Origin of the sequence: Haladaptatus sp. SPP-AMP-3 (genome assembly GCF_049568665.1) — an archaeon.
GTDB classification, from domain to species: domain Archaea; phylum Halobacteriota; class Halobacteria; order Halobacteriales; family Haladaptataceae; genus Haladaptatus; species Haladaptatus paucihalophilus.
Genome location: NZ_CP145897.1, coordinates 605406 through 1044325 on the forward strand (window position 1 = coordinate 605406; position 438920 = coordinate 1044325).

At 62.8% G+C, this 438920-nt stretch carries 477 protein-coding genes, 7 tRNA genes, 1 other RNA gene and 2 pseudogenes (2 of these 487 cut by a window edge); 249 read left to right on the forward strand and 238 right to left on the reverse strand.

What is annotated here, in order from left to right:
- Both V5735_RS03645 and V5735_RS03650 read right to left on the reverse strand, forming a co-directional pair.
- On the reverse strand, positions 1–967 hold the 5' portion of the coding sequence (locus V5735_RS03645) for a matrixin family metalloprotease (RefSeq protein ID WP_423745130.1). It extends 155 nt beyond the left edge of the window; 967 of the gene's 1122 nt are visible here — the first part of the coding sequence; the start codon lies at positions 965–967; the stop codon falls past the left edge of the window.
- Positions 968–1022: 55 nt separating this feature from the next.
- Positions 1023–1280, reverse strand: a complete 258-nt coding sequence (locus V5735_RS03650) for an ArsR family transcriptional regulator (RefSeq protein ID WP_423746051.1) — start codon at positions 1278–1280, stop codon at positions 1023–1025.
- Positions 1281–1838: 558 nt separating this feature from the next.
- Here V5735_RS03650 and V5735_RS03655 point away from each other — a divergent pair.
- The 5 genes from V5735_RS03655 to V5735_RS03675 all read left to right on the forward strand — a co-directional run bounded on the left by V5735_RS03655 (position 1839) and on the right by V5735_RS03675 (position 5859).
- Positions 1839–2183: a helix-turn-helix transcriptional regulator gene (locus V5735_RS03655; protein ID WP_423745131.1), complete on the forward strand. Its 345-nt coding sequence runs from the start codon at positions 1839–1841 to the stop codon at positions 2181–2183.
- Positions 2180–2644 (forward strand): hypothetical protein, encoded by a 465-nt coding sequence (locus V5735_RS03660; RefSeq protein WP_423745132.1) that lies wholly within the window; start codon positions 2180–2182, stop codon positions 2642–2644. Before V5735_RS03655 ends, V5735_RS03660 begins: the two co-directional genes overlap by 4 nt.
- Positions 2641–3237 carry a J domain-containing protein gene (locus V5735_RS03665; protein ID WP_423745133.1) on the forward strand — a complete coding sequence of 199 codons (597 nt, stop codon included), beginning with the start codon at positions 2641–2643 and terminating at the stop codon, positions 3235–3237. The genes V5735_RS03660 and V5735_RS03665 overlap by 4 nt, the downstream gene beginning before the upstream one ends.
- On the forward strand, positions 3230–4282 hold the full coding sequence (locus V5735_RS03670; RefSeq protein ID WP_423745134.1) for a tyrosine-type recombinase/integrase: 1053 nt from the start codon (positions 3230–3232) through the stop codon (positions 4280–4282). Before V5735_RS03665 ends, V5735_RS03670 begins: the two co-directional genes overlap by 8 nt.
- Positions 4283–4626: 344 nt before the next feature.
- Positions 4627–5859 (forward strand): LVIVD repeat-containing protein, encoded by a 1233-nt coding sequence (locus V5735_RS03675; RefSeq protein ID WP_423745135.1) that lies wholly within the window; start codon positions 4627–4629, stop codon positions 5857–5859.
- Positions 5860–5910: 51 nt separating this feature from the next.
- On the opposite strand, the gene V5735_RS03680 is transcribed toward V5735_RS03675, so the two are convergent.
- The 3 genes from V5735_RS03680 to V5735_RS03690 form a co-directional block, all read right to left on the reverse strand.
- A complete protein-coding gene (locus tag V5735_RS03680; protein ID WP_423745136.1) occupies positions 5911–6483 on the reverse strand; it encodes a metal-dependent hydrolase in 573 nt (190 codons plus the stop codon).
- Between the two features lie 270 nt (positions 6484–6753).
- Positions 6754–7065 carry a HalOD1 output domain-containing protein gene (locus V5735_RS03685; RefSeq protein WP_423745137.1) on the reverse strand — a complete coding sequence of 104 codons (312 nt, stop codon included), beginning with the start codon at positions 7063–7065 and terminating at the stop codon, positions 6754–6756.
- 202 nt (positions 7066–7267) lie between these two features.
- Entirely contained in the window at positions 7268–7582 is a 315-nt protein-coding gene (locus V5735_RS03690; RefSeq protein ID WP_423745138.1) for a HalOD1 output domain-containing protein, read from the reverse strand.
- 176 nt (positions 7583–7758) lie between these two features.
- Between V5735_RS03690 and V5735_RS03695 the strand changes: the two genes are divergently transcribed.
- Both V5735_RS03695 and V5735_RS03700 read left to right on the forward strand, forming a co-directional pair.
- Positions 7759–9123: a DNA polymerase Y family protein gene (locus tag V5735_RS03695; RefSeq protein WP_423745139.1), complete on the forward strand. Its 1365-nt coding sequence runs from the start codon at positions 7759–7761 to the stop codon at positions 9121–9123.
- Between the two features lie 52 nt (positions 9124–9175).
- Positions 9176–9460 carry a hypothetical protein gene (locus V5735_RS03700; RefSeq protein ID WP_423745140.1) on the forward strand — a complete coding sequence of 95 codons (285 nt, stop codon included), beginning with the start codon at positions 9176–9178 and terminating at the stop codon, positions 9458–9460.
- A 10-nt stretch (positions 9461–9470) separates the two neighbouring features.
- Here the strand turns inward: V5735_RS03700 and tpiA are convergent, their stop codons facing one another.
- Complete coding sequence (gene tpiA / locus V5735_RS03705; protein ID WP_423745141.1) at positions 9471–10115, reverse strand: triose-phosphate isomerase; 645 nt, start codon at positions 10113–10115, stop codon at positions 9471–9473.
- Positions 10116–10298: 183 nt separating this feature from the next.
- Here tpiA and V5735_RS03710 point away from each other — a divergent pair, with 183 nt between their 5' ends.
- Entirely contained in the window at positions 10299–11219 is a 921-nt protein-coding gene (locus V5735_RS03710) for a DUF4349 domain-containing protein (RefSeq protein WP_423745142.1), read from the forward strand.
- A gap of 52 nt (positions 11220–11271) precedes the next feature.
- Here the strand turns inward: V5735_RS03710 and V5735_RS03715 are convergent, their stop codons facing one another.
- From V5735_RS03715 to V5735_RS03735, 5 genes are all read right to left on the reverse strand, one after another.
- The gene (locus V5735_RS03715) at positions 11272–12891 is read right to left on the reverse strand and encodes a GMC family oxidoreductase (protein ID WP_423745143.1); all 1620 of its coding nucleotides are present in this window, start codon (positions 12889–12891) and stop codon (positions 11272–11274) included.
- A complete protein-coding gene (locus tag V5735_RS03720) occupies positions 12888–13430 on the reverse strand; it encodes a gluconate 2-dehydrogenase subunit 3 family protein (RefSeq protein WP_423745144.1) in 543 nt (180 codons plus the stop codon). The genes V5735_RS03715 and V5735_RS03720 overlap by 4 nt, the downstream gene beginning before the upstream one ends.
- Before the next feature lie 77 nt (positions 13431–13507).
- A complete protein-coding gene (locus tag V5735_RS03725; RefSeq protein WP_423745145.1) occupies positions 13508–14461 on the reverse strand; it encodes a TIGR03557 family F420-dependent LLM class oxidoreductase in 954 nt (317 codons plus the stop codon).
- The gene (locus tag V5735_RS03730; protein WP_423745146.1) at positions 14458–14859 is read right to left on the reverse strand and encodes a hypothetical protein; all 402 of its coding nucleotides are present in this window, start codon (positions 14857–14859) and stop codon (positions 14458–14460) included. The genes V5735_RS03725 and V5735_RS03730 overlap by 4 nt, the downstream gene beginning before the upstream one ends.
- A gap of 102 nt (positions 14860–14961) precedes the next feature.
- A complete protein-coding gene (locus V5735_RS03735; protein ID WP_423745147.1) occupies positions 14962–15267 on the reverse strand; it encodes a hypothetical protein in 306 nt (101 codons plus the stop codon).
- Between the two features lie 108 nt (positions 15268–15375).
- Here V5735_RS03735 and hisC point away from each other — a divergent pair, with 108 nt between their 5' ends.
- From hisC to V5735_RS03755, 4 genes are read left to right on the forward strand one after another with little or no spacing between them, the layout of a single operon-like run.
- Complete coding sequence (gene hisC / locus V5735_RS03740) at positions 15376–16497, forward strand: histidinol-phosphate transaminase (protein ID WP_423745148.1); 1122 nt, start codon at positions 15376–15378, stop codon at positions 16495–16497.
- Positions 16494–17012, forward strand: coding sequence for an adenylate kinase family protein (locus tag V5735_RS03745; protein WP_423745149.1), 519 nt, complete (start codon positions 16494–16496; stop codon positions 17010–17012). Before hisC ends, V5735_RS03745 begins: the two co-directional genes overlap by 4 nt.
- Positions 17012–17614, forward strand: a complete 603-nt coding sequence (locus V5735_RS03750) for a CDP-alcohol phosphatidyltransferase family protein (protein WP_423745150.1) — start codon at positions 17012–17014, stop codon at positions 17612–17614. The genes V5735_RS03745 and V5735_RS03750 overlap by 1 nt, the downstream gene beginning before the upstream one ends.
- 41 nt (positions 17615–17655) lie before the next feature.
- The gene (locus V5735_RS03755) at positions 17656–18189 is read left to right on the forward strand and encodes a multiprotein bridging factor aMBF1 (protein ID WP_007979134.1); all 534 of its coding nucleotides are present in this window, start codon (positions 17656–17658) and stop codon (positions 18187–18189) included.
- Positions 18190–18576: 387 nt separating this feature from the next.
- Here the strand turns inward: V5735_RS03755 and V5735_RS03760 are convergent, their stop codons facing one another.
- From V5735_RS03760 to V5735_RS03770, 3 genes are all read right to left on the reverse strand, one after another.
- Positions 18577–19011 carry a DUF7313 family protein gene (locus tag V5735_RS03760; protein ID WP_007979135.1) on the reverse strand — a complete coding sequence of 145 codons (435 nt, stop codon included), beginning with the start codon at positions 19009–19011 and terminating at the stop codon, positions 18577–18579.
- A 53-nt stretch (positions 19012–19064) separates the two neighbouring features.
- Positions 19065–19805 carry an ATP-NAD kinase gene (locus V5735_RS03765; protein WP_423745151.1) on the reverse strand — a complete coding sequence of 247 codons (741 nt, stop codon included), beginning with the start codon at positions 19803–19805 and terminating at the stop codon, positions 19065–19067.
- 114 nt (positions 19806–19919) lie between these two features.
- The gene (locus V5735_RS03770; RefSeq protein WP_423745152.1) at positions 19920–21230 is read right to left on the reverse strand and encodes a M28 family peptidase; all 1311 of its coding nucleotides are present in this window, start codon (positions 21228–21230) and stop codon (positions 19920–19922) included.
- Positions 21231–21441: 211 nt separating this feature from the next.
- Between V5735_RS03770 and pdhA the strand changes: the two genes are divergently transcribed.
- The gene (gene pdhA / locus V5735_RS03775; protein WP_423745153.1) at positions 21442–22503 is read left to right on the forward strand and encodes a pyruvate dehydrogenase (acetyl-transferring) E1 component subunit alpha; all 1062 of its coding nucleotides are present in this window, start codon (positions 21442–21444) and stop codon (positions 22501–22503) included.
- A gap of 81 nt (positions 22504–22584) precedes the next feature.
- Entirely contained in the window at positions 22585–22818 is a 234-nt protein-coding gene (locus V5735_RS03780) for a hypothetical protein (RefSeq protein ID WP_254663510.1), read from the forward strand.
- Here V5735_RS03780 and V5735_RS03785 read toward each other — a convergent pair whose 3' ends face one another.
- The gene (locus V5735_RS03785; RefSeq protein WP_423745154.1) at positions 22819–23076 is read right to left on the reverse strand and encodes an MTH865 family protein; all 258 of its coding nucleotides are present in this window, start codon (positions 23074–23076) and stop codon (positions 22819–22821) included. It abuts the gene before it with no gap.
- A 112-nt stretch (positions 23077–23188) separates the two neighbouring features.
- Here V5735_RS03785 and V5735_RS03790 point away from each other — a divergent pair, with 112 nt between their 5' ends.
- Together V5735_RS03790 and V5735_RS03795 are read left to right on the forward strand one after the other, a co-directional pair.
- Positions 23189–24238: a M42 family metallopeptidase gene (locus V5735_RS03790; protein WP_423745155.1), complete on the forward strand. Its 1050-nt coding sequence runs from the start codon at positions 23189–23191 to the stop codon at positions 24236–24238.
- Positions 24239–24861: 623 nt separating this feature from the next.
- Positions 24862–25452: a plastocyanin/azurin family copper-binding protein gene (locus tag V5735_RS03795; protein ID WP_423745156.1), complete on the forward strand. Its 591-nt coding sequence runs from the start codon at positions 24862–24864 to the stop codon at positions 25450–25452.
- Between the two features lies 1 nt (position 25453).
- Here V5735_RS03795 and V5735_RS03800 read toward each other — a convergent pair whose 3' ends face one another.
- On the reverse strand, positions 25454–26011 hold the full coding sequence (locus V5735_RS03800; protein WP_069453110.1) for an NAD(P)/FAD-dependent oxidoreductase: 558 nt from the start codon (positions 26009–26011) through the stop codon (positions 25454–25456).
- 34 nt (positions 26012–26045) lie between these two features.
- Positions 26046–26522: an SRPBCC family protein gene (locus V5735_RS03805; protein ID WP_423745157.1), complete on the reverse strand. Its 477-nt coding sequence runs from the start codon at positions 26520–26522 to the stop codon at positions 26046–26048.
- A gap of 86 nt (positions 26523–26608) precedes the next feature.
- Between V5735_RS03805 and V5735_RS03810 the strand changes: the two genes are divergently transcribed.
- Positions 26609–27199 (forward strand): arsinothricin resistance N-acetyltransferase ArsN1 family B, encoded by a 591-nt coding sequence (locus tag V5735_RS03810; protein WP_423745158.1) that lies wholly within the window; start codon positions 26609–26611, stop codon positions 27197–27199.
- Here V5735_RS03810 and lrpA1 read toward each other — a convergent pair.
- The 3 genes from lrpA1 to V5735_RS03825 form a co-directional block, all read right to left on the reverse strand.
- Entirely contained in the window at positions 27192–27620 is a 429-nt protein-coding gene (gene lrpA1 / locus V5735_RS03815; RefSeq protein WP_423745159.1) for an HTH-type transcriptional regulator LrpA1, read from the reverse strand. The genes V5735_RS03810 and lrpA1 overlap by 8 nt on opposite strands.
- 104 nt (positions 27621–27724) lie before the next feature.
- A complete protein-coding gene (locus V5735_RS03820) occupies positions 27725–28660 on the reverse strand; it encodes a thiamine pyrophosphate-dependent enzyme (protein ID WP_423745160.1) in 936 nt (311 codons plus the stop codon).
- Positions 28661–28662: 2 nt separating this feature from the next.
- Positions 28663–30552, reverse strand: coding sequence for a 2-oxoacid:acceptor oxidoreductase subunit alpha (locus V5735_RS03825; protein ID WP_423745161.1), 1890 nt, complete (start codon positions 30550–30552; stop codon positions 28663–28665).
- 296 nt (positions 30553–30848) lie between these two features.
- On the opposite strand from V5735_RS03825, the gene V5735_RS03830 reads away from it, so the two are divergent.
- Complete coding sequence (locus tag V5735_RS03830; protein ID WP_423745162.1) at positions 30849–34220, forward strand: PKD domain-containing protein; 3372 nt, start codon at positions 30849–30851, stop codon at positions 34218–34220.
- A 40-nt stretch (positions 34221–34260) separates the two neighbouring features.
- Positions 34261–35208, forward strand: a complete 948-nt coding sequence (locus V5735_RS03835) for a hypothetical protein (RefSeq protein ID WP_423745163.1) — start codon at positions 34261–34263, stop codon at positions 35206–35208.
- Positions 35209–35234: 26 nt separating this feature from the next.
- On the opposite strand, the gene V5735_RS03840 is transcribed toward V5735_RS03835, so the two are convergent.
- Both V5735_RS03840 and V5735_RS03845 read right to left on the reverse strand, forming a co-directional pair.
- Positions 35235–35450 (reverse strand): hypothetical protein, encoded by a 216-nt coding sequence (locus tag V5735_RS03840; RefSeq protein ID WP_423745164.1) that lies wholly within the window; start codon positions 35448–35450, stop codon positions 35235–35237.
- A 3-nt stretch (positions 35451–35453) separates the two neighbouring features.
- Complete coding sequence (locus tag V5735_RS03845; protein ID WP_423745165.1) at positions 35454–36494, reverse strand: Mrp/NBP35 family ATP-binding protein; 1041 nt, start codon at positions 36492–36494, stop codon at positions 35454–35456.
- A 175-nt stretch (positions 36495–36669) separates the two neighbouring features.
- Between V5735_RS03845 and moaA the strand changes: the two genes are divergently transcribed.
- The 16 genes from moaA (at position 36670) to rpsB (ending at position 44994) form a co-directional block, all read left to right on the forward strand.
- Positions 36670–37644: a GTP 3',8-cyclase MoaA gene (moaA, locus tag V5735_RS03850; protein WP_423745166.1), complete on the forward strand. Its 975-nt coding sequence runs from the start codon at positions 36670–36672 to the stop codon at positions 37642–37644.
- A gap of 76 nt (positions 37645–37720) precedes the next feature.
- Positions 37721–38497: a M99 family carboxypeptidase catalytic domain-containing protein gene (locus V5735_RS03855; RefSeq protein WP_423745167.1), complete on the forward strand. Its 777-nt coding sequence runs from the start codon at positions 37721–37723 to the stop codon at positions 38495–38497.
- Positions 38494–38787 carry a hypothetical protein gene (locus V5735_RS03860; protein WP_423745168.1) on the forward strand — a complete coding sequence of 98 codons (294 nt, stop codon included), beginning with the start codon at positions 38494–38496 and terminating at the stop codon, positions 38785–38787. Before V5735_RS03855 ends, V5735_RS03860 begins: the two co-directional genes overlap by 4 nt.
- A gap of 82 nt (positions 38788–38869) precedes the next feature.
- Positions 38870–38954: transfer RNA gene (locus V5735_RS03865), tRNA-Ser, on the forward strand.
- A 16-nt stretch (positions 38955–38970) separates the two neighbouring features.
- On the forward strand, positions 38971–39477 hold the full coding sequence (locus tag V5735_RS03870; RefSeq protein ID WP_423745169.1) for a 30S ribosomal protein S13: 507 nt from the start codon (positions 38971–38973) through the stop codon (positions 39475–39477).
- Positions 39477–39998 carry a 30S ribosomal protein S4 gene (locus V5735_RS03875; RefSeq protein ID WP_007978885.1) on the forward strand — a complete coding sequence of 174 codons (522 nt, stop codon included), beginning with the start codon at positions 39477–39479 and terminating at the stop codon, positions 39996–39998. The genes V5735_RS03870 and V5735_RS03875 overlap by 1 nt, the downstream gene beginning before the upstream one ends.
- Positions 39995–40381 carry a 30S ribosomal protein S11 gene (locus V5735_RS03880; RefSeq protein ID WP_007978883.1) on the forward strand — a complete coding sequence of 129 codons (387 nt, stop codon included), beginning with the start codon at positions 39995–39997 and terminating at the stop codon, positions 40379–40381. The genes V5735_RS03875 and V5735_RS03880 overlap by 4 nt, the downstream gene beginning before the upstream one ends.
- Positions 40382–40384: 3 nt before the next feature.
- The gene (locus V5735_RS03885; protein WP_423745170.1) at positions 40385–41131 is read left to right on the forward strand and encodes a DNA-directed RNA polymerase subunit D; all 747 of its coding nucleotides are present in this window, start codon (positions 40385–40387) and stop codon (positions 41129–41131) included.
- 189 nt (positions 41132–41320) lie between these two features.
- A tRNA-Leu gene (locus V5735_RS03890) sits at positions 41321–41405 on the forward strand.
- A gap of 30 nt (positions 41406–41435) precedes the next feature.
- Complete coding sequence (locus V5735_RS03895) at positions 41436–41789, forward strand: 50S ribosomal protein L18e (RefSeq protein ID WP_007978880.1); 354 nt, start codon at positions 41436–41438, stop codon at positions 41787–41789.
- On the forward strand, positions 41786–42223 hold the full coding sequence (locus V5735_RS03900) for a 50S ribosomal protein L13 (protein WP_423745171.1): 438 nt from the start codon (positions 41786–41788) through the stop codon (positions 42221–42223). The genes V5735_RS03895 and V5735_RS03900 overlap by 4 nt, the downstream gene beginning before the upstream one ends.
- On the forward strand, positions 42217–42612 hold the full coding sequence (locus V5735_RS03905; protein ID WP_007978877.1) for a 30S ribosomal protein S9: 396 nt from the start codon (positions 42217–42219) through the stop codon (positions 42610–42612). The genes V5735_RS03900 and V5735_RS03905 overlap by 7 nt, the downstream gene beginning before the upstream one ends.
- 12 nt (positions 42613–42624) lie before the next feature.
- The gene (locus V5735_RS03910) at positions 42625–42825 is read left to right on the forward strand and encodes a DNA-directed RNA polymerase subunit N (protein WP_018128667.1); all 201 of its coding nucleotides are present in this window, start codon (positions 42625–42627) and stop codon (positions 42823–42825) included.
- On the forward strand, positions 42825–43007 hold the full coding sequence (locus V5735_RS03915; protein WP_069453100.1) for a DNA-directed RNA polymerase subunit K: 183 nt from the start codon (positions 42825–42827) through the stop codon (positions 43005–43007). The genes V5735_RS03910 and V5735_RS03915 overlap by 1 nt, the downstream gene beginning before the upstream one ends.
- Positions 43004–44215 (forward strand): phosphopyruvate hydratase, encoded by a 1212-nt coding sequence (gene eno, locus V5735_RS03920; RefSeq protein ID WP_423745172.1) that lies wholly within the window; start codon positions 43004–43006, stop codon positions 44213–44215. Before V5735_RS03915 ends, eno begins: the two co-directional genes overlap by 4 nt.
- Positions 44212–44994, forward strand: a complete 783-nt coding sequence (rpsB, locus tag V5735_RS03925) for a 30S ribosomal protein S2 (RefSeq protein ID WP_069453098.1) — start codon at positions 44212–44214, stop codon at positions 44992–44994. The genes eno and rpsB overlap by 4 nt, the downstream gene beginning before the upstream one ends.
- 135 nt (positions 44995–45129) lie before the next feature.
- Here the strand turns inward: rpsB and V5735_RS03930 are convergent, their stop codons facing one another.
- Positions 45130–46449: a methyl-accepting chemotaxis protein gene (locus V5735_RS03930; protein WP_423745173.1), complete on the reverse strand. Its 1320-nt coding sequence runs from the start codon at positions 46447–46449 to the stop codon at positions 45130–45132.
- Between the two features lie 180 nt (positions 46450–46629).
- On the opposite strand from V5735_RS03930, the gene mvk reads away from it, so the two are divergent.
- Both mvk and V5735_RS03940 read left to right on the forward strand, forming a co-directional pair.
- On the forward strand, positions 46630–47613 hold the full coding sequence (gene mvk / locus V5735_RS03935) for a mevalonate kinase (RefSeq protein ID WP_423745174.1): 984 nt from the start codon (positions 46630–46632) through the stop codon (positions 47611–47613).
- Complete coding sequence (locus V5735_RS03940) at positions 47610–48350, forward strand: isopentenyl phosphate kinase (protein WP_423745175.1); 741 nt, start codon at positions 47610–47612, stop codon at positions 48348–48350. The genes mvk and V5735_RS03940 overlap by 4 nt, the downstream gene beginning before the upstream one ends.
- Before the next feature lie 50 nt (positions 48351–48400).
- Here V5735_RS03940 and V5735_RS03945 read toward each other — a convergent pair whose 3' ends face one another.
- The 8 genes from V5735_RS03945 to V5735_RS03980 all read right to left on the reverse strand — a co-directional run bounded on the left by V5735_RS03945 (position 48401) and on the right by V5735_RS03980 (position 53404).
- On the reverse strand, positions 48401–48655 hold the full coding sequence (locus V5735_RS03945; RefSeq protein WP_423745176.1) for a DUF7314 family protein: 255 nt from the start codon (positions 48653–48655) through the stop codon (positions 48401–48403).
- Positions 48648–49019, reverse strand: coding sequence for a DUF7315 family membrane protein (locus tag V5735_RS03950; RefSeq protein ID WP_007978860.1), 372 nt, complete (start codon positions 49017–49019; stop codon positions 48648–48650). The genes V5735_RS03945 and V5735_RS03950 overlap by 8 nt, the downstream gene beginning before the upstream one ends.
- Before the next feature lie 26 nt (positions 49020–49045).
- The gene (locus V5735_RS03955; RefSeq protein ID WP_423745177.1) at positions 49046–49810 is read right to left on the reverse strand and encodes a cytochrome bc complex cytochrome b subunit; all 765 of its coding nucleotides are present in this window, start codon (positions 49808–49810) and stop codon (positions 49046–49048) included.
- Between the two features lie 4 nt (positions 49811–49814).
- Positions 49815–50609, reverse strand: coding sequence for a cytochrome b (locus V5735_RS03960; protein ID WP_423745178.1), 795 nt, complete (start codon positions 50607–50609; stop codon positions 49815–49817).
- Position 50610: 1 nt separating this feature from the next.
- Positions 50611–51453, reverse strand: coding sequence for a ubiquinol-cytochrome c reductase iron-sulfur subunit (locus V5735_RS03965; protein ID WP_423745179.1), 843 nt, complete (start codon positions 51451–51453; stop codon positions 50611–50613).
- A gap of 3 nt (positions 51454–51456) precedes the next feature.
- Positions 51457–51843: a DUF7318 family protein gene (locus V5735_RS03970; protein WP_423745180.1), complete on the reverse strand. Its 387-nt coding sequence runs from the start codon at positions 51841–51843 to the stop codon at positions 51457–51459.
- A complete protein-coding gene (locus V5735_RS03975; RefSeq protein WP_423745181.1) occupies positions 51844–52527 on the reverse strand; it encodes a plastocyanin/azurin family copper-binding protein in 684 nt (227 codons plus the stop codon).
- 88 nt (positions 52528–52615) lie between these two features.
- Positions 52616–53404, reverse strand: coding sequence for a DUF7319 domain-containing protein (locus V5735_RS03980; protein ID WP_423745182.1), 789 nt, complete (start codon positions 53402–53404; stop codon positions 52616–52618).
- 90 nt (positions 53405–53494) lie between these two features.
- On the opposite strand from V5735_RS03980, the gene V5735_RS03985 reads away from it, so the two are divergent.
- A complete protein-coding gene (locus tag V5735_RS03985; RefSeq protein WP_423745183.1) occupies positions 53495–53983 on the forward strand; it encodes a DUF7321 family protein in 489 nt (162 codons plus the stop codon).
- 11 nt (positions 53984–53994) lie between these two features.
- On the opposite strand, the gene nth is transcribed toward V5735_RS03985, so the two are convergent.
- Positions 53995–54681: an endonuclease III gene (nth, locus tag V5735_RS03990; protein WP_423745184.1), complete on the reverse strand. Its 687-nt coding sequence runs from the start codon at positions 54679–54681 to the stop codon at positions 53995–53997.
- 108 nt (positions 54682–54789) lie between these two features.
- Here nth and V5735_RS03995 point away from each other — a divergent pair, with 108 nt between their 5' ends.
- The 3 genes from V5735_RS03995 (at position 54790) to V5735_RS04005 (ending at position 57211) form a co-directional block, all read left to right on the forward strand.
- A complete protein-coding gene (locus V5735_RS03995) occupies positions 54790–54987 on the forward strand; it encodes a hypothetical protein (protein ID WP_423745185.1) in 198 nt (65 codons plus the stop codon).
- Between the two features lie 78 nt (positions 54988–55065).
- Positions 55066–56040 carry a phosphomevalonate decarboxylase MvaD gene (gene mvaD / locus V5735_RS04000; RefSeq protein WP_423745186.1) on the forward strand — a complete coding sequence of 325 codons (975 nt, stop codon included), beginning with the start codon at positions 55066–55068 and terminating at the stop codon, positions 56038–56040.
- A gap of 61 nt (positions 56041–56101) precedes the next feature.
- Complete coding sequence (locus tag V5735_RS04005) at positions 56102–57211, forward strand: NAD(P)/FAD-dependent oxidoreductase (protein ID WP_423745187.1); 1110 nt, start codon at positions 56102–56104, stop codon at positions 57209–57211.
- Positions 57212–57228: 17 nt separating this feature from the next.
- Here V5735_RS04005 and V5735_RS04010 read toward each other — a convergent pair whose 3' ends face one another.
- Positions 57229–57585 (reverse strand): hypothetical protein, encoded by a 357-nt coding sequence (locus V5735_RS04010; protein WP_073096529.1) that lies wholly within the window; start codon positions 57583–57585, stop codon positions 57229–57231.
- A 130-nt stretch (positions 57586–57715) separates the two neighbouring features.
- Here V5735_RS04010 and V5735_RS04015 point away from each other — a divergent pair, with 130 nt between their 5' ends.
- The 6 genes from V5735_RS04015 (at position 57716) to V5735_RS04040 (ending at position 64714) form a co-directional block, all read left to right on the forward strand.
- Positions 57716–57937, forward strand: coding sequence for a hypothetical protein (locus V5735_RS04015; protein ID WP_254663508.1), 222 nt, complete (start codon positions 57716–57718; stop codon positions 57935–57937).
- Between the two features lie 176 nt (positions 57938–58113).
- Complete coding sequence (locus V5735_RS04020) at positions 58114–58569, forward strand: thiol-disulfide oxidoreductase DCC family protein (RefSeq protein WP_423745188.1); 456 nt, start codon at positions 58114–58116, stop codon at positions 58567–58569.
- 284 nt (positions 58570–58853) lie between these two features.
- A complete protein-coding gene (locus V5735_RS04025) occupies positions 58854–60782 on the forward strand; it encodes an asparagine synthase-related protein (protein ID WP_423745189.1) in 1929 nt (642 codons plus the stop codon).
- Entirely contained in the window at positions 60779–62518 is a 1740-nt protein-coding gene (locus tag V5735_RS04030) for an alkaline phosphatase family protein (protein ID WP_423745190.1), read from the forward strand. The genes V5735_RS04025 and V5735_RS04030 overlap by 4 nt, the downstream gene beginning before the upstream one ends.
- Positions 62519–62523: 5 nt before the next feature.
- On the forward strand, positions 62524–63543 hold the full coding sequence (locus V5735_RS04035) for a lipid II:glycine glycyltransferase FemX (RefSeq protein ID WP_423745191.1): 1020 nt from the start codon (positions 62524–62526) through the stop codon (positions 63541–63543).
- A 70-nt stretch (positions 63544–63613) separates the two neighbouring features.
- On the forward strand, positions 63614–64714 hold the full coding sequence (locus V5735_RS04040; RefSeq protein ID WP_423745192.1) for a hypothetical protein: 1101 nt from the start codon (positions 63614–63616) through the stop codon (positions 64712–64714).
- Between the two features lie 14 nt (positions 64715–64728).
- Here the strand turns inward: V5735_RS04040 and V5735_RS04045 are convergent, their stop codons facing one another.
- Both V5735_RS04045 and V5735_RS04050 read right to left on the reverse strand, forming a co-directional pair.
- Positions 64729–65802: a M23 family metallopeptidase gene (locus V5735_RS04045; protein WP_423745193.1), complete on the reverse strand. Its 1074-nt coding sequence runs from the start codon at positions 65800–65802 to the stop codon at positions 64729–64731.
- Between the two features lie 68 nt (positions 65803–65870).
- Positions 65871–66755: an ArsR/SmtB family transcription factor gene (locus V5735_RS04050; RefSeq protein WP_423745194.1), complete on the reverse strand. Its 885-nt coding sequence runs from the start codon at positions 66753–66755 to the stop codon at positions 65871–65873.
- A gap of 232 nt (positions 66756–66987) precedes the next feature.
- Here V5735_RS04050 and V5735_RS04055 point away from each other — a divergent pair, with 232 nt between their 5' ends.
- Positions 66988–67680, forward strand: a complete 693-nt coding sequence (locus tag V5735_RS04055) for a metallophosphoesterase family protein (protein WP_423745195.1) — start codon at positions 66988–66990, stop codon at positions 67678–67680.
- Positions 67681–67719: 39 nt separating this feature from the next.
- Here V5735_RS04055 and V5735_RS04060 read toward each other — a convergent pair whose 3' ends face one another.
- On the reverse strand, positions 67720–68457 hold the full coding sequence (locus V5735_RS04060; protein ID WP_423745196.1) for a histidine kinase: 738 nt from the start codon (positions 68455–68457) through the stop codon (positions 67720–67722).
- Between the two features lie 187 nt (positions 68458–68644).
- Between V5735_RS04060 and V5735_RS04065 the strand changes: the two genes are divergently transcribed.
- The 5 genes from V5735_RS04065 (at position 68645) to V5735_RS04085 (ending at position 73209) form a co-directional block, all read left to right on the forward strand.
- The gene (locus V5735_RS04065; protein WP_423745197.1) at positions 68645–69409 is read left to right on the forward strand and encodes a 2-phosphosulfolactate phosphatase; all 765 of its coding nucleotides are present in this window, start codon (positions 68645–68647) and stop codon (positions 69407–69409) included.
- Positions 69410–69526: 117 nt separating this feature from the next.
- The gene (locus V5735_RS04070; protein ID WP_423746052.1) at positions 69527–70285 is read left to right on the forward strand and encodes a sugar phosphate isomerase/epimerase family protein; all 759 of its coding nucleotides are present in this window, start codon (positions 69527–69529) and stop codon (positions 70283–70285) included.
- A 222-nt stretch (positions 70286–70507) separates the two neighbouring features.
- Entirely contained in the window at positions 70508–71335 is an 828-nt protein-coding gene (locus tag V5735_RS04075) for a hypothetical protein (RefSeq protein WP_423745198.1), read from the forward strand.
- 315 nt (positions 71336–71650) lie between these two features.
- Positions 71651–72529, forward strand: a complete 879-nt coding sequence (locus V5735_RS04080; RefSeq protein WP_423745199.1) for a helix-hairpin-helix domain-containing protein — start codon at positions 71651–71653, stop codon at positions 72527–72529.
- 86 nt (positions 72530–72615) lie between these two features.
- Positions 72616–73209, forward strand: a complete 594-nt coding sequence (locus V5735_RS04085) for a peroxidase-related enzyme (protein ID WP_423745200.1) — start codon at positions 72616–72618, stop codon at positions 73207–73209.
- Positions 73210–73773: 564 nt separating this feature from the next.
- Here V5735_RS04085 and V5735_RS04090 read toward each other — a convergent pair.
- Positions 73774–74559, reverse strand: a complete 786-nt coding sequence (locus V5735_RS04090; protein WP_423745201.1) for a helix-turn-helix transcriptional regulator — start codon at positions 74557–74559, stop codon at positions 73774–73776.
- 213 nt (positions 74560–74772) lie between these two features.
- On the opposite strand from V5735_RS04090, the gene V5735_RS04095 reads away from it, so the two are divergent.
- Positions 74773–75594, forward strand: a complete 822-nt coding sequence (locus V5735_RS04095) for a hypothetical protein (protein ID WP_423745202.1) — start codon at positions 74773–74775, stop codon at positions 75592–75594.
- A gap of 102 nt (positions 75595–75696) precedes the next feature.
- Here the strand turns inward: V5735_RS04095 and V5735_RS04100 are convergent, their stop codons facing one another.
- The gene (locus V5735_RS04100; RefSeq protein WP_423745203.1) at positions 75697–75948 is read right to left on the reverse strand and encodes a hypothetical protein; all 252 of its coding nucleotides are present in this window, start codon (positions 75946–75948) and stop codon (positions 75697–75699) included.
- A 395-nt stretch (positions 75949–76343) separates the two neighbouring features.
- On the opposite strand from V5735_RS04100, the gene V5735_RS04105 reads away from it, so the two are divergent.
- Positions 76344–76688 carry a carboxymuconolactone decarboxylase family protein gene (locus V5735_RS04105; protein ID WP_423745204.1) on the forward strand — a complete coding sequence of 115 codons (345 nt, stop codon included), beginning with the start codon at positions 76344–76346 and terminating at the stop codon, positions 76686–76688.
- Between the two features lie 646 nt (positions 76689–77334).
- Here V5735_RS04105 and V5735_RS04110 read toward each other — a convergent pair.
- Positions 77335–77529, reverse strand: a complete 195-nt coding sequence (locus tag V5735_RS04110) for a cold-shock protein (RefSeq protein WP_007978806.1) — start codon at positions 77527–77529, stop codon at positions 77335–77337.
- Between the two features lie 857 nt (positions 77530–78386).
- Here V5735_RS04110 and V5735_RS04115 point away from each other — a divergent pair.
- On the forward strand, positions 78387–79130 hold the full coding sequence (locus V5735_RS04115; RefSeq protein ID WP_423745205.1) for a hypothetical protein: 744 nt from the start codon (positions 78387–78389) through the stop codon (positions 79128–79130).
- Positions 79131–79607: 477 nt separating this feature from the next.
- On the opposite strand, the gene V5735_RS04120 is transcribed toward V5735_RS04115, so the two are convergent.
- Positions 79608–79682: transfer RNA gene (locus tag V5735_RS04120), tRNA-Arg, on the reverse strand.
- Between the two features lie 101 nt (positions 79683–79783).
- On the opposite strand from V5735_RS04120, the gene V5735_RS04125 reads away from it, so the two are divergent.
- From V5735_RS04125 to V5735_RS04135, 3 genes are all read left to right on the forward strand, one after another.
- Complete coding sequence (locus tag V5735_RS04125) at positions 79784–80665, forward strand: geranylgeranylglycerol-phosphate geranylgeranyltransferase (RefSeq protein WP_423745206.1); 882 nt, start codon at positions 79784–79786, stop codon at positions 80663–80665.
- 158 nt (positions 80666–80823) lie between these two features.
- Positions 80824–81465: an RAD55 family ATPase gene (locus tag V5735_RS04130; protein ID WP_423745207.1), complete on the forward strand. Its 642-nt coding sequence runs from the start codon at positions 80824–80826 to the stop codon at positions 81463–81465.
- Between the two features lie 56 nt (positions 81466–81521).
- Complete coding sequence (locus V5735_RS04135; RefSeq protein ID WP_423745208.1) at positions 81522–81932, forward strand: CoA-binding protein; 411 nt, start codon at positions 81522–81524, stop codon at positions 81930–81932.
- 43 nt (positions 81933–81975) lie between these two features.
- Here the strand turns inward: V5735_RS04135 and V5735_RS04140 are convergent, their stop codons facing one another.
- The 4 genes from V5735_RS04140 to V5735_RS04155 form a co-directional block, all read right to left on the reverse strand.
- Entirely contained in the window at positions 81976–84036 is a 2061-nt protein-coding gene (locus tag V5735_RS04140; RefSeq protein WP_423745209.1) for an alkaline phosphatase PhoX, read from the reverse strand.
- A 332-nt stretch (positions 84037–84368) separates the two neighbouring features.
- Positions 84369–84788, reverse strand: coding sequence for a hypothetical protein (locus V5735_RS04145; RefSeq protein ID WP_423745210.1), 420 nt, complete (start codon positions 84786–84788; stop codon positions 84369–84371).
- Between the two features lie 183 nt (positions 84789–84971).
- Positions 84972–85952 carry a PLP-dependent cysteine synthase family protein gene (locus V5735_RS04150; RefSeq protein ID WP_423745211.1) on the reverse strand — a complete coding sequence of 327 codons (981 nt, stop codon included), beginning with the start codon at positions 85950–85952 and terminating at the stop codon, positions 84972–84974.
- Between the two features lie 57 nt (positions 85953–86009).
- On the reverse strand, positions 86010–86315 hold the full coding sequence (locus V5735_RS04155) for a DUF5798 family protein (RefSeq protein WP_423745212.1): 306 nt from the start codon (positions 86313–86315) through the stop codon (positions 86010–86012).
- A gap of 81 nt (positions 86316–86396) precedes the next feature.
- On the opposite strand from V5735_RS04155, the gene V5735_RS04160 reads away from it, so the two are divergent.
- The 3 genes from V5735_RS04160 to ffs all read left to right on the forward strand — a co-directional run bounded on the left by V5735_RS04160 (position 86397) and on the right by ffs (position 87594).
- Positions 86397–86795 (forward strand): DUF7548 family protein, encoded by a 399-nt coding sequence (locus V5735_RS04160; protein WP_423745213.1) that lies wholly within the window; start codon positions 86397–86399, stop codon positions 86793–86795.
- A gap of 82 nt (positions 86796–86877) precedes the next feature.
- Entirely contained in the window at positions 86878–87210 is a 333-nt protein-coding gene (locus tag V5735_RS04165) for a DUF5658 family protein (protein WP_423745214.1), read from the forward strand.
- Positions 87211–87282: 72 nt separating this feature from the next.
- An RNA gene (gene ffs / locus V5735_RS04170) (signal recognition particle sRNA) lies at positions 87283–87594 on the forward strand.
- Positions 87595–87683: 89 nt separating this feature from the next.
- On the opposite strand, the gene V5735_RS04175 is transcribed toward ffs, so the two are convergent.
- The 3 genes from V5735_RS04175 to V5735_RS04185 all read right to left on the reverse strand — a co-directional run bounded on the left by V5735_RS04175 (position 87684) and on the right by V5735_RS04185 (position 89767).
- Complete coding sequence (locus tag V5735_RS04175; protein WP_423745215.1) at positions 87684–88574, reverse strand: succinylglutamate desuccinylase/aspartoacylase family protein; 891 nt, start codon at positions 88572–88574, stop codon at positions 87684–87686.
- A gap of 72 nt (positions 88575–88646) precedes the next feature.
- Positions 88647–89522: a mechanosensitive ion channel family protein gene (locus V5735_RS04180; protein ID WP_423745216.1), complete on the reverse strand. Its 876-nt coding sequence runs from the start codon at positions 89520–89522 to the stop codon at positions 88647–88649.
- On the reverse strand, positions 89522–89767 hold the full coding sequence (locus V5735_RS04185) for a YhbY family RNA-binding protein (RefSeq protein WP_069450557.1): 246 nt from the start codon (positions 89765–89767) through the stop codon (positions 89522–89524). Before V5735_RS04185 ends, V5735_RS04180 begins: the two co-directional genes overlap by 1 nt.
- A 138-nt stretch (positions 89768–89905) precedes the next feature.
- Between V5735_RS04185 and V5735_RS04190 the strand changes: the two genes are divergently transcribed.
- Positions 89906–91069 carry an NAD(P)/FAD-dependent oxidoreductase gene (locus V5735_RS04190; RefSeq protein ID WP_423745217.1) on the forward strand — a complete coding sequence of 388 codons (1164 nt, stop codon included), beginning with the start codon at positions 89906–89908 and terminating at the stop codon, positions 91067–91069.
- 39 nt (positions 91070–91108) lie between these two features.
- On the opposite strand, the gene V5735_RS04195 is transcribed toward V5735_RS04190, so the two are convergent.
- Complete coding sequence (locus V5735_RS04195) at positions 91109–91840, reverse strand: fumarylacetoacetate hydrolase family protein (protein WP_423745218.1); 732 nt, start codon at positions 91838–91840, stop codon at positions 91109–91111.
- Positions 91841–91945: 105 nt separating this feature from the next.
- Between V5735_RS04195 and V5735_RS04200 the strand changes: the two genes are divergently transcribed.
- From V5735_RS04200 to V5735_RS04215, 4 genes are all read left to right on the forward strand, one after another.
- Positions 91946–92671, forward strand: coding sequence for a metal-dependent hydrolase (locus V5735_RS04200; protein ID WP_423745219.1), 726 nt, complete (start codon positions 91946–91948; stop codon positions 92669–92671).
- A gap of 654 nt (positions 92672–93325) precedes the next feature.
- Complete coding sequence (locus V5735_RS04205; protein WP_423745220.1) at positions 93326–93718, forward strand: OsmC family protein; 393 nt, start codon at positions 93326–93328, stop codon at positions 93716–93718.
- A 58-nt stretch (positions 93719–93776) separates the two neighbouring features.
- Positions 93777–93953 (forward strand): HVO_2753 family zinc finger protein, encoded by a 177-nt coding sequence (locus V5735_RS04210; protein ID WP_007978781.1) that lies wholly within the window; start codon positions 93777–93779, stop codon positions 93951–93953.
- Between the two features lie 3 nt (positions 93954–93956).
- On the forward strand, positions 93957–94223 hold the full coding sequence (locus tag V5735_RS04215) for an elongation factor 1-beta (protein WP_007978779.1): 267 nt from the start codon (positions 93957–93959) through the stop codon (positions 94221–94223).
- 23 nt (positions 94224–94246) lie between these two features.
- Here V5735_RS04215 and V5735_RS04220 read toward each other — a convergent pair whose 3' ends face one another.
- Positions 94247–94915 (reverse strand): MBL fold metallo-hydrolase, encoded by a 669-nt coding sequence (locus V5735_RS04220; RefSeq protein WP_423745221.1) that lies wholly within the window; start codon positions 94913–94915, stop codon positions 94247–94249.
- Positions 94916–94995: 80 nt separating this feature from the next.
- Entirely contained in the window at positions 94996–96162 is a 1167-nt protein-coding gene (locus V5735_RS04225; RefSeq protein WP_423745222.1) for a cystathionine gamma-synthase, read from the reverse strand.
- An 87-nt stretch (positions 96163–96249) separates the two neighbouring features.
- Here V5735_RS04225 and V5735_RS04230 point away from each other — a divergent pair, with 87 nt between their 5' ends.
- The 9 genes from V5735_RS04230 to V5735_RS04270 all read left to right on the forward strand — a co-directional run bounded on the left by V5735_RS04230 (position 96250) and on the right by V5735_RS04270 (position 103682).
- The gene (locus V5735_RS04230; RefSeq protein WP_423745223.1) at positions 96250–97239 is read left to right on the forward strand and encodes an aldo/keto reductase; all 990 of its coding nucleotides are present in this window, start codon (positions 96250–96252) and stop codon (positions 97237–97239) included.
- A gap of 121 nt (positions 97240–97360) precedes the next feature.
- Positions 97361–97651, forward strand: a complete 291-nt coding sequence (locus V5735_RS04235) for a 50S ribosomal protein L21e (RefSeq protein ID WP_423745224.1) — start codon at positions 97361–97363, stop codon at positions 97649–97651.
- Between the two features lie 3 nt (positions 97652–97654).
- The gene (locus V5735_RS04240; RefSeq protein WP_069449673.1) at positions 97655–98011 is read left to right on the forward strand and encodes an RNA polymerase Rpb4 family protein; all 357 of its coding nucleotides are present in this window, start codon (positions 97655–97657) and stop codon (positions 98009–98011) included.
- Between the two features lie 43 nt (positions 98012–98054).
- A complete protein-coding gene (locus tag V5735_RS04245; RefSeq protein ID WP_423745225.1) occupies positions 98055–98627 on the forward strand; it encodes a DUF655 domain-containing protein in 573 nt (190 codons plus the stop codon).
- Positions 98628–98759: 132 nt separating this feature from the next.
- Positions 98760–99644, forward strand: a complete 885-nt coding sequence (locus V5735_RS04250) for a 16S ribosomal RNA methyltransferase A (RefSeq protein ID WP_423745226.1) — start codon at positions 98760–98762, stop codon at positions 99642–99644.
- The gene (locus V5735_RS04255; RefSeq protein ID WP_423745227.1) at positions 99644–100879 is read left to right on the forward strand and encodes a mechanosensitive ion channel family protein; all 1236 of its coding nucleotides are present in this window, start codon (positions 99644–99646) and stop codon (positions 100877–100879) included. The genes V5735_RS04250 and V5735_RS04255 overlap by 1 nt, the downstream gene beginning before the upstream one ends.
- Positions 100876–101451 carry a HemK2/MTQ2 family protein methyltransferase gene (locus V5735_RS04260; protein ID WP_423745228.1) on the forward strand — a complete coding sequence of 192 codons (576 nt, stop codon included), beginning with the start codon at positions 100876–100878 and terminating at the stop codon, positions 101449–101451. Before V5735_RS04255 ends, V5735_RS04260 begins: the two co-directional genes overlap by 4 nt.
- 63 nt (positions 101452–101514) lie before the next feature.
- Positions 101515–102510 (forward strand): 5-methyltetrahydropteroyltriglutamate--homocysteine methyltransferase, encoded by a 996-nt coding sequence (locus V5735_RS04265; protein WP_423745229.1) that lies wholly within the window; start codon positions 101515–101517, stop codon positions 102508–102510.
- Positions 102507–103682, forward strand: a complete 1176-nt coding sequence (locus tag V5735_RS04270; protein ID WP_423745230.1) for a methionine synthase — start codon at positions 102507–102509, stop codon at positions 103680–103682. The genes V5735_RS04265 and V5735_RS04270 overlap by 4 nt, the downstream gene beginning before the upstream one ends.
- A 94-nt stretch (positions 103683–103776) precedes the next feature.
- Here the strand turns inward: V5735_RS04270 and V5735_RS04275 are convergent, their stop codons facing one another.
- Together V5735_RS04275 and V5735_RS04280 are read right to left on the reverse strand one after the other, a co-directional pair.
- The gene (locus V5735_RS04275) at positions 103777–106038 is read right to left on the reverse strand and encodes a peptidase M6 (RefSeq protein ID WP_423745231.1); all 2262 of its coding nucleotides are present in this window, start codon (positions 106036–106038) and stop codon (positions 103777–103779) included.
- 206 nt (positions 106039–106244) lie between these two features.
- On the reverse strand, positions 106245–106406 hold the full coding sequence (locus V5735_RS04280) for a hypothetical protein (RefSeq protein ID WP_423745232.1): 162 nt from the start codon (positions 106404–106406) through the stop codon (positions 106245–106247).
- 320 nt (positions 106407–106726) lie between these two features.
- Between V5735_RS04280 and V5735_RS04285 the strand changes: the two genes are divergently transcribed.
- Together V5735_RS04285 and idsA3 are read left to right on the forward strand one after the other, a co-directional pair.
- Positions 106727–108073, forward strand: a complete 1347-nt coding sequence (locus tag V5735_RS04285) for a ribonuclease J (protein ID WP_069450851.1) — start codon at positions 106727–106729, stop codon at positions 108071–108073.
- Position 108074: 1 nt separating this feature from the next.
- Positions 108075–109130 carry a geranylfarnesyl diphosphate synthase gene (gene idsA3, locus V5735_RS04290; RefSeq protein ID WP_423745233.1) on the forward strand — a complete coding sequence of 352 codons (1056 nt, stop codon included), beginning with the start codon at positions 108075–108077 and terminating at the stop codon, positions 109128–109130.
- Between the two features lie 131 nt (positions 109131–109261).
- On the opposite strand, the gene V5735_RS04295 is transcribed toward idsA3, so the two are convergent.
- Positions 109262–109597, reverse strand: a complete 336-nt coding sequence (locus V5735_RS04295) for a hypothetical protein (protein WP_423745234.1) — start codon at positions 109595–109597, stop codon at positions 109262–109264.
- Positions 109598–110083: 486 nt separating this feature from the next.
- Between V5735_RS04295 and V5735_RS04300 the strand changes: the two genes are divergently transcribed.
- Entirely contained in the window at positions 110084–111862 is a 1779-nt protein-coding gene (locus V5735_RS04300; protein ID WP_423745235.1) for a glutamate--tRNA ligase, read from the forward strand.
- A gap of 107 nt (positions 111863–111969) precedes the next feature.
- Here the strand turns inward: V5735_RS04300 and V5735_RS04305 are convergent, their stop codons facing one another.
- Entirely contained in the window at positions 111970–112125 is a 156-nt protein-coding gene (locus V5735_RS04305; RefSeq protein ID WP_423745236.1) for a hypothetical protein, read from the reverse strand.
- A 128-nt stretch (positions 112126–112253) separates the two neighbouring features.
- On the opposite strand from V5735_RS04305, the gene V5735_RS04310 reads away from it, so the two are divergent.
- Together V5735_RS04310 and V5735_RS04315 are read left to right on the forward strand one after the other, a co-directional pair.
- A complete protein-coding gene (locus V5735_RS04310) occupies positions 112254–112541 on the forward strand; it encodes a HalOD1 output domain-containing protein (RefSeq protein ID WP_069450856.1) in 288 nt (95 codons plus the stop codon).
- A gap of 36 nt (positions 112542–112577) precedes the next feature.
- Entirely contained in the window at positions 112578–113255 is a 678-nt protein-coding gene (locus V5735_RS04315) for a helix-turn-helix domain-containing protein (protein ID WP_423745237.1), read from the forward strand.
- On the opposite strand, the gene tmcA is transcribed toward V5735_RS04315, so the two are convergent.
- The 3 genes from tmcA to V5735_RS04330 form a co-directional block, all read right to left on the reverse strand.
- Positions 113252–115588, reverse strand: coding sequence for a tRNA(Met) cytidine acetyltransferase TmcA (gene tmcA / locus V5735_RS04320; RefSeq protein ID WP_423745238.1), 2337 nt, complete (start codon positions 115586–115588; stop codon positions 113252–113254). The genes V5735_RS04315 and tmcA overlap by 4 nt on opposite strands.
- Positions 115589–115775: 187 nt before the next feature.
- Positions 115776–116630, reverse strand: coding sequence for a cytochrome c oxidase subunit 3 (locus tag V5735_RS04325; protein WP_423745239.1), 855 nt, complete (start codon positions 116628–116630; stop codon positions 115776–115778).
- Between the two features lie 173 nt (positions 116631–116803).
- Complete coding sequence (locus V5735_RS04330) at positions 116804–116965, reverse strand: hypothetical protein (RefSeq protein WP_423745240.1); 162 nt, start codon at positions 116963–116965, stop codon at positions 116804–116806.
- A gap of 149 nt (positions 116966–117114) precedes the next feature.
- Between V5735_RS04330 and rpl7ae the strand changes: the two genes are divergently transcribed.
- The 4 genes from rpl7ae to ndk are packed head-to-tail and all read left to right on the forward strand — an operon-like array spanning position 117115 to position 118362.
- Entirely contained in the window at positions 117115–117477 is a 363-nt protein-coding gene (rpl7ae, locus tag V5735_RS04335) for a 50S ribosomal protein L7Ae (RefSeq protein WP_007978746.1), read from the forward strand.
- Between the two features lie 11 nt (positions 117478–117488).
- Complete coding sequence (locus tag V5735_RS04340) at positions 117489–117716, forward strand: 30S ribosomal protein S28e (RefSeq protein WP_007978744.1); 228 nt, start codon at positions 117489–117491, stop codon at positions 117714–117716.
- On the forward strand, positions 117716–117907 hold the full coding sequence (locus V5735_RS04345; protein ID WP_395282320.1) for a 50S ribosomal protein L24e: 192 nt from the start codon (positions 117716–117718) through the stop codon (positions 117905–117907). Before V5735_RS04340 ends, V5735_RS04345 begins: the two co-directional genes overlap by 1 nt.
- Entirely contained in the window at positions 117904–118362 is a 459-nt protein-coding gene (gene ndk, locus V5735_RS04350) for a nucleoside-diphosphate kinase (protein ID WP_423745241.1), read from the forward strand. Before V5735_RS04345 ends, ndk begins: the two co-directional genes overlap by 4 nt.
- Before the next feature lie 79 nt (positions 118363–118441).
- Here the strand turns inward: ndk and V5735_RS04355 are convergent, their stop codons facing one another.
- Positions 118442–119092 carry a ZIP family metal transporter gene (locus V5735_RS04355; RefSeq protein WP_423745242.1) on the reverse strand — a complete coding sequence of 217 codons (651 nt, stop codon included), beginning with the start codon at positions 119090–119092 and terminating at the stop codon, positions 118442–118444.
- Between the two features lie 109 nt (positions 119093–119201).
- On the opposite strand from V5735_RS04355, the gene V5735_RS04360 reads away from it, so the two are divergent.
- The 5 genes from V5735_RS04360 (at position 119202) to V5735_RS04380 (ending at position 124824) form a co-directional block, all read left to right on the forward strand.
- Positions 119202–119339 carry a hypothetical protein gene (locus V5735_RS04360; protein WP_007978738.1) on the forward strand — a complete coding sequence of 46 codons (138 nt, stop codon included), beginning with the start codon at positions 119202–119204 and terminating at the stop codon, positions 119337–119339.
- A 434-nt stretch (positions 119340–119773) separates the two neighbouring features.
- Positions 119774–121177 (forward strand): selenium-binding family protein, encoded by a 1404-nt coding sequence (locus tag V5735_RS04365; RefSeq protein ID WP_423745243.1) that lies wholly within the window; start codon positions 119774–119776, stop codon positions 121175–121177.
- Between the two features lie 17 nt (positions 121178–121194).
- Positions 121195–121563, forward strand: coding sequence for a 2Fe-2S iron-sulfur cluster-binding protein (locus tag V5735_RS04370; RefSeq protein ID WP_423745992.1), 369 nt, complete (start codon positions 121195–121197; stop codon positions 121561–121563).
- Positions 121564–122113: 550 nt separating this feature from the next.
- Entirely contained in the window at positions 122114–124489 is a 2376-nt protein-coding gene (locus V5735_RS04375; protein ID WP_423745244.1) for a penicillin acylase family protein, read from the forward strand.
- On the forward strand, positions 124486–124824 hold the full coding sequence (locus tag V5735_RS04380; RefSeq protein WP_423745245.1) for a hypothetical protein: 339 nt from the start codon (positions 124486–124488) through the stop codon (positions 124822–124824). The genes V5735_RS04375 and V5735_RS04380 overlap by 4 nt, the downstream gene beginning before the upstream one ends.
- 18 nt (positions 124825–124842) lie before the next feature.
- Here V5735_RS04380 and V5735_RS04385 read toward each other — a convergent pair whose 3' ends face one another.
- From V5735_RS04385 to V5735_RS04410, 6 genes are all read right to left on the reverse strand, one after another.
- Positions 124843–125445: a class I SAM-dependent methyltransferase gene (locus V5735_RS04385; RefSeq protein WP_423745246.1), complete on the reverse strand. Its 603-nt coding sequence runs from the start codon at positions 125443–125445 to the stop codon at positions 124843–124845.
- 61 nt (positions 125446–125506) lie between these two features.
- Positions 125507–125641, reverse strand: coding sequence for a hypothetical protein (locus V5735_RS04390; protein WP_423745247.1), 135 nt, complete (start codon positions 125639–125641; stop codon positions 125507–125509).
- Between the two features lie 114 nt (positions 125642–125755).
- Positions 125756–125826: transfer RNA gene (locus tag V5735_RS04395), tRNA-Gly, on the reverse strand.
- Positions 125827–125942: 116 nt separating this feature from the next.
- A complete protein-coding gene (locus V5735_RS04400; protein WP_423745248.1) occupies positions 125943–126584 on the reverse strand; it encodes a class I SAM-dependent methyltransferase in 642 nt (213 codons plus the stop codon).
- A gap of 31 nt (positions 126585–126615) precedes the next feature.
- Positions 126616–128715, reverse strand: coding sequence for a type II secretion system F family protein (locus V5735_RS04405; RefSeq protein WP_423745249.1), 2100 nt, complete (start codon positions 128713–128715; stop codon positions 126616–126618).
- On the reverse strand, positions 128715–130349 hold the full coding sequence (locus V5735_RS04410) for a type II/IV secretion system ATPase subunit (RefSeq protein WP_423745250.1): 1635 nt from the start codon (positions 130347–130349) through the stop codon (positions 128715–128717). The genes V5735_RS04405 and V5735_RS04410 overlap by 1 nt, the downstream gene beginning before the upstream one ends.
- Positions 130350–130586: 237 nt before the next feature.
- Here V5735_RS04410 and V5735_RS04415 point away from each other — a divergent pair, with 237 nt between their 5' ends.
- A complete protein-coding gene (locus tag V5735_RS04415; RefSeq protein WP_423745251.1) occupies positions 130587–131060 on the forward strand; it encodes a DUF5793 family protein in 474 nt (157 codons plus the stop codon).
- Positions 131061–131078: 18 nt separating this feature from the next.
- On the opposite strand, the gene V5735_RS04420 is transcribed toward V5735_RS04415, so the two are convergent.
- Positions 131079–131210 carry a hypothetical protein gene (locus V5735_RS04420; RefSeq protein WP_423745252.1) on the reverse strand — a complete coding sequence of 44 codons (132 nt, stop codon included), beginning with the start codon at positions 131208–131210 and terminating at the stop codon, positions 131079–131081.
- 91 nt (positions 131211–131301) lie between these two features.
- On the opposite strand from V5735_RS04420, the gene V5735_RS04425 reads away from it, so the two are divergent.
- The 7 genes from V5735_RS04425 to V5735_RS04455 all read left to right on the forward strand — a co-directional run bounded on the left by V5735_RS04425 (position 131302) and on the right by V5735_RS04455 (position 139419).
- Positions 131302–132663: a phosphomannomutase gene (locus tag V5735_RS04425; protein ID WP_423745253.1), complete on the forward strand. Its 1362-nt coding sequence runs from the start codon at positions 131302–131304 to the stop codon at positions 132661–132663.
- 121 nt (positions 132664–132784) lie between these two features.
- Positions 132785–133906 carry a BMP family lipoprotein gene (locus V5735_RS04430; RefSeq protein WP_423745254.1) on the forward strand — a complete coding sequence of 374 codons (1122 nt, stop codon included), beginning with the start codon at positions 132785–132787 and terminating at the stop codon, positions 133904–133906.
- Between the two features lie 48 nt (positions 133907–133954).
- Positions 133955–135502 carry an ABC transporter ATP-binding protein gene (locus V5735_RS04435; RefSeq protein WP_423745255.1) on the forward strand — a complete coding sequence of 516 codons (1548 nt, stop codon included), beginning with the start codon at positions 133955–133957 and terminating at the stop codon, positions 135500–135502.
- Positions 135499–136812: an ABC transporter permease gene (locus tag V5735_RS04440; protein WP_423745256.1), complete on the forward strand. Its 1314-nt coding sequence runs from the start codon at positions 135499–135501 to the stop codon at positions 136810–136812. Before V5735_RS04435 ends, V5735_RS04440 begins: the two co-directional genes overlap by 4 nt.
- Complete coding sequence (locus tag V5735_RS04445; RefSeq protein ID WP_423745257.1) at positions 136805–137857, forward strand: ABC transporter permease; 1053 nt, start codon at positions 136805–136807, stop codon at positions 137855–137857. Before V5735_RS04440 ends, V5735_RS04445 begins: the two co-directional genes overlap by 8 nt.
- Positions 137858–138098: 241 nt before the next feature.
- Complete coding sequence (cdd, locus tag V5735_RS04450) at positions 138099–138485, forward strand: cytidine deaminase (protein ID WP_423745258.1); 387 nt, start codon at positions 138099–138101, stop codon at positions 138483–138485.
- Between the two features lie 115 nt (positions 138486–138600).
- The gene (locus tag V5735_RS04455; RefSeq protein ID WP_423745259.1) at positions 138601–139419 is read left to right on the forward strand and encodes a nucleoside phosphorylase; all 819 of its coding nucleotides are present in this window, start codon (positions 138601–138603) and stop codon (positions 139417–139419) included.
- On the opposite strand, the gene V5735_RS04460 is transcribed toward V5735_RS04455, so the two are convergent.
- The gene (locus V5735_RS04460) at positions 139416–141689 is read right to left on the reverse strand and encodes a DUF2298 domain-containing protein (protein ID WP_423745260.1); all 2274 of its coding nucleotides are present in this window, start codon (positions 141687–141689) and stop codon (positions 139416–139418) included. The genes V5735_RS04455 and V5735_RS04460 overlap by 4 nt on opposite strands.
- 149 nt (positions 141690–141838) lie before the next feature.
- Here V5735_RS04460 and V5735_RS04465 point away from each other — a divergent pair.
- The 11 genes from V5735_RS04465 (at position 141839) to V5735_RS04515 (ending at position 151276) form a co-directional block, all read left to right on the forward strand.
- Positions 141839–141913, forward strand: a tRNA-Met gene (locus V5735_RS04465).
- Between the two features lie 191 nt (positions 141914–142104).
- A complete protein-coding gene (locus V5735_RS04470) occupies positions 142105–142788 on the forward strand; it encodes a type 1 glutamine amidotransferase domain-containing protein (RefSeq protein ID WP_423745261.1) in 684 nt (227 codons plus the stop codon).
- A 53-nt stretch (positions 142789–142841) separates the two neighbouring features.
- Complete coding sequence (locus tag V5735_RS04475) at positions 142842–143111, forward strand: hypothetical protein (protein WP_423745262.1); 270 nt, start codon at positions 142842–142844, stop codon at positions 143109–143111.
- Positions 143112–143254: 143 nt separating this feature from the next.
- On the forward strand, positions 143255–145306 hold the full coding sequence (locus tag V5735_RS04480; RefSeq protein ID WP_423745263.1) for an ABC transporter substrate-binding protein: 2052 nt from the start codon (positions 143255–143257) through the stop codon (positions 145304–145306).
- A 182-nt stretch (positions 145307–145488) separates the two neighbouring features.
- A complete protein-coding gene (locus tag V5735_RS04485) occupies positions 145489–146475 on the forward strand; it encodes an ABC transporter permease (protein ID WP_232423691.1) in 987 nt (328 codons plus the stop codon).
- A 3-nt stretch (positions 146476–146478) separates the two neighbouring features.
- Positions 146479–147435 (forward strand): ABC transporter permease, encoded by a 957-nt coding sequence (locus tag V5735_RS04490; protein WP_073096532.1) that lies wholly within the window; start codon positions 146479–146481, stop codon positions 147433–147435.
- A 3-nt stretch (positions 147436–147438) separates the two neighbouring features.
- The gene (locus V5735_RS04495) at positions 147439–148587 is read left to right on the forward strand and encodes an ABC transporter ATP-binding protein (RefSeq protein WP_423745264.1); all 1149 of its coding nucleotides are present in this window, start codon (positions 147439–147441) and stop codon (positions 148585–148587) included.
- On the forward strand, positions 148560–149927 hold the full coding sequence (locus V5735_RS04500) for an ABC transporter ATP-binding protein (protein WP_423745265.1): 1368 nt from the start codon (positions 148560–148562) through the stop codon (positions 149925–149927). The genes V5735_RS04495 and V5735_RS04500 overlap by 28 nt, the downstream gene beginning before the upstream one ends.
- Positions 149928–150007: 80 nt before the next feature.
- Positions 150008–150502, forward strand: a complete 495-nt coding sequence (locus tag V5735_RS04505; RefSeq protein ID WP_423745266.1) for a hypothetical protein — start codon at positions 150008–150010, stop codon at positions 150500–150502.
- Entirely contained in the window at positions 150499–150978 is a 480-nt protein-coding gene (locus V5735_RS04510; protein WP_423745267.1) for a hypothetical protein, read from the forward strand. The genes V5735_RS04505 and V5735_RS04510 overlap by 4 nt, the downstream gene beginning before the upstream one ends.
- A 40-nt stretch (positions 150979–151018) precedes the next feature.
- Entirely contained in the window at positions 151019–151276 is a 258-nt protein-coding gene (locus tag V5735_RS04515) for a hypothetical protein (protein WP_423745268.1), read from the forward strand.
- Here the strand turns inward: V5735_RS04515 and V5735_RS04520 are convergent.
- From V5735_RS04520 to V5735_RS04545, 6 genes are all read right to left on the reverse strand, one after another.
- A complete protein-coding gene (locus V5735_RS04520; RefSeq protein WP_423745269.1) occupies positions 151273–151485 on the reverse strand; it encodes a hypothetical protein in 213 nt (70 codons plus the stop codon). The genes V5735_RS04515 and V5735_RS04520 overlap by 4 nt on opposite strands.
- A 6-nt stretch (positions 151486–151491) precedes the next feature.
- Entirely contained in the window at positions 151492–152019 is a 528-nt protein-coding gene (locus tag V5735_RS04525) for a hypothetical protein (protein ID WP_423745270.1), read from the reverse strand.
- A gap of 7 nt (positions 152020–152026) precedes the next feature.
- Positions 152027–152278 carry a hypothetical protein gene (locus V5735_RS04530; protein WP_423745271.1) on the reverse strand — a complete coding sequence of 84 codons (252 nt, stop codon included), beginning with the start codon at positions 152276–152278 and terminating at the stop codon, positions 152027–152029.
- Between the two features lie 44 nt (positions 152279–152322).
- Entirely contained in the window at positions 152323–152664 is a 342-nt protein-coding gene (locus tag V5735_RS04535; protein ID WP_423745272.1) for a hypothetical protein, read from the reverse strand.
- A gap of 1 nt (position 152665) precedes the next feature.
- Positions 152666–153232 carry a hypoxanthine/guanine phosphoribosyltransferase gene (gene hpt / locus V5735_RS04540; protein WP_423745273.1) on the reverse strand — a complete coding sequence of 189 codons (567 nt, stop codon included), beginning with the start codon at positions 153230–153232 and terminating at the stop codon, positions 152666–152668.
- 335 nt (positions 153233–153567) lie between these two features.
- Positions 153568–153972, reverse strand: coding sequence for a type IV pilin (locus V5735_RS04545; RefSeq protein WP_423745274.1), 405 nt, complete (start codon positions 153970–153972; stop codon positions 153568–153570).
- 436 nt (positions 153973–154408) lie between these two features.
- On the opposite strand from V5735_RS04545, the gene mbhE reads away from it, so the two are divergent.
- From mbhE to mnhG, 7 genes are read left to right on the forward strand one after another with little or no spacing between them, the layout of a single operon-like run.
- Positions 154409–156781 (forward strand): hydrogen gas-evolving membrane-bound hydrogenase subunit E, encoded by a 2373-nt coding sequence (mbhE, locus tag V5735_RS04550; protein WP_423745993.1) that lies wholly within the window; start codon positions 154409–154411, stop codon positions 156779–156781.
- Positions 156778–157239, forward strand: coding sequence for an MnhB domain-containing protein (locus tag V5735_RS04555; protein WP_423745275.1), 462 nt, complete (start codon positions 156778–156780; stop codon positions 157237–157239). The genes mbhE and V5735_RS04555 overlap by 4 nt, the downstream gene beginning before the upstream one ends.
- Complete coding sequence (locus V5735_RS04560) at positions 157236–157592, forward strand: sodium:proton antiporter (protein ID WP_423745276.1); 357 nt, start codon at positions 157236–157238, stop codon at positions 157590–157592. Before V5735_RS04555 ends, V5735_RS04560 begins: the two co-directional genes overlap by 4 nt.
- Positions 157589–159166 (forward strand): complex I subunit 5 family protein, encoded by a 1578-nt coding sequence (locus V5735_RS04565; RefSeq protein WP_423745277.1) that lies wholly within the window; start codon positions 157589–157591, stop codon positions 159164–159166. Before V5735_RS04560 ends, V5735_RS04565 begins: the two co-directional genes overlap by 4 nt.
- Complete coding sequence (locus V5735_RS04570) at positions 159163–159753, forward strand: Na+/H+ antiporter subunit E (protein WP_423745278.1); 591 nt, start codon at positions 159163–159165, stop codon at positions 159751–159753. The genes V5735_RS04565 and V5735_RS04570 overlap by 4 nt, the downstream gene beginning before the upstream one ends.
- Positions 159743–160030: a monovalent cation/H+ antiporter complex subunit F gene (locus V5735_RS04575; RefSeq protein ID WP_423745279.1), complete on the forward strand. Its 288-nt coding sequence runs from the start codon at positions 159743–159745 to the stop codon at positions 160028–160030. Before V5735_RS04570 ends, V5735_RS04575 begins: the two co-directional genes overlap by 11 nt.
- Positions 160027–160350 carry a monovalent cation/H(+) antiporter subunit G gene (gene mnhG, locus V5735_RS04580; protein WP_069450252.1) on the forward strand — a complete coding sequence of 108 codons (324 nt, stop codon included), beginning with the start codon at positions 160027–160029 and terminating at the stop codon, positions 160348–160350. Before V5735_RS04575 ends, mnhG begins: the two co-directional genes overlap by 4 nt.
- 4 nt (positions 160351–160354) lie before the next feature.
- Here mnhG and V5735_RS04585 read toward each other — a convergent pair whose 3' ends face one another.
- The 3 genes from V5735_RS04585 to V5735_RS04595 form a co-directional block, all read right to left on the reverse strand.
- On the reverse strand, positions 160355–161380 hold the full coding sequence (locus V5735_RS04585; protein ID WP_423745280.1) for an NAD(P)H-dependent flavin oxidoreductase: 1026 nt from the start codon (positions 161378–161380) through the stop codon (positions 160355–160357).
- Between the two features lie 115 nt (positions 161381–161495).
- Positions 161496–162665 carry a bifunctional phosphopantothenoylcysteine decarboxylase/phosphopantothenate--cysteine ligase CoaBC gene (gene coaBC / locus V5735_RS04590; RefSeq protein ID WP_423745281.1) on the reverse strand — a complete coding sequence of 390 codons (1170 nt, stop codon included), beginning with the start codon at positions 162663–162665 and terminating at the stop codon, positions 161496–161498.
- Positions 162666–163086: 421 nt separating this feature from the next.
- The gene (locus V5735_RS04595) at positions 163087–164997 is read right to left on the reverse strand and encodes an ABC transporter ATP-binding protein (RefSeq protein WP_423745282.1); all 1911 of its coding nucleotides are present in this window, start codon (positions 164995–164997) and stop codon (positions 163087–163089) included.
- A 96-nt stretch (positions 164998–165093) separates the two neighbouring features.
- Here V5735_RS04595 and sugE point away from each other — a divergent pair, with 96 nt between their 5' ends.
- The gene (gene sugE / locus V5735_RS04600; RefSeq protein ID WP_423745283.1) at positions 165094–165417 is read left to right on the forward strand and encodes a quaternary ammonium compound efflux SMR transporter SugE; all 324 of its coding nucleotides are present in this window, start codon (positions 165094–165096) and stop codon (positions 165415–165417) included.
- A gap of 412 nt (positions 165418–165829) precedes the next feature.
- On the opposite strand, the gene V5735_RS04605 is transcribed toward sugE, so the two are convergent.
- Entirely contained in the window at positions 165830–166606 is a 777-nt protein-coding gene (locus tag V5735_RS04605) for an FAD-dependent oxidoreductase (RefSeq protein ID WP_423745284.1), read from the reverse strand.
- A gap of 107 nt (positions 166607–166713) precedes the next feature.
- Here V5735_RS04605 and V5735_RS04610 point away from each other — a divergent pair, with 107 nt between their 5' ends.
- Positions 166714–167244: an SRPBCC family protein gene (locus V5735_RS04610; protein ID WP_423745285.1), complete on the forward strand. Its 531-nt coding sequence runs from the start codon at positions 166714–166716 to the stop codon at positions 167242–167244.
- A 13-nt stretch (positions 167245–167257) separates the two neighbouring features.
- Here the strand turns inward: V5735_RS04610 and V5735_RS04615 are convergent, their stop codons facing one another.
- From V5735_RS04615 to V5735_RS04630, 4 genes are all read right to left on the reverse strand, one after another.
- A complete protein-coding gene (locus V5735_RS04615) occupies positions 167258–168115 on the reverse strand; it encodes a DMT family transporter (protein ID WP_423745286.1) in 858 nt (285 codons plus the stop codon).
- 70 nt (positions 168116–168185) lie between these two features.
- Positions 168186–169532 carry an alkaline phosphatase family protein gene (locus tag V5735_RS04620; protein ID WP_423745287.1) on the reverse strand — a complete coding sequence of 449 codons (1347 nt, stop codon included), beginning with the start codon at positions 169530–169532 and terminating at the stop codon, positions 168186–168188.
- Between the two features lie 66 nt (positions 169533–169598).
- On the reverse strand, positions 169599–170711 hold the full coding sequence (locus V5735_RS04625; protein WP_423745288.1) for a DHH family phosphoesterase: 1113 nt from the start codon (positions 170709–170711) through the stop codon (positions 169599–169601).
- Positions 170712–170885: 174 nt separating this feature from the next.
- Positions 170886–171419, reverse strand: a complete 534-nt coding sequence (locus V5735_RS04630; protein WP_069450260.1) for an inorganic diphosphatase — start codon at positions 171417–171419, stop codon at positions 170886–170888.
- Positions 171420–171633: 214 nt separating this feature from the next.
- On the opposite strand from V5735_RS04630, the gene V5735_RS04635 reads away from it, so the two are divergent.
- On the forward strand, positions 171634–171990 hold the full coding sequence (locus V5735_RS04635; protein ID WP_423745289.1) for a PadR family transcriptional regulator: 357 nt from the start codon (positions 171634–171636) through the stop codon (positions 171988–171990).
- On the opposite strand, the gene V5735_RS04640 is transcribed toward V5735_RS04635, so the two are convergent.
- Positions 171971–172516, reverse strand: coding sequence for a DUF7108 family protein (locus V5735_RS04640; protein WP_423745290.1), 546 nt, complete (start codon positions 172514–172516; stop codon positions 171971–171973). The two genes, V5735_RS04635 and V5735_RS04640, sit on opposite strands and share 20 nt — an antisense overlap.
- Entirely contained in the window at positions 172509–173102 is a 594-nt protein-coding gene (gene rnhA, locus V5735_RS04645) for a ribonuclease HI (RefSeq protein WP_423745291.1), read from the reverse strand. The genes V5735_RS04640 and rnhA overlap by 8 nt, the downstream gene beginning before the upstream one ends.
- Positions 173103–173231: 129 nt before the next feature.
- Between rnhA and V5735_RS04650 the strand changes: the two genes are divergently transcribed.
- On the forward strand, positions 173232–174197 hold the full coding sequence (locus tag V5735_RS04650) for a transcription initiation factor IIB (protein WP_423745292.1): 966 nt from the start codon (positions 173232–173234) through the stop codon (positions 174195–174197).
- Positions 174198–174309: 112 nt separating this feature from the next.
- Positions 174310–175569 carry a DNA repair protein NreA gene (nreA, locus tag V5735_RS04655; RefSeq protein WP_423745293.1) on the forward strand — a complete coding sequence of 420 codons (1260 nt, stop codon included), beginning with the start codon at positions 174310–174312 and terminating at the stop codon, positions 175567–175569.
- A gap of 1 nt (position 175570) precedes the next feature.
- On the opposite strand, the gene corA is transcribed toward nreA, so the two are convergent.
- The 8 genes from corA to V5735_RS04695 all read right to left on the reverse strand — a co-directional run bounded on the left by corA (position 175571) and on the right by V5735_RS04695 (position 182288).
- Positions 175571–176551 (reverse strand): magnesium/cobalt transporter CorA, encoded by a 981-nt coding sequence (corA, locus tag V5735_RS04660; protein WP_423745294.1) that lies wholly within the window; start codon positions 176549–176551, stop codon positions 175571–175573.
- On the reverse strand, positions 176548–176718 hold the full coding sequence (locus V5735_RS04665; RefSeq protein WP_007978637.1) for a hypothetical protein: 171 nt from the start codon (positions 176716–176718) through the stop codon (positions 176548–176550). Before V5735_RS04665 ends, corA begins: the two co-directional genes overlap by 4 nt.
- 40 nt (positions 176719–176758) lie before the next feature.
- Complete coding sequence (locus tag V5735_RS04670) at positions 176759–177394, reverse strand: DUF6517 family protein (protein ID WP_423745295.1); 636 nt, start codon at positions 177392–177394, stop codon at positions 176759–176761.
- Between the two features lie 41 nt (positions 177395–177435).
- A complete protein-coding gene (gene cysS / locus V5735_RS04675) occupies positions 177436–178923 on the reverse strand; it encodes a cysteine--tRNA ligase (RefSeq protein WP_423745296.1) in 1488 nt (495 codons plus the stop codon).
- A 55-nt stretch (positions 178924–178978) separates the two neighbouring features.
- Positions 178979–179482 carry a DUF7523 family protein gene (locus tag V5735_RS04680; protein WP_423745297.1) on the reverse strand — a complete coding sequence of 168 codons (504 nt, stop codon included), beginning with the start codon at positions 179480–179482 and terminating at the stop codon, positions 178979–178981.
- Positions 179483–179521: 39 nt separating this feature from the next.
- Positions 179522–180073 carry a DUF7524 family protein gene (locus V5735_RS04685; protein ID WP_423745298.1) on the reverse strand — a complete coding sequence of 184 codons (552 nt, stop codon included), beginning with the start codon at positions 180071–180073 and terminating at the stop codon, positions 179522–179524.
- Positions 180074–180122: 49 nt separating this feature from the next.
- Entirely contained in the window at positions 180123–180308 is a 186-nt protein-coding gene (locus V5735_RS04690; protein WP_026177693.1) for a methytransferase partner Trm112, read from the reverse strand.
- A 573-nt stretch (positions 180309–180881) separates the two neighbouring features.
- The gene (locus V5735_RS04695) at positions 180882–182288 is read right to left on the reverse strand and encodes an adenylosuccinate synthase (RefSeq protein ID WP_423745299.1); all 1407 of its coding nucleotides are present in this window, start codon (positions 182286–182288) and stop codon (positions 180882–180884) included.
- Between the two features lie 233 nt (positions 182289–182521).
- Between V5735_RS04695 and V5735_RS04700 the strand changes: the two genes are divergently transcribed.
- A complete protein-coding gene (locus V5735_RS04700) occupies positions 182522–182827 on the forward strand; it encodes a hypothetical protein (protein WP_007978624.1) in 306 nt (101 codons plus the stop codon).
- Here the strand turns inward: V5735_RS04700 and V5735_RS04705 are convergent.
- The 4 genes from V5735_RS04705 to V5735_RS04720 form a co-directional block, all read right to left on the reverse strand.
- Positions 182824–184818, reverse strand: a complete 1995-nt coding sequence (locus V5735_RS04705; protein ID WP_423745300.1) for a DUF7527 domain-containing protein — start codon at positions 184816–184818, stop codon at positions 182824–182826. The genes V5735_RS04700 and V5735_RS04705 overlap by 4 nt on opposite strands.
- Positions 184819–184993: 175 nt before the next feature.
- Positions 184994–185272 (reverse strand): UPF0058 family protein, encoded by a 279-nt coding sequence (locus V5735_RS04710; protein WP_007978620.1) that lies wholly within the window; start codon positions 185270–185272, stop codon positions 184994–184996.
- Positions 185273–185341: 69 nt separating this feature from the next.
- A complete protein-coding gene (locus tag V5735_RS04715) occupies positions 185342–185557 on the reverse strand; it encodes a DUF7120 family protein (RefSeq protein WP_007978619.1) in 216 nt (71 codons plus the stop codon).
- Between the two features lie 179 nt (positions 185558–185736).
- Positions 185737–185982, reverse strand: a complete 246-nt coding sequence (locus V5735_RS04720; RefSeq protein ID WP_007978617.1) for a hypothetical protein — start codon at positions 185980–185982, stop codon at positions 185737–185739.
- 209 nt (positions 185983–186191) lie between these two features.
- Between V5735_RS04720 and V5735_RS04725 the strand changes: the two genes are divergently transcribed.
- The 4 genes from V5735_RS04725 (at position 186192) to V5735_RS04740 (ending at position 190124) form a co-directional block, all read left to right on the forward strand.
- Positions 186192–186788 carry a sulfite oxidase-like oxidoreductase gene (locus tag V5735_RS04725; RefSeq protein WP_423745301.1) on the forward strand — a complete coding sequence of 199 codons (597 nt, stop codon included), beginning with the start codon at positions 186192–186194 and terminating at the stop codon, positions 186786–186788.
- Positions 186789–186821: 33 nt separating this feature from the next.
- Entirely contained in the window at positions 186822–188150 is a 1329-nt protein-coding gene (locus V5735_RS04730) for an isochorismate synthase (RefSeq protein WP_423745302.1), read from the forward strand.
- The gene (gene menD / locus V5735_RS04735) at positions 188147–189898 is read left to right on the forward strand and encodes a 2-succinyl-5-enolpyruvyl-6-hydroxy-3-cyclohexene-1-carboxylic-acid synthase (RefSeq protein WP_423745303.1); all 1752 of its coding nucleotides are present in this window, start codon (positions 188147–188149) and stop codon (positions 189896–189898) included. The genes V5735_RS04730 and menD overlap by 4 nt, the downstream gene beginning before the upstream one ends.
- Positions 189899–189965: 67 nt before the next feature.
- On the forward strand, positions 189966–190124 hold the full coding sequence (locus tag V5735_RS04740) for a hypothetical protein (protein WP_423745304.1): 159 nt from the start codon (positions 189966–189968) through the stop codon (positions 190122–190124).
- 5 nt (positions 190125–190129) lie between these two features.
- Here V5735_RS04740 and V5735_RS04745 read toward each other — a convergent pair whose 3' ends face one another.
- The 5 genes from V5735_RS04745 to V5735_RS04765 all read right to left on the reverse strand — a co-directional run bounded on the left by V5735_RS04745 (position 190130) and on the right by V5735_RS04765 (position 193762).
- Entirely contained in the window at positions 190130–190381 is a 252-nt protein-coding gene (locus V5735_RS04745) for a hypothetical protein (protein WP_423745305.1), read from the reverse strand.
- A gap of 38 nt (positions 190382–190419) precedes the next feature.
- Positions 190420–191661 carry a tripartite tricarboxylate transporter permease gene (locus V5735_RS04750; protein WP_423745306.1) on the reverse strand — a complete coding sequence of 414 codons (1242 nt, stop codon included), beginning with the start codon at positions 191659–191661 and terminating at the stop codon, positions 190420–190422.
- A gap of 93 nt (positions 191662–191754) precedes the next feature.
- The gene (gene rpl12p / locus V5735_RS04755; RefSeq protein ID WP_007978602.1) at positions 191755–192081 is read right to left on the reverse strand and encodes a 50S ribosomal protein P1; all 327 of its coding nucleotides are present in this window, start codon (positions 192079–192081) and stop codon (positions 191755–191757) included.
- Positions 192082–192087: 6 nt separating this feature from the next.
- A complete protein-coding gene (locus tag V5735_RS04760) occupies positions 192088–193122 on the reverse strand; it encodes a 50S ribosomal protein L10 (RefSeq protein WP_423745307.1) in 1035 nt (344 codons plus the stop codon).
- A gap of 1 nt (position 193123) precedes the next feature.
- Positions 193124–193762 carry a 50S ribosomal protein L1 gene (locus V5735_RS04765; RefSeq protein ID WP_007978600.1) on the reverse strand — a complete coding sequence of 213 codons (639 nt, stop codon included), beginning with the start codon at positions 193760–193762 and terminating at the stop codon, positions 193124–193126.
- 173 nt (positions 193763–193935) lie between these two features.
- Between V5735_RS04765 and V5735_RS04770 the strand changes: the two genes are divergently transcribed.
- A complete protein-coding gene (locus V5735_RS04770) occupies positions 193936–194661 on the forward strand; it encodes a hypothetical protein (protein ID WP_423745308.1) in 726 nt (241 codons plus the stop codon).
- 15 nt (positions 194662–194676) lie between these two features.
- Here V5735_RS04770 and V5735_RS04775 read toward each other — a convergent pair whose 3' ends face one another.
- The gene (locus tag V5735_RS04775) at positions 194677–195153 is read right to left on the reverse strand and encodes a 50S ribosomal protein L11 (protein ID WP_423745309.1); all 477 of its coding nucleotides are present in this window, start codon (positions 195151–195153) and stop codon (positions 194677–194679) included.
- Positions 195154–195284: 131 nt separating this feature from the next.
- The gene (locus V5735_RS04780) at positions 195285–195488 is read right to left on the reverse strand and encodes a hypothetical protein (RefSeq protein WP_423745310.1); all 204 of its coding nucleotides are present in this window, start codon (positions 195486–195488) and stop codon (positions 195285–195287) included.
- 113 nt (positions 195489–195601) lie between these two features.
- Between V5735_RS04780 and V5735_RS04785 the strand changes: the two genes are divergently transcribed.
- The 4 genes from V5735_RS04785 (at position 195602) to V5735_RS04800 (ending at position 200553) form a co-directional block, all read left to right on the forward strand.
- Positions 195602–196711, forward strand: a complete 1110-nt coding sequence (locus V5735_RS04785) for an OBG GTPase family GTP-binding protein (protein WP_069449849.1) — start codon at positions 195602–195604, stop codon at positions 196709–196711.
- The gene (locus V5735_RS04790) at positions 196708–197157 is read left to right on the forward strand and encodes a TIGR04206 family protein (RefSeq protein ID WP_423745311.1); all 450 of its coding nucleotides are present in this window, start codon (positions 196708–196710) and stop codon (positions 197155–197157) included. The genes V5735_RS04785 and V5735_RS04790 overlap by 4 nt, the downstream gene beginning before the upstream one ends.
- Positions 197158–197286: 129 nt before the next feature.
- The gene (locus V5735_RS04795) at positions 197287–198051 is read left to right on the forward strand and encodes a VOC family protein (RefSeq protein WP_423745312.1); all 765 of its coding nucleotides are present in this window, start codon (positions 197287–197289) and stop codon (positions 198049–198051) included.
- A 483-nt stretch (positions 198052–198534) separates the two neighbouring features.
- Positions 198535–200553 (forward strand): BGTF surface domain-containing protein, encoded by a 2019-nt coding sequence (locus V5735_RS04800; RefSeq protein WP_423745313.1) that lies wholly within the window; start codon positions 198535–198537, stop codon positions 200551–200553.
- Between the two features lie 109 nt (positions 200554–200662).
- On the opposite strand, the gene dph5 is transcribed toward V5735_RS04800, so the two are convergent.
- Both dph5 and V5735_RS04810 read right to left on the reverse strand, forming a co-directional pair.
- Positions 200663–201466: a diphthine synthase gene (gene dph5, locus V5735_RS04805; RefSeq protein ID WP_423745314.1), complete on the reverse strand. Its 804-nt coding sequence runs from the start codon at positions 201464–201466 to the stop codon at positions 200663–200665.
- Positions 201467–201543: 77 nt separating this feature from the next.
- Positions 201544–202332, reverse strand: a complete 789-nt coding sequence (locus tag V5735_RS04810; RefSeq protein WP_423745315.1) for a hypothetical protein — start codon at positions 202330–202332, stop codon at positions 201544–201546.
- Positions 202333–202702: 370 nt separating this feature from the next.
- On the opposite strand from V5735_RS04810, the gene V5735_RS04815 reads away from it, so the two are divergent.
- Both V5735_RS04815 and V5735_RS04820 read left to right on the forward strand, forming a co-directional pair.
- On the forward strand, positions 202703–203683 hold the full coding sequence (locus V5735_RS04815) for a class I SAM-dependent methyltransferase (RefSeq protein WP_423745316.1): 981 nt from the start codon (positions 202703–202705) through the stop codon (positions 203681–203683).
- 149 nt (positions 203684–203832) lie between these two features.
- Positions 203833–203907, forward strand: a tRNA-Thr gene (locus tag V5735_RS04820).
- 129 nt (positions 203908–204036) lie between these two features.
- Here V5735_RS04820 and V5735_RS04825 read toward each other — a convergent pair.
- Entirely contained in the window at positions 204037–205164 is a 1128-nt protein-coding gene (locus V5735_RS04825) for a GNAT family N-acetyltransferase (protein ID WP_423745317.1), read from the reverse strand.
- A 189-nt stretch (positions 205165–205353) separates the two neighbouring features.
- Here V5735_RS04825 and V5735_RS04830 point away from each other — a divergent pair, with 189 nt between their 5' ends.
- Both V5735_RS04830 and V5735_RS04835 read left to right on the forward strand, forming a co-directional pair.
- On the forward strand, positions 205354–206928 hold the full coding sequence (locus V5735_RS04830; RefSeq protein ID WP_423745318.1) for a class I adenylate-forming enzyme family protein: 1575 nt from the start codon (positions 205354–205356) through the stop codon (positions 206926–206928).
- Positions 206929–207228: 300 nt separating this feature from the next.
- Positions 207229–207591, forward strand: a complete 363-nt coding sequence (locus V5735_RS04835; RefSeq protein WP_423745319.1) for a hypothetical protein — start codon at positions 207229–207231, stop codon at positions 207589–207591.
- A gap of 35 nt (positions 207592–207626) precedes the next feature.
- Here V5735_RS04835 and coxB (V5735_RS04840) read toward each other — a convergent pair whose 3' ends face one another.
- Positions 207627–208409: a cytochrome c oxidase subunit II gene (gene coxB, locus V5735_RS04840; RefSeq protein ID WP_423745320.1), complete on the reverse strand. Its 783-nt coding sequence runs from the start codon at positions 208407–208409 to the stop codon at positions 207627–207629.
- A gap of 177 nt (positions 208410–208586) precedes the next feature.
- Between coxB (V5735_RS04840) and V5735_RS04845 the strand changes: the two genes are divergently transcribed.
- The 3 genes from V5735_RS04845 (at position 208587) to V5735_RS04855 (ending at position 211910) form a co-directional block, all read left to right on the forward strand.
- Positions 208587–210848 carry a DUF6789 family protein gene (locus V5735_RS04845; RefSeq protein ID WP_423745321.1) on the forward strand — a complete coding sequence of 754 codons (2262 nt, stop codon included), beginning with the start codon at positions 208587–208589 and terminating at the stop codon, positions 210846–210848.
- On the forward strand, positions 210848–211408 hold the full coding sequence (locus tag V5735_RS04850; protein ID WP_423745322.1) for a hypothetical protein: 561 nt from the start codon (positions 210848–210850) through the stop codon (positions 211406–211408). The genes V5735_RS04845 and V5735_RS04850 overlap by 1 nt, the downstream gene beginning before the upstream one ends.
- Before the next feature lie 82 nt (positions 211409–211490).
- A complete protein-coding gene (locus tag V5735_RS04855; protein WP_423745323.1) occupies positions 211491–211910 on the forward strand; it encodes a VOC family protein in 420 nt (139 codons plus the stop codon).
- Positions 211911–211916: 6 nt separating this feature from the next.
- Here the strand turns inward: V5735_RS04855 and V5735_RS04860 are convergent, their stop codons facing one another.
- From V5735_RS04860 to V5735_RS04870, 3 genes are all read right to left on the reverse strand, one after another.
- On the reverse strand, positions 211917–212747 hold the full coding sequence (locus tag V5735_RS04860) for a cytochrome c oxidase subunit 3 (RefSeq protein ID WP_423745324.1): 831 nt from the start codon (positions 212745–212747) through the stop codon (positions 211917–211919).
- A gap of 46 nt (positions 212748–212793) precedes the next feature.
- Complete coding sequence (locus V5735_RS04865; protein ID WP_423745325.1) at positions 212794–213573, reverse strand: GHMP kinase; 780 nt, start codon at positions 213571–213573, stop codon at positions 212794–212796.
- Positions 213574–213681: 108 nt separating this feature from the next.
- Positions 213682–214023, reverse strand: a complete 342-nt coding sequence (locus V5735_RS04870; RefSeq protein WP_423745326.1) for a DUF7344 domain-containing protein — start codon at positions 214021–214023, stop codon at positions 213682–213684.
- 100 nt (positions 214024–214123) lie between these two features.
- On the opposite strand from V5735_RS04870, the gene V5735_RS04875 reads away from it, so the two are divergent.
- The 3 genes from V5735_RS04875 to V5735_RS04885 all read left to right on the forward strand — a co-directional run bounded on the left by V5735_RS04875 (position 214124) and on the right by V5735_RS04885 (position 215815).
- Entirely contained in the window at positions 214124–214942 is an 819-nt protein-coding gene (locus V5735_RS04875; RefSeq protein ID WP_423745327.1) for an ArsR/SmtB family transcription factor, read from the forward strand.
- A 30-nt stretch (positions 214943–214972) separates the two neighbouring features.
- Positions 214973–215254 carry a hypothetical protein gene (locus V5735_RS04880; protein WP_423745328.1) on the forward strand — a complete coding sequence of 94 codons (282 nt, stop codon included), beginning with the start codon at positions 214973–214975 and terminating at the stop codon, positions 215252–215254.
- 246 nt (positions 215255–215500) lie between these two features.
- Positions 215501–215815 (forward strand): spore germination protein GerW family protein, encoded by a 315-nt coding sequence (locus V5735_RS04885; protein WP_423745329.1) that lies wholly within the window; start codon positions 215501–215503, stop codon positions 215813–215815.
- Between the two features lie 16 nt (positions 215816–215831).
- On the opposite strand, the gene cruF is transcribed toward V5735_RS04885, so the two are convergent.
- The 3 genes from cruF to V5735_RS04900 are packed head-to-tail and all read right to left on the reverse strand — an operon-like array spanning position 215832 to position 219037.
- Positions 215832–216665 carry a bisanhydrobacterioruberin hydratase gene (gene cruF / locus V5735_RS04890; RefSeq protein ID WP_423745330.1) on the reverse strand — a complete coding sequence of 278 codons (834 nt, stop codon included), beginning with the start codon at positions 216663–216665 and terminating at the stop codon, positions 215832–215834.
- Positions 216658–217485, reverse strand: coding sequence for a prenyltransferase (locus V5735_RS04895; protein WP_423745331.1), 828 nt, complete (start codon positions 217483–217485; stop codon positions 216658–216660). Before V5735_RS04895 ends, cruF begins: the two co-directional genes overlap by 8 nt.
- A gap of 22 nt (positions 217486–217507) precedes the next feature.
- Positions 217508–219037 carry a phytoene desaturase family protein gene (locus V5735_RS04900; protein WP_423745332.1) on the reverse strand — a complete coding sequence of 510 codons (1530 nt, stop codon included), beginning with the start codon at positions 219035–219037 and terminating at the stop codon, positions 217508–217510.
- Positions 219038–219400: 363 nt separating this feature from the next.
- Here V5735_RS04900 and V5735_RS04905 point away from each other — a divergent pair, with 363 nt between their 5' ends.
- On the forward strand, positions 219401–219709 hold the full coding sequence (locus V5735_RS04905; RefSeq protein WP_423745333.1) for a hypothetical protein: 309 nt from the start codon (positions 219401–219403) through the stop codon (positions 219707–219709).
- Between the two features lie 70 nt (positions 219710–219779).
- Here the strand turns inward: V5735_RS04905 and V5735_RS04910 are convergent, their stop codons facing one another.
- A complete protein-coding gene (locus V5735_RS04910; RefSeq protein ID WP_423745334.1) occupies positions 219780–221066 on the reverse strand; it encodes an ATP-binding cassette domain-containing protein in 1287 nt (428 codons plus the stop codon).
- Positions 221063–222172 carry a vitamin B12 ABC transporter permease BtuC gene (gene btuC / locus V5735_RS04915; protein WP_423745335.1) on the reverse strand — a complete coding sequence of 370 codons (1110 nt, stop codon included), beginning with the start codon at positions 222170–222172 and terminating at the stop codon, positions 221063–221065. Before btuC ends, V5735_RS04910 begins: the two co-directional genes overlap by 4 nt.
- 60 nt (positions 222173–222232) lie before the next feature.
- Between btuC and V5735_RS04920 the strand changes: the two genes are divergently transcribed.
- The 7 genes from V5735_RS04920 (at position 222233) to V5735_RS04950 (ending at position 227429) form a co-directional block, all read left to right on the forward strand.
- Positions 222233–223312, forward strand: a complete 1080-nt coding sequence (locus tag V5735_RS04920; RefSeq protein WP_423745336.1) for a PGF-CTERM-anchored ABC transporter substrate-binding protein — start codon at positions 222233–222235, stop codon at positions 223310–223312.
- A 314-nt stretch (positions 223313–223626) separates the two neighbouring features.
- Positions 223627–223908 carry a signal recognition particle subunit SRP19 gene (gene srp19 / locus V5735_RS04925; RefSeq protein WP_423745337.1) on the forward strand — a complete coding sequence of 94 codons (282 nt, stop codon included), beginning with the start codon at positions 223627–223629 and terminating at the stop codon, positions 223906–223908.
- Positions 223908–224135: an H/ACA ribonucleoprotein complex subunit GAR1 gene (locus V5735_RS04930; protein ID WP_423745338.1), complete on the forward strand. Its 228-nt coding sequence runs from the start codon at positions 223908–223910 to the stop codon at positions 224133–224135. Before srp19 ends, V5735_RS04930 begins: the two co-directional genes overlap by 1 nt.
- A gap of 80 nt (positions 224136–224215) precedes the next feature.
- Positions 224216–225244 carry a presenilin family intramembrane aspartyl protease PSH gene (locus V5735_RS04935; protein ID WP_423745339.1) on the forward strand — a complete coding sequence of 343 codons (1029 nt, stop codon included), beginning with the start codon at positions 224216–224218 and terminating at the stop codon, positions 225242–225244.
- Between the two features lie 73 nt (positions 225245–225317).
- On the forward strand, positions 225318–226634 hold the full coding sequence (locus tag V5735_RS04940) for an aspartyl protease family protein (RefSeq protein WP_423745340.1): 1317 nt from the start codon (positions 225318–225320) through the stop codon (positions 226632–226634).
- Between the two features lie 51 nt (positions 226635–226685).
- Positions 226686–226946: a hypothetical protein gene (locus tag V5735_RS04945; protein ID WP_007978545.1), complete on the forward strand. Its 261-nt coding sequence runs from the start codon at positions 226686–226688 to the stop codon at positions 226944–226946.
- 60 nt (positions 226947–227006) lie between these two features.
- Positions 227007–227429, forward strand: a complete 423-nt coding sequence (locus tag V5735_RS04950; protein WP_423745341.1) for a hypothetical protein — start codon at positions 227007–227009, stop codon at positions 227427–227429.
- 7 nt (positions 227430–227436) lie between these two features.
- Here the strand turns inward: V5735_RS04950 and V5735_RS04955 are convergent, their stop codons facing one another.
- The 3 genes from V5735_RS04955 to V5735_RS04965 all read right to left on the reverse strand — a co-directional run bounded on the left by V5735_RS04955 (position 227437) and on the right by V5735_RS04965 (position 230385).
- Positions 227437–228435, reverse strand: coding sequence for an ornithine cyclodeaminase family protein (locus V5735_RS04955; protein WP_423745342.1), 999 nt, complete (start codon positions 228433–228435; stop codon positions 227437–227439).
- Between the two features lie 195 nt (positions 228436–228630).
- Positions 228631–228852, reverse strand: coding sequence for a hypothetical protein (locus V5735_RS04960; protein WP_069450521.1), 222 nt, complete (start codon positions 228850–228852; stop codon positions 228631–228633).
- A gap of 276 nt (positions 228853–229128) precedes the next feature.
- Positions 229129–230385: an OFA family MFS transporter gene (locus V5735_RS04965; protein ID WP_423745343.1), complete on the reverse strand. Its 1257-nt coding sequence runs from the start codon at positions 230383–230385 to the stop codon at positions 229129–229131.
- Positions 230386–230472: 87 nt separating this feature from the next.
- On the opposite strand from V5735_RS04965, the gene V5735_RS04970 reads away from it, so the two are divergent.
- A complete protein-coding gene (locus V5735_RS04970) occupies positions 230473–231114 on the forward strand; it encodes an SdpI family protein (RefSeq protein WP_423745344.1) in 642 nt (213 codons plus the stop codon).
- 10 nt (positions 231115–231124) lie between these two features.
- On the opposite strand, the gene V5735_RS04975 is transcribed toward V5735_RS04970, so the two are convergent.
- The 3 genes from V5735_RS04975 to V5735_RS04985 all read right to left on the reverse strand — a co-directional run bounded on the left by V5735_RS04975 (position 231125) and on the right by V5735_RS04985 (position 232633).
- Positions 231125–231526 carry a pyridoxamine 5'-phosphate oxidase family protein gene (locus V5735_RS04975; protein ID WP_423745345.1) on the reverse strand — a complete coding sequence of 134 codons (402 nt, stop codon included), beginning with the start codon at positions 231524–231526 and terminating at the stop codon, positions 231125–231127.
- Between the two features lie 74 nt (positions 231527–231600).
- Positions 231601–232020 (reverse strand): DUF3054 domain-containing protein, encoded by a 420-nt coding sequence (locus V5735_RS04980; RefSeq protein ID WP_423745346.1) that lies wholly within the window; start codon positions 232018–232020, stop codon positions 231601–231603.
- A 22-nt stretch (positions 232021–232042) separates the two neighbouring features.
- Positions 232043–232633, reverse strand: coding sequence for a class I SAM-dependent methyltransferase (locus V5735_RS04985; RefSeq protein WP_423745347.1), 591 nt, complete (start codon positions 232631–232633; stop codon positions 232043–232045).
- Positions 232634–232737: 104 nt separating this feature from the next.
- Between V5735_RS04985 and V5735_RS04990 the strand changes: the two genes are divergently transcribed.
- The 5 genes from V5735_RS04990 (at position 232738) to V5735_RS05010 (ending at position 236159) form a co-directional block, all read left to right on the forward strand.
- Entirely contained in the window at positions 232738–233289 is a 552-nt protein-coding gene (locus V5735_RS04990; RefSeq protein WP_423745348.1) for a GNAT family N-acetyltransferase, read from the forward strand.
- Positions 233290–233402: 113 nt separating this feature from the next.
- Positions 233403–234428 carry a thioredoxin domain-containing protein gene (locus tag V5735_RS04995; RefSeq protein WP_423745349.1) on the forward strand — a complete coding sequence of 342 codons (1026 nt, stop codon included), beginning with the start codon at positions 233403–233405 and terminating at the stop codon, positions 234426–234428.
- 104 nt (positions 234429–234532) lie between these two features.
- Positions 234533–235513 (forward strand): flap endonuclease-1, encoded by a 981-nt coding sequence (fen, locus tag V5735_RS05000; protein ID WP_423745350.1) that lies wholly within the window; start codon positions 234533–234535, stop codon positions 235511–235513.
- 40 nt (positions 235514–235553) lie between these two features.
- Positions 235554–235850, forward strand: coding sequence for a hypothetical protein (locus tag V5735_RS05005; protein ID WP_018128649.1), 297 nt, complete (start codon positions 235554–235556; stop codon positions 235848–235850).
- A gap of 60 nt (positions 235851–235910) precedes the next feature.
- Positions 235911–236159: a BolA family protein gene (locus V5735_RS05010; RefSeq protein ID WP_423745351.1), complete on the forward strand. Its 249-nt coding sequence runs from the start codon at positions 235911–235913 to the stop codon at positions 236157–236159.
- Positions 236160–236199: 40 nt separating this feature from the next.
- On the opposite strand, the gene V5735_RS05015 is transcribed toward V5735_RS05010, so the two are convergent.
- Genes V5735_RS05015 through V5735_RS05030 form a run of 4 tightly spaced genes read right to left on the reverse strand, consistent with a single transcriptional unit; the run spans position 236200 to position 240724 of the window.
- Positions 236200–237357 carry an ABC transporter ATP-binding protein gene (locus tag V5735_RS05015; RefSeq protein ID WP_423745352.1) on the reverse strand — a complete coding sequence of 386 codons (1158 nt, stop codon included), beginning with the start codon at positions 237355–237357 and terminating at the stop codon, positions 236200–236202.
- A gap of 36 nt (positions 237358–237393) precedes the next feature.
- Entirely contained in the window at positions 237394–238329 is a 936-nt protein-coding gene (locus V5735_RS05020) for a carbohydrate ABC transporter permease (RefSeq protein WP_423745353.1), read from the reverse strand.
- A gap of 25 nt (positions 238330–238354) precedes the next feature.
- Positions 238355–239341: a carbohydrate ABC transporter permease gene (locus tag V5735_RS05025; RefSeq protein WP_423745354.1), complete on the reverse strand. Its 987-nt coding sequence runs from the start codon at positions 239339–239341 to the stop codon at positions 238355–238357.
- 27 nt (positions 239342–239368) lie between these two features.
- A complete protein-coding gene (locus V5735_RS05030; protein WP_423745355.1) occupies positions 239369–240724 on the reverse strand; it encodes an ABC transporter substrate-binding protein in 1356 nt (451 codons plus the stop codon).
- A 191-nt stretch (positions 240725–240915) separates the two neighbouring features.
- Between V5735_RS05030 and V5735_RS05035 the strand changes: the two genes are divergently transcribed.
- Complete coding sequence (locus V5735_RS05035; RefSeq protein WP_423745356.1) at positions 240916–242328, forward strand: class II fumarate hydratase; 1413 nt, start codon at positions 240916–240918, stop codon at positions 242326–242328.
- A 54-nt stretch (positions 242329–242382) separates the two neighbouring features.
- Here V5735_RS05035 and V5735_RS05040 read toward each other — a convergent pair whose 3' ends face one another.
- Positions 242383–243306, reverse strand: coding sequence for a hypothetical protein (locus tag V5735_RS05040; protein WP_423745357.1), 924 nt, complete (start codon positions 243304–243306; stop codon positions 242383–242385).
- A gap of 237 nt (positions 243307–243543) precedes the next feature.
- Between V5735_RS05040 and V5735_RS05045 the strand changes: the two genes are divergently transcribed.
- A complete protein-coding gene (locus V5735_RS05045) occupies positions 243544–244005 on the forward strand; it encodes a PH domain-containing protein (RefSeq protein ID WP_423745358.1) in 462 nt (153 codons plus the stop codon).
- A complete protein-coding gene (locus V5735_RS05050) occupies positions 244002–245519 on the forward strand; it encodes a PH domain-containing protein (RefSeq protein WP_423745359.1) in 1518 nt (505 codons plus the stop codon). Before V5735_RS05045 ends, V5735_RS05050 begins: the two co-directional genes overlap by 4 nt.
- Positions 245520–245551: 32 nt before the next feature.
- Here the strand turns inward: V5735_RS05050 and V5735_RS05055 are convergent, their stop codons facing one another.
- Positions 245552–246733: a PAS domain-containing protein gene (locus V5735_RS05055; RefSeq protein ID WP_423745360.1), complete on the reverse strand. Its 1182-nt coding sequence runs from the start codon at positions 246731–246733 to the stop codon at positions 245552–245554.
- Between the two features lie 282 nt (positions 246734–247015).
- Here V5735_RS05055 and gatE point away from each other — a divergent pair, with 282 nt between their 5' ends.
- Positions 247016–248884, forward strand: coding sequence for a Glu-tRNA(Gln) amidotransferase subunit GatE (gene gatE, locus V5735_RS05060; protein ID WP_423745361.1), 1869 nt, complete (start codon positions 247016–247018; stop codon positions 248882–248884).
- A gap of 21 nt (positions 248885–248905) precedes the next feature.
- On the opposite strand, the gene V5735_RS05065 is transcribed toward gatE, so the two are convergent.
- The 3 genes from V5735_RS05065 to V5735_RS05075 are packed head-to-tail and all read right to left on the reverse strand — an operon-like array spanning position 248906 to position 251858.
- A complete protein-coding gene (locus V5735_RS05065; protein WP_423745362.1) occupies positions 248906–249793 on the reverse strand; it encodes an ABC transporter permease in 888 nt (295 codons plus the stop codon).
- A gap of 1 nt (position 249794) precedes the next feature.
- Complete coding sequence (locus tag V5735_RS05070; RefSeq protein ID WP_423745363.1) at positions 249795–250718, reverse strand: ABC transporter permease; 924 nt, start codon at positions 250716–250718, stop codon at positions 249795–249797.
- A 6-nt stretch (positions 250719–250724) separates the two neighbouring features.
- Positions 250725–251858, reverse strand: a complete 1134-nt coding sequence (locus tag V5735_RS05075; protein ID WP_423745364.1) for an ABC transporter substrate-binding protein — start codon at positions 251856–251858, stop codon at positions 250725–250727.
- Positions 251859–252029: 171 nt separating this feature from the next.
- On the opposite strand from V5735_RS05075, the gene V5735_RS05080 reads away from it, so the two are divergent.
- Positions 252030–253094, forward strand: coding sequence for an ABC transporter ATP-binding protein (locus V5735_RS05080; RefSeq protein WP_423745365.1), 1065 nt, complete (start codon positions 252030–252032; stop codon positions 253092–253094).
- 128 nt (positions 253095–253222) lie between these two features.
- Here V5735_RS05080 and V5735_RS05085 read toward each other — a convergent pair whose 3' ends face one another.
- Genes V5735_RS05085 through V5735_RS05095 form a run of 3 tightly spaced genes read right to left on the reverse strand, consistent with a single transcriptional unit; the run spans position 253223 to position 255366 of the window.
- The gene (locus V5735_RS05085; RefSeq protein ID WP_069451654.1) at positions 253223–254059 is read right to left on the reverse strand and encodes a phosphatase PAP2 family protein; all 837 of its coding nucleotides are present in this window, start codon (positions 254057–254059) and stop codon (positions 253223–253225) included.
- A gap of 36 nt (positions 254060–254095) precedes the next feature.
- The gene (locus V5735_RS05090; protein WP_423745366.1) at positions 254096–254845 is read right to left on the reverse strand and encodes an RNA methyltransferase; all 750 of its coding nucleotides are present in this window, start codon (positions 254843–254845) and stop codon (positions 254096–254098) included.
- Positions 254842–255366, reverse strand: coding sequence for a hypothetical protein (locus V5735_RS05095; RefSeq protein ID WP_423745367.1), 525 nt, complete (start codon positions 255364–255366; stop codon positions 254842–254844). The genes V5735_RS05090 and V5735_RS05095 overlap by 4 nt, the downstream gene beginning before the upstream one ends.
- Positions 255367–255571: 205 nt before the next feature.
- Between V5735_RS05095 and V5735_RS05100 the strand changes: the two genes are divergently transcribed.
- From V5735_RS05100 to V5735_RS05125, 6 genes and pseudogenes are all read left to right on the forward strand, one after another.
- Complete coding sequence (locus V5735_RS05100; protein ID WP_423745368.1) at positions 255572–256273, forward strand: DUF7504 family protein; 702 nt, start codon at positions 255572–255574, stop codon at positions 256271–256273.
- Positions 256270–258378: a hypothetical protein gene (locus V5735_RS05105; protein ID WP_423745369.1), complete on the forward strand. Its 2109-nt coding sequence runs from the start codon at positions 256270–256272 to the stop codon at positions 258376–258378. The genes V5735_RS05100 and V5735_RS05105 overlap by 4 nt, the downstream gene beginning before the upstream one ends.
- Before the next feature lie 40 nt (positions 258379–258418).
- Positions 258419–259231, forward strand: a pseudogene (gene folP, locus V5735_RS05110) (dihydropteroate synthase); the annotation flags it as partial.
- Positions 259232–259265: 34 nt separating this feature from the next.
- On the forward strand, positions 259266–259961 hold the full coding sequence (locus V5735_RS05115; RefSeq protein ID WP_423745370.1) for a 6-hydroxymethylpterin diphosphokinase MptE-like protein: 696 nt from the start codon (positions 259266–259268) through the stop codon (positions 259959–259961).
- A 67-nt stretch (positions 259962–260028) separates the two neighbouring features.
- The gene (locus V5735_RS05120; protein ID WP_423745371.1) at positions 260029–260589 is read left to right on the forward strand and encodes a maltose acetyltransferase domain-containing protein; all 561 of its coding nucleotides are present in this window, start codon (positions 260029–260031) and stop codon (positions 260587–260589) included.
- 63 nt (positions 260590–260652) lie between these two features.
- Positions 260653–262062 carry an FAD-binding oxidoreductase gene (locus V5735_RS05125; RefSeq protein WP_423745372.1) on the forward strand — a complete coding sequence of 470 codons (1410 nt, stop codon included), beginning with the start codon at positions 260653–260655 and terminating at the stop codon, positions 262060–262062.
- Between the two features lie 11 nt (positions 262063–262073).
- Here V5735_RS05125 and V5735_RS05130 read toward each other — a convergent pair whose 3' ends face one another.
- Positions 262074–262346, reverse strand: coding sequence for a hypothetical protein (locus tag V5735_RS05130; RefSeq protein ID WP_423745373.1), 273 nt, complete (start codon positions 262344–262346; stop codon positions 262074–262076).
- A 127-nt stretch (positions 262347–262473) separates the two neighbouring features.
- On the opposite strand from V5735_RS05130, the gene V5735_RS05135 reads away from it, so the two are divergent.
- Positions 262474–263172, forward strand: coding sequence for a class I SAM-dependent methyltransferase (locus V5735_RS05135; protein ID WP_423745374.1), 699 nt, complete (start codon positions 262474–262476; stop codon positions 263170–263172).
- A gap of 54 nt (positions 263173–263226) precedes the next feature.
- Here V5735_RS05135 and V5735_RS05140 read toward each other — a convergent pair whose 3' ends face one another.
- Positions 263227–264915, reverse strand: a complete 1689-nt coding sequence (locus tag V5735_RS05140; RefSeq protein WP_423745375.1) for a thiamine pyrophosphate-binding protein — start codon at positions 264913–264915, stop codon at positions 263227–263229.
- A gap of 166 nt (positions 264916–265081) precedes the next feature.
- On the opposite strand from V5735_RS05140, the gene V5735_RS05145 reads away from it, so the two are divergent.
- The 3 genes from V5735_RS05145 (at position 265082) to V5735_RS05155 (ending at position 266605) form a co-directional block, all read left to right on the forward strand.
- On the forward strand, positions 265082–266071 hold the full coding sequence (locus V5735_RS05145) for a DMT family transporter (RefSeq protein WP_423745376.1): 990 nt from the start codon (positions 265082–265084) through the stop codon (positions 266069–266071).
- Between the two features lie 160 nt (positions 266072–266231).
- Positions 266232–266375 (forward strand): hypothetical protein, encoded by a 144-nt coding sequence (locus V5735_RS05150; protein WP_423745377.1) that lies wholly within the window; start codon positions 266232–266234, stop codon positions 266373–266375.
- Positions 266375–266605 carry a hypothetical protein gene (locus tag V5735_RS05155; RefSeq protein WP_423745378.1) on the forward strand — a complete coding sequence of 77 codons (231 nt, stop codon included), beginning with the start codon at positions 266375–266377 and terminating at the stop codon, positions 266603–266605. The genes V5735_RS05150 and V5735_RS05155 overlap by 1 nt, the downstream gene beginning before the upstream one ends.
- On the opposite strand, the gene V5735_RS05160 is transcribed toward V5735_RS05155, so the two are convergent.
- From V5735_RS05160 to V5735_RS05175, 4 genes are all read right to left on the reverse strand, one after another.
- Entirely contained in the window at positions 266602–267012 is a 411-nt protein-coding gene (locus V5735_RS05160) for a luciferase family protein (protein ID WP_423745379.1), read from the reverse strand. The genes V5735_RS05155 and V5735_RS05160 overlap by 4 nt on opposite strands.
- Positions 267009–267329: a 2Fe-2S iron-sulfur cluster-binding protein gene (locus tag V5735_RS05165; protein WP_423745380.1), complete on the reverse strand. Its 321-nt coding sequence runs from the start codon at positions 267327–267329 to the stop codon at positions 267009–267011. Before V5735_RS05165 ends, V5735_RS05160 begins: the two co-directional genes overlap by 4 nt.
- Positions 267330–267577: 248 nt before the next feature.
- Entirely contained in the window at positions 267578–268579 is a 1002-nt protein-coding gene (locus V5735_RS05170; RefSeq protein WP_423745381.1) for a TIGR04024 family LLM class F420-dependent oxidoreductase, read from the reverse strand.
- Positions 268580–268669: 90 nt separating this feature from the next.
- Positions 268670–269959 carry an MFS transporter gene (locus V5735_RS05175; RefSeq protein ID WP_423745382.1) on the reverse strand — a complete coding sequence of 430 codons (1290 nt, stop codon included), beginning with the start codon at positions 269957–269959 and terminating at the stop codon, positions 268670–268672.
- A gap of 88 nt (positions 269960–270047) precedes the next feature.
- On the opposite strand from V5735_RS05175, the gene V5735_RS05180 reads away from it, so the two are divergent.
- From V5735_RS05180 to V5735_RS05200, 5 genes are all read left to right on the forward strand, one after another.
- The gene (locus tag V5735_RS05180; RefSeq protein WP_423745383.1) at positions 270048–270434 is read left to right on the forward strand and encodes a winged helix-turn-helix domain-containing protein; all 387 of its coding nucleotides are present in this window, start codon (positions 270048–270050) and stop codon (positions 270432–270434) included.
- A 279-nt stretch (positions 270435–270713) separates the two neighbouring features.
- Positions 270714–271790, forward strand: coding sequence for a putative sulfate/molybdate transporter (locus tag V5735_RS05185; protein ID WP_423745384.1), 1077 nt, complete (start codon positions 270714–270716; stop codon positions 271788–271790).
- 25 nt (positions 271791–271815) lie between these two features.
- Positions 271816–273000 (forward strand): lactate 2-monooxygenase, encoded by a 1185-nt coding sequence (locus V5735_RS05190; RefSeq protein WP_423745385.1) that lies wholly within the window; start codon positions 271816–271818, stop codon positions 272998–273000.
- Between the two features lie 69 nt (positions 273001–273069).
- Positions 273070–274044, forward strand: coding sequence for a PrsW family intramembrane metalloprotease (locus tag V5735_RS05195; protein WP_423745386.1), 975 nt, complete (start codon positions 273070–273072; stop codon positions 274042–274044).
- A gap of 202 nt (positions 274045–274246) precedes the next feature.
- The gene (locus V5735_RS05200) at positions 274247–274693 is read left to right on the forward strand and encodes a plastocyanin/azurin family copper-binding protein (protein ID WP_423745387.1); all 447 of its coding nucleotides are present in this window, start codon (positions 274247–274249) and stop codon (positions 274691–274693) included.
- A 209-nt stretch (positions 274694–274902) separates the two neighbouring features.
- Here the strand turns inward: V5735_RS05200 and V5735_RS05205 are convergent, their stop codons facing one another.
- A complete protein-coding gene (locus V5735_RS05205; protein ID WP_423745388.1) occupies positions 274903–276459 on the reverse strand; it encodes a long-chain-fatty-acid--CoA ligase in 1557 nt (518 codons plus the stop codon).
- 146 nt (positions 276460–276605) lie between these two features.
- Here V5735_RS05205 and V5735_RS05210 point away from each other — a divergent pair, with 146 nt between their 5' ends.
- A complete protein-coding gene (locus V5735_RS05210) occupies positions 276606–278000 on the forward strand; it encodes a cryptochrome/photolyase family protein (protein ID WP_423745389.1) in 1395 nt (464 codons plus the stop codon).
- A 363-nt stretch (positions 278001–278363) separates the two neighbouring features.
- Positions 278364–278729: a hypothetical protein gene (locus tag V5735_RS05215; protein ID WP_423745390.1), complete on the forward strand. Its 366-nt coding sequence runs from the start codon at positions 278364–278366 to the stop codon at positions 278727–278729.
- Between the two features lie 112 nt (positions 278730–278841).
- On the opposite strand, the gene V5735_RS05220 is transcribed toward V5735_RS05215, so the two are convergent.
- Both V5735_RS05220 and V5735_RS05225 read right to left on the reverse strand, forming a co-directional pair.
- Positions 278842–279105 carry a DUF7521 family protein gene (locus tag V5735_RS05220; RefSeq protein ID WP_007978443.1) on the reverse strand — a complete coding sequence of 88 codons (264 nt, stop codon included), beginning with the start codon at positions 279103–279105 and terminating at the stop codon, positions 278842–278844.
- Positions 279106–279107: 2 nt separating this feature from the next.
- Entirely contained in the window at positions 279108–279458 is a 351-nt protein-coding gene (locus V5735_RS05225) for a helix-turn-helix domain-containing protein (protein WP_423745391.1), read from the reverse strand.
- Between the two features lie 281 nt (positions 279459–279739).
- On the opposite strand from V5735_RS05225, the gene V5735_RS05230 reads away from it, so the two are divergent.
- Both V5735_RS05230 and sod read left to right on the forward strand, forming a co-directional pair.
- The gene (locus tag V5735_RS05230) at positions 279740–280342 is read left to right on the forward strand and encodes a superoxide dismutase (protein ID WP_423745392.1); all 603 of its coding nucleotides are present in this window, start codon (positions 279740–279742) and stop codon (positions 280340–280342) included.
- A 120-nt stretch (positions 280343–280462) separates the two neighbouring features.
- A complete protein-coding gene (gene sod, locus V5735_RS05235; RefSeq protein WP_007978438.1) occupies positions 280463–281074 on the forward strand; it encodes a superoxide dismutase in 612 nt (203 codons plus the stop codon).
- A gap of 49 nt (positions 281075–281123) precedes the next feature.
- Here the strand turns inward: sod and V5735_RS05240 are convergent, their stop codons facing one another.
- Positions 281124–281552, reverse strand: coding sequence for a DUF7522 family protein (locus V5735_RS05240; RefSeq protein ID WP_423745393.1), 429 nt, complete (start codon positions 281550–281552; stop codon positions 281124–281126).
- 143 nt (positions 281553–281695) lie between these two features.
- Here V5735_RS05240 and V5735_RS05245 point away from each other — a divergent pair, with 143 nt between their 5' ends.
- Together V5735_RS05245 and V5735_RS05250 are read left to right on the forward strand one after the other, a co-directional pair.
- Positions 281696–281962 carry a DUF5827 family protein gene (locus V5735_RS05245; protein ID WP_007978435.1) on the forward strand — a complete coding sequence of 89 codons (267 nt, stop codon included), beginning with the start codon at positions 281696–281698 and terminating at the stop codon, positions 281960–281962.
- On the forward strand, positions 281959–282747 hold the full coding sequence (locus tag V5735_RS05250; RefSeq protein ID WP_423745394.1) for an ATPase: 789 nt from the start codon (positions 281959–281961) through the stop codon (positions 282745–282747). The genes V5735_RS05245 and V5735_RS05250 overlap by 4 nt, the downstream gene beginning before the upstream one ends.
- A gap of 27 nt (positions 282748–282774) precedes the next feature.
- On the opposite strand, the gene V5735_RS05255 is transcribed toward V5735_RS05250, so the two are convergent.
- Positions 282775–283353, reverse strand: a complete 579-nt coding sequence (locus tag V5735_RS05255) for an MBL fold metallo-hydrolase (protein WP_423745395.1) — start codon at positions 283351–283353, stop codon at positions 282775–282777.
- Positions 283354–283439: 86 nt separating this feature from the next.
- Here V5735_RS05255 and V5735_RS05260 point away from each other — a divergent pair, with 86 nt between their 5' ends.
- The gene (locus V5735_RS05260; RefSeq protein WP_423745396.1) at positions 283440–283940 is read left to right on the forward strand and encodes a hypothetical protein; all 501 of its coding nucleotides are present in this window, start codon (positions 283440–283442) and stop codon (positions 283938–283940) included.
- Positions 283941–283964: 24 nt separating this feature from the next.
- On the opposite strand, the gene V5735_RS05265 is transcribed toward V5735_RS05260, so the two are convergent.
- On the reverse strand, positions 283965–284450 hold the full coding sequence (locus tag V5735_RS05265; RefSeq protein ID WP_007978427.1) for an Lrp/AsnC family transcriptional regulator: 486 nt from the start codon (positions 284448–284450) through the stop codon (positions 283965–283967).
- Positions 284451–284700: 250 nt separating this feature from the next.
- Here V5735_RS05265 and V5735_RS05270 point away from each other — a divergent pair, with 250 nt between their 5' ends.
- The 3 genes from V5735_RS05270 (at position 284701) to V5735_RS05280 (ending at position 290081) form a co-directional block, all read left to right on the forward strand.
- Positions 284701–285600 carry a DMT family transporter gene (locus V5735_RS05270; protein ID WP_423745397.1) on the forward strand — a complete coding sequence of 300 codons (900 nt, stop codon included), beginning with the start codon at positions 284701–284703 and terminating at the stop codon, positions 285598–285600.
- A 275-nt stretch (positions 285601–285875) separates the two neighbouring features.
- A complete protein-coding gene (locus V5735_RS05275) occupies positions 285876–288896 on the forward strand; it encodes an FAD-binding and (Fe-S)-binding domain-containing protein (protein WP_423745398.1) in 3021 nt (1006 codons plus the stop codon).
- Positions 288897–289043: 147 nt separating this feature from the next.
- Entirely contained in the window at positions 289044–290081 is a 1038-nt protein-coding gene (locus tag V5735_RS05280; RefSeq protein ID WP_423745399.1) for a ferredoxin--NADP reductase, read from the forward strand.
- Between the two features lie 35 nt (positions 290082–290116).
- On the opposite strand, the gene V5735_RS05285 is transcribed toward V5735_RS05280, so the two are convergent.
- Complete coding sequence (locus V5735_RS05285) at positions 290117–290857, reverse strand: SDR family oxidoreductase (protein ID WP_423745400.1); 741 nt, start codon at positions 290855–290857, stop codon at positions 290117–290119.
- A gap of 137 nt (positions 290858–290994) precedes the next feature.
- On the opposite strand from V5735_RS05285, the gene V5735_RS05290 reads away from it, so the two are divergent.
- The 3 genes from V5735_RS05290 to V5735_RS05300 all read left to right on the forward strand — a co-directional run bounded on the left by V5735_RS05290 (position 290995) and on the right by V5735_RS05300 (position 293590).
- On the forward strand, positions 290995–292146 hold the full coding sequence (locus V5735_RS05290) for an amidohydrolase family protein (protein ID WP_423745401.1): 1152 nt from the start codon (positions 290995–290997) through the stop codon (positions 292144–292146).
- A gap of 50 nt (positions 292147–292196) precedes the next feature.
- Entirely contained in the window at positions 292197–293384 is a 1188-nt protein-coding gene (locus tag V5735_RS05295) for a DUF7343 domain-containing protein (protein WP_423745402.1), read from the forward strand.
- Between the two features lie 131 nt (positions 293385–293515).
- Positions 293516–293590, forward strand: a tRNA-Glu gene (locus V5735_RS05300).
- 146 nt (positions 293591–293736) lie between these two features.
- On the opposite strand, the gene V5735_RS05305 is transcribed toward V5735_RS05300, so the two are convergent.
- Positions 293737–293970, reverse strand: a complete 234-nt coding sequence (locus V5735_RS05305) for a TRADD-N-associated membrane domain-containing protein (protein ID WP_423745403.1) — start codon at positions 293968–293970, stop codon at positions 293737–293739.
- Between the two features lie 302 nt (positions 293971–294272).
- On the opposite strand from V5735_RS05305, the gene V5735_RS05310 reads away from it, so the two are divergent.
- From V5735_RS05310 to queC, 4 genes are all read left to right on the forward strand, one after another.
- Positions 294273–295595, forward strand: coding sequence for a lamin tail domain-containing protein (locus V5735_RS05310; protein WP_423745404.1), 1323 nt, complete (start codon positions 294273–294275; stop codon positions 295593–295595).
- A 74-nt stretch (positions 295596–295669) separates the two neighbouring features.
- On the forward strand, positions 295670–296107 hold the full coding sequence (locus tag V5735_RS05315; RefSeq protein WP_423745405.1) for a 6-pyruvoyl trahydropterin synthase family protein: 438 nt from the start codon (positions 295670–295672) through the stop codon (positions 296105–296107).
- 2 nt (positions 296108–296109) lie between these two features.
- Entirely contained in the window at positions 296110–296904 is a 795-nt protein-coding gene (locus V5735_RS05320) for a 7-carboxy-7-deazaguanine synthase QueE (RefSeq protein WP_423745406.1), read from the forward strand.
- A 31-nt stretch (positions 296905–296935) separates the two neighbouring features.
- Positions 296936–297721, forward strand: coding sequence for a 7-cyano-7-deazaguanine synthase QueC (queC, locus tag V5735_RS05325; RefSeq protein WP_423745407.1), 786 nt, complete (start codon positions 296936–296938; stop codon positions 297719–297721).
- 62 nt (positions 297722–297783) lie between these two features.
- On the opposite strand, the gene V5735_RS05330 is transcribed toward queC, so the two are convergent.
- From V5735_RS05330 to V5735_RS05340, 3 genes are read right to left on the reverse strand one after another with little or no spacing between them, the layout of a single operon-like run.
- Entirely contained in the window at positions 297784–298707 is a 924-nt protein-coding gene (locus V5735_RS05330) for a DMT family transporter (RefSeq protein ID WP_423745408.1), read from the reverse strand.
- Positions 298707–299393 carry a type II CAAX prenyl endopeptidase Rce1 family protein gene (locus V5735_RS05335; protein WP_423745409.1) on the reverse strand — a complete coding sequence of 229 codons (687 nt, stop codon included), beginning with the start codon at positions 299391–299393 and terminating at the stop codon, positions 298707–298709. The genes V5735_RS05330 and V5735_RS05335 overlap by 1 nt, the downstream gene beginning before the upstream one ends.
- On the reverse strand, positions 299390–299680 hold the full coding sequence (locus V5735_RS05340) for a DUF5789 family protein (protein ID WP_423745410.1): 291 nt from the start codon (positions 299678–299680) through the stop codon (positions 299390–299392). The genes V5735_RS05335 and V5735_RS05340 overlap by 4 nt, the downstream gene beginning before the upstream one ends.
- 521 nt (positions 299681–300201) lie before the next feature.
- Between V5735_RS05340 and V5735_RS05345 the strand changes: the two genes are divergently transcribed.
- Positions 300202–301023, forward strand: a complete 822-nt coding sequence (locus tag V5735_RS05345; RefSeq protein ID WP_423745411.1) for a DUF7139 domain-containing protein — start codon at positions 300202–300204, stop codon at positions 301021–301023.
- A gap of 8 nt (positions 301024–301031) precedes the next feature.
- Here the strand turns inward: V5735_RS05345 and V5735_RS05350 are convergent, their stop codons facing one another.
- The 3 genes from V5735_RS05350 to V5735_RS05360 are packed head-to-tail and all read right to left on the reverse strand — an operon-like array spanning position 301032 to position 303639.
- Positions 301032–301466: a Mut7-C RNAse domain-containing protein gene (locus V5735_RS05350; RefSeq protein WP_423745412.1), complete on the reverse strand. Its 435-nt coding sequence runs from the start codon at positions 301464–301466 to the stop codon at positions 301032–301034.
- Positions 301466–303205, reverse strand: coding sequence for a DNA polymerase/3'-5' exonuclease PolX (gene polX / locus V5735_RS05355; protein WP_423745413.1), 1740 nt, complete (start codon positions 303203–303205; stop codon positions 301466–301468). Before polX ends, V5735_RS05350 begins: the two co-directional genes overlap by 1 nt.
- On the reverse strand, positions 303202–303639 hold the full coding sequence (locus tag V5735_RS05360) for a DUF5788 family protein (protein ID WP_423745414.1): 438 nt from the start codon (positions 303637–303639) through the stop codon (positions 303202–303204). Before V5735_RS05360 ends, polX begins: the two co-directional genes overlap by 4 nt.
- Positions 303640–303756: 117 nt before the next feature.
- Here V5735_RS05360 and V5735_RS05365 point away from each other — a divergent pair, with 117 nt between their 5' ends.
- From V5735_RS05365 to V5735_RS05380, 4 genes are all read left to right on the forward strand, one after another.
- Positions 303757–304446, forward strand: coding sequence for a class I SAM-dependent methyltransferase (locus V5735_RS05365; protein WP_423745415.1), 690 nt, complete (start codon positions 303757–303759; stop codon positions 304444–304446).
- A 90-nt stretch (positions 304447–304536) separates the two neighbouring features.
- Entirely contained in the window at positions 304537–305430 is an 894-nt protein-coding gene (locus V5735_RS05370; RefSeq protein ID WP_423745416.1) for a rhomboid family intramembrane serine protease, read from the forward strand.
- On the forward strand, positions 305430–306299 hold the full coding sequence (locus V5735_RS05375) for an endonuclease V (protein ID WP_423745417.1): 870 nt from the start codon (positions 305430–305432) through the stop codon (positions 306297–306299). The genes V5735_RS05370 and V5735_RS05375 overlap by 1 nt, the downstream gene beginning before the upstream one ends.
- Before the next feature lie 24 nt (positions 306300–306323).
- Positions 306324–307175 carry an SDR family oxidoreductase gene (locus V5735_RS05380; protein ID WP_423745418.1) on the forward strand — a complete coding sequence of 284 codons (852 nt, stop codon included), beginning with the start codon at positions 306324–306326 and terminating at the stop codon, positions 307173–307175.
- 39 nt (positions 307176–307214) lie between these two features.
- Here V5735_RS05380 and V5735_RS05385 read toward each other — a convergent pair whose 3' ends face one another.
- Both V5735_RS05385 and V5735_RS05390 read right to left on the reverse strand, forming a co-directional pair.
- A complete protein-coding gene (locus V5735_RS05385) occupies positions 307215–308255 on the reverse strand; it encodes an ArsA family ATPase (protein WP_423745419.1) in 1041 nt (346 codons plus the stop codon).
- 649 nt (positions 308256–308904) lie between these two features.
- Positions 308905–310011, reverse strand: coding sequence for a pyridoxal phosphate-dependent aminotransferase (locus tag V5735_RS05390; RefSeq protein WP_423745420.1), 1107 nt, complete (start codon positions 310009–310011; stop codon positions 308905–308907).
- 99 nt (positions 310012–310110) lie between these two features.
- On the opposite strand from V5735_RS05390, the gene V5735_RS05395 reads away from it, so the two are divergent.
- Positions 310111–310614 (forward strand): CinA family protein, encoded by a 504-nt coding sequence (locus tag V5735_RS05395; RefSeq protein ID WP_423745421.1) that lies wholly within the window; start codon positions 310111–310113, stop codon positions 310612–310614.
- Between the two features lie 41 nt (positions 310615–310655).
- Positions 310656–311135, forward strand: a complete 480-nt coding sequence (locus tag V5735_RS05400) for a metal-dependent hydrolase (protein ID WP_423745422.1) — start codon at positions 310656–310658, stop codon at positions 311133–311135.
- 3 nt (positions 311136–311138) lie between these two features.
- On the opposite strand, the gene V5735_RS05405 is transcribed toward V5735_RS05400, so the two are convergent.
- Entirely contained in the window at positions 311139–311873 is a 735-nt protein-coding gene (locus V5735_RS05405; RefSeq protein WP_423745994.1) for a PHP-associated domain-containing protein, read from the reverse strand.
- Between the two features lie 195 nt (positions 311874–312068).
- Between V5735_RS05405 and V5735_RS05410 the strand changes: the two genes are divergently transcribed.
- From V5735_RS05410 to V5735_RS05435, 6 genes are all read left to right on the forward strand, one after another.
- Entirely contained in the window at positions 312069–312704 is a 636-nt protein-coding gene (locus tag V5735_RS05410) for an HAD family hydrolase (RefSeq protein ID WP_423745423.1), read from the forward strand.
- Positions 312705–312753: 49 nt separating this feature from the next.
- Complete coding sequence (locus V5735_RS05415) at positions 312754–313062, forward strand: DUF7565 family protein (protein WP_423745424.1); 309 nt, start codon at positions 312754–312756, stop codon at positions 313060–313062.
- Positions 313063–313120: 58 nt separating this feature from the next.
- Entirely contained in the window at positions 313121–315088 is a 1968-nt protein-coding gene (locus V5735_RS05420) for an AMP-binding protein (RefSeq protein WP_423745425.1), read from the forward strand.
- Between the two features lie 100 nt (positions 315089–315188).
- Positions 315189–316085: an FAD:protein FMN transferase gene (locus V5735_RS05425; protein ID WP_423745426.1), complete on the forward strand. Its 897-nt coding sequence runs from the start codon at positions 315189–315191 to the stop codon at positions 316083–316085.
- On the forward strand, positions 316069–316404 hold the full coding sequence (locus V5735_RS05430) for a hypothetical protein (RefSeq protein WP_423745427.1): 336 nt from the start codon (positions 316069–316071) through the stop codon (positions 316402–316404). The genes V5735_RS05425 and V5735_RS05430 overlap by 17 nt, the downstream gene beginning before the upstream one ends.
- Complete coding sequence (locus V5735_RS05435; RefSeq protein WP_423745428.1) at positions 316401–316940, forward strand: hypothetical protein; 540 nt, start codon at positions 316401–316403, stop codon at positions 316938–316940. The genes V5735_RS05430 and V5735_RS05435 overlap by 4 nt, the downstream gene beginning before the upstream one ends.
- Here the strand turns inward: V5735_RS05435 and V5735_RS05440 are convergent.
- From V5735_RS05440 to V5735_RS05455, 4 genes are all read right to left on the reverse strand, one after another.
- Positions 316934–317449 carry a winged helix-turn-helix transcriptional regulator gene (locus V5735_RS05440; protein WP_423745429.1) on the reverse strand — a complete coding sequence of 172 codons (516 nt, stop codon included), beginning with the start codon at positions 317447–317449 and terminating at the stop codon, positions 316934–316936. The genes V5735_RS05435 and V5735_RS05440 overlap by 7 nt on opposite strands.
- A 2-nt stretch (positions 317450–317451) precedes the next feature.
- A complete protein-coding gene (locus tag V5735_RS05445; RefSeq protein ID WP_423745430.1) occupies positions 317452–317733 on the reverse strand; it encodes a hypothetical protein in 282 nt (93 codons plus the stop codon).
- 127 nt (positions 317734–317860) lie between these two features.
- A complete protein-coding gene (locus V5735_RS05450; RefSeq protein ID WP_423745431.1) occupies positions 317861–318625 on the reverse strand; it encodes an aldo/keto reductase in 765 nt (254 codons plus the stop codon).
- Between the two features lie 76 nt (positions 318626–318701).
- Positions 318702–319403, reverse strand: a complete 702-nt coding sequence (locus V5735_RS05455) for a hypothetical protein (protein ID WP_423745432.1) — start codon at positions 319401–319403, stop codon at positions 318702–318704.
- A gap of 82 nt (positions 319404–319485) precedes the next feature.
- Here V5735_RS05455 and V5735_RS05460 point away from each other — a divergent pair, with 82 nt between their 5' ends.
- Positions 319486–319830: a hypothetical protein gene (locus V5735_RS05460; protein ID WP_423745433.1), complete on the forward strand. Its 345-nt coding sequence runs from the start codon at positions 319486–319488 to the stop codon at positions 319828–319830.
- Between the two features lie 51 nt (positions 319831–319881).
- Positions 319882–321318: a short-chain fatty acid transporter gene (locus V5735_RS05465; protein WP_423745434.1), complete on the forward strand. Its 1437-nt coding sequence runs from the start codon at positions 319882–319884 to the stop codon at positions 321316–321318.
- A 452-nt stretch (positions 321319–321770) separates the two neighbouring features.
- Here V5735_RS05465 and V5735_RS05470 read toward each other — a convergent pair whose 3' ends face one another.
- The 5 genes from V5735_RS05470 to V5735_RS05490 form a co-directional block, all read right to left on the reverse strand.
- Positions 321771–322421, reverse strand: a complete 651-nt coding sequence (locus V5735_RS05470; RefSeq protein ID WP_423745435.1) for a hypothetical protein — start codon at positions 322419–322421, stop codon at positions 321771–321773.
- 61 nt (positions 322422–322482) lie between these two features.
- Positions 322483–323649, reverse strand: a complete 1167-nt coding sequence (gene dnaJ, locus V5735_RS05475; protein ID WP_423745436.1) for a molecular chaperone DnaJ — start codon at positions 323647–323649, stop codon at positions 322483–322485.
- 97 nt (positions 323650–323746) lie between these two features.
- Positions 323747–325660, reverse strand: coding sequence for a molecular chaperone DnaK (gene dnaK, locus V5735_RS05480; RefSeq protein WP_423745437.1), 1914 nt, complete (start codon positions 325658–325660; stop codon positions 323747–323749).
- Positions 325661–325950: 290 nt separating this feature from the next.
- Positions 325951–326607, reverse strand: a complete 657-nt coding sequence (locus V5735_RS05485; protein WP_423745438.1) for a nucleotide exchange factor GrpE — start codon at positions 326605–326607, stop codon at positions 325951–325953.
- A gap of 33 nt (positions 326608–326640) precedes the next feature.
- Positions 326641–326988 (reverse strand): DUF7344 domain-containing protein, encoded by a 348-nt coding sequence (locus V5735_RS05490; protein ID WP_423745439.1) that lies wholly within the window; start codon positions 326986–326988, stop codon positions 326641–326643.
- Between the two features lie 304 nt (positions 326989–327292).
- Here V5735_RS05490 and V5735_RS05495 point away from each other — a divergent pair, with 304 nt between their 5' ends.
- The 7 genes from V5735_RS05495 (at position 327293) to V5735_RS05525 (ending at position 332442) form a co-directional block, all read left to right on the forward strand.
- The gene (locus tag V5735_RS05495; RefSeq protein WP_423745440.1) at positions 327293–327643 is read left to right on the forward strand and encodes a hypothetical protein; all 351 of its coding nucleotides are present in this window, start codon (positions 327293–327295) and stop codon (positions 327641–327643) included.
- A gap of 78 nt (positions 327644–327721) precedes the next feature.
- Positions 327722–329023 carry an MFS transporter gene (locus V5735_RS05500; protein WP_423745441.1) on the forward strand — a complete coding sequence of 434 codons (1302 nt, stop codon included), beginning with the start codon at positions 327722–327724 and terminating at the stop codon, positions 329021–329023.
- 72 nt (positions 329024–329095) lie between these two features.
- Positions 329096–329461: a DUF7541 family protein gene (locus tag V5735_RS05505; protein ID WP_007978331.1), complete on the forward strand. Its 366-nt coding sequence runs from the start codon at positions 329096–329098 to the stop codon at positions 329459–329461.
- A 66-nt stretch (positions 329462–329527) separates the two neighbouring features.
- Positions 329528–329755, forward strand: a complete 228-nt coding sequence (locus V5735_RS05510; RefSeq protein WP_423745442.1) for a DUF6684 family protein — start codon at positions 329528–329530, stop codon at positions 329753–329755.
- A 33-nt stretch (positions 329756–329788) separates the two neighbouring features.
- The gene (locus V5735_RS05515; RefSeq protein ID WP_423745443.1) at positions 329789–331555 is read left to right on the forward strand and encodes a cbb3-type cytochrome c oxidase subunit I; all 1767 of its coding nucleotides are present in this window, start codon (positions 329789–329791) and stop codon (positions 331553–331555) included.
- A 197-nt stretch (positions 331556–331752) separates the two neighbouring features.
- Positions 331753–332019, forward strand: a complete 267-nt coding sequence (locus V5735_RS05520; RefSeq protein WP_423745444.1) for a DUF7520 family protein — start codon at positions 331753–331755, stop codon at positions 332017–332019.
- Positions 332020–332043: 24 nt separating this feature from the next.
- Complete coding sequence (locus V5735_RS05525) at positions 332044–332442, forward strand: universal stress protein (RefSeq protein WP_423745445.1); 399 nt, start codon at positions 332044–332046, stop codon at positions 332440–332442.
- Between the two features lie 83 nt (positions 332443–332525).
- Here the strand turns inward: V5735_RS05525 and V5735_RS05530 are convergent, their stop codons facing one another.
- The 14 genes from V5735_RS05530 to V5735_RS05595 form a co-directional block, all read right to left on the reverse strand.
- Complete coding sequence (locus V5735_RS05530; RefSeq protein WP_423745446.1) at positions 332526–333182, reverse strand: thioredoxin family protein; 657 nt, start codon at positions 333180–333182, stop codon at positions 332526–332528.
- Positions 333175–333921, reverse strand: a complete 747-nt coding sequence (locus V5735_RS05535) for an ABC transporter ATP-binding protein (RefSeq protein WP_423745447.1) — start codon at positions 333919–333921, stop codon at positions 333175–333177. The genes V5735_RS05530 and V5735_RS05535 overlap by 8 nt, the downstream gene beginning before the upstream one ends.
- On the reverse strand, positions 333918–334676 hold the full coding sequence (locus V5735_RS05540; protein ID WP_423745448.1) for an ABC transporter ATP-binding protein: 759 nt from the start codon (positions 334674–334676) through the stop codon (positions 333918–333920). Before V5735_RS05540 ends, V5735_RS05535 begins: the two co-directional genes overlap by 4 nt.
- A complete protein-coding gene (locus V5735_RS05545) occupies positions 334676–335806 on the reverse strand; it encodes a branched-chain amino acid ABC transporter permease (protein WP_423745449.1) in 1131 nt (376 codons plus the stop codon). The genes V5735_RS05540 and V5735_RS05545 overlap by 1 nt, the downstream gene beginning before the upstream one ends.
- A complete protein-coding gene (locus tag V5735_RS05550) occupies positions 335803–336765 on the reverse strand; it encodes a branched-chain amino acid ABC transporter permease (protein WP_423745450.1) in 963 nt (320 codons plus the stop codon). The genes V5735_RS05545 and V5735_RS05550 overlap by 4 nt, the downstream gene beginning before the upstream one ends.
- A 128-nt stretch (positions 336766–336893) precedes the next feature.
- On the reverse strand, positions 336894–338258 hold the full coding sequence (locus V5735_RS05555) for a substrate-binding protein (RefSeq protein ID WP_423745451.1): 1365 nt from the start codon (positions 338256–338258) through the stop codon (positions 336894–336896).
- A 219-nt stretch (positions 338259–338477) separates the two neighbouring features.
- Positions 338478–339089, reverse strand: a complete 612-nt coding sequence (locus V5735_RS05560; protein ID WP_423745452.1) for an acetate uptake transporter — start codon at positions 339087–339089, stop codon at positions 338478–338480.
- A 196-nt stretch (positions 339090–339285) separates the two neighbouring features.
- Positions 339286–341256 carry an acetate--CoA ligase gene (acs, locus tag V5735_RS05565; protein ID WP_423745453.1) on the reverse strand — a complete coding sequence of 657 codons (1971 nt, stop codon included), beginning with the start codon at positions 341254–341256 and terminating at the stop codon, positions 339286–339288.
- Positions 341257–341426: 170 nt separating this feature from the next.
- Positions 341427–342188 (reverse strand): competence/damage-inducible protein A, encoded by a 762-nt coding sequence (locus V5735_RS05570; RefSeq protein ID WP_423745454.1) that lies wholly within the window; start codon positions 342186–342188, stop codon positions 341427–341429.
- Positions 342189–342249: 61 nt separating this feature from the next.
- Entirely contained in the window at positions 342250–342426 is a 177-nt protein-coding gene (locus V5735_RS05575; RefSeq protein WP_423745455.1) for a hypothetical protein, read from the reverse strand.
- An 87-nt stretch (positions 342427–342513) separates the two neighbouring features.
- Entirely contained in the window at positions 342514–344214 is a 1701-nt protein-coding gene (locus V5735_RS05580) for an acyl-CoA mutase large subunit family protein (protein ID WP_423745456.1), read from the reverse strand.
- Between the two features lie 62 nt (positions 344215–344276).
- Complete coding sequence (locus V5735_RS05585; protein WP_423745457.1) at positions 344277–344717, reverse strand: hypothetical protein; 441 nt, start codon at positions 344715–344717, stop codon at positions 344277–344279.
- Positions 344718–344860: 143 nt separating this feature from the next.
- Positions 344861–345688 carry an ABC transporter permease gene (locus V5735_RS05590; RefSeq protein ID WP_423745458.1) on the reverse strand — a complete coding sequence of 276 codons (828 nt, stop codon included), beginning with the start codon at positions 345686–345688 and terminating at the stop codon, positions 344861–344863.
- A complete protein-coding gene (locus V5735_RS05595; protein WP_423745459.1) occupies positions 345685–346755 on the reverse strand; it encodes an ABC transporter ATP-binding protein in 1071 nt (356 codons plus the stop codon). Before V5735_RS05595 ends, V5735_RS05590 begins: the two co-directional genes overlap by 4 nt.
- A gap of 102 nt (positions 346756–346857) precedes the next feature.
- Between V5735_RS05595 and V5735_RS05600 the strand changes: the two genes are divergently transcribed.
- Positions 346858–347712, forward strand: a complete 855-nt coding sequence (locus tag V5735_RS05600; protein ID WP_423745460.1) for a winged helix-turn-helix domain-containing protein — start codon at positions 346858–346860, stop codon at positions 347710–347712.
- On the opposite strand, the gene V5735_RS05605 is transcribed toward V5735_RS05600, so the two are convergent.
- The 16 genes from V5735_RS05605 to V5735_RS05680 all read right to left on the reverse strand — a co-directional run bounded on the left by V5735_RS05605 (position 347713) and on the right by V5735_RS05680 (position 364518).
- Positions 347713–348465, reverse strand: coding sequence for a CBS pair associated ParBc domain-containing protein (locus V5735_RS05605; protein WP_171970513.1), 753 nt, complete (start codon positions 348463–348465; stop codon positions 347713–347715).
- Between the two features lie 148 nt (positions 348466–348613).
- A complete protein-coding gene (locus V5735_RS05610) occupies positions 348614–350095 on the reverse strand; it encodes a DHHA1 domain-containing protein (RefSeq protein WP_423745461.1) in 1482 nt (493 codons plus the stop codon).
- Positions 350096–350345: 250 nt separating this feature from the next.
- Entirely contained in the window at positions 350346–351836 is a 1491-nt protein-coding gene (locus V5735_RS05615; RefSeq protein ID WP_423745462.1) for an NADH-quinone oxidoreductase subunit N, read from the reverse strand.
- Positions 351836–353377 (reverse strand): complex I subunit 4 family protein, encoded by a 1542-nt coding sequence (locus tag V5735_RS05620; RefSeq protein WP_423745463.1) that lies wholly within the window; start codon positions 353375–353377, stop codon positions 351836–351838. The genes V5735_RS05615 and V5735_RS05620 overlap by 1 nt, the downstream gene beginning before the upstream one ends.
- Positions 353378–355405: an NADH-quinone oxidoreductase subunit L gene (gene nuoL / locus V5735_RS05625; protein WP_423745464.1), complete on the reverse strand. Its 2028-nt coding sequence runs from the start codon at positions 355403–355405 to the stop codon at positions 353378–353380.
- A 2-nt stretch (positions 355406–355407) separates the two neighbouring features.
- Positions 355408–355710, reverse strand: coding sequence for an NADH-quinone oxidoreductase subunit NuoK (nuoK, locus tag V5735_RS05630; RefSeq protein ID WP_007978296.1), 303 nt, complete (start codon positions 355708–355710; stop codon positions 355408–355410).
- Positions 355710–356081: a proton-conducting membrane transporter gene (locus V5735_RS05635; protein WP_423745465.1), complete on the reverse strand. Its 372-nt coding sequence runs from the start codon at positions 356079–356081 to the stop codon at positions 355710–355712. The genes nuoK and V5735_RS05635 overlap by 1 nt, the downstream gene beginning before the upstream one ends.
- Entirely contained in the window at positions 356078–356344 is a 267-nt protein-coding gene (locus tag V5735_RS05640) for an NADH-quinone oxidoreductase subunit J (protein WP_423745466.1), read from the reverse strand. The genes V5735_RS05635 and V5735_RS05640 overlap by 4 nt, the downstream gene beginning before the upstream one ends.
- Before the next feature lie 56 nt (positions 356345–356400).
- Positions 356401–356862 carry a NuoI/complex I 23 kDa subunit family protein gene (locus tag V5735_RS05645; RefSeq protein ID WP_007978289.1) on the reverse strand — a complete coding sequence of 154 codons (462 nt, stop codon included), beginning with the start codon at positions 356860–356862 and terminating at the stop codon, positions 356401–356403.
- Positions 356859–357953, reverse strand: a complete 1095-nt coding sequence (locus V5735_RS05650; RefSeq protein WP_423745467.1) for a complex I subunit 1/NuoH family protein — start codon at positions 357951–357953, stop codon at positions 356859–356861. The genes V5735_RS05645 and V5735_RS05650 overlap by 4 nt, the downstream gene beginning before the upstream one ends.
- Entirely contained in the window at positions 357950–359605 is a 1656-nt protein-coding gene (locus V5735_RS05655) for an NADH-quinone oxidoreductase subunit D (protein WP_423745468.1), read from the reverse strand. The genes V5735_RS05650 and V5735_RS05655 overlap by 4 nt, the downstream gene beginning before the upstream one ends.
- Entirely contained in the window at positions 359602–360306 is a 705-nt protein-coding gene (locus tag V5735_RS05660) for an NADH-quinone oxidoreductase subunit B (RefSeq protein WP_026177672.1), read from the reverse strand. The genes V5735_RS05655 and V5735_RS05660 overlap by 4 nt, the downstream gene beginning before the upstream one ends.
- Complete coding sequence (locus tag V5735_RS05665; protein ID WP_007978281.1) at positions 360303–360710, reverse strand: NADH-quinone oxidoreductase subunit A; 408 nt, start codon at positions 360708–360710, stop codon at positions 360303–360305. The genes V5735_RS05660 and V5735_RS05665 overlap by 4 nt, the downstream gene beginning before the upstream one ends.
- 188 nt (positions 360711–360898) lie before the next feature.
- Complete coding sequence (purE, locus tag V5735_RS05670) at positions 360899–361519, reverse strand: 5-(carboxyamino)imidazole ribonucleotide mutase (protein WP_423745469.1); 621 nt, start codon at positions 361517–361519, stop codon at positions 360899–360901.
- Positions 361516–362682 (reverse strand): 5-(carboxyamino)imidazole ribonucleotide synthase, encoded by a 1167-nt coding sequence (locus V5735_RS05675; RefSeq protein ID WP_423745470.1) that lies wholly within the window; start codon positions 362680–362682, stop codon positions 361516–361518. The genes purE and V5735_RS05675 overlap by 4 nt, the downstream gene beginning before the upstream one ends.
- A gap of 84 nt (positions 362683–362766) precedes the next feature.
- Entirely contained in the window at positions 362767–364518 is a 1752-nt protein-coding gene (locus V5735_RS05680; RefSeq protein WP_423745471.1) for a flippase activity-associated protein Agl23, read from the reverse strand.
- A gap of 81 nt (positions 364519–364599) precedes the next feature.
- On the opposite strand from V5735_RS05680, the gene ribH reads away from it, so the two are divergent.
- Together ribH and V5735_RS05690 are read left to right on the forward strand one after the other, a co-directional pair.
- Complete coding sequence (ribH, locus tag V5735_RS05685) at positions 364600–365004, forward strand: 6,7-dimethyl-8-ribityllumazine synthase (RefSeq protein ID WP_007978272.1); 405 nt, start codon at positions 364600–364602, stop codon at positions 365002–365004.
- A complete protein-coding gene (locus V5735_RS05690) occupies positions 365004–366188 on the forward strand; it encodes a pyridoxal phosphate-dependent aminotransferase (protein WP_423745472.1) in 1185 nt (394 codons plus the stop codon). The genes ribH and V5735_RS05690 overlap by 1 nt, the downstream gene beginning before the upstream one ends.
- 146 nt (positions 366189–366334) lie before the next feature.
- Here the strand turns inward: V5735_RS05690 and V5735_RS05695 are convergent, their stop codons facing one another.
- Complete coding sequence (locus tag V5735_RS05695; RefSeq protein WP_007978268.1) at positions 366335–367528, reverse strand: threonine synthase; 1194 nt, start codon at positions 367526–367528, stop codon at positions 366335–366337.
- A gap of 77 nt (positions 367529–367605) precedes the next feature.
- Here V5735_RS05695 and V5735_RS05700 point away from each other — a divergent pair, with 77 nt between their 5' ends.
- Both V5735_RS05700 and V5735_RS05705 read left to right on the forward strand, forming a co-directional pair.
- On the forward strand, positions 367606–368235 hold the full coding sequence (locus tag V5735_RS05700; protein ID WP_423745473.1) for an NUDIX domain-containing protein: 630 nt from the start codon (positions 367606–367608) through the stop codon (positions 368233–368235).
- A gap of 69 nt (positions 368236–368304) precedes the next feature.
- Positions 368305–369564: an NAD(P)/FAD-dependent oxidoreductase gene (locus V5735_RS05705; protein WP_423745474.1), complete on the forward strand. Its 1260-nt coding sequence runs from the start codon at positions 368305–368307 to the stop codon at positions 369562–369564.
- A gap of 59 nt (positions 369565–369623) precedes the next feature.
- On the opposite strand, the gene V5735_RS05710 is transcribed toward V5735_RS05705, so the two are convergent.
- Positions 369624–370310, reverse strand: coding sequence for a metallophosphoesterase (locus V5735_RS05710; protein WP_423745475.1), 687 nt, complete (start codon positions 370308–370310; stop codon positions 369624–369626).
- Positions 370297–371235 (reverse strand): archaeosortase A, encoded by a 939-nt coding sequence (gene artA, locus V5735_RS05715; protein WP_423745995.1) that lies wholly within the window; start codon positions 371233–371235, stop codon positions 370297–370299. Before artA ends, V5735_RS05710 begins: the two co-directional genes overlap by 14 nt.
- Before the next feature lie 189 nt (positions 371236–371424).
- On the opposite strand from artA, the gene V5735_RS05720 reads away from it, so the two are divergent.
- The gene (locus tag V5735_RS05720; RefSeq protein ID WP_423745476.1) at positions 371425–372207 is read left to right on the forward strand and encodes a MarR family transcriptional regulator; all 783 of its coding nucleotides are present in this window, start codon (positions 371425–371427) and stop codon (positions 372205–372207) included.
- Positions 372208–372234: 27 nt separating this feature from the next.
- On the opposite strand, the gene V5735_RS05725 is transcribed toward V5735_RS05720, so the two are convergent.
- Entirely contained in the window at positions 372235–372801 is a 567-nt protein-coding gene (locus V5735_RS05725) for a J domain-containing protein (RefSeq protein WP_069451936.1), read from the reverse strand.
- A 258-nt stretch (positions 372802–373059) separates the two neighbouring features.
- Here V5735_RS05725 and V5735_RS05730 point away from each other — a divergent pair, with 258 nt between their 5' ends.
- Positions 373060–373587 (forward strand): DUF7344 domain-containing protein, encoded by a 528-nt coding sequence (locus V5735_RS05730; protein WP_007978253.1) that lies wholly within the window; start codon positions 373060–373062, stop codon positions 373585–373587.
- A 21-nt stretch (positions 373588–373608) separates the two neighbouring features.
- Here the strand turns inward: V5735_RS05730 and V5735_RS05735 are convergent, their stop codons facing one another.
- Genes V5735_RS05735 through V5735_RS05755 form a run of 5 tightly spaced genes read right to left on the reverse strand, consistent with a single transcriptional unit; the run spans position 373609 to position 375808 of the window.
- A complete protein-coding gene (locus V5735_RS05735; protein ID WP_423745477.1) occupies positions 373609–374367 on the reverse strand; it encodes a proteasome assembly chaperone family protein in 759 nt (252 codons plus the stop codon).
- 5 nt (positions 374368–374372) lie between these two features.
- Positions 374373–374555, reverse strand: a complete 183-nt coding sequence (locus tag V5735_RS05740) for an RNA-protein complex protein Nop10 (protein WP_007978250.1) — start codon at positions 374553–374555, stop codon at positions 374373–374375.
- Positions 374552–375352, reverse strand: coding sequence for a translation initiation factor IF-2 subunit alpha (locus V5735_RS05745; protein WP_423745478.1), 801 nt, complete (start codon positions 375350–375352; stop codon positions 374552–374554). The genes V5735_RS05740 and V5735_RS05745 overlap by 4 nt, the downstream gene beginning before the upstream one ends.
- Positions 375349–375522 carry a 30S ribosomal protein S27e gene (locus V5735_RS05750; RefSeq protein ID WP_231184039.1) on the reverse strand — a complete coding sequence of 58 codons (174 nt, stop codon included), beginning with the start codon at positions 375520–375522 and terminating at the stop codon, positions 375349–375351. The genes V5735_RS05745 and V5735_RS05750 overlap by 4 nt, the downstream gene beginning before the upstream one ends.
- A 4-nt stretch (positions 375523–375526) precedes the next feature.
- Positions 375527–375808, reverse strand: a complete 282-nt coding sequence (locus tag V5735_RS05755) for a 50S ribosomal protein L44e (protein WP_007978245.1) — start codon at positions 375806–375808, stop codon at positions 375527–375529.
- A 169-nt stretch (positions 375809–375977) separates the two neighbouring features.
- Here V5735_RS05755 and V5735_RS05760 point away from each other — a divergent pair, with 169 nt between their 5' ends.
- The 5 genes from V5735_RS05760 (at position 375978) to V5735_RS05780 (ending at position 380038) form a co-directional block, all read left to right on the forward strand.
- Positions 375978–376880, forward strand: coding sequence for a hypothetical protein (locus tag V5735_RS05760; protein WP_423745479.1), 903 nt, complete (start codon positions 375978–375980; stop codon positions 376878–376880).
- A gap of 11 nt (positions 376881–376891) precedes the next feature.
- Positions 376892–377791: an alpha/beta hydrolase gene (locus V5735_RS05765; RefSeq protein WP_423745480.1), complete on the forward strand. Its 900-nt coding sequence runs from the start codon at positions 376892–376894 to the stop codon at positions 377789–377791.
- A 75-nt stretch (positions 377792–377866) separates the two neighbouring features.
- Complete coding sequence (locus V5735_RS05770) at positions 377867–378136, forward strand: HAH_0734 family protein (protein ID WP_423745481.1); 270 nt, start codon at positions 377867–377869, stop codon at positions 378134–378136.
- 361 nt (positions 378137–378497) lie between these two features.
- The gene (locus V5735_RS05775; RefSeq protein WP_423745482.1) at positions 378498–379664 is read left to right on the forward strand and encodes a thiolase domain-containing protein; all 1167 of its coding nucleotides are present in this window, start codon (positions 378498–378500) and stop codon (positions 379662–379664) included.
- Positions 379661–380038, forward strand: coding sequence for a Zn-ribbon domain-containing OB-fold protein (locus V5735_RS05780; protein WP_423745483.1), 378 nt, complete (start codon positions 379661–379663; stop codon positions 380036–380038). The genes V5735_RS05775 and V5735_RS05780 overlap by 4 nt, the downstream gene beginning before the upstream one ends.
- Here the strand turns inward: V5735_RS05780 and V5735_RS05785 are convergent.
- From V5735_RS05785 to V5735_RS05800, 4 genes are all read right to left on the reverse strand, one after another.
- The gene (locus tag V5735_RS05785; RefSeq protein WP_423745484.1) at positions 380015–380953 is read right to left on the reverse strand and encodes an alpha/beta fold hydrolase; all 939 of its coding nucleotides are present in this window, start codon (positions 380951–380953) and stop codon (positions 380015–380017) included. The genes V5735_RS05780 and V5735_RS05785 overlap by 24 nt on opposite strands.
- Before the next feature lie 44 nt (positions 380954–380997).
- Entirely contained in the window at positions 380998–381993 is a 996-nt protein-coding gene (gene meaB / locus V5735_RS05790; protein WP_423745485.1) for a methylmalonyl Co-A mutase-associated GTPase MeaB, read from the reverse strand.
- A complete protein-coding gene (locus V5735_RS05795) occupies positions 381990–382406 on the reverse strand; it encodes a cobalamin B12-binding domain-containing protein (protein WP_423745486.1) in 417 nt (138 codons plus the stop codon). Before V5735_RS05795 ends, meaB begins: the two co-directional genes overlap by 4 nt.
- A gap of 99 nt (positions 382407–382505) precedes the next feature.
- Entirely contained in the window at positions 382506–383129 is a 624-nt protein-coding gene (locus V5735_RS05800; protein WP_423745487.1) for a hypothetical protein, read from the reverse strand.
- Positions 383130–383253: 124 nt separating this feature from the next.
- Here V5735_RS05800 and V5735_RS05805 point away from each other — a divergent pair, with 124 nt between their 5' ends.
- The 3 genes from V5735_RS05805 to V5735_RS05815 all read left to right on the forward strand — a co-directional run bounded on the left by V5735_RS05805 (position 383254) and on the right by V5735_RS05815 (position 384726).
- Positions 383254–383841, forward strand: a complete 588-nt coding sequence (locus V5735_RS05805) for a DUF420 domain-containing protein (RefSeq protein ID WP_423745488.1) — start codon at positions 383254–383256, stop codon at positions 383839–383841.
- A 76-nt stretch (positions 383842–383917) separates the two neighbouring features.
- Complete coding sequence (locus V5735_RS05810) at positions 383918–384124, forward strand: hypothetical protein (RefSeq protein ID WP_423745489.1); 207 nt, start codon at positions 383918–383920, stop codon at positions 384122–384124.
- A complete protein-coding gene (locus V5735_RS05815; RefSeq protein WP_423745490.1) occupies positions 384121–384726 on the forward strand; it encodes a hypothetical protein in 606 nt (201 codons plus the stop codon). Before V5735_RS05810 ends, V5735_RS05815 begins: the two co-directional genes overlap by 4 nt.
- Before the next feature lie 29 nt (positions 384727–384755).
- Here the strand turns inward: V5735_RS05815 and V5735_RS05820 are convergent, their stop codons facing one another.
- The 5 genes from V5735_RS05820 to V5735_RS05840 all read right to left on the reverse strand — a co-directional run bounded on the left by V5735_RS05820 (position 384756) and on the right by V5735_RS05840 (position 389238).
- Complete coding sequence (locus V5735_RS05820; RefSeq protein WP_423745491.1) at positions 384756–385160, reverse strand: SHOCT domain-containing protein; 405 nt, start codon at positions 385158–385160, stop codon at positions 384756–384758.
- Positions 385161–385311: 151 nt separating this feature from the next.
- On the reverse strand, positions 385312–386073 hold the full coding sequence (locus tag V5735_RS05825) for an ABC transporter permease (RefSeq protein ID WP_423745492.1): 762 nt from the start codon (positions 386071–386073) through the stop codon (positions 385312–385314).
- Complete coding sequence (locus V5735_RS05830) at positions 386070–387008, reverse strand: ABC transporter ATP-binding protein (protein WP_007978220.1); 939 nt, start codon at positions 387006–387008, stop codon at positions 386070–386072. The genes V5735_RS05825 and V5735_RS05830 overlap by 4 nt, the downstream gene beginning before the upstream one ends.
- A gap of 182 nt (positions 387009–387190) precedes the next feature.
- Entirely contained in the window at positions 387191–387853 is a 663-nt protein-coding gene (locus tag V5735_RS05835; protein WP_423745493.1) for a DUF7546 family protein, read from the reverse strand.
- Complete coding sequence (locus V5735_RS05840) at positions 387850–389238, reverse strand: heme o synthase (protein WP_423745996.1); 1389 nt, start codon at positions 389236–389238, stop codon at positions 387850–387852. Before V5735_RS05840 ends, V5735_RS05835 begins: the two co-directional genes overlap by 4 nt.
- A gap of 109 nt (positions 389239–389347) precedes the next feature.
- On the opposite strand from V5735_RS05840, the gene coxB (V5735_RS05845) reads away from it, so the two are divergent.
- From coxB (V5735_RS05845) to V5735_RS05860, 4 genes are all read left to right on the forward strand, one after another.
- Positions 389348–390124, forward strand: a complete 777-nt coding sequence (coxB, locus tag V5735_RS05845) for a cytochrome c oxidase subunit II (RefSeq protein ID WP_423745494.1) — start codon at positions 389348–389350, stop codon at positions 390122–390124.
- 111 nt (positions 390125–390235) lie between these two features.
- Positions 390236–391099 (forward strand): cytochrome c oxidase subunit 3, encoded by an 864-nt coding sequence (locus tag V5735_RS05850; protein WP_423745495.1) that lies wholly within the window; start codon positions 390236–390238, stop codon positions 391097–391099.
- 150 nt (positions 391100–391249) lie between these two features.
- The gene (locus V5735_RS05855) at positions 391250–391531 is read left to right on the forward strand and encodes a DNA-directed RNA polymerase subunit L (protein ID WP_264781664.1); all 282 of its coding nucleotides are present in this window, start codon (positions 391250–391252) and stop codon (positions 391529–391531) included.
- A gap of 147 nt (positions 391532–391678) precedes the next feature.
- Positions 391679–392425 carry a bacterio-opsin activator domain-containing protein gene (locus V5735_RS05860; RefSeq protein ID WP_423745496.1) on the forward strand — a complete coding sequence of 249 codons (747 nt, stop codon included), beginning with the start codon at positions 391679–391681 and terminating at the stop codon, positions 392423–392425.
- A 21-nt stretch (positions 392426–392446) separates the two neighbouring features.
- Here V5735_RS05860 and hisF read toward each other — a convergent pair whose 3' ends face one another.
- Positions 392447–393262, reverse strand: a complete 816-nt coding sequence (gene hisF / locus V5735_RS05865; protein ID WP_423745497.1) for an imidazole glycerol phosphate synthase subunit HisF — start codon at positions 393260–393262, stop codon at positions 392447–392449.
- A 553-nt stretch (positions 393263–393815) separates the two neighbouring features.
- Here hisF and V5735_RS05870 point away from each other — a divergent pair.
- Positions 393816–393968, forward strand: coding sequence for a DUF7550 family protein (locus V5735_RS05870; protein ID WP_007978203.1), 153 nt, complete (start codon positions 393816–393818; stop codon positions 393966–393968).
- A gap of 119 nt (positions 393969–394087) precedes the next feature.
- Here the strand turns inward: V5735_RS05870 and purL are convergent, their stop codons facing one another.
- Entirely contained in the window at positions 394088–396205 is a 2118-nt protein-coding gene (purL, locus tag V5735_RS05875) for a phosphoribosylformylglycinamidine synthase subunit PurL (protein ID WP_423745498.1), read from the reverse strand.
- Between the two features lie 160 nt (positions 396206–396365).
- A complete protein-coding gene (locus tag V5735_RS05880) occupies positions 396366–396536 on the reverse strand; it encodes a hypothetical protein (protein WP_423745499.1) in 171 nt (56 codons plus the stop codon).
- 776 nt (positions 396537–397312) lie between these two features.
- Between V5735_RS05880 and V5735_RS05885 the strand changes: the two genes are divergently transcribed.
- Together V5735_RS05885 and V5735_RS05890 are read left to right on the forward strand one after the other, a co-directional pair.
- Positions 397313–397999: a PHP domain-containing protein gene (locus V5735_RS05885; RefSeq protein ID WP_423745500.1), complete on the forward strand. Its 687-nt coding sequence runs from the start codon at positions 397313–397315 to the stop codon at positions 397997–397999.
- Positions 397999–399066 carry an asparagine synthase C-terminal domain-containing protein gene (locus V5735_RS05890; protein ID WP_423745501.1) on the forward strand — a complete coding sequence of 356 codons (1068 nt, stop codon included), beginning with the start codon at positions 397999–398001 and terminating at the stop codon, positions 399064–399066. Before V5735_RS05885 ends, V5735_RS05890 begins: the two co-directional genes overlap by 1 nt.
- Positions 399067–399451: 385 nt before the next feature.
- Here the strand turns inward: V5735_RS05890 and V5735_RS05895 are convergent, their stop codons facing one another.
- From V5735_RS05895 to V5735_RS05910, 4 genes are read right to left on the reverse strand one after another with little or no spacing between them, the layout of a single operon-like run.
- The gene (locus V5735_RS05895; RefSeq protein ID WP_007978191.1) at positions 399452–399601 is read right to left on the reverse strand and encodes a hypothetical protein; all 150 of its coding nucleotides are present in this window, start codon (positions 399599–399601) and stop codon (positions 399452–399454) included.
- Between the two features lie 40 nt (positions 399602–399641).
- Entirely contained in the window at positions 399642–400127 is a 486-nt protein-coding gene (locus V5735_RS05900; RefSeq protein ID WP_423745502.1) for an NUDIX hydrolase, read from the reverse strand.
- Positions 400128–400152: 25 nt separating this feature from the next.
- Entirely contained in the window at positions 400153–401004 is an 852-nt protein-coding gene (locus tag V5735_RS05905; protein ID WP_423745503.1) for an SAM hydrolase/SAM-dependent halogenase family protein, read from the reverse strand.
- Positions 401001–401519 (reverse strand): nicotinamide-nucleotide adenylyltransferase, encoded by a 519-nt coding sequence (locus V5735_RS05910; protein WP_423745504.1) that lies wholly within the window; start codon positions 401517–401519, stop codon positions 401001–401003. The genes V5735_RS05905 and V5735_RS05910 overlap by 4 nt, the downstream gene beginning before the upstream one ends.
- 235 nt (positions 401520–401754) lie before the next feature.
- On the opposite strand from V5735_RS05910, the gene lonB reads away from it, so the two are divergent.
- Together lonB and V5735_RS05920 are read left to right on the forward strand one after the other, a co-directional pair.
- A complete protein-coding gene (gene lonB, locus V5735_RS05915) occupies positions 401755–403755 on the forward strand; it encodes an ATP-dependent protease LonB (protein WP_423745505.1) in 2001 nt (666 codons plus the stop codon).
- Positions 403756–403869: 114 nt separating this feature from the next.
- Positions 403870–404769, forward strand: a complete 900-nt coding sequence (locus V5735_RS05920) for a type II CAAX prenyl endopeptidase Rce1 family protein (RefSeq protein WP_423745506.1) — start codon at positions 403870–403872, stop codon at positions 404767–404769.
- Here the strand turns inward: V5735_RS05920 and V5735_RS05925 are convergent.
- From V5735_RS05925 to V5735_RS05945, 5 genes are all read right to left on the reverse strand, one after another.
- Positions 404742–406535 carry a M3 family oligoendopeptidase gene (locus tag V5735_RS05925; protein WP_423745507.1) on the reverse strand — a complete coding sequence of 598 codons (1794 nt, stop codon included), beginning with the start codon at positions 406533–406535 and terminating at the stop codon, positions 404742–404744. The genes V5735_RS05920 and V5735_RS05925 overlap by 28 nt on opposite strands.
- Before the next feature lie 237 nt (positions 406536–406772).
- Entirely contained in the window at positions 406773–407210 is a 438-nt protein-coding gene (locus V5735_RS05930; protein WP_007981573.1) for a transcription elongation factor Spt5, read from the reverse strand.
- 10 nt (positions 407211–407220) lie between these two features.
- Positions 407221–407397: a protein translocase SEC61 complex subunit gamma gene (locus V5735_RS05935; RefSeq protein WP_423745508.1), complete on the reverse strand. Its 177-nt coding sequence runs from the start codon at positions 407395–407397 to the stop codon at positions 407221–407223.
- A 264-nt stretch (positions 407398–407661) separates the two neighbouring features.
- On the reverse strand, positions 407662–408807 hold the full coding sequence (gene ftsZ, locus V5735_RS05940; RefSeq protein ID WP_423745509.1) for a cell division protein FtsZ: 1146 nt from the start codon (positions 408805–408807) through the stop codon (positions 407662–407664).
- A 118-nt stretch (positions 408808–408925) separates the two neighbouring features.
- Positions 408926–410269, reverse strand: coding sequence for a D-aminoacyl-tRNA deacylase (locus V5735_RS05945; RefSeq protein ID WP_423745510.1), 1344 nt, complete (start codon positions 410267–410269; stop codon positions 408926–408928).
- A gap of 80 nt (positions 410270–410349) precedes the next feature.
- Here V5735_RS05945 and V5735_RS05950 point away from each other — a divergent pair, with 80 nt between their 5' ends.
- From V5735_RS05950 to V5735_RS05975, 6 genes are all read left to right on the forward strand, one after another.
- Positions 410350–410745, forward strand: coding sequence for a universal stress protein (locus tag V5735_RS05950; protein WP_423745511.1), 396 nt, complete (start codon positions 410350–410352; stop codon positions 410743–410745).
- A 78-nt stretch (positions 410746–410823) separates the two neighbouring features.
- Positions 410824–411975 carry a sodium:calcium antiporter gene (locus V5735_RS05955; protein ID WP_423745512.1) on the forward strand — a complete coding sequence of 384 codons (1152 nt, stop codon included), beginning with the start codon at positions 410824–410826 and terminating at the stop codon, positions 411973–411975.
- Between the two features lie 53 nt (positions 411976–412028).
- Entirely contained in the window at positions 412029–413177 is a 1149-nt protein-coding gene (locus V5735_RS05960; protein WP_423745513.1) for a sodium:calcium antiporter, read from the forward strand.
- Between the two features lie 36 nt (positions 413178–413213).
- Positions 413214–414017, forward strand: a complete 804-nt coding sequence (locus tag V5735_RS05965; RefSeq protein ID WP_423745514.1) for a shikimate dehydrogenase — start codon at positions 413214–413216, stop codon at positions 414015–414017.
- Between the two features lie 26 nt (positions 414018–414043).
- Complete coding sequence (locus tag V5735_RS05970) at positions 414044–414721, forward strand: helix-hairpin-helix domain-containing protein (protein ID WP_423745515.1); 678 nt, start codon at positions 414044–414046, stop codon at positions 414719–414721.
- A 48-nt stretch (positions 414722–414769) separates the two neighbouring features.
- The gene (locus V5735_RS05975; RefSeq protein WP_423745516.1) at positions 414770–415180 is read left to right on the forward strand and encodes a Rieske (2Fe-2S) protein; all 411 of its coding nucleotides are present in this window, start codon (positions 414770–414772) and stop codon (positions 415178–415180) included.
- 57 nt (positions 415181–415237) lie between these two features.
- Here the strand turns inward: V5735_RS05975 and V5735_RS05980 are convergent, their stop codons facing one another.
- Complete coding sequence (locus tag V5735_RS05980) at positions 415238–415531, reverse strand: transcriptional regulator (RefSeq protein WP_423745517.1); 294 nt, start codon at positions 415529–415531, stop codon at positions 415238–415240.
- 92 nt (positions 415532–415623) lie between these two features.
- Between V5735_RS05980 and V5735_RS05985 the strand changes: the two genes are divergently transcribed.
- A complete protein-coding gene (locus tag V5735_RS05985; protein WP_423745518.1) occupies positions 415624–417645 on the forward strand; it encodes a bacterio-opsin activator domain-containing protein in 2022 nt (673 codons plus the stop codon).
- A gap of 105 nt (positions 417646–417750) precedes the next feature.
- The gene (locus V5735_RS05990; RefSeq protein WP_423745519.1) at positions 417751–418725 is read left to right on the forward strand and encodes a sugar phosphate nucleotidyltransferase; all 975 of its coding nucleotides are present in this window, start codon (positions 417751–417753) and stop codon (positions 418723–418725) included.
- 80 nt (positions 418726–418805) lie between these two features.
- Here V5735_RS05990 and V5735_RS05995 read toward each other — a convergent pair whose 3' ends face one another.
- Both V5735_RS05995 and V5735_RS06000 read right to left on the reverse strand, forming a co-directional pair.
- Complete coding sequence (locus V5735_RS05995) at positions 418806–419513, reverse strand: diphthine--ammonia ligase (RefSeq protein ID WP_423745520.1); 708 nt, start codon at positions 419511–419513, stop codon at positions 418806–418808.
- A 37-nt stretch (positions 419514–419550) separates the two neighbouring features.
- The gene (locus tag V5735_RS06000) at positions 419551–420690 is read right to left on the reverse strand and encodes a DUF373 family protein (protein WP_423745521.1); all 1140 of its coding nucleotides are present in this window, start codon (positions 420688–420690) and stop codon (positions 419551–419553) included.
- Positions 420691–420846: 156 nt separating this feature from the next.
- Between V5735_RS06000 and V5735_RS06005 the strand changes: the two genes are divergently transcribed.
- Positions 420847–423231: a DUF5059 domain-containing protein gene (locus V5735_RS06005; RefSeq protein ID WP_423745522.1), complete on the forward strand. Its 2385-nt coding sequence runs from the start codon at positions 420847–420849 to the stop codon at positions 423229–423231.
- Between the two features lie 48 nt (positions 423232–423279).
- Here V5735_RS06005 and V5735_RS06010 read toward each other — a convergent pair whose 3' ends face one another.
- From V5735_RS06010 to V5735_RS06060, 11 genes and pseudogenes are all read right to left on the reverse strand, one after another.
- Complete coding sequence (locus tag V5735_RS06010) at positions 423280–424461, reverse strand: DHH family phosphoesterase (protein WP_423745523.1); 1182 nt, start codon at positions 424459–424461, stop codon at positions 423280–423282.
- 52 nt (positions 424462–424513) lie between these two features.
- Positions 424514–425368 (reverse strand): SDR family oxidoreductase, encoded by an 855-nt coding sequence (locus V5735_RS06015; protein ID WP_423745524.1) that lies wholly within the window; start codon positions 425366–425368, stop codon positions 424514–424516.
- 76 nt (positions 425369–425444) lie between these two features.
- Positions 425445–425846: a DUF5791 family protein gene (locus V5735_RS06020; RefSeq protein ID WP_423745997.1), complete on the reverse strand. Its 402-nt coding sequence runs from the start codon at positions 425844–425846 to the stop codon at positions 425445–425447.
- Positions 425743–429119, reverse strand: a pseudogene (locus tag V5735_RS06025) (DUF7286 family protein). The gene V5735_RS06020 and the pseudogene V5735_RS06025 overlap by 104 nt, the downstream one beginning before the upstream one ends.
- Positions 429107–429940, reverse strand: coding sequence for a DUF7284 family protein (locus tag V5735_RS06030; RefSeq protein WP_423745525.1), 834 nt, complete (start codon positions 429938–429940; stop codon positions 429107–429109). The pseudogene V5735_RS06025 and the gene V5735_RS06030 overlap by 13 nt, the downstream one beginning before the upstream one ends.
- On the reverse strand, positions 429937–430335 hold the full coding sequence (locus tag V5735_RS06035) for a DUF7285 family protein (RefSeq protein WP_423745526.1): 399 nt from the start codon (positions 430333–430335) through the stop codon (positions 429937–429939). Before V5735_RS06035 ends, V5735_RS06030 begins: the two co-directional genes overlap by 4 nt.
- A complete protein-coding gene (locus V5735_RS06040) occupies positions 430313–430807 on the reverse strand; it encodes a DUF7283 family protein (protein ID WP_423745527.1) in 495 nt (164 codons plus the stop codon). The genes V5735_RS06035 and V5735_RS06040 overlap by 23 nt, the downstream gene beginning before the upstream one ends.
- Positions 430808–430893: 86 nt before the next feature.
- A complete protein-coding gene (locus tag V5735_RS06045) occupies positions 430894–432606 on the reverse strand; it encodes a type II secretion system protein (protein WP_423745528.1) in 1713 nt (570 codons plus the stop codon).
- Positions 432603–434609, reverse strand: a complete 2007-nt coding sequence (locus V5735_RS06050) for an ATPase, T2SS/T4P/T4SS family (protein WP_423745529.1) — start codon at positions 434607–434609, stop codon at positions 432603–432605. Before V5735_RS06050 ends, V5735_RS06045 begins: the two co-directional genes overlap by 4 nt.
- A 26-nt stretch (positions 434610–434635) precedes the next feature.
- Positions 434636–435178, reverse strand: a complete 543-nt coding sequence (locus V5735_RS06055) for a DUF7311 family protein (protein ID WP_423745530.1) — start codon at positions 435176–435178, stop codon at positions 434636–434638.
- A complete protein-coding gene (locus V5735_RS06060) occupies positions 435175–435696 on the reverse strand; it encodes a DUF7310 family coiled-coil domain-containing protein (RefSeq protein WP_423745531.1) in 522 nt (173 codons plus the stop codon). Before V5735_RS06060 ends, V5735_RS06055 begins: the two co-directional genes overlap by 4 nt.
- A 133-nt stretch (positions 435697–435829) precedes the next feature.
- On the opposite strand from V5735_RS06060, the gene V5735_RS06065 reads away from it, so the two are divergent.
- Positions 435830–436906 carry a tubulin/FtsZ family protein gene (locus tag V5735_RS06065; protein WP_423745532.1) on the forward strand — a complete coding sequence of 359 codons (1077 nt, stop codon included), beginning with the start codon at positions 435830–435832 and terminating at the stop codon, positions 436904–436906.
- 18 nt (positions 436907–436924) lie between these two features.
- Here the strand turns inward: V5735_RS06065 and V5735_RS06070 are convergent, their stop codons facing one another.
- Positions 436925–438082 (reverse strand): pyridoxal phosphate-dependent aminotransferase, encoded by a 1158-nt coding sequence (locus V5735_RS06070; RefSeq protein ID WP_423745533.1) that lies wholly within the window; start codon positions 438080–438082, stop codon positions 436925–436927.
- Positions 438083–438238: 156 nt separating this feature from the next.
- Between V5735_RS06070 and V5735_RS06075 the strand changes: the two genes are divergently transcribed.
- Positions 438239–438920, forward strand: the 5' portion of a protein-coding gene (locus tag V5735_RS06075; protein WP_423745534.1) for a 1,4-dihydroxy-2-naphthoyl-CoA synthase. The gene runs 215 nt beyond the window's last position; 682 of the gene's 897 nt are visible here — the first part of the coding sequence; its start codon is at positions 438239–438241; its stop codon lies beyond the right edge, outside the window.

Consider the following 438920-nt stretch of genomic DNA (forward strand, 5'->3'; position numbering starts at 1 on the left):
GATATTCAAGTTCGGGGTCTTCGTCCAGAGAGATCCCACGGATAGAATTACAAGATACATCATCATTCTCATCCGCACAGGGAGGGGAATCGGGAAAGTCAATGACGATATTTGCGTCAGACTTTGACGACACCATCTGGAACTGGATCAGAGAAGATACCGACCCTTCGGCCCCCTTGGAATAGTATGTCAAAGCATGATTGACTTGGTCACGGTAATCATCCCTGTCGTACTCACGAACATTACTATAGTCTACGTAAACCTTGAGATTGGATGACTTCCACGGAATGTCTCGGTCACGTGCATTTTTCATCGGGAGATGGGTCGAATCGAATGTCTCGTTCATTAGGGGTTTTGGTTGATCTTCATGCGATAGTCCATGCGTATGACCAAATTCGTGCTTTATCGTTCGAAGAGTCGATTCATTCGTATATCCCGCTTTGATACGAACTATTTCCGTATCGTCAGGATCGCTATTGGCATGTAGTATCGAAGCACAACCTAGCAAATCATCATCCAGGTAATAAGTCAGCCCACACATTGACAATTTGGAGACGATTCTAACTTCAATATCGGGAGCTGTTGCGTTATTCTTGAGAGAATAATTTACTTCGTAATCACCATACTCCGAATCATTTTCTTCCCAATAATCCAGAGCATCCCGAACCAAGGGTCTAAAGTTTCGGTCGTTGACGCTGTTGTTTATCGCAACGGAGATGTTCTCCTCCCGCCAAGGATTCACGGGTTCCGTGTCATAATCATATTGGACAGTTGTCGTTGTCTCTGAACTGCTCACTGACGTTGATTTTTCTGGCGGTGTTGTAGTCATCGTTTCCGTCATAGCCGTTGTGCGGTCGGTTGTGGCTGTAGATATTTCCGTAGTAGAAGTTTTCTTGGTGAGTTGTCCTCCACAACCTGCAAGTAAAACAGTGAGTACCAGTATGAGCGTCATTGCGTTGTTTTTCATAATCGGATATATCACATCTTGGCGATATAAAATATCCGATAAAATAGGCGTTAAGCTATTCTAAATCATCGGCGTCAAGGTCGCCAGCAAGATACTGCCGACCTTTCTCCGTTATCTCGTAGTATCCCTTGCTTTCGTCTACTTTCTCTACCAGCTCATGCTCCAGTAGTTTGGGAAGACGCCGCCTTACCGTTGGATGAGATACGGCAATATTGTAGGAAATAACTGCTGGAGGTACTGCTATACCCGTTTCTAAAAGTAACTCAAGAATCGCATCGTCCGACTTCGTCATCCACGGAACAACCGGACGCATTTGAAGGACGATTACTGGCATCGAATATATTCACACCGGAAATATCATTGCTGATACAATATTGGATTGGTACTGATACTATATTGTATCAAGATTTATTACCCCTTCCTGATTTGGCAGATGGTAGGAAGCAATTCGCGGACCCGTCGCTGTTGGGTCCACTGTCGAAAGTAAGCGGACCGATGCTTGTGACATCGGGTCCGCGGTAGCTTCCAAAACCATGCAGGAAGCCATGTACGAAGAAAACTCGCGGGGTCTTGAAAGCCCCGACTGTACGGACGAATCGATTGCCAACTGCCCCCACTGCGACACGCCGATCCTCGCGCTCGTCACGCGCGGGCCATCGAGCCACGTTCTTCACCCGTGCGGCTGTCCGGTCGGTCCGATCACCGCGCGCGAGCTCGCTTCGAACGAGTCAGAATCGGGAGACGAATCACCGTCATCGACGGACGGCGATTCCGCTTTCACTTTCACTCCACTATCGAGAACTCGCTTAATAGGGGGTCCGAGTACTCCCGAATCGATGACACGGACGACCACGCGGGGAGGTGAGAACCGATGAACGACGGCGACGAACTGGCGTTCACCGACCTTCACGCCTTCAAGCGCGACATCCTCTACGCGATTCGCGCGCTCGAACGAGACGAACCCCCGAAGGGACTCACCGTCAAGCGCGTGCTGGAGGACGACTACAGCACGGGAATCAACCACTCGCGGCTCTACCAGAACCTCGGCCAGCTCGTTGACGCTGGTCTCCTCGAAAAAGGCCAGAAGGACGAGCGTACCAACGAGTACGAAACGACTGACGCCACGCGCCGGATGCTCGAAACGTGGACGAAACGCCGCGTCCGGGAAGCTGGACTCGACGAACCCGCGCTTTCTTCGGGAGGTGAGCAGGCGTGAGCGACCACGAAGGCGACGCCTCCGCGGATGACGTACCGAGAACGGGAGCTGAACTGACCCGGCGCGTCACTCAAGACGGCGAGTTGCTCGCGCGCCCCCAACGCTGGACGTACCCGGACGGTCGAGAGATTCACGTTCTCCCCGATCTCCACAGCGACGGTATCTCGGACATTCTCGTCGCCAAGCGAACCGAGAACGGTTCGACGACGTTCCTCGCGACGAGGGCCGAAATTCACGCCGAAGACGAGATGACCAGCGAGTTCATCGACCTGGAGGAGTCGTGGTTCCACGGGTTCCTCGATGACACCTGCTCGTCGCTCCCACACGAGATGCAGTCCGCACGCGACATGCTGCTCCACGTCGTCGAAGATTGGAACGAGATACCAGACGCAGGGAAGGCCAACGCGTTGGGTCACATCATCGACGATTTGGAAATGGCCCGCAGGGAGGTGGCAGAATGAGCGACGCCACGCTCGACTGGCCCGCGACGTTCGAGCGAACCGACCCGGCCGAACGAACGCGGAACAACCGCTACGCCGCGTCGCTCCGGAATTCCATCGACGACCTCGAAACGGAACTCGGACGGGTCGGCGTGGACGACTGGCGGCTTTCGACCGCGGCACGCCACCAGAAACAGAATCCGAAGTACCCCTACGCGAACGCGTCGCCGACGGACCCGAGCGCGGTCGTCCGGTGGACGATGGACAGCGAACAGTACGCGGTCGCCTGCGATGCGTACACCCGACTGCGGGACAACGTGCGGACGCTGTACCTCTACCTCCGCGAGAAGCGCAAGATGGAACAGCGCCCCGTCGTGACCGGCGAGAGCGAGTTCGCCAACGCTCGCCTCCCACCGGCCGACAAATCCGCTGTCGCGGCTCCTGCACCCGCTGACGGGCCCCACGAAGTGCTTGGTGTTGCGCTGGACGCTCCGGACGCTGTTGTCCGCGGTGCGTTTCGCGAACTCGTGAAGGAACGACACCCCGACCACGGTGGGAGCGAGCGCGAGTTCACTCGCCTCAAGCGGGCTCGGGAGGTGATGCTCGATGACTGACTCCGGGAATCGGAAACAGCGCGACCTCTCGCCGGTCGAAGCGGCCGAGCGGTTCGTCGCCCGTCGCGAGAACAGAAACAGCTACAAGACGGTTCGAAGCTACCGGAACCGGCTCACCACCTTCGTCAACTGGGCCGACGAGAACGACCTTGAGGTGATGCGAGAGATGGACGGCTGGTGGATCGACGAGTATCAGCGTCACTTGGAGTCCCAGGACTACTCCCCCGTGACGGTTCAGGGGAAGATGTCCGCGCTCGACCAGTTGCTTCAGTACTGTGTTACCATCGAGGTCGTTGACGAGAACCTCCCGAACAAGCTGGAGGTTCCGAAGCTCACGAAGGAAGAGGAGACGAGCGACAAACTGCTCGAACCCAGCGAAGCTGAGAAGTACCTCTCGTTCTTCCGCAACTCGGTGAAGCACCGCGGGACGATTCAGCACGTCCTGCTGGAACTCATCTGGCACGTCGGCGGGCGTATCAGCTGTTTCCGCGCCCTCGACCTCGGCGATTGGGTTCCGGAAGAGCGGAAATTGATGTTCCGGCATCGACCACCGACCCGACTGAAAGGCGAGAAGGACCACGAGCGCAACGTCCTCGTCTCGAAGGAGGTCGCGGACGTGCTGAACTTCTGGATCGAACGCGAGCGTCCCAACAAACGCGACGACAACGGACGCACTCCGTTGCTGACCACGAACCACGGGCGAGCGTCGGAAAGCTCGATTCGCTGTTGGTCGTATATGGCCACGCAGCCGTGTCTCTACACCGGCTGTCCGCACAACAAGCAGCGCGATTCCTGCAAGTTCACGGACCGTCAGTTCTCCAGTCGGTGCCCGTCGAGTCGCGGCCCGCACGCGATTCGAACCGGGAGCATCACGTGGCAACTCAACAGGGGTCTGTCGTACGTCAAGGTGGCGAAGCGTGTCGCCGCATCGCCCGAGACGATTCGACGATACTACGACAAGCCGGACTTGGAGGACGAGCTCGAACGCCGACGTCCGGACACCGAGAACTTGGATATTCTGCGTGGCGTGACCGACGATGTGTAACGCGATCCCTTCGTCTGGGAAACCACGAGAGGGCGGTCGGTTCATCGCAAGAATCGGTGCCCCTCCGACCCCATTTTACCGCAAACCACACGACGGGCACCGCGAAGGTTCTTATCATAATAAATAGTCGATAGCGGCAGCGAATTCGGTCGAACGAGAACTGGGATTTTAGCACCGCTTTCAGACGGCGCATAACAAATAGTGAGTCGGTCGTTGGTTCATCTATACGTGAGTCACTCACGATGAAACCCTCACACGATGCACGAACCCGCCGTCGGGTACTTCGTCGTTCCGGCGCTGTCCTCGTAGGGTCGACCCTCGCCGGGTGTTCGACAATAAAAGATGTGCTCCAGAAACGACAACGGGGGAAGAACACGTCGGATGGGGGTGACGAAGCGGTCGACGTCAATCGGCTCTCGTTGCGGAAACGAGGACAGGTACACCTTTCGGCGGGGTCCTCCCCGAGCGGTGGCTATTCTGAAGTGTCGGTTCGGAAGGACGGAAAATACGCCGTCGTCGGAACCAAATGGGGGATAACCGGGACTGTTCTGGTCGATGTCAGCGATTCGGCATCGCCGAAACAAGTTCACTATCTCGGCAACTCGAACGATGCGCCGAATCTGGACGTCAAGTTCGACTCCCGAAACGGGCTGTATCATCGAGCGATAGAGAAAACGTGGTCCGGGAACTTCGAAATCGTCGACTACGGTTTCTCCGCCGGAACACCGACAAATCCCACCGTCGTCGGGTCCGTTTCGGACGGCAAGTCGCACAACGTGCGACCGCACCCGACGAAGCCGGTGCTCTATACGATGAACTACGGATTGGAAAGCAACGGGTTCGACGTATACGACGTTTCGGACCCGACCTCTCCGCGAAAGCTCGGGGAGTACGGTCCACAGGGGGCGGGTCACGACATCAACGTGGACCCGGAGCGGGACTTGCTCTGCTGTGCGTACCAGTCGGGACGGTTCATCGGCTTCATCATCTACGATGTGAGCGACCCGAGAAACCCGACCGAAATCGGGCGGTTCGACTACACGAAGCGGAAATCGTACGACGAAGCGAACGTCGGCGAGGAAGCGTTTGGAGCGGCACATCACGGTCACTTCGACCCACGACGTGACCTACTCGTTTTGGGAGACGAGCGCCCGCAGGGAGTCCCGGGCGGAAAACACGTCTTCGATATCGGGTGGAAGAACGGGTCGCTGAAGAATCCGGTCCCGGTCGGATTTACCGTCTCACCGAACGCTCGACGGATGGAAGACGAGTACGCCGAACGCTTCGATTGGACGGGCCACCACTTCGATATCGTCCCGAAGGGTAAGGCCACGCTCGTTGCCAGCGCCGACTGGCACGAGGGAGTGGTGGTGTACGATATCACCGACCCGACGACTCCGACTCCCGTCGGTCGATATCGGACCGACGACGGTGTGAGCGATATCAGGGTGAACGAGGAAGTCGCGCAACTCGGCAAGGCACCCATGGCGTGGAAAACGGAATACAACGAAGAGCGGGACTTCATCGTCGCCAGCGACACGTTTACTGGGCTATACACGTTCGAACTAACATCTTGAACGCGTCGTCCACTGTCGAAAAACGAGAAGGTGGAACCGTTCGGACTGTCTTCATCGACCGACGACGGCGCGTTTGAGTTCCGCGACGACCGGCGCGCCGTCCACCAGCCAGAGGAGGAACACGAGGAAGTACGGCGCGAGGTAGATACCGAGTATCAGCAGTTGCTTTTCCGTTGAGAGCGAGTGGAAGAACGTGCCGATGATGTGGAAGGCGCGGTCGAACAGGGACACCTCGTGGCCGTACGGTGGGAGGGTTACGACGGGCCACAGCACCCGGTCGAACGGCGACCGCTGGTGTTCCATCATGGCCATGAGGATGTCGCCGACGAGGTGCGACCAGTAGCCGAGCGCGAAGGCGGCACCGAGGGCGGCGCGATTTTTGTACACTCCGAGGGCGAGCACCAGAAGGCCGACCGGAATCGCCACGAAGACCGAGTGGGCGACGGAGTAGCCTTGCGGGAACAGGTGGAGCCCCCACGAGAGGGGCTTGTCCACGAGGTCGGGCAACTGGGTTCCGAAGAGGAGGGCGAGCACTGCCTGTGCGGACGGCGGCGCGCGCGTCCACACGCGGTTGCCGAGCGAGTACAGGGTGTACCCGAAGGCGGCGTGACCCCACGGCATCATGGGGTTCTCACCGCCGGGAGAGCACGGACGCGACGGAACGGCCGGGACGGGTCGGTCGTTCGTATCGCACCCCTGTCTGAATATCTCATCACCCCGTGAGTAGTAAGTCGAGGGTTAAAAAGTTCGGAGAACTACCCGCTCGTTCATCGAATCCTCGATATATCACGAAGAAAGCAGTCGCTCCGCGAACGGCTCGGGTTCGGTCGGTACGAATCGGTATGGGGAGACGAGGGCGTTCTCGGCGGCGTACGTCCGCCGCGGGAACCCGGTCTACTCCTTGACGACGACTTTTCCGTTCGCGTTGACGGTCACTTGGTAGACGTCGTAGTGGAACGTGATGGAAACGTTGTCCCGTGCGTCGCCGTAGCGGCGGGTTCGGAACAGCGCGTCGATGGCGTCGCAGTTGACGGCGGCGTGGAGCGGTTGCATTCGGTTCGGCTCCGTGTCCATGACGCTCGCGAGGGAGCGGACGAGCCCGGCGCAGGTGTGTCCGTTTGCCATCTCGCGCTCGATATCGAAGACGTACGTCGAAGACGTTTCCGCTGGATTGTCGTCACTAAGGTTCTCTATCTCAATTTCCATACTATCATCACTGGGTGAATCGACCACTGGTATACTACTACTCTCTCAGAGGCGAGGCGGTAATATAGCTATCGGCGATTTCGGGAACCGAGAGAGGCGGCGGGGGTCGTCCGGTGTCAGAAGCGATAGCGAACGGTTTCGGGCGCGGATAGTGGCGATATTGGTATCGGGCGGAGGTCGCGTACCCGAACGATGGTTCTCGTTAGTTGTCCCCCGATGCGGTCTCGGTGGTCGATGAAAGCGATTCGGAGTCCCGAATGCGCTCGATGTCGATTCGACCGTCGCTGTGCACCGTCACTTCGTGGGGGCCGTACCGAAATTCGACGCTGCCGTTCGCTCGGGTGTCGCCCTCGTTCGTCGCGGAAAAGAGCGAGTCGAGCGCATCGGGGTCGATGATATCGTAGAGAACGGGCCTGATATCCGTGGGAGTCGTTCCCTCGTGTTCGGCGATTGCGCTGATTACCCGGATACTGAGTCGATCATTCGCATTCGAACGTCGTTCGTTGGGCGCGACCATTGTACGCACGGCTACCACATATCTGTCCATAAACATAGCGGAATCAGCCGCAGAAGGCCGTAAGTTGCTATTTATTGCTTGTGGTCAGTATAGATGTAATTTATATTTCCACTTCGGCATTCACTTTCGGCGTAGTTTGCACAGTTTCATTCCGTTGGCTCACCAACGTACTGTCAATGTCGGACCGTGGCGGTTCACGCTTGCCCGGTGTCGGAGACGAACGCGAGGAGCGAATCGTCCTCCACGTCGATATGGACTGTTTCTACGCGGCCTGTGAGCGACTCCGCGAACCGGACCTTCGCGGCGAACCGGTCGTCGTCGGGATGGGGTACGAGGAGGGCGAGAACCACGGAGCCGTCGCCACCGCGAGCTACGAGGCCCGGGAATACGGCGTCGAAAGCGCCCAATCCATCGGGAGCGCCCTCGAGCGACTGCCCCGGAAGGCGAACGACGATTCGACCGATACTGGCGGTTTTGGCGGCGAGGACGGCGCGGACGATGCTGACGACGGGGACGAAGCGGACGTGGCTGGCTACTATCGACCCGTCGATATCGAGTTCTACAAATCGGTCAGCACGGACGTTCGCGCCATCCTCCACGACTGTGCGGACACGGTGCGCGAGGTGAGCATCGACGAGGCGTACCTCGACGTCACGGAGCGAACCGCGTGGAAGGTCGCGGAGGGGTTCGCCCGGCACGTCAAGAACCGAATCCAGCGCGAAGTCGGCGTCACGGCGAGCGTCGGCGTCGCGCCGAACATGAGCGCGGCGAAGATAGCTAGCGACCACGACAAACCGGACGGGTTAGTCGTCGTCGAACCGGGAACGACGCGGGACTTCCTCGCCCCGCTCGACGTGGCCGAGATTCACGGCATCGGGCCGGTGACGGCTCGCACGCTCCGAGAGATGGGAATCGAGACGGCGGGAGACCTGGCCGATGCCGACCCTCGCGCGCTCGCCGACCGGTTCGGCGAGCGTGGCCGCGAACTGTACCACCGCGCCCGCGGCGACGACGACAGGCGGGTGACGCCGACGGGACGGCCCAAGAGCCTCTCGCGCGAATCGGCGTTCACCGACCCGACGACCGACTCCGAGGAGAAGCGTGCGCGGGTCGGCACGCTCGCCTCGGCCGTCGCCGAACGCGCCCGCGACCGGGACGCCATGTACCGGACCATCGGCGTGAAGGTCGTGACGCCGCCGTTCGACGTGCACACCCGCGAACAGTCGCTTCCGGGGCCGGTGGACGACCCCGAACTGGTCGAGGAAGTCGCCCTCGACCTGCTTACCGAGTTCGACGACGACCGGGTTCGAAAGGTCGGCGTGCGCGTCTCGAACCTCCAGTTCACCGAGAGCGACCAGACGAGTCTCGACGGGTTCGACGCGCCGAGCGGGGCGGGTGAGTCGAGAACGGCGGACAGTTCCGACTCGGCCGACGACCCAAAATCGTCGGCGGAGACGGCGGATGATGGTGAGAGGACGGACGAGACGGACCATCGAATCCCGCGCGAACGCGACGGACAGGTGTCGCTCTCCGACTTCTAACATCCGTTTCGTTCTTCGGACCGCTGATTACCCCGGCCTGTGTAGTTCCGGTATGAACAAGCTGGCGGCGGTGGGCGACGAGGAGGGTCGCTGGCATCTCCCGCAACACGCCCACATCATCGTCTACGAGGCCGAGCGGGGCGACCAACTGCTCACGATCTACGACTGCGGCGCGGCACAGAAACCCCCCTCGGCGCAGGTCATCGGTAACCTCGTCCGCATCCGGGCGGCCCACGAACTGGAGCGGACGGTCACGGGTTATATCGTGAGCATGCGGGAGAAATCGGTGTTGGAGCGACAGGAGAAGGACCACTTCGTCGTCGTTTCCGACGAATAGTCCGAATCGATTACAGCGGTTCGACGAGGTTTTCCAGCGCGGCCTTCGGGTCGTCGGCCTTTGCGACGCCGCTCGCCAGGAGGACGCCCTCCGCGCCGAGGTCCCGCGCCGCAACGAGGTCTTCGCCGGTGCTGATGCCAGCGCCGCAGTAGACGCTCACGTCCTCATCGACCGCCTCCGCGGCGGCCACCGCGTCGGTCACGATGTCCGGGTCGGCCTTGCTGACGGGCGTGCCGGTGCCGATGAGTTCCGGGGGTTCGACGGCCACGGCGTCGGGAGCGAGGGCGGCGACCGCGCCGACCTGTTCGGGGTTGTTCGCACAGACCGTGGTGTCGAGGCCGACGCGCTCCGCGGCGTCGAGTCCGGCGTCGATGTCGGCGAGTTTCTGCCTGCACTCGGAGTGGTTGATCATGGTTCCGGTCGCGCCCGCATCGGCGACGGACTCGGCGAGGGTGCTCCCGGTGTGACTTCCGTGTTCGACGGGGCTGACGTGTTGCCCCCACGTTTCGACGCCGGTGTCGGCCACGCGCGAGAGGTGGGCTGTTTGCGGTGCCACGGCGATATCGACGCCGTAGTCGTCGCTCACGTCGCGGGCGGCGTCCGCGATTTCGGCCGGGTCGCACGGATAGGCTTTCAGATTGACGAGTACGAACATATCCGAAGCGACTGTCGGCGCCCCCAAATAGGTTGCGTCATGCGCAAGTACGGACGGAGAAACCGGACGACGGAAATGCGGGAGGTGGATGCGGAGCGGGACGAGCGCTGATGCGACCGGAAGGGTGAAACAGGTATTTCACTCTACCTAACAGTTTTGCCCACGGGTTTACCAGTAGACTCCATGACAACATGGACCCGACGACTGGCCGTCCTCTCGGTGGTCGTCCTCGTCGTCTTCGCCGGATGCGCCGGAATGGGCGGGAACGACGCGGCGAAGGACAGCGCGAATCACGATGGCGGCGGTTCGAACGGCGGCGATGCCGGGAACGCGCGCCCGAGCGACGGGGCGGCACCGCAGTCCGCCTTGGTCGTCCAGCAACGCGCCCTCATCCGAACCGGAAACGTCACGCTGTCGGTCGAAAATTTCGGGAACGCGAGTCGGTCCTTGACCCGCGCGGCCCGCGAACGCGGCGGGTTCGTCAGCGACTCCTCCCAGCGCGTCCACCGCGATGGCAACGAGACGTGGACCTCCGGAAGCGTCGTCTTCCGCGTCCCGAAGGAGAACTTCTCGGCGTTCTTCGAGCGGGCCAAACGAGCGGGTGAAGTGGCGGAGTCGAGCACCGGCACCGAGGACGTTACCGACCGGTTGGTGGACCTGAACGCCCGCCTCGAAAACCTCCGCTCACAGCGCGACAAGCTCCGGGCGCTCTACGAGAACGCGAGCGACACCGAGTCGGTGCTCTCGGTCCAGAGGCGACTCTCCGACGTGCAAACCGACATCGAACGACTGGAGGCGAAACAGCAGTCGCTCGAACGGCGAGTCGCCTACTCGACGGTGACGGTGCGGATGCACGAACCGCAACCGACGAGCGACACGAAAAGCCCGGCCGAGAAGTCGTGGTACGAGACGGGTGTCGTCGCCGCGTTCCTCGATTCGGTCGACGGTGCCATCGTCATGCTCCGCGCGTTCGTCGTCGGGGCGGCCTACCTCCTTCCGTACCTGGTCGTCCTCGGCGTTCCGGTCGGCGGTGCGGTCCTGCTCTTGCGCCGCCGGTCGGAGTCGGAGACGTCTGCCGCGGCCGCCACGGACGAAGGGGAATAATCGACGAAGACACCTCGCAGTCGCTCGCGGACGGTTCACGGCTCCGGACGGTTCACAGCCGCTCGTGAACGTGGTCCGCGGCCTTCAACGAGAGGGCCGCGATGGTGAGAGTGGGGTTCATCGCCCCGCTGGTGACGAAGACGCTGCTCGACGCGATGGTGCAGTTCTGCAGGTCGTGGGTGCGAAGGCGAGCGTTCACAACGCTCGCTTTCGGGTCGGTTCCCATCCGGGTCGTCCCCATGTGGTGAAACGCCGGGCCGGTGTTTTCGGGGCCGACGCGCCACGTCACCTTCGCGCCGAGTTCGTCGAGGATGGCCCGCTGAATCTCGTTCGCCCGGCGGAGCGTCGCGTTCGTTCGCTCGTCGACTCGCCAGTGAATCCGCGGAACCGGGTTGCCGTGGTCGTCGGTCGTCCCGGAATCGAGCGCGATTCGGTTGCCCTTTCGCGGTTTCTGACCGGCGAGCGCCCCCATGCCGACCGAATTGCCGTACTCCTCGCGGATGGTCGAAAGCAGGTCGTCGCCCCACTCGTTCCCGCCGAGGGCGAGGCCGACCGGCGTGGGTCCCGCGTAGTTCGAGAATTCGAGTTTCAGGCGGTCGAACTCGATGTCGTCGGCCGCCGGAATTCCCTTCGTTCCCCGCGCGGGGTCCTCGTAGAATTGGTGGCACTCGCTGGTGATGAAGCCGACGCGGTGCTGGCGGGTGCGCCGGTCGATTCGTCCGCCCATCCCCGCGTACAGGTGGTCCATGAAGTAGCGGCCGACCGCGCCGCTGGCGTTCGCCAATCCGTCGGGATACCGCGTCGATTTCGAGAGGAGAAGCAGGCGGGGAATCTCGACGCCGCCACCGGCGAGGACGAACTCGCGGGCCTCCTGTCGGTGTTCGACGCTTCCCGTTCCCCCGTTCTCGTCGTCCGGCGCGACGTACACCGCGGCTTCGATGCGCTTTCCCGCGTCGTCGTGTTCGAGGCGTTGAACCGCCGCGCGGTCGATGACGCGCGCGCCTTCCGCCTCGGCCTTCCGCACGTGGACGTCGGCGCTGTACTTCGCGCCGGAGGGACAGACCGGTTTGCAGGTGCCGTAGCCGACGCACTCGCTTCGTCCGTCGTGCGGTTCGGAGTTGCGAGCGTTCGGGACAGAGTGCGTGGCGACGCCGAGCGACTCGCACGCGTCGGCGAAGATGGAATCGCTGTGCGAGGGACGGAACGAGGGCAGGGGAAACGGCTCCTCGCGCGGCGGCGCGAAGGGGTTGTCGTCCGCACCCGCGACCCCGAGTTGCGACTCGGCGCGGGCGTAGTACGGTCGAAGGTCGTCGTAGCTGATTGGCCACGCGTCGAAATCGGATTCGTGCAGGCGCATGACCATCCCCTGCCAGTGGAGCGTGCTGCCGCCGACCCCCTTGACGCGGGCGCGGTTCAGCGGATAGAACCGCTCGCCGGTCGAGGTGTAGGCGTCCCGCGGCCCGCCCATGTTCCAGACCGAGCGGTCGTCGTCGCCGGGGCGAATCGCTCGCTCCATCCGACGCTTTCGGTCCTCGAATTCGAATCGCTCGCCCGCTTCGAGGACGACGACGTCGTGGCCCTGCCGTGCGAGCGTGTGGGCGACCAACGCGCCCGCCGGACCCGCGCCGATGACACAGACGTCGGCGCGCTCGGAGGGGGTTCGGTCGGTCACTCCCCACCACCTCGGTAGCCGTCGAGGCCGCCGGGGTACCCTCGTGGATTCTCGGTGCCGACGAGTTTCCCGCCGGTCGGCGAGGTGAACAGCGCGAAGAGGACGTCGTTGACGAGGTAGTACCGGACCCGCGCCGCGTCGGACCCGTTCGGGTCGGGATGCGCGGTCGCCACACCCATCTCGTCGAGGAGGGTATCCTGCGTCTCTCGGTCGAGTTCGACGAACGTCCCGTCGTACCACTCGGTCGCGTAGGTGTCGAGGGTCGAAATCGCGGCGGCCGTCCCCCGCCGATAGGTCGGGCGGTCCTCGGTGCGGCCGACGGCATAGGTCGTCACGAACTCCCGGATTCCGGTCACCTCGGAGGGGAACACGACCCGCGCGACCGCGACGAGCGTGTCGATGTCGTGTGCCGCCAGCGCGGACTCTTTCCCGTCGTCGCCGAACTCCAACACGTCGGATTCGACCAACGCCGCCCCGCCGACGACGGCGACGCCGCTCGCGGCGAGGGCGGACAGCGCGTCCCGGCGCGTTAAGTCCATTTCGAACGAGATTAGGCACACCTAAACCTTGAGGGTTGTCCTTCCCGTTCGCGCCTGTTCGAGTCCGCTGGCTTCGCTCATTCGACCTCGGGGAGCACTTCCTCCTCGTAAAACCGGAAGAACGACTCTTGGTCGGGGCCGATTTGGTGGACGTACACGTGGTCGTAGCCCGCGTCGGCGAACTGCTCTACATTCTCGATGTGCGTCTCCGGGTCGGGGTCGGTCACGATGCTCCCCTCGGCGATGTCCTCGCGGGTGACCATTTCACACGCCTGTTCGAAGTGGGTCGGCGTCGGCAGTTGCGAGTTGAGTTCGCCCGCGAGCGCGCTGTTCGGCCACCACTCGTGGGCCGTGTCGATGGCGTCCTCCTCGTCCTCCGCGTAACAGACGGTCATCTGACTATACCGCGGTCCCTCGCCTCCGGCCTCTTCCCACGTTTCCACCGTGTCCTGCGGACCGACGCTCCAGAAACCGTCTCCGAGTTCCGCGGCGGCTTGCGCCGCCCGCTTCCCGTAGGCGGAGACGATGATGTCCGGTGGGTCCTCGGGGAGCGTGTAGAGGCGCGCGTTCTCGACCGTGAAGTGGTCGCCGTAGTAGCTCTGCTGGCCGCCCTGCCACAGTTTGCGGATTATCTCGACGGCTTCTTCGAGCATCTCCGTTCGAACCGCGTGTTCGGGCCAGTGCTCGCCGGTGACGTGTTCGTTCAGTCGCTCGCCCGTCCCGACGCCGAGGAAGAAATCGCCCTCGAACATCGTCGCGGCGGTGGCGGCGGCCTGTGCGACGATGGCCGGATGCATCCGCATGATGGGGCAGTTCACCCCCACCCCGACCGGCAGGTCGTCCGTCGCCCGTGCGACCCCGCCCAGCGTGGACCAGACGAACGGGGCGTTCCCCTGTTGGCTTATCCACGGATGGTAGTGGTCGGAGATGGACGCGAACTCGAATCCTGCCCGCTCTGCGCGAACCGCGTGGTCGACCAGTTCGTTCGGCCCGTGCTCCTCGCTCGAAATGGTGTAGCCGATATGCGTCATCGCGTTCCTCCGTCGGCGGTCGTGTCGAGAATCATGCCACCGGCGCTACATCGGTCGCCGGTATGAGGACTCTGGCTGAAAACGCAAGGACAGTTTCGACGGCGGTGACCCGAATCGCTCCTGTCGTTCCGACCGCTCTTACCGCTCCTGCAGTTGTCTTTGGAGCCGTTGCTGGCGTTCCTGTTGTCGTCGTTGTCCCTGTCCTGGCTGGTGTTCCGACTGTCGTGGCTGATGTTCCGATTGTCGTGGCTGATGTTCCGATTGTCGTGGCTGTCGTCCCCGTTGTTGCTGTTCGTGCGGTTGCCGTCGTCGCCCGGTGGGGTGTCGATATCGCTCCTCCGTCGGCGAGCGTTGCTGTTCCGACCGGTGCGACCCGCCGTGTCGCCGCTGGCGTTCACCTTCCTGTCGCCGTTTTCCGTACCGCCGTTCCCGTTGTAGGCGCTCCTGTCGCTGTCGTCGTTCCAGTCTCCCGCCGCGGATTACGGTTCGCTCGACGTCGCTCAGCCGTCGTTCGGACCCGCCTCGTTGCCGTTCGATTTCACCTCGTCGTTCGCCTCTCCCTCGGTGCCGTTCGAACTCACGCTGTCGCCGTCCCCGACGCTGGCGACCGTAGCGTCGTTCTTTTTGCTCTCGCTGCTGGTATCGACGTTCTCCGTGTTGCTCCCCCCGACCGCCTTGCCGACGGTTCGGTTTCGACCCGTATCGTCGCTGGTGGTCCGACTGTCGTCCCCGTTCTTGTCCCTGCTTCCACGGACCGCCGTACCGTTGGGGTTCCCGTTCGCTCTCTCGACCCCGTTGGCGCTCACGATGCCGATGGTGTGTCATTGTACCTCACGGATGAGTCGGTCGGAAATCGTTTAGTCGTGCTGGCCGCGGGTGGCCACGCTTAAGACCGGTCGGTGACACCTCCCGACATGGAACCACGAGACCTCTCCGCGCACGTCGCGTATCAGGCCGGACGGGGCATCGAAGAAGTCGCTCGGGAACTCGGCACCGACCCCGACGACCTCGTGAAACTCGCATCGAACGAGAACCCGTTCGGGCCGAGTCCGGCGGCGGTGGACGCAATCCGGGATGCGGCCGGGAACGCGAGCACGTACCCGAAAGCGTCGCACACCGACCTCACCGCCCGGCTCGCCGACCGCTGGAACGTCGAATCCGAACAGGTGTGGCTGGCGAACGGCGGCGACGGCGCGCTCGATTACCTCTCGCGCGCCATGCTCGACCCGGGCGATACCGTCCTCGTTCCCTCTCCCGGATTCGCCTACTACGGCATGAGCGCTCGCTACCACCACGGCGAGGTGAACGAGTACCGCCTCTCCGCCGAGGACGGCTTCTCGCTGACCGCGGACACCGTGCTCTCCCAGTACGACGGCGAGCGAATCGTCTACCTGACCAGCCCGCACAACCCGTCGGGCGGCCGGTTCTCGCTCGACGCCGTGACGAAAATCGCCGACGAGACCGACGAGGAAACGCTCGTCCTCGTGGACGAAGCCTACGGCGAGTACGCCGACGGACCGAGCGCGGTTTCGCTCCTCGCCGAGCGCGACGACAGCGACACACCTGCCGGTGTGTCTGGCAATCACGCGGTGCGCGATGACGTGGCGGTCCTCCGCACGTTCTCCAAGGCGTACGGACTCGCGGGCGTCCGGCTCGGCTACGCCGTCGTCCCCGAGGAGTGGGCCGACGCGTACGCATGCGTGAACACGCCCTTCGCGGCCAGCGAACTCGCCTGCCGTGGCGGCCTCGCGGCGCTCACGGACGACGAACACGTCGAGAAATCCGTCGGGACGGCCCGGTGGGCGCGCGAGTACATTTACGAGACCCTCGACGCACCGACGTGGGAGAGCCACGGAAACTTCGTCCTCGCGGAGGTCGGCGACGCGAGCGCCGTCGCCGAGGCGGTCCAGGAACGCGGCGTCATCCTTCGGGACTGCACCAGTTTCGGGCTTCCCGACTGCGTGCGCATCACGTGTGGGACGAAAGACGAAACCCGACGCGCTGTGCGCGAACTCAACGAGGTGCTGTCCTCGTGAGGGTCGCCGTCACCGGTACCCCCGGCACGGGCAAGACGACCGCGACGGAGCTGGTCGATTCCGACCTCGAAACCGTCCACCTGAACGACGCGATTCGGGAGGAGGAACTCCACGACGGAGCGGACGAGGAGCGCGGGAGCCTCTACGCGAACTTCGACGCGATTCGGCAGTGGTTGGACGAACAGGGCGACGGCGGCGACGACCTGCTCGTCGATTCGCACCTCGCTCATCACTTCGACGCCGAGAAGGTCGTCGTCCTCCGGTGTCACCCCGAAGCGCTGCGCGAACGACTGCTCGAACGCGGAGAGACGGACGCGAAGGCCGAGGAGAACGCCGAGAGCGAAGCCCTCGACGTTATATTATCGGAGTCGGTCGGGGAACACGGCACCGAGTCGGTCTACGAAATCGACACGACCGACCGAGCGCCGGACGCGGTCGCGTCGGATATCGTGGCCGTTATCGAGGGCGAGCGCGAACCGTCCGCCGGAACCGTCGATTATCTGGAGTATCTCTAATGCTCGACCAACTTCGTCCCGTCGCCAACCGTGCGCTTCGACCGTTCGTTTCGGTATCGACAACCCTCGGATTGACGCCCAACGCGGTGAGTATCATCGCGTTCGTCCTCGCGGGCGGTGCCGGAGCGGCGTTTTACGTCGCCCCGGATGCACCCGTCTGGTATCTCGTCGGTGCCGTCCTCGTCTTCCTGAACGGCTGGCTCGACATCCTCGACGGTGCGCTCGCACGCGAACTCGGCACCGACTCGCCCGCGGGCGACCTGCTCGACCACGTTCTCGACCGCTACGCCGACATCATCCTCATCGTGGGATTCGCGGCGGGACTGGGCCGGTTCGCGCTCGGACTCGCCGCCGTGACGGGCGTGTTGATGACCTCGTACCTCGGCACGCAAGCCCAAGCCGTCGGGTTGGACCGCGTGTACGGCGGTTTGCTCGGCCGGGCCGACCGGTTGGCGCTCATCGGCATCGTCGGTGCGCTGGCCGCGTTCGTCCAATCCGTCGGCGGGTACTCGCTCGTCGTGCTTTTACTCGCCCTGTTCGCCGTCGTCGGGCACATCACGGCACTCCAGCGATTTTACTATTCGTGGCGCGCCTTGTCCTGACGTGGCGTGCCATTTATGAGTCGAGACGGTAAATAGCAAGTATGGTTCAGTGTGAGATGTGCGGTGCCGAAACGGCGTCTCCCAAGACTATCAAGGTCGAAGGTGCGGAACTCGACGTGTGTGACAACTGTGCCGACTTCGGCACGGAAGTCAAGACACAACAGACCTCCTCCACCTCGACCAAGTATTCGACGTCTTCGTCCTCGTCTTCGGGCAATTCGAGCACCAGCACTGGCAGTGCGGGGTCATCCGGCGGGTCGCGCTCGCGCCGGAGGGACATGTTCGACGACATGGACGAAATCGCGCCGGATTACGACGACCGAATTCGAAACGCGCGCGAATCGACCGGTCTGAGTCAAGAGGACCTCGCCAAGGAACTCAACGAGAAGGCGAGCCTCATCAGCAAGCTCGAACACGGCGACATCCTGCCGAGCGACAGCGTGCAAAGGAAACTAGAGAAAAAACTCGACATCAGCCTCACCGTCGGTAGCGCTGGGGCGGACGACGAGGAGTGGAGCGGCGGCAGTTCGACCGGGAGTTACACCCTCGGGGACGTGGTGAAACGCAAAGACTGAACTCCACGACGCGATTTCCGTCTTTTTCGACGTTCGTGACGCCGTGAGCGGCGCGAACGCGGCGTGGTGTCTCGTCGATAGAAACGAGCGGTTCGAAGATGTAGTATATTTCAGTATTTAACAGTGCTTTTTAGTACTATTCAGTACTTTTCGTTGTATTACAGTACTATTTTCCATATTCAGTACTCTCTCCGCCGTATTCAGTATCTTGTCTACCGTTTCAGTGGCATTCGAGCGGGTACCGTTCGGGCACGCAATCGGAACGCGTCGGACCTTCCGATTGCGGCCGAGGTCCGGCCTCGAAACCGGACTCCTCGAAAAATCGAAACCCCATCACTCGGGAGCGGAATGTGAGAGACGAGAAAGGGAAAACCGAACGAAGCCGCTTCAGATAACGGCGTCCCAAATCGGCTTGATGATGAAGAAGACCGTCTCGTAGCCGATGTACATGAGGACGAGCACGGACGCCAAGACGGCCGCTTTCGGTTTTTCGAGCGGGAGTCCACGACGCAGTTCGACCGAGCGGGCCTCCACTTCGAAGAAGTCGGTGATGACGAGACCGAGGACGAGCGTCGAGAGGACGATACCACCGTGGTGGTGGAGCGTCAGGAAGTAAAACGCCGAGAGGACCAGCAGGATGTTGCTGACCTCGTGGGGAATCCAGCGACTCAGCGTTTCGCGGTCGTCGTCTTTTGCCTGTTTCTCGTAGTTACGGGACGCGAGGATACGCGTCAGCATGTTGACCAACACGAGACCGAACACGACGAACCCGGCGTACGGTTCGAGCGCATCGACCGGTCCGAGTAATGATAGGGGTTGCATGCTCGAAACTCAGTGCGACAGCGTATTATATTCTTTCCAATTGGGCCGCTCGGTCACTCGTCGAAAAACCGCCGACTTGATTCGACGCTGACGAGTTCCATCGACCCGTCGAACGCCACTTCGACCGGTTCGTGCGGTCGGACGGGACGGACCGACCGGTCGTCGGCGAGGAGTTCCACCGCGTCCTCGTCGCGTTCGACGGCCAACGTCACCGGGCCGCGGAGCACCCAGTTATCGACGTGGATGGCGAACGGCGCGACGGGAACGACGGAGACGACCCCGGAACCTCGTTCGACGACCGGTCCACCGGCGTCGTGCGCGTAGCCCAAACTCCCGGTCGGCGTGGCGACGACCACGGCGTCGGCACGGAACTGGGAAACCTCCTCGTCCGCGATGCGGACGCTGTACTCCGAGATTCTGGCTGGTTCGCTGGTCACCAGCGTCGCATCGAACAGCGCGTCGGCGACGCGTTCGCCGTCGACCGTCGCCGAGAGAAGCGGTCTGTCCACCGTCGTCCACTCCCCGGCGAGGAGGTCCGCGACGGCGGGTTCGATGTCGTCCGGCGCGACGCTCTCCAGTCCCGGTCCCGCATCGACCGGCAGGACGGGGACCGACGCGCCCGCGCGCACGAGGTTGGTGACTGCCTGCTCGCCGACCGCGACGACGACGGTCGGGTTCGCGTCGAGGACGGCCCCGGCGTCCTCGCTCGTCGTCGATTCGGCTTCGTCGCCGAGCGCACCCTCGATTTCCTCGATAAAATCGGCGTCGGCGCTCGGTACGACGCCTACACGCATTCTGGCCTCCGTCCATGGTGGTCGCGTGGTTCGGTCATTATCGGAACAGTCTCACCCCGACCAGAAAAGGATACCGCGCTCCGAGTGAACTCGTGCGACGGAAACGGACGCGGGTTACTCGTCGTAGGGCCAATCGCCGATGACCTTCATCCCCGCCGCTTGGTCCTCGGCTTCGAGCGCGTCGGCGATCTCCTCGGGCGCTTTGTGTTCGACCTCGAACTCGTCGCTCGCGAGGTACACCGCCAACTCGGTGAGGAGGATGGCCTGTTCGCGGAGGTCGCGGACTTCGAGTTTGTCCAGCGTGTCCGCGAAGGTGTGTCCCCAGCCTCGGCCCTCGTCGCCCGTCTCGCTCATGACGTGATAGCCCGGGACGCCCCACTGGACGAACGGCCAGTGGTCGCTGTGCGGTCCCTGTTCGGGAATCGTCGAGATGGGGTGTCCGTACCGGTCCGCGACTTCGTGGGCCGCGTCGTCCAGTTCGTCGAACCCGTGTGTGGTGAACGTGAGCGTCCGTCCTCGGGCCACGCCGTCGTTGTTCAGGATGGCTTTGATGCCGTCGAAGTCGGTGACGCTGGCCATGTGCGACGACCCGTCGAGTCCGACTTCCTCGGCACCGAAGGCGACGAAGTGAATCTTCGTGTCGAGTTCGTCCTCGCGCTCCGCGAGCGCGTTCGCCATCTCGACGACCATGGCCGTCCCCGCGCCGTTGTCCATCGCGCCCTCGGCGATGTCGTGGGCGTCGATGTGGCTGGTGACGAGCACTTCCCGCTCGGTGTCCGGGCCGAGTTCGGCGTGGACGTTCTGGCTGGTCGCGTCGTCTATCTCCGCATCGACGGTCACCGTCACGTCGTCGCCCTCCCAGCGGCGGGCGAGTCGGGCACCGACTTCCTTCGAGACGCCGACGGCGGGGATGTCGCCGATGGGGTCCTCCTCGGTGCCGACGCTGCCGGTCGGGGGGAGACAGCCCTCGACGTGGTTGCGGAAGACGAAGGCGGCCGCACCGCCCTCGACGGCGTAGTAGTACTTTTCTCGTCGGTGGATGAACCGGTCGTAGTAACTCGGGACGTTCGAGGCGACCATTACGACCTTCCCTTCGATATCGTGCTTCTCGAAGTCGTCCGGAAGTCCGTAGCCGAGGTTCACTAACTCGCCGTCCGCGCTTCCGTCGGGACTGCGCGGCAGGGCGATACAGTCCTGTGTGGTGTCGCCAGCCTCGATGGAACTGGACCCCCGCGTCCAGCCCTGTACGTCGAACTCCGCCAGTCGGGCGTTCCGCGCGCCAACGTCGGCGAGGGCGTCGCGGGTCTCTTCCGCGGCCTCCCGTTCTCCGTCGCTCCCGGTCATTCGGTTTCCGATATCGACTATCGTCTCCAGAAAGTTCCATCCCGCATCGCTCGTGAACGTTCGCCCGATCCACTGTGACATACGCCTACACATCTCTCAGGGGTCGCCTAAATGTTTCGAAACGTAATATCCTGACAAATCGTCGGTTATTCCGTCACTTTCGGCAGAATCCTCGGCGATTTATAATTCGGATACTTAAACCACCTATCTATTCATCCCAATATTCCTTGTGTGGCGATGCTTTATAACGAATGATGCCGTTTGACCGATAGACAGTCGGTGATTCCAAGATATGGCTTCACAAGCACCTGATATGGCGCGCGTGGTTGGACTCGACGGTAGTGTCGAAGGGAACGTGAATCTCTCCCCGACGGACGTGGAGAACATGTACCGATTACAGGTACTCGCACGGACATTCGACGAAAAAGCCGTCTCGCTCCACCGACAGGGGCGGATCGGGACCTACGCGCCATTGCAGGGGCAGGAAGCGGCGCAAGTCGGTGCGGCGTACGCGCTTTCGCCGGACGACTTCTGCTTCCCGACCTATCGCGACCACGGAATTTACATCACCCGCGGGCACGCGATGCGAGACATCCTGCTCCACCTCTCGGGAGCGGGTAACTACGTGGACCGCGAGGATGCGGACGGACTCCGGACGTTTCCGCCGACGATTCCCATCGCCACCCAACTGCCCCACGCGGTCGGCGTCGGCATGGGAGCGAACTACACGGACGACGACTGTGCCGTCCTCGCCAGCTTCGGCGACGGCGCGACGAGCGAAGGCGACTTCCACGAGGCGCTGAACTTCGCGGGCGTCTTCGAGACGCCGACGGTGTTCTTCTGTCAGAACAATCAGTGGGCGATTTCGGTACCGCGCGAGCGCCAGACGGCGAGCGCCACCATCGCCCAGAAAGCACAGGCCTACGGCTTCGAGGGGGTTCGCGTGGACGGTAACGACGTGCTGGCCGTCTATCGAACCGTCTCCGACGCGCTCGAACGCGCGAAGGAGGGCGAGCCGATACTCATCGAAGCGGTCACGTATCGGCAAGGTGCGCACACCACGACCGACGACCCGACGAAGTACCGCGACGACGCGGAAGTCGATGCGTGGGCCGAAAAGGACCCGCTCGACCGAACTCGGGAGTACCTCGAAACGGAACACGGTTGGACGGACGAAGACGACGCCGAACTCCGTGAGGAGGCGAAAGCGCGGGTCGCGGAAGCCGTTGAGGCCGCCGAAGCGCACGATGGCTACGACGTCGACGCCATCTTCGACCACGTGTACGCGGACGACCATCCCCGCTACTCGCGACAGCGCACCAACGTCCCCGAAAACCCCGACGTCGACCGCTGACGGTCCGACCGACTCGTTCTCGCCGCGGCGGTCGCCAGCACAGTTATGTGTCGGGCTGTGGTATCCGGCACGGGGTCTACGATGGAACGTCACGAACGACGAATGGGTGAGTACGGGGCGGAAACCGAGCAAATAGCGGACATCGCCGAGATGGAAATTACGGAGCCGACGCTGACGTGGCTCGAAGTATCACAGCCACAGCAGCCGATTCCGCTCGGGAAAAACGACCGGGTGATAGACAGCCGATTCAACGAGCAACACGACGTGTGGGAGGTACTGCTCGTCGCGTTGCCGGACGAGGAAGAAGAATCGTAGTTACAGCATGTCCTTCTGTTTCAGCCCTTCGATGAGATCATCGACGAGGGTGTCAACGTCGTCGTAGGGGAAGTCCTGTGCGTCGTTCATCTTCGTCGCGAGCTCCATCGCCGTGAAGCTCGTATCGCCCGCTTCGAAGCGCGTGCCGGGACCGTTCGGCAGCGCCGGAACGAGTTCCATCGGGTTGCTGACGGGGTAGTCTGCACCTTTGAACGCGTCCTGGAACTGCTGTCGGAATTCCGCTTCTTTGTCAGCCATGTCAGCCACTGTGTGAGTAAACGGCAAAAACGTTCCGAAACCACGATACACAAGTTGAGAGTTTATTCACCGCTTCAGAGAGGTTTATACGGAGATGGGAACGAGATTCGGTATGGCATTCGATTTCGATTTCGAACTCTTGTGCGAACTGACAGAGGCGAACGGTGCGGCGGGGTACGAGGACCGAATCCGCGACATCGTTCGACGGGAGTTGGAGGGCGAAGTGGACGAACTCCACACCGACGCGATGGGGAACGTCATCGGGACGATAGAAGGGTCCGAGGACTACGACGTGGCCGTCGCCGCCCATATGGACGAAATCGGATTCATGGTCCGGCACGTCAACGAGGACGGTTTCGTCTCGCTCGACGCGCTCGGCGGTTGGGATTCCCGCGTGTTGCGAGCACAGCGCGTCGTCGTCCACACCGAGGACGGTGACCTACCCGGCGTTATCGGCTCGGTACCGCCGCACCTGTTGGACGGCGACGAGGGAGAAGAAGACGTCGAGGACGTCTACGTCGACCTCGGGCTTCCGGCGGACGAAGCGACCGAGCGCGTGTCGGTCGGCGACATCGTTACGATGGAACAGACGACGACGAAAGTCGGCGAGAACGTCTCCGGCAAGGCGCTCGACGACCGCGTTTGTCTCTTCGCCATGCTGGAGGCCACAAAGCGAATCGAGAACCCCGACGCGACCATCCACTTCTGTGCCACGGTGCAGGAGGAAATCGGCCTTCGCGGTGCGACCGCGCTCGGCGTCGACGTGGACCCCGACCTCGCGGTCGCCCTCGACGTCACCGTCGCAAACGATTTTCCCGCCGTGAAGCGCGAACGGGACTACGTGACCAGCCTCGGTGACGGCACCGCTATCAAACTCAAGGACGGGAGCGTCGTCACCACCCCGAAGGTCCACCGTCGGATGCGGTCGCTGGCCGAGGCGCGCGACATCCCGTACCAACTCGAAGTGCTTCCCTCGGGAGGCACCGACACCGCCGGTTTCCAGAACACCTACGGTGCGAAACCGGTCGGCGCTATCTCCATCCCGACGCGCTACCTCCACACCGTCACCGAGAGCGCCAACGGCGACGACGTATCCGCGACCATCGACCTCCTCACCGCCTTCCTCGAAACCGAAAACGGCGAGCACGATTACGCGCTCTAGAACCACCTTTTGCTGCGGTCGGGAGCCGAAACCGGCGCCGTGCGGCGCCAGTTTCGGCCTACCTCCCTGGCAAAATCTGGGCCAAAAGCACGGCGTCACCCCACTTCAGTCGCTCCTTTCAGTCGCTCCGCCGGGGGTTCCTCGGCCCGTTCGCTCACTACGCTCGCTCACGGTGAGGACGCTTGTCGTGAAAATTCACCCTGCCTATCACTCCTGCCGGTCGCTGTTTCCCGGTGAGCGGCTGGAGGGAGCGATAGGTCATTGAGACGACCGCGGAAATCGGCTATCGACCCAAATACCGGGGATGAGCAAGTGCCTGAAACCTAGAAACGGTCAGAGACACGGCCGCTCGTCGCTAGCACCCTCACCGGAAAATCGGAGATTTTCCGGGCCGACGACCGAGCGGAACATAGTGGAGCGAGGGAGGAGTGCTTTTGGTCCAGCTTTTACAGGGAATGCGAGGGAGTTTTGCTCCCTCGTTCCTTCACGGCTCCGCCGTGAAGAAGACGGGTCGGCGGGGGTCGAATCGACCCGCGCCGACCGCTCGACCGTCGTAAAAGGTGGTGACAAGGTGGTAGTGCCAAACCAAAGTATTCAGTACCCATCGGTACGAACCCCCGCTCATGACAGATGGGGAAGCGGATGAATCAGTCACTCGACGTGGATTTCTCCTCGGTTCTGCGGGTGTCGTCGCGGCGGGCGCGGCCGGAACGGCGGCCGCACAGGAAGACGGCACGACGACCAGTTCCGGTGAAAACAACAGCAGTTCCGGCGGCGGCGGTGGCGCGACGAAGACCGTGAAGGTCGGTCCGGGCGGCGACCTGGTGTTCGACCCGGACAAGTTGACCGTCACGCCCGGGACGACGGTCGAGTTCGTCTGGGAGTCGGACGGCCACAACGTCGTCCCCGAGAGCCAACCAGAGGGCGCCGGCTGGGAAGGCTCGGGGAGTGCGAGCGAGTTGTTCGACTCGGGCCACACCTATTCGCATACGTTCAGCACGGCCGGCGAGTACGCGTACGTTTGTGCGCCGCACAAGAGCGCGGGGATGACCGGTTCCATCACCGTCGGTTCCGCGTCCGGGTCGTCGGAACCGGCGATTCCAGGTAACGCGAAAACGCTCGGCATTGCGACGTCGGGCGCGCTCGCGTTCACCCTCTCGATAGGATACTTCTTCATGAAGTTCGGCGGCGATTACGGCGAAGCGGTCGAGTAGCCTACTCCGCGTCGTCCGGCGTATCGAAGTCGTGGAATGCACGTCCCTTTTCTGTGCTCAGAATATCCAAGCCAGCGGCCGCGCCGCCGCCCACGGAAATCGCCGCCTGTATCTTGTCCGCCCGGGAACACCAGCCCGCGGCGTAGGCGTTTTCGACCGTCGTTTCGTTGTCCGAGTCGGTTTGCACCGTCCCGTCGTCGTTCAGCTCGCAACCGAGGTCCTCGGCCATCTCGCGCGACCGCCCGGTGGTGAAGAGGACGTAGGTAGCGTCGTATTCGCCGTCGGCGGTCGTAACCGTGAACCCGTCGTCGGACGTCTCGACGTTCGTGACCTCCTCGCCCTGCTTTCGGTCTGCCCCCTGTTCGTCCACCTGCTCGCGGGCGATTTCCATGAATTCCTCGCCGTCGATGCTCTTGATTCCGAGGTAGTTGAACAGGTGTGCGGCGTGCATCGCGGTGTCGTCGGTATCGAAGACGACAGTATCGAGGCCGTTTTTCGCGGTGAACAGTGCCCCACTCAATCCGGCGGGACCGCCGCCGATGACAGCTACATCTGACATGCGGTGTCAGATACCACGCTGACGATGATAAAGTTCATCGCTCCAGCAGTTTCTTCGTCTTTCGGTGTCGATACCGGAACATCGGTTCGAAGCCCACTTTTGCGAGCGGACTTCCCGGTTCACCCAGCGCCGGGAATCGGTAGTTCACCACGTCGCGTATCAACGTCTTCCCGTCTCCGGCGTAGAACTGGTGAGTGTGTTGCCACTCGGGAAACGGACCGTCTTCCATCACGTCCCGAAACATCGCGGCCCCGTCTTCCTTCTCGTGCCGGACGATTTTCGAAACCCACCGTTGGCGCGGACCGACGTCGAACGGCCGAAGCGACAGCCGGATTTCCGTTCCTTTCCCCAGCACGTCCGGGTCGGACTCTCCCTCCGGTCCGCGGATTCCCTCCACGCGGAGGTTCATCCATCCCGGTGTGAGCGCCTCCAAGCCGTCGATGGTCGAATAAAACCGCCACACGTCCTCGAACGGCGCGTCGACCCACACTTCGCGCTGATAGGTAGCCATCGTTCGGGATTCCGTCGCTCACCTCAAAGGTCTTGTGCGCAACCAGTACGACGGCGATTTATCCCGATTGCGAACGTACACCTCCCATGCCAACCCTTCGGCTCGCCGAGGCGGCCGACGCCGCCGACATCGCGGCCATCTACGCACCGGTCGTCCGCGAAACGGCCATCTCGTTCGAGACGACGCCACCGGACGAAGACGAGATGGCGGACCGCATCGAAACGACCCTGCCAACCTATCCATGGGTAGTCTGTGAACACGACGGCGAACTCCTCGGCTACGCCTACGCGGGGTCCCACCGGTCACGCGAGGCGTACCAGTGGTCAGCGGACGTGTCTGTGTACGTCCATCCCGGCCATCGTCGGTCGGGCGTCGGGAACGGTCTCTACGAGTCTCTGTTCTCGCTCCTCGAAGAACAGGGCTTCTACAACGCGTACGCCGGAATCGCGCTCCCGAATCCCGCCAGCGTCGGACTCCACGAATCGCTCGGATTCGAACATGTCGGGACGTACGAAGCCGTCGGCTACAAAGACGACGCGTGGCGGAGCGTGGGCTGGTGGCACCGTCGGCTCCGACCTCTCGACGACCCGGAACCGCCGCTCCCCCTAACTGCGGTACCGGAGAACGCCGTGGAAGACGCGTTGAACCGCGGCCGCGAATCGATACGAATCACTTGAGTCGCTCTTGGAGGAACGACGGATGGGCTGCGGTGACGCCCTCGATGGTGAGAATATCGTCGCTGATGACGCCCCCGACCGCATCGCCGTTCGGCGCGCGCACTTCGGCCATCAACATGTGGTCGCCGCTGCACGTGTAGAGCGTATCGATATCTTCGAGTTCCTGTAGTGCCCGGGTCGCCTCGACGTAGCGTTCGCTTTCGACGTCGATACCGACCAGAGCGATACTCTGGCTCGACAGCTTCTTCGGGTCGATTTCAGCAGAATAGCCGACGATGACGCCTTCGTCTTCGAGCTGGTCGATGTATTTTCGAACGGTCGGTTTCGAAACACCGGCCCGGTCCGCTATTTCCGAGTACGACGCTTGCGCATCGTCCTCTAACACCCGGAGAATGCGGTCTTCGGTCGATTCCGTGCTCATGTTACCAGTATGTTTCCCGCACAGGAAAAAATACCTTGCGAATTGAAAAACACATTGGCAACCATGAAAAGGTTGTTCGATTCGTCGAGAACGGAGAAACGAGATTACTTGTGGCGGTCGAGGAAATCGTAGCTCCGTTCCCACTCGTAATCGTCGTCGAAGTACCGCTCTGCGAGCGGCGTTTCCGGCATGTCGCCCGTGGATTGTTTCTCCTGCTGGTAGGAGGGGCGCTCGTCGTTCACGTAGAAGCGGCCGGTGAGGACCTTGCCTTCGTAGAGCGCGTCCTCGGCGTCGTGCATCGCTTCCATCGCTTCACGACGGTCGTGGATGTCGAAGTCGTAGTCGTCGCTGTCCTGCACGTCGATGTACGGGACGTACTGCTTTGCGTCCTTGTTCCACGTCGGACACTGCGTGAGGAAGTCCACGTGTGCGAACCCGTCGTGTTCCATCGCCTCGGCGAGGATTTCCTTCGCCTGGTTCGGGTTGACGGCCGCCGTTCGCGCGACGTACGTCGCACCCGAGGTGAGCGAGAGCGAGAGCGGTCGAATCGGGCTCTTCGCGTTCCCGCGCGGCTGGGTCTTCGACTTGTGTCCCTTCGGCGACGTGGGCGACGTCTGGCCCTTCGTCAGCCCGAAGATCTCGTTGTCGAAGACGATGTAGGTCATGTCGTGGTTCTCACGAGCCGTGTGCATGAAGTGGTTCCCGCCGATTCCGTAGCCGTCTCCGTCACCGCCTGCGGCGATGACTTCGAGGTCGGGGTTGGCGAGTTTTGCCGCTCGTGCGACCGGCAGGGACCGCCCGTGGATGGAGTGGAAGCCGTAGCTCTGGAAGTAGCTCGAGAGCTTCCCGGAACAGCCGATACCGGTGACGAGAAGCGTCTCGTCCGGCGTGCGGCCGACCTCGGGCATCGCCTGTTTCAGCGCCTTCAAGACGCCGAAGTCCCCACAGCCCGGACACCACGTCGCTTGCGGTTCGAGGCTGGGCGTGAACTCGTTCACGTCGATATCTCGCTCTTCGTCGATTGCGTTGAATACACTCATTTTCAGTCACCCGTTGCGGATTCGATGCGCGTGTTGTGCGCTGGCTCGGCACTGCCGTCGAGTCGTGCTTCGAAGCCGTCTACGACGTCGGTCGGCTCGAACGGGTTGCCGTCGTATTTCAGCAGGCTGAACAGCTTGTCGCCGTGCTTGCCGGTCGCCGCCTGAATGTGGCGGCGGAACTGTGCCGTGGCGTTCATCTCGACGACGAGCGCTTCGTCGACGCCTTCGAGGAACGAATTGACCTCGTTTTTCGGGAACGGAACCATGTCGCTGACGTTCATGGCTTTGACCGAGTGGCCGTCCTCGTTCAACATGTCGACCGCCTCTTCGACGGCACCCTTCGTGCTGCCGAAGTTGAGGATGGCGTAGTCGGCGTCCTCGTCGCCGTAGGCGGTCTGGTGGGACTCGTCCATCGCGTCGAGTTCGTCGCGGATGGCGTCGAGTTTCTCCATCCGTCGGTCCATCTGCGTGACGCGGTTGTCCGGGTCCTCGCTGATGTGACCGGCCTCGTTGTGCTCGTTACCGGACGCGAGGAAGTTGCCGCCCTTCTGTCCCGGCAGGGAGCGCGGGCTGACGCCATCTTCGCCGTCGTAGCGGTAGCGCTTGAAGCGACCGGCGAGACGCTCGCCCTGCTCGATGTCTTCCTCGGTCACGACTTCGCCGATGTCCGGGTTCGGCTCGCGGTCGAACGTGGACTCCGTAACTGTCTCGTGACCGCCGGAGAGTTTCTGGTCGTAGAGGATGATGCTCGGAATCTGGTAGTTGTACGCGAGTTCGAACGCCTTGCGCGTCTGGTTGTACGATTCCCGCGCGTCTCCCGGTGCGAAGACGACGCGGTTCGAGTCGCCCTGACTCGTGTACAGGACGTGCTCGAGGTCGCCCTGTTCGGGCTTCGTCGGCATCCCGGTCGAGGGACCGGCGCGCATCGATTCGACGAGCACGATGGGCGTCTCGGTGATTTCCGCGAGTCCGAGCGGTTCGGACATCAGCGCGAATCCACCGCCGGACGACCCGCTCATCGCCTTTGCACCCGCGTGGCTCGCACCGATTGCGAGCGAGGCGGCGGCGATTTCGTCCTCGACCTGCTCGGAGATTCCACCGAGGTCGGGGAGATGCTGGGTCATGATGGTGAACACGTCGGTCCACGGCGTCATCGGGTATCCGGAGATGAACCGACATCCTTCGTCGATGGCACCGTAGGCGATACCGTGGCTCCCCGAGATGAGGATCTGTTCCTCGTCGTGTTCGCTCTCGGGAACCGTGACGCCGACGTCCGTGTCGTAGTTCTCCTTGAGGTCCTCGTAGGATTCTCGAAGAATTTCGAGGTTCGGTTCGAGGATTTTCTCCGGCATGGCCTCGCTCATCAGTTCCTCGACGATTTCGAGGTCGAGGTCGATGATGGCGCACGTCGCGCCGACGCCGGCCGTGTTTCGCATGACTTCGCGGCCGTGCTCCTTGGCGAGTCCGCGAAGGTCCAAATCGAAGACGTGCCAGTTGTTCTCCTCGACTCGCTCCTCGAAGTCCGGGATATCGTCGGTGTCGAGCAGTCCCGAATCGTAGATGATGACGCCACCCTCGCGGAGTTCGTCCAAGTTCTCCGACAGGGGCTTTATCTCTTCGTTGCCGTAGTAGGCTTCTTCCTGTGGGTTTCGCGCGAAACTGTCTCCGAGCGCGAGGAGGAAGTTGTAGTTGTCCCCCCGCGATTTGACTTCGTGGTCCGCCGCGCGAATCTCCACGTAGGTGTGGCCGCCGCGAATGCGCGACGGATAGTGTCGGTGCGTGAATACGTGTAACCCTGCTCGCATGAGGGCTTTTGCAAAGTTCTGACTCGTCGAGTCGATCCCGTCACCGGAACCGCCTGCGATTCGCCAGATGAGTTCGTCATCCGTCATAATTGAAGCTCCTGGCCTCCCGGGCCTAGTGGATAAGAGTTGAGTCGCAAGGTGGTAAAGCCTTTGCCATAGATTAGCAAGGAACTATTGTGATAGATGCCCCGTGACGGCTGATTTCAGGTGTTTTGGCTGGATAAACTCCGTATTTATTAATGATTGTTTAACCGTCGATGGACGGACCTTTATGGCGCCCATCGATTATTGGATCTTCTTTTCTGAGCGAATGTTTTAATATATAAATACCGATAAATCAAATAACTTTTTAAAGCAAAACGATGCAAAACTCGCCGAATCTCATGAATCGAGTCGTATCGAGCACCATCGTGCTACTACTACTCACGACGACATTTCTGCCGTCGGTAACGACGGCGAACGAACCGCCACTCGCGGACGCTGGCCTCGACCAGCACGTCGCGCGAGGAAGCACCGTTCTTCTCGACGCAACCGGTTCTCACGACCCGGATGGACACATCGAGGGATACGTCTGGACGATAGAGACACCTGATAATCGAACGATCGAACCGAACTGTCCGAGTTGTCCGCAGACCCGATTCCGTCCGAACGCCGTCGGAACGTACACGGTATCCGTGACGGTTACCGACGAGGACGGTACTAAAAGTCGAGACTCGCTCTACGTCACCGTGTCGCCGGGAGAGCCCCCGACTGTTGACGTCTCGGGTTCACGCACCCCTCGCGTCGGCCAGCAAACGGTCTACTCTGCAACGATCGATGCCGGTTCTGCATCGCTCGACCACATGGTTTGGTCCCTCGATGGAACGGCTATCGCCACAGATTCGCTCTCGGGTGCGAAAGACGTCGATACTATCACGCGAACGTTCCCGAACACCGGTACGAGAACGGTTACCGCTACTGTGTACGATACGGACGGACAGACAGACACGGATTCGCTCGATTTGTCCGTCCAATCGAACGGAAGCCCTCCACCATCAAGTTCCACTGCCGAGAAGTACACGCCGACTGTTGCTGGTGATTCACTGATCACTGGGACGGCACCGTTTCGTGGAACGTATCGTTTGAAGTCTATCCCCACAACGAATCAAATACGTTCCGTCCGTTGGTTTGGAGACGGCGTACGACTCGCAAGCGGTCGAACGCTGACGACCGACTGGGAAGCGGGTGACCATTCGCTGTACGCCGTCGTCTCCTACTCTGATGGCTCCCACGACATCGCCCGTTTTTCCGACGGGACGACCACCGTCGTAGCCGACCCCAAACCCACGATTGACCTCCTATCGCTCGACAGTTATGGAGCAGTTTCTGGTCGAACTACCGCGACAGACCCCTACGGTAACCTGCAATCGGTTCGCGTCCGGCTCGGTGGGAAGGGAATCGGCCACACCAAAATGGATGCCACCTCGCCCGGAGCGATGCAGCGACAGCGATCGGTTTCTTTCAACACCCGGGATTTCAAGGTCGGTAAGAAGTACACGCTCTCCGTGACGGCAGTCGATTTTCACGGGCAAAAAAGCACGCTGAAACGGACCATAACACCCGCGAAGATGCTGGAAATCATCCAATCCGGGTTCGTTAAAAACGATGTCGATTCGTACGATGAGCGGATTGACCCGAAACGATATACTGCACACCACGTGACGAAAATAGATTTAAATGGGGTAAATCCGTCGAATATTCAAGAAGTAAGTGTCGGAGAGATGCGTCATATTCGAGTGATACATAAAGACAGAACAAAAGAGGGAGAAACATTATTCATAAAAACTCTCCTTGCGGGGAGATTCCCTAAAAACTATAAAATAGATAGGGAATATGATGTATTAAATAAAAGGACTGGCAATCTAGAAACGGCTCTCTCCAGTGAGTCCACTCTCCACGTACACCCCAGCCCCCCAGAAATTCGACTTTCGGTCATCCGCGATGGGGGGACCGGCTATCGTCCGACCAATCAGGGAATGGTTGTGGATGCGGGCGACTCGTTCGACCCGGATGGATCAGAGTTAAGGTATATCTGGAAACAAGGAGCTAATCCGATCACTCCGGATAACACGACGGCGAAGTTTAGCTCCGTCGAACTCGCTGGACTGGAAGTCCGCGACGGATACAACAAGTCCGCTTCGGTCAATTCCCACTTTCTCAACTACTTTGCGCCGGAGATTAAAAATGAGGAGTTGCTTTCGGACGGACCTTACAAACCAAACGAGACGATACGTCTACGGGTCACGACCGACCGATACAAATTTAGCAAAAATAGCTATCACCTTCGATATGATTTGGGAATTTCAATTGAAGGTGCATCCGGTTCGGTCACTGATTGGCAAAAAGACAAGATTACGAAGAGGAGTCTTAAAGAAAATTTCCACGGTACTGACCCGCGATACTACACTGGAATCGTGGAGATTCCAGCATCCCAACTGTTCCGGAAAAACGACACCGTGAAGGTGCGGGTATATAACGAAGAGAGACCGGAGACGTACAACGAGCTCGAAATTCCGGACGTTGAGGTAATGCGGAGATACGGTCAGTTCTGGACGAATCCCAGAATCAAGAGCACGGAGTATTTCGTTAACCGTCCGACGTACGACTGGAAACTCACAACATCGCCGGAGAAACGCGACCGCTATCTCTCGAAGGGATATTCGATCGATCAGAAGAGTCGTGATGGCTTCGAGTACTCCCTCGAAGAGCGCAAAAAGGTTCGGGACGCGAAATACGAAGATGTTGACCGGTCGTTCTCGACCGAGCTACAGCAGTCAGCGTTCTTACAGGGGCACCCGAACTGGTGGTCGACGGGGCGCGAGGCGGAGAAACACACCTATACGACGACCGAGCACGAATGGCACGATTCGAAATCGGGGAGAGGGAGATTCACGGGGGAGACACGGAGTGTGCAGGTTCACCCGGCGGAGTATCGAACGTTGAAACAGTTTGCTCACGAATACGAAGTGACGAAGACGGGGACGAGAACGGTCCGGAAGACGAAACAAGTCGAAGTGACGAAAACGGATACTAAATACGTGATGCAGTGTCGTCCGAATGGCATCTGTTTCGAAGTTTCGGAGCAGTACACATACACGACGACCGTCTCGAGGACGTACACGACGACCGAGGAATATACCTATACGGTCACCGAGACAGATACCTACTGGTCGTATCAAAAATTCCACTACGATGATTCGTATACGGGTAAACAGAAACGTGTGAAGGTCGAGGATGCAAAGTACGATACAGAGTATCGGTTCGAATACTCGGAACAACACACGAACGTAGACTATACGTACGGAGTGCAAACACGGGAGAAAGTCCGAGATGCACAGTACGAATGGCAAGAACAGTCAACGACGACGAAACGGGATGTCGCAATGTCGCTCGCCCGGAACAGTGATTGGCGAATCGGAAGTTATCGCCCGAACGTGAAGTGGAGTCTAAAGAAGCGGACGGGTACCGAGACCAAAACTGTCGATCAGTATCTGGAATCGGACACCGTCGTAATGACCTACGTGACTGCAAAAGTTGACCTCGTTCGTCAGTATGTTACCGAAGGCGGCGAAATTCAGAACAACACTGTCGGGGAGAAGATCGTTGATGAGTCCTTCCAAAATCTCCTAACCGACTCTGATCTTCGGAAGCAACTCAAACACCACCGAGACCAACGGGAAAACGGCTGTAATGGTGAAACAAACTGTATGACATAACACATTAAATTTATATAGTATATATGAATAAATCGGGGGTATGAGAGATAAAATACAAACATATACTATTGTACTAGTGGTTGTATTCTCGATTTCAATCCCGACTGTAGATGCTAATTCTGCTGATAACGGCAGCCCTGAATGTCATGTGTCGAATACAAGTGAGATGAGAATAGTGCAATCGCCTCGTGGTGTTTGTGTGAAATCTAGTCTGAAGAACAACATCGTTCATATTAGCGTCAAAAATCCACTATCTAGGACTCTACAAAATGCTGGATTCGTCGTATATGTAGATAATACCAGATTCCGAAGGTATTTTTCCACCATTTACTCGGGGGAATTAGTCAATAAAAATGTCAATATAACTACTGGGTTAGATACTACCAAAGACAGACATACTGCAACTGTTTCTACAGTCGGCAATCATACCACCTACAGCTTCACCGAGAAAATCAACGCATCGGCGACGGATGAAATCCCGACTCCGTATATTGCGAACGTCACGGTGGCCGATGGAACCATCGATGGGGAACCGTCCGCGGTTGCGTACGTCACGCTCGTCAACCCGTCGATGCGGCGATATCCGACGAAGCTGTTCGTTCACACGACAGGGACGGACGGGAGCTTCTATGCGCCATCACCACAGCCGAACAATTCGACGACGGTCAAAGTCGAACTGCTCGATAAACGCGGTACGAAAATCGCGGGTGAAGCTCGCTTGTACACCGGAAATCTCACGAAAAAACAAGGCGGACTCGATCAGGTCGGATTCGTCGGAAAGGCGGGAGAGGATACCCAGCAATGGAACGAGTCGTTCCAGTCGGTCCGTCCGACGTGGATGAACAATCACTATCAGTATGAAAACGACACGTATTCCCAGAGCTTCGGTGAGAAGTTAAGCGAGAACCGCAAAGTCGGTGGTGTACCGGTTGTCTATCTGGGACTGGTCGTGCTCGTCGGACTGCTTTTCGTTCGGCGGTGGCGCTGAACGCACACGGGTCGGCTTTCTCCGCGTCAGTTCTCGCTCTTCGTCCGAATTATCTCGCGCATGTTGATGAAGATGTCACGCGGGGTCGTCTCCTCGTCGGGGTCGAACAGGTCGCTGACCCGGTAGAGCATCGCGGCGACCAGTTTGCTCTCGCTGGAGTCGCCTCGGATGTCGTCGGCGATGTCTCGGAGGGTTTCCATTCGCTCCTCGTCGGGGTCGAACGCTTCCGTCTCGCGTGCCATGGTTCACTCCTGTTGCTGGCGGCGGCGGTTGATGATGCCGACGTTGTTGGCGACGTTTTCGGTCAGGGTGCGGAACGATTTGCCGGTGTCGCTCTCGTCGTCGAGGACGATGGGTTCGCCTTCGTCGCCGCCGCTTCGCACGGAGGGGTCGAGCGGTATCGAGCCGAGGAAGGGCATCTCGTGGTCCTCGGCGAATGCGGCCCCACCGCCGTGGCCGAAGATGTCGTGTTCGCCGCCACAGTCGGGACATTTGAAGGTGCTCATGTTTTCGGCGATGCCGAGGACGGGGGTGTCGTGTTTGCCGAACATCTGGAGACCTTTGTTCGCGTCGTCGAGCGCGACCTGCTGGGGCGTCGTCACGATGACGGCACCGGTGACGGGGACGCTCTGGAGGAGCGTGAGCTGTGTGTCTCCGGTTCCGGGCGGCAGGTCGACGACCATGTAGTCGAGCTGCCCCCATTCGACGTCCTCCCAGAGCTGTGTGAGGACCTTGTGAACCATCGGGCCGCGCCAGATTACGGGGTCGTCCTTCCCGGTGAGGAACGCCATGCTCATCAGTTTCACGCTGAACTTCTCGGGCGGGACGAGCTTCTGTTCCTCGGTGGCTCGCGGTCGCTCGTTGGCGTCGACCATCCGCGGGACGTTCGGGCCGTAGACGTCGGCGTCGAACAGGCCGACGCGGGCACCGAGCTTTGCGAGTCCTGCCGCGAGGTTGACCGCGACGGTGCTTTTGCCGACGCCGCCCTTTCCCGATGCGACCGCGATGATGTTTTTGACGCCCGGAAGCACCTGCTCTTCCGGGGAGAGTTGGGTATCGACGCGTGCGGAGAGTTCAGTGTCGATTCCCTCGTCGGCGAGCGCCTCGCGGACGCGATTGGCGATTTCCGACTCGTGGGGTGCGTACGGTGCACCGAGCGCGAGTGAAATCCGTGCTGTCCCGCCTTCGACCGTGACGTCGTTTACGAGTCCGAGGGAGACGATATCTTCGCCGAGGTCCGGGTCTTCGACCGTTCGGAGAACGGATCGAACGTCAGTTTCATCCATATGATGACGATAAGGAGGGATTTGTCGATAAGGCTTGTGAACCCCGAAGCCGGGAATTTCGATTTGTGAAGCTGATTTCCGCTAGCTGTCGAATTCACCGTAATTGAATTCGGTTACGTTCAGGTTGCATCCTCCCACGAGTTTAAGAATCCTCGCGCGCAAGACAGTGATACTAATGCTCGAAGACTCGTTCGGGCGCGAGGTTACGGGGGTGCGCGTTTCGCTGACCGACCGGTGTAATTTCGATTGCGTCTACTGCCACAACGAGGGACTGGGCGATACACGCGGACCGATGGAGCCGGGTGACGACGAAATGGGTACCGACGACGTGGTTCGGTTTCTCGAAGTCGCCCGCGAGTTCGACGTCGAAAAGGTGAAATTCACCGGCGGCGAGCCAATGCTCCGGGAGGACTTGGAGGAGATAATCCGTCGGACGCCCGACGGGATGGAGACGTCCCTGACGACGAACGGGACGTTTCTTCCGGGGCGCGCGGAGGAACTCCGGGACGCGGGATTGTCCCGGGTGAACGTCTCACAGGACGCGCTCGACCCGGAAGCGTTCGCGGAGGTGACGAAGAGCGGCGCGTACGACAAGGTACTCGAAGGGGTCGAAGCGGCGCTCGATGCGGGACTCGATCCGGTAAAGCTCAACATGGTCGTTTTCGAAGCGACGGCGGGATACGTTCCGAAGATGGTGGAACACGTCGCGGAGAACGACGGGTTGCAGTTGCAACTCATCGAATACATGCCGGAACTGACCGGCAATCCCGAGTGGGCGATCGACATCCAGCGGGTTCACGACTGGCTCGAAGAACAGGCTGACGAGATAGAAATCCGCGAGATGCACGGGCGGAAACGATACTGGGTCGGCGACGGAATGGTCGAAATCGTGGACCCGGTGGAGAACCCCAGCTTTTGTTCGAATTGTCATCGCGTACGCGTCACGCACGAAGGATTCCTAAAGGGATGTCTAAATCGTAACGACGATCTCCGACCGATGGGAGAGATGACGAAACCCGAAATCCGGTCGGCGTTTCGTGAGACGGTGGCGAATCGAGTCCCGTACTACGGCGAGTACATGGTCCGAAACGACGATGGGGAATGGGAGATAAACGACCGCTACATCGACGAGCAGTATATCGGCGCGTAATTTTTTCTCCGACGTTCGATTCTGACCACACCACCGGGCGACAAGGTTGATAATGCTCCACTGTGGCGGTTCCCGTATGCGACGGCGCTCACTGCTTTCGAAGACCGGCGCACTCATTGCCGGAGGGATGGCGATGTCGGTCGCCGGGAGCGGACGAGAGAGTCTCGACCCTTCCTATCGAATCCTTCCGGATACGAAGTACGAGACGGAGGTTTTCGTTCGAGAGGGGACGGACGAGGGGCCGACTGCGATGGTAGTCGGTGGGATACACGGTGACGAGCAGTGTGGTTATCGCGCCGCGAGCGAAATCGCGGGATGGCAGGTCGACCGGGGGAAACTGGTCGTGCTTCCGAAGGCCAACCGAGTGGCGATTCGAAGGAACCGGCGAGAAGGAGCACACGGCGACTTGAACCGTCAGTTTCCGACCGGCGAGAAACCGGAGACGAAGTTGGCTCGCGCCATCTGGGGTGTGGTCGAGCGCCACGACCCGGACGTGGTGCTCGATTTGCATCGGTCGGTCGGCATCTACGGCTATCACGAGTCGTCGGTCGGACAGGTGATTTGGCCGACGGACTCCGGACACGCGAGCGAGTACGCGAAGCGGACGGCGGAGGCGTTGAACGGGAACGTCGTCCCGTGGTACATGCCGTTTCACGAGTATCGCCGCGGCGGCGAACTCGACGGGTCGAGACCGATGCTGGTGCACAAGGTGGCGGGTGATCTCGACCGACCGGGGTACATCGTGGAGACGACAGAGTTCTTCCTCGACGCCGACACGAGGGTTCGGTGGGAGAAGGCGGTGGCGACCGACCTACTTTCACGACACGGTATCGAACAGCGAGGGAGCCGATGAGCGAGGCTGTGAACGTCCGGCGGCTATTTCTCGGACGCGCCGTCTGGGGCTGGTACCTTCTGTTGGTCGGTCCGGTCGCTCTCGGCGCGTTCGACACTCGGTTGATGACGCCGCTCGCCCTGCCGGGCTACCTCGCGCTCACCGTTGGAAGCGCGTTCGGGAGTTACCTCTTTCCGACGCTCGAACTGTGGGTGTTCTGGGTGCCGCTTTTCGTCGGCGCGTACGTCGTTTCGGTGGTGTTGGCCGCCGCGTATCGTGCGGTTCGGGAGACATTCGTTGCGTTTAAATAGTAACCCCCGGTAGAATGCAGTGCAGACACCTGTAGGGGCACGCGTCCCGAGTCCGGAAGGGCGAACATATACAAGTGAGCGTGTCGAGGTAGCCTAGTCTGGCCCACGGCGCAGGGTTGCTAACTCTGTGGCGTCAAGCCTCGAGGGTTCAAATCCCTCCCTCGACGCTCCAAACTATCAACCATGAGTACCGAACAACCACAGGACGAAGACGACGACCTTCGGTACTTCGTCCGCATCGGGCAAACTGACCTCGATGGGACGAAGACCGTAGAGCGGTCCCTCTCCGAAATGAACGGGATCGGTCGTCGAACGGCCCGAATCGTCGCCGAGGAGGCGGACGTCGACCGGAATGCGACGTTCGGCCGACTCGACGATGACGACATCGAACGTGTCGTTGAGGCCGTCGAAAACTACGCCGACGAAGTTCCTGCGTGGCTTACGAACCACCGCAAGGAGTACTTCTCCGGCGAGACGACCCACGAGACCGGCAATGACCTGTCGATGTCCCGGCGTCGGGACCTCAACAGGATGCAGATGATCGACTCCTACAAGGGCGTCCGACACAAGCGTGGACAGAAGGTTCGCGGTCAGCGAACCAAATCCACGGGTCGTACAGAGGGTACGATCGGTGTCAACGTCGAGGAGATCAAAGAAGCCGCAGAAGAAGGCGGCGAGGGTGAAGAATAATGTCGCTCCCAGGTGAGAACACCAAGTTCTACGAGACGCCGAACCACCCGTTCCAGGGCGAGCGAATCGCCGAGGAACGCGGTCTGATGGACCGATACGGCCTGAAGAACAAGGAAGAACTCTGGCGAGCGCAGAGTGAACTTCGCAACTACCGCCGCGAGGCACGGTCCCTTCTCGGGGACATCTCCGGCGACGAAGTCAGCGAAAGCGACGAGTTCCTCTCGCGCCTGAAGCGACTCGGCATCCTCGACGATGGCGACGAACTCGGCGACGTGCTGCTCCTCGACATCACGGACGTTCTGGAGCGCCGTCTCCAGACCGTCGCGTACCGAAAGGGCCTCGCCCACACGCCGAAACAGGCACGCCAGTTCATCACGCACGGTCACGTCACCGTCGACGGCCAGCGCGTGTCGGTTCCGTCGTACAAAGTCGAGATCGACGAGGAGTCCGATATCTCCTTCGACGAGCACAGCCCGATTGCGGACGAACTGCACCCCGAACGGTCGGAGGGTAACGAATGAGCGACAACGACGAAACCTGGGGCATCGCCCACGTACACGCATCGTTCAACAACACCATCATCACCATCACGGACCTCACGGGTGCCGAGACGGTTGCGAAGTCGTCCGGTGGCTCGGTCGTGAAGCAGAACCGTGACGAGTCCTCGCCGTACGCGGCCATGCAGATGGCCGAGACGGTCGCCGAAGAGGTCAAAGCGGCTGGCATCGACGGCCTGCACATTCGCGTGCGCGGCCCCGGTGGCAACCTGCAGCAGAACCCCGGTCCCGGTGCGCAGGCGACGATTCGAGCGCTCGCCCGCGCCGGTATCGAGATCGGTCGTATCGAGGACGTAACACCGATTCCGCACGACGGTACCCGCGCACCGAAAGGTAGTGGATTCTAAACCATGACCGAAGACTTCGACGTAGAGTTCATCGACCGCGGCGAACGGAAGGCGCGTTTCCTCGTTCGCAACGTCACCCCGGCGTTCGCAAACGGGATTCGCCGAGCGATGATCGCGGACGTTCCGACGCTGTCCATCGACACGCTCCGTGTCATCGAGAACTCCTCGGTGATGTTCGACGAGCAGATCGGACTGCGACTCGGACTCGTTCCGCTGACGACGCCGCCCGGAGAGTTCGAGGAGGGCGACACGGTAACGCTCAGCCTCGACGTTTCGGGACCGGGAACCGCGTTCTCGGGCGACCTCATCAGCTCGGACGAGATGGTGCAGCCCGCCGACGATAACATCCCGATAATCGACCTCAAAGAGGGGCAGCGTCTCGAACTCGAAGCCGACGCGGTGCTCGGCTCGGGAAAGGACCACGCCAAACACCAGGGTGGCGTCGCGGTCGGCTATCGTCACCTACAGCGCGTCGAAGTCGTCGGCGACCGGAACGAGTTCGGGGAAGAAGAACCCCGAATCCTTCGCGGAACCATCGAAGACGATGGTGAACTCGTTCCGACGGAGACGTTCGACCACGACCTCTCCCAGCGGTTCCCCGGAAAGGAGGTCGAGGTTCACGACGTTCCGAACGCCTTCGTGTTCGACGTCGAAAGTGACGGCTCGTTCACCGTCGAAGAGCTGGTGACGCAGGCCGTCGATTCGCTCACCGAACGTGCGGACGAACTCGAACAGGCAATTCAACTATAACGATGATCGGCCCTTACAACCTCCCTGACGAGTCCGGCGGTTCCGCGAGTCTCGACTCTCGGAATCGCCGGACTCGCGGGCGATGGTCGCTCGCGGAATCCGAGGTATGTGCCTCGGCAATCGAAAGTGGTTTTAAGGGCCACGGACAACACTGTGTTGCCCGCGAGGGTGCGCACGTGTTCTCAGCGTGCAGGGATAGCCAAGTCTGGCCAACGGCGCAGCGTTCAGGGCGCTGTCTCGTAGGAGTCCGCAGGTTCAAATCCTGCTCCCTGCACTTCAGTTCTCAGTACTTGGAGGAAGTAGCATGAGCAAAACTAACCCGAGGCTCAGTAGTCTCATCGCCGAACTCAAGTCGGTGTCCCGTGATTCGGACGCCGACGTGTGGACCGACGTTGCAGCACGCCTCGAGAAACCACGGAGTACGCACGCAGAGGTCAACCTCGGCCGCATCGAGCGGTACGCGGAGGAAGACGAGACCGTCATCGTACCCGGCAAGGTTCTCGGTAGCGGCGTCCTGCAGAAGAACGTCACCGTTGCTGCAGTCGATTTCTCTTCGACTGCGGAGACGAAGATCCAGCAGGCAAACGGCGAACCGATCCAACTCGAACAGGCAATCGAACAAAATCCCAGTGGTTCCAACGTGCGGGTGATTCGATGAGCATCGCGGAATTTGACGCGGATGTCGTAGTCGACGCGCGCGACTGTATCCTCGGTCGTGTCGCGAGCAACGTCGCACAGCGTGCGATGGACGGCGAAACGATCGCCGTCGTCAACGCCGAGCAAGCTATCATCACGGGCGACAAACAGGACGTACTGGACAAATTCGAGACGCGCTTCAACCTCAGCTCCGACCAGGGGCCGTACTACCCGAAGCGCCCGGACATGCTCGCAAAGCGCTCGATTCGGGGAATGCTCCCGTACAAGAAGCCGCGAGGGCGCGAAGCCTTCGAAAATGTGCGTGTCTACGTCGGCAACCCGTACGACGAGGACGGCGAAATCCTCGACGGCACGTCGTTGGACCGACTCTCGAACATCCGCTTCGTCCAACTGGGCGAAGTCAGCGACTACCTAGGTGCTAACGTCACATGGTAACGAACACGAGCGGAAAGAAGAAGACGGCCATCGCTCGCGCCACGGTCACGGACGGCGAGGGTCGCGTACGGATCAACTCGAAGCCAGTCGAACTGGTGGAGCCGGAGATGGCTCGCCTCAAAATGCTCGAACCGTTCCGCATCGCGGGCGACGAGCGTGAGGAAGTCGACGTTGAAGTGAGCGTTTCGGGTGGCGGAATCACCGGACAGGCAGACGCCGTCCGAACCGCCATCGCGCGCGGTCTCGTCCAGTACATGAACGATGCCGAACTCCGCGACGCGTTCATGGAGTTCGACCGTTCCCTGCTGGTCAACGACGTCCGCCAGTCCGAACCGAAGAAGTGGGGCGGCCCCGGTGCCCGTGCCCGCTACCAGAAGTCCTACCGCTAAGGTGATTACCCCATGATGATTCCAGTCCGGTGTTTCACGTGTGGCAACGTAGTCAGCGAACACTGGCAGGAGTACAAGGCGCGCGCCGAGACGCAGATGGGAAACGAAGACCCCGGTAAGGTCCTCGACGACCTCGGTGTCGAACGCCACTGCTGCCGACGGATGCTCGTCGCTCACAAAGACCTCGTGGACATCGTCGCACCCTACCAGTAATGGCTCAACAACAATACTCCCGATACGAAAAAGCACGAATCCTCGGTGCGCGAGCGCTGCAGGTGTCGTATGGCGCTCCCGTCCTCGTCGAGACGCAAGAGTCCCAGCCGATACTCATCGCGGCCGAGGAGTACGATGCTGGCGTGCTGCCGTTCTCCGTCCGGCGTGAGGAGGCAGAATGACGCGCATCGAGAGCGTTCGGCTCCGTCAGATACTCGACTCGCGTGGCAACACCACGGTCGAAGCCGACATCCTGACCGAGAGCGGTGGATTCGGTCGTGCCGCCGCACCGAGCGGTGCGAGCACGGGCGAGTACGAGGCCATCGAACTCGACACGAGCGAGGCAATCGCGTCCGCTCGTGAGCACGCTGTTCCGCGTCTCGAAGGAGCCGTCTACGTCGGCGACCAGCGCGACGTGGACCGAACCCTCCGTGCTGCGGACGGAACGGACAATTTCTCCGAGATCGGCGCGAACAGCGCCGTCGCTATCAGCATGGCCGCCGCGAAGGCCGCGGCGGACGTGCTCGGTGCACCGCTCTACCAACACCTCGGCGGTGCGTTCCGCGGCGACAACTACCCGATACCGCTCGGTAACGTCATCGGGGGTGGCGAACACGCCGCCGACGCCACGGCGATTCAGGAGTTCCTCTCCGCGCCGGTCGGCGCACCGAGCGTCCAAGACGCGGTGTTCGCCAACGCGGCCGTTCACTCGGAAGTCGCGGACATCCTCGACAAGCGGGGAGTCCCCTCGGCGAAGGGTGACGAAGGCGCGTGGGCGCCGTCCATCGACGACGACGACGCGTTCGAAGTGATGGACGAAGCCGTCTCGACCGTCTCCGACGAGTTCGGATTCGAGATTCGATTCGGTCTCGACGTGGCCGCAGCCGAGATGTACGATGCCGACGCCGACGAGTACCAGTACCGCGACCGGACGCGCTCGACCGACGAGCAGATCGAGTACATCGCGGACCTCGTGGACGAGTACGACCTCGCGTACGTCGAGGACCCGCTGGACGAGAACGACTACGAAGGGTTCGCGAAACTCACCGACAAGGTGGGCGAAAAGACGCTTGTCTGCGGTGACGACCTGTTCGTCACGAACGTCGAGCGGTTGTCCGAGGGCATCGAGAAGGGTGCCGGAAACAGCATCCTCATCAAGCCGAACCAGATCGGCACGCTTTCGGACGCGTTCGATGCCGTCGAACTCGCGGTCGAGAACGGGTACGACCCGGTCATCTCGCACCGAAGCGGTGAAACCGAGGACACGACGATTGCACACCTCGCCGTAGCGACTGACGCACCGTTCATCAAGACGGGGACGGTCGGCGGCGAGCGAACCGCAAAACTCAACGAACTCATCCGAATCGAGCAGAACGTATCACGATTATGAGCGATAACGAATCCGAACAGGTAGAAGAAGAAACGGACGGTCTCGACGCCGCGGAAGAGGAGATCGACGCGGAGCCGACCGGCGAGTCCGGCGCGGAACCGGCAGTCGACCCTGACGAAGACGTCGCCGCACAGGCGGACGAGACCGAAGAAGAAGAAGATGAACCGCAGTTCGACGAGGACGTCCTCGGAGACGAGGAGGCGGACCTCCTCATCCCCGTCGAGGACTACCTCGGCGCAGGTGTCCACATCGGTACCCAGCAGAAGACCGAGGACATGGAGCGGTTCATCCACCGCGTTCGAACGGACGGCCTGTACGTCCTCGACGTGAGCAAGACGGACCAGCGAATCCGCACGGCGGCGAACTTCCTCGCCGACTACAACCCCGAGCAGATTCTGGTCACGTCCTCGCGCCAGTACGGTCGGTTCCCGGCCGAGAAGTTCGCCGATGCGGTCGGGGCACGTGCCCGAACGGGTCGATTCATCCCGGGTACGCTGACGAACCCGAAATACGACGGCTACATCGAGCCGGACGTCGTGGTCGTCACGGACCCAATCGGAGACGCGCAGGCGGTCAAGGAGGCCATCACGGTCGGCATCCCCGTCATCGCCATGTGTGACTCCAACAACAGCACGAGCAACGTCGACCTCGTCGTCCCGACGAACAACAAAGGTCGCAAGGCGCTGTCGGTCGTCTACTGGCTGCTCGCCAACGAGACGCTCGACCGCCGCGGTGCGGAACCCACCTACTCGCTCGACGACTTCGAGAGCGAGATTTAATCGCCGAGTTTTCGATTCGATTTGCGCTGTTTTCCGATTCGTTTCGTCGACTAGCGGTCGCGTTCGCTCTCGATTCGGCTTCGTACCTATCGGGGACGAACGCCGAAAATAGGAGGCGGTAGTTCGACGGGGCGCTCAGTCCAGCGACTGTTCGATTTCGGCTTCGAGGGCGTGAATCCGCTGTTCCAAGTCGGCGACCATCTCCGTCTGCTGTTCGTTGGCGGCGGCGATGCTTTCGACCGAATCCGACACCTCTTCGCTCCGGCGAACGCTGTTGTCGATGATGGTCGCTATCTCCTCCGCGCTCGCGGCCTGTTCGTCGGTCGCGTCCGCGATTTCCGTGATTCCCACGTCGGTTTCCTGAATCGCGGTGACGATGGATTGCTGGTTCTCGACGACGGTTTCTATCTCCTCGGTCGCCGCGACGATACCGTCGTTGGTGGCCTCGACGCTCTCGACCGTATCGAGCGCGGTTTCTCGGATATCGTTGACGATGGCTTCGATCTGTTCGACGCGTTCTTTCGACTGCTCGGCGAGGTCTTTGATCTCGTTTGCGACGACGGCGAAGCCGTCGCCCTCCGCTCCGGCGCGCGCCGCTTCGATGTTCGCGTTCAACGCGAGCAGGTTGGTCTGCTTTGCGATGTTGTCGATGACTTCGACGATTTCGTCTATCTCGTCGATACGGTCTTCGAGTTCGTTCGCGTCGGTGACGACTTCCTGTGCGCTCTCGGAGACGTCATCGACCGTGTCGAGGGTTTCGACCGCGGCGTCGGCGGACGTTTCCGCGAGGGTTTTGGTTTCGGTGCTCTGGCTGCTGACCTCCTCCGCGCTCGAAGCGATCTCCTCGATGGTCGCGCTGAAGGTGGCGACCTCCGATTGAACGTCGCCGAGGTTTTGGGATTGGTCGCGCGCCAACTCGCGGATGGATTGGGAGTCGTCTGCGACGTCCCCGGCGGACTCTCGGAGTTCGGCGACGGCCCCCTCCACCTCGTCGGTCATCTGTTCTTGGAGGCTCCGAACGGATTCTCGCTGCTCGATGAGTTCGGTGACACGGGTGATGACCTCGACGGCGCCGACGCACTCGCCGTCCGGCGTGGTTATCGGGACGCCGAGTGCGCGCCCGTGAATCGTCTCCCCGCTCGCTGAGGTCGCGGCGCGGATGTCCGATTCGCGGATGACCTCGCCCGTTCGAACGACGGCTTCCGCGAGCGTTTCGGTTTCCCCGTCGGTTCCGAACAGTTCGTAGGCGGGCATGCCGATCGCCTCATCCGCGGCATATCCCATGAGGTTTTCCGCCTCTGTGTTCCAGTGCGTTACCATCCCGTGTTCGTCGATGACGAACGCCGGTTCCGGGTACAGCACGATCAGATTTTCGAACGCGTGCCGCCAGAACGACCCAGCGTCGAGGTCGCCGCCGGGATATATCTCGTCTCCCACAGGTTTCTCAGTTGCCATTGTTCGATTATGTATTAAGGGCGAAACAACCGATGGGCATATATTTTTGGACTGGCGCCGAGTTGAAATGTCAACGTGGTCGAGTATCGGTTAGTCCGTCGTCGGTGGTTCACGGGGGATTCGACGTCGGACGGACCGCAGTCCGAAAGCCCTGTTATGTCCCGGTGCGGAGCCACGAGCATGACCGTTTCCAGCGCCCCGGGGAAGGTGTATCTCTTTGGGGAACACGCCGTCGTGTACGGCGAACCCGCCGTCCCGTGCGCCATCGAGCGCCGGGCGAGCGTGACCGTCGAAGCGCGGGACGACGACCGACTCCGCGTGCACGCCAAGGACTTGAGTATCGACGGATTCACCGTCGAGTACAGCAGCGAGACGAACGCCACGCCCGACGTGAACGTCTCGGAATCGCTCGTCAGGGCCGGTGTCGGCTACATCGACGCCGCGATAGAACAGGCGCGGGATGCGACCGACACGCCGGACGCGGGATTCGACATCGCCGTAGAGAGCAACATCCCGCTCGGTGCGGGTCTCGGTTCCTCCGCCGCCGTGACCGTCGCCGCAATCGACGCCGCGACCCGCGAACTCGGCGTGACGCTCTCATCGGACGAAATCGCGGACCGTGCGTACAAGGCGGAACTCGCGGTGCAGGACGGCGAAGCGTCGCGCGCGGACACCTACTGCTGTGCCACCGGCGGCGCGGTTCGCGTCGAGGGCGACGACTGTCGGTCCATCGAGGCACCCGACCTCCCCATCGTCGTCGGCTTCGACGGCGGCGCGGGCGACACCGGAAAACTCGTGGCCGGGGTCCGCGCGCTTCGTGACGAGTACGATTTCGCCGCCGAAACCGTCGAGAACATCGGCGATATCGTTCGACAAGGGGAACAGGTGCTCGCCGACGGCGACCTCGACGAACTCGGCAAACTGATGAACTTCAATCACGGTCTGCTGGAGGCGCTCGGCGTCTCCTCGCGCTCGCTCGACAACATGGTCTGGGCGGCCCGCGACGCGGGTGCGCTGGGGGCGAAACTCACGGGTGCGGGCGGCGGCGGCTGTATTGTCGCCCTCGACCCGACGGACGAGACGAAGACGGCGCTCCGATTCACGCCCGGCTGTGAGGACGCCTTCCGCGCGGAACTCGACACCGAAGGGGTGCGTGTCGAATGAGCCTCACCGTCCTCAAACTCGGCGGGAGCGTCATCACGGACAAGGACCGTCCCGACACGCTGGACGGTGAGATGTTGGACTCCGTTACGGATGCGGTGGGCGATGCGCAAATCGACGACCTCGTGCTCGTTCACGGCGCCGGTAGTTTCGGCCACCATCACGCGAGCGAGCACGGCGTTTCGAAAACGGTGGGAAGCAGTGACGTCGCGGCGGTTATCGACATCCACGGCGCGATGGAGACGCTCGACCAGTTCGTGCTCTCCCGTCTCCACGAACGCGACGTCCCCGCCGTCCCCGTCCATCCGTTCTCCGTCGCGTCCCGCGATTCGAACGCCGAACTCTCGCTTCCGGTCCAGCAGATTTCGACGATGCTCGGTGAGGGGTTCGTCCCCGTCCTCTACGGCGATGTCGTCGTCCACGAGGGCAAGGGCGTCACCATCGTCAGCGGCGACGAACTCGTCACGTCCGTTGCACGGCAACTCGATGCGGACCGCGTCGGCTTCTGTTCGACCGTTCCCGGCGTCCTCGACGAAGACGACGCCGTAATCCCCGAAATAACGTCCTACGAATCGGTCGCGGACGTGCTCGGTGAAAGCGAATCGACCGACGTGACCGGCGGAATGGCTGGCAAGGTCGCCGCACTGCTCGAACTCGGTGCGCCCGCGTCTATCTTCGGCCCGAACGACGTAACGGCGTTTCTCGACGGGGAGAATCCGGGGACGAAAATCGACGGCTGATCGAGTACAGTCAGCGGATAATCGGAGAAAGAACGGAGAAAAGACTCGTTTTACGCGCGGGACTGGCGAATCTGTCGCACGGCCGGGATGACGAGCCAGAAGAACACCATCCCGAAGATGGCGAGCCAGAAGGTCGCCTCGCGAAGGATGAGAGCCAGATTCCCGTACATGCCCAGTCCGCTGGGAACCTCACCGATGAGTTGTGTATCCTCGAACCCGGGGGTGGTGTACCAACCCGAGAGAACCATCCATGCAAGCCCTGCGGTGGCCGCGATACCGAGTCCCTTTGCGAATTCGTCAGCCATTGTTAGACGGTTCGTCGGAGTCATCTTTAGACTTTCCCATTCCCTCGGTACGGAACCGCGTCGAAAAGGCGTAGACGACCGCACCGGCGGCGATGAGGAACAAGCCGAAGATGGCGAGCGGGAAGTCCACCTGCGGAAGCGGTGCGGTCGCTCGGTCTGTCGCCGAATCGAGGAGGATGAAGCCGAAAACGACCGCGAACACGGCGAACATCGTCGAGAAAACGGTGACCGCCTTGTACACCCGGAGCGGGACGACGACATCGCGCGAACGGATTCCGCCAGCGGTGTCCGCCGTGTCGCCTTCGGACTCGTCGTCGAATACCGAGTCACTCCGCTCTTCGTCGTCGTCCCGAGATGAAGACATGGAAATGGGAATGGAAATTGTGGTAGTTACTTCGGCGGGCGGAGTCGGTAGTACCGGCGGTTCAGGCTGAACATGTACCCTTCGCGCATCGACTTCAACACCGTGTAGGTGATGGTCGCCGCGATAACGGGCACGAAGAACGCCAAGTCGAACGTCAGGTGCGCCGCGATGGGTAGCAGGTTCTTGATCGACAGCGCGCTGATGGTGGTGGCGAACGTGACGCCACCGACACCGACCGCGGACCAGAACGGCTGTTCGACCGGTCGTCGTGCGCTCCCCTTGTTGAGGAACGGAACGATGGCGATGAAGCCGACCACGACGACGTTTGCCACGACACCGAACGTTCGGTCGGCCATCAGCTTCTGCCCGCCGAGGATGGCGAGCTCGGGGTTGAGCGGACCGAGCTTCAGCAGCCCGAACGACCAGTAGAGATACCAGTCCGGAAGGATGATGGCCGGAGTCGAACTCGGGTCCGCTGGCGGTCCGAGGTGCGGCGGGAGCGTCGCCGCGAGGAACAAAATCATCCCGATGAAGAAGCTCCCTATCGAGAGGTTTCGAATCATCTCGTGGGGCCACGTCGGGAACGCCAACACGTCACGTTCGACGTAGCTGGACTCCTGTCGGAGGTCCTGGTCCTCGCGCCGCGACCGCTCGAAGTATTCGTACGTCAGCCGGGAGAGCCCCTGCGTGCGCTGTTTCCGTTCGAGCCACGTCGGGGTCTCGTCGTCCGGCGGGACGATGCCGGTACCACTTCCGTCGGTTCGGGGTTGGGATTCGTTTTCGTCGGTCATTGTATCAGTGTGGTTCCGCGATGCCCTGCATCCAGACGATGCCGATGTGGACCGCGACGAGCGTGGTCACGACGAACGGCAACAGGAACACGTGCAGGATGTACATGCGCTGGAGCGTCGCTTGACTCAGGCTGAAGCCGCCGAACAACAGGTGTGCGACCCATTCGCCTATCAGCGGCACGGACAGGCTCATTTCGACGCCGATCTGTCCGGCCCAGAACGCCAGCTGGTCCCACGGGAGCAGGTAGCCGGTGTACCCGAACACCAGCGTCAGGCTGATGAGGATGATGCCGAGAATCCAGTTCACCTCGCGCGGTTCCTTGTACGCTCCCGTGAAGTAGACGCGGAGCATGTGGAGGAACACCGCCGCGACCATCACCTGTGCCGACCAGCGGTGGATCGACCGGAGCATGAACCCGAAGTTCAAGTCGGTCATGATAAACGTGAGTTGGTTGTACGCGGCCGACGGGTCACCGGCGGTCGAGGGCGAGTAGTAGAACCCGAGTAACGCGCCGCTGATAGCGGCAACCGCGTACGCGAGGGTGGAGAAACTTCCCAGCGCGTACAGCGGATACCAGTACCAGAACTTGTTGTCGAGGCCGTACTGCTCGGTGTGGCTTTTCGGCATCTGGAGGTTGACGCGGTAGTACAACGTCTCCAGGATTTCGAGGTAGTCCACGATGCGGAAGCGCTTGTCCATCCACATCAGCGTCGTGAGGAACGTACTCTCGATGGGCGTGAGATCCTTCTCACGGAGCCACTCCCCGTGGTCGTATTCGTCTTTTGGTTCGAGACTCATCTTAGCTGTCCCCCTCCGGGCGTGGCAGCGCCACGAAGGATTTCTTTACGAGGCTGAAGGGGTCGTACACCGACTGGTGGCACGGACAGTAAATCTCGTCCTCGGCGTCGAACTTCACCGACCCGGCGATTCCCTTGAACTTGGGAACGCAACAGAAGTGGGTACACTTGTCGAGCCATGCGACGAACCCCTTGTCCGTGCTGGCGTTGACCCACTCGTTGTTCTGCTTCTCGATGAGCGAACTCCGAAGGACCTGAACCGTCAGGGTCTGCGTGTTGTCCACGTCCTGTGAGCGCCACGTGACGGTCGCGGGCTTTCCGAGACCGGACTTGCCGATGCCGTTGCCCCACGTCTTGTAGTCGTCAAAGTCGTCGACGTGAACTTTCCCGCCCGCCTCGACATCCGCCTGCCATTCGTACTGTGCGCCCTTCTTGTATCGGAAGTAGTTGTCTTGGTCCGCTTCGGGGTCGACGCCCTTGTACGTCTGGACACCACAGTACTGGAACCATTCGGGGGAGTAGGTCATGCCGCCGATCTTCTTCTCGGCGACGACGACTTCCTGTCCGTTCTTTTGGACCTTCTTCGCCTCGGGGAACTGCCCCTTGATGTACCCGTCACCGTCGATTTCGATGGGTATCTGCGGCATTCCACGCGGGGCGGGTCCCGCGGTGTTCTCGACCGCCATGTACTGCGTGGTCCCACCGCCCTCGCCGGACGGGGAGGTAGCAGTCTTCAACGCGGCACCGGCGCCGACACCGACGCCAGTGAGCGTTGCACTGCCGACCACGCCTTTGACGAAACGGCGGCGACCTGTGCTCTCGGGATATTTGTCGTCTCCTGCCATTGTTTATCGTTTGTAGTAGGGGTACACTGCTCGTTTGAACTGTTCCCACGCGTTACCGAACGATTCGGCTCCTTCCTCTTGTCCCTCGCGCACGTAGAGGTCTTCCCATTTGCGACGACGCTTTTTCACGATCATCACGTCGGGGAGGAACTCCTTGCGGTACAACATGAGGATGAACGCGAGGTCGATGAAGATGATCGCGAGGATGCCGCCGAGGAACATGTTGCCGGCCTCCCTGAGGCCCCAGCCGTTGAGGAGGCCGTACGTGAACAGACCGACGAACACGACTTCGACTATCGTCAACAGGACGATGGTGATTGCGGCGGTCGTGCTTTCTCGTGCCGGTTCGTATCGGTGAATATCGCCGTAAGTGCTTCCTGACGAGGACATCTATCTGTTCCCTCCACTGGTGTTTGCGGATTCGCCGTACTTCAGGAAGAAGAACGTGTAGAGGAGCGACATCATCACCATCAGAATCGTCGCGATTCCGACGTAATGTGCCTGGAACGGAACACCCATCTCCTCCGGGTCCGCTTCCGCTGCCCCGCCGCCACCGCCCGGGCTACCGACGGTGATGGTGCCGGTCATCCCCGCGCTCTTGTGCGGCGCACAGTAGTACGCGTACTCACCGGGCGTACTGAACGTGTGCGAGTAGGTGTGACCCGTGTCGAACAACTCACTCGCACTACCCGAGCCTTTCCAGCCAGCGCCGTCGGGCTGGCTTTCGGGGACGACGTTGTGGCCGTCCGACTCCCAGACGAACTTGACCGTCGTCCCGGGCGTGACGGTCAACTTGTCCGGGTCGAACACCAAGTCGCCGCCCGGACCGACGATTACCTGCTTCGTCGGTCCGCCGCCACCACCGCCGCCCTGTGATTGGTTCCCGCTCGATTGATTCCCGCTGGACTGGTTCCCGCCTCCCGACGTCGTCGTTTGGCCTCCACTCGTCCCGTTACCACCGGACTGGTTTCCGCCTCCTGACGTCGTCGTTTGTTGCGCACCAGCGGGTGCCGCAGTCGCGGCTGTTCCGCCAGCAACACCGCTGGCCGCCAGTAGAAAGTCCCGCCTCTTCATACATGTGTTGGTCAGGATGGGACTTGCTTAAACCCACCGATGCCGATGGATTGCCGTCATCGGCAGGTTCGGAACCCCTCCGTCCGGTTCAGTCGTCCTGGTCCTTTTCGTCGACGGGGAGAAAGTCGGGTCGCATCCCCGATTCGACGCCCGCCGAGCGGAGTCTGTTTCGATACTCCTCGGACCGAAATCTGTCGGACAAACGGGCGTTCGCCACGATGAGAAGGACGAACAGTCCGAAAACGAAGAAGGCACCGCCGACGAGGGCGAGTAGGGGTGCGCCGTCTCGAATCGAGTCGGCGACGCCGACGACGCCGAGGACGATGAGAAGCCACGCGATTATCATCCCGATACCGCCGAGCACGTGAATCGCGCCGATGGTCTGCATCAGCTTGTTGCCGAGTTCGCCGCTGCCCTCGGTCACCTCGTCCGGTTGCGGTAGTTGCCCCCCCTCGGGCATTTCCGGGACCTCGTACTCGTCCATCGACGCCAACGCGACCGTGGGCTTCACGTCGCGCAAAACGGTTCCCCGTCCCTCGACGCTGCCGTCGGGGTAGACGATGGCGTATCCCTCGTCGGAGTACGCGGCCAACTGTGGCTCGCCGTCGCGCGTGATGCGCTCGACGACGGCGAACACCTCCCTGATAGCGATGCGGTGTTTCAGGTCGGCCTCCACGCGGTCGAGCAACTCCGTGCCGGTTATCCACGAGTCGGGGTCGAAGGCGACCTCCCACTCTTCGAGTGACATCTCCGCCATGTCCTCGGGACCGAAGTTCTCGAAATCGTACTTATCGTCGACCTCGCGGCGGAGTTCCTCGCGGGATTTCTCTGGCGCGTCGTCGTCCACGCCCTCCGTCCCGCTGTCGGAGTCAGCCATTACCCGAACCTTACACTTCGATGGCTAAAACGTCTTCTGACCTGCCCGGCGTTTCGGACGGTTTAACGCATCCCGGTCTAACTATCCAGTATGGTATCCGACGCGGCGATTGCGACCGTGGTCGCCCTAGTCGTGACAGCGAGTTTTCCGTTTTATCTCTACGGCGCGTGGATCATCCTCGAATCGGACCCCGTGACGTGGGCGGTACTGACCCGTCACCTGAAGTTCATCGTCGTCGGATTGCTGTTGACCACGGTACCCTTCCTCACGTGGATGCTCCCCCGGTTCATCGACCACTTCGGCGGCGGACTCGCCGCGGTGCACGCCTTTCTCGGGTTGCAAGCCTACGCGATGTTGATACTGGCGCTCACCGGCATCGTCAGAATCTTTCAGGTCAAACGCACCCACGATTTGTACGGCACGCCGAACCCCGAGATGGACATCAGCGAACTCCACGAAAACATGGACTCGTGGCGGTGGCGTCTGCGCGCCGGTGTCGCTGGCTACATCGTTTTCTGGCTGCTCGCGTGGACGCTCGGCGTCGCACGCTTTTTCATCCTGCACACGGACTATCTCTGATTCGAAGTCCCTCAGTCCCACGCCTCGCCGCTGGCGAGGTCGATGTCGTTGTCGAGTTTCGAGGACGGGCAGATGTCTTCGAGGATGCAGTCCCCGCAGTCGGGGTTCCGCGCGGTGCAGGTCGCCCGCCCGTGACTGATGAACAGGTGGGTCAGCCACTGCCAGTCCTCCTCGGGGACGAACGTCATCAGGTCGGATTCGATTTTCTGGGGCGTCTTCTCCTCTGTCAGTCCCAACCGACGCGAGAGACGCTGGACGTGGGTGTCAACGACGATTCCCTCGACCACGTCGTGACCGTGTTGGAGCACCACGTTCGCGGTCTTTCGCCCGACGCCCGTGAGGTCGGTCAGTTCGCTCATCGTGTCGGGAACCTCCCCGTCGTGGTCCTCAACGATGGTCGCACAGGCGCTGTTTATCCACTTCGCCTTGTTGTTGTAGTACGTGATGGAGTTCAGGTCCTCCGCCAACTCGTCCACGTCGGCGTTCGCGTAGTCCTCCGGCGACTGGTACTTTCCGAACAGATGTTCCGTCTCCTTGTTCACGCGCTCGTCGGTACACTGGGCCGAGAGCATGACCGCGATGAGGAGTTCGAGGCGATTCGAGAAGTTCAGCGAGATAGTCGCGTCGGGATACTCGTCGTACAGTCTGTCCACGATTTCGTCCAATTGTTCCTCTCGCGTGTCGAGTGGGACGCCCATGTCGGTGTTCTCGGAGGGAGCGGGTTTGAGTGGTTCGATGTTTCGGGAGCGCGGAGAAATAGTCGACGCGGAGAAAGTATCTTACTCCCGGTGTTCGTAGGCGCGAACATGCCCCTCGATGGTTACTCGGCGTCGTGGACGGACCCGGACTACGTCTCGACGGTCGTCGGCATTCTCGCCGCCGCCGCGCTCTACTTCTACAGCGCGTGGGCGAACTGGGGACCGACGACGGTCGAAATAACGCTCGTCTTGCTCGCGGTCCTGCTCCCGATGACGCTGGCGTACGAGGTTGCTCGTCGTTTCTAAGACGGACGATTCGGAAACCGTCCGTCGTCGGACTCGTATTCCAGAGAGTTTAAACGCCCGTCACGCACCCATCGACGTATGAAAGCGACCGCGAAGGCCCACCCCATTCAGGGTCTGGTCAAGTACCACGGGATGCGCGACGAGGAACAGCGGTACCCGTACCACGACAGCATCAGCGTCTGTACCGCGCCGAGCCACACGAAGACGACGGTGGAGTTCGACGAGTCGTTCGACTCGGACACCTTCGTCGTCGACGGTGAGGAACTGACGGGCCACTCGGCGGACCGCGTACGTACTGTGGTTTCCCGCGTGCGCGAGCTGGCCGAAATCGACACCCGCGTCCGACTGGAGAGCGAGAACAGCTTCCCCTCGAACGTTGGTCTCGGCTCCTCGTCGTCCGGGTTCGCCGCCGCCGCGATGGCCGCGGTGGAGGCCGCCGGTCTCGACCTCTCGCGTCCGGACGTCTCGACCATCGCGCGCCTCGGGTCGTCCTCGGCCGCCCGCGCCGTGACGGGCGGCTTCTCCGACCTTCACATGGGCCTGAACGACCACGACTGCCGCTCGGAGCGGCTCGAATCGCCGCTCGAAGACGACGTTCGAATCGTCGCCGGGCTGGTTCCGGCCTACAAGGAGACCGAGGAAGCCCACCGCGAAGCCGCCGACAGTCACATGTTCGACGCGCGGTTGGCGCACATCCACGACCAACTCGTCGAGATGCGCGACGCGCTCCGCGTCGGCGACTTCGACCGCGTGTTCGAGACGGCGGAACACGACTCCCTCTCGCTCGCCGCGACGACCATGACCGGTCCGGCGGGATGGGTGTACTGGAAGCCCGAAACCCTCGAAATCTTCGACGCGGTTCGGAAACTCCGTACCGAGGAGGATATCCCGGTCTACTACTCCACGGACACGGGTGCCAGCGTGTACGTCAACACGACCGCCGAGCACGCCGAATACGTCGAGGAAGTCGTCGCCGATTGTGGCGTCGAGACCATGAGCTGGAGGGTCGGCGGCCCGGCTGAAATCCTCCCCGAAGACGACGCGCTGTTCTGAGTTCCCGAACCGCTACTTGAGCGGGGAGTACGCCTTTAGCCCTCCCTTCCGTTGTTTTCCCATGGACATCGCAGTGCTCGGCGCTGGCTATGCCGGTCTGTCCCTCGCTCGAAAACTCGAAACGGAACTCTCCGACGACGACACCATCGTCGTGGTCGAGGAGACGGGCGAACACCTCGTTCAGCACGAACTCCACCGCGTCATCCGTCGTCCCTCGCTCGCGGACCAAATCTCGATTCCGTTGACCGACGTCCTCGACTGCGAGGTTCGGGAGACTCGCGTCGAGGCAGTTGACCCGGACGAAAATCGCGTCCGCCTCGAAGACGACGAACTGGAGTACGACTACGCCGCCGTCTGTCTCGGTTCCGAAACCGCCTTCTACGACCTCCCCGGTGTCGAGGAGCACGCGATTCCCCTGAAGCGCCTCGAACACGCCCGCGAGATTCGGGGGAGGTTTCTTTCCGCCGACGGGGGTCGCGTCGTGGTCGGCGGCGCGGGACTCTCGGGAGTGCAGGTTGCAGGTGAACTGACCGCCCTCGCCGACGAGGAGGAGATAAACGTCGAAATCGTCCTGCTCGAACAGTTCGAGACGGTCGCGCCCGCGTTCCCGGCCAACTTTCAGGAGGCCGTACGGGACCAACTCGAACGACGCGACATCGCCATCCGTACCGGAACCGCCGTCTCCCGCGCCGATGACGACGCCATCACGTTCGAAGACGGCGAAACGCTCGCGTACGACCTGTTCGTCTGGACGGGCGGAATTCGCGGCCCCGACGCGATGGGCGGCGACCGCGCCCGCGTCGATAGCACGCTCCGACTCGGCGACGGAACCTTCGTCGTCGGCGACGCCGCGCAAGTCGTCGATGGCGACGGCGAGGCGGTTCCAGCGAGCGCACAGTCCGCCGTGCGGGAGGCCCGCGTCGTTGCGAAAAACATTGCCCGGTTGGTCGAGGGCGACGACGTGTTCGACCCGCGTCTCGACCAGTTTACCTTCGACTCGCCGGGGTGGCTCGTCTCGGTCGGCGACGGCGCGGTGGCGCAAATCGGCCCGACCGTCGTGACCGGACGGGCGGCGAAGGCGCTCAAGGCGACGGTCGGCGCTGGCTACCTCTCGTCGGTCGGAGCCGTCAGAAACGCGGTCGATTTGATCGGAGAAGAGTTGAGCGAGTAGCGCTCTCGCCGGTTGCTTTAGATGCCCGGAATCCCGAGCGCGCTCGACGTCAGGACGTCGAGGAAGACCAGCGCGTAGGAGATGACGACCACCGAGAGCCACGCGATGAGGCCGATACCGATGGCGTTGCCCCAGCCGCCGGGATACCGCCAGTTGATGACCCAAACCCACGCGATGAGGACGACGATCCAACCGAACAACCAGCCGACTAACACCGCGACGATACCGCCGATGACCGAGCCGACGATGGCTGTTATCAACGCGTACCCGTAGTCGTCGGTTCCCGTGACGACCCGCGCACCGATGTAGATACCGAGACCACCGATGAGCAGGCTCACGATGAAGCCGACGACGGAACCCATGAGGGATAACATCGTGAATTCCCCTACGACGAACCTGTTTTTATAAGAACCGCTTACGACTCGTCGGAACTCCGGCGCCGAAATGATTATAATAAACGAATTCAGCATCATCTTTAAGGTACTGGCCCATCCTTGCCTCACCATGGCACGCGAGCCGACGCTTGACACGGTACTGATCGGCGCGGTCGGAGCCGGTGCTGCGGCGCTAATCGGAACGAGGGCACTGGAATACTACCGAGAACGACGACGCCGCTCGACGCCACACGTGGTTTGCACGGACTGTGGCGAGGCGATGCCGATAGACGACGTTCTCGACCCGGCAGTCACCTGCGCTTGTGCGACCAGTAACGTTCGAATGGACTGAGAAGAAACTGCGTGCCACGACGTTCACTTTTCGCGAAAACGAGTCGGGGAGTTAGACGTGGCGTAAACTGCCACGAAATCCCCGCTCTGTTGTGGACGCGATGACGAAAGCGACGGCGACGGTGAGGAACTTCCGACGAATCTATCGGTTCGCGACACTGAGTAGGGGACGAAACGATGACCGACGAACGTGACCCCGACGAAATCGTCGACGACCTCGACGGGCCGGTGTTGCTCTTCGACGGCGTGTGCAACCTCTGTAACGCCGCCGTTCGGTTCACGGTCCGGTTCGACGAGTCGGGGACGTTCCGGTTCGCGCCGCTCCAGTCCGACGTCGGGCGGGCGCTCCTCGGCCGACACGCGCTCTCGACCGACGAGTTCGATTCGGTCGTGCTCGTTGAGGGTGACGACTGTTACACCCGTTCCACCGCCGCACTCCGCGTCTGCCGCCGACTCGACGGTCCGTGGCCGCTCCTGTACCCCCTCGTTTTCCTCCCGGCCGTCCTTCGGGACCCGGTGTACGACCTGATAGCGACGCACCGCTACCGAGTCTTCGGGCGGACGGACGAGTGTCAAATCCCGGACCCCGAACTCCGCGAGCGGTTCGTCGAGCGCGCGCTCGATACGGTATGAACCCCCTATCGCGCGAGTAGGTTCCCTCTTCTCATCGGTTCGTCCCCGCTACTCGACCGGTAGGATGACGTGCGTCGGTCACAGGCCGCGTATAACAATGGTTCGGCGTCGCCAGTTGCATTTCAGTGAGAACGGATGAACGAAAGGCCACATCGAATCGAGTTAGGCTGCGGTTCCGCCGAACGGGTCGCCCATCCACCACCGGCGAACGGTCGGACTACCGACCGCTACGCGGCCGTTATGAGTGAGAGGGGAATTCGACGCGTTTCGGGAGGGAGGGGCACATGGTAGGGTTGTTCGGTGCCTTCGGCGACCGCACGGTCGGCTTAGGCGCGTTTCCGAACATGCGGCGCGGGGACGCGGAGCGAGCGGATTCGTTCGCCGACGATGCGGTCGCCGTGACCACGGGGTTCCATCCGCTGCTGGCCGACGAACAGCCCGTTCGAACCGCCACGAAAGACGCGCTGGTGTGGACCCTCGGCGACGTGTACGGGTTCGAACGAAACGGTTCGTATCAACCGCGTCCGGCCGCCATCGATACGCCGACGTTCTGTGCGAACCTGTACGAATCGTACGGCATCGACTTCGTGGACGGATTGAACGGGGAGTTCGCGGGCGTCGTCTACGACCGCGAACGACGGACCGTCTTCCTGCTGACCGACCGATTGGGTTCGTATCCGCTCTTCCACACGGAGGCGGGCGACGCGCTGTTGTGTTCGACGGACATCCAAACGCTCGCCGGATTTCCGGGCGTCGAAACCGCGTTCGACCGCGACTATCTCGCCGAGTTTCTCGCCTACAAGCGCTCGTTCGGCGTGACGACGCCGCTTTCCGGCATCGAACGGCTTCCACCCGCGACGGTCACGGTCGTCGACCTCGACGACGGTTCGACGGATTCCCGGCGGTACTGGCGACCCGAACACGCGCCGAAGGACGAACCGTTCGAGTACTTCGTCGAGGAGTTCGTCGAGCGATTTCGACGCATCCTCGACGAGTGGGTACGTGACGACCGCGAGTACGGTCTGCTGTTAAGCGGAGGAAGCGATTCGCGGCTGGTCATGGCCGCGATGGACCGTCCCGTCGTCGGGTTCCACATGAACGACTGGCGAAACCGCGAGGCGCGCGTCGCGGAGCGCATCGCCGCGGCCGCCGGTAACGAATTTCGGTTCCTCCACCGCGACGAGGAGTATCGGCGGCGGTCGCTCGCGGAGAATCCCTCCCTCTCGAACTTCGACGGGTGGTACAAACAGGGTTACCCGACGGGGTTCGCCGACGAAATCACGTCGTCGGTGGACGTGCTCATGTCCGGGTTGTACGCCGACACGCTGTTCAAAGGCCACGCGGTCCCGTCGCCGAAGGTGTCGCTCGGGCCGGTGGGGAACGTGACCTTGCCGCTCGAAACGCCGATTCGGACGGTGGACGAGTTCGTCGACCGGCTCGCCACCGACGCCCCGCCGTACCTCGACGCCGACGTGGACCTCGAAGCCGTCCTTCGAAAAAACATCTCCGTCACTTCGGACGGGGAGATAGACCACCACGGCGTTCGATACCGGTCGATTCGGGAACTCGTCCTCTGTAGCGACTACTACCCGCTGTCGAACGACACCGAACTCATCTACACGAACAGCCTCCGGCAGATCCGTCCGTACCGGACGCCGTTTCTCGACAACCGGCTCATCGACCTCCACCTCTCGATGCCGGTCGAATATCAGCTCCGGCGCAACATCGTCCACCAGGCCATCGAGCGACTCGACCCGCGTCTCGCCGCGGTTCCGCACTCGGAGTCCGGCGTGCGAGCCGACCGCTCGTTTCCGGTCGAATACGTCGGCAAGCACCTGAACGCATTCCGGTGGAAGCACTTCGAGGACGAGACGCCGCCGGAACCGTGGTGTACGCACGGCCCGTGGCCGAACGACGCGGCGTTCGTCCGACGGGATGGATTCGTCCGGGACGCGCTCGCCGCGAACCGCGAGGTCGTCGAAATCCTCCCGTTCCTCGACTGGGAGGGCGTCCGGCGAAGCTACCGCGACCACTTCGACGGCGCGGACAACACCGTCGAACTCTACACGCTGTTGACCCTGCTCGAGATGCCGGTAACGAAACTGCTGGGCGACGCCGAAACCGACGACTCGGGGGCGACCGGTTCGGAACCGGTCGCCGACCGACCGCTGATCAGGCTTCCGACCGCCGACGAAAGGGGTGAGGACCGGTGAGCGACGACGGCAGTAGTGGCGATGGCGTCGATAGAGACGCCAGTAACAATGGTGGCGGCGACGGAGACATCGGTAACCATGACGGCGGCGACGGCCTTCGAACGCTGGTGCTCGGACTGGACGGGGCCTGTCTGCCGATTCTCGAACCGCTGTTTTCGGCGGGGAAGCTTCCGAATCTCCGCTCGATATTCGACGGCGGCGTCTCGGGTCCGCTCGAATCCCAACTGCCGCCGTGGACGCCGAGCGCGTGGCCGTCGCTGTTCACCGGCGTCAATCCCGGCAAACACGGCGTGTTCAGCTTCCTGGACTACGAGGGCTACGACTGGAGCGTCGTGGACGGGTCGGACGTCCGTGCCGTCCCCGTCTGGGAGCACCTCTCCCAGCACGGATTCGCGAGCGTCGTCGTCAACGTGCCCGTGACGCACCCGCCGCGCGAGTTCGACGGCGCGCTCGTGCCGGGGTACATGGCCCCCGACTCCCCGGCGTGTCACCCGCCGGACCTGCTCTCCGACATCCGCGAGGAAATCGGGGACTACCGCGTCTACCCCGAGACGACGGGCGTTTCGCCCGGGGAGGCCGCCGACGAGTACCGCGACGTGGTGGAGATGCGCGGTGAGGCGTTCCGCCTCCTCGCGGACCGGTTCGACCCCGACTTCGGGTTCCTGCAGTTCCAGCAGACGGACACCGTGTTCCACGAGTTCCCCGGCGAGCGGGAGACGGTTCGGGCGGTGTACGAGGCGGTGGACGAGCAGGTCGGCGAGGTCCTCGACGCGACGGACCCGGACACCGTTCTCGTCGTCAGCGACCACGGGATGGGCGAGATGACGGGCACGGGTTTCTACGTCAACGAATTCCTCGCAAAACACGGGTACGTGGACGTGTCGCAGGGCGGCGACGGAATGCCCTCGTGGGTTCCGACGCGGGAGTCGCGGCTTCGAAACGGCGACGCGGACGGAGACGACGCGGACGACCCGAACTTCCTTCGGCGCGTGACCGCCCTCGCCGCCAAGTGCGGCCTCACGACCGCCCGGGCGGGAAAACTGTTGTCTGCGGTCGGCCTCCGCGATTTCGCGTCCGAACACGTTCCCGCGGGGGTCGTCCGGGCGAGCGGCAGACAGGTCGATTTCCCGGCCTCGACGGCGTACATGCGGGCCAGAATCGAGTGCGGCGTCCGCATCAATCTGGCGGGCCGCGACCCGAACGGCGTCGTCCCACCGGAGCGATACGAACCGCTCCGGACGGAACTCATCTCCCTCCTCGAAGGCGTCGAGACGCCGGACGGCGAGCCGCTGTTCGAAGAGGTGGTGCGCCGGGAAGCGTACTTCGACGGCCCGGATGCGGACCGGGCGGTCGATATCGTCACGGTTCCGGCCGACTTCGACCACTTCCTCTCCGCGGAGCTTTCGGGGGACGAGTTCGCCGCGCCCGGCCAACCGTGGAACCACAAGCGAAACGGCGTCGTCGCCATGGCGGGCGACGGCATCGACGGCCCGCTCGGGGACGCCCACATCTTCGACGTGACGCCCACCGTCCTCGCGCTGTTCGGCGTGCCGACGAGCACCGAGATGGACGGTGAGGTGTTGTCCTCCGTGGAATCCGTCGGGGAACGTTCGTACCCGACGCGGCGGGAGGGCGGACGCGAGCGGACGGAAGAAGTGCGGGAGGACGGACGCGAACCGACCGCATCCGAGGAATCGATGGAAAACCGACTGACGGCACTCGGCTATTTGGAGTGATACGCATGACGATAGACGTACACGAAGCGGACGACAGCACGCTCGAACGATGGAACTCGTTCGTGGACGAATCGAAGGAAACGACCCCGTTTCATCGGCGCGAGGCGCTCACGCACCTCGCGGAAACGGCGAACGCCGAGGTGCGGTTCCTCGTCGGCTACAAAGGGCAGGAACCGGTCGGCATCTTCCCGATATTCGAGACGACCAAGGGACCGTTCCGGATGGTGTACTCGCCGCCGCCGCACTTGGAGGTGTACTACCTCGGTCCGGCCCTGCTCAACTTCTCGAAGCTGAAACAGCGGAAGGCGGAGCGCCGACATCGGTCGTTCATCGACGGCTGTCTGTCGTGGATAGACGACGAAATCGACCCGCACTACGTGGACGTTCGGACCGTGGACGGGTACACCGATCTTCGCCCCTTCTCGTGGAACGGGTTCGACGTGTCGCCGTCGTACACGTACATCCTCGACCTGACGGAAGACGACCTGCTGATGCAGTTCAGCCGGGACGCGCGGAGCAACGTCAGGAACCGGGACGACGACTGCACGATTCGAGAGGCGGGCGTCGAGGGTATCGAGGCGGTCATCGGCCAGATTCAGAACCGCCACGCGGCGCAGGACAAGGAGTACCGCATCGACCCCGCGTTCGTGACCGAACTGTACGAGCGACTGCCCGAGGGGTGCGTCCGCCCCTACGTCTGCGAGCGCGACGGCGAAATCCTCGGTGGGATGGTCACGCTGGAAGGGGACGACACCATCTATCGCTGGCAGGGCGGCGCGAAACACGACCTCGACGTGCCAATCAACGACCTGCTGGATTGGCACATCATTCGGGACGCGCGGGAGCGAGGGCTGACCCGCTACGACCTCGTGGGCGCGAACCTGCCCCGCCTCTGTCGGTACAAATCGAAGTTCGGCCCGGAACCGGTCGCCTACCACACCGTCCAGCGGAAGGCGACCCGGATGCAGGCGGTGACCGGGGTGTATCGTCGGCTCCCGTCCGCGCTCAGGGTGGTGTCGGAATGAGAGGCCCTGCTGCCGACCCGTTCGCTCCCGACCTGATGGCCGACGATTCCCCGACTGCAAGCCGACGAGCATGACGGAGCGAACACGGAACGGCATCGACCGACGAACACGGAACGGTACCTTCCGACGGACGTACCTTCTCGCGGTCGCCGGGGCCGTCGGTGCCATCGGCGACGTTTCGGCCGTCGGTGCCGAGAGACAGAGCGACGGGTCCCGTTCGAAGGCGGTCGTTCGACCGTCGAGGTTCGTCCTCGAACAGGGCGAGACGTGCGTCCCGCTCGGTGTCGTCACGTCGGACCTGCCGATAGAGACGTTCTACGACTACCGCTCGTCGGACACCGACCCGAAGGGGTGGTACAGCGCCTACGGCCCGGCGACCGACCTCGAACAGGCCGAAAACAGCGTCCTCTACCTCTACCGCGGCCCGAAGGGGACGACCCTCGTCTTCATGCACGGAAAGCGGGGGAGCGACGGCGGCGGGTCGGTCACGTTCCACATCACCGGCCTCCCCGCGGACGGCGAGTGGGCGGTCACCGACGACCAGTACGACGCGCCCACCAACTACGACACCTTCTCGAAGTCGGACGACGGTTGGACCGTGGATTGGACGTGGGCGGGCGATTCCCACCACGGCGGGGGTGCCGACGGCGGCGCGTTCCGAGGTATCACCCGCGACGACGTGGTGACCATCGACCCGGCGTTCAACGCCGACGCGCGGTTGTACAGGCAACACGTGAACCGAAACTACGTCGGACCGGTCGAGAACTGGAACGCGCTCGCCGCCGATTCCGAGGACCATCGGTGGGCGTCGTTGGACATGGAAACGCCGGTCGTCATCCGTTCGGGACAGTGCGCCGGGAACGGCGATTCGACGACTACGACCTCGACCTCGACCACGACTGCCACCGAACCGAGGACGACGCGCGGCGGGAGTCGGACGGAAGAGACGACGAGCGCCAGCGGGAGAACCACGACTGATTCGGGGGGCGACCCGACCGTCACGGACGGCACGACGCCGGTGACATCGACGGCGACCGAAGGGGTGGCGAGCGGACCCGAAGACGGAACCACGTCGAACGGACAGGCCGGGTTCGGAATCCTCGCCGGTGTCGCTGGGTTCCTCGGGATGCTCGGTGCGAGTCGCTACTTCGAGCGGGAGAACTCCGACTGAGCGGACTGTGCGCCTCAGTCCGCTTTCGGGACTACCCGCTGGCCCGCCGAAATGTAGCGGGGGTCGTCGGGGTCGTCCGACGCGGCGGACGCGACGTCCTCGAACCGAATCGGCAGCCCCATCCCGAGGTAGAAGTTCGGGCGGTCCTGGACGTGGAAGTGAAGGTGGGGTTCCGTCGAATTGCCGGAGTGCCCACAGCGACCGACCTGCTGTCCGCGTTCCACGCGGTCGCCCTCGGCCACCGCGACGCTTCCGCGCTGGAGGTGTGCCAAGAAACTGTACTCGCCGTCGGCGTGTTCGATGGTGACCCAGTTGCCGAGGATATTGCGTTGGCGCAGGTCGAGCCACCCGCCCGCACGGGGGCCGTCCCGATGGCCATCGTTCGCCGCGACGACGACGCCATCCGCGGGGGCGCGTATCGGTTCGCTGTAGCAGTAGTACTGGTCTGGACGCGACCCGTCGCCGGTGTGAGTGCGACCCTCCTCGTCCGTTATCACGAAGTCGAGGGCGTATCGCTGGGCGAGGATGCTCCACGAATGGGAGCGCTCGCGGGTGGGGCCGCCGTTGATGACCGTCCACGTTTTGCCGTCCGTCGGGGCTGTACCACTATCAGCGTCGCCGGTGGCGTCGTCCCGAGATGCGCCGTCGCCGAACGGCAACCGGTAGGCGGTCGCCTGTGCGAACCGGTCGGGATTCGGCAATCGACCGCGGTATCGAAGGAGCGTCGGGACGTGTCCGGCCAGTTGGAGCACGCCTTGTACGAACACGAACGGGTTCAACTGCAACAGCAGAAGCGACAGACGCGACCGTCGCGTGTAGGATTTTCCGCCGATGGCGACCCAATCGGTCGGGTCCTCCTCGTCCCCGCCGAACGAGGGAAGGAAGCCGCGGACGAGCGGCCACAGCCCGAACAGGAAGAACAGCGCGAACCGTCGGAGCGGCCGAAGCGATGGGAACAGGTAGCCGGGTATCGAGAGAAACCCGAGGAGGGAGAGGAACGTCGGGTCGGGGAGACGCCCGAGGAGTCCCTCGCGTCGGGTCGATTCTACTCCGTCACCGGAATCGGACGGGCCGTGTGCGCCGGACATCGGGAGTAGATGGGGTCGTCTCCCGCTTCAGTGTTTGGCGAACGATTTTTCGATTGAACTTTTGACATTCACTCCGCGGTTCGCCGCGTCGTCTCCGTGACGTGAGCGGTGTCGTCTATCGTGACGGATAGCTCCTCGTCTTCGAGCCGGAAGGTGAGTCGGAGGCTGTCGTCGTCGCGCTCGTCCACGAGCGACCCGTCGTTCTGTGCGAATTCGAGCTCCCACAGGTTTGCCGTGCGGACGGAGCGCCCGTGGCGATTGTACAACGCGTTTACCTCCGGATGGCTCAACAGGCAGAATCCGATGGGACCGAGGAGTTGGCCGCCACACGTCTCACAGACCGCGTGGAATCGCGGGACTACATCCACCCCCGCTTCCGTTTCGACCGGCCGGACCGCGGTCGAAATCGAATCGTAGCACTTGGGACACGTGCCGAGGAGCGACAACTCCACGGCGCGGCGGACCAACACCGTCGCCAACTCGACCAGTTCCTCGACGGTCGCGTCCGCGGCGGCGTTCGGTGGTACCCCCCACTGGAACAAGGGATGGTCGTTGTCACAGGAGACGGAGAGAACGCCGTCCTCGTACGCGCCGATGGCCGTCTCTCCGCATTCGCTGCACGCGCTATCGAGTTCGACCGGACCGAGCGTTTCGCGCCCGGTGTACGTCCCCGCGAGGATGGCGGACGCCATTTCGACGCCCGCGTAGTTGAGTCGATATCCCTCGTCCGTCTTCTCGACGAAGTGCCCGCGGAGCTTCTTCAGATGGTACAGAAACCGCCCCGAGTCGCGGATGCCGACGCGCTTTCGCAACTCGGAGAACGGCAACGCCGGATTGCCCGGCCGCTCGCGGTGGGTGTCGGCGAGCGCTTCGATGATTTCGACCCGAATCGGGTCGCTGAGCGCGCCGAACGCCGTTGCCGGGTCGATAGCGTCGTCGTCTGGCGAATCCATGGATTCCTTCGATATCGGACCGAAGGGCCGTGTGAGTGTAAACCCACTGAACTGACGCCGCCGTCGGTTCCGGCGGCGAGCGGCGGGCGAGTAGGCCGTCTATCTCGGTGGATGGCCGTCGTTGAACACCGCCGGTTCCGTGTTGCGCGGGGGATTTCTCGAGCGCGGGATTCGGAGCGTTTCGGAGCTTATTTCTACGCCCGTTTGAGAACGGTCACCTACGACACAACAAATGAACTCGGCCCCGTTTAATCGGAGTATCTCGGCCCAGCACCGCGCCATCGACCTCGCCGACTGGAACGACGTGTACGTCATCGGCGACGTCCACGGGTGCCGGAAGACGCTCGACAAACTCGTCGGCGAACTCGCGCCGAGCGACGACGACCTGCTCGTCTTCGTCGGGGACCTCGTTCGACGCGGGCCGGACAGTCACGGCGTCGTCGAACTCGTCCGCTCGTCGGACAACATGCTCTCCGTTCGAGGGAACAACGAGGAGAAACTGCTCCGTGGCCGACGCGTCACGCCGGACCTGACCGAGGCGGACCTCCGCTGGCTCTTTTCGCTTCCGGTCGTCATCACGTGGGAGAACGCGCTCGTGGTCCACGGGGGCATCGACCCGCGAAAGCCGCTCGGCGAGCATACGGTGGACGACTTACAGAACGTGGAGTCGCTCGGCGACGACGGCCGCCCGTTCTGGTGGGAACGCTACTCGGGAGACGACCGGGTGTTTTTCGGCCACACGGTGCTCGAACGACCGGTCGTCGAGGACGCCGCGGTCGGCCTCGACACCGGTTGCGTCTACGGGGGCGCGCTGACGGCCTACGACGTTCGCCGCGACCGAACGATACGCGTCGAACCCGCCCGCACACACAAGGAACGGCCGCCGGAGAAGTTCGTACGCCCGTTGCTTGCGACGCCGAAGTGAGCGCTCGGGCGGTCCGGCGGAGCGGATACACCGAGACCGTCAGCCCCGCAACGCGTCCTCGATGGAGTCCGCGAGCGCGGTTTCGAGGTCGGTGTGTTTGAAACTCGTCGCCGGATTGCTGTCGACCGCGACCCAGCGGTCGTCCACCCGAATCACGTCGACGCCGAGCGCGCGCGCACCGAGAAACTCGAGCAGTCGTTCGATTCGGGCGGCCACGTCCGGGTCGACGGTGCCGGGACCGAGGCGTTCGCGCTCGCCGTGGAGCTTCGAGTCGAACCGCACGACCGCCGTGTGGGTTTCGGTGCCGTCGTGGACGGCGTAGTACTTGTGGTCCGGCCCGTCGGCGTCGAGGAGTCGCTGATAGAAATCCCCGACCCCGTTCGCCACGGGGTCGTCGCCGATGTCGATGAACCCCTTCGCCACGTAGTCGCCGTCCGGCGGTTCGGTCAGAATCGACGGGATACGAAACCCGGCGGCGGCGAGACACCCGAGTTGGGACACGCGATTGAACAACAACAGGGAGGCCACGTAACCGTTCCACGTCCTGATTCCGTTCCGTTCGGCGTATTCGAGCGCGTCGAGCGACTCCCACCGCGCCTTCTTGTTGACGAGCACGGTCAGTCGGTCGAGGCGGTCGCGCGGTTGTTCCACGCCCGGTTCCAGAAACTCGACGCCGTACCCCCGCTTCCGTAGGGTTTCGGCGACGACGCCGAACACCCGATGATTCGGATCACAGACGATTCCGATACGTTCGTCGTCGATGGCTTCGTCCCCCATGGTGAATCACCCTGCCACGGTGTACCACTCGCGTTCGTATATGTCTTCGTGGCAACAGGCAGCGAATCATGACTGACTATATAGTACTCTGTAGGGATATTACAGAGCGCTTTTCTACCTAGATGGGCGTTAAACTACCTGCATACGCAATCATTGCACGTTCCTATTCGGACACTCCAGATACTCTATGCAAAATACGAACCAACTCTCTATCGACTTCGATGGGGACCACATCCGACGATGCGAGGACCTGCCAACGGAACCCGCTCCCGGCAACTACGTCATCATCGACGTCATGTTCTTCTCGACCACCGTCGTCGAATTGCTGGCCGCGGGTGCCCAATCCGTCCACGTCCCCGAAGAACGCGGACTGGAGTTCGAGTACCGGTCGGACAACGCAGACGCGAAAATCGGTGGCGGCCGCACCGAGGCGTTCGAACCCGAGGACGGGTACGACTTCTTCAACTCCCCGAGCTACGTGCAGTCGGTCGACGTTACGGACCGTCCCACGAGTTTGACCTCCTCGAACGGCGGGCGTGCGATATCGAACCTCCAAGAACTCGGCGGCGATGACGTCGACGTCTACATCGGGTCGACGACGAACGCAGCGGAGCTGGCCCGCCACCTCCCCGACGACGAGGAGACGTACCTCGTCAGTGCGGGGTCGAAGGGCGAGTGGGCGACGGAGGACGACCTCGGTGCCGCCATGATCGGTCGATACCTGAACGACTATCCCCTCCTCGATTTCGAAGTCGAGATGTTTCGGGACATGCTGCAGGTGGCGAAGGGCGAGAACTACGTCGAGCGACACGAGGTCCGCCGCCGGGACGTCGAGGAGTTCGTGCAGGCCATGAACAGTCGGTCGGTCGTGCCGAAACTCGTCGGCGGCGAGTTCGTCGACGTGAGCGAGTCGCCGCTGCAGACGGCGGCCCAACCTGCGACCTCTGACTGATCTTTTCCCCGTCGGTTCTACCGTATTCGTTTCGATGTCGGGGACCACGCCTGTCTCCCGTGTGTGAATAACGGCTATACGCTCTGCGGACGCAGTACTACGGCGGTGAGTACAACTATGCAGTTCGGTGCATCGCTCGACGTGCGGTTCGATGAATCGGTCGAGGAATTCGTTCGCTTCTTGGGGGAACAGGGGCTCTCACACGTCGAGCTACGAAAGGGGTACTTGGACGTGCGCTCGGACTCGCCGAGCCCGGACCGATTGCGCCGCATCGCGGACGACCACGGGGTGACGTACACCGTCCACATGCCCCACCGCGACTGCAATCTCGGGAACCAGAACGAACGGCTTCGACGGGCGTCGGTCGAAGCCGTCGAGGAGTCGTTGGATTTGGCCGCGGACATCGGTGCCGGTGGCGTCGTGGTTCACGGCGGGTCCGTGCGGACGCGGTATCCGGAACGCGCACAGGAACACGGCCGCGAGCAAGCCGTCCGCTCCGTCCGCGAGTGTGTCAGCTACGCCGAGGAGGTCGAAGTGCCGGTCTGTCTCGAAAATCAGCGCGATAAGGCATCGAGCCGACGGAACACCGCGGTCCCCGACCGGTTGGCGGCGTTCGTCGACGACATCGGTATCGACTCGGAATTCTTCCGGTTCACCCTCGACGTGGGGCACGCGAAGGCGACGGGGGTTTCCTACGAGGGGTTCGTCGAGCGATTCGGCGACCGCATTCACATCGCTCACCTCCACGACAACGACGGGACGGGCGACGACCACGACCCGCTCCCGGAGTTTCGGGCGGTCGCGGACGAAATCGGTGCCGAATACAACGTTTTCGAGATGAAGTCGCTCGAGGATATTCGCCGGTGCGTCTCGTGAGGTTCGTGAGCGATTCCACACCGCCGGTCCGTCGGCGCGTCGCGTTTGGGAGGCGAAGTATGGCCGTCCCTAACTCTCACCCGACCGTTCCGATGCCGTTCGACGCGCGTACGCCTGGAGACCCATTTTATATATCTATATATAGATTATGTTGACATAACCGTGCTATTGAGTGGTAGGTATACACAATTTCTATACGTACACTCATGCTAGAGAGTGTCTGTGTCGCTTAACAAAAAATCACAAGGGAGGGAACAGTCTCGACAGCGGGTGGGGGTGATCTGTAACGAGGAACACGACGTGTTCTCGGTCGTTGGAGACGAACTTCGCAATCGCGGTCTCCGTGTCGATTTCTTCGAGCCCGGAACGCCGCTGTCCGAGGAAACTATCTCGAATCTCGACTTGCTGATGAACAAGAAGGTGGACCCGCATTCGTTTCGTGCGCTGGAACGGGCCGAATCGGAGGGTATTGCGACGTGGAACGGCTACAAAACGGTCCTCCTCGGCGCTCGTCTCGTCGGGTATCGCGTGCTCGAACGGGTGGGCTGTCGGGTGCCACCGGTTTCGTTCGAAAAACCGTCGGGTGATTACGTGGCGAAGACATCCTTCGACTGGCACTTCCATCCCGACCCCGAGTTCAACGGAGAGGGGGATTTCTATCAGGAACTCGTCCCGGCGGATCCCATCGATCACAAGTACTACGCCGTGGACACCGGCGACGAAATAGTCGTCCGAGTGCTCCGTGCGAAGTCGAAACTACGCGGGAAAAAGGAGTACATCGACCTCATCGACCCCGAACCGGAGTTGGCGGAGAAAATACGGAACGTGATGAAACTCACCGACTCGCAAGCCATCGGCGTTGACTTCATCGAATCCGACGACGGCTACTGGGCCGTGGACGTGAACCCGGCGATGAGCTTCAGACAAGCCGAGATGGAAGACCAGCTGGTCGAGTCGGTCCTTGCAGTGCTGTCGCGCGATACCGACGAACCGACCGAGGCGGCAACCCGTCCGGTGCTCACCGAACGGGAACTCGGCACGGGAGACTGACACCTCGGTGACGGTAGTGGTCCGTCCGAGCGAATTCCGTTTCATCGTACCACGTCACCGTCGTAGTGTTTATGCTACTTACGGTCGTCCATGTGCGGTGGGCCCGTCGATACTGGGGCTATCGACGAAACGGGGGGTCGGGCGACGTGGTTGCGTCCACCGAACGGACTGCCGGAAGAGAACCGTGGTTCGACGGGACAGCCAGTCGAGTACCGACGCCAAGGAGCGACCCAAACGACATCACAACACCATACCGTCGGTTGCTCTCCCGGTGTCAGCAACGTCGATACGATACAACACATCATAAAAATGACCATGAAAGTAATCTGCGAAAACGGACTCATTCTCGACTGCAAAGGCTACAAAGCGGTAGACAGTGGCGTCATTCTGATGGATGACGAGGACCGAAAGAACGTCGTCGGATTCGTCCCGAGCGAACACCTGGAGTACGTCGTTTCCGAGGACGTTTTCGAGGAGAACCGGAAGCTGCTCGGCGTTCCGGAACCCGAAATCGAATCGCCCGAGGAACTCGACGATCAACTCGACCGATTCGAGCGGGAAGTCGCCGAACTGGAGAAGAATCTGGACGAGCAGACCGATGCGATGTCCGAGGAGGAAGTCGAACTCCACGAAGAAGTCGAGGAGCGACGACAACACCTTCAAGCGCACGTCGAATCGGTCCAATCCCAACTGTCCCAGGTCATCGACCGAGCGGAGCACCTGCGACGGCTCTCGGAAAGTGGGGAAACGGTCGAAACGGAAGCGGGAGAAGCGGACGCCACAGCGGAGGCGGGCGCTTCATCCGCCGTGGAAATCGACGAGACGAGCGAGGACGTCGAGGCACTCCGTCACGAACTCGACGACCGCCTCTCGGCTATCGAGGACCGCCTCGAAACCGTCGCCGAGACGGGCGAAGCGGACGACGAGTCCGACGACGGTGACGACTCGGAGGCGGAGGAAGCGGAGAGCGAAGAGAGTGAAGAGATGGAGGCGGAGGGCGACGGCCAGCACCTCGAACGGATCGACGGGTTGGGTGACACCTACCGCTCACGGCTCGAGGACGCCGGTATCGGCTCCCTCGACGACCTCGCATCGGCCGAACCGAACGACGTCGCCGAGGCGGCGAACGTCCCACGGACCAGAGCCGAAGGGTGGGTCGAAGAGGCCTCCGAAGAGCAACGCTCGAACGCGTGACGGACGCTACCAGTTTTTGTTTTTCGTGTCCGACCGTCTCGGAACCGGACGACTTCGTTAAGTGAGAACACACCGAATCGGGAGGTATGTCCGACCCGACCCTCTCCGACGAGGCGCAGCGACGATTTCCCGTCCCCGACTACGAGGAGATCCCCGACGACCTTCGCGAACGCATCGACGAGGAGACCGAACGCGCCGGATTCACGCCGAACGTGTTCGCGGCGCTCGCGTACAAGCCCTCCCACTTCCGCGCGTTCATGGCCTTCCACGACGCGCTCGTCAACGATACGTCGCTCGACCGCGAGGAGGTGGAGATGATAATCGTCGCCGTCTCCGGTGTCAACCACTGCTATTACTGCAACGTTGCCCACGGCGCGCTCGTTCGCATCTACGCGAAACGGCCCACGCTCGCCGACCAGTTGGTGGCGAACTACCGGCAGGCGGACGTGAGCGAGAAGCGGATGGCGATGCTCGACGTGGCGGTGAAACTCACCGAGCGCCCGACCGAGGTGTCCGACGACGACCTGCAACGACTGCGCGACGTCGGGTACAGCGACGAGGAAGTATGGGACATCGGGAGCGTGACGTCCTTTTTCAACCTCTCGAACCGGATGGCCACGTTCGCCGACTGGCGGCCGAACGACGAGTTCCAAACGATGGGCAGGGAACGACGCGAGTAGCTTTCCGTGACGAACGAACGTCAGCACTCGAATCGTGCCGTCCCATCGCGCTAAAAATCGACCGCTCCGCCGGATTTGTCGTACGAACGGGGGTGGAATCGAACCACCGGGGCCACGAAGTGGCCGCCACCGACGCGGGGTCGATGGTGCTTCTACCAACAAGCAACCCGTTCTCGTCCCGGAGTCCCCCACCGGAGCGCGGCATGGCCGTGCCGGGAAGCGGGCACGACCTGACTGGCGTGAGTATGCCGTGGAACACGACGTTGGGCAGCTGTGCTCGAACGTCTCGGAGTGCGTGGCGACCCGGTCGCACCCTACGACGCTCGCAATTCATCCAATGGCCGCATCCGGTATTGTTATACGGTCCCTACCGTCGAATAATCCGAACGGAACGCACCACGACTGACGACGGACCCGTTGATTCGGAATGGGTAGTTACCGGGATTCATGGGGTCCGCTCGTCCGAAACATCGATAACGAGTTGCGAACCGATCGACCTCAAGACCGCGCTCGAACTATACCACAAAGACGAGGAACCGATTTTGATGAATTGTTCGACCGGCGTCAGGAGGATTCTCCACGAGGGGAAATTGGTTCTGCATTTTGTTTCACACGGTCGTACTGTTCCTCTGCCCACATGAGGGCGTCGTTGGTGTCATTGACTATCAGCCCGGCGATACCTTGGTCGGTGAAGACGGTGATTCCGGCGCGGTCACTATCGAATATCGAAAGCCCGAACGAGAACGGAATGGAAGCGTGGAAGACATTCGCATTCGGGTCGTCCAGTACGTCTGTCGCTACTGACGGATACGTTGAGTAAAACCATTCGTGGACCTCTGGGGGGATGATCACTTCGAGTGAGGCCTCTCTTCCTGAGGTCCCATTCCGGTAGAACCGATCCCCATATCCAGCAACGATGTTGGGTGTCACCACGCGCACCGTAGTCGCTGCTTCGGCATGGTCGAGAAGCGTCGTCATTACGGCGTCTTGAACCCTCGAATGAGTCTCGTGGGTGTCCGCACCCTCGATAAACGGCCAGTTCACCTCGGTATCCGTGTCTAAGGAATCAAGCACCGGTAAGGCGTCGGTAAGCCTGCCAAGTTGGCCAAGGTAGTCACGATGTACGTGGAAGACCATCTGTCCGAGAAACGTTGGATACCACTGACCATCTCTGTATTCGACGAGATCAACCTGTTCGAGCTCGCGAATGACATCATCGAGCGTCGAGCGAGGCATATCGAGCGTTTCCACGAGTTCCGGCTTCGTGTGGGGTTGATTGACGAGTGCACGGACGCACTCGTTGCGCTTGAGCAGAGTGGTGGCGATATCCTCGGGGACAGGAAGTGACATCACAAACAACGTTCTAATGGATTTGCTTAAAATTTTTGTAAGGATTGGAATGGAAATATAGTGGGTTGCTCGACTCTTTTGTGGTGGCGGACGGCTCGTTCTCGGACCGTCTTCCGGTAAAAAGGCGAACGTTTGGTACGGGACGTACTCCTTTCGTAAAATATGAACTCTCCGTAAATTTCTGAACGAATAGTATAATTATATGTCTGTGAGATGTCGGAACTGGGTGTTACAATGCCCAACGATCCCAGTGAAAGTTCAACCGAACCGTCTTCAAAATCGAATCGTCGAAATATCCTCAGGACGCTCGGCGTCGGTGCAGTTGCAGCACCCCTCGGTATTCAGTTCGCGGCTGCAAGCGGCTCCAACGACGGTAAAAGTACGTTCGACACGTCGTTCGATCCAGACGACAAGAAAAAGGTTGCCAAATTCGTCTCGGATACGTTCGAGTGGTCGAATCGAGTCCATCAGCAAGCAACGGCAGCCGACGCCGGTAGCGTAATCAAGGACCAGCGACAGAAAGTGATCGAGGACCTCTCCGACGAGCAACTTCACTCCGTTCAAGAAGTCCTCCGCGATGTGGATCTCACTGTCGCACCCCAATCCACGAGCGATCCGAATGGGGACCCACGAACGGACGCGGATATCTCTCCAAGTAGCTGCAACAATTACGGTGACACCGTTGCAGCGTACATCCACGTCCCGTACGTCGGAAATACACTTCACGCGTTCACGTTCGAGATCGACATCGGTTGGTGTGTCGACGGTGACAAAGTCATCAATGTGTCTCCGTCAACGATCGGAAACGCTCAGGGCTACGTCCTCGTCAACTGGGACTACAAAGGCGTCTCCGACGAGAGTCTGACGTTCCATCCCGATAAGTACTATGCCATATCGTACCAGAAAGGGAAGTATAAGCGGTGTATCGTCGCCAGTTCCGGCGTCTCCTGTGTAGCGACCGACTACGGCTGGATCGAAGCCGTCGTGTACAACGACCGCTCCGGCCGTACGACCGACAAGGGGACGGCCGGATAAACTCACCATCGAGAAGTGTGACTTTGTGATACCTCCTTCGGGGACACAAATAGACTTTTTTTGTAGCTTGCCGGAAAGTGCGTCAAGCACACCGAGTTTATCTTAGCTCCAGTGGAGCAGATAGAGAAGATAGACGCTAGCCCCTGTAACGACGACACCGATGCCAGCAAAGCCGATAGCAGCCAAACCGGTCGTATAAAATGCAATTTGGACGGCTTGCAGACCGACGAGAGTCGCAAACACTGCCAGTATTGTCCAAAAAATAGTTGAGAGAACGGATCGCCCCGCTTCCGAAGCACCCTCTTTTACGGCACGTTGAATCTCGGCCTCGGTGAGGTTGTCGGAGTTTTCCATGATAAATTCTATGCTCGCCATCCACTATAAGTTGATGGTGTAACACTATCAAGGCGATTCGACGCCCGCAGAGAATTCGAGGCGGAAACGAACGCCTTCAGTGGTGCGTTACTGACAACCGGAAGTCCGTAGGCGCGACGGAGCATCATTGATGCCGGGGTGTCATTTACCTCGGAAGCGTCGCCCAGAATAATGGACGCTGCAAGCTTTTGTTTCACCGTCGAACGAACCGCTCTTTCGGGCGTGAGGAGACTGAATTCAATTATAAGAAATTTATATATGGAAGCGAATCTGAACTCCTGTACTGTCAATGCAAGAAATAGGCGCACGTGTCCTGTTCCCGTCAATTGAGAAATAACCTCAAAGACATGTGATTTGACATCGATCGGTCTTCTATGAGTCGCTCTGAAGAGTTGTCTGCGTTCAAAGCATCGCTCGGAGAACTGGTGGAAGACGCACCCGAACTCGAACAGTTCGTCGGGTTCGTCGAGTCCGCCGAAACGACGACCGTCATCGACCACAAAACCAAGGAGTTGATGTCGCTCGCCATCGGCGTCGTCACCCGGTGCGACCACTGCATTCTCTGGCACACCGATGCCGCACTGGAGGCCGGTGCGACCCACGAGGAAATCATCGATACGCTGAAGATAGCCGTCGCAATGGGAGGCGGTCCGGCAATGACCTATGCGATTGTCGCGTACGAGACACTCCAAGCGCTTGAGGCCGAGCGCAACGAGTAACAAACCTCTCTCCGCGTTCGACCATGAGCCGAATCGTCCTTTCGGGCGTGAGGCGACCGAATCCGGGAACTATGGAAAACTGGTATTTGTCGATAACGAATAAGTGAGACACTCTGTGGATTGTGTGAAAACTGAAAGCGGGAACTACGAATACGACCCCACTGTGGGGAAGAGACCGTTGGACCTATCGAGTAACCGTCTTAGGGGATTTGTCTTACTCCGGTAGTTGCCTGCTCTGTTCTGTATCGATTACTGCTTCTCCTCGAAGGGTTCATCTCGCTGTTCGAACACTACCGTGAGCCTCCCTGGTCTCTGACGTTGGGCGGCATTGTGGATCCCCTCGAAATGCTCTAACATCTCCGTTGAATCACTCGTTCCGGCACGGACCGTCCGTGACTCCTCTCGGAGCGTGTCGTACAGTCAATTCAGCAATCTTTCGACGGCATGTGCATCGTCCTTCGACGTAATCTCGAAGGTGGCCTCGTACTCACCCATACTGTCGCATAGGTTCTTTCGAGGGATAGGGTTATCCCAAACGGGCTCTCTACCGTACCGTCCGTCAAACAGCGATAGTTCTCTCCGGGAAGTTCGACTGGAGAAATGAAGTTACGTCGTATCGCCGTGTGGCGACGGTACGAAACGTTAGTTAGTTGCGGACGACGTTTGTCGCGCGCGGGCCCTTGGGGGCCTGTTCGATGTCGAATTCGATATCGGTCCCTTCCGTCAGGTCTTCGCCGCCAACGTCTTCCATGTGGAAGAACACGTCGTCGTCGGAGTCGTCAGTCGAGATGAAACCGTAGCCGCCAGTGTCGTTGAAGAAATCAACCTTACCGTTTGCCATTACAACTAAACAGAGACCCACCACACGGATATACCTACCGCATTCGTTTTTTAATCCGGGAATTATTTAGACAAACATCCAGAACAGAGGAGTTTCGATCTTTATTTGACCAATTGGGTGGTTCTGTGGAGAAGACACACCGAATTCACCAGAACGAACGGTTCCTTCTACTGAACCCATACTTCTCGATCGGCGAGGCCCTTGCTAATGGTCGGGTCATGAATCTCGGTGGAAACCACTCAGCCGTTCGACTATCGAACGACTTGTCCTTTCAGGCGTGAGGCGGCCGAGTTCGGCCGTCTCAAAATCGCCATACTTGTGAGACAATTTAATGATGTGTATTTCTCATGAAGTATCTGTGGTGTAGGTCGGTAGTTTTCGCTTATCGTCCGGGTTTCCCTAGATGTGAACTTTCTATCATTTTGGCTTGAAGAGTATGCAAATCACTACCGAGTGTGTTTAGCAGACCCAGCGATGCAAGTAGTTTTGACACTCATTGACATTATGAGCTTGAGAACCACTACTGCTATATATCTATCCAGTCTTTGATGGAAATATGGCAGCCGAATCAGACGATACTAGTTTATCTCGTCAACAGCGTCTCATAAGTGGACTATTGGGTGTCGTGCTGACAATATTGTATGCTTATCTTTCCAGCTATGTTGGGAGTAAGTTGACAATTATACTGGTAGCCTTTCCACTAGCATGCATACTACGAACCTTCCAACAAAGATCTTGGAAAAGATCCTTTATGAATGCGAGTGCAATTGCTCTGGGACTTCTTTTGTCTACCTACCTCAATATATTTTAATCTAGTCTAGAACTCCTTAAATAGTGCCAAGAAGATATACATCTGAATGGTAAACAGACGTAAGTTTCTGAAACTTAGTTCAACTGGAATTGCGGGAACAAGTGCATTTAGTGGGATGGCCTCTGCAGCGGAACATTCTACACCAGACGAAATTATTAGTAGCTCAAAAGTAGTGGAAGAAACCGATGAATATACAATTAGAAGAACTGAAACGGAAGACGGAATCGTATACACTCGATTCAATAAAATCGAAGGGACTGTTGAGGTGTTGCCAGATTATGGTACGGAAGCATCTGCGTCTACATTCTCTCAAGAACGAGTAGGTACAAGTGCCACAACTAGCGGAGTTAAGGTTATTGAAACATCGACTCCCTATCGTATTGAGATAGAAAATCAATGTCATATTAAGAGATGTGGTAGTGGTTATGACCACATAATTTCTGGCACCGCATTTAGATTTGTGGGATGGGCGAACACAATTGCTAATGCAGTACTTGCAAGTGCTGTTCTTAGCACCCTTACTGAAAGACTCCCTGCTCTCGCAGTTTCTGCGATTAAGAACCATGAAACAGTGGCAAATGCTTTTGTTTCGTTATTTGCAGGCGAAGTTGCAAATAATTCGTACTCGTTTGCAGTATACGACTATGATTTGGGTGGTTTCGGGATCTACTCCCCTGCAATCGGCGGTGGATTTGCAAATGTATGGAAAGCTCGGAAAAATGCCCTTATCCCACATCCAACTTTGCTTGGTGCAGGTATGAAAGACACACATTTAGGGAGTAACTGCTGAGGCTCCCGTTCCCCGGCAGAAGTTATATTTTGCCCAACATTTATTGCGAGGACTCGGTGCTCTGTGGGGTATAAAAGTACCCGAAGTTTGTGAAACATCGATTAAAATGACAATATTTTAATACAGAATAGTCCTCTGGTGAAGAGTATTTCCACTCTCGCTAGAACTAGGTAATCCAATGTTTTATAGATGGACCTAAGATAACCAGTAGTTTCCTAACATACCATTGCCGATCTACTGACTTTGGATGTGGTTTAATCGTAAGAAGGCTTCGACCCCCGTTCAGTTCCTAAACGAAATCTACTCGACCAACAGGGGTCGATTTATAAGGAATCCACTCACGTCTGTTGGATTTGTATCGTTCATAAACATGGGCGCTGCAGGATTTGAACCACGATCGTTCCGCTTTGCTCCACTCCTTGATTCAAATCCTTCGCGGACATCATCCGCTCGTCACGTTCGTTCTTCGCAGAATGATGGGCGCTGCAGGATTTGAACCCGCGGCAACTTGGTCCGAAGCCAAGCACTCTGTCCAGACTGAGCTAAGCGCCCGTACTCATTCGTACTGGCCCCTACTTTTTAAACGTCGTGGTTTCATCTCGCGAAAATCGCATTCCGACCATTTATACGGCGTGGACCGAGTACGTCGCCGTATGAGTATCGACGGGCGTGCGAAGGGACTGTTCGAACTCACACGTCCGGGGAATACGTTCGCGGCGGGCGTGCTCACGTTCATCGGCGCGTTCGTCGCGGGCGGCGTCTTCACCGACTCGCAACCGGTGCAGGTGGTCGCGGCCGTGGTGGCGACGTGGTTGGCGACGGGGGCGGGCAACGCCATCAACGACTACTTCGACCGGGAGATCGACCGCATCAACGCGCCGGAGCGACCCATTCCGCGGGGAGCGGTTTCGCCGAAGGGAACCTTGCTATTCAGTATCGTGTTGTTCGTCGGTGCCGTGGTCGCGGCGCTCGCGTTGCCCGTCTTCGCCATCGCCATCGCGGCGCTCAACCTCCTCGCGCTCGTGGCCTACACGAAATTATTTAAGGGCCTACCGGGGGTCGGGAACGCCGTCGTCGCCTATCTCGGCGGGAGCACGTTTCTGTTCGGCAGTGCGGCGGTTGCGGCCGACGCGGGAAGCGTCGGCGTTCCGGTCGCACAAATCCGAACCGCCGCGATTCTCTTTTTGCTCGCCGCGCTCTCGACGTTCACGCGGGAGATAATCAAGGACGTCGAGGACATGGCTGGCGACCGGGAAGAGGGATTGAACACCCTTCCGTTAGCCATCGGTGCACGTCGCGCGACGGCGTTCGGTGCGATACTGCTCGTCGTCGCCGTCGCCGCGAGTCCGCTGCCGTACCTGTGGGGCGTGTTCGGACTGCCCTATCTGGTGGTCGTCGTTCCCGCGGACGCCATCATGCTCTATGCCGCCGCCGAGAGTTTCGGGAACCCGACAGCCGGACAAAATCATTTGAAATATGGTATGTTTCTCGCGGCGTTCGCGTTCGTCATCGGTCGGATAGCCGTCCTCTTTTGAGCGTTTTCGCCGGGTCAGATAGCAATCAAAAAGAATATAAGCGGGACCCAATATATTAATCCCAGATGATACAGGGGGAGAAAACTGACGTTTCGCTCACCGTTCCCCCGTTTCGCTATCGAATCGGAAGGTGCAACCGTGTACAGTGAGGGTTCACGATGTACGACTTAGGTGGGGTGTTCGCGGGGAGAGATATCAATCCCGGGACGAACCTGGTCGTCGCAGGGCCGCCGATGACGGGAAAGCGGCGTCTCACATTCGACATGCTCGCACACGGTAACCGTTCAGGCGACGGTTCGATACTCGTGACGACGAAAAGCGCGGGCAAACAGGTGCTCTCGGAGTACGAATCGCGCCTCGACGAGCCGGACAGTCCCATCGGTGTCGTGGATTGTGTTTCGAAACAGCAGGGAATGGCTCCGCAACGGACCGACGGTATCGAATTCGCGTCCTCGCCGGTGGACATGACCGGCATCGGAATCAAGCTCTCGGAGTACCTCCAGCGATTTTACGATTCGGGCGTCCGTTCCAACCGCATCGCGTTCGATTCGCTTTCGACGCTCCTCATGTACTCGAACCTCCAAACCGTGTTTCGGTTCCTCCACGTTTTCACCGGCCGCGTCCAGAGCGCGGAGGCCCTCGGACTGTTCGTCATCGACTCCTCGGCGCACGACGCGCAGACGATGAGCACGCTCCGACAGTTGTTCGACGGCGAAATCGAAGTTCGAGAAGACGGGGACGACGGGTCGGAAATCCGGTTGAAGGGCGTCGGCCCGACGACCGAGTGGCGGCGAGTGTAGCTCTCGACCTGTCGAAAGAGCCAATACTTTTGCGCATTCGTGGCGTCAGTTCTCCCATGACTATCGAACGAGACGACGAACTGCGGGACGTCCTCGAACTCGACACGGTGGCGGTCGTCGGCTGCTCTTCGACGCCCGGAAAGGACGCCCACGAGATTCCGAAATACCTCCGCGACCACGGGTACGAGGTCATCCCCGTCAACCCCTTCGCGGACGAAATTTTCGGACGGGAAGCGGCGGATTCCCTTGCAGCCGTGGACGAGGAGATAGACATCGTGGACGTGTTCCGCCCGAGCGATGAAGTTCCCGAAATCGTGGATGCCGCTCTCGAACGGGACGACGTGGATACCGTCTGGATGCAGTTGGGTATCCGCGACGACGACGCGGCGAAACGTGCGGAGGACGCCGGAAAACGAGTCGTTCAAGACCGCTGTATGAAGGTCGAGTACGGCCGGTTGATGGGGTAACGGGGACGAACCCATCGAGAAACCCGCCGAATCGCTGTTTCCCTTACGCCTCGGGTTCGTAGACGTACAGACAGTCGTTGCTGTAGGATCGACCGAACTTATCGGCGTCCTCACAACAGAGGACGCGACCGTCGTCCATCACGTAGATATTGTCGACGTTGATGAGGGCGTCGTCCGCGATGTCCGCCGGGTCGCTCGCGTCGGGGCCGACGATGACGGGTTCGAGGGTCGAAACGTTGTAATCGTCTTCGAGTTCGGCGCGGTAGACGACGCCGCCGTCCACGCGGTCCAGTCGGATGTCACCGAGCGTGTCGGCCAGCGCGTCGTTGAGCGCCGAAATGGCGAAGTAAACGTAGTCGCCGGGTTGCGCGCCGTCGACGCTATCGACGCCTTCGGCCTTGTTGAACTCGATGGTCGCGCCGACTTCCTTGGCCGCCGCACGGGTTTCGAGGAAGGGAACCTTCCGGAGTTCCTCGTCCACCCCGTTCGGCCCCTCGTTCTCGTACTGCTCGGCCCACTCGACGATCTCCTCGTTCGTGATGTAGTTCCGGTTGCCGTTTTCGACGACTTCCTTATCGGCCTCTTCGAGCGCCGCGTTGAGGTCGTCTTCCCAGTCGGTGTCGGCGTGGGTGTCGAGATAATCGACCTGCGTGACGTCGTCGTAGTGGGAAATCCACTTTTCGACTTCGGCGTTTGACGCGTGGCCCAACTCGAGCCACTCGAATTCGAGGTCCACGTCGGCGGGCGGGTTCTTCTTCGCAGCGTCCGCGTTGGTCACCTTCGGCGCGTACAGGGTTCCGGCGACGTTCATCGGGTCGCAGTAGCCGTCGATTTCCTCGTCGGCGACGAACTTGTAGATTCCCTTGCTGTCGCCGTCGGAACAGCCGTACACGGTTCGTTTGTCGCTCTGGATGTCGGGGGACTCCCACGACGCTCGGCCCATCACGTAGTATTTGATGGGTTCTGGCGTCTCCGCCGTCGGCTCGCGGAAATCGACGAAGTAGCCGTAGCGGTACGGGTTCGGGTACACGTCGCCGATGGGGTTCGTCGTGTTCCGCTCGTCCTCCGCGGACTGGTCGACCGGTGTGGCAGTCTGGTCGATGCGTTCGGCACCGAGGTAGTACGCGAGGAATTCGAGGCCCGTGAGCGCCCAGTAGCCTTGGACACCCCACGACTCGTCGCCGTAGTATTCGTCGATGGCTTCCTGAATTCCGCTCGGATTCGGTCGGTTCCAGAACTGACAGCCGCCGATGAGGTTCTTCCCGCTTCCCTTCTCCACGATGTCGCTCACCGTCGCGGTCAGCGAAACGCGGGGTTGAGCGTAGTTCTCCTCCGCGGAAATCATCGTGTTCCACGGACTGCGGTCGCCGTAGCAGTTGATTCGCGTCCCGCCGAGTTCTCGCATCGGTTCCGTGTTTGCGAGGTTGATGGCGTTCTCCAGGTCGGCGGTCCAGCCGCCGTCTCCGCCCTGACTGATGGGTATTCGGGACACGTTTCCGGGACTGTTTTCCCAGTTGGTGAACAGGTACCCTTCGGTACCCTCCTCGTCGGTGGGGACGAACTGGTTACAGTCGGGATTGAATCCGGCGTCGCCGTACTGCGTCCCGGCGAAGTTGTCCCGCGTGATATCCCACCCATCCGGCGTCTGGGTGACGCCGAGTCGTTCGGTGCCGCCGTTGATGCGGTCTTCCTCCCGTGCGAGGAACGTGAAATCGCCGCTCGCGCTTCGAACCATCCCTTTCTCCTCGTTCGTTTGCGGCGTGGGGAGGCCGGAGAAATCGTCGTTGCGTCCGTCCATCGAGAACCGGAATCCCTCGAAATAACCGATGCCGGACCTGTTGTAGGGTGCGGGGTTGTCGCGGCTCGGGTGTTGAAGGCTGTACAGCGGCGTTCCGTCCTCGAAGACGAACGGGCCGGTGACCTCCGCGCCGAACGCGGTGGACGAAAAGCGCTTGAGGTTGCCCCTTACGTACGGTGCACTCGGAGTGTCGTCGTCCTCCGGCGGTTCGGTGCTTTCGATACCGATGACGTTCGATGAAACGCTCGCGCCTAGCGTCGCGGCGACCGATGTGGCCATCAGTTTGCGTCGGGTGAACTCGACCATGCAAGCGGTGATTTACAGTAGGATAATATGTAAATTTATAATAGGTGTATTTGCTATATTGGACGGATGCGACGTCTATGTACCTATTCCCCCGACACTGTTCAAAAAATTAGACATTCGAACGTCGACCGCGAGAACACCGTGCTTTCACGGGAATCGACGAATTTTCGGTCGATTATCCTTTTCTCTCCCGTTCTATTGTTCCCGAACGAATTTGATATCGTATGAGAATGTGGTGTAATATGAGTGGTGACAGGTGACTTACCACGGAGCTATCGACTACTCCCCTCCCGGAAAACAGAACGTCCCTTCCGAGTGACGTGCGAGTTCCCCTACTCCATCCCCATCTCTTCCGCGCCAGTACGTATCTCTTCGGCTCGTTTCCGAACCGTCGAAACGTACCGCTCTATCTCCGGAGGGGTTTTGCCGTAGAACGAGGCGACCCAATTGAGGTCGGTGTACGGTTGGGTGAGGAAATACGCGGACAGCGTATCCCGACCCGCCTGGATTATCTCCGGCGGGACGCCACGTTCGCCCGTTCCCGCCTCCTCGAACCCGTTCACGTCGAAGTACACGTCCGCGTACAGTTCCGCCAACTCGGGGTCCTCGAACCGAACTCCTTCGTGGTTCGGTGCTTCGAATCGGTAGCGAGCGCTCCCATCCTCGGCCGATATCGTGACGATTCGGACTCCCAGTATGTACTCCCTGTATATCGTCTCGGCGGGAGTCGCATTTCGATCAGTCTGTGACATGGATAGTTGGTCGTGGTCGCTCGACCGCCACCGAGACCGATAGCCGTCGGTCCTCGGATGTAGAGGTCCAAGGAGGAGCGTCGTTTAGTAGTTTGATAATTCCACTATATACGGCTCCGTACCTTGCACCCGCAAAAGTCACTCAGTGCCTCTCCTTCTCCATGTACCTCTCTAACCCCGTGCTTATCCCTCCCACTCGGCGAACGAGCGGTAGATTCCCTTCGAGAGGTAGCGCTCGCTGGAGTCGGGGAAGATGGTGACGACCGAATTTCCGGGGACATCGATTTCGCCGTCCCGAATCTTCTCGGCGACCTGTTGGGCCGCGATGCTCGCTGCACCGGCCGAGGAGCCGACGAGGTGGCCCTCCTCGCGTGCGAGCCGTTTCAGTTCGTCGTGGGCGGTTTCGTCCGGCACTTGGATGATTTCGTCCACGAGTTCGGGGTCGAACAGTTCGTTGGTCGTCGGGTCGTGCGTCCCGATGCCCTCTATTTTGTACTCCTCCTCGGGTACGTCGGCTCCCTTCGTCGTGGAGTAGAGCGACCCTTCCGGTTCGACGGCGGCGACGTAGGTATCGGGGTGCTGGTCGCGGGCGTACTTCGCCATGCCCATCAGGGTTCCGGCGGTGCCACACCCGGCAACGACCGCGCCGATGTCGCCATCGAGAGCGTCGTAGAGTTCCGGTCCCGTCGTCTCGTAGTGCGCTTCGACGTTCAGCGGGTTGCTGAACTGCTGCGGAACGACCGCGTTTTCGGTTTCCTCGGCGAGCTGGTGGGCGCGCTCGATAGCGCCGCCCATGCCGTCCGCGGTCGGCGTGTTGATGACCTCCGCCCCGAGCGCGCGCATGAGCTGTTGCTTTTCGAGGCTGAATCGTTCCGGGACGACGAACACGGCGTTCACGCCGAGTTGTCCTGCGGCGATGGCGAAGCCGATACCCGTGTTTCCGGCGGTCGGTTCGATGACGGTCCCGCCGGGTCGGAGTTCGCCGCTGTCGAGCATCGCCTCTATCATGTACTTCCCGATGCGGTCTTTGACGCTCGCGCCGGGATTGAACGACTCAACTTTCGCGCACACTGGTACCTCGTCGGGGGCGGCCTGAACACGGACGAGCGGGGTTCGACCCACCGTGTCGAGGACCGATTCGAGCGGTTCCCGATGTGTCGTCATGTCGCAAAAATTGACGGGAGGGCTGTTAGTCGTTGTTATGTCTTCCGACTCGGTGCGTTACGTGCTCGCTTCGACCGTCTCGTCGGTCGAGTCGTCCTCCGCTTCGGCCTCGCCGTCCGCCTCGGCGGATTCGACTTCGGACAGCACCTCGTCTACGTCGATGCCTTCCTCACGGGCCAACGCCTCGATGAGTGCCTTCTGGTGTTCGTTTTCCGCTTCGAGTCGCTCGACGCGCTCGTTCGTCGTCTCCAGCGTCTCGCGCATGTCTACCAACTGCTCGCGCATCTCGTTGAGTTTAGCGTACAGTTTCTCCGCGGTGTCGGCGACTTTCTGAATCTTTTTGGCCGTGCTTCCGAGTCCCATATTCCCCCATTCGTTCCGGAGTAATGTGGGTTTTCCGACTCAAGCAGGACGCTTAACTCGGTTCCACGGATGGGTATGCACATGAGCAAGGCGCTGAAAGCCGGTATGGTGTCGTGTCTGGTCGTAGTTGCGCTCGTTTCCCTGCCGTATTTCGTCGCTCCGGCGGCGGCGGTCAGCGTCTACTACGATACGATTCCCGTCCCCGTCGAACTGCTCGACGTTCTCCTCTCTCTCGTCGCGTTCATCGCGTTCGGGTCCGCGCTGCGCGGCCGGTCGGACCCGGCGACCGTCGCGGGCGTCACCCTCGTCCTCGGCGGCTTTCTGGCGGGCATTACGCTCTGGTGGGCCGTCGTGACCCCCGCGTCCACGTTGATCGAAGCGGCACGCATGGACGCGTTGAACGGGTATCGCTGGGTGGTGTTCCTCGCGACGCTTGCCGTCCCCACAAGCGCGGGTTGGTACGCCCGAACCGTGCTGTAGTCGTCCCTTTTGGGTCCACAGCGATGTGTTACTCCCCGACAGTCGGCCTATAACAAAGTAACGTGACGGTGCAGGTGGTAGCGTGTCGCCGAACGCTCTCTCCCGCCTGTGGTCGCACGTCTCTCCCCCGTTGCTGATAGCCGTGTTAGGAGTGATGCTCGGCGACGTGATAACGACCGGTATCGGTTTGGAACTCGGGCTGAGCGAGGGGAACCCGTTCGTCGCCCACCTCCTCGCCGAGATGGGACTGGTCGGATTGCTCCTTCTCAAAGCGGCGACCGTCCTCCTCCTCGTGGTCCTCTCGGGATGGACCCAGCGGTCGCGTCGGACGTTTCGACTCGGAAGCATCGTCTATCTCGTCGTCGGACTGCTCGTCGTCGTCTCGAACGTCGTGGCCATCGCCACGGTCGGATGACTTCCGGGCCAAAGTCGAAGCCTGACGCCATTCCGAACCCGAAAGGCCCTTAAGTCGGAGTGGAGTAGAAGGAAGTGGACTAGGTTGGGCAGTTAGGCCCTGCTCCCCGCCCGCGCTATGGTCTTGAGCGGGAACCAAACTCCGGGTACGTCCGGTCAGACCGGGCCGGGCCCCGAAAGCCAACGCAGAAGCCTCGTCCGACGGGGCCAGCGGTCCGCGGCGAACACTCGCAGGGGTGTCCCGTCGCGGTTAGTCGGTGGCAATCCGTCAGGCACGGAAGTGAGCAGCGGACCGCCGAACAGCTGTCGCTCGTCGGATCGCGGGGTGGAGGAGGCAACCGGGATTCCCCGGTCCGGAACGCCGGGCAACCCCGGCCGTCCACATTCATATCGCATTCTCACCGTCGAGTCGAAATGCCGTCTCGAATCCAAACGCCATCTCGAATACAGATGCCGTCTCGGTTCGACCGAACCTTATCCGTTCAGTCGTGACGACCGAATCCCCCACGAATCGAGCACGCTATCGACGAAGACCCGCGTCCAGCGGGCGCGCTTTTCGGGTTTCACGTCGTCCTGCGTGACTTCGAAGAGACAGGACGGCACGTCGCGGTCCGCCCGCATCTTGTTGACGAGCATCGGCGTGGTGTCGTATTTCGTCTCGCTCACGGGCGTGTGAACGAAGTCGTAAACCGGTTCGTAGCCGGTGACGTACTCATCGTTCAACCGTTCGACCGCCGCATCGACGCTCGTGACGATTTCGTCGTGTTTCGAGCGGAACACGTTCTGTCCGACGCCCTCGTCGCCCTTGCGTCGCAAGATCCCCTTGGAACTGTGAAGGTCGATGAACAGGTCCGGGTCGTGCTCCTCGATGGCGCTCCAAACCGCCTTCGCGAGCGCGTTCGTCGGCGGTTCCCCGATGGGGAATTTTCTGTTCAAGTCCATCCCCGGCGGCCACTCCCGGCGTTCGTGGCGCACGCCGCGAACGTTCGCTTTCGGGAGGACGACGAGCGTTCCTGCGTCGATGTCCCACTTCCTGATCGCGTCCGCGGCCCAGTATCCGCTCTCTTCGTTGCCGTGCATTCCCCCTTCGACGAACGCGGTCGGGCCGGGGGACCCCGATCGAATCTCGTAAATCGTCGTCTCCTGTTCCGTCCCGTCGCGTATCGTCGCCGTCGAGACCGTTTGCGTTCCCGTCGATGTCGTCGCCGTCGTCTCCGTCGAGTCCGCCGACTCCGACCCGGACGATACGTCCGTCGTCCGGGCGTTCGCGTCCGAGTCGCTTCCAGCACACCCCGCGAGGAGGACCGTGCCACCGGCCGAAACGGAACCGACGGTAGAGAGGAAGGTTCTTCGACTCCTGTTCATACCGAAAAATAACGGCCGGTCTACTTCAACGCTGTTCCACGACCGTCGGAACGACGGGCGACGATAGCCGTCTCAGTCTCCCGACAGCACCGCCATCTCGGACGGGTTCGAAATCTCGATTCCCCCCGCGAGGTTGCGGTAGGGGTACGGGATGTCGATGCCCTCCTCGTCGAAGCGCTGTTTGACCGCGGTGACGTACTCGCCGCGCGTCTTCACGAAGTCACTGCGCTTCGGGTCCGAAATCCAGAAGCGGGATTTGAGCCCCACGGAGGAGTCGCCGAGTTCGGTGAGCCGAACCGACGGTTCGGGGGTATCGAGGATGTCCGAGTGGTTCTCGGCCTCCTCGATGATGATCTCGGTCGCCCGGTGGATGTTGTCGTCGTAGCCGATGCCGAAGAGGAACTGGATGCGGAGTTTGTCGTTGGCGACGGGGTTCTTGATAACGCCGTCGGTCAGCACCGAGTTCGGCACCGTCAGCAGTTCGTTGTCGAACGTTCGAACGCGGGTCACGCGGAGGTCGATGTCCTCCACGATACCGGAGTAACTGCCGTCGTCCCACTCTATCCAGTCGCCGATTTTGAACGGTTTGTCGGTGAAGATGAACACCCCGGCGACGAAGTTGGCGATGAGGTCCTGCAGCGCGAAGCCGACGGCCAACGTCGCGGCGGCACCGATGGTGGCGAACGCGGTGAGGAAGTTCCCGAGCTCGGCAAACCCGAACGCGAGTGCGACTGCCACGAACAGGACGACCAACTGCGTTATCTTCGTAAGTGGTTTCTTGACGCTATCTTCGTATCCACGCCTGTCGAGTAGGCGTTTCACCATCGGTATGACGACGATTCTACCGAGCAGGTAGAGGGCGATAAACGAGACAACGAAGTAAATCGCTTGCGTCACGACCCCCGCGTTATCGCCGAAGATACCACCGAGTCCGGGCAGCGGTTCCATCAGTGGTACACCGCCGTGTTCCCACGCGTTTCGACGAGTTCGGCGTTCACCTCGTCAGCCAGTTCGTCCGCGAGTTCGTCGGTCGAGGTGCCGCCGCGGGCCGCTCGGAGGAACTTCACCTTCACGAGCTTCTCGTTTTGCAGTTGGTTTTTCAGTTCCTCGGTGACGGCACCGACGCCGCTCTTGCCGACCCACACCGTCACGTCGAGGTCGTGTGCCTCTTTGCGCAGTTCGTGATTACTCATAAGTAGCGGATAGTTTGGCGCGACCACCTTTAAAGCTTGTAACCAACACGTCCGGCCAGAGTTGGGGAGAGTGTGAATATCTCGCACCCGCTTGCGGGTTTCAACACCTTTGTATCGTATGAATCCCGATGTTCGGATATGACTTCGAAGGTCGTCGTGCTCGGTGCTGGCTACGCTGGTGCTGGCGCGATACAGCAACTCGAAGAAGAACTCGATGACGCTGACATTACGTGGGTGTCGGACAAGGACTACCACCTCGTCCTACACGAATCCCACCGCGTTATCCGCGACCCGCGAGCGAAGGACAAGGTTACGCTCCCGATTCACGAGATCAAATCCCCGAGCACGCGATTCGTGCAGGACACCGTCGTGGACATCGACACGGACGACCGAACGGTCGAACTGGAAGACGGAGACGACCTCGAATACGATTACCTCGTCGTCGCGCTCGGCAGCAAGACGGCCTACTACGGCATCCCGGGCATGGCGGAGAACGCCCTCACGCTGAAGAGTCTGGACGACGCGCTCGAAATCCACGACCAAGTGAAGGAGGCCGCCAAGACCGCCTCCCGCAACGACCCGGCGAAGATCGTCATCGGCGGGGCCGGACTGTCCGGCATCCAGAGCGCCGGTGAAATCGCGGAGTACCGCGACAAGCACCGCGCACCCATCGACATCTACCTCGTCGAGGCACTCGACGAAATCATGCCCGGACAGGACCCCGAACTGCAGGGGACGGTGAAGAAGTACGTTCTCGAAAAGGACATCAACATCCTGACCGGGGACCCGATTACCGAAGCCACCGAGGACGAGATTCAGTTCGACGAGGGCGACGCCCTCGACTACGACGTGTTCGTCTGGACCGGCGGCGTGACGGGCCGCGACGCCATGGACGACTGCGGACTCGACAACGAACACAACCGCGTCACCACCGAATCCAACTTCCAGACCAGCGACGACCGCGTGTTCGCCATCGGCGACTGTGCCATCATCGACCAAGGCGAGAACCCGGCACCGCCGACCGCCCAGGCCGCGTGGCAGGCCGCCGAAGTCGTCGGCGAGAACGTCGCCCGCGCCATCTACGGCCAGCCGCTCACAACGTGGACGTACAACAACAAGGGGACCGTCATCTCCATCGGTGACGAGGCCGTCGCTCACGACGTCAAAGTCGCCGGGATGGACTTCCCCATCAGCACCTTCAACTCCACGCCCGCGGAGGTCCTGAAGAAGGCCATCGCGGCGCGCTGGATCGCCGACATCTCGTCGTACAACCGCGCCATCAAGGCGTGGAGCGTGCTGTAATCGCGGATTCGCCGCCTCAAAAATCAGTTTTCTCGATTGCTACGGAATCCGAACGTCGTGTTCGAGCGTTCCGATTCCCTCTATCTCGACTTCGACGGTATCGCCGTCTTCGAGCGGTGCGACCCCCGACGGCGTGCCGGTGATGATGACGTCGCCCGGTTCCAGCGTGAGGTAGGTCGTAATCTCCGCGACGAGTTCCGGGACGGAGAAGATGAACTGGTCGCGCGAGGACTCCTGTCGCACCTCGCCGTTGACGCGGAGTTGCACGCGGGCGTCCTCCGGGACGTCCTCGGGCGACGCCACGACCGGCCCGAGCGGGCAGGAGTTGTCGAACGCCTTGCCGCGGACCCAGTTCTGCTCCAAATCTTGGTCGTCGCGGTTCGAGATATCGTTCACGCACGTGAAGCCGTCAACGACGTCCATCGCGTCCTCCTCGGCGACGTTCCGACACTGCTCGCCGATGACGACGCCGAGTTCCGCCTCGTGGTCGATGCGTTCCTTTCCGGCCGGGAGCGTGATGGTGTCGCCGTGGGACGCGACGGTGTTCGGCGGCTTGAGGAACAGTAGCGGACGCGTGGGAACGTCCTTGTTTCGTTCGGCTGCGTGGTCGGCGTAGTTCAGGCCCACACAGACGATTTTCGTCGGTTCCGTGGGTGCGAGGAGTTCGACCTCCTCGGGCGCGTAGCTGTCGCCCCCGAATCGGAGTTCGCCGTCGCGCCATTCGCCGGTTCTGACCGACCCTGCCGGGTCGCGGAATCGGACTCGATGCATACGCTGGGTGTCGTATTCGGGGGGCAAAACGGTTCGGACTCCGGTAACACCCCACCCGCCGCCAACATCTTTTAAGACGGTTTAGGCAGTATCCCAACGTACACCATGGAGCTTACTTGGTACGGACACTCGACATGGCACGTCACCGTCGGCGACACGGAACTCCTCATCGACCCGTTCTTCGACAATCCGAAGACGGACACGGACCCGGAGGAGTTGGACCCGGACTACGTGCTGCTCACGCACGGGCACGCGGACCACATCGCGGACTCCGACCGGTTCCGTGACGCGCACTTCGTCGCCACGCCGGAGGTCATCGGCTACGTGACCGACGAGTACGGCGTCGAGGACGGTACTGGGATGAACATGGGCGGCACCTTCGAAGCCGATGACGCCTACGTCACGATGGTTCGCGCCGACCACACCAACGGCCTCGACACGGGCTACGGTGCCTCCGGCGGGATGCCCGCGGGCTACGTCATCAGCGACACCAAGCCGACCCAAGTCTCCGACGAGGAGAGCGAGACGTTCTACCACGCGGGCGACACCTCCCTGATGACCGAGATGCGCGACGTCATCGGCCCGTTCCTCGAACCCGACGCCGTCGCGGTTCCCATCGGCGACCACTTCACGATGGGACCGTGGCAGGCCGCCGTCGCGGTGGACTGGGTGGACGCCGACTACGCGTTCCCGATGCACTACGACACGTTCCCGCCCATCGAGCAGGACCCCGAGGACTTCGTGCGCGAGGTTGAGGCCACCGGTAACGACGCCGAAGTTCACGTCTTGGACGGCGACGAGACGTTCGACCTCTCCGAAGAACTCTGGTGACGGAGAAGGGACGGATTCGCGGGATGTGACGTCGGACTTTCTGTTTTTCAGGTGTTCGAGTACGTGGAGGGGTAGGAGCAACCGCGAAGAAGGGCCGGAACGCCCGTATCCGTTTGCTACACAGCAAATTGTGAGTGAGTGAGATTGCAGCGACTACGCAGACGGTCCAGGAAGTCCCCACCCGGTCGCTACGAAGTGATTTTGGTTGTTTGCGATTGCAGTTACAGAAAAGCAGTCTTTGAAAGCCCCCGCCCGGTCGCGGTCGCTCGCCGACATCTCGATGCGAACCGCACATCGAGAGTGGTCACCGAGACGACCACGATAAACGCGACCGGCGGCCCCTTTCAATCCACCCAGACACAGCGACCGCCCCTCCACCGCACCGCGTACTCACGGCGCTGCCGTTCGTTTTCGAGGTTTCTCTGAAACCTCGCATGCCACGACCTCCCCAACCGACTCCTTCGCATCTGCTCAGTCGTCCCTCGCGCTTTCCAGCAGGCCCTTGGATGTGAAACCCTCGGACCTGCTGACGAACGCGCCACGGCGGTTGACTTGTTTCACATCGACTATCTTTCACGGTCGTACATCTTCACTCCGACAAGCGCGGCCGGAAGAACAAGCCTTAGGAGTGTTGCGGCGAACGTGGAAATTGCAATGCCAGAAGTCACTACCACGTCGGAAGCAGGATACAGCGCAGAGAACGAGGTCCGCGATTTCTCCGTCACCATCGACGCGACGGGCGAGGACGCCCCGGACACGCTCGAAACACTGCTCGCCGCGTACGGTTCGTGCTACGTTCCCGCCCTTCGCGTGGGTGGCGAACAGCGCGGCGCTGGCGACCTCGGCAAGATCGAAATCGACGTGAGCGGCGACCTGAACGACGACGACAAACTCGAAGCCGTCGCGTTCGACATCAAGTGGGAAACCGAGACGGACGACGAGACGGCACAGGACGTCATCGACCGCGCCTTCGAACTCTGCAAGGTTCACGACGCGGTGAAAGAGAGCCTGCACGCCGAGACGAGCGTCGAGACGGGCGCGTTCTAACGACCCGCTCGAACCCCGAAAGGGAAGCGTTAAAAGTCGCGCGGCGGAACGTGGGTGTATGAGTCAGACCCAAAAACAAGCGCGAAAATGCGTCTCGTGCGGGATTAACATCTCCGGCACGAACGCCGCGTCGTTCAAATGCCCCGACTGTGGGCAGACGATCTACCGCTGTGCGAAGTGCCGAAAACAGAGCAACCTTTACGAGTGCCCCGACTGTGGGTTCCTCGGACCGTAAACCATGGGAAAAGTAGCAGCTAAAGTCAAGGTAATGCCGCAGAGCCCGGAGATCGACCTGGACGACCTCCAAGAGAAACTCGAAGACTCGCTCCCCGAGGGTGCGAAGATCAACGGGTTCGAACGCGACGACGTCGCGTTCGGTCTCGTCGCGCTCCTGCCGACGGTCATCGTCCCCGACGATGCCGGTGGCACGGAAGCCGTCGAGGAGTCGTTCTCGAACGTCGATGGCGTCGAGAGCGTCGACGTGCAGAACGTCGGTCGGATATAATTCCGCTTTTCGTTTCGTTTTTCTCACTCCGTGAGCGACCGGTACGTCGCCTCGACGTCGGCGTCCTCGACGAACCCGCCGTGATAACAGAGGACCCGACTCGTCTCGAAGTCGGCGAGCGTGCCGACCGACTCGATTGCTCGCTCCAACTCGGGCGTGAACCGCTCGTTCGGCCCGACGAGGCCGTCCTCGTCGGCGACGGTGGCGTCGGCCGCGATGAGGAGGTCCGCCTCGGGAAGGACGAGCGAGACGTGGCCGGGCGTGTGACCCGGCGTTTCGACGACGCGCATCGGTCCGGCCTCGGTTCGGAACGTGACGCCATCGACGACCTGCACGTCGACCGGAACGGGCGGGTAGCGGTCGCCCCTCGATTTGATTGGGTCTTCGTCACCCTCGATGGCGGGCGTGTCGTCGGTCGAAGCGACGACAGTCGCGTCGGTTCGGGAGATGAGCCCCTCGGCACCGCCCGCGTGGTCGCCGTCCTGATGGGTTAGAAGCAGCATCTCCACGTCGTCCAGCGAAAAACCGTGGTCGGCGAGTGCGTCGGCCAAATCGTCCGTCTGACCGGGGAACCCGGCGTCGAGGAGAATCAAACCGTCTTCGGTTTCGACGCCCGACGGGTGGATGACTGTCTCGCGGTCGCCGCGTTCGAAGGTCAACGGAAACGCGTACACGTGGTCGGTCAGTTCCATGCGCGACGCTACGTGCTCCGGTTTGGAGTACTGTTGGGCTCCGGAATTCGATTCCGCAACCGCGAAAATCGAGAGGGTGACTACTTCAGCGCGGCGTCGAACGCCTGCTGGAGGTCCGATTTTAGGTCATCGACGTGTTCGATGCCGATGCTGGCGCGGATGAGGCCGTCGGTGAGTCCGGCGGCCAGCCGTTCTTCCTTCGGAATCGCGGCGTGGGTCATCGTCGCGGGCTGTTCGATGAGCGATTCGACGCCGCCGAGGCTTTCCGCGAGGGTGAACACCTCCGTCTCGGACACCACGTCGGCGGCCTCTTCCAGCGAGGCGTCGAGTTCGAAGCTGACCATGCCGCCGAAGTCGCTCATCTGCTCCGCGGCGAGTTCGTGGTTCGGGTGCGATTCGAGACCGGGGTAGTACACGGTGTCCACCGCGTCATGGTCGTCCAGCCAGTGGGCGATATCGCGGGCGTTGTCGCAGTGGCGGTCCATCCGCACGCCGAGGGTCTTGGTTCCTCGGAGGACGAGGAAACAATCGTGCGGGCCGGGGGTCGCGCCGACGCTGTTCTGGTAGAAGCCGATTCGTTCGTCCAAGTCGGCGTCGTCCGTGACCAGTGCCCCGCCGACCACGTCCGAGTGCCCGCCGAGGTACTTCGTCAGCGAGTGGGACACGATGTCAGCGCCGAGTTCGAGCGGACGCTGGAGGTACGGCGTGGCGAAGGTGTTGTCCACCGCACAGAGCGCGTCGGCGTCCGCCGCGATGTCGGCCATCGCCGCGATGTCCACGACGTTGAGCAGGGGATTGGTCGGCGTCTCGACCCACAGCAGTTCGGTGTTCTCGCGCACCGCGTCCGCCACTTCGTCGGGGTCGGTCATGTCCACGAAGGAGAAATCGACGTCGTAGTCGGCGTACACCTGCGTGAAGATTCGGTGGGTACCGCCGTACACGTCCTCGCTGGCGATGACGTGGTCGCCCGAGGAGAGCAGGTTGAGGACGGTGTTGATGGCTCCCATCCCGCTGGAGAAGGCGCGACCGTATTCGCCGCCTTCGAGGCTGGCGAGGTTGGATTCGAGGTCGGTGCGCGTCGGGTTACCCGTTCGGGAGTACTCGTAGCCCCGGTGGTCGCCCGGTCCGTCCTGTACGTACGTAGAGTTGGCGTAGATGGGCGTCATCAGCGCGCCCGTCTCCTCGTCGGGTTCCTGTCCGGAGTGGATGGACCGCGTTTCGAACCTGAAATCGTCGCTGTCGGTCATGCGCGAGGTGACGAACCCGAAGGGGGTTATCTTTTCGTCTCGCGCTCGGGATAAAGAGGCATGTACCGGGACCGCGTGCCGTGAAGCATGGACGAACGCGCGCTCGGAGCGACGGGCTACGACGTAACGGAAGTCGGAATGGGAACGTGGAACATCGGGTCGGACTGGGGCGACGTGTCCGACGAAGCGGCTCACGAGGCCGTCCGTGCCGCCATCGACGCCGGAATCACGTTCCTCGACACGGCGGACGTGTACGGCGACGGACGGAGCGAACGCATCATCGCCGACGTGCTCGCAGAGTACGACCCGGACGAGCGTCCCACCGTGGCGACGAAGGCGGGGCGACGGCTCGACCCGCACGACGCGTCCGGGTACACGGAATCGAACCTCCGGGAGTTCGTGGACCGAAGTCGGTCGAATCTCGATACGGACGCGCTCGATTTACTCCAACTGCACTGCCCGCCGACGGACGTGTACTACCAAACCGAAACCTTCGACGCGCTGGACGACCTGAAAACCGAGGGGAGAATCGACCACTACGGCGTGAGCGTCGAGCGCGTCGAGGAGGGACTGAAAGCCATCGAGTATCCGGGTGTGGAGACGGTGCAGATAATCTTCAACCCGTTCCGCCAGCGCCCCGCGGAACTGTTCTTCGACGAAGCGGCGCGACGCGACGTGGGAATCATCGTTCGCGTTCCGCTCGCGTCCGGGTTGCTGACCGGGAACCTCTCGGCCGAAACGGAGTTCGCGGAGAACGACCACCGGAACTTCAACCGCGAGGGCGAGGCGTTCGACCGCGGCGAGACGTTCGCGGGCGTGCCCTACGAGCGGGGCCTCGAAGCCGTCGACGCGCTCCGACCGCTGGTGCCCGAGGACGCGACGATGGCGCAGTTCACCCTGCGGTGGATTCTCGACCACGACGCCGTTTCGACCGTCATTCCGGGGTCGACGGACCCGAAGCACGTTCGGGAGAACGTCATCGCCGCCTCGCTCCCGCCGCTCACGACGGCGGAGATGGAGCGCGTCAGGGAGGTCTACGAGGAGTACGTGGCCGATGCGGTCCACCAACGGTGGTGATGGGCTTCCCGGTTGGGTGACCGCGCCACCGGTCCCGTGCCAAACCGACCACGAGGTTCGTGTCTCGGCGAGGAGGAACGTATCTTTTATAACCGTCACTGAACAAGAGCGTCATACGACTATGCCGAGTTCGAACGGACCGTACAACACCACCCGAGAAAAGTTGTCGAACAACCCCCGAGACCGTGGTACGTCCCCACCACAGCGCGCCGTCCAGCAGTACGATAACGGACAGAAAGTCCACCTCAAAATCGACCCGAGCGTCCGCAAAGGTCGCTTCCACCCGCGATTCAACGGTCGCACGGGTGAGGTCGTCGGTAAGCAGGGCAAAGCGTACAAAGTCATCATCAACGACGGCGGCAAGGACAAGACGCTCATCACCCAGCCCGCACACCTCCGCGAACAGAAGTAAGCTATGACTATCTTCAAGGAAAAGCTCGACGAGGAGTATCTCACGACGCCGGAGGCGAAGGAACTCCTCGCGGACATCGAGCGCGAACGCGCGCTGGACGAGACCCGCGAGATGCCCTACAACCTCTCCCGGGCCATCGAACACGTCAACCGGTTCGCCGTCCTCGACGCCGAGGAGTCGCGCGAACTGGTCGGGGAGCTGCTCGAACTCGAAAAAGTGGACGAGGCGACGGCGTACAAGATCGCCGACCTCCTGCCGAAGGACCGCGACGAACTGCGAGCGGTCTACGCGCAGGAGCGGTTCACCCTCTCGGGTGACGAGCTGGACGGGATACTGAACGTCGTGGCGAAGTACGAGTAGCTTCACCGATTCTTTAAGTTGCTCGTCACCGTATTCGAGTGCAATGAGTGAATCCGAGACTGACAGCGAAGCGTCGGCTGTGGTGCTCGACTTCCTGCCACACGGTCGTGCGGAAGACGACCGTCCGCAGTACCAGAAGGAACCGGTCGCGTACGTCCTGACTGAATCCGATTTCCATCTCCTCGAACTCGTGCTCGAACAGGATGCAAGCGTCGGTATCGGCGACAGCATTCCGATCGAACCACCCGCGGCCCGCGAGAACGTCACCAACGTGCGCGAAGTCGCGTACGGTGATCTCACCTCCGCCGCGCAGTCGGAACTCGAACACGCCGTCACGGACATCGTGGACCGCGACGAACGGCGATTCGTCGACTTCTACAACGACGCCCAACCGATAACCCTCCGTCTCCACCAGTTGAATCTCCTCCCCGGAATCGGGAAGAAGCTGCGCAACCACGTGCTCGAAACGCGGAAACGGCAACCGTTCGAGAGCTTCGATGATCTCGAAGACCGCGTGTCCGGGCTTCACAACCCGGAGGACGTTCTCGTGGAGCGCATCCTCGAAGAGATTCGCGAGGACGATTTGAAGTATCGAACGTTCGTCCGCTACGACTGACGCGAGCGGGGTTTCGATTTTCGCTCGCTTCCCACTCGCTTTCCGCTCTCTCGTCTCGCTTCGACGAGTGCTAACCAACGCCGCTCGGAACTCGGTGGGTTTACGCCGCTCGCTCCGATAGACTGGATAACGATGGAACGCTCGCCACCCGAGGAAGCCGGTACGAGGGACCCCGACGCGCTGATTCGACGTGCGGGCGTCCGGGGCGACCCGAACCGCGACCAACACTTCCTCGTGGACGACCGAGTTGTGGACAGAATACCGACGTACGCCGACGAGATGAATCTGGAGCACGTCCTCGAAATCGGCGGGGGGCCGGGTGTCCTCACGGACCGCCTGCTCGCGGCCGCGGACCGCGTGACGGTTATCGAGCGCGACCCGACGTTCGCCGAGTTCCTCCGAGAGGAGTTCCGTGCGGAATGCGATGCGGGGCGGTTGACGGTCGTGGAGGGTGACGCGCTGTCGGTCGAACTCCCCGACTTTTCGGCCTGTATCGCCAACCTCCCGTACGGCATTTCGAGCGAAATCGCGTTTCGACTCCTCCCGCTCGGAAAGCCGATGCTCCTCATGTTCCAAAAGGAGTTCGCCGAACGCATGGCCGCCGAGTCCGGAAGCGACGAGTACGGACGACTCTCCGTGACGGCACAACACTACGCCGACGTGCGCGTCGTGGAGACGGTCCCGCGCGAGGCGTTCGCGCCGCAACCGGAGGTCGAGAGCGCAATCGTCAGGACGATTCCGCGGGAACCGGAGTACGAGGTGGACGACGAGGCGTTCTTCCTCGACTTCGTGAAGGCGGTGTTCACCCAGCGTCGGAAGACGATTCGAAACGGGATTCGGAACACGGCCCACATCTCGGGGCTCGACGACCCGGACGCCGTCGTCGATGCGCTCGAATCCCCGGACGACGACGTGTTGGACGAGGACATCCTCCGAAAGCGCGCCGGGAAGGTGTCGCCCGTGGAGTTCGCCGCGATGGCACGGGTCGCAGACGAGTTGGGTCGGGGTGGTGGTTGATGGAAGGACTACCGCTCGCCCAGACGGAGGGGTTGTTCAGACAGATCGGTCGGATCAGTTGGTTCGACATGCGGGTTTTTACCACCGCGTTCGTCATTCTCGCGCTCATCGCGTTTTTCGCCGTGGCATGGTACGCTCGTCCGCGTTTGCAAGAGCGGGTACCCAATTCGCTGGCAAACGTCATCATCGTCAGCCTCGTCATCGTGTTTCTCTTGCTCGCGGCGACGACGCTCGCGTTCACGTGGGAAGTAATTAACTCGGGTATCAGCCTAGTAACTGACTTCGGCGTCGATTACGACACTGCCGTCAGAGTCGGGTCGACGGCCGTGGTGCTTGCCTCCTCCTACATCGTCGCCGGGGTCATTCGACAGGGGATTCAGCGGGTGGTCAGAGGGCGTGACGCATTCTCGAAACACCAAACGCAGGTGATGGTCCGCGTCGCGCAGGTCTGCGTGTACGTCGTCGGGTTTACCGCGGTCCTGAGTCTCTGGGAAGTGGATATCACCGGTCTGCTCGTCGGTGCGGGGTTCCTCGGAATCGTGGTCGGTATGGCCGCCCGGCAGACGCTCGGGTCGCTGTTGGCCGGGTTTATGCTGATGTTCGCCCGGCCGTTCGAAATCGGCGATTGGGTGATAATCGAAGAGGAGGAGGGAATCGTGACGGACATCTCCATCGTCAACACGCGGATTCAGACGTTCGACGGCGAGTACGTGATGATTCCGAACGATATCGTCGGCGGGAGTACCATCATCAACCGGAGTCGGAAGGGGCGGTTGCGGTTGGAGGTGGACGTCGGCGTCGATTACGAGGCGGACGTCGAGCGGGCCGCGGCCGTGGCGAAGGAGGTGATGCGCGAACCGGACGACGTGCTGGCCGTGCCGTCGCCGCAAGTCGTGACGAAGGAACTCGGCGATTCGGCCGTCGTGCTCGGACTTCGCTTCTGGATAGACAAGCCCAGCGCCCGGCGGAAGTGGCGGGCGAAGACGACGGTCATCAACGCGGTGAAGGAGGCGTTCGACCGCGAGGGAATCAAGATTCCGTACCCGCAGCGCGAACTTTCGGGGCGCGCGGAGACAGGCGGGTTTCGGGTCGCGGAGGAACGGGAGCGGACGCGTGAATTCGGTGCGACCACGGACGGCGGAGCGACCGACGGCGGAACGACTGATGATGGCCCGACCGACGGGCATATGAACGACGGCGGCCCGGAATCCGACGACGGAGGAGAGAACGAATGACGGACCTCGCGGAGCGACGCGGAACGGAGACGAAGGTGTACCAACCGGCGGAGGACTCACACCTCCTCGCCGAAACGGCGGCGGAGGAGATAGCGGGGGACGAGTTGGTCCTCGAAGTCGGCACGGGGTCGGGCTACGTCTCGGAGTACGTGGCCGAGGAGACGGGTGCCCGCGTCGTGGGAGCAGACGTGAATCCACACGCCTGCGCGAACGCACGCGAGCGCGGCGTCGAGGCGGTCCGGGCGGATTTGGTGTCGCCGTTCCGTGACGAGGCGTTCGACGCGGTGCTGTTCAACCCGCCGTATCTGCCGACCGACCCCGACGAGGAGCGCGACGACTGGATGGAACGCGCCCTCTCCGGCGGCGAGTCGGGTCGGGAAGTCATCGACCCGTTTCTCGATGCGGTCGGGCGGGTGCTCGCACCGGGAGGACGCGTGTTCCTCCTCGTCAGCAGTCTCTCGGGCGTGGAGGAGGTCGTCTCGCGGGCGGGTGAGAACGGATTTAGCGCCGTTGCACTCCGCGACGAGTCGTTCCCGTTCGAGACGCTGACGATTCTGAAACTCGTCAGATGATTATCCAAGGTTATTTTCCCGAACGGAAAATATTAAACACCAGCATATCTTAGCCCTCCGTACATGACTGAGCGAATCGCCACGACGACGGGGTTGTTCCCGCTCCCGGATTGGGCGAAGAACGACCTCTCGGACCTGAAAGGTCACCAGAAACACGACCTCATCTCCGGCGACGAGGGGCCGGAGGTGACCGCGGTGTACGACGACGCTCGTTCGGAAGTCGTCGCGGTCCAGCAGGACGCCGGACTCGACCGAATCGTCGAGGGACAACTCCGCTGGGACGACATGCTCGCGCACCCGCTCACGGTTCACGATTCCGTCGAAACGGGGGGCATCGTGCGGTACTACGACAACAACAACTTCTATCGCGACCCGGTGGTCGTGGACGAACTCGACTTCGACGGCGACGTGGCCGCGGAACTGGAATCCGCCGCGGAACTCGCCGACGACGTGCAGGCCGTTCTCCCCGGTCCCTTCTCCCTCGCCGACCTCGCAACGGACGAATACTACGGCGACGACGAGGAGTTCCTCGCCGCCGTCGCGGAGTTCCTCGCGGGCGAAGTCGAAGCCTTCCCGTCCGTCGAAACGCTGTTCCTCCTCGAACCCTCCCTCGTGGCTAGCCCGCCGGAAGACGGCGAGGACGCCCGGGCGAGCGAGGCCATCGACGCGGTTGCGAACGCGACGGACGCTGACGTGGTGGTACAACCCTACTTCGGCTCGCTCACGGAGAAGGTTCACGCGCACGTGCTCGACGCGGACATCGACGCCCTCGGCTACGACCTCGTGACCGACCACGAGGGGTGTCTCTCCAACGTCAACGAGTTCGGGACGACGGACTCCGTATCCCTCGGACTGGTCGATGGACAGAACACGCTGGTCGAATCGGCGGAAACCGTCGCCGAACGTGTTGACTGGTTCGAGGAGAACACGCCGGTCAACGAGTTCGAGACGGAGTATCTCACGACGAACACGGAACCGTTCTACCTGCCGTACAGCAAGTTCGAGGAGAAGGCGGCCGTGCTCGGCGAAGCCGCGCGGTTGGAGGAGGTGGAAATATGAGTGGCGAGTCGCCACGCGACTCGAAAAACGAGCGGGGAGGAACGACCCGCGAGTCGCGAAACGATGCTCGAAACCAGTTCCGTCCGGAGGACCACGACAACGACCACTTCATCCTGACGACCATCGTCGGAAGCTACCCCAAGCCGAAGTGGGTGGACCGCTCGCGCGAACTCTACGAGGACCCGGACGCCGACTTCGACGAGGACGCGTGGGAGGAGGCACAGAACGACGCCTCCCGCCTCATCACGAAGGAGCACGAGCGCGCCGGACTGGACGTCGTGGTGGACGGCGAGATGCGGCGCAACGAGATGGTCGAGTACTTCGCCCACCGCATCTCGGGCTACGAGTTCAACGGCCCGGTGAAGGTGTGGGGTCACAACTACTTCGACAAGCCGAGCGTCGTCACGGACGTCGAGTACGACGAGACGTGGCTCGTGGACGAGTACGAGTTCACCAGCGAGGTGGCGGACCGCCCCGTTAAAGTCCCCATCACCGGCCCGTACACGCTGGCGAGTTGGAGTTTCAACGAGGCCTACGACGACGAGGAGTCGCTGGCCTACGACCTCGCCGACTTGGTGAACGAGGAGATAAAGAAACTGGTCGAGTCGGGTGCGCGCTACATCCAAATCGACGAACCAGCGCTGGCGACGACGCCGGACGACCACGCCATCGTCGGCGAGTGTCTGGAGCGCATCGCGGACGGAATCTCCGTGAGCGGAGCGAACGGAGGCCAGTCGAACCGGTCCGACGCCGTTCCGGACGACGTCTATCTCGGCTTGCACGTCTGCTACGGCGATTACTCGCGTATCTACCCCGAGATGCTGGACTACCCGGTGGACGAGTTCGACCTCGAACTCGCCAACGGCGACTACGACCAACTCGACGTGTTCCGCGACCCCGAGTTCACCGCGAATCTCGCGCTCGGCGTCACCGACGCTCACACCGCCGAGGTGGAGAGCGTCGAGGAAATCAAGGAGAACATCAAGAAGGGACTCGAAATCGTCCCGCCCGAACAACTCACCGTCAGCCCCGACTGCGGCCTGAAACTCCTCCCGCGCGAGGTGGCCTACGGCAAGATGGCGAACATGGTGCAGGCGGCGCGCGAAGTGGAAGCCGAATTGGATTCGGGTAAAATCGACGTTCGGAACGCGCCCGTCTCCGCCGACGACTGACGACGGACGTTCCGTTTCGAAGCCAACCGGCGGTTCGATTTTTCGCCGTCTCCGTTCTATCTGTCCGAAAAAGTGGTGAGCGACGTGTGTGGTTCTACCAGTTGTAGGCGTGATGTCCGCCGCGGTATCCGTGGCCGCCGTGATGCCCACCGTGTCCATCGTGGTCGTCATCACCGTGGTGTCCGTGGCCTCCGTGATGGCCGTGGCCGCCGTGGTGTCCGTGGCCGCCGTGACCGTCACGGGCGTATTCGAACTCGACGCTGACCGGGACGCGGCCCCCTTCGCCGGGGTGGGCCGCCCACGTCGATGCGGCGATGACTTTCTCGAAGTTGCCGTTGCGGAGGAAGTGGTGGAGTTCCTGCTCCTCGTCGTCCGAGAAGGTCCGCATGTCGAGCTGTTTGACCTTCGCTTTGCCGTTCTCCTTGACGCCGATGAAGGTGAACTGGTACTCGATTTTGTCGCCGGTCGCTTCGCGGAGGCTCATGAACGAATCCGTCGCGTCTGTCGGGACGCTCTCGCCGCCGACCTCGACGTTACGGACGTACATTCCGGGTTGGGTGGTCGCCCAGTCCGTCGCGTAGCGGAACGCGATGAGGACCTCGCCCTCGCCTTCGTACTCGGAGAGGTCGAACGACTGTTCGACCCACTCGCCGTCGGTGGTGCCGGTGTATCCCGGCGCGTTCTCCTTGATGGTCGGATGCGCGTCCGAGTTCGGCGAGTCGTCGGTGCGGTTCGATTCGAGGCTCTCCCACGTCTCGCCGCCGTCGGTCGAGACCTGCACGAAGCCGTAATCCCAGTTCTCCTCGATGTCGTAGTACGTCTCGAACGACAGCGTCGAATCGCCGTTCGAGGGGTCGGCTTTCGTGATGGCGAACTGGTCGAGGAGGGTGCCGGACCCGGAGTACAGCACTTGGCCCTCGCCGGTGACCGGGTCGGTCGCGGTCTGCCACTGGGTGCCGATGTAGTCGGTCCCCGAGAGCGTCACGTCGGTTATCGGGCCTTTGTCGGACGTATCGACCTCCTTGTAGTTGGTTCCCCACGCACCCGCGGTGCCCACGTCGTTCGACGTGTTGAGGTTCAAATCGAGGCCGTCGATGTCGTATTCGTCCCGAACGCGGCGCTCGGACGAATCGAGCACCGCGGCGGTCGAGAAGTCCTGATACAGGGCGTAGAAGTCCGTGTTCGCACCGGTTTCGTCGAGGGTCTTCTCGACGCCCTCGATGCCGTTTTCCTTCTCGTGTGCGAGGTTACTGATGAAGTCGGTGCCGTACCTGTCGCTCAGGTACATCTGGAAGCTGAACGCGATGCCGTAGTCCGAGAGGACGTTAATGGCACCTTGATCCTCCCAGTTGGTCAGCGAGTTCGAGGGCATCTCCTCGTACGCTTGGACGTGCCCTTCCGAGACGCCGTAGCCGGTGACGACCTCGGCGTAGTCGGACATGCCTTCGTTCACCCACGTCGTCTCGTCGCCGTCGAGGTCGTTGTGGACGAGGTGTTGGTACTCGTGTGCGAGCGTTCCCTCGTACCCTACCTCGTCGTTCGTCTCGTTGACCTCGTTCCAGCCCTTGGCGTCGAGCGTGACGACGTTACGGTCGGTGTACTGCTGGATGGTCGGCGAGTAAAATCCGGCGGTGTAGATGGGGTACGACGCGTTGTAGTAGTTCTCGTCACGGATGTTGTCCACCAGCAGGACGGTCTTCCCGGACCCGTTTTCGGTGTGGTAGTAGTCGTCGGGGACGGCACCGAGTTCCTCCAACAGACCCTCCGTTCCGTTGCGGTCGTCGGGCTGCCCGAACACGTCCGATTCGGTCTCGTACATGTTCTCCTCGAACTGCGTGCGGAGCGCTTCGGCCTGCTGCTCCGAGATGGTCGGGTCGGTCCGCGAGTCGTTCTCGGGCCACGCGAGGTCGCGGGCGACCCATATCTCGACGTGGTCGCCGACGGACAGCAGCGTGAAGTTCTTGAAGTAGTAGCTGTCGTTGTCGGAGCCGAGGTACTGCTTCGTCGTCCCGATGACGTCCGGGTCCGTCTCGTCGTCGGACGGGTCCATGACGATGGACGAGGAGTCCTGGGCGAGAATGGACGGCCCGCCGGACGACCCACTCCCCTCGTCCGTCGTCGTGAACGACGAGGGGGCCGAGTCGAAATCGACGGGTTTGTCGAGCGACTCCTGTGACGGTTCGGCCTCCCGGAGGCCGTCGCCGTTCGTGGAGTTGTTCACGGTCGTCTTCGGTTCGAAGACGGTCGGTTGAAGCGTGTCGCTCCTGTTCGGTTGCGTTGCGACGGCACCGCCGATCCAGACGGCCGACGTGGACAGTACGACTAGTAAACTCAACAGCACCGCTTTTAATTTCATCCGATGTTTCATGTTAACTCTACCCACATAATTATTGCCACACTTAACTAAATTATTTAGTCTAAAATATTACTATAATAATCGGATGTGTACGCTGGTCGAATATTTTTCAAATCGGACCGACGGGACGAACGACTACTCACCATCGACTCACTGACCGTCGAGTCGCAGTGCTATCCCCGAAACACGACCCGGGATAGGAGTCGTTACGCGCCGAACAGCCGAAATCCGAAGAGGGCAACGAGCAACGCACCAACTAGAAGTCCGCCCTCGGCGGTCCGCACGGACACCCGTCCGCTCCCGTACAGGACTCCCGTGACGAGGACCGCGGCGACGCCCACCGTACAGCGCGGCGAGGACGAAGACAATCTTCTGCCATTTGAAAAACCGAACACACGAGAGTGGTTCTCGATGGAATACACTTCCTGAAACAGGAGCGTCTTCGGAACCAACCGATTTCCCTTCTGAGACTAGCTCCCAGAGAACACAATCCCGGCAGTTTTTATTACCCCGGGGCGTAGATGCTTGCAGACTGGGCAACTCGCGGGTGTGCGGTCCCGCCGCGCGCGAGTGCCAGACCGACGTGCTGTAAGACGCCGGGGTCTGACGCTCGCGGCCCCGCGAGTATTTCAGTGAGCAACGCAATCGCCACGCCGCGTGGCGTTTCAATGCTTGAGGAAAGCAAACTATGGAAATCGAAATTGCAACAATTGGCGGCTACGAAGAAGTTGGGCGGCAGATGACTGCCGTTCGCGCAGGCGACGACGTGGTTATCTTCGACATGGGGCTGAACCTGTCGAAGGTGCTGCTCCACGATAACGTCGAGACAGAGAAACTCCACAGCCTCGACCTCATCGACATGGGCGCGATTCCGGACGACCGCGTGATGTCCGATCTGGAGGGCGACGTGAAGGCCATCGTTCCGACACACGGTCACCTGGACCACATCGGAGCCATCAGCAAACTGGCACACCGGTACAACGCACCCATCGTCGCGTCCCCGTTCACCATCGAACTGGTGAAACAGCAGATTCAGGGCGAGGAGAAGTTCGGGGTCGAAAACGACCTCATCAAGATGGAAGCCGGCGAGACGATGCAGTTGAGCGACGACGTTGAACTCGAATTCGTCAACGTCACTCACTCCATCATCGACGCCATCAACCCGGTGGTTCACACCCCCGAGGGTGCCATCGTCTACGGCCTCGACAAGCGCATGGACCACACGCCGGTCCTCGGCGACCCCATCGACATGAAGCGCTTCCGCGAAATCGGACGCGAGGGCAACGGCGTCCTCGCCTACATCGAGGACTGTACGAACGCGGGTCGCAAGGGTCGCACGCCGAGCGAGTCGGTCGCTCGCCGCCACCTGAAAGACGTACTGTACAGCATCGAAGACTACGACGGCGGTATCGTGGCGACGACGTTCTCCAGCCACATCGCCCGCGTCAAGAGCCTCGTCGAGTTCGCCGAGGACATCGGACGGACGCCCGTCCTGCTCGGCCGCTCGATGGAGAAGTACTCGGGCACCGCGGAACGCCTGAACTTCGTCGACTTCCCCGAGGAACTCGGCATGTTCGGCCACCGAAAGTCCGTCGACCGGACGTTCAAGCGCATCATGAAGGAGGGCAAGGAGAACTACCTGCCAATCGTGACCGGTCACCAAGGTGAACCGCGCGCGATGCTGACGCGCATGGGTCGCGGCGAGACGCCGTACCAGTTGGACAGCGGTGACAAGGTCGTCTTCTCGGCCCGCGTCATCCCGGAACCGACGAACGAAGGCCAGCGCTACCAGTCCGAGCGACTCCTGAAGATGCAGGGCGCACGGATTTACGACGACGTGCACGTCTCGGGCCACCTCCGCGAGGAGGGGCACTACCAGATGCTCGACGCGCTGCAACCCCAGAACGTCATTCCCGCCCACCAGGACATGAAAGGCTTCGCGCCGTACGTCGACCTCTGTGAATCGCAAGGCTACCGACTCGGCAAGGACCTTCACGTAACACGTAACGGCAACCTCATCCAACTGGTGGAGTGATATGACTGACGCGAGTACGGAATCACGTGAAGAACTCGTCATGCAGACGGTCGAGCAGCGCCGCGAACTCGTCAACGCGGCCATCGAGGAGGAACTCCCGATAGTCGAACCGGAGCGTCTCTACGAGGCGTCCCGCTACCTGCTCGACGCGGGCGGGAAGCGCCTTCGACCGACGGTCCTCCTGCTCGTCGCGGACGCGCTGGCCGACGTCGAACCGATGTCGGAAGCGTACCGGAAGTTCCCGGCGCTCGACGGAACCGAACTGGACGTGATGGCCGCCGCGGTGAGCATCGAAGTGATCCAATCCTTCACGCTCATCCACGACGACATCATGGACGACGACGACCTCCGTCGTGGCGTTCCGTCGGTTCACCGTGCCTACGACACGGAAACGGCGATTCTGGCCGGTGACACGCTGTACTCCAAGGCGTTCGAAATCATGCTGGAGACGGACGCCACGCCCGACCGCTGTGTCACCGCGCTCGACGTACTCGCATCCACCTGTACAAGAATCTGTGAAGGCCAAGCGCTCGACGTCGCCTTCGAGGAGCGTCCCGACGTCCTTCCGGACGAGTATCTCGAAATGATCGAGAACAAGACGGCGGTCCTCTACGGTGCGGCGGCGAAGGTTCCGGCCGTCCTCCTCGGTGCGGACGAGGAGACGACGGAAGCCCTGTACCGCTACGGTATCGACGTCGGACGGGCGTTCCAGATCCAGGACGACGTGCTCGATTTGACCGTGCCGAGCGACAAACTCGGCAAACAGCGAGGAAGCGACCTCGTGGAGAACAAACAGACAATCATCACGCTTCACGCCCGCGGTCAGGGCGTGGACGTGGATTCGTTGGTCGAAACCGATGACGTCGGTGACGTGACGGAAGCGGAAATCGACGAGGCAGTCCAGCGTCTCGAAGCGGCCGGAAGCATCGAGTACGCCACGGAGAAAGCACAGGAACTCGTCCAACGCGGAAAGGACCACCTGAGCGTTCTGCCGGACAACGAATCGCGCTATCTGCTCGAACAGATAGCCGATTACCTCATCGAACGCGGTTACTGAGGCGTCCGGCGGAACCGTCTTCCGTTTCTTCGAATATATCACGTATCCGCCAGTCCCGACTCTCGAGTGTCGTTTCGCGCGACGAAAAAATGGCCGCTGAAACCGCTCTGATAGACCGCGAATGATTCTCTTTACGAATCGACGTTCACGTCGTCACCGGCGTTCGCGTTGGTGTTGTCCTGGTCGATACCGTTGTCCGACACCGTATCGTCTCCGGGACCGTTGCCGTTGCCCGCGATGACGACGTGCGTGTCGTCGACGCTGTTACTGTCATCGCCGTCGGTTATTCGCTGACTGTTGTCGGTCGTTTTCTTGTCCCCGTGATTCCCGCAGTTCGGATTCTTATCCTCCGAATGGGTGTTACATCCGGGATGGTCGTTGGTCGCTGCGACGGAGCCGACTCCGACGCTAGCGATCATCGTCGCCACGACCGCGAGCGTCAACAGCGTTCGTAGTGTTCGTATCATTGGTTTTCTCCACGAGCGGTGGTCGACCGCTCGAAAACCCACTGCGATCGGGGTGTATTTTAAACCGTCCGACCGTTGACCCAGTTCGCGTTGTTCGTGTTTCAACACATTTCGCGCTACGAACGTCGGATGCGTAAGTTGTCAGCAGTTCGAAAACAGAAGACGAACGGCTCGCGTTCGCTGTAACCCCGTTCCGAGCACGGGCCGATTCATCGGCGGAAACACGAAGTAAGGACGTACAAACATTCAAAAAACCCTTACTGTTCTCGCTGATTTTTGTATTGTTTATCGAATACTCTCCAAACGGTTGTTTATTATATCAATCCAACTAGTTCTAATTGTCATCAACCGTCAATACCGTTTTTCAAACCTCAGGTTTGCGTTATCTCTCGTGTCGTGAGGGTACTACGTGCGGACCGAAACACGGAGGGACGGTACTGCACCGAAAAGCGAGATTTTTCACCCTGACCCCCAAATCGTTCGATAATGGACGACGAGTTGCGGACGCGAATCGAGACGGAGGCGGAGAAACACGCGCTATTCAACGCGTTGAAACACGACAGCGACGCGGACGTCGGTGCCATCATGGGGTCGCTGATGGGGGAGAATCCCGACTTCCGCGAACACGGCGGCGAAGTGCCTGGTATCGCGGGAAAGGTCGTCGCGCAGGTGAACCAGTTGGACGCCGAGGGACGACGCGCCCGACTCGAAGAACTCGACGCCGAACTCGTCGAAGAACTCGACGCGGAGGACGAGGAAGACGACCGAGTGCTCCCCGACCTGCCCAACGCCGAGGAGTACGACGAGATTCGGATGCGCTGTGCGCCGAACCCCAACGGGCCGTGGCACATCGGGCACGGACGGATGCCCGCCGTCATCGGGACGTACAAGGACCTCTACGACGGCGAGATGCTGGTGCGCTTCGACGACACCGACCCGGAGACGAAGCGCCCGGACATGGACGCCTACGACGCGATTTTGGAGGACATCGACTACCTCGGCTTCGAACCGGACGAGGTCATCAAAGCCAGCGACCGCCTCGAAATCTACTACGACCACGCCCGCGACCTCATCGAGAAGGGCGGCGCGTACACCTGCTCCTGTTCTGGCGAGGAGTTCTCGAACCTGAAGAACGACGCGAAGGCGTGCCCACACCGCGACAAGGTCGTGGAGACGACGCTCGCCGAGTTCGAGGACATGATAGACGGGGAGTACGAGTCGGGCGAGATGGTACTCCGCGTGAAGACGGACATCGAACACAAGAATCCCGCCCTGCGAGACTGGGTTGCGTTCCGCATCATCGACACGCCCCACCCGCGTCCCGAGGCCGCCGACTACCGCTGCTGGCCCATGCTCGACTTCCAGTCCGGCGTTGACGACCACCTGACGGGCATGACCCACATCATCCGCGGCATCGACCTGCAGGATTCCGCAAAGCGCCAGCAGTTCGTCTACGACTACTTCGGTTGGGAGTACCCCGAAACCATCCACTGGGGGCACGTGCAGGTGGACGAGTACGACGTGAAGATGTCCACCTCGACCATCAAGGAACTCATCGAGAAGGGGGAACTCGACGGGTGGGACGACCCCCGTGCGCCCACCCTCCAGAGCGTCCGCCGTCGCGGCATCCGCGGCGAGGCCATCCGCGAGGCGATGGTCGGACTCGGCACGTCCACGAGCAACGTCGATTTAGCCATGAGCACAATCTACGCCAACAACCGCGAGTTGGTGGACGACGACGCGCCGCGCTTCTTCTTCGTCCGGGACAGCGCCGAGCAGAGCTCGGCTGGCGACCGGACGTCGTCCGGTAATGGAGTGGAGTATCCGCTCATCGGCGACTACCCCGAGGCGGCGGAACCGCCGGTCCATCCCGACCACGAGGACAGGGGCACGCGCCACATCCCGGCGGGCGAGGCCGTGCGCATCGAAGCCGACGACATCCCGGACCACGGCGACCGAGTCTGGTTGAAGGGACTCGGGTGTTTCGAGCACACCCGCGACGCGCTCCAGTACACGGGCGACGACATCAGCGCCGTCCGCGACGAGGGCGTGGACGTAATCCACTGGGTGCCCGCCGAGGCGAACGTCCCGGTCCGCATGCGAACCATGGACGGCGACGTGGAAGGCGTCGCGGAACCCGACTTCGCGGAGACGGACGCGGACGACATCGTGCAGTTCGAGCGCGTCGGGTTCGCGCGAGTGGATAGCGTGGCGCGAGACAGCAAGGGAGACGCCGAGACGGTGACCTACTTCGCCCACGAGTAGACGACCGCGCTTTCCGCTCGTTGCCGACCCTTCACCACCGACACGGCCGCGAGGACGGACCGACTCGCTCCTTTCTGCGACACTCTCGGTAACCCCCCGTTCCTCCATTACTCCCAGTCCACGTCCTCCAGCGGTTCGGCGACCACGCCATCCTGTCGCGCCAGCACCCTCGCGTGACTCGTGCAGACGAGTCGGTTGTCGCTCCACGGGATGTGCAGTCGAACTGCCGCCTCGTTTTCACAGTCGTTTTCGGCACATTCCATCGGGAATCGCTACGCGTTGAAACCACATGGTCGTAGCGATGGTGTTTTTGAACACATCGAAACGAGTATTATAAAAGGGTTTCAAGAATAACCCCGCGTTTGAGGGCGGCTGCGAAACTCATTTCGCTATGGATGTTGCCGAACTGGAGGAGGGGGCCGATTTTACGTACGACATCGCCCCCGACGAGACTATTACCGAGGGAATCATCACCGCAACGGCAGCGGTGACGAACGCTCGAACGAACGACATGCCACCGCTCTACGAGACGGTCGATACCGACGCGCTCGACGAGCTGTTCGCGGACAGTTGGAGTGGACGCGCGAGAAACACGGGACGGGTTACATTTACCTATTGTGAGTGCGAAGTGGTCGTTCTTAGTAACGGCCGCATTCTCATCGAGGCGACCTCTCGATGAGTGTGTTCGTTACGGAAAGTGGAGGCCAGTGAGGAAATGAGCGTCATCGCCGAATTCACGATACCCACCGAGCAGTTCGCGCTCTCCGACGCCTTCGACGCGATTCCGAACATGGCCGTCGAAATCGAACGCATGGTCGCACATCCCGCGAACCGTATTCTCCCCTACATCTGGGTGTGTGGCGGGACGGCGACAGCAGTCGAGGAAGAACTTCGTGCCGACCCGACGACGGTTGCGGTGACGAAACTCACCGAAATCCCGTACGGGTCGCTCTATCGCGTCGAGTGGTCGAACGAGACGAAAGCGACCGTCGAGGACGTACTGGAAAGCGACCCCGTCATCCTCACCGGAACCGCCGCGAAGGAGGGCTGGGATTTTCAGATGCGATTCGAACACCGCGACCACATCTCGAAGCTTCAAGCCGACCTGACGCATCACGACGTGACGGTCGAACTGAAACGGTTGCACACGCCCGAGACGCCGACCGTCGACGGGCAGTTTCTCCTCACGGCGAAACAGCGCGTAGCGTTGAACGCCGCGCTCGACGCGGGGTACTTCGAGGTGCCGAGGAAGACGAACCTGAGCGAACTCGCCGAACAACTCGACATCAGCCAGCAGGCGTTATCGAAACGACTGCGACGGGCGCACCGGACGGTGAGCCGTCACATCCTCACGACCGGGCCGGACGAAATCCTCGACGACCGGCAGGATTAATCCGAGTAGCGCCGTTTCTCCTCCATCGCGGCGTCGGTTCCGTACGCGTCCACGAGCGGCTGAAACGCCGCGCCCAACGCCCGCATCGCTTCGCCAGGTGAATGAAAACCGAGTTCGTCGGCGACCGCGGGCCAGCGGTGAGCTTGGAGGACTTTTCGAACCAGCAGGCGTTCCTGTCGCTGGGACAGCGCATCCGAGTCGTCCGGGTCGACGAGTTGTTTCACGACCAACCGTCGGAACGGGGCCGGGCCGTGGTCGAACTGTCCCGGCCCGTAGGCGCTGGCGGCGACCAGTCGCCACTCCCAGTCGGTGAGCGACGTCTCCACGTCCGCGTCCGTCGCCCGAAGTGATTCCCGTACCACGTCGGGGTCCATGTCGGCGAGCGCGTCCGAGAGCACCGAGGCGATTCGCCCCGCGAACCGTCGGGTGTGGCGCTCGTACAGGTCGTTCCCGGACGACGAAATCGGGTCGAACATGAGCGCGGAGTACTCGCCGCTGGCGTCGTTGCGCGTCGTGGAGAGTTGCACCGTCCGGTAGCCGTTCTCCCGCCAGAATCGGAGCAGTTCGGGCGTCGCGCCGAACCCCGTGCCGAGCCAGTCGAGGTCGGAACACTCCCGGCGAACCTCGGCGAGCAGGCACGACCCCAACCCCGACGAACGAACGGCGTGGTGGGTGGCGATGCGCATGATGCGCATCCCGACCGGGATTCCGGCGTCGAAATCTCGGAGTTGCGTGGTCAGCACGTCGGGGAGCATGTTGCCCTTCACGCGCCCGCCGTCGTACATGTGTTCGCGCACGTCTGCGGGGAGGTCTCCCTCCCGCGCCAGAAGGGCGACGCTGACGACGTGGCCGTTCCAGCGGAGCGCCCGCACCGCCACGTTCGGGGCGTCGAGCAGTCGGGCGAGGTCCGCCGGTTCGGTTCGGTAGTGCGCCAACACGAGCAGGCCGAACGTCTCGCGGAGCAGGTTCTCGTCGGCGAGCAGGTCGTCCGCGTCGAGCGCCCGGTACTCGGCTCCGTCGGGCGTCGCGTCGGTCACGAGCGGGTCCACCGCGGGGCGGGCGTTGAGCGCGAGCGCGCGAAACGCCCAGACCTCGATTGGGTCGCCCGGCGCGTATCGGATGGGTTCGGCCAGCGCCACGTCGCTCACGTCGTGGTCGCCCTCGTCGAGTCGGTCTCGGAACCGCACCGAGAAGCCCCGCCCGGCACCCTCGTAGCCGTGAATCGTCGTCGTGAACGCGACGCGCGAAAAACGGAGAAACCGCTCCAGCATGCGCACCGGAAGGGCCGCGGCCTCGTCCACGAACACGACATCGGCGTGGTCGCGCTGGCGGTCCTCCGGTCCGTCGTGTGTATTCCGTTGGCCCTTCGGCCCAACGCGTTCGTTCCGTTGGCCCTTCGGTCCAACGCGTTCGATAACATCCGTCGGCTTCTCGTACCGAACGGTCCCGCCCGAATTCACGGTGATCCGCGTCGGCGGGTCGTGGTCTGTGTCAGCGAGTTCGCCCATCGAATCGAGGAGGGCGGCGGCGCGGACGAACACCTCGCGGGCGCTCCGGTAGCTTCGCGCCGTCACGAGGACGTCATCGCCGTCGGCGGCGAAACACGCGGCGGCGATTCCGGCGGCGCTCGACTTTCCGCGGCCCCTGTCGGCCTCGGCGACGACCGCGGTGTTCGGTTCGCGGAGCGCCTCGAACGCGCTGACCGCCGACAGTTGGTCGTCGGTCAGACAGGCGTCGGCGGCGGCGCGCGGAAACTCGTTCAGTGTCGCGTGTTCCGGTGCTCCTTCGTGGTCGGTGTCGGCCAGCCGGGGTGCGGGGTGTGTCAGGCCGTCGTCCTCGACGGTCTCCGAATCCGCGTTCACGATGGCGATGCCGCGGTGGTCGCGGAGGAGGGAGACGAACCGCCGTCGGAAGTTGCCGGTCACGTCTTCGACCCCGAACGGGGGGACCGCGAGGGTCGCGTCGAAGTCGTCCCGGCGGGTCGGCCACGCGTCGAGCGGCGGTGTGAGGAGGACGAACAGACCGCCGCCGTCCACCGCGCCGACGACCCGACCCAGCGCGTTCGGGCGGAGTTCGTCGTGGGCGTCGAAGACGACCGCTTCGTGGGTCGTCCCGAGGAGTTCCCCTGCCTGACGCTGGCTCACCCGTTCACAGTCCACGATGCGTTGCGGGCCGACTTGCGCGGTCGCCTTCTCGGGGATTCCCGCGGCGGCGAGGGCGTTCCGAGCGAGTTCGGACCCCTCGTCGCGGTTTCCCGCGAGGACGAGGAGCCGACGCTCGTTCGTCCGTCGGGCTTCTTCACGGAGCGATGTCGCCAGAGACGAGACGTTCACACCCGTGGTTGGTCGGTCCATCGCAAGGATGTTTCTTTTCGGGTAGAACAGTCAGGAGTCGGGCGAGGTGGGGTTACGTGATGGCGTCAACCCGCTCGCATTTAGCGCGGGGACCTCGCCAGGTAAATAAACCGGTGCCTTCCGTATATGCTTTTTGGCGTTGACAATAAATAGCACGGTGTGGTGCTTAGCCGGAAAGCGTCGCTCCCGCGTAGAGCGAGACGACGAGGAATATCCACACCGCGTCCACGAAGTGCCAGTACATCGTGACGGTGGTGACGGAGGTGTCCCGCTCCGACGAGAACTGTCCGTACGCCGCCCTGACGAACAGGATGCACATGAGGACGATGCCGAGCGAGACGTGGAGGCCGTGCAACCCGGTCAGGCCGAAGAAGGCGCTTCCGAAGACGCCCGAGGTGAGGGTGAACCCTTCGTGTGCGATGAACAGGTTGTACTCGTAAATCTGGCCGCCGAGGAAGACGAACGCCAACAGAATCGTCAGCGCGAGGAAGGTGATGAACCGGTTCCGTTTCCCGCGCAGGAGCGACATGTGCGAGTAGTGGAGCGTGAAACTGCTTGCGATGAGGATGAGCGTGTTGATGAGGACGAGGGAACTCATCACGTCGGGGATGGTCTGGCCGGTCGGCGGCCACGTTCCGACGCGGATGAAGAAGTAGTAGACGAACCCCGCTCCGAAGGTCGCCACTTCGGTCCCCAGAAAGAGCGTCATCGCCCACCGGAGCTTCGTCTGTCCGCCGCCCTCCCGGTACCAGTAGTGGTCCACGAAGCCGTGGTACAACCAGCCGTAGAGTCCACCGAGGAACACGACCGTCCCGAGGACGAAGACGACCGGGCTGGCGATTTGTGGCACGTAGGAGTTTCCCCCGTGGCTCAACACGTAGAATCCCGCGCCGACGTACAGTCCGACGACGCCCATGGCGGAGACGAAGGGCCACCACGACGCCTCGCCGAACCCTTTCGGCCAATCCTCGGGTGCCGGAAGGTGATGGTCCTGTTCCTCGCTCGCCGTCTCTGTACGCATTGCTGTCCCCCCACTCATGAACGCGTGTACGTGTTGGAGCCACAAAACGGGTGTTCGGATTCGTCGGAAACGTTTCTGACGGGATTTTGCTCCGCTTCCGGATGAACTGAAAGCGTTTTGTCATTCGTCCCCCTCGGAATCGGCGCGCCCGGTCCAGTTTTCCGCTTCGAACGTCACTCGGGTTCGAGCGCGAAGGCCGACTTCGAGAACACATCTTCTCGCGGGGAGCGTACCACGACACGCTGTTCTACGAACACCTCCGCGACGAGTGGGACGCCGATTTCGAGTGTCGTGAATAATCGGCCGAAATCGGGGGATAGGAGCGTGTGCGCCACCGTGCCACTCCGTCGTGGATTTGAAAGCGTTTTTATGGGGGCACACTCTACTGGAGTGTACAACCTACGCGGGGTTGATGATGCTCCTAGCCGTACAGGACTCATCCGGCAGGGGAGCCTGAGCCAGCGCGTAGGGAGGTGAACAACCTATGCCAGTATACGTCAACTACGACGTCCCAGCCGACCTGCAGGACCGAGCGCTCGACGCGCTCGAAGTCGCACGGGACACAGGAAGCGTAAAGAAAGGAACGAACGAGACGACCAAGGCTGTCGAGCGCGGCAACGCCGACCTCATCTACGTCGCGGAAGACGTTACGCCCGAGGAAATCGTCATGCACCTGCCCGAACTCTCCGACGAGAAGGGAATCCCCTTCATTTTCGTCGAGACGCAGGACGACGTCGGTCACGCGGCCGGACTCGAAGTCGGTAGCGCCGCCGCCGCCATCGTTGACGCTGGCGAAGCCAGCGACGACGTGGACGACATCGCCTCGAAGGTCGAGGAACTTCGGTGAGGTGACTCACGATGAGTGCTGAAGAGACCGGACAGGAGGACTCCACCTCCGCCGAGGTCATCGAAATCGTCGGTAAGACGGGGATGCACGGCGAGGCCATGCAGGTCAAATGCCGCATCCGCGAAGGCAGCAACCAAGGGCGAATCATCACTCGCAACTGTCTCGGACCGGTCCGAGAGGGCGACGTGCTCCAGTTGCGAGAGACCGCACGCGAGGCAGACTCCATCGGAGGACAATAATGCCACAGACGCGAGAGTGTGATTACTGCGGAAGCGACATCGAGCCCGGTACGGGAACGATGTTCGTCCGCGTAGACGGAACGACCATCCACTACTGCTCGGCGAAGTGCGAGAAGAACGCCGACCTCGGTCGCGAACCGCGCGACCTCGAATGGACCGAGCAAGGCCAAGCAGAGAGTGGTAACGAATGAGCGAACGAACCTTCGTGATGGTCAAGCCCGACGGCGTTCAGCGCGGCCTCATCGGGGAGATCGTCTCCCGCTTCGAGGACCGAGGTCTGAAGATGGTCGGCGGCAAGTTCATGCAGATAGACGAGGAACTCGCCCACGACCACTACGGTGAACACGAGGGCAAGCCGTTCTTCGACGGCCTGGTCGAGTTCATCACCTCCGGACCGGTCTTTGCGATGGTCTGGGAAGGGCAGGACGCAACGCGACAGGTTCGCCGCATGATGGGCGAAACCGACCCAGCCGAATCCGCCCCGGGTACCATCCGCGGCGACTTCGGTCTCGACCTCGGCCGGAACGTTATTCACGGTTCGGACCACGAGGACGAGGGCGCGAACGAGCGCGAAATCGACCTGTTCTTCGACGAGGACGAACTGGTCGATTACGAGAAGATAGACGCCGAGTGGCTGTACGAGTAAGTCACTGACGCGGTGCGTTATTTTTCTACACCCGACGACCCAGAGCGGAGCAACCGATTTCGACGGGGCCTCGAACCCGTCACGTCAAAACGAACGTGAGTAGAAATCCGGCCGCGGTTGCCAGCGCAACCAGTGGTCCGCCTTCGTCGAACGCTTCCGGCATCACCGTCGCGGCGAGGGTTTCGTCGCGGAATCCGGCCGAGACGACATCGCCGATCATGACGGCGGCGGTGAGCAGTCCGGCGACGAACAGCCAGAGCGCGACGGTTTCCCGCTTCGAGTAGTTCCGTTTGCGCATGTCCGCCGCGCCGTTGAGCGACTCGGGGAGGTTCGAGGCGAAGATGGCGACCAGCAGGGTGAGGTAGTGGACGTGCCCGCCACCGGCGATGGTAACGCCGAGGGCAGTATTCTCGGGAACGCCGTCGAGGGTGACGCCAGCCAGTAGTGCGAATCCCGACTGGCTCGCGGCGTAGCGGTCTATCAGCAGGTCGGCACCGACGAAGACGGTCGCTCCGCCCATCAACCCGCCACCCGCGTACCACGGGCCGCCCGCCTCGAACGCCTCCTGGAACAGGTCGAAGGACAACGCGGTGATGAGCGCGCCGCTGGAGAAGGCCAACGCGGCCGCGACGACGTCCTTCGGCGGTGTCCAAAACGCCCCGACCGCGCTTCCCACGACCAAGGCGCTCGACGCGAGCGCACCGACGACGAGCGGTGTCGGAAGAAACACGGTTCGTGGTTGGAAACGGAACCCGTTAGCGATTCCGGCCCTCTCGGATTGCTTTTATCATCGCCGAAGTGACCAAAAAGCAGATAATCGAAAGCGAGAACGACGTCGTATGGGACACTGTATCGCGTGCGGCGAGGACCTCATCGAAGTCGTAGAGAGCGAGACGGACGCGAAGTTCAGCGACGCGACCGTCTGGGAGTGTTCGGAGTGCGGTGCGATTCTCGGCGTGTCGGAATACGGGGTGTGAGACGGGAGACGGAATCGTTGGAGATGTCTTGGGTCAGTTCGTCCTTGCGAGGGCAGTAGCGACGAGGACGGCCCAGAAGGCCCCCGTCTGCTCGCTTCGAAATGATGTGGGCGATTTTGCTGGGACTGCAACTACCGAGCAACGATGAAGACCGCCTCGCACCGCAACCGTCCACGCACCGTCGCGCGCCGTGCAGTTGATTCGGAGCACCTAGTCCGTTCAACTGGGCGGGCGGGGGCTTTCGAGGTGGTCTGTTTCTCGGTCCCCCCCAATCCCACGCCCGACAAACACCGCTCCTCGAAACAACCGGATATCCCGCTAGCTGGATACGCAGGCTCTACGAAGCTCGAGACATCCCGTTATTTTGCGGCAATATTTGCCTCAACACTCCCCGTCACGACCGGCGCTATCGAAGGTCGAACTGGAGGGGGACCATGAGCGATACCGAATCAAGCGAAAGCGGAGCGCACGAACACCACGAACACCACCACGACGTTGAGGGGCCGGGCTACGCGACGCCACAGGCCGCCATCGAGGAGGCGGAGCGCGAGACGGTTGCGTACGTGCCGTCGTTGTACGTCGGGACGGACGTCGATGCCCCCGACTTCCTGTCGGTCGTGGACGTGAACCCGGACTCGGACACGTACACAGAGGTCATCGACCGCGTGGAGATGCCGAACAAGGGCGACGAACTACACCACTTCGGCTGGAACGCCTGCTCTTCGTCCTGCCACGTCGAGGGGCTGGAGCGACGCCACCTCGTCGTTCCCGGCCAGCGGTCGTCGCGGTTGCACATCATCGACACGAAGGACCGTGAGAACCCGGAAATCGTCAAAGTCATCGAGCCGGAGGAGGTGTACGAGTACGACCTGTCCGCGCCGCACACCGTCCACTGCATTCCCGACGGGGAAATCCTCATCTCGATGCTGGGGAACGAGGACGGCGACCTACCGGGTGGCTTCCTCGAACTGAACGACGACTTCGAAATCGAGGGGCGCTGGGACCCGCCGGGCGAGATCGAGATGAACTACGACTTCTGGTATCAGCCGCGGCACAACGTGATGGTCTCCTCGGAGTGGGCCGCGCCGAAGACCTACTATCCCGGCTTCGACTTGGAAGACGTCGAGGCGGGCAAGTACGGTCACAAACTCCACTTCTGGGACTGGGAGCAGGGACAGCTCCAGCAGACCATCGACCTCGGTGAGGAGGGGATGATTCCGCTGGAAGTCCGGTTCCTGCATAGCCCGGAGGCGGCCCACGGCTACGTGGGCGCGGCGCTCTCGTCGAACATCTTCCACTTCTACGAGCGCGAGAAGGAGTGGTTCGCGGAGAAGGTCATCGACATCGAACCGCGCGAGCACGAGGACTGGGACATGCCCGTTCCGGGCCTCATCACCGACCTCCTCGTTTCGATGGACGACCGCTACCTGTTCTTCTCGAACTGGTTGCACGGCGACGTGCGGATGTACGACGTGAGCGACCCGTCGAACCCGCGCCTCGCTGACCAACTCTGGGCGGGCGGGCTGTACGGCCCGCGCCACCCGACCGGCGAGGACGACAGACCGGTCGTCGCGGGGCCACAGATGCTCCAACTCAGCATCGACGGCGAGCGCCTGTACTGGACCACCTCGCTGTTCTCCACGTGGGACAACCAGTTCTACCCGGAGGAGGGCGAGAAGGGGTCCGTAATGCTCAAGGCCGACGTGGACCCGCGGAAGGGGACGATGACGCTGGACGAGGACTTCCTCGTGGACTTCGGCGAGATGCCGAACGGTCCCGCCCGGGCGCACGAAATCCGGTGGCCCGACGGCGACACCACGAGCGACGTGTGGCAGTGACGGAGAACGACGGAACAATCGCGGAGCGCGACGGAACGGCCGCCGAACGCGACGCCGACGGCGGCCGCGACCGCCATCGCGTCGAACTTCGCTGGCGCGGGGGCGGAACGGAAACCGTCCGCGCCGCGGACGCCGAATCGGTGCTGGAAGCGGCCGAGCGAGAGGGAATCGGCCTGCCGTTCGGTTGTCGAACCGGCGCGTGTGCCACCTGCACCGGTCGCCTGCTGTCCGGGGAAATCGAACACGAGCGCGAATCGCGGGCGTTGAAGGCGGATTCGCTGGCGGACGGCTACGTCCTGCTCTGCATCGCCCGCCCGAAGACGGACTGTCGAATCGAAGTCGGGACCGACGTTCATTCGGACCTCGTGACGAACCCGTGGAAGTAGTGGATAGGATAGCGTGTTCGCGGAATCGGAGTGGAAAAACGGTTTTTGGATGCGCTCGGATTTGACGCGGTTGTAAGCGCCAAGAAGCAGTCCTCGAACGCCCCCGTCCGCTCGCTACGAGATGCTACTGGTTTTGTTGAAGTCGAAACTGCAGAGAGGTAGTCGCTGAAAGCCCCCGTCCGCTTACTCCGTTCGCGGGACCGGGCGGCCCCTTTCAGAGTCCACCTAATCACAGCGACCGCACAGTACCGCAAACCGCCTCAGCCACGCCCTCCCCAACCGATTCCTTCGCATCCGCTCAGTCATCCCTCGCGTGATAATCAGCAGACCCTCGGCCGTGATGGCCTCGGGCCTGCTGGCGCACGCGCCGAAATGGTTGGTCCTATTGTGAGCGTTCGGGGTTTCAGGACACGGCGCGATTACATTCGTGGCGGAGGCGCGGAACGTTCGACGCTCGCTTACGGCGATTGCAACGGAATTAAACCTACCACTCGTTTACAATTGGGGCCGAGGCGGGGGCATTTATATCGGCGAGGTCACACGTTGTGGTATGGATGACGATATCACGCGCCGTGCCCTCGTCGGCGCGATACTCGGGGGAACGGCCGTCGGCGGGTCGCTCTCGCCCGTTCGGAGCTACCTCCGGCGCTTCGCCCCCTTGAGCGGGTCGGCGTGGGAGAGCGCGACGGACGACGTGAACGAGTCCGTCGAAAGCGAGTACGGAACGGCGAAACTCCGCTACGACGAGGACGGCGTGCCGAACATCACGGCCGAAACCGAGGCAGGGCTCTACTTCGCGGTCGGCTACGCGCAGGCGCGGGACCGGCTGTTTCAACTCGACCTACAGCGGCGGTTGATGCGCGGGCAGGTTGCCGCCGTCGTGGGCGAACTGGCGGCCGACTCCGACGAGTTCCACGTCCAGATGGATTTCGCGGGCGGGGCGGACGCGACGTGGAACCACATCGCCGATTCGGAACCGGAGGCGGCGGAACCCGTCCGGGCGTTTTCGGCGGGCGTGAACGCGTACATGGAGAACGAACCGCTCCCGCTGGAGTTCGGACTGCTGGAGTACGAACCGGCGCGGTGGACCCCTGAAGACACGATGCTGCTGGAAAAGCAGATTTCGTGGACGCTGACGGGGAACTTTCTCACCCTCCGCCGCGCCAAGGTCGCCTCCGCGCTCGGCCCGGACGCCGCGACGGACCTCTATCCCGAGCGACTCGACCACGACTCGCCGGTCATCCGCGGGAAGGATGATGGGAAGGCGAACGAGGGAACGACGGCGAACGGTGTCTCCCGACGGAACGAGGCGACCGACTCGGAAGGGGTCGGAGCGCCGTTGCTCGATTGGCTCGGCGGCTTCGAGCGCACCCACGGCATCGGGTCGAACAGCTGGCTCGTCTCGGGGAAACACACGAAGAGCGGGAATCCAATCGTTTCGAACGACCCGCACCTGTCGCTGATGACCCCGCCGGTCTGGTACGAGATGAACCTCGGACAGGGCGACATGCGCGTCCGCGGAGTCACGTTTCCGGGCGTTCCGTTCGTCGTCATCGGCGAGAACCACGCCGGGGCGTGGGGGTTCACCAACGCCGGTGCGGACGTCATCGACTTCTACCGGTACGAAACCGACGGGAATCGGTACCGCTACGAGGGCGAGTGGCGCGAGTTCGAAACCGAGGAGCGGGAAATCGAGGTCGCCGACGGTGAAAACAGGACGGCGACGGTTCGAAAGACGGTCCACGGACCGGTACTCGAACGCGAGGGCTACCGGGTCGGCGTCGCGTGGACGGGCCACACGGCGACGAACACGACGGCGGCGATCCGCGAGTACGCCAGAAGCGACGGCGTGGACGACTTTCGCGCGGCGACGAAGCGGTTCGACGAACCGACGCAAAACCTCATCTACGCCGACCGGGACGGCAACACGCTCTACTACGTCACCGGGAAGATTCCCCGCCGAACGGTGAACGGCGAGGAAGTCCGCGGCGACTGGATTTTCGACGGCTCCGCCGGAGAAGGCGAGTGGGAAGGGTTCGAATCCTTCGGCGTCTCGTCGTGGGAGGGGTTCGTCCCGTTCGAGGACAAACCGCACGTCACCGACCCGGACCTGATAGCGACCGCGAACCAGCGAATCACGGACGACCCGTACCTCTCCGAGGGGTACTCCAGCCCCTACCGCGGCCAGCGAATCTACGAACTGCTGGACGAGAAGGCGAAAGCGGGGGCCATGGACGTGAAAACGATGGCGGAGATTCAGGACGACACGCTCGACAAACGGGCGGAAACGCTCGTTCCGACGCTACTGGACGCCGCGGGAGGGGCGGACGGCCTCGAATCGGCGGTCCAAACGCTGTCACGGTGGAACTACCGGATGGAACGCGATTCGGAGGCCGCCCTGCTGTTCGTCCACTGGTTCGACGCCTTCCGCGAGGAGGCGCTTTCGGACGCCTTCGAAGAGGCCGGGTTGGACGAGGACTACTACCCCCGCGATTGGGTGCTGGCGCACCTCGACGGCGAGCGCTGGTTCGGAAGCGAGGGGCGACAAGCGGCGATGGTCCGCGCCCTCCGAACGGCGTCGGAGAAGGTCGCGGAGAGCGACGACGAGGTGTACGGCGATTACAACACGACGGAAGCCATCACGCATCCGTTCGACCAGTCGTTCCTGAACTATCCCGTGCTCCCGACGGACGGGTCGAGTCACACCGTGAACAACTATCGGAAGGACTCCGCGGTCGGCAGCAGTTGGCGGATGATCTGCCCGATGGGAGGCGACTCGAAGGCCATCGTCCCCGGCGGCAACTCGGGCGATTACTTCTCGGACCACTACCACGACCAACTCCGCCGATGGGCGAACACGGAGTACAAACCCCTGTCGCACGAGATTCGCGGCGACCTCGCCGTCGAATTCGGAGGTGACGAATGAGCCGAGTGAACCGACTCGACGCGCTCCGGGCGAATCCGACCGCGAGACTGTCGTTCGTCGCCGTCGGTGCGGTCGTCGGACTCGCCCTCGCGTGGACCCACTGGCTCGGCCTGTTGGTCGGCGGCGCGCTCGTCAGCATCCCCGCGGTGACACCGAGACGCGGCGTACTCGCGGGATTCGGCTTCGGCGTGCTCGCCCTCCTCCTCTTCTCCGGACTGCTCGCGCTCCACGGGTCGTTCAGCCACGCACTCGGTATGGGGCAAATCACCGCTCTCGCCGCGGCGATTCCGCTGGTTCTCGGAACCGTCGGTGGGCTGGCGCGGTCGTTGGCGTAGTAACTCCTTCTCCCCCACTCAGGCTCGCGCCAGCAGTTGCACCCACGAGTCGGTCGCATCGACGCTGGCCGATTCGACGGTGAACCCCGCGCTATCCGCCATCGACCGCAACTCGTCGGGTCGGTAGAGCGTGAACCGTCGTCCGTCCTCGTCGTACACGTCGCCGCTCATCTCGCCGTCGCCGTGTTTGACCGAGAGGAGGCAGACGCCGCCGGGTCGGAGCACCCGGCGGAACGTTTCCAGCGTTTCGGGAGCGTCCCCCCGCGGGACGTGGAGAAACGACGCACAGGCCCACAGGCCGTCGAAGGAATCGGATTCGAACCCGAGGCGACGCATGTCCATCCGCGCGAAATCGGCGGCAGGGGCGACCTCCCGCGCCGCCCGGAGGAAGTTCGGCGTGAGGTCGATGCCGACGACCTCGTGACCGCGCTCCGCGAACGTCGCCGACTCCCACCCGGGACCACACCCCACATCCGCGATTCGAGCGCCCTCCTCGGCCACTCCCTCGACGGCCGTCAGAAATCGCTCGACTATCCCCTCGACACCCGTTCGGTCCGCGTGCAGTTCCCGATACTCGTCCGCGACCGATTGGTAGGTCGAAATCGTCTCCGGGTCCGTCATCGTTCGGTTCGGATAACGGAAAGCATCGGTTTAGTTGTCACTGTTGGAGGAAGTAATCCGGCTACGGCGGTTGCGACTCGAAGAAGCGATAGTGGAAGAATGCACTGGACGGGATTTGAACGACGCCGAGACGTTCCGGGTCGCTCGGGGAGAGTGCACCTCTCCCCCTGTTTTCGTTCGCTCCTTCGTCGCTCACGAAAGCACGCTTCCCGGGCGTGCGACTCGTCTACTTCAAATCCCTCGTGAATTTCCTCGCTTCGAAACCGACCGACACAGCAAGCTTGTCGCTCGGGGGGTAGCGCTCGGAAAATGCACCGGACGGGATTTGAACCCGTGCCATGAGCTTGGAAGGCTCAGGTCCTGCCACTAGACCACCGGTGCGTACTCTCACTCCGTTCCGAGTACGCACCGAGGCTCGCAAATCCGAAGGATTTGCTCACCACCGGTGCGTTCGAATACGAGTGTACTCCTGAATTGTGCCCCCCGGCTTAAGGGTGTTACTGTTTTCGCCCGCGGACGACGGCGTAACAGTTCCCGCTGGAGATGGACACGTCGTCGGAAACGAGGGCGCTCTCGTCGAGGTCCTCGCGGAACTCGTCGGGCGAGTAGATGTGGTAGAACCGAGGCACCGTCTCCCCGCCGGGGAGCGTCCAATCGACGGTCGTGTCGAATCCCTCCTCGCGGTCGAATTTGTCGTGAGCCGTGCTCCACGCGCTGACGAGCGCGGTTCCGTCGGGTGAGAGCACGCGGGCGAGTTCGTCCAGACTGCCGACGCGGGCCTCGCGGCTCGGTAGGTGGTGAAGCGTGGCGACGTAGACCGCGAGGTCGATGGTGTCGTCGGCGAGCGGAATCCGGGCCGCGTCGCACTGCACCAGTTCGAGGTCGAAGCCGCGTTCCGTCGCCCGTTTGCGGGCCTCGGCGAGGAGGCCCGCGCTCACGTCCCCGCCGATGACGCGGCTGGCGCGCCCGGTCAGCAGTTCCGCGTGCCTGCCGTTGGCACAGCCGAGGTCGAGGGCCGTGGTGCCCGCTCGACCGTCGAGGAACGATTCGACTTCGGGCCACGCGTACTCCCTCGTCTTGGCGAAGTGGTCCGCGATGCGGTCGTAGGTCGCCCGTACGTCGTGACTCGTCGGGTTCACAGTCGAACTCTCGCGCCGGGGGGTAAATCTCCTACGGGTAGACCAGGAACTCGATGAGCAGGAAGGCGACGTAGGAGATGGCCAACATCGTCGTCGCGTGCTTCGCGCCGTCGCGTACCGTTCCCTCGCCCATCTTCCCCGCGACGAACCCGGAGACGACGGCTTGGACGAGCGCGGTGTGGAAGAAGACGATGGTGTAGGCGTGAATGTCCACCGCCGCGGCGTTGCCGAGGCCACCGACGCTGACCGGACCACCGGCCGCGTTCCCGGCGGGAAGGTCCCGGAGCGCGGGAACCAGGATGGCCGAAAGCGCCCCGATGATGACGAGGAAGACGAAAAACGAGAGGTAGATGATGATGAGATAGGTTTTCATCTCGTCCTCGCGCTGGCGCTGGAGCCGTCTCGATTCCTGTGCGTCGTCCGCGGCGATTCGAAGGACGCGCCCGATGTCGCCGCTGGCGTGCATCGCGTTCGTCACGAGCGAGACGACCCGCGTGACGGTCGGCGTGTCGATTCTGTCCTCGAACCGTCGGAGCGCGGTCGCGGCGTCGGTTCCCCACTCGATGTCGCGCGACATGCGCTCTAACTCGTCGTTCAGCGCGCCGAGGTCGCTGTTCGTCACCCGACGGAAACTCTCGACGACCGTCATCCCCGCCTCGTTGAGGCTGGCGAGTCGGTCGAGCATGTCGGGAACGGCGGCCTCTATCGCTTTAACCCGGCGACGGTACGCCCACTGAACGACGGCGTACGTCCCCAAGACGAACAGCGCGGCTTGTATCACGACGCCATCCACGGACGCGGGCGTCGCCGTCCCCGCTTCGAGGTCGGGAAAGACGCGGAGCACGACGGAGAGGAGCGCGAGCGGGACCGTCACGTACAACAGCGTATCCGGGTTCCGGCGGACGGTTCGGAACGGGTCCGCGAATGCGTCTCGAACGTCCTTGAATCGGTCGTAGGCCGCCAATCGTTCGACGTTGGTCGGGGCGGTTCCGCCGTCGCTCACCGCCCGTCCGGCGTCCGGGTCGGCGACGCGCCGGACCGTCGGAACGGTGATACTCGGCGTCGTTCTCGACTCGCGGCTGATGCGAAGCGATTCCGTGATGCTGTCGAGATACACGACGAATCCGACGGTACCGAGGGGGATGAGCAGATACGCCATCAGATAGAGGAAGTCGAGCGTGTCGGCGACGCCCATCAGTCCCATGATGACGAGGATGGTGATGAGCAGGAGCGGGCCGACGACGAACAGCGAGACGTACCCCTCGGCGAGCACCGAGAGCAGTTCGAGGAACGCCTCCTGTTCGGCTTTCGCGTCCCGCTGATAGCGCTCGTACTGCTCGCTCAGATACGTCGGAAGGCTCTGGCCGCTCTGGAGGACGCTCGCCAAGTTTTCGCCGAAATCCTCGAACTTCTCGCTCGGCGACTGGCGCGACATCTGCTTGATGGCGGTCAACACGTCGAGTCCGAACAGGTCCATGGCCTTGACGCCGACCCCGACTTCCGCCGCCGCCTCGCCGTACACGTCGCGGTTCCGCGCCAGCGTCCGCATTATCGCGGGCATTCCCATCCCGCTCCGGGAGAGCGCGTAGGTGAACGCGACCGTTCGAGAGAGGCTGCCGTCTATCTTCCGGGAGCGGGCGTTTCCTCGGTAGGACGGCAACTCCCAGCGAAGCCAGTACGTCAGCGCGCCACCGAGGAGGCCGACCGTCGCGCTGCTGAACACGAGCAGGACGAACAGTTCGCCGAGAGTGAGCGAGGGGACGACCACGAGATTGGCGAGGAACTGCAACCGCGCCGGGAGTTCAGCACGGAGCGTCGCCGGGGAAACCGAAAGGACGGCCAACACGAGCCCGACGACGTAGATACCGATGATGCTGCCGGAGATGGTGGCTAATGTGGTGTACACCCACGTTTTCGACGCGTACAGTCGGTACGTCTCACCGACGTGCGCCGCCCGCAACTGCTCCTTGCGGCGGTTCCGTTTCCGCCCGCCGTCGCGGACGTAGCTGCCGAAGAACTGTAACGAAACGCGGGTGACGGTTCGGTACGCCGTCCTGCTGATGGGCGAGAGGGCAACGGGTGCGAGAAACACGAGCGCGAGGACGAGCGGGACGAAGTTGAGCAGACCCATCAGTCGAGCTCCACGACGGCCGAGTCGGTGCTTTCCCTGACGTTCGAAACGACGGTCTCCGGGTCGGCGTAATACTCGTTGACCATCGCCGTAAAGCGCCGATAGTCGGAGATGCCGTTCTCGCGGAGATACTGGAGGACGAGTTTCCTGTCGCGGAGTTCGGTGAGCAGTTCGGACTGCGACCAGCCGTGGTCGCGTCGAATCTCGTCCAACACACCGCTGTCGCGCTTGCGGAACGTGTCTGTGCTCGGCTCCCACGAGAACGTGGTCGTGTAGTCCAGATCGCCGGTTCGCTGGTCGATGCCGTTGATTTCGGCGAGCGTCTGCGTCCGCCGCAAACGCTCCTCGCCGACGTAGGTCAACGACTGAATCGAGAGGATGTCGAGCGACTGTATCATCGCCCGCGGGACGTTGATGGGTTCGTTTTCGAGGCGGTTGATGACCGTCTGCACCGAGTCGGCGTGCATCGTCGAGTAGGTGGTGTGACCGGTGTTCATCGCCTGAAAGAGCGTCATCGCCTCCTCGCCGCGGACCTCGCCGACGGCGATGTACTCGGGGCGGTGGCGGAGGGCGGACCGGAGCAGGTCGTACATCGTGATGTCGGTACCCTCGTCCAGCCGGTCGCGGGTCACTGACGACAGCCAGTTGTCGTGATAGAGCGTCAACTCCCGCGTGTCCTCGATGGTGAGCACCTTCGAGCGCGGCGGGATGAACATCGAGATCGCGTTCATCGAAGTCGTCTTACCGGACGCCGTTCCGCCCGCGAAGATGAGCGACTTGTTGTTCTCGATGGCGAGCCAGAGGTAGGCCATCTGGTCGAGGTTGAAGGTTCCGTAGTTCACCAGGTCCACCGGCGTAAACGGCTCGTCGGCGTACTTTCGGATGGTGAACGCCGACCCTCGCGGCGTCACCTCCTCGCCGAGGGCGAGTTCCGCGCGGCTACCGTCCGGGAGCGTCGCCTCGACGACCGGTTCGCCGACGCTGACGTGCTGGCCGGACTGCTGGGCCAGACGGACGACGAGGCTGTCGAGTTCGTCCTTCGAGTAGACGACGTTCGTCCCGATGTCGTTGTACGTGTCGTGGTAGACGAAGATGGGGAGGTCGTAGCCGTCACACGAGATGTCCTCGATGTGCGGGTCGTTGATGAGCGGGTCGAGCTTACCGAACCCGCGAAACGAGCGAAAGAGGTAGTAAAACAACCGGTAGTAGGTCGCGGCGTTCACCTCGACGCCGTACACTTCGAGCAGTTCGCGCAGTTCGTCGCGGAGGACGGTTTCCGCCGTCTCGTCACCCATCTCGCGGCGGTAGATGAGCGACTCGCGCAGGTCAGAAAACAGCCGCTCCAGCAGTTCGACTTCGACGTCATCCAACTCGGGTTCGACGACGTGATACAGGTGTTCGTTCGCGTCCGAGTCGTAGTTGATGGAGACGAACGCGAACGGCGCGTTCACCCAGTACCGCTCCACCTCTTCGTATCCCGGCACTCCGGTGAACGTGATGAGCGACCCGTGGGTCGCCGGGTCGTAATCGCCGACCGAAACGGTCGAACCCCGAAGCATCTCCGCCGTGCGGCGAATCGTCCGTCGCCACTCACGGACGCGAACGGTCAGTTCGTCTAACGCTAACCCCGACATGTTTGTTCCCTGTCCCTCGTGCGGGTGTTTCGAGCGTCGGTCCCCGACCGACTCGCGTTCGCACGTGAGAGACGTATCTTGTCACGCTCATTGGAGTGGGAGTACTTAAATCAATGGCTGGACAATTTCAGTTTCGAGAGGTGTGGGAGGGGTGAGAAATGATACGTGACGTAATGGTCTCGTTTCGAGATATGGCGTTACGTTCATGAGACGCGAGAACGTAGGTTCGCGTACGGAATGAGGCGCGATTATTTCACACTGAACGTCGAAAATATCGACTGGGTTGAAGCGGACGGGACTCCCCGCAAGCCGACGGTAATCATCGATTTCGAGGGACCGTCCGCCACGCTCCGTGAGCGACTTACCGGCCCATCCGACGAACTCCTCGATGCGAGCGAAACGGACGTTACTTTCCGACTCCAAGCCAGTCTGGACGACCCGACGGCGACGGGCGTGGTGAGCGTAACGAATCGAACGACGGGCGATTTTATCCTCGAACTCAACGAGGACGCGGACGACGTGCTCCGATTCATCCGGGCGGCCCGTGCGTACGGCGATGAGACGGACGAATCGAACGGTCGCTATCACGTCGATATCGCCATCAACGGCGACCACGTGGTCGAGTACGACAAGAGCACGTTTCTCGTCTACAACAACGAGGGCAACCTGTTGCGCCAACACAGTCTTATCCCGAGCGGCGTCGAACTGTAATCCACCCTTTTCGCGCCTTCAGAACCACGGAGCGATGACGCCGCTCATCACCGCGACGATGTAGAGTCCCGCGATTGCTGCAAGGACGATGATGAGTCCGATGAGGTAGTCGAACAGTCCGTTCGGCGTCGTCAGCTTTGGCACGTTCATGTCAACCTCTACGACCTTGGTCGGCATATCGTTATTGGGGGGTAAAACGGAATCGCGGGAACCTAAGTACCAGCGTGTGAACCCCCTTCGTATGAATTTGTTCGGAACTGCGGGTATCCGTGGTGATGTCGTCGAGCGAGTGACGCCCGAACTCGCTCTCGCCGTCGGGCGGGCCGCGGGACGACAGGGTGCGGAGTTCGTCGTCGCCCGTGATGGACGCGAAACGGGCGCGGCGCTCGCTGCCGCGATGGAAGCGGGACTCGAAAGCGCGGGGGCGACCGTCCGCCGTGCGGGACAACTTCCGACCCCCGCGCTCGCGTTCGCCTCGCAGGGTCGCCGCGGCGTCATGCTCACCGCGAGTCACAACCCGTCGACGGACAACGGTATCAAACTCTTCGACGACGGACAGGAGTACGACCGGGCCGCGGAACGCGCCGTGGAAACCGGCGTCGAGGACGAGGAACCACCCCGCCCGTGGGACGAGTGGGGAAAGAGCACCAACGAGAACGTTCTCGACGCGTACCGGGACGCGGTTATTGAGTACGCACGCGAGTACGGTGCGCCGCTGAACGGCGTCCGCGTCGCGGTCGATTGCGGCAACGGGATGGCGAGCGTGGCGACCCCGCAGGTGCTCCGGGCGCTGGGAGCGACCGTCATCTCGCTCAACGCGAACGTGGACGGCCACTTCCCCGGTCGACCGAGCAAGCCGACGCCCGAGACATTGACCGACCTGCGTTCGTTCGTCGCCTCGGACGATTTCGAATTCGGCCTCGCCCACGACGGCGACGCGGACCGAATCGTCCTCGTCAACGCGGACGGCGACGTCGTGCACGAGGATACCGTCGTTGCACTCCTCGCGGAACACTACACGCACGCCAGCGACGCCGAGGACCCCGTGGTGGTGACGACGCCGAACGCCTCGGCGCGAATCGACGAACGCGTCCGGGCGGCCGGTGGTCGCGTCGAGCGCGTGCGCCTCGGTGCGCTTCACGAGGGCATCGCGGCGGCCCTCGAAGACGGCGACGACGGCACCGAAGTCGTGTTCGCCGCCGAACCGTGGAAACACATCCACACCCAGTTCGGCGGCTGGATAGACGGCGTGGTGAGCGCGGCGGTGCTCTCCCGACTCATCGCGGACGCCGGTGGCGTGGAAGCGCTTCGAGCGGACGTGACCGAGCGACCCTACCGAAAGGTGAGCGTCGATTGCCCCGACGCGGCGAAGACCGAGACGATGGAACGCGTCGAGACGGCGATTCCCGAGCGGTTCCCCGACGCGACCGTCGAAACCGAATATGGGGTCCGTGCGGAACGGGCAGATGGCTCGTGGGTGCTCGTTCGACCGAGCGGCACCGAACCGTACGTCAGAATCTACGCCGAGAGCGAGACCGTTGACGAACTCGTCGCCGAGACGAAAGACGTCGTAGCGAACGCCGTATCCGCTGCAGAAAAGTAACCGTCAATAGCCTCCTGTCCGTTATTTTTCGACCTTTCAAGCGTGAAGCGACGCGTTTATCACAAATTACCCGTCTGGTTACGCATAGATGACGAACATTGACAAACGGCGTCGAACATTGATGAAAACTGGCGGCGCGCTCGGTATTGCTGGCCTCGCGGGGTGTATCAGTAGCCCCAGTGACGGTGGCTCCGGCGACGGAAACGATAACACGTCGACCGACGGAACTGACGGTGACTCCGGCGACGGCGAGGACACCACGAACGTCGGGATGGTCTACGCGACGGGCGGCCTCGGCGACAACTCGTTCAACGACATGGCGAACATGGGAATCAAGCAGGCGAAAAAGGAGTTCGGCGTTCAGTTCCAGAACGCGGAACCCGACTCCCCGACCGACGTGGAGAGCCTCCAACGCCAGTTCGCCCAGTCCAGCAGCCCGGACTACGACCTCGTCTGCTGTATCGGCTACGTTCAGACGAACTCCCTCGTCAAGAACGCCGGACAGTACCCCGACCAGAACTTCATGCTCGTCGACAGCGTGGCGGAGACGGACAACGGCGACCTCGTGAAGAACGTCGCCAACTACGTCTTCAAGGAGCAACAGGGGTCGTTCCTCGTCGGCCACCTCGCGGGACAGCTGACCCAGATGGACTTCAGCGCGGGCGAAAGCTCCACGAAGTCCGGGAAGAAGACCGTCGGCTTCGTCGGCGGCAAGGAGGTTCCCCTTATCAAGAAGTTCGAGGCTGGCTACAAGGCCGGTGTCGCACACGCGAGCGAGGACATCGAAGTCAAGACGGCGTACGCTGGCACGTACAGCGACCCCGTGAAGGGGAAGGAAGCGGCGCTCTCGATGTACGATAACGGCGCGGACATCGTGTACCACGCCGCGGGTGGTACCGGAACCGGTGTCTTCAAGGCCGCGAACCAGAAGGGTCGGTTCGCCATCGGTGTGGACAGCGACCAGTCGAAGGCCAAGGGGACGGCGAAGTTCAGCAACGTCATCCTCGCCAGCATGGTGAAGAAGGTGAACGAAGCGGTCTACCGCTCCACGAAGAACGTCATCGACGGCGAATTCAAGGGCGGCAAAGTCAACACCCTCGGCTTGGAGCAAGGCGGCATCGAAGCGGTGTACGGTGCCGACCTCGGGTCGAAGATTCCCGACGACGTGAAATCGAAGGTCGAAGAGTCCCGCAAAGCGATCATCAGCGGCGACATCGAAGTTCCGACGAAAGTCGAGAAGTAAGCGCAAACCCGCGCGCTTATACAAGTAGGACGGAAATCCAGATTTAGAATGAGCCGGGCGGTACATCTCGACGGCATTACGAAACGATTCCCGGGTGTCGTCGCAAACGATAACGTCGATTTGACGATAGAACCGGGGTCGGTTCACGCACTTTTAGGGGAGAACGGGGCCGGAAAGACGACGCTGATGAACGTGCTCTATGGACTGTACGAACCCACCGAGGGGCGCGTCGTCGTCGACGGCCAGCCACGCGAGTTCGACTCGCCGCGAGACGCCATCGAGAGCGGCATCGGTATGATTCACCAACACTTCATGCTGGTGGATACCCTCTCGATTGCCGAAAACATCGTTCTCGGAAACGAACCCCGAAAGTGGGGTGGATTGGCGATGGACAGGGACCGCGCCGTACGCGAGGTGCGCGAGCTAAGCGACCAGTACGGGTTCGACGTGGACCCGAACGCGCTCGTCGAAGACGTGAGCGTCGGCGTCCAGCAGCGCGTCGAAATCCTGAAAGCGCTGTACCGCGGCGCGGACGTCCTCATCTTGGACGAACCGACCGCGGTGCTCACGCCACAGGAAATCGAGGACCTGCTCACGGTGCTCGACGAACTTACCGCTCAGGGAAAGAGCATCATCTTCATCACGCACAAGCTCGGCGAGGCCATGGACGCCGCCGACCAAATCACCGTCCTCAGGGACGGGAAGAACGTCGGCTCGGTCGATACCGAGGTGACGACCCGCGAGGAACTCGCGGAACTCATGGTCGGCCGCGAGGTCCTACTCGAAACCGAGAAGGAACCGGCCGACCCGGGCGACGTGATGCTCAACGTTTCCGGGCTTCGAATGACGGACGAACGCGGCGTCGAACAGGTATCAGGCGTCGATGTCGTCGCCCGAGAGGGCGAGGTGTTCGGCATCGCGGGCGTCGACGGAAACGGCCAATCCGAACTCATCGAGGCCATCACCGGCTTGGCCTCGCCGGACGAAGGTGCGATTTCGTTCAACGGGCGCGACATCACGGGGATGTCCCGTCGTGACCGAATCGACGCCGGGATGGCCTACGTTCCCGAGGACCGCCACGAACAGGGCTTGGTCATGGAGTTCGACCTCGTGGAGAACGGGCTGCTCGGAAGCCAGCATTCGGAACCGTTCACGCACGACGGGCGGATCGATTGGGACGGCACGCGAGCCCACGCCGAGGACATCATCGAACAGTACGACGTTCGCCCGCCCGACGCGGACGTATCGGCGGAATCGCTCTCCGGCGGGAACCAACAGAAGTTCATCGTCGGTCGGGAGTTCGCCCGCGATCCGTCCCTCGTCGTCGCCGCCCACCCGACCCGCGGCGTGGACGTCGGCAGCATCGAGTTCATTCACGACCGACTGCTCGATTTACGGGCCGAGGGAAAGGCTATCGTCCTCATCTCCTCGAAGCTCGACGAAGTGCAGCAGCTCTCGGACCGACTCGCAGTCATGTACGAAGGTGAAATCATGGACGTCGTCGACCCGGACCGTGTGACAGAAGAGGAACTCGGCCTGCTGATGGCGGGCGAGCATCCGGCGGACACACCGAGTCTCCGAGGTGAAGCACAGTGAGTTCGTGGCGAGACCGGGCGGAACAGGGACTTTCCCGCCTCGTCGAGGCGTCCGCGGTCGAGCGGGTGCTCATCAGTCTCGCGGCGCTCGTCATGTCCATCATCGTCGGCGGGTTCGTCATCCTCATCTCGGGATGGGTCGCAACCTGCTCCGACCCCTTCCTCGCGCAGCAGGTGCTCATTTCGATTCCGGGAACCGGCGGCTGGGGCATCCAGTTCCCGATTCCGGGGTCGTTCTGTTACAACCCGATTCAGGTGTACAAGTACCTCTTCGTCGGGTCGTTCGCGAACCCTCAGACGTCCACCCTATTCCCGCCGGACTTCGTTCTCGATAAGTTCAGCCTCGCCGTGACGCTCCGGCAGACGAGCATGCTCCTGTTCGCGGGGCTGGCCGCCGCGGTCGCGTTCCGCGCCGGGATGTTCAACATCGGTACGCAAGGGCAGCTCGTGCTCGGCGCGCTCGGGTCGGCGCTGTCGGTGTTGTGGGTCGCTCCGTACGTCCCGGGCGGACTCGTCGGTAGTCTCGTCCTCATTCCACTCGGTTTGATCGCCGGGGCGCTCGTCGGGGGCGCCTACGGCGCGATTCCGGGGGCGATGAAGGCGTATGCGGACGCGAACGAGGTCATCACGACCATCATGCTCAATTTCGTTGCGACGGGCATCGCGTTCGTCCTCGTCTCGGAGTACTTCAAGAACCCGGCGAGTCAGACCGTAGAAACACGCCCGGTTCCGGGGGCGGCGGTGCTGTCGCCCATCGTGTTCCCGAGTCAGGCGTCGTTCTCCATACTCGTCCTCATCGGCGCGCTCGCCCTCGCGGTCGGCATCTACCTGCTGTTGCACCGAACCGCGTTCGGATACGACCTCAGGACGAGCGGGATTCAGCCGGAAGCCGCCGAATACGGCGGCGTGGACGCGAAGCGAACGATGGTGTCGAGCATGGCGCTCTCCGGTGCCATCGCCGGTATCGGTGGGACGGTCTACGTCCTCATGATACTCGGCCGCTGGCAACAGGGCGTCCCGTCCTACGGGTTCGACGGCATCACGGTGACGATTCTCGCGGGCAACAACCCGCTCGGCGTCCCGCTCGCGGCGCTGCTGTTCGGCATGCTGAAGAGCGGAAGCCTCGCCATCGACTTCGCGCTCGGCGTTCCGAAACAACTCGTCGGCGTCTTGCGGGGGCTCATTATCCTGTTCGTCGCCATGCCGGAGTTCTTCCGGATGATCGGCAAACGGGTGACGACGCCGGAACCGTCGGGGGCCGTCGCCGCGGATGGCGGGTCCCGAATCGAGGGGGGTGAGGACGATGAATAAACGGCTCCGAATCGCCGGGGGATCCGTCGCTATTGCGGCGGTTCTCGCCGCTCTCGGTCTCGTGTTCCCGAACAGCGCTCTCGGCAAAATCGTCGGTACCATCAACGCGAGCTACGTGAGCGCGGCGCTCCGATTTACCGTTCCCATCGGCTTCGCCGCACTCGGCGGTATCTTCGCCGAAAAGAGCGGTGTCACCAACATCGGTCTCGAAGGCCACCTCATCATCTCGGCGTTCACCGGCGTCGCGGTCGCGGACGCGCTGGCCGGGTCGGGAAGCGCGACACAGACGACGCTCTGGCTCGGATTCTTCGCAGCGGTACTTGCGAGCACGCTCTTCGCACTCCTGTTCGCCGTCGTTTGTATCGAGTTCAAGGCCGACCAGATCATCGCGGGACTCGCCGTTTGGCTCATCGCGCTGGGGCTCGCGCCGTTCGCCAGCAAGATTCTGTGGGGCGGTATCAACAGTCCGAGCGTCGGAACGCTCTCGAACTGGCGTCTCCCGCTTCTCGCGAAGATACCCGTCATCGGTCCGATCCTCTTCGACGCAAATCCGACGGTGTACATGCTCCTCGTCGCCGTGCCGCTGACGTGGTTCGTGCTGAACGAGACGGCGTTCGGCCGCTGGGTGAAAGCCAGCGGAGAGAACCCGATGGCGCTCGATACGGTCGGCGTCGACGTCCATCGCGTTCGCTACGCGAGCGTGCTCATCTCCGGTACGCTCGCCGGAATTGGCGGCGCTGGACTGTCGCTCGGACAGGCGGGGCTGTTCAACGGGAGCGGTGCCACGATGGTCGATGGCCGCGGCTGGATCGGCATCACCGCCTACCTGTTCGGGAACTACAACCCGCTCGGGGCGTTCGGCGCGTCGTTCCTCTTCGCGAGTCTCGACGCGCTTCAGTTGCGACTCCAGCAGGTCGGTTTCAGCGTTCCGAGGGAACTCATCGGCGTCATCCCGTACGTGACGGTCATCATCGTGCTGGTGTTCGTCGGACACACGCGAACCCCGGACGCCGCGGGCGAACCCTACGAATCCGGCGAGGAGTGAGGCGGCGGCCGGTCGTTCACCGCGGTCGACTTTTCACGGTGTTCGTTTCGAAGCCGTTCGATTTCTCGTCGTCCGCCGACTCCGGGTCGGTATCTCCGTACAGAGATGGCGCTCGGTGTGATGCTGAGCAGGGCGCGGACGATAGCGACGAGGAGACGAAACACGACGGGGTTGGCCCCGTCTTGGTATAAAAAGACTCGGCTGTCGATTGTTATTTGACGCCCGGAACCGCACGTCCTCCATGGACGAACTCGTCGAGCAGGCACGCGAGATACAGGATCGCGCGCACGTTCCGTATTCGAAGTATCCCGTCGGGGCGGCGCTTCGGACGGCGGACGGCACCGTCTACGTGGGATGTAACATCGAAAACGCGAACTTCAGCAACTCGCTCCACGCGGAGGAGGTCGCCATCGCTGAGGCGATTAAATCGGGGCACCGTGAGTTCGACCGCTTAGCGGTCAGTTCCGCACGTCGAGACGGCGTGACGCCCTGCGGGATGTGCCGACAGACGCTCGCGGAGTTCTGTGACGACGACTTGGTGGTCGTGTGCGACCACGGCGACGACGTGACGGAGTACACGCTCGGCGAGTTGCTCCCGGACACGATAACCGAAGACATGCTGGGCTGAGGGCGAAAGACACGTCGGAAAACGAATGAGAGGGGGAGACGGCAACGGGCGGCGGCGGGAATCTCGCCACCCGAAACGCGAAGCACCTATTTTCGCGGCGCCAAACGTGGGTAGTATGGAAGACAGCGAAGACCCGAGCGCGGACGTGCAGTATCACATCGAAGTCGGGGAGGACGACGTTGCGAACGCCGTTCTCCTCCCCGGAAACCCGGAGCGCGTCGAAAAGATAACGCAGTTCTGGGATTCGGCGGACGAGAAGGCGTTCCACCGCGAGTACCGAACCGTGACGGGCGACTACGACGGGACGCCCATCAGCGTCACGTCGACCGGAATCGGCAGTCCCTCGGCCGCCATCGCCGTTGAGGAACTGGCGCGAATCGGCGCCGACACGTTCGTTCGCGTCGGGTCGTGCGGTGCGATTCAACCGGAGATGAACGTCGGCGACCTCGTTATCACGACGGGTGGCGTCAGACAGGAGGGGACGAGCGACGAGTACGTCCGCGAGGATTACCCGGCGGTCGCGGACTACGAGGTCGTCGCGGCGCTGGTCGCCGCCGCGGAGCGACTCGATTACGACTACCACACCGGAATCACGATGAGCGCGGACAGTTTCTACGCGGGGCAGGGTCGCCCCGGTTTCGAGGGCTTCCTCGCGGAAGGTGGCGACGAATTGGTATCCCACCTGAAAGCCGCGAACGTCAAGAACATCGAGATGGAGGCGAGCGCGATTTTGACGATTGCGAACGTCTACGGCCTCCGCGCGGGAGCGGTCTGTTCGGTGTACGCGAACCGCGAAACGGGCGAATTCAGAACCGAGGGAGAACACCGCGCCGCGGAGACGGCTAGCCTCGCGGTGAAACTACTGGCTCGAATGGACGAAATAAAAGCGGAGGCAGGTGTGGACCGCTGGCATCCGGGCCTCTCGCTCGACTAATTCGCTTCGTTGACCTGCGTTTCGATAAGCGTCCGGTTGACGCGGTAAATCGAAACTGATCCGGAGCGATACACTCGCTGAATGCCGGGGAATCGGCTGAACGCCGTTCGACCGTATCGATTTCGCTCCCGCGGGCCGTAGTAGATGTATCGGACGTCGTATCGGTCGAGTTTTTCGGCGCGGGTTTTCCACGCCGTGTTCGGGCTGAATATCAGATCGACGTCGTGTTTTCGTTCGGCGTAGGCCGAATTACCGCGGTAAATCCGCTCCTGGTACCACCCGACGACGGTCGGAAGACCGGTGAGCGAGGACGCGGGACTCCCCCAGACGTAGGGGTCGCCGGGTGCGGAGACGATGTGCGGGCGTCCGTCCCTCGCGTCGAGCCACTCTATCGCACCCGCCTCGCCCGGATGAACCGTCGAGACGAACGCTAACCCGTCGAGCGTCGGGTCGTCGGCACGGTGGACTGGATTGTCCGACGCGATATGCTCGCCGAGGCCGAACACGCCATACACGGACGCGGACAACACGAGAAGCGCGGCAACGATTGCGACACCCCGTCGGAGTGCCGACGGAACGTGTTTTCCGTGAACTGTGGGGCTGTTCGGGATTGCACCCGCGAGCAGTCGGGACAGTGCAACGCCGCCAGCGACCGCCCAGAGGACCCACACCTGCATGTACACCTTGAACACCGTGTTGAACCGCCCGGGGATGGCGTTGTCCTGCACGTAGACGAACTCCACGAGCAGGACGAGGCCCGCACCGGCCACCAACAGCACCGTTTCGAAGCCGAAGCCGTCATCGAGGCGTAGCAGTACCCACCCGCCAACGAGGAGCGGCGCGACCAGCAACAGGGCCGGGACGCCTCCTTGCCAACTCAGGAAGGCGAACAGGAGAACGAGCGCTCCCGCACGTGTGACGGTCCGACGTCGCCACCGCGTGTTGGTCGCGAGGTACAGCGCGAACAGACCGAGGAACGTGCCGTGAACGATGAGCAACTCGACGGGGCTACTCCGGTCGGGGAGGAAACCGAGACCGCGCGTGCCCGCCGTCCCGAACAACACGTTGACGACGAACGGTGCCGCCCACACGAGCGCGAGACCACCGACGGCGATGACGATGACCAACGAAATCGCGATACGGGCGAGTTCGTCGGCGAACGGCGACCGTTCGGTCAGCGTGACGACTCGTTCGCCGCCCGGAACGAGCGTCGCCGGGTGGGTCTCCGCGAACACGAGCGAGAGCCAGACGACGCCGAGCGCGGTCGGGAAACTCCAGAAGCTGATGGTGCTCACGAAGGCGACGACGGGGGGAAGCACGCCGAAGACGAGGAGTCGCCATCGAGTGTCGGAACGGTAAACGGCGTAGCCGAGTGCCGCGACGAACAACAGAAACGGTTGTCCCATCATGTGGGCGTGAAGGTCGCCGTTCAGGTACGCGAAGAGGGGAAACTCGTTTATCGTATCGACCATCACGCGGCTGGCTTCCCAGTAGTAGAAGTTGGTCGGGGCGAGCGGAACCGCGGACGGGTTCATCTCTAACGGTTTGGCGATGGCGTCGAGGAGCGAACGGGGGAAACTCCCCGCGAGCAAGCGCATCGGGGTGAACAGGTTTCCGGCGAATCCGACGAGAAAGGCGGCAGCGGCGGCGGCGAGGCGGCGAGGCGTTCCGTGTCGCTCGGCTATCGCACCCGCCAACCCGTAGGCGGTGGTGATGAGCATGCCGTAAAACCCCGCGAGTGCGAGGTTGTAGCTGTATCGGGGCGGCGTTCCCGAAAGTTTCGTCAGAATCGCGGCGATGAGGTGGCCGCCGTAGTAATACCGAATGGGCTCACCCGCGAACCACATGTCTTCGGGGGGGAGCGCGGGCGCTCGCATGATAGACCGCAAGAGACCGAAGTCGAGGAACTTCTCGCCGCCGGTCGCGATGATTCCCGGGTCGATGGCACGAACTCCGACGAGAAAACAGAAGGCGACGGTGAACACCACCATCGCTTCCGCATATCCCTGCAGGTCGATTTCGACCGCACGCCGTGTCAGCAATGCGGAGAGCGAAACGAGCACTACGACCGCGACGAGAACCGTGATACCGCTGAAAACGAACTGACCGAGCCAGTACGTCACAATCGTCATGACGGAGAGGCTCACGGGGAGCGCGAACGTCGCTCCGCGGTCGGGAAATCGTCGAAAGAGTGCCGCTGTGACCGGTAGCCCTGCAAGAGAGAGAACGTAGTAGAGGACTAGCCAGAACGCAACGAGCACGAACTCCATATTCGAGTCATTTCGGGCACTGCAGTGATATACTTCTTGTGGTCTTGTTCATTGTTAAACATGTGTTTTTCGAAGTGTAGTCGCGGTACGAAATCACATAGGGCGGCCGAATCATAACCCTTAACTAGGCGACGGCAGTACAAACTGGTAGCGGGATGGGATAGCCAGGAGATTCCGGCGGGCTCATAACCCGCAGATCGGTAGTTCAAATCTACCTCCCGCTATTTTCAGACGACTCGTCTACGATAGTAGTGATATTTAGCACCGGTCAGCGGTGGTGCCGACCGGTTCGTCACTACTCCGATCAGCTTCGTCATTTCGCACTGAGCGGTTCTCAACCGGCCAATTTCGCCGATTTCCCTCAAAATCGGCCGGTGCCATCCGACTTATTCGTCCCGCCCCGGTAGTACCGTCCATGCCATCCGCATTGTTCGTGGTGAGCGAAGAGGGATATTGGGGCGAAGAATGTATCGAACCGCTGCAGACGCTGGACGAGGCCGGTGTCGAAATAACGGTCGCAACTCCGAGCGGCGGTAAACCGGTCGTGGACGAACGGTCCATCGACCCGGAAAACGTCGGCGAGGAAACCGCGGAACGGGTTCGGGAAGCGGACGAATCCGACCCTCGGCTTCAGAATCCGGTACCGTTGGCGACGACGAGCGCCGACGGCTACGATGCCGTCGTGTTCCCCGGCGGGCACGGAACGGAGTGGGACGTAAATCAGGACAAACACGCCCGAACATTGCTCCGTGACGCGGTGGAAACCGGGGACAAGAAAGCGCTCGTCGTCTGTCACGCAGTCGGACTGTTGGCGTTCACCCGCGACAGCGACGGTGGGTTCCTCGTGGACGGACGTTCCGTCACCGGGTTCCCGAACGAATGGGAGGAGGGAATCGTGGACGATGACGATTGCATGCCCGACGGTCGGAAACTCCCGTACTGGGTCGAGGACGAAGTGAAAGCGGCGGGCGGAACGTGGGATGCGGAACTCGACGCCGAGACGAGCGTGCGAACCGACGGCGACTTGCTGACCGGACGCGGCCCGGGGTCGTCGCATGCGGCGGCGGTGGCGCTCCTGTCCGCGCTCGGTATCGAGTAATCTGCCGACGAAAGCGCGTGATTTATACCCGATTCGTTCCCAGTTGACACGAGATGATTGGCACGCGTAGCGTACTGGCGGTGGTTGCCGGTGGCGTCATGGTAACTGCTATCGTCGCCCTTCGTTCCGGTCGAAAGTCGACGGGACTGTGGTTATTGGCTGCGGGATTCTTCGTCGCCAGCCTTTGGTCCGGGCTTAGCATCGCTTGGACGCGGAACAATCCCGGGATGCTGTCGTCCGATTCACACCTCCTCTTGGGGTCGACGGCAGTTGCCGGGACGATATATTATGGGATGCTCGCTCGGGAAGCGACAAGTGACTAGTCTGGTTGAATCAATACTATAACGATTCTTTTGCAAGAAAGATAGTGGCTAGTTTTGCGGCGTTTTTAGACTCTATGAAGCTCGGAAAAGTAAAACCTTCTGCCAATCAGTAACTTTAAATACATCTTCTACAAGTCTTTGGTATGCCACGGCGACGCAACCCGAGTGGTGCAGACGACAGCCGAAGGAACTTTCTGAAGGCGAGTGGGGCCGGTGCAGTTGCTCTCTCCCTTGCAGGCTGTTCCGGAAATGGTGACACGAACGACGAGAAGACGTCTGACGACGGCGGTGACAAGAACACGACAACAGAAGCGCCGAGTACGAACTCGCTCAGCCCTGACGACATCGAACCCGGTGGAACGCTTCGATACGGGATGGGTGAAGCGCCGGACAGCCCGAACATCATGCTGGCAGGCAGCGTGTACTCCGCGGTCGCTCTCGCTCCGGTTTACAACTACGGTGTCAGTCAAGACCCCGTGACGTTTGAGGTCAAACCGAGCGTCTTCACCGACTGGACCATTAAAAACACCGGTAAGGACAAACCGGATGTTTACTTCAACGCCCGAAAGGACGGCCTCGAGTGGAACGACGGTGAGAAGTTCAAGATGGAGGACATCCTGTACTCCTTCCAGTTCCAACTCGACAACGAACCGGGACAGTACTCGGTTTGGAACGATTACGAGAAGATCGAGGAGGCGAAAAACGACTGGGACTTCCACCTCAAACTGTCTCGACAGGTTGGCACGTGGGACGCGGACGTCCTCGGCGCGCCACCGATTATTCCCAAGCACAAGTGGGAAGGTGTCGATTACAAGAACTACGACCCGACGAAGGAGAACGAGGAGGGTCCGGTCGGAACCGGGCCGGGTAAACTCGTCCAGTGGAACCCGGACACCTCGATGCAGATCAAGTTCCGCCGCGATTACATCGAGAACACCTACGCGCTCAACAAACTCGACTGGATCAAAGAGCACGACACGCTCATCCACGGCGGTCCGTTCCTCGACGGCGTGAACTTCAAGGTGTACGGCGGAACGTCGCCGCTCACGCAAGCGTTCCTGAACGGCAAGGTCGATACCCACTACGGAAGCCTTCAGACTTCGAAAATCGCGAAAGTCAAGAAAGCGGACGACAAGGGCCTCGTAAAAGGCTACGACAGTGGTTTCTCCTACTACGGTTTCAACTGTCGTCGCGCCCCGCTCGACGACGTGGCGCTCCGACAAGCGATGTCGTTCATGTACGACGACGTGTTCTGGGTGCAGACGCTCAAGGGCGGCTACGTTATCAAGGGCGACTACGCCCAATCGCCGGGTTACAAAGGTGTTCGACCGGAGACCGTCTACGACGGCGAACTCCTCACGGACCCGCGAACGAACGCGTTCGACTTCCGCGGAAAGAAGGGCAAACTTCCTGACGTCGCCGGCGTTCGTAAATTCCTGACGAGCGGAAGCGTTATCGACGGCTCGAAAGGTTCCTACGTCGGGAAGGACTTCCCGGGGACGTTCTCGGGAGTCAACGCAAGCCAGTCGAAGGCGAAGTACAACTACACGTTCGGCTCCGTCAAGTCCAAGAACCTCAAAAACGCGAAGGTAGAGGTGGACAAGGAGATCCGCGTGGATGGAAAGACCATCCCGGAAATGATGGACGGCGACGCTATCAACCTCTTCATCGACCCGCCGAACGAACAACCGCAAGAGGCCAAAGCCATCGAACAGTGGAAAGAGAACATGCAGCGGGTCGGTATTCCGGTCAAGACCGAACCCGTCGCGTTCAACACCATGACCGGAAGGGTGTACGAAACCGAGGAGTTCGACGTATACCCGATGGGTTGGGGCGGAACCAGTCCCTACGGGACGTCGCTTCACTCGTTCTTCCACTCCGACAACGCCGGAGAGGACACGGAGAAATTCGCCTACAACTCCACGGGATACGGCGTCTCGGGCGGCAGCTCCGACAAACTTCTCTCCGACGCGTACAGCGAAACCGACCCCGAGAAACGTTCGAAGAAGTACGCGAAGGCGATGGAGAAGATCTACCTCGACATGCCGTACATGCTTCGTGACTACGAGAAATACCGCTGGCCGGTTAACTCGAAGAAGTTCGACGGGTTCGTCGAGAACATCGTCGACCCCGGATACGCAAACTGGGATTACGAGTACAGTAGCATCTACCTCAAAGAGAACCTAAAGAAGTAACCCCGTCTTCGACCCTCGACGGTGGTTTTTTGCGGTACAGGTCGGGAAAGTGGTGGTTGAATTTGATACGCAGTCGATACGAGAATCACTACATTGATAATGAATGTGTGCCATGCATGGCATAGATACGCAAGAGTAAACGATATGGTAAACAGCATACCGAAATCAACGGATGACAAAATATGACAAGGATTAGCACCCGTTATCTCGCAAAGCGGCTGATAGTCTCCTATCTGACGTTGCTCGTCATAATGACGATTTTGTTCGTGCTCATCCGGAGCATGCCGGGGACGTTCATCTCGCAGATGATCACGCCTGAGATGAAACCGGCACAGATCGCACGACTTCAGGAGCAGTGGGGACTCAACGAACCGCTGTGGCGTCAGTACGTGGACTTCATGATAAACTACCAAACCGGTAACTTCGGTCGCTCGCCGACCAAGCAGGTTCCGGTCTGGGACATCATCATTCGACGGTTCCCGCGGACGATCATCCTGTTCGGTGCCGGATTCGTCATCTCGTACACGGTCGGCCCGCTCGTCGGCATGTATCTGGGTTGGTGGCGAGGCACGAACAAGGACAAGTTCATCTACACGTCGGGGCTCACGATGTACTCCATGCCCGCGTTCTGGATCTCGTGGCTCTTCATCTGGCTGTTCGACTACAAGCTGCAGTGGTTGAAGAGCGCGTACATGGTCGATCAGTTCGGGGTACAAGATTGGACACCAATGGTGGCGATGGGTAGCATCTTACACCACATCGCGCTTCCGCTATTCAGCATCGCGTTCGTCGGGTGGGTCGGGTCGATGCTCGTCATGCGGCCGTCGATGAACAACGTCACCGGGGAGGATTACGTCTTCCTCGCACGGGCGAAGGGTCTCAGTGAGCGGACCGTACTGATGAAGCACGCGGCTCGGAACGCGTTGATTCCGGTCGCGACGCAGGCCATCGTCGGTCTCGCGTTCCTCGTGGACGGCAGCGTCATCATCGAGCAGGTGTTCAGCTGGCCCGGTATCGGAGATATGCTGGTCAGCGCTGTCTTCGCGCAGGATTATCCGATCACGCAGGCGGCGTTCTTCCTGCTCGCCGTCATGATAATCACGATGCGACTTGTCACGGACATCGCATACACCTTCCTCGACCCGCGGATCAAGTTTGGAGGAGAATAACGAATGTCAACACAATCCGAAAACGCTTCAGTAACGAACACGCTCAAAGAGCGATGGGAACCGCGGATCGAACGCTTCAAACGAGGATGGAGTCGGTATACCCACCACAAGATGGGGGTTATCGGGCTCTTCATCCTCGTCGTCTACGTTCTCTGGGCGCTGTTTCCGTCGGTGTTCGCACCGCACAATCCCTCTTGGCGTCTCTTCGTCGGAAACGACCCGTCCACCCGCTTGACGCTCCAGCAGAGCCAACAGTTCCCTCATCCACCCGCGTTCGGTGACCCGGGCTTCATCCCGCTTGGGACGAACAGCACCGGTCACGGGGTATTCTCCCTACTGGTGTACGCCGCGAAAGACGCACTCTACATCGGGTTTGCGGCCGGAATCCTCTCCAGTCTCGTCGGCGTTCCGCTCGGACTCATCAGCGGATTTTACGGGAATACGTGGATCGACGAGACCATTCAACGCATCGTGGATGTGATGTACGGAATGCCGTTCCTTCCGTTCCTCATCGTCCTCGTTTCTATCCGCGGCGTCAGCCAGACGAACATCATCCTCGGTATCGCGATCACGTCGTGGCTCAACAACTGCATCCTCATTCGCGGGGAAACCCTGTCGCTCAAGGAACGGGCGTACGTCGAGTCGGCACGAGTCGCGGGTGCGAGCGACACGCGAATCGTGTTCCGGCACATCCTTCCGAACGTTATTCCCCTCGCGTTCGTCTTCCTCGCACAGGACGCGGCGGGCGCGATCATCGCACAGGCCTCGCTCGCGTATCTCGGTCTGGGCGACTTCACGAACAACTCGTGGGGAATAATGATTCAGAATGTCAAATCAAAGGGGTACGTCTTCGACGCACCGTGGTGGCTCATCCCGCCGGGACTGGCGATTACCTCTATCGCGGCGGCGTTCTACTTCATCGGATTCTCGGTGGAGGACCTCGCTAATCCACAGGAGTAAACCATGTCATTACTAGAAGTAAACGATTTGTGTGTTCGCTACGACGCCGGTGACAAGCAAGTTCACGCTGTCGACGGCGTTAGCTTCAGTGTCGAACACGGCGAGACGTACGGTCTCGTCGGCGAATCGGGCTGTGGGAAGACCACGCTGGCGAAGTCGCTGATGCACCTGCTCGACTCGAACGGGTACATCGAAAGCGGCGAGGTGTGGTTCGACGGTACGCTTCCCGAGTGGGAGGACGAACACGGCAACGCACGTCGGGAAATCATCGACGACGACCGGTATCCCGTGCGTGCGGACGGAATGACCGACCTCGCACAACTCGACAACCAACAGATCCGGGATGTGCGCTGGCGAAACATCGCGCTGATTCCACAGAGCGCGATGAACGCGCTCAACCCGGTGTACAAGGTCGGCGATCAGATCGTCGAGGCTATCCTGCGTCACGAACCGGATACCCCACCCGAAAAGGCACACGAACGTGCACGCGACCTCATCGAGCGAGTCGGTATCGACCCCGACCGGGCGGACGACTACGCCCACCAGTACAGTGGTGGGATGAAACAGCGCGCCGTCATCGCCATGGCGATGGCGTGTAACCCGGACATGCTCATCGCGGACGAGCCGACGACGGCGCTCGACGTCATCATCCAAGACCGTATCTTGGAGGAGCTAGAGGAACTCCAAGAGGAGTTCGACGTCGCCATTCTCGTCGTCAGCCACGACGTCAGCGTCATGGCCGAGATTTGCGACAAACTCGCGGTCATGTACGGCGGGAAGATGATGGAGAGCGGCCCGATGCAGGACGTTCTCGTCGATTCGGCGAACCCGTACACGCTCGGGCTGAAGAACTCGTTCCCGACGGTCGAAGAGGTAGACCAAAACCTCATCTCGATTCCCGGGTCGCCGCCGACGCTGCTAGACCCGAGCGACGGGTGTCGGTTCGCACCACGGTGTCCGTTCGTCGTGGACGAGTGTCATACGAGCCACCCGCCGATGTACGACGCCGAGCAGGCCGAAACAGGAAAACGAACCGAGGCGAGTTCGCCGCACACCCACCGGTCAGCGTGCTACCGTGTTGACGAACTCGAAACGATGCGCGCTGAGGCACGCAAGGAGGAAAAATGGCAACAAACGACGCAAACTCACTAGTAGAGATACAGAACGTCTCGAAGTTGTTCGACCTGTCGCAGAGCGCAATCGACCAACTACTCGGACGCGAGGCACAGCCGGTTCGGGCGGTTCAGGACGTCGACCTGACCATCAACAAGGGCGATATCATGGGTATCGCGGGCGAATCCGGATGTGGGAAGACCACGCTCGGGAAGCTGTTGGTCAAACTGTACGAGCCGACGAGCGGGAGGATTCTGTTCGACGGACGCGACATGTCCGAACTGCTCCGTGAGGACCAACAGGAGTTCCGGCAGCGCGTGCAGATGATCTTTCAGGACCCCTTCGAGAGCCTGAACCCACGGATGACGGTGTTCCAGTCGGTCGTCGAGCCGCTCAAGATAAACGACATCGGCGATGGCTACCAAGACCGACGTGAACGGGTCATTCAGGTGCTAAACGACGTTGGTCTGTCCCCCGCCGAGGCGTATCTGAACGAGTTCCCGAAGGAGCTATCGGGCGGTGAGCGCCAACGGGTCGCTATCGCGCGTGCGCTGGTCGTGAACCCCGACTTCATCGTCTGTGACGAGCCCGTCTCGATGCTCGACGTGTCGATTCGCGCGGGCGTGTTGAACCTGATGAAGGAGTTGCAGGACGAGTACGGTCTGACGTACGTGTTCATCAGTCACGACCTCTCGCTGATTCGGTACATGTGTGACCGCACCGCCATCATGTATCTCGGGAATATCGTCGAGCAGGGGCCGACCGACGATGTGGTGAACGACCCGAAACACCCCTACACGGAGGCGCTGTTCGACGCGGTGCCGGAAATCGAACCCGGTGCACAGCGACGGCGGGCGAACGTCACCGGCGAGGTGCCGAATCCGCGGGATCCACCGTCCGGTTGCAAATTCCACCCACGGTGTGCAAACATCATCCCCCCCGAGGACTGGTCGGGAAGTCAGGATGCGTTCCGGCGTGGATTCAACTTCAAACGCCGCGTTCAGACGGGTGATCTCGAAGTCGAAGACATCGCTGAGGGTCACGCGGATCAGCGGTCGGCGGTCGATGCCGTCCTCGAAACCGGCCTCTCGCTCGAACTTCCCGAGGAACATCAAGCCGATGGCGAGCGAATGGGAACGGTAGACGTCGATTCGCTCGACATACCGAGACAGGCAGAAAACGCGCTTCGTTCGGCCACGCGTGACCTCCTCGACGGTAACGAGGAGGACGCAATGGAGCAACTCAACCGGGAATTCAGTTCGATTTGTGAGCGAAGCTCCCCGGAACTTCGCCAGTCTGGAGAGCAGACGACCGCGTGTCACCTCTACGATTCGTCGCCGTCGAACAGAGAGGCGATTGCACCGGACGCCTCGGACTGACGTTCGGAATCTCGTCCCGGCTCTTTTTTGTTAGAAACGGAAAACCTTACGGTAATGACATTCATACCAAGTGCTATCTAATGTCAAATTCAAACGCTCGTTCCGCGCTTCGACCGGAGCGGCCCCTCCTCGTGGCTGCTGTCCTTCTCACCGTCCTCGTTACGGCGTGGTTGTTCGTCCCGACCATGTTAGGACACGTCGCAACGATGAACGTCGGTTCCGTCGACGTAACGACATCGGGGGCGACCGTGACCGACGGTGGGCAGCACCTTACGACGACGCTCACCATTCACAACCCGACACGACGGGATATCGTGTTTTACAGCGGCTTGATACACGTCTACGACGGTGAGACGCAGTTGACGGACGGGACGACGACACCGCTCGGTGAGACGACCGTTCCCGCGAGAGAGACGGTAACGTTACAGGTCGAAATCGATTTGAATCCCGACCGCACTGCACGAGCGAAACGAGCGATACGCTCCGGTTCCGCGACGTTTTCCGGTAACCTCCGCGGGAGAATCGGGGAGAAGGGAATACGCGTTCCGGTCCACACCGGAGGGACGGAACGATGACGGAGACGGAAACGAGCGGGAACACCGAGACGGAAACCAGCGGATGGACGACCGACCGCCGCCACGGAAGCGTCCATTGGCGACGGCTCGCGTTCCTCGGGAAGGGCGTGACCGTCGGTGTCATCGGTGGGATGGCCGCCTTCACGTACAGTTTAGCGGACCTGATGACGGTTTCGATAGACCCCGTGTTCGTCCTCGTTCCGCTCGCCCTTTCGGGCGTGTTCGCTCATCTCGTGGCGTACGATTTGCACGAAAGCATTCGCGTCGGGCTCGTGGGATTCTTCGTCGGGGCAGTTACCTTGGTCGGGTCGTGGGTCGCACCGCTTTGGATTCTACCATACACGTCCGGTGCTCGTGACATCCTGCTTCCGAAACTGACGGGAACCGCCATCGTCGCCGCGATCATCGTCTACGGTGCGGTGTATCTCGGTGCGTATCTCTCCGCGTTGACGGTTGGTGCGTACGTGTCAACGTGAAACCGTGAGGGTTTTGTCCCGTCCATCGGTAGGTGCGTTCGTGTCGAAAGACGTACCAACCCGGGAGCGTTCGGTTCGTGAGCGGGGTACCTTCGCAAAACACGGCGACGACCCGACGCTAGCCAGTTACCTCTCGTCGCTCTTTTTCATCCTTTCCGTTCCGTCGTTCATCGTACTGACGTACGCCGGATACTGGTATGGACTGTACTCCTACGGCGCCATCATCCCGGTGTTTGCGGGGTTACTCGTCGGCTCGATAGCGCTCGTATTTGCAATCATGCACGTTCTCACCCGTTAGAACGTGCTGTTGCGAATCGTCATGTAGAACATGACGACCATCGCGGAGACCAGGAGAACGAACTCCAACCGCGTTGCCGACTGCTGACGTGAGACGACGAACAGGACGAGACTCGCCCCCCCAAGCAGTGCGACGACGAGGAACAACAGCAACGATAGGTTGGCCTCGTCGGACACCCAGTAAAAGAGCCGATTTCCGAGGTCGTCCATGATGGTTCAGAAGCGCAATCCCTCGTAGACGCACTCGACCGGTTCGAGGACGAGTTCGAGGGCGAGCGCGTAGGTCGTCAGCGCGAGTTTCGAGTCGGCGGTGAATTCGGTCTCCGCATCCCGCCATTCGGCGACGCTGGCAGCGAACCTGACGTGTGAATCGTGAATCGTCATGAGCCACTCCGTCGGTAGTTCACCGGGCGTCCCCTTATGCGTCACCCGAAAGAGATATTTGAACGTAGCATCCGTCCGGCCACTGATATCTTCGCCAGCTTGTAGTTCGGGCAGTTGTGGTGTGCCGAACAGCTGGACGAGTCGATACAGCGGAACGCCGATGTTGTCGGTCTCGGCAGCGCCCGGGTCGCCACTGAGGTACGCGACGACGTTTAGATCCTCTCGTTCCCGAACGTTGTCCTCGACGAGTACGTCGCCGTCGTCTCGACGTGCTTCGATTTCGGACCGCGAAACGGGTTCGATGAGGAGGTCTTGGAGGTCCTCGAAGTCGGGGGCGTCAGGATGGTTTCGAATATCCATACGTTCGTTAGTACGCGAAGTAGTGGAATCCACGCCAGCCAGCGTAGCCGACCGCGAAGACGACGATACCGGTCACGATGACGACGAGCGATTCGCTCTGCGTCATCGTATCGTTCATCTGTGGAACCAGTTGGAAATACAGTGACACCCCGAACAGGAGGAAAATGTAGCCGATAACGGCTCCGAGCAGAGCGACGATTATCGACAGTAGCCCAATTGGACCACGCAACGACTTCGGGACGCTAGTCTTCAACGCCATGGTTTGTGCTAATGGGGCACAAGCATAAACGTTCTGCAATGAGTTCACTCGCTTTTATCTCGTTCCCGCTCGCGGGCTTCGAGGTTCGCCATGCTCTCGTCCGAAAGCGGGGACATCCGCTCGTCGAACTCCGCTTCACCGTCGTCGGGTCTCGCCGCCGCCTCCCGCCCCGCGAAGTACGAGTTGAGAAACTCCTCGTGGTGCTCGCGCAGGGTGTATCCCAGCCAGATGAACGCGAGACCGGGAAGTAACCGAAGGACGAACGCGGGCGACGTCACTCCGTACGCCCCCAGCACGACCGACCCGTGGATGGCATCGCCCACCAGCAACGCACCAATCACGAGCGTGGTGGACGAAACCATCGAGAGGAACTGGCGGGAGAACATGTTATCCGTCGCCGTGTTCGTCGACGATGACGACTTCTCCGTCCTGTACGTCCACGTTGATGAGCGTCTTCACCTGGTAGTCGGTGTCGTCCAGCTCGTTCGCGCCCACCTTCTTGATGACGGCACACACGTCCACCACGTCCGCGCCGATGTATTCGAGTGCCTGAGTCACGGCCTTCATCGTTCCGCCCGTGCTGAGCACGTCGTCCAGCAGCAGCACGCGGTCGCCCTCGTCCACGTTGTTGATGAACATCTCGTTCTCCGAGTAGCCCGTCTGCTGGGACAGCGAGACTTCCCCGTCGAGTCCGTACTGACGCTTGCGGATGACCACCAGCGGGATGTCGGTCATCAGCGATACGGCGGTCGAGATGTGAATCCCCATCGCAGCGGGGGTGACGATTTTATCGACGTTCTCCAAGTCCGCCTTGCGGATGATCTTGATGACGATTTCGCGTAGGAGCGTCGGTTCGAGCATCGGAATCCCGTCGCTGATGGGATGGACGAAGTAATGATAGCCGTCTTTCTCGATGATCGGGGCTTCCAAAAGCGACTCCTTCAACTGGTCCATGATGGGGGTATTCAGTCCATCAGTAAAAGATGCCGGAATCGCGCTCGCAACGTCCGACGGGATGGGTGGCAGTTCCTAGCAGTGGCGTATCACGCCCTCAGTCCCGCTCGTTCACTTTCACCCCGGATAAGGCATACAACTTTTACACTGTACCTCCTCCGAAGAAATGCGGGTGGGAGAGACCCGCGACAAATCGATTGCCAACACCCCTACCCCAGCAGGGTTCGATTTGTTTCCATCCTTTTGTGTACTGTGAAATCAGATAATTGTGAGAAAGGCAATTATCTCAGTGACTAAAATGTGTCTTCTGGAAACACAGTTGGCTCAAATAAGGACTAGTTCAGTTCGTACGTAGCAACGACGTTCTCATTTCCGTTGATTTCTGCAACGACTGTGATTTTGTCACCACTCCCGTTACAACCGGTGACAGATGCAACATCTCCGACTTCAGTGAATGGCGAACCGTCGTCACCACAACCACTGGATTTTATCGAGAAATTAGCGGCGTCTTGGACGTTCCCCAACGAGGTCAATTGAACATCGACCTGTGTGTCATTTACCTGGTCGAACGACACACCTGCTTGTGCATTCTTGCTCACGTTGTTCCCCAGACCCATCACGAACGTTCCGATGACGGCCGCCAGAATGACCGTAATGGCGACCATGAGGATGACGCCGATGACGGGACTTACGGCACGTGTTTCGGACAGCTTCGCGCTGATTTTTTCTTTGAGTGTCATGTTTTGGTTTCTCCTTCGACGCGCGGTCGCACCGTCCGAACGCAATTCGGCATATACGTATTCCGATAGTTGGATGCAAATGTCTGATACAGGATAGTTACGGACCTGATTTCTATTTGCTTTTTTCGGGCGGCATGCGCGTTATAAGACGCTTTGCTACTCTTACCTAATAAAGATATGGCTGTATATGTCCATTCAAAAGATGATGATAGTTCTCGTAAAATTGAATGTATGTCGAAAAATAACGACCGAGAAATATATTCCTAAATGGCACTTTTCGATTTGGGAGAGATAACGATATCGACTCACATCGAACGCGACGAGGGGATACCCGCAAGGACCACACGCTTTGAGAACTGTTAAGGTAGGTCCATCGCCAATTCCGAGTGTGCAATCACCATCGAACCCGACAGCCGTCGTTGTGCTTGCGCTGGTGATGCTTCCCTTCGCGGCGGCGGTGGTGACCCCACTCGTCTACCGCGTCCTCCGCGAGCGGACCGCCTACTACGCGGCGGCGGTCGCGCTCGCGTGTTTCGGGATGGTCGCAAGCCAACTCGGCACGAGCGGCTCGGTTTCCTTCCAGTGGATTCCCTCGCTCGGGGTCTCGTTGCAGTTTTACGTGGACGGTCTCTCCTTGCTCATCGGCTTCCTCGCCAGTGGAGTCGGCGTGCTCATCCTCACCTACTCCGGTGGGTACATGCACGGCGAACCGGGCAAGGCGAAATACTACACCGCGCTGCTGGCCTTCATGGGGTCGATGCTGGGGGTGGCGTTCTCGGCCGACCTCATCTCGCTGTTCGTGTTCTGGGAACTGACGAGCCTGTCGTCGTTCATCCTCATCGGTCACTACACCGACCGACGGTCGTCACAGTACGCCGCCCGAAAGTCCATGCTCATCACGGTGTCCGGTGGGCTGTTCATGCTCATCGGGTTCATTCTCATCAACAAGGTGACTGGTACCTTTGCGATGTTCGGGCCCGGCGGAATCCTCACGGACGCCGCCAGCGTGAACGCGCAACTTCACGCGGCGGGGCTGTTCGTTCCCGCGCTCGCGCTCATCGCCGTCGGCGCGGCGGCGAAATCGGCACAGGTCCCGCTTCACATCTGGTTACCGAACGCGATGGAAGCGCCGACGCCGGTTTCGGCGTTCCTCCACTCCGCGACGATGGTCAAGGCGGGCGTCTACCTCGTCGGGCGATTCCGGCCGTTGTTCCTTCCCGAGGGAGTACACGTCATCCCCGACTGGATGTTGCTGTTCGCGGTGCTCGGCTTGGTGACAATGACGATTACGGCCATCCTCGCCGTCGCGGCGACGGACATCAAGGAACTGCTGGCCTACTCGACGGCGAGCCACCTCGGCCTCATCGTTGCCGGATTCGGGTTCGCCTCCGAGTACGGTGCCGAGACGGGCGCGTTCCACATCCTGAACCACGCGATGTTCAAGGCCGCGCTGTTCCTCGTCGCGGGTATCATCGCGCACGAGGCCGGAACGCGGAAGATAAAGCATCTCGGCGGGTTGTGGCGCGACTTACCTATCACGGCGGCCATCACCGTCGTCGCGGCTCTCGGGATGGCCGGGGTACCGCCGTTCAACGGCTTCTACTCGAAGGAGTTCCTCTTCGAGTCGGCCTACCACGCGGCCGAAATCCACGGCGGACTCGCGTGGCTGTTCCCCGTCGTCGCCGTCTTCGGGAGCATCTTCACCTTCCTCTACTCGATTCGGTTCCTGATGCTCTTCTTCGGCGAGAAACCGAAGGGATTAGGTCACGTGCATCGGCCGCCGCTGACCATGTTGGTTCCGCCCGCAATCCTCGGGACCATCGCGGCGCTCATCGGACTCGGCGGCGTGACGGACACGTTCGGCATCGCGCCGACCGCACTCAACCACTTCGTCGGGAGGGTCGTCGAAAGCACCCTTCCGCCCGCGGCACACGCCGAGGCCGCCGAAGCGGTCCACTTCAGCTACCACCTGCCGACGTCGGTCACACCAGCCGCGACCATGAGTGCGATAACCATCGCCGTGGGACTCGTCGCGTATCAGTACTACGACGACCTCCACCGGGGCATCAACCGCCTGCTCACGGTCAATCCCCTTCGCGCGAACTGGTGGTACGACAACGCGGTGTACGGCCTGAACGACGCGAGCGTCGAGACGATTCCGCACGTCCAGACCGGCCTGCTTCGAACCTACGCAACGTGGTCGCTGGCGGCGGTGACGCTCCTCGCCCTCGGTGGGTACGCGGCGGCGGGCGTCGCCCTCCCGAGTTTCGGATTCGCGGCGGGTATGACGCCCTCGCTCGCGCTCGTCCTCGGGGTAGCCGTCGTCGGCGCGTTCGCGGTCAGCATCGCCCCGTCCCACATCTCGGGCGTGCTCACGCTCTCGATTCTCGGGTTCATGGTGGCGATATTTTACATCCTCGCCGACGCGCCGGACCTCGCGCTCACGCAGTTGGTCGTCGAGACGCTGACGCTCGTCATCTTCCTGCTCGTCTTGGATCGGCTACCGACGTTCTACGGCGAGATAAAACGCAGTCGCGCCCTTCGGGACGGCGTCCTCTCGCTGGCGGTCGGAACGACGGTGTTCGTCACGGTGTTGGTTACGACGGTAGCGAACCCCGCCAACTCCATCGCACAGACCTTCCTCGATTACGGCGTGACGGTGGAGGAGGCGGGCGGTCACAACATCGTCAACGTCATTCTGGTGGACTTCCGTGGCTTCGATACGATGGGCGAGATATCCGTCGTCGCGATGGCCGCGCTCTCGGTGTTGACGCTAATCGCCATGCGGGAACGAGGTGAAACCCAATGACGACGAGAATCACGCGGACGGTTACACGCACCGTCGTCCCGCTCATCTTCCTCACGTCGGTCGCGTTGATGTTGCAGGGACACAATCACCCCGGCGGCGGATTCATCGCGGGGGTTCTGACGACGACGGCGTTCGCCCTCATCTACATCGTCTACGGGTTGGACTTCCTCGAAGAGGAGATATTCCACCGACTCGTCCGCGGGCCGATAGAACACCTCCAACACGGCATCGTCGAGAACTACCGGACCCTGTTCGCGTTCGGGTTGGCGCTTGCCGCCGGAAGCGGTCTGGTTGCGATGGCCTTCGGTGACGCCTTCATGAACCAGACGTACGAGGTGTTCCACTTCCCGATTTACACGGAGTTCGAGGTGGCGAGCGCGGTGGCCTTCGACACGGGGGTCTACTTCGTCGTCGTTGGCTCGCTCCTGACGATCCTCTCGGTGGTGGGTTCGGAATGAACGAAGCGACGAACCCCCAGTTGGTACTCGCGATAGTCCTCGGGGTGTTGTTCTCCCTCGGGACGTTCCTCGTCCTCCGACGGGACGTAATCCGCGTCATCTGGGGTGTGACCATCATCAGTCAGGCCGCCAACGTCTATCTGGTGACGATGGGCAAACTCGGCGGGAGCGTCCCCATCTTCGGCCACGGGAGCCACGGCGGCGGTCACATCACCGATCCGGTCGTGCAGGCGCTCGTCCTGACGGCCATCGTCATCGGGTTCGGGACGACGGCGTTTTCGCTCGTCCTGACGTATCGCGTCTATCAAGAACACGGCACCATCGACCTCAACGAATTGGGTGATTCCACATGAATCAACTCGTCATCGAACCGCTGCTCGTCCCGCTCGTGACGGCGATTCTGACGCTCGTCGTCCGGCGGTATTCGACCGTTCAACGCGGCGTTAGCGTCCTCGGAAGCGCGGCGTACGTCGCCGTCGTCGCGTTGCTCTGGACCGACGTAGACCCCTTGGGCGCGGCGCGGACCATCCCGTATCAAGTCGGTAACTGGCCCGCACCGTTCGGCATCACGCTCGTCGCCGACCCGCTCTCGGTGTTCATGCTCGGACTCGCCGCCATCGTCTCGTTCGCCGCGCTGGTCTTCTCGGTGCAGTACGTGGACGAGTTCGGTCAGCGACTGTCCTACCACCCGCTGTATCACTTCATGTTGGTCGGCGTGAGCGGCGCGTTCCTCACGGGCGACATCTTCAACCTCTTCGTCTGGTTCGAGGTGATGCTCATGTCGAGCTACGTCCTCGTGGTGTTCTACAGCGGGCCACAGCACACCCGCGCGGCGCTCCAGTACGTCGTCCTCAACCTCATCGGGAGCGCGGTCATGCTCCTGGCCATCGGCGGCATCTACTCGACGACGGGGACGCTCAACATGGCCGACTTGGCACACCGACTCGCCAACCCGGCGGCGAACAGCATCACCCCGCTTCCCGTGTTGGGCCTGTCGGCGCTCCTGTTCACGGTCTTCGCGCTGAAGTCCGGGCTGGCACCGTTCCAGTTCTGGGTGCCCCCGGCGTACAGCGCCGCACCCGCGCCGGTGTCCGCGATGCTCGCTGGCGTCGTGAAGAAGGTCGGAATCTACGCCATCATCAGGCTGTACTTCACCGTCTTCTCGTGGCTGTCGATTCCGGATGGACTGGGCCTGCCCGGTCTGTCCGGGACGTCCGCGTTGGGCTTTTTCGGCCCCGTCATGTTCATCATGGCGACGGCGAGCATCCTGCTCGGCGGCCTCGGCGCGGTCGGACGCGACGACATCGACGGCTTGCTCGCCTACTCCAGCATCGGACAGGTCGGGTTCATCGTCCTGCCGCTCGCAATCGGCGCGACCGCGGGAAGCGAGGGGATACAGATTCTCGCGGTCACGGCGGCCCTCATCTACTCGCTGAACCACGCACTGGCGAAGGGCCTGTTGTTCCTCGCCTCGGGGTCGGTGTTCTCGTCGGTCGGTTCGACGCGCTTTGCCGACCTCGGTGGCTTGACCCGCAAGGAACCGGTCCTGTCGGCCGTGTTCTTCGTCGGGGCGCTTTCGCTCATCGGGATACCGCCCCTCTCGGGCTTCTTCGGGAAGTTCCTCGTCTTCCGTACCGCGGGTGACGCGGGCGCGTCCGTCGCGCTCGCCATCGCGCTGCTCGGCGCGATTCTCACCATCGCGTACTTCTCGCGGGCGTGGAACCGCGGCTTCTGGGGTGCGGTGAGTCCGATGGTCGAGAACGGCGGCGCGCCGACCGGCGTGGTCGTCCTCGCCGGACTCGCGGCCCTCGTCCTGCTCGTCGGCATCGGGTTCGACCCGGTGTATCGGGCGGCGGAGGCGGCGGCCGGTGCCGCGATTCACAGACAGGAGTACATCCAAGCGGTGCTCGGAGGTGGGGCCGCATGAAGAAGTGGCCCGTCATCGGCGTCGTCCTCGCGGTCCTCTGGCTGTTCGTTCGCGGGGTCGCGCTCGACCCGACGCGAATCGTCGGCGAGTTCCTCATCGGACTCGCCTTCGGGATGCTCATCGCGTTCATGTTCCGGCGGTTTTACACCCTGGACATGAACCTCACTCGAACCGTGCAGGCGCTCCCCTACGCCGGGTTGTACGTCGTCGTGTTCATCAAGGACCTCATCCTGGCGAACATCGACGTCGCCTACCGCGTCCTGCTGCCGAGCATGCCCATCGAACCGGGCGTCGTGGTCGTGCCGCTCCGCGTGCAGACGGACGGGGCGATTACGACCATCGCAAACAGCATCACCCTCACGCCGGGGACGATAACAATGGATTACGACGAGGAGACGAACGCGCTCTACGTACACAGCATCGACGCCACGGATACAGACGGCATCGTCGACCCGATTCGAACGTGGGAGGATTACGCCCTCGTCATCTTCGACGAGGAGGGGAAACCCGGCGACCCGGTTCCGGACCTCCCGATGGCCCACGCGAGCGGCGAACCGACCGAAGGGGGTGTCAAGCGTGGCAACTGACCCCGAGATATTCACCCTCGCCGTGCAGGTCGGCCTCGTCATCGCGAGCGGCCTAACCCTGCTCGCGGGCTACCGCGTCATCAAGGGACCGACGGTTCCCGACCGAGTGGTCGCGCTCGATACCATCGGAACGAACGTCGTCGCCATCGCGGCCCTGTACGCGCTCCAAACCGGCGAAGGGTTGTTCGTCACGGTGAGCCTCGTCCTCGCCATCATCGGATTCATCAGCACCATCGCGGTCTCGCAGTACGTCATCGAAGGAGATATCGTCAAATGAACCTCGTTCAGGAAATCCTCATCACGCTGCTCATCGCCGTCGGGTGTTTCTTCCTCGTGGTCGGCACGGTCGGCCTCATCAGGCTCCCCGACGTGTACAACCGGATGCACGCGACCAGCAAGGCGACGACGCTCGGCTCAGCCTCGCTGTTGCTCGCCGGGTTCGTCTACTACGGCCCGGAAGGGGCCGGGCTCACCTCGCTGGTCGGCATCATCTTCCTGTTCCTCACCGCGCCGACCGGCGCGCACATGATCTCGCGCTCCGCCCAGAAGATGGGCATCGAGTTCTTCGGCGACGCCGAATGGCCCGGCGACGAGTAGTCGGTTACTCGTTCGCCGTCCGGTAGTCGTTCACCCGTTCGAGGGCGTCCGTCGTTTCTTCGGCCAACAAAGACACCAGTTCGCCCGCCGAGCGGACCGTCTCGGTCACCCCGACGCTTTGTCCCGCGTAGAGCGGCAGGGCTTCCACGTCACCGCCCATGCCGGGAACCGCGAGGGAGTCCTCGTATCGGCGGACGGGGTGTTCGTCCGCGGCTTCCGCGACGATATCCCTGTCTCCCGGTCGGTCGGTTTCCGGCTCGCCCGCGGCCATCCACTCCTCGACAGTCGAATTCTCGATGACTCGATGCGGAACGTCCGGCCAGCCGTCGTCGAACAGGGTCGAGTGGACTGTTTCCGTCTCGTTCGCTTCGAGGACCCGACTTCGATACTTGCGGTGGACGTGCGCCTCCTTCGTGGCGAGAAACCGCGTTCCGAGCCACGCGCCATCCGCGCCGAGCGAGAGGGCGGCCGCGATGCCCCGCCCGTCCGCGATACCGCCAGCAGCGACGACCGGCGTGTCGGGAACCGCGTCCGCGACGCGGGGAACCAACGGCATCGTCGCGACGTCGCTCTGAACGTGACCGCCCGCTTCCCAACCCTGTGCGACGACGATATCGACGCCGTTTACGACCGCATTCCGCGCTTGCTCGGCGCTGCCGACGGACTGAAGGACCGTTCCGCCCGTCGCGTGGATTCGGTCCACGAACGGTGCGGCGTCACCGAACGAAAAGGAAAAGATATCCACGCCTTCGTCGAGGCAGGTTTCGACGTGGGCGTCCGTTGAGAACTCCGACGCGGATTCGTCCGCGACGATGTTGATTCCGAACCGGCCGTCGGTTCCGGTTTCGATTTCCGCGAGCAGTTTGCGGGTGGTGGATTCGTCACACCACGTCACCGCGAGCATACCGAGCGCACCCGCGTCGGCGACGCCGGTCACGAGCGGAGGACACGTCGCGCTTCCGATGGGTGCCTGCACGATTGGAACGTCGATTCCGAGCGCGTCGGTGAGCGGTGTCGAGAGCCCTGCCATTGGAACAGGTCGCACCACGAACGGCGGCCCCATGGTTCTGGCGACCGTGGCAGTCTGCTGATTCTCCCGACGGGGGGAATCTACCGGTTTCCGAAACCGTCCCCGCCCACGGTCGCTATGTGTCGTCTGCCATCTCTCGGGCGAGTTCTTCCGCGATGTGGAGTCCGAGTTCCGCTTTGCTCCCGCCGTACTCCCGCACGCTGTTTTCGCGGACGAACAGGGTTCTGGTTTCGTCTTCGCCCATCACGCTGGCGTCGTTCGCGACGACGAACGAGAGACTCGCTCGTTCGAGCGTCTCACGGGCGGCGGCGACCATCGCGTCGTCGTCGCCGCTGGTCTCGGCCTTGAACCCGACGATGGGGAGGTCGGGGTGGTCGTCACGAACCGTGTCGATGAGTTTCGGCGTCGGCCGTAAATCGAGGGTGAGGTCCCGCCCGGACCTGATTTTCTCGTCGGCGCCGTCGGCGGTGTAGTCGCTGATGGCGGCGACGGAGACGAGGGCGTCCGCCGGGAGTCCGTCAACGTGTTGCTCCACTGCATCGAGCATCTCGGCGCTGGTCTCGACCCGCTCGACGGTCGCGTAGGGGACGCCGGGGCCGTCGTGAACGAGCGTAACGCTGGCTCCGTAGACGTAGCAGGCGCGGGCGACCGCCCGACCCGTCTTTCCCGAGGCGCGGCTCGTCAGGATGCGGACAGGGTCGACCTCCTCGCTCGTCGCGCCGCTGGTGACGACGACGTGCTTCCCGTCGAGGAGGTCCGGCGTCGTCGCGCGGGCGACGTCGAGCGCGATGGCGTCCTCGGTGGCGATCTTCGCCTTTCCTTCCTCGATTCGCGGAGAGACGAACTCGACGCCCCACGACTCGACGCGCTCGATGGCGTCGAGGACGCCGGGGTGGTCGTACATCGGTTCGTGCATGGCCGGTGCGATGACCACCGGAACGTCGGCACCGAGCGCGGTGGTCGCGCACGTCGTGACCGGCGTGTCGTCGACCGCGCTGGCGATTTTCCCGACGGTGTTCGCCGTCGCCGGGGCGACGAGGAGGACGTCGGCCCACCCCTCGCGGCCACAGAGTTCGACGTGTTCGACCCGTCCGGTGATTTCGGTCACGACCGGATTCTCGGTGGCGAACTCGACCGCCCACGGGTGGATGATTCCGCGCGCGCTCCCCGACATCACCGCGCGGACGTTCGCGCCGCGCCTCCGCAGTTCGTGTGCCAGTTCGACCACTTTCACCGCCGCGATACTTCCCGTCACCCCCAACGCCACGTTCACTCCGGTCAGCATTACCCGGTACTGGGCGCGGTAGCCCGAAAAAGGTCACTGGTTCGATGATTGGGTCGAGTCGACGTTTTCACAGATTGCGTTGACGAGATTGGCCCAGAAAGCCCCCGGCTGTTCGGTTGCGTGCACCCCGTCCGTGCCTCATGGCGCGCGCTGGTGGGACGACGCGGTCACTATCGGCCGCGTCGTCTCGGTGAAGCGTGCGAGGGATGACTGAGCGAATGAGAAGGAATCGGTTGGGGAGGGTGTGGCTGATGCGGTTTGCGGTGGCAGCTTTCATTGCCGTCTGTACTTCTGACCACAAATGACCCGGGGTTCTCTCGTATCGAATGAGGGAGTTCGAGGTGTGCTTCTCAGTACCTCCAATCGCAAATCGAACAAAACGAGTCCGACGAATTGTGTTCTTCAAACACCATCACCGGTACTACTCTCGACTCGTCCGACTCGCGCTCACCCGTCGGGTCGCTTCCGCGACGAACTCCTCGGAGAGCGCGTCGATTTCCCCGGCCTGAACACGCCAGAGGTCGGCGTAGAGACCGTCGCCGTCGAGCAGTCGTTCGTGGGTGCCGCGTTCCACTATTCTCCCGTCCTCGATGGAGAGGATGGTGTCCGCACCCTTCACCGTCGAGAGGCGGTGAGCGATGATGAACGTCGTTCGGTCCTCGGTCAGCCTATCGAGACTGCGCTGGATGAGCATTTCAGTCTCCGTATCCACCGCGCTCGTCGCCTCGTCCAACACGAGCAGTTCGGGGTCCACGAGAATCGTCCGCGCGATGGAAACCCGCTGGCGCTGACCGCCCGAGAGTTTCAGGCCGCGCTCGCCGACCCGCGTGTCGTAGCCGTCGGGGAGGTTGGTGACGAACTCGTGCGCTTCGGCGGCTTTCGCGGCCGTCTCGATTTCGTCGTCCGTCGCGTCGAACGCGCCGTAGGCGATGTTCTCCCGCACCGTCCCGTCGAACAGGAAGGTGTCCTGTCCGACGTAGCCGATGTGTCCCCGAAGGCTCTCGACGGTGACGTCGCGCACGTCGTGGCCGTCAACGCGAATCTCGCCGCCCGTCACGTCGTAGAGGCGCGGGAGGAGTTTGCAAATCGTGGACTTCCCGGCCCCCGTCGGGCCGACGAGGCCAACCGTCTCGCCGGGGTCGGCGGTGAAGGTCACGTCGGAGAGGACCTCTTGGCCGTCCTCGTAGGCGAAGCCCACGTGGTCGTACTCGACGCGGCCCCGAATCGAATCCAGTTCGACCGCACCGGGACTGCTCGTGATGTCGGGCGAAATCGACAGCAGTCCGAAAATGCGCTTGGTCGATGCCTTCGCGTCCTCGTACCGGTCCACCACCTCGCTCATCTGGGTGAGCGGTTCGACCATACGCTGGGTGAACAGGAGGAACGTGACGAGTTGGCCGACGTAGAGCGTGCCCGAAAACCCGAGCGGCGGGTCGGTGAGGAACCAGAGTCCCCCCACGACGAACGTGGCGGCGAAGGCGACGGACGTGAGCAACTGCATGCCGGGGCGGTAGACGAAGTTCATCCGGAGCGCCTGCCAGTCGCGCTTGAAATACTCGTAGGAGGCGCTCCGAACGCGCTCGTCCTCGAACGACTCGGTTCCGGAGGTTTTGATGACCTCGATACCGCCGAGGTTGTTTTCCAGTCGCGTGTTCAGGTCCCCGACAGACGACCGAACGTCCGCGTAAAACGCCTCGACGCGCCTCATGAACCACCACGTAAACAGGGCCGCGACGGGGATGATGGAGAGCGTGACGAGCGCCAACTGCGGGTTGATGGTGAAGAGAAGATATCCGATGCCGATGATGAGGACGAGCAGTTGGATGGCACTCCCCATCATGTTGTCGAGGAACAGTTCGAGGCGGTTGGCGTCGTTATTGAGGATGCTCATGAGTTCCCCGGTCTTGTGGTCGTCGAAGAACGTCATGTCGAGGCGCTGCATCCACTGATACGTCGCCGTCCGAACCTCGTGTTTGACGCGATGCGAGAAGAGGTTCAGGCTGGACGAGCGGGCGAAGTTGCAGACCGCGGCGAGGATCATCGAAACCCCCATGATTTCCGCCGAGAACCAGAACTGGCCCATCCGCGTCGTCGGAATCCATGCGTCCGGCAGGAGCGGCAGGGTGTACGCCCGCTTGCTGTAGAACACCGCGTCCAGCGCCACGCCGAGGACGAGCGGCGGGACGAGCGAGAGGAATCTGGCGGCCATGCTCGTCACCAACCCGATGGCGAACCAGTGGAGGTGATCGCCGCCGTATTCGGTGAACAGTCGAACCATCGGCCGCTCCACTGACTCGCCCAACTCGTCCGGGTCCACCTCGTCGGCGCTCATTTCGTGAACGCTTCAAAAGGGATTCATAAAGAGCCACGGGTTTCGGCAGACTGGGAAACGCAAGACATAGCGTTCGCCCGTCCCGAGAATCCACTCATGTCGTGGAAGGTGCTCATCGTCGCCGGGGTGTTCGAAGTCGCGTGGGCTATCGGATTGGAGTACTCCGACGGCTTCTCGAAGTTCTGGCCCTCCGTCGCCACCGTGGTCGCGCTCGTCGTCAGCATGGTGCTGCTGGCGAAATCCCTCCAGACGCTCCCCGTCGGGACCGCCTACGCCGTCTGGACGGGCATCGGCGCGGTTGGCACCGCGACGCTCGGCATCGTCCTGTTCGACGAACCCGCGGACCTCCTCCGGGTCGCCTTCATCGGCGTCATCGTCGTCGGCATCGTCGGCCTGCACCTCTCCTCCGGCGGGCACTGAGAGGGGACTTGTCGAAAGGGACTGGACGACCCGGCGCGCGCTGGCGAGACGGCGGGGCCGACTGCTGGCCGAGCGGTTCGACGCGGAGCGTGCGAGGTCTTCGTGAGTGACAAGGGCGCGAACGAATGGCTCGTCAGAGCCACGCTCTGACGGTGGATGACTGAGCGAATGCGAAGGAATCGGCTGGGGAGGGTGTGGCTGATGCGGTTGCGGTCGCGGTGCGGAATTCATTGCCGCTCGGTAGTTATAGTCACACCGATAACAAAAACTTCTGACACCGACTGGAGGGGGCTTTCGAAGACGTAATCACGTACGTGTAGCGCTCTCAAAATCAAATTCGTCCCGTGGAAGTCCTCGAAGACTTATTCACGACCGTAGTTCCGCTAAATCCCTTCTTCTCATCCGACTCGGGTCAGTTCATGTTCTCGACGAAACTCGGGTGGGGGACGGGTCGCTCGTCCTCCCACTCCTCCAGATAGTCTCGAAGACGGTCGTGGGCCCTCCGCGCGCGGCGCTGGCGTTCGTCCTCCGAAATCTCCTCGCAGCCCTCCGGGACCTCGCGGTCGCGGTTGGTGAAGTAGCCCTCCGGCGTCACCCAGTCGTGGTAGAAGTCGGGGTTGGCATCGTGGACGACGGTGATGCCGACTTGCGACCCGTGGCCCGCCGAGACGATGGCTTGGTGGTACTGTTCGGCGATTCGTCCGGCGGCGTAGAGCCCCTCGACGTCGGTTCGGCCGTCGTCATCCACGGGGACGTACCGCTTGCTCCCCGAGCCTTCGAGTTCGAGGTCGAGTCCGTCGAGGTGCGAGGCGTCCGACCACGAGGTGACGACGACCCGCTCGGCGGAAATCGTCTCGTCGCCGTCTTCACCGCCGTTCTCGCCGTCATCGTTGCTTCCCCCGTCGATTTCCGCGACGAACTCGCCGTCGTCCGCGCGGTGTACGTCCGAGACCTTCGCGTCGAGGCGCGCGCACCCGGCGCGTTCGGCCTGCTCCTGGAGCATCAGGGAGAACAACCGCGAGTCGATTCCGGCGGGGAATCCGGGGAAGTTCTCCAGAATCGCGTTGCGGTAGAGGATGGAAACGCCGTCGTTCACGACCAGCGTGTCGAGGTCGGCGCGAGCGGTGAACGTGGCCGCGGAGAGTCCCGCGACGCCACCGCCGATGATGAGTACGTCGTAGTCCGTCATGGTCGGAGGTTGTCGGCGGGGTGGTATAAACCGGCGGGTTGGCGGCAGGTGGAGTACACTGTCCCCTCGCCGGAATGTTTACTTTCAGTCGAACAGAATCGAAACGCGTGGACCACCTCGAACTCAGTACCGTCGTCTACGTGCCGCCGGAGGAGGCCTACGAGTTCCTGCTCGACTTTCCGGGCTACGCGAACTACTCGAAACACCTCACGCGGGTCACGCACGAGGGTGACGGTGGCCCGGGCACCGAGTACGACATTCACCTCAAGTGGTGGAAGGTTCGGTACACCGTTCGCTCCGAGGTGACGGAGCTCGACCCACCGAACCGCATCGACTGGAAGATAATCAAGGACATCCACGCCCACGGACACTGGCGCGTGGAGGAAGTCCCGGAGGAAGCACCGGAGGGTGAGGAGACCGCCTCGCGGGTGTGGCTCTCCATCCACTTCGACGCCAATTCGGCGGATTCGGGGATGCTCAACCTCCCCGCGTTCGTCTCGCTCGGGTGGGTCGTGGGCAAGGTGAAACCGCTCGTGCTCTCGGAGGCCGAGAAGGTCGTCGAACGCATCGTCACGGACTTGGAGGGCGAACCGCGGCCGGTCGACCTCGAAATTCACGAGAAACCCAACGCAGTCTGATTTTCGCTTCGACTCACTCGGCCTGTACGAGCAGGACCCCCGCGAGCACCGACGCGCCGCCGAGCACCGTCACCGGCGTCACCGGTTCGGCGAGTATCACCGCGCCGAGCAGGAGGGTGACGACGGGTTCGATGGTACTGACGATGCTAGCGCGACTCGCCCCGATACGTCCCAATCCGGCGAAGAAAGTGAAGATGGGCAGCGCGGTTGCGAGCACGGCGATGGCCGCGACGATGAGCCACTGGCTTCCCGAACTCGGGACCGAGAGCGTCCCCGTCGCGGAGCCGTAGACGAGGTACGCACAGGCCGCCGCCGGGAGGACGTGGGCCGTGAGCAGGTCGGCTGATACGGCGTCCAGTGCGACCCTGCTCGCGGTGATGTAGCTCGCGTACACCACCGCGGCGGCGAGGACGACGACGATGCCGCGCGGGTCGGCACCCGCCGGGTCGCCCCCCGTGATGAGCGCGACGCCCGCCAAGGCGAGAACCAGCGCGACGCCGGTTCGGCGCGTGATGCGTTCGTCGAGGAAGAGCGCGGAGAGCACGACGACGATGACGGGATAGGTGTAGAGCAGGATGCCGACGAGTCCGGCGGTTAGAAACGAGAGGCCCCAGAAGTAGAGTCCGCTCATGGCCGCATAGCCGAGCGCGCCCAGACCGAGGCCGACGAGCAGGGTACGTCCCGAAAACCGTCGGAGTCGTCCGCGCACCGCGAGGCCCGTCCACACCAACGCGGTGGCGAGCAGGAATCGGAAGAACAGCACGGTCGGAATCGATAGCCCCTCGTCCGCGGCAAGCTTGCCGAGGATTCCCAGCGTGCCGAACCCGACGGCCGAGACGATGACCAGCGCGGTTCCGAGGCGGTCGCTCATTCGACCGAGGTTTATCGGTTGCGGATAAAGGAGATTCGAAAGCGGTGAACCGACCCCGACGCGACCTGTTTCAGACCAGGCTACGCCCTTCGAGTTCGCTCGACGGGTAGTCGAGTTCCATCAGGTCGAGGATGGTCGGGGCGATGTCGAGGAGGTCCGTGTCCTCCGGGATTCGTGCGTTCGGGTCGTCCACGAACAGCGTCGCGTTGTCGAAGCTGTGCATGCCGTTGCGCGGGCCGACGCCGAACACGTCGTCGTGGCCCTTGAACCCGGCCTTCAAATCGAAGCCGTGGTTCGGAATGGCGACGAGGTCGGGTGCGATGTCCTCGTGGTCGCCGTCGAACGCCTGTTCTTTCTCCACGACGCGCCAGCAGACCTTGTTGCCGTCCGGCCCTTCGAGGCTTTCGAGATTCTCTTTGAGTTCGGCGCGCTTCGCCTCGTACTCGTCCTGCGGGACGCTACCGCGCGGTTCGCGGCCTTCGAGGTTGATGTAGAACCGACCCGGAATGAGCGAGTAGGCATCGGTGTCGTCGCTGATGTCGCCGAGTTCCTCGTGGTCGTCGTCCTCGTAGGAGAGCCAGCCTTCCTGTTCGAGCCACGAGTTGAAGTGAACCTCGTAGTTGAGGCTGGTGAAGCCGTGGTCGCTGGCGACCATCATCGTCACGTCGTCCGGCAGGGAGTCACGGAGTTTCCCGAGGTACTCGTCGAGCTTTTTGTAGAACTGGATGAACTCCTCTTTGTACTCCCCGTCCTCCTCGTAATCCTTGAAGAGGAAGTGGTTCACGCGGTCGGTCGTCATGAAGACGCCGAAAAAGAGGTCCCAGTCGTCCTGGTCGATGTAGTGCTGGAACGACTCGTATCGCGTTTCGAGCGTCTCGTGTGCGTTCTGGATGAACTCGGATTTGTCGTCCTTGTGTCCCAGTTTCGCGTTCGCGTCGATGGGATAGTCGATGGACTCCAAGTAGTTCCGCATCTCGTCGGGGTACGCACCCTTGTCGACGCCGGGCGAGAGGAATCCGGAAACCATGCGTTGGACGTTCCGTTGCGGCGGGAACGTGACGGGGACGTTCATCACCGTCGCGTCGCGGCCCGCGTCGGTCACGCGGTCCCAGACGCGCGTCGCCTGCACGTCGCGCCCCATCGGGACGTAGGTGTCGTACGAGCCGTTTTCGCGGTCCTGGAAGCCGTACACGCCAGTATTTCCGGGGTTGACACCCGTCGTGAGGGCTGGCCAGCAAGCGGAGGACTCCGGCGGCACGATGCTGTCGATCGCTCCGGCGCTCCCCTCGCTCGCCAGCGATGCGATGTTCGGGAACTCCGAGGCGTTTTCCTTGAGGAAGCTGTACGGCACGCCGTCGATGCCGAAGAAGGCGACCCGCGGAGCGTCGTCTCCACGGAGCCTATCGAATAGACCCATACGCCGCTCTACCACAGGCGACTACAAGAACCTTCGTTTCCATGCTACAACCTCTCAAGTTTTCGTTCACGAACTTTCGAACGCGGTGAACAACGCCTTCCGGGTGCTCGCGTCGATGAGCGAGTCCAGCGTCTTCGTGTGCTCGCTATCGACCCGTGCGAAGATGCCGAGCGACACCCGAGCGGTCGCGGCGTCCGCGTTCCCGCCCGTCGTCTCGCTCGCATCGAACGCGCCGGTCAGGATGTCCACCGCGCTGGTTCGGACGTCCTCCGCGCGACAGGAGATGACGATGGTTTCCTCGTGGAGGCCGAACACGGCGGCCGTCGAGACGCCTTCGAGTCGCAGGAGCGAATCCGCGGCCTCCTCCAGCGCGCTCACCGAGGGGACGACGCCGACGTTCGCCACGGCGAAACTCGCCCGTCGCTCCCGGCTCGCTATCGCTTCGCCGAGCACGTCGAAGGTGTCGCTGCTGACGCCCGGCGAGCGCAACTCCTCGATTCGCCCGAGGTCGGCGTAGGCGTGGAGGAATCCGGCGGCGTCGTAGTCGTTCGACCCGTTGGCCCGTCGGAACTCGCGGGTTCCGGCGCGGATACCGTACAACAGTGCGGTCGCCACGCGCTGGTCGGGAACGAACTCCATGTCGCGCACGAGTTCGGTCACGACCGTCGATGTCGCGCCGTCGTCCGTGCGCGTAATCGTGAGGATGTTCTCCTCCGCGGTCGGTCGGTGTCGGATGACGCCGACGACCGGGGGGTTGTTCGCCAGTCGGGGAACCCCACCGCCGCCGCCGATGGCGATTCCGCCGTCGCAGTTCGGGAGTCCTTCCCCGTTTTCGTCGAGAACCGTCACGTCGATATCGAAGATGTTGCAGAACGCCTTGCTGTCCTCGCCGGTTATCTCGCCCTCCGCCGCGATTCGCGCCGCGACGCCCCAGTCCTTGGAGAGGGCTTGGACCCCGACCGCCGCCGCCAAGGAGTCGATACTCGGGCTTTCCGGGACGACGAGCGCGACGCGGTTCTGTCCGGCGACGACCTTTCGAAGCGACCCGACCGACTCCGGGTTCTCGGTGCCACCCCACGACCGAAACTGAACGGCGTACAGCACGCCGCCGCCGGAGAGGAGCAAGAGAACGGCAGTGGCGACCGCTGGCATGTTTTCGGCGACGAATCCGGCGAGCATTGCTAACGCATAGCTCCTTCCACTCGTATATAATTTCGGGTGTATTCTATGGCATCTTTATGTGAGGTTGTGACCCACAGTAACGTATTCCGACGCAATCGGTCGGAAAGCGACGATATTTGGCGGCTCCAAAAAAGTAAGAAACTGTCCGAAAAGCTGAACGGACTATGAAATCTAGTTGAAATTCTCGTCGTACAGCTCTTGGGAGTGTTCGATGGCGTCGTACGCCGCCTGCTTGTCCTCCCAGCCCAGCGTCTCGACTTCCTTTCCGGCTTCGAGGTTCTTGTAGGTGGAGAAGAATTCGTCGATCTCGTCCTTCGTCTGCTGCGGGATGTCCTCAACGTCCTCGATGTGGTCGAAGCGCGGGTCCTCGATGGGGACGGCGATGACCTTGTCGTCCTGTTCGCCGTCGTCGTCCATCTTCATCATGGCGACGGGGCGGGCCTCGATGACACAGCCGGGGAACGTCGAATCCTCGACGAGCACGAGCACGTCGAAGGGGTCCTCGTCGTCGTAGAACGACTGCGGGATGAACCCGTAGTCACCGGGATAGTGGACGTTGCTGTGGAGCACGCGGTCCAGCATGACACCGGGGATGTCCTTGTCGTATTCGTACTTGTTCCGGTCGCCTTTGAGACACTCGACAACTGCGTAGATTTCCTCGGGAGCGTTCGGCCCCGTTTCGAGGTCTTCCCAGAGATTCGTCATGGGTCGCTTGCAACTCGACGGGAAGACCAAAAAGTCCTTTCGGCATGGGTGTAAACAAGTGACTCGTACCCGTGAAATCACTCACAAGTGTGATACCCTTCCACAATCCATGAGTGGCAGTTGGGTATTAAAATCGAACGAAAGAACGGAGAAACACCAAGAAACTTGAGAAGGGTTAAATATCTCGGTTACATATTTCGTCGTGTCAAAGCCAATGTCAGAGGCACAAACACTCACCGAAAGCAGTACCGCTCGCGACCTCACCGCGTTCCAGCGTAACATCCTCATCGTCCTCACCGAGGAACCGATGTACGGGCTCGCTATCAAGCGCGAACTCGAAAGTTACTACGACGAGGAAGTGAACCACGGCCGCCTGTACCCCAACCTCGACACGCTGGTCGAGCGGGGGCTGGTCGAGAAGAGCGAACTCGACAAGCGGACCAACCAGTACGGTCTGACCCAAGCCGGTCTCGAAGCCGTCGAAGACGCGTTCGCGTGGTCGCTCTCGAAGTTCATCACCGACGACGCGCGTGCCGAAAAGGTCCGCGCGCTCATCGAGCAGTACGACTAACGCACTCGAACACGAGTTCGACCGATTCTTTTACCGTTTTTTTCTGTTCCGAAGTCGGCCACGCATTCCGCGGGAAGTACTCCGTCAGGAACTCGTCCACTTCGTCGCTCGTCGCCGATTCGACGGGTCGCGCGTAGTGATTGCCCATGAAGTCCGCGAAGGCCTCGGCGTTCGCACCGTGGACGTCGCCGTATTCCTCTCGAACTCGCGCCGCGACGGCGCGATTGTGCTCGTCGATTTCGTCCCAATCGTCCGGGTCGCCAGCGCCCGTCAGCGGGATTTCGACCGCGCGGTCCGTGTCCTCGATTCGCTCGACGCGAATGGTTCCGCCCTCGACCCACTCCTCGGGATGGAGGACCAGTACGGTTCTGGTGTCCTCTTCCCGAATCCGTGCGACGAAACCGTGGGTTTCGAGCAGCTGGGTCCGTTCCGCACGATATTGCTCTGCCTCTTCGCCCTCGCGGTCGCGCGCGAGGTGGGTCAATCGTTCCGCCTCCGAAATCGTGTCGTCCGGCAGTTCAGCCATCGTCTAACGCCTCGTTTGCCAATTTGTCCGCGCGTTCGTTTACCTCTCGCGGAACGTGTTTCAGGGACCATTTGTCGAATTCCTCCAACAGCTCCCGGACGCGAACGCGGTGCTTGCGGAGTTCGGGGTTGTTCGTCTTCCACGCGCCCGTCACCTGCTTGACGATGAGCTGGGAATCACCTTTCACGTCCACGGAGTCGAAGCCGTAGTCGCGGGCGGTTTCGAGCCCTTCGATGAGCGCCTCGTACTCGGCTTGGTTGTTCGTCGCCCGTCCGATTCTCGTTCCGCCCTCCGCGGCGATTCCGTCGCTCGTCACGATGACCCACCCGGTCGCCGCCGGGCCGGGGTTTCCGCGACTGGCACCGTCGAAGTAGAGATAGGCGTGCCCCCCAGCGTCGCGGAGTATCGCCTCGATGTCCTGCGGATTCGCCCCCTGAATCACGAGTTTGTCGTCGTATGCGATGGCGACGGCGTCGCCGTGTCTCGCCCGCCACTCTTCGTACTCGGATTTGCCGTCCGAGACGATGACCCCGGCGTCGGCGAGCGTCCGGCGTGCCTCGTCCACGTCACACTCGATGACTGGCATTGCCGACACTCGTCCGTGTTCGAGTAAACAGGTTCCGGTCTCGCGGAAGCGGTATGTGACCGTGTGTCAAGTATATATAGGTTTTGCCCAAGGGTTTAAATGTTTGGGAGTTACTACTATAAAAGTGCGATGACACGGTCCACTCGCCAGCGGGAGCGCCAACTCGAAGGGGAGCAAACGGCGAACGAACGAGAGGGAGAGCGTGCTTGTCCTGAATGTGGGTCCGAAACGTTGATCAAAAGTACCGACCGCGCCGAACTGGTCTGTGACGACTGTGGGTTGGTCGTCGAGGAGGAACGGATCGACCCCGGCCCGGAGTGGCGTGCTTTTAATCATCAGGAACGACAGCAGAAGTCGCGCGTGGGAGCGCCGACGACGCAGACGATGCACGATAAGGGGTTGACGACCACCATCGATTGGAAGGACAAAGACGCCTACGGTCGGTCTATTTCTTCCAAGAAACGCAGTCAGATGCACCGCCTGCGAAAGTGGCAGGAACGCATCCGAACGAAGGACGCGGGCGAGCGAAACCTCCAGTTCGCCCTGTCAGAAATCGACCGCATGGCATCCGCGTTGGGTGTCCCGCGGTCGGTACGAGAGGTCGCATCGGTTATCTATCGACGGGCACTCAAGGAGGACTTGATTCGGGGTCGGTCCATCGAGGGCGTGGCGACGAGCGCGCTCTACGCCGCCTGTCGAAAGGAAGGGATTCCACGAAGTCTGGAGGAGATATCCGAGGTTTCACGGGTCGAACGAAAGGAGATCGGACGAACGTATCGATACATCTCCCAAGAACTCGGTCTGGAGATGAAACCGGTCGACCCGAAAAAATACGTTCCGCGGTTCTGTTCTGAACTCGAACTCAGCGAAGAGGTACAGTCGAAGGCGAACAACATCATCGAAACCACCGCCGAAGAGGGGTTGCTGTCCGGCAAATCGCCCACCGGCTACGCCGCCGCCGCGATTTACGCCGCCTCACTGTTGTGCAACGAGAAGAAGACGCAACGCGAAGTCGCCGACGTGGCACAGGTGACGGAGGTCACCATCCGCAACCGGTATCAAGAACAGATAGAAGCTATGGGAATCCACAGCTAACCGCGTCATCCTTCCGTTTTTCTCCCTTTCGAGCGATTGCCAACGCGTTCCCGGCGGCCGTTTCCGGCCGATTGCCGAACGTTGAAGCCTCTCGCTTCCCTACGTTCCGTGGATGCGGTTGGACGAGTATATCGACGATTTGCACCCGGACGAGGAGGAGCGCCGCCGCCGTCTGGCCGAGGAGAAGTCCTACGAGATTCTGGACTACGTGGACGACTTCGAGGACCGGTTTTCCGAAGTGGCACAGGGGGATTCGCTCTTCGGAAGTACCTCGCCCTCGGTGTTCGTCGGCCGGTCGTCCTACCCGAACGTCTCGACCGGCATCCTCTCGCCGGTCGGTGCCGAGGAGAACGCCTCCGAGTTCGCCACGAGCGGCGACTGGTACCAGCGCGGCCTCGACATCGACAACGTCCTCCAATACCGAACCGGTCTGCTGAACTCGAACCGCTCCGCGAAGGTGAACGTGGACGACGTGTGGGACGGGTTCGTCGGCGTCCAGCGCGAAATCGCCATCGCCGACCGGCCGGTGGACGTGGAAATCGGCCTGACCGAGAAACTCGACTTGGACGTGAACGTGGACGACATCGCCACGCCGACCGGCCCGACGGCCCGCGCGTCCTCGGCGGATTTAACCGAGAACCCGCACGTCCCGCGCGCCGTGAAGAAGACGCTGGAGGACGACGATTGGCAGGCCCAAGGCGCGATGAACTACCTGTACCGCCGCGGGTTCGACGTGTACGATATCAACACCATCCTCTCGGCGGGAGCGTTGGGACGGGGGCAGAACCGAAAGCTCGTCCCGACCCGGTGGTCGATTACGGCGGTCGATGATACTGTCGGGCAGTATCTCCGCGGACGCATCCGAAACGCGCCGAGCATCGACGAGACGCAGGTTTGGGTGAACGAGTACATGGGTAACCGCTACTGGGTAATTCTCGCGCCGGGTCAGTGGGAATTCGAACTCGTGGAGATGAAGGCCCCCGGCAGCATCTGGAACCCCTCGCCGACCGGCGACATCTGGATGGGGAGCGCCCACGAGGGCTTCGAGGGCAGAACGAGCTACGTCGACGAAACCGCCGGGGCCTATTACGCCTCCCGCCTCGGCGTGCTGGAACACCTCGAAGACATCGGCCGACAGGCCAAGGCCCTCGTCCTCCGCGAGGTCAGCGACGACTACTGGGCACCCGTCGGCGTCTGGCAGGTGCGCGAGAGCGTCAGAAACGCCTTCGACGGTCGGTTCGGGGAGGCGGAATCGTTCCACAGAGCGGTTCGGGAAATCGTCCCGCAGCTCCCGATTTCGATGAACTCGCTCCGCCGGAAGTCAGAGATGGTCTCCGGGGTGCAGGCCAACCTCTCGGATTTCGCCCCGTGACTCACAACCAACCCGCTTTTCGGAAGTAGACGACCAGAATCGCGCTCATGAGGAACATCCCGAGCATCACCGCCGGATACCCGTAGGTCCAACCCAGTTCGGGCATGTTGAACGGGCCGTCTTGGAAGTTCATGCCGTAAACGCCGACCACGAGCGTCAGCGGGAGGACGATGGTGGCGACGACGGTCAGTTTCTTCATCACCTCGTTGGTCGAGACCGAGAGCATGTTGAGGTAGATGTCGCGCGCGCCGCCCGCCAAATCGCGGTACGTTTCGGTCAAGTCCACGAGTTGGACGAGGTGGTCGTACACGTCGCGGAAGTACTTCTCCGTCTCCGGGCGCACCTCCTCGGGGTCGCCGCGGGCGAGGTAGCCCACCGCCTCGCGGGTCGGCCACGCGAGCTTGCGGAACGCGAGCAGTTCCCGCCGGACGCCGTTTATCGACTCCAGCGTCTCGATGCTCGTGTCGCTGATGACGGCCTCCTCGACGGCCTCTATCTGTTCCTCTATCTGGTCGAGCGCCGCGAAGTAGCCGTCCACGATACCGTCACAGACGCGGTACGCCGTGAAGTCCGGTCCGCGTCCGACGATTCGCCGGTCGCCGTCGAGCGCGGCCCGCCAGATGCGCGAAACGGCGTCGATGTCGTACTCCGAGAGGGTGACGAGCCAGTCCTCGCCGACGAACACGCCAACCGGTTTGACGCGGGTCTCCTCCTCGAAGGTGGTTTCTCCGCGGGCGAGTTCGACCGTCTTGAGCAGGACGAACGTGTAGCCCTCGAACTCCTCCGTCTTCGGTCGAATCTCGTTTCTGATATCTTCGATGGAGAGGTGGTGGATGTCGAACGCTCCCGCGACGCGTTCGAGTTCGAGGGGCGTGGCCTCGCTCGCCCGCACCCAGACGGTACCGGATTCGGCGCGCGCGGATTGGAAGTCCTCGACCGTCTCGACTTCGCCGTCGGCGAACCGGAGCGATTCGACGGTCATTGGACGTCCTCCGGTTCGGCCGCGTTGGCGATGGCGGCGAGCGTGATGCCGACCATGATTCCCGTGATAGAGAACGCGCGCCCCGGATACGGCGCGGAGAGACCGATCAGGTACCCCACCACTCCGAGGACGGTGAGGCCGAGTCCCGAAACGAGAGTTCGGTTCATACCGTCCGTACCGACAGAAGGGAGAAAAAATGTTGCCCGATTAGCCGTCGTGTTGGATACCGGAGAGCAGGCTGGAGACGCTATCGGATTCGTCGAGCCGCTTCGGGTACACCGCGAGCACGACGATGTAATCGCCGTCGTGTTTGAGCTTGGTCGCCTGAATCGTCACATCGACGTTCACGCCGTGCGACCTGGCGGTCGCGGTGAATTCGGAGACCTTCGTGTTCGTCCCCAGTACCGTCACGTTCTCCGACCCGACGGTTCGGATGTCGTGGATGTTCCCGTACCCCGACACGAACTTCTCGACGAGATCCCGGTTGTCGAACTTCGACAGCGGGTTGAACGATTTGGACGCTATCTTCACGTCGGGACTGCTGACGACGACGAAGGTCGCCGCCGTTCCTTCCGCGACGCCATCGATGCCGACGGTCTTCTCGTACTGTGCGACCCAGTTCGTCACCTTCACCTCGCGGCTCTGGCCCGCCGCTTCGAACGTCCGTTTCGCGTCGAGGGATTCGACCTTCGCTTTTTCGTAGCCCGTTTGCGACAGCGCGTTGTCGCCGACGGTCGCCTTCGTGGCGCTGACTTCGAGGGTGTCACCGAGGATAAACCCGAGACAACCGCTCGTAAGGACGAGCGTCGCCAGTAACGCGCCTGCAATCAGTTTCCGGTTCATGTCTATCCCCGATACTCAACCCCCCAGTATAAGTCCGATGGCTACGGGAGCTTGAACGAAGGACCGGAATCGGAATCCTGAACGTCGACGCCGAGCGCCTGTAAGTCGTCGCGGAGCGCGTCAGCGCGGTCGTAGTTCCCGGCGTCCCGCTCGCCCTCGCGGAGATCGAGGACGAGTTCCACGAGGTCTTCGGCGAGTCGCACGTCGCCGCCCGCCTCTCCGCCGAGCGAGAAGCCCAGCACGTCGCCGCCGAGTTTCTCGAACGTCTCGACGGCCGATTTGAGGCCGTCGTAGTCGTACTCCTCGTGCGCATCCGCGTGGCGGTTGACCGCCGTCACGAGGTCGAGCAGGGCGGCGAGCGCGCGGCGGGTGTTGAAGTCGTCGTTCATCGCGTCCGCGAACTTCTCGCGCGTCTCGGTGACGGCTTCGCGCAACTCGTCGTCCTCGACCTTGGTTCGCGCGTCCGGGCCGTCGAGGGCTTCGACTGCGCGGTCGTAGCCGTCCGAGAGTCGGTCCCACCGTTCGACGGCCTCGTTCACCGTTTCGTCGCTGAACGTCTGGCGGTTGGCGTAGGAGGTGGAGAGGAGGAACATCCTGACGGCGTTCGCGCCGATCTCCGAAATCGCGCCGCGAACGGTGGAGTAGTTGCCCAAACTCGAACTCATCTTCTCGCCCTCGGTTTCGAGCAGACGGACGTGGAGCCAGTAGCGGGCGAACTGGTGGCCGGTCGCGGCCTCGCTCTGGGCGATTTCGTTTTCGTGGTGCGGGAACACGAGGTCCTGCCCGCCGACGTGGATGTCGATGGTCTCGCCGAGGTGTTCCATGCTCATCGCCGAACACTCGATGTGCCAGCCGGGACGTCCCTCGCCCCACGGGGAGTCCCACGTCTGGCCGGACGGGTGGGACACCGCGTACTCCGTGTCGGGGTCGCGGTGTCCCTCGACGGAACCCTCGCTCACGCCGTCGGCCTTCCAGAGGGCGAAGTCGCCGGGATGGCGCTTCTCTCCGCGTTCGTCGTCCTCCCCCTGCGCTTCCATCTCTTCGACCTTCTGGTTCGAGAGTTTGCCGTAGTCCTCGAAGGTCGTGACGTCGAAGTAGACCGAGCCGTTGGATTCGTAGGCGTAGCCCTTCTCCACCAGCGTCTCGATGAGGTCGGTGATTTCGGGGAGATGCTCGCTGACGCGCGGATACACGTCGGCGCGTTTCAGGTTCAGGTCGCGCATGTCGCGGATGACTTGCGTGATGAAGGTACGAGCGACGTCGGCCTCGTCGTCGCCGAGGTCGTCCTCGCCCACGCGCGCCGTGATTTTCTCGTTCACGTCGGTGAAGTTCTCAACGTGGTGGACGTCGTAGCCGAGGTGTTCGAGCCATCGGTGCATCACGTCGGTGTGAATCCACCCCCGCGCGTGACCGAGGTGTGCGAAATCCGAGACGGTCAGCCCGCAGTAGTAGAGGAGGACGGAATCGGGGTCGCCGGGTTCGAACGGCTCCCGCTCGCCCGTGAGCGTGTTCGTTACGAAGAGTGTCATAGGGAACGGTAGTGCCAGCAACCGTTTTAAATCGTCGGAAGCGACACCAACCGCCTCAATCGTCCCGTTCGGGAACGGCGTCCAGCGCATCCTCGACGAACCGGACAGCGTTCGCGCCGTCGCGGCGCTCGACGACGACGACCAGCGACTCCGCGACCCCGGCCGCGACGACTCCGACGTCCTCCGCCACGAGCCGGGCGAGCACGGCGGAGAACGCCACGCAGTCCACGTCACCGGCGGCGATGACGCCGGTCAACGACCCCGAGTCGGGGGCGAATCCCGCGTCGCCGACGACGAGGAGCGAATCGGCCGGGTCGTCCGCTCGACCCAGGCCGCTTCGCATGGTGACGCGGGCGTCCCGCGAGTCGATTTCGTACGTCGGCAGTTCGTCGGCGAACCGCGAGAGCGCCGTCGAAACCGCGTCGGTGTCGTCGCCGACGTCTATTTCGTCCGCGAGGAACCGCGCGGCGGCGGTGTAGTTCACCACGTCCGCACGGAGCGCGTCAAGGAGGAACGGCCGTCGCCGAACGGCGTTTCGGGTGGCTTCTGCGAGTGACATTACCGACCAGCACGGGAAGCGCGGGAAAAAGGAATACGATTACCGGACGAGGAAATACCCCGCGACGCCGATACCGACCAGCACCGTAATCGCGCCGAACAGCGCGAGGACCCAATCGACGAGGACGCCGACGCCGAGAACGAGCACCAGCGCCATGATGCCGAGGACGATGAGCGGGATGTTTCGCGCCAGCTCCGACGCATCGGTATCCGATTGAACCGGTTTCTGTCGCGGTTTCGAGAGTGATTCGTCCACCGGTATCGAGTCTTTCTCGGGGTCTATTTCGGCGATATCGACGTCCACGTAGGCCGTTTCGGCCCCGTATCCGGTCACGACTTTCAACTTTCCGCGGGCGGGACCGTCGTGAACCGTAATCGGCACTGCCTCCGTCGAATTGGCCTCGATATAGTGGTTCCCCGCGGACAGAGATGCCACGTCGGAGAGGTTATCGTCCAAATGGAGGTGCACGTGAATCGGCGCGCCGTGGTTTGCGAGCGAGACGCTGAACGAGTCGTCGGTTTCGAACGACGGTGCTACGTCGATGTGATGAAGTCCGTCGCGGTTGATGTGTGTTAACAACGTTTCGGACACAGTGCACCTCCCTCTTGGGTTAGAGTAAAATACTCAACTATTAAAAGATTCAGGCCTCTCGCATGTCTGGCGGCAGGAGGTTCGGGATGCCGTCCTCGATGGGGTACTCCTCGCCGCACTCGGTGCAGGTGAGCGTCCCGAAGATGACCTCCTCGTCCTCTTCCTGTCGTGCGTCGAGTTCGAGTTCCTGTTTGTCCAGTGGACAGCAGATGATGTCCATCAGGGATTTCTTCATGCCCGAGTCCACGAAGGGGGAGGCAAAAAGCGTGACGGGTTGTGCGGTTCGACGGTAGCGACTCGCGGTACCACATTCGTTCGACGACCGGTGGCAGTACTACCATATGGCTGTCAGATGACCATCGTCCCTCTCGACGCGCGAAGTACGCATCCTCGAATCATCCTCGAACCCGTGGAGACGGGTATCCGAACTGCAGAACCGCGGGAGGTGTCGCGCCGTCCTCCAAACGGCGTGACCGGTCGATATCCAAACGATGTCGATACTGTCCCTCGACCGTCTGTTCCGTCCTTCAAACTAACCGACAAAACATAATATTCAATACTTTATACTAGTAAATAATAGAAATTTTTAATATTATATTATTGGATTGTGTTGATGGAGGTGAGAAATGATGTTTGGATTTGGTCTTCAGATCTGGTGCGACTACCTCGGCTGCTAACAGGGTACCGTTGATACGATTATTTGGGGATTTTTTGACCGCGACACCGGTATGGAATAGAGTAGCGAGCGCTCCAAGTGGACGGTAGCTGTACCGATACAGCGGTAGACGGAGAAAGAGAGAGGCGTCGCTCAGTTCTCGAACGGGTGTTCGAGCACGACGGTATCCTCCCTGCTCGGGCCGATACCGACGGCGTAGATGGGCGCGTCGAGTTCGTCGCTGATGTATTCGAGGTAGGTTCGCGCGTTCTCCGGAATCGCGTCGTAGCCCTCGTCAGCGACCTCGCTCCAGTTCACTTCCGGCCAGCCGTCGAAGGAACGGAAGTTCGGCTCACAGCGACCCCAGCGCTCGGTCGTGGCAGGAATTGTGAAGATTTCCTCGCCATCGACATCGTAGCTGTATCCGACTTTCACTTCGTCGAGGCCCGCCAGCACGTCGATGTGGTTGACGGCGAGACCGGTGAAGCCGCTCGCGCGGGCGGCGTGTCGGAGCATGGGCATGTCGAGCCACGCAACCCGGCGCGGTCGGCCGGTGACGGTACCGTACTCGCCACCTTCCTCGCGGATGTACTCGGCGAGGTCCTCGTTCTTGCCCGCCCCTTGTTCGTCGTAGTCGGGCGTGTCACCGACGACGCCGCCGAGTTCGGTCGGGAGCGGGCCGCTTCCGACGCGCGTGAGGTAGGCTTTCACGATGCCGATGATGTCGCCGTCGCCGATGACGCCGGGGCTGAGACCCGTTCCCGTGGCGGCCCCGCCCGCGGTCGGGTTCGAGGAGGTGACGTACGGGTAGTTACCGTGGTCGATGTCGATGAGGGTACCCTGTGCACCCTCGAAGATGACTCCGTCGCCAGCGTCGAGGCGCGATGAGAGGAACTCCCCGGCCTCGACGGTCATGTTCTCCTCTTTCAGGCGCTCGCCGTAGCGCTCGTACTGTTCGTGGAGCGCATCAACGTCGAACGCTTCGCCGGTTTCGAGGCCGTCGGACGAGTCTTCAATCGCTTCGTTCATGGAGACGCCGTAGACCTTCTCGGCGAGTGCTCGCTTTTGGGGGACGACGTATTCGAGCTTCTCGCGGAGGAGTTCGGAATCGAGCAGGTCGCCGACGCGGATGCCGCGCCGACCGGCTTTGTCCTCGTAGGTCGGGCCGATACCCCGACCCGTGGTTCCCACCTTGCGGTCCGAGTCGCTTTTCACGTCCTCCTCGATACCGTCGAGGACGCGGTGGTACGGGAGGATAACGTGCGCGCGGCGCGCGAGTCGAACGTCGGGGTCCAGTCCCCGCTCGCGGAGCGTGTCTATCTCGTCGAACAGCGTGTCCGGGTTCACGACGCAGCCGTTCCCGAGGACGCCGACCTTGCCGCGGACGACGCCGCTGGGAACGAGGGAGAGCTTGTATTCGTTGCCACCCTCGACGACGGTGTGGCCTGCGTTGTCGCCGCCTTGATAGCGGGCAACAACGTCAGCGGACGCGCCGTAGAGGTCTACGACGCGGCCTTTGCCTTCGTCGCCGAGTTGTGAACCGACGATGGTTACGGTCATACCGGAGGTGATTTCTCCCGCACCTCGTAAACCGATTACGGTCTTCGAAGCGAGACAATGCACGAACGTGTGTATTTCGGTGCCGACCGACCGCCGATTCTAGCAATTTCGACGACATTCTGACGGACGATTCGGAAGTGTTAACTCGTCTCAAGAGAAAGCTTTGTTCTACGTTTCTGCTTGCGATGCGGACAATAACCTTTAAAAGGCTCTAAGACAAGTTAACACATGCCATGATAGATCGACTGGAGAAGGAAGTCGATATGCTGGAACGCCACTTGCAGGTCCTGAAAATGGTCATTGAGAACGAACCTATCGGCATCGTGAAGATGTCGAACGAGACGGGGTACCCCCATCACAAGGTTCGCTACTCGCTGCGAGTTCTCGAAGAAGAAAACCTCATCTCGCCCTCCAACCAAGGTGCGATTACGACCGACCGCACCGAGGAGTTCGTTTCCGAACTCGATGAGAAACTCTCCGAGATTACGAACAAACTCGACTCGATGAAGATCGGCGAGAAAGCCGAAGCCGAAAACTAGAGTTCCGGAACCGTAACGTGGAATTCACCGTTTCGTGATTCCACCAGACACAGATGATATCCTCGTTTGCGGGATAGCTTGACGAAACTCTCTCTTTTTTCCCGCGTTAACAGTCCACCGCTGGTCGCATCCTCGGTCGTCTCCAACGCGGCTGGTTCGAAGAAGCTCTTCGTGACCTGGAACGCCGCGCTGAGTTCGTCGCTCGCGCTGGAAACGCTGCTGGCCGCGTCCACCAGCGACCCCATCATCTTGCCGGTCGCGGGGTCGCGCGAGTCGTTGATGTTGGCCACGACGAGCGGGTTACCCATCCTGTCGCGGAGGATGACGTCGAAGGGGAATTCCGACTCTCCACCCTCCTCGTCTTCGGCGACCAGTGCTCCGTGTAGTTCGACGCGATCTATCTTCTGAATCGCTTCGAACAGGTCCTTCAACCCGCGCTGGTGTCCCGTCTCCAGAATCTCGTACAGGAGGTCGACGACGAGCCACGAGACGAACTTGTACTCCATCGAGTCGTGAAGGAACGCCTCGAACTCCCGTCCATCGACCGCGACGCCCGCCGTATCGAACTGCGTGTGGTGTTCGAGTTGCAGGTTCGACTCGATGGTTTCGCGGCTGGCTTCGCCCGCCGCGGCGTCGGACAGGGTGCCCTTCCCTTTCGAGCCGTAGCGGACGAAGAAGTTCGTCTGCGTGAGCGCCTGTTCGGGGGTCAACTGGCGCTCGGCGGTAACGCCCGGACTCTGCTCCCGAAGCGTTTCGAGTTCGTCCTCCAACTCGCCGACCCGCGCTTCGAGTCGGTCACGCTCCGATTTCAGTTCGTCGCGCTCCGCTTCGGTTTGTGCGAGTTTCGACTGAAGCGCCTCTATTCTCTCCGCGCGCGCAGTGAGTTCGGCCTCTATCTCCTTCGCCCTGCTCGACTTCCCGCGTCGGGGCGACTGTTGCGGCGTGGGCTGTCGCTGTGCGGATTGGCGTTGCGGTGTCTGCCGAGCGGCCCGTCGCTGTTTGACGCCCGCGTCGCGGGACTTCGACGAACTGCTTTTCTCGGGGTCCAACGACGGAATCGTCGTGGTTTCCTGCCACTGCTGTTCGTCCGACAAGGGGTCGGATACCCCACCACCGTTATCGCTTTCGGCATCCTCGGCGCTCGACGCGTTCGGCGTCGGTGCCGATTGTGTGCTCGCCTCCGCCGACTGGCCGGATGTCGGGGTCGCGGTGGTCGAGGGCGTCGGCTGGCGGGTGGCGTCAGCCGCGGTCTCCGTGGTCGGTCGTTGGTCGGGTTCCGTTTCGGTCGGCGACCGGGGTCCCTCGTTCGCCGTCGATGCGGGAGACTGCTGGGTTTCGTCCGCCGACGGTTCGGGATCGCTCGTCCCGTCCGGCTCCGCCGACGAACTCGACTCGTCAGGCTCGGACGGCGCGGGTGACTGCTCCGGCTCGGGTTCCGGTTCGGGCGTTGTCGGCTCCGGGAGTTCGATGATGTCCACGTCCGCCGCGACGACCTCGTAAATCCCCACCTCGTCGTTCGCCCGCTCGAACGCCTCGTCTCCGGTGACCAGTTGTTCGCTCTGTCCGACGTAGGCGGCGCTCATCGACCGCCCGGCGTGGTAGACCACGTAGTAGTCGCCGCTGAGAACGTTCTCGCTGAGTTCGATGTACCCCGTGAAATTGTTCGACCCGAGCGTCTCGCTCGCCTCCTGGAGGGGCGTATCGTTCGTGTAGTACTTCGCTTGCGTCTTTCCACCTCGCTCTTGCATGCTGAACAACAGCGGAAGCGAGGGGTGTGGGGCGTCGAACAGCGTCCCGTCGGCACCCTCGAACGTATCGAGTTCGCCATCAAACACGCCGATGACGCGGCCGTTCAACATGAACAGCCACGCCCCGCCCGCTTTGACCGCACCGGAAAACTCCTCGTCGGCAAGCGCGTGGAGCGTCTCCAGCCCACCGGAGAACGGACGAGAGCTCCACTCGGTTATCTGCTCGACTATGCGCGCATCCATATTACGTCAAAACGGAATCCCCCTCAAATACTTTCGGGTTAGCCGAGTCCACGCATCAAGTACGGGGTGAGAAAAGGCGAGAGAGCTTTTGTGAGACACCGTTCGCACGAGCGTCTCGAGCGGGGAGTGGTCGCGCCGTTCGAATCATCGAACCGGCGATAGCGTCGTTCGAAAATCAGATTTTCTGTTCGGCGTCGTCGGCGAGCTCTTCCATGCGCTTGCCGATACGGCCCGCTTCGCTGAACTCGTCGTCGCTCATGACGTCGGCGAGCGAGTTTCCGAGAACGAAGACGGCGTGTTTGTGTTCGCTCTTGGACTTGTGAACGTGCGAGGGGTCGACGTCCAGTTGGTCGTATGCGTCGAACGCGCCGGTCGGAACGTCGTCCTGTTCACGAAAATACTCCATGATGGTCACCATCTGCTCGTGCAGCTCCAAAAGCTCGTCCTTATGCATGCACGGCCATTAGAAGTTAGTCGGTTTAAGAGTTTCTGAGAACTATTCACACGTCGAGGGCACAGTCCGTTAGAAGACGTACTCGTCTTCGTGACCCATCATCCCCTCATCTTCGAGTCCCGGTTCTCTATCGTTGTCCATCGGTCCACTGGTCTTGTATGCCTTGAGACCGGTTGCGAGCAAGTCCTCGACGGCTTCCTCACGGTTGACGAACTCGCCCTGGTCGACCATCTGGGCGATTTGCATTTCGAGGTGCTCTGGGACGGTAATCTCTACCTTTGGCATTGGAACAATTGTGGGCTTCGGGAGGGGTGTTCTTAAGTCTGACGGGTAGATAGTACGGGAATTGAAAACACTGTTTCTGAATCCAAGAAATCAAATTTTCTAAAAAGGGCACACATTTGTCTTTCCAGAAAAACCGTCCGGCTCTGGGGCCAGAGAAACGAAAACTTGTCCCTCTGGACTCACCGATTGCCGAACATCTGGTCGAGCGAGTTGATAATGCTGCTCGGTTTCAACGACTCCATTCGCTGTTCCATTCGTTTCTGGTTGAAGTAGCTCGCGAACGCGAGGATGGTCGGCGGCCAGAGGCCGATGAAGAGTCCGCGCTCGCGGTTCCCCCTGACGAAGAACTGGTGCCACGAGAGGAGCACCGATGCCGCCGACGCGAGTATCGCGATGTCGCTCGTCGATTCCTGTGCCGCACCCATCACCGGGCGTTCTCGGGCTTCCGGCTGTTGCTCTGTCTGAGACATGCGACGGTCCGTTGTGTCACGTCGGTCTTTGTTATTCAGTCGGTACTGGGCGGCGAATTCGTCCCAGTCGAGGATACGACGATTACCCGGCGACTAGCCCGACCTTACCCCCGCGGCTGGCCGCGGTCGGTACATCTACCTTTCCCGCTCCCCAGCGTTCGACCATGAGCGTTACGGACAAGACGGACGTCCATCGTGAGTTCGACGGACGGCGATTGCCGCCGGGACAGCGCGAGACGAGCAAATTTCCAGTCCTCTCGAAGGGGAGCACCCCGGAGTGGGACCCCGAGGCGTGGCAGTTCTCGGTCACGGGCGCGGTCGAGAACGAACGTACCCTCTCGTGGGAGGAGTTTCGGGACCTGCCGAACGAGACGCAAAAACAGGACTTCCACTGCGTCACCGGTTGGAGCAAGTTCGACTGCGCGTTCACGGGCGTCACCTTCCCGACGCTCGCGGAACTCGCCGGAGTGGACGGGGATGCGGTTCACGTCATGTTCTCGGCCCTCGACGGCTACACGACCAACCTCCCGCTCGACGACTGTCTGCGCGACGACGTGCTGTTCGTCTGGAATTACGACGGCGACCCGCTTCCCCGCGAGCACGGCGGGCCGCTCCGGGTGGTCACGCCGCACAAGTACGCCTACAAGGGGGCGAAATGGGTGGACGGAATCGAGTTCCTCACGGAACCGGAGCGCGGGTACTGGGAGAAACGAGGGTACTCCAACACCGCGAACCCGTGGAACGAGGAGCGATATAGTTAGGCTGAAGGGTCAGCGTTCCCGAGTTTCCATTAAATGCCACCGCACCGTGACGGTCAACTGTCGGCGGGTTCTCCGCTCGTAACTCGAACGTGCCGAGTTCCCGACGTTTCGTTTCGCTCGTTTCTCGCCGGTCGGGCGGCACCGCGTCTCTACTGGACGTCGTCTGATGGACTCGAAATCGCCGCGAGCGGCGCGGTTGCCCGTCTCACCGCGGACGGTGAACGCCGATTCGACGAGATTCGAGAACGCGCCGACGAACTCTTCGAAGACGTCGACCGGGACGACGGCCCCGACGCCGCCCGTCCCCGTCTGTTCGGTGGATTCTCGTTCAGCACGGAACACGAACCCTCTCCTCCGTGGGAGGGGTTCCCCGGTGCGGAGTTCGTCTTGCCCCGCGTCCAACTGACGCGAACCGAGCACGAAACGTGGCTCTCCGTGTCCGCCCGCGATACGGCGGAAGCGACCGTCGAAGAGACGCTCTCCGAGATGCGCACGGAAATAGAGGCGCTCCCGGAGATGCGTCCCAGCGGCGACTCGCCGGGCATCGAATCGACGCACCCCGCGACGGCACGCGACGAGTGGTGTTCACAGATACGCCACGCGACCGAACGAATCCGGGAAGGGGAGCTAAAGAAAGTGGTCATCGCAACCGCGTTGGAGGTCGAACTCGCCGAATCCATCGACGTGCCGGACATCCTCGAACGGTTGCGAACGTCGTACCCCGAATGCTACCGGTTTCTCATCCAGCCCTCTTCGTCGGACGGCTTCTTCGGCGCGCCGCCGGAACGCCTCGTTTCGCTGTGCGGACAGACGGTCGAGACGGAGGCGCTCGCCGGGTCAGTAGGTCGGGGAGAGACGCCGGAGGAGGACGACGAACTCGCCGCGGAACTCGCCGACAGCGAGAAGGTCCGCGAGGAGCACGAACTCGTCGCCAAAACGATCCGCGAGGGACTCGAACCACTCGCATCGTCGGTCACGGTCGGCGACCGGCGATGCAAACGACTGTCCAACATCCAGCACCTTCAGACGCCGATTTCGGCTGAACTCGACGACGACGAGCACGTCCTCTCGGTGGTCGAGGCTCTGCACCCGACTCCGGCCGTCGGCGGACTACCGCTGGCGGACGCCATGCGAACTATCCGGGAGACGGAACGCTTCGACCGCGGGTGGTACGCCTCGCCGGTCGGGTGGTTCGACGCCGACGGCGACGGGGAGTTCGCGGTCGGTCTCCGCTCCGGCGTGACGGGTGACGGCCGCGTGACCCTCTTCGCCGGAAACGGTATCGTCGCCGACAGCGACCCGGAAGCGGAGTGGGACGAAGTACAGCTGAAATTCCTGCCGATTCTGAACGAACTCGAATGACGTATCCTAACCGAAACACACTGTGGGCCGAAACGTTCGTGGACGAGTTGGCCGCCGAGGGCGTCGATGCCGTCTGCCTCGCTCCCGGGAGTCGCTCGACGCCGCTGACCGTCGCGTTCGCCGAACACGACGACATCGAGGTGTTTTCCCATCTGGACGAACGGTCGGCGGCCTTCTTCGCCCTCGGCCGGGCGAAACGGACCGGAAAACCGACCCCCATCGTCTGTACGTCGGGGACCGCGGCGGCGAACTTCCATCCCGCCGTCATCGAAGCGGACAGGGCGCGGGTCCCGATGCTCGTCTGCACGGCCGACCGACCGCCGGAACTCCGCGACAGCGGCGCGAACCAGACCGTCGATCAGGAGAAACTGTACGGCGACGCTGTTCGCTGGTACACAGACGTGGCCGAACCGGAAGCGACCGGGCGAAAGCTCCGCTACCTACGGACGACGGTGGCCCGCGCGCTCGGGTCGGCAACCGGGACGCCGCCGGGTCCGGTCCATCTGAACTTCCCGTTCCGAAAGCCGCTCGAACCGGTCGAAGTCGAGGGCGACGTTCCCGACTCGTTCGAGGCCGACAACCCGATCGCCGCCGAGGGTCGTGACGGTCCGTTCGTCACTGTCTCACAGGGCGTCCCGGAACTCGATTCCGACGCGCTCTCCCGACTCGTCGATGCCGTACGCCACGCCGAGCGCGGTCTGTTGGTGGCCGGTCCCGCGGACGGACCGACTCCGGAGCGCTCCGCGCTGGCGGCGCTGGCCGACGCGACCGGCTTTCCCGTGCTGGCCGACCCGCTCTCGGGGCATCGGTTCGGACACGACGGAGCCATCGTCGGCGGCTACGACTCGTACCTCGTTCCCGACGTGACCGAGGCGTGGCCCGACCCCGACGTCGTGATTCGGCTCGGCGCGTCGCCGACATCGAAAACCCTTCGTCGATACCTCGAACGTACCGAAAGCCGACAGTTCGTCGTGGACCCGGCGGGCGGGTGGCGCGAAGCCACCTTCACCGCGACGGACCTCCTCGTGGCGGACCCGACGCGGTTGGCCCGCCGACTCGCCGACGAACTCGAACCGCAAAGCGCGAACGAGACGTGGACGGCGCGATTCGAACGCGCCGAGTCCGCACACTGGTCGCTCGTGGCGGACTCAGCGGAGCACTTCGAAGGCAACCTGCTCGCGGCCGTCGCAAAGCTCGTTCCCGACCCGACGACGCTGTTCGTCTCCAACAGCATGCCGATTCGGGATTTGGACCGGTTCGCCCGCCCCCGCTCCGCCGACGTGACGGTGCTCGGTAACCGAGGGGCGAGCGGTATCGACGGTATCATCAGTTCGGCGCTCGGTGCCGGAAGCGCGACGGACGACCCGCTCGTCCTCGTCACCGGCGACCTCGCCTACTATCACGACATGAACGGGTTGCTCGCGCTCGAACGCTGTGGCGTGGACGCGACCATCGTCGAAATCAACAACGACGGCGGGGGCATTTTCCACATGCTCCCGATCGAATCCTTCGACCCGCCGTTTACCGACCAGTTCCGAACGCCGCACGGACTCGATTACTCGGCGACGGGCGACCTCTACGGACTGGACTTCGAACGCGTCGAGACGCTTCCCGCGTTTCGGGACGCGTTTTCGAATTCCCTCGATAGTTCGGGAACGAACGTCGTCGAAGTCCGCACGACCGCCGAAACGAGTCACCGGATTCGGGAGACGTTACAGGACCGCCTCGTCGCTGAACTCTCTGCCTAATTTTCGCCGAAGATACTTGAGAAAGGTTGGAGGATTACGTCTGTGAATGCGCCGGTAGATAGTTTTCGTGAGCGAAATAGCCACTGAGTCGAAGGAACTCGTAATCGTCCTTCAGGAACACGGCGGGGACCTCCTTCGAAGCATCCGCGGTGCAAAACACGTTCCTCGGCCGCTGTCTCGAGGTGATGAGATGAGAGTGACGCGCGTGACCCGCACGTTCGAGTGAGTTCTCTATCGCTCCCGCTCTCGGTCTCGTTCCTGCCGTTCGGTTTCGTCGTTCCCTTCGAGTTCCGTTCGTAGTTCCGCCACCTCGTTTTTGAGTTCGTCCACGTCTTCCTTCGTCGCTCTGCTCCCGCCCGCCCGACGGTAGAGCAGAAACAAGCCACCGAAGATGGTCAACGGTATGCCGAACAGCATTATAGCCGTGATGAAAATGACGATCAGTTCCGCGCCACCGGGAACCGGACCGAACAGGGGAATCATACTGCCGGGTTGACAACCGAGCGGCAAAAGTCTCGTGGTCACACACCCACGATAAGCGACCCTATCAACACCCCCATCAAATGCACGCGCCGACACCCCAGTCGCGGCGGGAGCAGGCCGAGAACGGCGCTGCAGACGAACAGGCCGATTCCGATGACACCGGCGAACAGGAACGAAGCCGCGACCAACAGACCGAGGACGGCGACGGACAGTCGTCGGTAGTCCATCCCGCCGACCGTTTCGAGGTAGGTGTCGCCGAGCACGAGGACGAGAACGAACCCGACGATTCCGGCGACGGCGGCGCTGACGAGGAGCACCGGAAGGTCGAGCGGCGCGTTCGTCTCTCGAAGGGCGACCATCACGCCCGTTCGGGGCGTGTCGAGCGAGACGAGGGCGAAGAGCGCGAAAATCGTGTTGGCCGTGTTGACGCCGCTACTCGCCACGATGAACCCGCGCGCCTCGGTGCGGTTCGGGACCAACGCGAGCGCGAGGACGGCGGCAATCGCGCTCGAAACGCCGGGCAGATAGCCGACGATCGCTCCGGCGAACGACCCCGCGAGCACCGTCAGGAGAAGCAGAGGTCGCGGCATCGTGAGCGTCGCCCCCGCCTGGTCCGGTACGCCCGCCCCACCCATCGCATCGAGGAGGACGGGCGCGCCGAACAGTCCCGCGAACAGCGGCGTGAGGACGCTCCCGACGCCGAGCGGCGCGGTCGGCGACAGCGGGAGCGACAGGATTCCGAGCACCGCGCTCGCGGAAAACGCCACGACACCGCCGACTTGCCCCCGTCTCGTGGGTTCCGTGAGTACCAGAAACCCGGTCGTTCCGAGGAGGAACAACGGGAGGTGAGCGCGGAGGAACGGATACGCGTCCGTCATCACCATCGTTACGGGGATGGCGAGCGGAACCGCGACGGCCACTGCGAGTCCGCTGCCCAGCGCCGACAGTCGAATCGCCTCCCGTCCCTGCCCCTCGATGACGAGCCGATGACCGGGGAGCGCGCTCGCCGCCATCACCGGGTCGGGGACGCCGAGCGCGAGCGCTGGAACCACATCGAGAAACGAGTGGACGACGCCCGCGGCGAGGATGGCCGCCCCCACGAGTTTCGGCGGCCCGGCTATCGACGTCGCCACCGATGCCAGCAACAGCGCGAGGTTGTTGACGTGAATCCCCGGCGTCAGCCCACTTATCGTCCCGATTCCGACGCCGCCGAGAACGAACGCCAGCGTCGTCACCGTCGTCGCCGGGTCGAATAGGAATCGCGTTCCGAACGCCTCCATCGAGGCGGAGTGGTCCCGTCTTCGTATGTAAACGTTAGCAGTGGCTGGCGGGGGAACGCGCGAAAGAAAATCTTCGAGTTGGGAGTGTCGCGTTTAGCCGAAGAGTTCGCCGAGGCCCTCGCCACCGGCGTCCTCGTCTTCGTCGTCCTCTTCTTCTTCCTCTGCGGCTTCCTCTTCTTCGGCTTCGTCGGCGCCTTCGTCGTCGCCTCCGGCGGGAGCGGCGGACGCTCCACCAGCGGGGACGGCGGCGGCCTGTTCGACGGCCTCCTCGATGTCCACGTCTTCGAGTGCGGCGACGAGCGCCTTGACGCGGGATTCTTCGACGTCGACGCCCGCAGCGTCGAGGACGTCCGTGAGGTTTTCTTCGTTGATCTCTTCGCCCGATTCGTTCAGGATGAGTGCAGCGTAAACGTATTCCATTGTTAGTTATCCGAACATAGCGCCGAGGCCTGCTCCTGCGTCTTCGTCGTCGTCGTCATCGTCGTCATCGTCTTCAGGCTCGGCTTCAGTTGCTTCTTCGTCAGTCGATTCTTCTTCCTCGGCCGCGCCGCCCGTCGCCGGGGCTTCGACACCGCGAAGCTCCTCGGGCAGCGCGTCCTCGTCGTCGATTTGTGCGGCAAGTGCGCGCAGTTGCGCGTCTGCCTTGCTCACGAGGTCCGGCACGACGTCCGGGCTCTCGATGGCGGCCTGCAGACCGAGGCTCTTGGCCTCGCCGGTCGCCTTCGAGATGAGCAGGGGTGCGGTCCGTTCGGTCGGATACACCGCGTTGACCGAGAGGTTGCGGGCAAAGGCCGCAGCCGTCTCGATGTCCGTGCGGTACTCGTCCACGTCGATGGCGAGCTCGTCCGACTCGAACATGACGCCATCGGAGTAGACGGCGCGCAGGTCGAGACCGACCTCTTTCGGCTCCATGCCGAGTTCGGAGAGAACGTTCGCGAGCTCTTCCGAAACCTCGTCACCTTCCTCCGCGACGAGGCTGTCCTCGGTCACGTGGATGGAGCCGTCCATGATCCGTGCGGATGCACCGGCCTGCTGGAGTTCGCCGACGAACGGTCCGGGGTCGACACCCGTGTCTCCCTCGGGAATGAGGATGTCGTTCGGGGCGATTTCGCCTGCCGAAATCGGTGCCGGGCTCTTCGAGGCTTCCAGTTCCTTGTACAGCCCGAACGGGTTGTCGTTCGTGCCGATGAGGCCGATTTGGCCGGAGACGTACTCTTCGAGGTCCTCGAAGCCATCGCCGACCGAATCGAGCGCGCGCTGTACCAGCGTGTTGCGGCTGACGCGGAGTTCCGCGCTTCCGTGAAGCCCGCGGCGCATGTTCTGGAGCTGTTTGCTCGGAATGCCGGTGATGTTGACGACGCCGACGCTGTTGTAGCTCTCGACGAAATCCGTCAGCTCAGCGACTTCCTCGCGCTTCCACTCCGGAATGGTCTCTGTCTTGCGTTCGGCTTCTGCGGACATTCTAGGCTACCTCCACCGACGGTCCCATCGTCGTTTTCACGTAGATGGTATCCACGTTGAGCGGGCCTTTCTCCAAGTTGGAGTGCAGACGTCGAACGATAACGTCGATGTTCTCGGAGATGTCCTCCGCGGACATGTCTTCCGCGCCGACGAGCGTGTGGAACGTTCGTCGGTCGCCGCTCCGAAGCTGGACCGTGTTTTTCATCCGGTTGACTGTTTCGACGACGTCGTCGTCGGGTTGCAACGGCGTCGGCATCTTCCCGCGCGGACCGAGGACGGTACCGAGGTATCGACCGATGTCTTGCATCATCGACGCCTCGGCAATGAAGAAGTCCGTGTCGTCCGCGAGGTCTTTTGCCGCGTCGTTGTCGTCGCCCAAGTCTTCCAAGTCGTCGCCCGAGAGAACGTCGTCCGCGACGTCCTCGGCACGAAGGGCGGTTTCACCCTCCGCGAAAACGACAATCTTGGTGTCTTGGCCGGTTCCAGACGGGAGTACGATACTCTCGTCTACACGATTCGACGGATCGTTTAAATCGAGGTCGCGCAGGTTGATTGCGAGGTCCACCGTTTCGCGGAAATTCCGCTCAGGGGAGTCCTCGAGTGCGCGAGAGACTGCTTGCTCTATCTCATTATTTGCCATCGTTCACCTCCGTAGTACGCAGGAATGCTCCTACGGGTCAGTGAAACAGGCCATGCCTGTCTCACCCGAATTTGACGCATGCGGAACTTAAACCCGTCGAACCATTTCGGGACGAACGGCCGTTCGAGCCGTTACCGGTTTGCGGTTTGGGGTCGCATCACGAAGGGACAACGATGGTGACGATGACGCCGCTCACCGGTGTCGTGGCGCTCGCGCTCGCGGCCGTTCACGTGAGCGCGGGACACGTCCGGTCGTTTCGGGTGATTCCGCGGAGCTACTGGCTCTCGATGGCCGGCGGTGCGTCGGTCGCGTACGTCTTCGTCCACGTCCTTCCCGAACTCGAAGGGGGCACGATACTCCAATCGGTGCCGCTCCTCGCCGGATTTCTCGAACGTCACGTCTATCTCGTCGCGCTCGTCGGATTCGCGCTGTTTTACGGGTTAGAGCGCCTCGCGCGGGAATCCGGTCGCAACGCGGACGTACGATCGGATACGAACGCGAGTATCTTCTGGATTCACATCGGGGCGTTCACGGCGTACAACGCGCTCATCGGCTACTTACTCGTTCACCGGGAACAGCCAGGCGCCGTTGGGTTAGCCTTGTACGCGACCGCGATGGGGCTGCACTTCGTCGTCAACGATTACGGCTTTCGGGACCACCATCGGGAGACGTACGACCGAATCGGTCGGTGGGTACTCGCCATCGCCGTCGTAGCCGGGTGGGGCATCGGCATCAACACCCACGTGGACGAAGCCGTCGTGAACACCCTCTTCGCGTTCCTCGCAGGGGGAGTCATCCTCAACGTCATCAAGGAGGAACTGCCGGAAGAACGCCGCAGTCGCTTCTGGGCGTTCGCCGTCGGTGCCGGTTGCTACTCGGCGATACTGTTGTTGGTATAGGGAAGAAAAACCGAGTTACGCGGAGAGGGCGTCGTCGTACTCGCCGTCGTCTACCTTGGCCTTGAACTCGCGTGCGTCGTCTCCCTCGATGGTGACGCCGAGCGAGGCGCACGTTCCGACGACTTCCTTCGCCGCGTTCTTCGTGTCGTAGGCGAGGAGGTCGGGTTTCTTCTGCTCCGCGATTTTCTTCACTTGGTCTATCGAGAGGTCGGCGACGAAATCTTTCTGGGGTTCGCCGCTCCCCGTCTCGAATCCGGCCTCGTCCTTGATGAGCGCCGCCGTCGGCGGAACACCGATTTCGAGGCTGAAACCACCGTCGTCCTCGACGAAGACGGTGACGGGGACCTCCGTCCCGTCGAACGCCGCCGTCTGCTCGTTGATCTCGTTGACGACTTCCTGCACGTTGACCGCGGTCGGGCCGAGTTCCGGGCCGAGTGGTGGGCCGGGATTGGCCTGTCCGCCGGGGACGAGTACTTCAATCGTATCTACCATACGTAACCGAAATCTCGCTGGAGTTTTAAGGATTTTCTTTTCCGGCGTTGCCGAACGGTGGATACCGGCGTCGAGAATGTCAACCGTTCACTCGGGAATCGGCCGCGAAAACGAGGACATCGACAACTCGGCTACGGCAAACTTACGCCGTGTCGTCCCAAAAATTGGCTCGCGTTCTTTATCTCGACGGGACTCCCGATGAGTCGGTAGCGTTCGTCGTCCAGCGGGACGATGGTCAGCGTGAACTTCCCTTCGAGTTCGCTCCGAATCCCGCAGAGTGACTCCCGGTGGAGGATTATCTGCGTGCTATCGCGGAGATGAGCGGGATTCGGCATATACCTACGTGTGATTTGGCGAGGCCCAACCTATTAACGTGTCGAATCTGACGACAAAATCCACCTGACGAGAAGGAACAAGCTTTTCGGCGGCCACGGCCGACGTGTTGCTAATGGGACTGGAGGAGGAAATCGAAGCACTCCGCGAGGAAATCTCGGACACGCCGTACAACAAGTCCACCGAGAGCCACATCGGTCGGCTGAAGGCGAAACTCGCGGAGAAAAAGGAGAAGCTACAGAACCAGTCCTCCGCCGGTGGCGGAGAGGGATACGCCGTCGAGAAGACGGGCGATGCGACCGTCGCGTTCGTCGGGTTCCCGAGCGTGGGGAAATCGACGCTGTTGAACTCGCTCACCGCGGCGGAGAGCGAAGTCGGCGCGTACGAGTTCACGACCCTCAACGTGAACCCGGGGATGTTGCAGTACAACGGTGCGAACATCCAACTCCTCGACGTTCCCGGCCTCATCGAGGGTGCTGCCCACGGACGCGGCGGGGGGCAGGAGGTCCTCTCCGTCGTTCGCGCCGCGGACCTCGTGGTCTTCGTCCTCTCTGTCTTCGAAATCGACCAGTACGAACGGCTTCGAGAGGAGCTGTACGAGAACAAGATTCGACTGGATTCCACCCCACCCAGTATCTCCATCGCGAAAAAGGGTCGCGGCGGAATTCGGGTGACCTCCAGCGCCGAACAGGACATTTCCGAGGACGTCATCAAGGAGGTCCTCCGCGAGCACGGGTACGTGAACGCGAACGTCACCCTCCGCGAGAAGGTGGATATCGACCGTCTCATCGACGGCATCATGGACAACCGCGTCTACATCCCGTCGATGGTGTCGGTGAACAAGGTGGACCTCATCGAACACGACTACGCGGAAAAAGTCCGCGGGCAACTGCGCGACCACGACATCGACCCCGACGAGGCCGTGTTCATCAGCGCGGAAAAGGAGAAGGGACTCGACGCGCTGCGGGAGAAAATCTGGAACGAACTCGGCCTGATGCGGATATACATGGACAAGCCGGGTCGGGGCGTCGATTACGAGGAACCGCTCGTCCTCCCGAAAGGGAGCACCATCAAGGACGCTTGTCACCACCTCGGCGGCGAGATGGAGCAACGCTTCCGGTTCGCTCGCGTCAGCGGCCCGAGCGCGAAACACGACGAACAGCAGGTCGGAATGGAACACGAACTCGCGGACGAGGACGTGCTCCGACTCATCCTTCGAAAGTGACCCCCGCCGTCCCTTCCACCCATCTCGCTCCGGAATGGCGTCGACGACTCGCCCTTCTCGCGCTGTTTTTCGTCCCGTGGACGGTCCTCGTCGCGCCCGGCGGGACCACGCTGGTCTTTCCGTGGGGGCTCCTGAACCCGACGACTTACCACGTTACGACGCTTCCCGATTACCTGTTCGTCCTCACGTCCGGCTTGCCACGGCAACTCCTCGCGTGGCCGCTCAGCGTGTGCCTCTATCTCCTCGCCGTTTTGAGTTCGTTCGCCGGGGGGTTCGAGGACCGACGGGTAACCGGTTGGCTGCTCGTGTTCGCCGGTGTGACGCACGTGGGATTCTCGCTCCGGTTCGTTCATCGGTCCGGGTTGGTCGCTCCGCTCGGGCCGGTCTGTCTCCTGCTGTGTGCGTGGTGGTTTTACTGGTCCGACCTCGGAAGAATAATAGAGTAGTTCGCACGCGTTACGCATATGCGTGCGGCGTTCGTGCGTGCGGTGTTCGATTATTCTGTATTCATTTTTCTCCTATCCACTTTCCGCGAGCGGTACCCTTTTCGCTTCGGAGCGGGTGGTTTCGGACGTATGAGCGGGACATTCGATCACGTGATGATGCGCGTAGAGGATTTGGACGAATCGCTCGACTGGTACGAGACGCACCTCGGGTACGAGGAGAAGGGCCGCTGGGAGGCGGACACGTTCACGAACGTCTACCTAGGACCGGAGAACGTCCACGACGAGGGTGCCGTCCTCGAACTCACGTACAACCACGACGACCGGTCGTACGAGCTGGGCAACGCGTGGGGGCACATCGCGGTGCGCGTCCCGGAGGACGAACTCGAATCGTCGTACCAACAACTGATGGACGAGGGCGTCGAGGACTACCGCGACCCCGAGTCGTGCGGTGGACGGTACGCCTTCGTCAAGGACCCCGACGGACACGAAATCGAGATCGTAAAGCGCGACTACGGCGAGAAGTGGAGCATCGACCACACGATGATTCGCGTCGAGGACGCCGACGAGGCGCTCGGCTTCTGGACGCGCAAGTTCGAATACGAACACACCGGTCGCTGGGAGTCGGACACGTTCGCCAACTACTTCATGAAACCAGAGGACGCCGACCGAGAGGCGATGGCGGTCGAACTCACCTACAACTACGACGGCCGGTCCTACGAGCTGGGCGACGCGTGGGGTCACCTCGCTGTGCGCGCCGACGACCTCCACGACACGTGGGAAACCCTGCTGGAGCGCGAGGCGGACGACTACCGCGACCCCGAATCGTGCGACGACAGGTACGCGTTCACCAAGGACCAAGACGGCCACGAAATCGAGATTATCGAGCAGAACTGAGCGGTTCGAGGCCGAATGCGATTTTTTTCTCGGAGGGGCGATCCAGCCGCAGAACACCTGCGCATTCCGAATATATAACTAAATATTCAGTCACAGTTTTCATTCATAATCGTCACAGAGTCATGTTTTCGTTCAGTTTGGTTTGTCAACCCTACTTAAAGAGTGGAATGATGAACCATCTCATTAATCCCTCATTGTCATAACTCGGACGGGAGCCGAACGCCGTCATTGGTCGGTTCCGTTACCATTTCATGGAAACTCTAGTACTGCCCATATTGTCCGAATTAGGGCGCGTGAGTCCGTAACGGCCGATTACCAGACCACAAAGCATTTATAATAATGGACTAACGTTCTTCCTGTACCCCTACCCATGGTGGCAGATGGAGTACCACTTCCCTCCCCGTTCGATACGGGTTGGACGAAATGTCTATACGGTCGTGGGAAAGAAACTGTCGCCGTACGAGAAACAACTAACGAGAAAGCATGACAGGAAACAATACAAAGGTTCGCAGCCTCGCGCTGACCGCGATGCTCGTGCTGTCGGTCTTCGCCGGCACCATGGCGTTCGCGGGCTCGGCTGCTGCGGCCAGCTCGCCCGACGCGACGATTGGCACGGATTCGCCGATCTTCCAGGGCCAGACAGTCAATGCTACTGGTTTCAACAGTAGCACGGATGTAACGCTCGAAATCAAAGACGGCGATGGTTGGACGTACGAGGACGAATACACCTCGGACAGCGGCGGAAACATCACGTTCGACACCGCCAACCTCGAGGGTCGATACCGTCTCGTCGAAGGTAGCCACGAACAGAAGTTCCAGGTCGTCGAACAGTCGCTCGACATGAGCGCTAGCGACGACACTGTGAAGAACGACGGTTCGGACTCCAAGCTCACCTTCACGCTCGACCACGCCAACCGTAACGACTTCGACGTCTACGCCACGTCCGATGAGGCGTTCGGCGAAGACACGAAGAAAAACGTCGGCACCTACAGCGACGATGGTGACAAGAACAAGCTCGACTTCACTGGTGTCGACGCTGGTACGTACAACATCACGCTCCACGTGAACGACACGACCGCGAGCCAGACCTTCGAAGTCACCGTCAAAAACGCTGGCGACGTCAGCGCCTCCTTCGGCGAAACGTCCTACAGCGTCGCGCGCGGTGACGTCGTTCCGGTGACGGTTGACCTCCAGAACACGAACGACGCGACGGTTCAGGTCGGCAGCGACGACTCGAACTTCAACATGTCCGTCTACGTCAAGGACGGCTCCGATGACGCCAACGACGGTCAGGTCGTGTTCTACGTGAACACGTACAAGACGACCAGCGGCACCGCTAGCGAAGTCATCTACGGCGACGGTAGCGGTGACACGGTCACGCCTTCGTGGGTCACGCCCGCAAGCGGCGGTCTCGACAAGCCCCTCGCAGTGACCGGTAACGACATCTACCGACTCCGCGTCGACGCCAACGGCGACGGCACCCCGGACGGCGCTTCCGCGCTTTCGGTTTCCTCGCGCCACACTGGCAACGCACAGACGTGGATCGCACCCAACGACCTCGACGGTGCGGACAACGCAACGGAACTGACGGCCCTCGCTACCCAGCGTAGCAGCGTCGCCTACGGTGACCACGTTGTCGTCCAAGTGAAGGACACCAACGGCATCTTCGGCGCTGTTGACACGCTCAACAACGGAGAGGACCTCACGAACATCCAGGGTCTCTCGCTCACCTTCGTCGAGCAGAACCCCGAACAGAACAAGGATGCTGTCAAATTCAACACGACGGCCGACGGTGTCTCGCTCATCTCGGACAGCGACAACCAGACGCTCTACGCCGTCGTCGACACGTCCAAACTCGCTGACAACGGTGGCATCTCGGAAAGCAACGTCAAGGGCGACTGGAAAGCGACCTTCAAGGTTGCAGAAAATTACGGCGTCTCGCCGGACGACGACCAGACCGTCAAGACTTCGTTCTCGGTCGAAGAGGCCACTGTCGAAGTGAACGGTGGCGACGACGTCTCCGTCGCTCCCGCTGACAACCAGACCATCTCGGGTACGACCAACCTCGCGCCCGGTACCACGGTCACCCTGCAAGCCAGCTCCGGTGCCTTCTTCGAGAACCAGCCTGACCTCACGGTCGGCGAAAACGGCGAATTCTCGGCGATGTTCGACTTCAGCAAGTACGACAACGGCACCGAGTTCAGCGTCAAAGCAATCGCTGGCGACCACACGGGATCGGTCGACGGCATGCTGAACCAGAACGCTGGTACGACGACCACGACGACGACGACCACGACGACGACGACCACGACGACGACGACCTCGTCCTCGGAGACGACGACCTCGTCCTCGGAGACGACGACCTCGTCCTCGTCCAAGACGACGACCTCGTCGGAAGAATCCACGACCTCGAACGACGACGGTCAGCCCGGATTCGGCGTCGCTATCTCCGTCGTTGCACTCCTCGCGGCCGCGCTCCTCGCGCTCCGCCGAGAGAACTAAATCGGACACCGAGTCTGATTTCGACTGACGAAACCGCCTTCATTTTTCGCGCACTCGACCCGTGAGCGGCGGCGCTATCGACCGCCGAAAAATCGAGAAAAAGACCGTTCTATACGACGTCGAGCAGGTCGCTCGGCGCGTCGGCGAGCGATTCGAGCGCGTCGGCTTCGATGTGGTGGAGGTCGCCCGGGACGACGAGCAGATGGAGCGGGTCGCCGAAATCACGCTCCGCGAGTTCCGAGAGTCGGTCGGCTTCGACCAGCGGGTCGGGGCTTCCGGCGCGCGCGACGACGACGGCGAGCACGTCGTCGTATCCGTCGGCGAGCAATTCCGCCGCGTGGCTCGCGGTCATGTACTCGTCGTCCACGGTTTCCGATTCTTTTCTCGGATTCCAGCCGACCTTGATATCGAGGTAGACGAGCGTGTGCAGGCCGCGTTCGCGGTTGTCGTCTAGCACGTCGGTCACGCTCGCTGGAAGTCCGTCCGCTCCGTGGGCGTACTCGAACGGCAGCGTGGTCGCTTTCCCGAAGCGGTAGTTCTGCAAGCCGGTGAGTCCGCTCGCGGCGGACTCGGCGGTTGGTGCGTGAACCACGCGGGTGTCGATACCGCGGTCTTCGGCCCGGAGTCGAAGGTCGACGTGCGTCGTCGAAATCATGGTGTCACCGGCGGTGAGGAATGCGGCGTCGACCGACTCGGCGGCGGCGAGAATGTCGTCCGGATGCTGTTCGACGCCAGCGCGGTCTCGAACCTGGATGTCCGTGTCGTGAAACGCTTCGAGGTCGGTCACGTCCGCTCCGATGAGCTTGCTGGTGTAGAATTCGGCGAACACGCGGTCGGCGTCGGCGATGGCGTCGCGGCCCTCGACGGTGATCGAACGCTCGTCGTACAGGCCGAGTCCGATGAAGGTGAGCATGTGCGCTCTCCGTGTTCCGGCCGGTTAAAGCGCGCGAAGTACGCCGTTCGAAAAATTCAGTGGCTCATCGCGTCGGCTCAGTAAGGCTGACTCGGGAGGTGCTCCATCGATTGCGATCCGATTCCCTGGCCCGTTTCCTGTGTTCCGTACTGCTGGCCGAACCGCTGGCCGGTCTGCTGACCGAACTGCTCTCCGCCGACCTGCTGACCGTGCTGACCGGATTGTTGGGTACCGGTGGTTTGGAGCGCAGAGAGTCCCTTCTCGATGGTGCCGAGCGACTGTTTGGCGTTCTCGATGGTGGCCTGTACTTCGGGTTCATCAATGTGCTGTTGAAGCTCCTGTAGGCCCTCTTGGATGGCTTGCACGGAGCATTGCCCGATGGTGTGACTGACGGGTGACTGTCGGATGATGAGTTTCTTCTGTAACTCCGCGAGTTCTTGAATATCGTCACAGACGTTTGCGACGCGAGGCAGTCCGCGTTGAACCGCCTTCACTTTGGCCCACTCGGCCGTGGTCGAGACCTTCTCCAAGTCGTCCACGGCGATGCGAACCTCACTGGGAACCGATTCTTCGTATCGCTGCCGAATCTGCTGCCCTAACTGGCTGGCCTGCCGGTGCTGTTGTTGCATCGGTTGCTGTTGCATCGGCTGTTGTCGCGTCGGTTGTTGTTGCATCGGCTGTTGTTGCATCGGTTGCCGGTGTTGTTGTTGCATCGGTTGCCGACTCGGTTGTCGTTCGGACTGTTCCGTCTGTGGCTGTCGTGTCCCTTGCTGGTACTGCTGACCCATCGGTCGATACCGTTGTGACTGTGACTGCTGGCCGACGTCGAGTTCTTGTGTCTCCGGTTGCTGTAGTCGTTGTGTCATGGTTCTCCACCGGTCCCTGATTGGAACCAAGCCACGGTACTCCGACGCCGAGAATAAACCGACGACTCCGTTTCGAATCGTTCAGCTACGCCATCCGACAGCTACGACGGCTCGAACGGTTCGACTCCCCGGCGGCACCCGATTCGGGGCCGACGTTTACTAGATAGGGAATGGACGGTTGCGATAGGAAATCGGCAGTTCCCCGGCGAACTCCCACGGTGGAGAGCCGATTACCTTGCGATATGTTGTCAACCGGCGGTTGGGGGAGTGGCCGTTTGCAACTCGAAACTGTTCGTTGATCCGACAGGGCCGTCCCCTCGCCGCGACCCGAAGCGTCAGCGTTAACGCCCGCTTCCGGTAACGATGACGTATGGAAGTGCCTTGCGTGCGCGTCGAACGGGAAGAGGGGGAGGCGGCGCGCCGCGAACTCGCCGAGTCGGATTTGATCGTGGACGAGGTGAAGATCGTCGTCGAAGACGGGTGGCTGTACATCCCCGTCACCGATCCAGACGCGATTCCACCGACGTTCGAGGTCGTCACCCGCGACCTCCCGACGCGGACGACACAGCAGATGCCCGCCGACATCCTCGGCTTCGAACCGAGCTACGAGCGACTGGGTGAAATCGTCCTCATCGACGAGGACGACCCCGAACTGGCGACCGAAGTCGCCGACGCGGTAGTCGCCTCGGCCCTCCCGGTCGAGACGGTGCTCAACCGCGCATCGAAGGTCAAGGGTCAGACCCGCGTGCGCGACTGGGACGTGCTGGCAGGGAACGGAACCGAAACCGTCCACCGAGAGTACGGCTGTGAGTTCCTCCTGGACGTCGCGCGGGTCTACTTCTCCCCCCGACTCGCCACGGAACGCCACCGCGTCGCGGAGCAGGTGGAACCGGACGAACGCGCCTTCGACATGTTCGCGGGCGTGGGGCCGTTCGTGATTCCGTTCGCAACGCGCGGCGCGACGGTCGTCGGCGCGGACGTGAACGATGTGGCGATCGACTACCTCAACGAGAACGCCCGCCGGAACGGGGTCGAAGACCGCGTGACGGCGATTTGCGGCGACGTTCGGGAGACGGCGACGGAGTACGAGAACTGGGCCGACCGCCTCGTCATGAACCTCCCGCACAGCGCGGACGAGTTCCTCGACACCGCCGTCTCCCTCGCGGGCGACGAGTGCGTCGTCCACTACTACGACATTCAACACGAGGACGACTCGTTCGGTCCCGGAGAAGCGGCGATTCGCGCGGCGGCGGAACCGGAATACGACGTCTCGGTCGAAACGCGGCAGACGGTGCGGTCCTACGCGCCGCACGAACTCAACGTCTGTCTGGACGTTCGATTGACGCGGTAGTTCGTGATGAATTAACACCGGTGCCCGCGGCCATTTCGCAACCCTTATGCACTCCGTGGTGTCTACGTTGTAATGCAGTTGGAAGCCCCGTGCAGGTGTCCGACGGAGCGTAGCGACGTCGGGTACGGGACACGAGCATACGCGAGTGTGCCGGTGTAGCTCAGACTGGCTAGAGCGATTCCTTCGTAAGGAATAGGCCGAGGGTTCAAATCCCTCCACCGGCTTCCTTTTCGAAAAACTTCACGATGAGCGAAGCGGATTTGTGGAGAGTTTGAATCAGGAAGTGAAGCGAGCGAAGTGAGCGGAACGACTGTGACCCGTGAGCAACCGGGAAAACCACGAACCCTTCGGCGTCATCCGACTTCCAGTTCACAGAACGAGAGATTCCAATTTCCTTCTTCGGCCAATCGACGACCGTTGACGGTCCAGTCTCCACCCGACCCGTCGATGGGGCGCGCCGAGAACCAGTACTCCGAGGTCAATCGGGAGAGGGGGAAACGGTCGGTCGGCAGAAATCCGTGGTCGGCGAGGAGCGACCGCGGAAGCGTGGTTCCCGCGGCGACGATCACGTCGGCGTCCAGGTGTTCGTCGATGATTCGCCCGAGGAGCGCGGAGAGCGCCCGTTCCCGTGCCGTTCCGCCCGCGACCGGAAGCACGTCCGAGAGGTGGACGATGGTTTGGTCCGTTTTTCGTTGTTCGCCGACGACCACGGCGACCGGGCCGTACTCGCCGCGATATACGTAGGTCGTGTACTCGTAGCGAGGGTTCAGGAAGCGCCACGCGAGGAACGTCTCGTCGCGGACGGCGTGGGCGCTCGCGGTGCGCTGTGTGGCGGCGATGTCGGCGAGCATGGCCGGACGGAGGTCGTCGTAGCGGTCGATGACGGAATCCGGGGCTCTCGACGTCATCCGGTCGCGCCCCGCGAGGTACCCTCGAATCGCCGGGAGTGCGGCGCTCGCAACCGGCGAATCGCTCAGCGCCTGCGGGTTCTGCACGCGGTGGTGTTCGGTGAAGTTCGTCAGAACGCCGTCCCGGAGTGAGAGCTTGTCCGCCAACTTCTCCAGTCCGGCCTTCACCGCCTCGTTCGGGAATCCGACGACGATGGACGGCTCCCGCGGGCCGTAGTAGTCGTAGACGTGTTTCGCCATGCGGGTGAACAGTCCCTGGCGGCGATGGTCGGGGTGGACCATCGGGTCCACCTGCACGAGCGCGAGTTCGCGCGTTCCGCCGACGGAGAGCGGAATCGGAAGGCTCGGGCGTGCACCCACGACTTCCCCGTCGCGTTCCGCGACGCAAATCGGAACGTGTGACAGGTAGGGGTTGTCGTCAAACTTCCAGTCGAACCACTCGCCGCGCCCGCGGCGGTCGCCGAACACGGTCTCGTACAGCGCCAGCACACCCGATCGGTCGTCGGGGTCGTACTGCCGGACGACGTACGACCCGCTCTCTCTCGCGTCGGGGTCTGCCATCTCGTCGGCCATCGGGCAGTGGACGACTGCGGCCGACGTAAATCGGGACGGTCGTTCACTCGCGTAGGCGGACGCTTCGCTCGCGGGAGCGAGGTACGGAACTCCTGCTTTCTCGGAAGAGGTGGCGTAAGTCGTCCGTTTGCCGGGGGTTCCGATGAACGATGCTCCGTACTTTTCCCGGCGTGTCGCGGGCGTGTTCGCATGGAAGCCGACTCGTTTTCGGTCGCGGCACGGTCGGGGAACGTCGCGCGACTGTACGACGAAACCGCGGAGTGTCACGCTGAAAAGCTCGCGCTCGAAACGGACGGGAAACGGTACACGCACGCCGAACTCCGGGACCGGTCCGCTCGATTCGCGGGCGGATTGCAGGCCCTCGGGCTCCGTCCGGGCGACCGAATCGCGCTCTTTCTCCCCAACTGCCCCGAGTTCGTTATCGCGGCCCTCGGCGCGCTCAAAGTGGGGACGCCGTTCGTCCCGATGAACCCGCAGTATCGAACCCGAGAAGTCGCCTATCGTCTGGACGACAGCGACGCCAAGGCCGTCGTGGTGGACGGATCGCTCCGCGAGACGGCCGCGGACGCGATACGAGGGGTCGAAACGGACCCGGTGGTCATCGGTCGCGGGGATTGGGATGGAGAGGACGAAGACGGAACTGCGGACGCGGACCGCGCGTTCGCGGACGTGGACGGCGAGCCGTTCGTCGCCGAACGAACCGACGGCGACGTCGCCATGCAACCCTACACCAGCGGTACGACGGGGACCCCGAAGGGCGTCCTGCTCACCCACCGGAACCTCCGGGCGCAGTCGTTCATGGGCTTCGAGCGAACCGCCCTCGACGCCGACGAGGAGCGGTTTCTGTCGGTCCTTCCGCTGTCGCACATCGCCGGGTTCGTCAACCGGACGTGGCAACCCCTCGTTCGCGGAGCGAGCGTCTTCCTCCGCGATTCCGAGTCCTGGGACCCCGAGGCTGCCATGGCGACCATCGAGTCGAAGCGAATCACGAAGTTCGGCGCGGTCGCCGCGATGTACGTGGATATCGTCGAACACGACTCCTTCGGCGAGTACGACCTGTCGAGTCTGGCGGAGTCGATGGAGGGCGGCGCGACGATGCCCACGCCGGTCCAGGAAACGTTCGAGAACGGCGTCGGGGTCGAACTGTTCGAAGCCTACGGGCTGACCGAGACGGGTGGCGGCACGCACGCCGGAATCAACGCGACGTTCGGGCCGCGTCCGGGCACCATCGGGCAACCGTTTCGCGCGACGGACTGTGCGGTCGTGGACGAGGACGGCGAGATGGTCTCTCCCGGAGAGGCGGGGGAACTGCTCGTTCGCGGCCCGCACGTCATGAAGGGCTACCACGAGCGGCCGGAGGCGACCGACGCGGCGTTCACCGACGACGGCTACTTCAAAACCGGCGACATCGTGCGCCGCGACGAGGACAACTACTACGAAGTGCTCGGGCGGAAATCCGACGTCATCGTCACCGCGGGCTACAACGTCTATCCGGGGGAAGTGGAGGACGCGCTCTACGACCATCCCGACGTCGCGGAGGCGGTGGTCGTCGGAAAACACGACGACCGTCGCGGCGAAACCGTCGCCGCCTACGTGGTTCCGGCGACCGGTGTGACTCCCAATGCCGACCGACTGCGAGAGTACTGCCTGGAGACGATGGCGGCGTACAAACACCCGCGCGAAATCGAGTTCGTCCGAACTCTCCCGCGAACGACAAGCGGGAAGGTTCAGCGGTTCGAACTCGGCGGACGGGCGGACGACTGATGCGGCGTTGCGGTCGCCGAGAGGGGCAAACGGGCGTCCACCGACCGTGGGAGATGCGCTCCGACCTGCAGGCGTCCCCTATTTTTCGGTAGGCCGACCTTACAGTCGGTCGAGAGAATTACAACGAACAATTACACGATTTTGTTATATTTACTCGCTCAGACCACGTTAGAACCGAGAAAGAACGATTGGGTGGGCCCTCAGATATTATTTCACAAATTTACTTATACAATGAACTGTGCGCAATCGGCAGAACTATCCACTCCCCTTTTTCTCGTCGCCGTCGAGGGGTCAGACACCATGGGAGCAATAACACGGAGACTCATCGTACCCCTGTTGATAGCCGCCCTCCTCGTCAGCACCAGCGCTGGCGTCGCGCTCGCGGCCGGGAACGCCTCGGACAGCGGCGTCACGAAACTCGGCAGTCAGGACGTTACCATCAGCGACGCGACCGTCACCATCTCGGATACGAACATCGCCGGACCCGGATTCCCGAATCTCACCATCGACAACCAGCGGTACACGCTCGACTCCTCGACGATGACCATCGACGGCCTCCACGTCTCGTTCAACGGGCAGACCTACGAGATATGCCACGTCGACATCACGCTGAAGAACCTCGGCGTGACGCTCGACAACGTTCGAATCTCGGACAGTAACTGAGCGGTGAGAGAAACTCCGATTTTTTCGGACGCGTGTTACCCCGCCGAGCCGTTTTCCGCCGTCGAATTTCGGAGCCACTGTCGGTACTCGTCCTTGGGGAGCACGCGGACCTCGGTCCGCATGCGCGCGTGGCCCGAACCACAGAACTCGGCGCAGTAGCCGCGGTACGTTCCGGGTTCGAAGACGCGCGTGTGGATGACGGTGGTTCGCTTGGGGAACACGTCCTGTTTGACCCCCAGTTGCGGGACGAACAGCGAGTGAATCACGTCCGCGGAGGTCATACGAACGTAGATGTCGGTGTTCGCCGGAAGGACGAGTTCGTCGTGCGTCGTGACGTTCGTCCCCGGATAGCTGAACTGCCACCCCCACTGGTAGGCGAGTCCGCGGACCGTCACCGAATCCGTCGAGTTCGCGGCGTCCGCGAGTCCCATCCTCGCGCCGCCCGCTCCAGCGCCGCCCGACCCGCCGCCCGTCGGTTGCGTCGGCGTGATGTACGGATTCGTCAGCACGGTGAACGCCGCGACGCCGACGAACAGCAGGATGATGGCAGTTGCGATGGTCCACGTGATTTCGAGCGGCGGGTCCTCCGCCGTCGGTAACGGGTCGTCGTTGTTCCGGAACTTGAACACCGCGTAGACCAGAATTATCTCGACGAAGAGCGTCAGCGGCAGCGCCACGTACGCGAGTTGGTAGTTCAGCGAGTCGATGAGCCGTTTGTTGACCGACTGCGCGGCCGCTGGTTGGATGGCGGCGATTCCGACGACGAACAGGCACACCAGCGTCCCCCACCGAGATGCCCCCCTGCGGCGAAGTCGCATCGTTCCCGAGTCAACAGACGTGCGGATATAACTATCGTGCGCTCGGTGAACTGTATTTCATGTGTCAATTCTGTCGGGCGGGAGGCGGCCTGCGGCTTTATCACGGTTGCCATTGACACGAGTGAGTATGCACGGGGGGAGGGGGACCAGCGAAGGCCATCGAGAGGTGGTCCCACGATGAATCGGGCGATAGTCGAATTCACGGCGCTCTCGCTCGTCGTCCTCGGGTGTTGGGCGCTCTCGCGACTGTCCCATCGACAAGCCGCGGAACCCGACGGCGGGTATCCGGCGCGACGCGAGTTCGATTTCGACCTCGGTTCGATGTGGAAGTCCGTCGTCCACTGGACGACGACGACGAATCACCGCGAAATCGGAACGTTGTACATCGTCTTCGGGACGTTCGCGGCCCTCTGGGGCGGCATCGAAGCCATGATGATACGGACGGAACTGCTGACGCCGAACGCGAGCATCTGGTCCACGGAGACGTACAACGCGCTGTTCACCTCGCACGGTATCACGATGCTCTTTTTCTTCGTCACGCCGGTCTTTTTCGGCATCGCCAACTACTTTTTGCCCATCCTCATCGGCGCGGACGACATGGCGTTTCCGCGCCTCAACGCCATCGGCTTTTGGCTGTTGCCACCCTCGTTGCTCCTCGTTCGCGGGGGGCTTCCGTCACAGGTCATCGGCCAGTTCCTTCGACTGTTAGACGTTCACGGTCCCCTCTTTCAGTTCTTCTGGACGCTCCGCGACCCGGAACTCGGATGGACGCTGTACACGCCGCTTTCGACCCAGAGTTCGAACCCGCAGATAGACTTCCTTCTCCTCGGGTTGCACCTCTCGGGCATCGCCACGACCCTCGGTGCCATCAACTTCATCGTCACCATCCTCTACGAACGCGCCGAGGACGTAGGGTTCGACTCGCTCGATATCTTCTGCTGGAACCTCCTCGTGACGAGCGGGATAATCATCTTCGCCTTTCCGCTGCTGGGTAGCGCCGCCATCATGCTGCTGTTCGACCGCGTGTTGGGGACCACGTTCTACGCGCCACAGGGCGGCGGGGCGCTCCTCTGGCAGCATCTGTTCTGGTTCTTCGGCCACCCCGAGGTGTACATCATCTTCCTCCCGGCGACGGGGCTGATGAGTTTCATCCTGCCGAAGTTCGCGGGCCGGAAGCTGTTCGGGTTCAAGTTCATCGTCTACTCCACGATGGGTATCGGCGTGCTCTCCTTCGGCGTCTGGGCGCATCACATGTTCACGACGGGCATCGACCCGCGCCTCCGCGCGAGCTTCATGGCCGTCTCCATCGCCATCGCCGTACCGAGCGCCATCAAAGTGTTCAACTGGATAACGACGATTTGGTCGGGGCGGGTTCGGCTCACGGCGCCGATGGTGCTCTGTATCGGCAGCATCGGCACCTTCGTCGTCGGCGGCGTGACCGGCGTCTTTCTGGCGGTGATTCCCGTCGATATCGTCCTCCACGGGACCTACTACGTCGTCGGTCACTTCCACCTGATACTCATGGGCATCATTCCGTTCATGATGGTCGCCGCGAGCTACTATTGGTATCCCATCCTGACGGGGCGGATGTACGACCGGCAACTCGCGCTGTTCCAATCGCTGTTGCTCGTTGTCGGGTCCGTCGTCACCTTCGGCACGCTCGTCGTCATGGGACTGTTGGGCCTCCCGCGACGCTTCGCCATCTATCCCGCGGAGTTCGCGTCGTACCAACGCATTGCCACCATCGGCGCGTATCTCCTCGGCATCTCGGTGCTGTTGTGGCTCTACAACATGCTCTGGTCGTACTGGAACGGGACCCCCGTCAAGACGGCCGACGTGTGGGGGCTGAAACGCACCCACCAGTTCACCCGCGAGTGGCAGTGGTTCGAACGACGGTTGGAGGAGAAGTACGGCATCGAACCGACGGAACCCGAGGTAACCCGTCCGGCCGCGACGAGCGTCCCCGGCGAGGGCAGTCCGAACATCCTCGTCGGCGTCGAACCGCTGATAAACGCGATTCCGCGCATCGCGGGCGCGGCCGCAATCGGCGGGTTCATCGGAACGATGCTCATGTCCGGCGTGCTGTTCACCGCGACGGTGCTGGGCGTGTTCGACCTCGCGTCGTTCTCCGACCTCGCGGGATTCGTCGGCGAACAGGGCGTGGTTATCGGCTACCTCCTCTTCCTCATCGGCGGAATGACGACGTGGGCGCTCCTGTTCGCCGTCCTGGCGGAGTACCTGCCCGGGGGTCCGCGGATCATCACCGGACTGGCGTTCGCGACGATAATCTCGGTCGGGTTCGGATTGGCGTTCTACACCGGCCAAACCGGTCTTCATCTCCTCGCGTACGCCGTCTTCGTCCTCATCGCCCACTGGTTCTACGGCTTCGGACTGTCCGCCACGTTCGAATACCTCTCCGAACGGTGGGGGGTGGCCTGATGGACCCCGACGACCGACGTCCCGAACCCATCGACGAGGAGAGTTCGCTGTCCGAGACGTTGCTGACCTACGGCGCGCCGTTCTTCGGAACGCTGCTCGTCGCCGTCGGCATCGCCGGGGGAACGCTCGGCGGGTACGCCGTCGTCCAGTCCCAACTCGACCTTTGTGGCAATCCGACCATCGTCGTCTACTCGCCCGGCGCGACCGACCAGCTGACGGCAGCGACGCGGACCGACCCGCTCCGGGAGTTCGGCATCGACGAACTCGCGCCCGCGGAACGCCGGGCGTTCGAGGACGCGCTCGAAAACCCGCGGGACACCGGCGAGGTTCGCGGGCGGTTCGTCCACCGGCAAGCCTTCGAGCGAGGCGTCCTCGTCACGTCCGGCGGGACAACCCGGTACGTGACCATCTCCTCGGTGAACCCGTGTCTCGGGGTGGACCCGCTCTTGTTCCCGCTCGGCGTGGTGTTCGTCCTGCTGGGCGCGCTCGGAATCCTCACGCCGCCGCTCTACAGAAAGCTCCTCGAACGCGAGGAGCGGGCACGCGGGACGAATCGGTGATTTCGGTAATCTTCGACCCGATTTCGAACCCGGTGGTGTGCGTATTTCGTGCTCCCCGTCGTTCGTCCATCGGGGGAGAACCATGACACAGCAATCGACCGGCCACGTATCCCGAGTGACGCACTTCGCGCTGATAGTGGAGGATCAGGAGGAAGCCCTCGACTTCTACACCGAAACGCTCGGCTTCGAGAAGAAGGAAGACAGCGAGATGGGCGAGGACAGGTGGCTCACCGTCGCCCCCGCGGGACGGGAGGGTGTCCATATCATCCTCCGGTCGCCGGAGTGGTTCGACGGTCGAGACGCCGACAGATACGAGGAGTTGGTCGGCCACAATCCGATGGTCGGCTTGGAGGTGGACGACTGTCACGCGACGTACGCCGACTTGCGCGAGCGGGGCGTCGAGTTCGCGTCCGAACCGCAGGAGCGGGAGTACGGCGTCGAAGTCATCGCGTTCGACCCGGAGGGAAACGAACTCCTCTTCGTCGAACCGGCGCGCGCGTGACGGCTCTCATCCCGTCACGCTCGACCCGACGTACAGCACGACGACGAGGAATATCCACACCGCGTCCACGAAGTGCCAGTACATCGAGACCGTGCTGACCGACGTGTCTCGTTCCGAGTCGTACTGGCCGCGAATCGCCCGACCGAGGACGATGAACAGCAAAATCACGCCGAGCGTGACGTGGAGGCCGTGCAAGCCGGTCAGCCCGTAGAAAGCGCTCCCGAACAATCCCGAGGTCAGGGAGAATCCCTCGCCGACGATGAAGTCGTAGTACTCGTACGCCTGCCCCGCGACGAACCCAACCCCGAGGACGACGGTGACGCCGAGGAGCGCGAGAAACCGCTTTTGCTTCCCTTTCCGGAGCGCGATGTGCGAGTAGTGGAGGGTAAAACTGCTCAGCACGAGGACGGTCGTGTTGACGAGCAGGAGCGACGTCAGCACGTCGGGCAGTTCCGCGGGCGGCCACGTGCCGACGCGGACGAAGAAGTAGTAGGTGAACACCGCGCCGAACGTGGCGATGTCGGTCAGCAAAAACGACACCATCGTCGCCTCGTAGGAGTACTTCTTCTCCGTGCTCGTTCCGTGTTGCCGGTAGTCGCGGAGGTAGGCCTGGTCGAGCCATCCGCCCAGTCCGGCGACGAGCACGACGAAGCCGAGGAGCGCGAGAACGACCCCGGCGATTCCGGGGAACACGTCGGAGACGTTTCCCAGTATCGTCAACCCGAGTCCGAGGTACATGGTCGCCGCACCGCCCGCAGCGATGATGGGCCATCGACTTCGGTGATGCGCCGATTCGTGTTCGTCCGCGGACGCCTCGGTCGCCGCTGGGTCGGCCATAGCCGATAGAGACACACCGCGGAACGGCAAAAGTTCGACGGCGACGCTACAGCAGGTGTGCGCCGGTAAACGAGACGGTCGTCCGGTTCGGGAGCGCGTCCTCGACGCCCACCGCGAAGACGGTTTCGCCGAGCATCGCCATGCTCGCCGCGCCGCCCGCCGTCTCCACGTCGGCCACGGTGTCCCGGACCGTGTCCGTGGGGAGTTCTATCTCTCGTGCGAACGACCACGCGTCCCGAGTGAGACGTTCCAAGGACGGCTCGCGCGGCAGCGAATCGAGCGTCTTCCCGCCGACCCGTCCGATTCGCGCCATCAGGTTCGAGTCGCCCAGCGTCTCGCTGGTCGCCATCCCGCCGAACGAGACGTACTCGATGGCGTCGGTCGGTTCCCAGCGGCGGCGACCCGACCCGTCGTTCATCAGCGCGCCGCCCGCCGTCTGGATGAACACGTCGCCCAATCCGGTCCCGGCGTTCACCTCGGCGACGTGCGAGGCGTGTACGAGGTCCTCCCGCGAGCGGCCGAGTTCGAACTCCGCGTTCGCCGCGAGCGCCGTCGCGAGCGTGGCCGCGCCGCTCGCGCCGAAGCCACAGCCGATGGGAATCTCGTGTTCGAGTTCCACGCGGGCCGTGCATCCCAACTCGTCGAGCACGCCGGAGACGGGTTCGAAGTCGGTTTCCTCGCCGTCGAGCAGTATCCGGGTTTCGTCCGCCGCCCGCACCGCCGCGACGACCCCGTCCTCGATAGCCATGCTCGCGCCTCTCGACTCGTCGCCCGACTCGGCCGGTGCGAACACCGCCGTCACGCTTCCCGGAGCGAACGCTCTCATACTCGTATCGAGGCGAAAACGGCCCTTCAATCTCCCGTCTGCGGAACGAAGCGCCGGAAACGGTCGCGGGAGCGACCGGATTAGAGTGTGTCTAAACTCCGGAGGCGGTTACACCCCGCCGTCGTCGAATTCGAGGGTGACGTCGAGGAGGTCGGAGAGAACGTCCGGGAACGAGACGACTTCCACTCGCTCTTCGTCATCGGGGAGGTGAACGATTCCGGCGGCGACGAGCCGTGGAATGTCGGTGTGGTGGAGTTCGGTGTAGATGTGGACGTGTTCCTGTCCCGAGAGGGGTTCGTCCCGGTCGGCGTCCATCCACCCCGCCACGTTGTCCGCGAGACGCGTGACCGTGGTCTCGTCGTGCCGCCGGAGGTGGTACAGCGCGTACCGTCTGCGCGGTTCCGTGAGAATCTGCAACAGTGCTCGTAACGAGGTGTCGTCGCCGTCCATGTCTTCGCCTACCGACGCATGCGTTTCCAGCGGGACGTAATAAAATACCGGGAAAGCCCGCGTCGGGCAAAGTTATAGTCCCCGCTCGGAATGGTAAGGTATGGTCGACTTTCTGCCCTCCACCGTCGATTCCGTCGCGGACGAGGACCGCGACCCGCGGGTCGTCGGCGTCGACAGCGAGGACGCGGACGCGCTCGTCGCCGCCCTCTCCTCGCAGACCGGACGCGACATCCTCGCGACCCTGTACGAGGAACCGGCGACCCCGGCAACCATCGCGGAACGCGTCGAGACGTCGCTCCAGAACGTCCAGTATCACCTCGGAAAGTTGGAAGACAGCAACCTCGTCGAGGTCGCGGACACGGCCTACTCCAGCAAGGGACGAGAGATGAACGTGTACGCACCGACGGCGGAACCGCTCGTCCTCTTCGCCGGGAACGAATCGGATACCGTCGGGCTGAAATCCGCCCTCTCGAACCTGTTCGGCGGCCTCGGCGTCCTCGGACTGGCGAGCCTCGTCGTGCAGCGACTCGCCACGAACAGACCGATCATCGGACCCATCTTCCAGATGGGGTCGAGCGGCAACGCCGACAGCGGCAAGAAGGTAGCGACGACGACGGCACGAAGCGCTGATGCGGGCGGCAGCGCCGGAAACGCGGCGACGACGACCCACACACCCGCCGCCGACGGCGGAACGACCCGCGAGGCGGCCCGGACGACGGCGGAAGCCGCGACGACGGTCGCGAACAAGACGACGACCGCGCTGCATGCGAGCACGACCAGCACGACGCGGACCGTCGCCGAGGGCGCGTCGGGTGCCGGTATCCCCCCCGGAGCGCTCTTTTTCGCCGGTGGCGCGCTGATTCTCGCGCTCGGCTTTTTCGTCTGGTATCGCCGGGAGAAACGACGCGGGCAACGCTAAGACTCTCGAGGTCGTCTCCGAGGACGGCCGATGTTCGACCGAAGAACCGTCCACTGGGTCGGGACACGCGCCATCGCATTCGGAGCGGCGTTGGTCGTCCTCTCGCTTCCACTCGTCGTCGTGGGCGTCGCCGACGTTCTCTCAGACGCGGCGTCGATTTCGACGGCGGCGGACGTGCTGATTCACCTCGCTCCGGTCGAGACGGTCCTCGGAGACTCGTGGACGCCGCTCTCACTCGGACTTCTGGGCGTCGGAATCGGGTGCTGGTCGCTCGGCGTCGGATTCTTGTTACAGGGACGAACGGAACGGTAGAAAAACCGATGGATAGCGGTGCGATGGCAAGGAGATGGTGTGGCGCGGGGTGCTGGCTGGTGGTTGGTGGTGGTGGATGATGTTCGATATGTTACGACAACGCTGCGTGCGCCACAGTTCGTGGCTGGAACGGGCGATAGAAAAACGTCACTAGTTGTACTATATACGACCCAATAGCGGACGGTACCCGATTCGCCGCGTGTCAACACCCGAAACCATTTGTCCCTGCTTCGTTTTCGACAGGGTATGGACGTATTCGAGCGACTCGAAGCCCTCCTGCAGCAATTCCGTCGAAACGTGGGTGCCGAAACGGTGTACGGAACGCCGATACAGGTCGGTAACCGAACCATCATCCCGGTGGCGAAGGTGAACTACGGGTTCGGCGGCGTCGGCGGGTCGAACGGCAGTCGAATGGGCGGCGGCGCGGGGGCGGCCCCGCTCGGCGCGCTCGAAGTGTCGCCCGAAGGGACGCGATTCGTGCGGTTCTCGGAGTCGCGACGAACGCTCGCGGCGCTCGGTCTCGGTATCGCCATCGGCCTGCTCGTGCGTCGTCGCGTCTGAGAACCCGACCGTCCGGTCAGCGGGAGAGCCCCGTCGCCGGTCGAAAGACGGCGAAGTCGAAGCGGTCTATCTTTCTGAGGCCGACGAACAGGAGGGCGGCCACGACGACCGGAATCCAGTGTTCGAAGTAGAGGTTCATCGCACCCCAGAGGATGACGAAGCTCACCATGTCGTCCAGCATGAACTCACAGGAGTCGAGTCTGTCGCGGAGCGCCCGCCAATCGAATCCGAGTTCGACGAGTCCGACGGCGACGGCGCCGCTGACGACCCAGCCGAGGTAGTTCGAGAGCGGGACGCCGTAGTACGCGCCGCCGTCGGCGTACGCCCAGAACCGGAGCGCGACGGCCGCCGGGTCCAACACGAGGTCGATGACGACGACGACGGCGAGCGAGGCCGCAAAGCGGGCGAGGCGGGAGTCCGCCCGCGGGCCGAGCAACAGGAGACAGAGCAGGTAGCTGTTCAGCACGAGCGGGAAGAAAAACACCGGAAGCCCCGCCGGGACCGTCCCGAACAGCATCGGGCCGAGTTCGAGGACGTAGTGGAACTTCCCGTACGGGAACCCCGTCGTCACGCCGAGGAACTCGATGGCGTACGTGTAGGCCGTCAACAGGAGAAGCGCGATGCCCGCCCGTCGGTCCACGAGCGGCGTCAACCCGGCGACGAGCGGCGAGCGCATGACGAGCGTCCCGAAGATGATGAGGAAGGGGTTCCGCGCGAGCCACGCCGGAAGCCACGCCTCGTACCCCACCACGAACAGCGCGGCTCCGACGAGCGGGAAGACGACCGCGATGGTGAACCGGTTCTCGCGGACGAGCGCGGAAAGCCGCGCCTCCGCGGCGCGTCTATCCACGGACGACACCCCACAGGCCGCCTACGGTCAACACGGCCCCGACGGCGGTGTTGATGGCCGGATACCACCAGTAGGCGCGTTCGATGTCCACGTCGCGGGTGACCCACGCGACGACGAGAAAGGGATACGCCAGCAGGAGCAGTCCCGCGCGGACGTCGAGGAGCGCGAACAGCCCCGCCGCGAGGAGCCAGCAGACGGCACAGTAGGCCAGGGTTCGGGACTCCCCGAGCGCCGTCGCCGTCGTCCGAATTCCGGCGCGACGGTCGGGTTCGATGTCGGGAATCGCGGAGAACGTGTGCATGCCCATCGCCCAGAGCCACCCGCCGACCACGGCGAGGAGGGGCGGTTGACTCCCGGCGAGCGCCGCGTACGCTGCCGCGCCCGGGAGGACGTACAACCCGTTCGAGAGCGAATCGAGGAACGGCGTCGTCTTGAACCGGAGCGGCGGCGCGGAGTACTCCGCGCCGAGGACGAGGAAACCGACGAGCCACGGCCACGCCGCGCTCGGCGTGACGAACAGGAACCCGACGCCGAGCGCGGCGCAGACCGCGACCGCGACGGGAACCGCTCGGTCCCCCCGATACCGCGACTCTCGTCCCTCTTTCTTCGGGTTCTCCTCGTCCACGTCGGCGTCGAACACGTCGTTGATGCCGTAGAGGAAGACGTTGGCCGGGAACAGGAAGTAGGCGAACAGGGCGACCGAGACGGGGGAGAGTAGGTCGCCGACGGTCGATGCGCCGTAGGCCAAACCCACCAGTACCGGTCCGGCGAGGTAGAGCCAGAATCGCGGCCGCGACAGCGTGAGGAAGGAACGAATCATCGTGTGTGGTATCGAGTTGGTGTTAGTAATCTTCGACAACGGCGTCCGCGGTGTGTTGGCCGCTGATGAGACACATCGGGACGCCGATGCCGGGCGTGGTGTACGACCCGGTGAAGTACAGGCCGTCGACCGTCGGCGACCGGTGGCCGGGGCGCATCGGCCCGGTCTGCAGGAGCGTGTGGGCGAGGCCGAGCGCGGTTCCCTTCGTGCTGTTGTAGCGGTCGGCGAACTCCGAGACGGAGAAGGACTCCTCGAAGACGATGCGGTCGCGGAGCGAGACGCCCGTGTTCGCCTCGATGTCGTCCAACAGCTTCTCGCGGAAGTTCTCGCGTATCGCCGGGCCGTCGGGCAGTCCGGGCGCGATGGGGACGAGCGCGAACAGGTTGCTGTGTCCCTCGGGCGCGACCGAATCGTCGGTCTCGCTCGGAACGCAGAGGTAGTAGGCCGGGTCGTCGGGCCACGACGGGGTATCGAATATCCGGTCGAAGTGCTCGTTCCAGTCCTCGGGCAGGACGAGCGTGTGGTGGGCGAGCGGTTCCACGTCGCCCTCGACGCCGAGGTACAGGAGGAACGCCGACGGCGCGTAGGTCCGCGATTCCCAGTAGTCGGCGTCGTACTGCCGGGACTCCGGTGGAAGGAGTTCCTGTTCCGTGTGGGCGTAATCCGCGTCGCTCACCACGAGGTCGGCCGCGATTCGCTCGTCGGCGCTGTGGACGAAGAAGTCGCCTTCGTGTCCCGTGACGTCCGTCACCTCGTAGTCGGTTCGGAACTCGACGCCCAGTTCCTCGGCGAGTTCGACGATGCCGTCCACGACGCCGCCGAGACCGTTTTCCGGGTAGTAGACGCCGAGGTTGAAATCGACGTGGCTCATCAGGTTGTAGATGGCGGGCGTGTTCTTCGGCGACCCGCCGAGGAAGACCAGCGTGTACTGCATTATCTGCTGGAGTCGCGGGTCGTCGAAGTACTGCTCCACGTGGTCCTGCATCGACCCGAGGAGGTTCAGTCCGCGGGCGTTCCGCGCCACGTCCATCGAGACGTAATCCCGGAACCGTGGGCGGTCGGTGTAGACGAAGTGCTCCATTCCGACGCCGTAGTTCCGCTCGGACTGGTCGAGGTAGCGCTGGAGCGCCTCGCCAGCGCCCGGTTCGAACGACTCGAACAGCTCCTTGTTCTTCTCCAACTCCGGGAGGATATCGACGAAATCGACCCCTTCGGCTCCGCTCGTGCCCCCATCTCCGTGTTCGTCCCCCCGACCATCGCCGTCCTTGAAGAAGATGCGGTAGTGCGGGTCGAGTCGCTCCAGTCGGTAGTAGTCGCTCGGCGTCCGGTCGAAGTGGTCAAAGAAGCGCTCGAACACGTCGGGCATGAGGTACCACGACGGACCCATGTCGAACCGGAAGCCGTCTTCCTCCAGTCTGCTCGCGCGGCCGCCGAGCTGTTCGTTCTTTTCGAGAACCGTTACGTCCGCGCCCGCGTCGGCGAGGTAGCACGCAGTCGAAAGCCCGCCGAAGCCGCTCCCCACGACGACGACGGTGCTGTCCGCGAGATTCATACCGAATGTGGGAGCGCGAAACTGATAAAAACGACTCCCCGACGTGTTGGGTTCCTGTGTGCATAAGGTCGGTTTTTCGGTGGTTTAGCGGGCGTATAACAAAGGTGGCGGAAGTCATAGAAACGGATGCGCCCCTTCCTGACTCGGGCGCGTCAGTCAGTGTGAGCACGCGTATGTCGGCGGTGCCGGAGGCTCTGGCGGGAGGTTGGCTTCCTCCCAAAGTGTCACCAATCCTCCCACGTAAGTTCTCATCCCGAGATACCGTAGACCCCACACTGCACTATCTCCCTTGCTTTCGATACTATCATTCGGTAGACTTATGTCCGCGTGTCCCACCCTGAGTAGCAACAGAGTCGAACCCACGTGGAACTTGACGCATTCTTTCTGTTGTTGGGTGTCGCCGCGCTGTCGTTTCTCGTCGTCGTCTCGCTCTACGTCGTCTGGTCCCGAATCGTGGGGCTCGACCCGACGGTCGCACAGAAGTTCGCCTCGTTCACCGGCATCAAGCGATTTCTCACCGCGCTCGTTTCGGGTGCCCTGCTGGGAACCGCGGCCGTCATCGCGCCGTCCGTGCCGGTCGGCATCGCGGCCATCGTCATGCTCGCCGCGAGCGCCTTCGCCGCGCTGATGCTGTTCGAACTCGTGCAACGGCGCTACGCGGACCGGTCGTGACGGCGTAAGCGTCGCTTGTATGCAGACAAACGGCGACGGAGAGTGTGACACAAAACGGAGATTCCGACGGTCACACCGCGTCGGCGACCGCCGAGAGGAGGTCGTCTGGGGACACCGCCGTTCCGCGCTCGCGGAGCGACCGATATCGAACCGCGGCCTCGCTCCCGGCGTAGTTTCTGTCCTCGAAAGGACGTTCCTCCACGACGACGACCGATTCCGCCTCGGCGGCGGCGTCCAGATTCGCCACGTTGCCCGTTCCGATTTCGACGTCGGCGAGGACGGTCACGTCGGCCTCGCGGATGCGCCGCTCGACGGCGGTTCGTGCCTCGGGGCCGATGGGCGCGAAGGGCTCTTCCACGACCGTATCGAGTCCGAGGTGGCGAGCGGTTTCGAGGTCCGAGTCGCCCTCGTTCAACGCGCCGACGGACACCTCGTAGCCCGCCGCCGAGAGCAGGTAGAGGAGTCGTGAGACGGTGCCGCCGCCGCCGATGACGTGCACCCGACCGCTCCCGTCATCCTCCCCGTCGCCATCGTCGTCGGTTCCGGCGGTCCGCTCGGGGAGCGCGGTCACGTAGGTCGAACCGGTCACGGGGTGTCGTGAGACCACCGCGCGAGTGTCGAACGCCTCGCGGAGGGTCTCCTCGGCGAGTACCTCCGTGGGGGTTCCGTCGGCGAGTACGGACCCGTCCGCGAGGAGCAGGAGTTCGTCGCAGTAGTGGGCGGCGAGGTTCAAGTCGTGAATCGCGGCGACGACGGTCTTCCCGTCGGCGACGAGTTCCCGGACGAGTTCGAACGTGCGGACTTGGTGGTTGATGTCGAGGCTGGCGGTCGGTTCGTCCAACAGGAGGACGGGGGTGTCCTGTGCCAGCGCCCGCGCGAGCAGCACGCGCTGGCGTTCGCCGCCGCTGACCTCGGTGATGGAGCGGTCGGCGAACGCCGACACCTCGGTTCGGTCCATCGCGCGTTCCACCACATCGGTCCCCGTTCCCCCGTCGAATCCGTCGTTCCCCGCGGCTTTTCCCCCGATTTCGCTCCCGAAGCGGGTCCGGTACGGGTTCCGCCCCATCGCCACCACGTCGCGCACGTCGAAATCGAACGAGAGCGAGGTGTCCTGTGGCACGGTCGCCACGCGACGGCTGGCGGCCTTCGAGGAGAGGTCCGCGATGGCGTCGTCGTCCACGACCACGCGGCCCGAATCGGGCGAAAGGACGCCGTTGGTCGCGCGGAGGAGGGTCGTCTTGCCCGCCCCGTTCGGCCCGACGAGGCCGACGAAACGTCCTTCGTCGATGGACGCCGACACGCCGTCGAGAACCTCGTTCTCGCCGAGCGTTATCGAGACGTCCTCGATTCGGATCACAGCGAGCGCACCTCGCGTTTGCGGAGCAGATAGAGGAAAAACGGCGCGCCGAGGAAGGCGGTGACGATGCCGACGGGGAGGTCCACCGCGCCGACGGCGGAGCGAGCGACGGTATCGGTCGCGACCAGAAAGACGGCCCCGGCGAGCGCGCTGGTGGGGAGCAGGATGCGGTGGTCGGGACCGACCAGCAGGCGCATGATGTGCGGGACGACGAGGCCGACGAACCCGATGACGCCGGACACCGAAACCGCGGCGGCGGTGACGACGCTGGCGACGGTGAGAAGGAGGCGCTTCGTCCGCTCGACTTCGACGCCGAGGTTGTGGGCGTCCTCCTCGCCGAGCAGGAGAACGTTGAGGTCGGCCGCGAACGCGAGTAGGACGGCGAATCCGAGGACGGCGACCGGGAGCGCGAGGCCGACCTTCGTCCACGACGCGTTGTGGAGATGACCCATCAGCCACAACACGGCCTCGCGGAGGCTTCTGCCGCTCCGAAGGAGGAGGAAGGAGACGACGGCTCCGAGGAGCGTCTGTACCGCGACACCGGCGAGGAGGAGGGTGGCGACGGGGGTTCGCCCGTTCTGCGTCGCCAGCAGGTAGACGCCGAAGGCGGCGACGATTGCACCGCCGAACGAAAAGAGGGGGAGCGCGAAGGGGATGGAGATCGAGAGCGCGATGGTCGTCACCGCGCCGACCGCCGCGCCGGAGGAGACGCCGATGATGGACGGGTCCGCCATCGGGTTGCGGAAAAAGCCCTGCATCACGACGCCCGCGGTTGCGAGGGCGAAGCCCACGACTCCGGCGAGGGCGATTCGCGGCAGTCGAAGTCGAACGACGATGACCTCGGCGGTGTGTGGAACCGCGAACGAGAAGACGTGACCGTACTGAAGGTCCAGCGCGGGAACCCCGATGGTCAGCCCGCCGGGCACGACGAGCGCCTGCTTCCCGAACCGGACGCCGGTCGGTACTGCCACCGCGTTGAGAATGGCCTTCCCGACGACGACCGGCGAGAGCGAGGTCGGACCGATGGCCGCGCTCACCAGCACGACGGCGACGAGCGTCGCCACCAATCCCGCACACCACGTCGTCACGCGCGTCCCGTATCGCATCTCTTTGAAAGTGAAGTTGCTTTAGGTAAATATTTATTGAATACGCTCGACGGCCGATGTATGAGACGCGTACTGCTGTCGGCACTGGTGCTCGTCGCCGCGGTCGTCGGCTCCCTCGGAGTCGGCCTCGGCGCGGGCGTCGCCGGTGCACAGGAGACCTGCTCGTTCCCGGTCACGAAGACCGACGCGACGGGCACGAACGTCACGATAGAGGAGGAACCGAGTCGAATCGTCACGCTCTCGCCGAGCGCGGCCCAGACGATATGGAAGATAGGCGGGAAAGAGAAAGTCGTCGGCGTCTCGAAGTACTCCGCGTACCTCGACGGCGCGAACTCGAAGGCCAACGTCTCGGGCGCCGGGATGACGGCGGCCGTCCCCGAGAAGGTCGTCGCGCAGGACCCCGACCTCGTTCTCGCACCGAACGTCATCTCTGACGAGACGGTGAAGAAGCTCCGCGATGCGGGGCTGACGGTGTACAAGTTCCGCGAGTCGAAGTCCATCGACGACATCTACGCGAAGACCGAACTCACGGGGCGACTCACCGGCGAGTGCGACGGCGCACAACGGACCGTCTCGTGGATGAAAGACCGCATCGAAACCGTCCATCAGGCCGTCGAAGGCGAGGACAGCCCCAAGGTCATGTACGTGATGAGCGGCGGGTACACCGCCGGGTCGGGAACCTTCATGGACACCATCATCACGCAAGGGGGCGGAACGAACGTCGCGGCCGAGGCGGGAATAAAGAGCTATCAGCCGATAAGCAGCGAAGTCGTCGTCGAACAGCAACCCGACTGGTTCATCCTCTCGGCCGGTGCGAAGATCCCCGACGATTACAGCGAAACCCCGGCCGCGAAGGAGAACCGGACCGTCTCGCTGAACCCGAACTACGTGAGCCAACCCGCCCCGCAAATCGTGACACCCATCACGAAACTGGCGAAGACGCTCCACCCGGAGGCGTACGCACAGGCCAACGTCACCACGACGACTGAAACCACGAAGACGGACACGAGCGGCAGCGATTCGAAAACGACCACGACTACCGCCGCCACGACGACGGAATCGAACGGCCAACCCGGACTCGGCGTTTCCGTCGCCGTCGCCGCCGTCGCGCTGGTCGGACTGCTGGCGCGGCGCGACTGAGCGGTTCGAAATCCCCTTATTTCCCTGCAGCCCTCACTGCGACCACCAAGACTATCTACTGAAGTGTGGCGAAGAATACTGATTGTTGCTGTGATACTACTGACTCCTCTCGTTTTTATACCATCTTCTACTATTTTTCACTAATCTATACTGACCTCTACTATTTTCCACTGTTTTCTACTGCCTTCTATCTCCTTCTACCGTCTTCTACTATTCCGTACCGCCCGTAACGGAGGCCGACCCACGACCGACATCGATTCCCGTCTCGGCGTGACACGAAAAGGCGTTTAACGCGGGACTGTGGAGAGGTAGGTATGGTCGAGATAGTCATCTGGCCCGCCTACATCGACGCGGAGTTGACCCGCGGCGGAGGGCGGCGGGTGCCCCAGGAATCCGCCGTCGAGGACCCGACGGTGGACGAGATCGCCCGAGCGGTGCAACAAGTCGGCTACGATACCGTCATCGAACGCGACAAGGCCTACTCCCGCGAGGGGTGGACGGCGCGCGGTCGCGTGTTGGTGCAGAACGCCGACGACTCCTCGAAGAACGACCTCATTCAGGCCGTCGCCGCGTACGTCACGGCCATGCGCAACTGATGCAGCGATTGGGACAGGTCGTCCGGACGGCCCAAGGACTCGCCATCGTGCGGTCGCCGAGCGATAAGTACCCGAACATCGGAACGACGGTGGTGGACGACGGGCTGGCGGAAGTCGGTCGCGTCGTCGACGTGTTCGGGCCGGTGTCGCGGCCGTACGTGGCGGTGTCGCCGGACGAGGACGCGCAACTGGCGATGCTCGTCGGGTCGAAACTCTACGCCCGCTAGCGGTTTCGCGCTCGGTTCACGAACTGCCAGCCGTCCGACGAACCCAAAACCACAAAGAGGGGGCACTTCCTTCTCCGCATATGGATACTCGAACGCGGGAGTTCGTCGCCTCCGGGTTCACCGTCGTCATCTTTCTGGCGGTGCAACTCGGCGCGCTGGCGCTGGTCGGGCCGTTCAAGACGGCGGGTTACCAGACGGTCAAGGACCCCTCCAACCCGACGAACAGCCTCGTCTACATCGGCGTCATCCTCGTCTTCACGGCGGGCATGTTGTTGGTCATCAAACTCGGCGTGGAATGGATTCTCCGCGCGATAATCATCCTCACGAGCGGGATGCTCTCGCTGTACGTCTTCACCGTGGTGATTCCGGCCGTCGTCACCGTCACGGTCGATGGGTCACAGGTCAACGTCCTCGCGTGGGGTGCCGCGGCGCTCGTTTCGGTCGCGCTGTTGCTCTATCCCGAATGGTACGTCATCGACTCGGCGGGCGTCGTGATGGGAGCCGGGTCGGCCGGACTGTTCGGCATCAGTTTCGGCCTGCTCCCCGCGATTCTCCTGCTCGCGGTGCTCGCCGTGTACGACGCCATCAGCGTCTACGGCACGGAACACATGCTGACGCTCGCCTCGGGCGTGATGGACCTGAAGATACCCGTCATCCTCGTGATTCCGCTGTCGCTCTCCTATTCCTTCCTCGAAGACGCGGTGCAGGCCACCAGCGAGGGCGCGGTGAACGAGGACGAGATGGCGGCGTCGGCCGACGAGCAGGCGGTGGACGGCGGCGAGGACGTCGAGACGGATGAGGCCGGAAGCGATGCTCACGACCGGGACGCGTTCTTCATCGGACTCGGCGATGCCGTCATGCCGACCGTGATGGTCGCCAGCGCGGCCTTCTTCTCCCCGGCCGAGCCCCTTCTCTCGGGCATCGCGCTCAACCTGCCCGCGCTGACCGCGATGGTCGGAACGCTCATCGGACTGGTCGTCCTGCTTTGGATGGTGATGAAAGGTCGGGCACACGCCGGACTGCCGCTCCTGAACGGCGGCGCTATCGGCGGCTACCTCGTCGGCGCGCTGGCGAGCGGTATCCCGCTGCTGAAAGCCCTCGGACTGTAACACGACCGTTTTCGGACCTCTCGGGGGTTCCGACCGACGAAACCGACAGGCTCGCGCCGCGCCTAGAGTGCGTATGTCTCGCACAGACGACGCCCCGATTCGGGTCGGCGTCCTCAGTTTTCACAACAGCAAGGAGACGAAGGCCATTTTGAACGCGGTTGAGGACCTCGGTTACACGCCGGTCTGGTTACGGAAGGGAAACACCCGGATTCAGATACTCGACGACGAGGCGCGGCTCGCCCCGGACGTGGATATCGTCGTCAATCGGCTGCTGTTGACGACCGCGGAACACCCGCTGGAACACCTCGAAATCGCTAACGCGGTCGCCGGACTCCGCCCGATGATCAACCGGCCGGACGCCGTGTTGACCGCGATTCACAAGTACGCGACCGCGGTCAGGCTCTCGAACCACGGCATCAGGACGCCTGATTCGTTCCTCGGGATGTCCGCCGCCACGTTCTCGGAGGGGCGTCGCTACGTCGGCGGGCAGATACTCCAGAAGGCGGGAATCGGAACCCACGGCGAAGCGGCGTGGAAGGTCGGGACGGACAAACGGCCGACGCCGATGGTCGGCGACAGACACACGTTCCTCCAGCGGTTTCTCGACCAAGACGGGAGACAGTCGGACGTCCGCGTCTACGTCGTCGGCGACGAAATCGTCGGCGCGATGCGACGCTCGGCCCCGAGCGGCGACTGGCGGACGAACGTCGCGCGAGGGGGGATACCGGAAGACGCGACGGACGAGATTCCCGACGATGTTCGAACCATCGCCCGCGAGGCGACGCACGTCCTCGGTCTCGACGTCGCCGGTGTCGACGTGATGGAGTGGAACGGCGACTGGTACGTCCTCGAAGTGAACCCGACGGCCGGGTTCACCGGCCTCTTCCGGGCGACCGGCAACAGCGCGGCCCCGTCCATCGCCCGGTACGCCATCGAACGCGCTGGCGGCGAGGTCGCCAGCGAACGGGTCGAAGCGGTTGCGAGGACGCTCGACGACTCGACTCCGAACTGCAAGCCCGACGACTCGGTCGCGGCGAACGGACGGCGGACGGTCGGCTACACGGAGTGGGTGACGGTCAACGGCATGCGTGAGGCGGCGTCAGTCGTCGCCAAAGCGGACACCGGCGCGACCAGAACGAGCATCGGCATCGACCTCGCGTCGCGGGTCGGCGCTGGACCCATCAAGAGCAGTGCCGCCGTGAAGTTCGGCAGCGGGAAAGCGAGCAAAACGCGGCCGTTGGTGGACGTGGACATCGGCATCGGCGGACGGTGGCACCGCGTCACGGCCAGCGTCGAGGACAGAAGCCACATGCGCCACCACCTCATCCTCGGGCGGGACGTGCTTTCGGACTATCGCGTCGATATCCGTCGTCGGGCGAACGAGGAGTGAGTTTCGTTCCGGCCGAAGGAGGTTTCAGTTCAGTCGTCCCACGAACGAACGATGCCGGACACAGGCACCGCGACTATCGTCTACGACGACCCGGACGGAAAGGTACAGGAACGAGCGGTCGAGAACGACGACATCGTGTACTTCGACGACCACTGGCTCGTCAAAGTCGGGGAAAACGACGACGGGGACGACGTGGTTCGACGCATACCGCGCGAGCGGGTCCACCACGTCGAGCGCTCAATCGACGAACTCGAGAAGAAGGTCGAGGGAGCCATCGAGAAGGCGAAAGAGCAGGTCGGCTGGTCGGCGTAAGCGCGTTCGCCGCCCGTTTTGCCACCACAGCTATCGACGCGGACCCCGTGGGTCCGTCGTATGGCTTGGAACCTCAAAAACGGATTCGTGGGTGGGCTTTTCAGCACCGTCGTCATGACCGTGTTTCGTGAGTCCGTCTCCGTATCGTACCCGCCGACGGCGGACTTTCTCGCACGGTACGTCGGTGGCAACCCTGACGAGCATCCGCTGGGTGCCTTCTTTCTCCACGCGCTGTACGGCGCCGTCGCTGGCGGTTTCTTCGGCATCGCGTTCGGCGAGGGGTCGAACTCGGCGCTCGACGCCGAAACGGAGGGGACCATCGCTGGCCTCGGTTACGGACTGCTCCTCTCTATTTTCGGCGAGCGCGTCATGCTCGGTCGGTTGGTAGGGTTGACGCTCGAAGAGGACGAATCGACGATATTCCACGCCGGACACGCCATCTACGGCATCGCCCTCGGCGCGTGGGTCGGGTCACGGTCGTAAACGGACGCTATTCCCCGGTCAACGCCTCGCTCGCGGGCGAGAGCGAAATCGTCGAGCCGAGTCCCTCCTTCTTCGCCTTCTCGTAGAGCATGTACGCCGAGGCGACGGTTTCGATGCCGGTACCCCCGCTGTCGAAGACGGTGATCTCGTCTTCGGATTCGCGGCCCGATTTCTCGCCCGCGACCACCTCGCCGAGTTCGGCGTGGATGTGCTCTTCGTCCACCGCACCCGACTCCAGCGCCGCGAGGAACGACCCGGCGTCTTGTGTCGCCCGCTCTCGAAGGTCGGGAACGTATTTCGCGCGCTCTATCGTCGTCTCGTCGAGTTCGCTCTTTTTGGGATGATACTGTCCCATCGCGGTGACGTGCGTCCCGTCTTCGAGGATGTCGCCGTCGAACACCGGTTCGCTGGCCGTCGTCGCGGTGATAACGATGTCTGTATCCTCGACGGCCGCGGCGCTGCTGGCGACGGCGGCGACCGACGCCGAGAGCGCCTCGTTCATCTCGGCCGCGAACGACTCGCGGCTCTCCTTCGTCGGCGAGAAGACGGAGACGGTTTCGATGTCGCGGACGGTCACGGCGGCCTTGAGCTGCCCGCGCGCCTGTGCACCGCTGCCGATGATTGCGAGGGAGGTCGTGTCCTCGCGGGCGAGCGCGTCGAGTCCGACCGCTCCCGCCGCGCCCGTCTTGAACGGGTTCATGCTCGCGCCGTCGATGAGCGCGAGGGGTTCGCCGCTCTCGGCGTCGAACAGCGGCGTCATGAACCACGCGTCGCCCGCGCCGAATCCGGCCGAGTACATGTAGCCCCCCATCGCGCCGGTTTCGGGGAGAACCGCCGAGTAGCCGGTCAACATCCCCGCCGGTTCGTCGTTCACCAGCGTCGTTCGCGGTTTCGCGGGCGCGCCCGTCCCCCGCTGGCGGTAGCCGTCGCGCACGGCATCGACGAATTCGCCCATTCCGGCCAGTCCTGCAACGTCGTCGCTCGTCAAAAACAGCGTCTCGGTCATGGCTCACAAAACGGATGCCAGCGACAAAACCGTTGAGGAACGGGAAGCGGGAAGCGACCGGAACGGGGACGGGGGGAGACGGAAGTCGGAGGTGCGGTGGAGAGTCGGGACTCTGACGGGTATCGAAGGAAATCGAGGAAAGAAACGGGAAAAGGAAACGAACAAAGGAGAGGGAGAGAGGGAAATCGAAGGGATTCAGTCAGCGGAGTTGACTGGCGTGGATGACTGGGGGTTCGGGGCGGGCGTTTCATCGACGGGGCCGTTCACGAACAGCGCGTGTCCGATGAGGAGGACCGAAACGGTCGCTCCGAGGGGTACCGCGGTGGTCAGTGCGAGTCCGGCCGCGCTGAACGCTCCGGTTACGCCGACGAGTGCGAGCGGGATCAGTCCGAGAATGAGGTCGTAGTATCCAGTCATAATGTATTCTATAATATGCGGTGCAGGTATATAACTGTTTCCCGTAGGAAAAGCAGCTGTTTCCTGTATGCCTTGAGAATGCTCTAAGCAATCTACGGAAATAGCACTCATAACTTATAGAGATGCGTCTGGAATACGAGGGCGGAAACGCGCGAATATTCGACTTTCGGGAGCTTCGGTGATGCCCAGTAGTAATTCACCCCACCGCCCAAATCGTGCCACTGATAACCGTGCTAACCATCGGCAGAAATTTCCAGGAGAAATCGCTTCGAATAATTAGCTGTCCGTCGGCGGACGGAGGAACAGCGCGCCGACCGCCGCCACGATTGCGAGCACGCCGCCGACGAGGAACGCCGTCGTCCACCCCGTCGCGGTGATGAGAAAGCCCGTGACCGCCCCGCCGAACACCCCGCCCCACATCTTGCCGGAGTAGAGGAGCGCGTAGTTCGCGGACGAGTGTTCACGGCCGTAGTAGTCGCCCACAACGCTCGGGAACAGCGTGTACTGCGGACTCCAGAAGAACGTGGCGACGATGACCGCAAGGATGAATCCGACGTTCGACTCCGCGCGAGCGAACCAGACGACGGCGAACAGGCCGATTCCACAGAGGAAAAAGGACGCCGCCATCGCCCTCTCGCGGTCGAGACGGTCCGAGGCGTCCCCGACGACCAGACGGCCGACGCCGCCCGCGACCGGCAACACCGTCGCCGAAACCGTCGCGATGACGGCGGCCAAACCGAGGTTCTCGGCGAAGGAGACGACCTTCGCGGTCAGCATCAGCCCCGCCCCACTAGCGCAGACGAACATGACGTACATCACCCAGAACTGCCACGTCCCCGCCATCTCCCGCCACGTGTACTGCTTTCTCGCGGTCGGGTCGGCGTGGGAACCGGCGTCGTCGCCCCCGTTCGTCGTCGCTTCGAGCCACCCCTTCGGCGGGTCCCGAAGCACGACCGCACCGACGATGATTCCGATTCCGATGAGTAGGCCCATGTTCCGGAGGACGCCGGGATAGTTCGCGGCCGTCGCGTTCGCCCGGACGTACGGAACGACCAGCGCACTCCCGCCCGCGAAGGCCATCGTCCCGAGTCCGGTCGTCAGGCCCCGCCGGTCGGGAAACCACTTCAGCGCCGTGTTCACCGCGACGGTGTAAACGATGCCGACCCCGACGGCCCCGAGCGAGTAGAGGACGTACAACTGCCAGACGCTCGTCGCACGCGAGAGGCCGAGGTAGCCGCCTCCCGCGAGGAGTCCGGCGAGCAGCGTCAGCGCACGCGGGCCGTGTCTGTCGCGCCACCACCCGACCGGGAACTGCGACCCCGCCTGGAAGATGACGAAGAGGGTGAACACCGCGCCGAGCGCCGCCGGGTCGATGGCGAGGCGGTTCGCCATCGGCGAACGGATGGACGACCAGACGTACTGATAGGGACTGACGAGTCCCATCATCACGACGGCGGCGGCGACCTGCCACCATCTGGAGAAGCCGAGCACGTCTTTCGCACGTGCAGAATAATCGATATCGGTAGTACTCATGGCGAAACGGACCGACCGGAGGTCAATCAGGGTTGCGTTTGAGGAAACCCGCGTAGGTTTATATTGGTACGAGAACAATTATCGATTATGAAGGGGAGAAAATCGTACTTCGTCGCACTCGCGCTCGTCGTCGTTTCGTTCGGCCTCAGCGCGTACTTCTACCCCCGAATGCCGGGCCAGATGGCGACCCACTGGAACGCGAGCGGTGCCGCCGACGGAACGATGCCGAAACTGTGGGGCCTGCTGTTTCTCCCGACGCTGACCGCGGGACTCCTCGTCCTGTTCGCCGCGCTTCCGCGCATCGACCCGCTCCGGGAGAATGTCGCGGCGTTTCGGGAGTACTACGACCTGTTCGTCGTCCTGTTCGTCGCCTTCATGCTGTACGTCCACCTGCTGACCATCCTGTGGAACCTCGGCTACCGGTTCAACTTCACGACCGTCCTCGCACCGGCGATGGGCGTGTTGTTCTACTTCGTCGGCGCGCTCATGAATCGCGTCGAGCGCAACTGGTTCGTCGGCATCAAAACCCCGTGGACGCTCTCGAACGACGACGTGTGGCAGAAGACGCACACCCGCGCCGGGCCGCTGTTCAAACTGGCGGGCGTCATCGCCGTGCTCGCCGTCTTCGTCCCGCAGTACGCCATCTACCTGATGGTCGGGCCGGTGCTCCTCGCTTCCGCCTACCTCACGCTGTACTCGTACGTCGAATATCGGCGCGTCACCGTCTGAACGCGGTCCGTCAGTCCCCGCCGTGAGCGATAACCTCGTCGGGGCGGATTTTGAGGAGGACCCGCGCCGTTCGAATCTCCGGTTGGTACTCCTCGCCGGTGTATCGCCGTGAGAGTTCGTCGATGTGTTCCCGGGCACCGTCTTCGGTTATTTCGTCCACCTCGCCGAGGACGGAGAGCGCCCGGTAGCGGTCGTCGGGGTCCGTCATCCCCACTCCGGCTTTCGGATTCTCCCGTACGTTTCGCTCCTTCCGCCGACCGCGTTCGGTGTTGACCAGCACTCTATCCTCGTCGGCGTTGTAATCGACCCACACCGGCGTTACGTGCGGCAGGCCGTCCGGCGTGAGCGTGGCGAAGTACGCGAACACCGGTTTCTCGAACAACTCCTGAAACTCCGTCGGGATGGATGACATCACGAAATCCACAGTCGGGAGTCACTTCACGCTACGGGCCGCGGAGCCAGCCTTTGACCGGCGGAACGGGGAGGTCACAACGCGTTCGACGCGACGCTCGCCACGAGTCGCCAGACGGTCATGAAGAGCAGTCCGAAGCCGAGCATGACGAGGACGAACGTGAGCGGCGACTCGCCGTGGAAAAACGACGTCGCGCGAAGGCCCGCTCCGATGAGCGCGGCGATGACCCACGTTCCGTCCGCGAACAGCACCGAACTGCGGACCGACCGGCGCGCGCGCGAACCGTACAGTCCGACGACGAGCGACGCGATTATCCATCCGATGAGGAACGGCGCGACGATCCCGGCGAAGTACACGGGACGCGCGAGGACGTTCTCGTTGTGTCGCATCGCTCCGATTGCGAGGAGGACGACCAACACCACCACGTCGCCGATGACCAGTCCTGCCGTGGTTGACGAGCGGTCGAACCGTCGGGTGCCGAACGCGCTGCTCATACACGGTGTTGGGACGCCGGGGTTATGGCGTTCCCGGTGTCGGCTTGACGCCCGCGACGGTGTAGTCGAACCCGCGGCTTCGAACGCGCGGAACGAGATTCGCGGCGTCCAACTTCCGAACCAAGGTCTCCGGCGTGACGAACGTCGAGTCCATCCCCAGCAGGTGCTCGCCGCGGACGAGGAACCACCCGCGAATCGTCGCCGGGTTGTACTCGCGGACGATGAGCACGCCGCCCGGCCGGAGGACGCGCTCGACCTCCGCGAGCGTCGCGTCCGGGTCGCCGATGTGATGCAGGGCGTCGGAGACGACGGCGGCATCGACGGACTCGCTCGCCAGCGGCAGTCTCGTAGCGTCGCCGCGCACGCAGGCCAAGCCGTGACCGTGGGCCTGTGCGAGCATCCCCGCCGACGCATCGACCACGACCTCCTCGTTCCCATCCAAGGCCCGAACGGCACGACCGGTTCCCCCGGCGACGTCGGCGATTCGCTCTATCGGACGCTCCGCCTGTTCGAGTCCCTCGCGGAGGACGTCGGAGTCTGATTCCGGCGAGAAGGAGTCGTAAAAGCGCGCGATGCGGTCGAAGTGTCCGATGTCACCGTCGGTAGGGGCCATATTGGAACAACGAGGGCGGGCGCATAAAACCCGGCGGGGACCGACGTTCGTTCTCCCGCGACCGCCCCGATGGATGGATGTGTGTCGCGTCGAAACCAGGAGACATGGAGTTCGCGGTATTGGGTTGGTCGGACGACGGACCGAAGATACGCCTCGACTACGAGCGGTTCAGCTACGCGGGCAAGTTCGTGATGTCGAACACGGGGAAGGCCGTCGCCCGCGCCGAGCGGCCGTCGGAACGTCCGCAGGTGAGCTTCGGCGACGATTCGGTCGTCGCCGCCATCGCGTTCAACGAGGACCGAACCGACGACGGGACGATGTGGCTCCGGTACGTGACCGTGCACGCCGACCGACGCGGCGAGGGCATCGGCCCGAAACTCGCACGATTCACGACGGAGCGGATTCACGACCGAGGATATCACCGCGTGAGAATCGCGGTAAACAACCCCTACGCGTACCAAGCGCTCTACCGGGCGGGGTTCGGATTCACCGGCGAGGACACCGGATTAGCCGAACTCGTCTTGGAACACCCACGTCCCGTAGCGGGGCGCGAGCGCTATCAGGACGGCTTGGACCGCTACCGCGAGCGCGACCTCTCGCCGGGGGAGCGAGCGTTTCTTGCGTCGAAGGAGGGAACGACTCCCCCGCGGGAGTGAATTTCGAGGTCCCTCGCCCGATTCGAGCGCGGTGCGCTTTCGCGGTTCTCGACCCGTTCATTCAGCTATTAACGCCCTATTAACGAAGGTGGAGTATCCCTTTCCATATCGTAGTGAGAGACGACAGAAGAAGAGTGCTCGGCGTCATCGGGGCGGGACTCTCGGCCGGAATTGCGGGGTGTTCGGCCTTCTCGAAAGACGGGAGTTCCGAGACGACGAGCGAACGGTCCGGCGGCGAACAGTCGACTACCACGGAGGGCCCGGCGGCCCCGGAGACGACCGACACCGAAAACGACTCGAAGTCGGCGTCCGACGAGGGTCCCCCGGAGAAGGTCGAACCGTCGCCGAAAGCGTACCGTTCGGTTCCGCTGCCGAGCAAGCCGACCGAGAACGAGTACGCGACGATGGGCGACGACGACGCCTCGGTGACGGCGAAGTTTTACGGCGCGTGGAAGTGCCCGTACACCCACGATTTCGTCCTGAACATCCTACCGACCCTCATCGAGGAGTACGTGAAACCCGGCGACGTGGCCATCGAGTTCCGCGCAGTCGCCTACGAGGACGGCGAAGGGTTCCACGGCCCGGACGAACCCCGCGCCGCACGCGCCGGACTGTCCGTCTGGAACGAGGACCCCAAATCCTACTGGACGTACTTCGGCACGATGTTCCAAAATCAGAACAGTTCGCCGGGATGGGCGACGACGGAGACGCTCGTCCGTATCGCCGAGGAGGCCGACGTGAGCCACCTCTCCAAAATCACCTCGCAAATCGAGGCGAAAAAGTACCAGTCCCAAATCGAACGGACGATGGACCAGGTACACGAGATTTCGATTTCGGCCGTTCCCCGCATCGTCGTCGGCGACACGGTGACGGCACCGACGGTGAACCCGAAGAAGACGAAAGCGCAACTCGACGCCGCGCTCGGACGTGGGTCGGGGTCGGATTCCGAAACGACCACGACGACTACGACGAACGGCGACGACTCCGACACGACCACCACGGATACAACCACAACGACGAATACGACTACAACAACGGGGACGACTACAACGACGGGGACGAGCGACACGACCACGACGACCGACGACGGTTCCGGGACGACGACTACCACGACCACGACGACCGACTCCGGCAGTTAGTCGGTCGGGTTTCTCGCTCATTTTTGTCGTTTTCCGTGTCGCGGGCTCCCCTCGACGCATCGAAGAGGGTGCTTTGAAGCCCTTCCCGCCCGTAGCGTCGCCAAATGGGAAACTCCGCACTTCGACAGCTCGCGTCCCTCGAAGAGATCAGCTTCGACGACATCGAGGGGTCGCTCGTCGCCATCGACGCGCACAACTGGCTCTATCGCTACCTCACGACGACGGTGAAATGGACGCGAGACGAGGTGTACACCACCGAGGACGGGACCGAGGTCGCCAATCTCGTCGGCGTCGTCCAGGGGCTACCGAAGTTCTTCGAGCACGACCTGACGCCGGTGTTCGTCTTCGACGGACACGTGACCGACCTCAAGAGCGACGAAATCGAGGACCGGCGCGAACAGCGCGAGAAACTGGAGGAGCGACTGGAGGAGGCGCGCGAGGAGGGCGACGCAATCGAAGTCGCGCGGCTCGACGCCCACACGCAGCGACTCACCCCCGTCATTCAGGAGACGACGCGGGAACTGCTCGACCTGCTCGACGTTCCGGTCATCGAAGCGCCCGCGGAGGGCGAGGCACAGGCGGCGCACATGGCACGAACCGGCGCGGTCGATTACACCGGGACGGAGGATTACGACGCGCTCCTGCTGGGCGCGCCGCTCACCCTTCGCCAACTGACGAGCAAGGGGAACCCCGAACTGATGGACTTCGAGGCGACACTCGATGAACACGACATCACCTGGGAGCAGTTGGTCGATATCGCCATCCTCTGTGGCACCGACTTCAACGAAGGCGTCTCCGGCGTCGGCCCGAAGACGGCGCTCAAGGGCGTCACAGAGCACGGCGACCTCTGGGGCGTCCTCGAAGAACGGGACGCGTACATCGAGAACGTGGACGTCATCCGCGGGATGTTCCTCGACCCGGACGTGACCGACGAGTTCGAGTTCGACCCGAAGATGGACCCGGACATCGAGGCGGCGCGCGAGTACGTCACCGAAGAGTGGGACATCCGCGAGGACGAAGTGGCGCGCGGCTTCGAGCGCATCGAAGAGAGCATCACCCAGACCGGCCTCGACCAGTGGACGTAGGGCCAGTACGTTCAGGGTGGTCGAGGCGCTACGGTCGATGATGACTGACAGGACGCTCGAACCGAACGAAGTAACGGAAGGGATGGCGGTCGCGTTCGACTGGTCGCCGGAAAAGTCGAGCGGCGGCGGGACCGTCGAGGGGAAGATCACCCGCGTTTGGCAACCCGACGACGACGTTCAGGAGTTCACCGTCGAAGCCGACGACGGGACCGTCTGGAACGTCTACACCGAATACAGACGCCCCCCCGTCGAGCGCGTCGAACTGTCGGGCGACCGCAACGGGACGGAACCGGACGCGAAAACGGTCGGGCGACTCGACGAAATCGTCCGCGCCTGATTCGACCGTCGGCGTGTTCGAACCCGTCGTCTTTTGGTCGCCGACGGAAAAGGGTCGTCCATGAACGCGAACGAAGTCGCCGAACTCATCGAATCCGAACTGGACGACGCGGACGCGACCGTGAGCCACCCGCGGGGCGTCCACGACGAAGACCACCTCGCCGCGACCGTCGTCTCCCCGGCGTTCGAGGGGAAGTCGCTGGTCGAACAACACCAGTTGGTGTACGACGCGCTCGGCGACCACATGACGACGGACATCCACGCGCTCGAACTGAAAACGTACACGCCAGAAGAGTACGACCAGCGGTAGGTCGAGATTTCAAATACCGATTCGAATCAGCGACTCGGAATCAGCGATTCGGAATCGTCGCCTCTTGGTCGAGACGCCGGTTGCGAAGCGCCGTTCCCGTCTCGGCATCGAACAGGTGTATCGCTTCCTCGGGAATCCGGGCGATGACCTCCTGCCCGTCCTCGATGGTTCGCATTCCGCTGAGCGTCGCGACGAAGGTTTCCCGCTCCTCCATCGGTTTCGACTCGTCGCCGCCCGTGAACCGAAGGTAGACGTTGTTCTCGTTACCCATCGGTTCGACGACATCGACGACGGTCCGGAACTCGTGGTCGCCGCTGCCGCTGGCGACGAGTTCCACGTCCTCGGGTCGGACGCCGAGCGTCACGCGCTCGGCGTCGTCGAGTTCCGCTGCCGTCTCCGAGGACAGCGGATATTCGAACCACTCGCCGACGAGCGAATCGCCGTTCCGCTCCATCTCGAAGAAGTTCATCGACGGCTCGCCGATGAACCCGGCGACGAATCGGTTCGCCGGTTGGTGATACGCCTCGATGGGGGTGGCGACCTGCTGGAGTTTCCCGTCGTTGAGGATGGCGATTTTATCGCCCATCGTCATCGCCTCCGTCTGGTCGTGCGTGACGTAGACGGTCGTCACGCCGAGGTCCTCCTGCAACCGCTGGAGTTCGGTGCGCATCTGCGACCGAAGCTTCGCGTCGAGGTTCGACAGCGGCTCGTCCATCAGGAACACTTCCGGGTCCCGGACGATGGCGCGGCCGAGCGCGACCCGCTGTTGTTGCCCGCCGGAAAGTTCGCCGGGTTTGCGGTCGAGGAGGTCCGCGATGCCGAGCATCTCGGCGGCGTCCTCGACCGTCTGCGTGATTTCGCTTTTCGGCATGTCCGTCGATTCCTCCAGCCCGAAGCTCATGTTCTGGCGTACGCTCATGTGCGGATAGAGCGCGTAGGACTGGAACACCATGGCGATGTTCCGCGTCGTCGGCGGCTGGTCGTTGATGACCGTCTCGCCGAGGCGAATCTCGCCAGCCGAGACGGTTTCGAGCCCCGCTATCATGCGGAGCGTCGTCGATTTTCCGCATCCAGACGGGCCGACGAGGACGAGGAATTCGCCGTCGTCGATGTCGACGTCCGCCGAATCGACCGCAACGATGTCGTCGCCGCCGTCGTCGAACACCTTCGTCACGCCGTCGAGTGTGAGCTTAGCCATCCGTACTCCTCCGTTGTGTCGTGTATATCGATATCATTAGCTTGCAACTCCTTTCGCGAACTGGTCTCCGAACAGGACGTAGACGATGAGCGTGGGTATCGCCGCGATGAACGCCCCGGCCATCTGCAGGCCGAACGATTGGATGATACCGCCGCTCAGGTTGTTCAACGCGACCGTCACCGGTGCCGAGGAACCGCTCCCGCTCGGGATGATGACCAGCGCGAACAGGAGGTCGTTCCAGACCTGCGTGAACTGGTAGATGAGCGTCACGGCGAACATCGGCTTCGACAGCGGAAGGACGATGTTCCGGTAGATGCTGAACACGCTCGCGCCGTCGAGTCGCGCTGCCTCCAACATCTCGTCCGAGAAGTTCCGGTAGTACGACCGGAACAGCAGGAACGTGATGGGAATCCCGTACGCCGTGTGCGCGATGATGAGATTGATGAGGTTCGCGTAGTACTCGTGCATGAACGGCAGTCCCCACAGCGGCGAGAGAAGCGCCTGCGTGTCGACGATGGTGAACAACCGTGCGAGAGGCACCAGCACCGCCTGATACGGGATGAAGATACCCGCGACGAACAGCGCGACGATGGGCATCTGGTACTTCCAATCGACGTTGGTGATGCCGTAGGCGGCGAAACTACCGAGCGTCGCCGACAGGACGGTCGCCGGGATGGCCAACAGCAGGCTGTTCACCAACCCGGACTGAAGCTTGTCCAACGCGACGCGCCACGCTTCGAGCGTGAACCCGTCCCCGACCGGGGGGAAGAACGGCAGCGACGTGTTGAACGCGTTTTGGGTCTTGAACGCCGTCATGATGCCCGCTTCCAGCGGTGCGAGGTAGAACGCGACGAGCGCGAACAACACGACGTACAACAGCGCCCTGCTCGCGCTCGTCGTCCGAACGCCGTGTCTCACCCGGTCCGTCCACGTCCGATTTTCTGGGTCGGGTGCGGCCGGTGTTCCGCTCATCGCTGCCTCCGTTGAAGTCGTGTCGTCATAGTTCACCTCGTCGATATTCGTTGTACAGGTACGGCGTCACGACTGCCAGCGCCATCACGAAGAGGACGATGGCGATGGCGGACCCGTACGCCCAGTGGAGCGAACCGAACGCCTCGCGGTACATCATCGTCGCGAGGATGTCCGCGGCGGGACCGGGCTGGCGGCCGAACATCACGTACAGGAAGTCGAACGCCTTCAGCGCGAAGACCATGAGCACGACCGCCGCGCTGACGGTCGAGGCCCGAAGTTGCGGCACGATGACGCGGCGGTACATGCGCCACGTGCTCGCGCCATCGACCCGCGCCGCCTCGAAGTGCTCGTCCGGAATCGCCCGCAAGCCCGCGAGGTAGACGACCATCGCGTACCCGCTGAACTGCCAGATGAGCGCGAAGATGACCGCGGCCAACTTCGTCGTCGGGTCGCTTATCCACTGGTGGGCCAGAAAGTCGAGACCGAAGCTCCGGAAGGTGACGTTGATCATCCCGCTGTTGAAGTTGTACATCCACGCCCAGAACTTCGCCGTCACCACGAACGAGAGGCTCATGGGGAGCAGGTAGATGGTTCGGAACGTGTTCTCGAAGCGGATGTCTCGGTCGACGACGATGGCCAGGACCAACCCGAAGACGAGACACAACCCGGTGAACGCGACGAGCAGGACGAGCGTGTTCCGCGCCGCCGTCCAGAATCCCGGGTCGTTGAACAACTGCCGGTACATCTCGAAATCGAGCGCCGAGAGTTTGTACGTCGGCAGCTGGAACGTCTCGAAATCCGTGAGCGAGATGATGAAGTTCCAGCCGATGGCACCGTACACGAAAAAGCCCATCAGCAGGAACGGCGGCAACCAGAACGGGAGGCTCTGGACGAACTCGCTCGACAGCAGTGACTCGCTCTCCGCGCGCTCGACCGTCGTTCCACCGTCGGCACGGAGCGATTCGTCCTCGCCGGATACCAACCGCTTCAATTTTCTGTATGTCCGTTGCATGTGGAAAAATTGGTATGGGTGTCGGAGTTAGTTGAACGAGTTCGAGAACTGGTTGGCCGTTTTATCGACGTTCCAGTTCGAGATGAACGACGCCATCGCGTCTTTCAGGTTCGTCAGCGTCTCCGGCGTCGTCGCCAATCCGTGGGTGACGGACGGCGGTTGAGATTTCGAGTTCTTGAAGTCATCCATCTGCTGGGAGAGGAACGGCCCGAACTTCTCCTTGGAGACGTCGGTCCGCGGCGGAATCGACCCCTTCTTGGGGTTGAACCGCTCCTGTGCGTCCTTCGAACCCACGTACTGGAGGAACTTCTTGGTCGCCTTCGGCGACGGGTTCTGTTTCGGGAAGGGGAACGAGTCCATGTTGAGCGCGTACATCTTCTCGGTTCCGGGGAACGGAACGTGGTTCCACTGCTTTTCGTACTCGAAGTTCTCCTGTTCGCGGTACATGCCCGCGGCCCAGTCGCCCTGGTGGAAGAACGCGGCCTCGCCCTTGAGGATCTTCTTGTTGGCCTGTTGCCAGTCGAGCGACCCGGCGTCCTTGTTGAAGTGCGCCTTGTACTCCTTGACGATGGAGAGGGCGTTCTTCACGGCCTTCTTGTTCGCATCGACCTTGCCGCTCATCACGGCGTTGTAGGTCTTCACGCCGGATTCGCCGAGGAGGACCTGCGCCCACAGTTGGAGGGTGGACCACGGTGATTTCGTCTGCTGGGCCATCCCGACCGCATCCGTGTTGCTCTCCACCTTCTTCATCGCGGCGGTGAGGTCGGACGGCTTCGAGATGGATTTCGGGTCGACGCCCGCGTCCTCGACGACCTTCGTGTTGTAAAAGAGGTTGTTCAGCCGGTGGATGTTCAGCGGAACGGCGACGAACTTCCCGTCCAGCTTGGCGACGTCCTTCGGACCGCTCCGGTAGGCGTCCTTCATCCCGTTTTCCGACCAGACCGAATCGCTGATGTCGTGGAGGATGTCGTTCTCGACGTAGGGCGTGAGGTTCTTTCCGGGCCACGCCTGCCACGAGCTCGGCGGTTTGCCTTGGAGGACGCGCTTTTTCACGACGTCTTTCAGGTTCTGTCCCGCACCACCCGCGATGGGGTTCGGTTTGACTTCGATGTCCGGGTACTCCTTCTTGAATCCGTCGAGAAGGGCCGTAATCGCGGCGTTACCGTCGCCGCCCGTCCACCAGTGCTGGAGTTCGAGCTTCTTGTAGTCCGTGTTACCGTCCTTTCCGCTTCCGTCGTCGTTCTTGTTTTCGTTGTCGCCGCCGTTGTCGTCGTCGCCGCCGCCGGTGCATCCGGCGAGGCCAGCGACTCCGGCAGTCCCGGCGAGACCCATTCCTTTGACGTACGTCCGTCGATTCAATCCGTTGTCGTTATCGCCTGTCATATTGATGCCTCGGTATGCGTCTATTTACCTATTCGGTAAGAGCTACTTAATTATTTTTAAATTAATTCTACTCCGAGTGAATGCTTACAGCCGCGATAGTGTTTGAATTCAGTCGCTTCGGCCTCGTAGCCCTATTTCGGTAGCCCCGTTTCGATGGGTTTTACGCTCGCCCACATCGACCTTCCACACGCATGAGCGACGAGGATTATCGAATCGAGGAGGACAGCCTCGGGGAGATGAAAGTTCCGGCGGACGCCTACTGGGGCGCACAGACCCAGCGCGCGGTCGAAAACTTCCCCATCTCGGGAATCACGTTCGGGCGGCGGTTCATCCGCGCGCTCGGAATCGTGAAGAAGGCCGCTGCGCAGGCGAACGAGGAACTCGGGATGATCGCGGACGACGAGGCGGAAGCCATCGTCGAGGCTGCGGACGAAGTTATCGCGGGCGAGCACGACGACCAGTTCCCGGTGGATATCTTCCAAACTGGGTCCGGCACGTCCTCGAACATGAACGCGAACGAGGTCATCGCCAACCGCGCCGCCGAAATCTACGGGGAGGAAATCGGGGACCGCGTGATCCACCCGAACGACCACGTCAACTTCGGGCAGTCGAGCAACGACGTGATTCCGACCGCGATGCACATCGCCGCGCTCGAAGCCGTCGAGAAGGACGTGCTTCCGGCCCTCGACACCCTCCGCGAGGCGCTCGCGGAGAAAGAAGAGGAGTACGACGGCGTGGTGAAGACGGGTCGCACGCACCTGCAGGACGCCACCCCCGTTCGCGTCGGGCAGGAGTTCGGCGGCTACCGCTCGCAAATCGAGAAAGGACTCTCCCGCGTCGACCACGTTAGGGACCACCTAAGCGAACTCGCGCTCGGCGGAACGGCGGTCGGGACGGGGCTGAACACCCACCCCGAGTTCCCCGCGCTCGCCGCCGACTACATCAGCGAGGAGACCGACATCCGATTCCGCGAGGCCGACAACCACTTCGAGGCGCAGGCCGCCCACGACGCGATGGCCGAGGCGCACGGCGCGCTCCGCACCGTCGCGGGGTCGCTCAACAAGATAGCCAACGACCTCCGCCTGCTGGCGTCGGGACCGCGCAACGGACTCGGCGAAATCGACCAGCCCGAGAACCAGCCCGGCAGTTCCATCATGCCCGGCAAGATCAACCCCGTCGTCGCGGAAGCCGTCAATCAGGTCCACAAGCAGGTCGTCGGTAACGACACCACCGTCGAGTACGGCGCGGCAGAGGGTCAGATAGACCTCAATCTGTACAAACCCGTCCTCGCGCACAACTTCCTCGAATCGGCGGAGCTCCTCTCGAACGTCAGCGAGACGTTCGCGGACAAGTTCGTGCGAAAGCTCGACGTCGACGCGGAATATTGCGAGGAGCAGGTCGAACAGAGCATGGCGCTCGCCACGGCGCTCAATCCGCACATCGGCTACGACAAGGCGTCGAAAGCCGCGAAGGAGGCGCTCAAGGAGGGCAAGACCGTCCGACAAGTCGTCATCGAGAAGGGGTACCTGAGCGAGGAGGAAGCGAACGAGATCATCGACCCCGAAGCGATGACTCACCGCGGCATCCTCGGACAGGACGAGTAATTAGCCGTCCCGTTTTTTATTCGGCGCGTCTGCCGCGAAAAACGTTGCCTCGCGTCAGAACAGGCTGGTGAAGAAGTTAACGACTCCCTCGATGAGGGAGATGAATCCGCTCCAGAGCTTACCGAAGAAGCCTTGGCTTTCGTTGGATGGCGGAGTCGTCGTCGTCGTCCCCTCCGTCGAGGTGGTCGTCTGTCCCGACCCTTCCGTCGTCTGCTGGGTCGTCTGCGTCGTCGTTTCGGACTGACACGGTTTCGAGGAGATGGTGACGGCCTTGTTCATGTTCAGCTTCGTACGGGTGGGGTTGCTCACGTCACCCGACAACACCTCCCATTTCTTAATCTTGCCGTCGTACACGCCGCCTTCACCCGCCAATACGGCCTGTTTGTTGAACTGCGGGTGAATAGTGAACTTGAAGTCGTTCCCCAGTCCGCGATAGACGGCTCCGTCGGAGCGACCTTCCTGCCACGTCCAACTGACGTTCGCACTCGCGGTTTCCTTGCCGTTCCAGTTGCGGTGTTTCGAGTAGTCGAACGTGTCTCGGTTCGTGGAGGCGTCGTAAGAGTCGTCCTTGACGACGAACTTCCCTTTGACGGGGAGGCTGGTCATCCGGAACGTCACCGCGCCGCCCTTGCCCGCGTCGATTTTGTCGTGAATCATGACGAGGCTGAGTCCCTTCGGTCCCTTGTAGAGGAAGAGGATGCTGGTGTCCTTTCGTTGGAGGTTCTCCGTCCCGAAGGAGGCGTACTTGTACGATGACGGGTCGGTGTCCGGCGTTCGGTAGTCGTAAAACTCCTCGACCGGCAGTCCCGACATCGAGAGCGGTTCGATGGGGATGCATTTCCCGTCCTGTTCGATGGAGAACTGGGCGTTCCCCCCGGATTGGGCATTTGCCGACGAGACGCCTCCGAGTATGGCTGTCGAGGCGACAGTCGCCTGAACGAATCGGCGACGGTTGATAGTGGGCGAGTTCTCGGTCATGCTGTCCACGAAAGGTACGATTTCCCGGCGTCTTTGTTCCACGCCGACTGACTGAAATCAGTACCAGCCGAACGAAACGGTAGGGAAGCCGTACTCCTCCGGTACGGGTGGTATTCCGGCACAGTAAGTGTGACATACCTTTCCAAGGTCGTGCCCCGGCTCGGGGGTGCGTTCGTTCGACGACGCGACCGGTAGACCACGCCTACCTTTATCCCCTATCCACCCTGTCGTGTAGGTATGGAGACACTCAACCCCCGCGTCCGCGTCGTTTGGTTCGTGAGCGTCCTCACCGTCGCTGCGGTCGTCGGCGGTGTGCTCGCCGGGGTTCGTCGGTTTCTCGTCGAGTTCGCGCTCACCCTCGTCGGCGCGGGCGTTCTCATCGCTGCGGTCGTCGGGGTCGCGTACGTCCTGTTCAAGTATCGCACGTGGCGGTTCGAAATCCGCGACGACGACCTGTACCTCGAACGCGGGGTTTTCACCCGCGTCACGACCGTCGTCCCCTTCGTCCGCGTTCAACACGTCGATACGCAACGCGGTCCCATCGAGCGACTGCTCGGCCTCGGCAGCGTCGTCGTCTACACCGCCGGGTCGCGGGGGGCGGACGTGACGATACCCGGACTCACGCCCGAACGGGCGAGCGAACTGCAGGGCCGTCTTCGGAACCTCGCGGTCGAGAGCGAGTACGAGGACGCGGTATGAAGTTACACCCCCGCTCGCTCCCTTATCGGATGCTCACCCGCGGTGGCCGCGTCGTCTCCACCGTCCTGTTCGCCGGATTCGCGACCATCGGCGCGATAGAGTGGTTGACCCTCGAACTCTTCGCGGTCCTCCTGCTCGCCGTCCTACTCGCCGTGATGAGCTGGGAGGTCGCCTACCACCGTCGATTCGAGTACGAACTCACCGACGACTCGCTCGACATCGATTCTGGCGTCCTCTCGCGTCGGCGGCGGGAGATACCGCTCCGCCGAGTACAGAACGTGGACATCCACCGGAACGTCGTCCAGCGAATCGCCGGAATCGCCTCGCTCGGACTGGAAACCGCGGGCGGCGGCGAAACCGAAGCCAGCCTCGAATACGTCGCCTACGAGGAGGCGCGGCGACTCCAACGCGAGATACAGCGCCGGAAGAACGGAACCTCGACCGCTCGGGAGGCGGAAGACGAGACCGACGGTCCGGACGAGGAAGTGCTGTACGAAATCAGTTCGGAGGAACTGCTGTTGCTCTCGGCCGTTTCGGTCGAACCGCGCGCGGTCGGATTGGTGTTTCTCATCGTCCCGTTCGTCACGAGCACGGTGGACCTCGCCAGCGTGACGTTCCTCGTCGGTCTCGCCCAGATAGTGTTCTCCGCGCTCATCCTGTGGGTGAGCAGCGGGATGATAACGTTCGCGCGCCACTACGGCTTTCGGCTGACGCGCGTCGGCGACGAACTCCGCTACGAGCGGGGATTGCTACAGCGCTACAACGGGAGCATCCCGATAGACAAGATACAGACGCTCACGGTCCGGGAAAACCCCGTCATGCGATTGGCCGGTTACGCGGCGCTCTCCGTCGAAACGGCGGGCTACGCACCCGGACAGGGACCCTCCGCCTCCGGCGGGTCCGAGGCGGCGATCCCCCTCGCGGTTCGAAGTCGCGTCCGCTCGCTCGCCCATTCGCTCGAATCGTTCGAGGACCCGACGTTCCAGCGCCCGCCGAAGCGGGCGCGACGGCGTTACACCGTCCGCTACGCAATCGCGGCCGCGCTCCTGACCGGCGTCGCCTACGGTATCGACCGATTCACCGGCCTCGTCGATTTCTGGTACGCGCCGCTCGCCCTCCTACTTCTCGCACCGGTCGCCGGACTGTATCAGTGGAAACATCGCGGCTATCACGTCGGCGACGAACACGTCGTGACGCGAAACGGATTTTGGCGACGGACGACGCGAATCGTCCCCTACTATCGGGTTCAGACGGTCATCCAGCGCGAAACGCTCTTCCAGCGACGGTGGTCGTTGGCGACGGTCGTCGTGGACACCGCGAGTTCCATCGGCTTTCGAAGCAAGGACTCACACGCCGCGGACGTGGACGCCGACGACGCGGCCGAACTCCGTGAACTGGTGACCCGTCGGCTCGGTCGGGCGGTGAAACGCAGGCGGACCGAACGCGGTCGAGAGAACGAGCGAAAACGGGCGGAAGCGGTGTCAGACCAAACGACGGACTCCGAAAACGACTGACCTCCGGGTCGCCACTGTTGGCTATCGGGCCGTCAGCGCGCCCGGTCGTTTTCCGAGTCGGTCACGTTCTCGACGATGAAGACGATTCGTTCCACGGTGCCGTCTTCGTCGTGGACGGGTGCCCCGTTGACGGAGAAGTGACGCCACTCCCCGTCCGGGGTCCGGTATCGCGTCCGCACGCCACGAAGCGTCGTTTCGTCCTCGAAAATCGCCGTCAACGGATGGCCGTTCTCTTCGATGGGTGTACCGTCCTCGTCGGTCACCGTCCACTCCGAGGAATCGTAGTTCCTGTTCGTGATTCGCTCCTTCGGAAGTGCCAGCATCTCGGCCATCCGCTCGTTGACCCGCTCTATCTCACCGTCGGTGTCGAGGATGATGATGCCGACGGGACTCGTTTCGAACACGCGTTCGAGCAGCTCCCGCTCGCGGCGGTGTTCCTTCCGAATCCGGTTTTCGTCGGTGACGTCGCGGAAGTACACCGACAATCCTTCCGTCGAGGGATAGGCGTGGACTTCGAACAGGGTTTCGAGGGGTTCGAAGTAGGCTTCGAACGTGGTCGGCTCCTGTTGCTCCATCGCCCGCCGATACTCCGCTTCGAACGTCGAATCGACCGATTCGGGGAATTCCTCCCAGACGACGTTCCCGAGGAGGTCCGCCTCGGGACGGTCGAGCAGTTCCTCGCCGTGCGCGTTGACGAACGTGAACCGCCAGTCGGTGTCCAGCGCGAAAAACGCGTCCGTCACTCGGTCGTAGACGGCGTTCATGTGCCGTCGGTACGCGTCCGTCGCTCGTTCGGCGCGATGGCGGCTGACGACGTTTTCGATGCGATTCGCTAGCACCGCGTATCTGTCGGGGCCGCCCTTCTGGAGGTAGTCGGTGACGCCCGCGGAGATGGCTTCGCTAGCGATCTCTTCGCTCCCCTTGCCGGTAAAGAGGATGAACGGCAGTTCGGGCGAACGCTCACGAACCGCTTCCAAGAATTCGAGTCCGTCCATCGACCCCATGTCGAAATCGCTGACGATACAATCCACCGTGAGGGAATCGAACCGGTCGATGGCGTTCGTGGGTGCCGTTTCGGTGTAAACGGCGATATCGGGGATGTGTTCGGACAGCAACGGGTCGGTGAGGCGCAGCCGTGCCGGGTCGTCGTCGATGTGAAAGATACGAATCGGCGCGTCCGCTGTTGGATTCCTCGACGCGAGGAAATCGTTCATGTCCGGTTTACTGTTCGTCTCATTTTTATATCTATGGGACGGATGCCGATACCGAATTCATATCTTCGAAGAAATTCACGGATGAGTAAACGTTTGAGTGTCACCTCTGGCTGTCGTCTCTCCCGCTCGCCGATGGCGTGCGTGAACCGTGACCCGACGGTTCCGCGGTACGTCCGCTCCCGGTCACGACCCCGGCGTTTCGGACCACTTGTCGACGCTCCGAATGGACGGACTCGCCCGAACTGGTCGGTTTTTTACCCCTCCATATCCCATGTCCGACCAATGAGTGAGTACGACTACGAGAACCTCGGTCTCGTGGCGGGGCTGGAGATACACCAGCAACTCGACACCGAGACGAAGCTGTTCTGTGGCTGTCCGACCGAACTACGCGACCCCGAGGAGTCGTCCCGAACGTTCACGCGCTATCTCCATCCGACGCGGAGCGAACTCGGCGAGATAGACGAAGCGGCCCTCGAAGAGAGCCAAATCGACCGCGAATTCGAATATCTCGGCTACGACTCCACCTGTCTCGTGGAAGCCGACGACGAACCGCCACACCGACTGGACGGGGAAGCCCAGCAGGTCGTCCTCGAAATCGCCCAACTGCTCGACATGGACGTGGTGGACCAAGCGCACGTCATGCGAAAAATCGTCGTGGACGGGTCGAACACCTCGGGATTCCAGCGGTCCACGCTCGTCGCGACCGGCGGCGAAATCCGGACCAGCGACGGTCCGGTCGGCGTCGAGGACCTGATGCTCGAAGAGGAGAGCGCCCAGCGCGTCGAGGAGCGCGAGGACGGCGTTACCTTCAGCCTCGACCGCCTCGGCATCCCGCTGGTCGAAATCGGCACCAGCCCTGACATCAGTTCGCCCGAACAGGCTCGTGAGGCCGCAGAACGCATCGGAATGCTCCTCCGCTCGACCGGTCACGTCAAACGCGGCCTCGGGACCATCCGCCAGGACGTGAACGTCTCCATCGAGGACGGCGCACGCGTGGAGATGAAGGGCGTTCAGAGTCTGGACGACATCGACGACCTCGTTCGGTTGGAGGTCGGCCGACAGGTCGAACTCCTCGACATACGCGACGAACTCCGGTCGCGCGACGCCGAGGTCGGCAAGGTTCAGGACGTGACGGACGTGTTCGAGGGAACCGAGAGCAGCGTCATCGGTGGTGCGCTCGACAGCGGTGGGAAGGTCACCGCCGTCCCCCTGTTCGGTTTCGACGGCCTCGTCGGCAGGGAGATTCAGCCCGACCGACGCCTTGGTACGGAACTCTCGGACCACGCCAAGCGCCACGGCGCGGGCGGCATCTTCCACACCGACGAACTGCCAGCCTACGGCGTCACGGAGGAGGAAGTCGATGCGCTCCGAGACGCGGTGGACGCGGGCGAGGACGATGCAGTCGCCATCGTCGCAGCCAGTCCCGAGGTCGCCGACGGGGCCATCGAGGCCGCCGCGGGGCGCGCGGCCGTCGCCATCGAAGAGGTCCCCGAGGAGACCCGCGGCGCGAACGAGGACGGCACCTCGGGCTACCTCCGTCCGCTCCCCGGCGCGGCGCGGATGTATCCCGAAACCGACGTTCCGCCGGTCGATTTGGACCCGACGGAGGTCGAGACGCCCGAACTGCTCACCGAGAAGGTCGAACGCTACCAGTCCGAGTTCTCGCTTGGCGCGGGACTCGCCGAACAGGTCGCCTACGGCCGCCGGATGCCGCTGTTCGAGCGGGCGGTCGAAACCGGTGCCGACCCGACGTTCGTCGCCGGATTGGTCGAGAGCACGGTGACGGAACTACGCCGCGACGACGTGCCGGTCGAAAACCTCGACGACGAGCACTTCCTCGGCGTCATCGCGCTCGTCACCGACGGCGAGTTGGCGAAGGAGGGCGTCAACGACGTGATGACGCTGCTGGCGGAGAACCCCGAACTGACGGCGGAGGAGGCCGTCGAAGAGGCGGGGCTCTCCGGCGTGGGCGACGAGGAGGTTCGAGAAGCGGTGGTCGAAGTCGTCGAGCGCAACGAATCACAGGTCGAGGAGGAAGGAATGGGTGCCTTCTCCGGCCTGATGGGCGAGTGCATGGGAAGCCTCCGCGGGAAAGCGGACGGCGACCTCGTGAGCCAACTTCTCCGCGAGGAAATCCAAAAGCGCGCCTGAAACGGTGAACGGAATCGGGGGCTACTCTTCTTCTCCGCCGCCAGTCCCGGCCACGTAGCCGGTGACGTTGCCGACGTTCATCGCCACCGCCAGCGCGACGGCGATGACGAAGACGATGAACGTCGAGATGGCGTTCATCTTCGGCGCGGTTCCGTACTTTATCATCGAGTACATCGACACGGTTATGACGTTCATCGTGCCGCCGACGAAGTGCGCCCGGATGAAATCCTCGAACGAGCGAATCCACGCGAAGAGGAATCCGGCACCGATGGCGGGGGCGATGATGGGGAGCGTCACGTCCCAGAACGTCGTGAGCGGGTCGGCCCCCAAATCGTGGGCCGCGTCCTCCAACGACCTGTCGAAGGTGTAGAGGCGGGCCGTCACCATCAGCAGGACGAACGGGAAGCCGTAGATGCTGTGGGTGAGGATGAGCGTGATTGGTCCCATGGTCATTCCGAGAACCGTCTGGAAGTAGATGATGAGCGCGATGCCCAACACGACGCCCGGAATGACCATCGGGAGGATGCCGAACGTCCGGTACAACTCCTTGAGCGGGAAGTCGTAGCGGACGAGCGCGAAGCTCGCTAGCACGCCGAGGACCGTCGCTATCAGCGCCGAGAACGTCGCCACTTGGACGCTGTTCAACAGCGCGGTCATCAGCGACCCGTCGGCGAACGTCGCCGTGTAGTGGGCGAGCGTGAACCCCTGAAACGGGAAGAACGTACTCGAATTGACAGCGAACGAGAGGAACATCATGGCGACCAACGGTATCCAGAGGAACACCAACAGCAGTCCCACGATGACGTACAGGCCGCGGCGGAGCAGTCGCTGTCTCCGCTCGTGTCCGAACGTCGGCGATTCGCTCGACTCATCGGCTCGTTCCGTCGTGGTTCCGGTTTCGGCAGCCATCTCAGACACCTCCCAACTCTTCGATGCTGACGTAGCGGAACGCGAGCGCGAAGGCGACCACGATGGAGACGACGATGAACATCGACGCCGCGCTTCCGTAGTCGATGGCGTACTGTCCCGTGATTCGTCCCTCGATGAGTTGCCCGACCATCAACACCTTCCCCTGTCCGAGGAACCGCGGCGTGATGAACGCGCCGAGCGCGGGGACGAACACGAACAGGCTTCCGCTGATGATTCCCGGCAGGGTCAGCGGCAGGATGACGTCGCGGAGCGTTCCCGTCCGGGACGCCCCCAAATCACGCGCCGCCTCGACGAGCGAGAAGTCCAGCCCCTCCATGCTCGCGTACAGCGAGAGGAGCATGTACGGGAAGTAGGCGTGCACCAAACCGACCACGATGGCCGGGATACCGTAGTTGAACAGCCCGATGGGACCGTTCAGGATGCCGATTTTCAGCAGCGTTCGGTTGATGACGCCGCTCGGGCCGAACATGAGGTACCACGAGTACGCACGCACGAGGTACATCGTGAAGAACGGCAACAGCACGAGGAAGATGATTACCTTGAACGTTCGGCCGCCGCGACGGGCGAGGAAGTACGCGAGCGGGAACGCCATCACCAGACAGAGGATAGTGGTGATGCCCGCAATCGCGTACGAGAGCATGAGCGAGTGGAAAAACGGCGTCTCCCAGAACGGCCCGCTCCCCGTGAACAGCCCCGAGTAGTTGGCCATCGTCGGCTGCCAGACGATTTCGTAGGCATCGTTGATGCTCATGAAGCTGATGACGACCATGAACGTCAGCGGTGCCATCAACAGGAGTAACAGCCAGAGGAGGCTGGGACTGAGCGTGAAGCCGAGCGTTCGCTTCCGCGAGGCGAAGGCACCGACGATGGCTCCTCGAATCGACCCTGAAGTATCGGAAGACATCGTGAATTAGGCCGTTTTCACTTCGTCCCACGCGTTCTGCCACGCGTCCTCGTTCTCGACGGCTTTGAACGGGATGAAGTCCTCCAAGCGTGACGGCTTGATGGACCCGAACATGTCGTTCTGCTCCTTCGAGAGGTGTTCCTGCGTCTTCGGGTTACAACTCGGCGAGTAGCCCGCCTTGGCGAGGTCGGCACCGAGTTTCGGTGCGATGAACTCGTTTATCACCTTCCACGCGAGGTCCTTGTTCTCGGACTTCTTCGAGACGACGGCGGACTCGAACCACGCGAGCGACCCCTCCTTCGGCGTCGCCATCTTCGGCCACTCGGTGCCGTTCGACCACATCTCGACGATTTCGTTGCGGCCGGACTGCCCGACGAGGAAGTTCCCCTGCTTGAACGATTTGATGTACGTCGGGTCGGCCGCGATGTACCCCTGTAGCTTCGGCTTCTGCTCGATGAGCGTCTTTTTGACCTTCTGTATCTGCTTTTCCGAAAGGGTCACTTTGTCGCCCTCGAAGGCCTTCTTGTAGCCGAGGTACAGCGCCGTCGCGCTCATCGCCTTGAAATGGTTGTCGTACATGACGACCTTCCCGTTCAGGTCGGTCCCCTTGTACTTATCACTGAATAGCACCTCGTAGCTCTGTTCGTGGTCCTCGGGAATCTTGCGCGAGTCGTAGGAGTAACCGTACCAGCCGAATCGAATGGGGACGCCGTACTGCTCGCCGTCCTTCGTGAACTGGTTCTCGCTGAATCCCTTGAAGGTGTCGTAGATATCGGACTTGTTTTTCACGATGTCGTCGGGCACCGGTTCCACGAGCCCCGCGTCCATCATCTTCGGGACGTAGTTATTGTTCGGAACCGCGATGTCGAACTGTTTGTCCTTCCCGGACTTCCACCCGGTGAACATGTTCGAAGAGGACGTGGATTTGGTGAATTTGACGGTCACGTCCAGACGGTCCTCTATCTCTTTTTTCAGGTCCGCGTACTCCTCCCACGTGAGGATGTTGATGGTGTTACCGCCACCGCTTCCGCCACCGCCGCTGAAGAGACACCCCGAGAGACCGGTCATTCCGACCGCACCCGCCGTCCCCGCGGCCTTCAGGAACGTTCGACGACCGCTCTCCGTGCTACTATTCGTCATGCTTCTGCCACCCATGTCTTTGTCATCCATACTCATGAGAAAGCCACGGATTCACATGGTATTAATTCTTCGGCGCATAACCGTTACTCGGTAGCCAATAATTAATACTACCACAGTAATTACCTAAATTTCCCCAGTAGGTTTATACCAAGTGCTGATAGTGGGTAGCACATGGTAGATGATAACGATGTCCTCATCGATCTGCAGGCGGTCAGAAAGGAGTACGACGAGGTGACGGCGGTCGAGAGCATCGATTTCACCATCCGGCGCGGGGAGTTCTTCTCGCTCGTCGGCCCGTCCGGATGCGGCAAGACGACCACCCTCCGCATGATAAGCGGCTTCGAGACGCCGACGCAAGGACGCGTCTCGCTCAACGGCGAGGACATGACAGGCGTTCCCCCTAACGCTCGGGACACTAACCTCGTCTTCCAGCACCTCTCGCTGTTCCCCCACATGAGCGTCGGGGAGAACGTGGCCTACGGCCTGAAGAAGGCGGGCGTCGATTCGGCGACGCGGGAACGGAAAGTGAGCGACTACCTCGAACTCGTGAATCTGGACGGTTACGAGGACCGCCGCCCGGACGAACTGTCCGGCGGGCAACAACAGCGGGTCGCCCTCGCCCGTGCCCTCGTCAACGAACCCAGCGTCCTCCTGTTCGACGAACCGCTGTCGAGCCTCGACCGGAAACTTCGCAAGCAGATGCAGGTCGAACTCAGGAAGATTCACGAGAAGACGCAAGGCTCCTTTTTTTACGTCACCCACGACCAGGAGGTCGCCATGACGCTCTCCGACCGGATGGCCGTGATGAACGACGGCACCATCGAACAGGTCGGCAAACCCGAGGACATCTATCGCAATCCCGCCAGCCCCTTCGTCGCCGACTTCATCGGCGACACCAACCTCTTCGACGGGGACGCGCGAACCCACAACGGCGCGACGACGGTCGATATCGACCGGGACTTCTCGTTCGTCGCCGAGGAAAGCGTCCGCGACGGCCCCGTCACCGTCTCGATTCGCCCCGAGGAGTTCGTCCTCACGGACGGTAACGGACCCGTCAAGGGACGAATCGTCGAGCGCTACTTCCAAGGCGACCAGACGAACTACATCGTCGAACCCGACTCGGAATCCCTGTCGGACGTTCGCGTCGTGATGCAGGGCCGAGAATCGCCGGTCTCGCGCGGTGAACGCGCGGCGTTCGACGTCCGGGACGGCGCGCCGGTCGTCTTCGAGGCGTAGTCGCTCTCGTTTCTATTCAGCACATTTGGCGTCGAACCACGTCGCTCGACGAGGAAGTGTATCAACCGCACGGCTGGATGGATGATTGGCGGCCTCAAAGCGGTCGTGGTCCGTCGCGCGGCGCGACGCTATCGGTTGGTCGTGCGGCGAACTGCCGCGAGTGCCTCGCGCGAGACGACCGACCAGCGCGGTTCGCTGAACTGGCGCGAGAGCGTGTACGCACAGGCGACGAGGACGAGGGCGAAGGCCGCGTCGGTCAACCAGTGGACGCCCAGATAGAGCGTGGACACGACGATGGCCGTCGAGAGGAAGGCCATCGTGTAGGCGTACGCTGTATCGGCTTTTCGAGCATAGAGGGCCGCGAGTACCGACAGGCCGGTGTGGAGGCTGGGGAACGCCTTCACCAGCGTATCCGTCGAGAAGATGCCGTACTGGATGGCGGGGCTGAGTTGGTACATCAGCGGTTGGACGGAGGTCAGATACAGCGACGACACCTTCACGGGGAAGAGGACGAAAAACGGAACCGCCAGCGTGACGAGGATGACGTACGCCAGCGCGTAACGGTGTGCCTCTTCCTCGTCGTGGGCCTTCAGTTTGAAGTACGTGAAGAGTACGGCGAACGGGAAGCCCACGAGGTACACGGCGGTAAACGCGAGCGTGAGCGGTTGCGAGGCCACGGTTTGGAACGTGGCGACGGTCGCGCCTTCGATGGCGTAGACGAACCCGGTGAAGGTCCGTCCCACGTGGAAGTGGAGCGCCACGCTGTTGACGGCCTGGGTGACGACCCACGCGACGCCGAGGTATTTCCAGTCGGTCTTGAGGAAGTCCCGAAGGAGCGTCGTGAGTCGCTCCTCCGGCAAGAACACCTGCTTGCCGACGAACATCACGAGAACGCTCGGTACAGCGACGAGGAGGGTAAACTGCGTCCCGAGCGGGAGGGAATGAAATTGGAGGGCGGGAAGCATCGCTACACTGTACTTTATCGACAGAATATAAAGAAGTTACTTATCGTTGCGGGCCGCTCGGTGCGTATTCGACGCCGACGCCCGCTCGTTCGCCCGTCGAACGATTCCTCGCAACGTCGCGATTTCCCTGCCGGTGGGATGCGCGCGGCCGAAAACGCGCCGAATCATTCGCATGTTCTTCTCGTGTTTTTCGGTCGGCTGTCCGACGGTTTCGAGCAGGTCGGCGAACGCTCCGTAGAACCCCTCTATTTCCGCTTCGTCCGCACGCTCCCGCGAGACGTCCGGGAGTTGGGTCTCCTCGACCGTCAGCGTTCGGAGTTCGTAGAGGGCGACGGTCGCCGCCTGTCCGAGGTTCAGCGCGGGGTACGACGCGCTGGCGGGAATCGAACACACCTCGTCGATGCGCGAGAGTTCCTCGTTGGTCAGGCCGTTCGCCTCCCGGCCGAAGATGAGGACGGTATCGGTTTTCACGTCCCGCAAGCTTTCGGCGAGTTCGCGCGGCGTCTCGAACGGGAACCGAACGTGGTGGCTCGCGTCCTCGTTCGTCGTCGCCGTCATCCCGACTGTGTGATAGTTCTCGACCAACTCGTCGAACGTCACCTCGTCGTAGTTCGGCAGTACGTCCTCGCGGGCCTGTCCAGCGAAGCCGTAGGCCTCGCTGTCGCGGCCGAACTCCGGTGGATTTACGAGTTTCAGGTCGTCCATGCCGAAATTCTTCATCGCGCGTGCGATAGTCCCGATGTTGCCGGGCGTCTTCGGTTCGACGATGGCGACTGCGGGTTTCATTTCGGATACTCTCGGGACACGTCCACGTCCCGCAAGTCGATATGTTCCTGTTCCTCCTCGGGGAGGTCCACGTTCAGTTCGCTCTGGTCGGCCTCCGGCGGTTCCGGTAGGTCGTCCGGGTCGGTATCCACGTGTTCCATCCCCTCGTATCCGTCCGGCGCGCGCCCCCCGTCGGCGAACCATTCGAGGAACTCGTCTTGTAGTTCCTCCTCGCCGCGGAACCGGTCGCCCCCTTCCTCGAAGTACCAGTAGAGGAAGTCGGTCTCGTGGTCCGAACAGACGCCGACCTCCGCCAGCGGTTCGCCGTAGACGACTTCCATCTCGTTACACATCGTGATGTTCTCGTCGCCGTGCACTAACCAGCAGGCGTGGCACGGAGACCCCACGAGCGCCGACAGCCGAAAGAGCCGCGTCCGCGTGTCCTCGTCCATGTCGTCCATCGGTCGGTATTCACCGTTCTCGGTGAACACCTCCTCCTCGTCGAATCGCCACCCGCGAAGTCCGATGCTCACTTTACCCATCACGTTCCCGTAGCGACCGGAAGGACAAAAAGAGCATGTCTGCGGGGCGTGTGTGCGAACGCATCGACGCCGGTCTCGAACCGGTCGCGGAGAAAACGGCGGCGATTCGAGACGTGACGGGGGTGAAGGACAGAGATGCCCGATTAACTCCCTCCGCCACCCATCCGAATGTTTATCATCTTTCACTCGAATCTCGTATCAAACAATGCGTTCTGCAGAGATCTCGTTCCGTGGTGGGGATCATTCGCCGAAGTTCCACGACGCTCTCTCCGACCTCAAACGGCGGGGCTGTAACATCCTCGTCACCGGTCGAGTCTCTGAGACGACGACGAACAGGACGACGATGCAACTGTTGGGAGCGTCCACCGAGGAACGGAAACGCATTCTCGTCCTCACCGACACCGTGGCCCGGTACGCGAACTCGAAGCTTCCCGGCGGGACGAACGCCGACGACCCGGACGTCTGGGTCATCGATTGGGGCGATGACGAGCGCTCGGCTTCGCGGTCGGTGGCGGCACCGTCGCAACCGGGCGTTACGGTCACTTCCGAGGAGTCACTACGGGAACTCCGTGGAGACATCGTTACCGCCGTCAGCTTCTTCGACGAATGGGCCGACGGACTATCCACGTCCGAGTTACGGCTTTCGTTCGACTCGCTCATCAAACCGCTCGAACAGTGTGAGCAGGAGACGGTCGAGCAGTTCCTCAGAACCGTCATGGCCCTCGTCCGGGGTGTCTCCGGGATGGCACACTACCATCTTCCGGTCCCCGATTCGAATCCGGTGGTGCAGGAACTCACGCCGCTGTTCGACGCGCGCGTCGAACTCCGACAGACGAACGGACTGGTTCCGGAACAGCGCTGGCACATCCCGGAGTACGGCCAGACGACCAACTGGGTTCGGCTATGAATTTCGAGTGGGACACCGAAGACCCACTCGGCGTACCGACGTTCGAACCCAACCCCGACGCGCCGGGGGTCAGAATTTGGGACCCCATCGACAAAGGAAGTTTCGTCTTCCGGACCCCATCCCCGGTTTCGCTCCAGCCGGGAGAGACGGAGGATTTCGTCGTTCCGTTGGACTCCGCCGTCGAATTCCGGACGAGCGAACTCGAAATCCCCGAGCGTATCGATTTCAACGTCTGGAACTCCCCGGAAGGCGTCTCCGAGCAGGTCTTCCCGTCAGGCGACGGGTGGCAGTCCTCGGAACCCGTCGAATACCTCGAACTGCCGTCCGCCGCGGTGAAAATCTACGTCCGCGTCGGTTGTGACCTCTCCATCCGAGAGCGGGGCGGCTCGATGTGCGTGGAACTGGACGCCGAGCGGACGATTTCCATCGGCTGTCGCTCGCTCAACGAATCACCGGCGGGAACGATAACCGCCACGGAGAACATCGAGGACGTGATGCGGGCCGTTTCGCTGTTCGGGTCCGCACTGAAGACGCTCTCACCCGAGCGGTCGTTTCCCAGTCTGCGCGGCCACCCGCCGCTCATCGAACGGGGGGAGGAGTTTTCCGTCCCCTCGCACATCACCCGTCCCGACTCGGAGGTCCGACTGGTGCTCCCGCCGGAACGACGGTACGTCTACGCCGCCACGTCGCTCGCGTACTATCTAGGTGCCGAGGTGGTTCCCGGCGACACCCCGCGGCTCGAAACTCCGGCGGGCGCGTATTCGTTAGCGGGCGGTGGTGGCTTCGACGGGTTCGAAGCCGAGGTTTCCCGCGCGTTTCAGCACGTCTTCTTCTTCGATTGTGTCATCCGGGAGGAGGGGTTCTACGACGTCCCGGTCTACGAGCGCCAGCAGGTCGAACCCCTCGTCGAGTTCGACTTCGCCGACCTGTATGCGAAATCGCTCGCGGAACAGTTGGAAGCGTACCTGTCCGTGCCGTTCGACGCCATCGAGTCCGTTCTACCGCCGTGGCATCTGACCATGGACATCGTTCCGTCGGCGGAAAACGCCGACGTGCTTCCGTTCGTCGCCGACGAACTCCCGTTGATTCGATGTCCGACGCCGACGGCCGCGAGCCGCGTCGAGGCGCAACCGACGGAGATCACCGACTTTTGTCGAAGCCCTCGGACGGAAACGAGTGATCCGCTCGAAACGCGGCCCGTGAGTCCGGAGCCGGTGGAGACGGTAGAACACGTCTGGGTCGGCGACGGCGTTCCGATGGGGAGTAACAAAGCGACGGTCGAATCCTACCGTCGTCGCGTCGATTCCGAGACGTCGAATCGCTCGACGATTCACGTCCAAATCGTCTGTAACGACCCAATGATGAAAGCAGAGGGAACGGTGCGAGACCTCTATCAGTTCACGGATTCGACATGCCACGAGGCCGATATCGCGTACGACGTGACGACGGACGAACTTCGGTCCCTGTTCGCCACGGAGGTCGATTTCCTTCACTACATCGGTCACGTCAACCACGACGGAATCGAGTGTGTAGACGGCGTGCTCGACACGAGAACGCTCGACACCGTGAACGTCGAGTCGTTCTTGCTCAACGCCTGTCGCTCCTACGAACAGGGGGCCACGCTGGTGGAGAAGGGCAGTCGGGCGGGCGTTGCCACGCTCTCGGAAGTGCCCAACGAACCGGCCACCGAGATGGGCTGCTTGCTCGCTCGCGGACTCGGGTCGGCGCTCTCGTTTCGGACCGCGCTCTCCGTCGCACAGTCACAGACGCTGTTGGGGGACCGGTACGTGATTATCGGCGACGGCGGAATGTGTCTCTGTCTGCCGTTTTCGGGAACCACTTCGATGGTACACATCGAGAACATCCGCGACGGAATCTACACCGTTCGGCTGAAACCGTACAAGACACCGCGCTACAGCGCCGGGTCGATGAGCGGGTCGATCTGGGACGACGACGCCAAACTGTATTTAGCGCCCAAATCGCACACCACGTTCGAGATAACGGCGGACGAGTTCGAAGCGGGGGTGTGCGAGCAATCGATGCCGATCGAATACGACGGGGAACTGTACTGGAGCGAGGAAATCACCGCCGCGGACCTGCACTGAAAGGGCCGATTTTTATCCCTTCGTTCCCCCTAGTTCCGGTATGCAGAACGTTGTCGCCGCGGGACTCGGCATCGGGCCGGAACATCCGCCGCGAATCATGGGTGTGTTGAACGTCAGCGAGGAGTCGCCGTACGACCCGAGCGTGTACGACGACCCGGCTGACGCCGCGGGGTACGTGGACCGAGAACTCGTCGGAGAAGGCGCGGACATCGTGGACGTCGGTCTGGAGTCGGCGAACAAACGCTTCGACGTGCTGTCCGCCGAGGAGGAACTCGACCGACTGGGGACCGCCCTCGAAACCATCGAACTCGTCGAAGGGAATCCCGTCTTCTCCATCGAAACCCGCTACGCCGAGGTCGCGGACGAGGCGCTGTCGGGCGGGTTCGACATGGTGAACGACATCTGTGGCTTCGCGGACCCGGAGATGGCGGCGGTCTGTGAGCGCCACGACGCCGCGGTCGTGAAGATGGCCAGCCCGCCGGATTTGACCCGACCGGGTGCCATCGAACGCGTGGACGACATTTACGACGCGCTGGCGTCCGAACCGCTGACGGGCAAGACCATCCTCGACCCGGCGTTCGGCGGGTGGAGCGAAGCGAAGACGCTCGCCGACGACCGGGAGACGTTCCACCGACTCGGCGAGTTCCGGGAACTGGGTCGTCCCATCCTCGTCTCCATCAATCGGAAGAACTTCATCGGCGACGTGGTGGGACGGGACACGGAAGAGCGCCTTCCGGCCAGCCTCGCCGCGACGGCGCTGGCGGTCGAACGCGGCGCGGACGTCATCCGAACGCACGACGTGGCGGAAACGCGCGACGCCGCCGTCATCGGCCACGCGTTCGGTCGGGAACGCCAATGACGCGATGGCGTCCGCTCGGGGGCGTCTCGTGAACTTCGCCGAGTGGGAACCGGCCTATCTCGCCATCCTCTCCGATTTCGGGTTTTCCCGCGACCGGGACGAGCACGCCCGCGACGTGCTCGCCGATTTCGCGCTCCCGTTCGACCACGCTCGGTTCGATTCCGTTTCGGGGAGCACCGTCGCCGTCGCCGGTGCCGCTCCGTTGCTCGCGAACGAACTCGACGTGGCGCGGGCGGCGGACGTCGTGTTCGCCGCCTCGACGGCGGCCGACGTCCTCCTCGACGCCGGAATCGACGTGGACTGCATGGTGACGGACCTCGACAAGAACCCCGAGACGGCCCGCGAATTGAGCAAGCGGGGGGTTCCGGTCGCGGCACACGCGCACGGGGACAACATCCCCGCGATTCGAACCGACGTCGCCACGTTCGACGCGGACAACGTGTTGGCGACGACGCAAGCGAAACCGCGGGAGGCGGTCGAGAACTTCGGCGGCTTCACGGACGGCGACCGGGCGGCGTTCCTCGCCGACCACTTCGGGGCGGGCGAACTGGTTTTCCCCGGGTGGGACTTCGACGACCCGAGCGTCGATTCGATGAAGCGGCGGAAACTCGACTGGGCGGAACGCCTCCTGTACTGGTTGGAACGACGGCGGGACGAGCGGTTCTCTGTACTGGACGGTCGGCGGGGAGCCATCGACGCCGACGTATCGGGATTCGACCGGTAATCGGGGTCGGGCGGCGACCAGAACCGAAGGATGATTTTTGTGCGTCGGCGAGAAATCGACTCGGACGATGGTTTCCGAGAAGGAGAAGATGCTGGCGGGCGAGTTGTACGATCCTGCCGACCCGGAACTCGCGGACGAGCGACGGCGGGCGCGGGAACTCACGCGACGGTTCAACGGGACGGACGAGACGGAAACCGAGACGCGAGAATCACTGTTACAGGAATTGTTCGGTTCGACGGGGGAGCATCCGCACGTCGAACCGCCGTTTCGGTGCGATTACGGGTACAACATCCGTGTCGGCGATGGCTTCTACGCGAACTTCGACTGCGTGATTCTGGACGTGTGCCCCGTCGAGATGGGACGGAACTGCTGGCTCGGTCCGGGCGTCCACGTGTACACGGCGACGCACCCGCTCGACGCCGAAGCGCGGGTCCAAGGCCCGGAGTACGGGAAGCCGGTGACGATGGGCGACGACGTTTGGGTCGGCGGCAGGGCGGTCATCACCCCCGGCGTGACGGTCGGCGACGGGGCCGTCGTCGCCGCCGGTGCCGTGGTGACCGACGACGTTCCGGAGAACGCGGTCGTCGGCGGGAATCCGGCGACGGTCGTCGAGGAACTGGACGGCTAAGCGGCCCCGTTTCTTGCGCGACGTTCGAACAGGTTTATTTCACAGGGCGTCGAGTGCTACCGCATGACGCACGACTGTTCGTTTCTCCGCGACCTGCCGTTAGACGACGACCGATACTCCTTCGGCGACTCACACCGCGCCGGACACGCGGGCGATTGGGGAACGCGCGAGACGGAGGAGGTGCGACCGGACGCCGTCGTCTGGCCGGAATCCACGGCGGAGGTGTCGGCGGTGCTCGCGGCGGCGGACGAGCGAGGCGTTCCGGTGACGCCCTACGCCGCCGGGACGGGACTGGAGGGCAACGCGGCACCGACTCGCGGCGGCATCAGCCTCGACATGACGCGGATGGACGCGGTGCTCGACGTGCGGCCGGACGACTTTCAGGTGGACGTCGAACCGGGAATCATGGGCACGGCCGTGGACGAAGCGGTCGCCAGACACGGCCTGTTCTTCCCGCCGCTCCCTTCCTCCGGCGACATCTCGACGGTCGGCGGGATGATAGCCAACGACGCGAGCGGGATGCAGACGGTGAAGTACGGCGAGATTCACGACTGGGTGCTCGAACTGGAAGCCGTCCTCGCCGACGGGTCGGTCGTCACGGCGGGGAGCAAGGCGGTCAAAACGTCGAGCGGGTACAACCTCAAGGACCTGCTCGTCGGGAGCGAGGGGACGCTCGCGGTCGTCACCCGTGCGACGCTCGAACTCGCCGGACGACCCGAACAGATTCGCGGCGGCCGCGCCATCTTCGATTCCTTTTCGGACGCCGTGGACGCGATTTCCGACGCGGTGCGCTCCGGCGTGGACGTGGCGAAGATAGAACTCGTGGACGAGACGAGCGCGACGATGGCGAACGCGTACACGGGGTCGTCGCTGCCCGACGTTCCGATGGTGTTCCTCGAATTCCACGCGAACCACGGCATCGAGGACGAAATCGCGTTCTGTCGCTCGGTGTTCGAAGCCCACGACGTGTCCCGGTTCGAGGTCGGGGACGAAGCGGAGATGGACGACCTCTGGCAAATTCGGCGGGAGATGGCCTTCGCGGTCGAAGCGTACGACCCCGACCTCTCGCCGCTCCACCTCGGCGACGTGACGGTTCCCATCAGCGAGTACCCCGAGATGGTCCGTCTCGTGCGGCGACTCGCCGACGAACACGACCTGTTGATTCCCTGCTTCGGCCACGCCGGGGACGGCAACCTCCACTACTCCGTGCTGGTGGACGAATCCGACGACGACCACATCGAACGCGCGCGGGAGGCACAGACCGAAATCGTCCACACCGCCATCGAGTGGGGCGGCACCTGTACCGGCGAACACGGTATCGGGCGGGGAAAACGGGAGTACCTCGAACTGGAACACGGCGAGGAGAGCGTCGAAGCGATGCGACGGCTAAAGCGCGCGCTCGACCCGAACGACACGCTCAATCCGGGGAAGATGTTCCCCGAGACGGTCGGTGGCGGGCGAATCGAGAACTGAACCGCCGAGCCTCAGGCGTCGAGATCGCGTTTCGGCACTTCCCGGTAGCGCTCGCGTCCGACGGGCGTTCGCGTCTGCACGAGATAGGTCTCCTCGGTGAGGTCGTAGATGGTCTTCGTCCGACCCGATTCTGACCGTTCCGTCACGCGCGGAACGTCGTTACAGTTCGAGAGGTGGTCTCCGAGTTCCCAGCTGATCGGGGTACCGCGTGCCGACGGCTCCGCCGAGGAGGGGGTCGCTCCAGATATACGTGTGCCGTTCTGACATTCCCCACGCAAATCCATATCACATAGAATGATAGTAGGTGATAAAACAATATCGGCATCGAATTGGCTAAAAAGAACCCGGGAAAAACGCCGGGACGGTTCCGAACGTCGGGGGGTTTTACGGGTGGACCACATAGGGGGACGGATGGACCCCAACAGCGTCCGCCAACAGTGGGCAGAACGGTCGGGAGAGTACTCGCCGGACTACTACGCCTACTACGGTCCCAACGAGACGAGCGAACTGATACGCGCCCGCCTCGACGCCGCCGTCGCGCCGGACGCGTCGATTCTCGAACTCGGCTGTAGTTCGGGTCGACACCTCGCCCACCTCCACGAGGCGGGGTACGAGAACCTCCACGGCATCGAGATCAACGACGAAGCGCTCTCGGTGATGGAGGACACGTACCCGACCCTCGCCGAGGAGGGAACGTTCCACATCGACTCCATCGAGAACACCGCCCCCGAGTTCGACGACGGTCGGTTCGACGTTGTGTTCTCCGTGGAGACCCTCCAACACCTCCACCCCGACGACGAGTGGGTGTTCGACGAACTGGCCCGGATAACCGACGACCGCCTCATCACCGTCGAAAACGAGGGGGGAAACGAAGAGGAAGACGAGGAAGGGAGAGGCGAGTCGGAAACGGAACGTCGGGGTGAGGAACCGGACGAAACAGGAGAAGCGGGAGGAGCGGAGGTAACAGTGGAAACGAACGTCAACTACGTCCGCGGCGAGTTCCCGCTGTACTACCGAAACTGGAACCGAATCTTCACCGAGCGCGGGTTCGTCGAAATCGATTCCGAACCGCTCGACAGAGACACGCTTCGGGTGTTTCGACCCAATTGATTCGGCCGATTCCGTCGAGTCCTCCGATTCTCCTTAGTCGGCCGATTCCGCTTCTCAGTCGTGAACCAACACGTCCACGACGCTCGGCCCGTCCTCCGCGAGGGCGGTCTCCAGCGTCTCCGCGATGTCCTCCGGTGACTCGACGAGATGGCCGGACGCGCCGTGGCTCTCCGCGTTCGTCGGAATATCGACGGGGGGTTCGAAGTCCATGCCGACGTACTCGTGGTCCTCGTCCTCGCCGCCGAACAGCTTCAGCGTGTTGTCCTTCAGGATGCGGTAGTTGCGGTTGTCGGGGACGACGACGGTCACGTCCACGCCGTACCGCGCCGCCGAGTAGAGCGTATGGGGATAGTAGAGGTACGACCCGTCGCCGACGAATCCGACGACCTGCCGCGGGTCGTCCGTCTCGGCCTCGGCCATCGCGGCACCGACCGCGGCGGGGAGACCGTAGCCGAGGCCGCCGCCCTTGTTCGAGATGTAGGACTCGCGTTCGAAGGGCCACCGGAGGAGCATGACGTACTTCGAGGTGATGCCTTCGTCCACGATGTAGGGGGACGACAGCGTTTCGCGGAGGGTATCGACGAGTTCGGCTTTCGACGCGCGGGGGTCGTCCCCGCTCCCCTCGCCCATCGACGCCATCTGCTGTCCGGCGAACTCCTTGAACTGCCGGACGCGTTCCAACCGCCCCGCGAGTTCGTCGTCCGATAGCTCGACCGCCTCGGCGAGTTCGTCCATCACGAGACCCAAGTCGCCGGTCACGGCAACGTCGGCGGGCGTGTTCTTGCCGACCTGCCACGGTTCGTCGTTCAGGTCGATGAGGGTCGCGTCGTCGGGCACGAGGTCGCGGTCGTGGCGCGTGAGGGTCGTGTTGGTCGAACAGCCAGCGAAGACGAGGGTATCGCTGTTCATCGTCGCGGCGGCGATGTCCTCGTCCGGCGGGACGTGGGACACCCACTGCTCGTGGTCGCCGGGGAAGTCCACCTCGCAGGCCAGAATCTCGGCGTGAACGCGCGCCCCCATCACCTCGGCGAGTCGAACCGCCGCGTCCAGCGCGTCGACGTCCGAGTACGCGTTGTGTCGCGGGATGTGGTCGCCGACGACGAGCACGGGGTCGTCCGCCTCCGCGAGCAACTCGGCGGCCCGCGCGATGGCGGTCGGGTCGCCCGCTCCGGGGCTCTGAATCCGGCCGAGCCGTTCGGGGTCGGCGTCGGTCTCGTCCATCATCACGTCCAGCGGGAGCGAGAGGAAGACCGGACCCGTGGGCGGCGTTTGGGCCACGCGGAACGCCCGCCGGAGCATCGTCGGGACAGACTCCACGTCGGTCACTTCCGCGCTCCACTTCGTGAACTGCTCCGTCATGGCGAGCACGTCGCCCGACAGGATGGGTTCCTCGTGGCGGAAGTCGAGGCTGTGTGCCCCGGCCGTGACGACGAGCGGTGCGCCGGTCACCGACGCGCCGTAGAGGTTCCCGAGGCCGTGGGCCACGCCCGGCGCGACGTGGAGGTTGACGACGCCGACCGGACTGCCGTCCTCGTCGGCGCGGTAGTTCTTCGTGCTCGCGTACCCGGCCGCCATTCCGACCGCGATGTCCTCGTGCGGCGCGAGGACGTACTCCAGTTCGCTCCCGCCCAACGCCTCCATGACGGGGAGTTCGGTCGTTCCGGGGTTGCCGAAGACGTACCGAACGCCGTAGGATTCGAGAACGTCGGTGAACAACTCGGCTCCCGTCCGTGAGTCTGCCATGGCGGTGACTGGATGCGAGCCACCAAAGGAGTTCTGGATGTATGTAACTATTTTTCGAGAACGGACGATGAAACCGTGTGCCACGGTATCGTCTCTTCGAGAATTTTCAAGTGTGAGGGCCTACTACGGCCGTCACCAACTGAACGAAGGTGTTCGAGAAGTTCTCATGATTCCATCACGATATCGAAATGCGGTGTTGTTCGCCCTGCTCGCGGTCATCTGGGGTTCGTCGTTCGTCGCCATCGAAACCGGCTTGCGCGCGCTTCCGCCCGTGCTGTTCGCGGCGCTCAGATACGACATCGCCGGTGCGCTGCTGTTGGTCGCCGTCGCCGTCTTGGGACGCCGACGCGACGACTTCCAGTGGCGGCCGGTGACGCGAACCGACTGGACGCTCGTCGGCATCGGCGGCGTCTTCATGTTCGGCCTCTACCTCGCGCTCGTCTTCACCGGCCAACGGTACGTCACCAGCGGCGTCGGTGCCGTCGTCCTCAGCCTCAAGCCCGTCGTCACGCCGCTGTTCGCGCTGGCACTGTTGCCGAACGAGCGGTTCGACGCGCTCGAAGTCGCGGGCGTCCTGCTCGCGCTGGTCGGCGTCGTCGTGGTGGCCGACCCGACTTCACTCGGCGGTTCGACCGTCGGCGTCGGCCTCCTGTTCGTCGCCGCGACCGTCTTCGCGCTGGCGTCCGTGCTGACCCAGCGACTCCGGACGACGCTCCCGGCCCTCTCCCAGCAGGCGTGGATGATGGCCGTCGGCGCGCTGGTCCTGCACGCGACCAGCGCCGCGCTCCGCGGTTGGCCGAGCGTTTCGTTCACCCAACCCGCCCTCGTCTCGTTGGCGTACCTCGCGGTCGTCGTCAGTATCGTCGGGTATTTCATCTACTTCGACCTGCTGGAGGGCATCGGCGCGAACGAGGCCAACCTCGTGAACTACGTCGTTCCCGTGGTCGCCACGCTGTTCGGGGCGCTCCTGCTCGGCGAACCCATCACCGACGCCACGGTTACGGGATTCCTCGTCATCGTCGCCGGGTTCGTCCTGCTGAAGTGGGCGGCGCTCAAGCGCGGCGTCGTCGCCGCGCGCCGCCCGGCGCGCTCGCTCCCCGGCGCGACCTCTTCGGAGACCGTTGTCGTCTCCGGGAACGTCTACTATCGGGGATGAGCGGATGACGTAATCGGGAGCCGTTTTCTCTGTTTTGAGGGACTCGGGTCGGCGAACTCGCGGGTATCGGGTTGGTTTCCCATTCCTGAATTATTTGTTAAAAATATTGACCCTCCGGTTCGCCCGAACGTACAAGTCGAACGCCGTCGTGTCGAATTGCATGGCGACTTGTCCCTACTGCGAGGAAGACATCACCGACTGGGCACAGCGTCTCGAACGCGGGGCCGCGGCGAGCACGCCGAAGGTCTGGACGTGTCCCGACTGCGACCGCGTTCTCGGCATCACGGACTGGGGGTCCACGTAGTGGCCCTCGAAGGGTGGCGACGACGGGAGGATTTGGAGGGCGGCAAACAGATCCGAATCTGGTGCAGCGACGACGGCGCGCGGGAACTGTACGTGGAGAACCTGACCTACCGCGACGAGGGGTACGCCGTCTACGCCTACGACGTCCCCGAGGACGAGTGGCACACCATCGCCGAGTCGGATTCGCGGGCCGAGGCCGTGGAAGCGGCGACCGAGTGGGCGACCAGTTAGAGGAGCGCCCGCAGTTCGTCGCTGGGGTCGAGGGCGTCGAGTTCCGCGTCCGCGTCGAGGTCCGACAGGACGTCCTCCCCGGCCGCGGTGTTCGCCATCGCCGTCGCGTGAGAGAGGTAGGATAACCGCAAGAGCCAGCGCGCGTCGGCAACGTCGTCCGAGTCCCCGACGTGGAAGGTCGTCCACCCCGATTCGGGATAGATGTGGTGGGGTTCCGTTCGTCCCGCCGCGACGAGTTCGTCGCGCACGCGCCGCGGAAACGCGATGTCGAGGATACCCCACTCGTGAACGTGGCCGATCTCCCGCGGGCCGAGCGTGAACTCCGTTCCGCCGAACCGGTGTTCGCCGATTTCCACGCCGTCCCACTCCGAGACGTCCGCGACGAGCGCGTCGATTTCTGCTGTCATCGCTCCACCTTCTGCCCCCAGAAGCCGCCGTGTTTTCGAACCGTTACGTCGCCGAGCACCCGCGTTTGACAGGCGAGGCGAAGCCCCGACTCCGGGTCGTGGGGGGGTTTCGAGAGCCGGTTTCGCTCGCTCGATTTCGGGTCGCTCACGTCCCCTTCCACCTCCACGGCGCACGTCCCACAGACCGCGTTTCCTCGGCAGTTCAGATAGCGCGCCGACCCGTTGTGCGGCGTCTCGTCGGCGGCGAGCAACACGTTTCGAAGCACCGACCCCTCCTCACATTCCATCTCCCGACCGCGATAGCTGACGGTGGGCATACTGTGTCATTATGTCGCACACATGCTTGCTCCTTTCGGGAAAATCGCGTCGCGGGTGCGATGTCGTCGCTCCGGGGGGACGGCTCGGGTACGAAGAAACCGGACGTGGCAATAGAGGGATGGCCCGTCGCGGGCCATCCGCCCTGTGGTTGCAGTGTCTATGAGGCACGTGTGGGACGCCGGGAACACGTCCCGGTTTCCACTGAGCATCCCACGGAAAAACTGCTATTTCCTAACTAGTTGGGGAGTCACGGAGCCAGCGCGCGCATGGTCTCGCGCGCCTCCTCAACCGTCGCACCGCGGGGGAATCCGACCGCGACCGCATCAACGCCGTCGATGTCGGCGAACTTCTCGAACTCCTCGCGGGCGCGTTCGGGCGTGCCAGCGGCCGAGAGATGGTCCAGCAGGTCGTCGTTCACCAGTTCGGTCGCTCGCTCCTTGTCGCCGTTGCCCCACGCCGTCGAGATGTCGTAGGCGACGTCCTCGTAGCCCTGTCGGGCCAACGAATCGCGGTAGTACGTGCCCATGCCGCCGATGTAGAAGGCGGCGTGTTGGCGGGCGAGGGTTCGGGCGCGCTCGCCGTCGTCCAGTGCACAGCAGGTCAGAGACAGCGTCACTTCCACGTCGTCCTCGTCGCGGTTGCCGAGGTCCACGCCCCTACGCAGGTCGTCGAGGCGGTCTTCCATGCCGTCGGGCGTGAATAGCGTCGCGTGCCAGCCGTCGGCGAACCGTCCCGCGAGTTCCACCGACTTCGGTCCCATTCCGGCGGCGTCTATCGGCGGCGGCGTCTCCGGCGGGTCACACCGCAGTCGGAAGCCGCCCAGCGTGAAGCAGTCGCCGTCGTAGTTCACCGTCTCGCCCGACAGCACCTTCCGAACGATGTCGATGGTTTCGCGGGTTCGTCGGAGCGGACGGTCGAACGCCTCGCCGTGCCAGCCCTGGATGACGGCCGGACCGCTCGGGCCGATACCGACGCGAAACCGCCCGTCGGACACCTCTTGGAGCGTTGCGGCGGTCTGTCCGATGAGCGCGGGCGACCGCGAGTAGACGTTCACGATGGACGGCCCGAGACCGATTTCGTCGGTCCCGAGCGCCATCGCGGTCAGACTCGTCACCGCGTCGCGCCCCCACGTCTCGGGAAGCCACGCGTGGTCGTATCCCAACTCCTCCGCCGTCCGTGTCAGGTCCACGAGCGTGTCCACGCTCGGTTGCGCCGCGACCGGGAGATGCACCGTTTGCTTTGCAGGCATTTCCTACGAATGATTCGTGTGGTCACCTATCAGTGTCGATGTTCACGATTCGTCAGTTTCCGGGAGTTGTTTTTCCGGGTCCGACCGTCCTCACACGCCGAACGAATCGGACTCGATGTCCGTGACGGGCGGGAACGCACGAAGCGACGGCACGACCAGCCAGTAGCCGACGAGCAGACAGTACCCCACCGCGGAGAGGCCGATGACCGTCGCGCTTCCGTACGCGTCTCCGAGGAAGCCACCGACGAGGTACCCGAGCGGGCCGATGGCGGCGACGAGGCTGCCGATGGTCGAACTCACCCGCGCGAGCAAGTCGTTGGGAACGCCGGTTTGAATCGTCGCGCTGACGAGGACGTTGTAGATTCCGATGGGAACGGTGGCGATGCCGTAGCAGAGGAGCGCCGCGGGAAGCCAATCGACCGAGACGACGCCGAGTTTGCCGACCGCGGCAACCAGAAAACCGACGACGACGAAGCGACCGAACGGAACCGTCTCGAACCGCGACGCGACGAGCGACCCCACGAGGAGACCGACGGTCATGGCCGCGATGAGCAGTCCGTACGTCTCCGCCCCGCCGAGCGAATCGGCGAACGCCGGGAGTACCGCCGTCGATGCGCCCGTGAACGCGCTCACGAGACTCGCCGCGATGACCATGTGTCCGACGACCGAGTTCCGAATCAGGTCGAACCCCTCGCGGATGTCGGCGACGTACTCCGCGGCGCTCGGTGACGTTCCGGTCTTCTCGGTCGTGGGAACACTCAGGAGAGCGAAAAAGAAGGCACCCACGGCGAACGTCGCCGCGTCCAATGCGAACAGCGCGACGGCACCGAGAAGGGCGATGAGCGCCCCCGACAGGGCTTGGGCCACCGCACCGATGGTCTGGTGCGTCGCCGAATCGAGCGAGTTCGCACGCGGCAGGAGTTCGTCGTCCACGAGTCGGGGGAGGGCGGCCTTTTCCGCCGGAGCGTTGATCCGTTCGAGCAGTGCGAGCACCCCGACGACGGCGAGGACGAGAGTGACACTGGGGGTGTGAACGGACGCGACGAGGGGAACCGAGAGGACGACGACGGCTTGCGCCGCCGCGACGAGAACGAGGAGTCGGGAGATGCGCGAGCGGTCGACGATGGGACCGAACAGGAACCCGAACACCACCGGAAGCCGGGACAGAAATCCGGCGAGTCCGGTGTAAAACGTCGAGCCAGTTAGCTGATACACCAACCACATCGACGCGATGGAGTACAGTTTGTCGCCGACCCTGTTGACGATGCGAGCGAAATACAACCGGCGAAATCCCGTGTTCGCGAGCAACGTTCCCGTCTTCGACGCGCCGAACCGTCCGCGCCATCCCGCCGATTCGGACGACGAATTGACATCTCCCATACGAACCATCGCGCCGCGCCGATAATGAGGATTCGGCGAACGCCAGTTCTGTAAGAATCCATATCATTTTTCGAGGGATTGATGGGAGATGCCGTCGAACGGTTTCGACATGACCTACGGGACGGACTCCGCGATGGACGAACTCGCCGTTCTCGGCAACGAGATTCGCATGTCCATCCTCCGGGAACTCGCCGACGCCTCGGGGTCGCTCTCTTTCACCGAACTCCGCGAGCGGGTCGGCGTCCGCGACACTGGCAAGTTCAACTACCACCTGACGAAACTCTGTGAGTACTTCGTCCGGCAAACCGACTCTGGATACGAGTTGGGCCACGCCGGAACGCGGGTCATCACGGCGGCGACGTCGGAGACGGCGACCGAGTTCGACGCGAACGGGGGCGACGATTCGTGTCCCGTCTGCGGCGAACAGGACTGTGAAAAACTGTTCCACGTCCACCTGACGCCGAATCGGTTCTGACGGCACGCTCCGATTCCGGGCGATAGTCCCGCGAGCAGTGCTGCTGGCGGGCCGTTTTTGATACTGGATAGTTCTCTTTTCCCCGCATTCTCTCACTCTATCTCCATGCTTTCATTCTCCCATTCTCCCACTCTCTCTATTCCACCACTCTATCTCCACTCTCTCGCTCTCTCTCCTTCCTTCGCACGATGTAACCACATTTGGTTTCGAAACCCGCCGAAAATAGCCGTGTTTGGTTTCTGAGTAACCATTTACCGCTTCCTTTCGTATCTCTCCCCGATGACCGAGGTCGCGCTTGGAAACGACACGCGGTTCGAACTCACGGTTTCCGACGTGACCGGTGCGGTCGGCGATTCGATAACCGTCCTTCCCATCGTGGTCGCCGTGGCCGCGCTCACCGACCTGCACCTTCCGACCCTCCTCCTCGGCTTCGCCGTCTTCCAAATCGTCTGGGGGGTTCACTACGACCTCCCGATTTCGGTCGAACCGATGAAGGCGCTCGCCGCGCTCGTCATCGCGGGGTCGCTCACCACCGGCGAGTTCGTGACCGCCGGGGCAATCGCGGGGGTCGTCCTCCTCGCGGTCGGCCGGACGGGGACGCTCTCGCGCATCACGCCGTACGTCGGCGAACCGGTGGTCCGGGGTATCCAAGTCGCGGTGGCGCTCATGCTCGCCCGAACCGGGGTCGACCTCGGGGTTGGAAACCCGTCGGTCGCGCTCGTCGCCGTCCTCATCACGGGCGTCGTCGTCGCACTGGGCTACCGTCGGGCGAGCGCGCTGGTCGTCCTCGCGTTCGGCGTGGTGCTCGCGGAACTGAGCGTCGGCGTACCGTCGCCCCGGCTTCCCCAGTTCGCGCTCGGATTCTCGCCCGCGCTGACCGAAACCACCATCTCGGCGACGCTGGGGCAACTGGCGATGACGGTCGGGAACGCCGCGGTCGCCACCTCGCTACTCCTCGCCGACCTGTTCGACGCCGACGTGGCCCCGGACGAACTGGCGACGAGCATGGGCGTCATGAATCTCCTCGCGGTGCCCTTCGGCGCGATGCCGATGTGCCACGGGAGCGGCGGCGTCGCCGGGAAGTACGCCTTCGGCGCGCGGAACGCCAGCGCCAACCTCGTCCTCGGAATCATGTACGCGCTGGCCGCGATTTTCGCGGCGTCGGTCGTGGCCGCCTTCCCGCTCTCCGTCTTGGGCGTCGTCCTCGTCGTCGTCGCGTTCTCGCTCTGCCGGTCGGGGCTCGACACCGAGGACCGCTGGTTCGCGGTCGGCGTGGGACTGCTCGGCCTCCTCACGAACGTCGGAATCGCGTTCGTCGTCGGCGTCGGCGCGTGGTGGGTGCGGAACAAGCTATAATCCGTCCCGACCAGACAGTTCGTCCATGGACGACCCCTCGAAACAGTTCGGACCGAACCGCCAGCGAGAGGTGTACGCGGGCGGCATGCTCGCCGACCAGACGCCGGACCTGCCGACCGCACCCGACGAACTCGCCGACCTCGCACGCGAGCATCTTCCGCCGGAAGCCCACGCCTACGTCGCGGGATCGGCCGGGTCCGAGAGCACGAAGGACGAGAACCGCCGCGCGTTCGACCGCTGGCGAATCGTTCCGCGGATGCTCCGCGACGTGTCGGAGCGCGACCTCTCGGTCGAAATTCTGGGCCAAACGCTTCCCGTCCCGGTCATGCTCGCGCCCGTCGGCGTCCAGTCCATCATCCACGAGGAGGGCGAACTCGCCACCGCGCGGGCCGCCGCGGACCTCGACGTGCCCCTCGTGTTGAGTTCGGCGTCGTCGGAGACGATGGAGGACGTGGCCGAGGCGTTGGGCGACACGCTCGGCTGGTTCCAACTCTACTGGAGCGCCGACCGGGGCGTGACCGCGAGTTTCCTTTCGCGGGCCGAAGACGCGGGCTACGAGGCCGTCGTCGTCACGCTCGACACGCCGATGATGGGGTGGCGCGAACGCGACGTGGACCACGCCTACCTTCCGTTCCTCGACGGCGAGGGCGTGGCGAACTACCTCTCGGACCCGGCGTTCCGCGACGCGCTCGACACGCCACCCGAGGAGGACATGAGTTCCGCGCTCTGGCGGTTCACCGAGACCTTCGGCGACCCGTCTCTGTCGTGGGACGACCTCGATTTCCTCCGGGAACACACCGACCTGCCGATACTGCTGAAGGGAATCCTCCACCCCGACGACGCGCGCGAAGCGGTCGAACGCGGCGTGGACGGACTCGTCGTTTCGAATCACGGCGGGCGGCAGGTGGACGGCGCTATCGGCGCGCTCGACGCCCTGCCAGACGTCGTGGATGCCGTCGGCGACGACGTGCCGGTCCTCTTCGACAGCGGCGTCCGTCGCGGGGCCGACGCGTTCCGCGCTGTCGCGCTCGGAGCCGACGCCGTTCTGCTCGGGCGACCGTACATCTACGGCCTCGCAATCGCGGGACGGGAGGGTGTTCGCGGGGTGCTTCGAAACTTCCTCGCGGACCTCGACCTGACGATGGCGCTCTCGGGTCACACCTCGTTCGAGGACGTGACGCGCGCCGCGCTTCGAGAGACGGGTGACTGATTCGCCCCGTGGGCGAGGAAACCCTTTGAGGCTCGCGACCGTATCGAAGACGAGTATGGGGGAGAACGGATGGGACCGGACGACCGGACCGAGGGACAAGAGCGGACGATGATGGAAGGAGAGGACCCGTACGACATCGAGTCCTGGGAGCCGCGAACGTGGATGGACAAGCTCTCGCTTCGCTTGTATCACCTCCTCTCGGAAGCGACTCGCATCGTCACGCTCGCGCTCGCCCTGACGTTCGTCGTCATCGAACTCGGATTGGTCGCGACGACGCTCTCGCGTCGTCCGCTTCTCGGCCTGTTCTCGTTCGTCTCCATCGTCCCGGCGTTGTTCCTCGCGGTGTACATCTGGCGCGTCGACCCGACCGAACGGGAACCGATTCCGACGCTCGTCGTCACCTTCCTCCTGGGCGTGGTGTTCGCCGCGTTCGCCGCGATTATCAACACCGTCGGAATCGGGCTGTTGTCCGAGGTCGGCGTGGAGGCGCTCGCCATCGTGCCGTTCTTTTTCTTCGTCGTCGGCCCGGTCGAGGAGACGGTGAAGTGGCTCGCGGTCCGGTTTCACGCCTACCGCACGCCGCACTTCCAGACGGCCGTCGATGGGGCCGTCTACGGCGCGATGGCCGGACTCGGCTTTGCGACCATCGAGAACCTGACCTACGTCGTCGGGTCGGTGGGTCCCCACGGCGGCACCGCCGTCACCGTCTCGGGCGTCGCCGTGACGCGGGCCATCGTCGGTCCGAACCACGTCCTCTGGGCGGCCATCTCGGGCTACTACCTCGGCTTGGCGAAGATAGTCCCCACGAACCGCGGGCCGATAGTCATCAAGGGAATCGCCCTTCCGGCACTCCTCCACGGCTTTTACAACTCGACCGCCGGGTTCGTGACGAACCTGCTCTCCACCATTTTCGGCGGCGACGTGTTGCTGTGGCTGCTGGCGTACGTGCTCGTCTTTTCCGGCCTCGTGGCGACGTACCTGTTCCGGAAGATTCGCCGAGCGCGGGAGTACTACGAGGGGCAGATACGGATCGGGTGGCTGTGACGAACGGTCTCGCCGACGGTGGAATCGACTCCGGAATCGTCGTTCCCCCGCCGCCCTCGCGGGGACGAACATGTTCACGATAGAGTTGATGGCATGGTCTCCCCTCGGAAACGAACGTGAACGCTCGCATCGACGACTCCGAAGACGACGCAATCGAACCCCATTTTTACGCGTGTTTCCTGGGGGAGAGTGAGAGAGATACATGACCCAATCCGAAAGCGGATCGACGCGCCGGGCGTACCTCCGACGAATCGGCGTTTCTGGAGCGCTCGGCGTAATCGGCGGACTCGCCGGGTGTGCCAGTTCGTCCGACGGGGAAACCACGACGCCGACCACCGCGGTGGACGCCGACGCGACGGTCGAAGTCGGGCCGGACTACGAGTACGGCTTCGAACCCGGCACCGGAAAACCGCTGCACGTTTCGACGGGGGATACCGTCCTCTGGGTCTGGAAGTCGAACACGCACAACATCATCGTCGGGTCGCAACCGGACGGCGCTAACTGGGACGGAACGCCGGGCGGGCGGAGCGACGTGTACGACGCGGGGTATCGGTATCACTACACGTTCGAGGTACCCGGGAAGTACCACTACTGGTGCCAGCCGCACAAGGCGATGGGTATGGTCGCGGATATCGTCGTCGAGGAGTAGCGTCTCGTCGAGGAATAGGGTGTCGAGAAGTCAGCCGAAGACGGGTGTCGCGTCGAAGAAGCGGGATGTCCGTCCGGCGGCGCATCCCGCCCCGTGAAACCATGAACAACGGAAACCGTTCGCGTCCGAACGGTCACGATGGGGCTGGTGAACGCCAGCCACAGACACGTTGTAACACAGGTATTATCAAATTTTCTATCAGTGTCGGCCTACTGCTGTCGCAGTTCGAACTTCTGGACCTTTCCGGTCGTCGTTCGCGGGAGTTCGTCCACGAACGCGACTTCGCGGGGATGTTTGTACGCCGCGAGGTTGTCGAGGCAGTACTCTTGAATCTCCTCTTCGGTCACGTCCGCGTCCGACACCGTCACGACGAAGGCCTTGACCGTCTCGTTTCGGCGCTCGTCGGGGATACCGACGACGGCGGCGTCCGCGACGGCCGGGTGCTCGAAGAGGAGTTCCTCGACTTCGCGCGGATAGACGTTGTACCCCGCCGTGTTGATCATGTGCTTCTTGCGGTCCACGACGTAGAAGAAGCCGTCCTCGTCCCAGTAGCCGATGTCGCCCGTGTGGAACCAGCGCTTTCCGTCCGCCTCCGTGAACGCCTCCGTCGTCGCGTCGGGGAGTCCGGCGTACCCGGCCATCACGTTCGGCCCGGCGATGACGATTTCGCCGGTTACGTCGTCCAGTTCCGCGTCGTCCTCGGCGAGCGGTCCCTTCTCGACCGGCGGCAACTCCTCGAAGTCATCGTTCACGATGCGGGCGCTAACGTCGTCGATGGTCGTGCCGATGCTGCCGACCCGACGGCCCTTTTCGGGCGTGTTGAAGTGCGTGACCGGACTCGTCTCGGTCAGGCCGTAGCCCTCGTAAATTTTCGCGTCGTACAGCTCCTCGAACCGGCGGAGCACTTCGATGGGAATGCCGCCGCCGCCGACCCCGGCGAGCCGGAGGGACGAGAGGTCGAAGTCGGCCGCGTTCGGCTGGTTGATTATGTCGTTGTACATCGCGGGCACGCCGTGCATCAGCGTCAGTTCCGCCTCCTCGATGAGCGACAGGGCCTGCTGAGCGTCCCACGTCGGAAGGGGGTAGAAGACGCCGCCGCTGAACAGGGTGGCGTTCATGCACACCGTCATCCCGTAGATGTGGAACAGCGGGAGGACGCCCAACAGCGAGTCGTCGGCGTCGATGCCGCCCGGAGCGAGGGCCGCGGCCCCGTGCGCGTTCGACGTGAGGTTGTGGTGTGTCAGTTTCACACCTTTTGGCGTCCCCGTCGTCCCGCTCGTGTACGGTTGGACCGCGAGGTCGTCGTCGTCCCGCGGTTCGATTTCTCCGTCGCCGTCGCCGAGGAAATCGCCGAAGAACGTCTCGTCTCCGTCGCTTTCGCCGACGGTGACGACGTGCTCGACGTCCGTATCCTCGCGGACGGCGTCCACGACGGGCACGAGGTCGGGAAGGGTGACGACGACCTTCGCGCCGCTGTCGGCGAGCAGGTGGGTGATTTCGCGCGTCCGGTACTGTGGATTCATCGGGACGACGACGCCGCCCGCCGCGAGCGTCCCGTGGAACGTCAGGACGAACTCGGGCACGTTGGGAAGGTAAATGGCGACTCGGTCGTCCACGCCGACGCCGCGCTCCTCAAGTCCCGCGGCGAAGCCGCTGATTCGCTCCCAGAGGTCGTCGTACGTCAGCGTTCGCTCGTCCGTGACGATGGCGGGAGAGTCCCCTTGGTCGGAAACCGTGTCTGCAACCGACGCGGTAAGATTTACCATGGCTAGTTATAACGAGGAGGCACATTATAAAACATCACTGGAAAATCCTGTGGGATGGATTACCATTGTTAATTTCGTCGCCGGGGCGTCGAGAAACCCCACAGAGTGGGTTCGACGGTTAAGTGGGTCGTCGCCGTCCGTTCGGTATGCACGTCCACTGGCACCGCCGCGACCTTCGGATCGGGGACAACCGCGCGCTGTCGATGGGAGACCCCGTTCTTCCGGTGTTCGTCTTCGACGAGGCGGTCCTCTCCCACGCGGCCCCGCCTCGGGTGTCGTTCATGCTGTCCGCGCTCGAATCGCTCCGGGAGTCCTACCGCGAGCGCGGCGGCGACCTGCTGGTCCTCCGCGGCGACCCGCGCGAGGAGATTCCCCGAATCGCGGCGGCCGCCGACGCCGACCGCGTGGTCTGGAATCGGGATTACTCCGGGTTGGCGAAGGAACGCGACGCCGATGTCCGGGACGCGCTCTCGGACGCGGGAATCGAACAGCGGGCGTTCCACGACGCGCTCTTGCACACGCCGGGGAGCATCACGACGAATCAGGACGACTACTACTCGGTGTACACCTACTTCTGGAAGAAGTGGCGCGACAGGGCAAAGGACGCGCCGTTCGACGCGCCCGACGAAATCGTCGTCCCGGACGAGGTGACCGAGGAGGGAATCGAGATACCGACCCTCGCCGACCTCGACTTCGAGGACCCGGAGGCAGAAATTCCCCCCGCCGGGACCGAGGCGGCCCGCGACCTGCTTTCGGCGTTCTGTGAGGACGACGTGTATCGGTACGACGAAGCGCGCGACTACCCGGCGCGCGAATCGACCTCCCGACTCTCACCGCATCTCAAGTTCGGCACCGTCGGAATCCGGGAGGCGTGGGAGGCGACCGAACGGGCGAAAAACGACGCAGAGAGCGAGGACGCGGCCGAATCCGTCGAGGAGTTCCAGGGGCAACTCGCGTGGCGGGAGTTCTACGCGCACGTCCTCGACGACACCCCGTCCGTGGTCGCGGAGAACTACAAGGACTACCAGTACGACATCGCGTGGCGCGACGACCCCGACGGCGTGGGAGCGTGGAAGGACGGCGAGACCGGCTATCCCATCGTGGACGCCGGAATGCGCCAACTCCGAGAGGAGGCGTGGGTGCACAACCGCGTCCGCATGATAATCGCCTCTTTCCTGACGAAGGACCTGCTCGTGGACTGGCGCGAGGGCTACGACTGGTACCGGAGGAAACTCGTGGACCACGACACCGCGAACGACAACGGCGGGTGGCAGTGGGCGGCCTCGACCGGTACCGACGCCCAACCGTACTTTCGAATCTTCAATCCCTCGACGCAGGGCGAACGGTTCGACCCCGACGCGGAGTACATCAAACGGTTCGTCCCCGAACTGGCGGACGTGGACCCGGAGACGGTTCACGAGTGGACCGAGTTGGACCCGGACGAACGTCGGGAACTGGCACCCGACTACCCCGACCCCATCGTGGACCACTCGGAGCGCCGCGAGATGGCCATCACGATGTTCGAGAACGCGAGGGGGTAGGTCAGAGGGACGGAGGGGAAGCGCCACGGGTGTAGCGTTCACAACCGTGCGTAGCGCGTTTTGAACGGTCGTGAAGCGTCGGCGTTCACGCTCGATGGACGGACCAAGCGCCGATTGTCGACGCGGTATCGTCGCTGTCCGTGGCGGTGCGCGCATGCGGCGAGCGTCGTAACTCCCGCTATCGTCGCGGTAACCTAGAAGACGGTCGATAAGGAGTCGGTAGACGCCGCTCAACGGTGACCGGGGTTGAAATAGCGACCCCCCGACAGGCGAGGACAGGGTTGCGCACCTTCCGACCGACCCGCGTGAGAACCGACCGAACCACGGGAACCGGGAGGTGAACTCGCACCCGCAGAGAAAACCATGAAAAAGACGCTCAAAATCCTGCTTTCGATGACGGTTATCGCCAGTCTGTTCGCCGTCGGCTTCGCCGGAAACGCGGCCGCGGTGGCGGACGACAACCAAGTACAGCTCAGCGGCCAAGCCGCCGTGTCGAACGTGGACCAGAGCCAGGCGGTCGCACAGGGGAACTACAACGAACAGGAGGATAACGTCGCGCTCTCGGGTGCCATCAGCGTGAACCCGAGCGACGGCGACAACGGCTACGACAGCGGCGAAGCCGAATCCGGCGACGCGACTGCCATCCAAGCGAGCTACCAGAGCAACGAGAACGTGCAGGCCGCGTGGTCGAACGCCCAGAACTGGAACGCCCAGAACCAAGACGACTAACTCGGTCGTGAGCGACCGAGGCCGATTCCTTCGCGGTACCTCACGTTTTTGCGACGCACTTTCGGCCGTCGAGCCAGTCGTCCGTGACGGTCGGGTCGAGGACCACGACGCGTCATCCGTACAGGGAATAGAGGACGAAGCCCATGCCGACCGCAACCAACATCGTCTGCGCGATGCCGAGTACGAACGCGGAGATACCGAGGGTGTGGATGAGCGTACAGCCCATCGTCCCGCCGAGCGTGAGGAAGACGAAACCGACGGCGACGAAGAACATCGGTTCGCTCTGATTCCGCCGGTAGCCGCGGAATCCCTGATACGCGATTAGCAGTCCGAGCGCCATGACGAGGAGTTTCCCGGCGAGAAGTTCGAGGCGCATCGTCAGTCCCTCCGCATTCCTTCCCAGACGCGAGTGAAGCGGTCGGCCGTGTCCTCGCGCTCGGTAACGGTGACTTCGAGGTCGCCGTCCTCGATGTCGATTTCGACGTGTTCGATCGCGGCCTCGTACATCGAGCGGTGGTTTCCGTCCGGTTCCGGGCGGGTGTATTTCTCTATCAAGTCACACGCTTCCAAGTCGTTGAGCCGCCGATAAATCGTCGGAAGCGAGGCGTCGCATTCGTCGCGTAGGGTCTGTGCTGACATCGGTCGTTCGCTCGTTTTCGTGAGGATGGTACGCGCGTACTCGTCGTCCAGCAAGCGAAACAACTCGACTGGACGCGGCTCCTCACTCACAAATCGATTACCGCACTTCGGCGGTTAAAACGTATCGGGTGGTTTCTAACTCCGAAAACGTCCCATCGGAGATTTAATCGACACCCGTGTTGGGTGAACACGAGACGGGTATTCGATAATGACTGGCAACGAGAGACGGACGCGTCGCCGAGTGTTCCTCGGGTTTCTCGGCCGTGCGGGCGACCCCCGTTCCCGTCGGGTCACCGTGTGAGGACACGCCGTCCGCGTGCGTCGCCTCAACACTTAACACGACGACCGTTGACCACCCTCCGGGGTTATCAATGGCAACCTACGAACTACCGGACCTGCCGTATAGCTACGACGCACTGGAACCGAGCATCGACGAGCGCATCATGGAATTGCACCACGACAAGCACCACCAAGGCTACGTCAACGGTGCGAACGCCGCGCTCGACAAACTCGAGGAGATGCGCGAAAGCGACGAGTGGGGCGACGTCAAGGGCGTCGAGCGCAACCTCGCGTTCAACCTCTCGGGACACGTCAACCACTCCGTCTTCTGGGAGAACATGTCCCCGGACGGCGGCGGCGAACCCGGCGGCGACCTCGCCGACGCCCTCGACGAGCAGTTCGGGTCGTTCGAGGAGTTCAAAACGCACTTCTCCGAGGCCGCGAAGGGCGTCGAAGGCTCGGGGTGGGGGATGTTGCTCTACGACCACGTGGCCGACATTCCCATCGTGAGCATGGCCGAGAATCACCAGAACCAATCGCCGCAGGGGACGACGCCGCTCTTGGTGCTGGACGTGTGGGAACACGCCTACTACCTCCAGTACGAGAACAACCGCGGCGAGTACGTGGACAACTTCTGGGACGTCGTCAACTGGGACGACGTGGAAGAACGCTACGACGAAGCCAGCGGCATGTAACGGCCGAGCTGGCGTCCGAAAGCAGAATATTTTGCCGACGTATCGTGCTGTATGTTAGCGAACTTCTCCTCAAGGTTTAACAGGCCGAGGTGAGATATAGTTAGTGGAGGTAATACATATATGGCAGAAAAATCGAACGCGGAACTACCACCGCTCCCGTACGACTACGACGCGCTGGAACCGCACATCTCCGAGCAGGTTCTCACGTGGCACCACGACACCCACCACCAGGGCTACGTAAACGGCCTCAACAGCGCCGAGGAGACCCTCGCGGAGAACCGCGAGTCCGGAGACTACTCCAGCACGGCGGGTGCGCTGGGTAACGTGACCCACAACGGCTGTGGTCACTACCTCCACACCCTCTTCTGGGAGAACATGGACGAGAACGGCGGCGGCGAACCCGAGGGAGACCTCGCCGACCGCATCGAGGAGGACTTCGGTTCCTACGAGGGATGGAAGGGCGAGTTCGAAGCCGCCGCGAGCGCCGCCGGTGGCTGGGCACTCCTCGTGTACGACCCGGTGGCCAAACAGCTCCGTAACGTCAAGGTCGACAAGCACGACCAGGGCGCGCTCTGGGGCAGCCACCCGATTCTCGCGGTGGACGTGTGGGAGCACTCCTACTACTACGACTACGGGCCGGACCGCGGCGACTTCGTGGAGAACGTCTTCGAAGTCATCGACTGGGACGAGGTTGCTGACAACTACGAAAACGTCGTTTCGCGGTTCGAATAATCCCGAACGCACCGATTTTCTTTCGAGCGAACTCCCCGAACAGCGGACGCTATTCCGTGTCCGACGTCACCACCGGAACGTCGTACCCGGATGCGATATCCGTGACGTGGCTGTGCAGTGATTCGTAATCGTGGCCGCCGGGTTGTCGGTCGAAACTGGCGAACACGCCGACGTGCCGGTCGTCGTCGTCGAAGAACATACGGAACTGTTCGAAATCGTCGAACCCCCGAACGGTGTACTGATACGTGGCGTAGTAGAGTTGGTCGTAGGTGTCCTGCGTGATGAACCCGAACCGCTCGTTGTCGACGAATTTCTCCACGTCGACCGCTTCGAGTTTTTCCGCGACGTCCTCCCGAAGAAAGAGCCGTTCGTGATCCGACTGGTCGAACAACCAGATATCCCGGAGATAGGTACCGCCGAATTCAGCGAAGGCGGAGACGAGCGCCTCTTCCGTCTCGCTCCCCGATTCCTCGTGCATGTCAGTTCCTATCTCGAACGGCTGTTATAAATACTCGGTTGTCATGGTCGTCCGTTATATTTATAACGACTTCCCTGAATTATATCCGAGAACTGGCGGGTCGATTCGGGAGCTTTTACGCCCGCTCGGACGTACGTCCACCCATGCCAAAGCCAAAGGACGAGTTCGAGCAGCTGTACCCCTGTGATTTTTACGAACCGGACGAGCTACTCGACGAGGACACGATGTACTCGGTCTACGAAATCGCTCGACTGCTGCAGGGTCTCGACCCGGACGCCGAAATCGACGTCGAGACGGAGGACATCCTGTTGGACTGGGCGATTCCGTGGGTGATGCGGAACTCCGAGAAACTCGTGGTCGCCGAACCGCCGACCGACGAGGAACCGGGCTACTACGGCCTGAAGACATGACGGTTCTCGTCGCCGGAAGCGACCGCGTGGACGCCGGGAAGACGACGTTCACGGTCGGCCTCCTCGACTACATCGGCGGCGTCGGGTTCAAGCCGCGCGCGGGCAACGACTTCTGGTTCGACCACGACGACGCCACGGCCGCGCTCGCGGGCGGGAGACTCTACGGCAAGGACGCGAAGCGACTCGCGTCCGCGAGTCGAGGCGACGCCGACCCAGAGGACCTCAATCCGGTGCATCGACTCTGGCGGCCCGCGCCCGGCGAGGGAAAGGGCCTCCTCGGTCAGTCGGGACGCGAGTTCCTCGTGGACCGCGTCGGCGACGGGTTCGTCGTCAACGGTACCGTCTCGCTGCCCGATGACGTACGCGAACAACTTCCGCTTTCGGACGGCGTGGTCGTCGATTCCCTCTCGGAACTGAACGACCAGACCGAGCGCCGCTACTTCCCGCACTTCCGGGCGCTGGCCGAGCGCATCCGGTCGGAAGAGCGGGCGGTCGTGGAGTCCTACAGCGACATCGCCCGTCCGATTCAGGGCGTCGAGTTCGAGGCCGTGGCCGTCGTCGAACCCCGCCGCGTCCGAGTGTACGACGGCGCGCGCTACGCGAAGGCGTGCGAAGTCGCCGACAACAGCGTCCACGACGGGACGATGGAAAAACGCGTGTCGGACGTGGTGAACCTGCTCGACCCCGCCGAAACGATGCCCCTCGAACCGCTTTCGAAGGCGGAGCGAAACGATCCCGAGAAAATCGCGTCCGCGTACGGAGACGCGTACGAGGCACTGTCGTAGCGTCGTAATCGTAGCGTCGTAAATTCGTTACCGCATCCGCGCGGCCTGTGACGCCAGTTCGATGTCGTGGTACGGATTGGTCGTCACGCTCGGACCGTGGCCGACGTGCATCTCGCGCAGGTCCTCGTCAACCGCGTCGAGCACGCGGTCGATGCTCTCGATGAGCGCCGCGCGGTCGCCCTCTTCGAGGTCGGTTCGGCCGAAACTGCCGTTCTGGAACACGAGGTCCCCCGCGAAGAGGATGTCCGCCGATTCGGAGTAAAAACAGAGGTGGTCGTCCTTGTGCCCCGGCGTGTGGAGCGCGCGGTAGTCGTCGTCGCCGATGGTCACGACAGCCTCGTCCTCGATTGCGACGTCCATGCCGGACTGGTCGGGGTCGAAGCCGAACGCCTCGACGTCGAATGCCTCCTTGACCGCATCGAGGTTGCCGACGTGGTCGGGGTGCGTGTGCGTGACGATGACCGCATCGAGGTCGTCGACGGTCTCCTCGACCTGCGACACGGCGTCGAAGTTCGACCCGGTGTCCACGAGAACGGTCCGGTCGCCGTCCACGAGGAACGCGTTACTGGTGAACGCCTGCACGTTCGCCGCGATGTTTCGAATCATATCCCGGCGTAGGGACGGCAGGGGTTTCGTGCTTTCGTTCGGCGCGGGTAGACAGAATTATCCGTGGGTTCCCCAAAGCGTGGCACGTGAACCGCCGCCAGTTCCTCCGAGTCGGTGCGGTCGGTGCCGTGGCCTCGGTTACGGGGTGTACGAAGGCCGTCCTCGGCACGAATCAGGGCCGCGTGGTCGAAAAGACCGTCCGCGCCGACGAAACGCGAGTCCTCTCCGCGACCCCGAGCGGCGTGTCGGCTCGGGACGATTTCCCCGGAAACCCGGGCAGCGACCCCGGCAACGTCGTCGTGAACGAGTCGGAAGGAACCCGACTCACCGAGTCGTTCGGCACCGTGACCTACGAAGTGACTCTCGAACAGTATCGGTCCGCGTGGCCGAACGACGCGAAGGAGGGCGAACGGACGCTGTACACCACGCATCGCACGCTGTTCAACGAGATTCAGGTGGGCGACAGCATCACGTTCCAACCGGACCCGACGGCCACCGGTCGCATCAGTTCTATCTCCTGTGTCGCGGCCGACAGGGAATCGCTTTCGGCGCGCTGTTCGACCGGCGACGGCGGAGGCGGCGACTAACGGGAACGCGAGCGGCTCGTCGATTCAGTCCTCCGCGAGTTCGTCGACGAGCGTGTCCAAACTGTAGCTCTGGAGCACGCGGTGGGAGTCGCGGAGCGTGGAGATGACGAACGTGGAGTTCGTTCGGTCCACCTCCTCGATGCGCTCGAAATCGCCGATGAGCCGTTCGACCATCTCGCGCCCGGTGAGGTGTGCGACGACGATGAAGTCGGTTTCGCCCATCGTGAAGTACGCTTGCGTGACGCCCTCGATGTCGAGTATCTTCTCCCCGAAGTCCCGATATGACCCCGTGTAATCGGCGAACACCTCCACGACGACGGTGACACCCAGACCGAACTCCTCCAAGTCGATGTCGTAGAGGTCGTTTTCGATGACACCTGCCTCTCGGAGGTTGTTCAGTCGGTAGTGGATGGTCGAAACGGGGATGTCCGTTTCCTCGTGCAGTTTCTCGGGACTTCCCGTTTCGAGGTCCGATATCGCCTTGAGTAGGGTGACGTCGCGTTCGTCCATTGATTTCGAATTATACGTCCGTCATACTTAACATCTGGAGTTCAGCGGCGACGGACGATTTCCGTTCGAATCACGCACATCCTCATGATTCATAATAACGAATTGATGTAAAGATTCCGTTGAAGTTTGTATGAGATTCAGTATCAGTGGCCTTCTTTGTAGAAGGATTTAACAAGGTGCACCTGATAGGATTGGATAGAAATCCATGACTCAAACGAAATTCGGTAGATACCTACCGATGAACGGTGTGATGTTTGCATTATTGGCGCTGTTCTGGGGCGGCTCGTTCGTCTCCATCGACGTGGGGCTTCACCACTTCCCGCCGCTCCTGTTCGCGGCGGTGCGCTACGACGTGGCTGGCCTGCTTATCCTCGGCTACGCCGCCGTGACGACCGACCGCTGGAAGCCGCAGACCAGAGGGGACGTGCTCGGAATCGTGACCATCGGCGCGTTCATCATCGCGGGGCACCACAGCCTCCTCTACCTCGGCCAAGAACACGTGCCCGGCGCGCTGGCGGCGGTCATCGTCAGCCTTTCACCGGTTCTCACGGCGGTCTTCGCCAGCACTCTCTTCGCCGACGAACACGTCACTCCGCTCGGTGCCGTCGGCCTGCTCTGTGGCGTCGTCGGCGTCGCCATCGTCGCCAACCCGACTCCCGCGAACCTCCTTTCGACCGACGCGGTCGGTATCGGCCTCGTCTTTCTCGCCGCCGCGAGTTTCGCCCTCGGGTCGGTCCTCACACGGCCGTTCGAAACCGGCGTCTCGGTGCCCGCGCTGCAGGGTTGGTCCATGCTGTTCGGCTCGGTCCTCATTCACGCAGTCAGCCTCGGTACTGGTGAGTCCCCCGCCGCTATCGACTGGTCGATGTCGGCCGTCGCGTCCCTGACCTACTTGGTGCTCATCTCGGGCGTCGTCGCGTTCCTCATCTACTTCCACCTGCTTGACACCATCGGCGCGACCGAACTCAACCTCGTCGGCTACCTCGAACCCGTCGTCGCCACGCTCCTCAGCTGGCTGGTGCTGGGCGAACTCGTCGCCAGCACGACGGTCATCGGCTTCGCCGCCATCTTCACCGGCTTCGCCCTGCTGAAGCGCGACGTGCTCTTCGACTTCTGGCGCGCGGCCTCGCCGAGCGTCCGACGGGTCTGAAACACCGTTCGACCGATTTCTCGCTAGTATAGTTCAGTAGTATTCAGGTGGAAATAGTTGAATTCAGTATCCGCGCGGAACCGCTTCGGACCGGGTGAACGACGACCGGTCGAAACGAACGGGGGGAGATGACCGCGCGAACTGCGACCAACCGAACTACGGCCAACAGAAGAACGAACCGACGCGAGTGCGCGGCGCCCATCGTGTCGCGCGTCGCCCGCGTCACTTGCCCCAACCCCGCATGACTTTTCGGGTCGCCTTCCTTACGACACCGTATGGCAACACGTGACGCGGGTGACCCGGCCCGCGACGACCGCGCGAACTACGACTATCATTCGGATAGCGTGGCACGCACAGGATTGGTCTCCGACCTCGTGACGCTGGTCGACGGCGAGGTCCGCTTCGACGAATACTCCCGACAGTTGTACGCGACCGACGCGAGCGCGTACGAGGTGACGCCCATCGGTGTCGTCTTCCCGACCTCGACGGACGACGTGGCGTCGGTGATGGAGTACTGCGCCGAGCGCGAGATACCCGTCCTCCCTCGCGGCGGCGGGACGAGTCTCGCCGGGCAGTCGGTCAACGAGGCCGTCGTGCTGGACTTCACGCGCCACATGGGCGACCTGCTCGACTTCGACCCGGAAGCGGAAACCGCCCGCGCCCAATCCGGAATCGTCCTCGGTGAGTTGAACCGCGCGCTGGCCGAGGAGGGCCTGAAGTTCGCGCCCGACCCGGCGTGGCGCGACAAGAGCGCCCTCGGCGGAGCCATCGGCAACAACTCCACGGGGTCACACTCCCTGAAGTACGGGAAGACGGACGCCTATATCGAGGAGTGCGAGGTCGTCCTCGCCGACGGCACCGTGACGCGCTTCGGCGACGTGACGCTGGAGGAGCTTCGAGAGGGTGCCGGAGACGACTCGCTCGAAGGCCGCATCTACGCGGAAGTGCTCCGCATCGTCGAGGAGGAGCGGGACGCGGTGGAGGAGGTGTTCCCGCAACTCAAACGCAACGTCTCGGGCTACAACCTCGATAGGCTCATCGAGGAAGCCGAGGAAGGGCACGTCAACCTCGCGCGTCTGCTCGCCGGGAGCGAGGGAACGCTCGCCATCGTCACGGAGGCGACCGTCTCGCTCGAACCCATCCCCGAAACGAAGGCGATGGCGCTGTTGACCTACGGGAGCCTGAACGACGCGATGGAGGACGTCGCGCCGATTCTCGACCACGACCCGTCGGCGGTCGAGGTGCTCGACAACGTGCTCATCTCGCTCGCCGAGGATACCGAGGAGTTCCGCGACGTGGTGGAGATGCTCCCGGACGGAACCGATTCCGTCCTCCTCGTGGAGTTCTACGCGACCGACGACGAGGACGGCCGGGAGAAGGTCTCGAAGCTCCGGGACGACCGCGAGGAAGTCCGAGCGCTCTCCGCGATGGAGGCCCACGACGAGGACGAGCGCGCCCGCTTCTGGAAACTGCGCAAATCCGGCCTGCCCATTCTGCTCTCGCGGACGACCGACGCGAAACACATCTCGTTCATCGAGGACAGCGCGGTCCCCCCGGAGAACCTGCCCGAATACGTCGCCGACTTCCAGCAGGTGTTGGAGGACAACGACACGTTCGCCAGCGTCTACGCCCACGCCGGACCGGGGTGTCTGCACGTTCGCCCGCTCGTCAACACCAAGAGTCCCGCGGGGGTCAACCAGATGGAGTCCATCGCCGACGCCGTGACCGACCTCGTGGTCGAGTACGGCGGCAGCGTCTCGGGCGAGCACGGCGACGGCCGCGCGCGAACCCAGTGGAACCACAAACTGTACGGCGACCACGTGTGGGAGGTCTTCCGCGACCTGAAGACGGCCTTCGACCCCGACTGGCTCCTCAACCCCGGACAGGTCTGTGGTGACGTGGACATGACCGAGAACCTCCGGTTCGACCCCGGCTACGAGTTCGATTCCGGCTTCGACCCGACCCTCAACTGGGAGAACGAGAACGGCTTCGAGGGGATGGTCGAACTCTGTCACGGGTGTGGCGGCTGTCGCGGCGGGCAGGAGACCACCGGCGGCGTGATGTGCCCGACCTACCGCGCGGCGGACGAGGAGATAACGAGCACCCGCGGACGGGCGAACATGCTCCGACAGGCCATGAGCGGCTCGCTCTCCGACGAAGAGCAGTTCGACGTGGAGTTCATGCACGAGGTGATGGACCTCTGTATCGGCTGTAAGGGCTGTGCCAAGGACTGCCCCTCGGAGGTGGACATGGCGAAGCTGAAGGCCGAGGTGGAACACGAGTACCACGAGCGACACGGTGCGAGCCTCCGCGACCGCATCTTCGGAAACATCGACCGGCTCTCTTCGCTCGGGAGCGCGTTCGCGCCCGTCTCGAACTGGGCGACGGAACTCCCCGGCGCGCGGTTCGTCGCGGAGAAGGCGCTGGGTATCGCCAGCGAGCGAAGTCTGCCGACGTTCCACCGCGAAACCCTCGAAGACTGGTTCGAAGAGCGCGGAACGCGGGTTTCCGAGGAGGAGGCCACTCGGCGCGTCCTGCTCTTTCCCGACACCTACACCAACCACAACCACCCGGAGGCCGGGAAGGCGGCGATTCGCGTCCTCGAAGCGGCGGACGTGCACGTCAGAATCCCGTCCGGCGTGGCCGGGAGCGGGCGACCCGCCCACTCGAAAGGGCTGCTCGACACGGCCCGCGAGCAGGCCGAGACGAACGTGGACGCCCTCTCGTCGTTCGTCCGGGACGGCTGGGACGTCGTGGTGGTCGAACCGTCCGACGCGGTGATGTTCCAGTCGGACTACCTCGATTTGCTGCCGACGGACGAGTCGTCCGGGTCGTCGAGCGGTCAGTACACCGAACCGCGCTCCGCCGACCCCGAGGCTGGAGGACTCCGAACGGAAGCCGAACGCCTCGCCGCGAACACGTACGGAATCTGCGAGTACCTCGACGCGTTCGACCTCGACCTGCCGCTGTCGGGCGAGGGGTCGCTGACCTACCACGGTCACTGCCACCAGAAGGCGACGAAGAAGGACGGCCACGCCGTGACCGTCCTCCGCACTGCGGGCTACGAGGTGGACGCCCTCGACAGCGGGTGTTGCGGCATGGCGGGCAGTTTCGGTTACGAGGCCGAACACTACTCGATGAGCAAGGCGGTCGGGTCGATTCTGTTCGAGCAGGTCGAAGAGAGCGACGCGGAAACCGTCGTCGCGCCCGGCGCGTCCTGTCGCACGCAACTCGGCGACTGGCAGGGCGAGGAACCGCCACATCCAATCCAGAAGGTCGACGAGGCGCTTCGATAATCGTGGACGCGTTTCGGTATTCGTAGACGCATTTCGGTAACCGCCGCCGTACTCCGCGAGGACGGCCGCGTCCAGGATGCTTTCACCGACTTTCGAAACGGCGAGAAGCGTTTTACCGCTCGCACCCGTCGCGGTACACGGGCGGCTATGGAGATTCCATCACAGCACTCACAACACAGACGGGCGGAAGAGCTGCCGCTGGTGACGGATTCCGCGAGAGTCGAGCGCGTGGAGGCCCTCGACGAGGACCGTACCGAGCGCGTCGTCGAACGGGCCGCGGAACTCCTCGACGTGCACGGCCGCGAGGAGTGGGCCGAGCGAGTCCAGTCCGAGGACGCCGACTGGGACGAACTGGTATCGGTGATAGAGGGCGAAGAGCGCGGCCACGAGAACCTGCTGACCGAACTCTCGTCGCTGAAAGATCGCTATCAGCGACCGTTTTCGTCGCTGATGAGCGTCGCCATCGACTTCGAGGAGGAGTTCGACTTCGTGCCCGGCCAGTACGCCACGATGCGCTACGAACACACGCCGCGGCCGTACTCCATCGCCAGTTCGCCGAACGCGGACGGCATCGAACTCTGCGTTCGACGGGTGCCACACGGCCGCCTCACGTCGAAGCTGTTCGAAGACCTCTCGGAGGGCGACCGGGTGACGGTTCGGGGACCGAACGGCGATTTCGTCCTCGAAGAACCGTCCGGCCGGGACATGGCCTTCCTCGCCACGGGGACGGGCGTCGCGCCACTCCGGAGTATGATTAAGTACACCTTCGAGGAAGGCCGCGACGAGTACGAGGGCGAACGGCGGGACGTGTGGCTCTTTCTGGGCGCGTCGTGGAAGGACGACTTGGCCTACCGCGAGGAGTTCGAGGAACTGGACGACGAACACGAGAACTTCCACTTCGTCCCGACCTGCTCGCGCGAGGAGTACCTCACCGACTGGGAGGGCGAAACCGATTACGTCCAGCAGACGCTCGTGAAATATCTCGTCGAGGGAGCCGAGGAGAACCTCTCCGACGACCTCGCGGAGTACACCGCGGAACCGGCCTACGATATCGATGCACGAATCGACCCCGGCGGCCTCGAAGTGTACGCCTGCGGCGTCAACGCCATGGTGTCGATGCTCGCGGGCGCGGCGCGGGACCTCGGCGTCCCCGAAGACCACGTGCAGTACGAGGGATACGGATAGTCGGAGCGCCGAAAATCACGACGGCGAAAGCTGCCCTAAAAGCCCGAAAACTTGTCCCGACGGTAAACGTCGATTTCGCTGACCGTCGAGTTCTCCTGTCCCGCCGCGAACGCGATAGCGTCGGCTATCTCCTCGGGTTCGGTGACGCCGCCGGGTTCGAACCGCTCCTCGAACGGTTCGCCGTCCTCGGAGCCGAACTCCGTCCGAACTTCGGTGGGGTTGACGACCGTAACCGCCACGCCGTCCTCGCCGACGCGACCTTCGAGACTGTGGGCGAACCCCCGCACCCACCACTTCGTCGCGGCGTAGACGGGGTTGAACGGGCGGGGGTACTGGCCCGCGAAGCTTCCGACGAATATCAGATTGCCCGCGGAGTCGCGGAGGTGCGGAAGTGCGGCCCGCGTGACGAAGAAGACGCCATCGACGTTCGTGTCCTGCATCGCACGAAACTCCTCGGTCGAGAGGCCCTCGACGGCTTCGCCGCGCGCGAGTCCCGCGTTGTTCACGAGTACGTCGAGGCCGCCGAGCGCGGACACCGCCTCCTCGACCATCGACTCGACGGCCGACTCGTCGCGCACGTCGACGGGACAAACCGCGGTTTCGACGCCGTACTCCGCTTCCAGCGCGTCCGCGATGTCGGCCAGTTCCGATTCGCGTCTCGCGGCGAGCGCGACGTTCGCACCGTCGCGGGCGAGGGCGTGTGCGGTCGCCCGTCCGATGCCCGAACTCGCGCCGGTTATCAGCGCGTTCCGCTCCGAACTGTCGGTTTCGTCCATACACCTTCGTTCAGAGGGTAGCTAATTGCCTCTTTCGCCCACCGTGCTGACGTTCCGTCGCCCACGTCGCTGACACCCTCACCGTCTCACCCTGCCGCGACCCGGATGGTTATCACGTAGCGCGTCTCACACCGCTCATGCTCGTACTCCGAGGTGCTGATATCGTAGACGCGACCGGTATTCGGGACGCCGATGTCGCGGTCGAAAACGGCGAAATCGTCTCGGTGGGGGACGTTCCCGAGGCCGACGAGGAGATAGACGTGAGCGGGAAGTTCGTCGCGCCAGGTCTCATCGACTCGCACATTCACGCCTCGATGGACGGCCGACCGGACGTGACCACGATGAATCACGACAGTGAGATGATGCTATCGTATCGCGCGACGGCGAACCTCCGCGACGCGCTCCACGCCGGGGTGACGTCGGTTCGTGACCTCGGCTCGCCGACGACGCTCGCGCTAGACGCCGGAAAAGCGGTCGAAGCCGGACTCATCGACGGGCCGCGAGTCGTCGCCTGCGGTCAGAACGTCGTGATGACCGGCGGCCACGGCCACTGGTTCGGGCGCGAAGCGGATGGCGAAGCGGAAGTCAAAAAGGCCGTCCGAGAACAGCTCAAGCGCGGCGCGGGAGTTATCAAGTGCATGGCGACCGGCGGCGTCCTCACGGAGGGTGCGGTCACCGGCTCGCCCGAATTCGACGAAGCCGAGTTGAACACGCTCGTCGAAACCGCCGCCGCGAAACACGTGCCGACGGCGGCTCACGCCCACGGGACGGAAGGCATCAAGAACGCCGTCAAGGCCGGTATTTCGAGCATCGAACACGGGACGTTCATGGACCGCGAAGCGGCCGAAATGATGGCCGACCGAGGGACCTACTGGGTGCCGACTGCGAAGGCGCTCCACGGAATCGTCGAGCAGGGGACGGACGCCGGAATCCCTCCCTACGCGGTCGAGAAGGCGGAGGAAGCGGGCGACGCCTTCGAAGACGCGTTCCGGCACGCGCTCGAAGCGGGCGTGACGATAGCGATGGGAACCGACGCCGGAACGCCGTTCAACTTCCACCGCGACATCCCGGAAGAACTCGAACTGATGGTCGAGTACGGTCTCTCGCCGGACGGCGCGCTCGAGGCGGCGACGGTCAACGCGGCCGACCTCCTCGGGCTATCGGACGTCGGACTGGTCGAGGAGGGATATCGTGCCGACCTCGTGGTTCTTGATACTAATCCTCGCACCGACGAAACGGCGTGGCAGAACCCCGCAACGGTCGTGTCCAATGGTAACATAGTTCGTTGACGACCGCACGTCACAAGGTCTTTTATATCCGGCCATGGACGATAAGGTACATGAGACGGCTCCTGGCTGTCGGCCTCATCACGGTGCTGCTCATCGCGTCGTTTCCCACGTTCGGGACGGCCCAGAGCAACGCCCCGACTCCGCAGAAGATCACTACCTCCCAGGAGTTCGATGACGTCGAATTTCACATTCTCGTCCACAGTGATAGCACTGCAATATGGACATTCCGCTACGAAAAAACGTTAGAAACGCAACAAGAACGCAAGCAGTTCGAGGAGTTCGCACAGAACTTCAACACCTCCGACACGGAACTGTATAAGAATTTCAGGGAGAACGCGGTCGAACTGACCTCGACGGCGAACAACCGAACGAAACGGAAGATGACCGCTGGTAACTTCTCCAAGCGGGCCTTCATCAACCAAGCGGGACTGACCGGAGACACGACCCGCGGCGTCGTCGAGATGTCGTTCCGATGGTCGGGATTCGCTTACGGCAGCGGCAACACGACGGTCTTCGGTGACGTATTTCAAGGGGGACTCTACCTCGGAGATAATCAGAAGCTCGTCGTCTATCCCGCGGACGGTATGTCCTTCAAATCCGCACAACCGCCGAAGGGACGAAGCATAGCGGGCGATACGCTGGCGGAAAGCGATTCCGTCTCGTGGTCCGGTCCCCGTGAGTTCAACGACCAGCGACCGATGGTGAAGTTCTCCTCGCCACCCCAGTCGAGTTCGTCCACGAGCACGACATCGACCACGGGCGGCGCGAACGTGCCACCGGGGAGCGGCGACGAGAGGTCCGACTCGAACTCGCCGATGATGTTCTTCATCGCGGCGCTCGTCGTCCTCATCGGCTTGGCCGCGGTGTTCGCGTGGCGACAAGGAAGCCTCGGCTCGCTGTCCTCCGGTCGTAGTACCCCGAGTGGTGGAGGCGGAGGCGGCGGTGCCGGTGGATCCGCCGCAACCGAATCGACCACCAACTCCGCCGAACCGGCGGTCAGCGACGAGGAACTGCTGACCGACGAGGCACGGGTGAAAAAGCTACTCCGCGAGAACGGCGGCCGGATGAAACAGGTCAACATCGTGGACGAAACCGGCTGGTCGAAATCCAAAGTCAGCATGCTGCTCTCCGAGATGGAGGAGGACGGCGAGATAAGCAAACTCCGCGTCGGCCGCGAGAACATCATCAGCCTCGACGGCCACGAACCCGACGCCGCCGGGTCGCCGCTCGACAGATAAGGGTCGTTTTTTCGGATAATCGCTCCGTCGAGAGCCGCGCCTGTTCGCGTTTCTGAATGTGTGACCGACAGCCACGGCGCTCTCGAAACGCAACTGTTAAACAGTCCGTGCGATTACGAATGAGTACGCGCGCTCCGTTGGTGTAGTCCGGCCAATCATCTTGCCCTCTCACGGCAAGGACCAGGGTTCGAATCCCTGACGGAGCATTTTCAGGAAGTAAACGTCCGAGCGACAGCGAGGCGTTTGCGAACTCGAAATGCGAAAGGTTTGAATCCCAAGAGATGAGGTTACACTTCCCTTCGTTTTCGAGTCAGAACACAATTCGTGGAATCTCGACTGCAGTGCGATAGTGTCAGGCGTCCTCGTTGGCCCGCTTGCTCTGTTTGGCGATGAATTTCGAGACGACGGTAATGTCGAGGATGCCAGCGGCGATGGCAAGCAGTGCAATGAGGGGGTCATCTATCAGCACGAACAGTGCGATTCCGACGAAAATCACCATAACCCCGCTTCCCATTATCAGATACCGAAGTTTGGTGTGATCTTCGAGGTCGGCAAAATTTTGCAGGTTTTCGACAGTACTTCCCATACTACACGATTGTAATACGAACGAAATATATTCGTTACGATTGAAATGTGTGGCCGAAATATAGCCGCGATCATCCGAGAGTGGGGGCCAACCGCCCATGCGAACGATGTGCGTCGTCCCAATGGCGCAGTGGAAACGACCGGGAATACAAACGGGTTGGCAATAGATGACAATTGACCAATCATTTTATCCGTCTCGAGATAGTGACTGTTCGCAAGGGGTGGGAAGAAACGTGCGTGCTCAGTGCATATGTTTCATCAACCGAACGGTTCCAACCAGACAAGAATCTCTGACTTGGAGCGATGGCTGAACCTGGTTCCGAGAAGAGCGGCATCGATTTGGTAGTGGAAGAGTCGGGGAACGTCGAGGAGTTCTCCCGCCAGCGCGCCGAACAACTCAACGAGAAAGCGAGTACTTTGTACGGGTATCTCGTCGGCGGAACCGGCGTGTTTGCCGGAGTCACCGCGCTTTTGAGTTTTCTGGGGTTCCCCGGAGTCGGCACAATCGGCATTTCGTTTTTCAAATATCTAGTCCACTCGCTGTACATCAAATTCGGATTGGTTCTGTATGCAACGTCCATCGTTTACGCCCTGTTCGTGAGCACCATTACCGGTGTTGCGGGGCACGCCGATTCGTCCACGTTGCGGGCTTTGTCCCATCGGCACATCGATTCGGACCAATTCAAACGAGAGCTTATCCGGACGCGTATCGATAACGTCTCGATCAACACATCGTACGTCAAACAGAAAGCCGTCCTCTTGGTGAGCGCCCTCCTCTCGCTCATCTTTTCGGCGACGCTTCTCGTCATCGGTGTTTTCGTTGCGATAGAGAAGCTCGAACAGAGCACTGCCGGAGACAAACTAATCTACGTCATTGGGGACCCTACACAAACCTATCCGGTCGATTTCACGCTTCTACTGTCGGTTTTCGTGCTGACCACGCTCTTTGCGTACTTTCCGAGAACGGTCAGGATTACCTCGACCCGCTACGATACGGACGAACCGTTCTCGTGGTCGGTGGTGCCAGAACACCTCTCCATCGACTCGATACTGAAACACAGTCCGTACCTTCCCTACACTGTCTTGATAGAACTGTTAGCAGTGTTCCTGTATCTCTCGACGAAACGACCGGGTGGGGGGGTCGGTGAACCGGTTCTGAGCGAACTCGTCCTCGTCGTCATACTGACGTTCGTCGCGTTGAGCGCGATTCATTTGGTTGTACACTGGTTGCGAGCTATGCAAAAAGCGGGCAGGGAGAACGGTGGAAAAGAGTCCGACGAGACTGGATTAGAGCTATTCCATGCCAACACGACCTCCCGACGGGGGAGACTGAATGATGAACACATCGCGTTTCGAAACACGACGGACAAACCGTTGAACATCTCCAATTGGTCCGTCCGGGATTCGGCGGGTCATCGATATGATTTCCCGAAAGGGACGATACTGGGTCCCGAGGAAGTCGTGCGACTACACACCGGAAACGAGGGCGAAGGGGAAAGTCAACACTGGTCGGACGCAGTAAATGCCGTTTATTGGGGGTCAGACCGGCCGATTTGGAACGACGACGGGGATACAGTGTTGGTCCGCGATAGAGACGGGACCACGATTCTGGAGACGGAAATCTAAGGTCCCCACACCCATCTCACCCCACGACCGATTGAGAGTGATGCGTTTAAGTATTCTCTCGATAATCTCCGAATATGCCTACATCTTTACTCGAATCATCTCACGAACGAACGCTTCACATCGGGCGCGACCGCCCGATTCGCATCAGCGCGGGTCATCGATTGTTACACCACGACGGGAAATGCAGCCGACCGCACGGCCACAACTACGAAATCGAGGTAACCGTCACCGGTGAACTCACCGAAGAGGGGTGGGTCGTGGACAAGGGAGATATTACTGCGATACTCTCCGAGTGGGACCACATGTTCCTGCTGGAGAAGGGCGACCCACTCGTGGACGCCTTCGAGGAGAGCGGCGACGGGTCGGCGGTCGTCCTCTTCGAGGACCCGCCGACGGCGGAAGTGATGAGCCTCGAACTCGAACGCCGGTTCCGCGAGGAACTGCCGAAGAACGTCTCCGAGGTGGCGGTCGAAGTGAGCGAGACCGCGGAACTCTGCGGCGGCCACGTCTAACCATGCCCGTGAACGCGACCGAACAGAGTGACGGGGAACGCGCCGACGCAGAGCGCGAGGGGGCGAACTCGGACGAACCGTCGCTGCCCATCAACGAGTTGTTCTACTCGCTACAGGGGGAGGGAACGCTCGCGGGCGTTCCGAGCGTGTTTGTTCGGACGAGCGGCTGTAACCTCCGCTGTTGGTTCTGCGATTCGTATCACACCTCGTGGGAACCGACGCACGCCCGGATGACGGTGGACGAAATCGTCGCGGAGGTCGAATCCTACGACGAGAACCACGTCGTCCTCACGGGCGGCGAACCGCTGGTACACGAGGCGTCCGTCACCCTGCTCGACCGCCTCTCGGAGAGGGGCTATCACACGACGGTCGAGACGAACGGGACGATATTCCGCGACGCCCCCATCGACTTGGCGAGCGTCAGCCCGAAACTGGCCTCCTCGACGCCGACGCCCGAGAACGACCCGAAAGGCGACGGCGAGTGGGAGGACCGACACGAGGACCGGCGAATCGACGTGGAGACGCTCGCGGCGCTGGTGGACGCCTACGACACTCAGATGAAGTTCGTCGTCACCGACGACGGCGACCTCGAAGAAATCGAGGAATTGGTTTCGGACGTTCGCGCGACTGCCGACGAACCGCTCTCCGATACCGATGTGCTCCTGATGCCGGAAGGAGCGACCCGCGAGCAACTCGACGAAACCCGCGAGCGAGTCGCGGAACTGGCGATGGAGTACGGCTACCGCTACACGCCGCGACTGCACGTCGACCTGTGGAACGACGCACCGGGTACCTGAACGACGACAGAACATACGTAGCAACGATACCATGACACGAAACGACACAACCGACGAGGCGAACGAAAACGAGACGACCGCCAGCGGAACGACCGCCAGCGGGACGACCGACCGCAAGGTGACAGATACCGACCGACCCGAAAAGCGGGCGGTCATCCTCGCTTCCGGCGGGATGGACAGCGCCACGGCCGCGTACGAAGCGCGCGAACGGGGGTACGAACCGTTCTTCCTGCACACGTCCTACGGCCAGCGGACCGAAGGCAAGGAGTTCGACTGTGCGAAACAGCAGGCCGACGAACTCGACGCCGGATTCCTCCACGTCGAGACGAGCCACCTCGCCACGATAGGGGGGTCCAGCCTCACCGACGACGAGATGACCGTGGAGGACGCCGACTTGGAGAGCGACGAAGTGCCCGACACCTACGTCCCGTTCCGGAACGCGAACCTGCTTTCGATGGCCGTCTCCTGTGCGGAAGCGAACGATTGTGACGCCGTGTTCATCGGCGCGCACAGCGAGGATTTCTCGGGGTATCCGGACTGCCGCCCGCAGTTCTTCGAGGCGTTTCAGGCCGTCGTCGAGACGGGGACGAAGGACGACACGTCCATCGAACTCGTCGCGCCGTTCGTCGAGTTCAGCAAGACCGACATCGCGGAACGCGGGGTCGAACTCGACGTGCCGTACGAACTGACGTGGAGTTGCTACCGCGCGGAAGAACCCGCCTGTGGCACCTGTGATTCCTGTGCGCTCCGCCTGCAAGCCTTCCAGAACGTCGGCGAGCGCGACCCCATCGAGTACGAAGAGCGACCGAGCTACTGACTACTGACGGTTCGGGGCCGAAGTACCGACCGTCCCGTCCGAACTACTGGTTCCCGTCCGAATTACCGGCTTTCTCGTCCGGTCGAGGCGACGTAGATGCCGCCGAGGACGACGGCACCGCCGACCATCGTCGCGACGCCCGGTACCTGTCCGAGGATAACCAACGCGAGCACCGTGCTGCCGACGGGTTCGCCGAGGAGCGTGACGCTCACGACGCTCGATTCGACGTATTTCAGCGCCCAGTTGATGACGGTGTGACCGAAGATGCCGGGACCGACGGCCATGCCCAAAAACAGCACCCACTCCGTCGGTCGGTACGCGGCGAGGGAAACCTGCGCGCCGCTCGTCAGCGCGGCACCGAACAGCACGACCGTGGAGACGCCGTACACCACGGTCACGTAGGGAATCAGGGACACGCGCTGTCGGAGCGACCGCCCGGCGAGGACGTAGCCCGCCGCCGCAATCGCCCCCACGACCGCCAGCCCGTTGCCGTAGAGCGGGCGTTGCCCCGCGACCGTCGCGGGTGAGAGGAAGTCGCCGAACGACATCGCCACCATCCCGAGCAGTGCGACGAGGATGCCGACCATCGTTTTCCGCGTAACGCGCTCGTCCAGCAGCGCCCACGCGCCGAACGCGACGAACAGCGGTTGTGACTGAACGAGCGTCACGGACGCGGCGACCGTGGTCCAGTCCAAACTCTCGAACCACGCGATGAAGTGCCCGGCGAGGGCACACCCGGTGACGACCGCGATGAGCAAGTCCCGCGGCGAGAACGTCCGGAGGTCGTCCCGGTAGCGCGTGACCGCGAACGGCGCGAGCAACAGCGTCGTGAACAGCGACCGGTACAGCGCCTTGACGATGCTCGGCGCGTTGCTGAGTTCGATGAGGATGGCGCTCGTGCTCACCGCGACGATGGCGACGGCGAGCGCCGTCATCGGGGACACTTCATCTTCCATCCGCTCGACCATCCCGACCATGCCGAACATCACAGATGCACCGGAAGCCACGACAGCCAGTTCAACACGGTATCCTGTGCGATGAGCGGTTCGTGAAGCACCAACCAGTCGAGGAGCATCAGGCCGATGCCGTGGGCGACGACGGACGGTAACACCGAATCACAGTTGTAATCCACCGCGCCGAACAGCACGTCCGTCGGTCCCGAGAGGATGACCTCGACCGGCGGCTTACCCAAGTGGTGAAACGCGTAGATTATCGGACTCACGAAGACGCTCTTGAAACCTATCTTCCGAACGCCGACGCAGAGAAAGCCGCGATAGTACGTTTCGGCGGCGAGAACGACGATGAACTGCTTCACCGCGTGCGGGAGAAAGCTACCGAGCGCGGCGTTCGTCTCCCACATCGGGTAGTAGGTCCGAATCGTCGGGAGCGACGACCCGACGACGTATACCGGGATGACGAACGCCGCGAGAACGAGCGTGTTGCGAATCGCTTTCCGGTTCACCCGATAGCCGATGTGGCGACCGTGCGTCACCGCGAGCGCGCCGGGAATGGCGATGTACAACGTCACGTCGCGGAAAACGCGGAGGTTCAGGCTCCCGCCGGTGCTCGGCCAGTACGACCACGCGACCGCGATGAGCGCCCCGACGAGGAGCGACAACCGCACCCACGTCAGGCCGAACGTTCGCTCCCCGACGGTCCGGGAGAAGTTCACGAATCGTCGGCGGTGGGAATCGGTCCGGTTCCGATGGCGTCCTCGACGGCGTTGGTGAACTCCTGTTCGCTCTGGAAGTACGTTTCGTCGACCGCTTCCAGCACGTCGGCCAGGTCCTGCGGGCCGTCCGGGGTCCGAATCGTCTCGCCTCCCTCCTTTCGTTCGATTTCGCTCTTCTGGATGGGCCAGAACAACCGCGAGGTGACTCGTGCGAGCGGTGCGCCATCGACGGGGTCGCGCTCGCCGAGTTCGACAGCGGGCCCTTCGTCTTCGGTATCGTCAGCCATACTGGGGCGTTTGGCAGGGTGGGGATTAGGTTTTTCGAACCCACCTTTTGCCGCGGTCGGGAGCCGAATCCGGCGCGAATCGCGCCGGATTCGGCCTTCCTCCCTTGCAAAAGCTGGACCAAAAGCCGGTGTCACCCCCTCTTGCGCGTCTTCGACGCGCATTCAGGGATTCCTCGGCCCGGAAAATCAAAGATTTTCCGGGGAGGGAAGGGTTCCGGTGGTTGTGTCATCGGCAGATTTCCGGTGGTTGTGTCATTGGCGGACTCTTGCTGTTTGTGAAAATCCCGATTTCCGGCGGTCGTGTCACCGGCCTATCGATCCCTCCGGTTGCTGTCTCGGTTTCCGTCGAACGTCATCTTCGGAGGCGCTCAGTACGGCGTTTTGTCGGAAATAATTTCGGTTCGAGTTGGTCAGTAATACCGTCTGTGTACGCGACTTTTCCCGTTTTCGTGGTTGAAATCAAACGATAGTGATACCTGTCTGACGCAGTTGTTTAGTAGGAGGCCTCCAATGGCAGACACATGACAAGCCTCGGGGAAACGTACGAAGGGCACGGCGGCGTGAAAAAACGCCCCCGACGCCTCTATCTCGGCGTCGGCCTGTTTCTCGTCGGGTCGTTGCTCGTCGTCGTGGGTATCCTCGCGGCGACGACGAACAGTTTCGCGGCGATGGGTCTCGACAGCTACGGGTCGTACAGACTCGCGGGCATCACCGCCGGGTTGGGCGTCCCCGCCGTCTTCGTCGGCGTGTTCGTCGTTCTCCCCGCCACGAGCGACCGCGTGCGGGCGGCGGCGGCCATCGGGTCCAGCATCACGATTCTCGGCGTCGCCATGTTCTGGTACGCCTACCCGCAACACTGGCGCGGACACGGCGAACACCTGACCCTGCCCGTCGTCGCGGTGTACTTCACCGGCCTCATCACGACGTTCTGGTGTCTGTTCACCGCCGTCGTGAACTTCAAGACGCGAAACGACCCCGGCGGAACCGTCACGATGGAGGTCACGCGCAAGGGCGAGACGAAAATCGTCGAAGTCGAGAAATCCAGCGGTCTCGGCGGCATCGGCGTCTTCGGCAACGACCCGGCCGGTACCGAAGCCGTCAGCGACGGCGGCGCGGCGAGCGACGACATCTCCTCGCCCATGGACGCAGGTGAGGGGACCACCGCGACGCCCCCGGCCGAATCGAACTCGGCGGCCCCGACGAACCCGACGGACGCCTACTGCGGCAACTGCGCCCACTTCGATTACGTCCGCACCGACTCCGGCATGACGCCCTACTGCGGCCTGCACGACCAGCGGATGACCGACATGGACGCCTGCGAGCGGTGGGAATCGAACCGGTAGAAAAACCCCTACAACTCCGAAAGCGTCCGCTCGACCGACTCCCAGTGGCTCCCTTTCCAGAACCGTTTTCCGCAGTCCCGACACCGCCAGACGGGTTTCCCGTCCGGCGCGTGGTCTGGCGCGGGTCCGTCGTCCCGAACCAGTTTCCCGTTACAGGAAGAACATCGCGCGGGGTCGGAAAGCGAGAGGCCCACCCCGTCGTTCCGGAGTTCGCGGAGTTGGTCGCGCACGTCGAGCGATTCGATGAGGAGGACGTCGTCGGCGCGCTCGGCCAATTGCACGTCCCGCGTAACGAGCGTCCTGTCCTCCGCTTTGGCCAGTTCGAGAATCTCGTCGTCCGCCTCGACGCCCCTGTCCAGCGCGTAGGCCGCATCGTACCCGCACATGCGGAGGTACGTCGAGAGCGCCCCGTGCATCACGTCGAGAAAGAATCGGCGACTCATCAATGAAGGAACTCGCGGACGCCCGCCGCGTCGCGGGCGTTGAGCACGTCCGCGGCCTCGGCCCATCCCCGTCGCGCGGTGTGAACGCCGTACCTGACGTTTCGGTATTCCGCGGGGCTGTGAGCGTCGGTGTCGATGGCGATGGTGACACCTTCCTCCACCGCAACCTGCACCGCGGCACCCCAGAGGTCGAGTCGGTGGGGATTGCTGTTGATTTCCAGCGCGACGCCGTTGTCGGCGGCGGCGCGCGCAACCGCTCGAACGTCGAAATCGTGACCGGGACGGCGATTGATGAGACGACCGCTCGGATGGCCCAGGATATCGACGCTCGGGTGCTCTATCGCTCGAATAAGGCGGTCGGTCCCGTCGCCGTCGAGACCGCTGTGCGGCGAGGCGACCACGATGTCCAAGTCGGCGAGCACGTTGTCGCCGACGCTGATTCCCCCGTCCGGGTCGATGTTCGCCTCGACGCCCGTGAACACGTTGATGGCGGCATCCTCGGCGACCGCTCGAACCTCGTCTATCTGTTCTTCGAGTTCCTCGTCGTCCAAGCCGACGCCGCCGACCATGCCCGAACCCGTCGCGTGGTCGGAGACGGCGATGTAGTCGTGGCCGAAGTCGGCCGCTCCATCGACCATCTCCGCAATGGTGTGGTTCCCGTCGGACCAGTTCGTGTGCAGGTGCAGGTCCCCGCGCACGTCGCCTTCTTCGATGAGGTTCGGCAGATCCCCGGCGAGGGCGGCGTCGATTTCGCCGTTGTCCTCGCGCATTTCGGGTGCAATCAGGGGCAAACCGAGGGCGTCGTACATGCTGGCTTCCGTCTCGCCCGCGACGCGCTCGCCGACGCGCTGGCCCGCGTCGGGGTTCTCGACATCACTCACATCGAACACGCCGTACTCGTTCACCTTGTAGCCCCGCTCTATCGCGTAGTTTCTGAGGGTGATGTTGTGATTTTTGCTCCCCGTGAAGTACTGGAGGGCGCTGCCGAACTCCTCGGGAACGACGACCCGGAGGTCGATGCGCATGTCGGAGACGCGGACGGCGGCCTTGTCCGTCCCCGCCTCGATGACCTCCGTCGCCCGCCCCCAGTCGGTGAAGGCGTCGATGACCGCCTCCTTCTCCTCGCTCTCGGCGAGCACGTCGATGTCGCCGATGGTCTCGCGCCAGCGGCGGAGCGACCCGGCGAGTTCGTGTCGCCCGACGGCCGGTATCTCGTCGAAGAAGGCGAGCACCTGCTCGCCGACCGGACGGGCGTCGCCGAGCAGTTCCCGCCCTCGAACCGTCCGCGCGAACTCGATGCCGTCGAGGATGTTCTGCTCCGATTTGGGACCGTAGCCCTTTATCTCCCGAATCTTCCCCTCGCGGGCGGCGTCCTCCAAATCGTCCAGCGTCTGCACGCCGAGTTCGTGATAGAGGTCGCCGACCGTCTTCGGGCCGACGCCCTCGACGCGCGTCAGTTCCGCCATCTCGACCGGGAGGTTCGCGCGTTCTTCTTCGAGTTCCTCGATTTCACCCGTCTCAAAGTACTCGATAACCTTGCTCGCGATGGAGTCGCCGACCTGCGGGATTTGCCCGACGGCATCGGGACCCTCGGCCGCCAACTCCTCGATGTCCTCGGGGTAGTCGCGGATGTTGTCGGCGGCGCGGCGATAGGCCTGTGGCTTGTACTGCACGTCCTGTGCTTCGACCAAATCGGCGTACTCCTCGAACAGCGCCGCGACTTCGGCGTTTCGAGTCATAGTCGAGACCGTTTTCCGGCGCTCTCCTTCCCGAGCGCTTTCTGGAGGAACGACACCCACCGCTTCTGGTCGGCGGCCTCCTTCGCCTTCTCTTCGGCTTCGAGGTTCGTCGTCCCGAGGCTTTCGAGCGCGTTCAGCGCTCGGTCGATGCCGATGATGCTCTCGACCAGTCGCTCGCCCTCCTCGAAACTGATGTCCGCCTCTTCGAGTCGTTCCTTGCGCTGGAGCCGTTCACGGCGGAGGTTCGTCTTCGCCTGCTCCACGCGCTCCCGTTCTCCCGCGGGAACCGTGTCCAGCCGCTTGATTTCGAAGACGAACTCCCGGAGGTCGATGTCCTGTCCCTGGACCGAAATCGTCTCGGGAATCGATGCGCCGACGGTCGCGCCCTCCCGCTCGACCCGTTCCAGCAATCCTTTGCGTTCGTACCCCTTCACACACCATACTCGTCGTCGTGAGGGCAAAAACCTCATGCCCTATGCGTTTCGGTCATAATCCACCCCGCTCGAATGAGGCCAGAAAAAGCATTACTCGGTTCGCCGATTACTGGTGCCATGAAAAAGCCCGGCGAAGTGTTCGCGGATTCGAGCCTCTACGACCCCGGTATCGAGGCCATCGTCCCGCGGTACGACGAGCTCCACGACGCGATTCTGAACTCGCCGCCACAGGACCGGACCGAGGAGATACGCGTCCTCGAACTCGGGGCGGGGACGGGCGAACTCACGGCGAAACTGCTGACCCGCTTCCCCGAGAGTACGGTCCTCGCGGTGGACCACAGCGAGGGGATGCTCGCCGAGGCCGAGCGCAAACTGGAGACGTTCGGGGAGCGCGCCGACATCGTGCAGGGAACCTTCCCGGACGACTATCCGACGGCGAGCGACGAGTTCGACCTCGTAATCACCTCGCTCGCGGTCCACCACCTTCCGTCGGCGGAAAAACGGAGCCTCTTCGATTCGCTCGCCGACGCACTCGTTCCCGGCGGGTGGTTCGTCAACGGCGACGTGATTCGATTCGACGCGTCGCACCTCGAAACGCTCTCGTCGGCGATGATAGCGAACTGGGTGCGCTCGAAGGGCTGGGAGGAAGAGGAGTTCATGAACCGCTGGCAGGCCAGCGACGAGTTCGACGACCCGGACGCGCTGACGGACCAACTGCTGTGGCTTCGGGAGGCCGGGTTCGAGTCGGTGACGTCGGTCTGGCAGTACTACAACTTCGCCGTCTACGGCGCGCGGAAACCGGCTTGAAGGCCATTCGTTCGGTCGTCGCGTTCTCCCCTAATTCTCGCATCCCCTTCACCCAAACCCATTTGGCCTATCGGTTCAAACCATGGACTAATGGCGCAATGCGACGTGTGTGGGCAGGACGAGAACATGCCGTACCAGTGTCGAATGTGCGGCGGGACGTTCTGCGCCGAACACCGACTGCCGGAAAACCACTCCTGTCCGGGGTTGAACAAGTGGAACGACCCGAAGGGAGTGTTCGACAGCGGCTTCGACGATAGCGCGAACAAGCAGGGCGGTGGCCGGTTCAGCGTGGACACGAGTCCCGGCGGACCGCTGAGCTACTTCCGCGGGAACATGACGTTCGTGTTCCTCACGCTGATGGTGGGAACGTTCATCGCCGAGGTGTTCGTCATCAACGTCATGGGCGACGCCCAGTTGTTCTCCGAACTGTTCGTCCTCCAATCGACACACATCGGACGGGTTTGGACGTGGGTCACGTCCATCTTCGCTCACAACCCGACCGGCTTCACGCACATCCTGTTCAACGGCATCGCGCTGTACTTCTTCGGCCCCGTGTTGGAACGGCGCATCGGGAGCAAGAAGTTCACGGCACTGTTCCTCGGCAGCGGCATCCTCGCCGGGTTGGCGCAGGTCGGCATCGTCGCGATGATGGGAAGCACCTCCGCCGTTCTCGGCGCGAGCGGCGCTATCATGGCGGTCATGGGCGTCCTCACGGTGCTGAACCCGAACATGAAGATTCTCATCTACTTCATCATCCCGATGCCCCTCTGGCTCGCGACGGCCCTCTTCGCCGTCTACTCCGGATTCGCCAGCGTCATCGGCGGTGCGGGTGCGGGCGGCGTCGCCCAACTGGCCCACCTCACCGGACTGGGAATCGGTCTGCTCTACGGCGCGAAACTGAAGAGGGAAGGAAAACGAGGCCCCTCCGAGTTGGACATCGGCGGGCGGCGGGGCGGCGGCATGGGCGGACGTAGACGGTTCTAATGCACCTCGCCCATCCCGAGTTCGCGCCGGACGCTTCGCTGTCGCGCGAAGAGATGGAGGAACTCCAGCACGAGGTGGCCGACGCGGCGATTTTCGAGGACGCGTTCGAGTTCGACCCCGAGAGCGTCCGCGCCGAACCGACGGACGACGCACAGACTCACCTCCCGACGGGCGAGGATGAGGACAAGGACGAGGATGAGAACGAGGACGAGGACGACGATTCGGACGTCGCCGTGCCCACCGAGTCCCCCGAATCCCCCGTCGTCGTCGGCGTGGACCAAGCGTTCGTCGGCGACCTCGCGGTGAGCGCTGTCGTCGCGTCGCGGGACGGCGAAGTTGTCGAGCGCGCCCACGCGGCGGTCGAGACGGAGATTCCGTATATCCCCGGCCTGCTGTCGTTTCGGGAGGGGACGGCGATTCTACGCGCCTTCGAGGAACTGACCGTGGAACCGGACCTCGCAATCGTGGACGGGAGCGGACGGATTCACTTCCGGGAGGCCGGAATCGCCACGCACATCGGCGTGATGCTCGACTTGCCCGCCATCGGCGTCGCGAAAAACCTCCTCTGTGGCGACCTCCGCGACCCGCCAGAGGGACACATGGCGGAAGGCGACCGCGTTCCCGTGGTGGCAAACTCGCGGGTCGGCGCGCCCGACGGGACGGTCATCGGCTACGCGCTCCAGTCGCGCCAGTATCCGAACCCCGAGACGCGTCACGTCAACCCGCTGTACGTCAGTCCCGGCCATCGAGTGAGCGCCGAGACGGCCGCGGAACTGGTCTGGCGACTCTGTGCCGGGTACAAACTTCCCGAACCGACGCGGCGGGCTGACGCGTACGCCGATGAAGTGAAGGAAACCGTTGATACTTAGCCACCCCCGTCCGAAGGAAACCCCATGGATGAGACTGTGCTGATAACCGGCTGTTCGTCGGGCATCGGACGGGAAACCGCCCTGTCGTTCCTCGCGGACGGCTGGGAGGTGTACGCGACCGCCCGGAACCCCGCCGACATTCAGACGCTCGGGGAGAAGGGATGTCACATTTCGACGCTCGACGTCACCGACGACGACGACGTAGAGCGCGTCATCGACGAAATCATCGACGAGCACGGTCATCTCGACTGTCTCGTCAACAACGCGGGGTACGCCCAACCCGGCCCGGTCGAGGACGTGCCGATAGAACAGGTCCACGCGCAGTTCGACGTGAACGTCTACGGACCGCTTCGACTGGCGCGGGCCGCGCTGTCCCACATGCGGGAGCGCGGGAAGGGGACCATCGTCAACGTCTCCAGCGCGGTCGGCCGCGTGGCCGTCCCCGGCATGGGAATCTACAGCGGGTCGAAGTTCGCGCTGGAAGGCATCTCGGACTCGCTCCGCGGCGAAGTCGACGAGTACGACGTCGACGTCGTGCTCGTCGAACCCGGTCCGGTCGATACCGAGTTTTACGACCGGGCGAGTGACGAAATCGAAGGCGTCGAGCGCTCCGGCGGCTACGACCGCTTCTACGAGATGTACGGCGACCGGCAGGCCGTCGACGGCGGCATGCCCGGCGCGGTTCACCCGAAAGAGGTCGCGGACACCATCCTCGACGCGGCGAACGTCCAACATCCGGACGCCCGGTATCCGGTCGGGACGGTGGCCCAGCTCACCGACTACGCGCGCATCCTCCCCGCGTCGTGGCTCGACAAGCTGTACGGGACGGTTTCCGAGCTTTCGACAAGCGACTGGGTGAAGAAGTTCTTCGACTGATTCCGAATCCGATTCGAAACGCCTTCCGTGCGGAGCGCGTCAGTCCAAGCAAGCGGCGACGACGCGCAACATCTCCTCGCCGCGAACTTCGTCGGCGAACAGCGGGACGCGCTTGATGGTGTGGCCGCGGAACACGTCCTGTGCTTCCCGGAGCGCACCCTGCTGGACCTCCCACCGTTGCTGACAGAACTCACACTCCTCCAAATTCGGCGTCGCAAACCGACTCGAATCGACCGAATCGGTCACGTCGGCGAGGTTCTCCATTACGCGGTTGACGATGACCGTCCCGACGGGAATGCCGAACTCGTCGAGTTGCGCGAGCAGGCGCTTCGATTCGAACACGCTCATCTCCTCGGGGATCATGACGACGCGGAAGTCCGTCTTCGACGGGTCCCGGAGCGTCCGACGGAGGTCCTGAATCCGCTCTTTGAACGCGTCCAGGTCGTCCATTCCCTCCTCCGGGTCGTCGGCACCGCCGCCGAACATCCCCTTCACGCCGTCCATCATGCCTTGGAACCGCTGTCGAAGGCTCATCATCCGACCGACCATCGTGTCCATCAGTTCGGGGAGTTCGAGCAATCGAAGGGTGTGGCCCGTCGGCGCGGTGTCCACCACGACCCGCTCGAATCGCTCGTCGTCCAGAAATTCCAGCAGTTTCTGCATCGCCGCCGCCTCGTCCGCGCCGGGCATCGCCCCGCCCAGCAGCGAGGCCATCGGGCCGTCGTCCTCGTCGCCGAGCATCCCGCCGAGGGGGTTCTCGCCGCCGAGCATTCCGGCCTGCTCTTCCAGCGCGACGTCCGGGTCGATTTCGGCGGCGTACAGCGGTATCTCCTCCCGAATTCGCGTCGCCTCCGACGGGATGTCGTACTCGAACGTGTCCGACAGAGAATGCGCCGGGTCGGTCGAGACGACCAAGGTTCGGGTTCCGTCGCGCGCGCTCGCCAGCGCGGTCGCGGCGGCCATCGTCGTCTTCCCCACGCCGCCTTTCCCGCCGTAGAGAACGTACTCGGGTGCGTCGATACCCGCTGGAACGACATCCTCATCGATTCGTTCGACGGGTTCGACGTCGATTTCTGCCATACCGGGAGCTATCGGTTGCGGGTTTACGTACCTTCTGTTGTCCGCGTATCAGGGTCGAACGGTTCTGCTTCGACGTGATAATCCCGATAGAGAGAAAGAAACGACGAGACGATACGGACTGCAAGAGTTCCCACCTCGCTTGCTACGGAATGGTTCCAGTTGTGATGGGTACGTTTAAATGGAGATACTGAAGACTCCCGAAAGCCTCCACCCGGTCGCGGTCGTTCAGCGACATCTCTCCGTCGGCGCAAACCGCGCGCCTCCTCCGAGAGGGGTCGCCGAGCCGACCACGCAAACGTGACCGGGCGGCCCCTTTCAGTCCTCCCAGACACAATGACAGCAACCGCATCAGCCTCTCCCTCCCCCAACCGATTGCGCGCTTCGCTTCGCTCCAGTGCTCACCTCTCGCATGATAACCCGCAGGTTCGTGGCCGACCGCTGGCCGCGAACCTACTGGCGCACGCGCCGACGTGGGTCGTCCGGTTTCGCGCACCCGTTTTCACCGTAGAGCGTATCGGCCCCCGCCTCTCACGAGCATTTAAATACGAAGCCGAAACCAACCTCGGTGGACGAGTTCGGGTTGCGGAGTTCCGGGCGGTTCGCAACCCACAGTCTGCCTAACCCAAATCGGGTGCGCCAATCGGGCGAGTCAGCGGTCGCTGAAGTAGTCCGCGAGTCGTTCGGCCGCCTCTTCGGCGCGGGGGGTGACGAGCGCGAAGCGAACCCAGTCGTCGCGCGAGGAGCCGAAGGCTTCGCCGGGCATGCCAGCCACGCCCGCCTCGTCGATGAGTTTCTCGACGTTCGAGAGCGTGCCGGGGAAGTCGGGGAACCGCGCCATGACGTAGAAGGCACCGTCCGGCGTGGTGTAGTCCGCCCCCGCCGCATCGAGCGCGTCGGTGAACGTCTCGATGCGCGATTCGAGGAGCCCGCGGTTTTCCTCGTAGTACTCCCGCGTCGTCTCGCGGAGCGCGTGGAGCACCGCGTACTGCGACGGCCTGCTTCCGGCCACGTTCGTCAGCATGTGGCGCGTCTTCGCCACGTCCACGAGGTCCGGCGGGAAAATCGCGTAGCCGACCCGGAAGCCGGTGATGGCCAACGACTTGGAAAACGAGTTCGTGACGACGCGGTGGTCCGAATCGAACGTCAACGCGCTGGTGAACTTCCCGGAGAAGTCGAAGTGGTCGTACACCTCGTCGCTCACGAGGAGCGCGTCGTACTCCTCGGCGATTTCTACGAATTCGCGCATCGACTCCTCGTCGTACACCGCACCGGTCGGGTTGTTCGGCGAGTTGACGACGATTCCGGCGGTGTCCTCGCTCGCCGCCTCTCGAACGTCGTCGGGGTCGAGCGTGCCGTCCTCGGCGGTGGCGACGAAGCGCTGTTTCGCATCCAGCATCGTCGTCTTGCCGGGGTAGTACGGATACACCGGGTCGGTGAGAATGAACTCGTCGCCCGCTTCGCGCTCCATCGCCCGCGCCATAGCGAGATAGTTAGCCTCGCCGCCGCCAGCGGTCACGACCACCTGAGAAACATCGACGTCGCGCCGCGCGGCTATCTCCTCCCGGAGTTCGAACAACCCCTCGCTCGGCGGATACTGGAAATCCGCTCCCCCGAGGTCGGCGTACTCGTGAAGCCCCTCGGCGATGCCGGGCGGCGACCCCCAGTCGGGGTTCCCGCTCACCATATCGATGACGTCGCGGTCGGCGTCCGTCGCGTATGACATCACGTGAAAGAACAGCGGCGTGTCGTAGTTCATACCGCACGATTGCAGCACTGCCAAGTCTTTCTTTCGCCCACGACTACATCCGCCGGTCCGACCCGCACTTTCTTTCTCGCCCGCCCCGTCCACTCCCGCATGAGCACGAACGACGACGCCATCGAGAAGCGGGTCGGAGACGCTCTCCGCGAGTCGGGCGCGACGGTCGCAACCGCCGAGTCCTGTACTGGCGGCCTCATCGGGTCGCTGTTGACGGACGTACCGGGGTCGAGCGACTACTTCGACCGGGGACTCGTCACCTACTCGTACGACGCGAAGATGGAACACGTCGGCGTCACGCGCGAGGCGCTGGACGAACACGGTGCCGTGAGCGAACCCGTCGCCCGGCAGATGGCCCGTGGCGTGCGCGACGTCGCGGGGACGACGTGGAGCGTCGCCACGACCGGCATCGCGGGACCGACTGGGGGCACGGAGGACAAACCCGTTGGAACCGTCTTCATCGGGGTCGCCCACGCCGGTGAATGGGGGAGCGGCGAGAGCTATTCGTCGGTTGCGCGCCACGAGTTCGACGGGTCGAGACAGGAGATAAAGGCAAAAATAGCGCGACAGGCCCTCTCCGACCTCTTCGTCGAGCTGGAGTGAAAGGGAAAACCTTGATAGTGCGGGGTGGGACCTGCAACCGAATGAATCGAAAGGAACACGTCATGAACGCGGCACTTCTCGGTATCGGTCTCGGATACGTCCTTCATCCGACGGGGGACACGACCACGTTCTACACCATCGTCGAGGTCGGCGTTCCGGTCATCCTCGGTGCGCTCTTTCCCGACGTGGATACCGCGTTCGGCAAACACCGGAAGACGCTCCACAACCTGCCGGTGCTCGCGCTGTTCTACGTCTTTCCGATGGTGTTCGGGAACTTGCAGTTCGTCTGGATCGGCATCCTCACCCACTACGCCCTCGACATGCTCGGAAGCAAGCGCGGTCTCGCGCTGTTCTATCCGTACGAGAAGGAGTTCGGCGCGCCGTTCGGCGTTTCGGTGAGCAGCAACTACGCGACGATGGTTACGCTGGCGGTGACGGCCTTCGAATTGGTCGTCGCGGCGCTCTTCGTCAATCGGCAGTTCCTCGTCCACGCCGGACTCACGGCAGTCGGGATCCAGTAGGTCTCAATAAACGCTGATATCGTCGAATTGTCCGTCGTAGGCCTCGTGGTCGGGATGCGTCGGCTCCATTCCTGAGAGGACGAGTCGGTCGATTTTCTTCCACGAGTTCTCCCACCCGAGGTGCGCGAACTCCACCCGTCGCCGAAGTTCGTGGCTTCGGCCCGTGCGGTGGACGACGCGCGTCACGTTCCCCGTCCGGAGTTGCTCGACCAACTCGGCTTCCGTTTCGATGGGGGTGTCGAACGCCGTCCACACCTCGCCGATGGTGTCGCGGAGATGGGCGTACGACGACCCGAACGCGGATTTGTCGGTTGTTTCGACGATGGCTTTCGCCCGACGGTTGTGTCGCTCCCAGTGTTTCGGGTTGTACGTCTCGACGGCGTGAATCACGTCGCTGTGGACGCGAATATCGGCCTCCGAGACGCCCACGCTCAAGAACTCGGGGTGAGGTATCAAGACCGCGGCGTTCTGCCGCTCGAACTCTGCCATCGCGCCGGTGAGCGTGATGAAATCCGGAACGGGTTCGTCGAGGCCGATGGCGAGGACGTGTTTTCGGTTCCGCCACGTCCCGGTGAACACCTCGCGTGCGGGAACGACGAGCAAGTCATCGTCGGAGAATCGCTCCGCCCGTCGACGAATCTCGGGAAGGCGGACGAAGTGCGGCGCGTACACCAACGCGTCGAGGCCGCGTTGCTTCGCCCGCCGGACGACCTTCTCGTCTAGCACTTTGACGTGCATGTCTACCCTGAACTCGTCGCGGTCGGTCACATTCGTTCGTTTCGCGCGTCGAACGATAGGGGTTCTGGTTTCGAAAGTACGCGGTTAATCGAACGAATAATCGTGTTCGATACTCGTTGGGTGGTCCGGCCTCTTCACCCCGTCACCCCACTTCCGTCCAAAAGTACAAACCGTTCCGTTCGAAATCGCTACTTGATGGTAACATGTTATTTTGACCTCGACGGCACGCTGGTACGCCACACGGCGTCGTTCGAGGAGATGTTCGTCGCGGCGCGGGAGGGTCTGGGTATCCCCGACCGCGACAGGCTTCACGATAGCTACGTGACGGCGTTTCTCGACTACTTCTCGGCGTGTAACGACGAGCCGTATCGGGCCGCGATGAGCGACATCTGCGCCGAGTTCGACCTCCCGACCGACAGTGAGACGTTCGCGGACGCGCGAATCGAGGCGGAACTCGAACGGACCGAACTCGTTTCCGGCGTGCACGAACTGCTCACGGACCTCGAAACCGACCACACGCTCGGCGTCCTGACGAACGGCGTCGGACGCGTCCAGCGCGAGAAGTTGCGACGCCACGGTCTGTTCGAGTACTTCGATGCCGAAATCATCTCCTGCGAAGTCGGGGTGAGCAAACCCGACGCGGAAATCTTCGAACTGGCTCGACGGGAGTTGCCCGGCGAGGAGTACGCGTTCGTCGCGGACGACCTCGAACGCGACGTTCTCCCGGCGCAGGCCGTCGGATTCACGGGGGTGTGGATTTCGGAGACGGACGGTTCGCGGGCGGACGCGTCCATCGATGCGCTCTCGGAAGTTCGACCCGCTCTCGCCTGACGAGCAAGAAACAGTTATATCATGGGAATTAGAGAATCAACACACGAAGATGAGCGCTTGGGAATGTGACATCGACGGCTGTGGTGAACGGTTCGACAGCGTCGAAGACGCTATCGTCCACCAGACTTCGGAGCACGAACGCCAGGAGTGCAAAGTCTGCGGGGCGGTCGTCCCGGACGGCTACTTCGCCATCCGCCACGCCTTCGACGAGCACTCACGCGCCGAGTACGTGCGTGCGTACGACGCGGATTCGAGCGACGTGCGGACGCGCGAGCGAATCCGCGACGAAATCGAGGAGACGGCGGACCTCGAGGGAGTCGTCTCCCGACTCGACCTCACGGGAAGCGAACTGCCTTGAGTATGTAATAAACTATTTTGAGGCGCGTGCGCAACCTTTGCCACATGGAGGTCACGACATGGATACACTCGCGGATGTAGACGAAATCGTCCACGAGCCGTCACGGGAGTTCGTGGAATCGACGAACGTCTGGGAGTTCATGCAGGAACACGACATCGATGACTACGAGGAACTCATCGAGCGCACGTGCTCCGAAGTGGACTGGTTCTGGGACGAGATGGTCGACTACCTCGACATCGACTTTTACGAGGACTACGATGCCGTTCGGGACGACAGCGAGGGGCCGCAGTTCTCGGACTGGTACCCGGGCGGGAAGATCAACATCGCCCACAACACCCTCGACCGGTACGCACAGGTCGATAGCCCGGAACGGAACCGCGTCGCCTGCATCTGGGAGGGCGAACCGGGTGACGTGCGCGAAATCACGTACCACGAGCTATACCGGGAGGCGAACATGGTCGCCAACGCGCTCGAAGAGCGCGGCATCGAGACGGGCGATACGGTGGGCCTGTACATGCCGATGGTTCCCGAAGTCATCTCGATACTCTACGGCATCCTCAAGGTCGGAGCGATAGCCGTCCCCATCTTCTCCGGGTTCGGTACCGACGCCACCGCGACCCGCATCGAGGATTCGGAGTGCTCCGTGTTGTTCACCGGCGACGGATTTTACCGCCGCGGCAGCGAGGTCGTCCTGAAGGACACGGCCGACGAGGCCATCGAGGAGGCGGGCCACGTCGAACACACCATCGTCTACGACCGACTCGGGAACGACGGCATTCCGTGGGACGACGAACGGGACGAGAGATGGGACGAGGCCGTCCTCAAACAGGACGACGAGTACGAGACGAAGGAACTGGACGCGAGCGCCGAGTCCATGCTCCTCTACTCCTCGGGAACGACGGGCAAACCGAAGGGCATCGTCCACACGCACGCGGGGCAGTTGCTGCAGTGTGCGAAGGAGATTTACTTCGGCTTCGACCACAAGGATTCAGACCGGTTCTTCTGGGTGTCCGACATCGGGTGGATGATGGGGCCGTGGACGCTCATCGGCAACCACGCGTTCGGCGGCACGGTCTTCATGTACGAAGGCGCGCCGGACTATCCCGACCCCGACCGCTTCTGGGAGATGATAGACCACCACGGTCTAACCGTCTTCGGCATCTCACCGACCGCGATTCGGGCGCTCCGCCAGTACGGTGATGAGTGGCTGGCCGACCACGACCTCTCCTCGCTTCGCCTGCTCGGGTCGACCGGCGAACCGTGGGACCCCGAATCGTGGCGCTGGTTCTACGAAAACGTCGGCGGAAGCGAGGCACCGATCATCAACATCTCGGGAGGTACCGAAATCTGTGGCTGCTTCCTCATGCCGATGCCGATACAGTCGCTCAAGCCTTGCACGCTCGGCGGGCCGGGGCTGGGCATGGACATCGACATCGTGAACGCCGACGGCGAGTCCATCGCCGACACGCACGAACGCGGCTACCTCGTCGCCCGCGACTCCTGTCCGTCGATGACGAAATCGCTCTGGTCGGGCGACGAACGCTATCTGAACACCTACTGGTCCACGTTCGACGACATGTGGAACCACGGCGATTGGGCGCAGAAAGACGAGGACGGATTCTGGTTCCTCCACGGCCGCTCCGACGACGCCATCAACGTCGCCGGGCGGAAGGTCGGTCCCGCCGAAGTGGAAGGCGCGCTGATGGACCACGACGCGGTGAACCAGGCCGCCGCGGTCGGCGTCCCTGACGACACGACCGGACAGGCCGTCGTCACCTACGTCATCCTCGAACCCGACGCGGATGCGGGAGACGACCTTCGCGCGGACCTCCGCGAACAGGTCGGCGAGGAACTCGGAAAGCCGTTCCGTCCGCGCGAAATCCTCTTCGTGGACGAGTTCCCGAAAACCCAGTCGGGGAAGATAATTCGCCGGGCCATCGAGGCGGCCTACACGGGCGAGGATTTGGGCGACATGTCGAGCATCGAGAACCCCGATTCGCTCGAAAAACTGGACGAAGCGAACTGAGGTCCGCCGATTCGACGGAAGACCGTTCGATTCGACGATTGGACGAACATTCGATAGATGGACGCGAATCTCTATTGAGTCGCCCTTTGAACTCGGTTGTATGCATCGCCCTCGGATACGTTCCCGACTGGGGGATTGGACACCGGAACACCGACTGTACGCGACGGTCGGCGAAGCCACCACGTCGTTCGACTGTTGTGACACGACTTTTCGAATACGCGCGGATGGCGTCCGAGCGGAGCTGGCATGCGAGCGGGCGAAGGACACCGCGCTCCGCTTGGAACGGCAACTCGACGCGTTCGACGAATCGAGTCAGATCGCCCGCCTGAATCGGTCGGGACGCGTCACGAACGCCCACGTCGCACGAATCGTTCGCCGCGGACTGGAGTACTACGAACGGACTAACGGCGTCTTCGACATCCATCACGGAACCATCGAACACGAACTGAAGGCGTACATTCGCGGCGACAGTTCAACCGTCTCCGAGACGTTCGACCCGTCGTCGGTCGGAATCGATGGCGACACCGTGACGACCGACGGACCGCTTGACTGCAACGGTCTCGCCAAGGGCTACATCGTGGATCGGGCGCACGCCGAACTCTCGGGGCTGGGCCGCCGGGGATTCGTCGACGGCGGCGGCGACATCGCACGGCCGACCGGTCCGGTCGGCATCGAAAGTCCGTACGGTACCGAGACGAATCTCCGCGTGCTCTCGACGCCGTGGAACGTCGCCACGTCCGGCGGCTACCGCCGCAACCGCGACGGGAGAGAGCACATCTACAACCCGAGGGAGGAACGCACCCGGTCGCACAACGACCTCGTGACGGTCGTCGCGCGTCGGGACTGCACGGAAGCCGACGCGCTCGCCACCACGCTCGCCGCGCTCCGACCCGAGGACGCGATTCGACTCGCCGAGGACTGGGGCGGGGCGGAGGCGTTGGTCGTCCATCAGGGCGTCTTCCACGAAACGGAGGGATTCGATGAACACGTCCGGTAAACGCCGCCGAACGCTGCTCGCGCTGACCGTCGTCGTCCTCGCGCTCATCTGTGTGACCGGAGTCATGGCCTACCGGACGGCATACCAAGGGACGGGCAACGACCATTCGCCGCAAGCGACCAATCCACAGCAGTATCAACCGCCCGACGGCGGCGGGACGGTCTCCGAGCGTCACGAGGACGAGTCCGGTGAGCGCCACGAGTACGGCGAAGACGACGAGGGGGAGTACGGTGGCGGCAATGGCGGCGGCAACACGAACGCCGCCGGGACGTGTCAGAACGGCTGTCAGACCGTCGTGACGACGACGCGCGCCTCATGAACCAAGCCGTCGCCCTCGCGCTCTGGTACCTCGACCGCGCGTCGGCGCTGGTGCTCTATCCGGCGCTCTGGCTCACCGTGTTGACGGGCGTGTTCTTCACGGAGCGGCGGTTCGGCGCGATACACCGGCTATCGCTACGGACGCACATCGAACTGGCCGTCTTCGCGGTCGGCATGATGGCTCTGCACGCCGTCGTCGGGACCATCGACGCGTGGCTGGTGGTGGACGGAATCGCCCCCGCGCCGAACTATCCGTTCTCCCTGTTCATCGCGGGCGTCGGCGTCGGCGGCGTCACCGTCGTGTTGGTCATCGTGGCCGTACTGGGGTTTCTCGAACCGCGCCGGTTCGAGCACCCGAAAGCGATTCACGCCCTCGCCTACGGCGGGTTCGCGTTTGCGACCGTCCACGCGGTCGCTATCGGGAGCGACATGACGGGACTGCTCGGGCAACTCGTCGTCGCCTCGGTCGGCTTCGTGGGCGTCGCGCTCGTCTCGAAACTGCTCGACGGAATCCGCGCGGCCCATCCGACTCAGTAGACGTCCCACAGGTCGAGCACTTTGTCGAGGAGGCGGTCGCGGAAACTCGCTTGATAGGTCGCATAGAGGCGCATCACCTGCTCCGGGTCCCGAAGCGAGTACAGCACGGTGCGCCCGTCGCGTTCCTTTTCGACGATTTCCTCCTCGTGGAGTCGTGAGAGGTGCCACGAGACGGTCGAGCGCGACTTGCCGACGCGTTCGCTCAGGGCCGCGGTACTGAGTCGCTCCTCCGACGCGAGAAGGGCGATAATTCGACGCGAGTACGTCCGGCGAAGCGCGTTCATCGTCGATTTGTCCGCCGCCTCGAACGAGTGGGCCGGGTAGTAGCGGGTAAAGTTACCGTCGTCCGACGACTCGACGAGTCCCTCGTCTTCGAGCCATCGGAGGTGGTACTGAATCGTCCCCTGCGCGTACTCGTGTCGCCGGAGCAGTTCGCGGAAGTGAATCCCCGGCGTCTCTCGGATTTCGCCGAAGATGACGCGCCGTGATTCGAGTTCGGGCTCGTCCATGTTCAGTCCCGTGCGATTGCCACGAAGAACAACAGGAGACCCAGCAGGACGAACAACGACGAGAGGTGGTCGATGAGCTCCGGCCGTACCGACATCAAGAACGTCTCTTCGAGGACGACCGCGAGCCCTCGGAGGGCGAACAGCACGTACGCAACGGTGACGATAGCCAACCGTCGCTCGCGTTCGCGTCGCCACGTCAGGAAGGTCAACGTCCCTAACCCCGCGCTGAGGAGCAGTATTCCGAGGCTAACGACTAACTCGAGGTCGTGCGGGCGGACGGGCATTGGCTACCGAATTCGATTCCGACTATCGAGAAAAGCGTTCTCGTACAGTCGTCTAACGGTCGCGTTCAGGACGGTACCCTCCGATTCGAATCCCGTTCCGCGACGAAACGTCCGATTACTCCTTCCCCTATTCGAACAGCTTCTCCTCGCGGTCGATGGCGTCGATTCGCGCGACTGCCGCCGCGTCGAGTCGGATGTCCGCGGCCGCGAGGTTCTCGCGCAGATGCCCGTCGCTCGCCGAACGAGGAATCGGTATCGCCCCCTTCTCGACGAGCCACGCGAGCGCGATTTGTGCTTCCGTCGCGTCGTGAACCTCCGCGAGGTCGTTCAGGACGGGGAGGTCGAACACCTCGCCGTGAGCGATCGGCGCGTAGGCGACGAGGTGGGTGTCGTGACGATGCGCGTCCGCGAGGAGTTCGGACTGGTCGTAGAGGGGGTGCATCTCGACCTGATGGGCGAATATCGGCGCGTCGAGCACCTCGCGCGCGACGGCGATTTCCTCGGGGGAGAAGTTGCTCACCCCGACGTGCCGGATTCGCCCGTCGTCCCGGAGTTCGTCGAAGGCCGGAAGCGTCTCCTCGGGGTTGTAGTCCTCTATCGGTCGGTGGACGTAGAGGAGGTCGACGGTATCCAAGCCGAGTTCGTCGAGGCTCTCCGCCGTCGTTTCGAGCACGTCGTCGGGTGCGAGACTGTCCGCCCAGACCTTCGTGGCGACGAAAAGCTCCGAGCGCGGAACGTCCGCGCGGTCGATGGCCTCGCCGACCGCTTCCTCGTTGTCGTATATCTGTGCGGTGTCGAGGTGGCGATACCCCATCTCGATGGCGGCGGCGATTCGTTCGGGGTCGTCGATTCCCATCGTTCCCAAACCGATGGGCGAAAACTCGTCGGTCATGACTTCCCGTTTGTGATCGGGACAGGTAACCGGTGTGGTTGCGGTCGTCGAAGAGAAACCGACCGATGTCCGGTTGCTACAGGGATACTTCGTCCGGTGTGAGAACCGACGACTCGGGTGCGGCGGCATCCGCGACGGCGAAATCGGCGGTCCGGTCGGCGTCGCGGAGGATTTCGCCGCTGACGAGGAGCGGCGCGACGATACCGGCGGCAACCGTCCGCGGGTCAGCGAGCGGCGCACGAACCGCGACCGAATCACCCGATTCGAGGCTCCAATCCGATGCGACGGCGTTCCCCGCATCGAGGAGGTCGGCGTGGGTGGCATCGCGCTCGCCCGAGAGCGCGAGCGTTCCGGGCGGGAGCGGCGTCTCCGGGAACACCGGATTCTCGCTCCACACGTCGGTTTCGAAGTGCGAGACCGTCGGGTCCGGGGCGGGGTCGCCGTAGGCGACGTACTGTCCGCCCGGCGGGAGTTCGTAGTCCGCGACCGATTCCGCTGGCGCGAGGAGCACCCGCGCGTCGAACTCCGTCGGTGGGTCGAACCGAACGCTCGCCCCGAGTAGGACCGCGCCGAAGAACCCGAGGATGGGCTGTGCGGCAGGCGATGCGTCGATTCCGACGGTCACGCCCTCTCGAACGCCGAGATGTCGAAAGAAGTTCCCCGACTTCCACGCCGTCGTACACAGTCGGTGGTAATCGTATCCTCGTGAGTTCGGGACGGAAAGCGCCGAGTCGTCGCTCCGCCGTTCGCGGGCAACGAGGTCACCCAGAGTGTCCATGTCGATTCTCGTCCGGGGGTGTGCAAAAGCCCCCCGATTCGAATGGTCGGAAGGTATATTCTCAAAACATATGTCGTGTATCATGTTGTCACCACTCGATTCGTTCCGCTCTGAAGACGCGTCAGCGACGAGGGTCGTGCTCGACTTGTTCTGGTCAAAACTTCGAACGCACGCTCGACGACTCGTCGCCCACGCCGTCTTCATCACCACGCTCTCCATCGCCGTCATTCTCGGCATCGGAACCGCCTTCGTGTGGGCCGGAAGCGAACTGTTGCCGTCGATGTTTTGGGTGAAACTCACCCTCTCCTTCGTCGGACTCCTGGTCGTCTATTCGTCCCTCCGCCGCGTTCTCTCTGCGTGGCACGCCGTCGTCTACTATCTCCTCGTCGACGAATCGGACGACCCGCGGCCGACGGTTCACCACTGACGCGTCTGACGAACGTTTATAATCGTTTGCTAGGGATGCACACACGCAATCATGGCAAACGTGATCAGGCGGATGGCCGAAGGCAGTTCACGACTCGTAGAACGGTATCTCCCGGACGCGTTTCTGTTCGCGATACTCCTCTCGTTCGTGGCGTACGGGTTGGCACTCGCGTTCGTCGCCCCGCGGGGCGGAACGGTGACGCACGCGGAAAACATCCTCGTCGATGGCTGGTACGGCGGCTTTTGGGGGCTTCTCTCCTTTGCGATGCAGATGACGCTCATCCTGATGACGGGGTACGCCCTCGCACAGTCGTCCGTCGTCGATGACTTTCTTTCGCGTATGGCGTCGATTCCGTCGAGCGAACGGAGCGCGGCCGCGTTGGTTCCGGTCGTCGCCGCCGTCGCGTCGTTCGTCCACTGGGGCCTCGGCCTCGTGGTCGGTGCCATATTCGCGCGGAAAATCGCGGAGGAGATTCGCACCATCGACTTCCCCATCATCGTCGCCGGAGCGTACTCCGGATTCATCGTTTGGCACGGCGGTCTCGCCGGGTCGATTCCGCTGGTGCTCAACTCGACGGGCGACGATAACTTCCTGCTCGCCAGCGGCGTGCTGAACTCGACCATTTCGACCGGGCAGACCATCTTCACGGTCGCCAACGTCGCTATCTTCGTCGTCATCGGTTTCATCTTCCTCCCGCTCCTGTTCCTGCTGATGTACCCCGAGAGCGAGGCGAAGAAACACCCAATCGACCCCGCCCAGCTCGACACCGCGACCGACGGCGGCACGGAAGCCGTCGTCGCGCCGTCGGCGACGAACGACGACCTGACCGTCGCGGAGCGAATCGAACACTCCTCGTTCGTCTCCTACGCCATCGGCCTCTCCGGGTTGCTGGCCGTCGTCGGGTACTTCGGCCGCGGAATCGCCGACGGGACGATGCCGTGGAACAACCTCAACCTGAACATCGTCAACTTCACCTTCCTCTTCCTCGGCATCACCCTCCACGGCACCCCTGCGGCGTACATCGGCGCGATGAAGGAAGGGGTGGAGAACGTCTGGGGTATCATCCTTCAGTTCCCCTTCTACGCGGGCATCATGGGCATCATGGGCTACGCGCCGGAAGGGTCGACCAGCCTCGCAACGCAAATCGCACAGGGCATGGTCCACCTCTCGCCCGACGGCACGCTCCCCGTCGTCGCGTTCCTCACGGCGGGCATCGTTAACGTCTTCGTCCCCAGCGGCGGCGGCGAGTGGGCCGTCGTCGGCGAAACCCTCGTGAAGGCGGCTCACGCCGGTGGGACGAGCGTCCCCCGCGTCGCCATGGCCGCCGCGTGGGGCGACGCGTGGACGAACATGATACAACCATTCTGGGCGATTCCGCTCCTCGCCATCAGCGGCCTTTCCGTCCGCGACATCATGGGCTACTGCGTGCTCGTCCTGCTCGGAAGCGGTCTCATCATCAGCGTCGGACTGCTCTTCCTGCCGATGTAACGGAAGCTTTTACGACATCGAAAGCCAGCGCCCGGCCGATTCGGCCGGGCGCTGGCGATCTCCTTCACGGGAAATGCCCGTGAAGGAACGAAAGAGCTTCGCTCCCCTCGCATTCCCCGTAAAAGGTTAATCAAAAGCAACACAAGACGTTCCTGCTTGCTTCGCTCCGCAGGCTGCGACTTCCTGACCTTCGTTCGCTCCGCTCACGAAGACACTCCTCCTTCGTTTCTCCGACCGACTTGTACCGCGAGTCGGTCGGCCCCATTCAGTCGTCGGCCCGGAAAATATCCGATTTTCCGGTGTCTCACAATCGCGCGGCGATTGTGATGGCTCGAAAGACCGCGGGTCTTTCCGTGGTTGAGCTAGCGACTGGCGGTTGTGTCACTGGCTGACCTCTGATAGTTGTGTCACCGGCCGACTGCACACGACTCGCTCCGCTCGCTGTGTGCGCGTCACTCGCTGCGCCGGAGCAGGTAGCCGAGACCGGCGATGCTTCCGAGCGCGGCCAGCCAGCCGAATCCGGGCAAATCCCCGCCGTCGGTCGTGGAGGTGGTCGTCCCCTCGGACGAGTTCGTCGCCGTTTCCGTCGTCTCGGTGGTTGTGGTCGATGTTGACGAAGGAGATGTCGTCGTCGTTCCCGTGGTCGTCGTCGCCGTCGTGGTTCGATTCCCAGCGGTCGTGTTGTTCGCGGTCCGGGTCGTCGTCGGCTGGACGATTTCGAGTTTGCCGCGCATCGTCTCGGAGTCGAATTCCGAGAAGTACGTCTTCATCTTCGGGGTCGCCGTGAATTCGAGGGTCTGATTCTCCCCTCTCGTGTCCACGACCTCCGTCCGTTCGAGGACGTTTCCTTTCCCGTCCCCGATGGCGATGTTGTGCGAGTGGCCGTCCAAGTTCTCCCACGCGATGACGTACTCCTTTCCGGCCTCCATCTGAAGCGTCGGATTCGTCTCGCCCTCGATGGGGGGCGGCGATTGGCCCAACCATCCGGATAGCTGTCCACCGAGTTCGAACGTCGCGGCCTGCCCGCGCGCGAGGCCGACGAACGCCGTCGTTCCGAGGAGCACCTGTACGAACCGCCGACGGGGGAGTTTCGGACCAGTCATTCGAGTGAGTGTGAGTATCTATATATTATCCCAAAACGGCTTAGCTTGTTCGGCTAGCCGCTCAGAAACTGCTCTTGATGCGCTCGAAAAAGCCCTTCTCGACGGTGACCTCTTCGCCGCCCGCCTCCGCGAACTCCTTCAGCGCCTCGCGCTGTTCGGCGTTCAGCGAATCTGGCGTGACGACCTGCACCTTGACGAAGAGGTCGCCGTTACCCCGCCGCCGGAGGTGCGGCATTCCCTTGCCGCGGAGACGGAACGTCTCGCCGCTTTGGGTCCCCTCCGGCACGTCCATCTCGACCGAGCCGTCGAGCGTCGGCACCTCGATTTTGTCGCCGAACACGACCTGCGGGAACGAGAGCGCCGTCCGATAGAACAGGTCGGACCCGTCGCGCTCGTAGTCGGGGTGCTCGCGCACCGACACCTCGATGAGCAGGTCGCCGTTCGGCCCGCCGTTCTCGCCCGGCGCGCCCTCGCGCTCCATCTGGAGCGTCTGGCCGTCGGCGATGCCCGCCGGGACGTCCACCTTCAGCGTCGCCTCGCGCTGGACGATGCCGTCGCCGCCGCACTGGTCACACGTCTCCGAATATTGTTGCCCGTCGCCGTTACAGCGCGGACAGGTCTGTGACTGTTGGACGCGCCCGAACGGCGTCTGCTGGACCTGCGTGACCTGTCCCTGTCCGTTACACTCGGGGCAGGTGTTCACGTCCGCTCCCGGCGGGTGGCCCTCCCCGTCACAGGCGTCACAACGCTCGGGACGGCGGACCGTAATCTGCTTCGTCACGCCCTCGTAGGCCTCTTCGAGGTCGATTTCCATGCCGGTCCGGAGGTTCGACCCCTGGCGCGGGCGGTTCGGGTTGCGACGGCCGCCGCCACCCCCGAAGAACTCGTTGAAGATGTCGCCCATGCCGCCCATGCCGCCGCCACCGCCGCCGCCGCCGAACGGGTTGCCGCGACCGGCACCGCCAGCACCGCCGCGGCCGCCGTCGAAGCCGCCGCGTTTCTCGGCCTGCTCGAAGCGGTCGTGACCCATCTGGTCGTAGGCCTGCCGCTTCTCGTCGTCCGAGAGCACTTCCTTCGCCTTTTTCACCTTCTTGAACTTCTCCTCGGCGTCCGGTTCGTCGCTCACGTCCGGGTGATACTCGGCGGCTTTCTTTCGATACGCCTTCTTGATTTCGTCCTCGTCGGCGTCTCGACTTACACCGAGTACGTCGTAGAAGTCCTCGCTCATCAGTTATCGTTTCTAATGTAGGATGGTATTTGAATCGTCCGTCTACCGGTCGGCGCGCCCGAAAACGACGAGCGTCCGGGGATTCGATGCGCTACCCTCAGTCTTCGGCTTCGTCGTCGTCCACATCCTCGAAGTCGGCGTCGACGTACTCGTCGGCGTCGTCAGCACCGTCTTCGGCACCGGCGCCCGCGCCGGGGTTCGGGCCGCCGCCCATGCCGCCGCCCATTCCACCGGGGCCTGCGGCACCGGCCTGCTGGGCTTGCTCCTGTTGCTGGTACATCTGCTTGCCGATCTCCTGCAGCGACTTGCTCAGGCTCTCGGTCGCGTCTTCGAGGTCCTCCTTCGACGCGTCGTCGTCTTCGAGCGTCTCCTGAACGACGTCGATTTCGTCGCGGATGTCCGATTCGAGGCCGTCGTCGATGTTCTCCTCGTTCTCTTCGAGGAGCGTCTCGGCGCGCTGAACGGCGCCTTCGGCGGCGTTGCGCGCCTCGATGAGTTCGCGACGCTCCTTGTCCTCCTCGGCGTGCTGTTCCGCCTCTTCCTGCATCTGCTCTATCTCCTCGTCCGAGAGACCGGCACCGCCTTCGATGGTGATCTCCTCGCTGTTGCCGGAGCCGTGGTCCTCGGCGGAGACGTTGACGATGCCGTTCTCGTCGATGTTGAACGACACCTCTATCTGCGGGGTTCCGGCGGGCGCGGGCGGAATGCCCGCGAGGTGGAACTCGCCGAGCAGTTCGTTCTGGTTCGCGATTTCGCGCTCACCTTGGAAGACGCGCACCTGCACCGAAGTCTGGTTGGCCGCCGCCGTGGTGAACACCTTCGACTCCTCGGTCGGGATTGTCGTGTTCTTGTCGATGAGGCGCTCGAACAGGCCGCCCTTCACCTCGATACCGAGGGAGAGCGGCGTCACGTCGAGCAACACGATGTCGTCCACGTCGCCGGAGAGGACGCCGCCCTGAATCGCCGCGCCGAGCGCGACTGCCTCGTCGGGGTTGACGTTCTTCTTCGGCTCCTGTCCGGTGAGTTCCTCGACCTTCTCGGCGACCTGCGGCATGCGGGTGGACCCGCCGACGAGGATAACCTCGTCGATGTCGCTCTTCTCGTAGCCCGCGTCCGACAGCGCCTGCTCGGTCGGTTCGACCGTGCGGTCGATGAGGTCGCTCGTCAGCGACTCGAACTTGGCGCGGGTCAGGCTGTTTTCGAGGTGGACCGGGCCGTTGTCGGTCGCCGTGATGAACGGAAGGTTGATGTCCGTTTCCTTGCGGCTCGACAGTTCGATCTTCGCCTCTTCAGCCGCGTCCTTCAGGCGCTGGAGCGCCTGTCGGTCGTCGCGGAGGTCGATGCCGTGGTTCGACTCGAAGTCGTCGGCGAGGTAGTCGATGATGGCGTGGTCCCAGTCGTCGCCACCGAGGTCGTTGTCCCCGTTCGTGGCGACCACTTCGTAGACGCCGCCGCCGAGGTCGAGGATGGAAACGTCGAAGGTCCCGCCACCGAGGTCGTAGACGAGGACGGTCTGGTCCGTGTCGTCGTCCAGTCCGTACGCCATCGACGCCGCCGTCGGTTCGTTGACGATGCGTTCCACGTCGAAGCCAGCGATTTCACCGGCGTCCTTCGTCGCCTGTCGCTGCTTGTCATTGAAGTACGCGGGAACGGTGATGACCGCCTTGGCGATGTCGTCGCCGAGGTACTCCTCGGCGTCGCGCTTGATTTTCTGGAGAATCATCGCCGAAATCTGCTCCGGCGTGTACTCTTCGTCCTCGATTTCGACGGTGTAATCGTCGTCGCCCATGTGCCGCTTGATGGACTGTATCGTCTTCTCCGGGTTCTGAACCGCCTGGTTCTTCGCCGGTTTCCCGACCAGACGCTCACCGTCGTCGGAGAACGCGACGATGGACGGCGTGGTCCGGTCGCCCTCGCCGTTGACGATGATTTCCGGGTCGCCACCCTCCATGACCGCGAACGCGCTGTTCGTGGTACCGAGGTCGATTCCCAGTATCTTGTTGCTCGTCATTGTTGGGGCAACCTACCCGTTTGCGCCGGTTAAAGGTTACTAGATGTCACGAGGGTGCGTCGAACCCCACCCCACTGCCGCCTAGCGATTTCTTTTTTCATCGTTTCTCCGCTTCGGGGGCTTTATATTGAACCGATATACTATCTGCCGTGCACGGTCCGTCGAGTTGTTCGGCTCCCCGTCGTCCCCGCGCCCGGCGCTCGCGCTCGCCGTTCCGTTATTCGAATATTCGAATCGCAGTTGGTATTCGAATCGCGGTCGATAGCGGGAAAATCGGTGAGGACGGGTCGTTACTCGTCGTCTCCGCTGCCGTCGCTGACGGTGACTTGCGCGGCTTGCAGAACCTTATCGGCCATCTCATAGCCGGGTTGGTACACGTCGGCGATGGTGTCTTGCGGGTGGTCGCTCTCGACGCGAAGCATCACCTCGTGGCGTTGCGGGTCCACTTCCTCGCCGGACTCCGGGTGGATTTGCGAGACGTTCTCGTCCTCGAACACGCGGTCGAGTTCGCGCAGGGTGAGTTCCACGCCCTCGAGCAAGCTTTCGACGTCCTCGTGTTCGTCTTCGACCGCCCGGCGGAGGTTGTCCCGGACGTCGATGAGTCGTTCGATGAGGTCCTCGGTCGCGCGCTTTTCGAGCTGTTTCTGGCGCTTTTTCGCGCGCTTCTTGTAGTTCTTGAAGTCCGCGCGGTTGCGCCGCAGGCGCGCTTCGAGGTCGTCTGCTTCCTCTTCGAGTTCCCGGCGCTCCGATTCGAGTTCGACGAGGCGGTCTTCCACGTCGGCGGCGAGGCTCTCGTCCTCGACGGCGACGCGCGCTACGAGGCTCGTGGTCTCCGGTCCGAGAACGTCCTCGTCCGGCATCTCGTCCCCTGTCGCGTCTCCGTCGGCCGGGGATTCCTCGTCGGCTGGCTCTTCGTCTACCGTTTGGGCGGCCTCCTCCTCGGTCATATGCGTCGTAAGTCCTTGCTCGCGTTTAAGGGTTCAGAAACGGGACGCGAGTTCGATGCGGGCGAGCCAATCGAGGAGGACGTTTGCGAGTGTGGAATACGAGGGGCGGCCGACCAACCCGCTCAGCGGGTCGAACTCGACCAAGCCACGGTATGAGAGCGTCGGCAGTCGCGTCTGTGATAAGTCTTCGAGGACGGTCTCGAACGCGTCGTCGGAGACTGACGCGGTGGTTTCGTTCCGTTCCCACGCCGCGACGTCCCTGACGAGGACTTCCAGTTCGACCGGCGCGGTATCGGCGTGGCAGGCGAGCGAGTAGAGGACGTACCGGTTGCGACGCTCGGGCAGGCTGGCGAGTACCGAACCGACTGTTCCCCGAGACATCGAACCCGCTTCCCGTATCGTGACGAACGAATCTCAACCCTGCCAACCGTTTCCATCGTTCACCCGGTGTAACGGGAACACAGTTCGGTGATGGTCGGAGTTCTCCTCGGTTGCTCGCCGTCACGCGACGGGATGTGAACCTTTCGCCGACCACGACCCGACGGTAATGACGGCTTCACCGGGATAAGCACTCGTTCGACGCGAACACCGTGTCTGCTCGCCGAACGACCGCGGGACCACGCCTCGCCAACGGACGCTTCCACGGGACACAACCCTTTTCGGGCGTGCGACAGAACGGGAGGGTATGGCAGACGACGAAGCCAACGACAACGGAGACGAGGAGGAAAAGACGTTCCAAGAGCGCGTCGAGGAAATCCGAGAGAAACGCGCGGAAGAGGGCGATGAAGACCGAGACGAGCGCCTGAAGGAGGCGATGGGCGGCGGCGGTCCCGGTGGCATGGGCGGTAACCCGTTCGCACAGATGATGGGCGGCATGATGGGCGGCGGCGGTCCCGGTGGCATGGGCGGTATGGGCGGCAGTCGCGAAAGCGAGCGCGGCGACGAGGACCTCGTTCGTGAGGTGCGGCAACTTCGGGACGAAGTTCGGGACGCCACGCGACAGCTCCAGCGCATCGCGGACGCGCTCGAAGAGTAATCGTCGTCTACTCTTTCGGCAATTCACCGAACCAAGGCGGAGATTCTTATACTTCGCTCACCATTTCGATTCGTAACTGTGCCGGGAGAGACGAGTGGCGGGTCGCTCCGCCTGTTTCGAAACCGCGAGTTCATCGCATTGGCGGGCACCGCGTTCGCCCGGAGTCAGGCGTATTCGACCATCCTCATCGCGCTGGCGCTGTACGCCGACATGTTCCACACGACGAGCACCGTCGAAGGGTTGTTCGGAACCGCGTTCGCGGTGGTACAACTCCTCATCGTGCTCCCGCTCGGGCGGTACATCGACATCCGCGACTCCAAACGCATCCTGCTCTTCGGACTGTTCCTCAACGTCCTCGTCTTCGTCGGTTTCAGCTTCGTCGAGTCGGTCGAACACGTCATCCTGATGCGCGTGCTGCAGGGCACCGCCGCGAGCATCCTCTGGCTGACCGGAACGACCGTCGTCGGCGAGATTAGCGACGACGGGTCCCGCGGGCTCTGGATCGGGACGTACAATCAGGTCGGCGCGTTCTCCAGCCTGTTCGGCGATATCTTCGGCGGACTGCTGTTGTACCTGTACGGCTTCGAAACCACCTACGCCGCCTTGAGCCTCATCACCATCGGCGCGTTTCTCGCCGTGTTCTTCTTCCTCCGGGATAACCCCGGCGGGCGGACGGACCCGGAGGATGCGAGCAGTCGGGAAACGTTCGAAACCCTCCTCGGGCGGTCGGCCATCAAGGCGCTCGTGTTCTTCCGCCTCTCGTTCAGCGTCGGGAAGATGGCCGTCATCACCTTCCTCCCCATCTACGCCTACACGCAGTTCGACATCAACCCCTTCGTCGTCGGCGGCATCATGGCGGGCGGAAAACTAACGAAGTCGCTCACGCAGGGCAAGGTCGGCGACTGGACCGACCGCGTCGGAGAGAAGTACAAGTTCATTCTCGCGGGCGCGCTCGTGTACGCGCTCGGGACGGCACTCATCCCGTTCGCGGGACTGGCAGAGGACTACATCCCGGGGATGACCGTCTCCGCGTTCGGCGCCGAGATGGCGCTTCCGGGTGCGTTTTTCGTCCTCTTCGCGGCCTACGCCGTGCTCGGTGTCGGCGACAGCCTGCGACTCCCCGCGAGCATGGCGCTGTTCGTCGAGGAGGGGGAGCAGTTCGAGGCGGTCGGCTCCAGCCTCTCGCTTCGCTCCATCGCGTGGAAGGTCGGACAGGTCGGCGGTCCCGTGTTCATCGGCGCGATTTGGGACGCGACGAGCGTCTTCGTCGCGTTCTGGGCGGCGGCGGGATTCATCATCGTCTCGTCGGCCGTCTTCGCGGTCCTCTACAGCACCGAACCCGCACCGGGCGAACACGTCGATGCCGTGGGCGGGGACTGAGCCGCTGACGATGAGGGAACCGGTGACGATAAAGACGCAACCGTGAAAGCACTGAAGCTCGAACCCACGTGCATGGACGAGCAACCGGGACTTTCCGACCAGTACCGAAAATCCAGTCCGTGGCCGCTGTTCGTCGCGTTCGGTCTCGCGCTGTTCGAGACCGGTATCGTGATGGCGAACTTCCTCTTTCCCATCGCCGTCGGTGGCATGTTGATGTTCGTCGGTAGCATCGTCGGTATTCTCCGCGAGTCGGAGTACATCAGCGACCCGTGGAAGGCGCTCGTCGCCGCATCCGTCGTGTCGTTCGTCATCGGTGGCGTCATCTGGCAGACGACGCAGGGGTCCGTCCAGCTTCGTGGGACGGCGATTCTCATCGGCGCGGGCGTCCTCCTCATCGGGGGCATCGCGGGGTCGCTCTGGCAACCGGAACCCATCTGAGACGGGCCGACGGCCGGACGCGAACCACTAACCTATTTTACCTCGTGTTCGCTACGTTCAGGTATCATGGCAGAAAGTGTCTTCGACAAAGAAACACTCCTCGACCTCACCGTCAACATAATCCCGCTCGGGATTCTGGCGTTCTTCCTGATACTCTTCGTCGGATTCAGCGCGTGGGGCGGTAGCACCCTCGTCGGTGTCGTCAGCTTGGGCCTCGTCATCGTCCCGTTCGCGCTCCTCGCCCTGTTAACGTATGTCGCGGCACTGAAAATCGAGGCCACGGGCGGAACCTAACCTTTCTTTACCTTGTAGTTCACACGCTCCTCTATGGCAGCTACTGGGCAGATAGCTCTCACCGTAGTCATGGGAGTGTTTTTGCTGGCGGTCGCTTCGTTCCTCGCACGGATCGAGGACTGGCGGTCTTATACACCTCTCAGCAGCGGGGGCTACGGGTACGCAGAATCGACCGGGCAGGCGCATAACGAGAAGCCTGCCGGAATCATTCGTTGGTTTACGACGGTAGACCACAAGGACATCGGCATCCTGTACGGGACCTTCGGCCTCATCTCCTTCGCGTGGGGTGGCATCGCGGTGCTCCTCATGCGGACGGAACTGTTGACACCGAACGCGGACCTATTCAACGCGAACCTGTACAACAGCCTGCTGACGACGCACGGCATCACGATGCTGTTCCTGTTCGGGACGCCCGTCCTGGCGGCGTTCTCGAACTACTTCATCCCGCTCCTCATCGGGGCGGACGACATGGCGTTCCCGCGCATCAACGCCATCGCCTTCTGGCTGCTACCGCCCGCGGCAATCCTCATCTGGATCGGCTTCCCGCTCTTCATGTTCGCCGGTATCGAACCGGCACAGACGAGCTGGACGATGTACACGCCGCTCTCGTCCTGTGGCCCGTCCGCCGCAGCGGCGGGCGCGAGCTGTCAGGCACAGGTCAGTCCGGCGACGGACATGATGCTGCTCGGCCTGCACCTCTCCGGTGTCAGCGCCACCATGGGTGCCATCAACTTCATCGCGACCATCTTCAGCGAGCGTGGTGAGGACGTCGGATGGCCGGACCTCGACATCTTCTCGTGGACCATCCTCACGCAGTCGGGTCTCATCCTGTTCGCGTTCCCGCTCCTCGGGAGCGCGCTCATCATGCTCCTGCTCGACCGCAACTTCGGAACCACGTTCTTCGCGGCGAACGGTGGCGGACCGGTCATGTGGCAACACCTGTTCTGGTTCTTCGGGCACCCGGAGGTGTACATCCTCATCCTGCCGCCGATGGGACTCGTCAGTCTCATCCTGCCGAAGTTCGCGGGGCGGAAACTGTTCGGGTTCAAGTTCGTCGTCTACTCGACGCTCGCCATCGGCGTCCTCTCGTTCGGTGTGTGGGCACACCACATGTTCGCAACGGGTATCGACCCGCGCATTCGTGCGAGCTTCATGGCGGTGACGATGGCCATCGCGATACCGAGCGCAGTCAAGACGTTCAACTGGATCACGACGATGTGGAACGGTCGGCTCCGGCTAACCGCGCCGATGCTGTTCTGTATCGGCTTCGTCTCCAACTTCATCATCGGGGGCGTGACGGGCGTCTTCCTCGGGTCGATTCCGCTCGACCTCGTGCTCCACGACACCTACTACGTCGTCGGTCACTTCCACTACATGGTGATGGGTGCCATCGCCGTGGGAGCCTTCGCAGGCTTCTACTACTGGTTCCCGATTTACACCGGTAAGATGTACCAGAAGTCGCTCGCACACGCACACTTCTGGCTGACGATGATCGGAACGAACGTGACGTTCTTCGCCATGCTGTTCCTCGGTTACGGCGGCATGCCCCGCCGGTACGCGACCTACCTGCCGCAGTTCACGACGTGGCACCAGGTCGCCACGGCGGGCGCGTTCATCCTCGGCATCGGCCAGTTCATCTTCGTCTGGAACATCGCCCAATCGTGGCTCGAAGGCCCACCGGCCCCCGCCGACCCGTGGAACCTCGGCGAGGACGGAATGCTCTCGAAGGAGTGGGACTGGTTCGCAAAGAAGCAGGAAACCGCTCTCACCGACGGCGGCGAAGAACCCTCTGACGAGTAGACTTCTGACGGCGGTCGGTCGACTTTTTTCGGTCGTAGAAAACGAATTAGCTACGTCGACGCGAGCACGATACCCATTACGAACATCAGAACGACGATGCCGGAGAGGACGAGCAGGAGCAGTTCTTTTTCGGACATACTCGGACTTAGCGCCTGTGGATGAAAAGGCTAATCCTTGCCCTGTCGAAAGGGTTTCTCGTGCCATCTCGACTTCGCGGTCGCTCGCTCGTGGTCGGTCTGTACGTCCTTATCGTGTCGTTCGCGGGATTTGTGGGCGTCCTCCTCGGAGCGTTCGGTCCGGAGGACATGCGCCCCGTCAAACTGTTCGGCATCATCCAGTTACAGCCGACGCCGGTTGACCTCGCTATCTTCGGAATGGTGACCATCGGCCTGTTTCTCGGCATCTTGCTCTCGCTGGTCGTGTTCGTCTCCGAGCGATACGATGAGGCGCACCCCAAGGGATAAGACGGCTGCCTTTGACTTGTTACCATGTATCACGTCCTACTCGCGGTGGACGAGACCGAATCGCGCGCGGCGGCACAGGCGAATGCTATCATCGACCTCTCCGAAGCGAAGGCCGAAGTACGGGTCACGCTTCTCCATTCCTTTACCGACAATCCGAGTGGTGCCTCCGCACCACAGATAACGGGCGTCCGACGAGCGAAGGATGCCCTCGAAACCGCTGGAATCGAGACGGATATCGCCGAGGAGAGCGGGAACCCAGCGGACACCATCCTCGATGTCGCCGAAGAGCGTGACGTCGATTGCATCTGCGTCGGCGGGCGCAAACGCTCACCAGCAGGAAAAGCCCTGTTCGGCAGCGTCGCTCAATCGGTCATCCTGACCGCGAAGCGTCCCGTTCTCGTCGCAGGCGAGGGACAGCAGTAGACGGCGAGGGCGACCCGTTACGAAAACAGCTGAACGGTTGAGCGGATGCGTCGTAGACGACCGGCATTCGGAACAGTGACCTCTCAGTCGTACACTTCCCGAAGCGACTCCACCAACGCGTCGGTTCCGATGGCTCCCGTCACCGTCTCCCGGTACTCACCGTCCCGGAAGCAGAGGAACGATGGGGCCTCCGTCACCTCAAATTCGCGTCGGAACGCCACAACGTCGTCTCCGTCGATACCGGCGAACGCTACGTCGTCGGGGATTCCTGCCCGAAGTTCGGGTAGTTTGGCGGCGACGGCCTCGCACGGTTCGCAGTCTCGTTTCCAGACCGAGACGATGCAGGCGGGATGCGTTGCCAGGAAGTCACGATACGTCTCGTCGGTGAGGTGGTTCACGCCGTCGGGAACCGGCGACGACGGGCCGATTTCGGCGACCATCTCGGACATCAGTCCCAGTTCCGCTTCCGTGTACTCCCCGTCCAAATGGGCACGGAGCGCGAGGTAGTAGCTGAATTCGGCACGAGTTACGCCGCTATTGAGAGCCTCGTCACGTGAGATGTGGAACGTCTCGGCGATACTCTCCTCGAACGCCTCGGGCGTGATGCTCGCGTAGGTGTCGTAATATATCGACCAGCGGTGCTCAAACTCGTCCGTGAGCGCGACGGTGCCGTTCTCGATAACTACGCCCTCATCGATGAGGACGTCGAACAGCGCATCCGGACTACTGGTTTCAGACACCAAGGTATCGCTCCCTCGTTTTGTCGTCGCCGCGGAGCTCGTCCGCGGTTCCGTCGAAAACGATCTTCCCTTGGTCTACGACGTAGCATCGGTCGGCGAGTTTGATAGCGGCCGCCGCGTTTTGTTCGACCAGCAGGATGGTTGTTCCGGTCTCGCTGATGCGTCGAATGGCGTCTTCCACGTTGGCGATTATCTGCGGCGCCAACCCCTCGTACGGTTCGTCCAACATCAACAGATCGGTGTTCTGTTTCAGCGCCCTCGCGATGGCGAGCATCTGCTGTTCGCCGCCGGACAGCGTTCCGGCTTTCTGGGTTTTCCGCTCCCGTAGGCGCTCAAACTCGTCGTACACGTCCTCCGTCGTCATGCCGACATGTTCGACCTGTGGTATCGACCGTCCGACCGTGTTCGACTTGTTGTGAACGACCTCCGCAAGATGGAGGTTCTCCTCGACGGAGAGGTTGGGGAAGACGCGACGTTCCTCGGGAACGAGCGAGATGCCTCGCGTGGAGATGTCCTCCGGTTCCATCGTGGTGATGTCCTCGTTCCTGAATCGAACCGACCCGCCGCGCACGTCCGGCGGACGTGCGCCGGCGATACTTCGGAGCGTCGTCGTCTTGCCCGCGCCGTTACGCCCGAGGAGCGCACACACCTCGCCTTCCTCGACTCGCATGGTCACATCCCGCAAGATGTGGCTTTCTCCGTAGTAGGCGTTCACGTCTTCGAGATCGAGCAGACTCATAGCTCGACACCTCCGAGATACGCCTCCTGAACCTCCGGGTGGCCCTGAACTTCGTCGGGTGTCCCTTCCGTGATGACACGGCCACGATTCAGTACGACGATGCGATCGGAGACGTTAAACACGATTTCCATGTCGTGTTCGACCAGTAGGATGGTGAGGCCGAGTTCCTCCTTGACGCGCTCGATGAGGTCCACGGTGGCGTGTGTCTCCTCCGGAGACATCCCGGCCGTGGGTTCGTCCATCAACAGCAGGTCGGGTTCGCTCGCCAGCGCGATGCCGATTTCGAGGCGGCGTTTATCCCCGTACGGTAGGTCGGCGGCGGGGACCTCTCGCTGACCGTGTAACCCGACCGAATCCAGCGTCCGTCGGGTTAACGTGTCCACCTCGGAATACCGTCGCTGATGACGAAGGAAGTTGAACCTGAACGACCCGTGTTCGGCGGCGAGCGCGGCGATACGGGCGTTTTCCTCGACGGTCAGGTCGGGAAAGATGGACGCTGTCTGGAACGATTTACTGATTCCGGACTGAACGACGTCGTGGGGTTCGAGGCCCGTTATCGACTCGCCTTTGAATCGAATATCGCCCGCTGTCGGGTCGAGCATCCGTGTGATGAGGTTGATGAGCGTGGACTTTCCCGCTCCGTTCGGGCCGATGACGCTGACACTTTCGTTTTCGTGAATCTCGAGGTCAACGTCATCGACGGCCACGAGGCCTCCGAACTCCTTGGTGAGCCCGTCGGTATCCAAGAGCGCCATCAGTTATCACCCTCCCGTTCGGCGTCGGTTGGCGGTGCCGAGATTATCTCGCGAACCCGCCCTACGATACCCCAGATTCCCTCGGGGAAGAGAGCGATAACGGCGACGAAGATGAGCCCGAGGATGAGGTGCCAGTACGGCTGAATTGCGGGATTGCCGCTTACGACGTTCTCCACGTAGAGATAAAGCCCGGCACCGAGCATCGGGCCGACCATCGACCCGACGCCGCCGAGGACGGTCATGACGACGATTTCACCGCTCGTCGTCCACTTTAACGACTCGACGGGAACGTACGAGCCGTGAACGACGAAGAGGCTCCCGGCGACACCGGCGAACGCGCCCGAGAGGATGAACGCCATCAGCTTGTAGCGCCAGACGTTCAATCCGACGAACGATGCGCGTTGCTCGTTCTCCCGAATCGCCTTGAACACGAGTCCGTACGGCGAATGGAGGATTCGAACGACGGCGGCGACACAGAGGACGGTGATAGCTCCGACGAACACGTAGAGCCAGTCGCCGAGCAGCGGGACCGGCGTACCGAGTGGAATCGACTCGAACGCCGAGAACGCATCGAGGAATCCGAAGAGATTCCCCACATCTACATCGGTAAAGCCGTTCTCGCCGTTCGTCAATCCTTGAAGCGGCGAGAGCGCGAGATAGTAGGCCATCTGACCGAACGCCAGCGTCAGAATCGAAAAGTAGATGCCACCGCGACGAAGCGAAATGAAACCGAGAATCCACGCCAACAACACGGCGAACAGGGTTCCGACCACCACCATGAGGATCGGACTGCCGTTCACGCTGGCGCTGAAGATCCCGGCGGCGTAGGCCGCACCACCCCAGAAGGCGGCGTGACCGAACGATAGCAGCCCCGTGTATCCGAGGAGCAGGTTGAACCCGAGCGCGAAGATTCCCCAGATGAGGATGAGCGACGCCAGCGACTGATAGCCCCGAAAGAGGCCGCTGATGACCGGCGCACGGACGAACAGCCACGGGAAAACGGCGACGGCGAGCACGGTGAGGACGACGATGGAGCGTTCGCTGCCGAACCGATCCCACGTCGAAACGACGTCCGATTCGATCAGCGAGGGGCCGTCTTCGGTCGTCCGCTCGGACGTTTCGTCGTTCATGGTACAACCTCCTCGCTACCGAGCAAGCCCTGTGGTCGCGCCAACAGGATGATGGCGGCGAGCACGTAGATGCCGACCTGCGACCACTGCGGTGCGACTGCAACCAACGACGAAAGGGTGAGTCCGATGAGAATTCCACCGACGACCGCGCCTCGAATGCTTCCCACGCCGCCGATGACCACGACGAGGAAGGACGGGACGAGCACCTCCATCCCGATGTTCGGATTCACCGCGTAGAGCGTCCCGCCGACGACGCCAGCGATGCCCGCGAGCGCCGCGCCGACCCCGAACACCATGAGATATGGACGGGTGATTTTCACGCCGAGGAGGCGAACCATCTCGGCGTCACGGGTGCCCGCACGGACGACGAGGCCGAAGTCGGTGTACTCGATGAGCAAGTACACGAGCGCGACCAGTACGGCGGTGATGGCGATGACGTAGAGACGCCAGATTCCGATGGTTCCCACCAGCGGTAGGTCGATCGGGCCGCTCAACTGGAGTTCGATGGGACCCAAACTAGTCTGGGCGGGGCGAGCGAAGTTGTAGCTCTGACCGCCGAACAGGATTTTGAACGCCTCTTGGACGACGATGGCGAGGCCGAAGGTAAGCAGGATTTGGTCGGTGTCGGGGCGGTCGTAGAACGGTCTTGCGATGAACCGTTCCATCAGGAGGCCGACTCCGAAAACGATTATCGGGACGATAACGAGCGCCGGAAGGAATCCCAAATCGAGGCCCACCTGTCCGTACCCCCACTCGGCCAACTTCCCGTCGGAGATGGTGATGTTGAGCGTGATGAGGAGTCCGAGATACGTCCCGATAAGGTACAACGCCCCGTGAGCGAAGTTGACGAACTTCAGCGTGCCGAGAATTATCGACAGTCCGATGGCGACCAACACGTAAATGGCCCCCTGCTGAAGCCCGTTTAGTAAGATCGTCGCTAGTTGTGAAACGATACTCACGTCTTCCCCTCCCCGCGGTGTTTAGATATCATGTGTCTGTAGCTTGTCTCATCAATGGTAATCATTCTCTATCATAGTGGTCACGCGCTACCGAACGGAAACGTCGGTGTGCAGCGTGACCGGATCGATTATTTGTAGGAGCCGAGCTCACACTTCGAGGCCGGACCCTGTCCGCACTCGTAACCGAGTTCGTCGCGGGAGGTGATCTGGACGATTTCGAAATACTTCCCGGACTTCTGCTCCGATTTCGGTAGTCCCTTCACGACCGGTACCGCGCGCTGGGCCTGGTGATCGCACTTGCGCATCGTCTCCTGTTCCATCCCGAGGTCGCTGTACTCGTAGTCTTCGAGCTGCTTGATGACTTCCGGCGGATAGAACGTCTCGGCTCGCTCGGCCGCCGCTGCGTACTGGAGTGTTTGGGCGTAGGCGAGCTGTGCAGGACCCGACGGAACCCGTCCGTTGTACTCCTCTCCGAAGAACTTCGTGAACGAGTTCGAGGGTTCGTTGTCGATCTGTGAGTCCCACGCGACGGTGCCGTAGATGCCATCGATCGCGCCGCCCGCGGCTTGTGCCATCGGCCGATTGTAGAGAGGCATCACGATTTCCATGTTCTGGTCCAAGCCCGCTTGAATCGCCCCTTTGAGGGAGTTCGCACCGTCCAGCCCGTAGTGGTTCAAGAACAGGGCGTCGGCTCCGGAATTGGACGCTTCCGAGAGGTACGAGGAGAAATCCTTGGTTCCCAGTGGCGTGGCAACACTTTTGACTTGCGACCACCCCTCCTCCTCGAAGAATTTTTTCATCGATGCCTGCTGGGTTTTTCCCCAACTGTAATCGGCGTACAGTTGGTAGAACTTGAGGTCCTTCCCGTACTCCTTCGTCACCACGGGTGCGAGCGCCTGTCCCGTCATGTAGGCGTTGAACATTTCACGAAAGCCGTATCGTGCACAGTCCTTTCCTGTCGTATCGTTGGAGTGGGTTAGACAGGCCATGAACATTACTTTCTCCTTCTGACAAAGGCCTTGGACGGCGATGGCCACCGCGCTCGATGAGCCACCGGAGATCATCATGACGTTGTCACGGCTTATCATCCGCGAAGCTTGCTTGCGGGCTCGGTCGGAGTCGGTCCCGGTGTCGCCGGTCACGTAATCGACCTGCTTGCCAAGAACGCCGTCGCCCGACAGATCGTCCCAGCTATCGACCCAGCCGCCGCCGTTGTTCAGGTGCTTTACCGCCAATTTGTACGCCCGAAGTTCGTCCTTCCCCTCCGAAGCGTAGGAACCGGACTGCGGAACGTTGAACCCGAACGTCACTTTGTCCCCCTCAACTGGATAGTTACCAAGTGCCGGGTAATCCTCATCACCACCGCCACCGCCGTCACCACTGCCACCGTCGTCGCTCAAGCAGCCGGTCAGGCCCGCGATACCAGTTGTTCCAGCCGCTCCCGCGACCTTAACGACATCTCGACGAGTTAGCCCATCTTTGACGTGTGCCATACTAACACTCACCAATCAATCCATAATAATAGTTAACGTATTATTCCAGTATCGATTGGTTGCATAATAAACGGCGAAAAGGGGGGAGAGTATATATTTCCACCACAGCAGTAGCACTTATGCCCGATTTTTATCAGCACTGGAAAATCATTCGAAAGTAGATATTTAACAGAATCGCGCTTCGGTGTCTCCCGTTCCCTCAAAAACGAGTTCGAACGCTTAATCCGCGGGCTGTGTCTGCTGACCCGGGCTCGATTCGAGGGGCGGACTTCCGAGCGGAATGACCTCCTTGTCGTACGCCCAGTTAGCCACCTCGGCGAAGCTGACGAACATCGCGTCGAGACCGGTGAGGATGCCGACCCAGCCACCGGCGACGCCCAGCCAACCGATGTCGAGGAAGTCGCCGAATCCGAGCAGGTAGAACGTGACCGAGAGCAGGAGGAACACGCTCCAGAGCGCCCAGTTGAGCTTGAACGTGGCGACCCACATGTACGTCGTGAAGACGCCCCAAAGGATGAGCGCCATCCCGAGGGTGGGGACGTTGAGAGGAATCCACCCGGTTTCGGAGAAGATGACGAGCAGACCAAACCACCACCAAAACGCACCGTAACTGGTGAACGCGACGGTGCCGAACGTGTTCCCTTCGCGGTATTCGAGCATTCCCGCCATCAGCTGAATCGTTCCGCCGAACGCGAACGCGAGCGGGACAACGATGAATTCCCCCTCCGCGGGGAGCAGTTTTGCGTTTATCATGCTCAACAGCACGGTCGTCAACCCGAAGCCGACGAGTCCGAGCGGTGCCGGGTTTCCGGTGCTCGTATTTGCGGGCATCTATTTTTCCCCCCACAGCGTGTCTACTCTACGTAACCGTTCATCAACTTCCCCGTAGGTCGTTGCTCGTGTCCTATTTTCAATTGACATTCGTTATACTCCCCTCGTGGTTGTTACCGGTTTCCAACATATAGTATTTACCTATAGAGAAAATATTACCAAAATCGATAAGAAAATTAATGAAAGATATTTATTGTTACTCTTTCTGAACTTTTTCCTGAATATCTTCGACGACATCCGGGTTGCGGAGCGTCGACGTATCACCCAGTTCGTCCTCGTTGGCGATGTCCTCCAACAAGCGCCGCATGATTTTACCCGAGCGCGTCTTCGGCAGTTCGGGTGTGAAGATTATGTCCTCGGGACGGGCGATGGGTCCGATGCCGTCCTCGACGCCCTCCACGATGCGGTCGTACAGTTCGTCATCGCCCTCGTAGCCTTCCTCGGTGATGACGTAAGCGTAGACCGCCTCGCCCTTCACGTCGTGGTGGCCGCCGACGACGGCCGCTTCGGCGACGCCCTTCACGCCGACGATGGCGCTCTCGATTTCCATCGTCCCGAGGCGGTGCCCGGAGACGTTGAGAACGTCGTCCACGCGGCCGAGAACGGTGATGTATCCGTCCTCGTCCAACTTCGCGCCGTCCTCCGGGAAGTACACCCACTCGTCCGCGTCGGGGTCGGAGTACTCGGTCCAGTACTCGCTGATGTAGCGGTCGTCGTTCTTGTAGACGGTTCGGAGCATTCCGGGCCACGGCTTCTGTACCGTGAGGTAGCCCGCGCGTCCCGCCTCGACCGGTTCGCCCTGCGTGTCCACGATTTGCGCGTCGATGCCCGGAAGCGGTGGTCCAGCGCTGCCGGGTTTCATCGTGCCGATGGCCGGAAGCGTCGTGACCATCATGCCGCCCGTCTCTGTCTGCCACCACGTGTCCACGATGGGGCAGTCCTCGTCGCCGATATGTTTGTAGTACCACTTCCACGCCCGCGGGTTGATTGGTTCGCCGACCGTCCCGAGCAGTCGAAGACTGGACAGGTCGTGTTTGTCGGGATACTCGGGACCCCACTTCATGTACGCCCGAATCGCCGTCGGGGCGGTGTAGTAGACGTCCACCCCGTAGTCCTCGACGATTTCCCAGAGACGGTCCTTCTCGGGATAGTCGGGGGTTCCCTCGTACATCACGCTGGTCGTCCCGAGCGAAAGCGGCCCGTAGACGATGTAGGAGTGGCCCGTAATCCACCCGATGTCGGCGGCACACCAGTAGGTGTCCTCGGGTTTGACGTCGAGGACGGCGTGCGAGGTCCACGACACGTAGGACAGATAGCCCGCCGTGGTGTGTTTGACGCCTTTCGGCTCGCCCGTCGTTCCCGAGGTGTACATCAGGAACAGCATGTCTTCGGCGTCGCGCTCGACGGGTTCGACCTCGGCACCCTCCTGTTCGGCCACGATGTCACCGTAGTCGTGTTCGTCGGCTCCCATCGGGTGGTCGTACTCGTCGCCGAGTCGGTCCACGACGACGGTCTCCACGTCGTGGTCGACTTGCGAGACACCTTTGTCCGCCTTCTCCTTGTGGTGGAGCGGGTCGCCGCGCCGGTAGTACCCGTCACAGGTGATGAGGTACTCGGACACCGCGCTCTCCATCCGCGTCGCGAGCGCGTCGGCCGAGAATCCGGCGAAGACGACGCTGTGGGGAGCGCCGATGCGCGCACACGCCAGCATGGCGATGGGCAGTTCCGGTATCATCGGCATGTACATCGTCACCACGTCGTCCTCGCCGACGCCCATCTCGCGGAGTGCGGCCGCGAACTCGTTCACCTTGCGGTGGAGTTCCTCGTACGTGAACGTCCGCGTCTCGCCGAGTTCGCCGATCCATTCGATGGCCACCTCGTCCCCTCGGTCGTCGAGGTGTCGGTCGAGACAGTTGTACGATGCGTTCAGCGACCCGCCGGTGAACCACTTGTAAAACGGCGCGTCGTCGTCTTCCAGCACGGTGTCGTAGTCCTCGTACCAGTCGAGCAGGTCGGCCGCCCGCTCCCAGCACTCCGGCCAGTTGTCCTCGAACTCGTCGTAAATCTCGGGATCCGACACGTTCGCCTGCTCGACGAACGATTCCGGTGGCTCAAACGATTCTGCCTCTTCGAGCCGCGCTTCGAGTTCCACGGTATCGTCTGTCATATATCCATGCTAGCATGCTTTTACGAGGTGCATAAAGATATGCTATGTTCGCCGACCATTTAGAGAATCGAAGTTGAAATCCATCGACAGAATCGGGATGAAAACTATCCCCTTCGGTCCCCGTCGTCTCGCCCGATTTCACCGTTCATCTCGCGCCCGGTTCGGTCCGCTCATTCGACGCGTCGTTCGCCCGCCGCATCCGGTGTCACTTCCTCGACGTTATCGCGCAACCATGTCGTCGCGGCGGCGACCGCTTCGGCGTCGGTCGATGTGACCTTCAATCGACCCGGGTCGTCGTCGCGCCCCGGATAGCTTCCGACGGCCACGTCGAAGCGCTCCCTGACCGCATCGAGAACGTCGCCGAGCGCGCCCTCGGGTGCCGGTGTGTACATCGTCTCCGAGACGACTTCCCCGCCGAACTCGTCCGCGACGAGTTCGAACATGGCCTTCATCTCGCGGGGAATGCCGGGGAGGACGTAGACGCCCTCGACCGCACAGCCCGGTGCCCACCCGACATCGGTAAGTAGGGACCGCCCATCGGCGGGCAGCGTCGCGGCCTCGTCGAGGTCCAAATCGAGGTCGTACTCGTCGGTCAACTCGGGGTTTTCCTCCGCGAACCGGCGCGCCTTCGCTTCGAGACGCTCCCGGACGTCCGTATCGACGGCCTGTTCCCGGTCGAGCGCGGACGCCACCGCGTCCATCGTCACGTCGTCCGGCGTCCCACCGAGTCCGCCGGTCACGATGACCGCATCGAACGACTCGTTCCACTCTCGAACCGTGTTTTCGATTACTCCCTCCTCGTCGGGGACGGTCATGATTCTCCGAACCGACCCGCCCCGGTCGTGGATTTCCGTCGCCAACCACGTCGCGTTCGTGTTCACCGTGTCGCCCGCGAGGATTTCGTCGCCGACGGTGAGAATAGCCACTTCCATGGGTTCGAACTATCGCACTCGACGGATAAAAATCGCTCCACCGGATTGCCTTCGGTAACTATCACGTGTCGGCGTCCGTCGGCGCTACTGCCCACCCGACGGTGAACAGCGTCCCGACGGCAACGAGGAGGAAGGCGAGGAGTACCCACGGCGTGTGTGGAACCGCTATCACGAGAAAGATGGCGAGCAGCGTACACTGCAGTCCGATAATCGGCGCTCGAAGCTCGTCTGCGCTCATACTTCTCACGCAACGGTTGGGAAAATAAAGGTCGCGAATTCGGTCTCACCGACGCTACTCGTCAGCCCGGTTCAATCTTCGCGGACGTCAGGCCAGTCCAATCTTCTCCTGATACGTGCCGTGTTCGGCCTCAAACACGTCCATGATTTCGCCCATGGTCGCGTACGCCTTCACCGCGTCCACGATTGCGGGCATGACGTTCTCGTCCTCGTCGATGGCCGTCTGCAGGTCGTCGAGAGCCGCTTCGACCGCCTCGTCGTCGCGTTCCTCCTTGACCTCGGCCAGTCGGGTGAGTTGACGTTCTTGGGTCTCCTCGTCCACCTTCAGGATTTCCGGTTTGGTGTCCTCCTCTATGTCGTACTTGTTGACGCCGACGACGACTTCCTCGCCGTCCTCGACGCGCTCTTGGTACTCGTAGGACGCCTCCTGAATCTCGCGGTGGAAGTAGCCGCGGTCGATGCCTTCGAGCACGCCGTCTCTCACCGAACCGTCGCCCATCTCCTTGATTTCCTCGATGTAGGCCATCGTCTTCTCCTCGACTTCCTCAGTGAGGGATTCGACGGCGAAACTGCCGCCGAGCGGGTCGATGATGTCCGCCGCGCCGCTCTCCTCCGCGATTATCTGCTGGGTTCGCAGGGCGACGCGGACGGACTGCTCGCTCGGGAGCGCGAGCGCCTCGTCGAAGCTGTTCGTGTGGAGGCTCTGGGTGCCGCCGAGGACGCCCGCAAGCGCCTGAATCGTCACGCGGACGATGTTGTTCAGGGGCTGTTGTGCGGTGAGCGACTGCCCGGCCGTCTGCGTGTGGAACTTGAGCTGTTTCGACTTCTCGGACTCCGCGCCGTACCACTCGTCCATCACGGTCGAATAGATGCGGCGACCGGCCCGGAACTTCGCGACTTCCTCGAACAGGGAGTTGTGCGAGTTGAAGAAGAAGGAGAGTTGCGGCGCGAACTCGTCCACGTCGAGGCCGCGCTCCATCGCGTCCTCGACGTAGGCGAAGCCGTCGGCGAGCGTGAACGCGAGTTCCTGTACCGCCGTCGAACCCGCCTCGCGGATGTGGTAGCCCGAAATCGAGATGGGCTTGATGTTCGGCGTCTCGTCCACGGCGAACTCCACCGTGTCGGTAACGATATCGAGCGACGGTTCGGGCGGGATGACCCACTCCTTCTGCGCGATGAACTCCTTCAGCATGTCGTTCTGGAAGGTGCCACGGATTTCGTCGCGGGGGACGCCCTGCTGGTCGGCCAGCGCGACGTACATGGCGAAGATGACGGGCGCGCTCGGATTGATGGTGAAGCTTGTCGAAACCTCGTCCAAATCGATGCCGTCGAAGAGGATTTCCATGTCGCGTAGGGTGTCCACCGCCACGCCCTCCTTGCCGACCTCCCCGTCGGAAAGCGGGTCGTCCGAGTCCTTGCCCATCAGACTCGGCATGTCGAACGCCGTCGAGAGCCCCGTCTGCCCGTTGTCGATGAGGTAGTGGAACCGCTCGTTGGTCTCCTCGGCCGTCCCGAATCCGGCGAACTGGCGCATCGTCCACGTTCGTCCGCGGTACATCGTCGGGTAGACCCCGCGCGTGTAGGGGTCTTCGCCCGGATAGCCGAGGTCCTCCTCGTAGTCGAGGTCGGACACGTCCGTCGGGTCGTACAGGTCGTCCACTTCCAGATTCGAGACGGTGGCAAAGCGGTCCTTCCGCTCCCCGAATCGCTCCAGAACGGGCGAGTGGGTCTCGTCCTCCCACTCCTCTCTGGCCTGCCGGATTTCCTGCAGGTCGTCCTCGTCGTACATGCAGGTAGTTTCTGCCGGGCAATCCATTAAGGATTCGGTGGCGATTTTTGCGTCGGTTTCCGTCAGCCGAGGATGGCGACGGACACGCGGTGCGGTCCCGCGGCCGTGTCGAGTTCGACCGCTTCGACGAGGTGGTCGCGGACCCGCTCGCGCCACGCCGCGACCGCGGCCGCGTGTCGGTCGTGGTGGACCTCCACGTCGTACTCTCCGTCGGGGTCGGCGACGGTCGGGTCGGTTTCGTCGACCCGCGGATAGCTCGGCGCATCCTCGGCGACGAGTTTTCGCGGCGGAATTCGAATCGGGGCGGGACCGCCGAGACCGTCGTCCACCGGTTCGCTCTCCTGTACCACGTGGAGTCTGGCCCGCACCCGCCCGGCGAACGGGGCCGTGATTCGAAGCACCGCCTCCCGCCCCCGCTCGTTCGCTTCGAGCGCGGTCACCAGGTCGTCCGCGTGGACCACGACGACGCGGATGACCGTCGGGTCCCTGCTCTCGCCCGGCATGCGTTCCGATGGGTCGCGGAGCGAGTTGTAGGTACCGCCGATGCGCTACCGTACCGACATCGACTCGGTACCACCGACCCGGTCACATCGACTCGGTAGCGGCGGACGCACGAGCCGAGTCCGTGGTCGAGAGAAGAGCGAGTTCAGTAGTGTCCCAGCACGCCCTTCCGTCGGGCGCGACGCGCGGCCAGCTTGAACGCGTAGAAGCCGAGCAGGCAGTATCCCACCGCGGTCACGACGAGCACGCCGAGGTCGGCCGCCGGGAACTGCCACAGTCGCACGCCGTCCTGCATCGCCCGTTGGAGCATCGCGCTTCCCTGCACCAGCGGGAGGTAGCGGAGCGGTCCGAAGTCGGCCGCCGGAGCCGCGATGAGACCGATAAGGACGAACTGCATCAGCTGTGAGAGGTTCTCGACGCGCTTGTACAGCAGCGCGAGTCCGGCGAAGACGAACCCGATGCCGACGACGGGCAGGAGCGTCAGCACGATTATCGGCCCTATCGTCGGCAGGTCCACGGCGAGCGACTGACCGGTCGTCACGAGCATCAGCGGGAGGATGATGGCACCCCACAGCATGCTCTCCAGCAGATACGCGACGACGCTCGCGGCCATGACCGACCCGAATCCGTAGGGTGACATATACAACTGCTCCAGCGTCCCCCACTGCGCTTCGCGCGTGACGCTCGACGCGAGGCTGAAGTACGCCGCCAGCGCCATCGTCCAGAGGAACCACCCGACGATGAGACCGCCGAACGTGTCCGAGAGCGCGCTCGCGCCGCCGATGCTCCCGGCGGCCGCCTTCCCGCCGAAGAAGATGACGGCAAAAAAGAGGTAGACGGTCACGATTTGTGCGAGCGTGTTCATCGGATAACGGACCAGCAGGAACGCGCGCTTCCGGAGGACGGCGGCGAAGAGCGTCGTCGCTCCGGCGACGTCAGACCCCGCCGACGAATCGTCGTTCCGGTAGCTCATCGCGCGTCACCGTCCGCCGCGACCTCCTCGGTGTCGTCGGTGATACTGAGGAACACTTCCTCCATGTCGGGTTCGACGGAGGTCATCGACGCGACGGAGAGGTCGTTCGCGCGGAGGAAGTCCGCCAGTTCGTAGAACCCGTCGTCCGTCACGGACACCACGAACCGCTCCCGCTCGGCGCGCCGCTCGAAGTCCGCGGCGTCGAACGCCCGTTCGAGGTGCCGTCGGGACTCGGGCAGTATCTCGCCGGTGACCTGCACGTCGTATGCCTGTGTTCGAAACAGGTCGAGCAGATTGTCGAGGCTGTCATCCGCGACGACGTGACCGTCGCTCATGATGATGACGCGGTCGCAGATGTCCTCGATGACGTCCATGTCGTGACTCGATAGCAGGATGGTCGTCCCCGTTTCGTCCGCCAGATTTCGGAGTTCGGCCCGCAACTCCAGCGAACTCTCGATGTCCAAGCCGAGCGTCGGCTCGTCGAGGAAAACGACGTCCACGTCGCGCGCCAGCGTGCACGCGAGCGACACCTTTTGCTTCATCCCGCGGGACAGTTCCCGGACCGGCGTGTCGGCCTTGTCCGCGAGGTCGAACTGGTCGAGGAGCGTTTCGTGGCGGTCGCGGGTCGCCGCCGGACGTTGCCCGGACAGCGCCGCGAAAAATTGCAGGTTCTCCCGCACGGTCAGTCGCCAGTAGACGTTTCGTGCTCCCTCCAACATCGCCCCGACGTGCCGGTAGGCCCGCTTCGTGTCGGCGTGCACGTCGATGCCGTCGATGAGCACCCACCCGTCCGAGGGCAGTATCAAGCCCAAAATCGACTTGATGGTCGTGGTCTTTCCCGCGCCGTTCGGCCCGAGCAATCCGACCACGGAACCGCGGTCTACTTCGAACGAAACGCCGTCGACCGCGGTCACGCCGTCCGATTCGCTTCCGTATCGTTTCCGGAGGTTTCGAACGCGGACGATGGGGTCGGCGTCCGTCTCCGTCGTTGTGTCCTCTGTTACCTCCCCGTCTACCGCCTCGGTTTCGGCGGTTTCCGATTCGGTTCGGGACGATTCAACGCTCATAATAGTATCAGAATATTGGAAGACATAACGGTTTCCAGAACGCTGATTCAGTTACTTATTTGATACGAAACCGTTATGCGGCGACGCCGGAAACCAACGTGCGTGACCGACGACGATTCCGACACCCTCCCACCGTCCGAGGCGTTCGCGCTGTTCGCCGACGAGACCCGCGTCGCCATCGTCGAGGCGCTCGCCGAACAGATGACTGCCGAGGGAAACGACGGACTCTCGTTCGCCGACCTCAGGCGCGCTGTCGGCGTCCGCGACGCGGGGCAGTTCAACTACCACCTCTCGAAACTGTGCGACCGATTCGTCGTGAAACGCGACGGCAAGTACTACCCGCGCTACGCGGTCCTCCGACTCGTCGGCGCGATACACGAGGGGTCGTTCACGGAACGAACGGAGCCGCGGTCAGAGACGTTGGACTGCGAGTGTCCGAATTGTGGACAGTCGTTGACGGGAGTTTTCGAGGACGGGTTCGTGAAAATGGAGTGCGACGAACACGACATGCTGTTCCAAACGAGCGTCCCGCCACGGGCCGCCGCGGACCGGTCCGTGTCGGAGATAGTGGCGTTCGCCAACGAGGAAACGCAACACCACATACAGAAGGCGATAGACGGAACGTGTTTCATCTGTAGCGGACCGCTGTCCGTCGAGAAACCGCATCGGACCAGCAGCGACCAACTCGTCACCGAACTCGCCTGTGACTCCTGCTGGTTACGAATGCACCTTCCCGTCGCCACATCCGTCATCCGCCATCCCGCTGTCGTCTCGTACTTCCACGAACGTGGAATCGACGTTCGAACGGTTCCTGTCCTCTCGTTCGACTTCGTGTGGGACGACCTGACGGAGGTCGTTTCGGAGGACCCGTACAGGGTTCGCGTCACCGTCGGCGAAGAGGCGGACGCGCCGACGCTGACGCTCGACGGGGATTTGAACGCCGTGAACGTCGAATAGCTACTGCAACCGCTTCGTCGTCTCCATCAGCGGGTGGCGGGCGTAGTCAACGACTTGGATGTCGTCGATGCTTTCGAGGCCCTCCTTTCGCGCCGTCTCCGCCATGCCGAGTTCGACCCGGTGGTCGGTGATGATGACGTAGGCGTCCATCCGCTCGATATCGAGCCTATCGGCGGCTTTCGCCCGGTGATGACCGTCCGCCAGCAGGAGGGTGCTGCCGTTCTCGATGACGACCAGCGGTTCGGCCAGTCCGCGCTTCATCTCGTACACGCGACCCTCCAGTTCGTCGGCGTAGACCTTGCCCTGCGTCGGTACGAGGTCGGCGAGCCGAACCTTCCGGCGGCTCTGTGTGACCTCCGTATCGTGGATGGATTCGAGGGTGCGCATGAGCTTCCCCACCTTCTCGGGGGTGACGCGCTCTATCTGGCTCCGGATGAAGTCGGTGTTGGTGATGATACCGACGAGGTTGCCCGCGTCGTCCACGACCGGGAGCTTCTGGATGCCCGACCGGAGGATGACCCGGGCGGCGTCGTTGACCACCATGTCCGGGTGGGCGACGATGAGTTCCTGCGTCATCACCTTGAAAATCGGTTCCTTCTCGTCGGCGAGCAGGAGGTCGCGGGCGCTGACGAATCCTTCCACGCGTCGGCCGTCACACACCGGGAATCCGTTGTGTCCGTCGCTCTCGGCGATTCGCCGGGCGACCTCCTCGACGGTCGCATCGGGGGATACCGTCGCCACGTCGCGGGTCATGTACTCCTTGACTTTCGCTTTGATGCCCTCGGTTCCGCCGTCGGAAGCGATGCGAACGCGAGACGGTGACTTGCGGCCCGCTTCCTCCTCGGCCTCGTCCATGTGGAGTATCGATGCCCCGGTGAGGGAAAAACTTCCCGACCGGGAGTCACTCGTCGTCCGCGAGTTGAATATCGAACGCCGCGACTCGCTCGGGATCCGAATCGAAATCGTCGGGTCCCGGACGGGAGCGGACCGTCTCGAAGAACCGGTCGGTGATGATATCGCCCACGATGGTCGAGAGGGATTCCTCCTCGTCGTCCTCGACCTCGCCGAGCAGACCCAACGGAATCTGTGCGCCCGCCATGTCGGCGTGCCCGCCCGCGCTTCCTATCTGCCCGAACGCCGCCCGCATGGTTTCCCCGAGGTCGACGTCGGTGCCGCGTGCGCGCGCGGAAACGTACACCGTTCCGTTCATGAAGCCGAACACGAGCGTGACCGTCACGCCGTCCATGTTGAGCAATCGGTCCGCCGCCTGTGCGAGCGCATCACGGTCGGACAGCGACCCGACACAGCTCGCGAGCACCGTCCCATCGAGTTCCCGGTTCCGAATCGCCCGGGAGATGGTCTCGAACGTATCGGCGCTGATGGAGGGCGTCTCGACGCGGTCCAAGGTGCTCGTATCGGCGTGCGGGAGCAAAAACGACGCCGCCTCGAAGTCGGCGACGGACACCTCGCGGGTGAAGTCCTTCGTATCGACGCGAATGCCGTACAGCAACCCGGTCGCGACCCGCTCGTCGGGGGAGATACCGAGCTGTTCCAAGTGGTCCGCGAGCAGCGAACTCGTCGCCCCGACGCCGCTTCGAAGGTCGACGAATCGCGCTTCGACGGGGTGGTTCGGCGGATGGTGGTCGATAACGACATCGACGGGAATCTCCTCCGGCAGTTGGTCGTTGACGCCCGGACTGGAGTGGTCGACCAGCGCGAGTCCGGCGAACTCCGAGACGTCGGCACCGACTTCGAGGTTCCTGAGGTCCAAGTCGAGCAAGTTGACGAACGCGCGATTCTCCTGATGCGAAATCGCCCCGAAGTAGCACGCTTCGGCCTCCGTACCGACCGATTCGGCCATCCCTTCCAGCGCGATCGCGCTGGCGATGGCGTCCGGGTCGGGATTGTCGTGCATGAAGATACCGAGCTTGCCGTCGATGTCGCGGAGGGTCCGTTGCAGTTCGTGCGTACGAAACGCGGTATCCCCGTCCGTCAGCGGAAGCAAGTGGTCGACGAGCGCCGCGCCGGGGTCGATGAACTCGTCCGCCAGTTCGTCGAGGTCCGCCCGCATCTCCGTCGACGGGCCGTCACCGGCGTAGACGACGAGATAGGCGTCGGGATGGACGTCGCGCAACGCACGTGCGGCCTGTCGGTTTTGCTCCGTGTCGTCCCCGAAGATGAATGCGAGGTCGACGGCTGGCCTCTGTGCGACTACCTCCGGGTCCGTCGGGTCGCCGCGGGTCGCCGAAACGCCCTCCGTTCGGAGCGTTTCGACTCTACTTTCGCTCTCGTCGACGACGACGAGGCTTCCGGACCAGTCGGCCACCGATTCAACGATGGCATGCCCGACGGAACCACAGCCGAGCATGAGCCGCGAAACCATCTTACCCCCGATTCATAGTCGGACACCTAAAACTTGTTGGGAATCCGTTTACAGCGTCGAGCTGCAAAAATCGGGCGAGAGACGCACTTTACGCGGCGATTCGAGCGGCGAAAACGTGTCCGAATGGCATCGATATCTCCCGGTCGCTTTGTGCGATGCGGATGGCTCACGATTTGTACGATACGGGCGACTCACGACCGAAATCGTCGAATCGAAAAGACGAAAAACGCGAACGGAAATCGCGCGCGGTTCAGGCGAACAGCGTGGCGGCGGCGTTGTACGCCGTGTCCGCCACCGGCCCGAACGCGAACAGCAACGCGACCGTCACGACCGCGGCGGCGACGACCGCAACGTAGAGACCCGTCGGCGTGCTTCGAATCGTGAAGTCGCCCTCCGGGTCCTCGATCCACATCGCTTTCACGACGCGGCTGTAGTAGAACAGCGACAGCGCGCTGTTTATCGCACCGACCGCGGCGAGCCACCAGAATCCGGCGCCGACCGCGGCACCGAACAGGATGTACTTGCTCATGAATCCTGCACCGACCGGGAGACCGGCGAGGTTGAACAGGAACACGGTCATGGCCAGACAGGCGATGGGAGCCTTCTCCGCCAGACCGTTGTAATCCTCGAACGTCCGGCCGACGCCCCAGTACTCGACCAGCGCGATGAACAGGAACGCACCCGTGTTCATGAAGCCGTAGACGAGCAGGTGGAGCATCGCACCGCTCAGCACGCCGCTGTTGTTACCGCCGTAGAGAGCGGCCAATCCGATGAGCACGTAGCCCGCGTGTCCGATTGAGGAGTACGCGAGCATCCGTTTCACCTTGTCCTGCGTGGCGGCCGCGAAGTTCCCGAGCGTCATCGTGACGACCGCGAGAATCTGGAAGACCAGCACCCAGTCGATGGTTCCCGAAACCAGTGCGAACGGGAACGCGGTGACGAACACGCGGAAGGCGACTGCGAACCCGGCGGCCTTCGAGGCCGACGAGAGGAAGCCCGAAATCGGCGCTGGTGCGCCTTCGTACGCTTCCGGTGCCCAGAAGTGGAACGGGACGGAGGCCGTCTTAAACGCGAAGCCAGCGACCACCATCAGCACGCCGACGCCGAGCACGCCGCCCAGCCCGCTGAACCCTTGACCGAGCGTGGTGGCGATGAGGTCCAGTTGCAGGTGTCCGGTGACACCGTACACGAGGCTGATACCGTAGGCGAAGATGGCCGACGAGAGCGCACCGATGAGGAAGTACTTGAGACCCGCCTCGACGCTTCCGCGGTTCTTCTTCAACACCGCGACCAGTGCGTAGGACGGGAGGCTGGCCAGTTCGAGGCTGATGAACACCGTGGCGAGGCTGTTCGAGCTCGCCATCAGCGTCATCCCGGTCGCCGCGAGGACGACCAGCGTGTAGTACTCCGCCTGATAGGAGTTCCCCTTCAGGTAATCGTAGCTGGCGATGCTCACCAGCGCGGTGACGCTGGCGAAGATGAGCACGAAGAACAGGCTCATCGTGTCGACGACCATCGCGTTCCCGTACAGCGGAATCGGGTTCTCGCCCGTTCCGGAGGCGATGAACCACGCCGCGAGACCGCCCGCGACGACCGCACCGAGCGTCGAGATACCCGCGAGAATCGGGTTGTCCCGCGTGTGCGGATAGATGCTGTCCACGACCAGCAACAGCAGCGCCGTCAGGCCGAGGACGATGGCGGGCGCGAGTGCGGCCCAGTCGGGCCACGCGAATGCCGCCATCAGGCACCACCTCCGGCGAGGAGCGCCATTTCACCCACGGCGTCCTGAATCATGTGATAGAAGATGTTCGGTTGAACACCCAACAGGATGACCAGCAGGATGAGGACCACGAGGGGCGCGACGTCGTGGAACGACGCGCGACCGACCTCGTAGTCGGTTTCGAGCCGGAACGGCCCGAACAGCGTTCTCTGCATGGCGAACAGCAGGTAGCCAGCCACGATGACGATGCCGAACATCGCCGCCCCCGTGAACAGCGCGAGCGCGTTGCCCGCGAGCACGGTCGAGTGGAAGGCCCCGACGAAGATGAAGAACTCCGCCGCGAAGCCAGCCATCAGCGGCAGGCCCATGTAGCCGAACGCGCCCGCAACGAACACCGCGACCGTTATCGGCATCTTGTCCGCCAGCCCGGACATGTCCGAGACCATCCGGGTGTGCGTCGTGTTGTAGATGACGCCGACCGCCATGAACATCAGCCCCGAGATGAGACCGTGGGCGACCATCTGGAAGGTCGCACCCCCGACGCCGTACATGTTGAACGCGACGAGTCCGAGGATGACGTACCCCATCGAGGACACCGAGGAGTACGCCACGATACGCTTCAGGTCGGACTGTGCCAACGCGAGGAGGGCACCGTAGATGACGCTCACGACCGCCACGAGGGCGATGATGAATGCGTAATCCTTCGCCACGCCGGGAAGCATGGTGAAGTTGAATCGGAGCAGCGCGTAGGTACCCATCTTCAGCATGACGCCCGCCAGCATGATGGACACCGGCGTCGGTGCTTCGACGTGAGCGTCCGGTAGCCACGTGTGGAACGGGACTATCGGGACCTTCACGCCGAATCCGATGAACATCGCGAAGAACGCGAGGGCCTTCAGCGTGCCCGCGCTGATGCCGCCGAGCCCTTGCAACTCCCCGCTGTTCAACGCCTGTGCGATGGCGGGCATGTCGAGTGACGTGATGGTATCGCCCAGTCCGAAGACGAGGGCGATGAACCCGATGAACATCAGCAGCGAGGCGACGTTGGTGTACACGAAGAACTTGATCGCCGCGTACTTGCGCCGCGGGCCGCCCCAGATGCCGATGAGGAAGTACATCGGAACCAGCACCATCTCCCAGAAGATGAACCAGATGAAGAAGTCGAGCGCCGAGAAGACGCCGAGGAGGCTCATCTCCATGAAGAGCATCAGACCGAAGAACTGGCTCTGTCGGGACTGAATCGGCGTCCACGCCGCCAGAATCGCGAGCGGCGTGAGCACCGTCGTCAACACCAACAACGGCATGCTGATGCCGTCGAGTCCGACGTGCCAGTTCAGCGCGTAGGGGCCGAACGTGGCCCACTTGAACGTCTCTTCGAAGGCGAGGGTTCCGCCCGACAAGAGGGCGTTCCCGCTACCGTCGAAGGCACTGTACATCCAGATGCTCCCGGCCGCGGGGAGCAGGCTCAGCACGAACGCGAGTTTCCCTGCGATTTTGTCCGGCGCAAGGAACACCGCGAACGCGCTCACCAAGGTTACCGCGAGAAGTGCTTCGACTATCATCTAGAACCAACCTCCCGTGAAGCCGAAGACGAGAAGCAGGACGACGAACGAGAGCACCAACATGAGCGCGTAGTTCGTCACGATGCCGCTCTGAATCCGCTTCACTCGGCTGCCGCCGAACAGACTCACGCTGGAGACGCCGTTGACCACGCCGTCGATGACGCCTTGGTCGAACTTGTCCGCCGCGCGCGAGACGGGGAGCGTGACCCCGTTCGCGAGCCAGACCTGATACTCGTCTTGGTAGTAGTTGTTGAACAGGAGCGTCTTCACGCTGCCCAACTTGTCGGTGTGCTCGACGGGTTGCGGGACGTTGTAGAGCACCCACGCCAGTCCGAGACCGGCGAGTGCGAACGCGAGCGAGATGCCGCTCGAAACGAGTCCCGAGAACTCCGCCGGTTCGCCGTAGGCGAACCGGTTGATGAGTTCCTCGTAGTGGTGAGCACCGGTCGCGCCGACCGGTCCGTTGAGCCACGTGTGGAGGAACTCGATGTGAGCACCCGTCAGTTCCGCCACCGGCGTCATGTTGACGAGACCGATGACGGTGGCGAGGATACCGAGAACGACGAGCGGGAACTTCACGTTCCAGCGCACGCCGTGCGGGCTCCGCGCGGTGTCGCTCCGGGGTTCACCGTGGAAGGTCAGGAAGACCATCCGGAAGGTGTAGAATCCGGTGAAGAACACCGCGATGAGACCCATCGCGTACGCTCCGAGGAGGAGCGGGTTGCCGCCGAGACCGTGGACGAGCGCCTCGTAGAGCACTTCGTCTTTCGACCAGAACCCGGCGAACGGGACGATTCCCGCGAGCGCGAGCGACCCGGCGAGGAACGTCCAGTAGGTCACGGGCATGCGTTTTTTCAGGCCGCCCATGTCCCACATGTTCTCGTTGTGGTGCATGGCGATGATGACCGACCCCGCTCCGAGGAACAGGAGCGCCTTGAAGAAGGCGTGGGTCATCAGGTGGAAGGTCGCCGCGACGTAGCCACCCGACCCCAGCGCGAGCATCATGTACCCGTACTGGGAGATGGTGGAGTACGCGAGCACCTGTTTGATTTCGCGTTTGACGACGCCCATCGTCGCCGCGAACAGCGCCGTGAAGCCGCCGATGAACGCGATGATGGCGAGCACCTGCGGGAGCAGGGCGTAGAAGCCGTACATGCGCGCGACGAGGTAGACACCCGCCGCGACCATGGTCGCCGCGTGAATCAGCGCGGAAACGGGCGTCGGGCCTTCCATCGCGTCGGGAAGCCACGTGTGGAGCGGGAACTGCGCCGATTTCCCGACCACGCCGCCCAACACGAGGAGGCCGACGATGTTGAACCACATCTTCGGGTCGAGACCGAAGAGGGTCGTTACCTCTCCGCCCTCGCCCGCAATTGCCTGCTCGGCCATGTGCACGAACGAGTGGTCGCCCGTGAACTGCGCCGTGCCGAAGGTGGCGAACACCGCCACCACGCCGATGAGGAAGAAGTAGTCACCGAAGCGGGTGACGAGGAACGCCTTCTTCGCTGCGCTCGGTGGGCCGGGTTCGCGGAACCAGAACCCGATGAGCAGGTACGAACACAGCCCGACGAGTTCGAAGAACATGAACGCCATCAGCAGGTTGTCCGCGAAGACGAACGCGAGCATGCTGAAGGTGAACAGGCCGAGACCGGCGTAGTAGCGCGGGAGGCCGGTTTCGCCCTCGTCGTTCATGTAGCCGAGGCTGAAGATGTGCACGAGACACGCGACCAGCGAGACGATGACGAGCATCATCGCCGACAGCGGGTCGAGGAAGATGCCGAAGTGCAGGTTGAAGGTGTCGAGTCCTTCGACCCACACGATGGTCTCGTGGTAAGACTCCCCGCCCGACACCGTGATGAACACCCACAGCGACAGGACGAGCGACCCGGCCGTCGCGGCGATGCCCGGAATCGCGCCACCCTTGGGTAGCATCTTGCGGGCGTACTCGCCGCCGAACAGTGCGATCAGGAACGATACGAACGGCAAGAGTGCGATTACCGGTGCCAGTTGGAATGCTGTTGCCGCCATTGTTACCACCTCATAGTCGTCGCTTGGGTCACGTCCACGTCGTTGAAGTTACGATACAGCACGAGGATGATACCGATACCCACTGCGACTTCCGCGGCGGCGAGCGCCAGCGTGAACAGGCTGAACGTCTGCCCGGTCAGATTGCCGTGATAGCTGGAGAACGCGACGAGGTTGATGTTCGCCGCGTTCAGCATCAGCTCGACGCTGATGAGGAACATCAGCGCGTTCTTCCGGGTCAGGATACCGAACAGCCCCGAACAGAACACGGCGGCGGAGAGCAACAGGTAGTATTCGACTGGTACCATTACTCCTCGTCACCTCCCGCGTTTCGACCGCCGTCCGCCATGACCGCCGACGGCGTTCCGCTCTCGCTGTCTTCACCGTCGTCGCGGCTGGCGAGCATCACTGCACCCACCAGCGCCGCGACGAGCACGAGGTCGATAATCTCGAACGCGACGAGGAATCCCTCGCTTTGGACGAGAGCGTCACCGCCGACGTTTCCGATGTTGAACATCGCGTAGCCGATGCTCGCCGTGATGTTGGCTCCGGCTCCGAAGCCGCTTGCGTCGCCGAACGACGCGCCGAGGAACACCACAGCGAGGATGGCGAACAGCGCCACCGCGACGACGCCGGGAAGCATCGTGCTTGGGTCACGCATTCGTGGCCGTGATGTCATGCGTTAGTCACCTCCTCTGTACTTGTACGACGTGTGAGCATGACGGCGAACGTTATCAGGATGAGAACCCCGCCCACGTAGACGAGGATCTGCATCGCCGCAACGAATTCCGCCTGTAACATGACGTAATGGACGGCGAAGCTCAGCAACGAAAGGCCGAGCAACAGCGCCGAATGCCACACGTCCCGCACCAGGACGGCGCCCACGCTACTCGCCACCGTCAGGATGGCGAACAACGCGAACGCGATCATTTCATATGCCATTTCAGTCACCTTTGGGTTTGGGTAAACGCCCTTTTAAGATTTCGAGACGGGCGTGATTACTGGTAATCGACTGCTCCTTCGCCCTCTCCTATCCACGCGCTACGGTCCGGTTCGCGCGATTCGAGTGGGTCGATGTCTTTGTACCAGGGGACGTTCTTCAACTGTTCTTTGTTGTACACCAAGTCGTCCTTCGTGTCACCCGTGAACTCGAAGTTCTGGGTGAGCAGAATGGCGTCGACCGGGCACACTTCCTCACACAGTCGGCAGTAGATGCACTGACCGACGTGGAGGTTGTACTGTTCGCCGTTGCGCTGGTCGTCCTGAACGATCTGAATCGTGTCGTTCGGACAGACGTTCTCGCACTGGCGGCACCAGATGCAGCGCTCTTGGCTGAACTTGTGAATCCCACGGAAGCGTGGGCTTACTTCGGGTGCGACGTCCGGGTATTCGACCGTGAACGTCGTCCCGCCCAGTGCGTGTTTCATCGTCGTTGCCATCGATTTGAGTAGTCCGATCATAGCACCACCCCCACGATGATGGCCGTGAGAACCAGGTTGGCGAACGAGAGCACGAGCATGCCCTTCCAACCGATTTCGATGAGTTGGTCGATGCGCACGCGCGGAAGCGCCGAACGCGCCCACTGCGTGAACAGGAACACCGCCCATATCTTCACGGTGAACCAGACGAATCCGATGGAACCCGAAGCGGGGCCGGACGGACCACCGAGGAAGAGCGTGGCGATGATCGCACCGCCGAGGAAGATGTGGATGAACTCGCCGAGGTAGAACAGCACGAAGTACACGCTGGAGTACTCCGTCTGGTATCCGGCGACGATTTCGGTGGGTGCCTCGGGAGTGTCGAACGGGTTCCGACCGACTTCCGCTAGGTTCGCCGCGAGGAACAGCACGAACGCGAACGGGTTCACGAACGCGTACCACGACGGAATCGCGATGCCGCCGATGGTGATGAGCGTCTCCTGCTGTTGGGCGACGATTTGGCTCATCTGGAGCGTCCCCGTGAAGAGGACGACCGATGCGGCCGTCACGACGAGCGGAATCTCGTACGCGATGTTCTGTGCCACCGCGCGAAGGCCACCGAGAAGCGAGTATTTGTTGTTCGACGCATAGCCACCCATCGTCAGTCCGAGCGTGGCGATGGAGGCGACGGCGAACACGTACGCCAGTCCCGTCTCGGGGTCAGCGAGTTGCAGATTGATGCCGAAAAGGGAACCCATCGGAATGACCGCAAAACCGAGCAGCGCCGAACCCGCCATGACGACGGGCGCGAGGTCGAATGCCGGACGGTCCGCACCTTCCGGGATGACGAGTTCCTTCGACAGCAGCCGCACCGCGTCGGCCACGATGATGAACAGGCCGAACGGCCCGACACGATTGACCGCGATACGGTCGGTGAACGCGGCGGTGATCTTCCGCTTCGCCCACGGACCCGCGAACGCCGTCATCGTCAGCATGATGGTGCCGATGACGGCCGCCGCGATGAGTGCCGAGAGCAGCTCTATCGGCGCGCCGGGGTTGTTACCGCCCAGCGCACGCGCTATCTGTTCGGGGAGAAGGACCGTTCCCGTCCCCTGTAGCGGGACCGGATTCATCGGTCGACCTCCCCGAGAATCACGTCGAGGCTGCCGAGCGTGGCGACGAGGTCGGGGATGTACTCCCCGTTGGACATCTCACCGAGCGCGGAGAGATTGCAGAAACACGGACTCCGAATCTTGAATCGGCCGGGCTTGTCCGTCCCGTCCGAGCGGATGTAGATGCCGAGTTCCCCTTTCGCGCCCTCGACCGCGCGGTACGTTTCCGTGTCCGCGTCCGGTTTGAGCGTCCGGGGGACGTTCGACTGAATCTCGCGCTCGTCCTCGGGCCAGTCCTCGAGCAGGTCGACACACTGGTCGATGATCTTCGCCGACTCTTCCACCTCGCGCATCCGAACGAGGAGGCGCGCGTAGTTGTCACAGCCGTCCTCGGTCACGACGTCCCAGTCGAGTTGGTCGTAGTAGCCGTAGGGGTCGTCGCGGCGCAGGTCGTAGTCGATGCCCGATGCGCGAGCGACGGGGCCGGTGACGCCGTACTGTTTGGCGACCTCGGGTTCGAGAACGCCGGTTCCGATGGTCCGAATCTGGAACAGCTCGTTGCTCGTGATGAGGTCGTGGTACTCCTCCAGCGTCGGCGGGAGGTCGTCGAGGAAGTCCCGAATCTTGTCGAAGAAGTCCTGACGCGGTTCTGGGATGTCCCAGACGACGCCGCCGAGGCGGAAGTAGTTGAACATCATGCGCTGGCCGGTCAGGTCCTCCAGGATGTTCTGGACGATTTCGCGGTCGCGCATCGCGTACATGAAGATAGCAGTGAAGTCGCCGTAGATGTCGAGACAGAACGTCCCCAGCGCCAGCATGTGCGATGCGATACGGCAGAGTTCGGCACCCATCGTCCGAATTATCTGCGCGTACTCGGGCACGTCGAGGTCGTTCAAATCTTCGGCCACGCGCGCGTAGGCCCACTCGTTGAGCAGCCCGGCGGACGCGTAGTCCCAGCGGTCGGGGTACGGCATGATCTGGTGCCGGTAGGTCCCGTTCTGGGCCATCTGCTCCTCACAGCGGTGGAGGTAGCCGATGTCCGGGTCGACGTCGGCGACTTGCTCGCCGTCGAGCGTCGTCTTCAGGTGCAACACACCGTGGGTCGCCGGGTGGTGTGGCCCGATGTTCAGGAACATCGTGTCCGAATCCGCGTCGTAGTGGTCGTCCTGAATCGGGTTCTTGTGCTCCTCGAACGAGACGATTTGTGGCCGGTCTTGGTCGTAGCTCTGCGCCAAGGGGTGACCCTGCCACGTCTCGGGGAGGAGGATACGGCGAAGGTCGGGGTGACCGTCGTAGTCGATACCCACGAGGTCGTAGGCCTCGCGCTCGTGCCAGTCCGCGGACCGGTAGACGGGTTCCGCGGTCTGGCTCGCGGGCGCATCGGTCGGCGTCGGAACGACGACGCTCACCTCTTGGGTCGGGTCGGCGTACTTCTTCAGGTGGTAGACGCTCTCGTAGCGGTCCTCGTAGTCCTGTGCCGTGACCATCGAGAGGTGATCGAATCCGGCCTCGTCGCGCAGGATTGTGAGTGCGTCCTGCACTTCGTCGGGTCGAACGACGAATCCCGGCGCGTTGAGATGTTCCTCGCGGCCGATAACGTGGTCTCCGAGCAGCGCGGCGAGCTGGTCGCCGTCGAGTTCCTGCGCCGCCGGCACTTCGTGTTGCGAACTCATGGTGAATCAGCCCAGTTGTAGCGCATGACGAGCGAGTCCTCGTCGATTCTGTCGGCGAGCGTGTCCACCAGTTCGTCCTGTTCCAAGTCCCCGAACTGTTCGAGTTCGTAGGGCTTGACCGTCACCGGGCTGGTCTCGCCGTTGGCGACGCGCTCTTGGAGCTTGACGACGCCGTAGACGAGGGCCTCGGGGCGCGGCGGACATCCGGGGACGTGAATGTCGATGGGGATGACCTCTTCTGCGCCCTTGATGACGTTGTATCCCTCTTGGAACGGGCCGCCGCTGATGGCACACGACCCCATGTTCACGACGAACTTGGGTTCGGGCATCTGGTCGTAGACGCGCTTCATCCGCGGCGCGAACTTCGAGACGACCGTCCCGGGGACGATCATCACGTCGGCCTGTCGCGGCGACGCGCGCGGGACGCCGGACCCGAAGCGATCCAAGTCGTGTTTGACCGCGTAGGTGTGCATCATCTCGATACTGCAGCAGGCGATGCCGAACTGCAGCATGAACATCGACGACCCCCGCACCCAGTTCATGAACTTGTCGAACTTCGTGAGGATGAACGGCGACGCGCCGAACGCCTCCCGAAGTTTCGAGTTGAAGCGGTCATCGACACCCTCGCCCATCCGAGCCTCGCGGGTCTTCGTCTGGGGGGCTGTACTACCGTGTATGTATTCCCGTGGTTCGTTGCTCATTGTTCCATACTCCGTTGCGTTCCGCGGGGGCTACGAACCCACCGCACCGCTCCGTTGCGCCAGGCCCACGCGAGCCCGACGACGAGAACCGCGATGAAAACCAACATCGGGACGAGCACCGTCGCAAGGCTGACGCCGCTGTCGATAGCGTTGCGATAGATGACGGTCCAAGGGAAGATGAGGACCGTCTCGATGTCGAAGACGACGAACAGCAGCGCAACCATGTAGTATTGGATGTTGAACCGAATGCGCGTCGTCCCGGTTGGAATTTCACCGCTCTCGTAGGTGGCGGATTTTCCCTGTTCAGGCACGCTCGGTCTGAGGAGACTCGACACAGCCATCATACTGAATGGTATGGCGAGTCCCACCAGCACTAGCGCGCCAATGGCTACCCATGGATTCATTACCGGTTTTCTCCTAGCAGGCGGTGTTTTGTGAGCGCACCCCTATAAGCGTTGATTCTTGAGATTCTGGCCGGACAGCGCCGCTCCCGCCCGCATTCCGGCAACTGACGCTTTCTATTCAGTAACGCACCCTTTCTCACCGATGAAATGACTGTCCGGAACGATGGTATATACCGAAACAATACCCGTTATTCGCCGTCGCGGAACGACGGCGTACCCTCCTCGTGCAGGCGGCGAGATACCGCACCGACGTCCATCTGTAACTCGTCGTGGTAGGTAACCAGTCGTTTCCGAAGGTCGTCGTGTTCCCGCGCGAGGATTTGTACTGCGGAGAGCGCCGCGTTGAACGATTTGCCCGCGTCCACCGCGACGATGGGTGCGCCGGTCGGCATGCCGATAACCGACGAGACGGATTTCTCCTGGACGGGAACGCCGACCACGGGGAGCGGGTACGCGAGCGAGGCCGTCATGTTGGGGAGGTCGGCGGACTTCCCCCCCGCCCCGGCGATGATGACGTCCAATCCGCGTGCTTCGGCCGTCTTCGCGTAACTGTACATCAACTCGGGGGTTCGGTGGGCCGAGACGACGTAGGTTTCGAACGTGAACCGCGCTTCGGGCGGGTTCTCGACGTCGGTCACTTCCTCGAAACCGAGTTCGGTGAGCGCGTCGTAGGCCCCCGACATCACGTCCAAGTCGGAGTCGCTCCCCATGATGATGCCGACGTCGGGCGTCTCCTCCGTCGGTCGGTCGCGGTTCGCCTCGGCTTCGAACTGTTCGATGAGGGTCGTAACTGATTCTGCGGTGGTCATTGGAACGTGAGTGAGTCGGTGAGTTCGCGCGTGTCTTCGAGCAGGTCGGTGAGCGTCGATTCGTCGTCCGCATCGAGGTCGTCGCCGACGAGCGTGACGTGTCCCATCTTCCGGAGCGGGCGGACTTGGCGCTTGCCGTACCAGTGGAACGCCGCACCGGGCGTCGAGAGGACACCCTCGACCCCGGAGAGGGAGGCGGTTTCGGGTTCGTCGACGTCGCCGAGGATGTTCGAACTCACGACCGGGCCGCGGAGGTCCGTCGCGCCGAGCGGATACCCGAGGACGCCGCGGGCGTGCTGTTCGAACTGCGAGGTCAGCGCACCCTCGATGGTGTAGTGGCCGGAGTTGTGCGGTCGGGGTGCGATTTCGTTGACCGAAATTGTCCCGTCTTCCCCTTCAAATAGCTCGATTCCGTACGTCCCGCGCCCCGACAAGGCGGACAGCACCTCGCGGGCGACCTCCTCGGCGCGCTCCCGAACCTCGTCGGGGGTCCGCGCGGGAACGACCGTCTGCCGGAGGATTTCTTCCTCGTGGACGTTCTCCCCGACGGGGAACGTCGCCACCTCGTCGTCGCCCTTGACGGCGATGACTGAGAGTTCGCGCTCGAAGGGGACGAACTCCTCGACCATCAACTCGCCCGAGACTTGCGAGAGCGCGTCGTCCATATCGTCCTCGTCCTCGACGGGGACGTTTCCGCGCCCGTCGTAGCCGCCGCGCCGCGCTTTCAGCATCATCGGGTAGCCGAATTCCTCGCCCGCTTCGAGGAGGTCCTCGCGGGAATCGACGGGGCGGAAGTCGGGGACCGGAATTCCGCGGTCCTGCAGCGCGCGCTTCTGGACGAGTTTGTCCTGAATGGTCCGAAGCGTGGCCGGGTCGGGGTGGACCGGAACGTCGTACTCCTCGCCGACCGCTTCGAGCACGTCCGGGTCGGCGAGTTCGATTTCGAAGGTCAGCGCGTCGCTTCGCTCCGCCAGTTCTCGAATCGCCTCCTCGTCGTCGAAATCGCCGACGATTTGGTCCCGAGCGACCAACGACGCGGGACAGTCCGGCGTCGGGTCGAGGACGACCAGTTCGACGCCGAGCGGCGATGCCGCCTCCGCGAGCATCCGACCGAGTTGCCCGCCGCCGACGACGCCGAGGGTGAGCGGTGATGCCGTAACCATGTCGTCCGAAGGCTATCCCTGTGGGTGCATAAGATTTGCCAACTCGGACGGAGAATGGGCACGAACGTGTATCGTCTAGGTGAATTAGGCGGCTCGGTTCGCTTCCCGAAGCGCGCTTTCCTTGATGTAAATCGTCGTGGGCGCGCCCCAGAGCGTGAGTTTGTGGTCGTAGACGCGATAGCCGTCGAGGTACTTCTCGACGTCCTCTTTGCGCGACGTCCGCGTGATGACGACCGGCGGTTGGCGGGTTTGGAGGGATTCGTTGTCCAACGTGCTGTCCACGTTCGCGTCCGCCATCTCGGTGTACCACGGGAGCGGGAGGCGGTCGTACCAGCCGCCATTGTTGCGATAGTCGGGATTTCCGTCCTCGTTCGGGACGTAGAAGACGTACGAACTGTCGTCGTTCAGATAGCCGTAGTACAGCACGTCGGTTCCCTCCTCGTTCGCCCGCGAGACGCGCTGTACCTTCTCCAGCGTCGGCTTGATTCCGTCGGCGGGTTGCCCCCACTGCACGATGTCGTTGTGGTGTTGGCCGCCGAACAGTCCCGGCGCGTTCGCGTCCTGCGGGTGGAGATACACCACCGTTACCGCCGGGAACGCGACCTGCACGACGAGGAACAGCGCGATGACGCCAGCGGCGGCGGTCGAAAACGTGTCGTCGTCCTCGTACGCCTCCCGACCCCAGTGGTAGATGATGCTCGCGCCGACCGCCGCGGGAATCATCAGCGGGACGATGGCGTGGACGGTCACCCACCCGGCCTGAATGTCGGTCACGAGCGGGTAGCCGAGGACGCTCACCGCGCCCCAGTAGAACGCGAACGAAACGAGGTCGCGCGGACGGTCGTCGACGTACCGCGCCGCGAGGAAGCCGAGGACCGCGAGGACGACCACCACGAACGCACCCTGTTCGAGGACGGCGATGAAGTGTTCGAGATACGGGAGGTAGGCGTGGCCTTGGCTCTTGACCCAGTGGCCGGTGAACTCGTTCCACGACCCGACCGTCGCTTCCGAGATCACCGCGCCGAACGTACCTGGGTTGGAGACGGCTTTCCACAGTCCGGGACCGCCGGTCCCGTTCGTCCGCGGGGCGTAGAAGTAGACGATGACGACGAAGAACTCCACCACACACAGGGCGATGTGGGGGGCGAATCGGAGGACGCCCCGCCCTGTTTCGGTGACGGTATCCACGAACGTCCCCGTCCATTCTCGGTCGTGATTGCGTGCGAGAAACAGCCGATGGTCGAACAACAGGACGGCCGCGCCGAGCCACGAAGCAACGTAGAGCAGGGCGTTTTCCTTCGTCGTGAAGCCGAGCGCCAACGCCAGCGTTCCGGCGTACAGGTATCTCGCTTTGCCCGTCGCCTGCGCACGGAGGTAGAAGCCGAGCGCGAACACCATGAACGCCGCGAGAAGCATATCGTACCGCATGACCCGCGAATAGTAGAGCGCGACCGGGTTGACCGCGAGCAGGAGCGCGAAGGCGACCATCTCGGAGTCGCGGAGGTGGTCGCGGTACAACCACGCCGCGAGGGGGAGCAACCCGGTGACGAGCGCGACGGGCAGTCGCGCCATGAAGTCGCTCGCGCCGAAGAGTTCGAAGAGGACGCTGTTCACTTGCGGGAAGAACGGGCCGTGGATGTCGGCGTGGTAGTGCCAGATGCCGGTTTTCTGATACCTGAGGATCCAGTAGCCGACGCGGGCCTCGTCCCAGTGGGCGAACCGGTCTCCGAGGGCGAACAGTCGGAGCACCAGCGCTACGACCGTGACCGCACAGATGGAAGCGAAACCCCGATTTCGGGCCGTCCACCCGGAAAGCGGGTGTTCGCTCGAACTCATTGTTTTCCCCCAAGACGCAGGGGGGATACAAGCCTTGCGGAGAGCGGTAGTTCTTTTAGCCGTGCTGGCTTCCCGCCACACATGGTAACGCTCGGACTCGTCGTCGCGGAGTTCAACGCGCCGATAACGGAGCAGATGGAGGAGTCGGCGCGCGAGGCTGCCGCCGAGCGAGGTGCGGAGATCGTCGAAACGCTACACGTCCCCGGCGCGTACGATTCGCCGCTCGCGGCGGACCGACTCGCCCGCCGGGACGACATCGACGGGGTTGCGGTCCTCGGTGCCGTCATCACGGGCGACACCGACCACGACCACGTTATCACGACCGCAACGACGCAGAAGCTCACCGACGTCAGCCTGAACCGGGACACGCCGGTCGCACTCGGCATCACCGGTCCCGGCATGTCCGCGGCGGAGGCCCGAGAGCGTACCGACTACGGTGCACGGGCGGTCGAAGGTGCACTCGACTTAGTGGAGGAACTACAATAATGGACTTTTCTGACAGGATTCAACGTGTCGAACCGAGCGCGACGCTCGCTATCAGCAGCCTCGCGTCGGAACTGGAAGCCGACGGCGTAGACGTCATCGACCTGAGCGTCGGGGAACCGGACTTCCCGACCCCGGCGAACGTCGTTGACGCCGCCGAAACCGCGATGGAGGAGGGCCACACGGGCTACCCGCCGTCCAAGGGCGTCCCCGAACTCCGCGAGGCTATCGCGGCGAAACTGCGGGACGACGGCCTGCCGTACGATGCGGGTAACGTCATCGTTACGCCCGGCGCGAAGCAGGCGCTCTACGAGACGGTACAGACGGTCGTGGACGACGGGGACGAGGTCGTCCTCCTCGACCCCGCGTGGGTGTCCTACGAGGCGATGGTGAAACTCGCGGGCGGCGACCTGAACCGCGTGGACCTCGCGCCGCACGGCTTCAAACTCGAACCCGCCCTCGACGACCTCTCCGCGGCCGTCTCGGACGACACCGAACTGCTCATCGTCAACTCGCCGTCGAATCCGACCGGCGCGGTCTACTCCGACGCCGCGCTGGAAGGCGTCCGCGACTTGGCGGTCGAACACGACATCACGGTCATCAGCGACGAGATTTACGAACGAATCACCTACGGCGCGGAGTGCACCAGCCTCGCAACCCTCGACGGGATGTTCGAGCGCACGATTACGGTCAACGGCTTCTCCAAGGCCTACTCGATGACCGGCTGGCGGCTCGGCTACCTCGCCGCCCCGGAGGAACTCGTCTCGCAAGCGGCGAAACTCCACTCGCACTCCGTCTCGTCGGCGACGAACTTCGTCCAACGCGCGGGCGTCGAAGCGCTCCAGAACACCGAGGACGACGTGAGCGAGATGGTCGAGGCGTTCCACGAGCGCCGCGACCGCCTCGTCGCCCTGCTGAAACAGCACGGCGTGGACGTCGGAACGCCGGACGGTGCGTTCTATCTGATGATACCGGTGGGCGAGGCGCAACGCGCCTCGGATGCGAGCGGTGATGAACCGCGAGCGGACGACCAGCAGTGGTGCGAGGACGCGCTGGAGGAGGCGCACGTCGCTACCGTTCCGGGTAGCGCATTCGGCGCGCCCGGCTACGCTCGCGTCTCCTACGCGGCGAACTTGGAGCGAATCGAGGAAGCGGTCGAGCGGTTGGTCGAGAGCGACCTTCTCTAAACGGACCGGAATCGGATTCGAGGAATCTTCCCGTCCGAAGAACCGCGCGGTCATTCTCTGCTATTTCTTTCGACATCCGGGCCGTACTGCCCCCCGGCTTTTGATATAAATCTACGGTCGGAAATGGCGACGATGCGAGTTCCGCCTCAGATTCCCATACCCATCAGGTGACTGCGGAGCACGTCGTCGTCCTTGTTGCCCTCGCCGGTGTTGAGGATGACGACGGTGTCGTCCTCGCCGAACTCACCCTGCTGGGCGAGTTCCCACGCCCCGCTCGCGGCGGCGGCGCATGTCGCGCCCATCTCCAAGCCCTCCTTCTGTGCGACCGCGACCGCCGAATCGAGGATGTCCTCGTCGCTGGTCGCCACCGCGCCGCCGTCGCTCTCGCGGAGCGCGTCGAGGATGAGCGGACTCGCGCCGGGGTCGGGAATCTCGATGCCGCCGCAGATGGTGTCCGGCGTCTCCCACGCCTCGTGAACGTCCTTCCCTTCGTCCCACGCCTTCACGATGGGCGCACACCCGGTCGCTTGAGCGGCGTACATCGACGGGAGGTCGTCCGTGAGTCCCAAGTCGCGGAACTCCGTTGCGGCCTTGTGCATTCCGACGAGACCGACGCCGCCGCCGGTCGGGTAGACGATGGCGTCCGGGACCTCCCAGTCCATCTGTTCGGCGATTTCGTAGAACATCGTCTTCTTCCCCTCGTGGCGGTAGGGCGTGACGAACGTCTTGACGGAGTACCAGTCGTCTTCCTCCTCCATTGCGTCGGCGTAGGCCGCTCCCGCGTCGCCGATGCGCCCCTCGACGACGGTCATGTCGCCGCCGTGGACGTTGACCATCGCCTTGTTCGTGAACCCGGCGCGCGTCGGGAGGAAGACGTGCGATTCGAGGTCGGCGCGGGCGGCGTACGCCGCGGCGGATTGCCCGGCGTTTCCGGCCGAAGCGAGCGCGATGTCCGTCGCGCCGTGTTGGGCCGCCGCGGTCACGGCCATCGTTTGGCCGCGGTCCTTGAACGTTCCCGTCGGATTGCGACCCTCGTCCTTGAACAGGACGCGCCCGACGCCCATCTCCTCGGCGAGGTTCGGACACTCGACGAGCGGCGTAGCTCCCTCGTCCATCGTCACCGCCGACTCGCGGGTGAACGGCAGCAGTTCCGCGTACTTCCACATCGTCTCGAACGGGCGGGATTCGAGGTCCGCACGCGACACGTCGATTTCGTCGTAGTCGTAGTCGGGGTCGAGGATGCCGCCGCAGTCGGGACAGCGGTGCGTCCCCTCGTCGGCGTCGAACGTCTCCCCGCAGTCTACGCACGTCAGGCCGATGAATGCGTCCGTCGTCTCCATGCCCGAAGGTCGGCAGGCGGAGCACTAAGCCCTGTTCATCCCCCGCTCCTTTTGCCCCTGCACCGCAACTGTCGGATATGAAACCGGAAGCCGTCCGGTCCGTGCTCGCCGAGCGCGCCGAAACCCGCCGCGAAGTCCTGTCGGAACGCTGGGGCGACGTTCCGCACCGGGTTCGTCCCATCATCGACGTCGCGGAGTACGACTTCCCGGCGACGCCGGACGAACTCTTCCCGTGGGTCGCGGTCTGTTTCGTCGTCGAGGACGGACGCGTCTTGTTGGTGCAGGACTCCGGCCACTCGTCGGTGTGGGAACCGCCCGGAGGGAAAGGCGAAGCGCGGAGCGCTTCGGAAAAAGCGAGCGGTGAATACCGTGAGCAGGGCGAGGAGCAACGGTCCTCGGAAGACGTGAGCGGCGGACGCCGCGAACCCGTCGAATCGGTCGCCGAAACCGCCGAGCGGGAAACCCGCGAGGAGACCGGCATCGAGTGCGGCGTCACCGACCTGCTGTTCACCGAAACGCTCCGATTCGACTACGGGAACGGCGTCCCCGTACCGGTGTTACAGGCCGGATTCGTCGCCCGTCGGGTCGGCGGGGCGATTCGACCAACCGCGGCGGCCATCGAGAACGTGTCGTGGTACCCGTGTTCCGACCTCCCGGACGGAACGCAGTTCGCGGAGGAAATCGAATCGCTGCGGACGTCGGGGTAGCGGCCCTCGGTTCGACTTCCTAACTAGGTCGGCCGAGAGACGTTTATTACGGACGACCGACCATCCTCCATGACCACTGTCATCGTCGCCGGGGCGGGCCTCGCGGGACTCGTCGCCGCCCGACATCTCGCTCGGTTAGGACTCGACGTACAGGTGTTCGAACGCGAGCCGGACGTCGGCGGTCGAGTGCGGACGCGGCACGAAAACGGATTCGTCCTCGACCGAGGATTTCAGGTGCTCTTTACGGCCTATCCCGCCGCGCGGCGGGAGCTCGACTACGACGACCTCGAGTTGCGGTATTTCGCCCCCGGCGCGGTGCTCGCCCGCCCCGGTCGTCGGTCGGTACTGGCGGACCCGATTCGTGACCCGGGTGCCCTGTCCGGGTCGGTGACGAACCGGGACGTCCGCCTCGGCGACAAACTCCGAACCCTCCGACTTCGGCGGGAGCTGGCCCGCAAGCCGAACCGCGAGATTTTTTCGGGCGAGGACCAGTCCATCGAGGAGTACCTTCGCGCGCGGGGTTTTTCCGACTCCTTCCGCGAGAACTTCGCCGGGCCGTTCTACGGCGGCATCACCCTCGACAGGTCGCTCGCAACCTCGAAGAAGGTGTTCGAGTTCACGTTCAAGATGCTCTCGACGGGTAAAATCGCCGTTCCCGCCGACGGCATGGGTGCGATTTCGAACCAACTGGCCGAGTCGGCGGGGCTCGCTGGCGCGACGATTCACCTCGGGGAGGGAGTGTCGGCGGTCGAGTCGACGGGCGACGAGGTGAGCGTCGAGGTCGGCGGCGAGACCGTCGCGGCAGACGCGGCCATCGTCGCCACCGACCCGAGATCCGCCCGCGAGTTGACGGGTGTCGAGTCGATTCCGACCGACGCACGCGGCTGTGTCACCCAGTATTTCGCCCACGACGAGCCGCTCCCCGTCGGGAACAGAATCGTGCTCAACGTCGGGGACGACGCGCCGAACGAAATCGTACCGTTGTCCGCCGCCGCGCCCGAGTTCGCGCCCGACGACTGGGAGCTGTTCTCCGCGACGTTCCTCGGGACGCCCGCGGAGTCGGACGACGAACTCGCGGCGACGGTCCGGAAGACGCTCCGACAGTGGTTCCCCGACCGGCAGTTTCCGAACCTCGAACGCCTGCACACGGACCGCATCGAGTTCGCGCAGTTCGCCCAGCCGCCGGGTGTGTTCGACGGTCTCCCCGGCAATCGAACCGGCGACGAATCGGTGTACCTCGCCGGGGACTACACGGAGGCCTCGTCGCTCAACGCCGCGATGGAGAGCGGGCGAGAGGCCGCGCTGGCCGTGTACGACGATATGCGGTGAACGCGCCACCGCGACGGTATCGGCGGCGACAGCAGTCCACAGACTACAGCTCCTCCCGACTACAACAGCTTCCGAAACTCCCCGAGCGGCGGGAAACGATAGGTTTCGTCCGCGTCCTCGTCGCGGACGATGGGACGAAACGGGTCCGCGCTGGCGACGAACGAGGACTGGAAACCGGACCCGCGAACGTCGTTTACCACCAGTCCGCTGGCGAGGCGGGTGAACGCGGGAAGGACGAGCACGTCCGAACCGCGGTACGTTTCCGGTCCGGAGAGGTAGCACGGTCGGCGTTTTCCCTCGATTTCGATTGCCGGATGGTCGTGTCCCACGACGTATCGCGGTGCGTCCCCGTCGGGTTCCTCGTGGCCGTGACAGACCAGCGTGTCGTCCGCGAGTCGGTACTCGTCGTGCGGGGACGCGAGTTCGTCCAGCCGCGTATCGTGGTTTCCGCGCACCGCGACGAGGCTCGCGTCCGCGTTCGCCGCGAGCGCTTCGAGGTCCGCGAACGTCTCGGAGACGCCGTTCGGCAGTCGGTCGAACGCGTGGAGAACGTCACCGGCGAGAACGACTTCGGCGGGTGAAAATCGGTCGAGGAGGGCGTCGAACCGCGCCGTCAAGTCGCCGTGCTCGCCGAGCGGTAGCGAGACGTTCGATACCGCGTCCCGGCCGACGTGGAGGTCGGCGAGGACGAGCGCGTCGGCGTCCGGGAGGTAGGCCGCGCGGTCCGCGAACTCAACGGCCGCCATCGGCCCGGATGCTCCGGTGGAGGTCGTACTCCCGCCCGGAGACGAGGTAGATGACGTCCTCGATGACCGTCAGCAGTTCCGGGAGGTCGCGGACGACCAACCAGAGGATGAAGACGAGCGCGACGACGGCGAGCAGTTGGCTGAGCACCCTGTCCGCGATGAAGAACGAGACCATCCGGGGGTCGGTGTAGCCCGTGAGCGAGGTGACGGGACCGACGAAGAACTGGAACCACTGGTTGCCGAACGCCACCGCGATGAAGACGTTGCGGACGACGTTCAACACCCAGATGATGACGATGGCGAGCGCGAAGCCACGGAGCTTTCGTCGGAGCGGTGCCCGGACGGCGGCGATGAGGCCGCCGAAGATGCTCATGCTGCCGATACCCGTGCAGGCGAGGACGAGATAGGTGTAGTACTCGTGGCCCGTGCTGTCGGTGAAGATGAAGGCGCTGTGGTAGCCGTTTTCCTTCGCAATCGTGAACACGGGGTCGTATCCGAGCAGTTGGATGACGGCGTTGGTCTGGACGCTCACCAGTTCTACGAGCCACTCGCGGAGGGGTTCGACCGTCAGGAAGGGGACGTAGATGAGTCCCATCGCGGCGACGCCGCGGGACAGGACGAACAGCGAATCCCGTCCCGAGTAGAGCTGATAGCCCGCGTAGACACACAGGGGAACCGCGACGAGGCTGAGGGTTCCCTCGATGAAACTCCGCATCTCGAACGCGAAACGGGGAAAGAGGACGCCCCAGAACAGTCCGAACAGCGTCCACGCGCCCGCACCGACGGCCCGCGCCAACTCGCGGTCGTATCGTTCGAGCGCGGCGGTGGCGACGAACGCGGCGATGACGACCCAAACGAGGTAGTCGGGGAAGGTCGTTGTCAGCCACGGGAGCGGGCCGGGGAGGGCGGCGGGGACGACTCCAATCACGATTCGTCCGTTGTTCTCGGAAAATATAGAGTTGACGCTCTCCGAATCCGGCGTCTGCGGAGGCGTCCCACCGGAACGTCGGCGAGTGGCCGTCCCCTCTATTCGCCATCGTTCGCGCGTCTCACGGGACGCGGTTTTCACTCGCCGACCGCTGGTATTTTTATCGTTCCGCGCGAGGATTCGGGTATGGCCGACGTGTTGGAGGACAAACGAACCGCGACCCGGTTTCGCATCCTCGCCGAAATCGCTGACCGACAACCGGCGGTGAGCCAAGGCGAGATCGCCGATGCCGTCGGCGTGACGAGTCAGGCCGTCAGCGAGTACACCCGCGGCCTCGTGGAGGACGGACTCGTGGAGAAGGAAGGTCGCTCACGCTATCGGGTGACGAAGGAGGGCGTCGATTGGCTCCTCCAGTCCGCGACGGACGTTCGCCGGTTCGCGGACCACGTGACCGACGACATCCTCGGCAACGTCGGCGAGGACGCGGCGATTGCACGCACCGACATCGAGGCGGGGACGACCGTCTCGCTCTCGCTCGAAGACGGCCTGCTCCACGCGACGCCGAACGACGAGGGACCCGCGACGGGCATCGCCACGACTGACGCCGAAGCGGGCGAGGACGTCGGCGTCACCGAGTTCGAGGGCATCATCGACCTCGAACCGGGACGGGTGACGGTGTATCAGGTTCCGCCGGTTCGCTCCGGTGGCAGCCGAACGGTGGACGGAGAGTCGCTCGCGGCCGTGTGTGAGGACGCCCCGGTGCTCGCCGCGACCGGCGTCGAAGCCGTCGTCGCCCTCCGATCCGCCGGTATCGAACCGAATACGACGTTCGCCCCGGGTGAAGTCGCTGCCGAGGCCGCCGAACGCGGCTTGAACGTCGTTATCGTCGCCACCGCCGACAGCGTGGGGCGCGTCACCGACGCCCTCCGAGACGTCGGCGTCGCCTACGAAGTGGCGAATCTGGACTGAGACGAAAAACGGTGGGCGACGGGGTAATCAGGTGCAGTGGTTTTTCGCGGTCGTGTACGCCTCTCGAACCCGTTGGAACTCCTCGCGCGAGCCGCCGTGGTCGGGATGCACGTCCTTTACCTTCTCGCGGTAGGCCGATTTGACCTCCGAGAGCGTCGCGCCCGACGGGACGCCGAGGATGGCGAACGCGGCCTGTTTCGTGTCCACGTCCGCCTCCTGTTCCAGGGTCGGGGTTTCGAAGGGAAGTCGGTCGCCGAGGTGATGACCCGGCATCTCGTGTTCGACGAGCACGGCGTACGTCGGCGATTTCTCGATGCGGAAGAAGGCGCGCGCGTCGAAGGTGATAGCGACGTCCCGCTCGGGAAGGTAAAACGCGACGTGTTGGCCCTCCACGAAGTGGTCTTCGGCGAAGTTCTCGTCGATGGCGCGGAGATATTGACGGATTTCGATCCGTCGCCGTCCCTCCCCAAAGATGTAGGTGGCGTTCGTGGACTGGCGCGTCGGAAACAGCCGCACGCCGACGACGAAGATACCGGCGATGACGACAGCGGCCGCTAGCGTGAGCCACAATCCGAGGACCAGCCAGTCTGGCATGCTATGCGTGTAGGACTCGAACGGTAATCAAATCCTCGCCAAACGAGACGCTCGGTGATGCGTTCGTCGGGAAGCGACGGAGACGACCACCGGTGGAACGGTGTTCGCACCGATAGACTAATAACCGGACGAGGACAGCACGTTGCGAAGAAAATATTCATGAAATAAATACTAGACGGGTGGCAAAGTTAATACCCTTGGTTATAATATATGTGCGTGTATCGAACCCAGAGATAATATCATGTTTGCCTCCAAGCCATGAAACTCACCGAACCGGAGACGAAAGGGGAACTCGACGAGAGTCAGATCCATAACGTCTTGCGGAACGAGCGACGGCGCGAAACGATTCGCTATCTCCGGGAGACAGGAGATTCACTGGCTGTCGATGACCTCGCCGAACACATCGCCACGCTGGAAACCGGCGAGTCACCGCCACCGCGAAACGTCAGAAAGAGCGTCTACGTCTCCCTTCACCAGACGCACCTCCCGAAGCTCGATGACCTTGGTATCGTGGAATACGACCAGCAGTCGAAGGAGCTAACGCTCGAAGACCAGGCGCGACAGGTCGAGGTGTATATGGAAGTCGTCCCCGAACACGACGTCTCGTGGGCAACCTACTATCTCGGCCTCGGCCTGCTGGAATTCGTCGTTTTGTTCGCGGCGAAACTCGACCTCTTCTCGATACGAATGCTCGACTTCGAGTTCTGGACGTGGTTCTTTCTCACGTTCTTCCTCGTTTCCGCAGTGTATCACATCTACAACGGACAGGAGCGCTCGCTATTTTAACCGGCGGAATCGGAGGACCGCTTAGCCGATGTACCGGAGGTCGTCGTCGGACGCGATAGGTGCCTGTTGAGACTCCATCTCCTCGATTTTGTTGACGACTTCTTCCATCTCTTCCGCACGGTCTTCGAGCGAGCTGAAATCGACTTCGAAGTCGAGCATCGTCTGGAGGACTTCGAGCACCGCCTGTGCGCTCTTCGGGTCGACCAGATAGCCGCTCGTCTCGCCCATCAAGCACGTCGCTTCGAGACCGCGCCGTCCGCCGAGGCCGAGCAGGAGACCGCTCGTCCCGACGATGCCGCCCGCGGGTTCGTCCTCGCGGAACTCGACGCCCGCGTCTACGAGCTCGTCCACGAAGTCCGTGGTCGCGGCTGCGCCGAGCACGGCGTACTCCTCGATGAGTTCGCCGGTCGGCACGCCGCCGAGCGCGAAGACGCGTTCGACGCCGAACTCGTCGGCGATGTCGAGAAACGCGTTCGTCAAGCGATAGTGACCGACGGAATCCTGTGCTTGATAGTCGCCGGTGAGGACGAGCACGTCCTGTTCGTCGAGGGTCAGGGCGTAGAGTTCGATACAGACCAACGAGGCGGTACCGTCGTCACCGACGCCAACCTGCGGCGGGAGGTGTTCGGAGTACACCCGTCGGACGAGCTCGCTCTCTTTCTCTTCGAGTAGATGCTCGACGACGAGTTTGCCGACGTGACCGACGCCCGGCAGTCCTTCGATGAGGACTGGGGCTTCCAAATCGGGATTGGCGACGATTTCGATGTCGATTTCGTCCATGTACCTTATTCGTGGGCGCGCCGCTTAAGTGCGCGTCGGTACTCCCCGTACGGGTCGTCGGGGTCGAACGGTGCGGGTGCGCTGTTTACGGCCTCGGCTCCGCACTTCGGACACGTCGCAGAAAGGGTGTACACCGGGCGGTCGTGTTCTGCGTTCCACGCGGAACACACCCGGATGTTCGATTTCATTCGTCGTCGGTGTGACGCTCGCGGTGGAAGTCGGCGGTGCCGGAGATATCTTCCATCACGACCTCAGCACGACGGACGCTTTCTTCGAGCTGGGACTCCGCCGTCTTGTAGTTCGGTGCCTTGACTCGAACCCGGTATTCGGGCGCACCGACGTAGGTCACGTCAAGTTCCACTTCGTCGGGAATGTCGCCGTTGCCTTCCGCGGCCTTGAGCGCTTCCTTGATGCCGTCAACGCCGTCCTTCCCCGGATTGCGGAGGTCGACGTAGCCGGTGACGGTGACGTAGGGAACCGAGACGTTTTCGCGAGCGGTTTCGACCAACCGCTCGACGTCCTCGTCCGCGAGGTCGGTGTCGTCGAGCGCTTCAGGACCGTGAATCGCCGCCTGTTCGAAGCCGTCGTAGATGCTGCCGAACTCGGCGAGGAGTTCGTTCGCGACGTGGGTGTACTGTTCGTCACCCATGTCCTCGCCGTAAGCGAGCGACATCCACTTGTCGGCCTTCTGCTCGTTCTTCCAGTCCTGAATCTTGTCGCTGTGCTGATGTTCGTTGACGTCCTTGATGGAGAGGTCTATCTGCTGTGACCCCTCGTCCACGTCGAGCACCTTACAGACGACGGTCTGTCCGGTGTTCACGTGGTCTCGGACGTTTTTGATCCAGCCACTGGCGACCTCGCTGACGTGAACGAGACCACGTTTGTCCTCGTACTCTTCGAGGTCGACGAAGACTCCGAAGTCCTCTATCTCGTCTACCTTACCGACGACGAGTTCGCCAGTGTCGGGCCAGCCACTGTATTTCATCGGGATGCTATGGTTTCCACAACGTCGCCGTCGATTTCGGCCTTGCCGCCGGTCGGCGTGGCGAGCTTGTGACCGCAGACGACGCAGTTGACTTCGCTTGCCGCCTTTCCGAAGACGGTTTGTTCGTTCTCACAGTCCGGGCACTGCACTTTGTAAAAGTTTCCTGCCATTGTTTTACTCCTGGAATTCGAGTCGGCCAGCACGCCATCCGGGACGGAGGTGTGCTTTGCCACACTCGCTGCAACGGTACTTCAGGTCGGTCTTCTTCGTCGGTTTGTCCCCACCGGGCACCTTCGAGAAACCACCGGCGTTACCGATGACGGCTTTGCCGCGTTTCTGCTGGCGAGCGTCCCACTTCATGCCGGTTCGTCGGCCGGAGCGGACCTTCTCGACTTCGTGTTCGTGGTGTGAGTGGCAGTGCGGACAGTACGTGTTAAATCGACGTGGCATCTGCATAGATATCGACCTTACGGAGAAATTGCGCGTCGGGACTTAAAACCCGTTTGGTTTCCGCTTCGGGAGAGCGGGAACGCGGATATATAGTTCTCCCCGTGAGTCAATTTTATTCTATTATAGAAATAAAAATTTTGAAGTCGTGAGATGCTGAAAGAGCGTGTGAATATCGATGACAAAAACCAATCGACGGCGATTCCTCAAGCGAACAGGCGTGACGGCGACCGGACTCGCGGTGCTCGGGGCGGGGACCGCGAGCGCCGAACGGTACGGCATTCCCATCGTCTCGACGCGGGGTCACTTCGACGACGACGGTAACCTCACCGCGGGCCACACGCAGACGGGATACGACACGACGGGCGACGTGCCGGGCGTCGATACCGGCTGTGTGGACGAACTGACCGTCTTCATCCACGGCTGGCACAAATCCGGCGATACGCCCGAGCAGAACGCGAAGGACAAGTTCCTCTCGGCGAAGAACAATCTCGAAGCCGCGGGCTACGACGGCGCACTCGTCGGCTATTCGTGGGACAACGACGCGGGCGGCGGTGTCGACTTCGGCTGGGGCGAAGCCCAAACCGTCGCGCAGAAAAACGGCGTCAAACTCGCGCAGTTCGCCGTGGACCTCAAATACTACTGTCCGAACGCGACGCTCCGCTTTTCCAGTCACTCGCTCGGCGCGCAGGTGCTCTTGAGTTCGCTTCGCTCGCTCGACGTGACCTCGTGGTGGACCGACAGAGGCTACGAGGTGGATTCCGTCCATATGCTCGGTGCGGCACAGGACAACGAAGCGCCGACAACGGAGTGGATGGACACCTACAACGCCATCACGGACCAGACGACGGCGACGTTCAACTACCACAACGAGGCCGACGACGTGCTCCAGTGGGTGTACAACACCATCGAGTTCGACCAAGCGCTCGGCGAGACGGGCTACGAGGACGGCAACACCCCCGCCCCGAACTACGTCGAGTACGACGCGACCTCGCAGGTCGGCGACGACCACTCGAACTATCTCGACACCCTCGGCGACGAGATAGTCTACCACATGAACCACGTCTCGTCCTACGTCTGAGGTGACTCGACATGACAGAATTCACCCGCAGACGATACGTGCAAAGCGCGACGGCGGCGACCGCGGGCCTCGGCGTCCTCGGAACGGCCGGGATTGCGTCGGCCAGCGGCTATTCGGTCATCTCGACCCGCGGTCACTACGACGGCGATGGCGACCTCAACTCGGGCTACTCGGTGTTGGACTACGAGACGGACGGAAGCGTTCCCGGCGAGGACACCGGGTGCGCGAGCGAACTCACCGTCCACGTCCACGGGTACGACAACGACGAGCAGGCCGCGCTGACCAACTTCCAAGAGGCCTACGACAACCTCACCGGCGCGGGGTACGGCGGCGAAATCGCGGGCTTCACGTGGGATTCGAACGCTCCCAACAAGTACGACCCGCTCGACTGGGGCGGCTTCGGCACCGGACAGGAGATCGCCCAACAGAACGGCTACGCGCTCGCGCAGTTCGCGCTCAATTACAAGTACTGGTGTCCGGACGGCGACCTCCGACTCACCTGTCATTCCCTCGGCGCACAGGTGGTGTTGAACGCGCTCCGAATCCTGAACGTGAACGACGACTGGAACGGTGGGAACTACCGGTTCGCCAGCGTCCACATGCTCGGCGCGGCGCAGGACAACGAAGCGCCGACAACGGAGTGGATGGACACCTACAACGCCATCAGCGAGGAAACCGTCGCCACCTTCGGCTATCACAGCGAGGACGACAGCACGCTCCAGAACCTCTACTGGCCCCGCGAACTCGACCGCGCGCTCGGCGAGACGGGCTACGAGGACGGCAACACCCCCGCCCCGAACTACGTCGAAAACGACGTGACATCGCAGGTCGGGTCGGACCATTCGAGCTACATGGTCAACTGTGCTGACGAAATCGTGTATCACATGGCCAACGACTCCTACTACGGCTAACGGAGCGCGGACGAGGGGGCAACGCGGAAAGGCGGTTGCGAAGCGCTTAATTGACCGCCTTACAAATCGCCTCGTATGAAGCGGCTCATCATCCACGGGGACCCCGGTATCCGCAAGAACGCCATCATCGACTACGACGACGAGGAGCAGATATGTTTCTCCATCAGCCGTCAGGGCGACTGGCACGGTCCGGACGAACCCCAGTTGTGGTGCGTCATCGGTGCCGAAGAGGAACGCGGCGATTTCGAACGTCGAAACTACGTCCCCCACTGGCTCGACACCGAATCCATCGACGCCGGTGCCGTCGAAGTCGTCAAACACGCCGACGAACTCGCGGTCGAATAGTTCGACCCGATTTCTGCTTCTCCCTCTCTCCTCCCCGCACAGTCGCGTCGCCCAAGGGACCGGACCGCTCGGTTCCCCTCTCCGACCCACGAGCGACTCGCGTGTCTCCCGCTCGGAAGCCGTGCTAACACCGCGAAAAGTGCACGACGGTACCGGTGTGCACGCCGGACGATTCCCGCGACGGTTCACGAACTGTCGATTCCCCGCCGAATCGGTCGGTTTCGAAAATTAATTGCGAACTCGTCGGTACCAAACTGCCCGTTCGTACAGAAGTTCGATGGACAACCGGCTGAAATTTCTGCCATTCGCCCGGAAATCGAAAGGAGTGGCTTTCTTAACCGCGCCGCTCGTACGTTCTCCCATGACAGGCGTTCGGATTGCGGGAGTCGGATTGACTCACTTCGGGAAGCATCCCGAGCGGACCGGCAGAGACCTCTTCGCCGACGCGAGCGACGGCGCGTTCGCCGACGCCGAGGTTTCCCGGGACGACATCGAGGCGCTCTACTACGGGAACTTCATGGGCGAACTGGCCGAGCACCAAGGCCACCAAGGGCCGCTGATGGCCGAGGCCGCGGGCGTTCGCGCCCCGGCGACGCGCTACGAGAGCGCGTGTGCGTCGAGCGGCGTCGCCATACGGCAGGCCGTCAAGGACGTTCGGAACGGGGAAGCCGACGCCATCCTCGTCGGCGGTGCGGAGCGGATGAACAACCTCGGAACGGCGAAAACGACGGAAGCCCTCGCCATCGCGGCCGACGACCTCTACGAGGTGCGGGCCGGGATGACGTTCCCCGGCGCGTACGCGCTGATGGCGCGGGCCTACTTCGAGCAGTACGGCGGGTCGCGCGAGGATTTGGCCCACATCGCGGTCAAAAACCACGAAAACGCCGTGCCGAACGAACACGCCCAATTCCAGCGGGAGATAGAACTCGAAGAGGCGCTCGACGCGCCGATGATCGCCGAACCCCTCGGCCTGTTCGACGCCTGCCCCATCACGGACGGGGCGGCCGCCGTCGTCCTCGTCAGCGACGAGTACGCCGAGGAGCACGACCTGTACGCGCCGGTCTCCGTCACCGGAACCGGACAGGGCGGCGACCGGATGGCGCTACAGGGGCGCGACCACCTCGCCCGCTCGCCCGCGGCGGAGGAGGCCGCCGAGGAAGCCTACGCGGAGGCGGGAATCGACGGCGGAGACGTGGACGTGGCCGAGGTCCACGACTGTTTCACCATCGCGGAAGTGCTGGCGCTCGAAGCCCTCGACTTCTACGCGCCCGGCGAGGGAATCGGTGCGGCGCGGCGCGGCGAAACGACCCGCGACGGCGACCGCCCGGTCAACCTCTCCGGCGGCCTGAAGGCGAAGGGCCACCCGGTCGGCGCGACGGGTGCCAGCCAACTGGTCGAGATGACGCGCATCCTGCGCGGCGACCACCCCAACAGCGACGCCGTACCGGACGCGACGGTCGGCGTCACCCACAACGCGGGTGGCACGGTCGCCAGTGCGACTGTTCACGTTTTGGAGGTCGAACAATGAGCGAGAACGAACACGGAAACAGCGGCTACGACGAGTGGTTGGACGCAATCGACGAGGGCGACGCGTACTACCTCGAATGCTCGAACGGACACGGGTCGCTCCCGCCGCGTCGCATCTGCCCCGAGTGTGGCGAAACGAACCTCGAAGACACGCCGCTCCCCGAAACGGGCGACATCGACACGTACACCGTCATCCACGTCGCAACGCCGTCGTTCGCGGACGACGCGCCGTACACGACGGCCATCGCCGACTTCGGACCGGTTCGCGTCACCGCGGTGGCACCCGACGACGTGGAAGTCGGGGAGTCGGTGTCGCTGACGGTCGGCGAATCGAAAACGAACGGCGACCGCCTACTGCAGTTCGAGCGGTTCTAGTTCGTCGAACAGCACGTCCAAGAACGGACCGGGGTGTTCGACGTGCGGAAGCAGTCGCGCCTCGTCGAACACGATGAGGCGCGTATCCCCTTCGTCGGCGAGTTCTTGCCCGTCTTCGAGCGGCGTGACTTTCGCGTCCCGTCCCCAGACGAGCGTCACCGGCACGTCCACCCGCGGGAGTTCGTCGCCGAGGTCGGCGTCGGGGTTGAGGTAGCCGGAGACGAACGACGCCGGGGCGAACCGCGCGCCCGGTTGGTGGGCGGTCTGCCACTCGAACTCAACGTCCTTCTCCGTGTACGACACCTCGGTGAAGTAGCCGTCACGGTCGTTGAACCGACGAATCGAGCGTTTGCTGGCGAGCGCGTTGAACAGCGCGGTCCCGACGAGCGGCGAGCGAACGAGCGTTCGAAGCCATCCGCGACGCGCCCCGGCATCGTCGGTCGGACAAATCAGCTCCAGTTGGGAGAACGCACCCGTCTCGACCTGTGCGAGCACGGCGTAGGCCCCGGAGAGCGACGACGCGAGACAGATGGCGTCGTCCGTCATGTCGTCCGCGAAGTCCACGACGAACGAGGTGTAGAGCGAGGCGGTGTAGTCCACCGGCGGGCGCGACGACCGGCCGAATCCGGGCAGGTCGGGCGCGATGACGTGATATTTCCGCGCGAGTTGCTTGAATATCTGGTCGAACTCTTTGTTCGACGCGGCGGCGTGGATGCCGTGGAGCAGGAGGACGTCGGGAGCCTCCGGGTCGCCCGCCTCGGTGTAAGCGACGTCGAACCCGCGCCACCGGTAGGTTCCCTGATACCCTTCCAGCGGCGGGTCGAGCGGGTCGGCACGCGCCGCAAGCGTTCGATTGACGAGTTCTGTGAGACCGACGCCACCGGCGGTCGCCGTGGCGAGTCGTCGAAGATTCATACCTAAAAGGGGAACGCGAACGGGTTTATCCGTTATGCCAGCGATCAGTCGTGAAGGCAGTCCTCGACAGGGGAGATTACCTCGGCGGCGACCGAATACGGGTCCGTCTCGCGCTCGAAGACGGCTTCGACCAACTCCTCGATGCCGCCCTGCGATTCGATTTCGGACGCGACGAGTCGGTTCGCGTCCTCGCGGAGGAGCGCCCGTATCTCCTCGGCGTATCTGGTTCGCGCTTTCGCGTCGAGCATCCCCGTGGCTTCGAGCACGTCGTAGTGCTCGTCGAGCACGCCGACGAACTCCGCGACGCCCTCGCCGTCCTTCGCCACCGTCTCGACGATCTCCGGCACCCAGTCGTACTCCACGTCGTCGCCGAACTCGGGCGTGGGTTGCCCGTCGCGCATGTGGACCATCTCGGTGAGTTCCGTGACCGTCCGGTTCGCGCCGGGGAGGTCCGCCTTGTTCACGACGAACACGTCGGCGATTTCGAGGATGCCCGCCTTGAGCATCTGCACGTTGTCGCCGCTCTCGGGGGGCATCAACACCGCGACCGTATCGGCGGTCTTCACGATGTCTATCTCGTTTTGGCCCGCGCCGACCGTCTCGATGATGATTTTGTCCTTGCCGAACGCGTCGAGGGCTTTCACGGCGTCGGACGTGGCCGTCGAGAGACCGCCGAGACTGCCGCGTGCGCTCATCGACCGGAAGAACACGTCCATGTCGCCGACGTTGCTCGCCATGCGGATGCGGTCGCCGAGGACGGCCCCGCCCGTGAACGGCGAGGAGGGGTCGATTGCGATGACGCCGACCGTCTCGCCGCGCTCGCGGTAGTAGTTCGCCACCTTGTCCACGAGCGTCGATTTGCCCGCGCCGGGACTGCCGGTGATGCCGATGACTTCGGCGTCGCCCGTGTGGGAGTGGAGTTCCGAGACGAGTTCCCGGTAGCCGGGTTCGCGGTTCTCGATTTTCGTGATGACACGTGCCAGCGCCCGGTGCTTCCCGTCGAGGAGGTCCGAAAGCAGGTCCGCGTGCGTCGCGCTCATCGTTCGGGCGCGTTTTCGCGGACGAACTGGATAGTCTCTTCCATCGGCGTACCCGGACCGAACACCTCCGCGACGCCGAGTTCCTTGAGTTCCGCCTTGTCGTCGTCCGGGACGACGCCGCCGACGAGGATGAGGGTGTCGTCGAACGCGTCGTACTCCTTTAGCCCCTCGACGATTTTCGGGACGAGCGTGTCGTGTGCACCCGAAAGGATGGAGATGCCGAGGACGTTCACGTCCTCCTGTACGGCGGCCTGCACGATTTCGTCGGGCGCGTTGTGCAGTCCCGAGTAGATGACTTCGAATCCGGCGTCGCGGAAGGCCCGCGCGATGACGTGTGCGCCGCGGTCGTGCCCGTCGAGTCCGACCTTGGCGACGAGGCAGCGAATCGACTGCTGTTCCTGATCTGCGCTCATACACCACCCTTCCCCGCGTTCGGGTTTCACTTTAACGGAAATACATGTGAAAAACGAATTGCGAAAAAACAAGTCCGGTTGTTGTGTGTCGGTGACCGATTACTCCTCGCCGACTACCCCTGCTTCCTCAACTCGATTTGTGAGGACCGAGACGACCTTCGCTCCCACGGCCAGCGCGACGGGCCAGACGAAATCCAGCGGGTCGGAACGGAGCGCTTCCTCGATGTTCGCTATCGTGTGGAACCCCGAGGCGTCGAGGAACACGACCGTACCGACGGCGATGAGCGCGACGATGAGCACCGACTCCGCGTCCGGGAGCGCCGATTTCGGGTCGTCCCAGAAGTCGGTGTCCGTGTTCGTCGGGGTTTTCGGACGTGCTTTCCTCTCGCGTCGCAACGTGGTCGCTCGAATCCCGAGGCCGCTCCCGATGATGGCGACGTTCACGTACAGGTTGGAGAAGACGCCGCCACCGGCGAGTTCGAGGAAGAGGCCGACGACGCAGGACGCGCCGAGCACGAGGACCGCGGCGAGTTCCGGGCGCGACTGTGCGTCTCGGGCGACGCTGACCGCGAACAGCACCCCAGCGACCGGGACGAACACGCGGAGGAGTTTCCGGGCCGCGTCGCTATCGGTGAGGCCGACGAACGCCGCGAGGGCGAGCATTCCCATGAACAGGAGCAACAACAGAGCACGCGGGGAGGGAATCCTATCGAAGGAGGACATTGATATGTACTGATACTATTCGAGATGGCATAGTTCCTTCGGAGCGCTCGAAAATACCAACGTGAGTCCCATCGACCGGGAACGAAGCGAAGCCACCTTACCCCGGCGGTCCCAATCGCCGACCATGGCTACGGCGAGCGCGCGACAACGAGCGCGGGAGAGTCCGGCGAAAGTGACGGCAGTCCTCTCGGTTATCGGGTACGTTCTGGTTCTCGGGACGTTCGCGGGCATCCTGCCGATTTATCCGTCCATCGGACGGGGAACCATCAACCTGCTCTCGGACGCCATCGCGGTCGTCAACACGGTGGCGACCGTCTCGCTCGCTCTCGGTTGGTACTGGATTCGCAACGGCGAAGTCCAGAAACACCGCGCCGCGATGATAACGTCGTTCGGCCTCATCCTCGTCTTCCTCGCGCTCTACCTCACGAAGGTCGGCGGGAGCGGCGGCGAGAAACACATCCTCGTGGAGGGAATCGTCTACTACGCCTACCTCATCATGCTGGCGATTCACATCGTCCTCTCGGTCGTCTCCGTTCCGGTCGTGCTGTACGCCCTCGTGCTCGGACTCACCCATACGCCCGCCGAACTCCGCGAGACGGCGCACGCGAAGGTCGGCAGAATCGCGGCCTCGGCGTGGATTCTCTCGCTCTCGCTCGGCGTCATCACCTACGTCATGCTCAATCACATCTACGGCTGGACGATTCCGGCGTAACCCGCCCGACCCACGTTTTCATCGGCTCGAACGGTAGGGAAAACAGTGACATCGCTGACGCCCGTACTCCCGCCCGATGGATGACGACGGCGAACCCGAGGCCGAGGACGCAGCACAGGCGCGGGCTATCCTCGATGCCTTCGACACCGTGGACCGCGAACGAATCGTGGACGAACTCACGGCCGCGATGGTCGAACTCCACGACGTGAAGACGACAACCGAGTCAGACGCGGTGGCGGACGCGGACGCTACCGCGGAGGACGGGCCGGACGCCAACGAATGACGCGGGACGATAGCGTCCGAATCGACCGCGGGGAACTCGTCGTCCGCGACGGCGAAGTCAGGATACGGACGACTCCGCGCGGCGCGTTCCGGGAGGAGTACCTCGGTAACTGGACTGACAGAGGTCTCCTTCGCCGCGGGTTGTACGTCGTGACGACGCTGTTCACGATCGGAACCTTCGCCGACATGGTTCGAGACGTGTTCGGGTTCTCCGACCGGTTGCTCTCGGTCGGGACCATCGTCTCGCTCGCCGTCGTTTTCGTCGCCGTCATCGGACTTCGATGGTCGATTTCGCGACTCCGCCGGGATTCGACGATACCGCTCTCCGCGATACGCGAGGTCGAACGGGAGCGGGCGAACGGGAAACGGGACGGCGAGGGCGGAACGGAGGAGCCGACACTCAGGCTCATCCACACCCGGGAGAGCGACGACGACGAGACGGAAATCGAATTCCCGAGCGATGAGGCGGCCGGACGGGCGGCGCAGTTGCTCCGGTACAAGGGGGTCCACGTTTTCGACCTCGACGATTGGAGTCGCCGCACCGAAATCGAGGGGAGCCGGGACGGAAATCGGAGAGAAAAGCGGGGGACTGAAACGAACTGATTCGGGTCGAAGGCGGTCACCGTCGGCGCTCAGTTTTGCTCCAGTTCGCGGCGTCGTCCGTCGGAGCGTGCGGGTGACCCCTCCGTCTGGAGGAGCGTTTCGAGCCGCCGTTCGAACTCCGATTCGGAGACCGTCCCGGCGGCGTACTTGCGCTTCAGTATCTCCACGGGGTCGTCTCGGTCGTCGGAGTCCCCGACTGACGAAGACGGCGAAACCGACGAGTCGGGATACGCGCCCGCCGACTCCACGTTTCCGATGAGCGAGAGGTACACCGGCCACAGGACGACTGCGGTGAACAGCAGGGCACCGAGGCTTATCGACATGAGGAGCGGGAAGAAGAGGAAAATCCCGAACAGTCCGGTGTTGGTCAGGCTGGCGCCAGCGAAGAAGAAAAAGAACGTGCTCAGCGACCCGGAACCCGTCGAGAGGAGCAAGCGCCCGAGCGCGCCGTCCGGCGTGTAGTGTTCGACGAGTCGATGTCAGCGACGAACTCTCGACGGCGAGGAGGGACCGTTGACCATACCGTCGGTTCTTGCTGGTCGATACTATTCGTTTCGGTCGTGTAGAAACGCAAACAGAAACCGCTCAGTCCGTCTCGGGAATCGCGTACGCCCCGGCGAGGAAGAACGCCACCGCGAGCACCGCGAGGACAACCAAGTCGCCGCCGCTCGACCCGCCGGAGTAGGTCAGAATCCGCACGCCGCGCGCGAAGTAGGTGAGCGGCGAGAGGTTCATCACCGGTTGGAACCACGACGGCAGCAGGTCCGGCGTGACGAAGGTGTCCGAGAGGAAGAGGAGCGGGAGGGCGATGGCGTTGCTGGCGGCGATAACGCCGTCCGCCGACCCGGCGAAACTGCCGAGGAGCGCGCCGAGGCCGCAGAACAACCCGACCGCGAGCGCGATGAACACCGCGACGAGGGGCAACGCGCCGAACGAGACGCCCGCGTTCGTCACGAGCGCCATCAGCGCGAGGATGATGATGCCCGCCAGTCCGATGATGACGACGTTGACGAGCGTGTGGGCGAACAACCACTCGGAGCGGGTGAGCGGCGTCGTCGCCAACTTCTCGAAGCGGTTGGATTCGCGGTGGCGGGACACCGAACTCCCCACGCGCGAGAGGGGTGTGAACAGCACGACGACGGCGAGATACCCCGGCAGGTAGTACGCCGCCGGTTTCGAGAAGAGGCCGCCGGACCCGCCGGAACCGGGGTTCGTCTGCACCAGCACCGCGAAGATGAGGATGAGGATGACCGGGAAGAAGAACGTGAAGAACACCGCCGTGCGGCGGCGGAGGAACGACCGCCACGCCGCACCGGCTTCCGACCGGACGCGGCCGACTGACGTCATCGGTCACCTCCGGCAATTGCGGCCTCGCCAGCGCGTCTCGTCGCCTCCGGGCCGAGCGACGCGCCCGTCAGTCGAAGGTACACGTCCTCCAAGTCGGGTTCGGTCCACGTCAGCGACTCGTACTCCACGCCACGCGCGTTCAAATCCGAAACGACCTCGCCGATGTCGGCGGGCGTCACGCCGTCGAAGACCAGCCCGGATTCGGTTTCCTCGACGGTGTACCCCATCTCGACGGAAGTCCTCGGTGTCGCCGTCTCCACGACGAGACGACTCTCACCGCCGTGTTCGCCGATGAGCGATTCGGGCGTGCCGACGGCGACGATTTCGCCGTCCGCGAGCAGGCCGACGCGGTCGGCCAGTTGCTCGGCCTCGGCCATGTAGTGAGTCGTCAGGAACACCGTCGTCCCGCCCGCCGCGAGGTCCTCGACGAGCGACCAGAGCGCGCGGCGTCCCGCCGGGTCGATTCCCGTCGTCGGTTCGTCCAGGAACAGGATGTCGGGGTCGTTGACCAGCGTCGCGGCCACGCACACCCGGCGTTGCTGTCCCCCGGAGAGGTTCTCGTACCACGTGTCGCCGGTGTCGGAAAGCCCCACGTCCGCGAGCGCGTCGTCGGGGTCCCGAGCACCGTCGTACAGTCCCGCGTAGTACGCGACGAGCTCCCGCGCCGAGAGGCGAGCCGGTGGGTCGAACGACTGTGGCAACAGGCCGACCCGCGATTTTTCGACGGAACCGGGCGGAACACCGAGGACGGAGACGCTCCCACCGTCGGGAGTCGTCGTCCCGGTCAGTGACCGGATGAGCGTTGTTTTGCCCGCACCGTTCGGCCCGATGAGCGCGAACACCTCGCCCGCGCCGACCGAGAGGGAAACACCGTCCAGTGCGACGGTATCGCCGTACTCCTTCCGAACGTTCTCGGCGACGAGTGCGTCGGACATGTCCCAAACTTCTCGCCGTTCCTAGGTAAGGAGTTCGATTCGACCACCACATGTTTTGTATCACGACTTTCTCAAAAGAAAAGACGACGGTGAACGAAGACGGTTCCGTCGCCGGACGAACGGCACGTATCGATGGAGAAACGATGTCCCGAACGGTGGTCAGTGCTCGAGAACGAGTGCCGTCACCGAATCGTCGGCCGCCAGTACAACAGCGCGACGGTCACGACGAAAACGACCGTCGAGATGTCGTAGGACCCCGACGAAACCGTGGCGGCGAGGCCCGACCCGGCTCCGGCGATTCCCGTGACGAGCGACGCCACGATGGGCCACGAACAGCTGACACAGGAGAATAGGCCGAGGACACCCGAAATCGCGGACCCGGCCGCGTCGAGGATGGTCGCGTACACGAGGTACGCGAGCGCCAGATAGCCGACGAGTTTGAACGGGAGAATCGACACCCGGACGAGGCTGTTGTGAAAGAGCAGCGCCGGTCCCCATCCCGGCGGCAGCCACGCGATTCGGAGACTGCTGTCGGCCATGCCGGGCATCGAGTGGGCGGGACCGAACAGGCCGCCGAAGTAACCGACGAGCAGGAAGTACCCCGCTGCGACGACGAGTCCGACCTGCTTGTCTCGGTCGCTTCCCGCGATGGGGTTCGTCTTCCACACCGCGAGGACGGCGACGTTTATCCAGATGAACGGGTACAGAAGATAGCGGAGTTCGCCGCTCGTGTAGTTCGACGTGGCGAAGTACAACAGCAACGCAAACAGCTCCGCGTTCAGCACCACCGCTCCCCACAGCAACGATTCACCGCTCGGTCGGTAGCGTGCGAATGCAGTACTCATAGTACCAGTGCATCGACGACGATGGCGAGGAGAAGCGCGCCGAGGTAGGCGTTCGACGCGTGGAAGGAGCGGAACGCCGCCGTATCGTCCCGCTTGTGATGGAGTTGGACGACGGTTATGAGGAAAATCGCGCCGAAGACGACCGTCGTGACGGCGTACAGCCAGCCGAGGGTCGTCACCGTGGCGAGGACGCCCGACGCGAGGAGCGTCGCACCCAACCACAGCAGGATGTGTTTGCGGGTTTCGGCCTCGCCGCGGACGACGGGCATCATCGGGAAGCCGCCGCGCGCGTAGTCGTCCTTGTACGCCAGCGCGAGGTTGTAGAAGTGGGCGGGGGTCCACAGGAAGATGACCCCGGCCAACACCAACGCGGGCAAGCCAACGTCGTCCGTGACGGCGGCCCATCCGATGAGCGCCGGAAGCGACCCCGCCAAGCCGCCGATGACGGTGTTCTGTACCGTGTTCGGCTTCAGGATGAGCGTGTAAATCACGCTGTAGAAGACGATGGCGGTCAGGCCGAAGACCGCGACGAGCAGGTTCACCGAGAGGAAGACGGCCAGCGATGCGGCGGCCAACAGCAGACCGAAGGCGATGGCGTTCCGCACCGGAATCTGTGCCGTTGCGGCCGGGCGGTCGGCGGTGCGGTTCATGCGCTGGTCCACGTCGCGTTCGAGGACGTGGTTGAACGTCCCGCTCGCGCCGATGGAGAGGACGCCGCCCGTGAGCGTCGCGACGACGGTTCCAACTTCGAGGTTCGGCCCCGCTGCGAGCGCCATCCCGGCGGAGGCGACGAGACAGAGCAGCCACATCAGCCGCGGCTTCATCAGCCGGAAGTAAGCGAAGGCGGTCGCCCGAATGCCGGAGCGGTTCCCGGTCGCGTTCGTCGCGTCCGCGTCGGCGGGGTCCGGGTCGGCGAAGCTCATGCCGACCGGCCCGCTGGTCTCCTCGGGTTCAAGTGTCCACGCGAGCGCGAGGACGACGCCGACGAAGATAGTCATGCCGACGACGAGGTGGACGGCGGCGAACGAGGTCGTCGTCGTGTTCGTCGCCGCGTACGCGCCCAACGCGACCTGTACCGGGTAGAGCACGGCGGCGAACCCGACCGCGGCCGTCACGCGCGGTCGTGTCTCTGCGAGCAACGCCATCGCCGTCGTCGCGAGCAAACACAAGCCGACGACGAGTGCGACGGCACGGTGCATCCACGCGATGACGAGTTTCGGGTCGTTGAACGGGATGAACCAATGGCCGTTGCAGGCGGGCCACGTCGCACACGCGGACGCGGCGTTGACGAGCGAAGTCGTCGCACCGACGACGACCAACACGTAGACGCCGACTGCAGTAGCTGTCAGCGCACGTTCGAACCGTCCTGATGAGGAATCCTGCAATGGCACCGTTGTTTGACGATTTGATTCCCCGCGTACTTAGACTATCCGACTTTCGCCCGACGACGAAGACAGCACATATTTATGGGTCACTTCCGAAGCCTTAGACAGTATGGATTCCAAGCGGATAGCGTTCGTCGCGGCGCTCGGCGCGACGCTCCTCGCGGTCGCCGTCGATCCTGTAGCGGCGTACAGTTCGACGACCGAGAGTCTCATTCGGACGCTGAACCAACAGTTGCTGTACGCAGGGATTCCCATCGCGGTACTCGTTGAGGGTATCCTCATCTACACCGTGTGGAAGTTCCGCAACAACGACGAACCCCTCCCCACGAAAGAGAACCGACGCCTCGAAATCACATGGACGGTCGCCACGGCAATCGTCCTCCTTTTCGTCGGCTACGCTTCCTACGGCGTGATGGCGAACCAGTACATCACGACGACGCCACAGGACACGATGCACAAGGAAGCGAATGCGGTCAACGTGGAAGTCGTCGGACAGCGTTACGTCTGGACGTACAACTACCCCGGCGAGAACATCAAGGACTCCCCCGAACTCGTCATTCCGAAGGGACGACCGGTGTACTTCAACGTCACGTCGGTAGACTGGATACACTCGTTCCACGTTCCTGAACTCGGGCTGAAACAGGACGCCATCCCGAACCAGCACAACACCATCAAGACGAAAGTCACCGAGAAAGGCACGTATCAGGTCTACTGTGCCGAATACTGTGGTGTCGGTCACTCCAACATGCTCAGTAAGGTCAAAGTCGTCTCCGACGAGGAGTACGAGCAGTGGCTCAAACAGCAACAGAAGAAGTACCCGGCGGACGGTGGCTCCAACAGCACCGCGGGTAACAGCACGTCTGGCGGCAACAGCACCTCGGCCTGAAACGGTCTCTTCTTTCATTTCCGCGACGAATCGGGAGTGAAATCTCTCGAACCCCCTTCCGCCGAGCGCCTTTGGGTGCATTTTTAGTAGTCGGGGCGTAACCGTCTCTGTATGACGGTAACGGACGATTCGACAGAGGAGCACGGCCATCACCTCCCGGCCGTCGAAGACTGGCCGAAAGGCTTCGGCGAGGCGTCGTGGTGGCCCTTCATCACCGCGATCGGCGGGGCGGGATTCTACATCGGTGCCGCGTTGTTCATTCTGGGACGCGGTGCAGAGCCAATGGTCGGGCCGACCATCGGTCCCGCGGTGTTCATCGCCAGCGTCTTGGTCTTCCTCACCGGGTTGTACGGCTGGGTGTACCACGCATTCGTCAAACACTTCTGGAGCAGGGATACGCACGAAGCAGGCTCGAACGCGTTACGCTGGGGGATGATCTCGTTCCTCGGGTCCGAAATCGCGACGTTCGGCGCCGGGTTCGTCTACTACTTCTTCATCCGCACGGGGACGTGGCCCCCGACGGGTGCTGAAATACCCGACCTCGTTGGGTCGCTCGTGCTGGTCAACACGGCGCTGCTGGTCGCCAGCAGTATCACGCTCCACTGGGCGCACATCGAACTGCGGAAGAACAACCGCAGTCGGTTCATCGCCGGTCTCGGCGCGACGCTCCTCCTCGGAGCCGTGTTCATCGGCGGGCAGGTGCTCGAATACTACGAGTTCATCGTCCACGATAACTTCACGTTCACCGGGGGCGTGTTCAACAGCGCGTTCTTCGGTCTGACGGGACTTCACGGGCTACACGTGACCATGGGTGCGGTACTCATCGGCATCATCTTCGTTCGCTCGCTCTACGGACAGTACTCGCCGGAGCGTCACGTCTCCGTGTCGACCGTCTCGATGTACTGGCACTTCGTGGACGCGGTGTGGATTTTCCTCGTCGTCGTGCTGTACGTCGGCGCGGAAATGAAGTTCTAACCGCGAATCCGTCACATTCGCTTTTATTCCATCCCCGAGTTGCGACGCCATCCAACGGGGGATAGTCGCATTCGAACGCCGGGCGACCCCCTCGAACACGAAAACGCGCGCTTCGCAAGATTGAAACGCGACAATGGAGAATTCGGTGGTATGGAACTGCGGGTTATCGAGAAGAGCGATACGGAACTCCAAATCGAAATCGGGGGCGAAGACCACACGTTCATGAACGTGCTCAAGGGTTCACTCCTCGAAACCGAGGGCGTCGCCGCGGCGACCTACGACCTGAACCCCGAGCAGTCGGGTGGGCAGACGGACCCCATCCTCACGGTCAAGACCGAGGGAAGCGTCGACCCCATCGACGCGTTGGAGGCCGGTGCACAGAACGTGAAAGACAAGACGAGCGCCTTCCGCGAAGCGTTCACGAGCGCCTGAATTTTCCCGGTTTCCGTTCTCGTCTCGTTCCGCTCGGGGACGACTCACGGACGATTTTCGCCCCGCTAGCGTCGTGTGCCGCGAGGGTGTCGTCTGGCCACGATTGTCACACAATAGCTAAACGGGGCTATCCATTGACGATAGATAGTGACAGTTGAGGATGGCGAGACAACCAATAGAGTAGTGGAAGTCGAATTTCAGGCCGATGACCCGCGATATCCGCTCGTGGCCGTCTCACAACGAACGGGGTGCCGGGCTTCTCTGCAACAGATACTGCCGCGGGGTGACGGGACGTACACCGTTTTTTATCGCGTCTCCGACGTCGACCCGGGTCGCGTTCTCGACGTCGCCAACGAGGACGACCGTCTCGAAGCGCGACTGATCGGCGGTAACGAAACGGAGGGCGTTCTCGAAGTGGACGTCAGCGACGTGGAGGAGTTCTTCGTCGTCACGCTGACCGACGCCGGTGCGATTCCCAAACACATGTGGAGTGCGAACGGCGTCGCGCACATCGTGGCCGACATCCCGTCGAACCGCTCCGCGAGCGACGTCATCGACCGGTTCAGTTCGGACCACCCCTCCGTGGAAATCGTCGCTCGGCGACAGAAAGAGTACACCACACCGCTGTTCAGTCACCGCGAGTTGCAGATGGCGATGAACAGAACGCTGACGACCCGACAACACGAGGCGCTGTTGGCGGCGTACGCGGGCGGGTATTTCGACTGGCCGCGAAAGAAATCCGGCGAGGAAGTGGCGGCCGAACTCGGAGTGTCGTCCCCGACGTTCTTTCAGCACCTCCGGCGGGCCGAGCAGAAAGTCCTCTCGCTCCTCTTTACGGAACAACGACCGGGGACGAACCGAGTCGGAACGAACGAAGACGCGATTAGCGGGTAGGTCGGCGACGACCGACCGGCGCTACAACCGAACCGGAACGTCGCGGTCCGCGAGGTACTCTTTAACCTCCCGAATCGAATACTCGCCGAAGTGGAAGATGGACGCCGCGAGCGCCGCGTCCGCGTTCGCGTCGGCGAACACCTCGTAGGCGTCCTCCGGGCCGCCGCAGCCGGAGGAGGCGATGACGGGGGTCGAAACCGAGTCACAGACCGCCTTCGTCAGCGGGATGTCGTAGCCGTCCTTCGTCCCGTCGGCGTCGATGGAGTTGACGAACAGTTCGCCAGCGCCGCGCGATTCGGCTTCGTTCGCCCACTCCACCACGTCGATACCGGTTCCCTCGCGGCCGCCCTTCACGGTGCACTCGAACCAGCAGGACTCGCCGTCCACTTCCGCGTAGTGTTCGCCCGCCTCGTCGAACCGCCGTCGGGCGTCCACGCTGATGACGATACACTGGTTGCCGAACGCCGTCGCACCCTCGGTGACGAGTTCCGGGCGCTCCAGCGCGGCGGTGTTGATGGACACCTTGTCCGCCCCCGCGCGGAGCGTCTCCTTGATGTCCTCGCGCGTTCGAATACCGCCGCCGACCGTCAGGGGGATGAACACCTCGTCGGCCACCTCGGAGACGACGTTCAGCATCGTCTCGCGGCCGTCCGCGCTGGCCGTGATGTCGAGGAAGACGAACTCGTCCGCGCCCGCCTCGTTGTACCGTCGCGCCATCTCCACCGGGTCGCCGGTGTACTGCAGGTCCTCGAAGTTGACACCGGTGTACACCGCCGGGTTCCCGTCGTCGTCCAAATCCACGTCGATGCACGGGATTATCCGCTTCGTGAGCGTCATTGGGAGTGGGTTGGGAACCGGTCGGCAAAAGGAGTCGGGTTACGGGAAACCGTTGCGAACACATCTTCGCCCGATATCCGACGTTCCACCGTGGCGCGCGCTGAAGCGTACGAGGTCTTCGTGAGTGATAACGGAACGAACGAATGGTTCGTCAGAGCGTTGCTCTGACGGTGGGTGACTGAGCGAATGCGAAGGAATCGGTTGGGGAGGGTGTGGCTGATGCGGTGCGGTTGCGGTTTCAGTGACGTCTGTCGTCGCAGTCACAGACAAACCAACACCACCTCGTCGCAAGCGTGGGGGGCCTTCGGGGACTGCTCCGTAGCGATGAAAATCACAGCAAAGTCATCGTTTTCTCGTAGCGAGCGAATTTCTGACCATGAGACGTATCGAGAGAGACAAAAATGGGGATACTGAAGCCCATCGGATTTTCACTATTCCATCTCGTAAAGCACTAAAGAATACTGGATAGTACTAAAGTACACTGAATCATACTACATCTTTCCGCGCCTCGAACACCGATACATCGAAGTACCGGGCACGCAGAACTGCAACCATGCAAGAAGACACCGACCCGGTACAGCACGCCGACGGACTGACGCGATTGACGTCCCCGATGCAGGAGTTCACGATGAGTCAGGTGACGACCGGTCTCGTCGTCTTCGTCATCGGCGTCGCCGTCGTGTTCGGCGTTCCGCTCCTGCTCTGAGCGACGAACTTCTTCTCTCGACCGTATCGAACGGCGCTCCGACGTTTCTCCGTGACCAGCGCCTCGCTTCGAGTCGAAAAGCCGTGTCGGTCGTCCGCTCCGTTCTCCTCGGGCGTCCTTTACTCCAGTTCCCGGACGAGAACGTCGCGGAGCGCCGCGATTTCGCCCGCCGTATAGCGGAGTCCCTCTCCATCGACTTCGAGTTGGAGGGTTCCCGAGTCGTTCGCCTCGCCGAGTTCGGTGACGGGGGCGACGCCATCGAACGCGGCGAACGCGGCGTCCGGGTCGGTCGTCTCGACCACCGCGCGGCCGGGGGGCTCGCTGAACAGCGCTTCCGCGGCGTCGGCGTCGTCGAGCGAAACCGACGCACCCGCGTCGTCCGACACCATCTCGGCGAGCGTCACCGCGAGACCGCCGTCGCTCACGTCGTGGACCGCGAGCGTGCCGTCCGCCGTGGCGACCTTCCGAAGTCGGGAAAGGAGTTCGGGCGCGTTCTCCGGGAGTTCCGGGAATCGGTCGGTGCCGCCCATCCGTGCGAGGTACTCCGAGCCGCCGAGTTCGGCGGTGGGTTCGCCGACGAGCAGGAGAGTTCCCTCGCCGGAGAGTTCCGCGCGTGGTGCGTCGTATTCTTCCGTGGTTCCCGTCATCGCCAGCGTCGGCGTCGGGGGAATCGGGCCGCTCGGCGAGTCGTTGTACAGCGAGACGTTCCCGCCGACGACGGGCACGTCGAGGGCCGAACACATGTCGGCGAGGCCGTCCACGATGCCCTTGAAGCCGCCGTACACGTCGGGTTTCTCGGGGTTGCCGCCGTTCAGGCAATCGACCGCGGCGAGCGGCGTTGCGCCCTTGGCGGCGAGGTTCGTCGCGTTTTCGAGGGCGACCGCGCGGGCACCGTCGTAGGGTGCCGTCGTCGTCCAATTGGGGTTCGCACCGGACGAGAAGGCGAGGCCGAGTTCCGCTCGCCGAACGGCGAGGACGGCCGCGTCGTCGCCGGGAAGGACCGAGGTACGAGTCTGGACTTCATGGTCGTACTGGCGGTACACCCACCGCTTGCTCGCGCAGTTGGGCGACCCGACGACCGCCTCGAACGCCTCGCGGACGTCCGCGTCCGGCAGGTCGCGGTCGGGTTGGGTCGGCTCCTCCGACGGGAGGTCGTTCATCGGCGCGCCGTCGCCGATGAACTCGGCGGGCACGTCCACGACCGTCTCGCCCTCGAACTCACAGACGTAGTTGCCGTCGGTCACGTCGCCGATGACGGTGCATCCGAGGTCGTACTTGTCGGCGATTTCCGAGACCGCATCGACGTTATCGGGACGCACCTCGTACACCATGCGCTCCTGCGATTCGGCGAGCAGGATTTCCATCGCGTTCATGTTCGGTTCGCGCTGGTGGACGCGGCCGAGTTCGATGTCGGCCCCGAGTTCGCCCTTCGCCACCAGTTCGCTCGACGCGCCGCCGAGTCCCGCCGCGCCGAGGTCGCGAGCCGATTCGACGAGTTGGCCGTCAACGAGTTCCTCGTTCGCCTCGATGAGGAGCTTCTCGGTGTACGGGTCGCCGACCTGCACCGCCGGGCGGTCCTCCGTTTCCGCGTCCTCCGCGAGGTCCTCGCTGGCGAAGCTCGCGCCGCCGAGTCCGTCCCGCCCCGTCGAGTTCCCGACGAGGAGCAGTTTGTTGCCCGGCGTCTGCGCTTCGGCCGTGATGAGGCGCTCCGCGGGAAGCAGTCCGACGCAGGCCACGTTGACGAGCGGGTTGCCCTCGTAGTCGGGGTGGAACTGCGTGCTTCCGGTCACGGTCGGCACGCCGATGGAGTTGCCGTAGTCGGCGATACCCTCCACGACGCCCTCCAGCAGGTAGCGCGAGTGCTCGCGGTCGAAGCCCCCGAAGTAGAGGCTGTCGGCGAGCGCGATGGGGTACGCGCCCATCGACAGCGTGTCGCGGACGATACCGCCGACGCCCGTTGCCGCGCCGTCGTATGGGTCGACGTAGGACGGGTGGTTGTGGCTCTCGATACCCATCGTGATGTAGGTCGAGTCGTCTAGCGCGACCACGGCGGCGTCGTCACCCGGTCCGATGACGACGTCATCGCTCTCGGACTCGAACGCCGACAGCAGGGGCCGCGACGACCGATACGCACAGTGTTCACTCCAGAGGTTCTCGAACAGCGCTTCCTCGGCCGATGTCGGGTCGCGGCCGAGTTCCGCGACGACCAACTCTCGGTCGGAGTCGTCCAAACTCATTCACTGGTCTGTACAAACAGGGCGGATTAATGCCTTTCCATGTGCACGAACGTGTGGGGGTTTCGTGCAGCAGCGATGAGTCATCGCCATATCGCTACTGTTCCCACTGGCTCGTGTCGTATTTGTTCGTCCCGATGACATTTGAAGAGAACGAGTGCCGCTACAGTGGTTCACGCCAATCGCGCACGATCCAGTGGCCCGCGGCCGTGAACTGGCCTTTGAACAGGAGGCCCGTCGCCACCATCATGACGACGAGCGGGGTCACCGCGAACGTGAGCGTCTTCAATATGACTCGTTCGGTGAAACTCTCGTGTTCTATCTTGTTTCCCATGTAACTATTTAGAAATCGTATTTCGGTAAAAGCTTTCTGTATCTCCCCTTCACACAGTCATTCGGACCCGACATAATAAAGAGGAATATCTCCAGATGTAAGCGTTTCACCCGCGTGAGAACGACGATACGAAACCCGACGGGGTTCTTTTGGAACCATTCGGGGGTAACGAATCCGCTTGTGAGACAATTTTCCATCCCGGTGGTCAACTCCGTGTCATCCTCATCAGTCCGCAGGCGAGTGACCGCGGGGTAGCAACCGCGTGCGGATTACTCGAAAAGGACCGACACGGAGTCGTAACGGAATTTGGTAAATATACAATTTTATCACGCCTTTCAGCCAATCTCTGTTCATTTCTCCGATTTTAAAATCCCAACGTCATTGTTGGTGGCCTATTCCACCACAATAGCTAAATACTTCGTTGCCATTGGTATCAACTGCCATGAAACGCTCACAAGGAGGGGAACGATAAGAGACGGACCCTACAGCCGACAAAATCGATGCCTATGATTGCATGAACGCGAGTGACCGTTTTCACCCACCCACTCCGCGGGCGATGCTGCCTCCATCGCCCGTATTCATGCGCTGAAACGTCCCTAGTTCCAGTTCAGTCGTGCGTCCGACCGTTCTGCTCCGGTCATCCCGTTCCGTGGTCTCCGATTTATTCGAGAGTACCATCGGCGAACACTTTCCAGCGAAAGCGCCGCCTCGCGGCGAATTCCGACCGCCGACCACGGACCGAGGTGCTTTTCCCGGCGTACTGCCAACGTTCTCCCGTGCTATCGGTCGAGTTGCATTGTCATTCCGCACTTTCCCACGATGGCCGTGACCCCGTCGAACTGCTCTTGGAGCAAGCCAAGGCGGTCGACTTGGACGCCATCGCCGTTACCGACCACGACGAGATCGACGCGAGCCTCAAGGCCGCGGAACTCGCCCCCGAATACGGATTGGTCGGCATCCCCGGCATGGAGATTACGTCCCGCGCGGGGCACGTCCTCGGGTTAGGTATCGAAGAGCGCATCTCGCCGGGCCTCTCGTTCGGCGAGACGCTCGACAGAATCCGGGAGCAGGGCGGCGTCGCCGTCGTCCCCCACCCGTTTCAGAAATCACGGAGCGGCGTCGCCGCGAACATCACCGGAAAGAGGCTCGCGGAAGCGGACGCTATCGAGGTGTACAACTCTCGCCTGCTGACGGGCCGTGGCAACCGGAAAGCGCGGTCGTTCGCCAACGACCGGGACGTGCCGATGACGGCCGGAAGCGACGCCCACATCAGCGAGATGGTCGGGCAGGCTGTAACGAAAATCGACGTGAAGACGCCCGACAAGCGGGCCATCCTCGGCGCTATCGTCGACGGCCGAACCGAAGTCGACGGGAAACGAACGCCGTGGCATATCAGTTTCCGACAGGCAGCGGGCGGTGCGAAGCGCCGCGTCATCACCCGAGTCGGACAGTACTTCGGCTGATGCGGGGGCGATCACCGGACGCCGTTCGGCGCGCCATCGAAACGAACGACCCGCTGCCGGGCGGCGGCGGCTTTGCGGGCGAGGTGAACGGGGCCCTCGTCCGCGACGTACTCGGACGCTACCCCCTGTTCTCGGAGGGAGACGACGCGACGACGTGGAGTCACGACCCGACCGACCTCGACGCTCCCGACCCGGTTCCGGCGGGCCACGCGCGAACCGAGGAGGGCGACGAACGACTGTGGGACCTCCCCGACCCGTCACCGTTCGAGGACGAGGAAAGCGCGGTTTCGGCGGTTCGAACGGCCATCGAGGCCAGTCTCGGTTCCGTTCCGGCGGACGACCTCGCGGTCGCGTTTTCGGGCGGCGTCGATTCCGCCGTCGTCGGGAGCGCCTTCGATTGCCCGCTGTACGTCGCCGGGTACTCCGGCAGTCACGACGTAGCGGCCGCGCGAAGCGCGGCCGCCCTGATGGACCGCGACCTTCGCGTCGTCGAGATAACCCACGAAGACATCGAACGCGCCGTTCCCGAAGTCGCCCGCGCCATCGGTCGAACCAACGCGATGGACGTGCAAATCGCGCTCCCGCTCTACCTGACCGCCGAGCGGGCGCGGGCCGACGGATACGAGAGACTCGCGGTGGGACAAGGCGCGGACGAACTGTTCGGCGGGTACGAGAAGGTCGCCCGCGCGGACCATCGCGTCGAGGCGGAAACGGTGCGCGGTGCGGCCCGCGAGACGATTCGAACCCTCTCCGAGCAGTTGCCGCGGGACGTGCTGACGCTTCGCGCCGCGGGCGTCGAACCGGTCGCTCCCCTCCTCGACGACCGAATCGTTCGGGAAGCGCTCCGCCTTCCGGGACCGATGCTCGTCTCGGACGGCGTTCGAAAGTGGACGTTCAGGCAGGCCGCTCGGGAGTTCGTCCCCGACGAGATAGCGACGCGGGACAAGAAGGCGGTGCAGTACGGCAGTCTGGTCGCGCGGGAACTCGACCGACTCGCTCGGCGGGCCGGGTACAAACGGCGGATGGACGACCACGTGACGAAGTACGTCCGCTCGCGACTGGAATGACGACGGTTCGCTCCTGCGGGTGCTTACGGTTGTCCTTCGTACGGTCGTCGTCTCAGTAGAACCGCTTGCGCGATGTCCGCGAGCGAAGCTCTTCCCGGAGCCAGGACTCGCGATACCCGATGCAATGCCCACCACATTCGGTGCACATCTGCCGGTCGAGTTCGTACGACGCACCGCACGATTTACACTCGAACCGCGTCGAGTCCGCGTGCCCCAGCCCCAGACCGACCCGGCTGACAAATCTCATTCTCGATTTGTTCGAGCGCAGGCAGTGTCATTATTATACGCCCGCTAAACCCCTCTAAACACCCGATCACGAGAGTTTGTTTTCTCATACTCATCATTCATTCAAAAACACCGACAATGAATGGAATCTGACTAGTCGTCAGTGGCGTGGAGAGACGACCTGCTCGCTGCCACAATCCGGACAGCGTTCCCGCTCGTCGTCGAATGCCTTTCCACACCCGGTGCAGACGTAGGTCGGTCGGGGGTCTTCGTCGTCGTCGGTTCCGAGCAGGCGGTCGATGATACTCATAAACGCCAGCAATCACCGGACGGTCCTTATTATACACCACCTAATCCCGGTTACGCGGTCGAGATTCGACGCGTTCGATGGCCTCGATGCCGAGCGTCACAACCTCCTCAGTCACGCCGTCGTGCGTTCTGAGTTCGTCCGGCGAGAACCACCGCCAGCAATCGGTCGCGCGTTCGCCGTCGTCCGGTGTAAGGTCCCGATCGGACGCCTCGCCGTAGAACACGAAGTCGATGTGTTGGTGGGCGACTTCCCCGTCGAACGCGTCGACGTCGTATAGCAGAGTGTGTTCCGCGGGCGCGAGTTCCCGACCGAAGTCGGCGTCGACGCTCGTCGCCGGTTCGAGGAGCGTCACGTCCAACCCCGTCTCCTCGCGTATTTCGCGCACCGCGGCCTCTCGGGGAAGTTCGTCTCGGTCGAGATGGCCGCCCGGGGGGAGGAGCATGCCGAGTCGGTCGTGGTCGTGGAGCAAACACTCGCCGTCGTGGACGACGTACGTCGTGGCCGTGAAGTGTCGCGTCGTCTCCATGCGAAAAGGGACGACCGAATCGGGTTCACCGTTTCGGTCGGGTATCGAGGCGAATCTCGTCGCCGACTTCGATGCCGGTGGACTCGTCCGACGGGCCTTCGCTCGCGACGCCGTCTGACTTATCTGACGAGCCACCGCTCGCTTCGCTCGCGGCGACGCCGAACGCCTCGTCGCCGCGGCCTCGATTGACCGCGAGTTCGACGTTGCCGTGACTGCCGACCGTCACGAGTCGCTCGCCCGGTCCGACGTGCGCGTAGGAGGGTTCGACGGGCACTGAGAGGCCGTTCACTTCGATTTCGTCTACGCCGTCCAGGAACTCACCCGGAACGTTGGTGATGGCGTTGCCGAAGTCGTCCACGACGAGCAGTTCGCCGGTCGCGGAGCGGTCGCGGACGGTCGGGTCGGGAAACCGGAGGTCTTCGAACTCCTCGGTCGGCACGACGCCCTCGAGTCCGTCGAGCGCGTCCACGCCCGCTTCGTGGACCCGAGCGGCGGCGGGCGCGAACACGTCCCGCCCGTGGAACGTCGCGCTGTCCGCGTTTTCGTAGTTGACGCGAAAGACGTCGAACCGGTCGGCGTCGGCCAGTTCGCGGGCGACAGGGATCAGGACGCCGTTGTCCGGTCCGACGAGGGCGTGCTCACCCGCTCGAACTACGAGGGCCGCCCGGTCGGTACCGACACCGGGGTCCACCACGACGAGGTGGACGGCGGGCGGGAAGTACGGCAACACCTCGCGGAGCCAAAAAGCGGTCGCCCGAACGTCCTGTCGCGGGAAGTCGTGGGCGACGTCCACGAGACGGGCGTCGGTCCGCTGGAGCAACACGCCCTTCATCGCCGCCGGGTACGGCGTGCCGAAATCGGAAGCGAGGGTTATCATATCCCGTTCGAGTCCGAGTCGCTGACCTGTTGGATGCGGTCGATGCCGTCGATTTCTTCGATGACTTCCACCACCGGGTCGGGAACCAACCGCTGCCAGTCGCCGCCCTCGACCATCCGGTCGCGGACTTCGGTTCCCTCCAGCACGTCGCGGTTGAACATCGGGGACTGGCGAACCTCGACACCCGCCTCCTCGAACAGTCGGATGACGAGTGGGTTGTTCGAGTAGGCCACGTCGAAGTCCGGGCTCATGCTCTGGACGTGACTCACCCACACGGAGTTCCGGTCCAGGTCCTCGATGGGGACGGCGTACGTCACGAGGTCGTAATCCACGAGGGATTTGGTTATCATCATGATGCGTTCGCCGGCCGTGAATGGATCGTGACGGCTGTGTGAATCGCCCGCGCTTCCGATGCCGAGGACGAGTTCGTCGACCTCCTCGGCGATGGTATCGACCACGTTGTGGTGGCCGTTGTGATAGGGTTGGAAGCGCCCGATGTAGAACCCGCGGGTCATGGTGAACCCGTCGGGTAGGATTTTTATAAGGGTGACGAGTCGTTCGTCCGAGCGAGCGTCCCCGGCGAAAAGTTGGGTCACCGTTTTCGAACCCGGCGCTCGACGCCGAGAGCGATACGGCTATATCCGTTCAATTCCATAGTCTCACGGCCTGAAATGGAGTCCAAGCGGTTGAGAAGAGGGAGAAAGTATATCAGTTCGCCAGCCATGTTTTCAACTACACAGAACGAATTCTATGAGTAACGACACCGAAGCTTCACCACCGGAGCAGGAAGCCGAGCAAGACATCGACGTCGATAGCCTTGGGAGCGAGGTGGACGCCAAGGTCGCCGATGATATTGCAGAGGACGACCTGCTGGGTGGGTTGGAGATAGAAAGTACGGACGAAGTCGAAATCCCCGACCGACTGGTCGATCAGGTCATCGGGCAGGACCACGCCCGCGACATCATCCTGAAGGCGGCAAAGCAGCGCCGTCACGTGATGATGATAGGGTCTCCCGGGACCGGGAAATCGATGCTGGCGAAGGCGATGAGCCAACTCCTCCCGAAGGAGGACTTGCAAGACGTCCTCGTCTATCACAACCCCGACGACGGGAACGAGCCGAAGGTCCGAACCGTTCCCGCCGGAAAGGGCGAACAAATCATCGAGGCGCACAAGGAGGAGGCCCGGAAGCGCAATCAGATGCGCTCCTTTTTGATGTGGGTCATCATCGCCATCGTGGTGGGGTACGCGCTCCTCCTCGCCGGAAAGCCGCTCCTCGGAATCCTCGCGGCCGGTGTCATCTACCTCGCGTTCCGCTACGGTTCGCGCGGCACCGACGCCATGATTCCGAACCTGCTGGTCAACAACAGCGACGTCACCAGCGCGCCCTTCGAGGACGCGACGGGTGCCCACGCGGGTGCGCTGCTGGGCGACGTGCGCCACGACCCGTTCCAGTCCGGCGGGATGGAGACGCCGAGCCACGACCGCGTGGAACCCGGCGCCATCCACAAGGCGAACAAGGGCGTCTTGTTCGTGGACGAGATCAACACCCTCGACATCCGCAGTCAGCAGAAGCTGATGACGGCGATTCAGGAGGGCGAATTCTCCATCACCGGTCAGTCCGAACGCTCGTCCGGTGCGATGGTGCACACCGAACCCGTTCCGACCGACTTCGTGATGGTCGCGGCGGGGAACCTCGACGCCATGGAGAACATGCACCCGGCGCTTCGCTCGCGTATCAAGGGATACGGGTACGAAGTCTACATGGACGACACCATCGACGACACGCCGGAGATGCGGCGCAAGTACGCGCGCTTCGTCGCCCAGGAGGTCGAAAAGGACGGTCGGCTCCCGCACTTCACGGACACGGCCGTCGAAGAGGTCATCCTCGAAGCCCAGCGCCGCGCGATGCGCAAAGACCACCTCACGCTCAAACTGCGTGACCTCGGTGGCCTCGTCCGCGTCGCGGGCGACATCGCTCGGGCCGAGGACGCTGACTTCACCACGCGCGACCACGTGCTGCAGGCGAAACAGCGCTCGCGCTCCATCGAGCAACAGATCGCCGACGACTACATCGAGCGGCGCAAGGACTACGACCTCACCGTCTCCGCTGGCGACGTGGTGGGTCGGGTCAACGGTCTGGCCGTCATGGGCGAGGACAGCGGTATCGTCATGCCCGTCATGGCCGAAGTCGCACCGTCGCAGGGTCCCGGCAAGGTCATCGCCACCGGGAAACTGCAGGACATTGCCGAGGAGGCCGTCCAGAACGTCAGCGCCATCATCAAGAAGTTCAGCGACGAGGACATCTCGGAGAAGGACATCCACATCCAGTACGTGCAGGCGTACGAGGGTGTCCAGGGTGACTCCGCGTCCGTGACGATGGCCACCGCGGTCATCAGCGCGCTGGAGAACATCCCCATCGACCAGAGTATCGCGATGACCGGTTCGCTGTCGGTCCGCGGCGACGTGCTCCCGGTCGGCGGCGTCACGCACAAAATCGAGGCGGCCGCGAAGGCGGGCGTCGAGACGGTCATCATCCCGAAGGCTAACGAGCAGGACGTGATGATCGAAGAAGAGTACGAGGAGATGGTCGAAATCATCCCCGTCTCGCACATCAGCGAAGTCCTCGAAGTCGCGCTCACGGGCGAATCCGAGAAGGACAGCCTCATCAACCGGCTGAAGGACATCACCGGGCACGCCCTCGACCGCAAGGTCGGCGGCACCCAGCCCGGTAGCAGCCCGAGCCCGCAGTAAGCGTTCGGCGACGAGAATTCGTTTTTTCTATTCGATTTCCGTCCCACAGCGACGGCACCGACCGCATCGACGGAAAGATAGCTTTTCAGCGTCGGCGTCCGAACCCGAAAGCGAATGCCCTCGCCGAACTGGAACGCCTTCGCCGGTGTCACGCTCGTCGTCCTCGTCGTTCTCATCGCGCTGGCTCGCGCCTCGCAAGCCATGTTCGTGGACGACGAGGCGAGAGGGGACGACCGCCGCGAATCGGCAAACCGCGACGGAATCTCCCGGACCGCGGCGAACGGGCACGCGTTCGGACTAGGTGACGAAGGAGTTGGGGAGGCCAAGACCGTCTCGGACGGGACGACGCACCCGCCCGAATACGGCCCCTTCGAATCGGCGGCCAACTACCCGAACGTTACGCACGAGGTCACGAATCCGGTGTCGGAAGCGGAGTTCACGCCCGGAACCCTGCTCGTCAACGTCGCGTTGAGCCAGGGCTTGTTCGGCGTCGTCCTCGTCGTCGCGGCGGTGCTCGCCGCGATTCCCGCGGACGCGCTGGGCCTCGAACGCGTGACCGTCGCCCAACTCGGCATCGGCGTCCTCCTCGGCGTCGGACTGTACGCGGCCAACGAAGTCGGCCAGCGCGTCGCGGATACGTTCGGCATCGACTACGACGACGGCCTCCGAGAACTCCTCACCCCCGACGCGCTCGGCGGGTGGGTCGTCCTGCTGGCCCTCGTCCTCCCGATAATCGCCGGATTCGAGGAACTGCTGTTTCGGTCCTCGTTGGTCGGCGTATTCGCCGCCGGATACGGCATCTCGCCGTGGTTCCTCGTGGTCGCCTCGTCGGTTGCCTTTGCGACGGGCCACGGCGCGCAAGGCCCGGCGGGCGTGCTCGTGACCGGAACGCTCGGCGCGGTGCTGGCGAGCGCGTTCGTCCTGACGGGGAGTCTGGTGGTGGTGGTCGTCGCCCACTACCTCGTCAATGCGCTGGAGTTCGTGGTTCACGCCCACGGCGATTCATCGAGGTAGTCAGCGAACACGGACACTGCACGCTCGTACGGGTCGGGTGAGCGAACGTCGATGCCGATGTCCGCGAACGTCTCGACCGCTCTCTTTTCGCCGCCGGTTCGGAGGAAATCGCGGTACTCGTCAGGTGAGAGGGAACCGTCCGTGAGTCGGTCGAAAATCACGGTTGCGCCGACCACGCCGAGCACGTACTGGTAGAAGTGGTACGGTTCCCGCGCGTGACTGCCGATGAGCCACCCCGAACGGGTGTATTCGTCGGGGACAATCGGCGCGTGAAACTCCTCGTGGAGGTCGGCGTAGATGTCGTCGAGACGCTCGGCGGAGAGGGTACCGCCGTCTTCGACCGCGCCGTAGGTTTCGTGGGTGAACGCAGACCACATCGCGGTTCCGTAGAGGTTGCCGTCGATGGTTCCGAGGAGGCGGTCGAAGACGTGTCCCCGATACTCTTGGGTGTCGAGGAGGTGCCGGGCGAGGAGCAGTTCGTGAAGCAGACTCGGCATCTCCTCGACGGGACGCGGCGTGGTCGCGTACAGCGGTCGGCGCGCCTCGCGCAGATACGACGTGTTCATCGCGTGGCCGAGTTCGTGACAGAGGACGAACAACGACCGCAAATCGTCGTCGTAGTTCGCCAAGATGTACGCGCCGGTGTCGTACGACGACGGACAGTACGCGGTGATGTCCGACCGCTTTTCGACCGTTTCGTACACGTCGATTCGCCGGTCGTCCAGAACGTCCGCCAAGCGGTCGCGGTACGCCCCGCCCAGCGGTTCGACGGCGGCGAGGAGATGCTCGCGCGCCTCGTCGTACGGTACTTCCGGCCGGTCTCCGTCGGCGAGCGGAACCTGCACGTCCCACGGCCGTAGTTCCCCGACACCGAGGCGGTCACGACGAAGGCGAAGAAGTCGATGATGCGGGTCGAGATTCGACCGGAGCGCATCGAGCAGCGCGTCGTGCGCGTCGGTCGGAAAGTCGATTCGGAGACCCGTCTCGGGATAGCTCTGTTTGTTGAACGTCCGTTCGCGGACCGAATCGAAGTTCCGCACCGCGGCAAGCTTCGACTGCATTTTCGCCTTCTCCGCGTAGGCCGTCGCAATCGCGTGCGTGGATGCGGTCAGTTCCCCGCGGAACGCCTCGTACACTCGTCGTCGGAACGCCCGGTCGTCAGACGCGAGGTGCCGCCGCCGGTTGTTCCGCGTCACGCGAACGGAGTCCCCGTCCGGGCCGTCCACGGTCGGCGGTTCGAAGTCCCGATTGACGAGTGGCCGGAACACCCGTTCAGGGGCGTCGTGGTTCAGTTCCGTGAGGGCTTGCTCGACCTCGGGCGAGCGAACGTGTTCGTCCGTCCGAACCGCGTCATCGAGGTAGCGTTCGAACGCCGCGGGGTCGTCGTTTTCGCGCACGAGTTCTACGACTCGCTCGGGAGAGAGCACCCGTAACCGTCGCCGAACCGCGGTCTTCGTCCGGGAGACCTCGCTCGACACCGACCGAAACTCGGTGCGTCGCTCCTCGCGCGCGGGGTCGTCGGTGTCCTCGTTGCACCGAAGTTCGACGTACAACCCGAGGCGTTGTTCCCGTCGGACGAGCGTTTCGAGGTCCGCGAGGGTGTCGTGAAGGTCGTCGGCAGTCGTCGGGTCGCGCTCGCGGAGCCGCTCCGCGAGCGCTTCGGTTTCGGCGAGCGTCGTGTTCCATTCGTCGGGCGATGCGAAGACGGTCGAGAGGTCCCACTTGTACTCCCGTGGAACCTCGTCTCTGGTCGGTGTCGAATTCATGCGTGCGTCGTTGCTGCTACTGATGGTGTTTCTGCCGTCGCTGATGGATAGTCGAACGGGCGGACGTATCCGGAAACGGACCGAATTAGAAGGAGGTAACGCGGGTCATCGTACTACCAGATTGTGAAAATGTCGTCCCCGGGGAATGAAAAAGATACCGGTCGCTCGAAAAACGGGTGAGCGACGGAGGAGTTCCCGTGAGCGAAGGCTTCGTGAGTAGAACGGGGACCAGAAGAGCTACCGCTCTTCGGAGTCGAGCACGCGAATCTGATCACCGCGCACGGTGACGGGAATCGGGACGGTGGCTTCGTACAGTTCGACCGTCACCTGGTCCTTGCCCTCGTCGATGCGCTGGACCTGCGCCTTCTCGCCCTTGAACGGTCCGGCGATGAGTTCCACGATGTCCCCTTCCGCAATACCTTCGACGTCCGGCGTCGGGGAGAGGAAGTGCTCCACTTCAGAGATGTTGCTCTCGCCGGGGACCATGCTCCGCGCGTGGGGAATTTCCTCCAAGACGCGGTTGATGACCCGGTGGTCGTCGGCCTCGACCATCACGTAACTCGTCAGCGAGTCGGGCGCGAGGACGGCGTGTATCTCCGGTTCCTCGCGGTTGATGATCATGTCCGCGACGGTGCGTTCCTGACTTGCCGTGGTCTTTACTGCGTAAATTGGCATTGAGAATCACCTAGACGGGAACGGGGTTGATGAAAGTCATGATGGCAAAAATCGTGAATCCGAGAAGCCCGACGAGCAAGATGCCAGCACCGGCGATCTGTGCAATCTTCGAGAACTCGTCCCACGACGGCGTACTCGCCAATTTGAGTACGCGCATGTACGACGCGAGGTCAAGTTTAACGTCCATTGTTGGTTATGCTTGGCCATCGGGCTTTTTCTATCTTTCTACAAAGAGAGAACAGCATCGGGTCCGTCGAAGGAACGTCGCGCGTCGGAATAACCGGCTGTCACACCCGTTCGTGGCGAAAAACGGGGAACCCCGACCCGAAATTGACTCTCGGACGACACGTCGCGTTATCGGTCGCAGCGCGTCCGGCGGTAGTCGAACCTGTCGGTCGATGAATGCAAGGAGACACCCCCACGTTCGGCGACTGCAGAAAGAGGAGACGGACTATTCCACGTAGTCGATGTCTTCCGTCTGCTGTCGCTTCGCCTGCGCTTGTTCGGCTTCGTTACTGCCGTAAATCTGGGGCGACTGCACGCCCGTGACGACGATCATGGTGCGCATCGTGCCGTCGAGGTCCTCGTCGATGGAGGTTCCCCAGATGATGCGCGCGTCGGGGTCGATGCGGTCGTAAATCTGTTCGACCACGCCTTCGGCTTCCTCGATGGACATGTCGTTGCCACCGGTGACGTTGACGAGCGCGGATTTCGCGCCGCTGATGTCCACGTCGAGGAGGGGGGAACGGAGGGCGCTCTTCACGGAGTCCTGTGCCTTCTGGTCGGAGTCGCTCTCGCCGAGGCCGATCATGGCGACGCCGCCCTTCTCCATGACGGTGCGAACGTCGGCGAAGTCGAGGTTGACGAGGCCGGGCTTCGTGATGAGTTCCGTGATGCCCTTCACGGAGCGCATGAGCACTTCGTCGGCGACCTTGAACGCCTGTTTGACGGGCAGTTTGCCGACGGAATCGAGCAGGCGGTCGTTCGGGACGACGATGACCGTATCGCTCACGTCGCGGAGGCGTTCCAATCCGGCTTCCGCGTTCGTGCGCCGGACTTCCCCTTCCGCCGTGAACGGCGTCGTGACGATGGCGATGGTGAGCGCGCCCGCCTCGCGGGCGGCCTTGGCGACCACGGGGGCGCTTCCGGTGCCGGTGCCGCCGCCGAGACCGGCGGTGACGAACACCATGTCCGAGCCCTGAATCGCGTCGTATATCTCGTCCTGACTTTCGAGCGCGGCCTCCTCGCCGACCTGCGGGAGCGACCCGGCACCGCGCCCGCTGGTCTTCTGTTCTCCCATCAGAATCTTCGTGTCGGCCTCGATCTCGACGAGGTGCTGAACGTCGGTGTTCGCGGCGACCAGCGACGCGCCGTGAATCCCCTCTTCGGCCATGCGATTGACCGTGTTCCCCCCGCCGCCGCCGCACCCGACGACGGTGATGTTCGTTTGGAGTTCTTTGAGAACGTCCTGCAGTTCCTCGTCGGTCATCGTCCCCGACAGGCCGGTGTCCTGCGAGGCACCTCCGATTTGCGACTGGGGGGCACTCTGTTGTTGCCCTTCCGCCTCCTCAATAGCGTCTTCGACGATGGAATCCATCCTTGAACCGTGCTTTACAAACGCAGATTAATTATCTTTCCCCTCTGGCTGACGGATGTCTGACTCCTGTCACCATACCTCATAAAAAGTGTTATATAAGAGAACGACTCGGCGGAAATTATCTCACGGGGAAGACATGTGTTCGTTCGGTCTGGACCTCTTCGGGCGGAATCGTTCGCCCGTCCACCGTCACCGCGACCCCGGAGGAGAGTTTGCCGAAGGCGGGACCCTCCGACACGCCGAACGTGCGCGCCTTCTCGGGGTCGAATGAGACCTCGCGCACGACGATTTCGTCCTCCCGGCGTTCGACGGCCGCGTACTTCCGTTCGAGCAGTTCGACCAGTTCGTCGATGATGGCGTCGTAGTCGGCCGGTTCGCGGACCGCCGCGCACCCGCAAACCAGCGTCCCGCCTTCGGTCGTCTCGAACGCCACCGTCCGCTCGGCGACGACACCGAAAACGGCCTCCCGGTCCACGCCCGCGGCGGCCGCGAGCAGTTCCTCGGGGAACGTCCGGAGGGAAAACGTCCACTCGTCCGGGTCCGACGGTACGTCGCTCGCCCGGTCGCCGAACCGAAGTCCGGACTCGACCGTCGAGAGTTCGGATTCCAGTTCCTCGGCGAGCGCGAGGGGAACGCCGGACACCTCGCGGACCCACGTCTCGCTCACCACCCGATAGCCGAGGTCGTCGATGACCGCGGCGAGGTCCGTCGTGTCGCCTTCACAGACCGCGTACTCGGCCCCGCTCCGCTCGAACGCCTGCCGAATCACGTCGGGGTGGGCCTCGGGAAGCCCGAGCGTTTCGAGGTTCCAGTCGGACGCGATGTGGCCCACCGCCCAGTCGGTCTCCCGGACGATGCGCTCGAACCGCGGGACGTAGTGGCCGCCGCCGAACCCGACGAGTTGGCGCTCGCGGTGAGGTGAGACGCCGCGGAGGTCGAGGATGGCGCGGGCGACGGCCCGCGCTGCCTCGGGGTCGCCCCACTGTTCGTCGTCGCTACCGAGTTCGACGAACATCGAGGGGACGCCCACCTCGCTCGGGCCGTGGTGGGTACACTCCATTCCGACCTCGTACTCCTCTGGCGCGTGTTCGTCGAACGCCCGGAGCAAGCGCGCGTGGGCGTTCGGACAGGTCTCGGCGACCGTCCTGTCCTCGCCGCCGTACTCCGCCGGGCCGAAGTTCCCGGTGAAGTGGGCGGTCAGTAGCGGTCCGGTATCGCCCGAGTGCCGCGAGGCGAACACGAGCACGTCGGGGTCGGAGAACGCCTCGGCGACGTTCTCGATGTCGAGGTGGAGGGCGTCGAACTCCCGCAGTTCGAAGCCGTCCGTCCGGTAGTACTCCCCGCCGCCTTCGGCGTCGGGTCGGGTTTCGTCTTCGTGTGAACTCCACTCCGCCTCGGAGAGAAGGAACTCGCCGATGTGTTCGGAGGCGTAGTCGGCCCGGCTGACGACGACGGCAATCACGGCCACATCTCGGACCGGACGGCGAAAAAGTCCGTCGAATCCCGGAAACGATTAAGCACTGGGCCGAAGTGTGTTACCGTATGAACGTTCTAGTTCCAGTTGACGGGTCCGATTGCAGTATGCGAGCGCTCGATTTCGGAATCGAGTTTGCGAACCGTTACGACGCGGATATCGACGTCGTTCATTTCACCGACGTACAGGGAGAAGATACCGAGTCACTGATGGATCGAGTGCGAGCCGAGCTCGAAGACGCCGACATCGAGAGCGGTACCAGCGTCGCGGTGGACGTCCATCTGGCGGACTTCAAGGCGTCGAACCGCATCGGCAAGAACATCAACGAGATGGTGGAGTCGGAGGGCTACGACCACGTCGTCATGGGACACCACGGCACCGGACGCGTCGGGTCGTTCATCCTCGGCAGCGCGGCGAAAACGGTGCTGGAATCGGGCGACGTGCCCGTGACGACCGTTCCGTGACCGTTCCCGACGGGATGAAAACATCTCCACAACCAGATAGAACCGCTTAATTAGGGTGCTTTTGAAGATGCCCGTAGTATGAACCCGATACCGACTGCCCCACTGGCGATTTTGCCGCCAGTGTGGGAAAACTCGTTACTGCTTCTCGCATCGTTCCTTCTCCTCCTCCTCGGCGCGGAAGTGTTCACGAACGCCGTCGAGTGGTTGGGCCACCGCCTCGGCGTGAGCGAAAGCGCGACCGGCAGCATCCTCGCCGCGGTCGGCACCGCGCTCCCCGAGACGACGATTCCGATAATCGCTATCTTCGGGAGCGGCGGCGGGACGAAAGCCGCGGAAGAAGTCGGCGTGGGGGCGATTCTGGGCGCGCCGTTCATGCTCGCCACTATCGCCATGTTCCTCGTCGGCACGAGCGTCCTCTACTTCGGAACGCGCCGTTCGAACGGCCAGAAGATGCACTTCAACAACGAATCCACCCGCCGAGACCTCTCTTTCTTCCTCGTCGGCTACACGCTCGCGTTCAGCGCCGCGCTGATTCACAGCGACACGATCTCCCACGGCATCGCCGCGCTGCTCGTCCTGCTCTACCTGTTCTACCTCTACCGCTCGCTCAAGAGCGGGGAACTGGTCGAAGGGGAGGAGCTAGAGGACCTTCACCTCGGACTGATGATAGAGGGGTTGGTTCCCGGCATGAGCGCGGACGATAACCACTCCGGCGACCCGCACTCGATACTGGTGGCGGTTCAGACGCTCGTCGCGCTCGGCCTCATCATCGGCGGCGCGCAAGTGTTCGTCTCCCAGACCCAGTGGGTCTCCGAGGAGGTGCTCGGCATCCCGACGGCCATCGTCGCCCTCCTCATCGCGCCGCTCGCCACCGAACTCCCCGAGAAGTTCAACAGCATCATCTGGATTTCCCGCGACAAGGACACCCTCGCGCTCGGCAACATCTCCGGCGCGATGGCGTTTCAGGGTACGCTCCCCGTCACGCTCGGTATCATGTTCACCTCGTGGGACCTCTCGTTCCAGTGGGGCACCGCGGGCTTCCTGAACGGCCTGTCGGCCATCCTCGCCATCATCAGCGGGTGCGTGCTGTACTTCCGCGCGCGTCGCATCAACGGCAGCAAGATGACGGCGCGCCCGTTCCTCATCGGCGGCCTGTTCTATCTCGTCTTCCTCGCGGTGGTCGTCTACCACGTCGTCGTCCTCAACGTCGGCGGAATTCCGGGTCACTGACGGCGCTTGCTGGATGGTGTGTCTTTAATTGACCACCGTCGAAATCTCAGCGTATGTCGCTTCCAGTGGCCGGTGCAATGCGGCCCCTCTTGTTGTCGAAATCGTCCACCAAAGGACTGTTACTGCTCGCATCGTTCGGCTTTCTTCTCGTCGGTGCGGAAGTGTTCACGAACGGCGTCGAATGGCTCGGTCATCGCCTCGGCATCTCGGAGAGCGCGACCGGCAGCATCCTTGCCGCGATGGGGACGGCGCTCCCCGAGACGACGATTCCCGTCATCGCCATCCTGAAGGGCGGGTCGGCGGCCTCGGACATCGGCGTGGGGGCGATTCTGGGCGCGCCGTTCATGCTCGCCACTATCGCCATGTTCCTCGTCGGCGCGAGCGTCTACTACTTCGCCGACCGCCGCGCGAACGCCACCGACCTTCATTTCAACGAGGGCGCGACGACGCGCGACCTCTCCTTTTTCCTCGTCGGCTACACGCTCGCGTTCGGTGCCGCGCTCATCCCGGACGGCACGACCGTCGCCGCGGTTCCGATTCGGGTCGTCATCGCCGCCTTCCTCGTGGTCCTCTATCTCGCCTATCTGTACCTGTCGCTCCGGGCGGGCGAACTGGCCGACAGCGACGACATGGACGACCTCCACATCGGACTCGCCGTCGAGGGGGTGCTCGAACGGGTCGGCATCCACCCGTCGGCCGACCACAGCTCCGACCCGCATTTCGTGCTCACGGCCCTCCAGACGCTCATCGCGCTCGGATTCATCGTGTACGGCGCGCACCTGTTCGTGGACCAAGTGGAGTGGATGTCGAGAGAAGTCGGCATTCCGTACGCCATCGTCGCGCTCATCATCGCTCCGGTGGCGACGGAACTGCCGGAGGCGTTCAACAGCGTCATCTGGCTCTCGCGGGACAAGGACACCCTCGCGCTCAACAACATCACGGGTGCGATGGCGTTCCAAGGGACGCTCCCCGTCACGCTCGGCATCCTGTTCACGCCGTGGAATCTCAGCCTCGCGTGGGGAACCGCGGGCTTCCTGAACGCGATTTCCGTGCTCTTCGCCATCGTCGCCGGGTGCATCGTTCTCTTCCGCGCGCGTCGCGTCGGCGAGGACGACTTCAACCCGACGCCGTTCCTCGGCAGCGGCGTCTTCTACGTCCTCTTCATCGCGCTCGCCGTCTACTTCGTCACGCTCGGTGTCTGACCCGTCGATTAAGTCCCCCCGCTCCCTTCTTCCGCCATGGACGTGTACGGACTCCTCGGCAATCCGGTGGGCCACTCGCTCTCCCCGCCGATGCACGAGGCCGCCTACGACGAACTGGACATGGACGCCCGCTACGTCACCTTCGAACCCGAGGCCATCGGCCCGGCAATCGAGGGGGCGAACGCGCTCGGCATCAGCGGACTGAACGTGACGATTCCGTTCAAGGAGGACGCCCTCTCGCACGTCGAACCGGATTCTCTCGCGGAACGCATCGGTGCGGTGAACACGGTCGATCTCTCCGCCTCCGACGATTCCGTCCCGACCGGTCACAACACGGACGCCGAGGGCGCGCGTCGGGCGTTCGAACGCCACGGCGTGTCCCGCGACGGAGCGTCCGCCGTCGTCGTCGGTGCGGGCGGCGCGGCGCGCGCGATTGCCTTCATGCTGGCCGACGACGGCTCGACGGTCGAAATCGCCAATCGAACCGTCTCCCGCGCGGAATCCCTCGCGGCGGACGTGGACGGTGCGAGCGCGCACGGCTTGGACGAACTTCCCGACCTCGTATTGGGGGCCGACGTGCTGGTCAACGCGACGAGCGTCGGAATGGAATCCGACGAATCGCCCGTTCCGGCGACCGCGCTCCACGGCGACCTCGCGGTGATGGATGCGGTGTACAGCCCGCTCGACACGCGACTGCTCCGCGAGGCGTCCGCGCGCGGCGCGACGACGATCGACGGTGCGTGGATGCTTCTGTTTCAAGGAGTCGCCGCATTTGAACTATGGACTGGAACAAATGCACCCGTCGAGCGGATGGACGCCGCCTTGCGAAGACGCCTTTAAGTGAAGGGACTTTGTACTATCCCACAATGGGGCTTATCACACGGCTGAAATCGTTGCTCGGTCTTGGCGATGAGCGGTCGAAGACGCGCAATCGTGACAACGGTGTGACGATAGAGCGCGAGCCGACCGAGACGAGAGCACAGCCCAACGTGGAATCGGAGAACGCAGTGAAAATGGCGGACGAGTCCCCGAGCGAAGACACGAGCGTTTCCACCGAGGAGCTCGTCGACGAGGGGAAACCGACCGATCACATAGAGGAAGCCGAGCCGGATACGGCGGCCGAACCCGCGGAAGCGACCGGACCGAGCGCCGACGCGAGCCAACCGACGCAGACGGAGGCGACCGAGCCGGAAGCCGAACCGGACGAGGAACCGAAACCCGAACCCGAGGCGGAAGCGCCGGAAGCGGAAAGAGAAGGAGAAGTGTCGAAAGAAGAGCCGGAAGTAGAAGTCGAAGCGGAACCGGGGGAAACCGAAGCCGCGGCGGAGGAACCCGAAGTCGCGGAAGAAGAGTCCACCGGCACCGACGCCCGGCCGCTCGAAGACGTGAAGGGAATCGGCCCGGCCTACGCGGAGCGACTGCAGAACGCGGGCGTCGAAAACACGGCGGAGTTGGCGGTCGCCGACCCCGCGGAAATCGCCCGCGAGACCGACCTCTCGACGAAGCGAATCGAGGGATGGATAGACCGCGCGAAGTCGATGTGACGACCCGTTTGAAAAAGCTCAAACGTCTTCATCGGCAACCTCCGGCCGATGGACGAGAACCGCCGAATCGCCGCCGTCGAGGAGATACCCGACGACACGACGTTTCTGTTCACGATTCGAAACGGCTTCGACGAGGAGGAAGCCGTGCTGGTCGAAGCCGACGACGGTATCCGAGCGTGGAAGAACTACTGCCAGCACTGGACCGACGTGCGCCTCGACAAGGGCGACGGCGCGAGCATGCGCGACGGCGAACTCGTCTGTGGCAAACACGGCGCGCTGTTCGAATCGGACTCCGGCGTCTGCACCTACGGCCCGTGTGAAGGCGCGGTTCTCGACGAAGTTGACGTGACGGTCGAAGACGGAGCGGTCTACCTCACCGACCCAGATTACGAGTTCGTCCAACAGGGGTCGTCCATCGAGTACGACCTCTCCTCGAACCGCTCGCTCGGGTTCGAATAGAGACACTACCGGCGCGGGAGCGTCGTCTCGTCGGAATCACGAACGTTCGTCCACCGCTTACGGCTCCCGAATCACGAACGTCGGTTCGTCCACCGCCTCGCTCTTGCACTCGGGACAGCGGGACGGTCGATTCGCCGGATTGTCGAAGCGGTCGAAGCCACAGTCCCGACACTCGGGCGGGGCGACGAGCAACTGCTCACCGTTCGGTTCGACCGACCGGGCGATGTGGCGAACGTGGCGAACCGCCGCACCGGCCGTGATTTCGAACTCCGCGGCGAGTGCGCTCGGGGCGGCCGGTTCGGTCCGGAGGAACGTCGCGATCCGCTCGCGCGTCGTCTCATCGTCGCGCATACACGTCATTGGTCGTCCGGGTTCAAATTTCTAGCGCGAAACTTCGGACAACATAAACTGTTTTCCCGACGCGGTTCGTGAGACAATCTGCGATGGGGGAGCGAACGACGACGGACGAATCGCCGAAGACCGAAATGACGAGGAGTCACACCGTTCTGTTCGTCGAACACGAAACCGATATCGCACGGTCGCTCGACCGCCAGCACGACGACCTCACGGTACGCGTCGAATCGTCCGTGACGGCGTGTCTGTCCCGTCTCGGGGAGGAGGCGATAGACTGCATCGTCAGCAACCACCACCTCCCCGACTCGACGGGGTTGGACCTCCTCGAAACGGTGCGCGACGAACACCCGAACCTCCCGTTCGTCGTGTTCACGGGGGGCGGAAGCGAACGAATCGCCAGCGAGGCCATCGACCTCGGCGTGAGCGATTACGTCCCCGAGACGACCATCGATGGGACCGACGACCTTCGGGAACGAATCGTGGGCGCGATTCGAACCCACCTCGGCGGACGCGGCGAAAGCCGAATTGACACCCTGATGAGCGCGTTTCCGGACGTCGCCTTCCTCCTCGACGAGGAGGGACAATACCGCGAACTGCTCGTCGGTCCGAACTCGGAGAACCTCGCCGTTACCGCGCCGCCCGACCTCGTTGGGCGGCGACTCCACGACGTCTTTTCGAACGACATCGCGAATCGGTTTTTGGAGCACATCCATCGGACGCTGGAAAGCGGCCGCGTCGAAACCATGGAGTATCCCCTGACCGTCGAAAGCGGTCAACGGTGGTTCGAAGCCCGCTCGACGCCGCTCGGCCAGGAGATAGACGGTAAAGATGTCGTCGTGTGGGTCGCCCGCGATATCACCGACCGACGAAAACGCGAGCGAACGCTGACGCGCCAGCACGACGAACTGGAGACGCTGAACCGGATTCACTGGGTGATTCAGGAGGTCATCCACGAACTCGTGCACGCCGCGACCCGAGACGACATCGAACAGCTGGTGTGCGAGCGACTGGTCGAATCGGGGCTGTACGAACTCGCGTGGACCGACGAGAGCGAAGTCAGCCGCGGCGGCGTGACGCCGCGAACCCGCGCCGGGGGCATCGACGGCTATCTCGATAAGCTCGTTGAGTTCGAGGCGGACATCGGCGACGACCCCGCGAGTAGGGCGATGCGAACCGACGAACTACAGGTCATCTCGGACGTCGCGGAGACGTCCTTGCTCCCGCCACAGGTCCGCGCGGAAGCGCTGGAGCGCGATATCGAGTCCGGCATCTCCATCCCCATCTCGTACGGCAACACGATGTACGGGTCGCTGTCGCTCGTCTCCACCCGCACCGGCGTTCTCGGGGAGCGAGCGCAAGCCGCCCTCGAAATCCTCGGGGACACCATCGGCTTCGCCATCAACGCCGCGCGGAACAAGAAGATACTACTCTCCGACAGTCACGTCGAATTGGAGTTCCACGTGGCTGGCTCGCGGGACGCGGTTATGGCCGCGTCCCGCCGACTCGACTGTACGTGTCACCTCCTCGGGTTGGTTCCGGCCTCGGAAGGGCAACTGCTCCACTACATCCGCGCGGAGGGCGCACCCCCCGACCGGCTCAAGACGCTACTGTCGGAGTCCGACACTGTGGCGGAGTGTCGACTCATCGAGACGGACGAAACCGGTCTCGTCGTCGAAATCCAAATGAACGAATCGACGGTCAAGCGATTGGTCGAAGCCGGGGCCGCCGTCCAGTCCGCGACGGCGAATCGCGGCGAGGTGTCCATCGTCGCCGAGATCCCGCGCGAGACGGAGGTTCGGAAGGTCGTGGATGCGTTTCAGGCGGCGTATCCGTCCGCGGAGCTGATCGGGAAGCGAACCATCGACCGACCGATTCAAACCGCACAGGAGTTCCGACAGTCCCTCACCGACCGGCTCACCGACCGACAGGAGACGGCGCTTCGAACCGCCTACTTCGCGGGATACTACGATTGGCCGCGCGGGAGCACCGCCGAGGAGGTCGCGGGCGCGCTCGACATCGCATCGCCCACGCTGCACTACCACCTTCGGAAGGCACAACACCAACTGCTCGGCGCGCTGTTCGACGAGACGGGCACCGACGATGCCGACTGATTCGAGGGACGCGCCGCGGATTGTATTCGTCTCCGGTGATCGTTCGTCCCGCTGACCGCTCCCGCAATGAAAAAGGACTTAGGGGGCCGGGGTGACGGTCTGGCTATGAAAGCCGTCGTCCTCGCGGGCGGATACGCGACGCGCCTGTGGCCGATCACGAAACAGCGCCCGAAGATGTTTCTTCCCATCGGCGAGACCACGGTTATCGACCGTATTTTCGCCGACCTCGAAGCCGACGAGCGCGTCGATACCGTCTATGTGAGCACGAACGAACGGTTCGCTGATGACTTCCGCGACCACCTCGCGGAGAGCGATTTCGAAAAACCGAAACTGAGCGTCGAAGACACTTCGGAGGAAGACGAGAAGTTCGGCGTCGTCGGCGCGCTCGCGCAACTCGTCGAGCGCGAGGAAGTCGACGATGACCTCGTGGTCATCGCCGGTGACAACCTCATCAGCTTCGACGTGGGCGACTTCGTGAACTTCTTCGAGGAAAAGGGGTCGTCCTGTCTCGCCGCGTACGACGTCGGAACCAAGGAGCGCGCGAAAGCCTACGGTCTCGTCGAACTCGACGGCGACCGCGTCGTGGACTTCCAAGAGAAACCGGACGACCCGAACTCGACGCTGGTGTCCATCGCCTGCTACGCGTTCACCGAGGAAACGCTCCCGCTCCTGGAGACGTATCTGGAGGACGGCAACAACCCGGACGAACCGGGGTGGTTCCTCCAGTGGTTACAGTCCCGAAAGCCCGTCTACGCCTACACGTTCGAAGAGGCGTGGTTCGACATCGGTACGCCCGAGAGCTACCTCGATGCCGTCGGTTGGTACCTCGGCGGCGAGTCTCGCGTCGCCGACAGCGCCACGCTGGAGAACACCACCATCGGGGAAAACGTCCACGTGATGGACGGCGCGGAACTCGCCGATGCCACCCTCGAAAACGCCATCATCTTCCCCAACGCGACGGTTCGGGGCGGTGACGTGCGCGACTCCATCATCGACGAGGGAACGCACATCGAGAACATGGATTTGGCGGGCGCACTCATCGGTGCCCACACCCAAATCACGAACGGATCGAACGAGTAAACCCACGCACCCTTCCTTCTCACCGTTTTACACACCGGTAACGCGAGAGCCTCCGGCCCTCGCATACCACGCGGATGCGATTACTCGCCGAGCCAAGCGTCCGTAATCCGCACCCGTCCGCGGTCCCCGTCCCATTCGGTGTCGTACTCGAGTTCGATGGGACGGTCCATGTGCGGTGCGTCCGTCACGAGGGTTTCGAACTCGCCGCCCTCGCCGAGAATGTGGACGCCGTACTCGTCGTTGAGGGCTTCGAGTTCGGAGAGCGCGTCTTCGTCCAAGGTTCGTCCGAGCCACGACTCGTCCAAGCCGTAGGCCGCGACTTGGACGATTACGATTTCGAATCCGGCGTCCAACATCGCGTCGGCGAGTTCGCGGGGGTCTTCCTGCCAGAGGGGGGCGAACAGGTCGATGCCGAGGTCGTCACAGAGGTCCTGAATGCGGTGGGTCTGGAATTCGCTTTCGACCGCCCCCGCTGTCACGCCCGCGAGGTCGATATCGAGGTCTCGGAGGGCGTCCTCCATGATTTCCGTCTCCTTGTCGCCCTGTTCGCCCGCATCCTCGACTGATTCGGCGTCGAAATCGCCCTCGACGTTCACGAGCGGGATGTCGATGCTTTCGGCGGCGAGCGCCGTGAGTTCGGTCGCCGGGACGTGATACATGTACGAGTCGCCCGCCGGGTGGACGGTGAGGAGTCGCTCGACGGGAAGTCCCGCTTCGAGCGCGCGGTAGAGCGCCCACGAGGAGTCCTTGCCGCCGGAAAAGAGGCTGACCCACGCCTGCTGGTTCATACGGAGGTTTGCGAACCGGGGAATAAATGCGCCTCGGTTACTCGACCAGTTCTTCGCTGATGGCCGTCCCGCTGACGTAGGAGGCCACGCGAACCCCGACGAGGCTGACGAGGACGCCGAAAACGACGTACACCGCCAGTCGCATCCCGGGGTCGAACGTGAGTCGTTGAATCGTCGTCTGGCCGACCACAATCTTGGGAACGACGACGGGAGCTATCTTTCCGGCTCGCTGGAGGAAGTAGGCCGAAAAACCGCGCACGACCAGTCCGACCGCGAGAACACCGAACGGGAGGTTGAGGTAGGAGTTCCGAACGCGGTCGTTGCGGATGGCTTCGTCCAGTAGGCGGCCCATGCTGGCGGTGAGGGCGGCGACGGCGATCCACGGGACGCTCTCGAAGACGAACGCCATCGCGGTCATGAGGACGTTGCCGGTGGAATCCATGGGTGCGGCACGGAGCGCTCCGGCGAACACGCCGATGAGCGACAGTCCGACGCCGACGACGTAAGTGACGATGGACACCCGGCCGGAGTAGAGGGCGTCGCGGGCCTCCGCGGGGAGATTGTGGAAGTAGTCGCCGATGGCGAGTCCCTTGTACAGGACGAACAGGCCGATGACGGCGGTGATGGCCGACGTCGCCATGGCGAGGCCCAACTGCAACAGCAGGACGGGAAACGCGATGAGCGCGATTCCGGTCGGGACGAGCACAGTCTGGCGGAGTTCCTCGTCGGCGAGGAACTGCTTCAGCAGGTAGTACGTCGATTCGATGTCGCGGGCCTGTCGGACGACCACGCGGTCCACCGCGTCCACCCGGGTTCGACTCTCGACGATGGGGACGAGTCGTTCGTCTTCCGCACTGTCGATGACGACGATGGTGGAGTCCGGGTCGTGTTCCGCCACGAGTTCGTCCATCTGGGCGGCCACGGCGCGATCTGCGCCGACCCGCGTGTCGGCGGTGCCGGAGATGACGGCGACTATCGACTCCTCGTCCCCGTCCCGCAAGTCGCGGGCGACGCGGAGGGCTTCGAGCAGACAGTTGACACTCGAATCCTCGGGGTCCGCCAGACCGACATCGGTGACGAGCGCCTGCACGGCCTCCCACCCGGCGACCGGCATCTGCAGCCCCGTCTTCCGACCGATGTCGTTGTTCCTATCGACACACACCACCAGCGTACTCATTCGATATTCCCTCCCAGACGGTGAAAGGTTAAAAAGGTCGTCTTTATCCCAACGTTTTCCGTCGATGAGAGGTCCCCGTATGACACCCGGACGCATTGTTTTTGGGATGCCTAAAAATCGGAACGCTTTAGACCTTTAGGTGGGCCTAAACCAAATATGGACATCGATAGACGGACTCTCTTAAGGGTGGGCGGAACGACGCTCGTAAGCGGGCTTCTGGCGGGCTGTAGCGCTCCCGACGCCGAATCGAGTGCGAAAGACGTCAGCGCGGAGGCGGCCGTCGCGGCCGAGTGGAACGTCCTTCGCGCCCGACTGCACGACGCATTCGCGCTCGGTATCGCGGGCGAGTTCGACGCCGGAGCGACCGTCGCGGAGGACACCTTCGCCCGGTTCGAGCAGGCCACCGGCGAATGGGGCGCACACGAGAAACTGGAGGAGACGAGCGAGACACACTACGAGGAGTTCGAGGAGGCCATCGGCCAACTGAAAACCCGCCTCCGGGAGGAGAACACGGAGGAGATGAAAGTCGAACTCGGACTCGGAAACGAGCACCTCCGGAAGGCGCAAGTGCAACTCGTCGGCGAGCGGAACGCCCGCGCGCTCGACATGCAACTGCTGGGGACGCGCTTCGAGAACGCCGCGATGGTCGCCGCCGCCGGAAACCTCTCGGGGGCACGGACGATTGCAACGCGGGCGCTCTCCGCGTTCGAGGACGGGGACCTCCACGACGCGCTCGAATCGGCGAACGAGGAGACCTACGACGCGTTCGAACACGCCGCGAAAACGACGATTCGGGCCGCGAAGAACGAGAAGGCGGACGTCGTGGCGAACCAATCGAACGACGCGGTGACGGCCGCCGTGTCCGGATCTTACGGCCTCGGAACCGAGAACGTCGCGGGCGCGGGCCACATCGCGGTCATGCAGGCACAAGCGTTCGACGCGAACGCCCTCGCCTCGCTCGGCGGGCCGTCCACCTCGTTCGCGCACGCCGCCACCCTGAACAGCTACCGCGTCCGGGCCGCCGACTGCACGCGGTTGGTCGCACGGGGCGAGACGAAGCGAGCGAAAACGGTCGCGGAGGACGTCTTCGCCGACTTCGAAGCCTCGGACGCGCACGAAGCCCTCGAATCCGGAGACCACGACGCCTACGAAGGGTTCGAGTCCGGACTTGAAGCCCTCACCGCTGCCGCCGAATCCGGCGACGGAACAGCGGTCGAGGAGGCCGTATCGAAGGTCGATACCAACCTCCGGGCCGGTATCGAAGCGCTCGCGGCGGGCGTCCAACCCGCTATCCTCCAAGCAGGATTCTTCCGCGCCCGGTTCGCCGACGCGCTCGAACGCCACGAGCGCGTCGAGTCGAACGCCGCCGCGACCGTCGCACAGTCGCTGTTCGCGCGGTTCGAGAAGAACGAACTCGGCATGCACGAGACGCTGGAGGGGACCAGCGAGAAACTCTACGACCGGTTCGAACACGAACACCTGAAAGAGGGACTGATTCCCGCGCTGAAGGGGAACGGGTCCGGTGCGACCGCACACTTCGAAGGGGCGATGCAGGCGCTCCTCGACTTCGAGATGAAGGCCGCGAGCGCGAGCGTCGTGGCCGGTGCCGAGGCGAGTTTTATGGCCGGACGGGCCTTCGACGCCGCCGTGGCGAAACTCGGCGACGCGAAGCGGGCGAACGCCATCGTGGAGGCGACCTTCGCACACTTCGAAAGTGGCGCGGGCGGCTACCACGAGGCGCTGGAACACGCCGACGCGGACCGCTACGAGTCGTTCGAGGCGGCGCTGGGGAACGTCGACGGGGGCGACGACACCTACGCGAAGGCCGTGGAATTCGGCCACGAGGCGGTCGAATCCGTTTCCGCCGTCGTGACGAACGCGGGCGGCGACTTCGGCGGCGCGGCGGCCACCATCGTGCAGGATTCGTTCTCCCAGTTCGAGAAATCCGAGGTGCACGAGAATCTCGAATCCGGCGACCGGAACGCCTACGAGTCGTTCGAGGCGAAACTGACCGCGTACGCCGACGCGCTCGACTCCGGGGAGGGCGTCGATTCGGCGAACGACGCCTTCGTCACCGCCGCGCTCCGAGCCGAGTTCACCGTCGTCGGCGAACTCGACAAGGCACCCGTCGGCGAGGCCAAAAACGGCACCGGCGAGGAATCGAAGACGAAACTGAAGGGCGGACCGAACGTCCAAAAGGGCGTCCCGGACGGCGCGGATCACGTTATCGACGTCAAAGCCGTCTCGTTCGACCCCGGAAAACGCAGCATCGAAACGGGCGATACCGTCGCGTGGAAACACGTCGGCGGCGAGGCGCACACGGTCACCGCCCGCGAGGAATCACTCCCCGAGGGCGCGTCGTACTGGGCCTCCGGCGGGTTCGACTCCGAGAAGAAAGCCGTCACCGGGTGGGACGCGGGCAAAGGAGCGGTGCAGTCCGGGCAGTCGTACGTCCACACGTTCGAGACGAAAGGGACGTTCGAGTACTACTGTATCCCGCACGAGGCGGCGGGCATGACTGGAACGATAGTCGTCGAATAACCCAGCGAAACCGCCGTCTCGGTAGATGGTGGCACGGAGGGAGATGCCTCAGACGTTTCCGTTCAGCGCGTCGAAAATCCCGTCGGTAAACTCCCGTTCCGACCACAGTCCCCCCTCCATCCCACCCGCGACGACCGCCGATTCGACCGGAACCTGACCGCCGCCCATCCGGGCGTGACCCCCGGCGTCCGCTCCCGGAATGTCGGTGACGGCCATCTGCAACGCCTTTCCCATGTGAACCCGGTCGTCCCGAGAGCGACCGGAGATGTAGAGGGTGTCCTCGCGTCGGCCGTAGACGACGACGGCCGTCACGCCTTCGAGGTGCATGAGTTCGTCCGCGGCCTGTGGAATCGCGTCGGCGTTCGAGAGCGCACCGACGTTACAGACCGCGAACGACCCGCGGACCTCCCGTTCCGTGATGGCCCGCGATTTGACTTCGAGTACTTCCGCGCTCACTTGCGGATTGGCGATGCGGTCGAGACGGTGTTCGTCCACGCCCCGATACAGATACGCACTCGCCTCGAATTCGGCCCCACAACAGCCGTTCGTGAGGTGTTTCGTGTCGGATTGGATGCCGTACAACAGGCCGGTGGCGATGTCGGACGGGAGAACGAAATCGTTCTCCGGCGGGATTTCGTCCGGGGCGACCGGCGTCGCGCCGAGGTCGTCGAAGTACTCCGCCACGATGGTCGAACACGCGCCGTAGTTCGTCCGTTTGTCCGTGAACACCTCACCGGTTCCGTTGCCGGGGTGGTGGTCGATGACCGCGTAGGGTTCGATTCGCTCCGACCCGTCGAACCCTCGCGGCGTGTTGTGGTCGACGAGAACGATGGTAGAAGCGGCGAGGTCGGTGACGTGCTCGACGCGTTCGAGGTCGAGGTCGAGAATGGTTCGAAACGCGCGGTTTTCCTGATGTCGTATCTGACCGGCGTACTGAAGCGTTATCTCCGTCCCGACCGTTTCGGCGAGATAGCCGATGGCGATGCCACAAGCCATCGCGTCGGGGTCGGGATTCGGATGCATCAGGACGACGAGTTCGTCCCGTTTCGCCAACGCGCGTTTGAGCCGAGCGCCTTTCGGTCGCCGAATCCAGCGGACGACCAACCAGAGGGATACCGCCAGTACGGCCGCGCCGACGATAGCCCCGACGACGAGCAGCGGATCGTCGGAGCCGTAGAGCTGTGCCGTGCGGAACAGCCGTTGTGCGGACTGGTCGCCGCGAAACTGCATATCCCGGGAATCGATACGGGAAACCAAGAACTTTTCCCAACGGTTACAGGTGTCAGACGTTTTGTGAATCCCGGAACGATTCGATGCCCTCCCGATACCCCTCCCTGTACGTCGGATAGCGGAGTTCGTACCCCAACTCGCGGAGCTTTTCGTTCGAACACCGCTTGCTCGCTCGCGCTCGCTCGCTCGTCGCGGGTTCCCGTCGCGGGTGGGAAACGCCGCACTCGTCCGCGAGCCAATCGGCGAGCGTCGGCTTTCGAACCGGTTCGTCGTCGGAAACCAGAACGACCTCGTTTCGTCCCCGTCCGGTGTCGAGAAGGTATCGAATCGCCCCCGCCGCGTCGTCGCGGTGGAGCAGGTTCAGATATCGGTCCGAGACAGGACCCTCCAGATAGCGCTCCAGTCGATATCGGTCGGGACCGTACAACCCCGAGAACCGGGGTATCGTCCAGTCCCACCCTCGCTCCGCCCGCACGATTTCTTCGGCGTCGGCCAGAATCTCCTCCCGTTCGGTTCGGGGATCCAACGGCGTCGATTCGTCCACCCGCGCGCCATCACGGTCGCCGTACACGCCGGTACTCGACGTGTAGACGACGCGCTCCGGTGACGACTCGCGGGCCGCGAAGTGGTCGAGCGTCGTCCGAAGTCCCTCGACGTAGGCCGTGCGCGCCGCCGCCGAATCTCGGCCGTCGGCGCTCACCGCGTAGACGAGCACGTCTACGTCGGGAATCGACGACAGTGAATCGGCGTCCGTCACGTCCGCCCGTACCGCGTCGGTACCCGTTTTTTCGACCGCCCGAAGCCCCTCGGACGAGCGTCGTACGCCGACGACCTCGTGACCGTCCGCGAGCAACTTCCGCGCGAGTTCGCACCCGACGTAGCCGCATCCGAGCACTGCGACGTTCATATCGTTCCTTCGAACGGACCGCGGATAACTCCGCCGTCTTATCGTCTTTCCGCAACCGCCGCCACCCTCCCCGCGTCTATCGGTCGTTTCGCCGCGCGATGGCGTGGTGAACGAGCGCGTACTCCTCCACCGTCATCGGCGCGCGCCCCTCGATTTTCTGCTGGATGGCGCGCGCTTCGAAGTCGCCGTCGATGTCCCGTGCGAGCGTGTCAACGTCCAAGAGGCCGGTCGTCATCCCCATCAGGAGGTGGTCGCGTACTTCGAGGAGGATAGCATCCTTCTCCGGCATGCCCTCCTCGGTGGCGAGAATCGCGGCGGCGTCTTCGAGCGACAGGTCGGCGGCGGTCTCGCCGTCGGCAATCGACTCGACGGTCTCACGGTCGAGTCCCGTCAGTTCCACCACCTCGTCGATACCGACCGACGATATCGTCTCCGAAAGCTCCGCCGCGTACCGTCCGTGGAGTTCCGTCGGCGTCATCTCGCCGGGGTCGTCTATCTCGTCGTAGAGCATGGTCGTCACGAAGGTCTGCGACATCAAATGGGTTGTCACTCCGGTTCGCCCAGCCGGGAGAGCGCTCGTCGGCGTTCCCGTCCACGTCGCCGACGCCCGTCTTTCCCGGCGGTACCGCGACGACGACCGTCGTTCCCGTATCGAACGAAACCGGCGTCGTCCGCCCGAGCAGTTCCTTCGTCCCATCGTCGTCCGTGTCCAATCGGACGGGTCCGGCTTGCCGAGAATACGCGACCGACGCACCCGGTGTGGTTGGCGAGCCTTCACGCGCCCGAACCGTGAACCGAGCGTACGTCCCCGACACGTCCACTTGCCAGACGTTGACCGTCGCGTACCAGTAACCGGGAACGGGAACGACCGGCAGTCCCGCCGGTAAGTCCCCGACAGTTTCGTTGATGGACTCGTTCAATCGCTGCTGCACCCGATTTTCGATGCCCCGTTGTACCGCCGCTTTCAGCTCCGTCACGAGAATGCGGCGGGTCGTGGAGACGGTCGGTGCGACGCTCGACTGGCGTACTCCATCGACATCCCGTCGTGCCGATTCGAGCGCGAATCGAATCCGAAGCGTCACCGAATCGCGTCGCATTCGGCTCCGACCGTCCCGACGCTCCTTCTCGACCGCTCGTGCGATGCTCCCGGCGACCGAACCGTTCGCGATGGCACTGGCCCGATTCGCCGTCGTCCGCCAGCGGGTCACTCCGCGGTGAACGGCCGTCCGACGTTCCGACCTATCGAGTTCGATGGCGTCGCTCGCGGCGAGTTCGCTCCGGACGTTTCGTTCGATATCGTCTATCGATGCGGAAAGCGCCCGTTGTAGGTCGTTGCGTCGTCGTCGAAGCGACGCGTTCGGTTCGGTCGCGAGCGTCTCGTTCACCGCCCGAAGCGCGACACCGGCGGTTCGAAGCCGAACCGAGTTCGGCTTTCGTCCACCCGGGAGCATCGAAACGATGCCGTCCGAGATATCGGACGACGGAACCGTGAACAGGTTGACGTTCCGCGCCGAAAGTGGGTAAGTCTTCGACCCGTGCGGGACGGCCGAAACGTGGCGATGTTTCACCGCCGAAAGCGTCAGATACGGCGGTGCGCCATCGACGCTGATATCGACCGGCGTCCCGGGGCCGCTCGTTCGCAGCCGATGCGTGGACGGAGCCGTGACCTTCCGCCGAGCCGCGAATATCCGTCGAATCCGGTCGAGCGAGACGCCCGTCGCGTCCTGCACCGCCGTGCCGAGACCCGTCCGCGTTCGGCGGGTGCGCTCCGCCCTGCTATCGAGTCGGCCGGTGACGGCATCGAAATACGTCGCACGGGCCGCGTATCGCGCCCGTTCCGCGGCGTCCTCGTATCTCGCGGGTGCGTCGATGAGGGCGGTCCGGTCGGCGCGAAGAGACGACGCCAGTTTCGCCGCCGGATTCGTTCCGCCCGTTGCGAGGGTCCCGCGGGAAACGGTCACCGAACGGTTTCGAACCCGGTTCCGAAGCGACCGCACGTCGCGGTACGCCCGCGCTCGAATCGAATTCGAATACCGACCCTGCACCGCGACCGCTCGCGTGTCCATCGTTCCGACGCTTGCACGACGTGCCAGCGCATCCACGCCGCCGCGGTCGGTGACGAGACGTTCTATCGCCGTTCCTCGAACGTCAACGAGGTTCGGCCCGGCGGCACCATTCGCCTCGTGAGCGCTCGGAAGCGGTCGAACCGGCGCGCGGTCCGTCGTCACGTGGTCGCCAGCGACGCCGAGCGAGACGACGAACTCGTCCGTCCACCGTTGAGTCGTTCGGACGGTTCGATTCGTCGGTGGCCGTGGTCGCGTCGGCGGTGTGGGTTGGGGCGGCGTCGGTTGTGGGCGTGGCGACATACAGGGGAACGGCAATCGAGCGGTCCACCCGCGGTTCCCGTCCCGCATCGTGTCTTCCCGCTCCCACCGCCGAACGACGGTGTGGGTTCTAACGACGCGACGGGCATCGGTCCAGAGGAGGTGCCAGCCGCGCCGCGTTCCGGGAGACGACGCACTGACGTTTTGGACAGATACGTGCGTTCTCGTTCTTTCTTCCCGGAGCGTCCATCCCTCGCCCGGCGAACGCGGACGCGGTTTTCGTTCGTCGCGGACGGTTCGAACGCTCGCAACTGGGCGGACGGAAACGCGATACGCCGCCCCGATTGCGGCGTCCAACTTGCTCGACTCGCCGCCATCGATGAGGTCCAAGAGTGCACGCTCCGCCGATTCGTTCACGCCGATGTTCATTCCCGTTTCGGGGGAGTACGTGGAGTCGAGCGGTTCCGACGCCGCATCGAGTGTACCGTCGATGGTGCCGTCTGCACCGCCCCCGCCGGCCGTGTTCAGAATGAAATCCGTCCACAGCTTCCCGTGTTGGGTCGTCGGAACGAGAAGGTCGGTGAGGCCGACCCGGGCGGTCGCACGACGAACTCCCCGTCGCCCGGCGGGGTCGCTCGTCCCGAGCGATTTCGTCTGCTCTTCGAGAACCGCGCCGTTCGTCAGCAACTCGATGTGGCGGTTCGACAGCACGTTTGCAATCGGTGCTCCGCCGTACTGTGCGTATCCTCGCGCCCACGTCACCGCGTAGAGTCGGGCGGTCAATCTGCGGCCGAGTCCCGGGTCGAGCGGCCCGCTGTCGAGCCGCCGCTCGAATCGCTGGACGCGCTCATGCAGCGCCAGAACCGGCGTTTCAACCACGAGCGTCACGTTTTTCTTCGTGGCGGCGACGGTCGTCCCGCCGCGGGTCGCGCGAATCGATACGCCGTCGATGCGAACCCGTAGCCCGGCCTCCGTCAGGTTCCCGGCTGGCTCGATGTGGATTCGTCGTTTCGCCCGTCGAAGTGCCGTCGCGTTGGGCGTCGCCGGGAGCGATGCGGTCGCACGCACGTCGCCGTGTGGGTACCCACCGATCGCAATCGCTCCCGCGCTGTAAGATAGATTCGAAGGCGGAGGTAGTCCCGAAACGGAGTTGCGTCGTCCATAGCCCGCCCGGCGGTCGTGTTCGCCGGACGAACGAGCGGTTCGGCGGCCGCTTCCCGACCGGCCTGTCGGACCGCTCCGCGAAGCGCCGTCCTAGTTCCGGCGGTCACGGTTCGCATGCTCCGCTCCACGTTCTCGTTCACGTGCGGTTCCGGTCGGGCCACCAGCGCACCCGCGAAGGTGAGACTTCCGACCAGCAGTAGGACGCCGATCAACGCGAACGGTACCCGTCCGCGGGTGTCGTCGGCGAGGTTCACGCGTCCCACGTCCTGACGACGAGTCGCGTCTCGCCGAGCGAAACCGACCGGGCGGCGTCGGTCGGCGTCCCGAACGTCGCCCGGAGGTCGGCTTCGACGGCGGTGGTCAGCGCGTCGATGAGTACCCGTCTCGTCCGGTCACTGGTGAGAGTGTTCGTATCCGACCCACCCACGTCGTACAGCCGAATCAACCGTCTGAGTCGAGCCGCAACCGTTGTACCCGTTTCGCGGTCGTGGAGCGCCAGCGTCGTCGTTCGGTTCGGAACCAGACCGGTAACGATTCCTGCGGCGACGACCCGCGCGACGTCGCGGTAACCCCCGCGTCGAGCGACGTCGAGCGATCGCTCTCGAACCGCCGGAAATTTGTTCGGAAGCGTGGTTTCGGCCGCGTGAACGTCCACTCGGGGCGGCGGTGATTTACCGACGGCGAACCGCCCCCGGAGGTGAGCGTTCCGATACGGTTCCCATCGGACGAGGAGTTGCATGCGGGAGGGGTGGTCGAGTCGTTCCCGCACACGGCGAGCGACCGCGTGCTCGAACGGATCGTTCGTCCGTGACAGTTCGGCTCCGCGAACGGACGCGTTTGCCAGTGCGGCCTGGCCGAGCAGTCCGGCGAGGGTGCCGCGCGTCGTCCGACGAATCGCTCCGTCGTCGGTCCGAATCGTGTAGTTCAGTCCGGCGGTGCTGGTCGTGAGGACGTTCGCCGTCGATTCGGCCGTTCGCGTCCGCGCTGTCGATTGCGGTCGCTTCGCTCCGACGAGAACGAAAGCGCTGGCGCTGACCAGCAGCAGGCACAGGGTCACGTCGAGAACGGTGCTGATGCCCCTCATTTCCACACCACCACGCGGAGCCGTCCCGGTCGAACATCACCCGGCGCGATTCGAACGCTCACCGTCGTCGCCGCGGTTTCGGTCGGAACTTCGGCGTTCGGCGGTGGCGTCGGCCCGTCGTGCCACTCTCGCTTCCCCCCCGTGAGCGTAACGTTGCAGTGATAGCCGTCGGGCGTCGCGGAGGGTCCCGTGAGACGCGTGGGAATCAAGATGCCGTTCGAACTCGCGTCGTCACGAACCGACGAAAGTGTCGTCGGTCCGAGGGTTCTCTCGGACCGAGGCATCGCGTCGTTGAGGACGCCGGTGTAGACGAGCAGTCCGAAACAGACCGCGAAGACGGCGACGATGGCCGCGACGGGTTCTGTCTGTGCCCTACCCGGAGACCAGCGTCGCATCAACTCCCTCCCACGAAACACAGCGAGCACGAAGCGTGCTATGCGCCCGTCGCCAGACCGGCCGGTGGTCTCTGAACTCCCGTATCGTCGCGCGGAAGTCGGCGGGCGAATCGAACACCGCGGACGGCGGCGACCCGGACAACACGCGGTTCAATCGGGAAGTGGAGTCGGAACGCCTTCCCCCGCCGGGAACGACCGGAACGACCGGGCCGTACGCGAACGTCGCGTGCGCGGTTCCGCCCTTTCCGTCTAGCCCCAGTCGTCGCGAGCCGAGTTTGATTTTCCGCGCCGATAGCGGGTGTTCGGCGGTCGCGGTGTAGGTGCATCCGGCGACGGAATCGACCGTATCGGCGACACTGGCGGCGTTCGGCGGCGGTGCGGTCGGCAGTTCGATGGCGACGCCGAGGACGGCGAAACTGACCACCGTCACGCCGAGCCAGACGTACCACGCATCGAGGGGTGCGTCGAACATGGGCCGGAATGGTTCCGTTTTCGTATTTAAATGTACGCCGAGAATATCGGAGGACGGGTCACCCGAGAACGAACACCCGCGAGCACTCAGGTCAGCGCACCCGCCAGCACGAACGCGAGGAGGTACACGACGGTCGCGGACAACACGCCGCGACCGACGCGGTAGCCGACCAGCGTCCGGTCGAGTCCGTGTTCGAGTCCGACCGCGAGCGTCGTGACGATGGCCGAAAGACAGAGGACGTAGATGCCGACCGCGAGGCCCAGTACATCGACCGGGAACGCGCTCCCGAACGAACCACCCATTCCCGACATACCGCCCGCCAGCGCGACGGTCGCACCCGAGACGAGGGGTCCGAATATCGCCGCCGTGTGTCGGAGGGTCTCGGTCACTTGCGAAAGCTCGCGTCGGGCCTCGCGTTCGACGCTCTGCAGGTCGTCCAAGTGGTCGGCCATCGCCAGAACGGCACCGCCAGCGGGTCGCCCCTCGTCCGCGGCGAGCGCGAGGAGCGCCACGGCGCTCCGAGCGCGGGGACTCGGTACCGTCGAAAGCGCCCCGTATTCGCCGAGAAACGACTCTCGAACGCCCATCCTGAGCTGTCGCTGTATTCGCGAGGCTCGCTCGAAGACGGCACCCGTCTCACCACCGAGTTCGTCGGCAGCGGCGACGATGGCCGTCTCGACCGCCAATCCTTCCTTCACCCGGCGACCGACGAGATAGAGCGCGTCCGTGAGGTCCGCTTCGACCGCTCGAACCCGGTTTCTGACGAGGATCGTCGGGCGCGTCACCTCGACCAGTAGGACACCGGCGAGAAAGCCGACGCAAGCTATCCAGCGCGTCCATCCGGGGAGGAAGACCGTCGTGATGACCAGCGCGAGACCGCCAGCACTGAGGCCGGAAATTATGACCGGCCACAGTCTTTCGGGAACGTCAGGGTGTGACCGCGAGACGTCCGGCGGCGGAAACGCAACCGGCCGACGAGTGAGTAACCACGCGCTCGTCACCAGCAGGAGCGCGGGAAGTAGAACGTCGTAACCGGCGACCAACACGGCGGACGACAGCGGCAGTCCCGCCGTTCGCGCCGCCGGAAGCACCGCGACCAGCGCCAGCGGGAGCAGGACGCCGAAAGCGTACACCGCCGTCGCTGGCCCGCGAATCTCGGCGACGAACTCCGCCATCCGCTCTCGCGTCCCGTCGAGAATCGCGGCGAGCGCGCGGTCCAACGTCCGCGTTCGTTCCCCTTCCGGTGCCTCGCTGGCCGCCGAAATCAGTACCATCGACCGATGAAGCGCCGGGTTCCACGATTCCCACTCGGCCGCGAACGTGGTCAATCCGGCCATCGGCGACCCGACCGAGCGTCGAACGTGATTGCCCAGACTCGACGCGAGTGGGCCATCACCCGTCCGTGCGGCGAACGCGGCGGCCCCTTCCGCGGTCGGTTCTATCCGCATCCACAACACGGCGCGGGCCGCGAGGTCGGGCGCGTCGCCGAGCGCTTGCGTCCGCTTCGCGGCGGCGAGGAGTTCGGGTACGCGGCGGATTAGCGCCGAGAAACCGACGGCGGTGGCGACCAGCAACCCCCCGACTACGATGCGGAGAGTTGGCGGAGCCACGACCGCACCGATGACGGCGACGAGACACCCGAAAACCGCCGCACCGTTCGCACCGCGACCGACTACAACGCTGTCGGTTTCGCCTCCCAGAAAGCCGATGGCCCGGTCGATGTCGTCGTCCGCCGACACATCCCACGGGTAGAGGGGTGCGAGGCGAGCACAGAGCGACTCGAAGCGTCGCACGATCACGCCGAGTCACCCTCGATTTGGTCACTTCCGCTCCCACCGTTTCCGCTTCCGCCGCTCTCGATTCGATTCGCCGTGACCTCGAACGAGGGCGCAACCCGTTCGACGCGCCGCTCGATACCCCGCGTTCGGGCGGCGAGTGCCGCCCGAACGTCCGCGTACGTCTCCGTCGATTCGGCGAGCGAGGCGACGAGGACGCTGTTTCCTCGCTCGATTCGACCGGTCGGAACGAGGTCCCCACCGTCGAGTTCGTACAGCGGTTCGAACCGCACCGAGTCGGTGCCGTCCGTTTCCGCGTCTCCGTTCGTAACGACCTCCTCGATACGCTTCACCCGCTTTCCGTGCGTACCGTCGATTTCGTAGGGTTCGAGGGTGACGACGAACTCGGTCGTCGCGAACGAGGAGGAAGGGACGCCGAGGTCGGTGACGACTCGTTCGTACACCGCATCGCCGCAATCGCCGTGTATCGTCCCGAGGACGGCGTTGCCGCTCGCGCCGACACGCATCGCTTCGTACAGCACGCTCGCCTCCTCGCCGCGGACTTCGCCGACGACGAGCGCGCCGTCCCCCAATCGGAGGGCCGTCCGAAGCGCGTCGGCCGGACGGAGTCCGGGTTCGTCGTCGTTCGCCGTCGTTCGGAGTAACTGCACGTCGCGGCCGTCTCCCTGCAAGGATTTGACCGGTAGTTCCGGCGTGTCTTCGAGGACGACGGTTCTGACTCGCGGGGGGAGTTCCCAGAGCAACGCCCCGAGGAGCGTCGTCTTCCCCGCCCCGCGCGGTCCGGCAACGAGTCCGGTTCCGGCGCGTTCGACGCCGACCGAGAGGAGGGCGGCCGCATCCGGCGGAAGCGTTCCGTTTGCGACCAGCGCCGGGAGAGTCCACCGCTCCTCGGATTGAACGCGGAAAGCGAACCCGATGCCGTCGCTGACGGGTTCGGTGACGCCCGCGACGCGGACGGTCGTGCCGTCGATTTCGGCAACGGCGTCGAGGGTCGGGCTCGCACGCGAGAACGCCCTGCCGCTCGTTCGCCGAAAGCGGGATGCGAGCGACGCCGCTCCGTCCGCAGTGAGGTGGACGTTCGTCTCCATCTCCTCGCCGTCCGCTCGCACGCGGAGCGGATTGTCGCCGACGGGGGCGGTTGCGAACACGTCGGAGACGGCCGGGTCGGCGAACAGGTCCGTGAGGACGCCGTATCCGTGCGTGTACTTCCGGAGAACGTCGGTGAGAGCGTCTACGTTCGCATCCTCGTTCGCCCCTGCTTCCGCGTTCTTGCCTGCCCCCGCATCCGCGACTGCCCTGACGGCACGGCCCGGTGCCCGCTCCCCTCCCGTAACGCCGCCGTTTGCGAGGAGCGTCGCGGCCCGGTCGAGCGTTTCGAACGTGTCGGGTGCGAGGTCGTACTCCAGCGGTTCGAGGTGATAGATACGACGCGATTCACCGAACCGCTCCGCGTCGGTTCCCGCCTCGTAGTGGCGAACCGTCGCGCCGGTCGAAAGCGAATACCGGTCGTCAAGTCGGGCATCCGCGGCCGGACGGAGCGACACTTGCGACCGGGCGATGGTCGGCCCGACGAACGGACGAAAGAGGGTCGAATAGCCGTCGAACCGATGGACGCCCTCCGCGACGCCGGTTTCCACGGCGATGTCGGAAACCGGTCCCGCCCGTCCGACGGCATCCACGCCCGCTCGAATCGGGTTGGAACGCGCTCGTTCCGCGAGCGTGTCGTCGTGGACGGCGACCCGCTCAACGAACCGTCCCGCCGCCACGAGAAACGCCGCACCGTCGCCTTCGTACGTCCGTTCGACGCCGGTCGCCCACGACACGATTCGGTCCGCGTCGCGGTCAGTGAGCGCGTCGATGACTGTTGCGCGGCACGCGGGGCGTTCGGCGAGTTCGCCGTTTCCGGGACAGTTGTCCGCATCGACGGTCAACGTCGCGCCGTCGAACGAGGGGTCACAGCGGCAGTCCCGGTCGTCGGGCGAAACGCTCGACAGTGGGTTCCACATGGACTCCCGTGGTCGCGTTCTCCGTCTTAAAGTTGAGCCGCCGGGACGACGAGGACGGTACGATGTCCGCGGTATTCGACCAACAGCAGCGCGATGTCGCGCCGGGCGGGTGCGTGGACGACGATCGACTCTCCGTCCGGTCGGACGGTCCACCCGCCGTCCGTCCCGCTTCTCGTCGCGACGCGAACGTCGAACGGGACGTGTCGGACGCGGGTCGGTCCGCCCGCGACGCGATACGCGAGCACGTCTCCGAAGTCGTCTTTCGGGCTTCGACGGCCGGGAACGCCGCCGATGGCGACGAACTCGATTCGTCCGACCGTCACGGATTCGGGTGGGAGCGACAGCGAAACCGCTCTTCGCGCGCCGCTCGGGTTCCCCTCGCTCGGTGGGGGGTCACCGAACCGGACGGCGGTTTCGTCGGTGAGGTCGGTCATCGAGCGCGAGACGGTCGCCAGTTCCGCGTCGGCGCGGTACGTCGCCCGGTCCCGACGGGCGTGATTGATGGCGGGAACGGAGACGCTACAGAGGGCGACCGCGAGCACCACGGCGAGAACGGTGCGAACGCTCACAACAGCTCGCGGAGGCGCGCCGTGAGCGAACGGTCGCCCGATTCGGTTCGGTCGCCGTCGGTGCGTGGGATTTCGTACGGTGATGGGGGGTTCGACCGGCTGGAACCTCCGGAATCGTCACTCGAGTGCTGTCGGCCGATTTTCGACCCGCCCTCGGAATCCGTCCCGAATCGCCTTTCGGAGACCGCCCGATTCGACCGGGAAGCCGTCCGGTTCCTCCCGCTTTCGAAACTCCGCTCCGAGGGGTCTGACTGACACGCTTCGGCCTTCGCTAGCGCGGCGTCTACGCGGCGTTCCACGTCGTCGTTGACCGCACGAATGTTGCCGACGTAGCCGCGAAGGGCCTGGACCGCGGCGTCGAGTTCGTCCAGTTCGGTTTCGAGTTCGTCCATCCGCGCGGCGAGGTCGGCCGTCGTCCGGCGGAGTTCCGCATCGTCCTCTAGTGCGGGCATTTCACCGTCCGTCAGCGTTTGTTCGAGCGTTGACACGCGTTCGGAAAGCGTTTCGAGGTCGGGCATCGTCGGTGTTGTCCGCGTTCCCCTATTTAAGGCTTCGTGGAGCGAGAAAAGGGGTTTTCTTTTCCTTTGTTTCTCGATATTTACGCCGGATTACGTCGGAAAATTCATATGTCGTGAATCAGTTCCATCGCCCATGAAAGTCGTCCTGATTGGGGTGGGTCAAGCGGGAGGAAAACTCACTCAGAGACTGGTAGAATTCGACGCGAACATGGATTTCAACGCGGTTCAAGGCGCGTTGGCTATCAACTCCGCGAAAACCGACCTGCAATCGCTCGACCTCGATACCGTCCTCGTCGGCCAAGACCGAGTGAAGGGCCACGGGGTCGGCGGGGACAACGAACTCGGCGCTGAAGTGATGCAAGACGACGCCGGTGAAGTGATGAACGCCCTCGACGGCCGAATCACCGCGAGGGCGGACGCCCTCTTCGTCGTCGCGGGACTTGGCGGCGGAACCGGAAGCGGCGGCGCGCCGGTCCTCATCCACGAACTCCAGCGAATCTACGAGATACCCGTCTACGCGCTCGGCGTCCTCCCCGGGCACGGCGAAGGGGCGATGTACCAAGCCAACGCGGGACGCTCGCTGAAGACCGTCATCCGCGAGGCCGACGCAACCCTCCTCATCGACAACGACGCGTGGCACGAGACGGGCCAGAGCGTCGGCGAGGCGTTCGAGAACATCAACCAGCAGATAGCCCAGCGCGTCGGCCTGCTTCTCGCGTCCGGCGAGGCGGTCGAAGGCGTCGGCGAAAGCGTCGTGGATTCGAGCGAAGTCATCAACACGCTTCGCTCGGGCGGCGTCGCGGCGCTCGGCTACGCCAGCGCCGGTGCCAGTGAGGACAGCGGCGAGAACATCAACACCGTGACGAGCAACACTCGGCAGGCGGTTCTGAGCAACCTCAGCATGCCGAAAGCGACCGACGCTGACTCCGCGCTGTTGGTCGTCGCGGGCGACGCCGACAGGATTCCGCGAAAGGGCGTCGAGAAGGCCCGACGATGGCTCGAAGGCGAGACCGGCAGCCTGCAGGTTCGCGGCGGGGACTTCCCGCTCGACAGCGAACGACTCGCCTCGCTCGTCCTCCTCGGCGGCGTCGAACGTTCGCCGCGCATGCAGGAGTTCATGGAGCGCGCGAAGGAAGCGAACAAGCAGGAAACGCGCGAGGAAGACCCGGCCGAGATGTTCCACAACGACGAGATAGACGACCTGTTCTGAGTCTCCGGTGGTCGGGGATTATTCGAATTCGTCCGTAACCAACCGCTCTATTCTGTCGAGTCCGAGTTCGATTCGGTCGAGGCTGTTGGCAAAGCTCAGTCTGAGATACCCCTCGCCAGCATCGCTGAACGCGCCGCCGGGTGCGGTGACGACGCCGTAATCGGACAGCAGGCGTTCCGCGACGTCGAAACTCGACCCGTCCAATTCGCTCACGTCGAGGAAGGTGTAAAACGCACCCTCGGGACGCGGACAGGAGATGTGCGGAATCTCGACGACGCGCTCGGTCAGGTAATCGCGGCGCTCGCGGAACGCGTCGTGCATCTCGTGAACCGGTTCCTGTGTGCCGGTTACCGCCGCGAGCGCGGCCTGCTGGCCGACGCTCGACGGACAGGCGGTCGTACTCTCCCCGAGGCTCGTGGCGGCTTCGACGATGGACTCCGGTCCGACGAGCCATCCTATTCGCCACCCCGTCATGGCGTACGTTTTCGAGCAGGAATCGACCGTCAGCACGCCCTCGTAGTCGGTGTACGACGTGATGCGTCGGTAGTCGTCGTCGTACGTCAACCGCGCATACACCTCGTCTGCGATGACGTAGGCGTCGTGGTCGGCAGCCGCTTCGACGACCGCCTTCACGGCGTCCTCGTCGTAAATCCGTCCCGTGGGGTTCGACGGCGTGGTCAGGATGATGGCGGCGGTGTCCTCGTTCAGGTTCTCGATGATGCGGTCCGAGTCGAGGTCGAACCCGCTTTCCTCGGCCAGCGGCACTTCGACCGGTTCCGCACCGGCGAGGATAACCTGATTTCGGTAGTTCGGCCACGCGGGCGTCGGGATGATGACTTCCTCGTCCGGGTCCACGATGGCGGACAGCGCCAACGATAGCGCCTCCATCCCGCCGTTCGTAACCGTCACTTCTTCGGGCGAAACGGGGACGTTCGTCTCGGTCTCCATTCGCTCGGCTATCGCTTCGCGGAGCTCGGGGATTCCGGCCCCGGAGGTGTAGTGCGTCGCGCCGTCGCGGGCGGCTTCCGCCGCCGCGTCGATGACATGTTCGGGGGTGTCGAAGTCCGGTTCGCCGACTTCCAGTCGAACGAGGTCGCCGCCTCGCTCCTCGGCGAGTTCGAACATCACGCGGATGCCCGACCGCTCGAAGGCGTCTGTCCGTGCGGATGTCTTCATGTATCCGCCGTCGTTTTCGCGCGGCAAGTAGCTTCGCAGTCCCCCCGCGGTTTGCCGGGTCACGGGACTTCGGACGACCGAGCGAACGAACGAGGACCGGCGAACGACCGAGAGCGGACGGGAACCTATTAGACCGCCCCGCCGCCAGTTTCGAGTATGGTATCAGAACTCTTCGACGCCGAGCGTTGGGAGGAGATTTCCGACTTCGATTTCCGCGATATCACGTACCACCGGGCCAAAGACCAGGGAACGGTCCGCATCGCGTTCGACCGCCCGGAGGTTCGAAACGCCTTCCGCCCCGGTACGGTGGACGAACTGTATCGCGCGTTGGACCACGCCAAACGCCAGTCGGACGTCGGTTGCGTCCTCCTCACCGGCAACGGGCCGTCGCCGAAGGACGACGGCTGGGCGTTCTGCTCCGGCGGCGACCAGCGTGTGCGCGGGGGAGAGGGATACGAATATCAGGGAGAGGATGCCGATAGCGAGGACGCGTCCGAGGCGGGCCGCCTGCACATCCTCGAAGTTCAGCGGCTCATCCGCCACATCCCGAAACCCGTCATCTGCGTCGTTCCGGGATGGGCCGTCGGCGGCGGTCACAGCCTCCACGTCGTCTGCGACATGACCCTCGCGTCCGAGGAGCACGCCAAATTCCTCCAGACCGACCCCGACGTGGCGAGTTTCGACGGGGGGTTCGGTTCCGCCTACCTCGCACGGCAGGTCGGCCAGAAGAAGGCCCGCGAGATATTCTTCGTCGGCAAGACCTACTCCGCCGAGGAAGCCGAGGAGATGGGCATGGTGAACGAATCGGTTCCGCACGAGGAACTGGAGGAGGTGGCAC

Bases quoted from the DNA above. Each gene is read 5' to 3' on its own strand.
- V5735_RS03650 (WP_423746051.1), bottom strand. From the start codon at position 1,280: ATGCGTCCGGTTGTTCCGTGGATGACGAAGTCGGACGATGCGATTCTT.
- V5735_RS03655 (WP_423745131.1), top strand. From the start codon at position 1,839: ATGAACGACGGCGACGAACTGGCGTTCACCGACCTTCACGCCTTCAAG.
- V5735_RS03665 (WP_423745133.1), top strand. From the start codon at position 2,641: ATGAGCGACGCCACGCTCGACTGGCCCGCGACGTTCGAGCGAACCGAC.
- V5735_RS03670 (WP_423745134.1), top strand. From the start codon at position 3,230: ATGACTGACTCCGGGAATCGGAAACAGCGCGACCTCTCGCCGGTCGAA.
- V5735_RS03680 (WP_423745136.1), bottom strand. From the start codon at position 6,483: ATGATGCCGTGGGGTCACGCCGCCTTCGGGTACACCCTGTACTCGCTC.
- V5735_RS03685 (WP_423745137.1), bottom strand. From the start codon at position 7,065: ATGGAAATTGAGATAGAGAACCTTAGTGACGACAATCCAGCGGAAACG.
- V5735_RS03690 (WP_423745138.1), bottom strand. From the start codon at position 7,582: ATGGTCGCGCCCAACGAACGACGTTCGAATGCGAATGATCGACTCAGT.
- V5735_RS03695 (WP_423745139.1), top strand. From the start codon at position 7,759: ATGTCGGACCGTGGCGGTTCACGCTTGCCCGGTGTCGGAGACGAACGC.
- V5735_RS03700 (WP_423745140.1), top strand. From the start codon at position 9,176: ATGAACAAGCTGGCGGCGGTGGGCGACGAGGAGGGTCGCTGGCATCTC.
- tpiA (WP_423745141.1), bottom strand. From the start codon at position 10,115: ATGTTCGTACTCGTCAATCTGAAAGCCTATCCGTGCGACCCGGCCGAA.
- V5735_RS03710 (WP_423745142.1), top strand. From the start codon at position 10,299: ATGACAACATGGACCCGACGACTGGCCGTCCTCTCGGTGGTCGTCCTC.
- V5735_RS03720 (WP_423745144.1), bottom strand. From the start codon at position 13,430: ATGGACTTAACGCGCCGGGACGCGCTGTCCGCCCTCGCCGCGAGCGGC.
- V5735_RS03725 (WP_423745145.1), bottom strand. From the start codon at position 14,461: ATGACGCATATCGGCTACACCATTTCGAGCGAGGAGCACGGGCCGAAC.
- hisC (WP_423745148.1), top strand. From the start codon at position 15,376: ATGGAACCACGAGACCTCTCCGCGCACGTCGCGTATCAGGCCGGACGG.
- V5735_RS03750 (WP_423745150.1), top strand. From the start codon at position 17,012: ATGCTCGACCAACTTCGTCCCGTCGCCAACCGTGCGCTTCGACCGTTC.
- V5735_RS03755 (WP_007979134.1), top strand. From the start codon at position 17,656: ATGGTTCAGTGTGAGATGTGCGGTGCCGAAACGGCGTCTCCCAAGACT.
- V5735_RS03760 (WP_007979135.1), bottom strand. From the start codon at position 19,011: ATGCAACCCCTATCATTACTCGGACCGGTCGATGCGCTCGAACCGTAC.
- V5735_RS03765 (WP_423745151.1), bottom strand. From the start codon at position 19,805: ATGCGTGTAGGCGTCGTACCGAGCGCCGACGCCGATTTTATCGAGGAA.
- V5735_RS03770 (WP_423745152.1), bottom strand. From the start codon at position 21,230: ATGTCACAGTGGATCGGGCGAACGTTCACGAGCGATGCGGGATGGAAC.
- pdhA (WP_423745153.1), top strand. From the start codon at position 21,442: ATGGCTTCACAAGCACCTGATATGGCGCGCGTGGTTGGACTCGACGGT.
- V5735_RS03780 (WP_254663510.1), top strand. From the start codon at position 22,585: ATGGAACGTCACGAACGACGAATGGGTGAGTACGGGGCGGAAACCGAG.
- V5735_RS03785 (WP_423745154.1), bottom strand. From the start codon at position 23,076: ATGGCTGACAAAGAAGCGGAATTCCGACAGCAGTTCCAGGACGCGTTC.
- V5735_RS03790 (WP_423745155.1), top strand. From the start codon at position 23,189: ATGGCATTCGATTTCGATTTCGAACTCTTGTGCGAACTGACAGAGGCG.
- V5735_RS03795 (WP_423745156.1), top strand. From the start codon at position 24,862: ATGACAGATGGGGAAGCGGATGAATCAGTCACTCGACGTGGATTTCTC.
- V5735_RS03800 (WP_069453110.1), bottom strand. From the start codon at position 26,011: ATGTCAGATGTAGCTGTCATCGGCGGCGGTCCCGCCGGATTGAGTGGG.
- V5735_RS03805 (WP_423745157.1), bottom strand. From the start codon at position 26,522: ATGGCTACCTATCAGCGCGAAGTGTGGGTCGACGCGCCGTTCGAGGAC.
- V5735_RS03810 (WP_423745158.1), top strand. From the start codon at position 26,609: ATGCCAACCCTTCGGCTCGCCGAGGCGGCCGACGCCGCCGACATCGCG.
- lrpA1 (WP_423745159.1), bottom strand. From the start codon at position 27,620: ATGAGCACGGAATCGACCGAAGACCGCATTCTCCGGGTGTTAGAGGAC.
- V5735_RS03820 (WP_423745160.1), bottom strand. From the start codon at position 28,660: ATGAGTGTATTCAACGCAATCGACGAAGAGCGAGATATCGACGTGAAC.
- V5735_RS03825 (WP_423745161.1), bottom strand. From the start codon at position 30,552: ATGACGGATGACGAACTCATCTGGCGAATCGCAGGCGGTTCCGGTGAC.
- V5735_RS03830 (WP_423745162.1), top strand. From the start codon at position 30,849: ATGAATCGAGTCGTATCGAGCACCATCGTGCTACTACTACTCACGACG.
- V5735_RS03835 (WP_423745163.1), top strand. From the start codon at position 34,261: ATGAGAGATAAAATACAAACATATACTATTGTACTAGTGGTTGTATTC.
- V5735_RS03840 (WP_423745164.1), bottom strand. From the start codon at position 35,450: ATGGCACGCGAGACGGAAGCGTTCGACCCCGACGAGGAGCGAATGGAA.
- V5735_RS03845 (WP_423745165.1), bottom strand. From the start codon at position 36,494: ATGGATGAAACTGACGTTCGATCCGTTCTCCGAACGGTCGAAGACCCG.
- moaA (WP_423745166.1), top strand. From the start codon at position 36,670: ATGCTCGAAGACTCGTTCGGGCGCGAGGTTACGGGGGTGCGCGTTTCG.
- V5735_RS03855 (WP_423745167.1), top strand. From the start codon at position 37,721: ATGCGACGGCGCTCACTGCTTTCGAAGACCGGCGCACTCATTGCCGGA.
- V5735_RS03860 (WP_423745168.1), top strand. From the start codon at position 38,494: ATGAGCGAGGCTGTGAACGTCCGGCGGCTATTTCTCGGACGCGCCGTC.
- V5735_RS03870 (WP_423745169.1), top strand. From the start codon at position 38,971: ATGAGTACCGAACAACCACAGGACGAAGACGACGACCTTCGGTACTTC.
- V5735_RS03875 (WP_007978885.1), top strand. From the start codon at position 39,477: ATGTCGCTCCCAGGTGAGAACACCAAGTTCTACGAGACGCCGAACCAC.
- V5735_RS03880 (WP_007978883.1), top strand. From the start codon at position 39,995: ATGAGCGACAACGACGAAACCTGGGGCATCGCCCACGTACACGCATCG.
- V5735_RS03885 (WP_423745170.1), top strand. From the start codon at position 40,385: ATGACCGAAGACTTCGACGTAGAGTTCATCGACCGCGGCGAACGGAAG.
- V5735_RS03895 (WP_007978880.1), top strand. From the start codon at position 41,436: ATGAGCAAAACTAACCCGAGGCTCAGTAGTCTCATCGCCGAACTCAAG.
- V5735_RS03900 (WP_423745171.1), top strand. From the start codon at position 41,786: ATGAGCATCGCGGAATTTGACGCGGATGTCGTAGTCGACGCGCGCGAC.
- V5735_RS03905 (WP_007978877.1), top strand. From the start codon at position 42,217: ATGGTAACGAACACGAGCGGAAAGAAGAAGACGGCCATCGCTCGCGCC.
- V5735_RS03910 (WP_018128667.1), top strand. From the start codon at position 42,625: ATGATGATTCCAGTCCGGTGTTTCACGTGTGGCAACGTAGTCAGCGAA.
- V5735_RS03915 (WP_069453100.1), top strand. From the start codon at position 42,825: ATGGCTCAACAACAATACTCCCGATACGAAAAAGCACGAATCCTCGGT.
- eno (WP_423745172.1), top strand. From the start codon at position 43,004: ATGACGCGCATCGAGAGCGTTCGGCTCCGTCAGATACTCGACTCGCGT.
- rpsB (WP_069453098.1), top strand. From the start codon at position 44,212: ATGAGCGATAACGAATCCGAACAGGTAGAAGAAGAAACGGACGGTCTC.
- V5735_RS03930 (WP_423745173.1), bottom strand. From the start codon at position 46,449: ATGGCAACTGAGAAACCTGTGGGAGACGAGATATATCCCGGCGGCGAC.
- mvk (WP_423745174.1), top strand. From the start codon at position 46,630: ATGACCGTTTCCAGCGCCCCGGGGAAGGTGTATCTCTTTGGGGAACAC.
- V5735_RS03940 (WP_423745175.1), top strand. From the start codon at position 47,610: ATGAGCCTCACCGTCCTCAAACTCGGCGGGAGCGTCATCACGGACAAG.
- V5735_RS03945 (WP_423745176.1), bottom strand. From the start codon at position 48,655: ATGGCTGACGAATTCGCAAAGGGACTCGGTATCGCGGCCACCGCAGGG.
- V5735_RS03950 (WP_007978860.1), bottom strand. From the start codon at position 49,019: ATGTCTTCATCTCGGGACGACGACGAAGAGCGGAGTGACTCGGTATTC.
- V5735_RS03955 (WP_423745177.1), bottom strand. From the start codon at position 49,810: ATGACCGACGAAAACGAATCCCAACCCCGAACCGACGGAAGTGGTACC.
- V5735_RS03960 (WP_423745178.1), bottom strand. From the start codon at position 50,609: ATGAGTCTCGAACCAAAAGACGAATACGACCACGGGGAGTGGCTCCGT.
- V5735_RS03965 (WP_423745179.1), bottom strand. From the start codon at position 51,453: ATGGCAGGAGACGACAAATATCCCGAGAGCACAGGTCGCCGCCGTTTC.
- V5735_RS03970 (WP_423745180.1), bottom strand. From the start codon at position 51,843: ATGTCCTCGTCAGGAAGCACTTACGGCGATATTCACCGATACGAACCG.
- V5735_RS03975 (WP_423745181.1), bottom strand. From the start codon at position 52,527: ATGAAGAGGCGGGACTTTCTACTGGCGGCCAGCGGTGTTGCTGGCGGA.
- V5735_RS03980 (WP_423745182.1), bottom strand. From the start codon at position 53,404: ATGGCTGACTCCGACAGCGGGACGGAGGGCGTGGACGACGACGCGCCA.
- V5735_RS03985 (WP_423745183.1), top strand. From the start codon at position 53,495: ATGGTATCCGACGCGGCGATTGCGACCGTGGTCGCCCTAGTCGTGACA.
- nth (WP_423745184.1), bottom strand. From the start codon at position 54,681: ATGGGCGTCCCACTCGACACGCGAGAGGAACAATTGGACGAAATCGTG.
- V5735_RS03995 (WP_423745185.1), top strand. From the start codon at position 54,790: ATGCCCCTCGATGGTTACTCGGCGTCGTGGACGGACCCGGACTACGTC.
- mvaD (WP_423745186.1), top strand. From the start codon at position 55,066: ATGAAAGCGACCGCGAAGGCCCACCCCATTCAGGGTCTGGTCAAGTAC.
- V5735_RS04005 (WP_423745187.1), top strand. From the start codon at position 56,102: ATGGACATCGCAGTGCTCGGCGCTGGCTATGCCGGTCTGTCCCTCGCT.
- V5735_RS04010 (WP_073096529.1), bottom strand. From the start codon at position 57,585: ATGTTATCCCTCATGGGTTCCGTCGTCGGCTTCATCGTGAGCCTGCTC.
- V5735_RS04015 (WP_254663508.1), top strand. From the start codon at position 57,716: ATGGCACGCGAGCCGACGCTTGACACGGTACTGATCGGCGCGGTCGGA.
- V5735_RS04020 (WP_423745188.1), top strand. From the start codon at position 58,114: ATGACCGACGAACGTGACCCCGACGAAATCGTCGACGACCTCGACGGG.
- V5735_RS04025 (WP_423745189.1), top strand. From the start codon at position 58,854: ATGGTAGGGTTGTTCGGTGCCTTCGGCGACCGCACGGTCGGCTTAGGC.
- V5735_RS04035 (WP_423745191.1), top strand. From the start codon at position 62,524: ATGACGATAGACGTACACGAAGCGGACGACAGCACGCTCGAACGATGG.
- V5735_RS04040 (WP_423745192.1), top strand. From the start codon at position 63,614: ATGACGGAGCGAACACGGAACGGCATCGACCGACGAACACGGAACGGT.
- V5735_RS04045 (WP_423745193.1), bottom strand. From the start codon at position 65,802: ATGTCCGGCGCACACGGCCCGTCCGATTCCGGTGACGGAGTAGAATCG.
- V5735_RS04050 (WP_423745194.1), bottom strand. From the start codon at position 66,755: ATGGATTCGCCAGACGACGACGCTATCGACCCGGCAACGGCGTTCGGC.
- V5735_RS04055 (WP_423745195.1), top strand. From the start codon at position 66,988: ATGAACTCGGCCCCGTTTAATCGGAGTATCTCGGCCCAGCACCGCGCC.
- V5735_RS04060 (WP_423745196.1), bottom strand. From the start codon at position 68,457: ATGGGGGACGAAGCCATCGACGACGAACGTATCGGAATCGTCTGTGAT.
- V5735_RS04065 (WP_423745197.1), top strand. From the start codon at position 68,645: ATGCAAAATACGAACCAACTCTCTATCGACTTCGATGGGGACCACATC.
- V5735_RS04070 (WP_423746052.1), top strand. From the start codon at position 69,527: ATGCAGTTCGGTGCATCGCTCGACGTGCGGTTCGATGAATCGGTCGAG.
- V5735_RS04080 (WP_423745199.1), top strand. From the start codon at position 71,651: ATGAAAGTAATCTGCGAAAACGGACTCATTCTCGACTGCAAAGGCTAC.
- V5735_RS04085 (WP_423745200.1), top strand. From the start codon at position 72,616: ATGTCCGACCCGACCCTCTCCGACGAGGCGCAGCGACGATTTCCCGTC.
- V5735_RS04090 (WP_423745201.1), bottom strand. From the start codon at position 74,559: ATGTCACTTCCTGTCCCCGAGGATATCGCCACCACTCTGCTCAAGCGC.
- V5735_RS04095 (WP_423745202.1), top strand. From the start codon at position 74,773: ATGTCGGAACTGGGTGTTACAATGCCCAACGATCCCAGTGAAAGTTCA.
- V5735_RS04100 (WP_423745203.1), bottom strand. From the start codon at position 75,948: ATGGAAAACTCCGACAACCTCACCGAGGCCGAGATTCAACGTGCCGTA.
- V5735_RS04105 (WP_423745204.1), top strand. From the start codon at position 76,344: ATGAGTCGCTCTGAAGAGTTGTCTGCGTTCAAAGCATCGCTCGGAGAA.
- V5735_RS04110 (WP_007978806.1), bottom strand. From the start codon at position 77,529: ATGGCAAACGGTAAGGTTGATTTCTTCAACGACACTGGCGGCTACGGT.
- V5735_RS04115 (WP_423745205.1), top strand. From the start codon at position 78,387: ATGGTAAACAGACGTAAGTTTCTGAAACTTAGTTCAACTGGAATTGCG.
- V5735_RS04125 (WP_423745206.1), top strand. From the start codon at position 79,784: ATGAGTATCGACGGGCGTGCGAAGGGACTGTTCGAACTCACACGTCCG.
- V5735_RS04130 (WP_423745207.1), top strand. From the start codon at position 80,824: ATGTACGACTTAGGTGGGGTGTTCGCGGGGAGAGATATCAATCCCGGG.
- V5735_RS04135 (WP_423745208.1), top strand. From the start codon at position 81,522: ATGACTATCGAACGAGACGACGAACTGCGGGACGTCCTCGAACTCGAC.
- V5735_RS04140 (WP_423745209.1), bottom strand. From the start codon at position 84,036: ATGGTCGAGTTCACCCGACGCAAACTGATGGCCACATCGGTCGCCGCG.
- V5735_RS04145 (WP_423745210.1), bottom strand. From the start codon at position 84,788: ATGTCACAGACTGATCGAAATGCGACTCCCGCCGAGACGATATACAGG.
- V5735_RS04150 (WP_423745211.1), bottom strand. From the start codon at position 85,952: ATGACGACACATCGGGAACCGCTCGAATCGGTCCTCGACACGGTGGGT.
- V5735_RS04155 (WP_423745212.1), bottom strand. From the start codon at position 86,315: ATGGGACTCGGAAGCACGGCCAAAAAGATTCAGAAAGTCGCCGACACC.
- V5735_RS04160 (WP_423745213.1), top strand. From the start codon at position 86,397: ATGAGCAAGGCGCTGAAAGCCGGTATGGTGTCGTGTCTGGTCGTAGTT.
- V5735_RS04175 (WP_423745215.1), bottom strand. From the start codon at position 88,574: ATGAACAGGAGTCGAAGAACCTTCCTCTCTACCGTCGGTTCCGTTTCG.
- V5735_RS04180 (WP_423745216.1), bottom strand. From the start codon at position 89,522: ATGGAACCGCTGCCCGGACTCGGTGGTATCTTCGGCGATAACGCGGGG.
- V5735_RS04185 (WP_069450557.1), bottom strand. From the start codon at position 89,767: ATGAGTAATCACGAACTGCGCAAAGAGGCACACGACCTCGACGTGACG.
- V5735_RS04190 (WP_423745217.1), top strand. From the start codon at position 89,906: ATGACTTCGAAGGTCGTCGTGCTCGGTGCTGGCTACGCTGGTGCTGGC.
- V5735_RS04195 (WP_423745218.1), bottom strand. From the start codon at position 91,840: ATGCATCGAGTCCGATTCCGCGACCCGGCAGGGTCGGTCAGAACCGGC.
- V5735_RS04200 (WP_423745219.1), top strand. From the start codon at position 91,946: ATGGAGCTTACTTGGTACGGACACTCGACATGGCACGTCACCGTCGGC.
- V5735_RS04205 (WP_423745220.1), top strand. From the start codon at position 93,326: ATGCCAGAAGTCACTACCACGTCGGAAGCAGGATACAGCGCAGAGAAC.
- V5735_RS04210 (WP_007978781.1), top strand. From the start codon at position 93,777: ATGAGTCAGACCCAAAAACAAGCGCGAAAATGCGTCTCGTGCGGGATT.
- V5735_RS04215 (WP_007978779.1), top strand. From the start codon at position 93,957: ATGGGAAAAGTAGCAGCTAAAGTCAAGGTAATGCCGCAGAGCCCGGAG.
- V5735_RS04220 (WP_423745221.1), bottom strand. From the start codon at position 94,915: ATGGAACTGACCGACCACGTGTACGCGTTTCCGTTGACCTTCGAACGC.
- V5735_RS04225 (WP_423745222.1), bottom strand. From the start codon at position 96,162: ATGACCGACAGCGACGATTTCAGGTTCGAAACGCGGTCCATCCACTCC.
- V5735_RS04230 (WP_423745223.1), top strand. From the start codon at position 96,250: ATGGACGAACGCGCGCTCGGAGCGACGGGCTACGACGTAACGGAAGTC.
- V5735_RS04235 (WP_423745224.1), top strand. From the start codon at position 97,361: ATGCCGAGTTCGAACGGACCGTACAACACCACCCGAGAAAAGTTGTCG.
- V5735_RS04240 (WP_069449673.1), top strand. From the start codon at position 97,655: ATGACTATCTTCAAGGAAAAGCTCGACGAGGAGTATCTCACGACGCCG.
- V5735_RS04245 (WP_423745225.1), top strand. From the start codon at position 98,055: ATGAGTGAATCCGAGACTGACAGCGAAGCGTCGGCTGTGGTGCTCGAC.
- V5735_RS04250 (WP_423745226.1), top strand. From the start codon at position 98,760: ATGGAACGCTCGCCACCCGAGGAAGCCGGTACGAGGGACCCCGACGCG.
- V5735_RS04255 (WP_423745227.1), top strand. From the start codon at position 99,644: ATGGAAGGACTACCGCTCGCCCAGACGGAGGGGTTGTTCAGACAGATC.
- V5735_RS04260 (WP_423745228.1), top strand. From the start codon at position 100,876: ATGACGGACCTCGCGGAGCGACGCGGAACGGAGACGAAGGTGTACCAA.
- V5735_RS04265 (WP_423745229.1), top strand. From the start codon at position 101,515: ATGACTGAGCGAATCGCCACGACGACGGGGTTGTTCCCGCTCCCGGAT.
- V5735_RS04270 (WP_423745230.1), top strand. From the start codon at position 102,507: ATGAGTGGCGAGTCGCCACGCGACTCGAAAAACGAGCGGGGAGGAACG.
- V5735_RS04275 (WP_423745231.1), bottom strand. From the start codon at position 106,038: ATGAAATTAAAAGCGGTGCTGTTGAGTTTACTAGTCGTACTGTCCACG.
- V5735_RS04285 (WP_069450851.1), top strand. From the start codon at position 106,727: ATGGAAATCGAAATTGCAACAATTGGCGGCTACGAAGAAGTTGGGCGG.
- idsA3 (WP_423745233.1), top strand. From the start codon at position 108,075: ATGACTGACGCGAGTACGGAATCACGTGAAGAACTCGTCATGCAGACG.
- V5735_RS04295 (WP_423745234.1), bottom strand. From the start codon at position 109,597: ATGATACGAACACTACGAACGCTGTTGACGCTCGCGGTCGTGGCGACG.
- V5735_RS04300 (WP_423745235.1), top strand. From the start codon at position 110,084: ATGGACGACGAGTTGCGGACGCGAATCGAGACGGAGGCGGAGAAACAC.
- V5735_RS04305 (WP_423745236.1), bottom strand. From the start codon at position 112,125: ATGGAATGTGCCGAAAACGACTGTGAAAACGAGGCGGCAGTTCGACTG.
- V5735_RS04310 (WP_069450856.1), top strand. From the start codon at position 112,254: ATGGATGTTGCCGAACTGGAGGAGGGGGCCGATTTTACGTACGACATC.
- V5735_RS04315 (WP_423745237.1), top strand. From the start codon at position 112,578: ATGAGCGTCATCGCCGAATTCACGATACCCACCGAGCAGTTCGCGCTC.
- V5735_RS04325 (WP_423745239.1), bottom strand. From the start codon at position 116,630: ATGCGTACAGAGACGGCGAGCGAGGAACAGGACCATCACCTTCCGGCA.
- rpl7ae (WP_007978746.1), top strand. From the start codon at position 117,115: ATGCCAGTATACGTCAACTACGACGTCCCAGCCGACCTGCAGGACCGA.
- V5735_RS04340 (WP_007978744.1), top strand. From the start codon at position 117,489: ATGAGTGCTGAAGAGACCGGACAGGAGGACTCCACCTCCGCCGAGGTC.
- V5735_RS04345 (WP_395282320.1), top strand. From the start codon at position 117,716: ATGCCACAGACGCGAGAGTGTGATTACTGCGGAAGCGACATCGAGCCC.
- ndk (WP_423745241.1), top strand. From the start codon at position 117,904: ATGAGCGAACGAACCTTCGTGATGGTCAAGCCCGACGGCGTTCAGCGC.
- V5735_RS04360 (WP_007978738.1), top strand. From the start codon at position 119,202: ATGGGACACTGTATCGCGTGCGGCGAGGACCTCATCGAAGTCGTAGAG.
- V5735_RS04365 (WP_423745243.1), top strand. From the start codon at position 119,774: ATGAGCGATACCGAATCAAGCGAAAGCGGAGCGCACGAACACCACGAA.
- V5735_RS04375 (WP_423745244.1), top strand. From the start codon at position 122,114: ATGGATGACGATATCACGCGCCGTGCCCTCGTCGGCGCGATACTCGGG.
- V5735_RS04380 (WP_423745245.1), top strand. From the start codon at position 124,486: ATGAGCCGAGTGAACCGACTCGACGCGCTCCGGGCGAATCCGACCGCG.
- V5735_RS04385 (WP_423745246.1), bottom strand. From the start codon at position 125,445: ATGACGGACCCGGAGACGATTTCGACCTACCAATCGGTCGCGGACGAG.
- V5735_RS04405 (WP_423745249.1), bottom strand. From the start codon at position 128,715: ATGGGTCTGCTCAACTTCGTCCCGCTCGTCCTCGCGCTCGTGTTTCTC.
- V5735_RS04410 (WP_423745250.1), bottom strand. From the start codon at position 130,349: ATGTCGGGGTTAGCGTTAGACGAACTGACCGTTCGCGTCCGTGAGTGG.
- V5735_RS04415 (WP_423745251.1), top strand. From the start codon at position 130,587: ATGAGGCGCGATTATTTCACACTGAACGTCGAAAATATCGACTGGGTT.
- V5735_RS04420 (WP_423745252.1), bottom strand. From the start codon at position 131,210: ATGAACGTGCCAAAGCTGACGACGCCGAACGGACTGTTCGACTACCTC.
- V5735_RS04425 (WP_423745253.1), top strand. From the start codon at position 131,302: ATGAATTTGTTCGGAACTGCGGGTATCCGTGGTGATGTCGTCGAGCGA.
- V5735_RS04430 (WP_423745254.1), top strand. From the start codon at position 132,785: ATGAAAACTGGCGGCGCGCTCGGTATTGCTGGCCTCGCGGGGTGTATC.
- V5735_RS04435 (WP_423745255.1), top strand. From the start codon at position 133,955: ATGAGCCGGGCGGTACATCTCGACGGCATTACGAAACGATTCCCGGGT.
- V5735_RS04445 (WP_423745257.1), top strand. From the start codon at position 136,805: ATGAATAAACGGCTCCGAATCGCCGGGGGATCCGTCGCTATTGCGGCG.
- cdd (WP_423745258.1), top strand. From the start codon at position 138,099: ATGGACGAACTCGTCGAGCAGGCACGCGAGATACAGGATCGCGCGCAC.
- V5735_RS04455 (WP_423745259.1), top strand. From the start codon at position 138,601: ATGGAAGACAGCGAAGACCCGAGCGCGGACGTGCAGTATCACATCGAA.
- V5735_RS04460 (WP_423745260.1), bottom strand. From the start codon at position 141,689: ATGGAGTTCGTGCTCGTTGCGTTCTGGCTAGTCCTCTACTACGTTCTC.
- V5735_RS04470 (WP_423745261.1), top strand. From the start codon at position 142,105: ATGCCATCCGCATTGTTCGTGGTGAGCGAAGAGGGATATTGGGGCGAA.
- V5735_RS04475 (WP_423745262.1), top strand. From the start codon at position 142,842: ATGATTGGCACGCGTAGCGTACTGGCGGTGGTTGCCGGTGGCGTCATG.
- V5735_RS04480 (WP_423745263.1), top strand. From the start codon at position 143,255: ATGCCACGGCGACGCAACCCGAGTGGTGCAGACGACAGCCGAAGGAAC.
- V5735_RS04485 (WP_232423691.1), top strand. From the start codon at position 145,489: ATGACAAGGATTAGCACCCGTTATCTCGCAAAGCGGCTGATAGTCTCC.
- V5735_RS04490 (WP_073096532.1), top strand. From the start codon at position 146,479: ATGTCAACACAATCCGAAAACGCTTCAGTAACGAACACGCTCAAAGAG.
- V5735_RS04495 (WP_423745264.1), top strand. From the start codon at position 147,439: ATGTCATTACTAGAAGTAAACGATTTGTGTGTTCGCTACGACGCCGGT.
- V5735_RS04500 (WP_423745265.1), top strand. From the start codon at position 148,560: ATGGCAACAAACGACGCAAACTCACTAGTAGAGATACAGAACGTCTCG.
- V5735_RS04505 (WP_423745266.1), top strand. From the start codon at position 150,008: ATGTCAAATTCAAACGCTCGTTCCGCGCTTCGACCGGAGCGGCCCCTC.
- V5735_RS04510 (WP_423745267.1), top strand. From the start codon at position 150,499: ATGACGGAGACGGAAACGAGCGGGAACACCGAGACGGAAACCAGCGGA.
- V5735_RS04520 (WP_423745269.1), bottom strand. From the start codon at position 151,485: ATGGACGACCTCGGAAATCGGCTCTTTTACTGGGTGTCCGACGAGGCC.
- V5735_RS04525 (WP_423745270.1), bottom strand. From the start codon at position 152,019: ATGGATATTCGAAACCATCCTGACGCCCCCGACTTCGAGGACCTCCAA.
- V5735_RS04530 (WP_423745271.1), bottom strand. From the start codon at position 152,278: ATGGCGTTGAAGACTAGCGTCCCGAAGTCGTTGCGTGGTCCAATTGGG.
- V5735_RS04535 (WP_423745272.1), bottom strand. From the start codon at position 152,664: ATGTTCTCCCGCCAGTTCCTCTCGATGGTTTCGTCCACCACGCTCGTG.
- hpt (WP_423745273.1), bottom strand. From the start codon at position 153,232: ATGGACCAGTTGAAGGAGTCGCTTTTGGAAGCCCCGATCATCGAGAAA.
- V5735_RS04545 (WP_423745274.1), bottom strand. From the start codon at position 153,972: ATGACACTCAAAGAAAAAATCAGCGCGAAGCTGTCCGAAACACGTGCC.
- mbhE (WP_423745993.1), top strand. From the start codon at position 154,409: ATGCTTCCCTTCGCGGCGGCGGTGGTGACCCCACTCGTCTACCGCGTC.
- V5735_RS04555 (WP_423745275.1), top strand. From the start codon at position 156,778: ATGACGACGAGAATCACGCGGACGGTTACACGCACCGTCGTCCCGCTC.
- V5735_RS04560 (WP_423745276.1), top strand. From the start codon at position 157,236: ATGAACGAAGCGACGAACCCCCAGTTGGTACTCGCGATAGTCCTCGGG.
- V5735_RS04565 (WP_423745277.1), top strand. From the start codon at position 157,589: ATGAATCAACTCGTCATCGAACCGCTGCTCGTCCCGCTCGTGACGGCG.
- V5735_RS04570 (WP_423745278.1), top strand. From the start codon at position 159,163: ATGAAGAAGTGGCCCGTCATCGGCGTCGTCCTCGCGGTCCTCTGGCTG.
- mnhG (WP_069450252.1), top strand. From the start codon at position 160,027: ATGAACCTCGTTCAGGAAATCCTCATCACGCTGCTCATCGCCGTCGGG.
- V5735_RS04585 (WP_423745280.1), bottom strand. From the start codon at position 161,380: ATGGCAGGGCTCTCGACACCGCTCACCGACGCGCTCGGAATCGACGTT.
- coaBC (WP_423745281.1), bottom strand. From the start codon at position 162,665: ATGCTGACCGGAGTGAACGTGGCGTTGGGGGTGACGGGAAGTATCGCG.
- V5735_RS04595 (WP_423745282.1), bottom strand. From the start codon at position 164,997: ATGAGCGCCGACGAGGTGGACCCGGACGAGTTGGGCGAGTCAGTGGAG.
- sugE (WP_423745283.1), top strand. From the start codon at position 165,094: ATGTCGTGGAAGGTGCTCATCGTCGCCGGGGTGTTCGAAGTCGCGTGG.
- V5735_RS04605 (WP_423745284.1), bottom strand. From the start codon at position 166,606: ATGACGGACTACGACGTACTCATCATCGGCGGTGGCGTCGCGGGACTC.
- V5735_RS04615 (WP_423745286.1), bottom strand. From the start codon at position 168,115: ATGAGCGACCGCCTCGGAACCGCGCTGGTCATCGTCTCGGCCGTCGGG.
- V5735_RS04620 (WP_423745287.1), bottom strand. From the start codon at position 169,532: ATGGGTCTATTCGATAGGCTCCGTGGAGACGACGCTCCGCGGGTCGCC.
- V5735_RS04625 (WP_423745288.1), bottom strand. From the start codon at position 170,711: ATGCTCGCCGGATTCGTCGCCGAAAACATGCCAGCGGTCGCCACTGCC.
- V5735_RS04630 (WP_069450260.1), bottom strand. From the start codon at position 171,419: ATGACGAATCTCTGGGAAGACCTCGAAACGGGGCCGAACGCTCCCGAG.
- V5735_RS04635 (WP_423745289.1), top strand. From the start codon at position 171,634: ATGTCAGAGGCACAAACACTCACCGAAAGCAGTACCGCTCGCGACCTC.
- V5735_RS04640 (WP_423745290.1), bottom strand. From the start codon at position 172,516: ATGGCTGAACTGCCGGACGACACGATTTCGGAGGCGGAACGATTGACC.
- rnhA (WP_423745291.1), bottom strand. From the start codon at position 173,102: ATGCCAGTCATCGAGTGTGACGTGGACGAGGCACGCCGGACGCTCGCC.
- V5735_RS04650 (WP_423745292.1), top strand. From the start codon at position 173,232: ATGACACGGTCCACTCGCCAGCGGGAGCGCCAACTCGAAGGGGAGCAA.
- nreA (WP_423745293.1), top strand. From the start codon at position 174,310: ATGCGGTTGGACGAGTATATCGACGATTTGCACCCGGACGAGGAGGAG.
- corA (WP_423745294.1), bottom strand. From the start codon at position 176,551: ATGACCGTCGAATCGCTCCGGTTCGCCGACGGCGAAGTCGAGACGGTC.
- V5735_RS04665 (WP_007978637.1), bottom strand. From the start codon at position 176,718: ATGAACCGAACTCTCGTTTCGGGACTCGGCCTCACCGTCCTCGGAGTG.
- V5735_RS04670 (WP_423745295.1), bottom strand. From the start codon at position 177,394: ATGAACCGGAAACTGATTGCAGGCGCGTTACTGGCGACGCTCGTCCTT.
- cysS (WP_423745296.1), bottom strand. From the start codon at position 178,923: ATGACACTCTTCGTAACGAACACGCTCACGGGCGAGCGGGAGCCGTTC.
- V5735_RS04680 (WP_423745297.1), bottom strand. From the start codon at position 179,482: ATGTCACTCGCAGAAGCCACCCGAAACGCCGTTCGGCGACGGCCGTTC.
- V5735_RS04690 (WP_026177693.1), bottom strand. From the start codon at position 180,308: ATGAAGAAATCCCTGATGGACATCATCTGCTGTCCACTGGACAAACAG.
- V5735_RS04695 (WP_423745299.1), bottom strand. From the start codon at position 182,288: ATGACCGTAACCATCGTCGGTTCACAACTCGGCGACGAAGGCAAAGGC.
- V5735_RS04700 (WP_007978624.1), top strand. From the start codon at position 182,522: ATGATAGATCGACTGGAGAAGGAAGTCGATATGCTGGAACGCCACTTG.
- V5735_RS04705 (WP_423745300.1), bottom strand. From the start codon at position 184,818: ATGGATGCGCGCATAGTCGAGCAGATAACCGAGTGGAGCTCTCGTCCG.
- V5735_RS04710 (WP_007978620.1), bottom strand. From the start codon at position 185,272: ATGCATAAGGACGAGCTTTTGGAGCTGCACGAGCAGATGGTGACCATC.
- V5735_RS04715 (WP_007978619.1), bottom strand. From the start codon at position 185,557: ATGCCAAAGGTAGAGATTACCGTCCCAGAGCACCTCGAAATGCAAATC.
- V5735_RS04720 (WP_007978617.1), bottom strand. From the start codon at position 185,982: ATGGGTGCGGCACAGGAATCGACGAGCGACATCGCGATACTCGCGTCG.
- V5735_RS04725 (WP_423745301.1), top strand. From the start codon at position 186,192: ATGAGCGTTACGGACAAGACGGACGTCCATCGTGAGTTCGACGGACGG.
- V5735_RS04730 (WP_423745302.1), top strand. From the start codon at position 186,822: ATGCCACCGCACCGTGACGGTCAACTGTCGGCGGGTTCTCCGCTCGTA.
- menD (WP_423745303.1), top strand. From the start codon at position 188,147: ATGACGTATCCTAACCGAAACACACTGTGGGCCGAAACGTTCGTGGAC.
- V5735_RS04745 (WP_423745305.1), bottom strand. From the start codon at position 190,381: ATGATTCCCCTGTTCGGTCCGGTTCCCGGTGGCGCGGAACTGATCGTC.
- V5735_RS04750 (WP_423745306.1), bottom strand. From the start codon at position 191,661: ATGGAGGCGTTCGGAACGCGATTCCTATTCGACCCGGCGACGACGGTG.
- rpl12p (WP_007978602.1), bottom strand. From the start codon at position 192,081: ATGGAATACGTTTACGCTGCACTCATCCTGAACGAATCGGGCGAAGAG.
- V5735_RS04760 (WP_423745307.1), bottom strand. From the start codon at position 193,122: ATGTCCGCAGAAGCCGAACGCAAGACAGAGACCATTCCGGAGTGGAAG.
- V5735_RS04765 (WP_007978600.1), bottom strand. From the start codon at position 193,762: ATGGCAAATAATGAGATAGAGCAAGCAGTCTCTCGCGCACTCGAGGAC.
- V5735_RS04770 (WP_423745308.1), top strand. From the start codon at position 193,936: ATGGTGACGATGACGCCGCTCACCGGTGTCGTGGCGCTCGCGCTCGCG.
- V5735_RS04775 (WP_423745309.1), bottom strand. From the start codon at position 195,153: ATGGTAGATACGATTGAAGTACTCGTCCCCGGCGGACAGGCCAATCCC.
- V5735_RS04780 (WP_423745310.1), bottom strand. From the start codon at position 195,488: ATGCCGAATCCCGCTCATCTCCGCGATAGCACGCAGATAATCCTCCAC.
- V5735_RS04785 (WP_069449849.1), top strand. From the start codon at position 195,602: ATGGGACTGGAGGAGGAAATCGAAGCACTCCGCGAGGAAATCTCGGAC.
- V5735_RS04795 (WP_423745312.1), top strand. From the start codon at position 197,287: ATGAGCGGGACATTCGATCACGTGATGATGCGCGTAGAGGATTTGGAC.
- V5735_RS04800 (WP_423745313.1), top strand. From the start codon at position 198,535: ATGACAGGAAACAATACAAAGGTTCGCAGCCTCGCGCTGACCGCGATG.
- dph5 (WP_423745314.1), bottom strand. From the start codon at position 201,466: ATGCTCACCTTCATCGGACTCGGCCTGTACGACGAGCGTTCGATCACC.
- V5735_RS04810 (WP_423745315.1), bottom strand. From the start codon at position 202,332: ATGACACAACGACTACAGCAACCGGAGACACAAGAACTCGACGTCGGC.
- V5735_RS04815 (WP_423745316.1), top strand. From the start codon at position 202,703: ATGGAAGTGCCTTGCGTGCGCGTCGAACGGGAAGAGGGGGAGGCGGCG.
- V5735_RS04825 (WP_423745317.1), bottom strand. From the start codon at position 205,164: ATGGCCGACGAGATGGCAGACCCCGACGCGAGAGAGAGCGGGTCGTAC.
- V5735_RS04830 (WP_423745318.1), top strand. From the start codon at position 205,354: ATGGAAGCCGACTCGTTTTCGGTCGCGGCACGGTCGGGGAACGTCGCG.
- V5735_RS04835 (WP_423745319.1), top strand. From the start codon at position 207,229: ATGGGAGCAATAACACGGAGACTCATCGTACCCCTGTTGATAGCCGCC.
- coxB (WP_423745320.1), bottom strand. From the start codon at position 208,409: ATGCGACTTCGCCGCAGGGGGGCATCTCGGTGGGGGACGCTGGTGTGC.
- V5735_RS04845 (WP_423745321.1), top strand. From the start codon at position 208,587: ATGAATCGGGCGATAGTCGAATTCACGGCGCTCTCGCTCGTCGTCCTC.
- V5735_RS04850 (WP_423745322.1), top strand. From the start codon at position 210,848: ATGGACCCCGACGACCGACGTCCCGAACCCATCGACGAGGAGAGTTCG.
- V5735_RS04855 (WP_423745323.1), top strand. From the start codon at position 211,491: ATGACACAGCAATCGACCGGCCACGTATCCCGAGTGACGCACTTCGCG.
- V5735_RS04860 (WP_423745324.1), bottom strand. From the start codon at position 212,747: ATGGCCGACCCAGCGGCGACCGAGGCGTCCGCGGACGAACACGAATCG.
- V5735_RS04865 (WP_423745325.1), bottom strand. From the start codon at position 213,573: ATGAGAGCGTTCGCTCCGGGAAGCGTGACGGCGGTGTTCGCACCGGCC.
- V5735_RS04870 (WP_423745326.1), bottom strand. From the start codon at position 214,023: ATGGACGGCGACGACACCTCGTTACGAGCACTGTTGCAGATTCTCACG.
- V5735_RS04875 (WP_423745327.1), top strand. From the start codon at position 214,124: ATGGTCGACTTTCTGCCCTCCACCGTCGATTCCGTCGCGGACGAGGAC.
- V5735_RS04880 (WP_423745328.1), top strand. From the start codon at position 214,973: ATGTTCGACCGAAGAACCGTCCACTGGGTCGGGACACGCGCCATCGCA.
- V5735_RS04885 (WP_423745329.1), top strand. From the start codon at position 215,501: ATGGACGTATTCGAGCGACTCGAAGCCCTCCTGCAGCAATTCCGTCGA.
- V5735_RS04895 (WP_423745331.1), bottom strand. From the start codon at position 217,485: ATGATTCGTTCCTTCCTCACGCTGTCGCGGCCGCGATTCTGGCTCTAC.
- V5735_RS04900 (WP_423745332.1), bottom strand. From the start codon at position 219,037: ATGAATCTCGCGGACAGCACCGTCGTCGTCGTGGGGAGCGGCTTCGGC.
- btuC (WP_423745335.1), bottom strand. From the start codon at position 222,172: ATGCGATACGGGACGCGCGTGACGACGTGGTGTGCGGGATTGGTGGCG.
- V5735_RS04920 (WP_423745336.1), top strand. From the start codon at position 222,233: ATGAGACGCGTACTGCTGTCGGCACTGGTGCTCGTCGCCGCGGTCGTC.
- srp19 (WP_423745337.1), top strand. From the start codon at position 223,627: ATGGTCGAGATAGTCATCTGGCCCGCCTACATCGACGCGGAGTTGACC.
- V5735_RS04930 (WP_423745338.1), top strand. From the start codon at position 223,908: ATGCAGCGATTGGGACAGGTCGTCCGGACGGCCCAAGGACTCGCCATC.
- V5735_RS04935 (WP_423745339.1), top strand. From the start codon at position 224,216: ATGGATACTCGAACGCGGGAGTTCGTCGCCTCCGGGTTCACCGTCGTC.
- V5735_RS04940 (WP_423745340.1), top strand. From the start codon at position 225,318: ATGTCTCGCACAGACGACGCCCCGATTCGGGTCGGCGTCCTCAGTTTT.
- V5735_RS04945 (WP_007978545.1), top strand. From the start codon at position 226,686: ATGCCGGACACAGGCACCGCGACTATCGTCTACGACGACCCGGACGGA.
- V5735_RS04950 (WP_423745341.1), top strand. From the start codon at position 227,007: ATGGCTTGGAACCTCAAAAACGGATTCGTGGGTGGGCTTTTCAGCACC.
- V5735_RS04955 (WP_423745342.1), bottom strand. From the start codon at position 228,435: ATGACCGAGACGCTGTTTTTGACGAGCGACGACGTTGCAGGACTGGCC.
- V5735_RS04960 (WP_069450521.1), bottom strand. From the start codon at position 228,852: ATGACTGGATACTACGACCTCATTCTCGGACTGATCCCGCTCGCACTC.
- V5735_RS04965 (WP_423745343.1), bottom strand. From the start codon at position 230,385: ATGAGTACTACCGATATCGATTATTCTGCACGTGCGAAAGACGTGCTC.
- V5735_RS04970 (WP_423745344.1), top strand. From the start codon at position 230,473: ATGAAGGGGAGAAAATCGTACTTCGTCGCACTCGCGCTCGTCGTCGTT.
- V5735_RS04975 (WP_423745345.1), bottom strand. From the start codon at position 231,526: ATGTCATCCATCCCGACGGAGTTTCAGGAGTTGTTCGAGAAACCGGTG.
- V5735_RS04980 (WP_423745346.1), bottom strand. From the start codon at position 232,020: ATGAGCAGCGCGTTCGGCACCCGACGGTTCGACCGCTCGTCAACCACG.
- V5735_RS04985 (WP_423745347.1), bottom strand. From the start codon at position 232,633: ATGGCCCCTACCGACGGTGACATCGGACACTTCGACCGCATCGCGCGC.
- V5735_RS04990 (WP_423745348.1), top strand. From the start codon at position 232,738: ATGGAGTTCGCGGTATTGGGTTGGTCGGACGACGGACCGAAGATACGC.
- fen (WP_423745350.1), top strand. From the start codon at position 234,533: ATGGGAAACTCCGCACTTCGACAGCTCGCGTCCCTCGAAGAGATCAGC.
- V5735_RS05005 (WP_018128649.1), top strand. From the start codon at position 235,554: ATGACTGACAGGACGCTCGAACCGAACGAAGTAACGGAAGGGATGGCG.
- V5735_RS05010 (WP_423745351.1), top strand. From the start codon at position 235,911: ATGAACGCGAACGAAGTCGCCGAACTCATCGAATCCGAACTGGACGAC.
- V5735_RS05015 (WP_423745352.1), bottom strand. From the start codon at position 237,357: ATGGCTAAGCTCACACTCGACGGCGTGACGAAGGTGTTCGACGACGGC.
- V5735_RS05020 (WP_423745353.1), bottom strand. From the start codon at position 238,329: ATGAGCGGAACACCGGCCGCACCCGACCCAGAAAATCGGACGTGGACG.
- V5735_RS05025 (WP_423745354.1), bottom strand. From the start codon at position 239,341: ATGCAACGGACATACAGAAAATTGAAGCGGTTGGTATCCGGCGAGGAC.
- V5735_RS05030 (WP_423745355.1), bottom strand. From the start codon at position 240,724: ATGACAGGCGATAACGACAACGGATTGAATCGACGGACGTACGTCAAA.
- V5735_RS05035 (WP_423745356.1), top strand. From the start codon at position 240,916: ATGAGCGACGAGGATTATCGAATCGAGGAGGACAGCCTCGGGGAGATG.
- V5735_RS05040 (WP_423745357.1), bottom strand. From the start codon at position 243,306: ATGACCGAGAACTCGCCCACTATCAACCGTCGCCGATTCGTTCAGGCG.
- V5735_RS05045 (WP_423745358.1), top strand. From the start codon at position 243,544: ATGGAGACACTCAACCCCCGCGTCCGCGTCGTTTGGTTCGTGAGCGTC.
- V5735_RS05050 (WP_423745359.1), top strand. From the start codon at position 244,002: ATGAAGTTACACCCCCGCTCGCTCCCTTATCGGATGCTCACCCGCGGT.
- V5735_RS05055 (WP_423745360.1), bottom strand. From the start codon at position 246,733: ATGAACGATTTCCTCGCGTCGAGGAATCCAACAGCGGACGCGCCGATT.
- gatE (WP_423745361.1), top strand. From the start codon at position 247,016: ATGAGTGAGTACGACTACGAGAACCTCGGTCTCGTGGCGGGGCTGGAG.
- V5735_RS05065 (WP_423745362.1), bottom strand. From the start codon at position 249,793: ATGGCTGCCGAAACCGGAACCACGACGGAACGAGCCGATGAGTCGAGC.
- V5735_RS05070 (WP_423745363.1), bottom strand. From the start codon at position 250,718: ATGTCTTCCGATACTTCAGGGTCGATTCGAGGAGCCATCGTCGGTGCC.
- V5735_RS05075 (WP_423745364.1), bottom strand. From the start codon at position 251,858: ATGACGAATAGTAGCACGGAGAGCGGTCGTCGAACGTTCCTGAAGGCC.
- V5735_RS05080 (WP_423745365.1), top strand. From the start codon at position 252,030: ATGGTAGATGATAACGATGTCCTCATCGATCTGCAGGCGGTCAGAAAG.
- V5735_RS05085 (WP_069451654.1), bottom strand. From the start codon at position 254,059: ATGCTTCCCGCCCTCCAATTTCATTCCCTCCCGCTCGGGACGCAGTTT.
- V5735_RS05090 (WP_423745366.1), bottom strand. From the start codon at position 254,845: ATGAAACCCGCAGTCGCCATCGTCGAACCGAAGACGCCCGGCAACATC.
- V5735_RS05095 (WP_423745367.1), bottom strand. From the start codon at position 255,366: ATGGGTAAAGTGAGCATCGGACTTCGCGGGTGGCGATTCGACGAGGAG.
- V5735_RS05100 (WP_423745368.1), top strand. From the start codon at position 255,572: ATGCGTTCTGCAGAGATCTCGTTCCGTGGTGGGGATCATTCGCCGAAG.
- V5735_RS05105 (WP_423745369.1), top strand. From the start codon at position 256,270: ATGAATTTCGAGTGGGACACCGAAGACCCACTCGGCGTACCGACGTTC.
- V5735_RS05120 (WP_423745371.1), top strand. From the start codon at position 260,029: ATGGTTTCCGAGAAGGAGAAGATGCTGGCGGGCGAGTTGTACGATCCT.
- V5735_RS05125 (WP_423745372.1), top strand. From the start codon at position 260,653: ATGACGCACGACTGTTCGTTTCTCCGCGACCTGCCGTTAGACGACGAC.
- V5735_RS05130 (WP_423745373.1), bottom strand. From the start codon at position 262,346: ATGGATTTGCGTGGGGAATGTCAGAACGGCACACGTATATCTGGAGCG.
- V5735_RS05135 (WP_423745374.1), top strand. From the start codon at position 262,474: ATGGACCCCAACAGCGTCCGCCAACAGTGGGCAGAACGGTCGGGAGAG.
- V5735_RS05140 (WP_423745375.1), bottom strand. From the start codon at position 264,915: ATGGCAGACTCACGGACGGGAGCCGAGTTGTTCACCGACGTTCTCGAA.
- V5735_RS05145 (WP_423745376.1), top strand. From the start codon at position 265,082: ATGATTCCATCACGATATCGAAATGCGGTGTTGTTCGCCCTGCTCGCG.
- V5735_RS05150 (WP_423745377.1), top strand. From the start codon at position 266,232: ATGGCGACTTGTCCCTACTGCGAGGAAGACATCACCGACTGGGCACAG.
- V5735_RS05160 (WP_423745379.1), bottom strand. From the start codon at position 267,012: ATGACAGCAGAAATCGACGCGCTCGTCGCGGACGTCTCGGAGTGGGAC.
- V5735_RS05165 (WP_423745380.1), bottom strand. From the start codon at position 267,329: ATGCCCACCGTCAGCTATCGCGGTCGGGAGATGGAATGTGAGGAGGGG.
- V5735_RS05170 (WP_423745381.1), bottom strand. From the start codon at position 268,579: ATGCCTGCAAAGCAAACGGTGCATCTCCCGGTCGCGGCGCAACCGAGC.
- V5735_RS05175 (WP_423745382.1), bottom strand. From the start codon at position 269,959: ATGGGAGATGTCAATTCGTCGTCCGAATCGGCGGGATGGCGCGGACGG.
- V5735_RS05180 (WP_423745383.1), top strand. From the start codon at position 270,048: ATGCCGTCGAACGGTTTCGACATGACCTACGGGACGGACTCCGCGATG.
- V5735_RS05185 (WP_423745384.1), top strand. From the start codon at position 270,714: ATGACCGAGGTCGCGCTTGGAAACGACACGCGGTTCGAACTCACGGTT.
- V5735_RS05190 (WP_423745385.1), top strand. From the start codon at position 271,816: ATGGACGACCCCTCGAAACAGTTCGGACCGAACCGCCAGCGAGAGGTG.
- V5735_RS05195 (WP_423745386.1), top strand. From the start codon at position 273,070: ATGGGACCGGACGACCGGACCGAGGGACAAGAGCGGACGATGATGGAA.
- V5735_RS05200 (WP_423745387.1), top strand. From the start codon at position 274,247: ATGACCCAATCCGAAAGCGGATCGACGCGCCGGGCGTACCTCCGACGA.
- V5735_RS05205 (WP_423745388.1), bottom strand. From the start codon at position 276,459: ATGGTAAATCTTACCGCGTCGGTTGCAGACACGGTTTCCGACCAAGGG.
- V5735_RS05210 (WP_423745389.1), top strand. From the start codon at position 276,606: ATGCACGTCCACTGGCACCGCCGCGACCTTCGGATCGGGGACAACCGC.
- V5735_RS05215 (WP_423745390.1), top strand. From the start codon at position 278,364: ATGAAAAAGACGCTCAAAATCCTGCTTTCGATGACGGTTATCGCCAGT.
- V5735_RS05220 (WP_007978443.1), bottom strand. From the start codon at position 279,105: ATGCGCCTCGAACTTCTCGCCGGGAAACTCCTCGTCATGGCGCTCGGA.
- V5735_RS05230 (WP_423745392.1), top strand. From the start codon at position 279,740: ATGGCAACCTACGAACTACCGGACCTGCCGTATAGCTACGACGCACTG.
- sod (WP_007978438.1), top strand. From the start codon at position 280,463: ATGGCAGAAAAATCGAACGCGGAACTACCACCGCTCCCGTACGACTAC.
- V5735_RS05240 (WP_423745393.1), bottom strand. From the start codon at position 281,552: ATGCACGAGGAATCGGGGAGCGAGACGGAAGAGGCGCTCGTCTCCGCC.
- V5735_RS05245 (WP_007978435.1), top strand. From the start codon at position 281,696: ATGCCAAAGCCAAAGGACGAGTTCGAGCAGCTGTACCCCTGTGATTTT.
- V5735_RS05250 (WP_423745394.1), top strand. From the start codon at position 281,959: ATGACGGTTCTCGTCGCCGGAAGCGACCGCGTGGACGCCGGGAAGACG.
- V5735_RS05255 (WP_423745395.1), bottom strand. From the start codon at position 283,353: ATGATTCGAAACATCGCGGCGAACGTGCAGGCGTTCACCAGTAACGCG.
- V5735_RS05265 (WP_007978427.1), bottom strand. From the start codon at position 284,450: ATGGACGAACGCGACGTCACCCTACTCAAGGCGATATCGGACCTCGAA.
- V5735_RS05270 (WP_423745397.1), top strand. From the start codon at position 284,701: ATGTTTGCATTATTGGCGCTGTTCTGGGGCGGCTCGTTCGTCTCCATC.
- V5735_RS05275 (WP_423745398.1), top strand. From the start codon at position 285,876: ATGGCAACACGTGACGCGGGTGACCCGGCCCGCGACGACCGCGCGAAC.
- V5735_RS05280 (WP_423745399.1), top strand. From the start codon at position 289,044: ATGGAGATTCCATCACAGCACTCACAACACAGACGGGCGGAAGAGCTG.
- V5735_RS05285 (WP_423745400.1), bottom strand. From the start codon at position 290,857: ATGGACGAAACCGACAGTTCGGAGCGGAACGCGCTGATAACCGGCGCG.
- V5735_RS05290 (WP_423745401.1), top strand. From the start codon at position 290,995: ATGCTCGTACTCCGAGGTGCTGATATCGTAGACGCGACCGGTATTCGG.
- V5735_RS05295 (WP_423745402.1), top strand. From the start codon at position 292,197: ATGAGACGGCTCCTGGCTGTCGGCCTCATCACGGTGCTGCTCATCGCG.
- V5735_RS05305 (WP_423745403.1), bottom strand. From the start codon at position 293,970: ATGGGAAGTACTGTCGAAAACCTGCAAAATTTTGCCGACCTCGAAGAT.
- V5735_RS05310 (WP_423745404.1), top strand. From the start codon at position 294,273: ATGGCTGAACCTGGTTCCGAGAAGAGCGGCATCGATTTGGTAGTGGAA.
- V5735_RS05315 (WP_423745405.1), top strand. From the start codon at position 295,670: ATGCCTACATCTTTACTCGAATCATCTCACGAACGAACGCTTCACATC.
- V5735_RS05320 (WP_423745406.1), top strand. From the start codon at position 296,110: ATGCCCGTGAACGCGACCGAACAGAGTGACGGGGAACGCGCCGACGCA.
- queC (WP_423745407.1), top strand. From the start codon at position 296,936: ATGACACGAAACGACACAACCGACGAGGCGAACGAAAACGAGACGACC.
- V5735_RS05330 (WP_423745408.1), bottom strand. From the start codon at position 298,707: ATGTTCGGCATGGTCGGGATGGTCGAGCGGATGGAAGATGAAGTGTCC.
- V5735_RS05340 (WP_423745410.1), bottom strand. From the start codon at position 299,680: ATGGCTGACGATACCGAAGACGAAGGGCCCGCTGTCGAACTCGGCGAG.
- V5735_RS05345 (WP_423745411.1), top strand. From the start codon at position 300,202: ATGACAAGCCTCGGGGAAACGTACGAAGGGCACGGCGGCGTGAAAAAA.
- V5735_RS05350 (WP_423745412.1), bottom strand. From the start codon at position 301,466: ATGAGTCGCCGATTCTTTCTCGACGTGATGCACGGGGCGCTCTCGACG.
- polX (WP_423745413.1), bottom strand. From the start codon at position 303,205: ATGACTCGAAACGCCGAAGTCGCGGCGCTGTTCGAGGAGTACGCCGAT.
- V5735_RS05365 (WP_423745415.1), top strand. From the start codon at position 303,757: ATGAAAAAGCCCGGCGAAGTGTTCGCGGATTCGAGCCTCTACGACCCC.
- V5735_RS05370 (WP_423745416.1), top strand. From the start codon at position 304,537: ATGGCGCAATGCGACGTGTGTGGGCAGGACGAGAACATGCCGTACCAG.
- V5735_RS05375 (WP_423745417.1), top strand. From the start codon at position 305,430: ATGCACCTCGCCCATCCCGAGTTCGCGCCGGACGCTTCGCTGTCGCGC.
- V5735_RS05380 (WP_423745418.1), top strand. From the start codon at position 306,324: ATGGATGAGACTGTGCTGATAACCGGCTGTTCGTCGGGCATCGGACGG.
- V5735_RS05385 (WP_423745419.1), bottom strand. From the start codon at position 308,255: ATGGCAGAAATCGACGTCGAACCCGTCGAACGAATCGATGAGGATGTC.
- V5735_RS05390 (WP_423745420.1), bottom strand. From the start codon at position 310,011: ATGAACTACGACACGCCGCTGTTCTTTCACGTGATGTCATACGCGACG.
- V5735_RS05395 (WP_423745421.1), top strand. From the start codon at position 310,111: ATGAGCACGAACGACGACGCCATCGAGAAGCGGGTCGGAGACGCTCTC.
- V5735_RS05400 (WP_423745422.1), top strand. From the start codon at position 310,656: ATGAATCGAAAGGAACACGTCATGAACGCGGCACTTCTCGGTATCGGT.
- V5735_RS05405 (WP_423745994.1), bottom strand. From the start codon at position 311,873: ATGCACGTCAAAGTGCTAGACGAGAAGGTCGTCCGGCGGGCGAAGCAA.
- V5735_RS05410 (WP_423745423.1), top strand. From the start codon at position 312,069: ATGGTAACATGTTATTTTGACCTCGACGGCACGCTGGTACGCCACACG.
- V5735_RS05415 (WP_423745424.1), top strand. From the start codon at position 312,754: ATGAGCGCTTGGGAATGTGACATCGACGGCTGTGGTGAACGGTTCGAC.
- V5735_RS05420 (WP_423745425.1), top strand. From the start codon at position 313,121: ATGGATACACTCGCGGATGTAGACGAAATCGTCCACGAGCCGTCACGG.
- V5735_RS05425 (WP_423745426.1), top strand. From the start codon at position 315,189: ATGCATCGCCCTCGGATACGTTCCCGACTGGGGGATTGGACACCGGAA.
- V5735_RS05430 (WP_423745427.1), top strand. From the start codon at position 316,069: ATGAACACGTCCGGTAAACGCCGCCGAACGCTGCTCGCGCTGACCGTC.
- V5735_RS05435 (WP_423745428.1), top strand. From the start codon at position 316,401: ATGAACCAAGCCGTCGCCCTCGCGCTCTGGTACCTCGACCGCGCGTCG.
- V5735_RS05440 (WP_423745429.1), bottom strand. From the start codon at position 317,449: ATGGACGAGCCCGAACTCGAATCACGGCGCGTCATCTTCGGCGAAATC.
- V5735_RS05445 (WP_423745430.1), bottom strand. From the start codon at position 317,733: ATGCCCGTCCGCCCGCACGACCTCGAGTTAGTCGTTAGCCTCGGAATA.
- V5735_RS05450 (WP_423745431.1), bottom strand. From the start codon at position 318,625: ATGACCGACGAGTTTTCGCCCATCGGTTTGGGAACGATGGGAATCGAC.
- V5735_RS05455 (WP_423745432.1), bottom strand. From the start codon at position 319,403: ATGGACACTCTGGGTGACCTCGTTGCCCGCGAACGGCGGAGCGACGAC.
- V5735_RS05460 (WP_423745433.1), top strand. From the start codon at position 319,486: ATGTTGTCACCACTCGATTCGTTCCGCTCTGAAGACGCGTCAGCGACG.
- V5735_RS05465 (WP_423745434.1), top strand. From the start codon at position 319,882: ATGGCAAACGTGATCAGGCGGATGGCCGAAGGCAGTTCACGACTCGTA.
- V5735_RS05470 (WP_423745435.1), bottom strand. From the start codon at position 322,421: ATGACTGGTCCGAAACTCCCCCGTCGGCGGTTCGTACAGGTGCTCCTC.
- dnaJ (WP_423745436.1), bottom strand. From the start codon at position 323,649: ATGAGCGAGGACTTCTACGACGTACTCGGTGTAAGTCGAGACGCCGAC.
- dnaK (WP_423745437.1), bottom strand. From the start codon at position 325,660: ATGACGAGCAACAAGATACTGGGAATCGACCTCGGTACCACGAACAGC.
- V5735_RS05485 (WP_423745438.1), bottom strand. From the start codon at position 326,607: ATGACCGAGGAGGAGGCCGCCCAAACGGTAGACGAAGAGCCAGCCGAC.
- V5735_RS05490 (WP_423745439.1), bottom strand. From the start codon at position 326,988: ATGTCTCGGGGAACAGTCGGTTCGGTACTCGCCAGCCTGCCCGAGCGT.
- V5735_RS05495 (WP_423745440.1), top strand. From the start codon at position 327,293: ATGGCAGACGACGAAGCCAACGACAACGGAGACGAGGAGGAAAAGACG.
- V5735_RS05505 (WP_007978331.1), top strand. From the start codon at position 329,096: ATGGACGAGCAACCGGGACTTTCCGACCAGTACCGAAAATCCAGTCCG.
- V5735_RS05510 (WP_423745442.1), top strand. From the start codon at position 329,528: ATGGCAGAAAGTGTCTTCGACAAAGAAACACTCCTCGACCTCACCGTC.
- V5735_RS05515 (WP_423745443.1), top strand. From the start codon at position 329,789: ATGGCAGCTACTGGGCAGATAGCTCTCACCGTAGTCATGGGAGTGTTT.
- V5735_RS05525 (WP_423745445.1), top strand. From the start codon at position 332,044: ATGTATCACGTCCTACTCGCGGTGGACGAGACCGAATCGCGCGCGGCG.
- V5735_RS05535 (WP_423745447.1), bottom strand. From the start codon at position 333,921: ATGAGTCTGCTCGATCTCGAAGACGTGAACGCCTACTACGGAGAAAGC.
- V5735_RS05540 (WP_423745448.1), bottom strand. From the start codon at position 334,676: ATGGCGCTCTTGGATACCGACGGGCTCACCAAGGAGTTCGGAGGCCTC.
- V5735_RS05545 (WP_423745449.1), bottom strand. From the start codon at position 335,806: ATGAACGACGAAACGTCCGAGCGGACGACCGAAGACGGCCCCTCGCTG.
- V5735_RS05555 (WP_423745451.1), bottom strand. From the start codon at position 338,258: ATGGCACACGTCAAAGATGGGCTAACTCGTCGAGATGTCGTTAAGGTC.
- V5735_RS05560 (WP_423745452.1), bottom strand. From the start codon at position 339,089: ATGCCCGCAAATACGAGCACCGGAAACCCGGCACCGCTCGGACTCGTC.
- acs (WP_423745453.1), bottom strand. From the start codon at position 341,256: ATGACAGACGATACCGTGGAACTCGAAGCGCGGCTCGAAGAGGCAGAA.
- V5735_RS05570 (WP_423745454.1), bottom strand. From the start codon at position 342,188: ATGGAAGTGGCTATTCTCACCGTCGGCGACGAAATCCTCGCGGGCGAC.
- V5735_RS05575 (WP_423745455.1), bottom strand. From the start codon at position 342,426: ATGAGCGCAGACGAGCTTCGAGCGCCGATTATCGGACTGCAGTGTACG.
- V5735_RS05580 (WP_423745456.1), bottom strand. From the start codon at position 344,214: ATGTACGACGAGGACGACCTGCAGGAAATCCGGCAGGCCAGAGAGGAG.
- V5735_RS05585 (WP_423745457.1), bottom strand. From the start codon at position 344,717: ATGCCGGGCGAGAGCAGGGACCCGACGGTCATCCGCGTCGTCGTGGTC.
- V5735_RS05590 (WP_423745458.1), bottom strand. From the start codon at position 345,688: ATGAGCTACCGGAACGACGATTCGTCGGCGGGGTCTGACGTCGCCGGA.
- V5735_RS05595 (WP_423745459.1), bottom strand. From the start codon at position 346,755: ATGAGCGTTGAATCGTCCCGAACCGAATCGGAAACCGCCGAAACCGAG.
- V5735_RS05605 (WP_171970513.1), bottom strand. From the start codon at position 348,465: ATGACCCGCGACGTGGCGACGGTATCCCCCGATGCGACCGTCGAGGAG.
- V5735_RS05610 (WP_423745461.1), bottom strand. From the start codon at position 350,095: ATGGTTTCGCGGCTCATGCTCGGCTGTGGTTCCGTCGGGCATGCCATC.
- V5735_RS05615 (WP_423745462.1), bottom strand. From the start codon at position 351,836: ATGGCGGCATTCGCGTGGCCCGACTGGGCCGCACTCGCGCCCGCCATC.
- V5735_RS05620 (WP_423745463.1), bottom strand. From the start codon at position 353,377: ATGATAGTCGAAGCACTTCTCGCGGTAACCTTGGTGAGCGCGTTCGCG.
- nuoL (WP_423745464.1), bottom strand. From the start codon at position 355,405: ATGGCGGCAACAGCATTCCAACTGGCACCGGTAATCGCACTCTTGCCG.
- nuoK (WP_007978296.1), bottom strand. From the start codon at position 355,710: ATGGTACCAGTCGAATACTACCTGTTGCTCTCCGCCGCCGTGTTCTGT.
- V5735_RS05635 (WP_423745465.1), bottom strand. From the start codon at position 356,081: ATGACATCACGGCCACGAATGCGTGACCCAAGCACGATGCTTCCCGGC.
- V5735_RS05640 (WP_423745466.1), bottom strand. From the start codon at position 356,344: ATGGCATATGAAATGATCGCGTTCGCGTTGTTCGCCATCCTGACGGTG.
- V5735_RS05645 (WP_007978289.1), bottom strand. From the start codon at position 356,862: ATGATCGGACTACTCAAATCGATGGCAACGACGATGAAACACGCACTG.
- V5735_RS05650 (WP_423745467.1), bottom strand. From the start codon at position 357,953: ATGAATCCGGTCCCGCTACAGGGGACGGGAACGGTCCTTCTCCCCGAA.
- V5735_RS05655 (WP_423745468.1), bottom strand. From the start codon at position 359,605: ATGAGTTCGCAACACGAAGTGCCGGCGGCGCAGGAACTCGACGGCGAC.
- V5735_RS05660 (WP_026177672.1), bottom strand. From the start codon at position 360,306: ATGAGCAACGAACCACGGGAATACATACACGGTAGTACAGCCCCCCAG.
- V5735_RS05665 (WP_007978281.1), bottom strand. From the start codon at position 360,710: ATGAATCCATGGGTAGCCATTGGCGCGCTAGTGCTGGTGGGACTCGCC.
- purE (WP_423745469.1), bottom strand. From the start codon at position 361,519: ATGACCACCGCAGAATCAGTTACGACCCTCATCGAACAGTTCGAAGCC.
- V5735_RS05675 (WP_423745470.1), bottom strand. From the start codon at position 362,682: ATGGTTACGGCATCACCGCTCACCCTCGGCGTCGTCGGCGGCGGGCAA.
- V5735_RS05680 (WP_423745471.1), bottom strand. From the start codon at position 364,518: ATGAGTTCGAGCGAACACCCGCTTTCCGGGTGGACGGCCCGAAATCGG.
- ribH (WP_007978272.1), top strand. From the start codon at position 364,600: ATGGTAACGCTCGGACTCGTCGTCGCGGAGTTCAACGCGCCGATAACG.
- V5735_RS05690 (WP_423745472.1), top strand. From the start codon at position 365,004: ATGGACTTTTCTGACAGGATTCAACGTGTCGAACCGAGCGCGACGCTC.
- V5735_RS05695 (WP_007978268.1), bottom strand. From the start codon at position 367,528: ATGGAGACGACGGACGCATTCATCGGCCTGACGTGCGTAGACTGCGGG.
- V5735_RS05700 (WP_423745473.1), top strand. From the start codon at position 367,606: ATGAAACCGGAAGCCGTCCGGTCCGTGCTCGCCGAGCGCGCCGAAACC.
- V5735_RS05705 (WP_423745474.1), top strand. From the start codon at position 368,305: ATGACCACTGTCATCGTCGCCGGGGCGGGCCTCGCGGGACTCGTCGCC.
- V5735_RS05710 (WP_423745475.1), bottom strand. From the start codon at position 370,310: ATGGCGGCCGTTGAGTTCGCGGACCGCGCGGCCTACCTCCCGGACGCC.
- V5735_RS05720 (WP_423745476.1), top strand. From the start codon at position 371,425: ATGGCCGACGTGTTGGAGGACAAACGAACCGCGACCCGGTTTCGCATC.
- V5735_RS05725 (WP_069451936.1), bottom strand. From the start codon at position 372,801: ATGCCAGACTGGCTGGTCCTCGGATTGTGGCTCACGCTAGCGGCCGCT.
- V5735_RS05730 (WP_007978253.1), top strand. From the start codon at position 373,060: ATGAAACTCACCGAACCGGAGACGAAAGGGGAACTCGACGAGAGTCAG.
- V5735_RS05735 (WP_423745477.1), bottom strand. From the start codon at position 374,367: ATGGACGAAATCGACATCGAAATCGTCGCCAATCCCGATTTGGAAGCC.
- V5735_RS05740 (WP_007978250.1), bottom strand. From the start codon at position 374,555: ATGAAATCGAACATCCGGGTGTGTTCCGCGTGGAACGCAGAACACGAC.
- V5735_RS05745 (WP_423745478.1), bottom strand. From the start codon at position 375,352: ATGAAATACAGTGGCTGGCCCGACACTGGCGAACTCGTCGTCGGTAAG.
- V5735_RS05750 (WP_231184039.1), bottom strand. From the start codon at position 375,522: ATGGCAGGAAACTTTTACAAAGTGCAGTGCCCGGACTGTGAGAACGAA.
- V5735_RS05755 (WP_007978245.1), bottom strand. From the start codon at position 375,808: ATGCAGATGCCACGTCGATTTAACACGTACTGTCCGCACTGCCACTCA.
- V5735_RS05760 (WP_423745479.1), top strand. From the start codon at position 375,978: ATGACAAAAACCAATCGACGGCGATTCCTCAAGCGAACAGGCGTGACG.
- V5735_RS05765 (WP_423745480.1), top strand. From the start codon at position 376,892: ATGACAGAATTCACCCGCAGACGATACGTGCAAAGCGCGACGGCGGCG.
- V5735_RS05770 (WP_423745481.1), top strand. From the start codon at position 377,867: ATGAAGCGGCTCATCATCCACGGGGACCCCGGTATCCGCAAGAACGCC.
- V5735_RS05775 (WP_423745482.1), top strand. From the start codon at position 378,498: ATGACAGGCGTTCGGATTGCGGGAGTCGGATTGACTCACTTCGGGAAG.
- V5735_RS05780 (WP_423745483.1), top strand. From the start codon at position 379,661: ATGAGCGAGAACGAACACGGAAACAGCGGCTACGACGAGTGGTTGGAC.
- V5735_RS05785 (WP_423745484.1), bottom strand. From the start codon at position 380,953: ATGAATCTTCGACGACTCGCCACGGCGACCGCCGGTGGCGTCGGTCTC.
- meaB (WP_423745485.1), bottom strand. From the start codon at position 381,993: ATGAGCGCGACGCACGCGGACCTGCTTTCGGACCTCCTCGACGGGAAG.
- V5735_RS05795 (WP_423745486.1), bottom strand. From the start codon at position 382,406: ATGAGCGCAGATCAGGAACAGCAGTCGATTCGCTGCCTCGTCGCCAAG.
- V5735_RS05800 (WP_423745487.1), bottom strand. From the start codon at position 383,129: ATGTCCTCCTTCGATAGGATTCCCTCCCCGCGTGCTCTGTTGTTGCTC.
- V5735_RS05805 (WP_423745488.1), top strand. From the start codon at position 383,254: ATGGCTACGGCGAGCGCGCGACAACGAGCGCGGGAGAGTCCGGCGAAA.
- V5735_RS05810 (WP_423745489.1), top strand. From the start codon at position 383,918: ATGGATGACGACGGCGAACCCGAGGCCGAGGACGCAGCACAGGCGCGG.
- V5735_RS05815 (WP_423745490.1), top strand. From the start codon at position 384,121: ATGACGCGGGACGATAGCGTCCGAATCGACCGCGGGGAACTCGTCGTC.
- V5735_RS05825 (WP_423745492.1), bottom strand. From the start codon at position 386,073: ATGACGTCAGTCGGCCGCGTCCGGTCGGAAGCCGGTGCGGCGTGGCGG.
- V5735_RS05830 (WP_007978220.1), bottom strand. From the start codon at position 387,008: ATGTCCGACGCACTCGTCGCCGAGAACGTTCGGAAGGAGTACGGCGAT.
- V5735_RS05835 (WP_423745493.1), bottom strand. From the start codon at position 387,853: ATGAGTACTGCATTCGCACGCTACCGACCGAGCGGTGAATCGTTGCTG.
- coxB (WP_423745494.1), top strand. From the start codon at position 389,348: ATGGATTCCAAGCGGATAGCGTTCGTCGCGGCGCTCGGCGCGACGCTC.
- V5735_RS05850 (WP_423745495.1), top strand. From the start codon at position 390,236: ATGACGGTAACGGACGATTCGACAGAGGAGCACGGCCATCACCTCCCG.
- V5735_RS05855 (WP_264781664.1), top strand. From the start codon at position 391,250: ATGGAACTGCGGGTTATCGAGAAGAGCGATACGGAACTCCAAATCGAA.
- hisF (WP_423745497.1), bottom strand. From the start codon at position 393,262: ATGACGCTCACGAAGCGGATAATCCCGTGCATCGACGTGGATTTGGAC.
- V5735_RS05870 (WP_007978203.1), top strand. From the start codon at position 393,816: ATGCAAGAAGACACCGACCCGGTACAGCACGCCGACGGACTGACGCGA.
- purL (WP_423745498.1), bottom strand. From the start codon at position 396,205: ATGAGTTTGGACGACTCCGACCGAGAGTTGGTCGTCGCGGAACTCGGC.
- V5735_RS05880 (WP_423745499.1), bottom strand. From the start codon at position 396,536: ATGGGAAACAAGATAGAACACGAGAGTTTCACCGAACGAGTCATATTG.
- V5735_RS05890 (WP_423745501.1), top strand. From the start codon at position 397,999: ATGCGGGGGCGATCACCGGACGCCGTTCGGCGCGCCATCGAAACGAAC.
- V5735_RS05895 (WP_007978191.1), bottom strand. From the start codon at position 399,601: ATGAGTATCATCGACCGCCTGCTCGGAACCGACGACGACGAAGACCCC.
- V5735_RS05900 (WP_423745502.1), bottom strand. From the start codon at position 400,127: ATGGAGACGACGCGACACTTCACGGCCACGACGTACGTCGTCCACGAC.
- V5735_RS05905 (WP_423745503.1), bottom strand. From the start codon at position 401,004: ATGATAACCCTCGCTTCCGATTTCGGCACGCCGTACCCGGCGGCGATG.
- V5735_RS05910 (WP_423745504.1), bottom strand. From the start codon at position 401,519: ATGACCCGCGGGTTCTACATCGGGCGCTTCCAACCCTATCACAACGGC.
- lonB (WP_423745505.1), top strand. From the start codon at position 401,755: ATGAGTAACGACACCGAAGCTTCACCACCGGAGCAGGAAGCCGAGCAA.
- V5735_RS05920 (WP_423745506.1), top strand. From the start codon at position 403,870: ATGCCCTCGCCGAACTGGAACGCCTTCGCCGGTGTCACGCTCGTCGTC.
- V5735_RS05925 (WP_423745507.1), bottom strand. From the start codon at position 406,535: ATGAATTCGACACCGACCAGAGACGAGGTTCCACGGGAGTACAAGTGG.
- V5735_RS05930 (WP_007981573.1), bottom strand. From the start codon at position 407,210: ATGCCAATTTACGCAGTAAAGACCACGGCAAGTCAGGAACGCACCGTC.
- V5735_RS05935 (WP_423745508.1), bottom strand. From the start codon at position 407,397: ATGGACGTTAAACTTGACCTCGCGTCGTACATGCGCGTACTCAAATTG.
- ftsZ (WP_423745509.1), bottom strand. From the start codon at position 408,807: ATGGATTCCATCGTCGAAGACGCTATTGAGGAGGCGGAAGGGCAACAA.
- V5735_RS05950 (WP_423745511.1), top strand. From the start codon at position 410,350: ATGAACGTTCTAGTTCCAGTTGACGGGTCCGATTGCAGTATGCGAGCG.
- V5735_RS05955 (WP_423745512.1), top strand. From the start codon at position 410,824: ATGAACCCGATACCGACTGCCCCACTGGCGATTTTGCCGCCAGTGTGG.
- V5735_RS05960 (WP_423745513.1), top strand. From the start codon at position 412,029: ATGTCGCTTCCAGTGGCCGGTGCAATGCGGCCCCTCTTGTTGTCGAAA.
- V5735_RS05965 (WP_423745514.1), top strand. From the start codon at position 413,214: ATGGACGTGTACGGACTCCTCGGCAATCCGGTGGGCCACTCGCTCTCC.
- V5735_RS05970 (WP_423745515.1), top strand. From the start codon at position 414,044: ATGGGGCTTATCACACGGCTGAAATCGTTGCTCGGTCTTGGCGATGAG.
- V5735_RS05975 (WP_423745516.1), top strand. From the start codon at position 414,770: ATGGACGAGAACCGCCGAATCGCCGCCGTCGAGGAGATACCCGACGAC.
- V5735_RS05980 (WP_423745517.1), bottom strand. From the start codon at position 415,531: ATGCGCGACGATGAGACGACGCGCGAGCGGATCGCGACGTTCCTCCGG.
- V5735_RS05985 (WP_423745518.1), top strand. From the start codon at position 415,624: ATGGGGGAGCGAACGACGACGGACGAATCGCCGAAGACCGAAATGACG.
- V5735_RS05990 (WP_423745519.1), top strand. From the start codon at position 417,751: ATGAAAGCCGTCGTCCTCGCGGGCGGATACGCGACGCGCCTGTGGCCG.
- V5735_RS05995 (WP_423745520.1), bottom strand. From the start codon at position 419,513: ATGAACCAGCAGGCGTGGGTCAGCCTCTTTTCCGGCGGCAAGGACTCC.
- V5735_RS06000 (WP_423745521.1), bottom strand. From the start codon at position 420,690: ATGAGTACGCTGGTGGTGTGTGTCGATAGGAACAACGACATCGGTCGG.
- V5735_RS06005 (WP_423745522.1), top strand. From the start codon at position 420,847: ATGGACATCGATAGACGGACTCTCTTAAGGGTGGGCGGAACGACGCTC.
- V5735_RS06010 (WP_423745523.1), bottom strand. From the start codon at position 424,461: ATGCAGTTTCGCGGCGACCAGTCCGCACAACGGCTGTTCCGCACGGCA.
- V5735_RS06015 (WP_423745524.1), bottom strand. From the start codon at position 425,368: ATGAACGTCGCAGTGCTCGGATGCGGCTACGTCGGGTGCGAACTCGCG.
- V5735_RS06020 (WP_423745997.1), bottom strand. From the start codon at position 425,846: ATGACGCCGACGGAACTCCACGGACGGTACGCGGCGGAGCTTTCGGAG.
- V5735_RS06030 (WP_423745525.1), bottom strand. From the start codon at position 429,940: ATGAGGGGCATCAGCACCGTTCTCGACGTGACCCTGTGCCTGCTGCTG.
- V5735_RS06035 (WP_423745526.1), bottom strand. From the start codon at position 430,335: ATGCGACGCTGGTCTCCGGGTAGGGCACAGACAGAACCCGTCGCGGCC.
- V5735_RS06040 (WP_423745527.1), bottom strand. From the start codon at position 430,807: ATGTTCGACGCACCCCTCGATGCGTGGTACGTCTGGCTCGGCGTGACG.
- V5735_RS06050 (WP_423745529.1), bottom strand. From the start codon at position 434,609: ATGTGGAACCCACTGTCGAGCGTTTCGCCCGACGACCGGGACTGCCGC.
- V5735_RS06060 (WP_423745531.1), bottom strand. From the start codon at position 435,696: ATGCCCGACCTCGAAACGCTTTCCGAACGCGTGTCAACGCTCGAACAA.
- V5735_RS06065 (WP_423745532.1), top strand. From the start codon at position 435,830: ATGAAAGTCGTCCTGATTGGGGTGGGTCAAGCGGGAGGAAAACTCACT.
- V5735_RS06070 (WP_423745533.1), bottom strand. From the start codon at position 438,082: ATGAAGACATCCGCACGGACAGACGCCTTCGAGCGGTCGGGCATCCGC.